The organism is Paenibacillus sp. 8b26 (assembly GCF_050626875.1).
GTDB lineage: Bacteria > Bacillota > Bacilli > Paenibacillales > Paenibacillaceae > Paenibacillus.
This window is the reverse complement of the sequence record NZ_CP192445.1, coordinates 1,557,131-2,018,503: the sequence shown is the minus strand read 5'-3', so window position 1 is coordinate 2,018,503 and position 461,373 is coordinate 1,557,131. Positions and strand designations below refer to the sequence as shown.

General features: G+C 47.0%; 416 protein-coding genes, 6 tRNA genes, 13 pseudogenes, 5 riboswitches and 1 other annotated feature (1 of these 441 running past the window's edge). Of the genes and pseudogenes, 338 read left to right on the top strand and 97 right to left on the bottom strand.

Annotated features, from left to right (window positions below; all coding sequences use genetic code 11):
- The 3 genes from ACQ4MX_RS09065 to ACQ4MX_RS09055 all read right to left on the bottom strand — a co-directional run.
- Window positions 1-1,583, bottom strand: the 5' portion of a protein-coding gene (locus ACQ4MX_RS09065; RefSeq protein ID WP_431090217.1) for a peptide ABC transporter substrate-binding protein. The gene continues 61 nt to the left of window position 1, outside the view; 1,583 of the gene's 1,644 nt are visible here — the first part of the coding sequence; the start codon lies at window positions 1,581-1,583; its stop codon lies off the left edge, out of view.
- A 197-nt stretch (window positions 1,584-1,780) separates the two neighbouring features.
- A complete protein-coding gene (locus tag ACQ4MX_RS09060; RefSeq protein ID WP_431090215.1) occupies window positions 1,781-2,731 on the bottom strand; it encodes an ABC transporter permease in 951 nt (316 codons plus the stop codon).
- 1 nt (window position 2,732) lies between these two features.
- Window positions 2,733-3,659 (bottom strand): ABC transporter permease, encoded by a 927-nt coding sequence (locus ACQ4MX_RS09055; protein ID WP_431090214.1) that lies wholly within the window; start codon window positions 3,657-3,659, stop codon window positions 2,733-2,735.
- Between the two features lie 356 nt (window positions 3,660-4,015).
- On the opposite strand from ACQ4MX_RS09055, the gene ACQ4MX_RS09050 reads away from it, so the two are divergent.
- From ACQ4MX_RS09050 to ACQ4MX_RS09040, 3 genes are read left to right on the top strand one after another with little or no spacing between them, the layout of a single operon-like run.
- Window positions 4,016-4,783 (top strand): amino acid ABC transporter substrate-binding protein, encoded by a 768-nt coding sequence (locus ACQ4MX_RS09050; RefSeq protein WP_431090213.1) that lies wholly within the window; start codon window positions 4,016-4,018, stop codon window positions 4,781-4,783.
- Window positions 4,784-4,823: 40 nt separating this feature from the next.
- Window positions 4,824-5,483, top strand: coding sequence for an amino acid ABC transporter permease (locus ACQ4MX_RS09045; RefSeq protein WP_025683112.1), 660 nt, complete (start codon window positions 4,824-4,826; stop codon window positions 5,481-5,483).
- 15 nt (window positions 5,484-5,498) lie between these two features.
- Complete coding sequence (locus ACQ4MX_RS09040) at window positions 5,499-6,251, top strand: amino acid ABC transporter ATP-binding protein (RefSeq protein WP_149095907.1); 753 nt, start codon at window positions 5,499-5,501, stop codon at window positions 6,249-6,251.
- A 406-nt stretch (window positions 6,252-6,657) separates the two neighbouring features.
- Here ACQ4MX_RS09040 and ACQ4MX_RS09035 read toward each other — a convergent pair whose 3' ends face one another.
- Complete coding sequence (locus tag ACQ4MX_RS09035) at window positions 6,658-6,945, bottom strand: DUF6809 family protein (protein ID WP_431090210.1); 288 nt, start codon at window positions 6,943-6,945, stop codon at window positions 6,658-6,660.
- A 297-nt stretch (window positions 6,946-7,242) separates the two neighbouring features.
- Here ACQ4MX_RS09035 and ACQ4MX_RS09030 point away from each other — a divergent pair, with 297 nt between their 5' ends.
- The 4 genes and pseudogenes from ACQ4MX_RS09030 to ACQ4MX_RS09015 all read left to right on the top strand — a co-directional run bounded on the left by ACQ4MX_RS09030 (window position 7,243) and on the right by ACQ4MX_RS09015 (window position 10,067).
- Entirely contained in the window at window positions 7,243-7,488 is a 246-nt protein-coding gene (locus ACQ4MX_RS09030; protein WP_431090209.1) for a helix-turn-helix domain-containing protein, read from the top strand.
- A gap of 230 nt (window positions 7,489-7,718) precedes the next feature.
- Window positions 7,719-7,931, top strand: a complete 213-nt coding sequence (locus ACQ4MX_RS09025) for a helix-turn-helix domain-containing protein (RefSeq protein WP_023987218.1) — start codon at window positions 7,719-7,721, stop codon at window positions 7,929-7,931.
- Window positions 7,932-8,437: 506 nt separating this feature from the next.
- Window positions 8,438-9,073, top strand: a complete 636-nt coding sequence (locus ACQ4MX_RS09020; protein ID WP_431090208.1) for a glycoside hydrolase family 11 protein — start codon at window positions 8,438-8,440, stop codon at window positions 9,071-9,073.
- A 290-nt stretch (window positions 9,074-9,363) separates the two neighbouring features.
- Window positions 9,364-10,067, top strand: a pseudogene (locus ACQ4MX_RS09015) (SUMF1/EgtB/PvdO family nonheme iron enzyme).
- A 424-nt stretch (window positions 10,068-10,491) separates the two neighbouring features.
- Here ACQ4MX_RS09015 and ACQ4MX_RS09010 read toward each other — a convergent pair.
- Window positions 10,492-11,844, bottom strand: coding sequence for an MATE family efflux transporter (locus ACQ4MX_RS09010; protein ID WP_431090207.1), 1,353 nt, complete (start codon window positions 11,842-11,844; stop codon window positions 10,492-10,494).
- Between the two features lie 138 nt (window positions 11,845-11,982).
- On the opposite strand from ACQ4MX_RS09010, the gene ACQ4MX_RS09005 reads away from it, so the two are divergent.
- Window positions 11,983-12,669: a TetR/AcrR family transcriptional regulator gene (locus ACQ4MX_RS09005; RefSeq protein ID WP_431090206.1), complete on the top strand. Its 687-nt coding sequence runs from the start codon at window positions 11,983-11,985 to the stop codon at window positions 12,667-12,669.
- Between the two features lie 420 nt (window positions 12,670-13,089).
- Here ACQ4MX_RS09005 and ACQ4MX_RS09000 read toward each other — a convergent pair.
- Window positions 13,090-14,298: pseudogene (locus ACQ4MX_RS09000) on the bottom strand (IS110 family transposase).
- Window positions 14,299-14,667: 369 nt separating this feature from the next.
- Between ACQ4MX_RS09000 and ACQ4MX_RS08995 the strand changes: the two are divergent.
- Window positions 14,668-15,048 (top strand): winged helix-turn-helix transcriptional regulator, encoded by a 381-nt coding sequence (locus ACQ4MX_RS08995; RefSeq protein WP_431090205.1) that lies wholly within the window; start codon window positions 14,668-14,670, stop codon window positions 15,046-15,048.
- A 46-nt stretch (window positions 15,049-15,094) separates the two neighbouring features.
- Here ACQ4MX_RS08995 and ACQ4MX_RS08990 read toward each other — a convergent pair whose 3' ends face one another.
- A complete protein-coding gene (locus tag ACQ4MX_RS08990; RefSeq protein WP_431090204.1) occupies window positions 15,095-16,165 on the bottom strand; it encodes an SDR family oxidoreductase in 1,071 nt (356 codons plus the stop codon).
- A 306-nt stretch (window positions 16,166-16,471) separates the two neighbouring features.
- Here ACQ4MX_RS08990 and ACQ4MX_RS08985 point away from each other — a divergent pair, with 306 nt between their 5' ends.
- Complete coding sequence (locus ACQ4MX_RS08985) at window positions 16,472-16,816, top strand: zinc dependent phospholipase C family protein (RefSeq protein WP_431090203.1); 345 nt, start codon at window positions 16,472-16,474, stop codon at window positions 16,814-16,816.
- A gap of 359 nt (window positions 16,817-17,175) precedes the next feature.
- On the opposite strand, the gene ACQ4MX_RS08980 is transcribed toward ACQ4MX_RS08985, so the two are convergent.
- Complete coding sequence (locus ACQ4MX_RS08980) at window positions 17,176-17,577, bottom strand: VOC family protein (protein ID WP_431090202.1); 402 nt, start codon at window positions 17,575-17,577, stop codon at window positions 17,176-17,178.
- Between the two features lie 851 nt (window positions 17,578-18,428).
- On the opposite strand from ACQ4MX_RS08980, the gene ACQ4MX_RS08975 reads away from it, so the two are divergent.
- From ACQ4MX_RS08975 to ACQ4MX_RS08790, 38 genes are all read left to right on the top strand, one after another.
- A complete protein-coding gene (locus ACQ4MX_RS08975) occupies window positions 18,429-22,454 on the top strand; it encodes a DUF5695 domain-containing protein (protein ID WP_431090201.1) in 4,026 nt (1,341 codons plus the stop codon).
- Window positions 22,455-22,572: 118 nt separating this feature from the next.
- On the top strand, window positions 22,573-23,871 hold the full coding sequence (locus tag ACQ4MX_RS08970) for an alpha-glucosidase/alpha-galactosidase (RefSeq protein WP_431090200.1): 1,299 nt from the start codon (window positions 22,573-22,575) through the stop codon (window positions 23,869-23,871).
- A gap of 13 nt (window positions 23,872-23,884) precedes the next feature.
- Complete coding sequence (locus ACQ4MX_RS08965; protein ID WP_431090199.1) at window positions 23,885-25,777, top strand: sensor histidine kinase; 1,893 nt, start codon at window positions 23,885-23,887, stop codon at window positions 25,775-25,777.
- Window positions 25,778-25,794: 17 nt separating this feature from the next.
- Window positions 25,795-27,387: a response regulator gene (locus tag ACQ4MX_RS08960; RefSeq protein ID WP_431090198.1), complete on the top strand. Its 1,593-nt coding sequence runs from the start codon at window positions 25,795-25,797 to the stop codon at window positions 27,385-27,387.
- Window positions 27,388-27,510: 123 nt separating this feature from the next.
- Window positions 27,511-28,866: an ABC transporter substrate-binding protein gene (locus ACQ4MX_RS08955; protein WP_431090197.1), complete on the top strand. Its 1,356-nt coding sequence runs from the start codon at window positions 27,511-27,513 to the stop codon at window positions 28,864-28,866.
- 33 nt (window positions 28,867-28,899) lie between these two features.
- The gene (locus ACQ4MX_RS08950; RefSeq protein ID WP_431090196.1) at window positions 28,900-29,805 is read left to right on the top strand and encodes a carbohydrate ABC transporter permease; all 906 of its coding nucleotides are present in this window, start codon (window positions 28,900-28,902) and stop codon (window positions 29,803-29,805) included.
- Window positions 29,802-30,728, top strand: coding sequence for a carbohydrate ABC transporter permease (locus tag ACQ4MX_RS08945; protein WP_431090195.1), 927 nt, complete (start codon window positions 29,802-29,804; stop codon window positions 30,726-30,728). The genes ACQ4MX_RS08950 and ACQ4MX_RS08945 overlap by 4 nt, the downstream gene beginning before the upstream one ends.
- A gap of 38 nt (window positions 30,729-30,766) precedes the next feature.
- On the top strand, window positions 30,767-31,873 hold the full coding sequence (locus ACQ4MX_RS08940; protein ID WP_431090194.1) for a M24 family metallopeptidase: 1,107 nt from the start codon (window positions 30,767-30,769) through the stop codon (window positions 31,871-31,873).
- 170 nt (window positions 31,874-32,043) lie between these two features.
- Window positions 32,044-33,567, top strand: coding sequence for an Ig domain-containing protein (locus ACQ4MX_RS08935; RefSeq protein ID WP_431090193.1), 1,524 nt, complete (start codon window positions 32,044-32,046; stop codon window positions 33,565-33,567).
- Window positions 33,568-33,706: 139 nt separating this feature from the next.
- Window positions 33,707-34,915 (top strand): NAD(P)/FAD-dependent oxidoreductase, encoded by a 1,209-nt coding sequence (locus ACQ4MX_RS08930; protein ID WP_431090192.1) that lies wholly within the window; start codon window positions 33,707-33,709, stop codon window positions 34,913-34,915.
- Window positions 34,912-35,913 carry a proline racemase family protein gene (locus ACQ4MX_RS08925; RefSeq protein WP_431090191.1) on the top strand — a complete coding sequence of 334 codons (1,002 nt, stop codon included), beginning with the start codon at window positions 34,912-34,914 and terminating at the stop codon, window positions 35,911-35,913. Before ACQ4MX_RS08930 ends, ACQ4MX_RS08925 begins: the two co-directional genes overlap by 4 nt.
- 154 nt (window positions 35,914-36,067) lie before the next feature.
- Window positions 36,068-36,955, top strand: coding sequence for a dihydrodipicolinate synthase family protein (locus ACQ4MX_RS08920; RefSeq protein WP_431090190.1), 888 nt, complete (start codon window positions 36,068-36,070; stop codon window positions 36,953-36,955).
- Window positions 36,956-36,970: 15 nt separating this feature from the next.
- The gene (locus ACQ4MX_RS08915; RefSeq protein WP_431090189.1) at window positions 36,971-38,407 is read left to right on the top strand and encodes an aldehyde dehydrogenase family protein; all 1,437 of its coding nucleotides are present in this window, start codon (window positions 36,971-36,973) and stop codon (window positions 38,405-38,407) included.
- Complete coding sequence (locus tag ACQ4MX_RS08910; RefSeq protein ID WP_431090188.1) at window positions 38,400-38,711, top strand: (2Fe-2S)-binding protein; 312 nt, start codon at window positions 38,400-38,402, stop codon at window positions 38,709-38,711. Before ACQ4MX_RS08915 ends, ACQ4MX_RS08910 begins: the two co-directional genes overlap by 8 nt.
- The gene (locus tag ACQ4MX_RS08905) at window positions 38,708-39,043 is read left to right on the top strand and encodes a (2Fe-2S)-binding protein (RefSeq protein ID WP_431090187.1); all 336 of its coding nucleotides are present in this window, start codon (window positions 38,708-38,710) and stop codon (window positions 39,041-39,043) included. Before ACQ4MX_RS08910 ends, ACQ4MX_RS08905 begins: the two co-directional genes overlap by 4 nt.
- Entirely contained in the window at window positions 39,040-40,263 is a 1,224-nt protein-coding gene (locus tag ACQ4MX_RS08900) for an NAD(P)/FAD-dependent oxidoreductase (protein WP_431090186.1), read from the top strand. Before ACQ4MX_RS08905 ends, ACQ4MX_RS08900 begins: the two co-directional genes overlap by 4 nt.
- A gap of 86 nt (window positions 40,264-40,349) precedes the next feature.
- Window positions 40,350-42,650: a beta-L-arabinofuranosidase domain-containing protein gene (locus ACQ4MX_RS08895; protein WP_431091286.1), complete on the top strand. Its 2,301-nt coding sequence runs from the start codon at window positions 40,350-40,352 to the stop codon at window positions 42,648-42,650.
- Between the two features lie 437 nt (window positions 42,651-43,087).
- Entirely contained in the window at window positions 43,088-44,032 is a 945-nt protein-coding gene (locus ACQ4MX_RS08890) for a copper amine oxidase N-terminal domain-containing protein (RefSeq protein ID WP_431090185.1), read from the top strand.
- 4 nt (window positions 44,033-44,036) lie between these two features.
- Complete coding sequence (locus tag ACQ4MX_RS08885) at window positions 44,037-47,276, top strand: DUF5704 domain-containing protein (RefSeq protein WP_431090184.1); 3,240 nt, start codon at window positions 44,037-44,039, stop codon at window positions 47,274-47,276.
- Window positions 47,277-47,594: 318 nt separating this feature from the next.
- Window positions 47,595-48,482, top strand: a complete 888-nt coding sequence (locus ACQ4MX_RS08880) for a LysR family transcriptional regulator (protein ID WP_431090183.1) — start codon at window positions 47,595-47,597, stop codon at window positions 48,480-48,482.
- A 195-nt stretch (window positions 48,483-48,677) separates the two neighbouring features.
- Complete coding sequence (locus tag ACQ4MX_RS08875; RefSeq protein ID WP_431091285.1) at window positions 48,678-49,898, top strand: M20 family metallopeptidase; 1,221 nt, start codon at window positions 48,678-48,680, stop codon at window positions 49,896-49,898.
- Window positions 49,895-51,313 carry a YfcC family protein gene (locus ACQ4MX_RS08870; protein WP_431090182.1) on the top strand — a complete coding sequence of 473 codons (1,419 nt, stop codon included), beginning with the start codon at window positions 49,895-49,897 and terminating at the stop codon, window positions 51,311-51,313. Before ACQ4MX_RS08875 ends, ACQ4MX_RS08870 begins: the two co-directional genes overlap by 4 nt.
- Before the next feature lie 278 nt (window positions 51,314-51,591).
- Complete coding sequence (locus ACQ4MX_RS08865) at window positions 51,592-54,054, top strand: rhamnogalacturonan lyase (RefSeq protein WP_431090180.1); 2,463 nt, start codon at window positions 51,592-51,594, stop codon at window positions 54,052-54,054.
- A 398-nt stretch (window positions 54,055-54,452) separates the two neighbouring features.
- On the top strand, window positions 54,453-55,922 hold the full coding sequence (gene nifB / locus ACQ4MX_RS08860) for a nitrogenase cofactor biosynthesis protein NifB (protein WP_431090179.1): 1,470 nt from the start codon (window positions 54,453-54,455) through the stop codon (window positions 55,920-55,922).
- Window positions 55,923-55,928: 6 nt separating this feature from the next.
- Window positions 55,929-56,795 carry a nitrogenase iron protein gene (nifH, locus tag ACQ4MX_RS08855; protein ID WP_431090178.1) on the top strand — a complete coding sequence of 289 codons (867 nt, stop codon included), beginning with the start codon at window positions 55,929-55,931 and terminating at the stop codon, window positions 56,793-56,795.
- A gap of 88 nt (window positions 56,796-56,883) precedes the next feature.
- Window positions 56,884-58,332 carry a nitrogenase molybdenum-iron protein alpha chain gene (nifD, locus tag ACQ4MX_RS08850; RefSeq protein ID WP_431090177.1) on the top strand — a complete coding sequence of 483 codons (1,449 nt, stop codon included), beginning with the start codon at window positions 56,884-56,886 and terminating at the stop codon, window positions 58,330-58,332.
- Complete coding sequence (nifK, locus tag ACQ4MX_RS08845; RefSeq protein ID WP_431090176.1) at window positions 58,329-59,858, top strand: nitrogenase molybdenum-iron protein subunit beta; 1,530 nt, start codon at window positions 58,329-58,331, stop codon at window positions 59,856-59,858. Before nifD ends, nifK begins: the two co-directional genes overlap by 4 nt.
- Window positions 59,859-59,938: 80 nt before the next feature.
- Window positions 59,939-61,300, top strand: coding sequence for a nitrogenase iron-molybdenum cofactor biosynthesis protein NifE (nifE, locus tag ACQ4MX_RS08840; protein ID WP_431090175.1), 1,362 nt, complete (start codon window positions 59,939-59,941; stop codon window positions 61,298-61,300).
- Window positions 61,290-62,597 (top strand): nitrogenase iron-molybdenum cofactor biosynthesis protein NifN, encoded by a 1,308-nt coding sequence (gene nifN, locus ACQ4MX_RS08835; protein ID WP_431090174.1) that lies wholly within the window; start codon window positions 61,290-61,292, stop codon window positions 62,595-62,597. The genes nifE and nifN overlap by 11 nt, the downstream gene beginning before the upstream one ends.
- Window positions 62,594-62,983 (top strand): NifB/NifX family molybdenum-iron cluster-binding protein, encoded by a 390-nt coding sequence (locus tag ACQ4MX_RS08830; protein WP_431090172.1) that lies wholly within the window; start codon window positions 62,594-62,596, stop codon window positions 62,981-62,983. Before nifN ends, ACQ4MX_RS08830 begins: the two co-directional genes overlap by 4 nt.
- Window positions 62,984-63,076: 93 nt before the next feature.
- Window positions 63,077-63,841: a HesA/MoeB/ThiF family protein gene (locus ACQ4MX_RS08825; RefSeq protein WP_431090171.1), complete on the top strand. Its 765-nt coding sequence runs from the start codon at window positions 63,077-63,079 to the stop codon at window positions 63,839-63,841.
- A complete protein-coding gene (locus ACQ4MX_RS08820) occupies window positions 63,819-64,955 on the top strand; it encodes a homocitrate synthase/isopropylmalate synthase family protein (RefSeq protein WP_431090170.1) in 1,137 nt (378 codons plus the stop codon). Before ACQ4MX_RS08825 ends, ACQ4MX_RS08820 begins: the two co-directional genes overlap by 23 nt.
- A gap of 246 nt (window positions 64,956-65,201) precedes the next feature.
- Window positions 65,202-66,938, top strand: a complete 1,737-nt coding sequence (locus ACQ4MX_RS08815) for an ABC transporter ATP-binding protein (RefSeq protein WP_431091284.1) — start codon at window positions 65,202-65,204, stop codon at window positions 66,936-66,938.
- Complete coding sequence (locus tag ACQ4MX_RS08810; RefSeq protein WP_431090168.1) at window positions 66,919-68,757, top strand: ABC transporter ATP-binding protein; 1,839 nt, start codon at window positions 66,919-66,921, stop codon at window positions 68,755-68,757. Before ACQ4MX_RS08815 ends, ACQ4MX_RS08810 begins: the two co-directional genes overlap by 20 nt.
- 320 nt (window positions 68,758-69,077) lie before the next feature.
- On the top strand, window positions 69,078-69,734 hold the full coding sequence (locus tag ACQ4MX_RS08805) for a DJ-1/PfpI family protein (RefSeq protein ID WP_431090167.1): 657 nt from the start codon (window positions 69,078-69,080) through the stop codon (window positions 69,732-69,734).
- 189 nt (window positions 69,735-69,923) lie between these two features.
- Window positions 69,924-70,457: an MFS transporter gene (locus ACQ4MX_RS08800; protein WP_431091283.1), complete on the top strand. Its 534-nt coding sequence runs from the start codon at window positions 69,924-69,926 to the stop codon at window positions 70,455-70,457.
- Window positions 70,450-71,109 carry a TetR/AcrR family transcriptional regulator gene (locus tag ACQ4MX_RS08795; RefSeq protein ID WP_431090166.1) on the top strand — a complete coding sequence of 220 codons (660 nt, stop codon included), beginning with the start codon at window positions 70,450-70,452 and terminating at the stop codon, window positions 71,107-71,109. Before ACQ4MX_RS08800 ends, ACQ4MX_RS08795 begins: the two co-directional genes overlap by 8 nt.
- Window positions 71,110-71,260: 151 nt before the next feature.
- Window positions 71,261-72,172, top strand: coding sequence for a helix-turn-helix domain-containing protein (locus ACQ4MX_RS08790; protein ID WP_431090165.1), 912 nt, complete (start codon window positions 71,261-71,263; stop codon window positions 72,170-72,172).
- 109 nt (window positions 72,173-72,281) lie between these two features.
- Here ACQ4MX_RS08790 and ACQ4MX_RS08785 read toward each other — a convergent pair whose 3' ends face one another.
- From ACQ4MX_RS08785 to ACQ4MX_RS08770, 4 genes are all read right to left on the bottom strand, one after another.
- A complete protein-coding gene (locus ACQ4MX_RS08785) occupies window positions 72,282-73,682 on the bottom strand; it encodes a sugar porter family MFS transporter (protein ID WP_250243554.1) in 1,401 nt (466 codons plus the stop codon).
- Window positions 73,683-73,909: 227 nt separating this feature from the next.
- On the bottom strand, window positions 73,910-75,247 hold the full coding sequence (locus tag ACQ4MX_RS08780) for a response regulator transcription factor (protein WP_431090164.1): 1,338 nt from the start codon (window positions 75,245-75,247) through the stop codon (window positions 73,910-73,912).
- Window positions 75,222-76,667, bottom strand: coding sequence for a sensor histidine kinase (locus tag ACQ4MX_RS08775; RefSeq protein ID WP_431090163.1), 1,446 nt, complete (start codon window positions 76,665-76,667; stop codon window positions 75,222-75,224). The genes ACQ4MX_RS08780 and ACQ4MX_RS08775 overlap by 26 nt, the downstream gene beginning before the upstream one ends.
- Window positions 76,664-77,662 carry a sugar-binding protein gene (locus tag ACQ4MX_RS08770; RefSeq protein WP_431090161.1) on the bottom strand — a complete coding sequence of 333 codons (999 nt, stop codon included), beginning with the start codon at window positions 77,660-77,662 and terminating at the stop codon, window positions 76,664-76,666. The genes ACQ4MX_RS08775 and ACQ4MX_RS08770 overlap by 4 nt, the downstream gene beginning before the upstream one ends.
- Window positions 77,663-78,188: 526 nt before the next feature.
- On the opposite strand from ACQ4MX_RS08770, the gene ACQ4MX_RS08765 reads away from it, so the two are divergent.
- From ACQ4MX_RS08765 to ACQ4MX_RS08730, 8 genes and pseudogenes are all read left to right on the top strand, one after another.
- Window positions 78,189-79,703, top strand: a complete 1,515-nt coding sequence (locus ACQ4MX_RS08765; protein WP_431090159.1) for an alpha-glucosidase/alpha-galactosidase — start codon at window positions 78,189-78,191, stop codon at window positions 79,701-79,703.
- Window positions 79,704-80,257: 554 nt separating this feature from the next.
- Window positions 80,258-82,423, top strand: a complete 2,166-nt coding sequence (locus ACQ4MX_RS08760) for a glycoside hydrolase family 6 protein (RefSeq protein ID WP_431090158.1) — start codon at window positions 80,258-80,260, stop codon at window positions 82,421-82,423.
- Between the two features lie 192 nt (window positions 82,424-82,615).
- A complete protein-coding gene (locus ACQ4MX_RS08755; RefSeq protein WP_431090156.1) occupies window positions 82,616-83,551 on the top strand; it encodes a nucleoside hydrolase in 936 nt (311 codons plus the stop codon).
- 98 nt (window positions 83,552-83,649) lie between these two features.
- Window positions 83,650-86,322: a PAS domain S-box protein gene (locus tag ACQ4MX_RS08750; RefSeq protein ID WP_431090155.1), complete on the top strand. Its 2,673-nt coding sequence runs from the start codon at window positions 83,650-83,652 to the stop codon at window positions 86,320-86,322.
- Window positions 86,323-86,526: 204 nt separating this feature from the next.
- The gene (locus ACQ4MX_RS08745) at window positions 86,527-86,916 is read left to right on the top strand and encodes a GntR family transcriptional regulator (protein WP_103049011.1); all 390 of its coding nucleotides are present in this window, start codon (window positions 86,527-86,529) and stop codon (window positions 86,914-86,916) included.
- Window positions 86,909-87,811: an ABC transporter ATP-binding protein gene (locus ACQ4MX_RS08740; protein WP_431090153.1), complete on the top strand. Its 903-nt coding sequence runs from the start codon at window positions 86,909-86,911 to the stop codon at window positions 87,809-87,811. The genes ACQ4MX_RS08745 and ACQ4MX_RS08740 overlap by 8 nt, the downstream gene beginning before the upstream one ends.
- Complete coding sequence (locus ACQ4MX_RS08735) at window positions 87,786-89,882, top strand: multidrug ABC transporter permease (RefSeq protein ID WP_431090152.1); 2,097 nt, start codon at window positions 87,786-87,788, stop codon at window positions 89,880-89,882. The genes ACQ4MX_RS08740 and ACQ4MX_RS08735 overlap by 26 nt, the downstream gene beginning before the upstream one ends.
- Before the next feature lie 138 nt (window positions 89,883-90,020).
- Window positions 90,021-90,493: pseudogene (locus ACQ4MX_RS08730) on the top strand (hypothetical protein).
- Between the two features lie 62 nt (window positions 90,494-90,555).
- On the opposite strand, the gene ACQ4MX_RS08725 reads toward ACQ4MX_RS08730, so the two are convergent.
- Complete coding sequence (locus ACQ4MX_RS08725) at window positions 90,556-90,840, bottom strand: hypothetical protein (RefSeq protein WP_431090151.1); 285 nt, start codon at window positions 90,838-90,840, stop codon at window positions 90,556-90,558.
- A gap of 99 nt (window positions 90,841-90,939) precedes the next feature.
- On the opposite strand from ACQ4MX_RS08725, the gene ACQ4MX_RS08720 reads away from it, so the two are divergent.
- The 4 genes from ACQ4MX_RS08720 to ACQ4MX_RS08705 all read left to right on the top strand — a co-directional run bounded on the left by ACQ4MX_RS08720 (window position 90,940) and on the right by ACQ4MX_RS08705 (window position 95,344).
- Complete coding sequence (locus tag ACQ4MX_RS08720) at window positions 90,940-92,394, top strand: PstS family phosphate ABC transporter substrate-binding protein (RefSeq protein WP_431090150.1); 1,455 nt, start codon at window positions 90,940-90,942, stop codon at window positions 92,392-92,394.
- A 141-nt stretch (window positions 92,395-92,535) separates the two neighbouring features.
- The gene (locus ACQ4MX_RS08715) at window positions 92,536-93,855 is read left to right on the top strand and encodes a hypothetical protein (RefSeq protein WP_431090149.1); all 1,320 of its coding nucleotides are present in this window, start codon (window positions 92,536-92,538) and stop codon (window positions 93,853-93,855) included.
- A 56-nt stretch (window positions 93,856-93,911) separates the two neighbouring features.
- Window positions 93,912-94,775 (top strand): aldo/keto reductase, encoded by an 864-nt coding sequence (locus tag ACQ4MX_RS08710; RefSeq protein WP_431090148.1) that lies wholly within the window; start codon window positions 93,912-93,914, stop codon window positions 94,773-94,775.
- Window positions 94,776-94,789: 14 nt separating this feature from the next.
- Window positions 94,790-95,344 (top strand): mismatch-specific DNA-glycosylase, encoded by a 555-nt coding sequence (locus ACQ4MX_RS08705; protein ID WP_431090147.1) that lies wholly within the window; start codon window positions 94,790-94,792, stop codon window positions 95,342-95,344.
- A gap of 97 nt (window positions 95,345-95,441) precedes the next feature.
- On the opposite strand, the gene ald is transcribed toward ACQ4MX_RS08705, so the two are convergent.
- On the bottom strand, window positions 95,442-96,572 hold the full coding sequence (ald, locus tag ACQ4MX_RS08700) for an alanine dehydrogenase (RefSeq protein ID WP_431090146.1): 1,131 nt from the start codon (window positions 96,570-96,572) through the stop codon (window positions 95,442-95,444).
- Window positions 96,573-96,895: 323 nt separating this feature from the next.
- On the opposite strand from ald, the gene ACQ4MX_RS08695 reads away from it, so the two are divergent.
- From ACQ4MX_RS08695 to ACQ4MX_RS08660, 8 genes are all read left to right on the top strand, one after another.
- A complete protein-coding gene (locus tag ACQ4MX_RS08695; RefSeq protein WP_431090144.1) occupies window positions 96,896-98,560 on the top strand; it encodes a PucR family transcriptional regulator in 1,665 nt (554 codons plus the stop codon).
- A gap of 102 nt (window positions 98,561-98,662) precedes the next feature.
- Window positions 98,663-100,186, top strand: coding sequence for a copper amine oxidase N-terminal domain-containing protein (locus ACQ4MX_RS08690; protein ID WP_431090143.1), 1,524 nt, complete (start codon window positions 98,663-98,665; stop codon window positions 100,184-100,186).
- A gap of 278 nt (window positions 100,187-100,464) precedes the next feature.
- The gene (locus ACQ4MX_RS08685; RefSeq protein WP_431090142.1) at window positions 100,465-101,760 is read left to right on the top strand and encodes a galactokinase; all 1,296 of its coding nucleotides are present in this window, start codon (window positions 100,465-100,467) and stop codon (window positions 101,758-101,760) included.
- A 165-nt stretch (window positions 101,761-101,925) separates the two neighbouring features.
- A complete protein-coding gene (locus ACQ4MX_RS08680) occupies window positions 101,926-102,843 on the top strand; it encodes a PD-(D/E)XK nuclease family protein (protein ID WP_431090141.1) in 918 nt (305 codons plus the stop codon).
- 537 nt (window positions 102,844-103,380) lie between these two features.
- Complete coding sequence (locus tag ACQ4MX_RS08675; RefSeq protein ID WP_431090140.1) at window positions 103,381-103,980, top strand: hypothetical protein; 600 nt, start codon at window positions 103,381-103,383, stop codon at window positions 103,978-103,980.
- A 226-nt stretch (window positions 103,981-104,206) separates the two neighbouring features.
- Complete coding sequence (locus ACQ4MX_RS08670) at window positions 104,207-104,875, top strand: SGNH/GDSL hydrolase family protein (RefSeq protein WP_431090138.1); 669 nt, start codon at window positions 104,207-104,209, stop codon at window positions 104,873-104,875.
- Between the two features lie 140 nt (window positions 104,876-105,015).
- A complete protein-coding gene (locus ACQ4MX_RS08665; RefSeq protein WP_431091282.1) occupies window positions 105,016-106,359 on the top strand; it encodes a hemolysin family protein in 1,344 nt (447 codons plus the stop codon).
- Window positions 106,360-106,619: 260 nt separating this feature from the next.
- A complete protein-coding gene (locus ACQ4MX_RS08660; RefSeq protein WP_431090137.1) occupies window positions 106,620-107,891 on the top strand; it encodes a methyl-accepting chemotaxis protein in 1,272 nt (423 codons plus the stop codon).
- A gap of 79 nt (window positions 107,892-107,970) precedes the next feature.
- On the opposite strand, the gene ACQ4MX_RS08655 is transcribed toward ACQ4MX_RS08660, so the two are convergent.
- Complete coding sequence (locus ACQ4MX_RS08655; protein WP_025686491.1) at window positions 107,971-108,183, bottom strand: hypothetical protein; 213 nt, start codon at window positions 108,181-108,183, stop codon at window positions 107,971-107,973.
- 103 nt (window positions 108,184-108,286) lie between these two features.
- On the opposite strand from ACQ4MX_RS08655, the gene ACQ4MX_RS08650 reads away from it, so the two are divergent.
- Window positions 108,287-109,099, top strand: coding sequence for a TIGR02206 family membrane protein (locus ACQ4MX_RS08650; protein ID WP_431090136.1), 813 nt, complete (start codon window positions 108,287-108,289; stop codon window positions 109,097-109,099).
- 47 nt (window positions 109,100-109,146) lie between these two features.
- Here the strand turns inward: ACQ4MX_RS08650 and ACQ4MX_RS08645 are convergent.
- Window positions 109,147-109,591, bottom strand: a pseudogene (locus ACQ4MX_RS08645) (SDR family NAD(P)-dependent oxidoreductase); the annotation flags it as partial.
- A gap of 190 nt (window positions 109,592-109,781) precedes the next feature.
- Between ACQ4MX_RS08645 and ACQ4MX_RS08640 the strand changes: the two are divergent.
- Both ACQ4MX_RS08640 and ACQ4MX_RS08635 read left to right on the top strand, forming a co-directional pair.
- Window positions 109,782-111,215: an N-acyl-D-glucosamine 2-epimerase gene (locus tag ACQ4MX_RS08640; RefSeq protein ID WP_431090135.1), complete on the top strand. Its 1,434-nt coding sequence runs from the start codon at window positions 109,782-109,784 to the stop codon at window positions 111,213-111,215.
- Between the two features lie 55 nt (window positions 111,216-111,270).
- The gene (locus ACQ4MX_RS08635) at window positions 111,271-111,942 is read left to right on the top strand and encodes an MgtC/SapB family protein (protein WP_149096096.1); all 672 of its coding nucleotides are present in this window, start codon (window positions 111,271-111,273) and stop codon (window positions 111,940-111,942) included.
- 243 nt (window positions 111,943-112,185) lie between these two features.
- Here the strand turns inward: ACQ4MX_RS08635 and ACQ4MX_RS08630 are convergent, their stop codons facing one another.
- Window positions 112,186-112,863: a peptidylprolyl isomerase gene (locus ACQ4MX_RS08630; protein ID WP_149096097.1), complete on the bottom strand. Its 678-nt coding sequence runs from the start codon at window positions 112,861-112,863 to the stop codon at window positions 112,186-112,188.
- A 116-nt stretch (window positions 112,864-112,979) separates the two neighbouring features.
- Here ACQ4MX_RS08630 and ACQ4MX_RS08625 point away from each other — a divergent pair, with 116 nt between their 5' ends.
- Complete coding sequence (locus ACQ4MX_RS08625; RefSeq protein ID WP_170970780.1) at window positions 112,980-113,150, top strand: hypothetical protein; 171 nt, start codon at window positions 112,980-112,982, stop codon at window positions 113,148-113,150.
- Window positions 113,151-113,194: 44 nt separating this feature from the next.
- Here the strand turns inward: ACQ4MX_RS08625 and ACQ4MX_RS08620 are convergent, their stop codons facing one another.
- Window positions 113,195-113,452 carry a YqkE family protein gene (locus ACQ4MX_RS08620; protein WP_137061726.1) on the bottom strand — a complete coding sequence of 86 codons (258 nt, stop codon included), beginning with the start codon at window positions 113,450-113,452 and terminating at the stop codon, window positions 113,195-113,197.
- Window positions 113,453-113,583: 131 nt separating this feature from the next.
- On the opposite strand from ACQ4MX_RS08620, the gene ACQ4MX_RS08615 reads away from it, so the two are divergent.
- Both ACQ4MX_RS08615 and ACQ4MX_RS08610 read left to right on the top strand, forming a co-directional pair.
- On the top strand, window positions 113,584-114,816 hold the full coding sequence (locus ACQ4MX_RS08615) for an MFS transporter (RefSeq protein WP_431090134.1): 1,233 nt from the start codon (window positions 113,584-113,586) through the stop codon (window positions 114,814-114,816).
- A 166-nt stretch (window positions 114,817-114,982) separates the two neighbouring features.
- Window positions 114,983-115,162 carry an aspartyl-phosphate phosphatase Spo0E family protein gene (locus tag ACQ4MX_RS08610; protein WP_192510202.1) on the top strand — a complete coding sequence of 60 codons (180 nt, stop codon included), beginning with the start codon at window positions 114,983-114,985 and terminating at the stop codon, window positions 115,160-115,162.
- A 137-nt stretch (window positions 115,163-115,299) separates the two neighbouring features.
- On the opposite strand, the gene ACQ4MX_RS08605 is transcribed toward ACQ4MX_RS08610, so the two are convergent.
- From ACQ4MX_RS08605 to ACQ4MX_RS08595, 3 genes are all read right to left on the bottom strand, one after another.
- Window positions 115,300-115,584: a hypothetical protein gene (locus tag ACQ4MX_RS08605; RefSeq protein WP_431090132.1), complete on the bottom strand. Its 285-nt coding sequence runs from the start codon at window positions 115,582-115,584 to the stop codon at window positions 115,300-115,302.
- A 110-nt stretch (window positions 115,585-115,694) separates the two neighbouring features.
- Window positions 115,695-115,811: a TetR/AcrR family transcriptional regulator gene (locus tag ACQ4MX_RS08600; RefSeq protein ID WP_431091281.1), complete on the bottom strand. Its 117-nt coding sequence runs from the start codon at window positions 115,809-115,811 to the stop codon at window positions 115,695-115,697.
- Between the two features lie 81 nt (window positions 115,812-115,892).
- Window positions 115,893-116,795: a DMT family transporter gene (locus ACQ4MX_RS08595; protein WP_431090131.1), complete on the bottom strand. Its 903-nt coding sequence runs from the start codon at window positions 116,793-116,795 to the stop codon at window positions 115,893-115,895.
- A 159-nt stretch (window positions 116,796-116,954) separates the two neighbouring features.
- Between ACQ4MX_RS08595 and ACQ4MX_RS08590 the strand changes: the two genes are divergently transcribed.
- Window positions 116,955-117,800 (top strand): TrmB family transcriptional regulator, encoded by an 846-nt coding sequence (locus ACQ4MX_RS08590; protein ID WP_431090130.1) that lies wholly within the window; start codon window positions 116,955-116,957, stop codon window positions 117,798-117,800.
- A gap of 85 nt (window positions 117,801-117,885) precedes the next feature.
- Here the strand turns inward: ACQ4MX_RS08590 and ACQ4MX_RS08585 are convergent, their stop codons facing one another.
- Together ACQ4MX_RS08585 and ACQ4MX_RS08580 are read right to left on the bottom strand one after the other, a co-directional pair.
- Window positions 117,886-119,511 (bottom strand): nucleoside hydrolase-like domain-containing protein, encoded by a 1,626-nt coding sequence (locus tag ACQ4MX_RS08585; protein ID WP_431090129.1) that lies wholly within the window; start codon window positions 119,509-119,511, stop codon window positions 117,886-117,888.
- Window positions 119,512-119,725: 214 nt separating this feature from the next.
- A complete protein-coding gene (locus tag ACQ4MX_RS08580) occupies window positions 119,726-120,811 on the bottom strand; it encodes a bifunctional 3-deoxy-7-phosphoheptulonate synthase/chorismate mutase (protein ID WP_431090128.1) in 1,086 nt (361 codons plus the stop codon).
- 87 nt (window positions 120,812-120,898) lie between these two features.
- Window positions 120,899-121,171, bottom strand: a binding site (T-box leader).
- A gap of 161 nt (window positions 121,172-121,332) precedes the next feature.
- On the opposite strand from ACQ4MX_RS08580, the gene ACQ4MX_RS08575 reads away from it, so the two are divergent.
- The 3 genes and pseudogenes from ACQ4MX_RS08575 to ACQ4MX_RS08565 all read left to right on the top strand — a co-directional run bounded on the left by ACQ4MX_RS08575 (window position 121,333) and on the right by ACQ4MX_RS08565 (window position 123,389).
- A complete protein-coding gene (locus ACQ4MX_RS08575) occupies window positions 121,333-122,193 on the top strand; it encodes a carbon-nitrogen hydrolase family protein (RefSeq protein WP_431090127.1) in 861 nt (286 codons plus the stop codon).
- Between the two features lie 16 nt (window positions 122,194-122,209).
- Entirely contained in the window at window positions 122,210-122,881 is a 672-nt protein-coding gene (locus ACQ4MX_RS08570; protein ID WP_431090126.1) for a GNAT family N-acetyltransferase, read from the top strand.
- A 36-nt stretch (window positions 122,882-122,917) separates the two neighbouring features.
- Window positions 122,918-123,389: pseudogene (locus tag ACQ4MX_RS08565) on the top strand (hypothetical protein).
- Between the two features lie 96 nt (window positions 123,390-123,485).
- Here ACQ4MX_RS08565 and ACQ4MX_RS08560 read toward each other — a convergent pair.
- Window positions 123,486-123,671: a hypothetical protein gene (locus ACQ4MX_RS08560; RefSeq protein WP_134910943.1), complete on the bottom strand. Its 186-nt coding sequence runs from the start codon at window positions 123,669-123,671 to the stop codon at window positions 123,486-123,488.
- A gap of 35 nt (window positions 123,672-123,706) precedes the next feature.
- Window positions 123,707-123,967, bottom strand: a complete 261-nt coding sequence (locus tag ACQ4MX_RS08555; protein ID WP_149096107.1) for a hypothetical protein — start codon at window positions 123,965-123,967, stop codon at window positions 123,707-123,709.
- Between the two features lie 192 nt (window positions 123,968-124,159).
- Between ACQ4MX_RS08555 and ACQ4MX_RS08550 the strand changes: the two genes are divergently transcribed.
- Both ACQ4MX_RS08550 and ACQ4MX_RS08545 read left to right on the top strand, forming a co-directional pair.
- Window positions 124,160-124,312, top strand: a complete 153-nt coding sequence (locus ACQ4MX_RS08550) for a hypothetical protein (protein ID WP_431090125.1) — start codon at window positions 124,160-124,162, stop codon at window positions 124,310-124,312.
- 132 nt (window positions 124,313-124,444) lie between these two features.
- Window positions 124,445-126,334, top strand: a complete 1,890-nt coding sequence (locus ACQ4MX_RS08545; RefSeq protein WP_431090123.1) for an ATP-binding protein — start codon at window positions 124,445-124,447, stop codon at window positions 126,332-126,334.
- Window positions 126,335-126,432: 98 nt separating this feature from the next.
- Here ACQ4MX_RS08545 and ACQ4MX_RS08540 read toward each other — a convergent pair whose 3' ends face one another.
- From ACQ4MX_RS08540 to ACQ4MX_RS08525, 4 genes are all read right to left on the bottom strand, one after another.
- Entirely contained in the window at window positions 126,433-126,669 is a 237-nt protein-coding gene (locus ACQ4MX_RS08540) for an NHLP leader peptide family RiPP precursor (RefSeq protein ID WP_149096110.1), read from the bottom strand.
- A gap of 75 nt (window positions 126,670-126,744) precedes the next feature.
- Window positions 126,745-127,680 carry a class 1 isoprenoid biosynthesis enzyme gene (locus ACQ4MX_RS08535; RefSeq protein WP_431091280.1) on the bottom strand — a complete coding sequence of 312 codons (936 nt, stop codon included), beginning with the start codon at window positions 127,678-127,680 and terminating at the stop codon, window positions 126,745-126,747.
- Window positions 127,681-127,858: 178 nt separating this feature from the next.
- On the bottom strand, window positions 127,859-128,932 hold the full coding sequence (locus ACQ4MX_RS08530) for a polysaccharide deacetylase family protein (protein ID WP_431090122.1): 1,074 nt from the start codon (window positions 128,930-128,932) through the stop codon (window positions 127,859-127,861).
- A gap of 37 nt (window positions 128,933-128,969) precedes the next feature.
- Entirely contained in the window at window positions 128,970-130,058 is a 1,089-nt protein-coding gene (locus ACQ4MX_RS08525; protein WP_431090121.1) for a glycoside hydrolase family 11 protein, read from the bottom strand.
- 377 nt (window positions 130,059-130,435) lie between these two features.
- On the opposite strand from ACQ4MX_RS08525, the gene ACQ4MX_RS08520 reads away from it, so the two are divergent.
- Complete coding sequence (locus ACQ4MX_RS08520; protein WP_431090120.1) at window positions 130,436-130,948, top strand: hypothetical protein; 513 nt, start codon at window positions 130,436-130,438, stop codon at window positions 130,946-130,948.
- A 145-nt stretch (window positions 130,949-131,093) separates the two neighbouring features.
- Here the strand turns inward: ACQ4MX_RS08520 and ACQ4MX_RS08515 are convergent, their stop codons facing one another.
- On the bottom strand, window positions 131,094-131,540 hold the full coding sequence (locus ACQ4MX_RS08515) for an AbrB/MazE/SpoVT family DNA-binding domain-containing protein (RefSeq protein WP_431090119.1): 447 nt from the start codon (window positions 131,538-131,540) through the stop codon (window positions 131,094-131,096).
- 504 nt (window positions 131,541-132,044) lie between these two features.
- Here ACQ4MX_RS08515 and ACQ4MX_RS08510 point away from each other — a divergent pair.
- From ACQ4MX_RS08510 to ACQ4MX_RS08500, 3 genes are all read left to right on the top strand, one after another.
- A complete protein-coding gene (locus tag ACQ4MX_RS08510; protein ID WP_431090118.1) occupies window positions 132,045-133,427 on the top strand; it encodes a helix-turn-helix domain-containing protein in 1,383 nt (460 codons plus the stop codon).
- 220 nt (window positions 133,428-133,647) lie between these two features.
- Window positions 133,648-133,833 carry a Spo0E family sporulation regulatory protein-aspartic acid phosphatase gene (locus tag ACQ4MX_RS08505; protein ID WP_431090117.1) on the top strand — a complete coding sequence of 62 codons (186 nt, stop codon included), beginning with the start codon at window positions 133,648-133,650 and terminating at the stop codon, window positions 133,831-133,833.
- Between the two features lie 336 nt (window positions 133,834-134,169).
- Complete coding sequence (locus ACQ4MX_RS08500) at window positions 134,170-134,676, top strand: hypothetical protein (protein WP_431090116.1); 507 nt, start codon at window positions 134,170-134,172, stop codon at window positions 134,674-134,676.
- Window positions 134,677-134,814: 138 nt separating this feature from the next.
- On the opposite strand, the gene ACQ4MX_RS08495 is transcribed toward ACQ4MX_RS08500, so the two are convergent.
- Complete coding sequence (locus ACQ4MX_RS08495) at window positions 134,815-136,038, bottom strand: acyltransferase (protein WP_431090115.1); 1,224 nt, start codon at window positions 136,036-136,038, stop codon at window positions 134,815-134,817.
- Between the two features lie 206 nt (window positions 136,039-136,244).
- Here ACQ4MX_RS08495 and ACQ4MX_RS08490 point away from each other — a divergent pair, with 206 nt between their 5' ends.
- The 4 genes from ACQ4MX_RS08490 (at window position 136,245) to hcp (ending at window position 141,899) form a co-directional block, all read left to right on the top strand.
- Complete coding sequence (locus tag ACQ4MX_RS08490) at window positions 136,245-137,252, top strand: substrate-binding domain-containing protein (RefSeq protein ID WP_431090114.1); 1,008 nt, start codon at window positions 136,245-136,247, stop codon at window positions 137,250-137,252.
- On the top strand, window positions 137,233-139,191 hold the full coding sequence (locus ACQ4MX_RS08485) for a cache domain-containing sensor histidine kinase (protein ID WP_431090113.1): 1,959 nt from the start codon (window positions 137,233-137,235) through the stop codon (window positions 139,189-139,191). The genes ACQ4MX_RS08490 and ACQ4MX_RS08485 overlap by 20 nt, the downstream gene beginning before the upstream one ends.
- Entirely contained in the window at window positions 139,188-140,510 is a 1,323-nt protein-coding gene (locus tag ACQ4MX_RS08480) for a response regulator (protein WP_431090112.1), read from the top strand. The genes ACQ4MX_RS08485 and ACQ4MX_RS08480 overlap by 4 nt, the downstream gene beginning before the upstream one ends.
- Window positions 140,511-140,606: 96 nt before the next feature.
- Window positions 140,607-141,899, top strand: coding sequence for a hydroxylamine reductase (hcp, locus tag ACQ4MX_RS08475; protein ID WP_431090111.1), 1,293 nt, complete (start codon window positions 140,607-140,609; stop codon window positions 141,897-141,899).
- Window positions 141,900-141,939: 40 nt separating this feature from the next.
- Here the strand turns inward: hcp and ACQ4MX_RS08470 are convergent, their stop codons facing one another.
- Entirely contained in the window at window positions 141,940-142,287 is a 348-nt protein-coding gene (locus ACQ4MX_RS08470; protein ID WP_431090110.1) for a helix-turn-helix domain-containing protein, read from the bottom strand.
- Between the two features lie 297 nt (window positions 142,288-142,584).
- Here ACQ4MX_RS08470 and ACQ4MX_RS08465 point away from each other — a divergent pair, with 297 nt between their 5' ends.
- The 6 genes from ACQ4MX_RS08465 (at window position 142,585) to ACQ4MX_RS08440 (ending at window position 145,924) form a co-directional block, all read left to right on the top strand.
- Entirely contained in the window at window positions 142,585-143,001 is a 417-nt protein-coding gene (locus tag ACQ4MX_RS08465; RefSeq protein WP_431090109.1) for a hypothetical protein, read from the top strand.
- Window positions 143,002-143,122: 121 nt separating this feature from the next.
- Entirely contained in the window at window positions 143,123-143,449 is a 327-nt protein-coding gene (locus tag ACQ4MX_RS08460; RefSeq protein WP_431090108.1) for a nucleoside triphosphate pyrophosphohydrolase, read from the top strand.
- The gene (locus ACQ4MX_RS08455) at window positions 143,433-143,561 is read left to right on the top strand and encodes a hypothetical protein (protein ID WP_257721143.1); all 129 of its coding nucleotides are present in this window, start codon (window positions 143,433-143,435) and stop codon (window positions 143,559-143,561) included. Before ACQ4MX_RS08460 ends, ACQ4MX_RS08455 begins: the two co-directional genes overlap by 17 nt.
- A gap of 375 nt (window positions 143,562-143,936) precedes the next feature.
- Complete coding sequence (locus tag ACQ4MX_RS08450; RefSeq protein ID WP_431090107.1) at window positions 143,937-144,431, top strand: DUF6933 domain-containing protein; 495 nt, start codon at window positions 143,937-143,939, stop codon at window positions 144,429-144,431.
- 259 nt (window positions 144,432-144,690) lie between these two features.
- Entirely contained in the window at window positions 144,691-145,137 is a 447-nt protein-coding gene (locus tag ACQ4MX_RS08445) for a DUF6978 family protein (RefSeq protein ID WP_431090106.1), read from the top strand.
- Window positions 145,138-145,156: 19 nt separating this feature from the next.
- Window positions 145,157-145,924, top strand: a complete 768-nt coding sequence (locus ACQ4MX_RS08440; RefSeq protein ID WP_431090105.1) for a DUF1829 domain-containing protein — start codon at window positions 145,157-145,159, stop codon at window positions 145,922-145,924.
- Window positions 145,925-146,172: 248 nt separating this feature from the next.
- Here the strand turns inward: ACQ4MX_RS08440 and ACQ4MX_RS08435 are convergent, their stop codons facing one another.
- Window positions 146,173-146,460 carry a hypothetical protein gene (locus ACQ4MX_RS08435; protein WP_431090104.1) on the bottom strand — a complete coding sequence of 96 codons (288 nt, stop codon included), beginning with the start codon at window positions 146,458-146,460 and terminating at the stop codon, window positions 146,173-146,175.
- Between the two features lie 171 nt (window positions 146,461-146,631).
- Between ACQ4MX_RS08435 and ACQ4MX_RS08430 the strand changes: the two genes are divergently transcribed.
- The 4 genes from ACQ4MX_RS08430 to mmsB all read left to right on the top strand — a co-directional run bounded on the left by ACQ4MX_RS08430 (window position 146,632) and on the right by mmsB (window position 151,158).
- The gene (locus ACQ4MX_RS08430) at window positions 146,632-146,835 is read left to right on the top strand and encodes a helix-turn-helix domain-containing protein (RefSeq protein ID WP_019686344.1); all 204 of its coding nucleotides are present in this window, start codon (window positions 146,632-146,634) and stop codon (window positions 146,833-146,835) included.
- Window positions 146,836-147,341: 506 nt separating this feature from the next.
- Window positions 147,342-148,427: a multiple monosaccharide ABC transporter substrate-binding protein gene (gene chvE, locus ACQ4MX_RS08425; RefSeq protein WP_431090103.1), complete on the top strand. Its 1,086-nt coding sequence runs from the start codon at window positions 147,342-147,344 to the stop codon at window positions 148,425-148,427.
- Between the two features lie 33 nt (window positions 148,428-148,460).
- Window positions 148,461-150,011 (top strand): multiple monosaccharide ABC transporter ATP-binding protein, encoded by a 1,551-nt coding sequence (gene mmsA, locus ACQ4MX_RS08420; RefSeq protein WP_431090102.1) that lies wholly within the window; start codon window positions 148,461-148,463, stop codon window positions 150,009-150,011.
- Window positions 149,995-151,158 carry a multiple monosaccharide ABC transporter permease gene (gene mmsB / locus ACQ4MX_RS08415; RefSeq protein ID WP_431090101.1) on the top strand — a complete coding sequence of 388 codons (1,164 nt, stop codon included), beginning with the start codon at window positions 149,995-149,997 and terminating at the stop codon, window positions 151,156-151,158. The genes mmsA and mmsB overlap by 17 nt, the downstream gene beginning before the upstream one ends.
- A gap of 98 nt (window positions 151,159-151,256) precedes the next feature.
- Here mmsB and ACQ4MX_RS08410 read toward each other — a convergent pair whose 3' ends face one another.
- Entirely contained in the window at window positions 151,257-152,012 is a 756-nt protein-coding gene (locus ACQ4MX_RS08410) for an MBL fold metallo-hydrolase (protein WP_431090100.1), read from the bottom strand.
- A 162-nt stretch (window positions 152,013-152,174) separates the two neighbouring features.
- Between ACQ4MX_RS08410 and ACQ4MX_RS08405 the strand changes: the two genes are divergently transcribed.
- The gene (locus ACQ4MX_RS08405; protein ID WP_431090099.1) at window positions 152,175-152,603 is read left to right on the top strand and encodes an Lrp/AsnC family transcriptional regulator; all 429 of its coding nucleotides are present in this window, start codon (window positions 152,175-152,177) and stop codon (window positions 152,601-152,603) included.
- Between the two features lie 57 nt (window positions 152,604-152,660).
- On the opposite strand, the gene ACQ4MX_RS08400 is transcribed toward ACQ4MX_RS08405, so the two are convergent.
- The gene (locus tag ACQ4MX_RS08400) at window positions 152,661-153,179 is read right to left on the bottom strand and encodes a GNAT family N-acetyltransferase (RefSeq protein WP_431090098.1); all 519 of its coding nucleotides are present in this window, start codon (window positions 153,177-153,179) and stop codon (window positions 152,661-152,663) included.
- A gap of 193 nt (window positions 153,180-153,372) precedes the next feature.
- On the opposite strand from ACQ4MX_RS08400, the gene ACQ4MX_RS08395 reads away from it, so the two are divergent.
- A complete protein-coding gene (locus ACQ4MX_RS08395) occupies window positions 153,373-154,287 on the top strand; it encodes an EcsC family protein (protein ID WP_431090097.1) in 915 nt (304 codons plus the stop codon).
- Between the two features lie 143 nt (window positions 154,288-154,430).
- Here ACQ4MX_RS08395 and ACQ4MX_RS08390 read toward each other — a convergent pair whose 3' ends face one another.
- Window positions 154,431-155,699 carry an MFS transporter gene (locus ACQ4MX_RS08390; protein WP_431090096.1) on the bottom strand — a complete coding sequence of 423 codons (1,269 nt, stop codon included), beginning with the start codon at window positions 155,697-155,699 and terminating at the stop codon, window positions 154,431-154,433.
- Window positions 155,700-155,966: 267 nt separating this feature from the next.
- Here ACQ4MX_RS08390 and ACQ4MX_RS08385 point away from each other — a divergent pair, with 267 nt between their 5' ends.
- The 6 genes from ACQ4MX_RS08385 (at window position 155,967) to ACQ4MX_RS08360 (ending at window position 166,334) form a co-directional block, all read left to right on the top strand.
- Window positions 155,967-157,973 carry a stalk domain-containing protein gene (locus tag ACQ4MX_RS08385; RefSeq protein WP_431090095.1) on the top strand — a complete coding sequence of 669 codons (2,007 nt, stop codon included), beginning with the start codon at window positions 155,967-155,969 and terminating at the stop codon, window positions 157,971-157,973.
- A gap of 198 nt (window positions 157,974-158,171) precedes the next feature.
- The gene (locus ACQ4MX_RS08380; protein WP_431090094.1) at window positions 158,172-159,941 is read left to right on the top strand and encodes a phosphatase PAP2 family protein; all 1,770 of its coding nucleotides are present in this window, start codon (window positions 158,172-158,174) and stop codon (window positions 159,939-159,941) included.
- A gap of 286 nt (window positions 159,942-160,227) precedes the next feature.
- On the top strand, window positions 160,228-161,634 hold the full coding sequence (locus ACQ4MX_RS08375; RefSeq protein ID WP_431090093.1) for a sucrose-specific PTS transporter subunit IIBC: 1,407 nt from the start codon (window positions 160,228-160,230) through the stop codon (window positions 161,632-161,634).
- A gap of 18 nt (window positions 161,635-161,652) precedes the next feature.
- Window positions 161,653-163,908, top strand: coding sequence for a beta-glucosidase BglX (gene bglX / locus ACQ4MX_RS08370; RefSeq protein ID WP_431090092.1), 2,256 nt, complete (start codon window positions 161,653-161,655; stop codon window positions 163,906-163,908).
- Window positions 163,901-165,280 carry a glycoside hydrolase family 32 protein gene (locus ACQ4MX_RS08365; RefSeq protein WP_431090091.1) on the top strand — a complete coding sequence of 460 codons (1,380 nt, stop codon included), beginning with the start codon at window positions 163,901-163,903 and terminating at the stop codon, window positions 165,278-165,280. Before bglX ends, ACQ4MX_RS08365 begins: the two co-directional genes overlap by 8 nt.
- A 232-nt stretch (window positions 165,281-165,512) precedes the next feature.
- Window positions 165,513-166,334, top strand: a complete 822-nt coding sequence (locus ACQ4MX_RS08360; protein WP_431090090.1) for a helix-turn-helix domain-containing protein — start codon at window positions 165,513-165,515, stop codon at window positions 166,332-166,334.
- 141 nt (window positions 166,335-166,475) lie between these two features.
- Here the strand turns inward: ACQ4MX_RS08360 and queF are convergent, their stop codons facing one another.
- The 6 genes from queF to ACQ4MX_RS08330 form a co-directional block, all read right to left on the bottom strand.
- Window positions 166,476-166,973 (bottom strand): preQ(1) synthase, encoded by a 498-nt coding sequence (gene queF / locus ACQ4MX_RS08355; protein WP_025685165.1) that lies wholly within the window; start codon window positions 166,971-166,973, stop codon window positions 166,476-166,478.
- Window positions 166,974-167,338: 365 nt separating this feature from the next.
- The gene (gene queE, locus ACQ4MX_RS08350; protein WP_431090089.1) at window positions 167,339-168,217 is read right to left on the bottom strand and encodes a 7-carboxy-7-deazaguanine synthase QueE; all 879 of its coding nucleotides are present in this window, start codon (window positions 168,215-168,217) and stop codon (window positions 167,339-167,341) included.
- Window positions 168,210-168,701: a 6-carboxytetrahydropterin synthase QueD gene (queD, locus tag ACQ4MX_RS08345; RefSeq protein ID WP_431090088.1), complete on the bottom strand. Its 492-nt coding sequence runs from the start codon at window positions 168,699-168,701 to the stop codon at window positions 168,210-168,212. Before queD ends, queE begins: the two co-directional genes overlap by 8 nt.
- Window positions 168,694-169,377, bottom strand: a complete 684-nt coding sequence (queC, locus tag ACQ4MX_RS08340) for a 7-cyano-7-deazaguanine synthase QueC (protein ID WP_431090087.1) — start codon at window positions 169,375-169,377, stop codon at window positions 168,694-168,696. Before queC ends, queD begins: the two co-directional genes overlap by 8 nt.
- A gap of 132 nt (window positions 169,378-169,509) precedes the next feature.
- Window positions 169,510-169,553: riboswitch (PreQ1 riboswitch) on the bottom strand.
- Between the two features lie 70 nt (window positions 169,554-169,623).
- Window positions 169,624-170,328 carry an AIM24 family protein gene (locus ACQ4MX_RS08335; RefSeq protein WP_431090086.1) on the bottom strand — a complete coding sequence of 235 codons (705 nt, stop codon included), beginning with the start codon at window positions 170,326-170,328 and terminating at the stop codon, window positions 169,624-169,626.
- 25 nt (window positions 170,329-170,353) lie between these two features.
- The gene (locus ACQ4MX_RS08330) at window positions 170,354-170,818 is read right to left on the bottom strand and encodes a hypothetical protein (protein ID WP_431091279.1); all 465 of its coding nucleotides are present in this window, start codon (window positions 170,816-170,818) and stop codon (window positions 170,354-170,356) included.
- A 279-nt stretch (window positions 170,819-171,097) separates the two neighbouring features.
- On the opposite strand from ACQ4MX_RS08330, the gene ACQ4MX_RS08325 reads away from it, so the two are divergent.
- From ACQ4MX_RS08325 to ACQ4MX_RS08315, 3 genes are all read left to right on the top strand, one after another.
- Window positions 171,098-171,253: a hypothetical protein gene (locus tag ACQ4MX_RS08325; protein WP_187644853.1), complete on the top strand. Its 156-nt coding sequence runs from the start codon at window positions 171,098-171,100 to the stop codon at window positions 171,251-171,253.
- Between the two features lie 224 nt (window positions 171,254-171,477).
- Window positions 171,478-172,245, top strand: a complete 768-nt coding sequence (locus ACQ4MX_RS08320; protein WP_431090085.1) for a hypothetical protein — start codon at window positions 171,478-171,480, stop codon at window positions 172,243-172,245.
- A gap of 71 nt (window positions 172,246-172,316) precedes the next feature.
- On the top strand, window positions 172,317-173,300 hold the full coding sequence (locus tag ACQ4MX_RS08315; RefSeq protein WP_149094431.1) for a helix-turn-helix transcriptional regulator: 984 nt from the start codon (window positions 172,317-172,319) through the stop codon (window positions 173,298-173,300).
- 45 nt (window positions 173,301-173,345) lie between these two features.
- Here ACQ4MX_RS08315 and ACQ4MX_RS08310 read toward each other — a convergent pair whose 3' ends face one another.
- The 4 genes from ACQ4MX_RS08310 to ACQ4MX_RS08295 all read right to left on the bottom strand — a co-directional run bounded on the left by ACQ4MX_RS08310 (window position 173,346) and on the right by ACQ4MX_RS08295 (window position 177,249).
- Window positions 173,346-174,017: an exonuclease domain-containing protein gene (locus tag ACQ4MX_RS08310; protein ID WP_431090084.1), complete on the bottom strand. Its 672-nt coding sequence runs from the start codon at window positions 174,015-174,017 to the stop codon at window positions 173,346-173,348.
- 244 nt (window positions 174,018-174,261) lie between these two features.
- Window positions 174,262-176,148: a 5'-nucleotidase C-terminal domain-containing protein gene (locus ACQ4MX_RS08305; RefSeq protein ID WP_431090083.1), complete on the bottom strand. Its 1,887-nt coding sequence runs from the start codon at window positions 176,146-176,148 to the stop codon at window positions 174,262-174,264.
- 193 nt (window positions 176,149-176,341) lie between these two features.
- Complete coding sequence (locus ACQ4MX_RS08300) at window positions 176,342-176,767, bottom strand: ImmA/IrrE family metallo-endopeptidase (RefSeq protein ID WP_431090082.1); 426 nt, start codon at window positions 176,765-176,767, stop codon at window positions 176,342-176,344.
- A gap of 11 nt (window positions 176,768-176,778) precedes the next feature.
- The gene (locus ACQ4MX_RS08295; RefSeq protein ID WP_431090081.1) at window positions 176,779-177,249 is read right to left on the bottom strand and encodes a helix-turn-helix domain-containing protein; all 471 of its coding nucleotides are present in this window, start codon (window positions 177,247-177,249) and stop codon (window positions 176,779-176,781) included.
- Window positions 177,250-177,527: 278 nt separating this feature from the next.
- On the opposite strand from ACQ4MX_RS08295, the gene ACQ4MX_RS08290 reads away from it, so the two are divergent.
- From ACQ4MX_RS08290 to ACQ4MX_RS08160, 27 genes are all read left to right on the top strand, one after another.
- On the top strand, window positions 177,528-178,004 hold the full coding sequence (locus ACQ4MX_RS08290) for an ArpU family phage packaging/lysis transcriptional regulator (RefSeq protein ID WP_404580742.1): 477 nt from the start codon (window positions 177,528-177,530) through the stop codon (window positions 178,002-178,004).
- 469 nt (window positions 178,005-178,473) lie between these two features.
- Window positions 178,474-179,337 (top strand): hypothetical protein, encoded by an 864-nt coding sequence (locus tag ACQ4MX_RS08285; protein ID WP_431090080.1) that lies wholly within the window; start codon window positions 178,474-178,476, stop codon window positions 179,335-179,337.
- A gap of 10 nt (window positions 179,338-179,347) precedes the next feature.
- A complete protein-coding gene (locus ACQ4MX_RS08280; protein WP_134910845.1) occupies window positions 179,348-179,566 on the top strand; it encodes a hypothetical protein in 219 nt (72 codons plus the stop codon).
- 2 nt (window positions 179,567-179,568) lie between these two features.
- The gene (locus ACQ4MX_RS08275) at window positions 179,569-181,035 is read left to right on the top strand and encodes a phage tail sheath family protein (RefSeq protein WP_431090079.1); all 1,467 of its coding nucleotides are present in this window, start codon (window positions 179,569-179,571) and stop codon (window positions 181,033-181,035) included.
- Window positions 181,036-181,098: 63 nt separating this feature from the next.
- On the top strand, window positions 181,099-181,506 hold the full coding sequence (locus ACQ4MX_RS08270; RefSeq protein ID WP_134910844.1) for a phage tail tube protein: 408 nt from the start codon (window positions 181,099-181,101) through the stop codon (window positions 181,504-181,506).
- 76 nt (window positions 181,507-181,582) lie between these two features.
- Window positions 181,583-182,017, top strand: coding sequence for a phage tail assembly chaperone (locus tag ACQ4MX_RS08265; protein WP_431090078.1), 435 nt, complete (start codon window positions 181,583-181,585; stop codon window positions 182,015-182,017).
- Window positions 182,018-182,194: 177 nt separating this feature from the next.
- Window positions 182,195-183,967, top strand: a complete 1,773-nt coding sequence (locus ACQ4MX_RS08260) for a hypothetical protein (RefSeq protein ID WP_431090077.1) — start codon at window positions 182,195-182,197, stop codon at window positions 183,965-183,967.
- A gap of 37 nt (window positions 183,968-184,004) precedes the next feature.
- Window positions 184,005-184,646: a LysM peptidoglycan-binding domain-containing protein gene (locus tag ACQ4MX_RS08255; RefSeq protein WP_431090076.1), complete on the top strand. Its 642-nt coding sequence runs from the start codon at window positions 184,005-184,007 to the stop codon at window positions 184,644-184,646.
- Window positions 184,643-185,620 (top strand): XkdQ/YqbQ family protein, encoded by a 978-nt coding sequence (locus ACQ4MX_RS08250; protein WP_431090075.1) that lies wholly within the window; start codon window positions 184,643-184,645, stop codon window positions 185,618-185,620. The genes ACQ4MX_RS08255 and ACQ4MX_RS08250 overlap by 4 nt, the downstream gene beginning before the upstream one ends.
- Window positions 185,613-186,020 (top strand): hypothetical protein, encoded by a 408-nt coding sequence (locus ACQ4MX_RS08245; protein WP_431090074.1) that lies wholly within the window; start codon window positions 185,613-185,615, stop codon window positions 186,018-186,020. The genes ACQ4MX_RS08250 and ACQ4MX_RS08245 overlap by 8 nt, the downstream gene beginning before the upstream one ends.
- The gene (locus ACQ4MX_RS08240) at window positions 186,013-186,471 is read left to right on the top strand and encodes a DUF2634 domain-containing protein (protein WP_044645249.1); all 459 of its coding nucleotides are present in this window, start codon (window positions 186,013-186,015) and stop codon (window positions 186,469-186,471) included. The genes ACQ4MX_RS08245 and ACQ4MX_RS08240 overlap by 8 nt, the downstream gene beginning before the upstream one ends.
- Window positions 186,471-187,622: a baseplate J/gp47 family protein gene (locus tag ACQ4MX_RS08235; protein WP_431090073.1), complete on the top strand. Its 1,152-nt coding sequence runs from the start codon at window positions 186,471-186,473 to the stop codon at window positions 187,620-187,622. Before ACQ4MX_RS08240 ends, ACQ4MX_RS08235 begins: the two co-directional genes overlap by 1 nt.
- A 13-nt stretch (window positions 187,623-187,635) precedes the next feature.
- Complete coding sequence (locus ACQ4MX_RS08230) at window positions 187,636-188,232, top strand: YmfQ family protein (RefSeq protein ID WP_431090072.1); 597 nt, start codon at window positions 187,636-187,638, stop codon at window positions 188,230-188,232.
- Window position 188,233: 1 nt separating this feature from the next.
- The gene (locus ACQ4MX_RS08225; RefSeq protein ID WP_431090071.1) at window positions 188,234-190,768 is read left to right on the top strand and encodes a hypothetical protein; all 2,535 of its coding nucleotides are present in this window, start codon (window positions 188,234-188,236) and stop codon (window positions 190,766-190,768) included.
- A gap of 13 nt (window positions 190,769-190,781) precedes the next feature.
- Window positions 190,782-191,393 carry a hypothetical protein gene (locus ACQ4MX_RS08220; protein WP_431090070.1) on the top strand — a complete coding sequence of 204 codons (612 nt, stop codon included), beginning with the start codon at window positions 190,782-190,784 and terminating at the stop codon, window positions 191,391-191,393.
- A 60-nt stretch (window positions 191,394-191,453) separates the two neighbouring features.
- Window positions 191,454-191,720 carry a hypothetical protein gene (locus ACQ4MX_RS08215; protein WP_431090069.1) on the top strand — a complete coding sequence of 89 codons (267 nt, stop codon included), beginning with the start codon at window positions 191,454-191,456 and terminating at the stop codon, window positions 191,718-191,720.
- A 44-nt stretch (window positions 191,721-191,764) separates the two neighbouring features.
- Window positions 191,765-191,893 carry a hypothetical protein gene (locus ACQ4MX_RS08210; protein WP_431090068.1) on the top strand — a complete coding sequence of 43 codons (129 nt, stop codon included), beginning with the start codon at window positions 191,765-191,767 and terminating at the stop codon, window positions 191,891-191,893.
- Between the two features lie 61 nt (window positions 191,894-191,954).
- Entirely contained in the window at window positions 191,955-192,509 is a 555-nt protein-coding gene (locus tag ACQ4MX_RS08205) for a YmfQ family protein (protein WP_431090067.1), read from the top strand.
- The gene (locus ACQ4MX_RS08200; RefSeq protein WP_431090066.1) at window positions 192,510-194,054 is read left to right on the top strand and encodes a pyocin knob domain-containing protein; all 1,545 of its coding nucleotides are present in this window, start codon (window positions 192,510-192,512) and stop codon (window positions 194,052-194,054) included.
- A 277-nt stretch (window positions 194,055-194,331) separates the two neighbouring features.
- Window positions 194,332-194,778 (top strand): phage holin family protein, encoded by a 447-nt coding sequence (locus ACQ4MX_RS08195; RefSeq protein ID WP_431090065.1) that lies wholly within the window; start codon window positions 194,332-194,334, stop codon window positions 194,776-194,778.
- A gap of 133 nt (window positions 194,779-194,911) precedes the next feature.
- Window positions 194,912-195,877, top strand: a complete 966-nt coding sequence (locus tag ACQ4MX_RS08190) for a glycoside hydrolase family 25 protein (RefSeq protein WP_431090064.1) — start codon at window positions 194,912-194,914, stop codon at window positions 195,875-195,877.
- A 765-nt stretch (window positions 195,878-196,642) separates the two neighbouring features.
- Complete coding sequence (locus ACQ4MX_RS08185) at window positions 196,643-198,298, top strand: ABC transporter substrate-binding protein (RefSeq protein ID WP_431090063.1); 1,656 nt, start codon at window positions 196,643-196,645, stop codon at window positions 198,296-198,298.
- A gap of 38 nt (window positions 198,299-198,336) precedes the next feature.
- On the top strand, window positions 198,337-199,341 hold the full coding sequence (locus tag ACQ4MX_RS08180; protein WP_283654943.1) for an ABC transporter permease: 1,005 nt from the start codon (window positions 198,337-198,339) through the stop codon (window positions 199,339-199,341).
- 35 nt (window positions 199,342-199,376) lie between these two features.
- Complete coding sequence (gene nikC, locus ACQ4MX_RS08175; protein WP_431090062.1) at window positions 199,377-200,288, top strand: nickel transporter permease; 912 nt, start codon at window positions 199,377-199,379, stop codon at window positions 200,286-200,288.
- Between the two features lie 248 nt (window positions 200,289-200,536).
- Window positions 200,537-201,952, top strand: a complete 1,416-nt coding sequence (locus ACQ4MX_RS08170) for a deoxyguanosinetriphosphate triphosphohydrolase family protein (RefSeq protein WP_431090061.1) — start codon at window positions 200,537-200,539, stop codon at window positions 201,950-201,952.
- 69 nt (window positions 201,953-202,021) lie between these two features.
- On the top strand, window positions 202,022-202,966 hold the full coding sequence (locus ACQ4MX_RS08165) for an MsnO8 family LLM class oxidoreductase (protein WP_431090060.1): 945 nt from the start codon (window positions 202,022-202,024) through the stop codon (window positions 202,964-202,966).
- A gap of 13 nt (window positions 202,967-202,979) precedes the next feature.
- A complete protein-coding gene (locus ACQ4MX_RS08160; RefSeq protein WP_431090059.1) occupies window positions 202,980-203,969 on the top strand; it encodes a methyltransferase domain-containing protein in 990 nt (329 codons plus the stop codon).
- A gap of 4 nt (window positions 203,970-203,973) precedes the next feature.
- Here the strand turns inward: ACQ4MX_RS08160 and ACQ4MX_RS08155 are convergent, their stop codons facing one another.
- A complete protein-coding gene (locus tag ACQ4MX_RS08155; protein ID WP_431090058.1) occupies window positions 203,974-204,930 on the bottom strand; it encodes a D-2-hydroxyacid dehydrogenase in 957 nt (318 codons plus the stop codon).
- A 179-nt stretch (window positions 204,931-205,109) separates the two neighbouring features.
- Between ACQ4MX_RS08155 and thpR the strand changes: the two genes are divergently transcribed.
- From thpR to ACQ4MX_RS08030, 25 genes are all read left to right on the top strand, one after another.
- On the top strand, window positions 205,110-205,703 hold the full coding sequence (thpR, locus tag ACQ4MX_RS08150) for an RNA 2',3'-cyclic phosphodiesterase (RefSeq protein ID WP_431090057.1): 594 nt from the start codon (window positions 205,110-205,112) through the stop codon (window positions 205,701-205,703).
- A 111-nt stretch (window positions 205,704-205,814) separates the two neighbouring features.
- The gene (locus tag ACQ4MX_RS08145; protein WP_431090056.1) at window positions 205,815-206,627 is read left to right on the top strand and encodes a cell wall hydrolase; all 813 of its coding nucleotides are present in this window, start codon (window positions 205,815-205,817) and stop codon (window positions 206,625-206,627) included.
- A gap of 159 nt (window positions 206,628-206,786) precedes the next feature.
- A complete protein-coding gene (locus ACQ4MX_RS08140; protein WP_134910827.1) occupies window positions 206,787-207,470 on the top strand; it encodes a metal-dependent hydrolase in 684 nt (227 codons plus the stop codon).
- Between the two features lie 461 nt (window positions 207,471-207,931).
- The gene (gltB, locus tag ACQ4MX_RS08135) at window positions 207,932-212,530 is read left to right on the top strand and encodes a glutamate synthase large subunit (RefSeq protein WP_431090055.1); all 4,599 of its coding nucleotides are present in this window, start codon (window positions 207,932-207,934) and stop codon (window positions 212,528-212,530) included.
- Between the two features lie 317 nt (window positions 212,531-212,847).
- Window positions 212,848-214,485 carry a sensor histidine kinase gene (locus ACQ4MX_RS08130; RefSeq protein ID WP_431090054.1) on the top strand — a complete coding sequence of 546 codons (1,638 nt, stop codon included), beginning with the start codon at window positions 212,848-212,850 and terminating at the stop codon, window positions 214,483-214,485.
- 93 nt (window positions 214,486-214,578) lie between these two features.
- Window positions 214,579-215,220 carry a response regulator gene (locus ACQ4MX_RS08125; protein WP_431090053.1) on the top strand — a complete coding sequence of 214 codons (642 nt, stop codon included), beginning with the start codon at window positions 214,579-214,581 and terminating at the stop codon, window positions 215,218-215,220.
- A gap of 326 nt (window positions 215,221-215,546) precedes the next feature.
- Window positions 215,547-216,290, top strand: a complete 744-nt coding sequence (locus ACQ4MX_RS08120) for a YveK family protein (protein ID WP_431090052.1) — start codon at window positions 215,547-215,549, stop codon at window positions 216,288-216,290.
- Window positions 216,274-216,912, top strand: a complete 639-nt coding sequence (locus tag ACQ4MX_RS08115) for a CpsD/CapB family tyrosine-protein kinase (RefSeq protein ID WP_431090051.1) — start codon at window positions 216,274-216,276, stop codon at window positions 216,910-216,912. Before ACQ4MX_RS08120 ends, ACQ4MX_RS08115 begins: the two co-directional genes overlap by 17 nt.
- Before the next feature lie 39 nt (window positions 216,913-216,951).
- Window positions 216,952-217,845 carry a UTP--glucose-1-phosphate uridylyltransferase GalU gene (gene galU, locus ACQ4MX_RS08110; protein ID WP_014280252.1) on the top strand — a complete coding sequence of 298 codons (894 nt, stop codon included), beginning with the start codon at window positions 216,952-216,954 and terminating at the stop codon, window positions 217,843-217,845.
- A 16-nt stretch (window positions 217,846-217,861) separates the two neighbouring features.
- Window positions 217,862-218,560 (top strand): sugar transferase, encoded by a 699-nt coding sequence (locus ACQ4MX_RS08105; protein ID WP_431090050.1) that lies wholly within the window; start codon window positions 217,862-217,864, stop codon window positions 218,558-218,560.
- Window positions 218,560-219,495 carry a glycosyltransferase gene (locus tag ACQ4MX_RS08100; RefSeq protein WP_134910822.1) on the top strand — a complete coding sequence of 312 codons (936 nt, stop codon included), beginning with the start codon at window positions 218,560-218,562 and terminating at the stop codon, window positions 219,493-219,495. Before ACQ4MX_RS08105 ends, ACQ4MX_RS08100 begins: the two co-directional genes overlap by 1 nt.
- Window positions 219,496-219,505: 10 nt before the next feature.
- Window positions 219,506-220,843 carry an O-antigen ligase family protein gene (locus ACQ4MX_RS08095; protein ID WP_134910821.1) on the top strand — a complete coding sequence of 446 codons (1,338 nt, stop codon included), beginning with the start codon at window positions 219,506-219,508 and terminating at the stop codon, window positions 220,841-220,843.
- Between the two features lie 4 nt (window positions 220,844-220,847).
- Entirely contained in the window at window positions 220,848-221,618 is a 771-nt protein-coding gene (locus ACQ4MX_RS08090) for a WecB/TagA/CpsF family glycosyltransferase (protein WP_134910820.1), read from the top strand.
- A 5-nt stretch (window positions 221,619-221,623) separates the two neighbouring features.
- A complete protein-coding gene (locus tag ACQ4MX_RS08085) occupies window positions 221,624-223,066 on the top strand; it encodes an O-antigen ligase family protein (RefSeq protein WP_431090049.1) in 1,443 nt (480 codons plus the stop codon).
- A 5-nt stretch (window positions 223,067-223,071) separates the two neighbouring features.
- On the top strand, window positions 223,072-224,451 hold the full coding sequence (locus ACQ4MX_RS08080) for a lipopolysaccharide biosynthesis protein (protein ID WP_431090048.1): 1,380 nt from the start codon (window positions 223,072-223,074) through the stop codon (window positions 224,449-224,451).
- A 22-nt stretch (window positions 224,452-224,473) separates the two neighbouring features.
- Window positions 224,474-225,313: a glycosyltransferase family 2 protein gene (locus ACQ4MX_RS08075; protein WP_014280259.1), complete on the top strand. Its 840-nt coding sequence runs from the start codon at window positions 224,474-224,476 to the stop codon at window positions 225,311-225,313.
- Window positions 225,300-226,487 (top strand): glycosyltransferase family 4 protein, encoded by a 1,188-nt coding sequence (locus ACQ4MX_RS08070; protein ID WP_431090047.1) that lies wholly within the window; start codon window positions 225,300-225,302, stop codon window positions 226,485-226,487. The genes ACQ4MX_RS08075 and ACQ4MX_RS08070 overlap by 14 nt, the downstream gene beginning before the upstream one ends.
- Window positions 226,481-227,629 carry a glycosyltransferase family 4 protein gene (locus ACQ4MX_RS08065; protein ID WP_025685113.1) on the top strand — a complete coding sequence of 383 codons (1,149 nt, stop codon included), beginning with the start codon at window positions 226,481-226,483 and terminating at the stop codon, window positions 227,627-227,629. The genes ACQ4MX_RS08070 and ACQ4MX_RS08065 overlap by 7 nt, the downstream gene beginning before the upstream one ends.
- 28 nt (window positions 227,630-227,657) lie before the next feature.
- Window positions 227,658-228,758, top strand: coding sequence for a glycosyltransferase (locus tag ACQ4MX_RS08060; protein ID WP_044645218.1), 1,101 nt, complete (start codon window positions 227,658-227,660; stop codon window positions 228,756-228,758).
- 5 nt (window positions 228,759-228,763) lie between these two features.
- Window positions 228,764-230,092: a UDP-glucose dehydrogenase family protein gene (locus ACQ4MX_RS08055; protein WP_134910813.1), complete on the top strand. Its 1,329-nt coding sequence runs from the start codon at window positions 228,764-228,766 to the stop codon at window positions 230,090-230,092.
- Window positions 230,093-230,393: 301 nt separating this feature from the next.
- A complete protein-coding gene (locus ACQ4MX_RS08050; protein ID WP_431090046.1) occupies window positions 230,394-230,549 on the top strand; it encodes a hypothetical protein in 156 nt (51 codons plus the stop codon).
- Window positions 230,550-230,696: 147 nt separating this feature from the next.
- Entirely contained in the window at window positions 230,697-232,073 is a 1,377-nt protein-coding gene (locus ACQ4MX_RS08045; protein WP_149094461.1) for a sugar phosphate nucleotidyltransferase, read from the top strand.
- A gap of 153 nt (window positions 232,074-232,226) precedes the next feature.
- A riboswitch (cyclic di-GMP riboswitch) is annotated at window positions 232,227-232,307 on the top strand.
- Window positions 232,288-233,913 (top strand): glycosyl hydrolase, encoded by a 1,626-nt coding sequence (locus ACQ4MX_RS08040; protein ID WP_431090045.1) that lies wholly within the window; start codon window positions 232,288-232,290, stop codon window positions 233,911-233,913. It overlaps the preceding riboswitch by 20 nt.
- A 49-nt stretch (window positions 233,914-233,962) precedes the next feature.
- Window positions 233,963-236,251: a hypothetical protein gene (locus ACQ4MX_RS08035; RefSeq protein ID WP_431090044.1), complete on the top strand. Its 2,289-nt coding sequence runs from the start codon at window positions 233,963-233,965 to the stop codon at window positions 236,249-236,251.
- 311 nt (window positions 236,252-236,562) lie between these two features.
- Window positions 236,563-236,745 (top strand): hypothetical protein, encoded by a 183-nt coding sequence (locus ACQ4MX_RS08030; RefSeq protein WP_431090043.1) that lies wholly within the window; start codon window positions 236,563-236,565, stop codon window positions 236,743-236,745.
- Between the two features lie 54 nt (window positions 236,746-236,799).
- Here the strand turns inward: ACQ4MX_RS08030 and ACQ4MX_RS08025 are convergent, their stop codons facing one another.
- Window positions 236,800-237,168: a helix-turn-helix domain-containing protein gene (locus ACQ4MX_RS08025; protein WP_134910809.1), complete on the bottom strand. Its 369-nt coding sequence runs from the start codon at window positions 237,166-237,168 to the stop codon at window positions 236,800-236,802.
- 310 nt (window positions 237,169-237,478) lie between these two features.
- Between ACQ4MX_RS08025 and ACQ4MX_RS08020 the strand changes: the two genes are divergently transcribed.
- The 16 genes from ACQ4MX_RS08020 to ACQ4MX_RS07945 all read left to right on the top strand — a co-directional run bounded on the left by ACQ4MX_RS08020 (window position 237,479) and on the right by ACQ4MX_RS07945 (window position 254,677).
- Window positions 237,479-238,228, top strand: coding sequence for a YveK family protein (locus ACQ4MX_RS08020; RefSeq protein ID WP_431090042.1), 750 nt, complete (start codon window positions 237,479-237,481; stop codon window positions 238,226-238,228).
- Complete coding sequence (locus ACQ4MX_RS08015; protein WP_134910807.1) at window positions 238,209-238,895, top strand: CpsD/CapB family tyrosine-protein kinase; 687 nt, start codon at window positions 238,209-238,211, stop codon at window positions 238,893-238,895. Before ACQ4MX_RS08020 ends, ACQ4MX_RS08015 begins: the two co-directional genes overlap by 20 nt.
- Window positions 238,896-238,981: 86 nt before the next feature.
- Window positions 238,982-239,680 carry a sugar transferase gene (locus ACQ4MX_RS08010; RefSeq protein WP_431090041.1) on the top strand — a complete coding sequence of 233 codons (699 nt, stop codon included), beginning with the start codon at window positions 238,982-238,984 and terminating at the stop codon, window positions 239,678-239,680.
- 31 nt (window positions 239,681-239,711) lie between these two features.
- On the top strand, window positions 239,712-240,650 hold the full coding sequence (fcl, locus tag ACQ4MX_RS08005) for a GDP-L-fucose synthase (protein WP_431090040.1): 939 nt from the start codon (window positions 239,712-239,714) through the stop codon (window positions 240,648-240,650).
- A gap of 20 nt (window positions 240,651-240,670) precedes the next feature.
- A complete protein-coding gene (gene gmd / locus ACQ4MX_RS08000; protein WP_431090039.1) occupies window positions 240,671-241,660 on the top strand; it encodes a GDP-mannose 4,6-dehydratase in 990 nt (329 codons plus the stop codon).
- Between the two features lie 122 nt (window positions 241,661-241,782).
- Window positions 241,783-243,126 carry a flippase gene (locus ACQ4MX_RS07995; protein ID WP_431090038.1) on the top strand — a complete coding sequence of 448 codons (1,344 nt, stop codon included), beginning with the start codon at window positions 241,783-241,785 and terminating at the stop codon, window positions 243,124-243,126.
- Window positions 243,113-244,381 carry a hypothetical protein gene (locus tag ACQ4MX_RS07990; protein WP_431090037.1) on the top strand — a complete coding sequence of 423 codons (1,269 nt, stop codon included), beginning with the start codon at window positions 243,113-243,115 and terminating at the stop codon, window positions 244,379-244,381. The genes ACQ4MX_RS07995 and ACQ4MX_RS07990 overlap by 14 nt, the downstream gene beginning before the upstream one ends.
- Window positions 244,382-245,125: 744 nt before the next feature.
- On the top strand, window positions 245,126-246,364 hold the full coding sequence (locus tag ACQ4MX_RS07985; RefSeq protein WP_431091278.1) for a glycosyltransferase family 4 protein: 1,239 nt from the start codon (window positions 245,126-245,128) through the stop codon (window positions 246,362-246,364).
- Window positions 246,365-246,522: 158 nt separating this feature from the next.
- Window positions 246,523-247,728 carry a glycosyltransferase gene (locus tag ACQ4MX_RS07980; protein WP_431091277.1) on the top strand — a complete coding sequence of 402 codons (1,206 nt, stop codon included), beginning with the start codon at window positions 246,523-246,525 and terminating at the stop codon, window positions 247,726-247,728.
- Window positions 247,706-248,515, top strand: a complete 810-nt coding sequence (locus tag ACQ4MX_RS07975) for a WecB/TagA/CpsF family glycosyltransferase (RefSeq protein WP_431090036.1) — start codon at window positions 247,706-247,708, stop codon at window positions 248,513-248,515. Before ACQ4MX_RS07980 ends, ACQ4MX_RS07975 begins: the two co-directional genes overlap by 23 nt.
- 51 nt (window positions 248,516-248,566) lie before the next feature.
- Complete coding sequence (locus tag ACQ4MX_RS07970; protein WP_431090035.1) at window positions 248,567-249,907, top strand: UDP-glucose dehydrogenase family protein; 1,341 nt, start codon at window positions 248,567-248,569, stop codon at window positions 249,905-249,907.
- Window positions 249,908-249,922: 15 nt separating this feature from the next.
- Window positions 249,923-250,900 carry an LCP family protein gene (locus ACQ4MX_RS07965; RefSeq protein ID WP_431090034.1) on the top strand — a complete coding sequence of 326 codons (978 nt, stop codon included), beginning with the start codon at window positions 249,923-249,925 and terminating at the stop codon, window positions 250,898-250,900.
- Window positions 250,901-251,035: 135 nt separating this feature from the next.
- Complete coding sequence (locus ACQ4MX_RS07960) at window positions 251,036-251,527, top strand: hypothetical protein (RefSeq protein WP_431090033.1); 492 nt, start codon at window positions 251,036-251,038, stop codon at window positions 251,525-251,527.
- Between the two features lie 109 nt (window positions 251,528-251,636).
- Window positions 251,637-252,557 carry an ABC transporter ATP-binding protein gene (locus ACQ4MX_RS07955; RefSeq protein ID WP_431090032.1) on the top strand — a complete coding sequence of 307 codons (921 nt, stop codon included), beginning with the start codon at window positions 251,637-251,639 and terminating at the stop codon, window positions 252,555-252,557.
- A complete protein-coding gene (locus tag ACQ4MX_RS07950; RefSeq protein WP_134910796.1) occupies window positions 252,550-253,332 on the top strand; it encodes an ABC transporter permease in 783 nt (260 codons plus the stop codon). Before ACQ4MX_RS07955 ends, ACQ4MX_RS07950 begins: the two co-directional genes overlap by 8 nt.
- Window positions 253,333-253,591: 259 nt before the next feature.
- Window positions 253,592-254,677 carry an AI-2E family transporter gene (locus ACQ4MX_RS07945; protein WP_431090031.1) on the top strand — a complete coding sequence of 362 codons (1,086 nt, stop codon included), beginning with the start codon at window positions 253,592-253,594 and terminating at the stop codon, window positions 254,675-254,677.
- A gap of 15 nt (window positions 254,678-254,692) precedes the next feature.
- Here ACQ4MX_RS07945 and ACQ4MX_RS07940 read toward each other — a convergent pair whose 3' ends face one another.
- On the bottom strand, window positions 254,693-255,154 hold the full coding sequence (locus ACQ4MX_RS07940; RefSeq protein WP_431090030.1) for a bactofilin family protein: 462 nt from the start codon (window positions 255,152-255,154) through the stop codon (window positions 254,693-254,695).
- A 19-nt stretch (window positions 255,155-255,173) separates the two neighbouring features.
- On the bottom strand, window positions 255,174-256,205 hold the full coding sequence (locus ACQ4MX_RS07935; RefSeq protein ID WP_431090029.1) for a M23 family metallopeptidase: 1,032 nt from the start codon (window positions 256,203-256,205) through the stop codon (window positions 255,174-255,176).
- Between the two features lie 122 nt (window positions 256,206-256,327).
- Between ACQ4MX_RS07935 and cls the strand changes: the two genes are divergently transcribed.
- Both cls and ACQ4MX_RS07925 read left to right on the top strand, forming a co-directional pair.
- Window positions 256,328-257,758, top strand: a complete 1,431-nt coding sequence (cls, locus tag ACQ4MX_RS07930) for a cardiolipin synthase (RefSeq protein ID WP_431090028.1) — start codon at window positions 256,328-256,330, stop codon at window positions 257,756-257,758.
- 195 nt (window positions 257,759-257,953) lie between these two features.
- Window positions 257,954-258,898 carry a YitT family protein gene (locus ACQ4MX_RS07925; RefSeq protein WP_082067108.1) on the top strand — a complete coding sequence of 315 codons (945 nt, stop codon included), beginning with the start codon at window positions 257,954-257,956 and terminating at the stop codon, window positions 258,896-258,898.
- Window positions 258,899-258,952: 54 nt separating this feature from the next.
- Here ACQ4MX_RS07925 and ligD read toward each other — a convergent pair whose 3' ends face one another.
- Window positions 258,953-259,843, bottom strand: coding sequence for a non-homologous end-joining DNA ligase (gene ligD, locus ACQ4MX_RS07920; protein WP_431090027.1), 891 nt, complete (start codon window positions 259,841-259,843; stop codon window positions 258,953-258,955).
- 216 nt (window positions 259,844-260,059) lie between these two features.
- Here ligD and ACQ4MX_RS07915 point away from each other — a divergent pair, with 216 nt between their 5' ends.
- The 8 genes and pseudogenes from ACQ4MX_RS07915 (at window position 260,060) to ACQ4MX_RS07880 (ending at window position 268,509) form a co-directional block, all read left to right on the top strand.
- The gene (locus tag ACQ4MX_RS07915) at window positions 260,060-261,328 is read left to right on the top strand and encodes a sulfotransferase family protein (protein WP_431090026.1); all 1,269 of its coding nucleotides are present in this window, start codon (window positions 260,060-260,062) and stop codon (window positions 261,326-261,328) included.
- Window positions 261,325-263,250, top strand: a complete 1,926-nt coding sequence (locus ACQ4MX_RS07910) for an asparagine synthase-related protein (RefSeq protein ID WP_431090025.1) — start codon at window positions 261,325-261,327, stop codon at window positions 263,248-263,250. The genes ACQ4MX_RS07915 and ACQ4MX_RS07910 overlap by 4 nt, the downstream gene beginning before the upstream one ends.
- Before the next feature lie 53 nt (window positions 263,251-263,303).
- Window positions 263,304-263,432 carry a paeninodin family lasso peptide gene (locus ACQ4MX_RS07905; RefSeq protein ID WP_149094479.1) on the top strand — a complete coding sequence of 43 codons (129 nt, stop codon included), beginning with the start codon at window positions 263,304-263,306 and terminating at the stop codon, window positions 263,430-263,432.
- A gap of 189 nt (window positions 263,433-263,621) precedes the next feature.
- Window positions 263,622-264,665, top strand: coding sequence for a serine kinase (locus ACQ4MX_RS07900; protein WP_431090024.1), 1,044 nt, complete (start codon window positions 263,622-263,624; stop codon window positions 264,663-264,665).
- Window positions 264,655-264,957, top strand: coding sequence for a lasso peptide biosynthesis PqqD family chaperone (locus ACQ4MX_RS07895; RefSeq protein ID WP_431090023.1), 303 nt, complete (start codon window positions 264,655-264,657; stop codon window positions 264,955-264,957). The genes ACQ4MX_RS07900 and ACQ4MX_RS07895 overlap by 11 nt, the downstream gene beginning before the upstream one ends.
- Window position 264,958: 1 nt before the next feature.
- Window positions 264,959-265,420: pseudogene (locus ACQ4MX_RS07890) on the top strand (lasso peptide biosynthesis B2 protein); the annotation flags it as partial.
- Between the two features lie 6 nt (window positions 265,421-265,426).
- Window positions 265,427-266,620: a nucleotidyltransferase domain-containing protein gene (locus ACQ4MX_RS07885; RefSeq protein WP_431091276.1), complete on the top strand. Its 1,194-nt coding sequence runs from the start codon at window positions 265,427-265,429 to the stop codon at window positions 266,618-266,620.
- A 20-nt stretch (window positions 266,621-266,640) separates the two neighbouring features.
- On the top strand, window positions 266,641-268,509 hold the full coding sequence (locus ACQ4MX_RS07880) for an ABC transporter ATP-binding protein (RefSeq protein WP_431090022.1): 1,869 nt from the start codon (window positions 266,641-266,643) through the stop codon (window positions 268,507-268,509).
- 60 nt (window positions 268,510-268,569) lie between these two features.
- Here the strand turns inward: ACQ4MX_RS07880 and ACQ4MX_RS07875 are convergent, their stop codons facing one another.
- A complete protein-coding gene (locus ACQ4MX_RS07875) occupies window positions 268,570-269,487 on the bottom strand; it encodes a Ku protein (protein ID WP_431090021.1) in 918 nt (305 codons plus the stop codon).
- Window positions 269,488-269,911: 424 nt separating this feature from the next.
- Between ACQ4MX_RS07875 and ACQ4MX_RS07870 the strand changes: the two genes are divergently transcribed.
- The 4 genes from ACQ4MX_RS07870 to ACQ4MX_RS07855 all read left to right on the top strand — a co-directional run bounded on the left by ACQ4MX_RS07870 (window position 269,912) and on the right by ACQ4MX_RS07855 (window position 272,098).
- Window positions 269,912-270,310: a RidA family protein gene (locus ACQ4MX_RS07870; protein ID WP_431090020.1), complete on the top strand. Its 399-nt coding sequence runs from the start codon at window positions 269,912-269,914 to the stop codon at window positions 270,308-270,310.
- Window positions 270,311-270,636: 326 nt separating this feature from the next.
- The gene (locus tag ACQ4MX_RS07865) at window positions 270,637-270,876 is read left to right on the top strand and encodes a hypothetical protein (protein WP_431090019.1); all 240 of its coding nucleotides are present in this window, start codon (window positions 270,637-270,639) and stop codon (window positions 270,874-270,876) included.
- Between the two features lie 58 nt (window positions 270,877-270,934).
- A complete protein-coding gene (locus tag ACQ4MX_RS07860) occupies window positions 270,935-271,114 on the top strand; it encodes an H-type small acid-soluble spore protein (protein ID WP_044645186.1) in 180 nt (59 codons plus the stop codon).
- A 3-nt stretch (window positions 271,115-271,117) separates the two neighbouring features.
- A complete protein-coding gene (locus tag ACQ4MX_RS07855) occupies window positions 271,118-272,098 on the top strand; it encodes a hypothetical protein (protein ID WP_431090018.1) in 981 nt (326 codons plus the stop codon).
- A 126-nt stretch (window positions 272,099-272,224) separates the two neighbouring features.
- Here ACQ4MX_RS07855 and ACQ4MX_RS07850 read toward each other — a convergent pair whose 3' ends face one another.
- Genes ACQ4MX_RS07850 through ACQ4MX_RS07835 form a run of 4 tightly spaced genes read right to left on the bottom strand, consistent with a single transcriptional unit; the run spans window position 272,225 to window position 275,567 of the window.
- Entirely contained in the window at window positions 272,225-272,881 is a 657-nt protein-coding gene (locus ACQ4MX_RS07850; RefSeq protein WP_431090017.1) for a 3-oxoacid CoA-transferase subunit B, read from the bottom strand.
- Window positions 272,878-273,543, bottom strand: coding sequence for a CoA transferase subunit A (locus ACQ4MX_RS07845; RefSeq protein WP_431090016.1), 666 nt, complete (start codon window positions 273,541-273,543; stop codon window positions 272,878-272,880). The genes ACQ4MX_RS07850 and ACQ4MX_RS07845 overlap by 4 nt, the downstream gene beginning before the upstream one ends.
- Before the next feature lie 41 nt (window positions 273,544-273,584).
- Window positions 273,585-274,325 carry an acetoacetate decarboxylase gene (locus tag ACQ4MX_RS07840; protein ID WP_431090015.1) on the bottom strand — a complete coding sequence of 247 codons (741 nt, stop codon included), beginning with the start codon at window positions 274,323-274,325 and terminating at the stop codon, window positions 273,585-273,587.
- Window positions 274,326-274,382: 57 nt separating this feature from the next.
- Entirely contained in the window at window positions 274,383-275,567 is a 1,185-nt protein-coding gene (locus ACQ4MX_RS07835) for an acetyl-CoA C-acetyltransferase (protein WP_431090014.1), read from the bottom strand.
- Between the two features lie 623 nt (window positions 275,568-276,190).
- Here ACQ4MX_RS07835 and ACQ4MX_RS07830 point away from each other — a divergent pair.
- The 4 genes from ACQ4MX_RS07830 to ACQ4MX_RS07815 all read left to right on the top strand — a co-directional run bounded on the left by ACQ4MX_RS07830 (window position 276,191) and on the right by ACQ4MX_RS07815 (window position 279,244).
- On the top strand, window positions 276,191-276,778 hold the full coding sequence (locus ACQ4MX_RS07830) for a DJ-1/PfpI family protein (RefSeq protein ID WP_431090013.1): 588 nt from the start codon (window positions 276,191-276,193) through the stop codon (window positions 276,776-276,778).
- Between the two features lie 59 nt (window positions 276,779-276,837).
- Window positions 276,838-277,005: a hypothetical protein gene (locus ACQ4MX_RS07825; RefSeq protein WP_431090012.1), complete on the top strand. Its 168-nt coding sequence runs from the start codon at window positions 276,838-276,840 to the stop codon at window positions 277,003-277,005.
- A gap of 429 nt (window positions 277,006-277,434) precedes the next feature.
- A complete protein-coding gene (locus ACQ4MX_RS07820; RefSeq protein ID WP_431090011.1) occupies window positions 277,435-278,829 on the top strand; it encodes a helix-turn-helix domain-containing protein in 1,395 nt (464 codons plus the stop codon).
- A gap of 235 nt (window positions 278,830-279,064) precedes the next feature.
- Window positions 279,065-279,244 (top strand): Spo0E family sporulation regulatory protein-aspartic acid phosphatase, encoded by a 180-nt coding sequence (locus tag ACQ4MX_RS07815; RefSeq protein WP_431090010.1) that lies wholly within the window; start codon window positions 279,065-279,067, stop codon window positions 279,242-279,244.
- 88 nt (window positions 279,245-279,332) lie between these two features.
- Here the strand turns inward: ACQ4MX_RS07815 and ACQ4MX_RS07810 are convergent, their stop codons facing one another.
- The gene (locus ACQ4MX_RS07810; protein WP_431090009.1) at window positions 279,333-279,860 is read right to left on the bottom strand and encodes a cysteine hydrolase family protein; all 528 of its coding nucleotides are present in this window, start codon (window positions 279,858-279,860) and stop codon (window positions 279,333-279,335) included.
- Between the two features lie 134 nt (window positions 279,861-279,994).
- On the opposite strand from ACQ4MX_RS07810, the gene tsaE reads away from it, so the two are divergent.
- From tsaE to tsaD, 4 genes are read left to right on the top strand one after another with little or no spacing between them, the layout of a single operon-like run.
- Window positions 279,995-280,474, top strand: a complete 480-nt coding sequence (gene tsaE, locus ACQ4MX_RS07805) for a tRNA (adenosine(37)-N6)-threonylcarbamoyltransferase complex ATPase subunit type 1 TsaE (RefSeq protein ID WP_431090008.1) — start codon at window positions 279,995-279,997, stop codon at window positions 280,472-280,474.
- Between the two features lie 3 nt (window positions 280,475-280,477).
- A complete protein-coding gene (gene tsaB / locus ACQ4MX_RS07800; protein ID WP_431090007.1) occupies window positions 280,478-281,314 on the top strand; it encodes a tRNA (adenosine(37)-N6)-threonylcarbamoyltransferase complex dimerization subunit type 1 TsaB in 837 nt (278 codons plus the stop codon).
- Window positions 281,315-281,331: 17 nt separating this feature from the next.
- Window positions 281,332-281,847, top strand: coding sequence for a ribosomal protein S18-alanine N-acetyltransferase (gene rimI / locus ACQ4MX_RS07795; RefSeq protein ID WP_283655005.1), 516 nt, complete (start codon window positions 281,332-281,334; stop codon window positions 281,845-281,847).
- On the top strand, window positions 281,844-282,908 hold the full coding sequence (tsaD, locus tag ACQ4MX_RS07790; protein ID WP_431090006.1) for a tRNA (adenosine(37)-N6)-threonylcarbamoyltransferase complex transferase subunit TsaD: 1,065 nt from the start codon (window positions 281,844-281,846) through the stop codon (window positions 282,906-282,908). Before rimI ends, tsaD begins: the two co-directional genes overlap by 4 nt.
- A 608-nt stretch (window positions 282,909-283,516) precedes the next feature.
- Here tsaD and ACQ4MX_RS07785 read toward each other — a convergent pair.
- Window positions 283,517-285,475 (bottom strand): ABC-F family ATP-binding cassette domain-containing protein, encoded by a 1,959-nt coding sequence (locus ACQ4MX_RS07785; RefSeq protein ID WP_431090005.1) that lies wholly within the window; start codon window positions 285,473-285,475, stop codon window positions 283,517-283,519.
- A gap of 269 nt (window positions 285,476-285,744) precedes the next feature.
- Between ACQ4MX_RS07785 and ACQ4MX_RS07780 the strand changes: the two genes are divergently transcribed.
- The 7 genes from ACQ4MX_RS07780 (at window position 285,745) to groL (ending at window position 291,219) form a co-directional block, all read left to right on the top strand.
- The gene (locus ACQ4MX_RS07780) at window positions 285,745-286,398 is read left to right on the top strand and encodes a 5-formyltetrahydrofolate cyclo-ligase (RefSeq protein WP_431091275.1); all 654 of its coding nucleotides are present in this window, start codon (window positions 285,745-285,747) and stop codon (window positions 286,396-286,398) included.
- A gap of 38 nt (window positions 286,399-286,436) precedes the next feature.
- A complete protein-coding gene (gene moaC / locus ACQ4MX_RS07775) occupies window positions 286,437-286,925 on the top strand; it encodes a cyclic pyranopterin monophosphate synthase MoaC (RefSeq protein ID WP_192510293.1) in 489 nt (162 codons plus the stop codon).
- A gap of 113 nt (window positions 286,926-287,038) precedes the next feature.
- Window positions 287,039-287,521: a MogA/MoaB family molybdenum cofactor biosynthesis protein gene (locus ACQ4MX_RS07770; protein WP_013309212.1), complete on the top strand. Its 483-nt coding sequence runs from the start codon at window positions 287,039-287,041 to the stop codon at window positions 287,519-287,521.
- Between the two features lie 179 nt (window positions 287,522-287,700).
- Window positions 287,701-287,952: a twin-arginine translocase TatA/TatE family subunit gene (locus ACQ4MX_RS07765; RefSeq protein ID WP_044647881.1), complete on the top strand. Its 252-nt coding sequence runs from the start codon at window positions 287,701-287,703 to the stop codon at window positions 287,950-287,952.
- 112 nt (window positions 287,953-288,064) lie between these two features.
- Window positions 288,065-288,835 carry a twin-arginine translocase subunit TatC gene (gene tatC / locus ACQ4MX_RS07760; protein WP_431090004.1) on the top strand — a complete coding sequence of 257 codons (771 nt, stop codon included), beginning with the start codon at window positions 288,065-288,067 and terminating at the stop codon, window positions 288,833-288,835.
- 399 nt (window positions 288,836-289,234) lie between these two features.
- Window positions 289,235-289,516 carry a co-chaperone GroES gene (gene groES / locus ACQ4MX_RS07755; RefSeq protein WP_025685233.1) on the top strand — a complete coding sequence of 94 codons (282 nt, stop codon included), beginning with the start codon at window positions 289,235-289,237 and terminating at the stop codon, window positions 289,514-289,516.
- 71 nt (window positions 289,517-289,587) lie between these two features.
- Window positions 289,588-291,219, top strand: a complete 1,632-nt coding sequence (groL, locus tag ACQ4MX_RS07750; RefSeq protein ID WP_431090003.1) for a chaperonin GroEL — start codon at window positions 289,588-289,590, stop codon at window positions 291,217-291,219.
- An 80-nt stretch (window positions 291,220-291,299) separates the two neighbouring features.
- Here groL and ACQ4MX_RS07745 read toward each other — a convergent pair.
- Window positions 291,300-291,923 (bottom strand): annotated as a pseudogene (locus ACQ4MX_RS07745) (site-specific integrase); the annotation flags it as partial.
- Here ACQ4MX_RS07745 and ACQ4MX_RS07740 point away from each other — a divergent pair.
- A pseudogene (locus ACQ4MX_RS07740) lies at window positions 291,919-292,515 on the top strand (glycosyltransferase family 2 protein); the annotation flags it as partial. The pseudogenes ACQ4MX_RS07745 and ACQ4MX_RS07740 overlap by 5 nt on opposite strands.
- 427 nt (window positions 292,516-292,942) lie before the next feature.
- Window positions 292,943-293,177, top strand: a pseudogene (locus ACQ4MX_RS07735) (hypothetical protein).
- A 21-nt stretch (window positions 293,178-293,198) separates the two neighbouring features.
- On the opposite strand, the gene ACQ4MX_RS07730 reads toward ACQ4MX_RS07735, so the two are convergent.
- Window positions 293,199-293,420, bottom strand: coding sequence for a hypothetical protein (locus ACQ4MX_RS07730; RefSeq protein ID WP_044647876.1), 222 nt, complete (start codon window positions 293,418-293,420; stop codon window positions 293,199-293,201).
- 128 nt (window positions 293,421-293,548) lie between these two features.
- Between ACQ4MX_RS07730 and ACQ4MX_RS07725 the strand changes: the two genes are divergently transcribed.
- The 6 genes from ACQ4MX_RS07725 (at window position 293,549) to ACQ4MX_RS07700 (ending at window position 298,774) form a co-directional block, all read left to right on the top strand.
- Window positions 293,549-294,025 carry a hypothetical protein gene (locus tag ACQ4MX_RS07725; RefSeq protein WP_134910765.1) on the top strand — a complete coding sequence of 159 codons (477 nt, stop codon included), beginning with the start codon at window positions 293,549-293,551 and terminating at the stop codon, window positions 294,023-294,025.
- Between the two features lie 301 nt (window positions 294,026-294,326).
- Complete coding sequence (locus ACQ4MX_RS07720) at window positions 294,327-294,764, top strand: carbohydrate ABC transporter permease (RefSeq protein ID WP_431090002.1); 438 nt, start codon at window positions 294,327-294,329, stop codon at window positions 294,762-294,764.
- 10 nt (window positions 294,765-294,774) lie between these two features.
- Window positions 294,775-295,143, top strand: coding sequence for a hypothetical protein (locus ACQ4MX_RS07715; protein ID WP_431090001.1), 369 nt, complete (start codon window positions 294,775-294,777; stop codon window positions 295,141-295,143).
- Between the two features lie 123 nt (window positions 295,144-295,266).
- The gene (locus ACQ4MX_RS07710) at window positions 295,267-296,070 is read left to right on the top strand and encodes a histidinol-phosphatase HisJ family protein (RefSeq protein WP_431090000.1); all 804 of its coding nucleotides are present in this window, start codon (window positions 295,267-295,269) and stop codon (window positions 296,068-296,070) included.
- A 395-nt stretch (window positions 296,071-296,465) separates the two neighbouring features.
- Window positions 296,466-297,347 (top strand): AraC family transcriptional regulator, encoded by an 882-nt coding sequence (locus ACQ4MX_RS07705; RefSeq protein ID WP_431089999.1) that lies wholly within the window; start codon window positions 296,466-296,468, stop codon window positions 297,345-297,347.
- Window positions 297,348-297,448: 101 nt separating this feature from the next.
- Entirely contained in the window at window positions 297,449-298,774 is a 1,326-nt protein-coding gene (locus ACQ4MX_RS07700) for a prolyl oligopeptidase family serine peptidase (RefSeq protein ID WP_431089998.1), read from the top strand.
- A 101-nt stretch (window positions 298,775-298,875) separates the two neighbouring features.
- Here ACQ4MX_RS07700 and ACQ4MX_RS07695 read toward each other — a convergent pair whose 3' ends face one another.
- Window positions 298,876-299,619 (bottom strand): stalk domain-containing protein, encoded by a 744-nt coding sequence (locus ACQ4MX_RS07695; RefSeq protein ID WP_431089997.1) that lies wholly within the window; start codon window positions 299,617-299,619, stop codon window positions 298,876-298,878.
- Window positions 299,620-299,811: 192 nt separating this feature from the next.
- Here ACQ4MX_RS07695 and ACQ4MX_RS07690 point away from each other — a divergent pair, with 192 nt between their 5' ends.
- Together ACQ4MX_RS07690 and ACQ4MX_RS07685 are read left to right on the top strand one after the other, a co-directional pair.
- A complete protein-coding gene (locus ACQ4MX_RS07690; RefSeq protein ID WP_044647861.1) occupies window positions 299,812-300,222 on the top strand; it encodes a YmaF family protein in 411 nt (136 codons plus the stop codon).
- A 465-nt stretch (window positions 300,223-300,687) separates the two neighbouring features.
- Window positions 300,688-301,140, top strand: coding sequence for an SRPBCC family protein (locus ACQ4MX_RS07685; RefSeq protein WP_431089996.1), 453 nt, complete (start codon window positions 300,688-300,690; stop codon window positions 301,138-301,140).
- A gap of 82 nt (window positions 301,141-301,222) precedes the next feature.
- Here ACQ4MX_RS07685 and ACQ4MX_RS07680 read toward each other — a convergent pair whose 3' ends face one another.
- From ACQ4MX_RS07680 to ACQ4MX_RS07660, 5 genes are all read right to left on the bottom strand, one after another.
- A complete protein-coding gene (locus ACQ4MX_RS07680; protein WP_431091274.1) occupies window positions 301,223-302,683 on the bottom strand; it encodes an oligosaccharide flippase family protein in 1,461 nt (486 codons plus the stop codon).
- A gap of 116 nt (window positions 302,684-302,799) precedes the next feature.
- A complete protein-coding gene (locus ACQ4MX_RS07675) occupies window positions 302,800-303,924 on the bottom strand; it encodes an amidase domain-containing protein (RefSeq protein ID WP_431089995.1) in 1,125 nt (374 codons plus the stop codon).
- Between the two features lie 25 nt (window positions 303,925-303,949).
- Window positions 303,950-304,594, bottom strand: a complete 645-nt coding sequence (locus tag ACQ4MX_RS07670; RefSeq protein WP_431089994.1) for a class F sortase — start codon at window positions 304,592-304,594, stop codon at window positions 303,950-303,952.
- Between the two features lie 76 nt (window positions 304,595-304,670).
- A complete protein-coding gene (locus tag ACQ4MX_RS07665) occupies window positions 304,671-304,982 on the bottom strand; it encodes a hypothetical protein (protein WP_431089993.1) in 312 nt (103 codons plus the stop codon).
- 116 nt (window positions 304,983-305,098) lie between these two features.
- The gene (locus ACQ4MX_RS07660; RefSeq protein WP_431091273.1) at window positions 305,099-305,890 is read right to left on the bottom strand and encodes a polysaccharide deacetylase family protein; all 792 of its coding nucleotides are present in this window, start codon (window positions 305,888-305,890) and stop codon (window positions 305,099-305,101) included.
- 374 nt (window positions 305,891-306,264) lie between these two features.
- Between ACQ4MX_RS07660 and ACQ4MX_RS07655 the strand changes: the two genes are divergently transcribed.
- On the top strand, window positions 306,265-306,660 hold the full coding sequence (locus tag ACQ4MX_RS07655) for a hypothetical protein (protein ID WP_431089992.1): 396 nt from the start codon (window positions 306,265-306,267) through the stop codon (window positions 306,658-306,660).
- Window positions 306,661-306,777: 117 nt separating this feature from the next.
- Here the strand turns inward: ACQ4MX_RS07655 and ACQ4MX_RS07650 are convergent, their stop codons facing one another.
- Window positions 306,778-306,981: a hypothetical protein gene (locus tag ACQ4MX_RS07650; RefSeq protein ID WP_431089991.1), complete on the bottom strand. Its 204-nt coding sequence runs from the start codon at window positions 306,979-306,981 to the stop codon at window positions 306,778-306,780.
- Window positions 306,982-307,133: 152 nt separating this feature from the next.
- On the opposite strand from ACQ4MX_RS07650, the gene ACQ4MX_RS07645 reads away from it, so the two are divergent.
- The 6 genes from ACQ4MX_RS07645 to ACQ4MX_RS07620 all read left to right on the top strand — a co-directional run bounded on the left by ACQ4MX_RS07645 (window position 307,134) and on the right by ACQ4MX_RS07620 (window position 313,873).
- Window positions 307,134-308,099, top strand: a complete 966-nt coding sequence (locus tag ACQ4MX_RS07645) for a carbohydrate ABC transporter permease (protein WP_431089990.1) — start codon at window positions 307,134-307,136, stop codon at window positions 308,097-308,099.
- Complete coding sequence (locus tag ACQ4MX_RS07640; protein ID WP_149094501.1) at window positions 308,096-308,917, top strand: carbohydrate ABC transporter permease; 822 nt, start codon at window positions 308,096-308,098, stop codon at window positions 308,915-308,917. Before ACQ4MX_RS07645 ends, ACQ4MX_RS07640 begins: the two co-directional genes overlap by 4 nt.
- 123 nt (window positions 308,918-309,040) lie before the next feature.
- On the top strand, window positions 309,041-310,408 hold the full coding sequence (locus tag ACQ4MX_RS07635) for an ABC transporter substrate-binding protein (RefSeq protein WP_431089989.1): 1,368 nt from the start codon (window positions 309,041-309,043) through the stop codon (window positions 310,406-310,408).
- A 267-nt stretch (window positions 310,409-310,675) separates the two neighbouring features.
- Window positions 310,676-311,263, top strand: coding sequence for a TetR/AcrR family transcriptional regulator (locus tag ACQ4MX_RS07630; protein WP_431089988.1), 588 nt, complete (start codon window positions 310,676-310,678; stop codon window positions 311,261-311,263).
- A gap of 20 nt (window positions 311,264-311,283) precedes the next feature.
- The gene (locus tag ACQ4MX_RS07625) at window positions 311,284-312,648 is read left to right on the top strand and encodes an HlyD family secretion protein (RefSeq protein WP_431089987.1); all 1,365 of its coding nucleotides are present in this window, start codon (window positions 311,284-311,286) and stop codon (window positions 312,646-312,648) included.
- A gap of 1 nt (window position 312,649) precedes the next feature.
- The gene (locus ACQ4MX_RS07620; protein ID WP_431089986.1) at window positions 312,650-313,873 is read left to right on the top strand and encodes an ABC transporter permease; all 1,224 of its coding nucleotides are present in this window, start codon (window positions 312,650-312,652) and stop codon (window positions 313,871-313,873) included.
- A 98-nt stretch (window positions 313,874-313,971) separates the two neighbouring features.
- Here the strand turns inward: ACQ4MX_RS07620 and ACQ4MX_RS07615 are convergent, their stop codons facing one another.
- Both ACQ4MX_RS07615 and ACQ4MX_RS07610 read right to left on the bottom strand, forming a co-directional pair.
- On the bottom strand, window positions 313,972-316,566 hold the full coding sequence (locus ACQ4MX_RS07615; RefSeq protein ID WP_431089985.1) for a glycine betaine ABC transporter substrate-binding protein: 2,595 nt from the start codon (window positions 316,564-316,566) through the stop codon (window positions 313,972-313,974).
- Window positions 316,541-317,764, bottom strand: a complete 1,224-nt coding sequence (locus tag ACQ4MX_RS07610; RefSeq protein WP_431089984.1) for a quaternary amine ABC transporter ATP-binding protein — start codon at window positions 317,762-317,764, stop codon at window positions 316,541-316,543. Before ACQ4MX_RS07610 ends, ACQ4MX_RS07615 begins: the two co-directional genes overlap by 26 nt.
- A gap of 517 nt (window positions 317,765-318,281) precedes the next feature.
- Between ACQ4MX_RS07610 and ACQ4MX_RS07605 the strand changes: the two genes are divergently transcribed.
- Together ACQ4MX_RS07605 and ACQ4MX_RS07600 are read left to right on the top strand one after the other, a co-directional pair.
- Window positions 318,282-318,845 carry a GbsR/MarR family transcriptional regulator gene (locus tag ACQ4MX_RS07605; RefSeq protein ID WP_134910742.1) on the top strand — a complete coding sequence of 188 codons (564 nt, stop codon included), beginning with the start codon at window positions 318,282-318,284 and terminating at the stop codon, window positions 318,843-318,845.
- Between the two features lie 211 nt (window positions 318,846-319,056).
- A complete protein-coding gene (locus ACQ4MX_RS07600; RefSeq protein WP_431089983.1) occupies window positions 319,057-320,538 on the top strand; it encodes a carboxylesterase/lipase family protein in 1,482 nt (493 codons plus the stop codon).
- A 113-nt stretch (window positions 320,539-320,651) separates the two neighbouring features.
- Here the strand turns inward: ACQ4MX_RS07600 and ACQ4MX_RS07595 are convergent, their stop codons facing one another.
- The 6 genes from ACQ4MX_RS07595 to ACQ4MX_RS07570 all read right to left on the bottom strand — a co-directional run bounded on the left by ACQ4MX_RS07595 (window position 320,652) and on the right by ACQ4MX_RS07570 (window position 327,667).
- Window positions 320,652-322,679 (bottom strand): methyl-accepting chemotaxis protein, encoded by a 2,028-nt coding sequence (locus ACQ4MX_RS07595; protein WP_431089982.1) that lies wholly within the window; start codon window positions 322,677-322,679, stop codon window positions 320,652-320,654.
- A 241-nt stretch (window positions 322,680-322,920) separates the two neighbouring features.
- Window positions 322,921-323,868: a DMT family transporter gene (locus ACQ4MX_RS07590; RefSeq protein ID WP_044644765.1), complete on the bottom strand. Its 948-nt coding sequence runs from the start codon at window positions 323,866-323,868 to the stop codon at window positions 322,921-322,923.
- 172 nt (window positions 323,869-324,040) lie between these two features.
- A riboswitch (FMN riboswitch) is annotated at window positions 324,041-324,185 on the bottom strand.
- 122 nt (window positions 324,186-324,307) lie between these two features.
- Window positions 324,308-325,003 (bottom strand): ABC transporter permease, encoded by a 696-nt coding sequence (locus ACQ4MX_RS07585; RefSeq protein ID WP_431089981.1) that lies wholly within the window; start codon window positions 325,001-325,003, stop codon window positions 324,308-324,310.
- Entirely contained in the window at window positions 324,996-325,919 is a 924-nt protein-coding gene (locus ACQ4MX_RS07580; protein ID WP_431089980.1) for an ABC transporter ATP-binding protein, read from the bottom strand. Before ACQ4MX_RS07580 ends, ACQ4MX_RS07585 begins: the two co-directional genes overlap by 8 nt.
- A gap of 94 nt (window positions 325,920-326,013) precedes the next feature.
- A complete protein-coding gene (locus ACQ4MX_RS07575; protein WP_431089979.1) occupies window positions 326,014-326,958 on the bottom strand; it encodes a sensor histidine kinase in 945 nt (314 codons plus the stop codon).
- A gap of 1 nt (window position 326,959) precedes the next feature.
- Window positions 326,960-327,667 carry a response regulator transcription factor gene (locus tag ACQ4MX_RS07570; RefSeq protein WP_431089978.1) on the bottom strand — a complete coding sequence of 236 codons (708 nt, stop codon included), beginning with the start codon at window positions 327,665-327,667 and terminating at the stop codon, window positions 326,960-326,962.
- 341 nt (window positions 327,668-328,008) lie between these two features.
- On the opposite strand from ACQ4MX_RS07570, the gene ACQ4MX_RS07565 reads away from it, so the two are divergent.
- A complete protein-coding gene (locus ACQ4MX_RS07565) occupies window positions 328,009-328,521 on the top strand; it encodes a DUF6933 domain-containing protein (protein WP_431089977.1) in 513 nt (170 codons plus the stop codon).
- A 430-nt stretch (window positions 328,522-328,951) separates the two neighbouring features.
- On the top strand, window positions 328,952-330,583 hold the full coding sequence (locus ACQ4MX_RS07560; protein WP_431089976.1) for a formate--tetrahydrofolate ligase: 1,632 nt from the start codon (window positions 328,952-328,954) through the stop codon (window positions 330,581-330,583).
- A gap of 26 nt (window positions 330,584-330,609) precedes the next feature.
- Here the strand turns inward: ACQ4MX_RS07560 and ACQ4MX_RS07555 are convergent, their stop codons facing one another.
- The 3 genes from ACQ4MX_RS07555 to ACQ4MX_RS07545 all read right to left on the bottom strand — a co-directional run bounded on the left by ACQ4MX_RS07555 (window position 330,610) and on the right by ACQ4MX_RS07545 (window position 334,007).
- The gene (locus tag ACQ4MX_RS07555) at window positions 330,610-332,370 is read right to left on the bottom strand and encodes an ABC transporter substrate-binding protein (RefSeq protein WP_431089975.1); all 1,761 of its coding nucleotides are present in this window, start codon (window positions 332,368-332,370) and stop codon (window positions 330,610-330,612) included.
- Between the two features lie 110 nt (window positions 332,371-332,480).
- Window positions 332,481-333,476: an ABC transporter substrate-binding protein gene (locus tag ACQ4MX_RS07550; RefSeq protein WP_431089974.1), complete on the bottom strand. Its 996-nt coding sequence runs from the start codon at window positions 333,474-333,476 to the stop codon at window positions 332,481-332,483.
- 273 nt (window positions 333,477-333,749) lie between these two features.
- Window positions 333,750-334,007 (bottom strand): XRE family transcriptional regulator, encoded by a 258-nt coding sequence (locus ACQ4MX_RS07545; RefSeq protein WP_431089973.1) that lies wholly within the window; start codon window positions 334,005-334,007, stop codon window positions 333,750-333,752.
- A 162-nt stretch (window positions 334,008-334,169) separates the two neighbouring features.
- Between ACQ4MX_RS07545 and ACQ4MX_RS07540 the strand changes: the two genes are divergently transcribed.
- From ACQ4MX_RS07540 to ACQ4MX_RS07505, 8 genes and pseudogenes are all read left to right on the top strand, one after another.
- Window positions 334,170-334,832: a hypothetical protein gene (locus ACQ4MX_RS07540; protein WP_431089972.1), complete on the top strand. Its 663-nt coding sequence runs from the start codon at window positions 334,170-334,172 to the stop codon at window positions 334,830-334,832.
- A 284-nt stretch (window positions 334,833-335,116) separates the two neighbouring features.
- Window positions 335,117-335,812: pseudogene (locus ACQ4MX_RS07535) on the top strand (ketose-bisphosphate aldolase); the annotation flags it as partial.
- A gap of 399 nt (window positions 335,813-336,211) precedes the next feature.
- Window positions 336,212-337,534, top strand: coding sequence for a LolA family protein (locus ACQ4MX_RS07530; RefSeq protein WP_431089971.1), 1,323 nt, complete (start codon window positions 336,212-336,214; stop codon window positions 337,532-337,534).
- A 262-nt stretch (window positions 337,535-337,796) separates the two neighbouring features.
- Window positions 337,797-338,993, top strand: coding sequence for an alanine racemase (gene alr / locus ACQ4MX_RS07525; protein WP_431089970.1), 1,197 nt, complete (start codon window positions 337,797-337,799; stop codon window positions 338,991-338,993).
- A gap of 294 nt (window positions 338,994-339,287) precedes the next feature.
- On the top strand, window positions 339,288-339,569 hold the full coding sequence (locus ACQ4MX_RS07520; RefSeq protein ID WP_007429334.1) for a CopG family ribbon-helix-helix protein: 282 nt from the start codon (window positions 339,288-339,290) through the stop codon (window positions 339,567-339,569).
- Between the two features lie 6 nt (window positions 339,570-339,575).
- Entirely contained in the window at window positions 339,576-339,926 is a 351-nt protein-coding gene (locus tag ACQ4MX_RS07515; protein ID WP_007429335.1) for a type II toxin-antitoxin system PemK/MazF family toxin, read from the top strand.
- A 180-nt stretch (window positions 339,927-340,106) separates the two neighbouring features.
- Window positions 340,107-342,329 (top strand): Tex family protein, encoded by a 2,223-nt coding sequence (locus ACQ4MX_RS07510; RefSeq protein WP_431089969.1) that lies wholly within the window; start codon window positions 340,107-340,109, stop codon window positions 342,327-342,329.
- A 161-nt stretch (window positions 342,330-342,490) separates the two neighbouring features.
- Window positions 342,491-343,836, top strand: a protein-coding gene (locus ACQ4MX_RS07505; protein WP_431089968.1) for an IS3 family transposase whose coding sequence is annotated in 2 segments (ribosomal slippage) — window positions 342,491-342,875 and window positions 342,875-343,836 — 1,347 coding nt in all. Because the reading frame shifts where the segments join, the coding sequence is not laid out codon by codon here.
- A gap of 89 nt (window positions 343,837-343,925) precedes the next feature.
- On the opposite strand, the gene cmpA is transcribed toward ACQ4MX_RS07505, so the two are convergent.
- A complete protein-coding gene (gene cmpA, locus ACQ4MX_RS07500) occupies window positions 343,926-344,060 on the bottom strand; it encodes a cortex morphogenetic protein CmpA (protein WP_007429337.1) in 135 nt (44 codons plus the stop codon).
- Between the two features lie 144 nt (window positions 344,061-344,204).
- Between cmpA and ACQ4MX_RS07495 the strand changes: the two genes are divergently transcribed.
- The 3 genes from ACQ4MX_RS07495 (at window position 344,205) to ACQ4MX_RS07485 (ending at window position 344,926) form a co-directional block, all read left to right on the top strand.
- On the top strand, window positions 344,205-344,726 hold the full coding sequence (locus ACQ4MX_RS07495) for a SprT family protein (protein ID WP_431089967.1): 522 nt from the start codon (window positions 344,205-344,207) through the stop codon (window positions 344,724-344,726).
- Between the two features lie 34 nt (window positions 344,727-344,760).
- Window positions 344,761-344,836: transfer RNA gene (locus ACQ4MX_RS07490), tRNA-Asn, on the top strand.
- Window position 344,837: 1 nt separating this feature from the next.
- Window positions 344,838-344,926, top strand: a tRNA-Ser gene (locus tag ACQ4MX_RS07485).
- Between the two features lie 94 nt (window positions 344,927-345,020).
- Here ACQ4MX_RS07485 and ACQ4MX_RS07480 read toward each other — a convergent pair.
- On the bottom strand, window positions 345,021-345,893 hold the full coding sequence (locus ACQ4MX_RS07480) for a Cof-type HAD-IIB family hydrolase (RefSeq protein WP_431089966.1): 873 nt from the start codon (window positions 345,891-345,893) through the stop codon (window positions 345,021-345,023).
- Between the two features lie 44 nt (window positions 345,894-345,937).
- Complete coding sequence (locus ACQ4MX_RS07475; protein ID WP_025682798.1) at window positions 345,938-346,696, bottom strand: DeoR/GlpR family DNA-binding transcription regulator; 759 nt, start codon at window positions 346,694-346,696, stop codon at window positions 345,938-345,940.
- Window positions 346,697-346,939: 243 nt separating this feature from the next.
- Here ACQ4MX_RS07475 and ACQ4MX_RS07470 point away from each other — a divergent pair.
- The 6 genes from ACQ4MX_RS07470 (at window position 346,940) to ACQ4MX_RS07445 (ending at window position 348,936) form a co-directional block, all read left to right on the top strand.
- A tRNA-Glu gene (locus ACQ4MX_RS07470) sits at window positions 346,940-347,011 on the top strand.
- An 81-nt stretch (window positions 347,012-347,092) separates the two neighbouring features.
- Window positions 347,093-347,168 (top strand) — tRNA-Lys (locus tag ACQ4MX_RS07465).
- Window positions 347,169-347,183: 15 nt separating this feature from the next.
- Window positions 347,184-347,266 (top strand) — tRNA-Leu (locus ACQ4MX_RS07460).
- 163 nt (window positions 347,267-347,429) lie between these two features.
- Window positions 347,430-347,885: a MarR family winged helix-turn-helix transcriptional regulator gene (locus ACQ4MX_RS07455; protein WP_134910709.1), complete on the top strand. Its 456-nt coding sequence runs from the start codon at window positions 347,430-347,432 to the stop codon at window positions 347,883-347,885.
- Window positions 347,886-348,070: 185 nt separating this feature from the next.
- On the top strand, window positions 348,071-348,445 hold the full coding sequence (locus ACQ4MX_RS07450) for a helix-turn-helix domain-containing protein (protein WP_134910708.1): 375 nt from the start codon (window positions 348,071-348,073) through the stop codon (window positions 348,443-348,445).
- Window positions 348,446-348,552: 107 nt separating this feature from the next.
- The gene (locus ACQ4MX_RS07445; RefSeq protein WP_431089965.1) at window positions 348,553-348,936 is read left to right on the top strand and encodes a helix-turn-helix domain-containing protein; all 384 of its coding nucleotides are present in this window, start codon (window positions 348,553-348,555) and stop codon (window positions 348,934-348,936) included.
- 127 nt (window positions 348,937-349,063) lie between these two features.
- Here ACQ4MX_RS07445 and ACQ4MX_RS07440 read toward each other — a convergent pair whose 3' ends face one another.
- Window positions 349,064-349,285 carry a hypothetical protein gene (locus ACQ4MX_RS07440; protein ID WP_029516349.1) on the bottom strand — a complete coding sequence of 74 codons (222 nt, stop codon included), beginning with the start codon at window positions 349,283-349,285 and terminating at the stop codon, window positions 349,064-349,066.
- 197 nt (window positions 349,286-349,482) lie between these two features.
- On the opposite strand from ACQ4MX_RS07440, the gene ACQ4MX_RS07435 reads away from it, so the two are divergent.
- Entirely contained in the window at window positions 349,483-349,608 is a 126-nt protein-coding gene (locus ACQ4MX_RS07435) for a hypothetical protein (RefSeq protein ID WP_431089964.1), read from the top strand.
- Window positions 349,609-349,637: 29 nt separating this feature from the next.
- Here the strand turns inward: ACQ4MX_RS07435 and ACQ4MX_RS07430 are convergent, their stop codons facing one another.
- Window positions 349,638-350,327, bottom strand: coding sequence for an urease accessory UreF family protein (locus ACQ4MX_RS07430; RefSeq protein ID WP_149094635.1), 690 nt, complete (start codon window positions 350,325-350,327; stop codon window positions 349,638-349,640).
- A 264-nt stretch (window positions 350,328-350,591) separates the two neighbouring features.
- On the opposite strand from ACQ4MX_RS07430, the gene ACQ4MX_RS07425 reads away from it, so the two are divergent.
- Window positions 350,592-350,674 (top strand) — tRNA-Leu (locus ACQ4MX_RS07425).
- A gap of 148 nt (window positions 350,675-350,822) precedes the next feature.
- Here the strand turns inward: ACQ4MX_RS07425 and ACQ4MX_RS07420 are convergent.
- Window positions 350,823-351,299, bottom strand: coding sequence for a glutathione peroxidase (locus ACQ4MX_RS07420; protein WP_192510397.1), 477 nt, complete (start codon window positions 351,297-351,299; stop codon window positions 350,823-350,825).
- A gap of 465 nt (window positions 351,300-351,764) precedes the next feature.
- Window positions 351,765-351,940: riboswitch (cyclic di-AMP (ydaO/yuaA leader) on the top strand.
- Between the two features lie 115 nt (window positions 351,941-352,055).
- Here ACQ4MX_RS07420 and ACQ4MX_RS07415 point away from each other — a divergent pair.
- The 5 genes from ACQ4MX_RS07415 to kdpC all read left to right on the top strand — a co-directional run bounded on the left by ACQ4MX_RS07415 (window position 352,056) and on the right by kdpC (window position 357,440).
- Window positions 352,056-352,451, top strand: coding sequence for a hypothetical protein (locus ACQ4MX_RS07415; protein WP_134910703.1), 396 nt, complete (start codon window positions 352,056-352,058; stop codon window positions 352,449-352,451).
- 212 nt (window positions 352,452-352,663) lie between these two features.
- Entirely contained in the window at window positions 352,664-352,741 is a 78-nt protein-coding gene (gene kdpF, locus ACQ4MX_RS07410; RefSeq protein ID WP_431091272.1) for a K(+)-transporting ATPase subunit F, read from the top strand.
- A 152-nt stretch (window positions 352,742-352,893) separates the two neighbouring features.
- The gene (gene kdpA / locus ACQ4MX_RS07405) at window positions 352,894-354,570 is read left to right on the top strand and encodes a potassium-transporting ATPase subunit KdpA (RefSeq protein WP_431091271.1); all 1,677 of its coding nucleotides are present in this window, start codon (window positions 352,894-352,896) and stop codon (window positions 354,568-354,570) included.
- 52 nt (window positions 354,571-354,622) lie between these two features.
- Entirely contained in the window at window positions 354,623-356,653 is a 2,031-nt protein-coding gene (kdpB, locus tag ACQ4MX_RS07400; RefSeq protein WP_149094525.1) for a potassium-transporting ATPase subunit KdpB, read from the top strand.
- Between the two features lie 58 nt (window positions 356,654-356,711).
- Window positions 356,712-357,440, top strand: coding sequence for a potassium-transporting ATPase subunit KdpC (gene kdpC / locus ACQ4MX_RS07395; RefSeq protein WP_431091270.1), 729 nt, complete (start codon window positions 356,712-356,714; stop codon window positions 357,438-357,440).
- 95 nt (window positions 357,441-357,535) lie between these two features.
- Here kdpC and ACQ4MX_RS07390 read toward each other — a convergent pair whose 3' ends face one another.
- The gene (locus ACQ4MX_RS07390) at window positions 357,536-358,858 is read right to left on the bottom strand and encodes an Nramp family divalent metal transporter (protein WP_431089963.1); all 1,323 of its coding nucleotides are present in this window, start codon (window positions 358,856-358,858) and stop codon (window positions 357,536-357,538) included.
- Between the two features lie 286 nt (window positions 358,859-359,144).
- Here ACQ4MX_RS07390 and ACQ4MX_RS07385 point away from each other — a divergent pair, with 286 nt between their 5' ends.
- From ACQ4MX_RS07385 to ACQ4MX_RS07375, 3 genes are all read left to right on the top strand, one after another.
- Window positions 359,145-359,564: an organic hydroperoxide resistance protein gene (locus ACQ4MX_RS07385; RefSeq protein WP_431089962.1), complete on the top strand. Its 420-nt coding sequence runs from the start codon at window positions 359,145-359,147 to the stop codon at window positions 359,562-359,564.
- A gap of 123 nt (window positions 359,565-359,687) precedes the next feature.
- The gene (locus ACQ4MX_RS07380; RefSeq protein ID WP_025682429.1) at window positions 359,688-360,014 is read left to right on the top strand and encodes a hypothetical protein; all 327 of its coding nucleotides are present in this window, start codon (window positions 359,688-359,690) and stop codon (window positions 360,012-360,014) included.
- A gap of 124 nt (window positions 360,015-360,138) precedes the next feature.
- The gene (locus tag ACQ4MX_RS07375; protein WP_134910697.1) at window positions 360,139-360,549 is read left to right on the top strand and encodes a thiol-disulfide oxidoreductase DCC family protein; all 411 of its coding nucleotides are present in this window, start codon (window positions 360,139-360,141) and stop codon (window positions 360,547-360,549) included.
- A 4-nt stretch (window positions 360,550-360,553) separates the two neighbouring features.
- On the opposite strand, the gene ACQ4MX_RS07370 is transcribed toward ACQ4MX_RS07375, so the two are convergent.
- Complete coding sequence (locus ACQ4MX_RS07370; RefSeq protein ID WP_431089961.1) at window positions 360,554-361,363, bottom strand: DUF3153 domain-containing protein; 810 nt, start codon at window positions 361,361-361,363, stop codon at window positions 360,554-360,556.
- Between the two features lie 236 nt (window positions 361,364-361,599).
- Between ACQ4MX_RS07370 and ACQ4MX_RS07365 the strand changes: the two genes are divergently transcribed.
- From ACQ4MX_RS07365 to ACQ4MX_RS07280, 18 genes and pseudogenes are all read left to right on the top strand, one after another.
- Window positions 361,600-362,571 (top strand): metal ABC transporter solute-binding protein, Zn/Mn family, encoded by a 972-nt coding sequence (locus tag ACQ4MX_RS07365; RefSeq protein ID WP_431089960.1) that lies wholly within the window; start codon window positions 361,600-361,602, stop codon window positions 362,569-362,571.
- A 15-nt stretch (window positions 362,572-362,586) separates the two neighbouring features.
- Window positions 362,587-363,351 carry a metal ABC transporter ATP-binding protein gene (locus ACQ4MX_RS07360; protein WP_431089959.1) on the top strand — a complete coding sequence of 255 codons (765 nt, stop codon included), beginning with the start codon at window positions 362,587-362,589 and terminating at the stop codon, window positions 363,349-363,351.
- A 5-nt stretch (window positions 363,352-363,356) separates the two neighbouring features.
- Window positions 363,357-364,286, top strand: a complete 930-nt coding sequence (locus ACQ4MX_RS07355) for a metal ABC transporter permease (RefSeq protein ID WP_431089958.1) — start codon at window positions 363,357-363,359, stop codon at window positions 364,284-364,286.
- On the top strand, window positions 364,283-365,170 hold the full coding sequence (locus ACQ4MX_RS07350) for a metal ABC transporter permease (protein WP_431089957.1): 888 nt from the start codon (window positions 364,283-364,285) through the stop codon (window positions 365,168-365,170). Before ACQ4MX_RS07355 ends, ACQ4MX_RS07350 begins: the two co-directional genes overlap by 4 nt.
- Before the next feature lie 38 nt (window positions 365,171-365,208).
- Window positions 365,209-365,400 (top strand): hypothetical protein, encoded by a 192-nt coding sequence (locus ACQ4MX_RS07345; protein WP_149094533.1) that lies wholly within the window; start codon window positions 365,209-365,211, stop codon window positions 365,398-365,400.
- On the top strand, window positions 365,387-367,711 hold the full coding sequence (locus tag ACQ4MX_RS07340; RefSeq protein WP_431089956.1) for a histidine kinase: 2,325 nt from the start codon (window positions 365,387-365,389) through the stop codon (window positions 367,709-367,711). The genes ACQ4MX_RS07345 and ACQ4MX_RS07340 overlap by 14 nt, the downstream gene beginning before the upstream one ends.
- Before the next feature lie 525 nt (window positions 367,712-368,236).
- Complete coding sequence (locus ACQ4MX_RS07335) at window positions 368,237-369,391, top strand: ParA family protein (RefSeq protein WP_431089955.1); 1,155 nt, start codon at window positions 368,237-368,239, stop codon at window positions 369,389-369,391.
- A 15-nt stretch (window positions 369,392-369,406) separates the two neighbouring features.
- Window positions 369,407-370,273: pseudogene (locus tag ACQ4MX_RS07330) on the top strand (CpaF family protein); the annotation flags it as partial.
- Window positions 370,274-370,302: 29 nt separating this feature from the next.
- Window positions 370,303-370,515, top strand: a complete 213-nt coding sequence (locus tag ACQ4MX_RS07325; RefSeq protein WP_431089954.1) for a hypothetical protein — start codon at window positions 370,303-370,305, stop codon at window positions 370,513-370,515.
- 150 nt (window positions 370,516-370,665) lie between these two features.
- The gene (locus ACQ4MX_RS07320; RefSeq protein ID WP_431091269.1) at window positions 370,666-371,361 is read left to right on the top strand and encodes a hypothetical protein; all 696 of its coding nucleotides are present in this window, start codon (window positions 370,666-370,668) and stop codon (window positions 371,359-371,361) included.
- A 6-nt stretch (window positions 371,362-371,367) separates the two neighbouring features.
- Complete coding sequence (locus ACQ4MX_RS07315) at window positions 371,368-371,589, top strand: hypothetical protein (protein WP_043890866.1); 222 nt, start codon at window positions 371,368-371,370, stop codon at window positions 371,587-371,589.
- Between the two features lie 42 nt (window positions 371,590-371,631).
- Window positions 371,632-371,985 carry a hypothetical protein gene (locus tag ACQ4MX_RS07310; protein ID WP_431089953.1) on the top strand — a complete coding sequence of 118 codons (354 nt, stop codon included), beginning with the start codon at window positions 371,632-371,634 and terminating at the stop codon, window positions 371,983-371,985.
- Between the two features lie 28 nt (window positions 371,986-372,013).
- Window positions 372,014-372,394: a hypothetical protein gene (locus ACQ4MX_RS07305; RefSeq protein ID WP_431089952.1), complete on the top strand. Its 381-nt coding sequence runs from the start codon at window positions 372,014-372,016 to the stop codon at window positions 372,392-372,394.
- 57 nt (window positions 372,395-372,451) lie between these two features.
- Window positions 372,452-372,670: a hypothetical protein gene (locus ACQ4MX_RS07300; RefSeq protein WP_007429558.1), complete on the top strand. Its 219-nt coding sequence runs from the start codon at window positions 372,452-372,454 to the stop codon at window positions 372,668-372,670.
- 67 nt (window positions 372,671-372,737) lie between these two features.
- Window positions 372,738-373,328, top strand: coding sequence for a hypothetical protein (locus ACQ4MX_RS07295; RefSeq protein WP_431089951.1), 591 nt, complete (start codon window positions 372,738-372,740; stop codon window positions 373,326-373,328).
- Between the two features lie 31 nt (window positions 373,329-373,359).
- Window positions 373,360-373,542, top strand: a complete 183-nt coding sequence (locus ACQ4MX_RS07290; protein WP_431089950.1) for a cyclic-phosphate processing receiver domain-containing protein — start codon at window positions 373,360-373,362, stop codon at window positions 373,540-373,542.
- Complete coding sequence (locus tag ACQ4MX_RS07285; RefSeq protein ID WP_431089949.1) at window positions 373,539-373,715, top strand: hypothetical protein; 177 nt, start codon at window positions 373,539-373,541, stop codon at window positions 373,713-373,715. The genes ACQ4MX_RS07290 and ACQ4MX_RS07285 overlap by 4 nt, the downstream gene beginning before the upstream one ends.
- Before the next feature lie 17 nt (window positions 373,716-373,732).
- Window positions 373,733-374,146 carry a hypothetical protein gene (locus ACQ4MX_RS07280; protein WP_431089948.1) on the top strand — a complete coding sequence of 138 codons (414 nt, stop codon included), beginning with the start codon at window positions 373,733-373,735 and terminating at the stop codon, window positions 374,144-374,146.
- 1,112 nt (window positions 374,147-375,258) lie between these two features.
- Here the strand turns inward: ACQ4MX_RS07280 and ACQ4MX_RS07275 are convergent.
- Window positions 375,259-375,489, bottom strand: a complete 231-nt coding sequence (locus ACQ4MX_RS07275) for a helix-turn-helix domain-containing protein (RefSeq protein WP_431089947.1) — start codon at window positions 375,487-375,489, stop codon at window positions 375,259-375,261.
- A gap of 171 nt (window positions 375,490-375,660) precedes the next feature.
- On the opposite strand from ACQ4MX_RS07275, the gene ACQ4MX_RS07270 reads away from it, so the two are divergent.
- Both ACQ4MX_RS07270 and ACQ4MX_RS07265 read left to right on the top strand, forming a co-directional pair.
- Complete coding sequence (locus ACQ4MX_RS07270; RefSeq protein WP_431089946.1) at window positions 375,661-376,314, top strand: hypothetical protein; 654 nt, start codon at window positions 375,661-375,663, stop codon at window positions 376,312-376,314.
- 109 nt (window positions 376,315-376,423) lie between these two features.
- Window positions 376,424-376,807 (top strand): hypothetical protein, encoded by a 384-nt coding sequence (locus ACQ4MX_RS07265; protein ID WP_431089945.1) that lies wholly within the window; start codon window positions 376,424-376,426, stop codon window positions 376,805-376,807.
- A gap of 641 nt (window positions 376,808-377,448) precedes the next feature.
- On the opposite strand, the gene ACQ4MX_RS07260 is transcribed toward ACQ4MX_RS07265, so the two are convergent.
- Window positions 377,449-377,745: a DUF3139 domain-containing protein gene (locus ACQ4MX_RS07260; protein ID WP_431089944.1), complete on the bottom strand. Its 297-nt coding sequence runs from the start codon at window positions 377,743-377,745 to the stop codon at window positions 377,449-377,451.
- A 94-nt stretch (window positions 377,746-377,839) separates the two neighbouring features.
- Entirely contained in the window at window positions 377,840-378,562 is a 723-nt protein-coding gene (locus ACQ4MX_RS07255) for a hypothetical protein (protein ID WP_431089943.1), read from the bottom strand.
- A 723-nt stretch (window positions 378,563-379,285) separates the two neighbouring features.
- Here ACQ4MX_RS07255 and ACQ4MX_RS07250 point away from each other — a divergent pair.
- The 5 genes from ACQ4MX_RS07250 to ACQ4MX_RS07230 all read left to right on the top strand — a co-directional run bounded on the left by ACQ4MX_RS07250 (window position 379,286) and on the right by ACQ4MX_RS07230 (window position 385,640).
- The gene (locus ACQ4MX_RS07250) at window positions 379,286-379,759 is read left to right on the top strand and encodes a hypothetical protein (protein ID WP_431089942.1); all 474 of its coding nucleotides are present in this window, start codon (window positions 379,286-379,288) and stop codon (window positions 379,757-379,759) included.
- A 311-nt stretch (window positions 379,760-380,070) separates the two neighbouring features.
- Window positions 380,071-381,597, top strand: a complete 1,527-nt coding sequence (locus ACQ4MX_RS07245) for a hypothetical protein (protein ID WP_431089941.1) — start codon at window positions 380,071-380,073, stop codon at window positions 381,595-381,597.
- 40 nt (window positions 381,598-381,637) lie between these two features.
- Complete coding sequence (locus ACQ4MX_RS07240; RefSeq protein ID WP_431089940.1) at window positions 381,638-381,988, top strand: DUF3102 domain-containing protein; 351 nt, start codon at window positions 381,638-381,640, stop codon at window positions 381,986-381,988.
- An 829-nt stretch (window positions 381,989-382,817) separates the two neighbouring features.
- Window positions 382,818-383,672 carry a tyrosine-type recombinase/integrase gene (locus ACQ4MX_RS07235; RefSeq protein ID WP_431089939.1) on the top strand — a complete coding sequence of 285 codons (855 nt, stop codon included), beginning with the start codon at window positions 382,818-382,820 and terminating at the stop codon, window positions 383,670-383,672.
- Window positions 383,673-384,224: 552 nt separating this feature from the next.
- Window positions 384,225-385,640 (top strand): helix-turn-helix domain-containing protein, encoded by a 1,416-nt coding sequence (locus ACQ4MX_RS07230; protein ID WP_431089938.1) that lies wholly within the window; start codon window positions 384,225-384,227, stop codon window positions 385,638-385,640.
- A 533-nt stretch (window positions 385,641-386,173) separates the two neighbouring features.
- On the opposite strand, the gene ACQ4MX_RS07225 is transcribed toward ACQ4MX_RS07230, so the two are convergent.
- Window positions 386,174-387,330 (bottom strand): IS3 family transposase gene (locus tag ACQ4MX_RS07225; RefSeq protein WP_431089937.1). Its coding sequence is split into 2 segments (ribosomal slippage): window positions 386,174-387,075 and window positions 387,075-387,330, totalling 1,158 coding nucleotides; the frame shifts between segments, so codons are not numbered across the junction.
- Window positions 387,331-387,467: 137 nt separating this feature from the next.
- Here ACQ4MX_RS07225 and ACQ4MX_RS07220 point away from each other — a divergent pair.
- From ACQ4MX_RS07220 to ACQ4MX_RS07115, 22 genes and pseudogenes are all read left to right on the top strand, one after another.
- On the top strand, window positions 387,468-388,811 hold the full coding sequence (locus ACQ4MX_RS07220) for a WXG100 family type VII secretion target (RefSeq protein WP_431089936.1): 1,344 nt from the start codon (window positions 387,468-387,470) through the stop codon (window positions 388,809-388,811).
- A gap of 3 nt (window positions 388,812-388,814) precedes the next feature.
- A complete protein-coding gene (locus tag ACQ4MX_RS07215) occupies window positions 388,815-389,222 on the top strand; it encodes a hypothetical protein (RefSeq protein ID WP_025685358.1) in 408 nt (135 codons plus the stop codon).
- A gap of 384 nt (window positions 389,223-389,606) precedes the next feature.
- Complete coding sequence (locus ACQ4MX_RS07210) at window positions 389,607-390,047, top strand: hypothetical protein (RefSeq protein WP_431089935.1); 441 nt, start codon at window positions 389,607-389,609, stop codon at window positions 390,045-390,047.
- An 81-nt stretch (window positions 390,048-390,128) separates the two neighbouring features.
- Window positions 390,129-390,788: a hypothetical protein gene (locus tag ACQ4MX_RS07205; protein ID WP_431089934.1), complete on the top strand. Its 660-nt coding sequence runs from the start codon at window positions 390,129-390,131 to the stop codon at window positions 390,786-390,788.
- A gap of 13 nt (window positions 390,789-390,801) precedes the next feature.
- On the top strand, window positions 390,802-391,008 hold the full coding sequence (locus ACQ4MX_RS07200) for a hypothetical protein (RefSeq protein WP_431089933.1): 207 nt from the start codon (window positions 390,802-390,804) through the stop codon (window positions 391,006-391,008).
- Between the two features lie 869 nt (window positions 391,009-391,877).
- Window positions 391,878-393,395 carry a hypothetical protein gene (locus ACQ4MX_RS07195; protein WP_431089932.1) on the top strand — a complete coding sequence of 506 codons (1,518 nt, stop codon included), beginning with the start codon at window positions 391,878-391,880 and terminating at the stop codon, window positions 393,393-393,395.
- 560 nt (window positions 393,396-393,955) lie between these two features.
- The gene (locus ACQ4MX_RS07190; RefSeq protein ID WP_431089931.1) at window positions 393,956-394,489 is read left to right on the top strand and encodes a hypothetical protein; all 534 of its coding nucleotides are present in this window, start codon (window positions 393,956-393,958) and stop codon (window positions 394,487-394,489) included.
- 721 nt (window positions 394,490-395,210) lie between these two features.
- Window positions 395,211-395,783 (top strand): hypothetical protein, encoded by a 573-nt coding sequence (locus ACQ4MX_RS07185; protein WP_431089930.1) that lies wholly within the window; start codon window positions 395,211-395,213, stop codon window positions 395,781-395,783.
- Window positions 395,784-395,919: 136 nt separating this feature from the next.
- The gene (locus tag ACQ4MX_RS07180; RefSeq protein WP_431089929.1) at window positions 395,920-397,635 is read left to right on the top strand and encodes a recombinase family protein; all 1,716 of its coding nucleotides are present in this window, start codon (window positions 395,920-395,922) and stop codon (window positions 397,633-397,635) included.
- A 42-nt stretch (window positions 397,636-397,677) separates the two neighbouring features.
- Window positions 397,678-398,085, top strand: a pseudogene (locus ACQ4MX_RS07175) (ATPase, T2SS/T4P/T4SS family); the annotation flags it as partial.
- Window positions 398,082-398,879 carry a type II secretion system F family protein gene (locus ACQ4MX_RS07170; RefSeq protein WP_431089928.1) on the top strand — a complete coding sequence of 266 codons (798 nt, stop codon included), beginning with the start codon at window positions 398,082-398,084 and terminating at the stop codon, window positions 398,877-398,879. The pseudogene ACQ4MX_RS07175 and the gene ACQ4MX_RS07170, both read left to right, overlap by 4 nt.
- An 18-nt stretch (window positions 398,880-398,897) precedes the next feature.
- Window positions 398,898-399,770 carry a type II secretion system F family protein gene (locus tag ACQ4MX_RS07165; protein ID WP_187644867.1) on the top strand — a complete coding sequence of 291 codons (873 nt, stop codon included), beginning with the start codon at window positions 398,898-398,900 and terminating at the stop codon, window positions 399,768-399,770.
- Window positions 399,771-399,783: 13 nt separating this feature from the next.
- The gene (locus ACQ4MX_RS07160) at window positions 399,784-399,975 is read left to right on the top strand and encodes a Flp1 family type IVb pilin (RefSeq protein WP_013309278.1); all 192 of its coding nucleotides are present in this window, start codon (window positions 399,784-399,786) and stop codon (window positions 399,973-399,975) included.
- Complete coding sequence (locus ACQ4MX_RS07155; protein ID WP_431089927.1) at window positions 399,975-400,643, top strand: TadE family protein; 669 nt, start codon at window positions 399,975-399,977, stop codon at window positions 400,641-400,643. Before ACQ4MX_RS07160 ends, ACQ4MX_RS07155 begins: the two co-directional genes overlap by 1 nt.
- A gap of 39 nt (window positions 400,644-400,682) precedes the next feature.
- Entirely contained in the window at window positions 400,683-402,899 is a 2,217-nt protein-coding gene (locus ACQ4MX_RS07150; protein WP_431089926.1) for a hypothetical protein, read from the top strand.
- Window positions 402,868-403,887 carry a pilus assembly protein gene (locus ACQ4MX_RS07145; RefSeq protein WP_431089925.1) on the top strand — a complete coding sequence of 340 codons (1,020 nt, stop codon included), beginning with the start codon at window positions 402,868-402,870 and terminating at the stop codon, window positions 403,885-403,887. The genes ACQ4MX_RS07150 and ACQ4MX_RS07145 overlap by 32 nt, the downstream gene beginning before the upstream one ends.
- Window positions 403,888-403,979: 92 nt before the next feature.
- Window positions 403,980-404,492: an A24 family peptidase gene (locus tag ACQ4MX_RS07140; protein WP_431089924.1), complete on the top strand. Its 513-nt coding sequence runs from the start codon at window positions 403,980-403,982 to the stop codon at window positions 404,490-404,492.
- Window positions 404,493-404,557: 65 nt separating this feature from the next.
- Window positions 404,558-406,450 (top strand): DUF6382 domain-containing protein, encoded by a 1,893-nt coding sequence (locus tag ACQ4MX_RS07135; protein ID WP_431089923.1) that lies wholly within the window; start codon window positions 404,558-404,560, stop codon window positions 406,448-406,450.
- Between the two features lie 430 nt (window positions 406,451-406,880).
- Entirely contained in the window at window positions 406,881-408,299 is a 1,419-nt protein-coding gene (locus ACQ4MX_RS07130; protein WP_431089922.1) for a helix-turn-helix domain-containing protein, read from the top strand.
- A gap of 315 nt (window positions 408,300-408,614) precedes the next feature.
- Window positions 408,615-409,593, top strand: a pseudogene (locus ACQ4MX_RS07125) (IS630 family transposase).
- A 393-nt stretch (window positions 409,594-409,986) separates the two neighbouring features.
- Window positions 409,987-411,210 (top strand): WXG100 family type VII secretion target, encoded by a 1,224-nt coding sequence (locus ACQ4MX_RS07120; protein ID WP_431089921.1) that lies wholly within the window; start codon window positions 409,987-409,989, stop codon window positions 411,208-411,210.
- Between the two features lie 15 nt (window positions 411,211-411,225).
- The gene (locus tag ACQ4MX_RS07115) at window positions 411,226-411,510 is read left to right on the top strand and encodes a contact-dependent growth inhibition system immunity protein (protein WP_431089920.1); all 285 of its coding nucleotides are present in this window, start codon (window positions 411,226-411,228) and stop codon (window positions 411,508-411,510) included.
- 432 nt (window positions 411,511-411,942) lie between these two features.
- Here the strand turns inward: ACQ4MX_RS07115 and ACQ4MX_RS07110 are convergent, their stop codons facing one another.
- The gene (locus ACQ4MX_RS07110) at window positions 411,943-412,857 is read right to left on the bottom strand and encodes a TIGR01777 family oxidoreductase (RefSeq protein WP_431089919.1); all 915 of its coding nucleotides are present in this window, start codon (window positions 412,855-412,857) and stop codon (window positions 411,943-411,945) included.
- Between the two features lie 272 nt (window positions 412,858-413,129).
- Between ACQ4MX_RS07110 and ACQ4MX_RS07105 the strand changes: the two genes are divergently transcribed.
- The 4 genes from ACQ4MX_RS07105 (at window position 413,130) to ACQ4MX_RS07090 (ending at window position 418,095) form a co-directional block, all read left to right on the top strand.
- The gene (locus ACQ4MX_RS07105) at window positions 413,130-414,257 is read left to right on the top strand and encodes a deoxyribonuclease IV (protein ID WP_431089918.1); all 1,128 of its coding nucleotides are present in this window, start codon (window positions 413,130-413,132) and stop codon (window positions 414,255-414,257) included.
- Window positions 414,258-414,279: 22 nt separating this feature from the next.
- Window positions 414,280-415,179 (top strand): formyltetrahydrofolate deformylase, encoded by a 900-nt coding sequence (gene purU / locus ACQ4MX_RS07100; protein ID WP_431089917.1) that lies wholly within the window; start codon window positions 414,280-414,282, stop codon window positions 415,177-415,179.
- Window positions 415,180-415,568: 389 nt separating this feature from the next.
- The gene (gene tkt, locus ACQ4MX_RS07095; RefSeq protein WP_431089916.1) at window positions 415,569-417,614 is read left to right on the top strand and encodes a transketolase; all 2,046 of its coding nucleotides are present in this window, start codon (window positions 415,569-415,571) and stop codon (window positions 417,612-417,614) included.
- Window positions 417,615-417,780: 166 nt separating this feature from the next.
- A complete protein-coding gene (locus ACQ4MX_RS07090) occupies window positions 417,781-418,095 on the top strand; it encodes a pyrimidine/purine nucleoside phosphorylase (RefSeq protein ID WP_014280423.1) in 315 nt (104 codons plus the stop codon).
- A gap of 109 nt (window positions 418,096-418,204) precedes the next feature.
- Here ACQ4MX_RS07090 and ACQ4MX_RS07085 read toward each other — a convergent pair whose 3' ends face one another.
- Window positions 418,205-419,104, bottom strand: a complete 900-nt coding sequence (locus ACQ4MX_RS07085) for an NAD(P)-dependent oxidoreductase (RefSeq protein ID WP_431089915.1) — start codon at window positions 419,102-419,104, stop codon at window positions 418,205-418,207.
- Between the two features lie 251 nt (window positions 419,105-419,355).
- On the opposite strand from ACQ4MX_RS07085, the gene ACQ4MX_RS07080 reads away from it, so the two are divergent.
- The 3 genes from ACQ4MX_RS07080 (at window position 419,356) to ACQ4MX_RS07070 (ending at window position 422,078) form a co-directional block, all read left to right on the top strand.
- Window positions 419,356-420,711 carry a glucose-6-phosphate isomerase gene (locus ACQ4MX_RS07080; RefSeq protein WP_044644687.1) on the top strand — a complete coding sequence of 452 codons (1,356 nt, stop codon included), beginning with the start codon at window positions 419,356-419,358 and terminating at the stop codon, window positions 420,709-420,711.
- A gap of 147 nt (window positions 420,712-420,858) precedes the next feature.
- Window positions 420,859-421,491: a YigZ family protein gene (locus ACQ4MX_RS07075; protein WP_431089914.1), complete on the top strand. Its 633-nt coding sequence runs from the start codon at window positions 420,859-420,861 to the stop codon at window positions 421,489-421,491.
- Between the two features lie 5 nt (window positions 421,492-421,496).
- Entirely contained in the window at window positions 421,497-422,078 is a 582-nt protein-coding gene (locus ACQ4MX_RS07070; protein WP_134910674.1) for a TetR/AcrR family transcriptional regulator, read from the top strand.
- Window positions 422,079-422,247: 169 nt separating this feature from the next.
- Here the strand turns inward: ACQ4MX_RS07070 and ACQ4MX_RS07065 are convergent, their stop codons facing one another.
- A complete protein-coding gene (locus tag ACQ4MX_RS07065) occupies window positions 422,248-422,649 on the bottom strand; it encodes a secondary thiamine-phosphate synthase enzyme YjbQ (protein ID WP_431089913.1) in 402 nt (133 codons plus the stop codon).
- 234 nt (window positions 422,650-422,883) lie between these two features.
- Here ACQ4MX_RS07065 and ACQ4MX_RS07060 point away from each other — a divergent pair, with 234 nt between their 5' ends.
- A complete protein-coding gene (locus tag ACQ4MX_RS07060) occupies window positions 422,884-423,945 on the top strand; it encodes a sulfate/molybdate ABC transporter ATP-binding protein (RefSeq protein WP_431089912.1) in 1,062 nt (353 codons plus the stop codon).
- Between the two features lie 153 nt (window positions 423,946-424,098).
- Window positions 424,099-424,869, top strand: coding sequence for an MBL fold metallo-hydrolase (locus ACQ4MX_RS07055; protein ID WP_431089911.1), 771 nt, complete (start codon window positions 424,099-424,101; stop codon window positions 424,867-424,869).
- Between the two features lie 9 nt (window positions 424,870-424,878).
- On the opposite strand, the gene ACQ4MX_RS07050 is transcribed toward ACQ4MX_RS07055, so the two are convergent.
- Complete coding sequence (locus tag ACQ4MX_RS07050; protein ID WP_431089910.1) at window positions 424,879-426,372, bottom strand: PLP-dependent aminotransferase family protein; 1,494 nt, start codon at window positions 426,370-426,372, stop codon at window positions 424,879-424,881.
- A gap of 133 nt (window positions 426,373-426,505) precedes the next feature.
- On the opposite strand from ACQ4MX_RS07050, the gene ACQ4MX_RS07045 reads away from it, so the two are divergent.
- Window positions 426,506-427,417: a DMT family transporter gene (locus tag ACQ4MX_RS07045; protein ID WP_431089909.1), complete on the top strand. Its 912-nt coding sequence runs from the start codon at window positions 426,506-426,508 to the stop codon at window positions 427,415-427,417.
- Window positions 427,418-427,529: 112 nt separating this feature from the next.
- On the opposite strand, the gene ACQ4MX_RS07040 is transcribed toward ACQ4MX_RS07045, so the two are convergent.
- Both ACQ4MX_RS07040 and ACQ4MX_RS07035 read right to left on the bottom strand, forming a co-directional pair.
- Window positions 427,530-428,330, bottom strand: coding sequence for a Cof-type HAD-IIB family hydrolase (locus ACQ4MX_RS07040; RefSeq protein WP_431089908.1), 801 nt, complete (start codon window positions 428,328-428,330; stop codon window positions 427,530-427,532).
- Window positions 428,331-428,492: 162 nt separating this feature from the next.
- Window positions 428,493-429,494, bottom strand: a complete 1,002-nt coding sequence (locus tag ACQ4MX_RS07035) for a lipoate--protein ligase (RefSeq protein WP_431089907.1) — start codon at window positions 429,492-429,494, stop codon at window positions 428,493-428,495.
- Window positions 429,495-429,660: 166 nt separating this feature from the next.
- Here ACQ4MX_RS07035 and cobD point away from each other — a divergent pair, with 166 nt between their 5' ends.
- From cobD to ACQ4MX_RS06980, 11 genes are all read left to right on the top strand, one after another.
- Window positions 429,661-430,764 carry a threonine-phosphate decarboxylase CobD gene (cobD, locus tag ACQ4MX_RS07030; protein ID WP_431089906.1) on the top strand — a complete coding sequence of 368 codons (1,104 nt, stop codon included), beginning with the start codon at window positions 429,661-429,663 and terminating at the stop codon, window positions 430,762-430,764.
- Complete coding sequence (gene cbiB, locus ACQ4MX_RS07025) at window positions 430,754-431,725, top strand: adenosylcobinamide-phosphate synthase CbiB (protein ID WP_431089905.1); 972 nt, start codon at window positions 430,754-430,756, stop codon at window positions 431,723-431,725. The genes cobD and cbiB overlap by 11 nt, the downstream gene beginning before the upstream one ends.
- A gap of 44 nt (window positions 431,726-431,769) precedes the next feature.
- The gene (locus tag ACQ4MX_RS07020) at window positions 431,770-432,540 is read left to right on the top strand and encodes a histidine phosphatase family protein (protein ID WP_431091268.1); all 771 of its coding nucleotides are present in this window, start codon (window positions 431,770-431,772) and stop codon (window positions 432,538-432,540) included.
- Entirely contained in the window at window positions 432,513-432,674 is a 162-nt protein-coding gene (locus tag ACQ4MX_RS07015) for a hypothetical protein (protein WP_187644861.1), read from the top strand. Before ACQ4MX_RS07020 ends, ACQ4MX_RS07015 begins: the two co-directional genes overlap by 28 nt.
- A riboswitch (cobalamin riboswitch) is annotated at window positions 432,665-432,858 on the top strand. It overlaps the preceding gene by 10 nt.
- A gap of 207 nt (window positions 432,859-433,065) precedes the next feature.
- The gene (locus ACQ4MX_RS07010) at window positions 433,066-434,070 is read left to right on the top strand and encodes an ABC transporter substrate-binding protein (protein WP_431089904.1); all 1,005 of its coding nucleotides are present in this window, start codon (window positions 433,066-433,068) and stop codon (window positions 434,068-434,070) included.
- Complete coding sequence (locus ACQ4MX_RS07005; RefSeq protein WP_431089903.1) at window positions 434,067-435,113, top strand: FecCD family ABC transporter permease; 1,047 nt, start codon at window positions 434,067-434,069, stop codon at window positions 435,111-435,113. Before ACQ4MX_RS07010 ends, ACQ4MX_RS07005 begins: the two co-directional genes overlap by 4 nt.
- Window positions 435,110-435,976 carry an ABC transporter ATP-binding protein gene (locus ACQ4MX_RS07000; protein ID WP_431089902.1) on the top strand — a complete coding sequence of 289 codons (867 nt, stop codon included), beginning with the start codon at window positions 435,110-435,112 and terminating at the stop codon, window positions 435,974-435,976. The genes ACQ4MX_RS07005 and ACQ4MX_RS07000 overlap by 4 nt, the downstream gene beginning before the upstream one ends.
- Before the next feature lie 75 nt (window positions 435,977-436,051).
- Entirely contained in the window at window positions 436,052-437,122 is a 1,071-nt protein-coding gene (gene cobT, locus ACQ4MX_RS06995; RefSeq protein WP_431089901.1) for a nicotinate-nucleotide--dimethylbenzimidazole phosphoribosyltransferase, read from the top strand.
- On the top strand, window positions 437,119-437,739 hold the full coding sequence (locus ACQ4MX_RS06990; protein ID WP_431089900.1) for a bifunctional adenosylcobinamide kinase/adenosylcobinamide-phosphate guanylyltransferase: 621 nt from the start codon (window positions 437,119-437,121) through the stop codon (window positions 437,737-437,739). The genes cobT and ACQ4MX_RS06990 overlap by 4 nt, the downstream gene beginning before the upstream one ends.
- On the top strand, window positions 437,736-438,602 hold the full coding sequence (gene cobS, locus ACQ4MX_RS06985) for an adenosylcobinamide-GDP ribazoletransferase (RefSeq protein ID WP_431089899.1): 867 nt from the start codon (window positions 437,736-437,738) through the stop codon (window positions 438,600-438,602). Before ACQ4MX_RS06990 ends, cobS begins: the two co-directional genes overlap by 4 nt.
- Window positions 438,603-438,641: 39 nt before the next feature.
- Window positions 438,642-440,258, top strand: coding sequence for a cobyric acid synthase (locus ACQ4MX_RS06980; protein ID WP_431089898.1), 1,617 nt, complete (start codon window positions 438,642-438,644; stop codon window positions 440,256-440,258).
- Window positions 440,259-440,357: 99 nt separating this feature from the next.
- Here the strand turns inward: ACQ4MX_RS06980 and ACQ4MX_RS06975 are convergent, their stop codons facing one another.
- The gene (locus ACQ4MX_RS06975) at window positions 440,358-442,058 is read right to left on the bottom strand and encodes a methyl-accepting chemotaxis protein (protein ID WP_431089897.1); all 1,701 of its coding nucleotides are present in this window, start codon (window positions 442,056-442,058) and stop codon (window positions 440,358-440,360) included.
- Window positions 442,059-442,564: 506 nt separating this feature from the next.
- On the opposite strand from ACQ4MX_RS06975, the gene ACQ4MX_RS06970 reads away from it, so the two are divergent.
- The 16 genes from ACQ4MX_RS06970 to ACQ4MX_RS06895 all read left to right on the top strand — a co-directional run bounded on the left by ACQ4MX_RS06970 (window position 442,565) and on the right by ACQ4MX_RS06895 (window position 461,367).
- Window positions 442,565-443,815, top strand: a complete 1,251-nt coding sequence (locus tag ACQ4MX_RS06970) for a PTS transporter subunit EIIC (protein WP_431089896.1) — start codon at window positions 442,565-442,567, stop codon at window positions 443,813-443,815.
- Between the two features lie 310 nt (window positions 443,816-444,125).
- Window positions 444,126-444,959 (top strand): BglG family transcription antiterminator LicT, encoded by an 834-nt coding sequence (licT, locus tag ACQ4MX_RS06965; protein WP_149094562.1) that lies wholly within the window; start codon window positions 444,126-444,128, stop codon window positions 444,957-444,959.
- 165 nt (window positions 444,960-445,124) lie between these two features.
- On the top strand, window positions 445,125-447,038 hold the full coding sequence (locus ACQ4MX_RS06960; protein WP_431089895.1) for a beta-glucoside-specific PTS transporter subunit IIABC: 1,914 nt from the start codon (window positions 445,125-445,127) through the stop codon (window positions 447,036-447,038).
- Window positions 447,039-447,243: 205 nt separating this feature from the next.
- On the top strand, window positions 447,244-448,641 hold the full coding sequence (locus ACQ4MX_RS06955; RefSeq protein WP_431089894.1) for an L-cystine transporter: 1,398 nt from the start codon (window positions 447,244-447,246) through the stop codon (window positions 448,639-448,641).
- Between the two features lie 239 nt (window positions 448,642-448,880).
- Complete coding sequence (locus ACQ4MX_RS06950; RefSeq protein WP_134910656.1) at window positions 448,881-449,579, top strand: queuosine precursor transporter; 699 nt, start codon at window positions 448,881-448,883, stop codon at window positions 449,577-449,579.
- Between the two features lie 255 nt (window positions 449,580-449,834).
- Window positions 449,835-450,023, top strand: coding sequence for a hypothetical protein (locus ACQ4MX_RS06945; protein WP_431089893.1), 189 nt, complete (start codon window positions 449,835-449,837; stop codon window positions 450,021-450,023).
- Window positions 450,024-450,215: 192 nt separating this feature from the next.
- Complete coding sequence (locus ACQ4MX_RS06940) at window positions 450,216-451,268, top strand: hypothetical protein (protein ID WP_431089892.1); 1,053 nt, start codon at window positions 450,216-450,218, stop codon at window positions 451,266-451,268.
- Window positions 451,269-451,290: 22 nt separating this feature from the next.
- Entirely contained in the window at window positions 451,291-451,725 is a 435-nt protein-coding gene (locus ACQ4MX_RS06935) for a DNA polymerase III subunit gamma/tau (protein ID WP_431089891.1), read from the top strand.
- 17 nt (window positions 451,726-451,742) lie between these two features.
- Window positions 451,743-452,069 carry a hypothetical protein gene (locus ACQ4MX_RS06930; RefSeq protein ID WP_223264198.1) on the top strand — a complete coding sequence of 109 codons (327 nt, stop codon included), beginning with the start codon at window positions 451,743-451,745 and terminating at the stop codon, window positions 452,067-452,069.
- A gap of 65 nt (window positions 452,070-452,134) precedes the next feature.
- Complete coding sequence (locus tag ACQ4MX_RS06925) at window positions 452,135-452,926, top strand: hypothetical protein (RefSeq protein ID WP_431089890.1); 792 nt, start codon at window positions 452,135-452,137, stop codon at window positions 452,924-452,926.
- Window positions 452,927-452,982: 56 nt separating this feature from the next.
- The gene (locus tag ACQ4MX_RS06920; RefSeq protein WP_431089889.1) at window positions 452,983-453,600 is read left to right on the top strand and encodes an S-layer homology domain-containing protein; all 618 of its coding nucleotides are present in this window, start codon (window positions 452,983-452,985) and stop codon (window positions 453,598-453,600) included.
- 1 nt (window position 453,601) lies between these two features.
- Window positions 453,602-454,651, top strand: coding sequence for a hypothetical protein (locus ACQ4MX_RS06915; protein WP_431089888.1), 1,050 nt, complete (start codon window positions 453,602-453,604; stop codon window positions 454,649-454,651).
- Between the two features lie 10 nt (window positions 454,652-454,661).
- Entirely contained in the window at window positions 454,662-458,114 is a 3,453-nt protein-coding gene (locus tag ACQ4MX_RS06910; protein WP_431089887.1) for a peptidoglycan DD-metalloendopeptidase family protein, read from the top strand.
- A 107-nt stretch (window positions 458,115-458,221) separates the two neighbouring features.
- Window positions 458,222-458,641: a hypothetical protein gene (locus ACQ4MX_RS06905; RefSeq protein WP_431089886.1), complete on the top strand. Its 420-nt coding sequence runs from the start codon at window positions 458,222-458,224 to the stop codon at window positions 458,639-458,641.
- Between the two features lie 3 nt (window positions 458,642-458,644).
- Window positions 458,645-459,031, top strand: coding sequence for a hypothetical protein (locus ACQ4MX_RS06900; protein ID WP_025682897.1), 387 nt, complete (start codon window positions 458,645-458,647; stop codon window positions 459,029-459,031).
- Window positions 459,032-459,048: 17 nt separating this feature from the next.
- Window positions 459,049-461,367: a PKD domain-containing protein gene (locus ACQ4MX_RS06895; protein WP_431089885.1), complete on the top strand. Its 2,319-nt coding sequence runs from the start codon at window positions 459,049-459,051 to the stop codon at window positions 461,365-461,367.
- Window positions 461,368-461,373: the final 6 nt, after the last annotated feature.

Genomic DNA, 461,373 nt, shown 5'->3' with positions numbered 1-461,373 from the left:
CCTTGAACTTTAGGACTGATCAATGCCGTGTCCGCAGAGAACTGGATCGGAATAATTGGCAGATCCTCCATCAATACGTCCTCAGCCTGATGAAGCTGCTCGAAGCGTTTTGCCGGATCAAGCTCGAAGGTAGAAGATTCGATCAACTTGTCATACTCCGGGTTGCTCCAGTTGGTAAAGTTGTTCGAGTTTTTGGAAGTATAGTGTCCCAATACGCCGAGCGGATCAAGGAAGTTTCCTTCCCAGCCCATACGGGCGATTTGGAAATTCTTTTGTTTAAAGGTATCAATGTATGTTTTCCATTCTTGATTTTCCAGCGTTACTCCAACGCCCAGGTTCGTTTTCAGCATTTCCTGGATCGCTTCGGCTACTTTTTTATGCTTGTCCGAAGTGTTGTATTTGAAGGTGATCGGTGGCAGTTGGGTCAAACCTTCTTCTTTCAGACCTTCGGCCAGCAATTGTTTCGCTTTGGCAGCGTCAAACTCATAGTATTTTTTCGGCGCTTCGTCACGGAAATCCTTACCGGATGGTGTTGTTGTTCCGTATGGAACATAACCGTAAGCCGGAGTTTCGCCACCTTTGGTTACGCTGGTAGCCAGTGCTTCGCGGTCAATCGCGTAGGCAATGGCCTGTCTGATTTTTTTATTATCAAAAGGCTTTTGTTTTACGTTAAAAGAATACGTGTACACACTGAAAGATGGATGCGACAGGAATTCCTTGTTGCTCTTTTCCTGATCCAATGTATCTACGGGAAGGCTCAAAATCAGATCCAGATCGCCCGTTTTATACATTTGATAATAAGTTGTGGAGTCTTGAACCATTTTAAAATTAATCGTTGCCATCGTAATGGCATCTTTGTTCCAGAATTGATCGTTTTTCGCCAGCGTAATTTGTTCGTTATGTTTCCATTCCTTGGCTACATACGCGCCGTTGCCGACAATGGTGTTGGCTTCTGCCGCCCATTTGTCGCTTTTCTTAACCACGGATTGGTTTACGGGCAGATACGCATGACCCACTGCGATCGTTGGGAAGAAGCTTAGCGGTGATTTCAGCTCGACCACAAGGGTTTTGTCGTCCTTGGCTGTAACACCCACATCTTCGACTTTACCTTTGCCTGTGTTGTAGGCTTCTGCTCCCTTGATGTAGTACAGAGCGGAAGGATCGTAGGCAGCCGTTTTCGGATTCAGGACTCGTTTCCAGGAGTATTCAAAATCCTTTGCAGTAAGCGGGTCACCATTCGACCATTTCGCGCCGTCGCGGATAGTGAAGGTGTACGTTTTGCCGTCAGGAGTGATGTCTACTTTGCTGGCAGCGCCCTCTACGATTTTACCGGCTTTGTCATATGTATACAGACCTTCGTACAGGTTATCAATAACAAAGTAGGACGTTGTATCTGATGCAAAAGCAGGGTCCAGTGTATACGGCTCGCCACCTGCCAAGTTAGCTGTAATTTCCTGTGGAATATCTGCTTGCGGCGCAGCGGCTGGATCATTGCTTGCTGCTTTGTCTGTATTGCCAGAGCATCCGGCCAAAGCCGTTACTGCCAAAAGTAAAATGACAGTCATCCAATGCATTTTTTTCATCGTATAATTCCTCCATTAAGTTTGTTAGTTGTCCAAAAGATAAGGTGCACCGTACTGGGATTTATTCATCCTCCTTTCTGACAGGTATGCCGCGTGTGCGCAGTTCCATAAAGGAGTTGCCGTTGGTTCTGCTGTTGGGCGAGAAATTGCGGATCATAGTAGATACCCCTCCTTGTTCCATTTGTAAATCCTTGTTATTAATGCTGTGAACGCGGGTCAAGCGCATCCTGAAGCCCGTCTCCGAGCGTGTTGAACGCCAGCATGGTGAGCGAGATCATCAGTCCGGGGAAGAACAGACGCCACCATTGTCCGCTTAATATGACCCCGAGTGAATCGTTAGCCATTGTCCCCCAACTGGCGGAAGGAGATTGAATCCCCAGACCGAGAAAGCTCAGGAACGATTCAGCAAAAATAGCTGACGGAATGGTGAACGTCAGGTTCACGATAATGATCGCCGCTGCATTCGGCAGCAAATGCTTGAAAATAATGCGCGAATGGGAGGTTCCCAAACTACGGGCGGCTAACACATATTCCTGCTGCTTGAGCTGTAAAATTTGCCCCCGAACGACACGGGCCATACCCACCCATCCAGTAATAGATAAAGCAATAATCATCGTGAGCAGTCCCGGCTTCATAATGACCAGCAGCAAAATGATGACCAGCAGATAAGGAATGCTGTACAGAATTTCAATAATACGCATTAGGACATTGTCAATCCGGTCGCCCGTTTTGCCGCGTCCCGCACAATATCCGGCTATACAGCCGACGAGAATGCCAAGCACCAAATCAATGGCGGCAGCGGCAAACCCGATCATCAGCGAGATTCTGGCCCCGGCCCAGGTCCGTGCCCATACGTCTCTTCCCAGATCATCCGTACCAAACCAATGCTCTCCCGAAGGAGGAAGGTTCGTCTTTAATAGGGATTGGTCACTGGGGGCATAAGGAACCATAGAAGGTCCGGCAATCGCCAGCGCGATAATAATGATAAGTAAGGAAAGCCCCAGAAGAGAGAGCTTGTTGTTAAAAAGTCTGCGAAGCCGATCCCGCCATAGTGATTCTTTGGGTCTGGACAATGTGGGGGCGGGCAGCTGGCTGCGGTCAACGGGACTGAACAGGCTGTCCCTTTCGACAGTGGGTGCTGCTTTCATGTTAATCTCCTTTGCTGACTAATTTGATTCGCGGATCGACAAGACGATAGGAAATATCAATTAAAAATAAGGTAACGACCAGAATGGCACTGTAAAAAATGGTTGTGCCCATAATGACCGGATAATCCCGGTTAAATATACTGTCTACAAAGTATTTACCGATGCCGGGAATGGCAAATATCTTTTCCACAACAAAGGTACCTGTAATGACGGAAGCGAACAGGGGTCCGATGAAGGACAGCACGGGAATCAGCGCATTGCGCAACCCGTGACGGATGACTACGGCCCAAGAGGATAGCCCTTTCGCCTTGGCGGTGCGTATGTACTCCTGATGCATCACTTCCAGCATGCTTGTCCGCATGAAGCGGGCGATGACGGCGAGAGGGGAAACGGCGAGAGCCAGCGATGGAAGCACCGTGTGCTGCCAGGTTCCCCAAGAGGCGACCGGGAGCAAATCCCATTTGACGGCTACATATTTGATTAAAAGCGGTGCCAAAATGAAGCTGGGTACGGAAATACCGACAATGGCAATAAACATCGAAATATAATCCAATGGTCGATTATGATGTAAAGCTGCCAGCGTTCCGAGCGCAATACCCGCAATAATCGCAACAACGATGGATTGAATGCCGAGCAATGCGGAAGGTGGAAAACCCCTGGCAATGAGCATGTTCACGTCCGTCGTTTTTGATTGAATAGATGGGCCCATATCCAGCACCAGCAAATTTTTCAGATACAACACATACTGCACGGCAAGCGGCTTGTCCAGATTGTATCTGGCACGCATGTTTTGCAGCACTGCTTCCGGAATCGTTTTAGAGTCGTTCGAGAATGGGTCCCCCGGAATGATGTGCATGATGATAAACGTTAAAGTGACGATAATCCACAATGTAACGAGCATCGTAAAAAGACGTTTTAAAATGTACATGGGGCTTTATTTCTCCTGTCTATGCTGAAAATAATGGTTATCTGTAGGCTAATCGTCATTTTCAGGGCAGCTACGCTGCTGGTTTTCAGCTTTTTTTAAATAAATAAAAGTATATAAGAATACTAGGAAATGATAAAACGGTTTAGGTGACATGTCAAGGTAAGGTTTTACATTATAGAACATTGGTCAAATTTTCGTCACAGGTTTTTCATTTTTATAAGGCTAAGATTCCGCTCCATCCTCTCGACGAGTATCTTGCGGTATGTTATGATGATACTCTGATAACGTGTTAACGAACTAAAGCGTTTGCCGCCTGTCCTTTGGATAGGGAGGTTACCATTGCTGGAGGGAATAAAATGAAAAAAACAGCCATGTTCACAATGATGATTGGATTGATTATGATCGTTTTGGCCGGATGTTCCGGTGGTAAGGATAACAGCAAGCTGATTATCGGAATTGATGATAAATTTGCACCGATGGGTTTTAGAGATGAAAATAATGAGCTGACCGGATTTGATATTGATTATGCCAAGGCGGCTGCGGAGCAAATGGGCAAGCAAGTGGAATTCCAGCCCATTGACTGGTCTGCCAAAGAATCCGAGCTGAACAGCGGCCGTATTGATCTGATTTGGAACGGCTATACGATTACGGATGAGCGCAAGGAAAAGGTGCTGTTTACGAAGCCGTATCTGAAAAATAGTCAGGTGATCGCGCTCCCGGCCAAATCCAATCTCACGAAGCTGGACGATCTGGCGGGCAAAAATGTAGGTCTTCAAACATTGTCCTCGGCAGCCGATGCACTGGATGCGAATCCGATCAAGAGCAAACTGAAACAGGTGTCTGAGTATCCCGATAATGTGCTTGCGTTGACCGATCTGAAAACCGGACGTCTGGATGCGGTTGTCATTGATGAAGTGGTAGCCAAATACTATATGTCCAAAGAGCCAGGAACGTATAAGCTGCTTGGTGAATCGCTGGCCCCTGAGGAGTATGGTATCGGCGTGAAAAAAGGGAACGACGAGCTGCTGACGCAATTGCAATCTGCTTTGGATGAGCTGCACAAGAATGGCAAAGCTGCTGAGATTTCGAAAAAGTGGTTTGGTGAAGATAAAGTTTTGAATTAATACGTAGCGTATTGAACTAAGGGTTTAGGAGTCGAAGGTTATGAGTATGGATTATATTTTACGAATTATGAAGCCTATGCTCGAAGGGGCGCAGATGACGGTTATTTTATTTTTCATCACGCTCATCTTGTCCATTCCGCTGGGATTTATCGTTACGTTGCTGGCGAAAAGCCGGATTAAGCCTATTGCCTGGCTGATGCATACGTACATTTATGTCATACGGGGCACACCGCTTTTGCTGCAACTGCTGTTCTTTTGCTTTGGTCTGCCGATGTTGCCTGTGATCGGGGAGTATCTGGTTCTGGACCGGACAACGGCTGCGTTGCTGGCGTTTGTGCTGAATTATGCGGCTTATTTTGCTGAAATTTTCAGAGGCGGGATGTTGTCGATTGATAAGGGACAATACGAAGCTTCACAAGTGCTGGGCCTGAGCAAGTCGCAGACGCTGATTCGAGTTATTGTGCCGCAAATGGTACGGATTGCTTTGCCTGCGGTCACGAATGAGGCGACAACACTAGTCAAGGATACGGCTCTGTTATACGCGGTAGCTGTACCGGAACTGCTGCATTTTGCGAATACGGCTGTGAATCGTGATTTTACGATTGTGCCTTATTTTGTAGCGGCAATGATCTATTTGTTGTTGGCTTTGGTGCTGACGCTATTCTTTAGAGCGCTGGAAAAACGTTTTAAATTCGAGTAAAAGGAATGTCGGGATATGAACACTAACGCAATAGAAGTAATCGATTTGAAAAAATCGTTCGGTAAGCTCGACGTTCTGAAAAGAGTGAGCTTTAACGTCAAGGCGGGTGAGGTCGTTGCGGTCATCGGTCCTTCTGGCTCGGGGAAAAGTACCATGCTTCGCAGTCTGGTTCATCTGGAAGATGTGACGGGCGGGACGATCCGCATTCATGATAAAGCATTGGTGGAAAATGGTCAGTACGCCCCGGCAGGCGACATTAAGGGCATTACCACGGGGATGGGCATGGTGTTCCAGCATTTTAATCTGTTCCCTCACTTGACGGTACAGGATAATCTGGAGCTGGCTCCAAAGCTGGTGAAAAAAACGAGCAAGTCTGAGCTGCGTCGTCAAAGCGCGGAACTGCTGGCTAAAGTCGGCTTGGCGGATAAAGCGGATGCGTATCCGTCCCGACTGTCGGGCGGACAGAAGCAGCGTGTGGCGATTGCCCGGGCAATGATGATGAACCCCGATATTTTGCTGTTCGACGAGCCAACCTCGGCCCTTGATCCCGAGCTGACGGGTGAGGTGCTGCGAGTCATCAAAAAGCTGGCTGAGGAGCATATGACGATGGTCATCGTGACCCATGAGATGAACTTTGCGAGAGATGTGGCGGATCGTGTCATTTTTATGGATAATGGAGAAATTGCGGAATCCGGTACACCGGAGCAAATTTTCGGCAATCCGCAGCTAGAGCGGACGAAGGTATTTTTGAATCGGGTGGGGGATTAAAAATATAGTTGCTCGTTTGGGTGTGTGTCGGGGAGGCGCTGCGCGTGCAGATTGTTCTTCCGATCGCTGTTATCCCCGGATTTTTTTCATTGGAATAGAAATTTAAAGGTGAAAATCCGGGGATAAAGGCGAATGCTCCGCTTCTTCAGAACAATTCTGCCCGCTCCGCTCACCGACCACCTGTGCAAGTAACATATTTTTAAGCAGGAAGTGTAGGCACGTATCAGGTCGTTAACCTGACCTCGTCGTGGTCAAGGAACAACTGGCTCAATACCGAGCGCTAGAAGCGAAGTAAAGGGATTTGCATACAAAGCAAAGCACTTCAAGGCAAAAGATTACTTTTGCCGTTTGAAGTGCTTTTTTCTGTACTTATTCATTAAATGTTCCCATCTATAATCGGTTCGCTTTACCCTCGTTTTGGTATAGACTCGTGTTCCTCGCTAAATACTTCAATCATCGTTAATGCCCCCGTCCGATACCCGTGAATGAATGCTGCTGCGGAGTGCAGGGAGGTTGACTCGTTTAATAAATCAAATATGACTTCCATTTGCTCAAAATCGACTTCTGATAATTTATTTTTCAGCATCTCCATATGTTCACTAATTTTTTGATTCACTTTTTGAGACTCAGGATCGGTTGACTTTATTTGTTCACTGGGATGCCAATTCCCATAATACATATCCTCCAAAATCATTTTCATTATGCCTCCTATAAATACTGATTATTTATATAAGTCGAGCTAAAGAAGTACATACGGCGCCACTACGCGGTCGGATGGTGCTTCCCATCGCTGTTGCGCCCGGATTTCTTAATCAAGCTAAGAAGGTTGAAATCCGGGCACAAAGGCGAACGCTATCGCTTGTACAGCACCATTCCGCCCACTTCGTTCTTATTCTACTTGTTGTACTCTTTAAATAAATTTTATGCGAAAAACGCATAAAAATCAATATGCAGTTTTCGCATGGAGTAAACTTTGCTTGGGTGATGAGCAATGTATAAGAGAATTCGCGATTTACGTGAGGACAAAGACTTAACACAACAGACCATGGCTGAATTATTACATATCTCACAAACGACCTACTCTCGATATGAAAATGGGACCTTGGACGTTCCAAGTGTTGTCTTAATCAAATTGGCAGATTTCCACAAGGTAAGTATCGACTTTATTCTTGGTCAGACAGATAATCCTGAACGTTGTACAGGTAAAAAGAATAGCACGCAAAATAAAGCTCTATGATGGCCGCAGGAGCTTTATTTCAATATTCTGTTATACGCTTCGTTGGGAAATATTTACTTTAATAAAACGAATTTAGGAGAATCCGTCTGTCCCCATTGAGAGTTTTTGCATATGAAGGGACGACTCAAGATTTCAAGGTAAAGTCGAAGATAAACAAATTTTATGCGAAAAACGCATAAAAATCAATATGTTGTTTTCGCATGTCGTAAACTTTGCTTGGGTGATGAGCAGTGTATAAGAGAATTCGCAATTTACGTGAGGACAAAGACTTAACACAACAGAGCATGGCCGACTTCTTAGGTATCTCACAAACAACCTATTCCCGATATGAAAATGGGAACCTGGACGTTCCAAGTGTTGTCTTGATCAAATTGGCGGATTTCCACAAGGTGAGTATCGACTTTATTCTTGATCAGACAGATAATCCTAAACGTTACAGGTAAAAAGGCATAACATGCACAATAAAGCTCCCGTGATGATTCACAGGAGTTTTTTTGCTGGAATTATTCATTTCGTCCCATCATAACCGTGTTGTGGGGCTTACCGTCGGACAGAATTTTGTCCTTTTTTAATATGCCTTCGATCTCCAACCCCAGTTGCCAATGGCAACTTCTTTAGTTTTACGATTAAATGAATATCTAAAAAATCCGACATAAAAATAGATTCTCATATTGCTCGAAATAATTAAAAGCAGCGAAGACCTTCTTCCAACGTTACGAAACCCGATTACCCTTCAACGGGTTCTATAAAATTCAAAGAAAGCTAAACATAATAGAGTTAAAGCTTTAATTTGTTAGGTTTTTATGTAAGCGCTATCATTCTATAATTTACTCAGAAAGGAGGTAAAAGTAAAAAAACGGGATATGGCACGGATAAGTGATGTGCTGCAAAGAGAATCAACCAACAAGCAGGTGTATGGGACAAACACAAAAATTTTAGGAGGTAAAGTATGTTTAAGTTTAGTAAGAAAATGATGACGGTAGTTCTTGCAGCTTCCATGAGTTTTGGGTTGTTTGCAACAACCTCAAGTGCAGCGACAGATTATTGGCAAAATTGGACCGATGGCGGCGGGACGGTCAATGCTGTTAATGGATCAGGCGGTAATTACAGCGTGACATGGCAAAATACCGGGAATTTTGTTGTCGGCAAAGGCTGGACTACCGGATCACCAAACAGGACGATTAACTACAATGCTGGCGTCTGGGCGCCGTCCGGCAATGGATATTTGACTCTCTACGGGTGGACGAGAAACGCACTCATCGAATATTACGTCGTTGATAGCTGGGGGACTTATCGACCTACTGGAACGTATAAAGGTACGGTGACCAGTGATGGGGGCACATATGACATCTATACGACAATGCGATACAACGCACCTTCCATTGACGGCCCACAAACGTTTGTTCAGTACTGGAGTGTTCGACAGTCGAAGAGACCGACCGGGGGCAACTCCACGATCACTTTCAGCAACCACGTGAACGCATGGGCGAGCAAAGGAATGAATCTGGGGAATAGCTGGTCTTACCAGGTGTTAGCAACAGAGGGGTATCAGAGTAGTGGGAGCTCTAACGTAACGGTGTGGTAACCACTCAACTGCAAGCTGTTCGACGAACAGGCACGGTTGGGACTGCCTACGGGATAAACGGGTTTTGAAAGCTGTCTGATAGATAGGGTTTAAATGAATCGATCATGGAGGACTCACCGAGCCCTAAGCATTGTAGACAGGCCGATGACCGTTCCCCTCCAGTCTATCCGTCAGTGCGGATGCGTTGCAGGCCGTTACCTGCTAGACGAACGGCCTTCGACGCTGCTGGAGGCGAATTGAGGGCCGTCATGGCCTATCATTTTTCCTATCAGCTTAAAGGAGATATATCATTGAGAACGCTATTCATGTTCCTTTTAATAGCACCAATGGTTGTGGTCAGCGCATGTTCGCAAGATAAGCCTGAGAAAAAGGATAACCTTGTATTCGTGGAAGGTGGGACTTTTCAGAATAATAAGTCCAACAACTCTGGAAAAAGCGTGGGTTGAAGTCATGTAATCAAAGAAGTATACGAGAGGGCTTAAAACCGTATTACAACATAGACAAGGAAAAGAAAGACCCGAATAATAAGAATGATAACGATAATATAAAATGGACAGCAACGATTAATGAGGGAGCTAACGGTTATCGATTGTCTACAGAAGTGGAGTGGGAATATGCTGCAGGCGGAGGTCAGGCGAGCAAGGGCTACACATACAGTGGAAGCAATAATGCCGACGAGGTCGCATGGTATTGGAAAAATGCCGGAGACAAATACTTATCTGGAGACTGGAACTGGCCTATCATAGAGAGCAACAATAATAAAACTAAATCAATCGGTACCCGGAAACCCAACGAGTTAGGAATTTACGATATGTCCGGCAACGTAAGGGAATGGTGTTGGGACTGGTATGGAGACTTGGATAGCCAAAGCGGTTCCTTCCGGGTTGTGAAGGGCGGCGGTTGGATCGGTAACGTCAGCAACAACGAGATATCTTTCCGAGGCAAGTTCGATGCGAATGGCTTTGGTCCCGATCAAGGGTTTCGTAGCTCGTAAAGAGTAATTGGAACAAGGTATACCAAACGAAGGTTAAACTAACGGGCAGTTTAGGTTAATACAGTTCTACCCCACCGAGTTGAAAAAAGAATAAAGTCACTAATTTACCTAGAGTTCACTCTAGGTCTTATTAACACTCCCAGACAGACAAATAATTCCTTTGGGAATGGAGCGTTGGAAAGTGAAATATAAGGGACTAGGAGGCACGGGTTTGCTCGTCTCGAAGTTTGCGGTGGAAACGATGATCTTCGGAGGTAAGAACTTTCCGATGAGTGTGGCGATGGGGCGCTGAATAAGCAAGATCCTGCAGGTAGGGGGCATTTTCCTTTTTTAAATGACAATAGCCCTATTCCCCGTCCATGTACCTAAAAAAGACAGGGTCGGGGAGTGTCCTTATCCTGCCTTCTTGCGTGTTATATGTTTTCTACTGTACTAAATTATCCAAATCCGGCTGCAATTTGGTCCGCAGAACATACAGTATGATGGCACCAACAAGGAACGCGACGGCATCCGAAATGACAAGGGACCAGACCACCCCGTGGAAGCCGTTCATTCGATTAGCAATATACAACACAGGAATCAGAGTAACTCCTTGAATAACTGACATAATAAACGCGGCGGTTCCTTGCGCTGTTGCTTGGAAGATCCCAGTAAACAATGTGGTCATTCCTGTAATGAACAAGGATAGGAACGTCACATGTAGAATGTAGCTGCCCATTTCAATTAATTGCGAGTCATTTGTAAATAAACCAATTAAGTGGTCGGAAATCAAATAGACGATGATGCCGAATACGACTGCTAACGCCACAATCACTTTGATCGTGAATCCAATGGTTTGCTTCATGCGTAATCTATTCGCTGTAAAAGAGAAGGCAATCAACGGAACGACTCCCTCGCATAAGCCCATCAGAATAAACTCAGGAAATTGCAATAAACGTGATGAAATTCCATACCCAGCTATGGCCTGATCCCCATATTCGACAAGAAAAAGGTTAAGGATGAGCGACATTGCACCCAAGAAGACACTCATAACAAAGACGGGAACTCCGATTTTGAATACATTGCTCAGAATGTCCTTGGTAGCCTTAAACCATTGTATCGAGACGGTTAAGAATTGGCTCTTATATCCCATATGGAAGGCGTAAAATGCACTCGCAACCAAGTTAGAGATGACCGTAGCAGACGCAACGCCGATCACGTCCCAATGGAAGACAAAGATGACTAGCGCATCGAGAACAATATTTACAACAACACTGAGAATCATACCGATCATCGACGTGATTGCTGCACCCTCCGAACGCACGATATTCTCCAGCGTGAAGAATAATACGACGAATGGTGAGCCAATAAGCATAATCGTGACATAGTCCTTCGTGAATCCGAAGGAGTCAGACGTTGCCCCCAGGCCATGAACGATTGGATTGATCAACGGGAGACCCACGGCCATCACGATAAGACCGAGAACTAAACTACTGTAAAAGGCAAATGAAGACACATGCTTTACATCATCATATTTTTTCTCTCCTAGCAAACGGGAGATGAATGTACCGCTGCCCATGCCAATCAAATTGCCTAGCGCCATAATGATTGCGAATAACGGCAGGGTTAGTGCGAGTGCGGTTAACATGGCAGTATTGTGAAGTGTACCAAGGAAATAGGCATTCAAGATGGAATATATGACATTCATTGACGTGCCTAGCATCATTGGTATAGCGAAGTGAGCTACGGCTTTTGCGACCGGTGCTTTTTCAAAGTAATAGAGGTTTTCTGCATTCATGTTGGATCACCGCTTTCTTCATTATTTTAGTTATTAATCTAACACTGTTAGATTGAACCTTACAGTGTTAGATGGTATCATGAACCAATGAACCTGTAAAGCACAAACTTACACTGTTAGATAAAAGGGCGGATGACAATGAAAAAGCTGCAGCCTCAGATTTCGGAGAATAAGATTTTGGAAACCTCGTGGGAGCTTCTTGGGGAGGAGGGCATCGAGAAATTCAGCATGAGACGATTGGCCGACAGGTTAGGGATTCAGGCTCCCTCTCTGTACTGGTACTTCAAGAGCAAACAGCATCTCTACCAGCGTCTGGCCAACCAGGTATCGAAAATGATTCTGGAGGAGTTTCATTCCGAGGGGGACTGGAAGGAGCAACTGACGGGGCTTGCGGTAACGGTACGGAGCGTGCTCAGCCGATATCCCTGCTCCACGCAGCTCATGATGATGACGCTGCCCCACGAACCGGACATCATCCGGTTCACCAACCGTATGCTGCTCTGCGTGGAATCGACGCCGCTTGAGCAAGAGCAGAAAATGCAAGTGGTTACTACGCTTGGGAACTATGTCTTCTATTTCGTTCTAGACGATTATCAGCATGAGCGCAATGTCTCCGCTATCCTTAAGGACCAGGAAGCGCATCCGGGTGAGGAGATGATTCGCCTTCTGGACTCCATGAGCGAGACGGATGCGGGACTGTTTCGGAGGATGTTCACGAACGGGCTGTTCGAGCTGATGGGGACCGACGGAGCGTTTGAGTTCGGCTTGAAGCTGATTCTGTTGGGGGTTGAGCAGGTGATAAAGGAGCAGGAAAGTAGTATGTAAAAACCGCCCATCGGGTTATTGGATGGGCGGTTTCAATTAGGTTTACGTTTACCCTAAATTGTTAGTGAATTTATAATCTTCTGCATGTCTTTTTGTCCTTTGTAAACGTAATTTACTTGTATTAATCATCAAGATAGGAAATATGTATCTTTTTCTTTAGTAAATATCTTAATTTGATTAAAAAGCAGCCTATCACTACGGTAAGCTGTATTTATTAAACCAACGGGAAGCGATAGTTGAACAAACACAGTGAGCAGCTGGTAAATGTGATCGGCTGCTTTTTGTTACGCTATACCAGCTAATAGCTTGTCAAGATTACCAGTAAAGTGATTCTAAATCATGTGGTATAGTTAAAATGAGCATACCAAATAACCCTCCAATTTCCGTTGTGTATTGGAAGGTTATGCCAATTATAATCTTTTAAATTGGACGAAATTTCTTTTTGTTTTTCAAGATTGCATAGAGCCAATGGACGAGCTTATTTGCACATGCGATTAGAGCTACTTTATGTGGTTTTCCTTCTGCTCTCTTGCGATCATAGAACGCTTTGATTCGCATATTTCGGGAGCGTATAAGCCCACACTGGACAGCCATTACCAGTGCGTAACGCAACTGCCTGGAACCACGTTTCGTGATTCGGTTTCGAGTTGCTGTAAATTTACCGGAAGCAAAGACACTCGGGTCAATGCCTGCAAAAGCCACTAGCTTTTTAGGATGATCAAATCGGTCGACTTCTCCAATTTCAGATAAAATTGTTGCAGCAATTTTATGCCCAATACCGGGAATCGACTGATGAATTCATACTCCTCAATTTTCTTCAGCCAGAGCATCTATGTTCTGTTCCAGTTCAGCAAGATGCTCTTGGTACTGAAGAATAAGGGTAATAAGAACTTTCAAATTGATTAAGTGGCTTGCATACATGGTTTGCTGAAATGGGTTTTGCTTTGCCGCGTCTAGCAGTTGCTGAACCCGTTGGTTAATCCAGCCCTCTGAACGCCCCCGTTTCGAAGAAAGTGGTTCTTTCATCTTAGCTTTGAGTGTAATTTCATCCGTCTGCAAAACTGAATATGAGGTTGGGAATTTACTTAAAAACCGTAGTGAAATACGGGAATACATAGCTCCAAAGACGCCTTTGTAAGCTGGGAAAACCTGATCTAAAACGGCTTGGAATTGCAGCTTCGTCTGTACACACATCTTTGAAAGGGACTCATACTGTCTTGTAAGATAGCGCAGATTGAGAAGTTGCACACCTCTTTTCTTAAAAGGTTCAAACTCTTCCTTGTAGTACAACTCTCCCAATAGGTAAGCGTCCGCAGCATCCGTCTTTACTTTACGAAGTTGAGACTTTCTAAGCCGATTTGAGATGAGCGGATTAATGACAATGTAAATGTAGTGATGTTCTTCTAGGAACTGAACAACGGGACTTTGGTAATGGCCGGTTGCTTCTAGAATAAGCAAAGGACGTAGTCTGGATGCAGTCTCAACATCCTTCAAAACTTGATGTAAATTTGCTAGGCCATCACGAGTGTGCTCGAAGTGGAATGTCTCTCTGAAGGGCTTTCCGCGCGCTAAAAAGGCTTGTCCATGACTTTCTTCTTTTGAAATATCTAGACCGACAACTGGATTCATTTCATCTCTCCCTGTAAGTTTAGATTCCCCGGCATCCCTAAGGTTCTTCTTGTCGCTCCATAGCATCGCTTGTTATACGGGATCTTACGTCCCAACCAGCCTCAATCATGGTCATGACAAGTAGGGCGAACACTATAGCGCTCGGGATCAAGTCCCACGGGCAGGTACGTTCGACCAGGCTACCTTAATCCTCTATGCAAATGAAAAAAGGATCAACCAGAAAGAACTGGTTGATCTCATAATACGAACGGGCAGGATAGCCTAATATTTTGGTTGTCGTTATAATGTTTAATAGGGACATTTAATGGCTCCAATTCATCAGGAGTTACCAATGACCTGTGTCGAAATATTCGAAAAGGGGCAAGTTGTGTGAAAAAGACTGAAAAAATTTACAACACTGCGGTTGAGGCAACTTTAGAGGTAATTGGTGGGAAATGGAAACCTGTTATTCTCTTTCATTTGACATTCGGTAAGAAACGTAATAATGAATTTAAGAGCTTGATTCCCGCAATTACTCAAAAGATGTTAACGCAGCACCTTCGGGAGCTTGAAGAAGAGGGCGTCATCTTACGCATTTCCTATAATCAGGTACCACCTAGAGTTGAGTATGAGTTGACAGAATACGGCTGGAGTCTAAAGGAACTCTTACATCTGATGTGCCGTTGGGGGGATTCGCATATAGAGAGAAAGTACGAGGGAAAGGCTACTGTTCTGGCTAATCCAATGCTTACAGACGTAAATAACAGTTAAGAAACCGACCCAATACAAGGTCGGCTTTCTTATTTTATACGGTAGTTTATGGGATGACTTTACGCTTGCGGAAGTCGTTGAAGATGTTCATAAACATTGCTTCGGTATCGACGAATTCGTGAAAGCCTAAACGACGAGCCTTAGTTCCGTCGGCAAAAAAATCGTAATCCCATGCAAACACGAAATCGCCGAATGGCCAAGAGGATACATCTTTATAGGAATTCCGAGCAAGCCCATGTTTCTCAACCATTTTGTTCCAAAGCTGTTCCTTGTCCGCCATGACAACGTCCAGAGACATCTGCAACGGAGGCGCTGTTTCCATGCCAAAGTATTGAGCGATCTTCGGCCATAACTCATTCCAACGAAACAGATCGCCGTTCGTAATGTTGAATGCCTGATTCGCACAGCGCTCGTCGGTCGCCGCCCATACTGTTGCCTTTGCGAGAAGCCCAGCGTCTGTCATCTCCAAGAGGCTGTTGTAAGCTCCTGACTTACCTGGAAACCGCAAAGGTATTCCAAGTTCCTTCGAAATTGAAGCGTAAATCGCTATGACCATTGCGAGGTTCATCGGATTTCCAAGCGAGAAGCCGCAGACTACAGAAGGACGGAGTGCAGACCAAGTCCAAGCCTTACCTTTTTGCCGTTGTTCTAAGAAATCTTGCTGATCAATATTGAACTCAGGAGGCATGTGGTTGGCGTCTGTCTCACGAGCAGGAGTTTTGAACGGGCCGAGATGTGCGCCGTATACCTTATATCCCTGCATCAGACTGACATGTTTCAAGCCCGACGCAATTGGTTCGATCACTTCTATGATGTTCACTAACATGGCAAGATTCGGTGGAACAAGTTCAGCCCAAATTGGACGGTCTTGGTAAGCAGCGTAAAAAATGTGTGTTACCCCAGTTAAATCGCTTAACTTCTCGTGAAGATCGTCTATATTGAGTAGATCCGCAGCCACATATCGAACATGGTTGCTAGATTCTCCACCGCGACGCGATACGCCGATCACGTCCCAATCAGGAAGAGAGATGAGGTGATCAATGAGGTTGCGACCGATAACACCATTCGCACCTACGACCAAGGCGACTTTGCGTGTTGTTGTAGATTCATTATTCATAGTGTTTCAGCTCCTTCTGTACTATTCTTTGTACAACATTATTTTGCATCAACTAACCATACATAGGAAGTACACACTTTAAAGTGACATAAGCACTTTAAAGTAATCGAGGTATATTCAGACGAAAAGAAGTCAGTCAACTCTCTCTTTGCTTTCTTAATCATTATGGTAGATGGGTATACTCGACTGCAGGCATGATTCGGCAGTCTATTCAGCTAACGGGCGGGTTAGTTAGTTTCAATATGTTGTAGTATGCTGGTGTATAGCTACATCTATTGATTTTCTTAACTTAGGAGGTTATCAAGAATGCCTTATCCGATGGTCCATTTTGCGATAGCTTTAGAACTTTGCTCGCGTACTCCATCTTCTAGTTTCTTAATTGGGAGTATTGCTCCAGATGCTGTCCATGTAAGAGGGAATGTGACAAGAAGTGAAAAGGGTATTACACATTTTGTTTGTGAAGAAAGATTTCCTAGTATTGAAGTACTTAAGGAAAGATGCCAGTATTACTTAAACCTAAATGATGAGACTAACTGGAAAGATTACATACTGGGGTATTTTGCTCATATCTATGCGGACATAAGATGGACGGAAACAGTTTATTCTAATTTTGAACGTGAGTACCGAGGAAAAAATTATAATATTGAGTAAAATCAGGTAGAATTTAATTTAATTAGGAGAAAAGAATGGGCTGAAGCCGTTCTTAACAAGCTCTATGTAGGAAATGCCTATAGTATTGAACCATTGTTAACTCAAATTGAAGTAAGCCAATACCGAGATATAAAACTACAGTGGCTACGCAATAAGGACAATGAACCCCAGATTACCCCAATTTATTTAAAAGAAGATGTGGTTAAGAGTTTTGTTACAAAGACATCACATGAGCTTAACAACTTATATAAAGAATGGGGAATCGAGTCTCTCTAAGCAAGATATAAACGATTTTGATTTGAATTACAGATATGAGATTATAGGGGGCGTAAAAAACGCCGGTGACCGGCGTTTTCATATTAGCGTTTCGGCATTTTGCTCTCATCCATGTACAGCAGGTTCCAGCGGTGACCGTCCAGGTCGGCAAATCCTGCGCCGTACATCCAGCCGTCAATTTCACTCGGCTTGCCAAAGATGTTTCCTCCGGCAAACTCTACTTTTTGAATAAAGGCATCTACTTCTTCTCTGTTTTTAGCGCCAATGGAAAATATTACTTCTGCGGTATGGGAAGTATCTGCGGTTTTTGAACCTGTAAATTTCTCAAACGCCGCATCCGGGAACAGCAGAATTGTTGTTTGGCCTATGGCAAGTTTGGATCTCTCGTTACCAACGCTCACCGCATGGAATCCAATCTCATTGAAAAAGGCAGTTGACCTCTCAACATCTTTGACCGGCAGGTTAATCCAGATCTCCTGTGACATGGCTGTAGCCTCCTGGAATATATTTTCAACTACTCCTACTATACTCTACTTTTGGCAGCAGAAGCGAATCTTATAAAAGAAACCGCAAGGTATGACATTCCTGTCATGCATTCTGCGGTTTCCTTAGTAAACTTATTTACTTGTCTGCTCCAGCATCGTCTCCGTCAAGGTATCGATCTAGCCAAGAATGGATTTTCGCATCAAAGTAGAAGTGCGTTTTGTAATCCAGTCTATGGAGAAGCACCCTCAGCACGAAACATATAATTACTGAAATTAAATTTTTGGGACTAAAGTAGAATTAAAACATTGAACTAACGGGATACGATAGTTCAATGATAAAGTGGTGGTCTGGAAATTTTCGAAGTTCAGTTACAGTTAATAGGGCTTTTTTCATTGTCTACAAAATGGGGCTTGACCAATACAAAGCATACCATTGGAATCAGCCCAGTCGATAGATGCTTTCAGCAGATTTTTCCTCATACTCTACCCCAAAGATTCTTTACATACACAGACTCCAAATTCTACCTTAGGAGCGAATCTATTAAATAAATACCTTCGCATCTGGAAAACCCATCGATTCCCACTATAGAAAAAATCTCGTTACAACAGCGATCGGAAGAATGATCTGTATGTGCAGCGCTCGCTACTCACCACTCCCCACCGTAACTCACTCCCCTATTAGGTTGAAATCCTATATAAATCGGTTGAAAATGTTGATTTTACCAATGGACAAGGATTTGTACAATGGAGTTGTAACGCTTACATTGCCGAGGAGGTTGTGATGAAATGAAAAGAATTCAGGCGATTGGCAAGCAAATCAGGACCCCAAGATCCAAAAGGAGGCCGTGTTGATGAAATTTAAGGGAATATTGGCGGCATTTTTGTTTTTAACCGCGGCGTCTGTGTTATTTGGGACGCATACGGCGGAGGCCCATGAACTATCCAATGACAAGCTGACGATTCAGACAGGTGAGCATGGCGAAATTTCATCCATCCGTATCAAGGGAGATGCCTTCCCAACAGAGTACGTGATGAACGCAACGGTAACACCCGAGCAGAATACCGCAGATCATCAATGGCTGGGTGAACTGATGTTCACGTACCGACTCGACGAGGGTAGCTGGACGAAGGCATGGACGAACAAGTCGGCAGACGCGCGTAAAATCACGACCAGTGGCAACCGCGTCACCGTCACGTATGAAAACTCAAGCAATGCAGAAGGCATTCGCAATTTTAAAGTCATCGAAACGTATTCAGCGGAGTCGAACGGTTCGGTGTTGTGGAATATACAGGTACAGAACACAAGTGGCAAAAAGTTGGAGATTGGCGATTTCGGCCTGCCTTTGCCATTCAATGAGCAGTGGACCAACGGTGATGCGATTTACGAGACCAGAGTCGTAACGCATTCTTTTGTCGGCAACAACAGCTCCTATATTACGGCTGGACGTCCCAGCGGCATTGGTTCTTCACTGCTGCTGATTCCTGATTCCACGACAGGTGCGGGTTTTGAGTATCAGGATCACTGGCGGGATGAGGAGCATCCGGGCAGCAAATGGGCCTGGAATCCGGCGAATGAAGGCAAATGGCTGGAGGGACTGAATGTATTTTATATTCACTCCAACGTGATTAAGTCCACAAACCGTGGATATTTGCCCAACACAAGCCTGATCCTGAATCCCGGTCAGAGCCGCAACTATGGCTTCAAGTTTCTGGCGGTGAAGGACGAGCATGATGTGAAAGATACGTTGTATCAAGAAAACTTGGTGGATACAACGGTTGTACCGGGGATGATCGTGCCTACGAATCAAAAGGCGAAAGTCGATCTGCGTACCAAGCAGGCGATCAGCAAGGTAACCTATCCAGATGGAACCGTCATTCCGCAGGCGGACAGCAAGACTGGAGGGCACCACATCTATGAACTGAAATTCACCAAACTGGGTCCAAACTTCATCACAGTGGAGTATGGAAACGGCAACAAGACTGTTTTACAGTTCTATGCCATCGAGCCGATTGATTTAGCATTGCAACGGCACGCTACGTTTATGGTAGATAAAACCCAGTGGAATGTACCGGGTGATCTGCGCGACAAAGTCTTTGACGATTGGATGATGCATACCAAATCCAAGCGTAACATTTTCAACGGATACTGGGGCTGGGGGGATGATTGGGGTCTAACCCACGGACAGTTCTTAGCTGAGAAAAACACACTTTCTCCGGTTGCCAAAGAGGTGCGAGCGGTAGACGATTATCTGGAGACGGCGATCTGGACGAATCTGATGAACGGGCATCATGAGGATTATTTGATTCATGATTTCCTGATGCCGGAGCCGAACGATACACCAACCTATCGGGGGTACGCTTACCCGCATGTGTATAACACGTATTTCAGCATGTACAAGATTGCGAAGGAATACCCGGATCTTGTCACTTACAAGCAGCCGAAGGAAACGTATTTGCTGCGGGCGTATAACATTTTCAAAGCATTGTACGAAGGGCCAGTCGCGTACAACTGGGAAACGGGCTTGATGGGCGAACTGACCACACCGGATATTATTCAGGCACTTCATGATGAAGGCTATGACGATGAGGCGAACGATCTCAAGGAAAAAATGGATCGCAAATATAACAATTTTAAAAATACAAAATATCCTTACGGCTCCGAATACAGCTACGATAATACAGGGGAAGAGGCTGTATATACGTTAGCCAAGCAGAATATAGATACAGAGGGCGAGCAAAGTAAAGCCCTGGAAATGTTGAGCAAAATCAATGCCAAAACCCGTGCGGCACGCGGTCACATGCCCGTATGGTACTACTACACCGATCCGGTGACGATTACCGGGGAGAACTGGTTTAACTTCCAGTACACGACTTCGCTTGCTGGATATGCGATGGATGACTGGATTCGCCATCATGAGGACAATCACCGTGAGGAACAACAACGGTTGTCCTATGCAGCTAAAATTGCCAATGTCGGAGCAATTAACTCCGGGCAAATCAGCTCCGACCCTGACAACATCGGGGCAGTCGCATGGACGTATCAGGCGGAAAAAGGCAACCAGGGAACAAACGGCACCGGCGGCGGTAAAAATGTTCCGCTCTTTAACGGCTGGCGCGGTATGAGCGGCGAGGCGGATCTTGGACTATTCGGTGCACTCAAAACGCTAAGTGCCGACATTGCAGTAGATCCGATCTTCGGATTGACAGGCTACGGTGCAGAGGTAAGCAAAAGCGGCAATGTGTATACCATTAAGCCGCTGGATGGTCTGTTCAAGCGGGTCAACCTGATCACGGAAAAGCTGTATATTGAGCTGGAAAAGGATCAATACACAGAAGCCAAGCTGGCAACATCCAAGGATTATGTATGGCTCCAACTGAAAAATCAGACACCTGGTCAAGCACATTCCACGTACGTTACGTTCGATGGTTTGAAGAAAGGAACGTATTTGGTTAAAGTAGGTGGTCAATCGCAAGGTAAATTTAATGCGTATGCACCTACCAACAAGCTGAAATTGGACATTGGCACAGCCTCTTCCTACACGGTGGAGCTAACACCAACGACGCCTGATCCGAACAAGGCGCCTGTCGTAGATGCAGGTAAAGCTTCCAAGGTGAAGCTGCCGGATCCAATCATTCTGAAAGGCACGGCGACGGATGATGGACTTCCACAAGGCAAGGTTACGAGCGAGTGGAGTCTGGTCGAAGGGCCACAAGGTGCGAAGGTTACGTTCAGCAGCAAAACATCGCTGCGTACGAAGGTGGACGTTTCCGAGCCGGGTACGTATGTGTTCAAACTGACATCCAGCGACTCGCTGTTATCGGCTGAGGCCAGAGTAAGCGTGATCGTAGAACCGGCGGCTCCGTTACTTGAACAGCTTGCAGTTTACAAGTTTGATGAAACAAGCGGTTCTGTAGTTGCGGATTCATCGGACAGCGGCAATGATGCTGCCGTGAAGGGAACGGCTGCATGGGCTGCGGGTAAAACAGGCAATGCTGTCAGCCTGAACGGCAAGGACAGCTATGTGCAGCTTCCGGAGGGTATTGTCAGTCGGGCACAGCAATTGACCGTATCCGGCTGGGTCAAAGCAAACACTATAAACGATTATGTGCGGATTTTTGACTTCGGCTCCGGGACGAATGAATATATGTTCCTGACGCCCAAAGCCGGAAATACGATGCTGTTTGCGATTACCAACCAAGGCAACGGGCAGGGACAGGAACAGACGATTGAGGCTCCTGTGCTGCCGACAGGGGTGTGGAAACACGTTGCGGTCACTCTCTCAGGCTCCACAGGTATTTTATACGTGGATGGAAAAGAAGTGGGACGCAATACCAGCCTGACGTTGAATCCTACCAGCCTGGGTCAAACCAAAAACAATTTTATCGGCAAGTCTCAGTACCCTGATCCATATTTCGACGGTCTGGTGGATGAATTCCGTATCTACAGCCGCGCTCTGAATGCTTCCGAGGTGGCAGGTCTGGCCTCCGGTACAGCACAGAGCCTGACGGGAGCCGAGAAAATCACCGCTTTAAAAGAAGTAAACGTGACCACTCGTGCGGGTGAAAAACCCGAATTGCCAAGCGTAGTGGAAGCAACGTATGGAGAAGACTCCACCAAATGGGTAGCTGTAGAGTGGGAAAGTATTGATCCTGCACAATATGCTACTCCGGGTTCATTTGAATTGAAGGGCAATGTAGAAGGAACAGAATTGAAGGCGATTGCCAAGGTGACCGTGATCGAGGCAGGGGCCGCTGTCAACTCTGGAACTCCGGAAACGCCGACAAATCTGGTTAACCCGGTAACACCCGAAACACCTACTCCTGTCAGCTCTGCTAAATCAGCAGGGGGATTACGATCTGGAGGAAACATTGAATAGCTCTTGTTAAATAACCTTTCCCACCGTCACTTTCTTCCTGCAAAGGGGAGAGTGGCGGTGGGTATCCTTGCATTTGGAGTACAAAGCTGTGAATACGAATGTGAATGGGGGAAAAGGCATGAGCAAGATTACATTTCTGGGTGCAGGCAGCACGGTATTTGCTAAAAATGTGCTTGGCGATTGTATGCTGACACCTGCTTTGCAGGGCTTTGAGCTGGCATTGTTCGATATTGACCCTGTAAGGCTGAAAGATTCGGAGAATATTTTATCCAATTTGAAAGAAACGACAGGGAGCACCTGTGTGATTCGCTCCTACACTGACCGCAAGGAAGCGCTGCGCGGGGCGACCTATGTGGTAAACGCCATCCAGGTGGGCGGCTATGATCCGTGTACGATTACGGATTTTGAAATTCCTAAAAAATACGGCCTGCGCCAAACGATTGCCGATACGGTCGGCATTGGCGGTATTTTCCGCAATTTACGCACGATTCCGGTGATGCTCGATTTTGCGGCAGATGTGCGTGAGGTATGCCCGGATGCATGGTTTTTCAACTACACTAACCCGATGGCTGTGCTGACGAATGTGATGAACGTACACGGCGGCGTCCGTACGGTGGGGCTGTGTCATAGCGTGCAGGCGTGCATACCGGAGCTGTTCAAAAGCTTGGGACTGGAGCAGGAAGGTGTAAAGGCAAAAATCGCAGGCATTAATCATATGGCGTGGTTGCTCGAAGTGAGCAAGGACGGTGTGGATTTGTATCCCGAGATTAAAAAGCGGGCCGCCGCCAGGCAGCGGGAAAAGCATCATGATATGGTACGCTTTGAAATGATGCTGAAATTCGGCTATTACATTACGGAATCGTCCGAGCATAATGCGGAGTATCATCCATATTTTATCAAGCGGGCATACCCTGAACTGATCGAACGGTTCAATATTCCCTTGGATGAGTATCCGCGCCGCTGTGTGAGCCAGATTGAACGATGGGAAACGATGCGCGAGGAGCTTTTGGGCAATCAGGATCTTCGCCATGAAAGGTCTAATGAATATGCTTCGTATATTTTGGAGGCGATCGAAACGGATCGGCCTTTTACCATTGGCGGCAACGTGATGAATACAGGTTTAATTACCAATCTGCCGAAGGAAGCATGTGTGGAGGTGCCTTGTCTGGTGAATCGTAACGGGGTTACGCCGACTTATGTCGGAGATTTGCCGCCCCAATGTGCTGCGCTCAACCGGACGAATATTAATACACAGCTATTGACGATTGAAGCTGCGATCACCGGGAAAAAAGAGCATATTTATCATGCCGCACTGATGGACCCGCACACGTCAGCCGAGCTATCTATGGATGAGATTGTTTCTCTGTGTGATGAACTGATTGCGGCGCACGGAGAGTGGCTTCCAGCCTATGTGTAAGGGAGGCAGATGAATGGGAGGCCGTGGTCGTCAAAAGTTTACCGGGGTTCCTACGATCCGTGGGAAATTCATTGTACTTACGCTGGTGCTTACCGTCATTCCGATGGTGGTGCTGACCTTTACCTTTTACCGGATCGCGGCCCATTCACTTGGTGAGAAGTCGGAAGCGCTGGCTATGCAGTCCCGACAAATGAGTGAAAATTACGTCAATGCGACGCTCTCTGATTTGAACGATCTGACCAATGCCATTCTCAGCAATCCTGATGTGCAGTCTACGCTGGAGACCAAGCCGGAAGATGATTATGAATATTTACGGAACGATGAAACACTCAGTATGGTTGTCCGTACGCAAACCCAGACCAAGCCGTATATCACGTCCTCTCTCATATATGCCGCCAATGGCGGACTCAAGCATTCTCTCTATCAAGGGAATGTTTCGGTCCGTTTTGGCGGCCTTCCTACATTAGAGGAAGCACGTGTGTACTATCGCCGCCTGCTCGCCGAACGGCCCATGATGTGGATGGCACATTCGCCGTTTGAATCGGGAAAAGGGATGGCGGATGATCGTCTATACGTCGGGAAACTACTTCGAAAAACGACCGGAGACTATGCACCGCTTGGATTTTTGCTGCTGGAAATTGACAAGGCCAGCCTGTTTCGGGGGCTTGCCTTTCATGAAACGGACGGCAATACCCAGATGTGGGTGCTGGATCAGGAGGGCGAGCCTGTATACCGTTTGCCGGAGCAGGCCGTTGTGGACAAGTCGCTGCTACAGCAGATTGCCAACTCCGCTGTGGACAAACCCATGCTTACGAAGGACTGGAGAATATGGAACGGTCGTCAGACCATGATTTCTTACGGCCCGTTGAATGAAGGACAATGGACACTGCTGCAAAAAGTCGATCAGTCCGTGCTGTTCGAGGATGCGCGGCAGATTGGGGCCTGGACGATCTGGACTTTTTTAATTGCACTGGTGTCGGGCTGGATGCTGTCTTATCGGCTGAGTGATACGATTCGTCGTCCGTTGCTTCAGTTGAGCCGATTAATGGCGGTGGACGGCAGTACGAGCACAGGCACCGGAACGGAGGGCGTAACTACAAATTCAGGCTCAAGTCCAAGGTCAATCGCAAGTCCTGCTACTAGCTCAGCCCAAGGTTCCGACGGTCCTGCACCTGTTATTTTTAATCCCAAGGATGAAGTGGGGCAGATCGGGGAGCGTTTTCTTCATATGATGCAAAAAAATCATGAGCTGTACGGACAAGTCTATGAAGCATTATTGTCGCGCAAGCAGGCAGAGTTTCGTGCGCTTCAGGCGCAGATTAATCCTCATTTTCTGTACAACACACTGGAGTCGCTCAAGGGAATGGCGCTGGCAAATGGGCAACGGGATATGGCAGAGGTAATCGGGGCCTTCGGTAAATGCTTTCGCATCTCGCTAAGCTATGGCCGAGAGCAAATCAGTTTGGGACAGGAAGTCGAGCATGTAAGCGCTTATGTGAAGGTGCAGCAGTTCAGATTTCGGGATTCGTTCGAGTGGATTTGCGAGGTGGAGGAAGATATTTGCGGGTTCTACGTACCCAAGCTTATACTCCAGCCGCTCGTTGAAAATGCCATTTACCATGGCTTAAAAGGGCGTACCGACCGTGGATACATCATGTTGTCCGGTACAAAGGAAGGCGATGCGCTGCGATTAACGGTCAGTGACGATGGAGACGGTATTGGAGGGGGGCGTCTGGACGATATTCGGAAGTCACTGGACGCCGAGCGGGGAAGTGCCATTGGTTTTGGGCTGCGTAATGTACATGAGCGTCTTCGCCATTATGGCCCGCAATATGGACTGTCCGTGACAAGCGAGCCCGGAACATACACCTCGGTTACCTTGCTGGCACCGATTCGAAACGAATAAGGAAGGGAGAGGATGGCATGTACCGGCTGCTGATTGTGGACGACGAATATCATATTCGGGAAGGACTGAAGCTGATGGTGGTGGAAAGCGGCCTGCCTGTGGAAGTCAGTCATGTGGCGGGTGATGGCGAAACGGCATTACGTTTGTATGCGGAGCAGCGACCGGACATGATTTTACTGGATATTAATTTGCCGGATATGAGTGGACTGGATATTGCAAAAGTCATTCGGGAAAAGGATCAGCGGACACCTTTGCTATTCCTGACAGGGTACGAATCTGTGACGTACATTCGTCAGGCGGTTTCGCTTCAAGCGGTCGATTATTTGCTCAAGCCTGTGACCCGCGAGGATTTTGAAGCGGCCCTGCGGCGGGCCGAAGACCGTATTGTGCAGTTGAGAAGAAGCGAGGAGGAACTCATCCACCGTCATCGTTCATCGGAGCCGCTGTACAGGGAGCATTTGCTGCTGGATCTGTTACAGCAGCGGCGTCCCGCAGCCGAGGTCATTCGGGAGATGGACGGGCTGGAGCTTTCCGGCGAGACCTCCGGGCCGCCCTATACTGTGTTGTGCTGCGAGCTGGAAGAGCCACAGCAGCAGGAAGCAGCCGCCACGAGTGAGCTGCACAGCTACAAGGAGGGAAGCAGCCGCGAATTCGCCGGGCTGGCTTGGGAAGCTGCGGCGGCCGCCGGGGCGAAGGCACACGGAGCGGCGGTTTCCCGAGATCGGCGTGTCGTGCTGCTGGCGGCAGCATCTTGCAGAGCGGTGGAGCGGACGGCACAGCATATCCGGCAGGCGGTACAGGAGCGGCTGAACCGGGCAGTGTCCATCGGGATTAGCCGCCCTGTAGGGCGGATGGAGCAACTACCCGAAGCGTATGAGGAAGCTGTCCGGGCAGCGGAGCATCGGGGCTGGGTCGGCTATAGCCAGATCATCCCTTATGAGAGCATTCAGGCGGCTGAGCCGAACAGCAGTCATTTGCTGGAGAAGGAGCTGCTGATGATTACGGAAATCCGAGCCGGCAATGATGCTGCCGTACATGCGATTTTACAGGAATGGTCGGGACAATTGGCAGGTCTGCCCGTCAAGCAGGTAAAAATGATCGTCACTCAGCTCGTTCTGTTCGTGATGCGGATCGTCCAAAGCGATGCGTCCGTAGGCCAAACGTCCATGCAGGAGCAGGACCCGCTGCTGGAGCTGTCCCGATTGCGGCACGGTCCCGAGATGATCGACTATGTATGCCGCTACTTTGTGCGGGTGGGCCGCCATATCCGCGAATCACGCGAGAAAGGGATTCCACGCAAATTCCAACGGGCCAAGGAATGGATTCGGGAGCATCTTCAGGAGGATGGCGGGCTGAACCGTCTTGCAGAGTACATGAATATGAGCCCCAAGTATTTGAGTGCCCGTTTCAAGCAAGTTACAGGTGAAAGCTTCGCCGACTACCAGACGCGTGTTCGCTTTGAGCGAGCCCGAGAACTGCTGCTGGACGCGAATCGCAAGGTGGCGGAGGTAGCGGAGGTTGTGGGATTCACAGATACGAACTATTTTAGCATCGCTTTCAAAAAGCATACCGGACTGACCCCGACGGAGTTTCGTAAAACATTTTTGTAAACGCTCTGTTAAAAAAATCATACCAAAACAAAGAGAGTCTGGAGTCGTTGGGTAGTCGGCTCCGGGCTCTCGGCGCATAATAGGCTTGTAAGGAGAATCCAGTTCAGGAAGGGGCCGGTTGATTTGCTGAAACGAAGGTTACGGACATGGATGGCTCTCGTGATGACGGCGATTTTGACAGGGCTGACGGCTTGCAGCGGTAACGCTGGCGAACCGGCCAACCCTAATGCGGTCGAACTCAAGTTCATGTACTGGGGGAGCAATGACGAGAAGCAGGCAATGGAAAAAATGATCCAAAGCTTTAATGCATCCCACCCGGATATCCGAGTGAAGGGCGAGCATGTCCCGGGTGATTACACGACGAAGATTAACACGTTAATGGCTGCCAATCAGCTTCCTGATATCGCCTACCTGGGCGATTCCCTCACGATGAAATGGGCAAGTGAAGGCAGACTCATGGATTTATCCTCTTATTATGACGAATATCCCGAATTAAAAAACAAGCTTAAATCCTCTTATCTCTACAGCGAACCCGGCAAGTCTATCGGCAACTACACCGCCATGGAAGTGATGCAGTTATTTTACAACAAGGAGCTGTTTGCAGAAGCAGGGGTACCCGTCCCTCCGGCTGATCCTCAAAAAGCGTGGACATGGGATGAATTTCTGGAAATTGCCAAAAAGCTGACCAAGGATCAGAACGGCAGGCATCCCGGTGACAGTGGCTTTGATCCAAAAAATATTGTGCAATACGGCTTTGCCTTCGGCAATGACCGCAGCTCCTGGGGGCCGCTTTTAGCGAGCAACGGTGGAGGTTTGACTGACAAAACGGGCAAGAAGTACACCCTGAACAGTCCTGAGTCGGTGGAGGTTTTTCAGAAGCTGCAGGATTTGGTTTTCAAGGAGCATGTTTCTCCTGATTTGATACAGCAGCAGGACATGCCATCCAATACGATCCGGCTTCAGACAAGAAAGGTTGCCATGGTGGTGGACGGAACCTGGTCGCTGCTCGATTTTTCGAACAACAAGCAACTGCAATGGAGTATCGGCGTTCTGCCGAAGCTTAAAGAACCCAAAACGATGATTGTTGCGGGGGCCACTGTTATTTTCCAGAGCACCAAGCATCCGAAGGAAGCACTCGAATTTTATTTGTATCATAACAATCCGGAAAAGGTGGACTTGTTCAAATCCGGTCTGTGGATGCCTATCGAGGAAAAATATTATACCGATAAGCAAGCCATCCAATCATGGACAAATAATGCTGCACATCCGCCGGAATTTCAGCAGGCAGGCATCGAGTATGCCAGAGATTATGCAATCAAGCCGTCAACCTCTACCCTTCGCAATTGGCCTGATATCGGTTCCAAGCTGACCCCGGGGCTGGACCTGATCTGGACGAATAAAAAGACGCCGCAGCAGGCGCTGGATGAGCTGGAGCCCATCATTCAGCCATTGCTTCAAGGAGTATACCCTGATGAATAACCCGACAGGACAGCAGCGAAAGGAGAACGGCCCATGAAGCGACCAAAATCAGGAATGATGCGCATGGAGCGTAACTGGGGTCTGCTATTCGCGCTTCCTGCCATCCTGGGATTATTGATATTTACAATTGGACCGATCACGGCCTCGTTCGTATTCAGCCTGACCGACTGGACCATTGGCGGACAGATGACCTTTATTGGCCTGGATAATTACCGGACGATTCTGACGGAGGACACTACCTTTTCCCAATCCATGTTCGTGACCACATATTACGCGCTGGGCAGCGTGCCTCTCGGGTTGGTGGCGGCGTTTATCATTGCGCTGCTATTAAATCAAAAGGTGAAGGGCCTGTCGGTGTTCCGCACGATTTATTATTTGCCTACCATTGTGCCGAGTATTGCGAACACCATGCTGTGGCTGTGGATGTTTAACCCCGATTTTGGCTTGCTGAATTCACTGCTAGAGCATGCCGGACTGCCGGGAAGCAAATGGATTTACGACGAGAGCACAGCGATCCCCTCTCTGATTATGATGAGCACCTGGGGGATCGGGAACACGGTCATTATCTTTTTGGCAGGGCTTCAGTCGGTTCCTACCCATCTGTATGAAGCAGCTGAGGTGGACGGTGGGAATAGGTGGCATAAATTTTTTCACATTACCATTCCTTCGATGACACCGACCATTTTCTTCAATCTAGTTATGTCTTTAATCAGCACCTTTCAGGCCTTCAATCAGGCGTATGTTATGACCAACGGGGGACCTAACAATTCAACCCTGTTCTATGTATTCTACTTGTGGCGCACGGCCTTTACGGAGACCAAAATCGGCTATGCGTCGGCGCTGGCCTGGATCTTATTTTTCGTCATTATGGTGCTGACTGTCCTGATTTTCTCCACGTCCAAAAAGTGGGTTCACTATGAAGGGGGGGAACGTTCATGAATCAAGTCGCTTCTTCTGTCAATGATTCACCAACACCGAAACAACCGCATCCACAGCCTGAACGCTCCCGTAGTCCCGCCACCACCACCCGAGCCAAGCCGCTCAAAATCAGTCGTGTTCTGCTATATGTCGTTTTAATCATGGGCAGTATCTTAATGCTGTTGCCATTTGTATGGCTCATTCGCAGTTCTCTGATGGGCACATCACAAATTTTCGTGTTCCCGCCAGAGTGGATACCGTCTCCTTTTCAATGGAGCAATTACCCGGAAGCGCTGACCTCTGTACCGTTCGGTAGGTATTTTATGAATACGTTCATGATTGAGGTATGTGTGCTGGCAGGAGTGATGATGACCTCAATTGTATCGGCGTTTACCTTTGCCCGCCTGCGCTGGCCTGGACGTAATCTGATTTTTTCACTGCTGATCGGGTCGATGATGCTGCCTTACGCGGTGACGCTAATTCCCACTTTTGTGATGTGGCGTGAGCTGGGTGGGCTGAATACATTTCTGCCGCTGATTGTTCCTGCATGGTTCGGTGGAGGGGCGTTTAACATCTTCTTGATGCGACAATTCATGCTGACCATTCCACGTGATCTGGACGAAGCGGCATATATGGACGGAGGTACGCCTCTGACTGTACTATGGCGCGTCATTATTCCTTTATCTTCGCCTGCACTGATCGTGATCGGAATATTTACATTCATTGATGTGTGGAACGATTTTTTGGGCCCGATTATTTATTTGAGCGATGAAAGGCATTTTACGCTCGCGCTGGGCTTGGCGACTTTTCGGGGGCTTAACAATACAAATTGGCCTTATCTGATGGCGGCTTCCAGTACGATTTTGGCTCCCATTGTCCTGATTTTCTTTATCGGACAACGCTATTTTATTGAGGGCATCACATTGACAGGTATCAAAGGCTAGAAGGAATTGAAACTACAATTCAGGAGGCGGCTGTAGCTTTGGAAAAGCAAATCGGTTCGGCAAAGCGGGTACAGGGTGTTCCGGGCAGATTGGCCCGATTACGGTCGGAGTTTTCGGCGCTGGGTATAGATGCGCTGCTCATTACACATGGACCCAATCGGCGCTATATGTCGGGGTTTACAGGCTCGGCAGGGATCGTGCTTATTACGGAGGAAGATGCTTTTCTGGTGACGGATTTCCGCTATATGATGCAGGCAACGGATCAGGCACCGGAATATTCGGTCATTCGGCATGAGGCACAAATTTTCCAGACGGTGGCTGATCTGACAGACAAACTGGGCGTTCACAGACTGGGATTGGAGAGCCGCCATGTCTCACTCCAGCAATCGAGTCAGCTTCAAGCGGTGCTGGGTTCGCTGGAATATGTGCAAACGGAGGATATGATTGAACGACTGCGTGATGTAAAGGACGATGAGGAAATTCGCACGATCAGCGAAGCGGCGCGTATCACGGATACCGCCTTTACGGAGGTGCTGAATTACATTCAGCCTGGGGTTACAGAGCGGCGGATTGCGGCGGAGCTGGAATATCGGCTGCGGCTGGCTGGCGCGGAATCGGGCGGTTTTGCATTTATTGTCGCTTCGGGTGAGCGTTCGGCACTGCCGCACGGACTGGCCAGTGACAAGGAAATTGGTCAGAACGAGTTCGTCACGATGGATTTTGGCGCAAATGTGCGCGGCTATCTGTCCGATATCACGCGTACGGTTTTCGTTGGTCAGCCGTCAGAACGACATGAGAAACTGTATGCCATTGTGCTGGAAGCGAACATAAAGACGATTGCAGGACTTCGCCCCGGACTAAGCGGTCGGGAGGGGGACAGTTTGGGGCGGGATGTGATTGCCTCATACGGCTATGGGGAACATTTTGGTCACGGATTGGGCCACGGTTTTGGTCTGGAAATTCATGAGCAGGTACGCCTGTCCCGCGAAAGTAAGTCGGTGCTTGTACCGGGCCATGTCATTACCGTGGAACCGGGCATTTATATCCCCGGCTTCGGCGGGGTTCGTATTGAGGATGATGTGCTGATCACAGAAGATGGTGTAAAGGTACTGACCTCTTCGCCAAAAGAACTGCTTTTATTGTGAGCATTTTGCATACATCCCAAGAGCGTTTTCAAATCAGCAATATTATATAGATCGAAACGGTTTAGTTCGTCTATATATTGTACTTTCGAGCGTTGGGAATCGAATGATGCAAAATAACTGTAAGAACATGTCTGTCTGCCAGTCATCCAAAAACGATATGGAGGGATCGCATGAACATGCAAAAAAGACGCACGAAAATATGGTTGACCGCGCTGGCGGCTTCTCTCATCGTTGCTTTGACCCCAGCCATTCCGGGTCAACAGGCTTATGCCGAGGCGGAATCGGATGCAAAAGTCATCGACATCTTTAGCCGGACGGTGAACGATTACGGTATAGAGCTGGTCGATTGGCAAGGATATCTTGCGAACCCGTATGTGAAGCTAAAAGTAAAGCCGCCTGCGGACGCCGCTTTTCCAGTGACGGTTACGCTGAATGCGCAGGGCACGTCCCGGCTGATGATGGATTTGCCAAGTACGTTGTCGGCCCAAGGTGCAAGCAAGACCTTAACCTTTAACAACGCGCAGGAGGAAAAAGAATTCCGACTAGCCATCCATCCCGACCGGATCGGAGGAAACGGCGAAATAGAGCATTATACGCTCTCTATGTCCATTGCCGGACATGATGGGCAGACGAAGGTCCAGTCCATTCCAATCCGGGTGTTGGATCAGGACGACAATGAAGAGCCGAAAGTACCCATACATTTTGACTACCGCTTCGATACGATTATGCCCTATTTCAAAGATGCTTCTACCAGAAAAGCCGCAGAGCTGGCGGTGAAGGACTGGTTCTATTACTTTGATCTGGATTCCTTCGACGAGGTTCCTGCCAATGCAGAGGTAAACCATCTGCCGGGAGACGACTGGCAAAATGAAATACAGGTGAAGAATGACAAGCCTTACAAGGGCATGTGGGTGTTTATGAGAGGTCTGAACGGGCCTTATTCTACAGGCTTTCCGGCAAACAACGGCAATTATCATACACGCAATGGTGTGACTGTGCCGGGGAACTTAAACCGTTCCTACAGTCTGATTCTGGATTTTTATGATGATGCAATTCCATTCACATCGGTGGACGATGAAGAATGGTATCAATCCGATCTCTCCAAGGTAACTGATGTGCATGGGTTGATCATGCATGAATTTGGTCATGCGATTGTGTTCAGCGACACGTTCCCGGGCGTCAAGGCGTTGAAGGAAGCGGCAGGAATTGACCCGGACATTATGGCCTATCAACACAGAGCGGCCGCGTTGGACGGCAGCTATCATCTCTCTGGGGAGCTTGCGGAGGTTGACAGACTGAGCGGACAAAATGGTGGCTGGCGGCATATGTTCCCGACCCGGCGCTGGATGAACACGAAGCTTTCGCTGCTGGTAGCGGAAAAGGCAGGCTGGCCGCTGCGTAAGAATCTGACTCCTTTCATTGCGCCGGAAATCATTACGAAGGAACTGCCTGAACCCGCCAAAGGAAAGGCGTACACGGCCAAGCTGGAGGCCAAGGGGGGCGTACCGTTTTATGACTGGACTGTGACAGGCGGCGAACTGCCCGCAGGCTTTAAGCTGGATCGCTTCACAGGAACGATTAGCGGGACAGCAGACAGCGGAGCAGAGAAGAAGACATATACGTTCACTGTACAGTTACGGGATTATGATGAGCTGAGCAAGCCTGTGACCCAAAGCTTTACGCTCAAGCTGTAACTGAAAATAATCCATCGTGGCTGCCACGGATTTTAAAGTGAACTTGCAAGGGTGGAGATTCGGGGACAAAGTCGGCTTGATTATGATGCGTATGATTATGATGTACTCGGGCTTGAGTGGTCGGAGGGAGGGGAAATGAATGAAACACGATGCGGCGGATCTTGCCGTTGTAGGTGGCGGGATCATCGGTGCTGCCATCGCTTATTATGCAGCAAAATCCGGTTTGAAGGTTGTGCTGGCTGAGCGAGGGGAGATTGCTGGAGGCACTTCGTCCCGTTGTGATGGAAATATTTTAGCCATCGACAAGGAGCCGGGATTTGACAGCCGAATGTCGCTGGTATCACAGGAGCTGGTGGCAGAGCTGGCTAGAGAACTGGAGGATGAATTTGAGTATCGTGCGCCGGGCAGTATTTTGGTCTGTGAAAATGATCAGGAGATGCAGGCGGCAGAGCAGTGGGTCGCCCGCCAGCAGCAAGAGGGGCTTCCGTTTCGCATGCTGGATCAACGTGATCTGCAGGAGGAATGGCCGCATTTGGCTAAAGACTTGCCGGGCGGGCTGGAATGTGCGACAGATTCAACCGTGAATCCGGTACTAATGACGTATGCACTGGCCGGGGCCGCACGCCGAATGGGAGCCAGACTACTGCCGCGTACGCCGATACAGTCCGTCCTCAAGGACGAAGGGGGAAACGTTTGGGGTGTGGAGACGCCTCATGGCGTTATCCATGCTGGAGCGGTGGTGCTGGCGGCAGGCGTGTGGACACGCAGCATCGGTCAATCACTCGGTCTTCACCTTCCGATTAAGCCGCGCAAAGGACATATTCTGGTGTCTGCCCGGATGCCCTCGATCGGGAACCGCAAGGTAATGGAGTTCGGGTATCTGATGAGCAAGTTTGGCGGGCAGCGGAGTGTGGATGAGGTGTATGAAAAATACGGTGTAGCACTGGTATTCGAGCCGACAGCATCACAAAATATCCTGATCGGCAGTAGCCGCCAGTTTGTCGGTATGGATACAGGTGTGGATCAGCAGGTGATCCGGTTAATCGCCCGCAGAGCGATTCGCTTTTTTCCAGACTTGGCAAACGTGCCGCTGATGAGGGCGTATACTGGATTGCGTCCGTGGACGCCTGATCACTTGCCGATTGTATCGGCAGTGGACGAAATACCAGGGCTGTTTATCGCCTCGGGCCACGAAGGAGACGGTATTAGCCTCGCGGCAGTTACGGGGAAGCTGGTGACCGAAATGGTACGCGGCGAATCAACTAGCATTCCGGTAGAACCCTTGCGATATGACCGATTTGGGGAGGCTTTTAGCAGCAGTCAGGTTCACGGGGAGGTAACCGGATGAGCATACCAGACAAAATTACGACGATTGATACCCACACGGGAGGAAATCCGACGCGGACAGTCATTCACGGTGCGCCCAAGCTGGTAGGACATACGATGCTGGAAAAGATGACGTATATGGCAGAGCATCATGATGATTTTCGTCGTCTGCTCATGTTTGAGCCGCGCGGGCATGAAGTCATGTCAGGCTGTATTTTAACAGAACCCTGCCATCCGGATGCCGATATCGGTGTGGTCTTCGTGGAGACAGGCGGCTACTTGCCGATGTGCGGCCACGATACGATTGGCGTATGCACGGCGCTGATGGAAGGCGGATTGATTGCTGCGGACAAAAAAACGATTTTGCTGGATACCCCGGCAGGCCCGGTTCAAGTGCTGCTGGATGTAGACGAGGGGAAAGTACGCCAGGTGACGTTCACGAACATTCCTTCTTTTGTTTACCGTCGGGAGGTAGAGGTGGATGTAGAGGGGATCGGTCAAGTAACCCTGGATATTGCGTATGGAGGTAACTTTTACGGCATGATCGAGGCTGCTTCCATCGGCCTCGCGCTGGAGCAGAGCAATGGGGCAGAGATTGTACGAACGGCGGTGCGGATTCGGGAGGCGGTGAATGCTGTGGTTGAGGTGGTGCATCCTGAAAATCCGGTCATCCGGGGACTGACGCATATTGAATTTTACGGGGAACCCGTGGCTCTACAGGCAGATTGTCGCAATGTCGTCGTCATTCCGCCGGGAGGTATCGACCGTTCCCCTTGTGGCACAGGAACCTCGGCCAAGGTAGCGGTGCTGCACGCCAAGGGAAAGCTGGGTTTGCATGAGTCGTTTGTGCACGAAAGCATCATCGGCTCCATGTTCCGGGCTGAAATTGTGGGGGAAACACAGGTAGGCTCCTATCCGGCAGTGATTCCCCAAATTACCGGATCGGCTTGGGTGACGGGGCATCATCAATTTGTGCTTGATCCGGAGGACCCTCTCCGAGAAGGATTTTTACTTATGTGAGCATTTTACATCAATTCAAAGAGCGGCTTTCCATCAGCAGCACATAGATCGGAATGATTCTATCCGTCTATATATTGTACCCGCGAGCGACTGGAATCGAAGGATGCAACATACTGGATCTAAAAAATAAAGATGGGAAAGGGTTGGTGAGCATATGGCACGTTTTGAAGGTGTATATGTAGCGTTGGTTACACCGTTCACGGCAGAGCTGGAGGTCGATTACAAGCGTCTGACCGGGCTGTGCGAGCATCTGGTTGCAAACGGCATTAGCGGACTGGTTCCTACGGGATCACTGGGAGAATATGCAGCTTTGTCCGCGGAGGAACGGTCGCAGGTTGTGCATACGGTAATTGACGCTGCGGCGGGGCGAGTCCCGGTCGTTGTCGGCTCGGCGGCTCCTTCCACCAAGCAGGCGGTGCAATGGGTACAGCATGCAAAGGATGCCGGAGCAGCCGGTGTCATGGCGCTGCCGCCCATTAATTACAATCCGCTGCCTCATGAGGTAACGGCCCACTATGAAGCATTGTCGGAGGTAGGCTTGCCCATCATCGCATACAATAATCCCCATGATTACAAAGTCGATTTGACCCCGGATATCCTTGCGGACTTGTCACGCATTGAAAATATCGTAGCGGTTAAGGAATTCTCAGGTGATGTACGACGTATTCACGCTATTTTGGAAAATACAGAGCTGGAGGTCATGGTGGGGGTAGATAATCTGGCTATGGAGGGGGCGTTATTCGGCGCGACAGGCTGGATTTCGGGGGTACCTAATGCGTTACCCAAGGAAGGGGTAGAGCTGTTCCAGCTTGCACAGGCGGGAAATATAGCGGAAGCTTCCGCTTTGTATCGCAGGCTGCTACCGTTGTTCCGCTATGATGCCAGCCCGCAACTCGTACAGTCCATTAAATACATGATGGAGCTGGCTGGTTTTCCGGTCGGCCCGACACGCCCGCCCAGACTTGCGCTGCCGCAGGCGGATTATGACCGCATTCGCGAAGCTTTTGAGGTGGCGGTTCGTCCGAGCGGGGTCTCATCCTGAATGGAGGTGAAGACGATGGAGAGCCGAAATTGGATCGGCGGGGAGTGGCTGAGTCCTTCAGGCGAAGAAATGGTCGTTCGCAATCCTTCCGCGCTGAAGGAGGAGGTGGGTATCGTCCATTTTTCAGATACGGGCGATATTACACAGGCCGGGGAGGCTGCACGGCTTGCACAGGCGGGATGGTCGGCATTAAGTCCGGCAGCGCGGGGAGCTTATTTATTCAAAGCAGCCGGGTTGCTGGAAGCGAGTCTGCCCGAATTGGCTGAGCTGGCCAGCCGTGAAATGGGAAAGCCGATTACCGAGATGCGCGGAGAGGTCATGCGAGGTGTCCATCTGCTCCGATACTATGCGGCAGAGGGCGTTCGTTCCATCGGTACGGTTATTCCTTCGAATGAGCCGGGAGTGCTCCAGTACACGAAGCGCATTCCGCTGGGCGTAACGGCTGTCATTACGCCGTGGAATTTTCCGGTAGCCATTCCGCTCTGGAAAATCGCTCCTGCACTGCTGTGTGGAAACACGGTCATCTGGAAGCCTGCCGAACATGCTTCATTAACTGCGGTACGGGTGGCAGAACTGTTCGAGGCTGTACAGCTTCCACCGGGGGTATTGAACCTTGTCGTCGGGCAGGGCAGCCGCATAGGTGATGTCCTGCTGGAGCATCCGGCATTGGATGCGGTCAGCTTCACGGGTTCTACCGCTACAGGTTTGGGCATTGCCGAGCGATGCGCGCGCCGTAACATCAAGTACCAGACCGAGATGGGCGGTAAAAATGCCGCTATTGTGCTAAAGGATGCAGATATAGCGCAGGCGGTAGCGATGATTGCCAGCGGAGCCTTCCGATCAGCCGGGCAAAAATGTACGGCAACCAGCCGGGTGATCGTGGAACGGTCTGTCTATGAAACGTTTACGGAAGCCTTGCGCCAAGCGGTGGGAAAAATCCAGATCGCCCCGGCGCTGGACCCCGGCGCGTATCTTGGACCTGTAGCATCCGCAGGTCAGTATGAGAAGGTCATGTCCTATGTCGCGCTAGCCCGCCGGGAAGCAGATATTTTGGCCGAGGGCGGAGCCGCCGCCGGGACAGATAACGGGTATTATGTGCGTCCGCTGGTGGCGACCGGGATGAATTCATCACATCCGCTGATTCAGGAGGAGATTTTTGGACCCGTGATCGGTGTCGTGCAGGCGGACGACTTCGAGGATGCGATTCGACTGTGCAATGATTCTATTTACGGGTTGAGCGCCTCGCTATTCACCCACGATTTGCGGCTCGCCCATCGATTTCTGGATGAAGCGGACGCCGGCATGGTACGGGTTAACCAGGAAACGGCTGGTGTCGAATATCAGGCCCCGTTTGGTGGTCTGAAGCGATCCAGCTCACATACCCGGGAACAGGGGCAGGCGGCGCTGGATTTTTATTCAGCCATTAAAACCTGCGCGATCAGCTATGAATAAGCGGTTGGCGGGGCAGAGTGAGACGGTTGGCCCGTCAGGTCATTTGCTCGTATGTCGCTGCGAAGAAGTGAGTATGGCACAGTTGGAGCAGGCTTGCCGTATGGGAGTGGATACGGTGCGCCAGCTTAAAATGGCTACGCGAGTCACGATGGGAGCATGTCAAGGCAGGGTATGCAGACAATTGGTCGAGTCGTGGTTTTATAGCCAGTATCCTGCCGCTCGCCGCGAGGCGGAGCTGTTATCGCAAAGACCCCCGGTGCGTCCCGTGACGTTCGGTCAGTTGGCAGAGGGAGGTTCCCTATGAACCGTGCACGTATTGTGAGCCATCCTATTTTGGGGCCGAAGCCGGAGCGGCGACAGGTGTCTTTCGTTTTCGACGGCCGCCCCATGCAGGGCTTGGCCGGAGAGCCACTCGCGGCTGCGCTGCTGGCAAGTGGTGTCCGTTTGCTGAGAAGGCATGAGGAATCCGGTACAGCCAGAGGCATATATTGCGCCATTGGGCATTGTAACGAATGCCGCCTGACGGTTCATCCGCTCGGTACCGTCCGTTCCTGTCTGACCAAGCTGGAGGAAGGTATGGTGGTGGAAACCGGACGGCAGCTTTCGAATGAAATCACAGGGAGAATTGTGACATGAATAAAATGGCGCATCTCATCGTCATTGGCGCGGGTCCCGCCGGATTGTCCGCAGCGGCATCGGCTGCTGAACAAGGATTGCCAGTCACGGTACTGGATGAGTTTACGGAGCCGGGTGGACGTATGCCTGGACAATATCATGAGGAAGGCAGCAAAGGCTGGTGGGTCGGAAAACACGTTTCGGATGAACTGGTTACCCGTTGCGTGGAGCTTGGGGTGGACATCCGCTGCGGCGTATCTGTGCATGGCATGGAGTGTACGACAACGTGGGAAATTTCCACCTCCTGTGGATTGTTCACTGCCGATTATGTATTGCTGGCAACTGGAGCCGCCGAAATTCCCGTTCCGCTAGACGGCTGGACGCTGCCGGGCGTAATGTCCATCGGGGCCGCGCAGGTGATGACCAACGTTCATTATGTAAAGCCGGGAGAACGCGGCATCATTGTAGGCATGAACGTACTGTCCATGGCGATTGCCCGGGAGTTATCCGTTGCCGGGGTGAAGGTGGCGGCGATTACACTGCCGTGCGCCAATCCGCTGGCTGGTACGGCGGCAGATCCGACAGCCTCCGCCAAGTTGCTGCTACAGCTGTCGGGGCTGGCTCCCGCTGCCTGGATGCGTGCAGGCGGCAGGCTGGCAGCAGCGATGCGGATGGAGGACCTCATCGCGCGCTGCTATCCCCACAGAGGTTTCCGTCTGTGGGATATCCCGATCCGTTTGCGGACGGCAGTGCTGTCCGTCAACGGGCAGGACCGGGTCGAATCCGTGACCCTGGTCCACGTTAAACCGGACGGCTCGCCTATTCCTGGCAGCGAGCGCGTCGAACCCGCCGACTTCGTGGCGCTGAGCGGCGGATTGTATCCGCTCGCCGAGCTGGCGGCGGTAGCGGGGTGCAAATTTGTGTACAGCCCCGAGCTGGGCGGGCATGTTCCACGGCATGGTGAGCGAATGGAAACCTCGCTCAAGGGGCTGTACGTTGCCGGAAATATTACCGGCATCGAAAGCGGGCTGGTCGCCATGGCTCAAGGGCGATTAGCCGCCGCCTCTATGATCCATGCCGCTGGCCTTAGCGGAGCCGACGGGGAACAACGGATACAGGAGGCGATCCGTGAGGTCCATTTTACACGAAAAAACGCTCTGATCCAGTTTCATCCCGGCATTACAGAGGCGAGAACGCAGTTGTACCAGCAGTGGGGGCAAACCTCTGGCAGCGGCGCGTAACGGATCGTTGTGTTTGATATGCGTTTTTTTATCCCAAATTCGCCTTAAAGGAGGAACGGAAAGTGACTCTTAAAGCAAAAGCCCATATGAAAGCAAGGCCGTTCGCACTGAACGAGGTGGTATTGGCTGAAGGTCCCTTCAAACAGGCGATGGAGCTGAACCGATCTTATCTGTTGGAGCTTCAACCCGATCGTCTGCTGGCGCGTTTTCGGGAATATGCCGGACTTACGCCCAAAGCGCCTCAATATGAGGGCTGGGAAGCCATGTCTATTTCCGGTCATACACTGGGACACTATTTGTCTGCTTGCTCCATGATGTATGCTTCGACGGGCGACGACCGTTTTAAAGAAATCGCACATTATATTACGGATGAGCTGGACGTTTGCCAAGAAGCGCATGGTGACGGGTATGTATCCGGCATTCCGGGGGGAAAGGAACTTTTTGAAGAGGTGTCTGCCGGAAATATTCGTTCGAAGGGCTTTGACCTGAATGGTGCCTGGGCTCCCCTGTATACATTGCACAAGTTGTTCGCCGGTCTGCGTGATGCGTACCATTTAACAGGCTGTGACAAGGCATTGGCAGTAGAGCGCAAGCTGGCGGACTGGCTCGGGTGTATTTTGAAGCCGATGAGTGATGAGCAGATGCAGCAAATGATGTTTTGTGAATATGGAGGCATGAACGAGGTATTGGCTGATTTGTACGCGGATACAGGGGAAGAGAGCTACTTGCGGCTGGCTGAGTGTTTCTGGCACAAGCTGGTGCTGGACCCGCTTAGCTCGCAGGAGGATTGTTTACAGGGGATTCACGCCAATACACAAATTCCGAAGCTGATTGGGCTTGCCAAGGAATATGAGCTGACGAATGATACGAAGCGCCGGGCGACGGTGGAGTTTTTTTGGGATCGGGTGGTGGATCATCATTCGTATGTCATTGGCGGCAATAGCTTTGGAGAATATTTTGGAGCGCCGGGTGGTTTAAATGATCGCATCGGGCCGCATACGACAGAGACGTGCAACACCTATAATATGCTTAAGCTGACCAGCCATCTGTTTCAGTGGAATGTATCCGCCAAGGAGGCAGATTTTTATGAGCGGGGTTTGTTTAATCATATTTTGGCCTCTCAGGACCCGGTTCAGGGGGGTGTAACGTATTTTCTGTCGCTGGCGATGGGTGGACACAAGCATTTTGAAAGCAAGTTTGATGATTTTACATGCTGCGTTGGGACAGGGATGGAAAACCATGCGAGCTACGGCAGCGGCATTTATTTTCACGATCACGATAAGCTGTATGTCAATCAGTTCATTGCTTCCACGCTGGAATGGAAAGACGCAGGCGTTACGCTAAAACAAAGCACGTCCTATCCGGATACCGATCATACGACGCTGGAAATTCAATGTGATCAACCTGCCAAATTTATGCTGCTCGTCCGCTATCCTTATTGGGCTGAAAAAGGGATCACCATCCGCGTAAATGGCAAGGAACAAGCGGTCGTATCGGAGCCGGGCAGCTTCGTCTCTATCGCCAGAACGTGGATTGACGGCGATGTTGTAGAGGTGACGATTCCGATGTCGCTGAGACTGGAGCAGATGACGGATAACCCTGCCCGGGCGGCTGTTATGTATGGACCGCTGGTGCTGGCAGGGGACCTCGGTCCCATAGCTGATCCCAAGGCCAAGGATTTCCTGTACACACCGGTATTCATTCCCAAAACGGATGAGCTGGATGCCTGGATACAACCCGTGGAGGGCAAAACGAACACATTTCGCACTTTGGATGCAGGCCACCCCCGGGATGTGGAATTGTCTCCTTTGTATAAAATGCATGACCGCACCTATTCCGTATATTGGGACATCTTTACACCGGAAGCGTGGCAGGAGGCAGAAAAGGAATACACGGCTGCGCGTGAAAAGCTGGCTATTCTGGAGCAGTGTACGATCGACTTCGCCCAACCCGGAGAAATGCAGCCGGAGCGGGATCATAACTTCCAGGGAGATGCTTCGACTCGCACCGGATATGTAAACAACCGACCTTACCGGAATGCAGGCATTGATGGCTGGTTCTCTTTTGATTTGAACGCCGATCCGGCTGCTCCGATGCTGCTTGTCATTACCTACACAGCTACGCTGGAAATGCCAAACTGCGGTTTTAATATTTTGATTAACGGTCATCCGCTGGAGCATTTTAGTGAAGGCTTCGATGAGGCCGACAAGTTTTACAACGTAAATGCCGCCATTCCGGCTGCATATCTGGAGGGCAAGGATAAAGCGACAGTGAGCTTCAAAGCCAAGCCGGGACAGCGTATTCGCAGATTGTTTGGACTGAGAATGGTTAACCAGGACGTGTATGAGCAGCTATATCAGGCAGGCAGTTCAGGTTTGCATGAATGATATTTGAGATGTTTCGTGAGAAAAAAGTAACGTTTGATTTTTAGTCAGTTATGATTTATGATGTAAGAAATATTGGATGATGCTGGAACAATCATTAGGGTATGAGCTGATATATTCATCGTTTTTTGCGCGTGAAGCACACGGGCTGTTTCTTCCTTACAGGGGAGAGGCAGCCCTTTTTTGTTGAGATTTTTGGGAAATGTAACTACTTGAAGGAGTTAGCTTCCTGATATTAGGGGAATAAAACTTGGGTCAATGTAGTCTGGCTTTTTTAGAATGCTTTATATTAGAAGTTTTTCTTATAGATTTTGTGATAGGGAAACCATATAATATATAAGTTGTATCCAGTATTTTCCGAAAGTGGGGGTGCGATAAATTCGTGGTCTTTGGGTTGATATACATAGTTCATAGTTTAAGCAGACAAAGGGGATAGAGAGATGAGTATGAAAAAATGGATGTTGAGTTTGACCGCAGTCACGTTGCTATGGGGAGCAACCAGTACAATTCCAACGACGGAAGCAGCAAGTAGCTCCAAACCGATTGAAGTATTATTGAATGCGAAAAAAATACAGTTTCCGGATGCTAAACCATTTCAGGATGATAACGATTATGTGATGGTTCCGATTCGTTTTGTATCCGAAGCGCTGGGAGCCAAGGTAGGCTGGGAGAAAACAGGCGGTCAGTTGGCCGTGTCGATTAAGAATGACGCGCATGTGGTCAACATGACGGTGGGACAGAACACGGCTACCGTGGATGGACAGAGTAAAACATATGAGACGAAGATTATTTTGAAGCAAAACCGTACTTTTGTGCCGCTGCGGTTGGTAAGTGAGGGGCTGGGGCAAACGGTAGAGTGGGATAAAGTTAGCCGCTGGGTCTGGATTGGGAAGAAGGATATTGCCGCGCTAGAGGATACGGGGCATCAGGCAGTGAGCATTGAACCGTATAAGAAGGCATTCACAACAAAGTCATATCTTTTAGAAAATTCTGATGGTGAAAAATACAGTAAGGCACTTATTTTTAAACCATCTGAGTTGCCTGTGAAACTTCTACGTGATTTATATTCCATTGAGCCGTACACTGACGATAGAGGTACACCATACATGAAAATGAGAGTTAAAACTAGTTCTTCGGCAGGCGGAATTTTTTACATCACAAATAATAACGAAATTAGATATCGTTATCCTGTACCTGATCTAACTAGTAACAATGGGGATGGAACAAAAATGTTGTATTACCCAATTTATTCGTCCAGAGATGAATTATTTGATAAAGTGAAGAATTACAAATCCTTTAATATTAACAACATTGAATATATTGGATTTGATGGCTGGTCAGAGAAATATATTCCGTTGATGGTCAATTCATGGAAAGGAAATTAATTGTATGAAGAAGATCAAACGCCTTCGCCTTTTGGTCTTATTTTTGGTGGGGTTACTGCTATTGTTGCAGATCCCACCATTCTCTTTTCCGATTAAAATGGTAGCAGCAGAAACAGAAATTACGCCACTTTCTTATTTCCCAGATAAAAACAACCGTTACTTTGTTGGTATGATGTACTTCGATATGTGGAAGAACACTGCCGGAGATTGGGTAACACAAAGAAAAGAACCAAACAAACATATGCGGGGGGAAGCTACTTTTACGTACAAATTTCAGTTTCCAGGTCGTAAAATTAAAAGTGTTGAAGCAAGTTTGTATGAACCTTCAAAAAATATACAGAACTCTGATTATAAAAAGTATTTCTCACAGTCACGATATGATAATTATGAAGACTATAGAAGGGCTATTAGCGATGATACGACGAGCGATAATAGCACAACTAGTAATGAAATTCGCCCCTTTCAAAAACTAGGGATTGGTACCGATACTACCATCATTCCTATTACGGTAAATATGCTACTAGATGCGAAAGAACCTTTAAATATCAAAGATGAATCATGCCCTAACTGTGCTAAAGAGGTGGAAGCATGGCGTATATTCGTACCAATCCTCTTCAAAATCGAACTGGACAGCAGTCTAATCGTCAAGCATTTTACTACTGATGAAAAATCTCTTAACAACGTATTTACACCAATAGAAGGCGAGCTTCAATCTGGGGAAACGTATGATTTCACCCCACCAACAGATCCCAGATATGAGTATGTTGGCTACAAAAAAAGCACTATGGGTAAACCGCTCATTGGAGACATTTTGCCGGGAAATGTACCCGGATTTACTTATAACGGCTCCTTCAAGCAGTTTACAGCTTACTTATATTATAAGGAGAAGGGGCCGCCTCCTGACACGAAATGCACCCGACCTACGCCTAGTGGTAGCCAGTCGGACAAATACCTCGACCCAATGGCTTCAGGTGTTATTAAAGCCGATCAACGAGGTGCGTCACGTTTTGATGTAGCCAAGGGTATTCCAACTTCTGAAAGCCTGTACGGAAACGTGCTGGCCCGAAATTACCTGTTTCAAAACACTTTCCAACAGCTCAAAGGCGAGTGCACCTACAACGTCAAGCTGAAGCGCACGTATGATCTGGAATGGGAAGATATCAACGATACCCGGCACATGAAGGTCGTGGAGTATTACAAATACGAAATTGTAAAACCGTACTCCTACTGGACGATCGACAACCTCGAGGTGTACGGTATCAAGAACGCGCAGCTACGCAACTATGCACTGCCGGGAGGTAGTATTACGATTCCGCCGAAGGATTATGCCCCTCCTGCTTTAGAATCAGCGAACAACGGTAATTATTATCAGGGGCCAGATCCGGGCATCATCGACGGGGGTTCACTTTATATTTATGGCGGCAAGAGTATGCCGAAGGTGCCCAATGAACAAAGATCACTGGAACCTGTGGCCCAGAAGGCTACACCAGACGTGGAGGTGGAAAACGATACCGTGAAATTCAACGGTCAAACGATCATGGACCACCAGCGTGTCAAGGAAAAGGGCCCAACTCCTGGCAAAATCCCGGAACCCGTAAAAATCGGGACGGATACCCTCTACAGCCCGGGCCATGTGATTGAAAAGCACAAGACAAATAAGCCCAATACGCCTAGTAGCGGTGATATCACCTATGCCATTCTCAAAGGAAATATCAATGGCGGTGCAGATAAGTCTTTGCCGATCCAAGGGATCAACACCGTGACTGTCCACACGCCTGTGGTGAATCTTTCAAGCGTATCAGACGATGCGGCCCACAATCAGAAAACCCAACCGACGAAAGGTCGATCGGCGCTCATTCTGGAACGGCCTTTTCGCGTGACGATTTCGACGGCGGGTCCGCATCTGGATATTCCCGGCTATGGTGATCGGGAGTATGCCAAATACGTCCGAACCAAGCAGGTCCGGTTTCCGTTTGATGTGTATGACAAGGGGAAAACTCAGTTCTATCCGCGTGGAACCTGGATTGACATTCCGGTAAGGCAACTGGATACAGACTTCTATTTGCCCGTATGGGTGGATGAAGGAAATTATACTGTCGAGTTTCGAACTATTGCGGAAAACGCACCGGACGGGTTCACTGAGCAGCGTCATGCCAATACGGATATCGCGCACCATGTCGCCAATGATGTGGTAGAGATTGAGGTCATCGGACGGATGTATGATTTTCATATCACGGATATTGCTGATTACCATTGGGAGCGGGTGTTCCGACAGCGCAAAGGAAGCCCGGTGCATAGCGGTCTGTCCTATTGGACGGGACTAGGGAACATCGACGGATTACCGAGGGGGAATCAGGAGCCATTTACCTTGCCTGTTCGGCCCGGCAGTTATCCGCATGAAGGCTACCAAAATGTGGCGATCAAGACAGGCTACCATTTCAAGTTTGACCTCAAAACGAAAGGGAATATGTTCAGTGCCAAGGACGGTATCCGCATCACGCCATCATTCTATTGGGTGAGCAAGGATGGCCGTCAGCGGGAAGAAGTGGATCTGTATACACATGCGGGAAGCCGCAAATTTGTTCGATTGGGATCGGCGGAGGATCGGGAGAAGCGCTATGTCATTTTGAATGAACGGCTGCGCAATGTGCCGGTGGAGGAAATGCAGGATACAACAGCCTATCAATACAAGCATGAGCTGAGTGAAGCACAGCGAAGCCAGTCGACGCTGGAGCGCTATGTTTCCCTGTATGCCCAGCGTATCACTCGCAGCAAGACGTGGATCGGCCGCTACGATTGGCTGGTGCTGCCTGCGGCGGTGCGTACCTTGATCGGTCCGAAGGTGGACCTGCCGGATGGAGTTGATGTTGACCGTGCCAATGCGTCGATTCAGCGCTGGTATGGCGAATATAGCCTGCCCGCTGATGTGTACGCGGTCCCTAAAGGGACGGATTTACGTGAAGAAATCCGCCGCCGAGAGCTAAACGAGCATGCGAGCATATTTAAGAAAACGGGCTATATCATTGTTAACTTCAATTTGGAGTCGCTCCGTCAGGGGGATACCGAGTATCCACATTTGCAATATATTAACGGTCCGTTGCTGAACCAGTGGCAACTGGAGGGCTACCGGAGAGAAGTAAAAGACCCGTACGGGCATACCTTTCATTTGCAGGATGGGGATGTAGTGTTTTACCATGCAGACCAGTCCAGCCGGGACGATTTTAGTTCCTTTGTTCCACATTAAGAACCCAAAAGAAGCTCACTTGATGGGAGATGCTTTTCATCCTTCGGTGAGCTTCTTCTATGCAAGCTGAACTGAAAAAATGTACATGTAAAACGGAGTAGGCGGAAGGGTGCTGTACAAGCGAAGCGGTCGCTTTAAAAGCGAGTTTCTTTTGCAAAAGTGGATTGGAGATGGGACGGGGATCATTTTGCCGGATTTAACCGGGTCTTTGCCCATGCCCTTCATGCGGTATAATAGACCGATACGTCTGTGGGCTTTTTTCCTGCGGAGAACACGAGAACGGATGAATAAGGGAACAATATAACGAAAGGAGTGGCGATGATGGATGAAAAGGATTGCCTGATGTTGTGCTACATTGCAGAAGAACATAGTCTGAAACGTGCCGCCGAGCGTTTGTATATTACACAGCCCGCCTTGACCTACCGTCTGAACCAATTGGAAAAGGAGTTCGGGGTGCCGATTATCGTACGCGGGAACAGGGGAACGAAGCTGACCATGGAAGGGGAAAGATTGGCAGAGTATGCCAAACGAAATTTGAGAGAATTGACCGAATTAAAAGAAGCCGTTATTCATCTGAGAGGTGAGGTGAAAGGAACGCTTCGTTTGGGGATTTCAAGCTACTACGGGCATTATCGGCTTCCGCCGATCTTAAAGAGCTTCAAGGATATTTATCCTGACGTGCAATTTTCGGTTACCTGCGGACTCAGTGCAGAAATCTATGAAATGCTTCGCGGGGATGAAATTCATCTGGGTGTCATTCGCAATGATTACCCTTGGTCTGAGGGGAAGCATCTTCTTTCCGAGGAGCATATCTGCGTGATCTACAAAGAAGCTGTAGAGCTTGAACAATTGCCGGAGCTTCCGCTGATTCGTTATAAGGACCCGGGCAAACCGCAGCTTTCCGGTCACATGTACTCCTCGTTTAACGAATCGGTGCAGGCGTGGTGGAGTGAGATGTTGGGCAGGCCGCCGCGGGTTTCCATGGAGGTGGACAGCTACGAAACCTGTAAGGAAATGGTCCGACACGGACTGGGATATTCCATCGTACCCGAAATTTTTGTCTCTCCAAAGGATGAATTGTATGCATTTAATTTGATTCGCAAGAATGGGGAGCCTGTGCTGCGTCGAACATGGATGTTGTATAAAAATAAATCCAGCCACCTTATGGCAGTGGAAAGATTTGTAGAATGGATGCTCCAGTCTTAACCTGATGAAGGCAGCGAATATACGTAATTATTGGCGAATAATGGCGTATTTTTAAAAAAGTCATGTCACATATAAAATAATTTTAAGTATAAAGCCAAAAAATATTAAATTTGCTTCACTGGCATTCGCTTATACAATGTTGAATATTGATTGTATATTTATTCGCTATGACGAATGAAAGGCGGCATTCCATTGATGAACTCAACAGCGAACGGACATAACGGCAGAACGCCATCCCATGAAGAGATTATGAAGGCTGTAGATGCAAAGGACCACGAATTACGGGAGCTTGCCCGAACAATACATAAACATCCTGAGCTAAGCTTTCATGAATATCAGGCACAGGGCTGGCTCACAAATACACTGGAACAGGCTGGTTTTGCTGTGGAAAAAGGCATTGCCGGACTGGAAACCTCCTTCCGTGCGGAATGGGAAGGGAAGTCCGGCGGACCCACAATCGCTCTGCTGGCTGAATATGATGCACTCCCAGCGATTGGACATGCCTGTGGACACAACCTGATTTGTACCGCATCAGTGGGGGCCGCTATAGCCCTGAAGGAAGCGATGCCGGATCTGCCCGGACGCATCGTGGTGCTAGGCACACCAGCCGAGGAAGAGGGTGGCGGCAAAATCATCATGTGCGAGCATGGCGTGTTCGACGGCATTGACGCCGTAATGATGGTGCATCCGCAGAGCAAAACGATGGTTTTGCGCGGGGGATTGGCCTGCGTGGATGCCACGTTTACGTTTCATGGCAAGCAGGCCCATGCCGCTTCCTCCCCGGAGAAGGGCATTAGCGCACTGGATGCCATGATTAATGCCTTTGTGGCGATTAATTCGGTTCGCCAGTTCGTTACCAGTGACGTGCGTATCCACGGCATCATTACAAAGGGCGGAGACGCCCCGAATGTTGTACCGGAGCTGTGCGAGGCTGTGTTTATTTTGAGGGCGCAAACCGTTGTCGGCTTGGCTGAGGTGCGGGACAAGGTGTACCGCGCTGTTCGTGCAGCGGCAGAAGGCATGGGCGCAACCGTGGATATTGCCGAAGGACTTATTTATGCGGAGCGCAATACAAACAAGAGATTGGCCGCTTTATTCCAAAGCAATCTGGAGCAGCTCGGTCTGGAGGTACACGAGCCACCTGTACAGGGGGGCATCGGATCGTCGGATATTGGCAATGTCAGCCAGATTACCGCAGCAATTCATCCTTATATCCGATTGGGTGACGCGTCCACGCATACGCCGGAATTTGCTCAGCTTGCGGGAGCAGAGGAAGGCATGATTGAAATGAACTATGCCGCCAAAGCGCTGGCCTTGACGGCTTATGATCTAGTGACCGATCCGATGGCTTTGAGTGAGGTACGGACTGAATTTGAACAGTGGCAAGCGCAGAGAAACGGGGGAGCATCCGAATGAGTAGCAACACGGCCGTACCGAGCGGCCCCAAAAAATGGCTGAAAATGCCGCATACCTTTGTCATTCTTATTTTTCTGACCTTAGTGGCCGGGATATTGACCTATGTTGTGCCCGCTGGAGAGTTTGAACGGGTTAAAAATGAAACAACCGGCAAAACCCTGCTCGTTCCCGGTTCGTACGCTCATGTCGATCCGAATCCGGTTACGTTGTGGGATATTCCAAAATCCATCGTATCCGGTCTGGTCGATTCTGCCGATGTGGTCTTTTTCATTCTGATCATTGGCGGTGTTTTTCAGATTATTACGTCCTCGGGAACGATTGAGGCGGTGACGGGGAGAGTCGCGAGGTCATTTTCCAACAAAGGTATATGGGTGATTCCGGTATTTATTACCCTGTTTTCCGTGGGCGGTTTTACGATGGGCATGTCCACCGAGGTTATGGTATTCGTGCCGATTGGTATTGCTATAGCCCGGGCGTTGAAATTTGATGCGATGACGGGTACGGCCATGATTTCACTGGGGGCTTCCTGCGGATTTACTGCCGGGCTGCTGAATCCGTTTAATGTCGGCTTGGCACAGGCGATTGCGCAAATCCCTATTTTTTCAGGGCTGTGGCTTCGTGCCATCCTGTTGGTCATCCTGATCGTCATTACGAGCTTATATATTATGCGTTATGCCAGTAAAGTGAAGAAAAGCCCGGAGAGCAGCCTTGTTTACGAATTGGAAAAGAGTGCTGAAGACAAGCCAGTGGATCTATCCAATCTACCTTCCATACAGCTTAAGCATATCCTGATCATTTTGACCGTTGTAGTAAGCTTCGCAATGTTGATCTGGGGAGTGTCCAAAAAAGATTGGTGGATGGAGGAACTGGCTGCCCTGTTTCTTTCGATGGGAGTCATTTCCGGCTTTTGTGCAGGCTACGGGCCAAGTCGCATTGCGACAGAGTTTGCAAAAGGGGCCAAAGATATCACCTATGGTGCGCTGATTATCGGTTTTGCACGTTCCATCGTGGTTGTACTGGATCACGGCAATGTGATTGATTCCATCGTTAACAGCCTTGCTATCATGGTGGGACATTTGCCTGAATCGGTACAAGTGCTGGGCATGTATGTGTTCCAAAACATTATGAACGTATTCATCACCTCCGGTTCGGGAATGGCCGCAACGACGATGCCGATTATGGTGCCACTGTCCGATCTGCTCGGCATTACTCGCCAAACGACGGTGCTTGCCTTCCAGCTTGGAGATGGATTTTCGAACATGATTTTGCCTACTTCCTCAGCCTTAATGGGGAGCTTGGCCGTATCGGGTATTCCGTATCAGAAATGGGTTCGTTTCTTTTGGCCGCTACTGGCTGTGTGGTTCGTACTGGGTGCAGTATTCGTGGTTGTCGCTCAAATTATCGGATATCACTAAACTATAAAAGTATGATCGGTCTTTATATGGTTTAAAGTTTCATGGCTAATTCATCAGCAATATTTTTCAGCCCTCATCTTGCCGTGTTCGTACAGGCTTGGTGGGGGCTGTTTTATGTGAAACGGCAAACAACACGGATTTGTGAAGAGAAATCCCCGGATATTTAAACGCTTTTGGGAGAACGGCAAAACTATAATAATAAGGAATTTAAATTATGTAAGCGCAATCATTTTTGGTATTTGCTTGTCATCACAACACAATTGAGGAGGACGACTTGGATGGCTCAAAGGAAAGGCGCATGGCGAAAGGGAACCTTGACCGCTGCGTTGGCAACGATGCTGGCGATGACGGGTACAACTGTGGGGATGGCGGCAGAAGCTCCATCTGAACCGGAGCTTCAGGCAGCATCGGCTGTTGCTGTCGAACAGAACCGAAGTGGCAGCATCCAACTGGAAAAGCTGGATCGGGGACTGGTGGCTGCGGTGACACAGGAGGGTGTATTTTTAAGCTGGCGACTGCTGGCGCAGGAAGTGAATGGTTACAGCCCAACGGGGCTGACAGGCGCGAATTTTAATGTATACCGTGACGGTAAAAAGATCTCGACGGTGACCGACAGCACCAACTATGTGGATAAAGAAGGAAGCGGAAAAGCTGTGTACAGAGTAGCTTCGGTCGTGAATGGACGGGAAAAGGATCGCAGCGCCAAAGTAACGCCGTGGCAGCAGGGTTACTATGAACTGCCTCTTCAAAAGCCCGCCGACGGCGTAACGCCCGCAGGAGAATCCTATACGTATTCAGCCAATGATATGAGTGTGGGGGATGTGGATGGGGACGGACAATATGAATTTTTTGTAAAATGGGACCCGTCGAACTCCAAGGACGTTTCTCAGAAGGGCTATACCGGAAATACGTATGTTGATGCATATACGGTTGAGGGCAGGCTGTTATACCGGATCGACCTGGGTGTGAATATTCGGTCAGGTGCGCATTATACACAGATGATGGTGTACGATTTTGATGGTGACGGCAAAGCCGAGCTGATGTTCAAAACGGCTCCAGGTACCAAAACGATTTCTTTTGACAAGAAGGGCAAGCCGAAAAAAGAAACCTATATTACCCTGCCCCGTGAGGATCGCAAAGCAGGAATTACGCATAAGGATGATTATCGTTTAAGCCGCACGGATTATTACGAGCATGTGGTGAACATGTTCATGAACTGGACGGAACATGAAGAAGTGGTCAAAGGAAAATGGCCTGCTACGCTGGAGGAATGCTTTGGTATCGCTCCAAAGTATAGCTATCCGTTATCCCGTAAGGATGCGGAAAGCCTGACGGACTACTTTATGGATGTATACGCGCCTGCGCGGAGCGACAAAAACAAGCTGAGAGAGTTCGAAGGCTTCATTGTGGATGGGCCGGAATATTTGACCATTTTCAAAGGAAAAACGGGAGCCGAGCTGGACACTGTCCGCTATGAGCCGGAGCGTCATGACGATGGCCTCATGTGGGGCGATTACGCCATGGGCCGGATTGAACCCGCCAACCGGGTGGATCGTTTCCTGGCAGGCGTGGCTTACTTGGACGGCCGCAAACCGTACGCCGTGTTTGCACGCGGCTATTATACACGTTCCACGCTGGTCACCTACACATGGAACGGTCGCCATCTCGAAAAGCATTGGATGGTGGACAGCGGTTGGGCGCCGATGACGAATCCATTTAACGATAGTCCGCACGGGCGCGATGGAACAGACCCGAATTTCGGCACCTTGACCACACAGGGAGCCCATTCGCTGAGCGTGGCGGATGTGGATGGTGACGGCAAGGACGAAATCGTATACGGCTCTGCCACCATCGACCATGATGGCAGCCTGCTGTACAGCTCGTTTGATGTCATGCCTCCAGAAAGCGCGATTCCGGGCCAAACAGCCAGACTGGGACACGGCGATGCGCTGCATGTGACGGATATTGACCCTGATCGGCCGGGAAAAGAAATCTTTATGGTGCATGAGGGCGGCACCTATGCTCCTTATGGTTATTCCCTGCGCGATGCCAAAACGGGCAAGGTCATTTACGGCGGATACTCCGGCAAGGATACAGGCCGGGGGATGATTGGTGACGTAGACCCTGAACAGCGAGGACTGGAAACCTGGGCTATGGGCTTATGGACCGCGGCGGGCAAGCAACTCGATACCAAGATGCCAGGCACCAATATGAGTATCAAATGGGCGGCGGACATGACCACTCAAATCGTAAACGGGGCAATTGACGTAACTCCAACCATTGAGGACTGGAAACGGGGTACATTGTTGACCGCAACAGGAACGAAGACGAACAACTATACCAAAGGAACGCCATCGCTGGTAGCAGACATTTTCGGAGACTGGCGGGAGGAAATGCTCGTCCGCACAGCGGATAGCTCGGCGATCCGTATCTATTTGAGCACCGAGCCTACAACGCATAAATTATACACGTTGATGCATGATCCGCAGTACCGGGCGGATGTGGCGCGTCAAAATACGGGCTATAACCAGCCATCCTATACCAGCTATTACTTCGCATCTGATATGGATTGGGCGAATGTGCCGATTCCTAAGCTCTACACGCCAAGAGCCTTGATGGAGGAAGAGAGCAGCGACGAAGCGGATGAGGCAGAGGCATCAAAGATAGATGCAACGGAGATGGATGATAAGGAAGTCGGTGGAACGAAAGTTGATGGGGCGGAAATAGATGCAAAATTATAGTTGCTGAATTTAGTATAAACGGGCTATCCTCTCAAGATATTCTTGGGCTTTCGGGATAGCCTATTGCATTTTTATAGCGTTAGCAGCAGATTGCTGGTGAATGTATGTGCGGGGGAGGATTTTGCAAAATCCTGCTTTCATCAGGAGAGCCGTATGTACGGACTCTCTTTTTTTACGGCTTGATGTCATTGAGAATATAAAATGTAACCGTACACATGTAAAGGGTGTGATATCTTACCTAACGTAAAATTTGACACCTATGTGAAATGAGGATAAATATCAGAGATTTCATGGAGAAGCGAATTGACTGGATTGGTCCCTGTCTCTAAGATGTAATTATATTCCAGACAAAAACAGAGATTCATGTAAGGGAATATAACGTGGAGAGGAGGGAATGAATGGACTCTTTAGCTGATCTCTCGGAAACCCCCTTAGCATTGGAAACCCTCAGACGACATCCCTGTTATAACGAAGAGGCACATCGCTATTTTGCGCGCATTCATCTTCCAGTAGCCCCAGCATGCAATATTCAGTGCCATTATTGCAACCGCAAATTCGATTGCGTCAATGAAAGCCGTCCCGGCGTTGTTAGTGAACTGCTCACGCCGGAGCAGGCGGCGAGCAAAACCTATGGCGTAGCGGCACAGCTCATGCAGCTGTCCGTTGTCGGCATTGCGGGACCTGGAGATCCGCTAGCCAATGCGGACGCAACCTTCGATACCTTCCGACGGGTCCGTGAGACAGTTAAGGATGTCATATTCTGTCTCAGCACGAATGGCCTTACCTTGATCAGGCATATCGACAGAATTGTAGAGTTGGGCATTTCGCATGTCACGATCACGATCAATGCTGTAGATCCAGTGGTGGGGAGCCGCATTTATGGATGGGTCTACGATGAAGGAAAACGCTATACAGGAGAGGAAGCCGCACGGTTGTTGATTGACCGCCAGCTGGCAGGCTTGAAGATGCTGGCTTCGAGAGGCGTATTGTGCAAGGTGAACTCGGTGCTGATTCCCGAAGTCAATGATGCCCATCTGCCGGAGGTAGCCAGGGTGGTCAAGGAGCACGGCGCAGTGCTGCACAACATTATGCCGCTCATCATCGCACCCGGTAGCCGGTATGAGCAGGAAGGGATGCGGGCCCCCCGTCCCCGTCTGGTCCGGCAGCTGCAGGAGCAATGTGCTGACGCGGGGGCTGTTATTATGCGCCATTGCCGTCAGTGCAGGGCGGATGCGATTGGACTGCTGGGCGAGGATCGCAATCAGGATTTTACATGGGAGAACTTAGCGGCTGCTCCTCCCATGGATGAAGGGGCAAGGGCACAATTTCAGAAAGATCTGGATGAGAAGGTGAGAGTGAGAATGGAACGCAAGGAGGGACAATCGGATCGCAAACAATCGTCAACCGGGGCTGGCTGCAGCTGTCCGTTATCGGGAGATCAGCCTGAAGCGAGCTTTGCCTCAAAGCCAGTCTTAATCGCTGTGGCCAGTCGTGGCGGAGGGAAGGTGAATCAGCATTTCGGCCGTGCCAAGGAATTTATGATCTATGAAAGCGACGGGACCATCGTAAATTTCATAGGCATTCGTAAGGTGCAATCCTACTGCCACGGGAAAGCCGATTGCAATGGGGACAAGGCCGAGACGATGAAGGAGATCCTTTCCATGGTGCATGACTGTGCATTGCTGCTGTCGTCCGGCATAGGCGAAGCCCCCAAAGAGGCATTGCAGGAAGCTGGCGTGCTACCTATTGTATGCGGCGGGGATATTGAGGAATCCGTTCTGGAATATGTAAAATTTCTACGTTATATGTATCCTGTACAGAGCAGTAAGGGAAGTAAGCATTCATCCATTGAACATTTTGGAGGCTGAGAAAATATGAGACAAATTGCGTTTTACGGTAAGGGCGGTATCGGCAAATCGACAACCTCGCAGAATACACTGGCTCAGCTCGCGACCAAATTCAAACAAAAAATTATGATCGTAGGCTGTGATCCCAAGGCAGACTCCACCCGTCTTATTCTGAATACGAAGGCCCAACAGACCGTACTGCATCTGGCTGCTGAAAGGGGCACGGTAGAGGACCTGGAGCTGGAGGAGGTTGTCCAGAAGGGCTTCGGTGACATTCTGAACGTGGAATGTGGTGGGCCAGAGCCTGGTGTCGGCTGTGCAGGGCGCGGCATCATTACAGCCATTAATTTTCTGGAGGAAGAGGGGGCCTACGAAGGGCTGGATTTCGTGTCCTACGATGTACTGGGGGACGTCGTGTGCGGGGGCTTCGCCATGCCGATTCGGGAGAAGAAGGCGCAGGAAATCTACATCGTATGCTCAGGCGAGATGATGGCTATGTACGCTGCCAACAATATTGCACGCGGGATATTGAAGTACGCCAACAGCGGCGGGGTACGTTTGGGCGGCTTAATCTGCAACAGCCGGAATACGGACCTGGAAGCGGAATTGATTACAGAGCTTGCAAGAAGACTGAACACGCAGATGATCCACTTTTTGCCGCGTGACAATGTTGTGCAGCACGCTGAGCTGCGCCGTATGACCGTTACCCAATATAGCCCGGAACATAAGCAGGCTGCGGAGTATGAAGAGCTGGCAGGTAAGATTTTGAATAACGATATGCTAACGGTTCCCACTCCCATTTCCATGGAAGATCTGGAGGATCTGTTGATGGAATTCGGCATTATTGAGGATGAAGAAACCGCAATTAACAAAGCTGAGGCGTCCGGGCAGTAGGTTGCAGCTAGAAGGCTTAATGACGGAACCAACGTGTGATGATGGGGGGAGCTGAACGCGCAGCTCGCAGGAGGGAGGAATAGGCCAAATGAGCAGTATTGTGGATAAGGGGAAGCAGGTCGTAGAGGAGATACTGGAGGTATATCCCGAGAAGGCAAAGAAGGACCGGACCAAGCATTTTGAGATCGCGGATGAGGAGCTTGTGAACTGCGGAACCTGTTCCATCAAATCCAACATGAAATCACGGCCCGGCGTCATGACAGCAAGGGGCTGTGCTTATGCAGGCTCCAAGGGTGTGGTATGGGGCCCGATTAAAGACATGGTGCACATTAGCCATGGTCCCATCGGCTGCGGACAATACAGCTGGGGCACCCGACGCAATTATGCGAATGGGACATTGGGAATCAATAATTTTACCGCCATGCAGATTACAAGCAACTTTCAGGAAAAGGACATCGTGTTCGGCGGAGATAAGAAGCTGGAGGTGATCTGCAGGGAAATTAAGGAGATGTTCCCGCTGGCCAAAGGCATCTCCGTGCAATCTGAATGTCCGGTTGGACTGATTGGTGATGATATCGGAGCTGTGGCCAAGAAGATGACAGAGGAGCTGGGCATTCCGGTCATTCCCGTACGCTGTGAGGGGTTTCGCGGGGTGAGTCAGTCTCTGGGCCATCACATTGCCAATGATGCTATCCGCGATTTTCTGATGGGTCGCGGGGAGCTGAAGGAGTGCGGGCCTTATGATGTCTCCATTATCGGGGACTACAATATCGGTGGTGATGCCTGGGCGTCGCGCATTTTGCTGGAGGAAATGGGACTGCGGGTCATAGCGCAGTGGTCGGGTGACGGTACGATCAATGAGCTGGGGATTGCGCATAAATCCAAGCTCAACCTGATCCATTGTCATCGTTCCATGAATTATATGTGCACAACGATGGAGCAGGAATACGGAATTCCCTGGATGGAATATAACTTCTTCGGCCCGACCAAGACGATGGAGAGCCTAAGAGCGATTGCTGCCCGCTTTGACGAGACGATTCAGGAAAAATGTGAGCAGGTCATCGCCCAATATATGCCGCAGATGGAGGCGGTCATCCGTAAATACCGCCCACGTCTGGAAGGCAAAAAGGTGATGCTTCTGATTGGCGGGCTGCGGGCAAGGCATACCATCGGTGCCTATGAGGATCTGGGTATGGAAATTGTGGCTACAGGCTATGAATTTGCCCATAAGGATGATTACGAAAAGACGTTTCCCGATGTAAAAGAAGGCACCATTCTGTACGATGATCCAACTGCCTATGAGCTGGAGGAACTGGCCCAGCGGCTGAATATTGACTTAATGGGCGCCGGAGTCAAGGAGAAATACGTGTATCACAAAATGGGCATTCCTTTCCGTCAAATGCACTCCTGGGATTACAGCGGGCCTTATCATGGTTTTGACGGCTTCAAGATTTTTGCACGTGATATGGATATGACCATAAACAGTCCAGTATGGAGCCTGCTGCCGTCCCGGCAGACTGCGGAGGTGCCGGTATGAGCGAGCGTCTGAATATTGTCGATCACAATCAGCTGTTTCGGCAGGATAAATATGTGCGCCAGCGTGAGGAGAAACGAGCCTTCGAGGCCCCTTGCTCGCCGGAGGAGGCTCGAGCCACCCTGGAGTATACCAAGACCAAGGAATACAAGGACAAGAATTTCGCTCGTACAGCCGTAGTCGTGAACCCGGCCAAGGCTTGTCAGCCGCTGGGAGCGGTCATGGCTGCGCTGGGCTTCGAAAAAACGCTCCCGTTCATTCATGGCTCACAGGGCTGTACGGCTTATTTCCGCAGCCATCTTGCCCGCCACTTCAAAGAGCCTGTTCCTGCCGTCTCCACCTCGATGACCGAGGATGCCGCCGTATTCGGCGGCATGCGCAACCTCATTGACGGTATAGAGAACTGCATTGCCTTGTATCAGCCGGAGATGATTGCGGTATGCACGACCTGTATGGCAGAGGTGATCGGGGATGATCTGTCTGCCTTCCTGGCTAATGCCCGTCAGGAGGGAGCCCTTCCCGAGGATATGCCGGTTCCTTTTGCCAATACCCCCAGCTTCTCCGGTTCACATATTACTGGCTATGACGCTATGTTGCGCTCTGTGCTGGAGACGCTGTATAACAAGTCAGGCCGGACGCCGCAGCCTGGTCATGAATTGAAGCTGAATGTACTGCTCGGGTTTGACGGGTATACGGGCAATTTTGCGGAAATGCGGCGCATACTGGGGATGTTCAGCGTTACGTATACCATTCTGGGTGACCACAGCAGTAATTTTGATTCAGGGGCTTCTGGAGAGTACAGCTACTATTACGGGGGAACGCCGCTTGAGGATGTGCCCAAGGCCGCAGATGCAGCCGGCACGTTGGCGATCCAGCAGTACTCTCTTCGTAAAACATTAGACTATATGAAGCGAACCTGGGAGCAGCAGGTGTCCTCCATCTCCACGCCGCTGGGCATCCGCGCTACAGATCGCTTGCTTGAAGAGATCAGCCGTCTGTCTGGAAAAGAAATTCCCGAGGCATTGAAGCAGGAGCGCGCCCGAATTGTGGATGCCATGATGGATTCGCATGCTTATCTGCACGGCAAACGAGTGGCTATGGCGGGAGACCCGGATATGCTCATCGGCCTGATTGGCTTTTGTCTGGAGCTGGGCATGGAGCCGGTGCATATTGTTTGCTCCAATGGGGACCGAAAATTTGAGAAGGAAGCAGAGCTTCTGCTGAAGTCCAGCCCTTACGGTGCAGAAGCCACGGTTCATTCCGGTCAGGATTTGTGGCACATGCGTTCGCTGCTGTTTCAGGACCCGGTGGACCTGGCTATTGGAAGCTCCCATCTGAAGTTCGCGGCCAAAGAGGCGAAAATTCCTTTGCTCCGTGTGGGCTTTCCGATCTTCGACAGGCATCATCTGCATCGTTATCCGATTATTGGCTACCAGGGTGCGCTGAATCTGCTTACCCAATTCGTGAATACCGTACTGGATGTCATGGAAGAGCAGGCTCCGGATCATAGCTTTGATCTGGTGCGCTAATTGCTGTACCGCGTAGATGGAAGTTGGCGGCTTGGGCTTGTGATTTCAATGGATTCTATTTGAAATAAGGGGGTGTGCGGATGGAGCCGGCTGTGTCTAACGGAAGGCTGGAGGTATCCTGCGGCAACAAAATTCCCAAAAGCACGCCCTGTCCCCGGCCTGTGCCGGGGGAGGCTTCGGGTGGCTGCTCCTTTGACGGGGCCCAGATTACACTGATCCCCATTGCAGATGCGGCTCATCTGGTGCATGGGCCGATTGCGTGTCTCGGCAATAGCTGGGAGAGCAGAGGCAGCCTGTCCAGCGGCCCGGAGCTGTCGGCGTATGGCTTCACTACTGATCTTGGAGAACAGGACATCATTTTTGGTAGTGAACAGAAGCTGCATGAATCGATTCGCTACATTGTCAGCCGCTTTGCTCCTCCCGCTGTGTTTGTCTATACAACATGTGTCACAGCCCTCACCGGTGAAGATATCGAGGGGGTCTGCAAGGCTGAATCGGAGCGGTTGGGGACGCCGATCATTCCGGTGAACAGTCCGGGATTTGTGGGCAGTAAGAATCTCGGGACCCGGCTGGCCGGAGATGTGCTGTTCCAGCATATTATCGGCAGCACCGAGCCGGAACAGACAACCTCCCATGATATCAATCTCATTGGGGAATACAATATTGCGGGCGAGATGTGGCATATCGAGCGGCTGATGCAGCAGACAGGAATGACTATCCTGTCCCGAATTACCGGGGACGGTCGGTTCCGTGAGGTGGGATGGGCGCATCGTGCCAAGGCCAACATGGTCGTATGCAGCCGGGCTTTGCTGGGTCTGGCAGTCCAAATGGAGCGTAAATACGGCATTCCTTATTTTGAAGGTTCATTTTATGGAGCAAAGGAGACGAGTTATTCCTTACGGCAGATGGCTTACCTGACTGGAGATCGTGATGTGGAGCGACGGGTGGATAAGCTGGCCGCACGGGAGGAAATGAGGCTATCGCTGGAGCTGGAGCCCTACCGCAAGCAGCTGAAAGGAAAGCGGGCAGTGCTCTATACCGGGGGTGTAAAGAGCTGGTCTGTCATTACGGCTTTGCAGGAGCTGGGCATTAAGGTAGTTGGTGTAGGCACGAACAAGAGCACTGCCGAGGATGTATCCCGGATTGCTGACCGTATCGGAGATGATGCGGAATACATCCCGGAAGGCGGTGCCCGGCAGATTCTCAAGACCGTACGGAGCCGCAAGGCAGACATGGTCATTGCCGGAGGCCGGAATATGTATATGGCGCTTAAGGAACAGATTCCTTTTGTGGACATCAATCAGGAGCGGCACAAAGCCTATGCGGGCTATGACGGGCTGTTGTCTCTGGCGAAACAGCTTGTGCATACGCTGCAGCATCCGGTATGGGAGCTGACCGCCAAATTGGCTCCATGGGAGGAGGAGACGGAATTTGCCGATTAAATCCGCCACGAAGCCTGTCAGTGTCAACCCGCTCAAGGTAGGACAGCCTTTGGGCGGCGTGCTGGCTCTGCAGGGGATGTATCGCTCAATGCCTTTGCTGCACGGCGCTCAGGGTTGCTCGGCCTTCTCCAAGTCGCTGCTAACTCGCCATTTTCGAGAGCCGATTGCCGTTCAGACCTCTGCGCTGCAAGAGATGGACGTTATATTTGATGCAGACCGGAATCTGGAGGAGGCGCTGGATCATATCTGGTCCAAGCACCATCCAGATGTCATCGGCGTTATCAGCACGGCCCTCACCGAGGTGGCAGGCGTTGATTTTCAGTCCAGGGTAAAGGCGTTCAAGCGAGAACGGGCAGTGAAGGACAGTCTGCTGTTTTCAGTATCGCTGCCTGATTTTCACGGCTCTCTGGAGACGGGCTACAGCAGTACAGTAGAGTCGCTAATGGATGCTGTACTCGGGTTGGCCGGAGGCAAGTCGCCCAAAAAACAGCGCCGGACGCAGGTCAATCTGCTGCCGGCTTCTTATCTGACTGCCGGAGATGTCATGGAAATCAAGGATATTATCGCTTCCTTTGGCCTAGAGGTTATTACGCTCCCCGATATCTCCACTTCCTTGTCCGGTCACCTGCTGACAGGCTTTTCCCCTTTGACGAGAGGGGGGACTCCGCTGGATTCAGCCTGTCAGATGCTGGAGTCTTCCTGCACCATTGCCATTGGCACGAGCATGGAGCGTCCGGCGCGCAGGCTGACTCATGCCGCAGGTATTCCTTACCACTTGTTCGCTGGTCTGTCTGGCTTGGCCGCGAGCGATGCATTCATACATTTTCTGCAGAAGATCAGCCGTGAGCCAGCCCCCGTTCGCTTCCGCTGGCAGCGTGAAAATCTGTTGGACAGCATGCTGGATGCCCATTTCTATTATTCCGGCGCTTCGGCTGTAGTGGCGCTAGAACCGGATCATCTGCTGTCGACCGCAGCCTGGCTGGAGGAGATGGGAGTGGAACTGAAGCGGCTAATTACACCCTGCAGCACGCCCGCACTGCAAAAGACAGAACGGGAAGTCTGGATCGGTGATCTGGATGATGCAGAGGAGAGCGCGCAGGGCGTTGATTTGTGGATCAGCAATTCACATGGAAGAAAGGGAGCGGCACGGGCTGGGGCCTCATTCGTACCGGCAGGCTTGCCGGTGTATGACGAGCTGGGCGCCCACACATGCGTAAGTGTCGGATACCGTGGAACCATGGAGTGGGTGAACAAAGTGGGCAATGTATTGCTTGCCGAGAGGGGGAGGGGAGGATGAAGGTTGCATTTGCGACGGAGGACGGTGTACGTGTGAATGCTCATTTTGGACAGAGTCCCATGTTCACTGTATTCGAAATCCGGCACTCAGGCGTCCAGTTCCTGGAGCATCGGCGGATAGCCCTGGGGAGCGATGAGAACGAGACGGGCAAGATCGCCAGCCGAATTGGCCTGATCGAGGATTGTGCCTTGATCTTCCTGGTACAGATCGGCGCTTCGGCCGCCGCACAGGTTACCAAGCGGACAATTATGCCTGTGAAGGTGGCCTTCGGCAGCACCATTGAGGAGCAGGTCCAGCGTCTCCAGAATATGCTGGCTCGTAATCCGCCCATGTGGCTTGCCAAAATCCTGCATGCTGAGGAGGGCAGCGGCAAAGCCGAATCATGAGCCTTCTGTAAGGAAGAGCTACCATATAGGGTGTCAAGATCCTGCGGACCGAAAATCTTAAAGGCGGGAGTCGCACATGGAGGGGGTGAGCGAATGGTACAGCTGCTGGAAGACAGTCGATACGGACGCCAGTTGAAGCTGCTGGGAGTGGAAGGTCAGAACAGGCTAAAGCAGGCTACTGTTATGGTTGCAGGCATCGGAGGATTGGGAGGGACAGCGGCCATGTACCTGGCCGCTGCTGGAGTGGGAAAGCTGATATTGGCCCATGAGGGCGTAATCCATCTGCCCGATATGAACCGGCAGGTGCTGATGGACAGCGGACGAATCGGGGAGGAACGGATGGAGACGGCATTGCAGCATTTGCATCGTATCAATCCGGAGACCCAGCTTGAGGGCCACGCCGACAGAATCACGGAAGAATCCTCTGGACCATGGGTAGAAGCGGCAGATATCGTGATTGATGCACGGTATGACTTTCCGGAAAGATATGCGCTGAACAGACTATGTGTTCGACTTGGCAGACCGATGATAGAAGCCGCCATGTACGCCTATGAAGTATCATTGATGACCATTGATCCCGGTAGGACGGCATGCCTGGAATGTCTCTACCCGGAAGGCGGACAGCCTTGGGAGCCTCTGGGATTCCCAGTCCTGGGAGCCACCTCTGGCTTGATTGGCTGTATGGCTGCACTGGAGGCGGTCAAATGGATTACAGATGCGGGCAATCTGTTCACTGACCGCATGTACCGTATGAATGTGCTGAATATGAGCAGCTGCACCATAGCGGTCAAACGCAATCCGCGTTGTCCGTGCTGCGGAACGGGAGGGGATACAGATGAGTCGATTGCATATTTGTGATACGACACTTCGTGACGGAGAACAGGCTCCGGGCGTTGCCTTTTCGGCCGAGGAGAAGACTGAAATTTCCATCATGCTGGACTCGGCGGGGGTGGAGCAGGCTGAGATCGGAATTCCGGCAATGGGAGAGGCGGAGTGCAGGTCTATTGCCAGGATTGCTGCTCTCGGACTTCAGATGAAGCTAATGACCTGGAATCGCGCGGTGTTCACAGATATTGATGCAGCTGAATCGACAGGTGTCAGCTGGGCCCATATTTCGGTTCCCGTGTCGACGGTGCAGATGAAGGCCAAGCTAGGTATGAATCCTGAGCAGGTAACGGAGCTGATCCGCAAGTCTGTCGATTACGGTCAGTGTAAAGGATTGACTGTTTCCGTAGGCTTTGAGGATGCTTCAAGGGCAGATGACCTGTTCCTGGAGCAGTTGGCGAATCAGCTCTATAGGGATGGTATCCGGCGCTTCAGATATGCCGACACGCTGTCCGTTCACCATCCCGCTGCCATAGCTGCCCGTATAGACAGGCTTGTATCGCGCGTGCCGCAGGATGTGGAGCTTGAGATCCACTGCCATAATGATTATGGCCTGGCGCTTGCCAATACGCTGGCAGCTTTGCAGGCGGGAGCTGTCTGGGCTAGTACAACCATTTCGGGTCTTGGGGAAAGGGCAGGTAATACGGCGCTGGAGGAGGTGGTGATGTCGTGGAGGGACCTATATCAAGGAACCAGCAGCGTCCGCCCCGAACTGCTGAACCCGCTGGCTGCACTGGTGTCCAAAGCCTCCAACCGAATCATTCCCGAAGGCAAGCCAATTGTGGGAGACATGGTATTTGCCCATGAATCCGGCATACATATCAACGGTCTGCTAAAGGAGCGCGCCGCCTATCAGGCCCTTGATCCGACTGAGCTGGGCACTGACCATTCGTTCGTACTCGGCAAGCATTCGGGCAGAAGTGCAGTTCAATATATGCTGGAGCAGGAAGGAATCGAGGCAGGCTACGGTGAAATCAAGTTCCTGCTGGAGCGGCTTCGCCTAGTCGGTGAAGATCCCAAGCGTGTCATCCATAGCGCGGATTTAAGGCGCTGGCTGCAGTATTATCCGGCAGAGCTGCCGAAATAACCGAAAAAGCGTTCCCGTCCGGTAAGTGTGACCGTGACTGGAACGCTTTCTTGTATATTTTTTAATTCCTGTAACCGGAGTCTCCAAATTGCTGGTTAAACGAAGCCGTTCAGAAGGGTATAATAAAATATAGTGCTGTATAAAGTGCGTATATATGGTTTTACAGCAGGCAGGTTCGATTCTTATAACCATTACACGCTGATCTGGAAGGACGGCTATTGGGCAATTGGAGGAATGCTTGTGGGGATGATGTTCTCTTTTCTAAAAAAATATCGGGTTCCAGCCATCGCAGCGCTCGTAATGATGCTGCTGGAATTGACGGTAGAGCTATCGCAGCCATATTTGATCTCTAAAATCATTGATGAGGGCATCCGGCAGCAGGATTTGTCCGTCGTCTGGTTATGGGGCAGTGTACTGGTGGGGAGTGCTATTATCGCTTTTATGGCGGGCATATCCAGCTCTTTTTTTGCTTCACATGCAAGTCAGGGCTTCGGGTATGATTTGCGGGAAAAGCTGTACCGTAAAGTGCAATCCTTTTCGTATCCTGTGTTTAAACGTTTTGCCACTTCGTCGCTGATTACGCGCCTGACGGGAGATGTCACGCAAGTACAGGATACGGTGTTTATGAGCCTGCGGTTTATGACACGGGTTCCGCTTGTAGTCATCGGCAGTATTGTGATGGCACTGGTTGTACATTTCAGGCTTGGGCTACTATTGGCGGTTATGGCCCCGGTGCTGTTCGTTTTTGTGCTGGTGATGATGCGGCGAACGGTCACTTTGTTTAAAGGCGTCCAGCGTCGTTTGGATGACGTTAACGGAGTAATCCAGGAGAACCTGACAGGTATCCGGCTCATACGGGTTTTTGTGCGGATGCGGCATGAAATCGAACGTTTTGCCCATTATGGAGGAGAATTGATGAAAGGGACGGTGTCTGCTCTAAGATGGACAGAAACGACGATGCCGTTCATTTTGTTTACGATGAACGCAGGGATTATTGCAGTACTTTGGTTCGGACGCGGCCAAATTTCCACTGGGGATGCCAGTGTAGGACAGGTGGTTGCAGTCGTCAATTATTCACTGCGGACGATTGGAGCCTTGTCTGCCTTATCAGGTATCGTTGTTGTATTTTCCCGGGCAACTGCATCTACGGGGCGGATTCGAGAGGTATTGGAAACATCTAATGAAGATAGGCAAGAGCTGGAGCCTGTTTCAACACATCATACACGGATTGAGGGACAGGTGGAAATGGACCGGGTGAGCTTTCATTATCCGGGCAGTGATTTGGCTGTACTAAAGGATATATCTTTTAAGGCGCGAGCGGGCGAGCGGATAGCTATTATGGGGGCTACTGGCTCGGGCAAATCCTCACTTGTGCAGTTGATTACACGTCTGTATGAAGAAGATGAAGGTCATGTGCGCTTTAACGGAAAGGACGCTCGTGAAATGGATACGTCCATATTACGAGAGGCTATTGGCTATGTGCCTCAGGAGGTACTGCTATTCACCGGCTCGATTCGGGATAATATTGCTTGGGGGCTGGAGAATGCCAGCCTGGAGCAAATTAAGGAAGCCGCAAGCATGGCGCAAATCCATAATATGATTGAACGCTTGCCGCAAGGCTATGACACGATGCTCGGACAGCGTGGCGTCAATCTGTCTGGCGGACAGAAACAGCGACTTTCGATTGCCCGCGCACTGGTGCGCCAGCCGACAGTGCTGATTTTGGACGACAGCACAAGTGCACTGGATGTAGGGACAGAAGCAGCACTACTGAATGCACTCGATGGCCTGTCCTGCACGACATTTCTCATTACGCAAAAAATCAGCTCAACCGCATCGGCAGATCAGATTTTACTGCTGGATGAGGGTCGCCTGATGGCAAGTGGAAGCCATAAGCATCTCATGGATAGCTCGGATCTATATCGGCGTATCTATGAATCACAATATGGAAAGGAGGAGTCGCATGTTCAAGGAACTCATTGATCCGTTCCGTCAGCCTACACCGCCGTCCGGTGTGCTGAGGAACCCGGCAGGAGCAGAGGGACGCCGCAAGGCCAAGGCCAAGAACTGGTCCGGCACGCTGGGCAGGATATGGGAGTATCTGGCCCGCCGCAAGGCCAAGCTGATGCTGGTGCTGTTTATGGTACTGCTCAGTTCAGGGCTGGCTCTGCTGGGTCCATATCTGGTCGGCGTAGCGGTGGATGATTTTCTCGAAGGTCCGGGTGGACGCACGTGGATTTATTTTCTCATTGGATTAGGAACTGTATATCTGCTCAACTCGCTGACCTCCTGGCTGCAAAATATCTGGATGATCGAGATTGCCCAAGAGACGGTGTACCGGATGCGTTTCGACCTGTTTTCACATTTGCATCGGCTACCGATTCCTTTCTACGGCAAACGTCAGCAGGGAGAGATCATGAGCCGTCTGACCAATGATATCGAAAATGTCAGTTCTACGCTCAACAGCTCTGCCATTCAGATTTTTTCGAGCATATTGACGCTAATCGGTACACTCACGGTGATGCTGTGGTTAAGCCCGCTGATGACCCTGCTGACCTTTATTGTGGTGCCGTTAATGGCAGCCGGGATGCGCTGGATTACACGCCGTACCGGGCCTTTATACAAGGAACGCCAGAAGAACCTGGGGGAACTGAACGGTTATATTGAAGAAACGCTGTCCGGGCAGCAGATTATCAAAGCATTTTCGCAGGAAAAGAGAGTTATTCGCGGCTTTGGCGAACGTAATGATCGTATCCGTCTGTCGGGCTTCTGGGCACAAACGATTTCCGGTTTTATTCCGAAGCTGATGAACGGGCTGAATAATCTCAGTTTTGCCATTGTAGCCGGGATCGGCGGGATTTTGGCTATTCGCGGCTCCATTACCATAGGTACAATTATTGTATTCGTAGAATATGCCCGCCAGTTCACCAGACCGCTGAACGATTTGGCTAACCAGTGGAACACCCTGCTGTCCGCCATTGCCGGAGCTGAACGCGTATTTGAAATATTGGATGAAGATGAAGAGTCCAAGGATGAACGCGGCGCAGTGGAGGTAGAGCATGTGGAGGGGGCGGTGCGGTTTACGGATGTTTCCTTCGGTTATGATGAGGGAAGCGCTACGCTGGAAGGTATTTCTTTTGAAGCTAAGCCGGGTGAGATGATCGCGCTGGTCGGTCCGACCGGGGCCGGAAAAACGACGCTGATCCAGTTGATATCCCGTTTTTACAGTCCCGACAAGGGAATGATCACGTTAGATGGACGTGACATTACCACCATACAGCGTGAAAGCTTGCGCTCCCGCATGGCGTTTGTGCTACAGGATTCCTTTCTGTTCCAAGGGACAATCCGCGAAAATATCCGCTTCGGCAGACTGGATGCCACCGATGAAGAGATAGAGGAAGCATCGAAGCTGGCGAATGCCCACTCCTTTATCATGCGGATGAAGGACGGATACGATAAGGTGCTGGAGGCTAATGGCAGCGGCATCAGTCAAGGGCAAAAGCAGTTGCTGGCTATCGCCCGTGCTATTTTGGCTAACCCTTCGATCCTCGTACTCGACGAGGCAACCAGCAGCATCGACACGATTACTGAGATAAAAATACAAGAAGGACTGGAGCGGCTTATGCAGGGGCGAACAAGCTTCGTCATTGCGCATCGACTGAATACCATTCGTCAGGCTGACCGGATTCTCGTTTTAAAGGATGGACGTTTGGATGAGCAAGGCTCACATGATGAACTGCTGGCCCATAAAGGCTTTTACAGCGATTTATATTATGGTCAATTGAGTAAGCAAAGCTCTTAAGTCAGCTCTGGATAAACAGATTTGTAGGCATGATGTAGAAGCTTTATGATGCTAAAAAGGACTACCCTGGGGGTAGCCCTTTTTAAGTATGCCTTTTTGTGACAAGAGATGTTTGAAATTAACATACCCGCTCGAGGGCAGAGGCTTTTACGCTGGTAAGCGTATTATTACTTCAAAAGGTCACTGTTCTGGTTGTGGGCAATATCGTCCATGAAGAAAGCCGAGCAGTGTTTTCACAACATTTTGTATACCCCTACCCCGTATAGGTATGTTAATATGGGTGTGTAAGAATAAATTCCCACTTCAAAGGAGAGATCATCATGAAAATCGCAATCATGCTTTTCGATGGAATCACAGCATTAGATGCAATTGGTCCATACGATGTATTTGCTGCTACACTGAAATGTGAAGTGAAGTTTGTCGCTAAGAAAAAAGGGTTAATCAAACTGGACTCAAATATGGGTTATTTGCATGCCGATTACAGTTTTTCTGAAGTTACTTCAGCTGACATTCTTGTTGTTCCAGGTTGCAGTCCGCCAAATTATAAAACTCCAATGAATGACGAAGAAACGTTAAACTGGATTCGCCAAATACATGAAACTACGAAATGGACCACGTCGGTTTGTAACGGCTCTCTGATTTTGAGCGCCGCAGGCTTGTTAAATGGAACCGTAGCCACCAGTCATTGGGGATCGTTAGACCTGCTCCAATCTCTTGGAGCCATTCCAACAGATGAGAGAGTGGTTCGTCAGGGCAAAATCATTACAGCAGCCGGTGTCTCCTCTGGTATTGATATGGCACTCCAGCTAATAGCATGGGAATTGGGAGAAGATATGAGTAAAGGAGTCCAACTGATTTTGGAATACGATCCTCAGCCTCCGTTTGACACGGGTTCACCAAAGAAAGCGCCTACTTTATTGGTAGAACAAATAAGAGGTATGTTACAAGAGTTTGCAAAACGGGAGCCTAATGTGTAAATCAAGAATAAAAAGACCTCTTTCCGGTATTAGCTTGGCTTAATAGGTTTGTAATTTTATTTACAAGGGTCCCTATTTCAACTAATATAGTTTACACATAGTAAAGGGTTACATAGTGTAAATGGTTGAAGGGGGTTACAAACATGAGCAGCTTCATTTCGGACATCCTATTTTCGTTATCTTCTCCTCATTCTGATCATGACATTAGGTTTGATGAATTACGAAACAGTGTATGCTCTTTTTGTGGAACGAAAATACGGTTTTGATGCCACTAAAATCTCAATGATCATTACGGTTGGTGCAATTATAGGCATCGTTGTGCAGATATGGTTACTTGATTATCTCATCAAGAGATTTGGTGAGATGAAGCTTATACGTCTCTCTTTGATCATGACAGCCATCGCTTTACTGTTAATGATCATTAAGATCAATTTAGGTTATCTGCTGGCGGTATCGGCTCTGTTTTTTGCTTTTAATGCCTTCCTAAGGCCAACCGTAAGTACAATGATCGCGAACTCAGCTGGTGATCGTCAAGGATATGCCGCTGGATTGAATACGACGTATACCAGCCTAGGTAATATATTGGGGCCCATTTTAGCGGGTTTGTTGTTTGACAAACACATTCATATTCCTTATATTTTTGGTGCCCTTATCCTTGCATCTGCCCTTTTCTTAACCTTACAAAAATCGAAAAATGAGAAACGGATGGTTGTTAATGACTGAGAACTGGCATCAGAATTTGAAAAACAAAAATCGGGAAGAACTCATTGCGGCTGCCAAGGAACTTTTTATGAAGCAAAGCTTTCTCAAAGTTAATATGAAGGATGTATGCAACGTGGCTGGTGTAAGTCGAGTCACATTCTATAAGCACTTTCAGTCCATGAACGAACTGATCTTTGAGGTTCAGATGGAAATCCTTGAGAGCATGACCAAATTTGTTAGAAGGGCACCTTCAGCTGAAATGAGCGGTAAGGAGATGCTTACTTCGATGCTTGATGCATGGATTGATTACGCTTGGCAACATCCAGAATACATCAAGTTTATTCTTTTATTCGATCTGCATTACGAAGCTTATGATTCAAACCAAGAACTCAAAGACCAGTACAAAAATTTTGTTAGCCGGGAAAAGGAACGACATTTCCTGATGGATGCTCTGGAAGCTGGATTCCAAGATGGATCATTAAAGTCCGACACGGAGCCCTTGAAGACCGCTCATTTTATCTTCACGTCTATGATGGGTATACTCCAGAAAATGAGTCTGACGTCCAAGGACGAACGGAACAATGAACTTGAGGATATACAAATTGCTAACCGATTTGTGGGGATGTTGATCCAGTATTTAAGTCCAGAAAGTGATAAATCCCCTGCCTTTTAGGTAGGAGTCGTCTGCCGTATTCCAAAGGATTTTAGATCGTCCGATGGTGTGAAATAGAATAACATGGCTTAGTCTGTTAAACTGTGAAAATAGAGCGGTTTCAGGTACGTTGCCGTGTTAGCCTTATCTATTTTGTGGAGGTGCTGCGGGGATGAACGGAAGTCTGTTTGAGCCACGGCTACGTGACGGGGATTATAGTCCCCGTTTTTTTGCTTACTATTACAAGCAATGGCATGACTATACCATGTCTTACCACGATCATCATTCTACCGAAATTATGTACATGATTTCCGGCTTTTGCAGGGTAGATGTACAAATGGGAGGGAATGTGGAAGAAAGCATCACGCTTCGTAAAGGCGAGTTTATTATGCTGGACGCAGGTGTACCGCATCGACTTGTGGTGGAAGGAGAACAACCTTGCCGGATGCTGAATGTAGAGTTTGGTTTTACAGAAGGGGTGAGGGTAGGACCGTCTATCCGACAAATCGCAACGGAGGAGCAGGAGGTCACGACTCTCATGTCACGTCCGTTCCCGTATCTGGTACTATCGGACCCGGAAGAGGTATATTATGCGCTGAAAAGTCTCGTGCTGGAGCTGGACCAACGAAAAGAACAGCCGGGCGCAATGGCAGAGATGCTTTTTATGCAACTGTTGGTGCGAATTGCGCGTCTGCGGGAAGAGGCAGAGCACAGCAACACGCAGCAAACGGATATGTACATTAAACGCTGCCTTGAATTTCTCCATCTGAACTATGACCAGGAAATTGTGGTCAAGGATATGGCAGCCGCCGTGAATCTTCACCCAGGGTATTTGCACCGTATTTTCAAGAAACATATGGGACAAACACTCACCGCTTATTTGACCATGCTGCGAATGGACAAGGCCCGAATGCTGCTTCAGCAAACGGACATTCCCATTCAGGAAATTGCCGATTACGTAGGTGTGGGCAGCAGGCAGTATTTTCATATGCTGTTCAAAAAGCACACGGGCAAGACACCAGTCGAATACCGCTCTGCTGTGGAACGCCATGTATGGAACTATGCGGAGGAGGAAGGGGACTGAATATATAGAAGCCTCTGAACCATTGCCGATTTAGGTCGGTATGACTCAGAGGGCGTGTATTTTGAAGCATTATAACATGTGTCCGGGCTTCTTGAGAGCTAAAGTTGGGTCATTTCCCAAGCCACATATTTTCCATCTGTTCAAGTGATCTCCCCTTGGTTTCGGGAACCTTGCGCCATAAAAAGACTACGACGAACAACGAGATGGCTCCGAATAACCAGAAGGTATTGGACGGGCCGGCTGAACTCAGCAGAGGAGGGAATGCCTGCGATACCAGATAATCGCCGGCCCACAATGCCATCGAAGCGATGGCTACCGCTTTGCCGCGAATGCGGTTCGGAAAGATCTCCGAGATCATAACCCATACGATCGGCCCAAGCGATATAGCATAGGAGGCCACGTAGATCAATATCATGATGAGCACAAGCGGTCCGGTGGTCAAACCCATTTTGAATGCGGCTCCAATAATGGCCAAACAGAGGGTCATCAACGAGGTGCCAATGATCAGCAGGACTTTTCGTCCCGCTTTGTCGATCAGCCATACGGATACGATGGTGAACAACACATTGATCAACCCGATCCAAATGGTCTGGGTCAAAGAAGCGTCCGTACCGAGTCCCATTCCTTTAAAGATAACCGGCGCGTAGTACAAAATGGCATTGATGCCGGTAATATGCTGCATAATGGCGAGCATGACACCGATAAAGAGAGCGACCCGAATACCGGGAGCGAACAATTGCTTCAATGAGTCGTTCTCATTTTTGAATGATTCCTTGATATCAAGCACTTCCTGCTTAGCAGCTTCTTCACCGTGAATTTTCAGCAAAATCGGTAACGCTTCATAAGGCCGATTCTGTTTAATAAGCCATCTCGGGCTTTCGGGTATGAAGAGCATCAAGAGCATAAAGATCAGTCCCGGAACGGCTCCCACTCCGAACATCCAGCGCCAGGCCGTTGAGACACCCCAGGCTTTATCCCCCAGGCTGACGATCCACGAATTCTGAAAATAAACCAGGAAAATACCTGTTACAATAGCCAGCTGATTTAAAGCAACCAAACGTCCTCGGTATTTGGCGGGAGCGATCTCCGCGTTGTACACCGGACAAACGGTGGAAGTGATGCCTATGCCAATGCCGCCGATCATGCGAAAGATAACATACCCGGTGAACGTGTCTTGAAGCGCAGAGCAGATCGAGCCGACGACGAATAAAAATCCGGCGGCCAGTAATACCTTTTTTCTGCCGATCCTTTCACTCATGTAGCCGGAGAGAGCCGCTCCCGTGATACTCCCTACAATCAGACTCGACACCGCCCAACCAACCTGAAATTCGCTCAGCGAAAAACGCTGCTGTAGGAATTCAACTGCTCCCGAAACTACCGCGATATCAAAACCGAACAGTATGCCTCCGAGCGCAGCTACGATGGATACCAACGTCACAAAAAGCATATTGGGTTTTTCTGATTGAAGCGCTTTCTGTTGAGCGCTTTCATTATTAATGATTACTCCCATATGATCATCTCCCCTCCAGATTCCTAGAACCTCATTCCGTTCTTCGAGGAGAAGTATAACATGCGCTTATAAAAGAAAGGCCGGTTATCGTCTTCAATAAACGGACCTTTTCATGCACGATTTTGGCTTCGATTCCCGAATCGGAGATGGAGGGGCTGAACCTAGCATTACCTTGTCATTCGAGCTTAAAAAAATCCATGCCGATAGTCGGCATAGATGAATCTCTACTATTTTTGACCTTTAAACTCAGTGGGAGGAACGCCCGTTATCTTCTTAAAGACGCGGCTAAAATAGTTCGGGTCCTTATAACCCACTTCAAAGCTGATTTCCTTAAGAGTAAGGTTGCCGGCCTTAATCAGAGAGATGGCTTTATCAATCCGCAGCCGGGTTACGAAGTCGATGAATGTTTCTCCGTATTCCTGTTTGAAAATTTTGCTGAAGTAGTGAGGATTCAAATGGACAAAATCAGCCACTTCTTCCAGCGAAAGATCATCGTTGAACCGTTCCTCGATATACATTTTCGCTCTACCCAGCATAGTCAGTGTTTGGACCTCCCGCTGTTCGCGTATCCGTTGCAGTGCTGACATGACGTACGTCTGCTGAAGCATTCCATTCTCCGCTTTGATTGCAAGAAAAGAAGCGTTTCCAGCCTCTAATGACTTCAGTTCGTCAAAGTGGCAGTAACCTCCATCGCGCTTGCGTAGGGTGGAGGCAAAAACGGCTTCGAAATAGGACTTGCGAAGTCCTTCCTCGCCGCTATGCAGCGATCCGATTCCAATGGCCGTCTTTATACCAAGTTGCTGCTGGGCAAGCTCGGAGAGCTGCTGAACAAGGTGTTTAACCAACTGCCGCCAGTCGTTTTCGCCGGTGACAGGCGGCTTGCGTAAAAAAGTGGCTACATGATGGTCGATCAAGGAGCTTACAATGGAATTCGGGCCATGCGTTTTTACATAGCTTCGGAAATGATCGTAAATTTTCTTTTTATTCTGCTCGTCCGTATATCCGTCAAAGGCGGCAATGATGGCGCTTCCCTGATCAAGAGGAAAGTCCAGCCATTCCGATAGCTGGGAAGCGCTCGAATCCACTGTCTGGTCGACCATAAGCATTAAAGCCAGCTCATTTTCTGCGAGCGGCATCAGCTGTGAGATTTTGTGCCTAAGCTCCAATTCTTCCGTACGTGCCCGCTTCTCGCACTCAATTTCTTCAATTAGTCGTTTCAGTGTACCGATGATCAGTTCTCGCTTCGCCGGCTTCAGAATATATTCTTTTACGCCCAAAGAGAGCGCCTCCCGGGCATAGGCAAAATAATCATAGGCAGTGACGAGCACGAATCGGGTATCGGGAAGCCGCTCCTTTAATTCACGAAGCGCTGCAAGCCCGTCGATTCCAGGCATATTGATATCCAGGATGGCAATATGGGGACGGTGCTCTTCCGCACATTCAATCGCCATGCGGCCGTTGCCGGCATGAATAAACCGGAATATCCCCGGCATCGCCCGTTCCACTGTCAATTCCAGTCCTTCCCTCTCCAAAGCCTCGTCATCCGCGATCAACAACCGATACATCAGTCTGCTCACTCTCCTTCTTGACTGGAATTCGTATTGTTATAGTAGTACCTCGTCCGGTACTGCTACTGATTTCAACCATTCCTTCTTTTCCGTAGAACAACTGCAGCCGCCTAAACACATTTTGCATTCCAAGTCCTGTTGAACTGCCGCTTTCGACTTCGCCTTTAAGACGGAGCACGGACAGTCGGGTTTCCTCCGTCATACCCTTTCCATTGTCCGAAATTTCAATTTGTACATCCTCGTTCGCTCGCGACAGCGTCAACGCGATAATGGCTCCGTTTTCCATATCTTCCACACCATGAAGAAAAGCGTTTTCAATAAATGGCTGGATCGTCAGGGCCGGGATTTGCTGCTGAAGTACGGAAGCGTCAAAGTGAAGCTCAAAGCGAATTCTGTCCCTGAAGCGCGCCTGCTGGATGGTTACGTATTCGCGGATATGATCCAGTTCCTCCTGGAGAGTTACGGGCTTGTCCAGCTTCTGCAGGCTGTACCGTAGCAGATTGGACAGCGAAACGATCAGGTCGCTGGTTTTCTCCGCCCCTTCCAGGATCGCCAGCTTGGAGAGCACATTTAAGGTATTGAATAAAAAGTGCGGGTTAATTTGATTTTGCAGAGCCAGAAGCTCCAGTTCCTTCACAAGCCGCCGCATTTCCAGACTCTGTTTATCCTTCTCGATGAGGATGCTCAAATCGGCGGACATTTGCGAAATGGCGTCCGACAGTACGCCTAGCTCGTCATCCCGTCGCGGTTGGGGCTCGATATTCAGATCGCCTGTGGCGATTCGCTTCGCCAGTCCGACAAGTCTGCCGACAGGGCCAGTAATGCTGCGCGAGACCCAGACTGCAAGCAAAATCCCCATCAGCGCGTTCATGCTGAACAACGCCACTCCCCATCCGTTCATTTGCTCATTCTTGTTCCGGATGTTCTCGATGATCGGCCGGTAATAAACCAGTTCTGCATCGATCAGTCGCTGTCCCTCCTCGTGGATATAGCTGACGGTTTTCTCCGCTTCAATATAATGTTCAAAAGCCGATTGGGGATCTTGTGCATTTGCGTCCAGAACTGCGGCTTGTTTCTGTTCAAGAAATGTGGACAACAGATTCACGTAGTCCTCCTCGGCGAAAGAAGGGTCGGTCGAGTCGGAAACTTCCTGAATTCTGCCTTTCAACAGCTTCAATTGGCGTTCTGTCGGGCCCTGCACAGCCTTATCGTCTCTCGGATTAAGCAGATAGGCGTATAGGAGCTTTAAGTTGCTCTCCGCCGATTCGGAGGTTTGCTCGATGAGCAGAATTCGGCCAAGCATTTCATCGTAGCTCTGTTGTACGACCTTTCCGCTTTGGAATACAAAATAAGCGATGATATTGGCGAACACAACTAGGAGGGGGATGAACAGAAGCAGCTTCGTTCTGATCGTCATCGTCCGTCATCTCCGGGCATGTTGTCGAGAGTGTCCGCATGCATCTCATATATCCTGGTGTATGTTAATTCCTGTGGGGCATTCCCCTTTAGATAATCATTCAGCAATTTTATGGACTTAGCCCCCATTTCCTCTGGCTGTTGAACAATGGTCAGTTCGATTTTGCAATCTCTGATGGCTTCCAACGTCTCGGCCATATCGTCAAAAGCGAAAATCTGCAAACTCCGCGCTCCGAGCCGCTCCGAGGCTTCCAGAATGCCAAGGCCGTCCAGCGCACTGAATCCGACCATATAGCGGATCTGCGGATACCGGGTGAGCATGTTCTGAGCTTGCTGTGCTGCCTGAAGCCGTGAAATATTTGAGGAGCGAATCTCCACAATGCGGAGCTTGGGATAGCGACCGATCACGGAACGAAATCCAGCAAGCCTGAGTCGCTGATTCTCGACGCGCTCGCTACTGATCATAACTCCAATGTCGCCACGCTCTCCAGAGGCTTTCGCTAACAGCGCGCCCATCCGTTTTCCTGCTCCTTCGTTATCCGTTCCCACGTAAGCTAGTCTACGGGAGTCTGGTTCATCCGTATCGATCGTGATGACGGGTATGCCAAGTCCGGCTGCTTTGTCGATTAATCTGCGATACTCTGGATCATTTATCCCTTGAACCAGAATTGCATCCGCCTTACTGGCGATCGCTTTATCCAGCAGTTTGACCTGCTCGGACGGATTAATGCGGTCCGGCCCGATATAATCGAGCTGCATACCGTACTGTTCCGCTTCCTTTCGAGCTCCTTGTTCGATTGACCGCCAGTAATAATTATCCAACTCCTGTGATATCAGTACGACTTTTGTATCGGAAACCCCGTCTTTTGGAGAAACCGTCTTCAATAACTCTGCAAATTGGTGAATTTGAAAAGAAGACAGAGTGAACTGAAAGAGCAGCCAGGCAAATAGCAGGAAGACTGGGATAAGGATAAATGTCCATTTACGGTTTGACATGTCTTGCTCCTTTGGAAATATTTAGAGACTCAACTCATTATACAGCAACAAAAGAAGCGTAGGCAGCTATCGTCAACTTGTTTTGCCTTTTACAACCCTGAATCCTTATATCACAATCTCAGAAGCAGTACTGAATATGCCTGAGAAAATTATAATTCTAAATCATAGAATGAACGCACTATTAGCTATTTGTGAGTATATAGAACGGGGAGTCATTTGCACAAGAGGTTAGAAGTCCATACCGCCCCAATTCTAATTATATCAATTCCTGAACATTCCCAATTGCTGAAATAAGCCTTTTAATGACGACCCGCTTTTATGAAAAAAACGGGGAATCCGCCGTTAAAATATAACAAGACAAAGAGACAAGGTGAAAACTTGAAAAAGGTAAGCAGCATCTGCTAACGCGAAGGTTAGGATTTTTGACACCTATACGCGAATCAGGTCATGATTTTGATAACGCTTCCCTCTGGCAAGTTGCTACAATGACGGTATACCACAATTCTAGCACTGGAGGTTGAATGCCGTGTCATTTAAAGTGGCTTTTATTGGAGCCGGGAGCATCGGTTTTACACGTGGAATTTTGCGAGATCTGTTGACGGTGCCGGAATTTAACGATATTGAAGTGGCTTTTACGGACATTAATCAGCACAATCTGGATATGGTCACTGAGCTGTGCCAGCGGGATATTCGGGAGAACGGTTTGTCTATTCAAATACAGTCCTCCACGGACCGAAAAGTGGCTTTGAAGGATGCCAAATACGTCATTTGTACCATCCGGGTTGGCGGGCTGGAGGGCTTTGCAACCGATGTAGATATTCCGCTGAAATATGGCGTGGATCAATGCGTGGGCGATACACTGTGTGCAGGAGGGATTATGTACGGTCAGCGTGGTATTGCTGAAATGCTGGACATCTGCAAGGATATCCGCGAGCTAAGCGCACCGGATGTGCTACTGCTGAACTACTCGAATCCGATGGCGATGATCACTTGGGCCTGCAACAAGTACAGCGGCGTACGTACGATTGGGCTGTGTCACGGTGTACAGCATGGACATCACCAAATTGCCGAGGTATACGGCTTGGAGAAGCAGGATGTGGACATTGTGTGTGCCGGAATCAATCACCAGACGTGGTACATTCAGGCTTCACATGAAGGCAAGGATCTGACAGCCGGACTGCTGGAGGCTTTTGAAAAACACCCTGAATTTAGCCGCACCGAAAAGGTACGCATCGATATGCTTCGCCGTTTTGGCTATTACAGCACTGAATCGAACGGGCATCTAAGTGAGTATGTTCCCTGGTATCGGAAGCGTCCGGATGAGATTCTCGACTGGATTGATCTGGGAAGCTGGATCAATGGAGAAACGGGAGGCTATCTGCGTGTATGTACGGAAGGACGTAACTGGTTTGAAACAGATTTTCCAAACTGGATGAAGGAAGATCCACTGGAGTACAAGGCAGAGAAACGCGGTGAAGAGCATGGCTCTTACATTATTGAAGGACTGGAAACAGGACGTGTATACCGGGGGCATTTTAATGTCGTCAACAACGGAGTGATTTCCAATCTGCCGGATGATGCGATTATTGAGGCGCCCGGATATGTAGATCGTAACGGCATTTCCATGCCTCATGTGGGTGAACTGCCGCTCGGTCCTGCGGCTGTCTGCAATGTTAGCATTTCCGTGCAGCGTTTGGCAGTTGAAGCTGCCGTGCATGGGGACGACAAGCTGTTGCGGCAGGCGTTCATGATGGATCCGCTGGTGGGTGCGGTATGCAATCCGAAGGAAATCTGGCAAATGGTCGATGAAATGCTGGTAGCGCAGGAGGCATGGTTGCCGCAATATGGAGCAGCGATTGTCGAGGCGCGCGAACGTCTGTCTGCTGGCAACCTGATCCCGACTCGCGATTACGAGGGAGCGGCGCGGATCAAGGTCAAGACGGTCGAGGAAATGCAGTTGGACCGGGATGCCGCGAACAAAAATGCTGGTGAGTCGGACAAAGGCAAGGACCGTGAAAAGGTGCAAACTGGCGAAGCCTAAACGCCCAGAGCATTTTTCAATAGTCGTAGTGGTAGAAAGGGTATTTTCAGTGCCGTGATGGCCTGGAAATGCCCTTTTTTTGATATGAACGCTAGGCATAGCCGCCCCTCACATTTCATACCTACAGGTTTATGGTTGTCGATTCTGGTCGACGGAAATTAAAGAATACAGCCTTGTTATTACAAATCTCTCCCTCCCATGTCGATGCCCCAATTCGCCCAAAGGGCTTGCCACAGGGCGGATACTCCTTTAAATGAAGGAACCGGTTCCTGAAAAATATAGCGGTAAAAAAGACCGACAGAGTGGCAATTTATAGCCTAACTAATAATTTAATTCTTGATTTATTCAATTTACAGCGGATTTCCAGCTCTCTATAATCTAACATAGGAGGTGACAAGAAGGGGAAGATGTGAGCGCGCGGAAAAATAGAAAGCGCTTACCTTGGACAGCTATGAACGCCGCTTTTTTTGGAGAAAAAGGGCGTAACTCACACATAATCATGTAACAATCAGGTGCCGACATAGGAAGATTCAACAAAATCTACGGAAAGATAGGTGAAGCAATTGAAAACCAAGCAAGTGCTTCGTAAAGGCATGAAGTATGCTTTTGCGCTATCACTCGTCGCAAGCAGCTTTCTACCAGGTGCAGGATTTACGGATAAAATACATGCAGAATCCCATGTGGACAATCCTTATCAAGGGGCGACAAAATACGTTAGTCCTGATTATGCGGCTAGTGTCGACACATCGATTGCCAAGATTACTGATGCCAATCTGAAAGCTAAAATGCAAACCGTCAAAACGTTCCCGACAGCCGTATGGCTTGATCGCATCGCTGCCATTAACGGCGGTGGAGGCAAGCTTGGCCTGGAGGCGCATTTGGATCAAGTATTGGCGCAAAAGAAAGGCAGCACACCGATTACGGCTGAGTTCATTGTTTATGATCTGCCCGGACGGGATTGCCATGCCTTGGCCTCCAACGGTGAGCTGCCGCTGACCCAAGCGGGTCTGGAAACGTACAAAAAGGATTATGTCGATAAAATTGCTGCTATTTTTGCCAATCCCAAATATAAGGATATTCGCATCGTAGCGATCATTGAACCAGACAGTTTGCCAAACCTCGTGACCAATTTGGATACTCCTCAGTGTGCGCAAGCCAAATCTACAGGAATTTATGAAGCTGGCGTTAAGTACACAATGAATAAGCTGAACGAGATTCCGAATGTGTACAAATACGTGGATATCGGTCACTCTGGCTGGTTAGGTTGGGATAACAATCGTTCAGCAACGGTATCCCTGTTTACAACTATCTTCAAAGATACTAGCAAAGGTCTGTCCAGCGTGGACGGCTTTATCTCGAATACAGCCAATACTTCACCGCTGACAGAACCTAACTTGCCTAATCCAGATTTGAATATCGGTGGACAACCGATCAAATCTTCCAAATACTACGAATGGAATCCTAATTTCGATGAATCTGATTTCGCAGAGGCATTGCATAGAGACTTTGTGAGTGCAGGCTGGCCGAGCTCACTCGGTATGTTAATTGATACGGGTCGTAACGGATGGGGAGGACCTAACCGTCCGACTGCCGCTGTCGGCAGTGATATTAACTCCTATGTGAACTCAGGCCGTGTAGACAAACGCTCGCATCGCGGTAACTGGTGTAATAACAGCGGAGCAGGTATGGGTACGCCGCCGCAAACAGCTCCAGCTTCCCATGTCGATGCTTATGTATGGGCGAAACCTCCGGGTGATTCCGATGGTTCCAGCTCGCTCATTCCGAACGATGAGGGTAAAGGCTTTGACCGATACTGTGATCCTACCTATACAACCAAAGATGGCACATTAACAGATGCTTTACCGAATGCACCTATTTCAGGAGCTTGGTTCCATGATCAGTTTGTTATGCTTGTGCAAAATGCATATCCAGCGATTGTCCCTTCATCTGGTGGCGGCACAACTCCTACACCAGCCGCTCCGGCAGTACCAGCGGGCTTAAAGGCGACAGCGGGTAATGCGGAAGTGAAGCTGACCTGGAATGCGTCCACTGGGGCCGACAGCTACACGGTAAAACGTGCAACCAGCGAAGCAGGTCCTTTTACAGCCATTGCGCCTCTTGTTACTGAGAAAGAGTACACAGATAAGGGGCTGACCAACGGAACAACTTATTTCTATGTTGTAAGTGCTACGAATACGAAAGGAACAAGCAAGGATTCCACTGCGGTAAGCGCTGAACCAAAAGGTACACCGACAGATCCAACGGACCCTACAGATCCTACAGAACCAGCGGGTGATCTGGTTGTAATGTATCGGGCCGGGGACACCGATCCAGCTAATAACGCAGTCAAGCCTTTCTTAAATCTGAAAAATAAAGGTACAACACCCGTGAAGCTGAGTGAGCTGAAAGTCCGGTATTATTTCACGAAAGATGGCAGCCAGGAGCTGCAATCCGCAGTAGACTATGCACAAGTAGGCAATGATAATGTGCTGCGTACCATTACAGACAAGTATATTGAAATTGGTTTCAATGCTGCTGCCGGCACGCTTGCTGCTGGAGCGCAAACAGGTGATATTCAGATCCGCATCAACAACAGCGACTGGTCTAACCTGGACGAATCCAATGATTACTCCTTTGATCCTACCAAAACCTCTTATACAGAATGGAATAAAGTAACGTTGTTCCATAACGATAAGCTGGTGTGGGGAATCGAGCCTTAAACAGGATAGAATGCGCTTGAATAATTTGGCAACGTTGAATGATAAGCTACGGCAAAATCTGCCGTAGCTTTCTTCATTTTATGGAAGATTACAGAAGCTCCATGTTTCCCTCTACTGAGAAAAGGGAGGGAATATTCATTTAAATTGAGTATAATGAAAAAAAAGAATGCTGTTCTACTGTGGAGGATCATCATGAGCAAAAAGTTAATTTTAGATGTAGATACTGGCATTGACGATGCGCTTGCCATTGCGTACGCGGTCCATTCGCCGGAATTGGAGCTACTTGGCATCACAACTACCTTTGGCAACATCGCGGTTGAAGAAGCGACACGCAACTCGCTGATCTTGTTGGAAAAGCTCGGTGCAGACGCTCCGGTCGTGTCCGGCGCTCACAAGCCGTATGCCCGTGAGCTGTTCAAGCCGTATTCCCGCCATATTCATGGTGAAGACGGCATTGGCAACCAGTTGCAGGGCTTGCCTTCCCGACAGGCTGCATCTGGTGATGCTGCTGATTTTATCATCGAACAGGCTCGTCACTATGAAGGCAAGCTTACCCTTGTTGCGGTGGGACCACTGACGAACCTTGCGATTGCACTGGATCGCTGTCCCGAACTGCCGCAATTGCTTGACCGTCTGATCATTATGGGCGGCGCAGTCACGGTAAAAGGCAATGTAACCCCGACCGCTGAAGCGAATATATATGCCGATCCTGAAGCCGCCGCTAATGTGTTGGGAGCAGGTTTCCCGCTTACGCTGGTTGGGCTGGACGTGACTATGCAGACGCTGCTTCCTCAACATGAGGTGGACAAATGGCGTGAGCAAGGGACTGAACTGGGGAGGTTTATGGCAGATATGACGGACTTCTATATGGAAGCCTATCGTAATTTCAGACCCGGTATCGCGGGCTGTGCTTTGCATGATCCGTTGGCCGTAGGGCTAGCGATTGATTCCAGCTTTGTGGAGACGCGCCCGATGCACATTGCCGTCGACGTGGGGAATTCCGCCGAGGTTGGTCGTACCCGTGGAGTAACGGACAAGGATCAAGCTTATTCGCAGACAAGTATTGACGTGGCACTTGAAGTGGATGCGGAGCGGTTTTTGCGTCATTTTCTGAGCCGGGTGGTATAAAAAATAATTCAAAAGATTGCCGATGGATCTGCATCGGCAATCTTTTGTGCATGCATGTTAGACTGCGCCCTCATAAACCACAAAGGAGGAGATTTATTGTGTTTTCTGCTGCTCAACGACTGCCTTTGCTGGAACACATGTACAATCATGCCCCGACAGGGATAGCCATTTTTTCGAGGGACGGAAAATGTCTGTACGTCAATCCCGCCCTTTGCCACATGGTCGGATACAAGCAGGAGGAACTGCTGAAAACCCGATATTATCATTTGTTGTATAAAGGAGACAAAGATCGACAAGCGTTGCGGGACGCCTATACGGGCTGGCTGAAAGCTACGGATCAAGTGTACAAGGCAGAGCTTCGTTTAAGACATCAGCGGGGGACATCCGTCTGGTTATCGCTGGAATTAACGATATTTGATGACCCGGCTACGGGTCAAACGTATCTGATTGCCTACGCGATGGACATCACAGAGAAAAAAGACATGCAGCAGGTACTCTCGGATAATGAGGACTTGTACATGCTGATTACAGAAAATACGCCAGATGTGATCTCGTTCAGCACGCCGGACGGCAACCTTCAATATGTTTCTCCTTCGGTAGAGAAGCTTCTTGGTTACACCAGGCAGGAAATGCTCGGCAAAAAACGGCTCGAATTTTATCATGCAGAAGATGCCGATCATATGCGCGTACATGGAATCTTCCAGGAAACAGGTATTATGAAGCGGCGTGTGCGTCACAAGGACGGACATTATTTGTGGCTGGAAGTGTCATACCGCATTATTCGGGATGAGGAAGGTCAGATCAAGCGGGTTCTGTCTATTGGTCGCAACATCACGGAGCGCCAGAAGAGTGAGGATAATCTTGCAAAAGCCCAGCGACTGGCGATGTTTGGCTCATGGGACTGGGATTTGGTTAACGACGTTTTGCATTTTTCCAAGGAATTCCGCACCATTTTCGGCTTTAGCGTAAAGCCGGTCGAGACAAGTATTGATTCTTTTCTGGATGCTATTCATCCAGAGGATAAAGAGCGAATGATCGAGATTATTACGAACGTCATTTTAAAAGGGATTCATCAAGAAACCTTTTATCGGATTGTACTGCCTAATGGTGAACAGAAAGTGCTGCGTTCGACCTGGGAAGCAGAAATGGACGAGCGAGGACAGCCGATTCAAATTGTCGGTATGATACAGGATGTCACGGAACATCAAAAGATGGAGCAGCGTCTTCGTGAAAGCGAGAACCGTTATAAATCCCTGTTCCAGCATAACCCGCTCGGCATATGCGCCATGAATATGGAAGGCCAAATCCTGAGTGTAAATCCCAGTCTGGAGGAGCTTACCGGTTATACGAGGGAAGAACTGCTCGGGGCTGGAGTTATTGCGATGGCTTCTTCCGAGGAACAGGACAAGATTAGGCATCATATGGAGCTGGCCAAACAGGGAGAAACGCAAACCTATGAATCAGAGTTCATACATAAGGATGGGGAGCGCCTGTTTATCAAGGTAACCAATATCCCGATTTTTGTACATGAGCAAATTGTCGGCTGCTATGGCATCGTTGAAAATGTCACCCCGCTCAAAAGCTACATCGCCCAAATCGAAAAGCTCAGCAACGAGCATTCACTCATTCTGAACGCGGTATCTGAAGGCATTGTGGGCTTGAGCACCGAGGGGCATGCCCGTTTTATGAATCCGGCGGCGGTCGAAATGTTTGGAGTGGGATCGGAAAATCCGCTAAGCGGGACACGTACGGACATGATCCGCCATGTCGATGAGATAAGCAGCCATTATCCGGATGAGCAGCCATCCATTCTTCAGGCGATCCGCAGTGGCGCTTCTTATCAGGCTGAGGAAGCCGTATTTTGGAAAAAAGACGGGTCCAGCTTCCTCGTCTCTTATCGGATCAGTCCCCTGGTGGATAATGGGGAGCGTAAAGGGGCCGTAATGGTTTTTGTAGATATGACGAATGAAAAGGAAATCATCCGGGCCAAAGAATCTGCCGAGCGGGCCGACCGGGCCAAGTCAGAATTTCTTTCTGTGATGAGTCATGAGCTTCGTACACCGATGAACGGAATTATCGGGATGGCCGGGTTGCTCGCAGACACTGAATTGGATGAGGAACAGCGGAGTTATATCGATATTATTACCAATAGCAGCAGTGCTTTAATGCAGATATTGAATGAAATACTGGATTTAAGCAAAATTGAGGCTGGAAAAATGGCGTTGCTGCACGAGCCTTTTGAACTTGAGGATATGATGGGCAATGTGGCCGACCTATTTCTCAAGCAGGCTATGGAAAAAGACATTGAGCTGGAGTGGCACGTGGATCAGGAATTGCCGGGGGTCCTTGTCGGTGACCATGTGCGTATCCGGCAGGTGCTGGTGAATTTGGTGAGCAATGCAATCAAATTTACGGAGCGAGGGCGTGTAAACATCTTTGCCGAGAGCAAGGCTTACAGCAGCCGTAAAAAGAAATGCTTGATTGAGTTCAGTGTAACCGATACCGGCATCGGTATTCCCGCAGATCGCCAGCATCTGTTATTCCAGCCTTTTTCCCAGCTTCATCCGGCATTGAATCGGAAATATGGAGGCACAGGTCTGGGGCTATCCATCTGCAAAAACCTGATCAGTCTGATGGGCGGTTCCATTGGTGTGGATAGTGACGAGGCCAGAGGAGCCACGTTCCGGTTTCAGCTAGATCTTATGCTACCGGAAGGGGAAGCACCTGCGAATATAAGCCGTGACGAGCCTTACGAATCGACGGAGTGCTAAAAGAAATAGCCAGCCGTGGTGCTTAACGCATCACGGCTATTTTTATGTTCAAGTGGAATAGTATGCACGGCGTTTCTTTATTCTGTAATAAATAACCAAAGAAATGATTGACAAACTGTTCTAACTGTATTATTAATAATAGTACAGTTAGAACAGTTGAAAGGATGCAGATGAATCTGATCAAGTCTTGAAAGGAGGAAGTCCATGTTCGAGCTGGATATCCGCAGTCGTAAGCCGATCTACGAACAGTTAATAGAGAAGGTAAAGGAAATGATCGTATACGGATCGCTTCAGCCGGATGAGCAATTGCCTTCTGTGCGGGTTTTATCCGCTCAGCTTACGGTGAATCCCAATACGATTCAGAAGGCGTATCGAGAGCTGGAACGCGAAGGATACATCTATTCCGTCCAAGGCAAGGGCAGCTTTGTCACCCCTGCCGAGCATCAGCCGCAGCAAATGAAGCGGGATGAGATTCGGGCGGCGCTGTTGAAGCAGATGATCGAAGCTGTCCATTTCGGTTTTACGCAGCAGGAAGTGGACGCCTTATACGTGGAAGCTACGCAATTGAAGGAAAGGGGGATGTCCCTTGATTGAATTAAGGGAAGTCACAAAAACATTTACAGAAGAAAAGGCTGTCGATCAGCTCGCCCTTACGGTGAAGAAAGGCTCTATTTTTGGACTTTTGGGCTCCAACGGAGCAGGTAAAACGACGCTGCTCAAAATCATCGCCGGGATTTACAGACCGGATACTGGCAAGGTGCTAATCGGTGGACAGCCGGTGTATGAGCAGCCAGAAGTCAAGCAGCGCATTCTGTTTATGCCGGATACCCCTTATTTTTTCCCGCAAGCGACGATTCGCCAGATGGCCCGGTTTTACCGTTCCATTTATCCGAGCTGGAGTGAGGAACGCTACATACAGCTTACCGACATTTTCAAGCTTGACCCGAAGCGTAAACTTCACCGTTTTTCCAAGGGGATGAAGCGTCAGGCCGCTTTTTTGCTTGCTTTGAGCTGCATGCCAGAGCTGCTGATTCTGGATGAGCCGATCGACGGACTGGACCCTGTGATGCGGCGGATGATCAAAAATTTGCTGTTCCAGGAAACCGCCGCACGTGAAATGACTGTCGTGATTTCATCCCATAATTTGCGTGAAATTGAAGACATGTGTGATCATGTCGGCATTATGCATCAGGGACGTATGCTATTGGAGAAAGAGGTTGACGACCTCAAGTCCGATACGCATAAGGTGCAGGTTGCCTTTCGTGACAGCACGCATGAGGAGGCCGTCTGCGGACAACTTTCGGTTGTACATAAGGAGCGCAGAGGCAGTGTTCTGCTGCTTATTATCCGGGGTGAACGAGAGCAGATTACAGAAACGATTCAGGCGTATGAGCCGCATGTATTCGATTTGCTGCCGTTGACGCTGGAGGAAATTTTCATTTATGAAATGGAGGACGCAGGTTATGACATCCAACCGATTCTTCTGTAGCGGCGGCGTGATTCGCCAAAGCCTGAGACAGCATGGCTGGATCGGTCTGTTGTACTTGGCGGGATTATTGTTTACAGTGCCGCTGCCGTTAATTATGAGCATCGGAGACGAACGGGTGCACGAGGTTTTGAGAAGCTTGTTCGATAGTGCAAACTCAGGTAATGATTTGCAAAATATGATTTTATTGACCGTACCGGTGATGGCCGGTGTGATGATGCTTCGTTTTATTCAGCGGCAGGGGCCATCTGATTTGTATCACAGTCTGCCATTACGCAGGGAACATCTGCTAACGGCACATTTGATCAGTGGTCTTATCCTCTTGCTCGTACCCGTGTGGCTCACGGCGGGAGTGACGGCTTGGGTTAACGCGACGAATGATCTGCCTTATATTTTCCACATGAATGATGTTGGATCATGGGCATTGGTCGTCTCGGTCATTAGCATTTTTCTTTTCGCCTTTACTGTGTTTGTAGGTATTTGCGTAGGGCAATCGCTGCTGCAAATTGCTGTAGTGTACGTTTTGATGGTGCTCCCCTTCTTTCTGTCATCCATGATTAGTCGCTTTCTGGGGCATCATTTGTACGGTTACTATCAGGTCAGTGGAACAATAGTTCGTTATAGTGATGGCATGGAGTTACGTAGTAACAATAATATTTGGCATTCTTTATCGCCGTTTATTCGCTTTACGGAATTGCTAAGAACTCCATTTTCATATATTGAACTGCTTGTTTATATTGGTGTTTCTCTGCTGTTTGTGATCTTGAGCTATGTGTTGTATCGCAAACGGCTGGTAGAGAAGGCAACGCAAGCAATGGCATTTACCTTCTTCCAGCCCTTATTCAAAGCAGGTGTGATGCTGTGCGCTATGCTGCTAGTAGGGGACTATTTTAATGGCGTAGGCGGACAAGGTAAAGACTGGTCTATCTTCGGCTATATACTTGGAGCTATTTTGGGCTATATCGCTGTGGAGATGGTGGTTCGCAAGACGTGGCAAATTGTACGTGTACGTGCTTTGCTGGAATTGGTCGCTTACACCGCAGTGTTAGGTCTGGCAATGTACATTCCGACTTCAAGTTGGGTAGGTTACGAAGATCGAATTCCAACTGCGCATTCCGTGGAGCAAGTTTATGCCGGACCAAGTTTGTATTTGGATGGGGGCATTACACGAAAAGATCTTTATTTTTCGCAAGATAAAGCTTATATCGCTTCTGTGCTGAATTTACAGCGTGAACTCGTGCGGGCCCATTCATCAGGACAGACGTCCATGACCAAAGATGAACCTCTTCAAATGATAGCCATTGCCTATCACCTTGACGATGGTTCAATTATGACCCGAAGCTATACATTTCCCGAGCAGCCTTTCCGGGCAGAGCTGGCAAAGGTCATGGTGTCTGAGCCGTACAAAAAAGTAGCGTACTCGTTGGATAAGCTATATGGTGCAGCCGAAACGATCAGCATTAAATCAGGGGATGATGAGGAACGGAGGGTGATACTGACCGATCCGAAAGAAATTCGCGAATTTGAAGCTGTGCTGAAAGAAGAAATTTTGGATATGAGCTATAGCGAAATGCAGTCTGGAAGTTATCAGCTGGGGAATATCGAGATTCTGAATAAAGCTTCCTCTATCTCCAAATATGAGCCGGAATGGGCTCGTAATGTTGCATTTAACTGGCGTTTATCCTTTCACAAACTGGAAGGTTGGCTGAATCAGAAGGGATATGCCGACAAGGTAATTGTCACCTCGAAGGATATACTTTCTGTGCGTGCTGTTCCAATTGTTTCTCAGGAGATGAAACCTTATCAATCTGGTCAGTATATCGAAGACGTCAATTTATTCAGAGATATACAGCAGAAGCATAAAGCAATCGTCATTGAAGATATGAAGCTCTGGAAAGCTATTTTGGAAAACCGCAGATCCTATAACTATACTCCGGATATGGAGAAAGGCACTTACCTGATACAGATCAAAATCAAACCTTTATATGGCTTAAATGCTCACACAGGCTATTATTTATTAACTCCAAAAGACATGACACCTGAGCTTGCGAAGGCTCTGCCAGCAGCTCCTTAAAACAACACAGAACGGCAGGCAAGGCCCCTCCTGATTTGGGCAGACGTAGAGGTATTGAGAGATAGAGCGTAGAACATAAAGAGAGCAGAGCTCGTTCGGTAAATAATGTCAGCCCAATTCAGGAAGGAGCAGCACGATATGAAATATACAGAAGATCGTGAGTTTATACAGTTGTTGGAGCACCATAAGCAGTCCTTTGCCGGATGGGATTTTTCATTCATCTCGGATACAGGACGCGTAGCGAGCGGGCCCTTGGACTGGTCTTATACCAGCAAGGCTATGACCCTCATCCATTCTTCCACGGCGATGCTGGATATGGGAACAGGCGGAGGCCTTATAGCGAGTATGCGGACTGGTCCCTTTCTCAAGCGATTACCGGTCTGAAAAGCAACGGCTTCGAAATCGTGGAGCAGCGGGAACAGTTTTCGATACAGCGGTTTTACGATATCGGAGCGCTTGTCTACTACTTAAAGGCGATTGAATGGCAGATTGCTGACTTTCAGCCAGAGAGATATATAGAACAGCTGTATGGTCTACATCTGGACATTCAACGTGATGGGTATTGGGATGTGAAGCAGCACCGTTTTTTGATCCAAGCAAGAGCGATATAGAATTGTTGAATTCAATACCAAGAAGGTCTTCCTCTAGGGAAGGCCTTTTTTAGCATACTTCTTTATGGTAAAAACAAAATCAAAAGCCATGCGGCGGTTGGCAGTGAAATACCGACGGCGATGGCAATATAGGGCAAGGGAGTTTTCAGGTAGCCTTTCAAGCTGTTTTTCCAATCCGCGGCCTTATGCTTTTTTTCATGATAAATCTCGATTTGTGTTGAAAAACGGTGAAGCAGCTTGAGAGTGTCCTCGGCCGGAATATGTTGTAAGGATTTCCAGAGGTCATCATGTGTTTTTCGGAGCAAGGCCATATCGGATGTGTTATCCCGGTGATCGGATAAGGACATTTTTACCATCTCCTCGTATACTAATCTTTACCATAATTGTACAATGAAAAAGCAGTGGCTTAAAGACTCATTTCATTTAAATGATATAGGGGGATGTACATGTCAGATCCAAAGGGAGTTATAACCGAGCCGGAAAAAGGCCCTTCCATGCGGTCAGCATGGTTTTGGTCGTGGTTGGGCGGTACATTTATGTTTGGATTGTTTTCAGTCATGTTTAATGTATTTTGGAGTATGGCTGTGGCATCTAATGTACAGCTTCTGTTGAGGCGTGAGGGTGTGACGGATACTGCGGTCATTGTGATGATGATTTTGTACGCCTGGATCGTCGGCCTGATTTTTGCAGCTTACGGTGCCTGGAGTGCGCGTATTTCCAGTCTCCGCAAGCTTCCGCTCATGCTGACCGGGCTGCTATCATTATTAAGCGGCCTGGGTTTATGGATTGTGGGGTTACAAGGCTCTGGCGGCCAACCGTCCGAGGTGGGCGGGAGTTCGTGGCAATTGTTTTCAATCTATCACGCGTGGGCGGAGCCTGTGCTGGAGGTATTGGAGCCGTACACACAGCATGGTGAAATCTGGTTTCTGCTGACTGCACTGCTGCCGATCGCCGGAATGGTAATAGGAGTTGGGGTGGACCGTTATCCGGCGGTGATAGGAAAGAACGGAAAGGTGGATCGTAGATGGCAATGGATCGTGGCCGCTATGTCTGCCGCACTCGTCATTGTGCTGACCATTACGCTGATGCTGCCTCATCGCCCGTTGATTGCAGAAGGGGATTTTCCAGTGGTCGATGGGGCTACAGCGGCGATTCCGTTCGCACAGGATATGCTGCATGAGCTGACCGGAATGAGCAAAGCACGTGCGGCGCACGAATTGAAATTCAACACAACGCATCTGGCGTATGTAAATCTGATCGACAAGAAAGCGGATCTCATTCTGGTGGCCGGACCATCCGACGGGGAGCTGCAACTTGCGAAAGATCGGGGAGTGAAATTGAAGCTGACTCCAATTGGGCGGGATGCGTTTATTTTCCTTGTTCACAGTGATAATCCGGTTCATAATCTGTCTTCACAGCAGATTCGTCGTATTTATGAAGGCTCCATTCATAATTGGAGTGAAGTGGGAGGCAAGGATCAGCCGATTGTAGCCTATCAGCGGGAAGAAAATTCGGGAAGTCAGACGTATATGCAAAAGAAAGTGATGGCAAACCATGAGATGGCCGAGCCGCCCCGGGAGCGCACAATTGGCATCATGGGTGGTATGATTAATGCAGTCGCTGATTTTAACAAGGATCACAATGCGCTCGGGTATTCGTTTTATTATTTTGCCAATGTGATGCATAAGCGGCAAGAGGTTAAATTCTTGTCCATTGACGGAGTGGTGCCGAACAAGGAACATATCCGTTCGCAACAGTATCCGTTTACCGCTCAATTGTTCGTGGTCACACGGGAAGGAGAGAGGTCCAGCCCTTCGGTTCAGCGATTGCTCCAGTGGCTGCAAAGCGAAGAAGGAAAACGGATCATTGAAAAAGACGGCTTTGTTCCTGTAAATCCCTAGACGAGGTTTTCCATACAGTCGATTTTGGGTTTCCATCCGTCAAGAGTGAAACGAAGACAGCAGGGTAATACATAGGATATACCTTGCTGCGGTTACATACCCGCGCAGCATTGTACTAACACAGTAAGGGGATGAACGAAAATGAAGAAAAAATTATCGGCATGGGCGCTTTTGCTCGCCGTATCCATCATGACAGCAGGTTGTGGAGCAGATACAACACAAGCAGGACAGACCGGACAGAAAGAGCAGAACGGACAAACCGTTCAGGATGGACAAAAGGGTTCTGCTTCCGCGCAACCGGGTGCTTCGGGAGCCGCTGTAAATACACCTGGACAGCAGACCGCTTCTGACGGGAAAAATGGCACAACTGGCGGTACAGGCGTTGCATCGGGGGCTGGTGGACAAGCATCCACAGATGCGAATGCGGCGAAGGTTCGCATGGACGATGTTACCGCGCTGCGCCTGATCGACGGCAAATCCGGATGGATCGGCGGGAAGGGATGGATTGCCCGGACAGACGCAGGCACATCCGGTTCAGCCGGAGCGGCATGGGATGTGCAATATCAGGGTCAAGGAACAGTGCAGCAAATTTTTGCCTTGAATGGGCAGCAGGCATGGGCCGTCATGGCAGACAGCGGCTCGCTACTGGCGACTCAGGATGGAGGTAAGCGCTGGGAAAGTATCGGGACAGTGCCGAAGCAAGGACAAGCGGGCTTTTTGCACTTTGTATCGTCCAAGGAAGGATTCGCCGGAAACCAATATACGAAGGACGGCGGTCAAACCTGGTCCGCGCTTCCCGTACCTGATCACACCGTTGGACAACCATACTATCATGATCAGCAAAACGGTTGGGCGGTAACGCAAAGCAAAGAGGGCTCGTTCGGTATCTTACACACAACGAATGGCGGCCAGAAGTGGACCACCGCTTTGTCCCGGAAAACCGAAGCCCCTCTGAACGGTGTAATCATTCGTTCGGTAGAACGCGGAAACGCATGGATTGAGCTGGTCGGGGATACGGGCATGAATCAGACCTCATATTCGCTCTGGCATACCGCCGATAGCGGCCAAAGCTGGCGTGCTGTGTTGGCCAATGCCACTGCTGGCGCAGGTCCGGCTCCCGGCATTAGCCAGCAAGACAATCAGGTTCCCAGGAATGAAGGGACGGCACCGGGTATGCTCTATGCAGTAAACAGCAGTACCGCGTTGATGGGCGGCTATTGCGCACCGTGCGACAAGCCTAATACCATTGGCTGGACGAATGATGGAGGCAAGACGTGGAACAACGGCAAGCAAAGCTTTGACGGCTATGGCAGCCAGCAAATCGGGATGGCCAATGCCAAGGAAGGCTGGGCTATTTTCTCCGATTCAGAGAAGGCTCCGGTAATGTATACCACCTCGGATGGTGGACAGCATTGGACGCAGAGTCATGTCTTTGACAAGCCTGCGGCATCAGGTTCCTGAGCAGATGAGTCCTTAGCAGATAAGTACTGAGCAGATATAGTAAGGAGGGAGAACACATGAGCCAACAGAAGAAAAGTGCAATCACATGGGATGACGGCCGTGAAGTGCCTCTGATCGGACAGGGTACATGGCATATGGGTGAAAAAGCTTCGCTTCGGCAAGAGGAAGTGCGCGCGCTTCAACTTGGCTTGGATCTGGGCATGACGTTGGTCGACACGGCTGAAATGTATGCTGAGGGCGGTGCAGAAGAGATCGTCGGGGAGGCCATTCGGGGCCGTCGGGACGAGGTGTATCTCGTCAGTAAGGCTTATCCTCATCATGCAGACCGCCAAGGACTGGCTCAAGCGTGCGAGGCGAGCCTGACCCGCATGGGAACAGAGTATATGGACGTGTATCTCTTGCATTGGCGGGGAAGTATCCCGCTGGAAGAGACGATACAAGGCATGGAAAAACTGCGGGAGCAGGGAAAAATCCGCAAATGGGGCGTGTCCAATCTGGACACATCCGGCATGGAGGAGCTTTGGAGCCTGACCGGAGGCGATGCCTGTGCGGTCAACCAAGTGCTGTATCATGCGGCTTCGCGGGGGATTGAATATGACTTGCTTCCCTGGAGCCGTGCACATGGCGTGCCCGTGATGGCGTATTGCCCGATTGCACAAGGCGGACGTCTGCGACGGGGACTGCTAGAGCATCCCGTGATGGTGGACATCGCTGCCAGCCACGGGGTAACGCCATCCCAGATTGCACTCGCATGGGTCATACGGGACGGTGATGTCTGGGCAATCCCGAAGGCGGTGCAGGAATCGCATGTACGGGAAAATGCAGCGGCAGCGAATATCCGGTTCACTCCTGAACAACGGCAACAAATAGATGAAGCTTTTCCGCCGCCTACGCGGAAGCAGCCGCTGGATATCGTTTGAGGGAGGGGCGTGCCATGGCAGAGAGAGAAAAAGGAACAGGAACCAAAGCAGAGCTGCATGAGGTAGATGATCATCTGGATTACGGATTATCTGTCGTATTTATTGGCTTCAATCCCAGCTTAAAATCAGGCGAAGTGGGGCATCATTATGCGAACCCGCGCAACCGCTTTTGGCGCATACTGGAGGGAGCGGGTTTGACCCCTCGCTTGTACGATCCATCGGAGGATGGGGAACTGCTCAAGCTTGGCTATGGTTTTACGAACATTGTTTCCCGGCCCACGAGGGGAGTGGAGGACATTGCCCGCGAGGAATACGCCGAAGGACGTCTGGAGCTACATGCCAAGCTAAAGGAATACCGACCCAAGGTAGCCTGCTTTGTAGGCAAAGGTGTATATACCGAATACAGTAAAAAATCCAAAGCAGATTGGGGATTCCAGCCCGAACCGCTGATCCCCGAGATGCATGAATTTGTAGCCCCTTCGTCCAGCGGACTGGTTCGCATGTCGCTGGACGAGATCACAGATATTTACCGCCGTCTCCAGACGTTTCTGACGGCAGAAATCGTCTGATATGCAGCGAGAACAATGGATTCAGCTAGAAGAAAAAGAACCACACAGTTCATGCCCTGAGGGGAAGAACGTGTGGTTCTTTGAACTACCGCAGACTCTATTTTAAGGCTTGTGCCTGCCACGCCTGATCTACCGGAACGTAAGGATATCCCAGATCACGGGCTACCGCCTCGTAGGTGATATGACCGTTCAGGACATTTGTGCCGCTACTTAGTGGCTGGCTTTTGCGAAGGGCTTCCTGCACGCCCTGATTCGCAAGCTGGAGGGCGAAGGGAAGCGTCGCATTTGTCAAAGCAAGCGTCGAAGTTTGCGGCACTGCGCCCGGCATGTTCGCTACGGCATAGTGAATGACGCCATGCTTCACATAGGTTGGCTGATCATGTGTCGTGATATGGTCTATCGTCTCGACAATACCTCCCTGGTCGATAGCGACATCCACAATCACAGAACCGGGCTGCATTGTCTGCACCATAGCCTCCGTTACGAGACGAGGGGCTTTGGCTCCAGTGATCAGGACAGCACCGATCAGCAAATCGCTCTGCGCTACGGCTTCGGCAATGTTGGACGGTGTGGACACCAGCGTATGGAGCTGATTGCCGAAAATATCGTCCAGCTGGCGCAGCCGATGCAGGCTCAGGTCGATCAGCGTCACGTCCGCGCCGAGGCCGATGGCGACCTTCGCAGCGTTCGTGCCGACGACCCCGCCGCCAATAATGGTCACTTTGCCGCGCTTGACTCCCGGCACGCCTGCCAGCAGAATGCCTTTACCGCCCTTCGGTTTTTCCAGCAGCTGTGCCCCGATTTGCACAGCCATTCGACCTGCGACCTCGCTCATCGGGGTAAGCAACGGAAGGCTTTCCCCGACATCTATGGTTTCATAAGAGATGGCAGTTACGCCGTTGTCCATCAGCGCCCGTGCCAGTGCCGGCTCAGCAGCCAGATGGAGATAGGTGAACAAAATCAATCCTTGCCGAAAATATCCGTATTCTGCGGATAGCGGCTCCTTCACCTTGATAATCAGATCCGCCTGAGACCACACATCCGCTGCATGCTGCACAATCGTTGCACCCGCCGTGGCATAATCTCCATCCGTGAAGCCACTTTCAACCCCTGCATGACTTTCCACAAATACGTGATGTCCGTGCTGGATCATCTGAGCTGCACCGGCAGGGGTCAAGGAGACGCGATTTTCATTGTTTTTAATCTCTTTCGGAACTCCAATTTTCATTTTGTTCACCTCTCCTAAAAATAATTGTTATCCACCGGCAAATAATTATTCTTTAGGGCAGCTACGCTGCAATGTTTCTGTGTTGCAATGTTGCTGCACCAAACGGATTCAAAAATTGCATTATCATTTTTGTTCAGCCTGCCAATTAGTTAAATGGACTCAAGCCGACAAATGCAATTCATGTTAGATTAGGTACAGTTTACAAGTGGAAAAGCTCCTTGACATCATACATTTTGTCGGATTATCTGACTTCAAGGCTCGACTTTTTGATGAATAGGTGTCATATAAAATGACATAAAGACATATACATAAGGAGAATTCCGATGAACGGTAAAAAAACCTTTACCATTGCGGATGTACTGGAACGTCCGGTATTCCGGCGGGCCAAGCTGGCAGCCGGGGAGCAGGGCACGAGTCACCGGGTCGGCTGGGTCCATGTGCTGGAAATCACAAATGTAACCCCCTTTGTAAGTCGTCATGACCTGATTTTGACAACTGGCCTGTGGCTGACCCGGGAAGGGGAGGAACGCGCTGAGTATATGGAGCAGTTGATCCGTTCCGAAGCCGCAGGACTGTGCGTGGAGCTGGGTACGAGCATCCATGAGATTCCGCCGGAAATTCTGGAGTTGGCGGAACGGCATCATTTTCCAGTCATCGTATTTGAACAGCCGGTACGTTTTGTTGAAATCACGCAAGATATTCATTCCCTGCTTATTAACCGCCACCACGAACTGTTGAAAGATCTGGAGCGCTTCTCGCGCCAGCTTCAGCAGGAGACGTTGCGCAGCACGGATATGAGTGCCCTTTTACGGGTACTTCATGATTATGCCGCCCGGCAGGTCATCTACATGTCTTCCATTGATACCAATCGGTTCGTGCCTTCCATCCAGCCTGATGTGGCTGACCGCATTGCGAATTTCTATGCCAATGAGGTGGAATCCAGCATGACACCTGACCGGGAAGGTCACTTGCTGTTTCATCTCAATGAATCCACCGCCGTCTTGTTTCAGCCGGTTGTCTGCTTCGGGCAGGTGTTTTCCGCTGTAGGTCTGGTGCTGCATGGCGAAACGCCGACGGAAGAACTGTCGCTGCTGCTTGACTACACAGCCAAGGCAGCCGCTACGCTGGTGCTGAGAACTCAGTTCCTCGAAGACCGGTTGTTACGCAACCAGAATGAACTGATTCAGGATGTGCTGAACGGACAGCTTCCCAGCGAGGAGCAGGCTCAGACCCGGATGGGGCTACGTCTGCTGTCCAAGAGTCAGTATTTATTTTGGGCCGGGGTTATTGAGGTGGAGCATCAGGATAAGGAAGCCAGTCAGGTGCGCAAGGAATCCATTAACCAGGATATATTGGTATTGCTCCGTTCTTTGCTGAAAAAGGAGACGCTGCACAATCTGCTCATGATGAAGGGGAACCAGTGCTACATTCTTTGCGCCAAGGAGGAATTGACCCTGCGTTCCGCGGCCCAAATGAGGAAAGTGCTTGCCCATACCGTGCAATATATCCAGAACTATGCCGCTGGGCAGCTTGACAAGGTGCGCATTCATGCAGGTTTCGGCAAAGTGAGGTACCGGATGACCGGAGCAGGCCGTAGTTTTGAAGAGGCTTATCAGGTTATTGAAGTGGCGCGAAGCGTTCCGGCCATGAGAGATCTACTTTTTTACGACAGTATCGGAATCTATCAGTTGTTGAAAGCCGTGCCCCGCACTCCTTTTTTACAAGAGTTTGTACAGGATCATTTGGGCGGGCTGATTGCGCATGACCGTGAGCACCATATGCAGCTTCTGGATACGCTGGATGCTTATTTTCGATGCTATGGCTCCAAGCGCGATACTGCCGGAATCCTGTACATTCACAGGCAAACTCTCTACAATCGACTGGACAAAATTAATGAGATCATTGGAGAAAATCTGGCAGACCCGGATAAACGTCGTTGTCTGGAGATGGCATTGTTGGCTCACCGGATGCTACAGGCGGAAAAATGATCCTAAATGACTACTTCTATTTTCCATTCTAGTCATTTACAATGCGTGCTAACACTGAGATAATAGAAGAGATATCGGTAATATCTTGAAAGGGGATTAATTATGAATATAAAAAAATGGATTGCCGTCCCTCTTATCCTGCTAATGGTAGCTTTGACAGGTTGCCAGGCAGTAGGCGGATTTGATGTAAGTAAAAACCTTTTGGGCACACTTGATGTGAAATCCCAGCAGTCAACGGAGAAGATATCTCTTAAATTGACTCCAAAAGAAGGCATTACGCAAGGAGATCAGGAAATTGTTGATTTAATCAATTCCATTTCCGTAACAGTGGATGAAGCCAAGGTACAATCGGAGGAACTCGCTTCCGCCAAGGGTACATTGCACATCGACAAGTATAATTTGCCGTTTGAACTTGCTTTGGACCGCCAAGGTATGGCTATTCAACTGGAAGGTGCCAAAAAACCTTATTACATATCTTTGAACTCGCAGGAGAGCTTGAGCGGTCTGCCTGCCGGATTTGATCCTTATGTATACTCCAAAGATGTAAGAGATCTGACGAAAACAGCCGCAGCACTTGTACTCAAGCATGCTCCTAACCCTTCAACCATCTCTGCAACGTCTGTAACCGAGGAAGTATATGGTGAGAAGGATAAAGTGAAGCTGACCCGCTTGCATGTGGAGCTTCGTGGGGATGAGCTGGTCACATTGGTAAAACCATTCCTGACCAATCTGGCCAAGGACGAGGCGGGCTTGAAAGAACTGATCAGCCAAGTGATTGATTTTACTAAAAATATCGCTTCCAGCATAAATGTTGAAGGTGCTGATCAAGTCACAAGCGAACTGAACACGAACAAGGAAAAACTGGTCAATGAGGCTTATACCGAGGTTAAAAAGTATTTGGATCTGGCCGTAGCTCAATATGATGTAGGGGTAAGCACGTTATATGCACAATCTCCTGAAATCAAAACGGTTCTGAGTTCCAACACGGTGCTGAAAACCGATACGTATTTTGATGAAAAAGGAAATGTCCGCAAATCACTGTCAGACCTGACGGTTGCTTTGCCAGAAGTAGATAGTCTTCCAGTGAAGTCCTTCTCGATTGTTACGGAAGCTCAATCCTGGAATGTGAATGGTAGTGTAACAGCCGACAAGGTAGACATCTCCAATGGTGTTATCGACCTGAATAAGCAAGCTGAATTAACACCGGGAGCGACACTTCGCAATTTTGATGTGAATTCTCCGATCTACAATATTTTAAAGAATGATTTGGAAATTACAAAAGTAGAAACCACTTTTGATCCGAAAGACGATTACTACGTTTTGGAGAATCGTGGAGGTACCGCCTTCATTCCACTGCGTGAGTTGACGTACGAACTCGGTTCCGAATTAAAATGGGATGCAACTGCCAAACAAATTACAGTTGTGGATGATATTACAAGTAAGACCCTGAAGCTGAAAAGCGGCTCCAAACAGGTTGTACTGGAAGGAAACACATTAACGCTGCCACAAGCTCCATATACAGATGAATATGGTACGCTGTATGTTCCTTTCAAATCGGTTGCCGAAGCACTGGGTGCTACAGTAACCCGTAACAGTAATGGTGAGTATGTATTGAAACGCGACTAAAAAGAAATTCCACATATCTGTCTCCAGCCAGCACTGCTGGTGCATGGAATATGCAGGTATAGACACAGGAACCGACCCGTTCAAGGGCCGGTTCTTTTTTTATGAATCCAATCTATCTTAAAATAATCACAGAAACGATTTAAATAAGCGATTACAGATTAAAATAGTACCCTATTTTTGCACAGGGAAAATTGAGATAATGATATTGTTGTTGCGCCATTTATATATTTGCGGTCAGGTGCCACGGTGGAAATTACCTACAATAGGGGGATATAACGATGAAAGATATGGAACTATTGAATTCTAGTGAGGGGCAAATTGTACTTGCTCGAATGTACGGTCAACAGCAGGTTGTGGAGCAAACGACGCGATATCAATCACTTCTACAGGCGTACCGGGAGCACTTCGGCGTCGGGGATATTGAATGGTTTAGTGCTCCGGGAAGATGTGAAATTGGAGGGAATCATACAGACCACAATCACGGGAAGGTGCTGGCAGGTAGTATTACACTGGATACCATCGCTGTAGCTGCTAAAGTGGAGGAGCCTGTAATTACGTTCTTTTCCGAAGGCTACAAAACGAAATACGTCATTGATTTAAACGACTTGTCACCACGACCGGAGGATGACGGTACGACGCTTCTGGTCCGCGGTATTGCGGCTGGCTTGCTCGAATTCGGCTATCGCATCGGAGGATTCCGGGCTTATATATCAAGCAATGTGTTCTCTGCTTCAGGATTAAGCTCTTCTGCTTCATTTGAAATGTTGATTTGTACGATAATCAGTCATTTTTATAACGAGGGAGCGTTGGATGCTGTCGCCAAATCCAAAATCGGCCAGTACGCCGAAAATAACTACTGGAACAAGCCTTCGGGTCTGCTTGACCAAATGGCTTGCGCATATGGAGGATTGGTTGCCATTGATTTTGTAAACCCCAAGGAACCGATCATAAATCCAGTTCACTGGGATTTTCAAAAAAACGGATATTCCCTGGTTATCGTCAATACAGGCGGAGACCATGCTGATTTAACGGACGATTACGCGGCGGTGCCCAACGAAATGCGTGCAGTGGCTCAGTCCTTAGGTGCTTCTGTTTGCCGTGACTTATCGCCGGAGGATCTGTATGCCAACCTCAAAATGGTCAGGGAAAAAGCAGGAGACCGTGCAGTACTGCGGGCGTTGCATTTTTTTGAAGAAAATAGGCGTGTGGATGAACAGGTGAAGTCGCTGGAGGAGGGACATTTTTCTGATTTCTTGAGGCTCGTCACCGAATCCGGTAATTCTTCATGGAAATGGCTTCAAAACGTATATAGAAGCGGGGTTGACCGGGAACAGGACGTATCGGTTGCGCTTGCATTAACGGAAATGTATTTGAAATCAATAGATGACAGCGCATGCAGGGTACATGGTGGTGGCTTTGCTGGAGTCATCTTGACGATTCTTCCCAATGATCACGTGGATGATTATAAGACGTGGATCAGCGGAATGCTGGGAACTCCGGTACTCGTTGTCAACGTCCGTGAGCAGGGTGCTGTTAATGTAAGTGATTTGATTCATGCGGCAAAGAAGGATTGAAAATGAGGCCAGAGTTGGACGGATCTCAGGAGTCATTGCGAATGGACTATACTAGACAGTTGAAGGCTTTAACCTATGGGTTAAAGTCTTCGTTCTTTTTGGACGATGCAGTCCTGGCTTGCGGTATAATAGAGCATGGAAATTCTAACGAAGGAGGGCCTATTCATGGCTATGTACCCGTCCTGGTCCTATTCGCAATCGAGGGCCCAAACGTTCGATGAATGCCTGCGCAAATACTATTACCACTATTACGGCTCGCATAACGGCTGGAACCCTGCACAGGGCAGTGAAGAGCAGGTTACGTTGTATCGGCTCAAGCAGCTAAGCAACTTATATATTTTATTTGGGAATATTACGCATCAAATATGTGAATCAGTCATACGTGGTTGGGTGGAAAAAGGGGCTATCCCGCGCACAGCATACCTCGAGACAGCGATGAAGAACATGTTGAATGACAGCTACAAGGAATCGCTACACCGTGAACTATGGCTACAAGATCCGAAAAATCGCATCATGCTCGCTGAAATTTATTATGATGACGAAGTGCTGCCGGAACGAATTGCCCGGATTAAAGAGCGACAGCATGCGGTGGTACACAATCTGTACCGGACTGCGGTTTGGCGTGAATTGCTGCAGGGTGAGGCCCGAATCGTCGAGGTGGAAAAGTGGGATACAATGCTGCTTCATGAGACGAAGGTATATGTCAAAATGGATTTACTCTACCGCAGAGATAATGGAGACATGGTTATCGTAGATTGGAAGACAGGCAAGGAAGGCGACTTCTCCGACCAGTTATTTTTGTATGCTTCCTATGTGCAGGAGCATTACCAGCTTCCCTTGGAGAAGATCGAGGTACGTGTGGAATATTTGATGACTGGAGAGCATGAAGTGTACCATCCTGCACAGGAGGATATCGACAAGGTGGTTGGCAATGTCGGGCGATACATCGAGGAAATGAAGTCCTGTCTCGATGACGATTATTATAATCGGCCGAAACCCGAGTCTTTTTTCACTCCGATGCCTTCGCACAGAGCGTGCAGCGGCTGCAATTTTCGGGAAGTGTGCAAGTACCGCGCGGTATAATATGGGCATTTTTGGGATTCACCTTTTGAGTAGTAATAGGAGGGAATAGTCTTTGAAAGAGAATTAGGGCAATAATCTCTTATTTTATATCTTCCATATTTCCCCTCTTAGTACTATGATTTGTTTAGAGAGAATAGAGGAGGGGTTCCGTGACAGATATTAATCCGGCTGAACCAAGCGAATTACAATTGGATGATTTCTATTTTGAAACAAAATTCATAAATGTTTTAGACTAAGGGATCAGATACTCATCATAGATATATTAAAGATTCTTATGGAGTAGAGCGAATACTCTATAATGGGTACCCTCCGAGAACTAAACATGAAATATTTAGTGGCTTAAAATGTGTTGAAAATAGAGGATTAGTAATTGATGAATTGATTTATAACCTTCCATTTACTGTTTCAAAACGCGGTAGACCAGCTGAAACAGCATTTACAGATCGCGATCCTGACAGAAGGGCTATCTATTTAGTTCCTGATCACACAGCCACAAGGATAATGAAAGATTCTTCTTACCACTTGGATGGGATACATATGTTGCAATCAATGAAGAGTATCTCAAAAGAATTGGCAGAAAGATGGGAAAGTGAAATATCTAAACTAAATACCGGAGAACGAGTTGCAGCAAGTATAATACATGAGTACGGCCATATTCTAACATTTCGTGCTTGGGGTAATATGGGCATTAAAAACACCTTGGATGTTTATGATTGGCTTGATGAATATGGCTACCTTGACAATTTCTCCAAAAGAATTGTATCCTTTAATGAAGGGGATGCTCCTTGGCAAATTAATGTTGCTATAGAGCAACTTGCTGAAGATTTTAGGTTGGCCTTGGATGTAAAGAATCAGAATGGTGCCTGTTGTTTACCACATATTATTACGTACCAACAGGACTTATTGAATCCTGAAGGATACTTGGAAGGAGTTGATATCATGAAAAACTTGTTACAGTTTGATGGGAAGTTGAAAAAAGGGAGAGTAAGTGGTGCTCTTGATAGTATCATACCTTTTGGAGAGGCGAATCGTTCATCATTACCGACAAATTTTATTCATGGGGAAATCACTCCGTTAACTCAAGAAGATAAAGATCGCGCTAGGGAAAAGCTTAAACAATTTGAGGTAGACTTCTAATAAGTAGCCCCGTCATTTTGACGGGGCTACTGTTTTATGTGGAGTAGATACATTTTAATTTTACATAGCATACTTGTTTTTATTACTCATTTAAACGTGATGAATCATTACTCAGATCACATGGCAAATCTACAATTCTCTCAAGTTTTGAAACCGCTTTCTAATCTGAGAAATACAAGGTATAATAAGGATATTATTGGAAAAGGTTAAGGAGGGAATGTGGAATATGATTAGCAGCACTAACACAGGACGCACACGTATTCTTTTTCAGGGGGATTCCATAACAGATGGAGGAAGAGGACGGAATGAGGACGCGAACCATTGGCTGGGTCAGAGCTATGTGTATCTGATCGCAGGTGCATTGGGGAGCCGTTTGACTGCTACGCAACCAGAATTTGTGAACCGGGGGATTTCGGGGGATCGGGCTTCGGATTTGTATGCACGCTGGAATGAGGACACGTTTAGCCTGAAGCCGGACCTGCTCAGTATTCTGATTGGAGTGAACGATGCCTGGCGGATTGTGGAGCAGGAGCCGTCCGGGGTGACGGACCGATTTGAACGAGCCTATCGCCACATTTTGGCGGAAACGCGTGAAGTGCTGCCTGATACCGGGCTAGTGCTGTGTGAGCCGTTTATTTTGAAAACAGGAGCTACCGAGGCACGATGGGACATTTGGCAGGAAAAAATAACGGGCTATCAGCAGCTTACGCGTCAGCTTGCGGACGAATTTGGGGCCGTATTTGTGCCGCTCCAAAGCCTGCTGAATGAGGCTGCTACCAAGGCGGATGCCTCCTATTGGCTGCATGACGGGGTTCATCCGACAGCGGTTGGGCACCAGTTGATAGCGGATCAATGGATAGATATCGTGCAAAAGAGTCCGCTGGCGATTCGCTAACTTGGTCAACCATAGTCTACTCCTTGTCATTTTTGGGTAATACACGATTATGGACATAATGACTTATAGGATCTGTCCATCCAAAAATGAACGTCATAAGGGGGGGCTTCTTGCTTCTTATGGCGGGGCAAGAGAGGGCTGTGGAAACTGTGAATATCATCCTGGTCATTTTACTGATTGCGTTAACTGCGTTTTTCGTTGCATCCGAGTATTCCATTATTCGCGTACGGGTATCCCGTATCAATCAGCTTGCATCCGAAGGGAATAAAAATGCCAAAGCTGTCAAAAATATTTTGTCCCGACTGGATGAGTATTTATCTGCTTGTCAGCTAGGGACCACGTTAACCTCGATGGCGTTAGGCTGGCTCGGGGAATCTACGGTTGAAAGGCTGCTGCATCCGCTGTTTGTGCTGGCGCATATTCCGGCCGGACTCACGGGGGTATTATCCTTTTTGCTGGCTTTTCTGATTTTGACGTATTTCGAGGTGGTTATCGGGGAGCTGGTGCCCAAAACATTCGCCATACAGATTGCCGAACCGATGGCTTTGTTTTTTGCCCGCCCCATTACGATCTTCTATAAAATGACGTATCCGCTGAACTGGGTACTTAGCCGTTCCTCGCGTGTCATTACGGGACTTTTCGGGCTGAAAAAGGTTTCCGAGGAAGATGCGGCTCTCAGTGAGGCGGAGCTGCGTTTGGCATTATCCGAAGGATACCGCAGTGGTGAAATTACACCGACAGAATATCGCTACCTGAACAATGTATTTGATTTTGACGACCGTGCGGCGCAAGAGATTATGGTACCGCGTATCCATATCCGCTCTATTTCTCATCTGGCAACGGTGACAGAGTTTATGGAGCTGATCGAGGACAAGGTCTATAATTTTCTGCCTGTAGCGGAAAACGGGGATCGGGATCGGATCATCGGGATGATCCGTGTGAAGGAAGCGCTGCATGATTTGGCCCGAGGGCACAGCACAGGGAATACCACGATGGCTTCCTATATTCATCCGGTGCTTCAGGTGATTGAAACCATTCAGGCCCGGGACCTGCTGATTCAGATGCAAAAGCGGCGTATTCCCGTGGCAGTGCTGGTGGACGAATATGGCGGCACATCCGGACTGGTCACACTGGAGGATATTATGGAGGAGATTGTAGGGGACATTCCTTCCTATACCGATACTGAAACCCCTGCGGCGCTAACCCCTCTCATTACAAAAACAGATGATCATCGTTACATACTCAAATCGCAAGCGCTCATTCATGAAGTCAATCGGCGTTTGGAGACGGATATTGAGGCCGGGGACGTATATACGATTGGCGGCTGGATGCTTTCAGAGCATTTTGATATCCGACAGGGAGAGAGTATGACTGTAGGTTTATGGGAGTTTACCGTACTGGAAAAAAACAGTCACCAAATAGACACAATTGAAGCAGTCAAAAAAACAGCTGGTGAACAGGAAAATGACAATAATTCCGAATGATGGAATAGTTGAGTGTCTGCAAATCAATGGTTTAATAGGTGACGAATGGCCTGTAAAGCAAGCAGCAGTGCGGTTCGTCCCTCTTTTTGATGTACGCTGATGCCCAATACATGTTATTTTGGCTGTTAAGGTAGAGGGCCTAAAGTCTCTCTATCTTTATACTCATAAATAAGGTTGTCTGTGAAAAATACTACTAGAATTGTAGCAATTATATGGTAAAATGGAATCAAATTTGAGTTTTTTGGGGTGGGCTACATTACATGAAAATGTCACTAGGTACGAAAATGGTTGCTGCATTTGTCGCTATTTCTGCAATAACCTATGGAACAAGCGCTTTTTTTATTTTTGTACTCAAGGACTGGCTTGCTCAAGGTACACAGGAATGGCTGTATATCTCAATCATTCTGTTAATGGGTGTTCTGTGGAGTGGCATTTTGGGGTGGTTGATCTCCAAATTTCTCACACGTCCGATTGTTAGACTGGCAAAGGCGGCAGAGGAAGCCTCGGCAGGGAATCTGTCCGTAGTCATTCCTGATCGTCGTTCAGATGACGAAATCAAGGTGCTTTATGATGCATTCCGGAGTATGATGCTAAACATCAAGGATATGTTTAACGAGATATCGTATAGCTCAAGAGCGACTTCGCAAAATGCGGAAAACCTTAGTTCGGCTATTGTACAGGCTACGACACAGATTGAGTCCATGACTTCGGTGGTGGAGGATATTTTGGAAGGCGTAGAGCAGCAAAGGGATGCGTCTGTCCAATCTATTGAAACAGCGGATCGAATGTTGGGCGATTTTAAAATGATGCGCAGCAAATCGGGCCATATGCTGGAGCTGTCAGGCCACATGGAGCATTCGGTCGATTCGACGCAGACGGTATTTTCATCCCTGATGGAGGGAATGGGGGAGCTGACTGCTTCGCATAGTCGTTCGCAGCAGGTCATTGCACGACTGGAAAAAGAAGCTTCACAAATTGAAGCGATTACAAGCACCGTCAAGGATATCGCCGAACAAACTCATTTGCTGGCGCTGAACGCCTCCATTGAAGCCGCACGTGCCGGAGAAGAAGGTAACGGATTTGCCGTAGTCGCTCACCAGATTCGCGCATTGGCTTCACAAAGCACGGAATCGGTGCAGCAAATCAATGCCATCGTTAGCCGTGTGCAGTCACAAATTGTGGAAACGGTACAATTAATGCACCAGCAAACATCACTGGTCAGCGCTGAGGCGGAACGGACAAGCTCGGTGGATCAGACGTTGAGTCGTTTGAACTCGATTGTGCGTGAATTTGTTGAAGGTATTCGCTTAATGGAAGAAGCTGTGACAGAGCAGACGAATCGAGTAGATCAAACTTTCGAGCAGATCAATCGTATTCAGCAAATGTCAGGGGCCTTCTCGGAAGGTGCGCACAAGATTTATACAGCCGCTCATGAGGAAACAGCTATTATGCAGGAAATTTCGTCTTCTTCCGAGGACTTGAAAGTGCTTACGAACAAGCTCATGATGAAAACTCGTGGAATGCAGTTGTAGAACGTAACGTGTCAGAAAAAGCAAATGTAGCCGCTATACACCGGAAAACGAAGCAAGATGGTTCCCCGGTGTGTAGCGGTTATTTTTTAATTTCAAAAAACTCACATTGCTTTCTGGGATGGTAGGCCAGATCACTGACACTGGATTGCACGACTATAGTTTGATCGTCAAAACGGATAATGACTCCGCCCGAACCAATCAACTGGTCATCCTGAAATATGCGGACACGAAGATGACGTTCCAACGCCTCGGTGAAGTCCTGATCTGTGATCAAACGGCGATTAATGGGCATGAGGGGTCTCCTTTGAATATGATATCTTTTATCATAACACATTTGATTTTTTGGTATAAAATAGGATGCAGGGAAAGAGGAAAAGGATAGAAGGGGGCTTTTGATGAACAAGCCGTGGTCATGGTCCTGGTTCGATGCTGCTGCACCGGAAGGATTCGAGGCTTTTACTTCGTCACATTGGGTGGCTGTACTAGGGCTTATTTTATGTGCTTTACTGCTTTGGCTGACTCGGGGCCTGATTCAGTCGCATAAGCTGTTAAGTGAGGGGATTCGCTGGCTCTTGGTTACCATACTCATTTTGTCCGAGGTAACTCTGAATATATGGTATGTGACGCAGCACATTTGGGATGCTCAGACATCATTGCCGCTGGAGCTGTGCAGTGTGACGCTGCTGCTGTCGATTCTGCTGCTGATTTTCCGTAGCCGCTGGCTGTATCCGATCATACTTTTTGCCGGAATTGGAGGAGCTCTTCAAGCGGTACTCACGCCTAATTTGGCATACGCTTTTCCGCACTATCGTTTTATTCATTTTTTTGTGGCTCATAGTGCCATTATATTGGCTGCCTTGTACATGACATGGATCGAAGGGCTGAAACCGACGTGGAAGGGCGTTGGGGGAGCAATGCTTTTCCTCAATGGCTTGGCGCTGATCGTTTGGCCCGTAGATGATGTACTCGGAGCAAACTATATGTTTCTTGCCGGAAAGCCGTCAACACCGTCGATATTGGATGTTTTGGGACCATATCCGCTGTATATTTTGGCAGAAGAGGTCATTGCACTCTTATTCTTTTCTCTTATGATGTTGCTGTTCGAGGTGCTGCCTGGAGGCAGGCTGTATGCCCGCTTTCGCAGAGGAGCTGTGCACAGAGCTGAACGTCTTGGGGAAGATCATAGCACTGAGAAAACACTGCGTTGAGAAGGCATCAAAAAGCCAAAGTAGCCTTTTCCGCAAGTATGATAACCAGGGATAAGGCCTGGAATTTGTACCTTCTTCAAGTCTTCTGATGGATACGTATTGTCATCAATTTCGGTGTCGATGGCACCTGGACAGATGGCGTTGACCCGAATTTTGTAACGTGCCAGCTCCAGCGCCGCCATTTTCATAAAAGCAACCTGAGCCGCCTTGGACGAAGCGTAGGCGGAGAACCCAATACCCGAAAAGGTCCGGTTACCGTTGATAGAGCTGGTAATGATAATGCTGCCGCCGCGTTCTTTCAGGTAAGGAACGGCATATTTAACAGTGGCAAAGGTGCCCCGTAAATTGATGTTTATCTGCGTGCTTGGGCGTGCGATCCAGCATAACCACCTTGGCACCTTGCTCTGCAAACCAAATCGCGGCTGCCTTGCCGATGCCTGAACCTCCACCACTGACCACCGCTATCTTTCCTTGTAATCTCTGCTCTGCCATTGACTATTCCTCCTCCGCTCATAAGCTAACCTGACTCGTTATTCCAATACCTCTGATTGATGATGGTGAAACAGTATGTGCTGCATTTCCGTCTGTAAGTCTGCATCTCACGGAATTTGCGAAGTATGGTAACATAGGCGAACCAGCAGGAGCATATAGCGAAGAAGACGGGGAACGGAGGTGGATTCAATTGAGCTATAACAGAAATGACGGGACACAACCAACAGAATCTATAGCACTGACCAGAAAAATAAAGCCGTGGGCGTTGAGCGGCCCCAGTATTCAAATAGATCCGTTGTTTCCCTATTACGCGAACCGTTCGCGGGACAGTATAGCCGATGAAATCGCCCTTGCAGGCTACCGGACCGTTCATTATTTTGTTGTGCGTGAAAATGAAGTAGATGGGGCGCTCGTTGCCGCCTTTCAACGCAGGGAAATCGCGGTATGGGCGATGGTGCTTGGCAATGGTTCCTTTGGCGTGTCACAGTTGCCGCCAGAGTGGAAGGGATGGCGCATGGAACTGCTGCGCGAACCGAATGACGGGTTTCAGCGGCTTTCGCATTTTGCACAGGAGTATGTGGAGTGGAAAAAGAAAGCCGCTGCCCGGCTGGTCACCGACATTCCGTTCGACGGGTTCGAGGTGGCGGAGCCTTATTTCCCCGAATGGAACGGGCTGCGCAGTGGAGTGTACGGGGATATCGGGCCGCATGCCCGGCGGGCCTTCCGCGAGCGCAGCGGCGAGGACATTCCGGAATTCCGCGACAAGCATGCGCGAAATTACTACCGGAAGGTCCCGAAGCTGTACGCGCAGTGGGTCGATCTGCGCGTGGACGCCGTGAACGCGCTGATCGGCGAGCTGGTGAATGGCGCAGGCGGCGTGCGTGATGTCCGGCCGGACATCTGCGTGGCGACGTGGTCGCTGGCCGTGAACGGATGCGGCGATGTCCCCGGCCAGCTACGGGAATGGCAGGGTCTGGACGCGGTAGCGATGATCGGGTGCGTAGCCCCGGATATGCATGTGCTCCAGACCCATTGGCCGGACTGGATGCGCCGCCGCCTGCCGCCGCATTATATTGGCGGCTACGCCCGCATATCGCAGGCGGTACGTGCCGTTTATCCGAATCTGCCCCTCGGGGTGCAGGCGGATATCGGTTCACTCGCGAGTATGGTTCGGGACCGCGAATGGACCCGGCGGTTTGGGGCTACCGCCCTGGAGGGCGGCTATAACACCTGGACCGCCTACGAATACCATCTGGGCGGCTATATGTACGATGAGCCGCCCATCCCGCTCCGTGCGGAAAGATCGACCGCAGATGAGGTAGTCGTTTCTTTTAGCAAGCGGATTGCCACGCCGTCTGTGAATGAGCTGCGTGTCTGGAGCCGGGAGAGTTCGACTGGTGTAACGGGTGATCTGATTCGCACAGACGGGAACGATTCATTGAGGCCATTAGAGCTTGTGGATGCAGCGGCTGACGGTAACCGTCTACTGCTACGTATATGTAATCTGCCGCCGAGGGCGTTCAGCCTGAGACTTGAAGGGGTACAGGATACACCGGAGCTATGGCTGCTCAAGGGAAGGAAGGCACATCACAATCTGCCGGAGCATGAAGTGCAAGTTCTTTAAAATTTGGGTAATAACATCTGTTCAAGAAATAAAATGTAGTGGAGTGAACAAGAGTATGTGGGATTGGGATTATTTGATTCGCGTTATGTTCGCTGGCTTGTGCGGCGCGTTAATCGGCTATGAACGCAAAAGTCGGATGAAGGAGGCGGGCATTCGCACGCATTTCATTGTCGGTATCGGCGCGTCACTCATGATGGTAGTATCCAAATACGGTTTTCAGGATCAAACAGCTTGGTCGAACCTGTCGCTGGACCCTTCCAGAATAGCAGCACAGGTCATTAGCGGAGTCGGATTTATCGGCGCAGGGATGATTTTTACACAAAAAAATAGAATCAAAGGTCTGACCACTGCCGCAGGTATTTGGACTACCGCCGGGATTGGTATTGCCGTGGGTGCTGGTATGTACGGGCTTGGCGCAGGGGTAACCCTTTTTATTTTGGCAGCACAGTCCTTGCTCCATAGCCGTTTTTATCAGCTTGCTACTCCGTCTACGCGGCAAGTGATTGTCCAGGTCGAAAATGAGCCGGGCGTACTGAATCGGATTAAAGAACTGCTGGAGCACAAGAAGCTGACTATTCACAGCTTTCACGCCGAGCGCATCAATAACGGCGAGCAGTTGATTATTCATATGGTTTTAAAGCTGTCCCGGTCAGAGGGAGCGGAGGAGCTGTTGTCGTTGCTTCAAGAGATGGAGGGTATTCGTTCGGTAGAGACCAAATCTAATTAGACGGCTGTACTGTTCATACAGTATGTCTTTCAGTGCCTCTTTTGTCGAACGTTGACGGGTCCTTGAAACAGTAAAAAAGCTTTAAAAATAATGATTGAAAACGCTTCCTTTTGTGTATATACTCTTACTACATCACAGAGGCAGCACCAAGTAAACATTACTGTGGAGCAAGCTAAATATCTTTGTATAACATGGTATAACATGAAAAACGACCCCATGCATATGCACAGGGCCGATAAGATCTTACTTTACTTTGACTGGAGCGGGATATTTCTTACCCAGCGTGTCCACGGTTACTTTTTTCATCGTAGCTGGTTTGATCGGTTTATCATTGCTGTCACGCTTGGAGTTCACGATGGCATCCACCACGTCCAATCCAGACGTTACTTTGCCGAAAGCAGCGTATTGACCGTCAAGGTAATCCGCATCGGCAACCATGATGAAAAATTGCGATCCGGCTGAATCCAGATCCGCTGAGCGGGCCATGGATAGTACGCCGCGCGTGTGCTTGAGCGTGTTATTGACACCGTTGCTCTTGAACTCGCCTTTGATGCTGTAGCCGGGGCCGCCTGTACCGTTACCCTGCGGGTCACCGCCCTGAATCATGAAGCCGGGGATGACACGATGAAAGATCGTACCGTTGTAAGCGCCCTTTTGCACCAGGGAAATGAAATTGTTAACCGTGTTCGGTGCTACTTCCGGGTACAGCTCAAGTTTAATCTTTTTACCGTCGTTCATGACAATCGTGACGACAGGATGGGAAACAGGTTTGCTTTTGTCTTTAGTCGCGGCAGGGGTTGTACTGCTTGTCCGGCTTGCGGCTTCAACATCTGTCGCTTTTGTGCCGCATCCAGCAACCAGCACGAGCATGGTAGCCAGCAGGCACAGCATATACCAGGGACGTATCGTTTTTCGGATCATTTGTATTCCTCCTAAAAGGTTAGATGTGTAAAATCCTAAATTATAGTTTGGGACAGCGCAGAGCACTTTTCCGTTTTCTATCATACCTTTTTTTGTGGGGATAAGGAAATACGGGTTTGAATTCCGTATTCTTGGCCCATACTGCTGCTATTCCCAAGGAAAGGGGCAGAATCATGGTGGAGGTAGACAAAAAGCTGGCTAAAGGTCTCATATGGGGTATGGCGTTCAGTCTGCCGGTTTGGGTAGGGGTGCTATATTCGGTACAACACATCCGTGACTGGCTATAATATAATCAAGCGTGGAGATAGGCCAAAACCGGGATGGTTTTGGCTTATTTATATTTGTGCCAGTCCAGATTGCTGTTATTCAGCAGATGCTCGAAGTTGTTGTCCAGCTTCTTCTGTTCTGCTTTTTTTGCTTCGAGGGCACGCTGCCGTTCGTCTTCCTTACGTTTATCCTGCTCTGCCTGGGCTTCATTGGCCTGAGCCTTGAGCTTATTCAGCACGTCCTGACTCAACAGATCCTTTAACGTTGCAGGTTTGTCCTGAGCCGCAGGAGTGGGGGAAGACGAATTTCTTTTTTTAGCCATGTCATCAACTCCATTCCATTCGATTATATCAGCTTCTGCATGGTTGTTCCACGGCTGAAGAGTAAGGTTTGCTGTGGACAATTCAAATTTAGAGGTTAATAATGGAATGAGGAGAAGGGACGTGTAGCATCATGCATCTATATTGGAAGCGAAACCTGGTCGTTTTGTGGATCGGTGTATTTTTTTGCAGCATGGCCTATTCCGTATCTATTCCGTTTTTACCTATTTTTCTGAATACGGAAATGGGTGTGACCGATCATCTGGAGCTGTGGGCTGGGATCGCCTTTGGGGTTACCTTTTTAGCCAGTGCGCTGATTGCCCCGTTTTGGGGTTCGCTCGCAGATAAGTATGGACGGAAGCCGATGCTGATTCGTTCAGGTTTTAGTCTGGCTGTATTGTATTTGATATGTGCCTTTGTGACTGATCCGTATGTGTTCGTAGGGGTACGGCTGTTTCAGGGTCTGCTCTCCGGGTTTATTCCTGCCGCCATCGCATTGGTCGGAACGGGTTCGCCTGAGGATAAAACGGGTTATGCACTCGGCATTATGGCAACCTCCGGGGCGACGGGCAGCATCATAGGTCCGTTGATTGGCGGAGTGGTAAGCCATTATTACGGCAATCGAAATACCTTTCTATTTTCTGCGGGGCTTGTGCTGGTCTCTGCGCTAATTGCGACCTTTGCCGCTAGAGAGGACAACTTCAAGGGAACCAGTACCCGCTCGCATGTCCGTGATGATCTCAAGGAAGCTATTGCTAATCGGCCGTTGTATTTTTTGCTCATACTGGCTGGATTGAGTACCTTTTCCATCATGATCCTGGAGCCGCTGATTACGGTGTATGTTCTGGAAATGGGAATTGACCGTAGCCGAGCGTCTTTAAGCTCCGGAATTGTATTCTCAGCTGTAGGTATTGCGGCTGTGCTGATGGCTCCCCGCTGGGGACGGATTGGTGGCAGGATTGGATTTGCACAAGTGCTACTGATCGGGCTGATTGGTTCGGGAATCGGCAATATTTTGCAATTTTTTGTATCGAATTTTATTGGCTTTGGTGCGCTTCGGTTCGGTTACGGATTGTTTTATGCGTCTGTCGTTCCGGCTATTAATGCGATGACTGTGGAGGTTACCAAACCGGAGTTTCGCGGACGAGCCTTTAGCTTGAATCAGTCAGCGACGCAACTGGCGATGATGGCAGGGCCGCTCATTGGCGGCTTGCTTGGTAGCTGGATACCGATCCGCTGGATCTTTGTGTTGAACGGTGGAATGTTGCTGGTTGCGGCGTTGCTGCTATGGGTGAAGGGAAGGGGAGTTTTCCACGCCTCTGCCCCAAATAACACAACGGATCGGGATGTTCGTCCTGCCGGATAGGTGTATTGTAAACAACGGTTCGATGTGCATGAACATATTTAATTGCAGACCTGCTCTTTCAGCGGGTCTTTTTTTGTTTGATAATAGATAATTATCCCAAACCTTTACTTTTAGTAAACTTATTCATAACCCTCTAAACTAAGGATACGACAAGGAGGGTTATATAATGATAAGGGACGACATTTTGCGACAACGGTTGGAGAAAGCTCGACAAAAGCTTTATGTTTTGCAAGCAAAACATGGTTTCAGTCACTCCAGCGTGCTCAGACAATCTATGATTCTGGACAAGCTCATTAATCAATATAACCGCCATTTCTATGTGAAAGAAAAAAAGCCGACTGCATGAATGCAACCGACCTGGGCGAGAAACATGGTAAGGTCACTCGCCCTTTTATTGTGGCACATCGTTATATATTTTAGTTAAAGTCTTAGTATTCGGAAATAGCGTTACCTTTACCTCCTTTACGATACCCCCTGCAAAATTCACAAAAAAGCACGATACATACCGTTCGTAATATTATCTATTATAAAATCTACAACCTCATTTACAGAAAATTGTAGTCCATATTCATACCACCATTTAACTGTGGTCATTGCAGATGTCGCAAATAAACGCGTAGACAGTTCATATTTAGGACACGGTGAGTCTCCATTTTCATAAAGACACTCTCTCATTTTTTCTTCAAACAATTGCTGCATATCCTCAAAAACATATAACTCCGTGTTGCGGTTCCATAATGTAAGATACCATTCTTTATGGTCATACATGAATTGTAACTGTTGGACAAATGAACTTCTAGAGGTATCAATTTTATTGTACTTTAATTTGAGAAAGTTTAGCTTTATGTTATTAGAAAGCTCCTCTAAAGTGGATTTTACTATAACTCTCTCAAATCGTATTTATCCTTATAATACTTGTAAAAAGTTGAACGATTAATTTTCGCCTCATTGATAATATCGGTTACTGTAATCTTAGTAAAGGTTTTCTGCTGAATACGAAATCGCTTCTTTTTGTTTTAAGGATACATATTCTTAACCCTAGCAAAAGATGAACAAAGAGCATGAATACTACTGTGCTATTTGCTGCTTGGTTGCTGTGCACTGAGTAGGACACCTAGGATAACGACCAAACCGCCAATGATTTGTCGCCATGAAATGGTTTCCTGCAACAATAGAACAGAGAATAATACCCCGAATATGGGTACCAGGTTCATTAAGGAAACGGAGCTGCTCGGTGACAGCTTGATTAATCCGTAATTGTAAAGCAAAAATGCGATAACGGAACAGAACACGCCCAGATATATTAACAACATAAACGATCCCGTTGTCGGAGCTTGCCAGCTATCTTTTTCAATGAGTGCCAGAGGTATAAAGAAGATGCTGCCTGCAATAGTTTGATAAAAAGATAAAGTCACGGGCGGGTATTTGTCCACAACCTTGCGTGTCATGAAAGTATAAAATGCCCACGCAAAACCAGTTCCAATCAATATTAAATTTCCGATCAGTTCATTCTTTCCATTCGAGCTTCCGCCTACCGAAGTCAAAAAATATACCCCGATCATAGCCAGTACAATGCCGATAATTTTATATTTGGACAGTTTCACTTTATATATCATGAGTTCAAGCAGCGATGTAATCGCGGGATAGGAGGCGACAATCAGTGCTGCGTTGGAAGCTGTAGTCAGGCTTACTCCTATATTCTCCATCGAAAAATAAAGAGTGATTCCCAAAACACCGCTAAATGCAATCATAGCTAAGTCCTTTGGCTTAATTTTGACAAATTCCTTTCTTATAAGCAAAACAATACCCAACACGGCAGAGGCTATCATAAATCTGGATAGTCCCAACGTAAGAGGGGGGAACGTGGTATACGCTGCTTTTGTGGCGATAAACGATGTGCTCCAAATCAGCAGAGCCAGAATCGTAGCGCTGTAGTAGATGCGATTGCTGTTGCTGCTGATAGCTATGACTTTGTTCAAGTGAAATCCTCCCTGACATGATCTCATATCAAATGAAATACTGGTAGCTACTTTAGTAGCTACTTTAGTAACTACTCATAAAAAGATAGTGCGTATATCGGTTTTTGTCAAGGGGAAGTGATATAGTAAGGTTGAACATGAATTTGAGGAGAATGCGTCATGAAACCAAATGTGTTAGAAATTCTGCGGGATTTGAATTTTACGGAATATGAAGCTAAAGCTTATGTGACCTTGTTGGAAAGCTCTCCACTTTCGGGATACGCTGTGTCATTGAATTCCGGCGTGCCAAGATCTAAAATTTATGAGGTTTTATCAGGGATGGTTAACCGTGGGGACATTATGGTCAGTCAGGATAATACACCGCTATATGTACCACTCCCGCCCCATGAATTGATTGCCCAGAGAAAACGCAAAGCAGAGCAGATTTTTAATGTAGCGCAAGAGACATTGGAGCAGTATACAGCATCGTCCCAAAACAGAGAGAATATTTGGAATATATCGGGTTATGAAGCCATTATAAGTCGCATCAATGAAGGGATTAAGGGAGCCAAACACCGAATCTTAATGGAAATTTGGAAAGAGGATGCCGAGGTGTTCAGAGCTGCTTTAGAGCAAGTCGCCCGGGAAGGCATTGAGATTTTCATTGTAGCGTACGGAGATCTTAAATTTGATTTCGCCACCATTTATCACCATGATATGAGTGAGGAAATTACGTCCGAAATTGGGGGACGGTGGATTGTACTGAGCGTAGATGACCGGGAGGTTGTAGCCGGTATACTTTCGCTCGGGGATGACAGCCGTGCTGCATGGACGATGCATCCGGGGCTTGTGATGCCGATCACGGAAGTGATTATTCATGATGTTTATATTATGGAAATCATGTATGAGTTTCGTGAAGAGTTGGAAGCCAAATTCGGCCCTAATCTTAACCATCTTCGCAATAAATTCGCGATGGGTCCGAATGGCAAAGGATATTATGTCCCTTTACCTGAAAAGAAGGCTTAGACGAGTATGCGCTGGTCCAAAATGCATAAATAAAGGCCCATGGAGTGTTAATTCCATGAGCCTTTTTCAATGGACGTTCCGTCTGTTATTTTACAGTTACAATCACACGTTGGTAATGTTTTAGCTGATGCTTTCCATTGTCCTGTACTTCTGCGATGATATGAATCGTATTTCCGGACTTGGCATCGGCGGGAACTGTAAAACTTACCGTATTGGTATCGCTGCCTTGCAAGTCAATCGTATTTACTTTCTCACCCTTGGTGACTTCTCTATGAAGTCCAAGCTGCATGTTACCCAGCATTTCAGGTTTAACTGGTGCCGGTTTTACTTTAGAATCTTCATACGTATCGGCTTCAAAATATCTCCACCATTTATAGGTTAATGGATCGCCGTCCGGATCTGATCCTTCTGCATGCAGTGTTATTTTCTCTCCGGGACTAGCTGCTACATCTACTCCTTCTTTAATGCTTAAAGTTGGATTATGATTGGCATCTTTATAGTCGGATGCAATAGCCCAATCTGCACGAGCTGCAAAGTCATTTTGAATATCATCAAACCATCTCATCAGAGAATATTCTGCTTCAAATTTTTTCGTATGCACATCGTAATCTAACACGGTATTTCTAAATAATTTATCGTTAACCACACCGAAACGACCGCCCCAGCCACCATAGGTTGGGTTTTCCATACTCCGCAGACCGTTATCAATCAGATAGAAGAATGATGGAGAGTCTCCTTCAGAGATAAAATCATATTTATCATATTGTGGATTTTTCTTTAAATAAGCCTCACTGCCTCTTTGTTCTTCAGCCAATTCACCTGGAATCATCTTTCCATCGCCCATCAAAGCGTACATATCGAGCAATTTGCCGTGACCATTTTGGATATTCTTGAAGTTCCAATCCCCGTGTAACTTACTGTTTACTTCTTCCGTGTGCATTTTCCAAGCGTATGCAAAATGCCAGAAGTTAGATTGATCATTGATAATTCTGATGTCCGGCCAATTTTTTGCGATGTATTTATTGTAGCTGTCATCCTGATCCAAAATGATATAAAGAACGAGCTTATCGCTCACCTTTTTTTGGATATCAGCCCATTGAGCTGTATTTTTGTATTCGTCCTCAATGGATTTTAAAGCTTTGGCTGTCGTATTTGTGCCACCCCAGGTTTGTACATATAAATCTCTTTTGTCATCATCCAGGAAAAGATTTTTAAGGAAATTAGATCCTTCCGTTTCTTTGTCCATCTCACCTTTGTATGAAATATTGCCTATCTTGGTCACGCTTTTAATATATTCAGGCTTTGGATATCCTTCGGCTTGTTTAGTTAGATTAGGGTAAATTTCTCCATAAGCATCGATCATATCCGTTACCCATTGAGTTCCAGTCCATCTAAATGGCTTGATGCCGGCCTTTTCATCACCTGCATAATGGTACACGGAACTGGTCAGTACGATACCGGACAAGTCCATTTCATTAGAATAGAGGAGGAAGCGAATAACCGAATTCATATCATCGACTTCTCCATCGGTTGTAATAACGGTTCTAGCCTTCGTCGCTTTAGTTTCTAATTTATTGTCCACTTGTTCTTTTGCTGGAGCAGCGCTTTCATCCTTTGCAACAGCAGGAGCTTTTCCGCCGCTACAACCGCTGATGACCAAAATACATATCATACCTAATAGAAAAACGTTTAACCCTTTTCTTTCTTTCATTTTCTTTTCCCCTTTCTGAGCTTTCACATGATGTTTTCTAGGATTAAGACTGTGAACACAATTATGGTTTTATATCTAATTTTAGGTATAAAAAAAACCTAAATACATTATGCATCAAAAAGAAATTGAGCATACATGTATCTAGGTTTTGCCTGCATTATCAGTCACAATCCTGATTAGATGTTACATCATAATCCGAGAAAATGAAAGCGATTTATTTCACTTTGAACAAACCGGATTCTTTTACTTCGGACATGAAGTTGTGGAATTCAGGAATATTCAGCTGTTGCTGGGCATCGGACAAAGCGACTGCCGGGTTCGGATGGACTTCCACCATGATCCCGTCTGCTCCGGCAGCAAGTGCGGCCTTGGCACAAGGGGCGAGGATGTCCTTACGTCCTGTGGAGTGGGTCACGTCGACCAGAACAGGCAGATGGCTTTCCTTTTTCAAAATCGGCACGGCGGAAATGTCCAGCGTGTTACGTGTCCATTTTTCATACGTACGAATACCGCGTTCGATCAGCATCACTTGCGTGTTGCCACGGGAAACGATGTATTCCGCAGCATGAAGGAACTCTTCCATTGTGGCTGCAAGTCCGCGTTTGAGCAGGATCGGAGTTCTGGTTTCGCCGGCAGCTTTGAGCAACTCGAAGTTATGCATGTTACGCGCACCAATTTGAATGATATCGATGTATTGGATCGCTTCCTCCAAATGTCTTGGGTCGACGATTTCACTGATTGTAGCCAGTCCCAGCTCATCGCCTACGCGTTTGAGAATTTGTAGACCCTCAACACCCAGTCCCTGGAAATCATATGGAGATGTACGCGGCTTGAACGCGCCACCACGAAGAATCGGAACGCCCGCCTCTTTCAGAGCTTCACCAACTTCACGAGTTTGCTGGTAGCTTTCCACCGAGCAGGGACCTGCGACCATAACGGAGGCTTTGCCACCAACGAGCGTGTCCTTAACCTTGATGATTGTGCTATCCGGCTGATTTTTGCGGCTAACGATCAGATGCTTTTTGTGTTCTTCTTTTTGATAGTTCAGCGAAGCCTTGAAAATATTTTTGAACAACTGGCGGATCGTAGCGTCGTCGAAAGGTCCACGGTTAGCGGCGATCAGCTTGTCCAGCATTTGTTGCTCGCGTACCGGATCAAAATCAGGCACCCCTTGAGCTTCTTTTAATTTACCAAGTTGTCCGGCCAGTTCAGCACGCTGCGACAGCAGCTCCAGCAATTGCAGGTTGGTAGCATCAAGCTGTTCCCGCAGCAGCTCCAAAGAATTTTCATTTGTCGACATACATAACATCCTTTCCCGAATAAAAATTGTTTTTTTCTGTCAATCGATAGATATTTTTTCAGAAAATAACACAAAAAGGCATTCGCCGCAAGGGACGAATGCCGTGGTACCACCCTAATTACAAAAGTATACATACAAGTCGTCAACGTTATTCCAGCCGACAGTAGCTACTTCTGAGCTTGATGCCCGTAACGGGGGCTTCCGGAAACCTCTAGTGCAGATAAGAAATGAATCCTTATGCTGGTTCAAGGCTCGACTCGGGAGTGAATTTCAACGCGGGATTTCGGTACGCTCTCAGCAATTCGTACCTTTCTGTGGAAATCCGGGTAGACGTTTACTTGTCTCCGTCCATGTCTTTGTTCATGTGATTCAAAAGAGTTGACCTTATTTTAAACAAAGTAGGTGCAGAAGGCAAGACCTGTTTGTCAGGTTCTGTTCTCGTCCGGTTTTGAATCGGTTATAATGTGAACAGCAACGGGAATCCCTTGCCATCTAAAAGACGTTATGTACAAGGAGGAATTATGAGCAAAATCAGAGTGTCGGCGGTTCAATATCATTTGCATACGATTGATTCGTTCGAAGAATTTGCCCTTCAATCGGAGCATTATATCAAAACAGCCGAGGAATTTGGTGCGGAATTTGTTCTGTTTCCCGAGTTTTTTACCACCCAGCTCATGTCGATTGGTGACAGTCAAGGCAAGGCCCTGACCATTAACGACCTGCCGAATTTTACAAATCGTTACCTTGAATTATTCACTTCGTTCGCCCGCCGGACCGGGATGCATATCATCGGCGGTACCCATGTGGTGCAACGAAACGAACGTTTATATAATACGGCGCACTTGTTTTACCCGGACGGACGCGTAGTCACACAGGACAAAATTCATATCACACCGACTGAGGTGCATGAATGGAATATGGCTCCCGGTGAGGGGCTAAATGTGTTTGAGACGTCCAAGGGGAAAATAGCAATGCTGACCTGCTATGATATTGAATTTCCCGAAATCGTACGCATGGCGAAGGCGAAGGGAGCAGATATCATTTTCTGTCCATCCTGTACGGATGATCGCCACGGTTTTTACCGGGTACGGTATACAAGCCACGCCAGAGCGGTTGAAAATCAGGTGTATGTGGTTTTGACAGGCACGGTAGGCGCTTTGCCTACGGTTGATTTTATGCGGGCCAACTATGGACAGGCGGCAGTCATTACACCGAATGATATTCCATTTCCGCCACGCGGCATTATGGTGGAAGGTGAGCTGAACAACGATATGATCGTCACCGCGGATCTTGACTTGCAGCTATTGTATGATGTACGCGAGCGCGGCTCAGTGACCACATGGCGTGACCGCCGTACAGATTTGTACACAGACTGGAGCTAACGAAAGGAAGGGCGTCATGTATCGCAAAGAATGGCTTGTCTTTGACGAAGATCGTCCGCTGCGGGCGGTCATCCGTAATTATTCGATAGCCGATTATGAGGGGCTGCTGCGTATTCAGCAGGAGAGCTTTCCACCGCCCTATCCGCAGGAGCTGTTGTGGAGTCGGGAGCAGATTGCCAGTCAGGTTGAGCATTTTGCAGAAGGAGCGCTGTGTGTTGAAATCGAGGGGGAACTGGCCGGCTCGGTGACCAGCCTGCTGATGCACTACAACCCCGAGCATCCCCAACATACGTGGGAGGAAGTCGCAGATGACGGTTACATCCGTACCCACCGTGAGGACGGTAAGGCACTGTATGTCATTGATCTGGCTGTCCGTCCCGCATATCGTCGACTGGGTCTGGGCAAATGGCTTATTTTTTCCTTATACCATCTCGTCATCGAGCGCGGATTGGATCGTTTGCTGGGCGCGGGACGTATGCCCGGTTATCAGCATCATGCAGACCAGTTAAGCGCCGAAGCGTATGTAGATGCCGTGGTATCCGGCGAGCTCAAGGACCCGGTGTTAACGTTCCTGCTTTGTTGCGGACGGGTGCCTGTTGGCATCATGCCCGATTATCTGGATGATGAACAATCGCGTAATTATGCGGCCTTGATGGAATGGAGAAATCCTTTTCATACCGATCACTAAATCACTACATCCCAAAATAAAAAAGGAGTATGCCATATGGAATATCATCGCATTACTCATATTGAAGACCCGCTGTTTGCGAGCATGCATCAGTTGATGCAGGAGGTATTCCCACCGGAGGAAGTGCTGGAGTACAGCTTGTGGAAAGAACCGTTGGAAGACCCGGGCATCCGTGTTTTTGTCGCCGTACAGGACCATAGAGTGGTCGGTGCAACCGAATATCGCTACTATGAGGATTTTAATGTCGCCATGACGGACTTTACGATCATTGGACAGCTGACTGGATCTGGACTATGTACATCCATCCTGGAATAACGATGGTGTCGCGGTAGAAGGGCTGAATCTGGGCTATATGCCTGAGGATGACAGCGTAAACGAGGTGAGCGCAGCGTTAGTGGCCGCCTTCCTGCGCCGCTATTACACGGTGTTGTCGAACAAGCCTGTGACATGGAATAAAATGGTCGAGGGATTGGAAGCCCAATTAACCGTAGCGCTGCTGCCTTTGTAACAAATACACATACAAAAAGGGTACTCCAAGCCAGCCATTCATCTTCTGCGTGGCTTACGAAGGCACCCTTTTTGCATTCCCATATTTGTTCCCTGATCATGCTTGGTCCTTGGGCACGGGCTTTGCCGATGCGACGCCTCGCGGAATGTCTTCGACAAGATGTTGCTCGGTATCATCTGTATTTGACTTGTCCGCAGACCTGCGGTCGTCCTCTTCCACAGGATTCAAGGCTTTGTAACGTTTATACGCCATATCCGCCTGAGACATAGGATCTTTATACATATGAACACGTCAACTCCTTTCGGTTATATACTTCATTACCCTTTTGGAAGGCTCGATAACCGCTCGTCCTCGTCATCCCCATCGGTACCATTCAGTAAATCCGTGCCATGTATAAATTCCGCCGGAGCGGAAGGGTCAACAGGGCTGTCCGGGGATACATCATCGGCATCTGGAACTTTTTCCAGTGGAGTATCCGGTCCTTCGGTCAGGTTTTCCCAGTTCGTTTCTGCATTTTGCAGGGAAGGCTCAAAATCGTTGTCATGAAGCTCATCGTTTCTATGATCTCTTTTTGCCATCGTGCTTCAGCTCCTTTGTTCGTTGATTGCTTATTCCGACCTTACCCAAAAGGCAGAACGACTAAACCTGGGGTTAGTGTGTCTGTACGAGGTTGAAATCATGCGAAATCGGAATGTTGCCATTCCTAATGAACGTTTTTTTCGGTAACTGCTGTGATATGATAAAGAGGATATGGAGGGATAGAAATTGGAATGGTAGAAATACGCGATTATTTATTTTCGGATATTTGGACGATATATGAGGATGAAGAGTGCGAACCATGGATTGGCCTCAGAGAACAGATGGAGCCACGTGAACAGGACATGATCATAAATCAATATGAAGATTTGACAAAAAATGAGTAAAAAGAACATGATACCCTTCTTATGAAGAAGGTATGAACATCATCGTATAGAATAATATTATTTCAGGACGTTGAAAAATGATAAAACGTATACAAGCTTGTAATCCTACTATGTAACTTTGAGGTGCTTAACATGAGGCTTGTGCCCAAAGCTGTCGCCGCTCTGCTGGCGGTCATTGTAATACTGTTGTCGATAGGCCTACCCGCCTATGCGGCTAAAACGACCCCGGAAATGAAACACCGGATACCTTCTTGGGATATGAGATGGGGAGTGGAAGGGGAGGATGGATCACTCGATGAGGTGCGGGACCCAAGCAAAGTTTGGATGCATATTAATGATGAATCAGAGTTGCCAAAGCAACCCGCGAACACCGGTTCTGCCTGGATTCGTATTCGGCTGCCATCGCTGATTGATGAAACGCCGGCGGTGCTTTTTGAAAATATTTATGGCAGACATATTACGCTGTATAAGGACGGCATCAATTTTTACGAGTCCTATCGCGGGTACAATTATGAAAACAATCGTATTCTGATCCCGCTTAGACCGGAAGACGGCGGTAAAACATTATACATATGGACGGAAAGCAGCAAGAACAGACTGGGCATTATCGGAAATGTGATGACTGGTGATTATCGTGAGTTGCTGGGGACCTTGGTCAGAATGGATGTTCTGGATATCGTACTGGGCAGTACCTTTATATTTATAGCTCTGGTGCTGCTGATCTGCTCATTTTTTCTGTTCCGTCCGAGCATGGCAATGTGGCTGTCCCTAAGCGCAATTGTGCTGTCTATTGGTTTGATGATCGTGACGTATTCACCTTTCCTGTATACGTTCTATCGCAACTACGGCAAGCTCTATTTACAGCTTTTTGATGTAGGAATGTTTATTCTCCTTCCTTCACTAGCCTACTTTTTTGAGCAAAACATAAGTTCAATCATACTGATTCGCAAATTTAGAAAAGTGCTGACATTTTACTCTTTGTTCTGCTTTACGATGATGATTGTAAATTTGGGAGCACAGGAACGTTTAAACGACGTATATTATTTTTTCAGTGTATCTGTGCTGAGCGTATTGCTCGTGGCTTTACTCGTACTGCTGGTGTTTGCTTCGATTCGTATGGCGATCAAAGGGGATCATGAAGCGATCATTTTATCGATAGGCTTTGCTTTTTTCGCAGTCATTTGCATCGGTGAACTGACCTGGTTCTTCCTCAGGGACGGACACTACAATATGTTTCTGTGGAAATGGGGCGTGTTCGGCTTTGTGCTGGCGCTGATAGCGATTTTGGGCAGAAGGCTGGCAGAGAAGCATAAGCAGGTCGTTCGCTATTCCAGAGAGCTGGAGATGTTCAATAATGAGCTTCAGCGTTCGGAGAAAATGGAGATTATTAGCGATCTGGCTGCATCTGTGGCTCATGAGGTACGCAATCCGCTTCAGGTTACCCGTGGATTTCTCCAGTTAATGAGCAAGCAGGAGGACGGTAAGAACAAAGAATATCTGCATATCGCACTGGAGGAGCTGGATCGGGCTTCCGCGATTATTACCGATTTTCTGACATTTGCCAAGCCTGAATTTGAGCAAACCAAAACGTTGTGTATCCTGGATGAGTTTAAACATATTGAAGGAATCATTAGTCCGATGGCTAACTTGCAAGGTGGCAAAATTTCTTTGGATATTCCCCAGGAAATCAAAGTGCGCGGGAATTCCTCCAAGTTCAAGCAGGCGTTCATCAATATTATTAAAAACAGTATTGAAGCGCTGCGAGATCAAGGGCATATTCATATATGGGCTTATGTAGAGAACGGAGAAGCTGTTATTCATATTCGGGATAATGGCGAAGGAATGGACGCTCAGACTTTATCCAGACTGGGTGAGCCTTACTTTTCCAATAAGACCAAAGGCACAGGTTTGGGCATGATGGTAACCTTTCGGATTATTGAGACAATGAACGGTAAAATATCCTTTACAAGTGCAAAAGGGGTGGGAACAGAAGCGACCATCCGCTTCCCCTTAGCCGGATAATATCCGGCTTTTTGTGTTAGGGAAAACGGAAGGAAGTTTGCTGAACCCACCCGCATGGTGTTTAAGGAATATAAAACAAGTTTGCTACAAAAACCAATTTACCACATGGAGCGTGGTTTCTGGGATGAAGCGAGCACGCCGGAAGGGTTTGGAGGAATGACCAGATAAAACTGATCGGCTGTTTCCTCTAACGTTTTGATTTGGATATGATCGGGGATCACGACTCCTAACACATCACGAATTGCTGATTTGGGATCGGTCATCAGTTTTTCTCTGAAACTGGCATCCTCCCACGCTTTTTGAATGACTTGTGTTTGAAGAACTTCAGTAGCCATCAAAAATCACCCTCTCATTCAATTGGTTATATTTACCTAGTCAGTATACCACGAAAGTCTCATCAAAATCTAGCATTATTTCATATTTTTGGAGAGCCAAAAATCCAGACCGCCTCTTCGCAAATGCGAACGTCCGGCTTCAATCTCCGCCGCTTCCTCGCCCAGCTCTTCTGCGATCGAACGTGTGAACATACGCAGGCCGGGGATGTCCGGCTCCTGATTTTCCAACTGCTGCACCGCTTGATCAGCAATACTTACGTAACTGGCAAGCGCGCCGCGTACATAAATCGCCTCCCGAATCTGTTCCGGTCCAAGACCTTCTCGATAAGCGGTCTTCTGCTCGGCGCTGATATGGGACAAAAGGCAGTTGTAGCTGTTTTCCTCCAAGTCCTCCGACCAGTCGGCCCAGTCATCCGACATTTGAAGTACAATTAGCGCTGTATCTGTCATGTCCGTAATGATCTGGATCAGATCGGACCGTCCTGCGAGCAGCAAAGCACCCGTCCCAGCCATTTTTAACGGACTGGCTTTCAGCGCCACCTGATGTCGTTCCCCCTGAAAATAGTCCTCGGTTCCCTCGGATGTCACACTAACGGCCCATTCACCGATATACGTTCGGGCATACGTCCAAAAAGGAGAGGACGCGGGAAAAAGGTCCCGGTATACGTCCAAACATTCGGTATAGAACAATTGGCTTAAGGCGAGTTGCGTTTTGCGGTTGTCTGCTGCTGTGTCCATCACATCGTCCTGAATCAAATAATGAGCCATGACGAACACGTTGCCTAGTGATAGCTTACGGCAAATTTCGGGAGCCAGCCCGGTGAGTTCCTGCAGCCAGAACGGAAGCAAATAGCATATGTAGTTACGCGTGCTGTCTTCCCGTAACGGATTAAAACGGGCCAGATACTCCAAGCCCTGACTCTGAAATGGAGCAGGAAACGCGGCTGTCCGTTCTTCCGCTTGACGAAAAACTTTTTCCAATTCATCTTTGTATGCAAAATACCATTCCATCGCCATCACCTGCATCTCTTATAAATATTTTTATAGCGATTTCTAGTTGTTACCCGCCATTATATAAGAGATTGCGATATTGCAATATTATGTTATTTTTACATTAAGAATTATGTAAAAAGGATATCGACAAAAATCCCGGCCGGGAAGATCCCGCCGGGATTGTGTTTTTTAAAAATTAGATGATCTCCAAATAGTCAATATAAGCATCCCATGTCCCATCATCGGCTGTTACAACAAGCTCAATCTCTTGATTTCCGGTTCCATGGCTGACATTGTTTAAAGTATAGACCGCAGGACTGCTCCCGCCGAAGTAGAAGGTACCCTTCGTTTGTCCACCAATTTTCAAGTCAACTTTGGCCATGTTGGAATTATTTGAAGCACCACGGAGTGAAAAACTATGGGTGCCGCTGGTAAAATTCTGTGTGAATTTCACTGAATCATTGTTGGAGTATAAAGTCACTCCGTTGAACGGCGAACTGATATTTGAAGTGTACTGACCGCCTTTGGTCATATTCTCTGCTTCCATTTTTGTGCCTGTGTTTGGTGGCGTTTCGCCGTTTCCGCCATCAGGCGCTACCGCCCGGCCATTGCTTGGTGAGATCATACCAGAGCAAAGGTTACGATTTTTGAGGTTCTGTGCAATTTGTGGAATCGCTTGGAGTGTAGTCTGGTACTGATCATGCATCAGGATCACATCGCCGTTTTTAAGTTTGCCCGCGGCAGCTACGATCTGTGCGGTGGAGGCGCCGTTCCAGTCTTGGGAGTCAACGTTCCACAATACTTCGGTAAGACTGTTTTGGGTCTCGATGGATTTGAGGGTTGCGTTGGTCTCGCCATACGGAGGACGGAACAACTTTGGTGCCGTGCCAGTAATGGACTGTATCGTTTGCTGCGTGCGTGTAATTTCCGATGACATCTGCGATGTGCTCAGTTGTGTCATATGCGGATGTGACCATGAATGGTTACCGATCCACATGCCTGCTGCTTGCTGGTCACGTACAAGCGAAGGATTATTCTGCGCGTTTTGTCCAAGATTAAAGAGCGTCGCGCGTAAACCGTTTTGCTTCAGAGCACTAAGCAGCGCTTTGGTGTTAGAGGGATTGGGACCATCGTCGAAGGTTAACGCTACATAACCGCTTGAGCAATCAGCCGCAAGCGCCTGGTTGCTCGAGATCACCAGCGAGCCTGTGAATAAAGACAAGGTGATTGACATAATCGCCGTCCATTTTCCTGCTTTAGCTATAAACAAGGTTGTACCTCCTTAATAATTTTAATAGATAGTAAGGTTAGTTGATCTCCAAATAATCAACATAAGCATCCCATGTTCCGTCATCGGCTGTTACAACGAGCTCGATCTCTTGGTTTCCGGTGCCATGACTGACATTGTTTAGAGTATAGACGGCAGGGTTGCTTCCACCAAAATAGAAGGTCCCCTTTGTTTGTCCAACGATTTTCAAGTCAACTTTGGCCATGTTGGAGTTGTTCGAGGCACCACGTAGTGAAAAACTATGGGTGCCGCTAGTGAAATTTTGCGTATATTTCACCGAATCATTGTTGGAGTATAAAGCCACTCCGTTGAACGGCGAGCTGATATTTGAGGTGTGCTGACCGCTTTTGGTCATACTTTCGGCTTCTATTTTCGTACTTGTGCCTGGAGGAGTTGTCGTTCCGCCGTCAGAACTGCCGCCAATCGTAATTGTATTACTAGTTACATTGGCACTCCCACTGCTTTGGTATCCCTCTACAGTAAGTGAAGTTTCATACATCTTGCCCATTTTCATGCCCATGCTTTCCCACTTTTTGAAGTGCTCGCTAACCGATATGGTTCCGTTTGTGCGTTTGGATGTCCGGACACTCCAATACTGTTGAAAAGTTGTTTTGTCTCCTTTAATGGAAGGCTGGTCAACCCGAGTGGTTTCATAAATATCATATGTTCCCCCGTCAACGGTAAAAGTGCCCTTGGATGTTGCACCGGGTGGACGCCAGCTTCCCCAGCTATCGACGATGTAATATTCTACGAGCGGGTTAACTGCCCATCCATAGACGCATAAATACGAATTACCATTTGGCTGGTAGTTGGCACTGTAGTTTACGGAAATATTTCCGATTTGCTGGTGTGTCTTGGTCTCGTCGAATTTCTTGCCTTTGCGGAATAATGCATTTCCAATGTTACTCCACTGAGCACTGAACGCACCCCCATTATTAAGAGTCATACTTGTGTTCCCGGAATCTTTCCACAACTCATAGTAGTAGTTGTCATGGGTACCGGTTTGGTTTGAGGTGATCGTTGTTGCCGCCTGTGCATTTACTGCGGGTAAGATAAGCGAAAAACAAATCAAAATTGATAAAAATAACCGTATTCTTTTTTGTTTCATTGGACTTTCCTCCTTATGTGTAGTTGCGTGTAGTCTGACTATGATGCAGTGCATTCTGTAGTAGCTTGATACAACATTTATTTCCAAAAAATTAATTGTAATCGATTACAAAAAGTATTTTATCATATTTTCCTTAATATTTTACCTGAAAAATTTCAAATTATATTGTAGAAAGTTTAGTATTTCATTTTTACTTACCCTACAGGATAAGGTTTCCAAGGAGCGCGTGCAGATCGAAGATCGGGGTGTAACCGTGATAGAAATGTTCATGAGCTCGTATTTTCCCGGTCTTGTGATTACTTAAAAGGTGAAAATACGAATAAAAATAGCGGAAAGAGAAAATATTAAATTAAAAAGGGTGAAAGAAGGGCCTGAATATGAAAAAACAATGGAAATTAATCACTGCTACCCTGTATGGAGGGGTGATGATGTATGGGACTGCGGGTATCGCCGGAGCTTCCGGTACTGAACCGGGTAACCAGCTGCAAGCCCCCGTTCCCAACGCTTCAAGTCAAGGAGAAGCCCCACAACGGAATGCTGAGCCACAGGGCCGTCATGAACATGGGCATGTTCACAAACATGGACACGGCAGAGGACCTGGCGGCTGGAACCACCATTTGAATGAGAAGGTCGCCAAGCTTCTGGGTATCACTCCTGCCCGGCTAGAGAATGAGCTGGGACAAGGAAAATCGTTGGTCGATATCGCCAAAAGCAAGGGCATCAAAGAGGAGCAACTGATTGATAAGCTGAAAAATGAAATGACCGTTGATCTGAAACGGCTGGTTAATCGCAAAGGCCCGATTACGTTTGACCGAAAGTCTGGAGCACCGCATGAAGCGCAATTGAAGCAGGAGTCAGGGACACCTTCAACCTCGGTTCACAAAAACTAGAAGCAAAAAGGGTTTATCGTATGCGACACCAGAAGATATGAGTACAGATAGAGCAGAACATGTCTATGTAAGCTAAATAACCAGTCGCATAAAATCAACCAGCGACTGGTTATTTAGCATTATAAGAATATGAATTGAGCGATACCTACAACAGCTTTTTAAGCTGGGAAATACGGCCTTGGGATACGCCAAGCCATTTGGCATAGTCGCCTTGCTTGGCTGTTGGATGCTCACTCATGAGTCTTCTTAGTTGTGCAGCCCATTTTTTTGAAGACGACCGATTTGCTCTTTTTTCTTTGTACTGTTCCTTAACAGCAGGAGCAGGAATTTGACTCACACCTATGTTTCCTTTCAGGTCGAGTATGCATTTTTTACATAAAAATGAATCCCTGAAATAGGTTAAATCCTTAACCGAACTGCACAAGTTGCAGGAGACTCCAATATACTTCCGCATACTCAAAAATCCTGTTTCAACATCTAAATAAAATTCTAAAGGATCGCCAGCTTTAATACCCATAGAGGCCCGCATTTCTTTAGGAACAACAATCCGGCCTAACGTATCCAAGGGACGTGTCATACCTGTATTTTTCAAGTGATCTTCTCCTTTTATTTTCTAAACAGGTCACCTGCCTGATCGAACATTTTTGGTATGAGCTGACTTACACGGGCTTTGGATGACTCTTGAGCATATATCTACAGCTTGTACATATAAGAGAACCCTTAAAGTAACTTAATCCCTCGGTAGATTGACAAAACTTACAAGACTGCCCAATGTATTTTTTTAGGGATATCGTACCCGATTTTTCATCTGCAAAAAATTCTACAGAATCATTTGAATAAATATCACAGGTTATGAGTATTGCTTTGGGAATTACGAGTCTACCAAAAGTTTCTAAATTTCTTGTCATTTTTACGCCCATCATCCAATACTCTCCTATTAAAAAGATAAAAAGCAATAAAATAATAGTATTTATTTTTGTGCCAAAAGATGGTATTGTCATGGATAGACAAAATATTAAATTATACTATACATTCCCAAACTATAATTTTTTTTGAAATTGGAATCCTATGAAAACGCTGAAAGGGTGGTTTATCCATGGAAATCACACCTACGATACAGGCAGAAATTCAAACCTATCTAAAACGAAAAGGCTTAACCATGACCGAATTTGGCCGCATTATTGATTTGAATGTAGGTACAGTTAGTGGCATTGTGACGGGCAACCGTTCTATTTCTGTTCACCAATTGGATTGCATTACGGCGGGAATGAATTTACCACTGGATTATTTTTACGAACGTTACATTGAAGAGTGCATTGAAGAATCTCCACTTAACTGGAAAAAAATCTGCCCATTCCTATACCGATGCATTGAGCTAGGGCGACTGGACTGCTTGCAGCGAGTTGTAACTCTGTTGTTGGATAATCCTAGTTATCCGCCGTCGCTCTTTGAAGTTGCAGAAAATGTGTACAAAGACGGCTACAATGAAGCAGCAGCATTCCTGTACAAGAAGGTGGCTGAAAGTGAGAAGCACCAGCATTCAGAGCGATTGGCGATCTGCCAGTATCGCTTGTTCCAAATCAACATCGGACAGGATAGAACTGTAAATCTTCAAGCTGCCATTGAATTTGCTCCTTTTGTTGATCGCTTGGACGAGGTAGAGCAATTAGATGCTTTAAAAGATTTAGCGAACATACATCGTTCATTGAATCATTGGGACACTGTATATGAGTTAGCTCGGGAAATGGGGCGTAGAGCAACAATACAGTATAAGTCAAATCGCGAACGCTACGAAAAAAAGAAACCAAGCAGACCGCTTTTTGTATATATATCTTACGCAGACCTGTTGTGCGCAGCCGTTTGTCATGCTCAGGGAGATTACGTACAAGGTCTCAAGTACATCCAGGCTCACTCCAATTTAAGTTGGGTAAAGGAAAGTGATCCAGAAACACAACATTGGATCGGTTTGTTTCAAGGATGGGGAAAAATCAATACATGTGTAAATCGGCTGATGGCAGGTGATGCTACTGTCTTACCGGAATACGTAGAGTATATGGAAGGCAAAGATGAAATTTTTGCCGAACTCTTAAACATCGTAGAAGCAGCCAATCGGTATAATATTGATATAGATCATATCCTGAAACACTTTGAGCCTCAAATTGCAGTCTATAAAGAGCCAACGTCTGCTGATATGTATACTCAGCAAGTCTTGCCTGAGGAAGCTGCGCGGTTTTGGTACAAGTTAGCCAAGTACAGCCTAAATAAAGGTAGATATCCATATGGTTTCAAATGTTTAATAGACGCATTGGAAAAATCTGATAAAATAAATAATGCACAGCTCTCTCATACTTGCGCAGGTTTATTTGATCATTTCAGAGCTTGTGCCGATCCTGAAATACTGGATCAGTACGAAAAATTGTCACAGGAGGTGTGGAAAAAAAATGATCAAAAAGATGGCTTTTCTTTTGGTAATGACTAGCTTCTTATTGGTATTCGCAGTACCAATCCAAGGCTTGAATCAAGGTCATGGAACGATTTCTACAACTGGAATCATCGGCGGTGCATAATTCGAGTGTTAACACTGGACCAGCTTATTGCTGGTCTTTTTTTGGATTTTTTTGTAATTTTTTGGCTCAAAAAAGGATATGAGATATTTGTTCATTACCTCCTAAAATGAGATTCATTAGGAGGGATGCAGGATGAACAGGGATGAAACGTTAACGTTGATTCAACAGATGGAACACGCCAGACAACACTTGCATGATCTTTACGAAGAGTATGGCTTCGGACACGCTTGTGTACTTGAGCAGTCTATGCTTTTGGATGAACTGATTAATCAGTACAACCGTATGTTTCAGACCAGAAATCTGCCTCACTATGTTTAGAGCCAAATCATTGACAACGACGATGCTATATTCAGTCCATCCCCCCATTCTTTTTATTGAAAACTGTGACTTCTCCCTCATAACGTTTATCATTATTCTATATAATGACTTATTTTAAAATAAAATACATGTTCATGGAATAATATGTTAATAAGTTAGGAAGATGCATACTTTGCATTCGCAACAAAATTGGAACTTATACATACTGGGAGTTGATTAATAAAGACCATTCCTGTCTTGGAAAGAGATGGTCACTTATTATTTATTCCATTTAATTAGAGTGAGTTCAGATTAGTTTAGGTAAAACAAAATTTCATGAGAGAGAGGGCTATGAATATGACAAGTATTAAAAAAGCTTCAATATTATCTGTTTTGTCTTTAGCCGTTGCCATTCCATTAACTGCTTCTGCCGCAGCTACGACCGATCTTGCACCAGCTACAACAGACTCAGTACAAGTGACTCAGTCTGCAAATGAATCGACAGATGTGAATACGCCAAAAGTGGGGGATCATGTTATTACTCCTCAGGAAACTAAATCGGTGGTCAATAGAACTCTTCGTAATACAGAGCTTACAGAGGATTTTGAAATTCCTTCAAGATATGGATATGTTAAAGTATGGATACGTAATGACGGCGACCAACCCATTAAGTTTTCCGTAAATCAAGGTTCACCATCAGGTACGCAGAAGCTTTCTGGAACTGTAAAACCTGGCCAGATTTATAGTGAAGTTAGCTCGAATGCTTGGTCTACCGGTAAGTTTTATGTGAGCCTTACCTCAGGTAATGCTTACATGTCTGGTGAACTCGCAGTTCGTATAGGTACTTCACGGGGAGAATTGTAATTATCTCATTATACTTTTTACAAACCATGAGTGTAATTCAACCAGAAAAGGATAATTGTTTTTAATTAACTTAGAGCAGGACATTCCCGGAATGAATCGGGAGTGTCCTTTTTTAGTGATGTAGCATCTCTTTTTCTATTATCCAAGCTCCTGCGTGCCTTTGGAAGCGCGTTTGGAGGAAAGCGGCTGGAGCCGAAACGGCCAGGTCAAGCGCTGTTTGCCTTTGGAGCCGACAATCCAGTTGCCTCCCGGTAGATGGGCGAACAGCCAACTGATGCCGAGAGAAACGCTTGCCACGACGGCAAACGTAAGCAGTGTCGCCGTAAAATGATGATCGCCCAGTGAAAGCGGGCGGGTGTAATAGGATATAAACGCTAGCACGAGTGCATGGGCCAGATATCCCCCGAAGGAATAACGTCCGATCCAGTTCAGCATACGGCGGAACGGCTCGGAGCGCTGGTCTTTTTGCAAATGGAGCAGCAGTCCATATAGCAAAAGCAGCTGCGAGACAATCAGCACAAAGGTACTTGGCTTGAGATAGGTGGAAATATTGAGATTGATCGTATCGCCGGACTGGATCAGCATCGTGTGACCCATGAGCATGAACAGACCAATAAAGACAAATACATTCCACGGTAACGTCTGCTTAGCCAGTCCCCGCCACGTGTCCGTCATATAGGCACATACCGCGCCCAGCATAAAATAGAAAAAGTACATGACAAAGTTGTAGGTTCGGTAATCCAGCAGAGTCTGCCAAAGGGACGGTAACTCGGTGCTCCATGTAGACATGTCATAGTAGGACCATTGCAACAGCAGAGCATAAGCCGCCGCTGCTGTAAGCATCACAGTCAGAACGAGCTGTTTTCGTTTTTTGGTGCTGTAGCGACGGAGAAACGTTTGCACATGTCCGGCCGCTTTTGCAAATAAGGGAAATAAAATATAAAACTGAAAAATCATCACTACAAACCATAGATGATATCCGCTGACAGGTATAATCATTTCCTCGAACATGCCCTTGTAAAAATAAATATTTCCCCACTGCGCCGTCGACCAGTTCTGGTTACATACCCAATAAACGACCGTCCAGCAGAGAAATGGAACATAAATATCTCGAAACCGTCTGCCAATGTAACGGGGATAGCCAATCGGTTTGTTACCATTATAAAAAAGCAGAGCCGCAGACAGGAAAACGAACGTCGGTGTGCCAAATCGTGTCAAATGGTACAGCATCGCGAGCATAACGGAATCCGGCTGCTGGATATCGCTGCGGTAAATATATTCGCCAATGCAATGCTGAAGCACGACAGCGAGGTAGGCAAGACCCCGCAGTTCTGTCCACTCTGCGATACGCGGCTTGCTCATCCATATCACTCCTTTTCCAAAAGAAATCGTATACCTTTTCCATAACACAATTTAGGTATTGTAACGCAGGAATATTAGTGCAGGATTAACGTTACCTGAAAGTTGGAAGAGTGGAAGTAGTTCCAATTTGATATGATTGCGTTTACAATCTAAGTAAAATCACAGTAAATTCACAACTTGAGGATACGCACGGAAGAGGTGGGAAAATGAAAAAAACGCTACTGGTATATATGCTGCTGATTGCGGCCTTTGCGCTCTATGTGTTCAGGTATGAACAATCCGGGCCGTTGAATGGCACTTGGGAGGAAAAAGGACTGCGCGGCAGCATCGGAGAAACGTATATCATGATTACGTTCCAGTCCGGCTTGGAGTATTGGAAAAGCGGGCTTAAGGGCTTTGAGGATGCCGGGGATGCCATGGGCGTGACCGTGGAGTATCGGGGGGCTACCCGTTATGATGCGCAGGAGCAGACGACCGTGATTGAGCAGGCGATTGCCCGGAAGCCCGCAGGGATTGCGATTTCTGCGATTGATCCGCACTCGCTGATCCCGGCGATTAATAAGGCGCTGGATGCGGGCATTCCTGTGGTGCTGTTTGATGCAGGAGCACCGGGGAGCCGGGCGTATTCTTTTTTGGGAACCGATAATTATAAGGCAGGTGTGACCGCTGCGGATAAAATGGCGGAGCTGTTGGGACGGGAAGGTGAAGTCGCCGTTCTGACCCTGCCCGGTCAGCAAAATCATGAGGAACGCTCGCGCGGCTTTCGCGATACCATTCAGCGGCAGTATCCTGCCATGAAGGTGGTGGAAGTGGCAGATGGTCGCGCAGACGCGATGGTATCCCGGGATGAGTCTCTTCGGCTGATGAAGGCTTATCCGAAGCTGGCGGGAATGTTTGTGACCGAGGCGACGGGAGGAACAGGTGTCGGTGAAGCGGTGTTGAGCCAAAAGAGCCGTCGTCCGCTGAAAATCATTTCTTTTGATACCAATAAAGCGACCTTGGACATGATCAGAAGTGGCACGATCTCAGCGACCATTGCTCAGGGAACGTGGAGTATGGGCTATTGGTCGCTTCAATACCTGTTTCATCTGCACCATCATTTGACGATTCCGGCTCCTTCCTCCTCCGGTGACAATGCCCCGCTGCCCGTTCGGGTGGACACAGGAATATCCGTTGTTACACGGGCGAATGTAGATGATTATTATGCGAAATGATGATCAATGGAAGCGTATACGCGCATGGATGGATCAAAGGATGCAGCGTTTGCGCTTACGCAATATGCCTTTGCGGTATCAGCTTATGTTGTTATTCCTGTTTTTTGGCATCGTACCTTCACTGGGACTAGGTCTGCTGGTCAACTGGACGGTGGAACGGATTATTGAGCGGCAGGTGGAAAACCATACGATGCAGCTCATTGGCAAGGTAAATGAAGCATTGGATACCAAAATGGAAAATTTGCAGAATATGACGTATCTGATTGGATTTAACCCGGATATCGGGGAGTTTTGGCAAGGACGGACGCTGGCGGACGGTCACACGGGTAAGATAGCACAGTCGGTTACGCAGGAGAAGCAGCAAGGCGAGCGGGAACAGGATACGCTGTATGGGATGAAGCAGTTTTTGCAGGGCTTTACCACGTTATATCCCGAAATCGCGGGTATTCTGATCGTGAACGGACGCGGCGACTATATTAGTAACGAAATGTATGCTCGAAGCACGCACAGCCTGACCGAAGAAGACTGGTATAAACAGGCGGCGCAGCATGCAGGTATTTTTACCGTGCTGGGACAGCCGAGCCATCGTAATGTGACCACTCATGTTCGGTACAAGGACAGTGAAATTGTGTCTGTTGTCCGGTCGGTGACGGATTCGGAGACTGGACGTGTGTTAGGCGTGATTATGATTGATCTCAAGCTACGGGCCGTATCGCAGGCTGCCAGAGATGTAACCTTGGGCAAAACCGGGTATTTAATGGTGACAGATGCGGAGGGACGTAGTGTGTATATGCCGGATATGCCTTTGATCGAGCGCATTCCCCCGGAATGGTTCGGGACAGGTGACAGCGGGATGTTTACCCGTGAAGCCGGAGGAAGGGAATTACTGTTCATGTTCCGGGCTTCCGAGTTTACGGGCTGGAGAACGGTGGGCGTATTCCCGGCGCGGGAATCGACACTGGAAGTACGACAAATTCAATTCTACGTCGTCTCCTTTGTCTTCATTGTATGTCTGTTCGGGCTGACGGCATCCTTGCGATTGTCGCGCTCGATTGCACAGCCAATATTCCGTCTGATGTCCTATATGCGGACAGCAGAGACGGGGGATCTTACGGTTCGCCAATGGAGTGACCGTGGGGATGAAATCGGGATGCTTGGCAGGAGCTTCAACCGGATGCTGGAGCAAATTCGCCGTTTGATGTCGCTTAGCGAGCTAAGGGAGCGCCAGAAGCGGGATGCCGAGCTGCGTAGCCTACAGGAGCATATTAAGCCTCACTTTTTATACAATTCATTGGATACAATTCATTGGATGGCTCGTAAAAACGGGGCAGAAGACGTGTCCGATATGGTGGGGGCGCTATCGAGATTGTTCCGCCTCGGGTTGAGCAAAGGGGATGACTTTATTCCGCTACGCAGCGAGCTTGAGCATATATCGAGCTATATGCAAATCCAGCAAACCCGGTATCGGGACAGACTCCGCTGGGAATTAAACGTACCCGAGGAGCTAGGAGAGCTGTTCGTGTTGAAGCTGATGCTTCAGCCTGTGGTGGAAAATGCCATTTACCACGGCATCAAGGCCAGGCGCGGTCCCGGCACGATTGGGGTAGAAGCGCGGATTGAGGGAAATAAGCTGCTGTTGACGGTACGTGATGATGGCGCAGGGATGACGGTGGAACGGTTGCGGGAGCTGAGGGGTTTGCTGGAAGCGCCGCTGGAGGCGATGGAAGGGCAACAGAAGCCAAGCGTTACCAGTGCGAACGGCAGAAGCTATGGCATGCTGAATGTACAGGCGCGTATACGGCTATCTTTTGGTGAGGAATATGGAATTGTATTGGACAGTGAAGAGGGGGCAGGTACCTGCGTTACGATTGTTCATCCGTTGCTGCGGGATATGGCACAATTGAAGAAGTCTCATGAAAAAGGAGCGGAATCAGGATGACGAGATCACAGACCACCGGCACCTCGACAACGACGAGTCTGACGGACAAGGCCATGACAGAAGTGACAACGATGACGGCAAAACGTTACACAAAAAAACGTTATCAGGTGCTGATCGCAGATGATGAGCCGATCATTCGAGAGGGCATACGAGATTGCGTAGACTGGGCGACTCTCGGCATGGAGGTTGCGGGTGAGGCGGAGGATGGCGAAGAAGCGCTGGAGCTGGCGGTACGGCTTGGCATCGATATTTTGCTGGTCGATATGAATATGCCGTTCATGGACGGCATTGAGCTAATCCGACGGCTGCGGGAAGAATGCCCGGAATGTCGTTGCCTGATCATTTCCGGTCATGATGAATTTGCTTATGCGCAGGAGGCTGTCCGACTTGGCGTGGAGGATTATATATTGAAGCCGGTAGATGCAGGGCAGCTTCACGCTGCGCTGTCGCGACTCGGTCAGCGGATGGAAGAAGAGCGCAAGCGTGCTGCCTATGTAGAACAGGCCGCCGGGCAGATTGAGCGGAATATTCCGTTGCTGCGCCAGCGCTTTTGCCTGGAATGGCTGGAAGGACAGAACACGGGAAAAGACGTGATGGAACAACTGGCGTTTTTACGTCTTCCATCTCGGTCACCCGTTCAGATCGGCGTTGTACGGTGGCCTGCGGCAGAGGCGCGGCAGACGATTATGCGTGAGAATGACCGCCAACTGTTTCTTTTTGCCGCTGAAAATATCATTGGCGAGTTGCTGGATGGACTGCCGCATGTGTTGTTCCGCGATGCAAACGGGCTGATCGGCATATGCCTGTGGCAGGAGGCACCCGAAGCCATCGGCGCAACGATGGAGCAGGCTATCGGGCGCTACCTGAATATAGCGGTTCATACGCATGTGGAGCGAAACGCCAGGGGCTTGGAAGGCGCGGTTGATGCGTTCCAAGTGTGCCGTGACCGTATATACAGCGAATCGCAGCTATCTCCACTCGTGCGTCGGGCGCGACAGCTTATTCAGGAAGGCTTCGCAGACCGGGAACTGACACTGGAATCCCTCGCCTCGCGCTTACAGGTATCCGCCGTGTATCTCAGCCGTGTGCTCAAAAAGGAGTTAAACGATAGCTTCGTGACCCTCGTCACGCGCGCCCGTATCCGCAAAGCGGTGCAACTGCTCGACTCCACGACGTTGTCCATCTATGATATAGCAGAGCGTACCGGATACGATAGTCAGCATTATTTCAGCACCGCTTTTAAAAAGACCATGGGTGTTTCCCCGGTTCAGTATCGCAAAGGCGGTGGAATCGGGGTCAGCGTGTCGGATCAGGAGTGACCTGAAAAATGTGTGTGTAATCACACCAGCGCGTTTGGGGGTCTGTTAAGCTGTGGATAACGAACAAGTATCTATCAATATTTGGAGGAAAACAATATGTTTTGTTATCAGTGTGAACAGACGCCGAGTGGCGGGTGTACCGTAGTTGGGGTGTGCGGCAAGAATGAAACGATAGCGAGCTTGCAGGATACGATGATTTTCGCATTAAAAGGCATTGCGGCCTATGCAACACACGCTCGACAGTTGGGCTATAGCGATCCTGAGGTGGATCGTATTACACATGAAGCGTTATATATGACCTTAACCAATTCTAACTTTAATGTGCAAGAGCATTTGGAGATGGCGATGAAGGTCGGAAATGCGGCTGTACGGATCATGGATGTGCTGGATCGTGCGCATACGGATCGTTTTGGCATTCCGCAGCCGATTACCGTCAGCCAAAATAAAATCGAAGGTCAATGCATCGTCGTGACCGGACATAATTTATATGCGTTGGAGGAATTGCTGCGGCAGACGGAGGGTAAAGGCATCAACATCTATACCCACTCGGAAATGCTGCCTGCCCACGGTTATCCGGCATTGAAGAAATATGCACATCTCAAAGGGAATATCGGTAAAGCCTGGTACGATCAACGCAGACTGTTCGAGGAGTTCCCGGGTGCGATTCTCGCCACGACGAATTGTGTTATGCCGATTAAAGGCACGTATGCAGACCGCTTCTTCTCTTATGAAGTAGCCGGGCTGGAGGGAGTAGCCAAGATCATGGACGACGACTTTTCACCATTGATCGAGCGTGCGTTAGCCCTGCCAGCCGCAGATGTAGATTCGGAGCAGGTGCTTACGACGGGATATCATCACGAGACGGTTATCGGGCTGGCTCCTGAGATTATTCAGGCGGTTAAAGATGGACATATCCGTCGTTTCTTCGTCATTGCAGGCTGCGACGCACCAGGTAAAGGCGGCAACTATTACCGCGAGCTGGCTACTTCCTTGCCGAACGATACGGTTATTCTGACCACGTCCTGTGGTAAATTCCGCTTTAATGACGTGGATTATGGCACCGTTGGAGATACCGGCATTCCGCGTTATATCGATTTGGGGCAATGCAACAATTCGGGTTCTACTGTGAAAATCGCTCTGGCATTGGCGGATGCTTTCGGTTGTACAGTCAACGAGCTGCCTGTCAGCATTGTGTTGTCCTGGTTTGAGCAAAAAGCGGTCGCCATTCTGCTGGGCTTGTTCAGCCTTGGCATGCAGGATATTCGCATTGGGCCGAAGCCGCCTGAGTTTATTTCTTCTGGCGTACTGGATGTACTGGTGGAGATGTTTGGCTTGAAGCTAATTACTACCGCAGAGGAAGATATGAAAGCGATGTTGGCGTTGTCGTAGGGGTTGGTGGGGAACTGCAAAGCGCAGTTCCTTTTTTATTTTATCGTTCATCGATTCTTATAAATATGTCCGTAAGAATCTTCAATGCCAGCTCAGTATCTTTGGATTCACGCGTTCTTAGCAGAGTCAAAATGTTTTTTATACTCGAATCTTCTTCGGTAAGCTCATCATCTTCCTTAACATATGTAAGCAACTGATAAACGCCCACGTTCAATGCCTTCGCTATTTTCTCCAGATTTTTCAAAGATATATTTCTCTCTGCGCGCTCAATAAAACCGATATAACTCGAATTGAATCCTGCTTTTTCGGCTAAAGCTTCTTGGGAAAGCCCTTTGGACTTTCGGAGATCTCGAATACGTGTACCAACTAATTCTAAAAGTTCAGACATGATTACACCTCTCTATAGTTAGAAGTGTAGAGAAAGAGTTACTTCTAATTAATAACTGTTAATAAGTAAATTGAATTAAAAACTACTATATAGTAATATTTATTATAAAGCTTGTCCGGTAGCTAGAAATTTGTACATTATGATGGCTCCATATTGGTTCTACGATGCCCTCACTGTTCATTAAATTAAAATTCAGGAGTTGACTTCCCATTGAAAAATTACTCCTTGAGCAACCACCTACATAGAGATTCAGATTCCATATCGTCTAATCATAGCGACTCCAACATATTGAACTGCATGATGGATTTTCAAAAGCTTGCCCAATATCAAATACAGCTTGGACAGATGATGCGCAATCATAATCAGTTTCATAACTGCCTCGTTCTTTGTGATCGAGCGATGTTTTCGATGGCTAAGGCTGTTTATGTTCACCGAAATCAAATCATTTCATCATCTATTAACCTATCTATGACTAATTTACTAGCATTAATCCACACGGATGCTGAGCCGAATTTGGATATGGTACTGTTTATCGGTACGGTACATTATCTTATTTCCGCAGAGGATAATGCACATAACAAGCCGATGAAGCTGGAGGAGGTAGATAGGCTACTTTCTAGAACGGACCATATTTTAATACGTTTATCTCAGCGAATTGTAGCTGATCCTGCTGAGCGGTATCAATCTATTTTTATAAAGAATCAGTTCAATTAAATAAGTTAATTCATATGTTAATAACACCTAATTCTTTTCTCGCGAATGATATAATGGCGAAAAGTGAGATGTTGGATGGGGCCTAAAGGCTCCACAACAGAAAGGGTGTTGTTTTTTTTATATGCCTACATACAACAAGCTGGTGCGGGACCGGATTCCGCACATCATTACATCTCAGGGCAAGGAATGCCGCACGCGCATATTGGACCCGGAGGAATATAAGCAGGAGCTGCGAACGAAGCTTCGTGAAGAGGCAACGGAATATTTTGATGCGGCAAAAGATAAGGACGCGCTGGAAGAACTGGCGGATATACTGGAGGTCATCCGGGCGCTGGCAGAAGTACATGGGACAAATGCGGCAGAACTGGACAAGCTGCGGGCAGACAAAGCCGAGGCACGGGGTGGATTCCAGGAGCGGGTGTTTTTAATTGATGTCGACGAAGCTTAATGTCAAGCTCATTACCGATAATTTAGCAGATGAGCTGATCGCCGGGATACAACATGCCTCTGGGATTTATATTATGACTTCATTTATTATGCTGTCCGGGGTGAATCGCTGAGAAATTGACTTATCTGCTCCAGTACGCTTAAAGTCTAGTCAAGTGGTACACATGGAATAAACCTATTTTCTTATATATTATGTATAGTTAACGTTTGATGTTTCTTACGTACATGCCATTGATGGGATGCCCTGTGTGAATTAATTATTCAAAAAAGCTTCTGCTGTGAAGGCAGAAATTTTTTTTGTTTTTAACTATAGTTAGCAGTCGTAATATTCTTCCATTTGATGATACAATATAAACATGATTCAAAAGGACTATTTCGATTACGATGATTCGTTTAATTTATTATTTTCCTTATTTTCACGAAGTTCGTAAATAAGACGTTATCTGAAACCATTGCAAACCTGTAAATCAATAACAAGGAGAACAATAATGTACGTTATAAGAGCGACACAAAAACTGCTAAAAGAAATGGATTGTAAAGTACAAAACACAGATATATCTGTTCCGTTAAATACATGGCATGCCAATATGTTCACTTTGAATAGAAGAAAAACAATCGTATTTATGAATGACTTATCAAGATTAAGTTTAACGATCGTAGGAGTTAAAAAGGCACAATTAAAAAATGTAGAAGAGTTATTCGTTAATGAACTAAGAAATTATTTAATGAGTGAGGAAATCGAAGAAAAAGTAATCAGCAGGTATATCGAAGAAAATGAAGGTATGATTATCACAACTACTAATAATCGAAGTGTGATAGGAACATTAAATGAAATTATCTATACGATGAAAATCATAGAGCGAGAATTTGTTGAAGGAATAGAAAGAAATCAATGGAATAACCGATTCATCTATAAAGCAATAAAATATGAGTATCCCATCGAGGTGTTTAAGAAGGCGATGGAAGAAAACTACAGTGGATAATGAAAGTAAGCGCAAAGAAGCAACGGAATCAGATAACATAATATTCAAGCTGCGGCTCCAGATGGAGCCTAGGTCTGCGGGAAGGATATCGAAGAGGGAAATTCAGCAGACAACCCCTGACGGGGTTCATGAACACAGAAACGTTATTGAAATATCTGAATTAAATGATTGACATATATCTATGTTGCACTACAATTTACACATATACTGAATTTACTAGACAAAATACCTTAGCCGATGAGTTAATAGGAGATTAATCATGCTTGCTCAAGATGAGATAGATTATCTTTTAGATTTAATTAAAATTTTAACAGATTCTAAAGGGATAAAAATACCTAGCCCTGAAGAAAGTTTAGAACTTCAATTACAAGGAAAAGATGATAAAGAAAAGTTTATTATTGAGGTGAATCGTAAGGGAACGATTAATGTCAAGAAATGCACTTTTCAAACAAGACATCAAAAATCTATTGTATTGTTAAGGTTAGATATATCGGGAAGCCCACATAGAAATCCAAATGGTGATGTGATCCATTGTCCACACTTACATATTTTTAAAGAAGGTTATGGTACAAGTTGGGCATACCCAATCGATGATAAGATATTTTCGAACGTAGATAACTTAGCACAGACATTAAAGGACTTTCTTTTGTATAATCATGTAGAAGAGCCATACCCTGCAATAATGCAGATACAAACACTTATTTAATAAAAGGGAGGGGACTTGTATGCAACTTAAGGATCAATTAAAGGATTCTTATTTTGGTTGGCTTAAGGAGAATATCTCTTTTAAGGATATTGACAATGCAATTGAAATTACAACCCCTCTTATGGATAGACATAATGATTACCTTCAACTATACGTAGTACCTAATGGAGATAAATTATGTTTAACTGATGATGGATACATTATTAATGACTTATTATTATCAGGTTGTGATCTCCATACATCAAAAAAGAGAAAAGAATTGTTACAAACCATTTTAAATAGTTACGGAGTAAAGCGATCAGACAAAGACGAGTTATATGTTGAATCAACAATTGATACATTTCCACAAAGAAAGCATATGCTTGTTCAAGCGATGTTAACCGTAAACGATATGTTTATGACAACAAGAATGAATGTACAGAGTATATTTTTGGAAGATGTCGAGGATTTCTTTATTAAACATGATATTAGATATACAGATAATGTGATTTTTACAGGTAAGAGTGGATTTACTCAGAAGTTTGATTTTGTTATTCCAAGATCAAGAAGTAAAGGCGAGAGGCTGATTCAAACAATCAACAGCCCAATAAAATCGAAAGCCGAGAGTGTCCTTTTTTCTTGGGAAGACATCAAGAACAATAGAAAAGCAGATTCACAATTGTTAACATTTATTAATGATAGTGAGAAGAAAATCCCAGCTGAAGTTCTCGGTGCTTTTAATCAATATGAAGTTAAGGTCATTTTATGGTCTAAGAAAGAGCAATATCTTGATGAATTGATCGCATAAGAGCCCTTTTCAGGGCTTATTTTTTGATTAATCAGGATGTCAGATATATCAGCTAACATAGTATCTACGCTGCGGGCCGTTCAGCCCTTGGTTCGCAAGATGTGGTGAGCAGAGAAGTGGATTCAGCTCACAACCCTGCGAGGCTAAGTCCGATGGACCCAGTCGCTGGCGCTCCTTTAAGCCTCTCGGGTTCGCAGATACAAGAGCGTTATACGATAGAATCAAAAGTAAAAAGAGCCAATAGGCTCTCAATCTAAAGATAAATCTAATTCGTTATGTAGATGAAGAGCATCTTTAAAACCTTGCAAATAGATTTCACGCTCTAAAATAGCTTGAACAGAAAGGTCTGCATCATCAAAAAGGAATAGAGTCTTTTGTATATCCTCTGGTAGTAGTTCATGTAACTGCTTGAAGAAAAGATTCCGTTCGGATGAGAACTGGTTGTAGCTGGAGTTGTTTTTGATAAGCTCGCCATATAAAGATTCAATTCGATTACGTATCAGTGAATCGAGTAAGACTTCTAAAGAATTATGCATAATTGAACACCATCCAATGGATTTAATTTTGTGAATAAAAATTTAACTTATTGAATATAATTTTATCATAACGAACATATAAGTCAATACATGTTGAAGATGTTTTTGATAAAGAAAATATACTTTCATATAATTAAAGAAAATTCACTTCATGTGTGAAAGGAATAACAGATGATTAGTTACAAACCTTTTCAAAAATTATTGATCGACAGGGAAATTAAGAAGCAGGACTTACTTAAAATGACGGGGATTTCGTCTGCTACAATGGCGAAGCTCAATACGAATGAATATGTGTCATTAGAAGTAATTGATAAATTATGTACGGCTTTAGGTTGTCAACCAGGAGATTTATTGGAACACATAGCAGAGCAATGACAGATCAAGATCAAGGAAGAATTTTGGTTGATCGAAGAAGTGATTCCGTCGTATAACATAAATATTCAAGCTGTGGCTCCGTCGGAGCCTGGGTCTGCTATATAGTCTTTTTATCTAATAGGATTAGCTGAAGTTTATTTGACCCACACATACCTGTCATTGGTGAATTGTCAATAAAAGTGTGAACTCTTAATGTTTCTACAAATTGAGACTTTGCCAATCGTGAGAAGGCTAAAGTCTTTTTGTGTTTTCAAAATATAAGAGCGATCTCCCGACAATCTTCATTTCCTCAAATCCAATTCCCCCCACCACACAAAGGTTAAAATTTTATAAAAAAAGTTCAAAACCAGCAAAGACCTTTCCCGGCCTGGAATGATAACATGTGGTTGCACATAAAAAAAGGAGAGGCACTCGCTGCCTCAGTTATGTAAGCGCTATCTCATCTTTATCTAATCAGCACTTACCTTCAAAATGACCCGCATCACATGAGGAAAGGGGAGCTTCATATGAAAAAAGGAGCTGTTGTCGTCTGGCTTCTGGTTTTGGCCTTGATGCTTTCGGCCTGTAATCTGGCGGAGAGTGGCACAGGCAGCAAGGAAAAAGGCTATGTGGGCATTTCCATGCCGACCAAATCGTCCGAGCGTTGGGTAGGAGACGGGGAGAATATGGTCCGGCTGTTTCAGGAGCAAGGCTATAAAACGGATTTGCAGTACGCCGAGGACGTGGTGGAAAATCAAATTTCCCAAATCGAAAATATGATTACCAAGGGCGTGAATGTCATGGTGGTTGCATCTGTGGATGGCAACACGCTGACGGATGTGATCCAGAAGGCACATGACCGGGGGATTCAGGTCATTTCCTATGACCGTCTGATTCGGAACACGCCGTATCTGACGTATTATGCGACCTTCGACAACTTTAAGGTGGGCGTGCTACAGGCGTCGTATATTGAGAAAAAGCTGGGACTCAAGGAAGGCAAAGGCCCTTTCAATGTGGAACTGTTCGGCGGTTCGCCGGATGACAACAACGCGTATTTCTTCTTTAACGGCGCGATGTCTGTCCTCAAGCCATACATCGATTCCGGAAAACTGGTTGTGCGCAGCAAGCAAATGACGATGGCACAGATCGCTACGCTGCGGTGGGACGGAGCCTTGGCCCAGTCGCGGATGGACAATCTGCTGAGTGCCTACTATTCGGGAGAGAATCTGGACGCGGTGTTATCCCCGTATGACGGGATTAGCATCGGTATTATTTCTTCCCTCAAAGGGGTTGGCTACGGATCAGCGAACAAGCCGCTGCCGATCATTACGGGGCAGGATGCAGAGCTGGCTTCGATCAAGTCGATTGTGGCCGGGGAGCAGACGCAAACTGTGTTCAAGGATACCCGCAAGCTGGCTGAACAAACGGTCGTGATGGCCAACAGCATTTTACAGGGCAAGCAAGCGCAAGTGAATGATGCCAAATCGTATAACAACGGAATAAAAGTAGTTCCTGCTTATTTGCTTGACCCGATCTCGGTGGATCGGACGAATGTCGAGAAGGATATTGTCGGCAGCCATTATTACACCAAAGAGCAAATTGGGTTGAAATAGGAGCAGGTTATTCAACCGAAAGGAGCGTATCCCATGACTGGAATCATTTTGGAAATGAAGGGAATTACCAAGACCTTCCCCGGTGTGAAGGCGTTGGAAAACGTAAATCTCAAGATCAAGGAAGGCGAAATCCATTCCCTGTGCGGTGAGAACGGTGCGGGCAAATCAACGCTAATGAAGGTACTGAGCGGTGTATATCCGCATGGAACCTACGAAGGGGATATTGTTTTCCAGGGTAAAACGTGCGAGTTCAAGGACATCAAGCAGAGCGAGGAATTGGGTATCGTCATTATCCATCAGGAGCTGGCGCTGATCCCGTATCTCTCGATTGCGGAAAATATTTATCTGGGCAACGAACGCGCCAGCGGCGGCGTGATTGATTGGAAAGAGACTTTTGTCGGCACACGCGAACTGCTGTCCAAGGTCGGCTTAAGCGAAAATCCCAATACATTGGTTACGAACATCGGGGTCGGGAAGCAACAACTGGTTGAAATTGCGAAAGCGCTCTCTAAAAAGGTAAAGCTGCTCATTCTCGATGAGCCGACAGCGGCGTTGAATGAGGACGACAGTGAAAACCTGCTTAATCTGATGCTGGAATTTAAAAGACAGGGCATTTCCTGCATTCTCATCTCCCACAAGCTAAATGAGGTCGCCAAGGTATCGGATTCGATCACGATTTTGCGGGACGGGAAGACGATTGAGACGCTGGATATGAAAAAAGATCAGGTCACGGAGGACCGGATTATTAGCGGGATGGTTGGACGTGATCTGACCAGCCGTTACCCGGAGCGCCATGCGGAAATTGGCAAAGTCATTTTGGAAGTGAAGGATTGGACGGTGTATCACGAGCATCATGCGGAGCGCAAGGTGCTGGATCAGGTGAATTTGAGCATCCGGCGAGGTGAAATTGTCGGCATTGCCGGATTGATGGGAGCGGGACGGACGGAGCTGGCGATGAGCATTTTCGGCAAAGCGTATGGACGCAATATTTCCGGTCAGCTGATCAAGGACGGCAAGCCGATCCAGAACAACACAGTAACAGACGCGATTAACAACGGTTTTGCTTATGTGACCGAGGATCGCAAGGAGTTTGGCCTGATTCTGATGGACGATATCAAGCGCAATATTTCGCTGACTGGCCTGAACAAGCTGACGAAAGGCGTTGTCGTCAATGAGCAGGAGGAAGTGATCGTTGCTGAGGATATGAAAAAGAGCATGAACATCAAAGCGCCGAGCATTTTACAGAAAACAGGCAATCTGAGCGGCGGCAATCAGCAGAAGGTGGTACTGAGCAAATGGATTTTTGCCGGGCCGGATATTCTGATTCTGGATGAACCGACGCGTGGCATTGATGTAGGTGCCAAATATGAAATTTATACGATTATTCATCGACTTGCCGCCGAAGGCAAGGGTGTGCTGGTTATTTCGTCCGAGCTGCCGGAGGTACTGGGCTTGTGTGACCGGATTTACGTCATGAACGCCGGGCAGATTACCGGAGAGGTTAGCCGTGAGGACGCGTCGCAGGAAACATTGATGAGATATATGACCAAGTCGGGAGGCGTGAAGCATGGAAACCATAACTAAACTATTTAAAAATAACATCCGCCAATATGGCATGATGATTGCGCTGGTCGTCATAATGATCTTGTTCGAGGTACTGACGGGCGGCCTGCTGTTGAAGCCGATTAATATTACGAATCTGATTCTGCAAAACAGCTACATTCTCGTGCTCGCCATCGGGATGGTGCTGGTCATCATCACGGGACATATTGATTTGTCTGTCGGCTCGATAGCTGCTTTTGTCGGCGCGGTTGCAGCCATTATGATGGTCGATTGGCAGCTTCCGGCGTGGATCGCGGTGATTGCATCCTTGGTAGTCGGAGCGCTGATCGGCGCGTGGCAAGGCTTCTGGGTCGCTTATGTACGGATTCCGGCGTTTATCGTGACGTTGGCGGGGATGCTGCTCTTTCGCGGCTTGACGATGATCGTGCTGAAAGGTCAATCCATCTCTCCTTTTCCGGGGGGCTTCCAGAAAATCAGTTCAGGCTTCCTGCCGGATTTCGCTTCTTCCGGTTATAATCTGGTATCCGTCATTGTCGGCATCGCGCTCACGGTATGGTTTATCGTCAATGAGCTTCGCGAACGCCGTTCCCAGCTTAAATATGGATTCGAGGTTCCGTCACAGACTTTATTTGTACTCAAGCTGATTGTGGTGGCTGCTGTCATCAATCTGTTCACCTTCATGCTCGCGAGCTACGCGGGAATCCCGAACATTCTCGTTCTGCTGTTTATTCTGATTGTTGTATACTCCTTCGTCATGAACCGCACGATTATGGGCCGTCATGTGTATGCGCTGGGTGGAAATGAAAAGGCGGCGGGTCTGTCCGGTGTCAAAACGAAAAAAGTAACGTTCTGGGTATTCGTCAACATGGGCGTGCTGGCCGCCATTTCAGGTCTGATCTTCGCTGCACGTCTGAACGCGGCTACACCAAGAGCAGGTACGAACTTTGAGCTGGATGCTATCGCAGCTTGCTTTATCGGTGGGGCTTCGGCATCCGGTGGTATCGGAACGGTTTTCGGAGCGATTATCGGTGGTCTGGTGATGGGCGTACTGAATAACGGCATGTCCCTGATCGGTCTGGGCATTGACTGGCAGCAAGGCATCAAGGGCTTGGTGCTGCTGCTGGCGGTAGCCTTCGATATTTACAACAAAAACAAAAGATCGGCTTAAACTTCATATTCCATTATCGTATACAAGGAACCTCCAGTCCCACTTAAAATGTGGATGCTGGAGGTTCCTTGTTGGTTCGTTTTTGAGGCTAACGGAGCTTATTTATCAGATAAGCTTTCTCCATCTATCGGAATATGCACACGATCATTCAGACCTTCGCGGTTAATATGTTCCGTAAGCTCAAAGCGGGTGAGCAGACAATGGTTGATTGATTCCATGTGGACAGCCACTACTTGTGTATAGGGGGCGTGTTGCGCAACCGCCGTCACATCCTGTGCAGTCATCGTAATTGGATCACCAACCGTGAACCGCGCTCCTCCGGCATTAACAATCGTCCACTCCGGATGGTACTTATCGAGTGCTTCTGATACTTCACTGCACCAGATTGTGTCCCCGGCCAAATAGACAACAGGCTCGCCTGGAGCCTGAAATACAAAGCCTGATACGGGGCCCATCTTCTCCCCGATTTCTCCAGTACCATGATGCCCGGTTGTGCGGATAATCTCAATTTCTCCCACAGAACCAACCACCCAAACTGGAGTTACCTGCGTAAAACCGTCAGCGGCGATCTGATCTTCATTTCCGGGCTGGCAGAGGACAGGAAGCTGTTTGTCCAGCCATTGTGCTGCTGCCGGGTCCCAATGATCCGGGTGTAAATGCGTAACGATAACAACGTCAGGCTGTCCAAGCGTTTCCCATTGCGGCGGCAAGGGAACCAGCGGATTACGGTGGTCATTTTCCGTATTGGGAATCGGCGGATTTACGCCAGGCTCGCTCAGCATCGGGTCGATCAGGAATTTTACTCCGGCGTACTCCAGCCATAGGGTTGCATTGCGGATTAGTGTGATTTTCATATTTGGAAGCTCCTTATATATTGATTAATTCATTTTTTAAGTCGAATATATTCGACAGTTGTTTGTTTCTGTTACAATCATATCTGATGCAAGAAGATACAGGCTACGGCCTGCTGAAAGGAAAACAAGAATTCTCGTTTCATCATGAAAGGAAAAATGGCTATGGAACTATTCGTACCCGACGACACCGATCTGCGCATTCTTCATCATCTGATTGAGGACAGCTCCTTATCGCACAAGGAAATCGGTCAGCTCGTTCATTTGACAGGGCAAGCCGTAGGAGCGCGTGTTCGAAAAATGCAAGATGCGGGCGTCATCGAGGGCTACACGCTACGCTGGAACCCTGAAAAAATTGGGCAGACCACTCATGCCTTTATTACGGTGTTTTTGAATTCGGGAACCGTTCATGGTGCTTTCCAGGCATTCGCACGGAAGCATCCCTCTATTGTTGAGATTCATCGGGTTAGTGGGGAGGGCTGTTACTGGATGCGCTTGCGCATGTCCTCGCAGGAAGAGCTAAATACCATGCTTGATGAACTGACGCAGTACGGCAATTACAAGCTAAGCTTTTCGTTAGGAGAAATAAAATGATAAAAGCTCCCGATGCTAGTGCGCCGGGAGCTTTTTGTTAGAGAGGACACATAGAAGTTAGCTGGACAGGCTCATTTTTAAAATATGCTGCAAGCCGTGCGATCCCATCTTGGTGTCCCCCTCGTCTTTAAAGCCGCATTGGAGATACAGATTTTGAGCAGGCAGATTACGAGCGTTGACACCCAGCACGACTTCAAGAATATTCGGGAAGTGCCTGGAGACAAAATGTGGTAGTAGAAGTAGCCCTTTTTTAGCGTACCCTTGCCCTTGATCTGCGTAATGAATAGAGAAGGCGCGCAGCAGTAGAGCCGCGGAAGTATTCGTATAGTCCGTTAGCTCATCTCCATCGTACAAAATGAAAAATCCGACTGGTCTTCCGGTAGCAGTAATGACGACAGGATGGCGGTGTGGGTCTTGCTTGGCCAGTGCCAGCATTTTATCCGGCATTCCGGTAAACTGCTGCTGATCCTCAGGTAAATAAAAGGTATGTAAAACTGCGTCATGCTCACAATGGTAAGGGACGAGTTCCACGTCAGTAGTAGAGGGAGGCTGTGAGGTGAATGCAGGTTTGTTCATGGGTAGACTCCGATCTGTACGTATTTTTGTACATATTAGGAATTATTGTTACGTAAAACGAAGCTTCGGTCAAGCCTGCAATTGGCTAAAACGATGTTAACATCTAATTGGCTAAAAAAGAAACCTGAACTCATCTTACTTACGTATTACCCATTACATAAATAAGCATGGTTTAAAGGAGACGTGTACTTCTATGAAGCAGGTTACAGCATTTCGGGAAAGTCAGGAACGATTGCATCATGAATTGAAGACCATTGAGGCGTGGGAGAAGGCGCAAAAGGATATTTTTTTCTGGGAAAAGCTCGGCAGATGGCCTTTTATGCTACTGGATCGACTGACGCCCAAAATGATTAAGGACAAGCTGGAACAGCTGCTTAACGAGTTGGGAAGCTTCATTCAAAGCGGCGGTAAATATCTGGTGAAAGAAGAAACGGTTCTGAACAAGCTGAAAAAGACGGCCCGTGAACATGTGATTCGGCAAAATGGCGCGGATTCCACTTCTGATATGCAGGATCGGCTTCATGATAGAGAAAACGCGGATTCGGACGTTAGCCCTGAACCGACGTGGGGATTGAAGCAGGCGGCTGAGTTGCCCCTGATGATCATGGATCAGACCGCTGATGATATTACGTCAGGTCGCATCACCTTTGCCACCGCTCAGGGAGCAACAACGGGGATCGGCGGTGTGTTTACCATTGCGGCGGATATTCCTATGTTGCTCGGAATGTCGCTCAAAGTGCTTCAGGAAATGGCCATATGCTACGGCTTTAATCCTGATGAGAAGCAGGAACGCATTTTTATTATCAAATGTATGCAATTTGCTTCATCCGATATTGTGGGCAAAAAGGCTGTGCTGGAGGAACTGGCATTGTTTGATGATCCTTCACGCCAGGCACAGGTCTTTTCCCAAATGCAGGGGTGGAGAGAAGTCATTAACACCTATCGCGATCAGTTTGGATGGAAAAAGCTGCTCCAGTTGGTCCCGATTGCAGGCATTTTGTTCGGCTCCATCGCGAATCGAAGCGCTATTCGTGACGTAGCTGAGGCGGGGAAAATGCTATACAGGAAACGCCGCATTTTGATGCGTTTGGCGGAAGAAGAGAGCTGACTGGATTATTCGGGATACAAGAGGGGATGTATCTTGGCTTGCTTGGGAAATCAGGTTATGCGACTACGAAGGTGTGAAGCGGCCGGGATGGCCACCACACGAATTCGCAGATGATGATATACGTAGCAGCTTTCGCTTGCCTGTTACACTTCGGCTCCGTTTTCTTCCGCCCAGCGGTTTAAGGTTTTATCTGTAGGAAGCAGGAACGTCAAAATGCCGAGCAACGGCAAAAAGCCACACAGGAACATGATGTTCGTGATGCCTACTTTGTCGATCCAGTTGCCGAGCACAAGCGCACCCACACCGCCAAGGCCAAAAGCGAGGCCCGTGATCAGACCGGAGACGGTTCCGATTTTGCCGGGAACGAGCATTTGCGCATATACGACCGTAATCGAAAAGCTCGACAGCATAATAAATCCGATGATCGGCAGCAGGATAGCCGTCCAGAATTGGTTGGCGTAAGGCAGCAATAGCGCGAGAGGCGCGGCCAATACCATGGACAGGAAAATCATATTACGTTTACCAAAACGGTCCGCCAGCGGGCCGCCAAAGAAGGTGCCTAGCGCACCAGCTCCGAGAAACAGGAAAATGTACAGTTGTGCATCGGCCAATGGCATTTTAAATACTTCCATTAAGTAAAACGAATAGTAGCTTCCGACCGAGGTCGAATACCACGAACGGACGAATACCAGCAGAATGAGAACAACCATGGCAAACATAATACGGTTGCGTACTTCGGGCTTCATCTGGCGTGCCACCGCTTTTTTACGTGCATAGCCTTCCGTGCGCAGCACGTTACCATACCAGCGAGCGATGAACGACTGCACCACAATTCCTGCGGCAGCAATACCTGTGAACCAGATGGCGCCAAATTGCCCTAACGGGATAAAAATCCAGCTCGTAAGCATGGGTGCCAGCGATTGGCCTGCATTGCCCCCGACCTGGAAAATGGACTGGGCCAGCCCCCGACGAGGTCCGGCCGCCATGTGGGATACACGCGAGCCTTCCGGGTGAAAGGCAGCCGAGCCCAAACCCACGAAGATGACCGCGATGAGCACTGCTTTATAATCGGCAGCATAGGCGAGCAGCAGCATGCCTGTCAGCGTAAAGCCCATGCCGATCGGAAGGATCGCGGGCGTAGGTCTCTTATCCGAAAACAAGCCAATGACTGGCTGCATGATCGAAGCTGTAAAATTGATGGCGAATGAAATCCAGCCGATCTGCGTGTAGCTCAGGCTCATGGATTCTTTTAAGATCGGAAAGATCGCAGGAATGACCGATTGAATCGAGTCATTGAACAGATGGACGAAGCTGATGGCAATCAGTATCGCAAAAACAGTGCCTTTCGCTTGAGGTCCCGGCAGAGGGAGCGATTGGCCCGTTTCTTTTTTTGTAGCAGATTTAGTAGTCATGGCAACCTCCGGTTATGTATGTATATTTTAAGATATAGGAAGCGATCCGTTTGCAGCAAATGTCTGAAAGTGGCATAAAGGCCGCCTTTACTCGGTGGTTCTTTCTCATCCTGCTGCATACTCGCAATTGCTTGACTTAGTTGGATTTTCTACACGTCACATGGGAATTCAAATGTTTATCATTTTTGAAACCGATATATATATGAGCATGGGGAAGGAATTATGTAAAATGCTATATGGAAATAGGGAAAGAAAAGGGGAGCAAGCATGAGAAAAACAGGGATAATTGTACTGGCTGCAGCGATGATCTGTGGAGTGACAGCAGGCGCTACACTAAACAACGGCTCAACAGCGGCAGCGGCAGAGACAGCGACGAATGTAATCGCGAACAACTCTTGGAAAACCGCTAAAATCATTGATGTGGTCGACCGGGATAACTACTTACTGGATGACGGTTCTTTATGGAGAAAGAGTATTGATGGCCCCGTTATTGAGAAATTGAATTTGAAGGGAATTATAGGCAGCAAGGATGAAAGTGTAGACTATTACGGCTGGACTCAGGACGGAAAGGTAGCCAACTGGGATAACTATTCTGACCATGCAACAGTAGCGGCTCAATCCTCAGGAGTTAAAGAGATCACCGGAGAAGGCTTGGCTATTAAAAACGATGGGATGATCTCTTGGGGAAGAGGAGAGGTCGAGGGAATATCAGATGCCATTGACGGCGATAAGGTAAGCACCTACTTTACGGTTCTTACTCGATCCGGTGATGTATGGTATTCCACAGGCTATGCAGAATCCAAGCCGCGCAAGATAGGTCATGTAGATGGTGCGCTTGATATCAAAATGAGTACGGCTTATGCCGCGGTGCTGAAGGAAGACGGTCATGTCACGATGCTGGATATGCTGACGAATGAACAGCCGCGTGAAGTGGGGAGTGATATTGCTTCGATATTGTGGAAAAAAGGTACGCATGTCTTGATTACCGTACATCGCGACGGGACGGTGTGGAGCTATGATCGGCTGAAAAAATATCCGGCGGTGCAGCTTAGCGGATTGTCTAATGTTGTACGGCTGGTTGATTCACCTGACGAGCTTTTTGCACAATTAAAGGATGGTTCTTGGGTCGGCTATAAGGATGGTACCACGACTCCATTGAGTTTACCTACATTAACAGGGATGACCCTGTTGACGACCTCCAAAGAGGCTGCGATCGGTGACAGCATTCAATTGAATGTACAGGAGACGTATTCCAATGGCTATCGACTCACACGGCATCCCGAAGCCAGTGAAATTGAAGTAGAGAAGTCCCAGGTTGCCGAGCTACAGCAGGACGGCTCAGGCAAACTCAAAGTACGGGGCATTGGCAGTACAGCCGTATCTCTGCGGACCGAAGGTATACCATCATCTTTTACCTTGAAAGTAGCATCTGATCAAACATTGACCGGGGCGGCTATGCTGAACGGCAGTGTGTATTTGCCTGTGCAGTCTGTGTTCAAGACGCTGGGCGGATCGGTAACCGTGGCAAATCAGACCTTTACGATCAAGCTGGGCAAAAACAATATTGTACTCCAAAAAGGGAGTTCTTCTGCGATGGTGAATGGCAAACCAGTTGCGTTGAAAGGCAAGATACAAACAGTCAATGGACAGGTGGTATTCCCGGGAACATTGTTGACCGATCTAAAGCTGGGAGGATTTAAGTGGAATCGTGATCGGCAGCAAGCGGAACTAGCTGTGGGTGCTACCAAGCTTGTGATTGAGACGCCGGAAACGGCAAAAATTATCAAAGCCATTGATCTGGGCAGTCTGTCCAAACTCATTGGCAAAACCTATTGGGTCAATAACTTCTATAGCGCTGGAGAGCGCTTTGGCAAAGTAACAGTTAAAGATATCGAGGTCAGTACGGACCCGAATGGCGTTAAATCGTATGAAGTTATTTTTCAGGGAGCCAATGGCGTAACTTATAACACGTTTTCCATGGTTGGAGCTTCACGCATCCCGCAAATGCTGTCCGATTCCGATCAATTCCTGACTTACGATCCCTACAAGAAATATCAATGGTCGCAAGCCATTTGGAACAAGATTAAAAATAATGAAGTCAGCTTGGGCATGAATACGACGCAAGTGCAGTTCGCATGGGGAAACCCAACTGTCAGAGAAAAGGGATCTGCTTCAAACGGAACCCAAGTCGAAGCCTGGGTATACGGCAACCGTAGTCTTTATTTCAAAGCGGTGGGTTTTGTAAATGGCAAAGTTATAGAGGTATGGCTGTAAGGTTAATGACGTTCCATAATAGCTTGAACGAGGGTGTCTCAAGAGTCGCATAAGCGGCCTTTGAGATGCCTTTTTTTATTTTAACAAAACCAAGCTCTTTATTTAACAAATGTAAGCTATGATTTTTATGCCATACAACCTGTTGTATGGATGACACAGAGGAAGCATGAAGAGCACAAGAGAGGATATGATTTGAGAATGAAATTGTTAAGGAAACCGTTATCAGTTGCTTTATTATCTGTACCCTTACTTATAGGTTCCCTGGGTGGAAGTTATGCGAGTGCGGCAACCCTACCAACAACGGTAACTGCGCCAGAGCCGTCTTGGGGATATTTCGTAGATCATTACAAAAATAATAATTCTGATAATAAGACGGAAAGTTCAAATCCGACACTCGGGTTGCTTTCCGGATTTAATAAGCTTTGGACTCCCGGCACTACCTGGGATACAGGTACCAAGCTGAATAGTAGCGTACTGGACGCCAATATTCAAAAAGTTATTGATATTGCTGCTCGCCGTACTTCCAGTGAGGCAGATGCGGCTTATTTAGATGATCGCAGAAATCAGGGCTACAGTGTGATCGACGGTCTGGGTTCGTTTACCGATGTATATCGAAAGAATGCAGGGGCAACTACAACAATCAATGACATTCCGGCAGATGCCTTGACTAAAAAATATGAAGATGCCGGAACCAATGCAGGCAGTACGAGTTCCGCTCTTGGCAATATCGTGAATTTGGTCAATACCTTGCGTGGTGATTACTCTTCGACGAGCTCGGCCAAGGCTTATTTTAGCTATCCTCGTCCGTTTCGCTGGAGCAATAATTCAGTCGTGGTTCCAACCCTGCTGCCCGCGCAAAATTCTGATCCGAGCAAGGATGGCGGTTTTCCTAGTGGTCATACCAATGCCGCGTATCTCAGCGCTTTTGCGATGGCCTATGCCGTGCCAGAGCGTTACCAGGAATTGCTGACGCGAGCTTCGGAGCTGGGTAACAATCGTATTGTTGCTGGTATGCATTCGCCATTTGATGTTATGGGAGGGCGCGTCATGGCAACTGCGGCGGCGGCTGCCATCCTGTCTGATCCGGCCAATAGCAGTTTAAAGAAAGCAGCTTATCAGGATGCTCACAGTACATTGTTAACACAAACGGGTACAGCCTCGGATCGGTTCAGCAATTACTCTGCCAATAAAAAAAGCTATACTGAACGATTGACATACGGATTTAGTCCAATTAACCCGACCACGACTGCAATGAAGGTGCCTAAGGGAGCTGAGGTGCTGCTGGAAACACGTCTGCCTTACCTGGACAGCACACAACGCCGTTGGGTTTTGGCTACTACAGGTCTTCCTTCCGGCTATCCTGTACTGGATGATGCTGAGGGATGGGGACGGCTTAATCTCTTTTCCGCGGCGGATGGTTATGGGGCTTTTGCCAATAATGTTACGGTGACCATGGACGCTTCCAAAGGCGGTTTCAATGCTTTGGATCGCTGGCGCAACAATATCTCCGGCGTTGGAAAGCTGACTAAAAAGGGAACAGGTACGTTGAAGCTGCTAGGCAATAATACGTATTCCGGTGGTACACAGCTCGACCAAGGCAGACTTGAGGGGAATTCGGAGACGGCTTTCGGAAATGGGGATGTTACGAACAACGGGGGTACCCTCACTGAAAATGTTGCTGGAAAGCTGATCATCGGCGGCAATTACAAACAATCTGCCAAGGGCACACTTGAGCTCAACCTTCAGAGTAAAAATGATTTGCTCAAAATTAAAGGCACTGCCATATCCAACGGAAAATTACGTCTGAATTTTTCAAACAAATATTTGCCAGCTAACGGTGCCACGATCATGACTTATGGTAAACGAAATGGAGCATTTACTTCCATTGAAACCACAGGCTTACCAAGCAAGTACAAAGTAACAGTTGTCTACAAAGCCGACAGCATTCAGTTAAAAATCACAAAGTAATAAACTCGGTATACAAATTGAAGTGCACCTTTAGAATTCATCGGATAACGGAAGGGTTATTCCAATGTCTATTCTAAGGGTGCACTTTGTTGTTTAAAAACCCCCATTTCTCAGAGCTGCTGTATATATTTATAATCAAGAGTATAAAAAGGTCAAAATTTGACCTTAATATAGTAAAATAATCCCGCTGTTTGAAAGCGCAGTCATGATATTCTTAAGAAGCATATTTGGTCAAAGTTTTAATTATTCAGACTAACTAAGAGGAACAGAGGAAAGGAAGAGACTGATGAGTCTTGAAAAAGAATACGTTAAAATAGCCCAAGATGTGATTAAAGGGCTTGGCGGAGAAGAGAATATTATTTCCATGGCACATTGTGCCACACGGCTGAGACTGATTGTAAAAGACAGGGACATTATTGATGATGAATTTATTGAGAACATTGATAAGGCAAAAGGGGTGTTTTTTACATCCGGACAATATCAAATCATTTTTGGAACCGGTACCGTAAATAAAGTATACGAAGCGATGGTCGGCCAGAACGTATCCGCTACATCAAAGGCAGAGCTAAAAGAGAAGGCCTCAACGCAAGATGACAACTTTTTCAAAAGAATGATCCGGGTTTTCGGGGATGTATTCGTTCCCATTATACCTGCATTGGTGGCCACAGGATTGTTTATGGGAGTTAGGGGCTTGGTAACTCAGCCTGCATTGCTTCAGCTATTTGGGCTTACACCGGATGATATTTCTGCGAATTTTATATTATTTACGCAAATACTGACCGATACCGCCTTTGCGTTTTTACCCGTGCTGGTATGCTGGTCAGCGTTCAGAGTGTTCGGCGGGTCGCCTATCTTGGGGATATTGCTCGGATTAATGCTGGTAAGTCCTTCCTTGCCTACATCCTGGGATGTCGCTCAACATGTTAAGGAACCCCTCTTATTTTTAGGATTCATTAAAATTGCAGGCTATCAGGGCTCGGTTCTGCCGGCGTTCATTATAGGGATCGTGGGGGCGATGCTGGAGAAGAGGATTAGGAAATCCGTTCCCGAAGCATTGGACTTGATTCTGACACCGTTTCTGACATTGTTGCTCACACTGGTATTGGGCCTGTTCGTGATCGGTCCCATTTTCCATGAGGTGGAGGCTTTAATATTATTGGCAGTTACAGCTATTTTAAAATTACCGTACGGCATAGGCGGATTTATTTATGGTGGCATCAATCAGATTATTGTCGTTACCGGACTGCACCATGCCTTAAACCTGATTGAAATACAGATGTTGGTGGGCAATGGTTGGAATATGGTGAATCCGATCAGCTCGGCGTCTATTTGCGCACAAGCGGGTGCTGCGCTGGCTGTCGGTCTAAAATCCAAAAAATTGAAAACCAAATCGATTGCCTACCCTTCTGCCTTGTCTGCATTGTTGGGCATTACAGAACCGGCCATTTTTGGGGTGAACATTCGATACGGCAAACCATTCATGATGGGCTTGATTGGGGGAGCGGTTGGTGGATTTTTCGCACGTATCTTTAATGTTCAAGCAACGGGTATGTCGATTACAGCGATACCTGGATTGTTATTGTATCTGAATAATCAGATTTTTCTGTATATTTTAGTTTGTTTAATCGGTTTTGGCGTAGCATTTGCACTGACGTGGATCTTTGGGTTTAAAGAAAAAATAGACAACAAATAAAATTTGGTGGAGAGAATCATGGACAACAAAACACTGCTTGATAAATTGAACAGCCTTTCAATAGAAGAGAAGATTGGCCAGCTCATCCAACTGACCGGTGATTTTTTTGAAGGGGATATGGATACGGTTGTGACGGGGCCTCTCAAAAAATTAGGGTTAAGCGCCAGTTACAATGTGTATAACACAGGATCCATATTGAACATTACCAATCCGGAAAAAATTATTCGGCTGCAAACGGATTATTTGGAAAAATCAGTTCATAAAATCCCACTGCTGTTCATGGCAGATATTATCTACGGATATCGAACCATCTTCCCAATTCCGATTGCACAAGCTTGCAGCTGGAACTATGAGGGGATAGAGCATGGGGCGTCGATTGCTGCTCGGGAATGCTACGAGGAAGGTATTCACGTGACCTTTTCTCCCATGGTAGATATTGTTAGAGATCCCCGCTGGGGTCGGGTGATGGAATCGCCTGGAGAGGATACATTGCTGGCGAAGAAATATGCGCAAAGCGTGGTTCTGGGAATTCAAGGAAGCAATTTGGACTGCACAGTGCCGGCCAATAAAATTGCTGCTTGCGTTAAGCATTTTGCCGCTTATGGTGCGCCTGTCGCCGGGCGTGAATATAATGCTGTGGATATGTCGGAGCATACATTGCGGGAATATTATTTACCTGGGTATCAAGCTGCAATCGAAGCGGGTGTAAAGCTTGTCATGACGGCTTTTAATACCTTGAACGGTATCCCTGCGACTGGAAACGAGTGGCTTAACCGCGACGTGCTAAGACGAGAAATGAATTTTGACGGTGTGTTGATCTCAGATTACGCCGCTATAGAAGAGTTAATCATGCATGGTTATGCAGAAGACGAGGCTTCCGCCGCAAGGCTGGCACTGCTGGCGAGTGTTGATGTGGATATGAAGACGGCAGTATACGCCAATCAATTGAAGAATGTAATATCCGGTAACGATCATATGCTGGAGCTTTTGAATGAAGCTGTATACCGTGTCTTAAAGCTGAAAAATGATTTAGGGCTGTTTGAGGATCCATTCCGCGGATTACAGGAAATCGTTAAACTTTCAACAAGCAGCATTTTGTCAGATGGACATAAAAAAGCGGCACTATCCTTGACAGAAGAATCCGTTGTTCTGCTGAAAAATGAAAATGATTTATTGCCGTTGTCAAAGGATACCAAGGTAGCTTTAATCGGTCCTTACGCAGATGAAAACTCCACCCTGGGCATGTGGGCCATTAAGGGGGATGAGTCGGATACCGTCAATTTGAAAACGGGACTATTAAAGCATGTTGATCCCGAAAATCTCTCGGTATGCAAAGGGGCGTATATGCTCCCGGTTAATGCGAGGGAAGCCCTTGGCAAATATGCGGACAAGCTGGCTGTTGAAACAGTCGATGAGGAGGCCCTGCTGCGCGAAGCGATCTGGAATGCTAACGAAGCGGATGTCATTATCCTCGCTTTGGGAGAAAGTATTTATCAGAGCGGAGAAGGGGGATCGCGGACGAACCCGACGCTTCCTGAATCTCAATTGAAACTGCTCCATGAATTAAGTCTATTGGGCAAAAAGATCGTTCTAATCGTATATAGTGGAAGACCTTTGGTTCTTACCGAAGTTGTCGGAAAAGCTGACGCAATTATTCAAGCTTGGTATCCGGGGACTATGGGCGGAGAAGCACTGGCCAATATATTGTATGGGGAAGTAAATCCGTCGGGGAAATTAGCCATGACTTTTCCACGAAGCGTTGGACAAATTCCGATATCTTACAATGAGTTGAATACAGGAAGACCGAATTTAAAGGAAAATGGCTCTTATCGGTTTGCGTCCCGATATATTGATGAAGTGAACGAACCCTTGTATCCATTTGGCTATGGTAAATCCTATACCTCATTTGAATACAAGCTATTAACAATCAGCCAAAAAGAAATGAAAAAAAATGAGTCAGTTGATATCAGTATATCTGTTACCAACACTGGAACTTATGATGGAAAGGAAACGATCCAATTATATATTCGCGATAAATTTGCAAGTGTTGCAAGGCCAGTGAAAGAATTAAAAGACTTTAAAAAAGTTTTTTTGCAAAGTGGCGAGATCCAGAATGTTGAATTTTCAATTGATGAAGAGATGCTTAAATTTTATGATCGTGAAATGCAATACAAAAGTGAACCCGGCGAATTTGATGTTTATATCGGGTCAAGCTCGCAGGAAATTTTGCTGAGTTTTAGTTTTGTTTTTTTACCGGAGGATGAGCATGAATAAAAGCGATGCTTATAACCTGAAGTATCATATTTCTCCCCCTTACGGTTTGCTCAATGATCCTAATGGACTTGCTTATTTCAATCATCAATATCATGTGTTCTATCAGTGGAATCCAAAAGGAACTGAGCATAAAAATAAATGCTGGGGCCATGTTGTTTCCAGCGATCTGGTGCACTGGCAAAGGAAAAGTGTCGCGCTGGAGCCTTCGGAATGGTATGACAAGGATGGCATTTATTCCGGTGGGGGTATTGTTCATAATGAAAAGCTGTATCTGTTTTACACAGGAAATGTAATCAGAGATGATGGAGTAAAAGAAAGCTATCAATGCGCAGCCATTTCGGAGGATGGCGAGTATTTCAAAAAAATCGGCCCTTTGTTTGAACATCCCCAAGGTTACACCAGGCATGTCCGGGATCCGAAAGTATGGAGAGACCAGGACGGGAACTGGTGGCTGATCGTTGGCGCTCAAAGAGAAGATTTGACTGGAGACACGCTTATCTACAAATCTACAGATTTGTCCGATTGGGAATGCCAAGGATCATTTTTTGATCATGATCATCAATTTGGATATATGTGGGAGTGTCCGGACATACTTAATTTTGCGGAAAATGATGTTTTTGTTTTCTCCCCTCAGGGTTTACCGGAGACAGGCGAATATTATAGAAATCTTAATCAATCGGGATATATTGTTGGTAAATTATCGGAAACAGAAAAATTCAACGGAAACCTGTCTGATTTTAAAGAGCTTGATCGAGGGTTTGATTTTTATGCGCCGCAATCGTTTAAGGTTAATGACAGAATCATTATGTTCGGATGGATGAGCGCCATGAATGAAGAAGCGGAGAGGGCTGTCCCGACCATTCAGGAAGGATGGATTCATGCGTTGACTCTTCCTAGAGAAATAGTGCTGAGTAACGGTGTGTTGTACCAGAAACCATTGCGAGAATTACAGTTGTTAAGACTGGATGGTGTACATTACAACAGGGAAATTCAAAAAAGCAGTGTGTGGCAGCTGCCTTCTTTACAAGTGGAATTAATTATTAATTTTTCGATGCTCACAGCAAACTTCACAATGAAAGTAAGGGACGCTGTTCAGATTGACTATGATCGAGAACAAAACAGTCTAACAGTCTGGAGAACAAACTGGTTGACTAACCAGAAGGAGTACAGAAAAGCAACATTAAATAATAGACTTGCAGAATTGCAAATGTTCATTGAAAGCTCAAGCCTGGAGATATTTGTGAACGAAGGCGAGGAAGTGTTTTCTCTGCGTTATTTCTTAGAAGATACTGAACAACGCAGTGTGTTGCTTGAGGCAGGAGACAATGAAGGAGGAGTTAGGATTTATCAGTTGCAAGAATGTGCAGGATAACGGATTTACGGCACATACCATAATTTAATAATTCACCTGCAGAACTGCAAGCAGGCAAGGGAAGGCTGTTCATTACTCCGTTTGCGAGAAGAACTGCCTTCTTTTTGTCTTAGTCAACTGGATAGATTGCAGCTTGTCTGGGCATTTTACTATCGGTATAGTATGAGTATTAAAGTTTCTGACTTAATATAGATACGGGTTGATTACTCATAGCTGGTTGATGAGGTGTCGTATGAAAAAAATATATGAGCATATTGAAATAGACAGAAGAAAAATGATTAACCTCTTTATGTTTCAATCGAGAGATACAGAAAGAGTTATCCCCATGCATTTTCACAGTAATATGGAATTAATCTACTGTACAAGCGGAAGTCTAAAGGTGTGGCATGAAGGGAAAATAACCATTTTGATGGAAAAGGATGCGCTGTTCATTAATAGCAATGTGCCGCATTCCACACAGAGCATTACGGAGAACCAAGTCGTTGTGTTGCAATTTCCAGACACTTTTTTTGCCCATGAACAAGTAATCATTCAATTAAACACGCAAGAGAAACAAGTTGAAGATAGTATAATCTCTAAATTAAGAGGGTTGTTTATGGATATATACTATCTACATATTTCCAAAGGCAAATACGACTACATTTTAGAGCAAAGCCGAATTATTGAACTTAAATATTTGCTTGTCCATCATTTTAGTCAGGCCACAGACATTCCACCGGAAGTATTTAGTGAAAAGCAGCGAAAGATCAAGACAATCATGGACTTTATTAAAGAGCATTACACTGAGAATATTAGCCTAGCCAAAACAGCTCGAATCTGCGGTTATTCGGAGGCCTATTTGTCGCGAATGTTTCATGAATATACAGGCCAGACGTTTACCGAGTACAAGCAAATTCTTTGTTTGGAAAAGGCGATCGATTTATTGGATACAACAAATAAGTCACTTACAGAAATTTCTTACGAGGCTGGATTTCCAAACGAGAAATCTTTTAGAAAAGCTTTTAAAGAAGTTATGGGTAAAACACCTTATGAATACAAAAAGACCAAAATTTGATATGATTGTGTAAACGCCACAAGCGTAACGCCTATATGGATTACTTCAACAGACTGGAAACATCGGGACTGTCCCTGAGTCATTCTATGACTTTTGGGACAGCTCCTTGTTATTTGTATGCAAATGCAAGGGGGGGGTAACTTAACGGTTATCTACAGTCTCTGGGTACATATCATGGTTCATCATACGGTGCTCTGCTATCTGCTCATACTTCGTTCCCGGTTTGCCGTAGTTTGTGTATGGATCAATGGAGATGCCACCGCGCGGCGTAAACTTGCCCCACACTTCGATATAACGCGGGTCCATCAGCTTGATTAAGTCATTCATAATGATGTTGACGCAGTCCTCATGGAAATCGCCGTGGTTGCGGAAGCTGAACAGGTACAGCTTGAGGGACTTGCTTTCGACCATTTTGATATCGGGAATGTAGCTGATGTAGATGGTGGCAAAATCCGGCTGTCCTGTAATTGGACACAGGCTGGTGAACTCCGGGCAATTGAACTTTACAAAATAGTCACGGTACGGATGCTTATTATCAAAGCTTTCAAGAATGGCGGGATCATAGGCAAAGGTGTATTGTGTGCCTTGATTGCCAAGCAGAGTAACGTCGGTCATTTCTTCGGGTGTTCTTCCGGTCATAGTGGTGAGGCTCCTTAAAATTTGGTTTGGTAAAAGGGGTAGGGAGTTATAGTGGTGGGGAGGTTAGGTGACGCTCCGCGAAGGATTTGAGCTTTCGATCGCTGGCGCTTCTCCAGCTTCAAATCCTCCGCTCCGCTGCCGACCGCCGTCACCACCCTAAAGTCCCTACTCTTTTACATATAGGTTGGGGCAGAAGTGAATAGTGTTCGCTCCTTATATTTAAGGAGCGTCATTTTGTGAGAAACCCCGTCCTCACGGACGAGGCTTTCTCGGATTTTGTAACTTGGATGCCGAAGGTGTATTCGACGAATTTGGCGTGTCAGTGTATCACATATAGCTCATATGGAATATATTACATTAAAGTGTTATACGCCGCGTTTGTTGCCCCATACGAGGGTGTGGAGCTGCGGGAGTACCCGTACGTCGTTCAGACGTGAATCGTCCATGACACGGTCAATAAGCCATTCATAACGGTGTAAAAGGGACTCCGCGATCTGTCCAGTGTTCTCCGTGTTCACATCTGGATTGCCGGTCTGGAGGAACAGCGGTACATGTGGATAACGCTCGTGAATGGTGCGTGCATATGCGAGATCAATGTCATCGAATATGACGACCTTCAAGCTGCATGCTCCGTGGTAGAATCTCACTGATTCATTAGCAGCTTCCTTCGTGCACGTTGCGGTAGAGAAGTTGGACGCTGACGAGGGCTCTCCAGCCGCCTTCCAATCAGTAATCTTCCGATTTGACAGGCGGGCTACGATGTCATCCAGCACGTCCCAGTTGGTCGTCATACCAGAGCTGGGCGGTTTGGGTGACAGGGTCACCTCGTCGATATCATACAGCCATCCCTGCCAGCGGGAGCCTTGCGTTTCGACGGCGGTGGCAATGCTTTGGCTGCGCAGCAGGGTAATCAGCTCTCCAAGCTGCGGGAGCAGGGCCGGGTTGCCCCCGGAAAGGGTTACATGTGAAAACCGTGTGCCACCGATGGCTTGAAGCTCCTGCCAAATGTCTGCGGCGCTGAGACGACGGATCTGATCCTTGGCGCTGCCGTCCCAGGTAAAGGCGGAATCGCACCATGAGCAGTGGTAATCGCAGCCTGCGGTACGTACAAACATCGTTTTACGCCCAATAACCATGCCTTCGCCCTGAACGGTAGGACCAAACACCTCCAGTACAGGGATAGGGGCTGTTTTCGTTCCCCGGGAAGGTACGGCTGCTTGGTGAATCGCCGTGGTATTACTCATCCAGCATCCACTCCCGTCGGAATTCGGCGTAGCTGGTAGGTGTTTCGAACAACCGCACAAATTCAGTGCGTCCGCCTTCCACACGATTGCGGTATACTTCCGAGGTCAGGGCGGATTCCATTTGTTCGAAGATCCAGACGACCATATTTTCCGCCGTTGTATTCATCGGGGGCAGTGTCTCATTCAGGTAGCGGTGATCCAGGTAAGGTTCGATCCGCTCTTTCCAGATTGTTTTGATATCACCAAAATCAAGGGTCAGGCCGGTTTCACCCGGTATACCGCTAATGCCGAAAACGACGATATAAGTATGTCCGTGCAGATTTTTGCATTTGCCTTCGTAGCAGTGCAGATGGTGTGCTGCATCGAACGTAAATTGCTTGCTGACCAGTACACGTTTACGGTGGTAACGTAGCTGGGAGCGTTCAATGTCCGTCCCGAACTGCTGGAGCTTGTCGACGATACGAAAGGTGCCCGGCTCACGCATGGCCTTCAACTCCTTGCGACGAAGCTTCACGTACAGCCAGATACTGTTCCAGCCCGGCGCGGCGCAGTTTACAGGCAGGGCATTCGCCACACCCATCGCCAATAAAACCGTTATAGCATGTTAGTGTACGGGTTCTTACAAATTCAAAGGCTTCCAGCTCATCGGCCATTTGCCAGGTTTCGGCCTTATTCAACCACATGAGCGGAGTATGAATGACAAAAGGATAGTCCATGGAAAGATTTAAAGTAACGTTCAGCGACTTAATAAACGAATCACGGCAATCGGGATAGCCGCTAAAATCCGTCTCGCAGACGCCTGTGATAATATGGCGTGCTCCTTTTTGCTTGGCGAGCACCGCTGCGAAGCTGAGGAACAGTAGGTTTCGGCCGTCTACAAAGGTACTGGGCAGCTCGCCTTCCTGCTGAGTAATGTCAATGTCGGTGCGTGTGAGCGCATTGGGGGCTAATTGATTGAGCAGGCTCATGTCCAGTACCGATTGCGGAACACCCAGCTCGTGGGCAATCCCGGCCGCTACTTCGATTTCCTCCTTGTGGCGTTGACCGTAATCGAACGTCACCGTTTCTACTTCGGCAAAATGTTTTTTCGCCCAAAATAAACAGGTCGTGCTGTCTTGGCCGCCGCTGAATACGACGAATGCTTTTTCGTTGGTAAACATAAAAAACCTCTCGATCTTCTTGGAATGGTGAAAGACACAGGGTCTTGTCACATGGAAGAAGGAGAGTTCTTGAACCAGCTTCAACAAAAAACAGGCCTTGCCCCGCGATTATTTTTTCATGCGGAGGGCAAAGCATCGTTAGTTTTTTATAGAGGGAGTTCGCGAACCTCTCCCATGCATGGAGCATGGACTTTCTTCATTTGGTGTCTACCAGAGGGCAGACGCCTTCATTATAGCATGGCAGGGCTATTTGATAAACACTCCGCCAAATGGAATGACTTCCCTTAAAAAGCGTTTGATCACGCCATCGTCGTTCATATCCTGCTGGAGCCGTCGATGATGTTCACCCGCATGAAAAAGCACAGTACCGTGTCCGGTCATTTTAAAATGATAATTCATATGCTGGCTGGCCAAATGGTTACCGTACACCGTCAGCTCCAGCTTGGCGTTCTCGGGATAGGCAATGACGCTGCTTGCATCGACATACATCGGCTCTGTCGGATGAAGCTTCTCCTGGCATACCAGTCCCTGAGTCAATAGACCGATCTGCCCGATGCCGTCAAATTTCATTTTAATGACATCGCGGCTGAACAACATGTTTTTCACGCTCAGCAGCTTGGTGCGCATATGGATACCAGAGCTGTACCAGAATAGATTGCGAAAATCGTACAGCAGATCGTCGCTTCCTTCCAGCTCAATCATTTTCAGACTGAAGCCGGGAGGAAGTGCGGCAATCAGACGGCAAGCTCCTGTAAAATCGGCCTGAATCAGCTTGTGCTTGCGGTATATGCCTTTAATATTCATCAGCTTGTCACTGCGGCCTGAACTGGGTCCGCGGTACGCGATGATTTGCTGCGGGTGAAGAACATGCAGCTTTTCGCCCTCCGCCAGATCGAGCGTTACGACGGAACCGACGCTTTCATCATGGTGTTGTCCTGCTTGTATGTCCATTCTGACCTTTCATCCTTTCAGGCGGTTAGTATCTTCCCGAACGTCGACGCATCCCGTAACGCAACAGGCGGATACCGATAAAATAACCAGCCAGCAGAATGACAGCTGTGAGGATCAGCATCTTGTTACGGTGTGAAGCCTGATCGCGCTGAACCTGAAGATTTTTCAGCTCGGTAACGGTGTCGGTCAGCTTGCGATTTTGCTCCAATAGTTGGACATTTTGCTCCTGATAAGCCTCAACGCTGCTACGGGCCTTTTGCAGTTCTTCCTGCGTTTGCCGGTAGCTTTCCTTGAGCTGATATACATCCCCAGGCAGCCGAGAAAATTGCTCAAAGCCCTGGTATACATCATCCCAGTAGGCGGCATGCGCTCCCGGGACACCGGTTCCGCCAAAAACAAACAGAAGCGCTACAGCAGCGCAGACGACACGGCGGCAGAAAATAAAGCGAGAAATTTGTCGTGCCAAGAGATCATCCTCCTTCTGATGCATCAAGATGTTAAATGATAAGCATAATTACCCATATCTTATGGTTACGTACAGTGTAATGATTAGGGTTCAAAGTTTAGAATAACAGGATGACTAATTCGGGAGAAATATTACAAAAAAAGTCGATATTTTAGTTTAAGTGTACCTCAAAACGGGTATATCAAGGAAGCAGCTACATTCCGGTAATTTTCTGGCGAGTACGCACAAGAGCCAACCCCATATGATGAAGAACAGAAATGAGTATAAATATATTAAGCAAGAATATAGAAGGAGAAATGAACGATGAACGAAAAAGAACAAACCTATAAAACGTTAAAAATAACTGTAAACGGAAAGCCTTTGTCGAAGGAACTGGTGGTGGACAGCATTACTTTTGCGCCTGTGTCTGATATTTGCACAAAAGCGAATGTTTCTGTGACAGAAACTACGATTTCTTAACTTCATATATGAAACAAGACTATAATGCAGCCCGGCTTACGCCGGGCTGTTTTTTGCGTAATCATGCAATTTTAATGGGTTAAAATGCTATTTATTGACGTACTCCCCCTTTCCTATAGATTACCATGTATAATTTTCGGTGACGAACATATGTTCCCTGACAATATAGTGTCAGATAACACTGTTAATTTAGAGTTACATGTTCTTTTAGGGGGAATTTACCAGTGGTGAAGTCAATGGTTAACGTAACGTACACATGGGACAAAGAGTCTATATCTGCGAATGGGTCCGAGCAAGTAAATCTGCTGATAGAATGGGGCCATGGGGCTATACGTAAAAGAAAAGGGACTTTAATGCCGAAAACAGTTGGATGTGACCTGCAACTCCGGTTCATTCCAGAGAGTGGGGTAAATCTATTAAAAGTGGATGGGGCCAGGCTCAACTTCAATCGCTCGGAAGACGGAGAGTACATGCTTGTTCACTGTGGTGATATGCGGAGGGGGAAGTATAAGCAGGCTATTTTGTCCTTTTCTATACCGGCCCACTCTTCCGGAAGACATATCATTGGATTGATGGAGTGGAGCTGGCGTAAGCCAACTCAGGAAAAAAGGACGCTGATTCGAACGGATCATCTCTATATCCATTACACACATCATCTTGGTCTGCTGAGCATTCCAATCAACCCAAAGGTGGAAAAATACATAAAGCTGAATGAGACGGCTCCTATTGTGAAGAAAGCATTACGTATGTACGAGAAGGGGGAACATGAGCGAGGGGCGTTTGTCCTTACCAGACAAGCAGATGAACTGCTAATACGGGCGGCGAGAACAGAAGACATGGAATATCTGGAGGAAGCCGAATTACTCTTTGCCGTACGCAATAAATGGAATGGGACTTTTGGATTATTCCAAACGTATAGTTCAAAAGTCTTTGTTAATAAAGGGATATCTGTAGAGGATGTTCGCTTTACCGAAATTAATATTTTAAAGTAGGCAATTATGCTAGTTTATTTATGTAATATAGTGAGTCTAATTTACTATCTTTTTGTAAAGGAGAGACTTCCTTGACTGATCGGTTGATACGGTTAATGCGGATTATTACTATTGTTCAGGCAAATCCGGGGATATTGGCAAGAGAGCTTGCCGAACGTTGTGAAACATCAGAACGCACCATTTACCGAGATATGGAGGCTCTAAGCGCTATGCATATTCCAATAGCCAATATGGGGCATGGCAAAGGATACATATTTATTAGTAACTTCGCCTTGTATCCCCTCAATTGGACGGAAGAAGAGGCACATGCTTTTGCCAAGCTGGGGGATGTCATGGAAACCGTAAAGCCTCTTTTACCACCAGCTTTTGAGAGTGCTTATGAGAAAGTGATGGCCTCCAGTCAGAAAAAAAAGATGGACCAGACAAGCTTCGCGCAGGAAATGAAAAATATCGTCCGGCTCGGCTCGACACTTGAGCGGGAAAACCAGCCTTATCTGCTCAGGCTGATTGTTTTGGCAAGTCTTACGCAGCAGACCATTGAAGCGGAATACAGTTCGCCTCAAAATGAAGATGTATCATTGGTTCAGATTGATCCTTATTGTCTGGTTCCACAGGATCGGCGTTTTTATATGCTTGGTTTTTGTCACAAGCAATCCGCCATGAGAACCTTTCGGATCAGCCGCTTTCGAAATATGAGGATTTTGCCGTATACGTTTCAGAAGAATACTTCTGAAATGGAGATGTTTTTTAAGGGGACCTGGTCGGTTACCAAAGGAAACCAGAATATTCGGTTTGTGGTGAGGTTTTCTGCCGAATCTGTATATCGGGTCAAAGAAGAGGAGCTGTTCATCAAGCCTTTTCTCAAGGATTTGCCGGATGGAAGTCTATTGTTTGAGGTAACGGTTAATCATGATGGTGAATTTCTGGACTGGCTCACTCAATATGGAGCGGAGGCGGAAATCTTGGAGCCATTGCGATACCGCAAGCGAATGCAGGAAATGCTGCGAACCTGGGGGGCATTTTATTCCGATAAAAAGGCAGGGAATCAAGAATGACAAGGGGGTGATAGATCCCCCGGAACGGGCCGGGGTGCTATCCGCCTAACGGTCCTTAAACAGGTTGGCGAGATTGCCAAATGGACTGTACTGCTCCTGTTCTTCTTCCGGTGTGGAGTATACAAGCTTCGAACCCCGGCTTTCCTCATCGTCAGAAGCGTTATTGGACAATGTGATACGATCAAAATGATGCATGAAAACCTGAGCGGTATTCAGTGCATCGTCCAGCGCACGGTGCTGCTGACCATCAAAGTCAATGTTGCACAGCTCCAGCGCCTGAGACAGGCTCAACTGGCGGTACTTACCGTTCGAGCCGAACAGACGGGAGATTTGCTTTTGTATATCATTCGTATTATGAATCCAATGGAGGTCCACATGATGGGTGCGGCAATGAGATACCAGCTTCTGACGGTCATCTGGCCCCCAAGCACATAAGTAATAGGGGGAATCCGTTCCAAGCCATGCGATAAATTGCTTCACAGCTTCAGGGAAGAGCGGGGCCGCATCAATGTCCCGTTGAGTAATACCGGTAAACTGCACGGTATCCGTAGACAGCACAGGCCGATTCGAGGGTCTGACAAAGCTGTGAAACGTGTCCGCAACGTACAAGCCATCGTCTCCCTGCATGACTTTGACGGCACCGATATCAATGATTTCGGAGGAATATCTGGCGTTACGGCTAACGGTAAACTCAAGATCATAAATAATGTATTGCATTTTTGTGCTCCTTCCACACATATATCTGATCCCATTGGAGAACGGGATGGATGTTTTCTGCCCGAATGGCTCTTCTCCATCATACCTCCCGGTTCACAACTTGTCAGCGTCTAAAAGGCTGGCTTTTAAAAAAAATATGCGATGTCCAAATGAGTTTGGACTAACGCATAAAAATAACCTCCTGACATACAGCAGCGTCCGAAACCACTGGGATTCCGGACGCTGTCTTTACAAGCTTATTGAATTAGGCCGGGAGGTCAAGCTTTTGCCCCGGATAAATGCGGTGAGGATTTTTCAGCTTGTTCAGCTTTTGGAGCTGTTGCCAGGTGAACCCGTATTGGCGGGAAATGTCATACAGTGTATCCCCGGACTTTACAATATACACATGGTTATTTGCAGCTTGCGCAGAAGTCGTTGTCTGCTGTGGCTTCGCTGGTTGAGAATTGGCTGGTGCAGGTTTCGCAGATGGGGTAGAGACCACTTGCGGTTCTTCCTGCACAGGTGCCGGTGTTGCGGTTGGAGCAGATGGTACAGGCTGCGTGGCAGGAACGGAAGCCTTGCCGTCTGCTTTGGCTTCTTGAATGCGGCCGTCTGCTTGTACTTGCAGGCTGGCGGAGCCAACCTTTTGCATGTAGCGAATCAGCGCCTCGTCAAGCGATCCGAACATACCTGTCTGCGGATATTTGGCGAACATTGTATACTGATCTCCGCCTACAGCCGTAAAGTCATTGGTTGCCAGTGTGTACGTGGCAACAGGATCAAGCGTTTTTCCGCCAATCAGAATGGAATGGACGCGGCTCCCCTTGGCTGCCGATGTATCTATTTTAAAAGAGATCCCCGATACCTGTGGAAAACCGCCACTTGGCTCCGGATAGGAGGCAGTGCCATTTTCAAGTGCTGCCTGAATGTCGGAGCCTTTCACTTTCAGGGTAACAATCTGGTTGCCGAATGGCAGCACAGTGATGATGTCTCCCTTGGTTACCGTTCCCGTTTTGATGGACGCCCGAATGCCGCCGCCGTTGGTCAGGGCCGCATCTGCCCCCGAAATATCACGCATGGCATCGGTGAGCAGATCGCCGAGATTCGTTTCACCTGCACGTACCTTTTCACGCGCTCCTTCCAGGTTCACACTCGTTTGTGCTACAACTTCTTTGAGAATAGGCTCCTGTTCCTTCTGAATGGAAGCAATCAATGAAGTAATCTCAGCATTTGGCTGAATGTCGGCTGCTTGCGTCGAATCAATCAGCTTGGCTTGTTTTTGGGTAACCTTACCGCCGTCGACCCATAAATCGACAACGCCCAGATACTTCGTATATTCACCCGCGCTTGCAATCAGTGTACCATTGCCACCGACCAAGCCTTTTTCCAGTACGGTATGACTGTGTCCATCAATGAAAATATCAATGCCGGGTACTTCCTTCACGACCTTAAGGCTCGTGTCTTTGCTGGATGCATCCTGTCCCAGATGACCGAGGACCACGACAACATCCACTTTACTGCGGATTTCATCTACAGCCGTTTTGGCTTCGACAGCAGGATCGGTGAATTGAATGCCCTCAACATTTTTAGGATTCGTTTTGTATGCCGTTTCGGGCGTAGTCAGGCCGATAATACCAATTTTAACGCCATCGACTTCTTTAATGACATAAGGCTGGAACAAACGTGTGCCGTCTGTTTGCTTAATGTTGGCGCTGAGTACCGGGAATTGAATTTCCTTACTCAGCTCTACAAGATGCTTCCAGCCGTAATTAAACTCATGGTTGCCTGGTACCATCGCATCATAGCGAAGCTTGTTAATTACTTTCACGATGCTCTCGCCGTTGACCAAGGTAGCGAAGGTCGTTCCATGAACCGTATCCCCGTCATCCAGCAGCAGCGTATTGGGATTGGAAGCGCGGTACTGGTCAATGATGCCTGCCAGCTTGGCGAAGCCCATTTCCTTGTCGTTCGCGACCACGTGGGCATGGGTGTCGTTCGTATGTAGGATGGTGATGTGTTTACCGCTGGCCGGAGGAGTTGCACTTCCCGCTGCTCCCGTACTGGCTGCCGGGTCTGCTGCTGCTGTGCCAAGACATCCGAGCAGGAGCGCGGCGGTCGTCAAGATGGACGAGATTTTTTTCCATGAATTCATGTTGTTCTTTCAACCTCCTATAAAATGAATGAATTAGAGAAACCGCTTACGTCCACATTTTATCAGAAGATTGTAAAAATAACTTCTATTTTATATAAGGGCATTGAAAATTTTTTGTATATCGGTTGTTAAAGCCATCGTGAAATTACCTATATTGGAGAGGAAGTAATAAACAAACAATTATATGTGGGAACTAATGTTCTGTTTTAGGGTCAAAAAAAAGGACAGCCTCCTTGGGCAGACCGATCCGGGATAAATAGTGCTCCTGCGTTTCGTCAGTAAACGGTGGTTGTCCTTCACTGAGCAAAAGCACAGCGAACCGATTGGCTTGCATCTCAAATTTGCCGGGGCAGAAATAGGAATGCTCTTCCATAAAGAAGCGGCTGACGCCTTTATGAAGTCGGTCATGCCCCAATTCATGCGCACAGACGAATCGTTCCCACTCCGGTGTAAGCCTGTTGTGGATGACGATGAATCTCCTGCGTAGCTTGCGATAATACAGCCCTTTGGTTGTGGGGCCCAGATCGCTGTAACGGATATGGATACCCAGAGCTTCCGCAATATCGAAGGGGCAGTTCGTACGGTATTTTCGGACGAGTTTGTGAATGAGTTCGTTCATGCGCTCACCTGCTATTCCTGATCACTGCCCGTTGGGGGCGATTTGGGTTTATGCTTGTTCATCTGTTTGGCTTCCCAGAATAGACCAGTTAGCACATCCTTGATCCGTTGACGATCTTCTTCATCCAGCGGAATGCCGTCGAACATCAATTCGCCGTCTTCCTCCAGCATTTTTTTAAAATCCCGGCGGTCTTTGGAAGTAGCCCATTCCGGTACGTTGGAACGATAGGAGTCGTGTGAATGTTGCTCTATTGAATCATCGTCTCCCCAATATCCGGCGTTCTTCATCATCTCGGTATACGATACGCCGAGCGCGTCCGCTATTTTGCGGAGAGTAGAGGGCTTGGGTACGCCACGCAGCCCGTTTTCAATACGGGAAATTTGTGAATTGCTGATGCCAGCCGCTTCTGCCAATTGGTTAATGCTCCATTGCTTGTGCTCACGCTGCTGCTTTAAGTATGTTCCGAATGCTGGTTGTTCCACAATGGCGGCTCCCTTCTGCAACAGAATAAAAGATTAGTTCCATTATACCATTAGGTAAATAGTAAAAGCACGTAATATGCCAAAAGGTATAGAAAAATAAAGCGAATATCCTGTTTTTGAAGCTATATCGCTTTTTTTGCCGATGGATAGCTATCCTAAATAATGCTATGTTATACTCATAATACGAACAAAAGGGGAACAAATTGTAAACATAAGAGTTGTACGATTTAAAAAATACATCATTGTCAAAAGGCATAAGATAAGGAGTGTTGCTTTACATGAAAAATAACTTACCCGAATTGGACAGACGCAAAACGCAGAACGCACTGGAGGGAGTATTTGAAAAATATCGGATTTATAAAACCATTACCTTTATGGACCGGGAAAGTTTTATCACAGCCGGCTATACGGATCGCCCGAACGGCCCGACGAATGTGACCAGCGATCCAACGGCACGGACAGCCGTATATAATGTAGATGCTCCTGCGGCTCGTTTGGCTTATTGCGAAATGGTGAATGCCGTAGTCGGCCGTTTGAATGAACGCGAACAGTTACTCATCCGTGAGCGCTATTTAAAGGATGACGATGTGTTCGACTACAAGGTTTACAATTATGTACTCGACCCGCCAGTAAGCAAGGATACGTACACGAAAATCCGCACCCGGGCTTTTTACAAAATGGCGCTTGCACTGGCGGATCAAGGTGTTTTGAATCTGGCGGGTTTACAGAAGGACGCGGATCGAAAACTGGGATGATGTAATAATTATCCATTCGTTCGTATTTCTATTTTAATATCGTTTCTTAAAAGGCTTTGATTTCCTGTAATAGCAGGGGTCAAGGTCTTTTTTAATAACACGAACATATGTTCTCGAAATACCGCCCAACTTCATCCCTAGTCTCTGCTTTTATCGTCCTTTTCCCCGGCAACGCATTCGTTATAAGGGTGTAAGATTATATCATCGGGAATCAAGGCAAGAGGACATACCGAAGACACACACAGTCAAACGTTAGCCGGCCACCAGGGCCGGTTTTTTCATGCGGTTGTCGTCCCTGTCGATTCCCGGGAATTGTTTTACAGAAAGGAGGAGTCGTGTTGCCTAAGCAATGGATGTTGCAATGCATGAGGTTGAGGCTGCGCCGGATGAGAACACGGAAGTGGAAAAAAGCCTGGCTAAGTAGCCACAACATGCGAGTGCAGGATGCGCAAAGGTGGCATGCCGCAGGATGAGACAAGCCTTTAAACAAAAGCTCATTGACATTGTTCCAGCGCTTCAAGGGCGCGTATACGATGTTCAGCCACCGTCGCAGACGGCAGAGGAGCCGTACGCGGTTATGGCGCTGGGCGAGGAAATTTGGAAATCGTCCTGGGCCGGATATCGACAGGTTGTCCGCATCAAGCTGTACGCAGGACAAGCCGGGCTGGCTCAGGCCGATGTATGGGCGAACGCCCTAATTGCCGGACTGCACCGGGAACCGGTGACAGGCGAAGGCGAGGACACGTCGGCTTTTACCGCGCACTATTTGGGCGTGCGGGATGCGGAAAAGCTGGATACCGTAACGGGCAAGGCCTACAGAACGCTACGTTTTGGCGTGTATGTGCCTGAAACGGAAGGTAGTCCGGCGGCCGCTCCGGCAAACGGTGTTGCACAGCCGGATGAATGGCTGGCGGCGCTGACCCGCTGGACGCAGAAGCAGTTGGGCGAAACGTGGTCGGTGTACGCCGATGCATGGCCCGCACAGCCGGGGCGGCACGCGGTACTATGGCGGCTGAGCGGCTGCGAGACCAGGATGGCGGGAGCCTCCATGTATGAACTTCGCAAACGGTTCATCGGGCATATTACCGCCCCGGACACCACCGAAGAAAACCGCGCGGCTTCCGCGCTGGTTGAGGGCTTCGCCGCTCAAATTCAGCTCCCTCTGGATCAGGAGAAGGGCCGTTATATGTCCACGGCGGAAGCTTCCGCAGATTTGCAGGCGGATGCGATTTTGGACGGTCAGCTCCGGCTGACGCTGGTACAGCGGCGTATGCGTCCGGCTGAGGAAGCGGCGCTAATCCGCAGAGTGGAAATTCATCCTATTTTGAAATGAGGTGGTCCGAGTGACCTTGGAAAACAACGAGCAGGCCCCGGTCAATGCCGGGCAGGAAGCAAGCGGCCCCCGCTATACGCTGGAGGAGCTTAAGGAGCACGCGGAACAATTGTTTTCCGTGAAGGAAGAAGTGCTGGCAGGCGCCTTTTTTGGCACACAGGACAAGCTGTTCACGGTAGCAGAAGCACACACTAAAATCGAACAATTTATGAAAGCGAAGGTGGATTAATTATGGCAGGCGGAACATGGGAAAACACGAATAAACCGGTATTGCCGGGTTTGTATATGAATTTTCAGGCAGCAGCGGCTTCAGCGATTCAAGGTGGCTCGCGCGGTACGGTCGTTGTACCAGTTAAAGCCAATTGGGGTCCTGTACGTGAGTTTGTAGAGATTGGTAGCGAAACGGCGATCAGCCAAATCTTTTCGAATGACAGTCTGGATGGTGCGACAGCGTATTCTACGCTGTATCTGGCTCTGCTGGGTGGACCGAAAAAGCTGTTGGCCTACCGTTTGGCAGATGACACGGCTGCACCAGCAACTGTGACGTTGAAAAGCGGCGGTGAGGCACCAACCGATGTGCTGCGCTTGCAGGCTTTGTACACAGGTAGTCGCGGTAATGGCTTTGCCGTAACGGTACAGCCCACTTTGGGTGACGAGCAAGCCCGTGAGGTACGTCTCTATGAGGGCACTAAACTGCTGGGTACGTATAAAGGCAGCGACGGTACGGCTGCTTCGATTGCCGAAGCGATGAACAAGAACAGCGAAAACGTATGGGTGAAGGCGGAAGTTGTCGGCAAGGGCGGTATTCCGGTGGATGTCAGCGGCGTTCATCTCACAGGCGGTAACAGTGGTAATAGCACGCTGGTTAATGCGGATTATATCGCGATGCAGGAAGCGCTCGAAGGACAGGAATTTAACGTCCTCGCGCTCGATTATGCAGCCGATCTGGCCTTGCTGCAAAGCTTTGCTGCCTGGATCAAGCGTGTCCGCAGCGAAGGCAAAGGCGTTATCGCCGTGTTTGGTGGTTCTGCGGCAGATGATGTGTCCAAAACGGCTGTCAGTCTGGCCTCTGCTCGTTCTCTGGCGCTCAACCATGAAGGTATCGTAAACGTGGGTACTGGCGTGCGTCTGGCAGGTACGGACTACAGCTCCGCTCAAACGGCTGCTTATGTAGCCGGACTGATCGCAGGTCAACGTCTGAATCAATCCGCGACATATGCGGTGACGCCTTTTGAGGATGTAACCCGCCGCTGGACACGTTCCGAGCAGGAGCAGGCTGTCCGTAATGGTGTCTTCCTGCTGTTCTTCGACGGCCGTCAGGTCAAAGCGTTGCGTGGGATCAACAGCTTGGTGAACCCGGCTGCCGGGCAAAACAACGCATGGAAGAAAATCCGTTCCATCCGCGTCATGGATGCTATTAACGCTGACTTGCAGCGTGCAGCCGAAGAGACTTACATTGGCAAAATCAACAACACGGTTGAAGGTCGTCTGGCACTTATCGGTGCGATCAAAGAATACCTGGCACAGCTGTCGCTAAGCAACGTTATCGAAGCCGATGGCTACGATGTCATTCTCGACCCAGCCTACTATGGCGATGCGCCAGTCATCAAACCGGAGCCAGATCAAGTGTTCCTGCAATGGAATGTGAAGCTGACCGACGTGATGGAGCAACTGTTCGGCACATTTTACGTGCAATAAGAATGTCGTGGAAAATTAGAAATCCAAAACTATATTATGGATCATTTTGAGGAGGAAAAATAAATGTTGGATGCTTCAAGAGTCATTTTAGGTACGTATGGTCAGGCGCATGTGGACGGGGTATGGCAGACGAATATCAATAAGCTGGAAGCCAGCGTGGAAATGGAAAAACGCGAGCTGAATCTCGTTGGAAACGACTGGAAGGTACACAAACGCGGTATTAAAAAAGGAACGGGCACGATGAGTGGCTACAAGGTGACGTCCGATATGCTTCGTCGTGGTTTTAACCGTTTTGAGATTATTACCAAACTGGATGATCCAGAAGCCTTCGGGCATGAAAGTATTCGTCTTATCCGTTGCACTCCTGACAAAATTCAGCTGGCCAACTGGACAGCGGGCGAGGAAGTACAGGAAGAAACGACTTTCACCTTCGAAGGTTATGAGCTGCTTGACCCGATTGTAGCGAACTAATATGAACACGGGGAATAGGGATGCCGTAAGGTGTTCCGTTCCCCCAATACAAATTGATAATAAGGGAGAATGACTTATGAGCTTGAATGAAAATATGACAGAAGAACAAATCTTGAACAGTCTGTTTGAAGCTGCTGAAAAATTACCGGAGGAAACGGTTCGTATTAAGCGCCTCGATATGAAAATTGTGCTGCACGGCCTGACCTCCAGCAAGGTGGACAGCATTCGTGAACGGTGTACCATTCGCCGTACCGTGAAGGGTGCAGTGGATGAAAAGGTAGATACTGAGACGTTCAATGCGTTGTTGATTTCCGAAGCTACCGGCAAATTGGAAGTGAAGGGCTTGTCCCTTAGTGGCTGGGGTGATCCCCGGATTACAAGCCGTTTGAAGCTGTCCGGTGGCGAACAATCTGTCCGTCGTATGCTGCTGGCGGGTGAACTGGATGCCGTAGGCGACAAAGTGCTGGAACTGTCCGGCTTTGGGGTGGAAATTGCTGATCTAAAAAACTAATCAACTCCGGGGGAATGACGACGATGCTGTACCACTTGTGGGTCCGGCACCACCTCCGCCCCGGAGACTTTTGGCAGCTCCCCCGTGGCGAGCGCATGCTTTTGTTGGCGTTTGCTGAACAGGAAATGGACAGCATGGTTTCTTCAAAAGCATAAACAAGGAGGTGAACATTGAAATATGGCAGAAGCATTAAATTACCGCATGAACCTCGTGATTGATCCTAAAAACGTCATTAAGGCGAACCGCGAATTGCGCGCAATGGAACGCTATTTTGAGCGGATTCAAGGGCGTGTTTTGAAAATAGGCCGTACCCGCATGGCCCCGGAAATTGTGCTGAACGATATGGCCTCCAAAGGGCTGGATAATCTGTTGAACAAGATTAACCGGGTCAAATCCCAGATTATTAACGCCTCGGGGAACGTGAATGTGAAGGCAATCTCTCAAGGTAGCTCATCATCTAATAGTGGTGCTGCCAAAGCAGGTCCAATTAAGGCTGATAACAATCTTAGCTCAGTACTGCAAGCAAATACTGCTGCTGTGGAGGCCAATACGGCTGCTATTGGGGATTTGAGTACTAAGTTAGGCTCTCTGAAGCTCGGTGGTGAGAAGGAAGAGGAGCCTAAGGGTTTTATGGAAAATCTTAAAGATACTCTAGTCGGTGTAAAAAAGTTTGGCGAAGGTATGAAGGGATTTTCTGAATTAAAAACTAAAGCAAAAGATTTAAAAAAAGCGTGGACTGATGCTGGACCAGTTGGGGGAACTACAAAAAGACAAAAATTAGTAAATGGAGCAAAAAAAATATGGAATAATAAAGGTAGTTTAGGTAAGGCCACTGGTGAACTTTTAGAAAGTTTCGGTGGTACTGGAGATATGCTGGAAGGCGGAATGGATTTTTTAAAAGGTGGCGGTGGAATAATTGGGAATATTAAAAGCGGTGGCAGTACTGCTATAGATGCAGTTTCTAGCGCGGCTTCTAGCATTATAAACCCAAGTACTGCTGGTGCAGCTGAGGAAGTAGGATCAGGCTTGTTCAAAAACCTTTTAAAAGGTGGCGCGAAAAAGCTAATGGGGCCATTAAGCTATGGGATGGATATTGTGAACATTGCGCAGGCTACCTCCGGTAAAGAACGTGCAGAAGCTATTGGTTCTACTGTAGGCGGGACCGCTGGTTCTGCGATAGGTGGAGCTATAGGCTCATTTTTGCTTCCGGGTATTGGTACTGTGGTTGGCTCTACGCTTGGAGGTATGGCGGGAGACTTTGTTGGTGGTAAAATTGGCGGATTAGTCTCAGATTATGGTCCCGCTATTATAGACAAAGCAAAGTCCGCTGGTAAATTTATTGGGGAAAAAGCTTCCCAGGTCACAGGCTGGATTTCGGATAAGGCTGGAGACTTTGGTAAAGGCTTTTCTGATTTCTTTTCTTTTGGTAAGAAAGATGAACCTAAGAAAGAGCCAGCTAAGCCACCTGAAGTTCCTAAACCTGCAATCCCGCCTCATTCGACTATAGGTGCGTCCCTTAAGCCATTAGCAACTATGCCGCCTTTATATAGTGCAGTCGCATACGTGCCCCCGCAATCAGGTGCAAAAGGCGCTGCTAACCCTTATGGTCCGATGGCTATTGCTAACCAGGGTGTAAATCCAAACCCACTGCTGAATACTGCGGCTCATGCGAACAATGGAGTCAAAGCTAAAGGAAAAGGTAATGGTAATCCGACTCCTCAAGTGGTACAGATCAGCCCAGAACAAATGGGAACACTCTCTGGCTTTTTGAAGGATTTTAAGACGGAAACTACGAACCAATTCAATCTTCCAGCAGGGGCTGTACAGGTAACTGTGCATGAAAACAAGCTGGATGTGGAGGGACTTATTACGCAAATTGGCTACCGTCTCAAAGCCGAGATTCTGCGGGCAACGCAGAACACCAAGCCTGCGAGCGGAGGAGCTATGTAATGCAGTAGGATGGGAGTAACGGGGAAGGAGGAAAGAGATGGAATTTAGTTTAACGGATGGCAAGGGATTTAAGTTTTTATTTCCGGTGAATCCCGAGGAAGTGACGATCTCACGGCAAAAGGGATTTGATACGACGACGATTTTATCCTATGGGGAGTTTGATTTTCCGCAAGGGGAGAAGGTGAAGGAAATCTCCTTCTCTTCTTTTTTTCCCAAGGAGTACGATGAATCGTATTGCAAATATAAAGATGTACCTGATCCGCAGGAGGCCATGAACACGTTGAATGGTTTTTTGCTGTCCCAAAAGCCATTACGCTTCATTATTTCAGAGACGGCTGTAAATGTACCCGTAATTGTAGCGTCTCATAACTCCACCTTTCGGGGCGGCGATTATGGGGACGTGAATTTTGATCTTTCGCTGCGGACCTGGAGTGAAATGAAGGTATCCAAAAAAGCCGGCAGTGGAACGAAGTCTGCTACGGTCAACAAAAAGCCCCGCACGGATATGAAAGAAAAGAAAAAAACCTATACGGTGAAATCGGGAGATTCCTTGTCCAAAATTGCCAAGCTGGAGCTGGGGGACAGCTCACAATGGAGTCGTATTTATCAGCTTAACAAAAAGGTCATTGGCCAAAATCCGAATGCGATTAAACCGGGGCAAAAGCTGGTGCTGTCATGAGCTATAAAGTTATTTTACAGGATAAATATGATTTGTCGCAGCTGGTGGAGAACATTAATTTGAGGGATTCGCTGGAGCAAATCGCTTATCAGGGCACGGTGAATTTGGTCGTTACGCCGGATATGCCGCCCATTTCTCCAGGGATGTCGATTCGGGTTAGTGGCATTCCATATGGAAAAAAAGACTATGTCCCCTTGCTGTCTCCAGCGGTAATTTGGGAAGTGGAAACCTCCAACAGTGGACTCAAGCGTATGACGCTGACATTGTATGATCGCACGGTGTATTTGGACAAGTCCGAGGATGAATATTTGCTCCCTGCAAAGCAGACGGCTACTCAGCGTTTTCAGAAATATGCCAGGGACTGGAAGCTGAAAATTGCTTCATTGCCAGACACGAAAAAGTTGCTGGGGCGTGCCGTATACCGGACACAGTCCATCTATTCCATGATGCTGGGCGATCTGCGTGAAACGGCAAAGGCGGGCGGCAAGCTGTATCATCCACGGATGATTACCTCCGGTTTGGAGCTATACGAGCTGGGAACGAATAAAGATGTGTATGTTTTGGAGAGAGTGACCGATACGACACAATCCCGTACGCTCGAAGGCGCGGCCACGAGGGTGAAGGTGCTGGCTACGGCGGCCAGTGAAACGGGCAACGAGGTTCCGTCCAAGGTGATGGCGCTGGAGGAAAAGGACATTGCCAAATATGGAACGCTTCAGGTGATCGTGCAGGATGACGAGGTAAAATCGGGTGCAGCCGCACGTGAGTTGGCCAAAAGTAAGCTGAGAGGCATACAACAAACGATATCGCTAAATGCACCGGATATGAACACGATTCGTGCAGGAGACGCGGTGATGCTGGGTTCCATGAAGCTGCTGGTGATTTCAGTGAGCAGGGAATTAGGGAACCCCGGCAGTATGTCGCTGGAGCTGGGCACGTATGACGATGTAAAAAGGAGGTTTTATCTTGAATAAGGACCCCTACGGGCATTTGGCTACTGCACTGCAATCCTCTTTTCAAAAGCATACCAAGCAAGCGCTGAGCGGAGTGGGCGCGGTACTAGGCACGATTACTTCCACGGGACTCAAGCTGGACGATTTTAAACATGAGCTTCAGGATTATTTGGTTGCCGAGCTGCCGGGATTGCTGTCTGTACCGCGTCATATGTATAAAGGTACCTCAACCGCAGTGGAGTCGGAGAATTGGGAGGGCAAAGAGCTGAAAACTTCCTTTTATATCGGGGAGGACGAGCTGGAGGATGTGAATCTGAGCCTGAACGAAGGACTTAAGCCCGGAGATCGCGTACTTGCGGTTCGGGTGAATAGCGGCAACGATGTGGTTGTGGTGTGCAAGGTGGTGAGTGGACGTGGCTAATTTATTTCCCGAAACGGATGATATGCTCTGGACGGATATTACGGACCCGGATGTTCTGGAGGATAATCGGGCGGTATTTGGACGAAGCTGGCGGTTTGATTTTGAAGCCGGAGAATTTGTTATGAGCCCCAGCCGTAAAATCGTGACTACAGGCGAAAAAGAAGCCTGGGTACAGTGGTGTGAAAAAGCAATTCGTACCCCCCGCTACCGTCACGTCATCTATTCTCCCGACTATGGTAGCGAGCTGGAGGAACTGATCGGCAGCAGCTATGGGCATGGTGTTCAGGAAAGTGAAATCAAGCGCATGGTCACCGAAGCGTTGCTGGCAGATGCTCGCACGGCTAGTGTGGATCAGTTTACGTTTAGCTGGGAAGGCGAGGCGTGCCATTTTAGCTGCCAGATTACGAATGTGCGGGATGAAACGGAAATTGTAGAAAGTGTGGTGATCTAATGGCAGACTTGCCGGAGTATTTGGTAGACCAGACGGAAGAGGAAATTTTGAGTCGTATGCTGGAAAAAGTGCCTTCGGACATTGATAAGTCCGAGGGTTCTTTTATTTGGGATGCGCAGGCGCCGGTGGCTTTTATGCTCTCCGAAGCGGCAATCTGGGCACAGGAGCTGCTGCGCCGGGGCTTTGCCAGTACGGCGGCTAGCGATAACCCGGATTTTCGCTCGCCTGAGCTGGATCTGCGAACAGCAGAGCATGGAGTGACACGGCGGGAAGCAGTTGCTGCCTCAGGTATGGTCACATTCACGGGCACAGCGGGAACGACCGTTCCAGTGGGAACGTTGGTGGCGACCCCGGCAGATGATGTATCGGGGGAAGCCTCCATTGAGTATGCGACCACGGCAGCGGTCACGCTGGATGAGCAGGGTAAAGGAGAAGCGGCGATTCGGGCGGTCAATCCCGGTCGCAGCGGTAACGTACCTGCGGGCGTCATTCAGGTGATGGCGAGCCCGGTCAATGGTGTTTCCTCCGTTATCAATACTGAGGAAACGAAAAGCGGCACGGACATTGAGAGCGACCAGCTGTTGCTGGAGCGTTTTTATGCCAAGGTGCGGAACCAGGGGACGAGCGGCAACAAGGCTCAATATACCCAATGGGCAAATGAAATTGCAGGAGTAGGCGGTGTGGAGGTTGTTCCGCTGTGGAAAGGGCCGGGTACGGTGGCTTTATATGTGCTGGACACGGATAAACGTGCTGCCAGTCCGGATATCGTCGCTGCTGTGCAGAAGTATATCGATCCGACTCAGGATGGGCAAGGTGAAGGGCTGGCACCAGCGGGTCCTGTAGTGACAATTATGCCTGCGACAGAGGTGGAAATTAACATCTCGGTCAAGGTTCAGCGTACCAAAGAGAAGCCGTCCACCCTGGATGAAATCAAAAAGCTGATCGAAAGCGGTGTGCGGACTTATTTGAAGCAGCTTGCTTTTTACAAGGAAGACCCGTTGGTACGGTATACCCGGATTGCTGCTGTTTTGCTGGACATTCCGATTATTATTGATTTCTCTGAGCTGAAAATTAATGGACAGAGCAATCAGAATATTGAGATTGGATCAGGTCAGGTGGCGGTGCTGGGGACGGTGAGCGTCAGTGAGTAATGATGGTACGAACATGAACAATCAAACGAATCGTCTAGCTATGGGTGAAGAGGGGCAAATGAGCAGCTTGCGGGGACGCGAGCTGTTTTCCTATTTACCCGCCTACTATGAAATTTCCCGTGTGATGCGCTCCGATATGGATGCAAAGGGCAGTGAACTGGATTCCTTGTATCTGGCGATGGATGCGACGGTGGCTCAGTTTTTCGTCCGTACCGCTACCTGGGGATTGGAACGCTGGGAAATGGAGCTAGGGATCGCAACCGATCTCAGTAAACCGCTGGATCAGCGGCGTTCGGTAGTGGAATCGAAGCTGCGGGGAGCAGGGACTTTTTCAGGCCGACTTGTCAAAAATGTAGCTGAAGCATATGACGGCGGTACGGTAGATGTTACCTTTCATCCCGCCGAATGGGGATTCACGGTCAAATTTATAGATACCATCGGCATTCCGCCCAATGTGGAGGATCTTAAAGCAGCCATCGAGGAGATCAAGCCGGCTCATTTAGCGGTTGAATATAAACTACGCTACCTGACCATTGCTGAAGTCGAGTCTATGACCATCTATGAAAATGAACATACAACACAGGATAGATATTTAGGAGGTGGCGCATAACATGGCAAGTGAAAAAACACCAAATCTAGGCTTAAATCAAATTGATCGTACATCGCCCAAAACAACGTATTTTGATCTGGAGAAGTATTTGGATCAAAACTGGCGCGCTGTAGATAATTTTGCAGGTGATGTGAATGATGGTGTGGATGCGATTAAGAAGCGGTTGGATACAACGGAGCGTAGGGAGGTTACGCTGTCACCTGGGGTGCAAATTGTTCATGCGGAAAAGGCCGCGCCGTTTTCGCTGACGGGACTTAGCGGGCGTACGTTGGTGAATTTGGCAGGTGGGGATTGGGGAGCATCGAAAACCCTTTCGAGGTTTGGACGCTTTCAGTCTGCGTTGAATATTGATGTTACAAAAAGCATAGTAGGAGGCGGTTCTTTAAAAATAACATCGGAACTTGCCAATGCTATTGCTGACGGTTTTGGTAATATAACAACGACAATAAAAGCAGGCAAAAAGTATATTGCTCTAGGAAATTTGTACAACGAATCTGGTAGTAACATGCGCATCGTTATTCAGGGAACTAGCTTCTCAAGTCCGTTGGTTACTTCCAAGAACAAGTGGGAGTTCACTTATGTAGCATTCTCGCCCTCTTCAGATGTTAATAACACCCAAGCGATGGCACGACTAACTGTTACAACAGCCGGTCAGGTTGGCTATGCAGACGCCCTCAGATTATATGAGATTTCTGATACTGAATACGCAGCACTTGCCAGTATGACGCTAGAACAAATAGCCTCAAAATATCCTTATGTAGATAGTGTAATGCCTGTGCGTAATCCATACGCAATTCGTTACGGGGAAAATTTATTACCAAGTTTCTACGGGTGGTCAGCCAAACAGGGTACACCTACCATGACGGATGAAAAGAGTGTTTCCATCACGGTAGATAACAAAATAGTACACACCGTATCGCCTTTAGTACCTGGGCAAAATTGCACTGTCTCAGTCCAATCCGGTGGGGCGACTGGTAGGATTACGGTAACGGATGAGCCTGAGACAAAAGTATTGGCTGAGGCGGTAGGCGCTGGTCTGTTGACTGCCACGTTTACGGCTGGTCAGGCGGTGAATATCAGATTGCTTGGTACGTCATCTACAGTCGTAACTATGTCTAATCCTATGTTAAACATCGGACTCACAGCCAAATCATTCAAACCTCGTGAGGATGCCATGTTAGCATTGCAAACAGACCTGTACGCAGATCCAGTTACAGGGGCGAATACTGATACGGTGTTCGAGCGTGATGGGCAATATTTCAAGTCGAAGAAGTGGCGTTCGTTGGTATTGGAGGGCTCGTTATCTTGGGTGATTGGGGATACTTCATCCACTGGACTCAAGCAGGTCAAGGTAGTCGGTTTGGTATCTGGTGCAGTTTCCGCGAGTGGATGGGCAACCAAATTTGACGGTAAAATCATCCCTCAGGGTACGACTGGTAGCACAACGGATACAAACGCTGTTACAGGCGCAGGAGATTTATACATTTCTGTCGCTACCTCTGACAGTGGATGGGGAGACAGCTACACACCGACAGCAGACGAGATTAAGGCGTACTTTATGGGTTGGAAGATGTATGATTCTGATACATACTTGCCCGAAAATGTACGCGCTAATGGTAAGTATAATGGGACGGGTACAAAGGCTTGGTTGAGGCTAGTTGGTGATCTAGTAGCTGCTTCATCGACCCCGAATAGCAGCTATGCAGGGTATACGCCTTATCAACTTGTATACCAACTCGCAACGCCTATCGTGGAGCCTATCGTTAGCGAGGGACAGCTCACCTTTATTGTGGGAGAGAATCAGATTGAAATAGGCACGGGAATTGTGCTTCGGGAGAGTAACAAACCAATTCCTTACGCTGAGGGTATTACTAATAGATGGGCAATGAACCGTAACGGTGCCAACCCTTTAAAGCAAAAACCGAGCAAAATTTTGAATGTATTCGGAAACGGTAAATCTGAGGCTTTCAATTGGGGAAGGGTATTCTCACCTGATGGTAACTGGTACGGAGAAGTTTTTATTGACCAATTATATTCCTTCTTACCGGATAAGGCGTACAGTGTCACCTACCTGATGCTTGACCGTTCGCCTGTCGTACCGTTTACAGGTTCCTGCCCAACTAACGAAAAATCTCTGCTGCTGGACTTGGTAGATAGCGTACAGCAGAATACATCGCGGGTGTCAGTTCTGGAGAATAAGAAAGCTGATAAGGACAGCCCAACGTGGATTTCCCCGACGTTGCTTAATGGGTGGGGTCAGACAATACCTGTAGGGTATTTTCGTTCGTCTGACGGTGTTGTTCGTTTCAAAGGACAAATTCAGGGTGGCGTTACCACAGCAGGTACACGTATTTTTAAATTGCCCGAAGGTTTCCGGCCAAACCAACGCACGGAGATACCAACCTATTCATACGGAAACGGTAGCACATCTACCAACTCAACGTTGATCATTGACGCGGTAGGAAATGTGTTATTACAGAATATAAATTATGCTGGTGTATGGCTGGACGGTATATCTTTCTTAGCTGAACAATAAAGGAGGGCAACACATGAAAGCATTACCTAAAGTAAATACAGATGGTCTCTATCTGGAGGACGAGCTAGTGGACGATGCCTTTTCTGGCGTCGTCCCTTTTTATGCTCCATCTTCGCTCCCAATATCTGATACAGACCAGCAGTTAGACACCTACCAGCTTACTGACGGTAGTTCGAGTGCCATAGATGAAACAAATTCAAAAAACATCCCTGTTGGCTATACCGTTGGTATTCCAGTGCCACCAGGTTTATACCATCCCCGTTTTGACATCCAAGGCTGGCTGATCTATGAAGCAGAGTTTAACCAAAAGATTCTAGAGGCCCAAAACGCGCATGAGCAACGGAGCAAGGAATCCCAAACTTCATTTCAAAAGCTGCATGATGAATGGCAAAGCAAGCCGGAAAAAGAACGTGGGGAAGAACCTGTATATTCTGCACCAAATTTTACAACTCCAGAACGAAAAGACCCAACGACATTCTGGGGTGAAGGATTAAGTGGCGAAGCGATCAAGGAGCTGACACAAAAAGCGGAGCAACAGCCAAGCGAGGCAGACCAATTGAAGCAGCGTATTGCAGATCTGGAAGTAACGCTGACCCAACTCATGCTTGGTAACACAGGAAAATAACGTGTACTGACTATTCTATACAGTATCAAAAATCTCTATAAAAGAGGTGAAATCATAACCATGGCAGCTTTAACAGAGGCTCAATTACGTATTTGTACTCATGCCTGCATCACCCGCTGTGATCGGGGAGAGGGCGACGTAGCTACGATCATTGGAAGCTATGTTTTGGATGAACAACAGCGTGGGAAGGTAATGGAGATTATTTTATCCAAACGTTCTGATCTGGTACCGGGTAACGTAGAAGATTCGTCATCTGTGGATGTTTCGAATAAGCAGGGAGAAACGGCTAAATGGTATAGCTCTATTTTCCGCAAGAAAACAGTATAGCGAACAGAACAAAAAAACAGTCTGAACCCAAAGGGGGGACGAGCATGTGTAAAAGAATGAATCCGACCCTGACTGATCGTTCCGAGCCGAAAATGAATAAATGGAGTAATCAGCATAAAAGGATTCAATTTGGTCAGGCGACGGAGCAAGGGATGGTGATCGTCGGTGTATAGTGATGGATTGAACAATAATCAACACAATATACAGAGTGTAATGAAGGATATCAAAAGTCAAATGCGCAGTGTGCGAGGACGGGAGCTATTCTCCTATTTGCCTGCTTATTACGAAATCTCTCGTGTTATGCAAGCTGATATGGACGCAAAGGGTAGTGAATTGGATGCTCTATATTTTGCATTGGATGAGACATTGGCCCAGTTTTTTGTTCGCACTTCTACATGGGCGCTGGATCGCTGGGAGAATGAACTTGGTATTCCTGCTGATTTGAAAAAGCCGCTGGAGCAGAGACGTTCGGTCGTAGAATCGAAGCTCCGTGGGAGCGGCAAATTTTCGGGTCGACTTGTTAAAAATGTAGCTGAGGCGTATGACGGTGGCACCGTGAATGTTACCTTTCAACACACTGAATGGGGATTCACGGTCAAATTTATAGATACTATTGGTATTCCTCCAAACCTAGAGGATCTTAAAGCAGCAATTGAAGAGATTAAGCCGGCTCATTTGTCTGTAGAATATGAGTTTAGATATTTGTTAATTCGAGATATTCATGAGAAGAAGATTTTGAGGGAAATGGAACAGACCATATTGTCTAAATTTGCAGGAGGTGTTCAATAAGTGGCTAGTAATACAGACTATTTGAAACTACTCAAAAAGGACCCTGTTATGGATGGTAATGAGACTTTTAATATTCAAACTATGTTGAACGATAACTGGGATAAAATCGATGGGGCAGTTGGGGCATTGAAGGAGGAAGTTGCACATCTGGACCCGGAAATTCCAGATGCGACCACTACTAATAAAGGTGTAGTGCAGTTGAGCAATGCTACGGATAGTTCGTCAGAGCAATTAGCTGCTACGTCGAAGGCGATAAAATCTGTTATGGATGCTGTGAATGGTAGTCTAAAGAAGGCTTCGCTCATTCCAGTAAATGTAGATTTGAACAATTATAAATCAGAAGGGGAGTTTTATTGTCCATTTAGTGCTGATGCTTCCACATTGGGGAATATCCCCGTAAAAGAAGCTTTTTATTTAAAAGTTAGTCCTGCCGCGGGAGCTATTCAATTTTTCTCCACGTTTCCTCCCAACAATCAAAGACTTTTCACGCGTAGTTTCTACTCCTACGATAATAGATGGGGTCTATGGAATGAAATAATGTACAATAATACCTCCTATTTGGAGATGCGTAAGGGTGCAACTACAGCAGGTCCTGCTTATATTGACTTTCACACTAGCGGTAATGATGTGGATTTTGACTCACGTATTATCGCATCTAATGGGACGAAGCAAGTAGGGGAAGGAGAGTTAACTTTACAAGCAGGACGTGTGGTTACAACAGGACAAGTTTGGATTGCTCAAAATACGAATTTTGGCGCTACATCTAACTTGAAAGTTCCTATTGGAGATAACGATACAGGCTTTGATTGGGTTGCTGATGGGCAAATTGACTTATACTCAAATTCACAAGTACCAGCCCGACTGGTAGGTGGCGACTTTCAATTTAAAAACACAGACGGTAATTTCGAAAGTTTAAAACAAGCGATACAAACGGTAAAGCAATCTGGCGCTAATGCGAAGCAGTCCGTGGTGGATAGCATTAACGCCAAAAGAGGAAGTGCATCCACCGCAATGGACTGGGGGCAAATTGTAGATGCAGTAAAAAATATATCCCCAGTCAAATCCAGTATAAACCAGTCGTATGAAATAGCGAATAGAAAGCAAGAAGCAGGTAGTGTGTATTACGGTCCGAGATGGTTTACCTTCCCGGCAAACACAACTATGATTTCATTTACAGCTACGGATACGACAGGCTCATATGAATTTATACGAAGAAATTCGGGAACTTTTGATGGGGGAACCCCATTGATAAGAATGATGGATTCTAACGGAATTACATTCGATATCTTAACAATTGCTAAAGGAGGTGCTGAAAATGAACTTAGAACAGCAATAAGATCATGGACATTTGATGCAAGGGCAAGGGAAATCACTATAGTTTGGTATGAGCCTAGAGTGTCGGTTTTCGGAGTACCTGGAAACTTTAATATTAATAAAGAATTTTATTTATTACCAGGCGCTATTATGGGATCAGTTGATAGTAGGAATCCAGAAACTCCAACGGTTTATGGCTCAGCGTTAAAAGGTAATCTACTGTATATGTAGGTTTAAAGGATTACCAACTATCCTAAAATAGGATTTTTTATTCTAAATGTATATTTAAATATCCCATCAATGAAGTGGCCAGCTAGTGGCATCCATAGTAATGATTAAGCTTTCAATATGTTGGCCATACATTTCATTATCCATAAATTTAAAAAATTAGCAACCAAACAAAAATATAATTATAACAGATACGCCTCACAACAGAGCGTGTCTTTTTGTGCCCTTGGACAACCCGAGGGCATTCATTTTACACCTTGATTCAAAAGGGGGAACAAGCATGCATGAAAAGGTCGATCAGATTTGGCTGGGGTTTTCCACGGGGACCTTGATCGGTTATTTTTTCGGGGGGTGGACGACGATGTTGACGTTGTTGTTATGGATGGTCATTATCGACTTTTTTACCGGCTGGGCGGCGGCCTGGATTAATGGATCATTGAAAAGCCGAGAAGGCTATTACGGTATTTTTCGCAAGGTCACGGTGTTTTTGATGATTACGGTAGCTCATCTGATCGACGGTATTCTCGGGGATGCACATTATTTCCGGGATGCCGTCGTTTTCTTTTATTTGGCAAATGAACTATTGTCGATTATTGAAAATGTAGGCAGGATGGGTGTGCCGATGCCGGATATTTTACGGAATGCGGTGGCGATTTTTGAGAGCAAGTCGAGTGGGGCAAAGATAAAGCAAAAAGACTCCTCCGACAAAGGAAATAAAGCTTCATAAGGGGAGCAGAATGCACCTCTGCCCCATTTCAGCATCGAGGTGGAAAAGCCCGGACCGCTTCAACGGTCCAAGCATAGTTATAACAGTAACATCATCGGATACAATATTATGAAAGACAAGGAGGGATCGCCTTATGCAAAATCGCAGTCCTAACGCTGCCGAAGGCATTGACGTGTCCCGGTACCAGGGAAATATTGATTGGAAACGTGTACGAGCCGATGGCAAATCGTTTGCTTTTATTAAAGCGAGTCAGGGGCAGCGTTACGTCGATCCGACATTTATCACTAACGCAAAAGAGGCCAAGGCAGCAGGAGTACTGCTGGGAGCTTACCATTTTGTAGATGCAACCAGCGTTGACGCGGCCAAAGCGGAGGCCAGACATTTTGCCGAGGTGCTGGATCGGGTTGGAGGCGCGAAAGCGCTGGACTTTCCTGCGGTCATGGATTATGAGAACAATCCGGGTGGACTTAGCTCTGCGGCGATCCATGAAGTAGCTATGGCGTTTTTGACGGAATTTGAAAGGGTAAGTGGTCGCAAGCCGATGGTATATACGGGAAACGCTTTTGCGACCCATTTTAAAGCGCCGCTGGGAGCCTACAAGCTATGGATCGCGCGTTACAGCACACGAGTGCCCAACGATATCACAGCATGGAAGCTGTGGGATTTCTGGCAACACAGCGACAATGGACGAGTTGATGGGATTCAAGGGCCAGTTGACCTGAATGTATACGCAGGAACAGAGGCAGAGCTGCGCCAAGCTTTTGCAGGAGAAGAGGGGGATGAGCCGATGACAGCAGAGGAAAAAGCGGCATTTAAAGCCTTGCAGCAGCAGGTTGCCGCACTTGAAAACAGTAAGGATGTGCTCAAACAGACATTGAACGAACAGACCGCTTATATTAAAAAAGTGGATCAGCGAGTAGCTGACCTGGAGGCGCGTCAGGCGATGCAAGTGCCAGCTTGGGCAAAGGAAGCTGTAGCCGCAGCCGTTGCCTTTAATCCAGCAAGTCCGATTGTGGATGCGAAGCTGCCGAGCAGCTATGATTTTTATCGCCTGCTTGTCGTCTTGAACCGTCTGGGTGTGTTTAAGAAATCGTCGTAAACTACTGAACAAACAGGAGCCAAGTGGGGAAATTGGATCTTGCAAAGGGGACGCGAGCAGATGGTAGAGCCGCGTTCTTCTTCATATATTTGTAGATATTTCCCTGTTATATTAACTAACATTGCTCTCCAGAAACGTTGGAAAATTTAAAAAAATCTATGAAAACGCTCTTGTCTACCATCTCATTTTATAGTAAAGTAACCAGTAATCACTCTCCATTCATGTAATCACTTGTATATATTGTGAGTATATATGACATTTTTCACTATGATTCAACAAAAGCTGAATGCTTGGAGACAGCAATCTTACTCATAACCTCACAGACCTTCGCATCGGGTACGAAACTTTAGGCATACATCACGGAGGCCGATTGAATTGAACCACAGGTGTTGATATCTACTTCTACATATAAAACTACCTTTCACACCTCCTACTTATGAAATAACTTCCATCAGAGAAAATGATATCACTCGGTAATAGGATGAAAATGAACTTGATTCCGTTAGACTTACTCGAAATAATGCACATGCGACCCGGAAGCAGTTTTTTCTGCTGAATATAAAGGGGTTATTCTTTTTAGCCATTCACCGCAATTACTCGCTTATACCTTACGATATGTGGTAGATATTTGCTGTATAAGCTTACGTATCTGTGTGTCATGAGATTTAATGTGGACGCTGTGTCCATTAGATCATAGAGGTTATCTGGACATTCATCCGGTATCAACGAACTAACAATATACGAGGTGTGAAAGGGGTTTGCTGCATGAGCAAAAAGTACGCAAAAAACAAAGCTTGGACCATCCTGCTGGTACTTGCGTTAGGTGCTGTTCTGGCACTTTCGGGCTGTGGAGGTTCCAATGAAGGCGCAAAACCAGAGACGGGAAAAACGCCGGGCGGAGCGGGCGAGGGCGTACAGGATACGCTGATTTATGGACGCGGTGGAGATTCTGTGGCGCTGGACCCTGCGATTGTGACCGAAAGTGAATCGCTAAAAATCGGGATGCAAGTGTTCGACACCCTGCTGGAATACAAGGAGAGCACCACGGAGATTCAGCCGGGGCTTGCAGAGAGCTGGGAAGTATCACCGGACGGACTGATTTATACGTTCAAGCTACGTCAAGGTGTAAAATTCCATGATGGAAGCGACTTTAATGCAGAAGCCGTTGTATTTAACTTTAACCGCTGGTCTGATCCGAAAAGTCCATACAAATTTGAAGGGGACTCGTATGATTATTATGATTCCATGTTTGGTCCTGAAGGCAGCAGGGTGATTAAGGAGGTCAAAGCGGTAGATGCGAACACTGTTCAGTTTACACTGACCAAGCCGCAGGCGCCTTTTTTACAAAATATCGCTATGCCATCCTTTAGTATCGCCAGCCCCAAGGCTATTCAGGAAAAAAAGGCTGATTTCAAGAGCAATCCGGTCGGTACGGGACCCTTTGTATTTAAGGAATGGAAACGGAACGATAGTATCACGCTGGAGAAAAATCCAAACTATTGGAAAGAGGGACAGCCGAAGCTGGCCAAGATCATTGTTCGTTCTATTCCCGATAATACCGCGCGATTTAATGCTCTGCAAAACGGAGAAATTGATCTGATGGAGGATCTGAACCCGGACGATGCGAAGCAACTGGAAGGCAACAATGAGCTGCAAAAAATTGAACGCCCATCCTTTAATGTGGCGTATATCGGATTTAATTTGAAGAAAAAGATATTCAATAATCCCAAGGTGCGTCAGGCGCTTAACCATGCGGTGAACAAGCAGGCCATTATTGATGCATTGTTTGCGGGACAAGCCAAGCCTGCGGTCAATCCGATGCCACCTACGTTATGGGGATATAACGACAGCATTCAGGATTATGCCTACGATCTGGATAAGGCCAAATCCTTGCTGGCAGAAGCGGGCTACCCTAATGGGCTTACCGAGCCGTTAACCTTTTACGCGATGCCTGTATCTCGTCCGTATATGCCTGACGGTAAAAAGGTAGCGGAGGCCATTCAAGCTGATTTTGAAAAAATAGGTGTGAAAGTGAACATCCAATCGCCGGAATGGGCCACCTATCTGGATGATGTTAAGGCGGGACAGAAAGATGATTTGTATATGCTGGGATGGAACGGAGATAATGGCGATCCGGACAACTTCCTGTACACCCTGCTGGACAAGGATACAATTCCGGGCAATAACCGTAGTTTTTATGTCAATGAGGAGCTGCATAAAATATTGGTGAAAGCTCAGGTTGAGGTCGATCAGGACAAGCGTGCGGAAATGTACAAACAAGCACAAGTGATTATTAAACAGGATGCGCCGTGGATTCCACTGGTTCACAGCACACCGCTGATGGCGGGCAAAGTGAATCTCAAGGGTTTCGTGCCTTCTCCAGCAGGTATTGAATCGTATAGTAGCGTTTATTTTGAATAGTCCAAATAGCACATACGCAAGCAGGCGGTGATTCTGGTATGAACTCATATATTGTAAAAAGACTGGCCGTTTTGATTCCGGTATTACTGGGGATGACGCTTATCGTTTTTTCGATTATTCATGCCATTCCGGGGGATCCGGCGGAAACGATACTGGGAGACAAGGCCACAGAGCAGTCCAAACAGGCATTACGTGAGCAGTTGGGGCTAGACAAGCCGTGGTTGCAGCAATATGGAACCTACCTGGGCGAGCTGGCACATGGCGATTTGGGCGATTCGATCCGCACCAGACAGCCGATTGCCCGGGAAATGCTGCCTTACTTGGCGGCTACGCTGGAGTTGACGGTGGCGAGTATGTTTTTTGCCGTTGTTGTTGGAATGAATGCGGGTATCGTGAGCGCCTGGAAGCGGAATTCCTGGTTTGACTATGTCAGCATGGTCATTGCCCTTGTCGGGGTGTCGATGCCCATTTTCTGGCTGGGTCTGATGGAGCAGTGGATTTTTGCCAATAAGCTGCATTGGCTTCCTTCTATCGGACGCATGAATTCCCGTGATCCGGTGGAGGCGGTGACACATTTGGCGGTTATTGATGCGATGATTGGTGGACGTATGGAGCAGGTATGGACGGTCATCAAGCATTTAATTTTGCCCAGCATTGCACTGGGAACCATTCCGATGGCGGTTATTGCCCGTATTACCCGTTCCAGCATGCTGGAGGTTATGGATTCGGATTATATCCGTACAGCCCGAGCGAAGGGACTGGCATCTTTTCAAGTCGTGTACAAGCATGCACTTAAAAATGCCGCCATCCCCGTGCTTACCGTTATCGGTCTTCAGACGGGCTCGCTACTGGGCGGCGCGGTGCTGACAGAGACCATTTTTGCATGGCCCGGCATCGGACGGTACATTTTTGAAGCGATCAGCTCGCGTGACTATCCTGTCATTCAAAGCGGGATTCTGATCATTGCGTTCCTGTTCGTTATCATTAATCTGATTGTCGATTTGCTGTACGCGGTTCTGGACCGACGTATCCGTTATCAGTAATCAAGTCGTCAATGGGTCAAGGGGGAGCTTGTCCGATGTCACAATTTTCGATGGAACCCAACAATATACCGACGACACGCCATACGCTGGTTCATGTGCCTGTCGTTTCTGGCCCTTGGAAAGAGGCGTGGAGGGCTTTCCAACACAATAAAATGGCGCTCGTCGGCCTCAGCATTATTATCTTCTTTGTCATCATTGCTTTGATCGCGCCGTGGATTGCTCCGTTTGACTATAAAGCGCAGAATTTGGTGGGTCGCTTGCAGCCTCCTTCCGCAGAGCATTGGTTCGGGACGGACGATCTCGGCCGGGATTTGCTGACCCGTACGCTGTATGGAGCCAGAATTTCGTTGTGGGTCGGTTTTCTGTCCGTCATTGGTTCGATGATCGTAGGAACGGCCTTGGGTTTAATTGCGGGATTTTATGGAAAATGGGCAGACATGATCATCTCGCGGCTGTTCGACATTTTACTGGCATTTCCGGGGATTCTGCTGGCGATTGCTATCGTTGCTATTTTAGGGCCTTCCCTGGAAAATGCACTGTATGCCATTGCGATCGTCAATGTACCAACGTACGGACGGTTGGTGCGCTCCAAAGTGCTCAGTGTCAAAACCGAGGAATACATCACTTCTGCCAGAGCGCTTGGGGCGAATAATGTTCGAATTATACTCCGATATATTTTGCCGAACAGCCTGACACCGATCATCGTACAGGGCACGCTGGGAATTGGAACGGCGATCATTGAAGCGGCGGCGCTTGGATTTCTCGGCTTGGGCGCACAACCTCCTCAACCGGAGTGGGGGAAAATGCTGTCGGATTCACGCCAATACATCCAGAACGCACCATGGACTGTTATTTTTCCGGGTATATCCATTATGCTGACTGTATTGGGCTTTAACCTGATGGGTGACGGCTTGCGGGATGTGCTGGACCCGAGGGCGAAGCGTTAGGGCTTCGTTTTCTATGTACATTTTTCAAGTTTAGCTTATATAATTCTAATATTAATAAAAAAAAGGTGTTCCCCGGCCTGAATCCTAATGGCTGGAGGAACACCTTTTTCATATGATATTTTTCGTGTAATGAACTTCGATTCATTCAACTGTGACATACAATCTTCTTGATGCAAGTCATGTCAGCTTTCCTGAGACGTGAAAAAAATGTATAATCACTCCAATTGAGTACGTTGGGAGTGGGATTTATGACATGGCAAAACAAGAGAGAGCATCGGCAGTTTCCGGAACAGACACGAAGCGACGCTTCACGGGCAGCATATGAACGGGATTACTCCCGATTGATCCATTCACCGACCTTTCGTCGGCTGCAAGGCAAATCACAGGTATTTGGCGCAGGCACGGGCGATTATTATCGCACACGGCTGACGCATTCGCTGGAGGTAGCACAGATTGCACGCGAAGCGGCACGCAGCTTGCTACGGCGGCATCCCGAGGTGGAGCTGGAGCAGGCGGATAACGCCGGGCTGATTATTGACCCCGAGGTGGTGGAATGTGCGTCCATTGCGCATGATTTTGGTCATCCACCGTTCGGGCACAAGGGCGAAGAGGTACTGGACGGCATTTTGGATCAGTTGATCGAGACGAAGGTGGAAAAGATAGCGGCCGCCGGAGGTTTCACGCCTGATTCCAAGCAGGGACTGGAGGCATATGCACGTGAGCGGCGAATCTACGAGCATTTTGAGGGGAACGCACACAATTTTCGACTGATTATGTTTTTGGAGAAGCGTGAGAACGTGGATGGTCTGAACTTGTCGGACGCTGTTTTACTGGGGATCAACAAGTATCCGTATCCGGGGATTTTGAACAAAAAAGGGATGTATCTGCATGAGTGGGAATACATTCGTTCCATCCGCGAGGATTGGGGAATTCCTGATGGTCAAAAGACGCTGGAGGCTCAGCTTATGGACCTGTGCGACGATATTGCGTATTCCGCGCATGATCTGGAGGACGGTATTAAGGCAGGGAAAATTGAGGTGCACGAGCATTTTTTATATGATCCGTATTTGATCCGTCTGATTACAGAAAAAATCACCACGTTGGAGGATAGCTTCTGGCAAGGCTGGCAACTGGCTCAGATCGAACAGAAGGTGGCGGCTGTGCTTAGCGAATTTTTGAAGGTATGGAATGGAAAGATGCCGATGTGTGAACACGATTATTCCCGCACCCGGCGTGAGGTGAAAGCGTACTGGGTCAGTTTATTCGTAAGCAGCTTGGGTGTAATTGAAGCGGGCAATTGGAAAAAGGTTACTTTTGTGCGGGATGGAAGCGAGGATCTCGATATGCTTCGTACTGTGAGTGTGCTGAAAAGCTTTGCCTGGGTCACGATGATCCGTGATCTGCGCGTGCAGCGGCTGCAAAAACGGAGTGAATGGATGCTCAGACGTCTGTGGCTGGCTTTTCTCGATCCAGAGACATCCAAGTCCATTATTCCGAGTGATTGGCTTCAGCGCTTTGAACGTGATCAGGCCAAGGCAAAACCGATTTGGACTTGGGAGCATATGGTCATTGATTATATTGCAGGGATGACTGATGCTTTTGCCGAGAAAATATATAATGAGCTGTATGGTTTGAAGGTGGGTTCCATTTACGATCTGGACTAACACTTTATGTTGGCCCTATATAGTAGAAGAAACTGGTTTTTAACTATGGAAAAGAAGGGGGGAATATCTATGGGTTCTCAGTCTATACCTGCCCAATCACTGAATTTGGGGGTACTGGATATGGTGCCGTTATTGCCCGGAAACCGACCGGAGCAGGCCGTTCAATGGGCAGGAGAGCTGGCGAGACGTGCGGAAGCATGGGGCTATACGCGCTACTGGACCTCGGAGCATCATGATATGGAGGGGCTAGCTTCCTCCAGCCCGGAAGTGCTGCTGGCTCACATCGGGGCAGTGACCCGGAAAATCAAGCTGGGGGCAGGGGCTATTTTGCTTCCGCATTATAGTCCGGTCAAGGTCGCAGAATGGTTTCATCTGCTGGCGGCTCTATATCCGGGCAGAGTCGAGCTGGGGCTCGGGAGAGCACCCGGTGGAGGACCACATGCGTCGATGGCGCTGAGCGGCAACTTTCTCCAGCATGTGGCTGAACTGCCACAGAGGATGGAAGCGCTGCTGGCTTTGCTGGAAGGTACCTACGAGTATGAGCAGGTGCCCGTGTTTGCCCGCCCGATGCCTGAACAGCCACCTGCGCTGTGGATGCTGGGTACAAATCGTAAAAGTGCCGAATACGCCGCCCGGTATTCAACTGGCTATGTGTTCGGTCAATTTATGAGTGAGCAGGATACGAGAGATATGCTGAGCATGTACCGTTCCGGCTTTCAGCCGTCCAAGCGAATGGACAAGCCCCGTACGATGGTTGCTGTAGGAGCCATATGTGCCTCAACGAATGAACAGGCGCAGCGGTGGGCTGCACAGATTACGATGGGTGACCCGGCGATGCGGGCTAATTGGCTGGTGGGAACAGCATCGGATGTTGCCGAACGGTTGCACAGCTTGCAGGTTGAGTACGATAATGATGAATTTTTGTTGGTCACACCCATTCCCGATTATGAGCAGCGGCTTCAATCCTACCGTCTTATAGCAGAGGCCATAAATTCTAGCTATGATTCTAAATGAAAAGAGATCTGACATGAACCGACATGAAATCAATAGCTCTGCTATGAATATGCAAAGATACATATATACTTACGCGTGTCATGAAACCGAGCGAGAGCTGTGTCTTTTGGAGTTGAAAAGCTTGTTCGGCCAGCCGCCTGCGCATGATTCCATGCTGCTGTCCCATCGGCGGTTGGAGCCGGGCACCAGCCCGTTCATCCATCTTCGGCTGGATGTGACCGCAGATGCGGGTACGTTGGATGAGCTATGCGAAGTAGCTTCCGCAATTCACCTTGAAGAAGGGAAGACCTTCAAGGTCCTGTGCCTTAAGGAAGGCGACAACGTGGCCGACTATGACGAGCGTCGCGGTATAGAAAGACGCATTGGCGCACGTATTCAGGGGCAAGCGCAAATGAAGGAACCGGATGTCACCCTGGGTGTCGTACGGGTAGGAGAACGGTGGCTGCTCGGCAAGTGCATGTATAGCGACAGATCATGGCTGGAGCGCCGTCATAAGCCGCAAAACTACTCCACCGGACTACCAGTGCTGGTAGCCAAAGCGCTTGTGAATTTAGCAGTGCGTGACATAGCAGCACAGGATATAGATGCGGGCCGATTGAAGTTGCTGGACCCGTGCTGTGGCATGGGTAATGTAATGATTGAAGCACTGAGCATGGGAAAAGATATTCGCGGTTGTGATATTAATCCGCTGGCGGTACGCGGGGCACGCGTGAATTTGCGTCATTTTGGATATGAAGAGGATCGGGTGAAACTGGGAGATATGAATCTGCTGGAGGGGACCTATGATGCGGCCATATTGGATATGCCCTATAACCTGTGCTCCGTGCTCCCTGCTGATGAACAAAAGCAGATGCTGCGCAGTCTGAGACGCTTGGCCGCACGAGCGGTAGTCGTAAGCACGGAGCCGATGGCAGCATTGCTGTCCGAGTCAGGCTGGACCCTCACGGAGCAATGCCGCATACACAAGACAGGTATGAGCCGGGAAATATGGATCTGTGAATAGATTGTTAATACTGAGTTTTGTAGTTAACCAAGTTCAGCGGCAGTTCCTGATCGGCAGCATAGGCTTTCAAATTGGTGAGGAAAATATCTACCGCCCGTTCAGCGTAACGGTCCGTGTCGCCTGCAATATGCGGCGTAATCAGGACATTCTCCAGACTCCACAGTGGATGTGACGCGGGTAGCGGTTCTTCCTCGAATACATCCAGTCCGGCAAAGGCAATATGCTTTTGCTCCAGAGAGCGCACAAGTGCATCCGTATGGACAGTGCTGCCACGACCTACATTAATGAAGAAAGCTCCCTTACGCATGGCTGCAAATGCCTTTTCGTCAAAGAAGTGACGGGTTTCCTCGGTGAATGGCAGAATATTTACCACGATATCCGCCTCTCCCAACGCTTCATGTAATTGCTCATTTGTGTACATGTGCTTCACATGAGGGGCATCCTTGCCGGAACGACGAACTCCGATCACCCGCATGCCGAAGGCTTCTGCGATCCGGGCCGTTTCACGACCGATTTCGCCCACGCCCGTAATCAGCAGCGTTTTACCGCGTAATTCCGTCAGGTCGCCTTCCGGTGGCTGCCATGTTTTCTGACGTTGCAAGAGAACTGCTTGCTGTAAATACCGTGTATGCGACAGCAGCATCCCGAAGATTTGCTCCGTAATCGGAACGGCATGAACGCCGCTTGTATTGGTGAGTAAAATATGACGCTTTTCCAGCTCTGCAAGTGGCAGCTTATCAATGCCCGCCGACCAGGTCTGTATCCATTTCAGCTTGCTGTCGGGATGCAAAGCCGCTTCGACAATATGCTTGGACCAGCCTAAAATGATCTCGGCCTGTCGGATTTGTTCAGGATTCAGCTCTTGGGCTTTGCCAATGACCAGCTCATAGCCCGGGGCTGCTGCACGAACCTGCTTTTCTTGCTCTGCGGTAAGCTGGTGTAAACTGATGATGTTTCCCATGATTCATTACCTCCTCGGCTTTTGATTCTTTGGAGCTTCCAATATATTCTGCTGAATCATCCTTTCAAGGATAACAGATTGGTGAAAAGATTGCATAAATAGGGGTAAAAACGAGCTTGCTGTGTCACTATAGATAACAACGAATGACTGTAGCTCTTGATGAAAGGAAGACGATGACGATGAACGGATCAAAGCCGATAGTTTCGCATACAGCACAGACACAAAGACTTTTTACCGCGATTGCTCTCCCGAGCGAGCATAAGGAGGAGTTACGGCGCTGGGTGGAACAGGATGTGAATGAGCTTTCTTTTCGCAAATGGACCGATTTCAGGGATTATCACGTAACACTTCAGTTTCTGGGGGATGTGGCGACCAAGGATATACCGGAACTGGAACGGGCTTTATTTCAGGCGGCCGCTGCACATCCCCCGTTCACTCTCGGTATTGGCGAACCGGGGACTTTTGGGCGAGATGGATTTCCGCGTGTGCTATGGAGGGGAGTTACGGGACAGAAGGATTGTTTGAACCCGCTCCACCAATCCATAGTTCAGGCTACCGAACCGCTTGGTTTTAAGCCGGAGGAACGGCCTTACCGACCCCATATCACAGTAGCGCGTTCATATACAGGGCAGGAGCCTGTTCCGGCGTCTATTTTTCAGTCCGATGATTGGATAGGCGAGCCGTGGGAAGTGGAAGAATTTGTTTTGTACGCGACCCGAATGGGGCAAAAACCAATGTACCGAATAATTCAAAAAATACCATTATTAAGTTGAAACCCTTGATCTATCAGCGATTTTAGTGATATAGTGTTTCAGCGTTATTCAAAAGGCGCATTTTGGGTTACATATCTGAGGAATGTGCCTAAAGTTCACGGGAGGAACATTATGGAAATCGTTAAAGAACATCGTTGGTTTGCACCTCTTTTGAGTGTGCTGCTTGTTTGTATATTGGGGGTAGGCCTCTACGCTGAGGTTCAACAAACACAAAAAAATCATAAAAATGCACCTATGCAATCTCTGAGCTGGTCAGGGAATTCTTCGGCTCCTTCGCACGGGGACAGGATGGAGACCCATAACGGGTCAAACAGGACAAGTCCCATCTTTGCCAAGGCTCACCAACAGCCGAGCTGGAAACAAATCATGCCGACTCCGTTACCCGCTTCCCAGATGAAGCAGGCGGGACAAGCCCGGAGCAATGCTGCAACCGGCGTGAAAAAACCTGAAGTCCAGCATAGCAAGTCCGCAATTCTTACCCCTCCTACAACCATCTACTTTACGAAGACACAAATGCTCTCTCAGGATGACAAGGCGTTGTCTACCTGGAGCTATCCTGTCTCCGCTAAAGAACTGCTCCTGCTACAAAAAATAGTCATGGCAGAAGCAGAAGGCGAACCGTACGAAGGCAAAGTGGCAGTTGCCAACGTTGTCTTGAACCGGCTGCGGTCAGCCCCATTTCCCGATACGATTCAGGCAGTGATTTATCAAAAAGCGCAATTTAGTCCGGTCGCGAACGGGCGTCTTCGTCGTGTTCAGCCCAACCAGGACAGCATTCGTGCGGTTACGGCTGCGTTGAACGGCCATAAAGCCGTGCCTGATAATACCTGTTTTTTCCTGTCGCTGACGTTGGCTCAGGATCTTACGGTTCATCATTCGCGTACCAAAGTGAAAACAATCGGCCATCATACCTTTTATAAATAAAGGCAGCCTTCTACAAATAACAGCCCTTTCTAAACAACAGGGTTCAGCTTTGTGAACGTATTTTTTCGTGTACAGGTTAAGCTTGTATGCAAAAAGAGGTATAATGGGTAAAGGAAAGGTACCTAAGTTTTGAAAGTGACAATGGAGGTGGCAGATGATATGAAAATCACATATTACGGACATTCAGTGGTGCTGGTGGAGGAAGAGGGCAAACGGATTATCATTGATCCTTTTTTGACTGGAAATCCTAAAGCAGCAGTGAAAGCTGAGGACATTCAGGTGGATGCAGTGCTGTTGACGCATGGTCATGCGGATCATTTTGGAGATGCTGTTGAAATTGCCAAGCGCAACGATTGCCCTGTAATCGCGGTGGCGGAATTGGCTGACTATTGTTCATCTCAGGGAGCCAAGGCTCACGGTATGAACCTTGGCGGCGGTCACCAATTTGACGGCTTCCATGTAAAATTCACGCTTGCGTTTCACAGCTCCTCTTTAAATGTGGATGGACAAACGATATATATGGGTGAGCCTGCGGGCATTTTATTGACCATAGGCGGCAAAACATTTTTCCATGCTGGCGATACCGCCCTGTTTGGCGATATGCGTCTCATTGGGGAAACTAACTCGATAGATGCTGCGGTATTACCGATAGGTGACGGTTATACCATGGGACCGGAGGATGCGCTGCTGGCAGCCAAATGGCTGCGGGCAAGCCGTGTGATACCCGTGCATTACAATACCTTCCCGGGCATTGAGCAGGACGGGAACGCCTTCTGTGACCGTCTGCACAAAGAAGGGATTGAGGGGAAAGCCCTGAATCCCGGTGAAAGCCTCGAATTTTAACCCGTATTGCGAATAGCGGTTATACATCCAAGTACGAGAATATTCAACAGATATCCTTTATCAGCCTTTTTTGTTCCTTCAGGAATGGGAAAGGCTGGATTTTTTAAAGTGAATATTTATACATAAAAATAGTATATTTTTGCATGTCACATTGAAGCTGTAATGTAAAAGATTTATTATCACAATCATAAAAACTTTGAATTGCTAACATGGTAGGTCAATGATAAAATAATAGAACTAATTAGATTCATCAGTAGATCCGACGTGTTTTTCAAGTCAAGCTATTGCATAATTATTGAAAAGTATTCGCATTCGGCGGACCGTACCGCCTTGAATACGTCACATGTTTTGTCCCCCAATCCTCGTAGTTGTTCTTTGAGTTACCTCTTGTTGCCACTGTCTTCTATTCGGCCGCCTGTATTTCAGGCCAGCATGACTTTATAACAGAAAGGTTGCGTTCCATGAGACAGACAGGTTTACCACCCAAACAGGGATTATATGATCCCCAATTCGAAAAAGACGCCTGCGGCATGGGCTTTGTTGCCCACATCAAGGGAAAACCATCGCACGATATCGTAAGTCAGGCTTTGACCATGCTCGTAAATATGGAGCATCGGGGCGGTCAGGGAAGTGAACCGAACTCCGGTGACGGAGCGGGGATTATGATTCAGGTGCCGCATCTGTTTTTCCAAGAGGAAGCGGAGCGACTGGGCTTCAAGCTGCCAAAGGCCGGACATTACGGCGTGGGTATGCTTTTTGTATCCAATGATCCGAAGGTTCGTGAAGTTCATGAGCAGAAGCTGAGAGATATTATCATAGATGAGGGTCAGAACTGTCTGGGCTTCCGTGATGTTCCGACTTATGACGAAATGCTGGGCAAATCGGCGAAAGCGGCCAAACCGGGCGTACGTCAGGTGTTCATCGGTCGCAGCAGCGATTTGAAGGAAGAACTGGACTTTGAACGGAAACTGTATGTTATTCGCAAACGGGCGGAGCTTGCCATTCGCTATAACGAAGAAGACCAGAACCGTGAGTCGTTTTATATCCCGAGTTTGTCATGCCGTAAGGTTGTATACAAAGGAATGCTTACAACCGAGCAGGTAGGACAATTTTATCTGGATTTACAGGATGAGCGGGTGACATCGGCGATCGCGCTGATCCATTCCCGCTTCAGTACGAACACGTTCCCGAGCTGGGATCGTGCGCATCCTTATCGTTTTATGATTCACAACGGTGAAATTAACACGATGCGTGGTAACGTGAACTGGATGCATGCACGTCAGGCCCAGTTTGAAAGTGAAGCGTTTGGCGAAGATATCGGCAAGGTAAAGCCGGTTATTAACCCCGATGGTTCGGATACAGCCATGTTTGATAATACATTGGAATTCCTGTATCTGAGTGGACGTTCCCTTCCTCATGTAGCCATGATGATGGTGCCGGAGCCTTGGAACAAGCATGAGACGATGGACCCGAAGAAGCGGGCATTTTATGAGTATCACAGCACGATGATGGAGCCTTGGGATGGACCGGCTGCGATGGCGTTTACGGATGGTGTGCAGATCGGGGCAATTCTAGACCGCAACGGTCTGCGTCCTGCGCGTTACTATGTGACCAAGGATGACCTGATCGCCTTGTCTTCAGAAGCGGGTGTACTGGATATCGCTCCTGAAAATGTACTCTACAAGGATCGTCTCCGTCCGGGACGGATGCTGCTGGTCGATACCCAGGAGGGCCGCATCATTTCTGACGAAGAGTTGAAGGAACGTATCGCTTCCGAGGAACCTTACCAGGAATGGCTGGATGAGCATCTGGTCAATCTGGATGAATTGCCGGAAGCATTGGAGCAGCCGGAGCCGAAGCATGAGAATGTGAACCAGCTTCAGTTGGCTTTTGGCTATACGTTTGAAGAACTGCGCAAGATTTTGGAGCCGATGGCGCTCACAGGTGCGGAACCGATTGGCTCGATGGGATATGATGCTCCATTGGCGGTGCTGTCTGACCGTCCACAACGTTTGTACAACTATTTTAAACAGATGTTTGCGCAAGTCACGAATCCGCCGATTGATGCCATTCGGGAAGAGATCGTAACGTCCACGGCAACTACGATTGGACCTGAGCGCAATTTGCTGCATCCGGAACCCGAAAGCTGTCGTCAGATTCGTCTGGATTCACCGGTGTTGTCGAATGAGGAATTTGCTAAAATTCGTCACGTTCACCGTCCAGGCTTCAAGTCGATGACGATTCCGATCTTCTTTGAAGCGAAGGAAGGCGCAGAAGGACTGCGTAAGGCACTCGAAGGACTGTTTGAGGCTGCTGACCGTGTCATTGACAAGGGTCATAACATCCTGATTCTGTCCGACCGTGGCGTGGATGCTGAGAATGCGGCCATTCCGGCGTTGCTGGCTGTTTCGAGCCTGCATCATCACTTGATCAAGCAGGGTACACGCACACGTGTTAGTATTTTGCTGGAGTCGGGAGAGCCGAGAGATATTCATCATTATGCAGTGCTGCTTGGCTACGGCGTGAGTGCGGTTAATCCGTATCTGGCTTTCGAAACGCTGGATGTCATGATTCAACAGGGCTTGCTGCGTGGCATTTCGCACGAAAAAGCAATTAAAAATTATATTAAAGCTGCTACCAAGGGTGTCGTTAAAATATTGTCCAAAATGGGTATTTCCACGATTCAGTCGTACCGTGGAGCACAAATTTTTGAGGCCGTAGGTCTCAAACAGGATTTCGTTGATCGCTACTTCACCTGGACACCTTCCCGCATTGGCGGTATCGGTCTGGAGGAAGTCACAGTGGAAGCGCTGGCTCACCACAACCGGGCTTTTACCGACAAGGAAGGCAACGATAAAGTGTTGGATTCAGGCGGCGAATATCAATGGCGTAACGATGGGGAAGAGCATTTGTTTAATCCGCAAACGGTACATTTGCTCCAGCAGTCGGTTCGCTCGGGAGACTACAAGCTGTACAAGAAATACGTCAAGCTGGTGCAGGGCGAAAGTGAACAGTATTTGACGATCCGCTCCATGCTTCAGTTGAAGTCCGTGGGTGAACCTGTGCCACTGGATGAAGTGGAGTCTGCTGCATCGATTATGCGTCGTTTTAAGACGGGAGCTATGTCCTTTGGCTCGATCAGTCAGGAAGCGCATGAAGATATGGCGATTGCGATGAACCGTATCGGCGGCAAGAGCAATACTGGTGAAGGTGGAGAAAACCCTGCACGTTTCATACCGGATGCCAATGGCGATTCCCGTCGCAGCTCGATCAAGCAGGTGGCATCAGGCCGCTTCGGTGTAACGTCGAATTATTTGGTGAACGCCGACGAAATTCAGATTAAAATGGCGCAAGGTGCGAAGCCGGGCGAAGGCGGACAACTGCCAGGACGCAAGGTGTATCCTTGGGTTGCTGAGGTGCGTGGTTCTACGCCGGGCGTGGGACTGATTTCACCACCGCCGCATCACGATATTTATTCTATCGAGGATTTGGCAGAACTGATCTACGATCTCAAAAACGCCAATCCGCGTGCTGACATTAATGTGAAGCTGGTATCGGAGGTAGGCGTGGGCACGATTGCTACAGGAGTGGCTAAAGGCCGTGCTGACATTATTCTGGTCAGCGGCTATGACGGCGGTACAGGCGCTTCTCCGCAAGGCTCCATCCGCCATGCGGGTATGCCTTGGGAGCTGGGTCTGGCCGAGACGCATCAGACGCTGATGCTGAACAACCTGCGCGACCGTGTAGTGCTGGAGACAGACGGCAAGATGCTGTCCGGCCGCGATCTGGTGGTAGCTGCCCTGCTGGGTGCAGAAGAATATGGCTTCTCTACAGCGCCGCTTGTGGCGTTGGGCTGTATTATGATGCGGGTATGCCAAATGGACACCTGTCCGGTTGGTGTAGCTACGCAGAATCCGGAGCTGCGCAAAAATTATATGGGTGATCCTGCCCATGTGGTGAATTTTATGCGTTTCATCGCAGAAGATGTCCGCGAAATTATGGCCGAGCTGGGCTTCCGCACGATTCAGGAAATGATCGGACGCACGGATTGTCTGGATACCGTGAACGCCGACTCGCACTGGAAGAAGAAAGGCGTCGATCTGAGCTTGCTGCTGCATGTTCCTGAGCTGGAAGACGGCAGTGTACGTTACCGCGTGCAACGCCAAAACCACGGTCTTGAAGAAACGCTTGATATGCAGAAGCTCGTACCGATGGCTGCCGGGGCGCTGGAGAACGGAACAGCTGTAGAGGCTACCTTGCCTATAACGAACGTGAATCGGGCCGTAGGTACGATTCTGGGCAGCGAGGTTACCCGTAAGTACGGAGCGGCGGGGCTGCCTGAGGATACGATTCGTTTTAACTTCATCGGATCAGCAGGTCAGAGCTTCGGGGCGTTTATTCCGAAAGGTATCACGCTGAGCGTTGAAGGCGATAGCAATGACTATGTAGGTAAAGGGCTATCCGGTGGTAAGGTTATTGTGAAGAAATCTCACAAAGCGACCTTTAAGGCGGAAGAGAACATTATTATCGGAAATACGGCTTTGTATGGAGCGACCAGCGGGGAAGCTTATATTAGCGGAATTGCTGGGGAACGCTTTGCCGTCCGGAACTCTGGCGCACGTATCGTTGTCGAGGGTGTCGGCGATCATGGCTGTGAGTATATGACAGGCGGACGTGTAGCTGTACTGGGCGAAACCGGACGGAATTTTGGAGCAGGGATGTCTGGAGGTATTGCATACGTCTATGACCCTCAGGGAACGTTCCTAAGCCGTTGTAACCTGGAGATGGTGCTGCTGGAAGGCGTGGAAGATCCTGCGGAAGCAGCGGATCTGCGAGGTTTGATTCAGCGCCATGTCACGTACACAGGCAGTGAAGCGGGACAACGTATTTTGGATGACTGGCAGGATGCGATTCAGCAGTTTGTACGGGTGATTCCGAAGGATTACAAGCGTATGGTTGAACAGATACAAAAAGAAGAGGCAACCGGTTTGAGCGGGGATGAGGCTCTGCTGGCTGCATTTGAAGCCAATATGCGTGAATTGGCGCGTGCCGGGGGCTAATGTAGCCCCGCACCAAATTCACTGAAAAAAGGACAGGCTGAATACCGCTGTTATGATCACGGTGGTACCAGCAAGTCCTTTTTTTAGTTCTCTGGAAATATGATTTATGTCCTTGACAAACGTTATAGTTTCTGACATTACCCCCAAAATGTTTTCCTGAAACGGTAAATATGTTATAAAAAGTACCAAATTTTTTGGAATGTAACCGTTTACGTTAGAGTTTATGTCTTGTTATTTATTTTTGGATTGGTTATGATTTTTTAGAGTACACAAACAAATCCCCATCGTCCCTTCAAAACACAGAATAGGGTGACAGGATGAAGTTGAAGAAGTCAGCAGAAGACAAAATGATTTTTTTGTATCGGTATGTATCACTATCTTTAACGTCGCTTGTTTTTTTGTTCGAATCATCCAGATTAAATGTGTGGCAGAAGTTATTACTTATTGTGTTTCTATTTTTATCTGTTACATTATTTACGTGGATTTACCGCAAGTACAGACTTCATGATATGGTTTTGAAATGCAGCATTGCTCTGGAAACCGCAGGGATCATTTTGTTGTTGCTCCCGACAGGAGGGATGGACAGTCCGTTCAAATGGTATGTGATTACCCCTATGTTGGTGGCTTGTGCTCACCTTTCTATGAGGTACAGTTGGACGCTCCTTCTTTCTTATATCGGCTTGGTACTCACATTTTGTTATATCTTTTTTACACCAGGTCAATATTTTTTGTGGGACATGGTGTTACAGAATGCGAACTTATTCCTGGTGCTGATTGTGACCACGATGGCCATGCAGGTAATCGGCGTCATGAAGAATGAGTTGAAGATGGCGAAGGAGCAAGCTAATGAGACGATGGAACATATTAAGTCGATTTACCACATCATGGAGACGACTAGCCACAACGAGGCATTAAATCTGGGGCAGGTCATCTCGGACTACACGGTTAAGCTGACAAAGCAGAGCCGCGCATTTTTCTGGCTGGACAGTCAGGAGGAGGATGCGCCGGAGAGCAGTCAGACAGGTTGGACGGTGGAAGAAGAGGAGCAGCTATTCGAGGAGCTGGGGAATTACCGTGAGGAATTCAGGGAAGAGCGGGAGCCGTTTTTCAGGCATCTGCCAGAATGGGGCGATTTTCTCATGATCACGGTACCGATGACGACTCGTTTTGTAGCGACCATCGGTCTTAAGCTGGGCCCTGATCAAAGTTTGACGGGAAGACGCTGGCTTGTACAACAACTCATATTCCTGGCTGAGCTGAGCGCCGTATTCTTGGAGCGCTACGAGCTGGAGCGAATCGAAAATCAGTTGATTGTAACGAACGAGCAGAACCGGATTGCGAATGAAATGCATGATAATGTATCACAAAGTCTTTTTGGCATTGTATACGCGACGCATTCACTTCGGCAGACATGGCACGATCAGCCCAAGGAGCAGGTGGAGGAACAAATTGAGCTGATTCAGCAATCCGCCAACCAGGCAGTCAGGGAGCTGAAAGGGGCCATTCATAGCCTAAGCTCGAAAAAGAGCGGGGGGCCAACTTGGTTAGGAACGGTGAAAAGCCATCTGCATACGCTGTCCAAGCTGAATCATGTACAGATTGACTTTGATATTCATGGGGATCATTTTTCACTGCCGTACTTGTATCAAAAGGCTTTGTTCCGTATCATATCCGAAGCGGCAGGTAACGCAATCCGGCATGGCTTGGCCAAGCGGGTTGATGTGAAGTTAAAATTGACGCCCCAGGTGATTAGACTGTCTATTCATGACGACGGAGTAGGGTTCGAGACGGCGAGAATGGTAGCAGGAGGTGAGGCGGTCAGTGCAGGCAGTGGCCTGGGCATGATGAATATGGAATATTTAGCTCAATCAATGGGAGGTGAATTTGATATTTCAAGTCGAATCGGAGAGGGAACTCAGATCCGATTGTCCATTCCAGTAAATGCTTATGAATAAAGATGTGTGAACATCCTGCAATACAAAATCTGCGGTAACAATCGGATACATAGGGATTATGCAAATCCTGAACTGTAGACAGGAGGCCGAATCATGAAAATTGTCATTGTCGATGATCATCCTTTAGTACGGAAAGGACTCGCTGCGGTTATATCCTTGCAGTCCAATGTTCAGTTTGCGGGAGAGGCCCAGAACCAACAGGAAGCACTTGCGGTAATCGAGGAAACCGATCCGGATCTGGTGCTGCTGGATTTGAAGCTTGCTGACGAATCGGGCCTGGATATTATCAAAATAGCACGCGGACGCGGGTTCAGAAGCAAATTTATTTTGCTGACATCCTCGGCCACACGGGAAGACTTCCTGAAAGCAGAGGAAGCTTCTGTGGACGGTTACGTACTCAAGGAGGCTTTGCCTGAGGAACTAATTTACGCGATTCATCTTGTCAACAAAGGACGCAAATATTACGATCCTGCTATTCTGGAGAACAAGCTGCGGGAGGATGCGGGCAATCTGACAGACGACCTGACACCTAAGGAAAAGGAAGTATTGGTCGAGCTGGGACAGGGAGCCTGCAACCGCGAGATTGCATCCCGGTTATTCATCAGCGAATTTACGGTCAAAAAGCATGTCAGTCAGATTTTGGCCAAGCTGCGGCTGGCGGATCGTACGCAGGCAGCGTTGTATGCCAATGCGATTGGTCTGGCGAAGTACGAGCCAAGAACATCTAGCGTTTGATGCGCTGAAGGTAATGGCGATGGAAAGCACTGTCCGACTGGGCAGTGGCACCAATGTAACTTTTCAGTTCAGTTTATATAGCGAGTAGCAGAAGAAACCTCAAAATCACCAGCTTCGGTGGTTTTGAGGCTTTTTTCTATTTATTTTTCCATAATCGACAAAGGCTGGTACAAAAGTATACCATGCCGTAGCCAAAAGTATACAATCCCCTCCCCCTGTAGTGATGGAGAAAGTGCCGTCCGGTTCCATGTCGTTCCCACAGCAGCTTGGTACAATTAGATCATACTTAAAATAAGAAGAGAAATTGTATGGGAGGGAGGATTTTTGTGGAGAAAACCATTTTGGATTATCTGGTCCTGATCAAAAAAAGATTGTGGCTGATTGCGATTTTTGTCATTCTCTCATGCGTAACGACTTACTTTGTGAGCGACAATATCGTAAAGCCGGTCTATTCCGCCTCAAGTCAGCTGCTGGTTAATCATATTTCCGGTAAGCAGGGGAGCAACAATCTGAACGACGTCAACACAAGTCTTAATTTGGTGGAAAGCTACAAGCAAATTCTCACTTCACCCAAAATTATGGAGGCTGTCGTAACGGCCCATCCTGAATTCGGCTTGACGCAGCAAAAGCTGGCAGAAAAGCTACAGGTCAAAACCTCGGATAAAAGTCAGGTCATCGGCTTGACGTTTGAGGCAGGGAGTTATTCACAGGCCGCCGCTGTTGTTAACGCGGTAACCCAGAAATTCGTGCAGACGGTTCCGGGGCTGATGGAATTGAATAATGTGAAAATTTTGAATGAGGCGGACCCGCGGGCCAATCCTGACCCTACCAATGGGAATCCGCTCATGAATATTGCGATTAGCTTTCTCGTATCGCTGATGATTGCGCTGGGCACGATTGTGTTCCTGGAAAGCATCAACGGTACGCTGCGCACGGAAAAAGAGGCAGATGCGGACATCGGTATTCCGGTGATTGCATCGATCCCTGTCATTCGCAAGAAGGACATCAACGGCGCAGCCGGAAATTCCAAAGAACGGGTAGGGGAGCGTAAATATGCTGCGATTGAATGACATGTTGATTACAGAAAGCAATCCTTCATCGTATGTCTCGGAATCATTCCGATCCCTCCGTACATACATCCGGCAGCAGGTCATCGGGCAGACGGACCGCGGGACGGTTCTGCTGCTGACCTCGCCAGAGAGCGGAGCGGGCAAGACGACGCTGCTCGCCAACATCGGCGTTTCCTTTGCACAAGAAGGCAAGAAGGTGGCTCTGGTGGATTGCAATCTCCATACACCAGCGTTACACGAGATATTCGGATTGGAGAATACGGGAGGTTTATCGGCTTATTTGCGCGGTGGAGCTTCTTCCAAGTCCATCGTCAGGCATGGCGTGCCGGAGCTGTCTGTTATTCCCGGCGGCGACACCTTATACAACGCGGCTGATCTGCTCGGCAGTGAACGCATGGTGGAGCTGCTGGAAGGGCTAAAGCGCGAATATGACATCATATTGCTCGACTCGGCTCCGGCGCTGAATTATACGGATGCCCGCCTGGTCGCAAGCATGACGGATGGCGTGATTCTCGTCGCCAGACATGCCCGAACCAAACGGGAAGACTTACGCAAAACAAAGCAGCTCATGGATCAGGCCGGTGCGACACTGGTTGGAATTGTGATGAATCAGGTGAAGTAAGCAACACCAAAATTCGATGAAGCAAGGAGAATGAGTGCGATGACGAAAAGAGTGAAAAAGGCCATTATTCCAGCAGCGGGGTTGGGTACGCGCTTCCTTCCTGCGACCAAAGCAATGCCTAAGGAAATGCTTCCGATTATCAATAAGCCCACGATTCAATATATCGTGGAAGAAGCGATTGCTTCCGGTATTGAGGACATTATTATTGTAACGGGCAAAGGCAAGCGTGCTATTGAGGATCACTTTGACAACGCATTTGAGCTGGAATCGAAACTGCTGGAGGACGGCAAGCTGAAGCTTCTGGAAGAGGTACAGCGTTCTTCAGGAGTAGAAATTCACTACATTCGCCAGAAAGAACCCAAAGGTCTGGGACATGCGGTATGGTGCGCAAGACGCTTTATCGGGGACGAGCCGTTCGGCGTACTGTTGGGCGATGATATCGTAACAGGTCAGAAGCCTTGCTTGCGTCAGTTGATGGATCAGTATGAGGAAACTCAAAATTCCGTCATTGGTGTACAACGGGTACCGCAGGAGTTCACAAACCGCTACGGCATCATTGAACCGGATCAACAGGACGGACGCCTGTACCGGGTAAACAATTTTATAGAAAAACCGGCTCCGGGCACAGCGCCTTCCGATCTGGCTATTATGGGCCGGTATGTATTCTCACCGAAAATTTTTAAATATCTCGATCTTCAGGAAAAAGGGGCAGGCGGCGAAATTCAGTTGACCGATGCCATCCAAAAGCTGAATCAAAGTGAGCGCGTGTACGCCTATGACTTTGAAGGAACACGTTATGACGTGGGCGAGCGTCTTGGTTATATTTTGACCACACTTGAATTTGCACTCGCTAGCGATGATTTGAAGTATCCGGTTATTGAAGCCATGCACGAGTGGCTGAAAAAGACCGAGAAAGCAACCACGGCAGGTTGAGAGGGGGCACGTCAGCATGAGCATGGAAAATTTACCGGAGGACGGCGAGGCTGTCATGTCAGGTAAAGCGTTTTACATGCCATACGGAAATACACAAATTCAGGATAAAACGTCTTACCTGGTAACCAAGCGGTTCCTCGACATGCTGCTGTCTTTTGTGGGTTTGATCGTATTACTGCCGCTTTTTATCGTGGTGGGTGTTTTGATCAAGCTCGAGGATCCGAAGGGAAGCGTGTTTTTCAAGCAAACTCGGGTGGGCAAGAACGAGAAGCTATTCAACATGTATAAATTCCGTTCGATGGTGTCCAATGCCGAGGAGCTGAAAAAGGATTTGATGGCACTGAATGAAGTGAGCGGCGCCATGTTCAAAATTAAAAACGATCCGCGGATTACGAAGATTGGCAGTTTTTTGCGCAAGACGAGTATTGATGAGATTCCGCAGCTGTGGAATGTGCTGGTCGGAGACATGACGTTAGTGGGTCCGCGTCCGCCATTGCCGAGCGAGGTTGAGCAATACTCCGATTATGACAAGCAACGCCTGATTGTCACACCGGGATGTACCGGCTACTGGCAGGTGAGCGCACGTAACAGCGTAGGCTTCGAAGAAATGGTGCAAATGGATTTGAAGTATATTCATGTTCGCAATACGTGGCTCGATCTGAAAATCATCATGAAAACAGGCATTAAAATGCTGTTCTCCAAGGATGCTTACTGATGGATGCATTCAAGCGATGTCCCGCAGTGTCCGTCGTTATTTGCACCTATAACCGGGCGGACCTGCTGGAAAAAACGCTAATGTCCCTGCTGAAGCTAAATGACCTTGCGCTGGCTGAGATCATTGTGGTCGATAATCGCTCCACGGATCATACGGCGGCGACGATCAAAAGATTTAGTGCCGCACATGGTCAGGATATTCATCTCCGGTATCATTATGAGCGCGAGCAAGGACTATCAGCCGCTCGTAATGCGGGTATTACGTTATCGAGAGCAGAAGTCATCGCTTTTCTGGATGATGATGCGATCCCGTGTGTTACATGGCTGCAAACGATTATGTCGACCTTTGGGAACAATCCCGAGCTGACGGCCATGGGCGGTAAGATAGATCCTTTGTTTGAAACGGAACGACCGGGCTGGCTGACAGGACCGCTTGAGTTGCCCTACACGATTATTGACTTGGGAAAAGCCATCCGTGAATATCCGGCGGGACTGAACCCGTTCGGAGCGAATATGGCTATGCGCAAAACGGCCTTTGCTGCCGTGATGTTCCCACTTCATTTGGGAAGAAAGGGAGACATCCTCTTATCCGGTGAAGAATCGTGGGTGTTCGAGCAGATTCGTAAAAATGGCGGAACGATCATGTACCATCCTCACATGGCTGTGAAGCATTTTGTTCCGGCGGCACGGTTAACAAAGGAATGGATCATGAACCGTTACTACTGTCAGGGCATGTCTCACGCTGTTCAGGCCGTAGGTCTGCGCGGCAACGTGATGTTGATGGCGAAGACAGCAGCCAAATGGTTATACAACACGATGGACTCCCTGCTGGCACGTACTGAGGGCAGGAAGCTGTTGAACCGGTGCAGATTTGAAAGTATACGGGGAACCCTGGATACGCTGCGCAACCGGAAAAGCGAGTCAGCTGCGGGGTGAAAGATTGAACATGAGCAACTATCCTTGGACTTCGAGAATAAACACAATACAGCATGTTTTCATTTTTCTTCTGGGCGCTCTTGCTGTAGGAATTGCGGCTACTTATCAGCCCGTGGCCAGCATTGCGGCGGTATGCTTACTGCTTCTGCTGGCCGTTTCTATCCATCATCCGGAGCGCATCAGCTATGCAGTTCTGCTGAGCACGGCGGTATCGGTGGATTCGCTGTATCAGGGTGGCGTATTCGGCATCGAGATTTTGTCATTGTACAAATTGGGCATTTTGGCCCTGCTGGTGCCGTGCATGCTCGTTTACGGCATACGCTTCAAGTTTAGCTATCCGATCTGGGCATTGGTGATCATGCTGGGAATTACATTTGGATTTTCAGCATGGCTGCCTACGCTGACGACCTCGATTGCAGTAAAAGCTTTCGTCGGACTATCGTTGCCCTTCTTTTTTCTACTAATCCAGTGGAAGAAGGATGTGGCCGAAAAGCATATCCGGCTGATCAGCTTACTGCCGATCATTAGTGTGGTCGTTGGACTTGGTTTACAGGTCGTAGGGCTGCATTCGTTTACCGATGTGGAATTTACGGGAGCAGTGAGAGTACAGGGAGCGAACATCCCGCCGCATCTGGCGATGCTCTCCTTTCTCGGGATTGCCGTCTCACTGATTGAGGTCAAACGCAAGCCGCAGCAAGCTGCTTTTTATTATACGGTGCTGGCGCTGAACTTTTTGATTCTGATTGCCACTGGCACACGTGGGCCGATTCTGGCATTGCTGCTAATGTTTGCTGTGTATCTGTTCGATATCGCCCGGCAGTATCTCAAGGGAAAAGTCAATTATTTGCTACCGCTGGCCGGATCGTTTTTGATTGCTCTGGGGGCGGTGGCCCTGCAATGGAACAATTTAAAAAAACGCTCCTTCGAGCGGGAGACCGATACGGGAATTGACCTGTCGGGACGCTCGGAGGCATGGGAATATTTCTTGAACAGAGTACAGGATTATCCGTGGTCAGGCAGGGGTCTTGGCGCGGTGACGGTTGCGAACGACGGGACGTTATTCAAAGGCTTTGTCGTGCCGCATAACGAGTATATACGCTTTTATTTTGACACGGGATATATCGGCTGCGGATTATTGATGCTTTCATTGCTGGTCGTGTTCGTTCTCATTTACCGGTCGCTTGCCAAGCCAATCAAACCCTATTTTGCAAGCTTGATTGCGGGCTTTCTGATTTATTCGTTTTCAGATAACACGTTGTCGACGGTTCAGATGATTATTCCATTTTGCTGGTATTTGAATGCTTTATACCAGACATCTACGCAAACCGATTTTCGCAAAGAGAAGTGATACGATGAGCAGAGTGAACATGTTCGATGTCAACTTTGATAATTATGATTTTAACGATCTACTCGAATTTATAGATACTTCTATCGTGCATCAGCGTCATTCCTACATTTTGACCTGTAATGTCGATCATGTGATCAAGCTTCGCAAGGATGATGAATTCCGCAAGGTATATTCCGATGCGGGAGCTGTGGTGGCCGATGGAATGCCCATTATTTGGGCGTCCAAGTTGCTGAAAAAGCCCCTCAAGCAAAAGGTGTCAGGTTCCGATTTGTTCACCCGGCTGGGGGAGGCTTTTGAGGATCGAGGCTATCGGTTATTTTTTCTGGGTGCGGCGGACGGTATTCCCGAGAAGGCCATGCTCAATCTTCAGGAATCGTACCCGAACATGAATGTGGTGGGGTGCTACTCTCCTTCTTATGGCTTTGAGAAAAATGAGGAAGAGAACAGACATATTGTCCAATTACTGCAAGAGGCTCGCCCGGACATCGTTTTTGTCGGTGTAGGCGCACCTAAACAGGAAAAATGGATTTACAGATATTACGAGACATATCGCGCTCCGATTTCGATAGGGGTGGGAGCTACGTTTGATTTTCTGTCGGGAAATGTGAAACGTGCACCGGAACTGATGCAGAAGACGGGATTTGAATGGTTTTGGCGGTTGTCTCAGGAGCCTAAGCGTTTGTGGAAAAGATACTTGATTGAGGATTCCCAGTTTCTCGTTCTGCTGTTTAAGGAAATGTTCAAGCGGAACCGGATGAAGGGAGGTCAGGGGTGAGAAACATGAGTCGATTGGCAGATCAGCAGGTTTCCGTTTGGTTAGGAAATCGGCGTGGAATCAGCATGATCGGCATGGGAGTGTTGGCCTGTATGCTGCCGCTCGCCATCGGATTTGTCAGCGCCAAGATGAATCCCACCATGAGCCAGCAGGGAGCCATATTGCTGGCGCTCGTTTTTCCGGCCTTTTTGCTGGCGATCATTCAATCGCGGATGCTGATTCCGTACACACTCACGGTGTGGGCAGTAGGACCGGAAATCCGGCGCATTGTGGACTGGATGGAGGGAACATATCACTCGGTGTCCTTGTTGAGCTTGGCACCTCTGCTGGTAAGCAGCATGTTGATTATTCCCGTGCTGCGTGGCATTCATCAGGCGGAAAAGCCATTGACCCGGATTGCTGTGTTTTTTGGGATTGAACTGGCCTACGGAAGTGTGGTCGGGTTGTTCAAAAATGGAATCGTTTTTGCCTATGATTTAGCCAACTATGTGATTCCTTTGCTACTGCTGCCTTATCTTGCGATTAAGCCCATGAAAGCAAAGGAACTGGATCGTCTGCTGTATTCCTATGCTAACATTGCCGTTCTCGTGGCGATTTACGGCATTATTCAGTATTTGACAGTCCCTCCTTGGGATGCGTTTTGGATGAATAACGTAGAGATGAATTCTATCGGTATACCAGAGCCACTCCAAATCAGAGTTTTCTCTTCTATGAACTCGCCTGGTCCCTGCGCTATTTTCCTGGCAATGGCGCTCGTACCCATGCTGATGGAAAAACGGTGGCGCGGCACATTGGGATGGATCGGAGTCCTGCTGACGGTCGTTTGTCTTTTGATCACGCTGGTACGTTCGGCCTGGCTGATTGCATTCGTTATGCTGCTGGCTTATATTCTCACTTCATCCTCTAAGGGCAAGTGGAAAACCTTGATTCAACTTGCTGTCGTGGGTCTCCTTCTCTACATCATTGTTCCGAAGCTGCCGGGAGCAGAAGGTCTGGTGGCCCGCATGCAAACGTTGACGGATATTCAACAGGATCATTCGTACAATGAACGCCTGGATCTGTTGAATACGATGCTTCCGGCCATTGTCGGTAACCCGGTGGGGCAGGGGATCGGGAGCGTAGGAATCGGAACCAAGCTTGATAATGGCGGCGATCTCGGTGAACTTGGGATTATGGATAATGGCTACATTGCCATTTTCCTCACCTTCGGTATTTGCGGAGCATTCTTTTTCTTCGGTGGTCTGATCGTTATCATCAAGCGCCTTCTCGTCCGCATTGCCGAGCGAGATGCCAGTCAGCCTTATATCAGACTGGCATTGGCTACGTGGGCCGGAGCTGTAGCCAGTCTCATATCGGATAATGGTTTTCCCGGTATGCGCGGCTATCTGATTTGGATGATGATCGGCATAGGACTGTGGGCGAAAGATGTCATCGCGGAAAGAAGGTAAAGGCTGTGCAAAACTTACAAACATTATCCGCACCTGTTCGGACACTATGGTCCACGGTGGTTCGCTTTGCCAAAAGCAAGGATAGCAGCTCGGCAGCAGTCAAAACGATGATATTCAGCATGCTGATTCTCGTCGTGAACATGCTGACTGGCGTGCTGACGGCCCGATTCCTGGGTCCTACCGGACGCGGGGAACAGACCGCGATGGTGAACTGGTCCCAATTTCTCGCCTTCTGCATGAGCTTCGGTGTCCCGTCCGCGTTGATTTACAATGCGAAAAAGAACCCGGAGGAAACAGGCAAGCTGTATGGCCTCGCCTTGCTACTGGCGACGATGTTCGGGGGCTTGGCGACACTCATCGGCGTGTTCCTGATTCCTTATTGGCTGCGCTCCTTTTCATCATCGGTCATACTGTTCGCGCAATGCTCCATGATGATGTGTCCGCTTATCGCGATCTCGCAGATCAATAATGCATTGCTTCAGGTCCGGTCGGAATACAAGCAGTACAATTTGTTTCGGTATCTGGTGCCGCTGAGCACGCTGCTGGGTCTGGCGATCCTGATCCTGACGGGTCAAATGAATCCGTACACCTCAGCCTTGGCCTATTTGCTGCCAGGCTTGCCGATTTATATCGGTGTCACGATTCGAATGGTTCGGCTGTACAAACCGAAGGTGAAGAACAGCTGGACGCAATTCAAAAATCTCTTTACCTACGGCATGGGCTCATACGGCAACGATCTCATGGGGCAGGTTTCTAGTTACATTGATCAGATCCTGATTGCGGGTCTGCTCAGACCGGCTGATCTTGGCTTATATGCGGTAGCGGTCAGCCTGGCCCGGATGGTGAATGTATTTTCAACCTCAATTATCGTCGTGCTCTTTCCCAAAGCCTCTGGGTTAAACAAGGAGGACGCGGTTGCGATAACATTCCGGGCATTTCGGGTGACTTCTACAGCAACGGTTCTGGCTGCCACGATGCTGATGCTGATTGCTCCGTTCGTATTTACATTGCTATATGGTCCAGAGTTTAAACAAGCGCTTACGGTATTCCGGTTACTGGTGCTTGAGGTTGCTATCAGCGGAGGAACCATGGTGCTGGCACAGCAATTCATGGCGCTGGGTAAGCCCAAGCTGGTTACCATCCTACAGGGTGTCGGATTGGCGCTCGTCATACCATTGCTGTCTATACTCGTTCCGAGATACGGCTTGACGGGTGCAGGGATAGCAATGCTGTCTTCGGGGATTCTACGGTTCGTTTTCATTTTATGTAATGTTAAATTCGTTCTGAAAATGAAAATTCCGAGACTGCTTATTTCCAAACAAGATATTCAATGGCTCCGATCAACGATGTCACACTACATCCGGAAAAAGCCAGTTAACGGTTAGATAAAGAAGGAGGCACCCCCTAATGAACCACATGTCTAGCGTTCCCGCGGACAACCGGATATCCGTAGTTATTATCGCTCAGGATGATGGCACTCGAATCACAGCCGCCATTAAATCCTGCAAGCCCTTTGCGGACGATATCGTCGTCATTGACGGAGGGAGCAAGGACAATACGATTCAGGTTGCTGAATCATTGGGCTGTCGAGTGTTTTCCAACCCATGGCCCGGTTATGCGAAGCAGCGCATGTTTGGTGTTGAAAAGGCGGAATTTGATTGGATTTTCCTGATTGATACGGACGAGGTGGTAGATGCGGAGCTTCTTGGAGAATTGTTGAAGGTCAAGGAAACACTCCATGATCCGGCCAAAGCATACTCCGTGTTTCGAATTGGTGATTTTCTGGGCAAATGGATGAACAAAGGCGAGCATTTGGTTCGTCTGTACAATCGGCGTATTTACGGCATTACGAATAGTCTTGTTCATGAAATGCCGGATGTAGCCTCTTCCCAGATCATTAAACTGGAGGGTGTGTTATGGCACTACGGCTTCCGCAGTATCAGTGATCATATGACCCGTTTTAACAAGTATACGGACCTCGAAGCGGAGACGGCCTTTAACAAAGGCAGATCCTTTCGGATTTCCAGGCTGTTGTTGCGACCTCCAGCCCGCTTTGTGCAGAAGTATTTTGTCCAAGGCTTATACCGCAAGGGATTGGCAGGTTTTGCAGTAGCGGTCTTTTGGGTGATGTACGAGTTTCTGGTCTGCTTCAAGCATTATGAGCTGACGAAGCGGCGAAAAAAAATAGAGATTGTGGAAGACGGACAGACCGAGCAGAAAGGAGAAACCAGCTATGTCGTACAATAACGGATTTCGCATTGCAGCAACAGGGCTTAGCTGGCCGTCCTTGCAGCCCGGCGGTTTAAACACATACTTCAAATCCATCTGTGAGCAACTGGCGGAACAAAATACGCTGGATGCTTTGATCTGTAGCGATGAGAAGCCCCAAGTACCTGAAAATATTCGAATTCACTCGATTGGCAGTAAGCAGCAATCCATCTGGAAGCGTCGAGAGCTGATGCAAAAATATGCAGCAACGCTGTTCGACAAGCAGCCGATAGATGTGCTGTACTCCCATTTTGCCCCCTATGGTGTTGGCCCGGCGCTGGAGGCGAAAAAACGGGGAATTCCGGTAGTCACCACCTTCCACGGCCCATGGACGGAGGAAATGAAGATTGAAGGGCAAGGCCTCAAGCATCTGCTGAAAACAACGTTGGCCAAATCCATTGAAATGAAGGCTTATGGTCTGGCGGACAAATTTGTAGTGCTGAGCGAAACCTTTCGGGATATTTTGCATGAGCATTATAAGGTTCCACTCAGCAAAATCCATATCATTCCCGGTGCAGCGAATGTAGAGAGATTCCATCCGGCAGAGGATCGGAGGACGGTGCGGGAACGGCTGAATTTGCCACAGAATGCGACGATTGTGCTGACCGTCCGTCGTCTTGTTAACCGAATGGGACTGCTGCAACTGCTGGAAGCATGGCGGCGGGTCACCGAGCGTCATCCTGATCATCTGCTGCTGATCGGAGGGAAGGGACCTCTGATGGAGGAACTGGCCTCCAAGGTGGCAGAATACAATCTTCACAACCATGTAAGATTGCTCGGATATGTATCCGATGAGGAACTCCCCCTGTATCATCAGGCATCGAATATGTTCGTAGTGCCGACTCAGGCACTGGAGGGCTTCGGTCTGATTACAGTGGAGGCGATGGCCTCGGGGCTGCCGGTGATGGCGACTCCTGTAGGCGGCAACAAGGAAATTTTAAGTGGATTCCGTCCGGAGCTGTTGTTCCGGGGAACAGACAGCGAAGCCATTGCGGAAGGACTGCTGCGTGTGCTGGATAACCGCAAAGCCCTTCCTGACGCACGGGAATGCAGGGACCATGTCCTGAGCAAATATACGTGGGGGCATGTAGCGGAGCAGGTGGAAGATGTGTTCCGGCAGGCCCTTGACAGAAAGGCGGCGGCAAAATGCTGAGAATAGCTTATATTGACCACACGGCAAGATGGAGCGGCGGCGAAGTCGCTTTGTATAACATACTGACGAACATCGGGGAGCATATCGATCCGCTCGTCATTTTGGCGGAGGAAGGTGATTTGGCAGATCGCCTCCGGCAACGTGACATTGATGTACGTATCGTTCCGCTGGATGATTCTATCCGCAATCGGGGGCGAAATGCTGTCAATCTGGGTGCGCCTGCGGCAGCCTACCGGCTGTTGGCTTATGGGAAAAAGCTTGCGCCTTTGCTGCGCGAGGAAAAGGTCGTGTGTGTTCACACGAACTCGCTCAAGTCGGCGTTCTACGGCGCAGTAGCCGCGAAGTCAGCGAAGGTGCCGTTGATCTGGCATATTCGTGACCATATCGGCCCGCCGTACCTGAAGCCGATTGTCGCCAAAGGCATTCGGCTGATGTCCCGCTTTTTGCCTAACGGCGTCATTGCCAACTCCAAGTCCACGCTAAGTGCGCTGGAGCTGCCCCCGGACAAAAAGACACTCGTCGTCTACTCGGCATTTGCCAAGGCGATTACGGCTCGTGATGTGACCGCAAATTCACGTGACGATGACTCGTTTAACGTCGTATTGGTCGGCAGACTGGCAGAGTGGAAGGGCCAGCATATTTTATTGGAAGCGGCACGCTCTTTTTTACCGGATAAGCGTGTGAAATTTTGGCTGGCTGGGGATGCGCTGTTCGGCGAAGAGGAATATAAACGCCGTCTGGAATCCACAATGCGCGAATACGGATTAGACAACGTCAATTTACTTGGACACGTCGATGACATTCAGGGTTTGATGCAGCGCTGTGATCTGCTGATTCACACCTCCATCACACCGGAGCCGTTCGGGCAGGTCATTATTGAAGGCATGGCCGCAGGTCTGCCGGTGATTGCTTCGAATGAGGGCGGACCCAAGGAAACTGTCGTACCGAATGAAACCGGATTGCTTATTGAACCGGGTGATCCAGCCAAGCTGGAAGAAGCCATCCGCTGGATGCTGGAGCATCCACAGGAACGTCAGCAAATGGGCGATAAAGGGATGGAACGGGTCAAGAAGCATTTTGTTATCGAGAACACGGTTAAGGATATAGTTCATTACTATAAGGGTTTGTTGGCAGGAGTCTGACCGACATTCGCGTTAAAGGATGATTCAGATGAAAATAGCGATAGCACACGATTACTTAATCCAAATGGGCGGAGCGGAAAGGGTGGTAGAGGTATTCCACGATATGTATCCGGAGGCTCCAATCTTCACAACGGTGTTCAGCGACGACCGCCTGTCGAACAACTTGAAGGATGCAGATATTAGAGCCACCTGGCTACAGAACATCCCTGGAGTGAAGGCCAATTTCAAAGGAGTGCTGCCGCTGTACCCCATCGCTATCCGTGATTTTGATTTTAGGGATTTCGACATTGTTTTAAGCTCCAGCAGCGCATTTATGAAAAGCATCCAGGTACCTAAACATACGTTTCACATTTGTTACTGTCACACACCGATGCGGTTTGCCTGGGATTATGATACATATATGGCCCGGCAGTCCAAATCCAACCTGCTCAAAAGCATGCTAAAGCTGTACATGAATCGGTTGAAAACATGGGATGCCAAAACTTCTCGCAACGTAAACCAATTTGTCGCCAACTCTTCGGTCGTCAAACGGAGAATTCTGCACTATTACCAACGGGAGTCGGATGTCATTTTCCCTCCTGTTAATACATCCCGTTTCCAACGTGCTACAAGCATCGGTGACTATTACCTAATCGTATCCCGGTTAGTGTCCTACAAGCGCGTTGACCTGGCGATTGAGGCATTCAAGCGCAATGGTCTCAAGCTGCGCATTGTCGGTGAAGGGCCGGATCGCAAAAGACTGGAAGGCATGGCCTCCCCGAACATTGAGTTTCTTGGCAGACTTGAAGACGAAGAGGTCAACAAGCTGATGGCAGAATGCCGTGCGCTCGTTTTTCCGGGGGAAGAGGACTTCGGTATCACGCCTTTGGAGGCGAATGCAGCCGGACGGCCTGTTATCGCTTATCAGGGCGGGGGAGCGTTGGATACCATTGTCCCTAATGTGAATGGTGTATTTTTCCGCAGACATCAGGTAGAGGATGTGCTGGAGGCGGTCGCCAAGGTCGAGCAGCATGCATGGGATGTGGACGGTATCATTAGCCATGCACGAAAATTTGATGAAGATACGTTCAAGGATCATTTCAAAAAGTATGTAGAGCAAGCCTATGTGAACTTTCTAAAAGGAGGATGAACGGAATGAAGCTGGCTGTAATCGGTACTGGATACGTTGGACTCGTCTCGGGCGTGTGTTTTGCACATAAAGGTAATGAGGTGATTTGTGTCGATCTGGAGCAGCACAAAATCGACATGCTGAACCGGGCAGAATCTCCGATTTATGAACCGGGCATTGAGGAATTGATCGCTTTAAATCTGGAAGCAGGTCGTTTGCAGTTTACATCGGATTTGGCTGACGCGGTTCGACGCTCGGATATCGTTATTTTGGCGGTAGGTACGCCTTCTCTGGCTAACGGTGAAGCGAATCTGTCCTATATTGAGCAGGCGGCTGCTGATGTCGGGAAGGCCATGAACGGGTATAAAATTATTATGACCAAGAGCACGGTCCCTGTCGGAACGAACGAAAAGATCAAGGACGTGCTGGCTCGTCATACGAGTTTGTCCTTCGATATCGTATCCGCTCCGGAATTTTTGAGAGAAGGCTCTGCCATCAATGATACACTCCATCCGGATCGCATCATTATCGGTTTGGACAACACGGGGTTACGTGAAACGATGGTTACGCTGCATCAGGTGTTCACGGATAAAATTTATGTAACGGATATCCGCAGTGCCGAGATGATCAAATATGCATCCAATGCATTTCTGGCGACCAAAATTTCGTTTATCAACGAAATCGCCAATATTTGCGAAAAGGTGGGCGCGGATGTCACCTGTGTGGCTGACGGTATGGGGATGGACAAACGAATCGGGTCCTCTTTCCTGCAAGCAGGGATCGGGTACGGGGGCTCTTGCTTCCCGAAAGACACGAATGCGCTCATCCAAATTGCGGGTAACGTAGACTATGAATTTAAGCTGTTAAAATCGGTGGTCGAGGTGAACACCGACCAGCGTTTCATGATCGTAGCCAAGCTGCGCGAATCGCTGGGTCAACTGCATGGCGTGCCGATTGGCATTTGGGGCTTGGCCTTCAAGCCGAATACAGACGATATCCGCGAGGCTCCGGCACTGGAAATCGTCGAAACGCTGATCCAGGCAGGCGCTATTGTGAAGCTGTATGATCCGATTGCGATGGAAAAATTCAAGGAGCGCGTGGATCACCCGAATATTGTATGGTGCTCCTCCCCGCAGCAAGCCGCCGAAGGAAGCGACGCGGTCTGCCTGCTGACCGATTGGGAAGAGTTCAAGAACGTCAATCTCGTGCAATTGTCTTCCATTTTGCACAAGCCAGTCCTGATTGACGGTCGTAACGTATTTACTGAGGAGCAGATTCAAGGCTCCGGGCTGGAATACTACTCTGTGGGTCGTCCGCGGATGAGTGGGTGGAACAGAGACAAGGTGGAAGCTTAAAAAGTGATGGATTTAAAAGTGAAACATTAAAAAGTGACTGTGGTGGTGTTGGAGGCGCTACGCGTGCAGATTGTTCTTCCGATTGCTGTTACCCCCGGATTTTCTTGATTGTATAAAACATTCAAAGGTTAAAATCCGGGGATAAAGGCAAACGCTGACGCTTCTTCAGAACAATTCTGCCCGCTCCGCTGCTTTTACCGCATGGAGTCACAATTTTTAACCTCCCACCTTATGGGGGGAGGTAGGAAGGGCGTATCCGAAGGAGCGGCTCAGTGAAGCCGCTCCTTCGGATCAAAGCGCCATGCGGCTGCGCCGAGCGCGTGAGCGTCTTTACAGGCTGACCGGACATGAATCGTCCGGTCGTGCCTTTTGCAATAAAAGGTATGATCGGCATGATGCATATTTGAGTAGCGCAGGGATGGATTTGAATCTGGAGAAGCGGAGCGGTCGCCTTTGACGTGGGATTCTTACCTCTGGATGTCTTATTCAATCCGAAGAATCCCACGACAACAGCGATCGTAAGATCAAATCCATCCCGTAGCGGGCTACTCAACCGTGCTCCATCCGATCACCTACCCAAATTATAGAGAGGAAGTGGAGAGTTATGAAGCTCGTACTTTTGTCTGGTGGTTCCGGTAAAAGATTATGGCCTTTGTCCAACGATTCCCGTTCCAAACAATTTTTGAAGGTGCTGGAGAGTCCGGAGGGAAATTCGGAGTCGATGGTGCAACGGGTGTGGAGACAACTGGGGGATAACGGCTTGTCTGAATCCTCGTTCATTGCAACAGGGAGAGCGCAGGTCGAAATGATTCAGAGTCAGGTTGGGCAGGATACGCGTATCATTGTTGAGCCGGAACGAAGAGATACCTTTCCCGCCATTGCGTTGACAGCGACCTATCTATATTCCATCGTTGGTGTTTCGCCCGATGAAATTGTTGCTATATTGCCGGTAGACCCCTATGTAGAGGATGCTTTCTTTGCTACCGTCGCCCAGTTGGAGCATACCCTTCAGGAGAGTGAAGGCAAGCTTGCGTTAATTGGGGTTGTCCCTTCTTATCCTTCTGAGAAATACGGTTACATTATACCGAAAAACGATGCTACACAAGGTAGCACAGGCTACCGTGAAGTGAGCCATTTTCAAGAGAAACCCGACCGAGAGCAGGCGGAGCGTCTGATTGAACGCAATGCTCTATGGAACTGCGGGGTTTTTGCATTCAAATTAGGTTATTTGCTTGATATCTTGGCATCCAAAGGATTGCCGCTGAACTATGAAGAAATGCAAAAGCAATATTCTTCTCTGGAAAAAATCAGCTTTGACTACGCGGTAGTTGAGAAGGAAAAGGATATCGTTGTTCTTCCGTATGATGGCTTCTGGAAGGACTTGGGTACCTGGAACACCTTGACGGAAGAAATGTCCCATCAGCAAGTGGGCAGAGGTGTAGTAACAGAGGATTGTGTCAATACGAGCCTCATCAATGAACTGGATATTCCCGTGGCGATTATTGGAACGAATGATCTGATCGTAGCTGCCAGCCCGGATGGCATCCTTGTGACTAATAAGGCAGAAAGTCCGCGCATCAAGGAAGTGCTCAAAGCACATAATCAGCGACCAATGTACGAAGAGCGCCGTTGGGGACATTATCGGGTAGTGGATTATGTAAAGTATGAAGAGGGCAATGAGGTATTGACTAAGCGAATCCGTGTGCTGCAAGGCAAAAATATCAGCTACCAACTTCATTTCAAACGGAGTGAAATTTGGACCATCATTAGCGGTGAAGCGGAAATTATTTTGAATGAAAAGCTGCACAAGGTGAAGGCTGGTGATGTGGTTCGCATTCCTGAAGGGACGAAGCATAGCATTTTGGCCGTGACTGATGTGGAATTAATCGAGGTGCAGACAGGTTCTGAGCTGGTTGAAGAGGATATTGTCCGCTTTTGCATGGATTGGGATGAAATTTCCCGTCACAAGTTTATTTCATAAATATTTCGTAAAGATGAAAAAAGACTCATTTATGAAGTTATTTAGCCCAAACTGTCGAAAATACACGAAAATCTGTAAACTCATGAACATGACCTATTAAATTTTGGTAAAAAAAAGTCGATACTTAGGGATAAGAAGGAATCCAAACTCCTTCCACGATAAACGCAGCCCTGTTGAAAGGCAGGTACGCAAAGCTAAAGGGCCTTCCGTAAGGATGGCAGCCTGGCTACCGAAAGGAAGAGCGAGAGTGAGCCCCTATTTTACCCCTGTGAATCGATGGATACGCAGTGTACTCCCCGTTGTTATGCTTTTTTCTTTGTTGCCCGTCGGCTTTGGTGAATCTTTGTCCGTGGCGAATGCTGCCACATTACAGCCTGTTAATTCGGACGCTTCTGCTGAGGCCCGTGAACTATACAGCTATTTGATCAGCATCTCGGGGAAAAAAATGGTCACAGGTCAACATGATTATTTGGAAAGTCCGGATGAATTAAGCAACAAGGTCCAAAAAATCAGTAAGGCGTATGCTGGTGTACATGGCTACGAGATGGGAGCCATCTCCGGCCAGTCCGCCGCTACGGAGGCAGCACAACGTAAAAATCTCGTCGATAGCGCTATACGTTGGAGTAGAGATGGCGGCATAGTTACGATGACTTATCATGAACCGTTGCCGGGCAGGCCACTGACTTGGGCCAATGTGCAGGCGAAAATAAGCCAGGCGGAGTTCAATAAATACGTGACGCCGGGCACTACGCAGTATAATCTTCTCATTGCCGATCTGGATAAGGTCGCTATATCGTTAAAGCAGCTTCGTGATGCGGGTGTTCCGGTATTATGGAGACCTTACCACGAAATGAACGGCGACTGGTTCTGGTGGGGAAACAAGAACAATTTCAATCAGCTATGGAATATCATGTATGACCGTTTTGTAAACACGCATCAACTGAACAATCTGCTGTGGGTATGGAGTCCGAATGCGCCTAGTTCGTACACCGTCCCATATACCCCGAAATATCCGGGGGATGACAAGGTGGATATCTTGGCTGTAGACATTTACAACAATGATTTTAAGCAAAGCCATTACGAAGGACTGCTCGGACTGGCACGGAATAAGCCGATTGCCATTGGGGAACACGGTGAGATGCCGAGTCCCGAGGTCATGCAGGCTCAGCCCAAATGGGTGTATTCCATGACTTGGGGCAAGATGCTCACCGAAAATAACACGACGGATCAGATTCAGGATTATATGAATAATTCGAAGAGCTTGACGCGGGATGACGTGAAAAAAGGGTTGGCTGCGATGAAACAACCTGAGGTGGAGTCACCGACCGTACCGGATACGGGGCAAAACGGCTCGGCTCCGGCTCCACCAGTGGTAAGCAAACCAGCCCCGCCTTCCGTTCCGGATATGGTCTATGCGAACGGGCTGCGGGGTGAATATTTTAACAGCATGAATCTGGACGGCACCGCTGTTTTGGTTCGCACAGATAGTAAGCTGGATTATAACTGGCGCGCCGCCTCGCCTGATCCCAAGGTGGAGGCTGATCAATTCTCGGTCCGCTGGACGGGCAAAATCAAGCCACAATACAGTGAGACCTATACGTTTACCACGATATCCGATGATGGTATTCGTGTATGGATAGACGGCAAGCTGATTATTGATAGCTGGTTCAAACAAAGCTGGACTGAACGCAAGGGCAGCATTACCTTGCAAGCAGGCAAAATAGCAGATCTGAAAGTTGAATATTATGATGAAAAAGGCGACGCAATGGCACGTCTGATGTGGGAAAGTCAGCATGAAGCGAAAGCGGTAATTCCCGGCAACGCTTTGTTTCTTCCTTGATATATACTCTTTCCCCGCCAAAAATTTTGAGGAGAGAGGGTGGAGCACAATGATGAAAAAATGGTTGACCCAAAGGTATATAGTAGTATTGGCCGGGTTACTGGGGGTCGCAGCTATAGCGCTGATCGCCTGGTTTATTCATACGCCTCCAAAGAGTGAAGAACTTCAGACAATTAAAGTAGCGGCGGCCAGTCCGGTATGGAAGTTCGGTCAGCGGGATGACTCTTCAGCAGAATTTAAAGGTGTGGTCGGTAAGGACAATGTCAATATTTCGGTGGCCTCCACCGAGTCGTCTGCAAAAGGAACATCATCAGCGATGTCCATAGCAGGGAGTACAACGGCTCCGGTATTGCTCAGCAGTGGAGATATCCCTCCCGGTTTAAATGCGTCCATGAATCCTGAACTGTCACTCCAGTACAAGCTGGATCAGGTTCCTCCCAACGGGATGATATTCCGTGTGCGGATTTTGGATGCGGGCAAAGCCGTTCCCCAAATGGCTGTATTTTCAAATCATCAGCTGTCCGGTATCATTCAGATTGCCGGGGTTGCCGGCACAGGCAGTGCATATAATTTCAAAAGCAATTACGAGCTATATATACCTAAAGAGCAATTGCAAAGCGGTGTTAACGTACTCAAGCTAAAGACAGCGCGCTGCCTATACTGCTCCTCTGCTGAAGATAAAAATGTGTGGTGGACTTGGGATGACTTGAGCTTGGAGACGTTAGCTTCACCTGCGACCGAGCCGATACACGGTAAATATATACTGACCGGAACGAATGTCAATAATAAAGAATTTTATTATGATGAGGGTGCAGTTAAACATTTACCATATGTTCTCAAATGGCTGGGAATTGCGTATAGCGGCAATGTCATGAGAGTCACTTGTGCCAGTAATGTAAACAAGGCCTGCACAGACGTGGGAGATTACTACCAAACGTTGAAGCAGTACAATATGCAATCGTCAGCTTTGTATTTGTATACAGGCGATATCAAGCTGCAAAAAGACGGCTCCCTGCCGGAGACGGCCAAGCAAAAATTGCGCGATTATGTAAAAAAATATGGTTCATACCTGCAATATTACGAAGTAGATAATGAACCTGGATTGTTTAACCGCTCGAAAGCGGTCAATTTGGCTGTGGCCAAATGGCTGAATACGGAAGGTAAGCAATTGGCGCCGCATCTCAAAACGGTTGCGCCGGGCTGGGCATACTGGCCGACCTATTCAACCAAGGCATGCAAAAACCAAACCGGAGGTACGCTCAAATGCGGCGATCCGGATGGATGGGAGCGGGACCCGACACAACGTAAGCAACTGGAGGATGTCACTGACCTGACCAATGGACATGCCTATGGCGAATCGTATAACGAAGAGGGTGGAGGCAGCTTTGTTCAAAATCTGAAAACGTTCGGCGGTTCAAGTAACGGGCTGGAGAAGAAGATGCTGAATACGGAGTTTGGTACGAACGATACGCATCGGGACAACCCTGAGTACGGGGCCAGTCAGCCACAAGCAGCCGCGTTCGACCGGATTATGCGTTCGCAAATCGGTTTTGCCGATATGTTTATCCAGCATGCTGCTTTCTATAAGGACTACACGCTGTTTAAAACCGGCTTTGACCTGCAAAATCACAATCCGGCGAATACGGAAATTTATCCGTTCGGACAAGGGCAGGACAGCCGTGTAAACATCATGAGACGCTTGAGTCTGGCTTATGCCACACACGGGAAACCATTGACTTATATGGTACTGAATCCGGAGGAAACAAAGGATAAGATGGTCTATGTCCGTGCAGTGGATACCTCCAAACTGAAACCGCTGGCTGGCAGTGGCGCCACCTCGGACAAATTGCTGGTGAATCTGGTGAACTTCGAATCCACAGCACAGACGATCCGCGTACGGGTGACGATGCCGAAGGCAGGTTTGTACACGGGTGAGCGCTTCGGAGCCGGGTCTACCTACAGCCAGGCACAGCGTTCCCTATCAGGACTTAATGCTTCGCCTAATCTCGATTTTGAAGAAAAACTGGGACCTGGCGAGTCGGTGCAATACATTCTGGAATTGAAAAGTACAGATCAGGCCGCAGCTTCGGCTCCAACAGAGGTGAAGGCCGCCTCTGTGGAGGCAGGCGCGGTAAAGATTGATTGGCTTCAGGCAGAAGGTGTATCAGCCTATGATGTGCTGCGTGCGGAAGGAACAGACGGGGCGTATCAGGTGATTGCCTCCGAAGTAGCGGGAAACACGTATACGGATCACACGGCGAAAGCAGGGAGCCACTACGCCTATAAAGTCCGAGCGACCGGAGGCACCCAGATATCCCAAGCCGCCAAGGTCGCTTAACCAGGACAGAATGCATAATAGGACCAGAGTCGAAGAATACCTTACATGTAACCGAAGACAGAATGCCAAAGAACCTATCAGGAGAAAGTAGGACCTGACAGGTTCTTTTTTATCTGAAAATCGTTCTGATTTGGCAGATCATTGCGTATATTTCAGAAAAAAACACAGAAATCCTTTAATTTTCTCGCCATAAGACGACAACATTACAGGTACGTATTCATATATAATAGTTTTGCTCATAACTATACATACATGGTTTGTGGGGATTCTCTTTCCGGTGACCAAGAATGATAAAGTGAGGTTAGTGCCGAATGAACAAGGAGACAGAATCAGAGATGGACAGCCCTCTTCTACGAAACAACGAACGGAAAGCAGACAAACCTGTCGTCCACTTGGACATCCGGGATATTTTGCTTCAATGCGGTATCACGATGCCGCAATGTTTACAGAGCGAAGCGGACGGAACCAAGGGCCGGAAGGATAAGAGCGAGTAAAATATCGGTTGCCGGCACTGCTAAAAACAGGAGTGAACCGGCTCCCACCCTTCTTTATTCCATCATTCGTTCCATACGGACAAACGCGATAAAACGCTTGGCTTCTTCCTCAGACAAGGTTCGTCCGTCAATGGTCAGATTAAAACGCTGCAGGATATCTTCATCGGACAGTTCCAACTGGTCCACAAATTCCCTCACATCTGAATCCAATACCGCTACCGGATGGCTAGTCCGTCCTACCAAGTAATCAATGGATACCCCGAAAATGTCTGCAAGCTTGGTCAGTATCTCAAAATCTGGCTTGCGCCGGTTTTTTTCATAGTGAGAAAGAGCCGCCCGCGTAATTCCGAGGGATTGCGCTAGTTCCTCTTGTTTTAATCCCTTATATTCCCGTAATTCAGCGATGCGGGTGCCATAATTCATCTGATTTTCCTCCTGAATGCAAGGTTGAGAAAGTAAAAAAAGCAATTTTACGCTTGACAAGATACATTTTGTATCATAAATTAGTTATGTAGGATACATAACGTATCGTTGTTTTATAGTTTTATCCATATGCTATCGTTCATATACCCTGGGAGGCCACGGATGGTTTAGCACTTGTGCAAATTCGCTGGCTAGACCTTCTATGCGCTATTATACAACATTTTACTATAGATTATATGGTCATGCTATGCAGAGGATCAGTACAAGCGTCATCGCATCGAAAACAAGTCAATCAGGGAGGACTGGTCTTGTGCAGTTGAAAGAGTACATTCGTATGATCCGAAAAAGAATATGGTTAATTGGCGGTATCGTATTGTTGGTATGTGCTGTCGTGGGCGTGAAAAATGTATATTTTACCCCTCAGGTTTATGAAGCGACGGCGAAGCTTATTATCAACCAGACGCCAAGGCCGGATCGGGCGGGTGTCGTCGATTACAGTGTCGTCCAAACGAATATAGCCTTAACGAACTCCTATAAGCAAATTATGATGTCCTCGGCAATTATGGACCAGGTGGTTGCCAGCTTCCCCGATCTCAAGGTCACTCCGTCAGTTCTGACGCAAAAATTAAGAGTAAACACCGCAGGTGATTCGCAGGTCATGGATTTAACAATCCGCGATTTATCGTATACGAAGGCTGTCAAAACCGTAAATGCGGTAGCCAAAGTATTCAAACGACAAATCCCCTCTATCATGAAAATGGACAACGTCACGATTCTAAGCGAAGCCAGTCTGAGTGAACCGGCTGTTCCTGTGAACAGTAATCCTGCTATACAGATGCTTATTGCTTTTGCCGCCTCCTTGCTGCTGGGTATAGGCTTGGCGTTTTTGCTGGAAGTGCTGGACGATACCTTTAAAAATGAAGAGGACGTTGAAAAAGAACTCGGCCTGCCTACCTTGTCCCTGATTACGAGAATGAAAAAAGAAGACAGACGCTCTGACGGTTCCGCTACAACTCCCAAACAGGTAGGTGAAGGACAATATGCCGCGATTAATCAATAACCAGCTCGTCACATCCCTGCATGCCCAATCTTCCGTTTCGGAGGAGTACCGTATGCTTCGCACGAACATCCAGTTTTCCTCTGTAGACGAGCCGATTGAGGTTATGATGGTGGCGTCAGCTCAGGCGGGTGAAGGCAGGACGGTCACGATTAGCAATTTGGCTGTAACGTATGCGCAAGAGGGAAAAAAGGTGCTGGTTATGGACATGGATTTACGCCGCTCTTCCTTGCACCACATGTTCGGCTTGCGTAATCATACCGGTCTGACGCGGGTCCTGGCCAACCAGCAGCCATGGCAGGATGTGGTTCAGGAAACCGGGATCGACCATCTGTATGCCATTACAGCCGGACCGACTCCGCCGAATCCGTCCGAAATGCTCAGCTCTCGCAGAATGAACGCTCTATTGGCTGAGCTGAAGGAGCATTATGATGTGATTTTAATGGATACGCCGCCATTGCTGTCCTTTCCGGATGGCTTCATTATAAGCGCTATGTGTGACGGAGTGATTTTGGTGGTGCAGGCAGGAAAGGTCAAAAAGGATCTCGTTAAGAAAGCAAAGGCAAATTTGGAAAGAGTAAAGGCACGTATTTTGGGCGTGGTGCTCAACAACGTGAAACGATCAAATACTCGTGCCGAACGCGGCATGGAGGAACGCAACCTGACATGAGCAGCTACGAGGGAAATGAAAGTTAATTAAATTCTTTTAACAATGAATAAATAATACCAATATATCGGAAATCGAGGTGATGAGCAGTGTCTTCTTCCCACTCGAACGAGGCCGAAGCTTTGAGTGCATCAGTGGAAGTGTATTCGGTCGCTCATGGGCTTGAACGTCGGCAAGGATTGAGCGTATATCCGTTCGTGAAGCGAAGTATGGACATCATGCTGTCGTTCATTGGATTAATCGTGCTGTGCCCGGTATTTTTACTCGTGATTTTGCTGATTAAGCTGGAGGACCCGAGAGGAAGCGCGTTATTTTATCAGGTTCGTATTGGTAAAAATGGGCGACCGTTTCGCATGATTAAATTTCGTTCCATGGTGTCCGATGCCGAGGACAGATTGTCTGCGCTGCTGCTGGAGAATGAAATCGAGGGCGCGATGTTCAAAATGAGGGATGATCCGCGTATCACCCGAATTGGGCGCTTTCTCCGCAGAACGAGTATTGACGAGCTGCCGCAACTGCTGAATGTACTTCGTGGGCAGATGAGTCTGGTAGGGCCCAGACCCCCACTACCCAGAGAAGTCCATGATTATACGGTAAGGGATAAGCTGCGTCTGACGGTAACACCAGGCTGTACCGGCCTATGGCAGATCAGTGGTCGTAATCATCTGAGCTTTAACCAGATGGTAGAGCTGGATCTGGAATACATATCCAGACGCAGTTTGCGCACAGATATCATCATCATGCTGAAAACGTTCCGGGTGCTATTGGGCTCCAACGATGCGTATTAAATTCACTCCAACAGGAAGGGTAGGGGAAAGCATGGATCTTTATTCCAACATATATGTAGCAGGACACAACGGACTGGTGGGATCTGCAATTGCTCGGGCATTGAGCAAAGCAGGCTATCGTAACCTGATCACCCGCACAAGCAGTGAGCTGGATCTGCGCAACAAGGAGGCGGTAGACCGTTTTTTCGAAACCGAGTCGGTGGACTATGTATTTTTGGCAGCAGCCAAGGTTGGCGGGATTTTGGCGAACAATGATTACCCGGCGGATTTTATCCGTGACAACCTGCTCATACAGACGAATGTAATTGATGCAGCATACCGGGCGAATGTAAGTAAGCTGCTGTTCCTCGGGTCGACCTGTATTTATCCCAAATTTGCCCCGCAGCCGTTGCGGGAGGAATATCTGCTCACGGGTGAGCTGGAGCCAACGAATGAGGCTTATGCTATCGCTAAAATTGCCGGGATTAAAATGTGCCAGTCCTATAACCGTCAATATGGAACCCGTTTTATTTCGGTGATGCCTACGAATTTGTACGGTCCGGGCGACAATTTTGATCTCCAGACCTCCCATGTGTTGCCTGCGCTCATCCGCAAGTTTCACGAAGCCAAGCTGAATCAGTCCCCGACGGTAGAAGTATGGGGTTCCGGCACACCGCGTCGTGAATTTCTTCATTCGGATGATTTGGCGGAAGCCTGTCTGTTCCTGATGAACAGCTATGAGGGCAATGAAATTGTGAACATCGGCGTTGGGGAGGATATTTCCATCCGGGAGCTGGCTGAACGTGTGAAGGAAGTAGTCGGTTATGAGGGGGAAATTACCTTCAACACGTCCGCTCCCGATGGCACACCGCGCAAGCTGGTGGATGTGTCTCGGATTTCCGGGCTGGGCTGGTCGGCGCGCATTTCACTGGAAGAGGGATTAAGGTCTGTGTATCAGGCATTTCAAGGTCTGGATCTGGTTGAACAATAAAAAACGGTGGAGGAATAGGAATGAAAAAAGCGCTGATCACAGGGATTACCGGACAGGACGGATCTTATCTGGCTGAGTTGCTGCTGTCCAAAGATTATGAGGTGTACGGGGTACGCAGACGCACCAGTACGCCGAACTTTGAAAATGTGGCACATATCCAGAATGACATTCATTGGCTTTCCGGCGATATGACCGATCTGGCCTCGCTCATCGAAGCTGTGCGTCAGTCTGACCCGGATGAGGTCTATAACCTGGCTGCCCAATCCTTCGTCGCGGCCTCATGGCCGCAGCCCTTAGCTACCGGGCAGATTACAGCGCTATCCGTCACCAATATGCTGGAGGCGGTACGGATTGCCAAGCCGGACACGCGCTTTTATCAGGCGTCGAGCAGTGAGATGTTCGGCAAGGTGCTGGAGACGCCGCAGACAGAAACGACCCCATTTTACCCGCGCAGCCCTTACGGTGTCGCCAAGGTGTACGGTCATTGGATCACGGTGAACTACCGCGAAAGCTTTGATATGTTTGCATGCTCCGGCATTTTGTTCAATCATGAATCGCCCCGCCGTGGGCTGGAGTTTGTAACACGCAAAGTGACGGACGCTGTAGCCCGTATCAAGCTGGGTTTGCAGCAGGAGCTGCGCATGGGGAATCTGGATTCGCTACGGGACTGGGGTTTTGCAGGAGATTACGTTAAGGCGATGTGGATGATGCTCCAGCAGGATCAACCGGATGATTACGTCATATCCACGGGAGAAATGCATTCCGTCCGCGAACTGCTGCAAATCGCCTTTTCCCATGTAGGTCTGGACTATGAGGATTATGTCGTCATTGATCCTCAGTTCGTCCGTCCGGCAGAGGTGGATCTACTGCTCGGCGATTGCGCCAAAGCAAAGGAAAAGCTGGGCTGGCAAGTGGAGGTAGGCTTCGAACAGCTCATTCATATGATGGTGGACACAGACTTGGAGCGGGTAAAAAGACAGGCTGCGGTCGAAGCTTCCGTCGTCGTATAAGACATGGAGAGGCCACCCGCTTGCCGGGAGGTCTCTTCGCTGTACATTATTGTAGTCGCATCGGCAGAACAGCATGCTATGAAGCCGTGCGAAAGGTCATTTTTCAAGATGGAGTAGAGCTTATGACATTAGTCAAAAATCGCGCCAAATCGCGCAGAAGTCTGCTTGTGAATACGTCTTGGCTGTTCGGCGACAAAATGATTCGCATGGTGTTTGGGCTGGCGGTCAGCATTATCATGGCGAGAGTGCTCGGACCGGAGGAACTCGGGAAATGGAATTATGCGGAATCTTTTTTCGGGATGTTCCTGATCTTCACGACGCTTGGTTTTGATTCCATATTGGTGCGCGATCTCGTCAAGGACCCCAAGGATGAGCATGAGTTATTGGGTACGGCGATTCTGCTGAAGCTGGTGGGTACTTTGGTAGCTATTGTCCTGTCCTGCTCCTTCATTTCGCTGCTCAGACCGGAGGATAGTTCCGCACGGTTGATCAATCTGATTCTGGCGACGGCCTCGGTGTTTCAGTTGTTCGATATCATCGACTACTGGTTTCGGGCGCAGATGTTGTCCAAATACACGGTCATTGCCAAGAACACAGCCTTTGTCCTCAGTTCCACCGTTAAAATCATTTTATTGTTGTCCGGTGTCCCCATATGGATGGTGGCGCTGTGCGCTCATGGCGAGTTTCTGCTCGGAAGTCTGATTCTGCTGTATTTCTTCCGTAAGGAAGGACGGCATGTACACAAGTGGACGTTCAGCCTAACCACAGCACGACGAATCATGAATCACAGTTGGCCGCTTATTTTGTCATCCTCCGCTGTATATGTACAGGCACGGATCGATCAGGTCATTATCGGCGAGATGCTGGGGGATGCGGCCGTGGGACAGTATTCTGTTGCGCTCCGTCTTATTGAAGTGCTGGGCTTCATTCCGGTCGTTCTTACCACGGCTTATGCCCCGGTGGTGACCCGTTCCAAGATGAAAGGGAGCGACGAATACAGACAAACGTTGTCCAACGTGTACCGACTGATGTTTATTTGCTTTCTGGTGACCTCGATACCGTTATTTTTTCTGTCCCAATGGGTGGTAGTCGTGCTATATGGGCGGGAATTTACCGAGGCTGGCTCGTTGCTGTCGCTGTTTGCGATTCGTCTGTTTTTCACCAATTTCAGTGTTGCCAAAAGCTTGTTTATAACGAATGAAAATTTGTTCAAATATACGCTGCTGACCTCGATTGTGGGTGCGGTCACGAATGTGGCTTTAAATTATGCGCTTATCCCGTTGCTTGGTGTTCGAGGCTCGCTGGTGGCGACAATCTTGTCTTTTACGATATCTGTATTTTTATTAGATTTGCTGTTTAAGGAAGTCAAAGCCAATTTGGGCTGGATGATGAAGTCGATCCTGACCTTCTGGCGTGTTCACATTACAGTACCGAAAGTTGGAGAGAACAATCATGATACCCATTAAACCGTTTGTTCAGCATGAGGGGCAGTGTCCGCATTGTGGAGGTAAGGTACGGGGCGGAGAGGTGCTGTGGCAGGGAATTCATGTATGTGTCAGCACTTGGTGTGAAGGCTGTGGACGTGAATATATCGAGGATATGCGGGTTGGTCATGCCACGTATTCACCCTATCGGGTAGAAATGCCCAACTATACATTGACTGGAGATGCAAAGTCGAGAAAATGGCTCGGAGAGCCCTTGCGGCAATCGTTGCTGAGTCCTTCCTATGATTTGGCGGTCGGCATGACTGTGCATACAATGAAACCCTTTAAGCGCGTCATCATCGTCAATACGATTGATTATTTGTATGGTCACGCCTTGCTCAAGCTGCTGAATGTACAGCGGGAATATGAACAATCACCGGAGCTGGGTATCGTCGTTATTGTGCAAAAATCGTTGGAGTGGATGGTACCCGCAGGTGTGGCTGAAATCTGGACAGTCGATGTGCCGTTCAGCAAGGCCCGTAACTTTTATCCGGTGCTGCATCATCGGATGATGGAGGAACTGGTACGTTTTGACGAGGTCTATGTCAGCCCTGCGTATTCACACCCCAGCCAGTTCGATATTGAGCAGTTTACGAGTGTCCCGCGTTATGAGGATGGCCGTGAATCGGAGCCGCGCATTACCTTTGTATGGAGGGAAGACCGCTTGTGGAGCGGTAGCCATCATATCGCACGGGCAGTACAGAAATTTCCGCAACTCAAGCGTTGGCTTAAACCGCTGATTTATCATCAGCGCCGCAAACTCATTCGATTGTTCCGCAGGCTGCGGGAATCCTTTCCGGATTATCGTTTTACGGTCGCCGGATTGGGTCGCACCGGGAGCTTCCCGTCATGGATTAACGACGAACGTGTCGCACGCTTCGACCGGGAAAGCGAGCTGCGAGTATGCGGGGTATATGCAGCCAGCCGATTAGTGATCGGCATTCACGGCTCCAATATGCTGCTGCCCTCCGCACATGCCGGCATGACGATTGACTTAATGCCCAAGGATCGTTGGGGCAACTACGCGCAGGATATTTTATTTCATGAAACGGACCATCGGCTTACGGCTTATAAATACCGTTTTGTCCCGATGGAGTCGAGCGTGATTTTGGTGGCTGATATGGCAGCTGCCCAGCTTAAAGGAGCAGACCATTTTAATATGCAGATGATGGAGGAAAGGCAGGGGCAGGGGGAAAGTTCGGTTTGGAGGGGGGAGGTTGCTTCGAGTAGGGTTTGATCTCCTAGCTACGACTGTCGGTGTAAGGCGCTTCGAGCAGGATTTGATCTTCCGATCGCTGTTGACGTGGGATTCCCTGATTGAATAAGCCCCTATAGGGGGCGGAATCCCACGTCAAAGGCGAACGCTGACGCTTCTCCAGATTCAAATCCTACCCTCCGCTACATCTCGCCGCCGCCAAAAAGAATTTCCCCCAGCCCATAGGGTGGGGGAAGGTAGAGCCCGCCCGGCGATAGCTTCGCCTATCGCCGCGAACATCTCGCCGGGCACGCATCTCGACGCAGTTAACGCTCTGCACAGTCGCTTGTTAAGGTGACAGCGTTCGGCGGATAACATTCTAGCTAGGTAATGGGTTAGCTAGAATTAATGTCTGTGGTCAGCCCGGCGGTAGTAGTCCCATGCTGTTCAATCGCTTACCGCTATTGCACCAGCATACAAGTCAGCGCAGTCAACGCCTGCGTGCATCCGACCGCGTAACCCGCGCAGCGGGGGCACTTCATGCCCTAAGTTCCCTTTTTTAAAATTAGGGCGACTTTATGGAAACGGCGGTTAGCAGCGGAGTGGATGGAATCGTTCTGAAGAAGCGATAGCGTTCGCCTTTACCCCCGGATTTCACCCTTTAAAGGGTTTATACAATCAGATGAAATCCGGGGGTAACAGCGATCAGAAGAATGATCCATCCACGTAGCGTTCTCACCCCGCACTCCCATAACTCACCCAATATGAAATGGCAGGAGTCTAATGATGATTCAAAAAATATTGTATCTTCGCAATTTTGCCAGCAAGGTGAACGGGGCCTCATACAATTTGCAGGAAGTCGGCTTGGGTAAAGCACTCGTTCGGAAAGGCTTCGATTGCGACATTGTCTACTACAACGACCACAAGGAAACCCATCTGGAGCAGGTATACCGTCACGAAGGCTGCACATTGCGCATCATCTGGCTCCACGGGTTTAAGTTCCTGAGCAACAGCATCTACAGGGATGTCCTCAATCATTCGTTTTTGGCTGCTTATGATTGGGTCATTTCCACAGAATACAACCAGATCATGACTTATCTGCTTTCCCGCAAATGTCCCGAAAAGCTGGTGCTGTATCATGGCCCGTACCGCGATAACACATATGCGCTGATCCGAAGATTGTACGATACCCTGCTACTGCCGAAGGTGACAAAGTCTTTACGCTGTACCTTTGTCAAATCTGATCTTGCCAAGCGCTATCTGGAGGATAAAGGCTTTCACAACGTCGTCACCCTTGGGGTTGGACTGGACCGCAGCAAAGTGGAGGGAAAGTTCAACAATGACAACAATGACAACAGCGGCAACGACAAAAGCGAAGGCCGGGAGAAAAATCCTGAGGTCGCGGATGAGCTGAGGCGGCTCGGGGATCGTCCGGTGCTACTGTATGTCGGCGTGCTGGAGGAGCGGAGAAATATACGTTTTATGCTAGGCGTGTTCAAAAAGATACTTCAAAAGCATCCCTGTTGCCTTTTGTTAATGGTCGGGGATGGACGTAAAGCGGATACGGATCGCTATTGGGCCTATGCCCATGAGCTTGGGCTGACGGACAGTATTTTGCATTTTCCAAGAGTGGAGCAGCGGCATCTGTGGCAGATTTATGGAGCGGCGGATGCGATGCTGTTTCCGACTCATTACGATATTTTCGGTATGGTGCTGCTGGAAAGTATGCTGTTTCGCGTCCCGATTATCTCTTCGGTAAATGGCGGTTCGGTTACCTTGATCGAGGACGGGGTGAGCGGAGTGATCCTGAGCAGCTTTTCAGAGGAGGAATGGGTGAGTCGAGTCTCTGAATTGTTGGACAATGCTGAGCTGCGACAAAGTATGGCGGAGCAGGCGTTTCTTACAGTCGAGCGTATGTCGTGGGATCGTATTGCGGAAGAAATGCTAAGCCACTCACGGATACAACCGATGCAGCCTATGCACCATCCCATGCAATCCGGGCAGGAAAGAGGGACAGCCACGTGAGCAAACAAATCAGCATACAGACGAGGTCCCCAGTGCGCGAACAGGCTTCAAACCTGGACCATCATCATGTTCAGGGGGAGGTCCCTCAGTCCGACATATCATCACCATTATCGGATACAGCAAGCCATGTCCATCGACGTGAATATAACCAAAAAACGGTGGGCAGGGTGCTGGTCATCCATAACTTTTATCAGCAAAGCGGGGGAGAAGACAAGGTTGTTGAGCAGGAATTGGCTATGCTGCGCTCCAGAGGGATTGAGACAGAGCACTATTATGTGCATAACGACAGCATCCAAAGCAAAGGGTTGATTAACATGGCAAAGCTGGCAGTCGAGGCGGCATGGTCCCTGCCAGAGTTTAAAAGAATCAAAAAGCTGCTTCTGCGGGTGAAGCCGGATGTGGTGCATGTGCATAACTTTTTTCCGGTTATTTCGCCTTCCGTCTATCATGCCTGTGAACGATTAGGGATTCCGGTCGTCCAAACGCTGCATAATTACAGGCTGATTTGTCCGGCGGCGACCTTTATGCGAGGGAATGAGGTTTGTGAAAAATGCCTGCACGGCACCTTGCTGCATTCCATCCGCCACGGGTGCTACCGGGACTCACAGCTACAGACGATTCCGGTGGCGGCGATGATCAAGTTCAACGATCTGATTGGCACATGGCAGCACAAAGTAAACCGATATATTGCGCTGACCAAGTTTGCAAGGGACAAATTTGCCGAAAGCGGCATTCCACCAGATCGTATCGCGGTAAAGCCTAACTTTATCCAACGTAAAGAGGTGGAAGCCGTGTATGACCCGGATGATCGTTACTTGTTGTTTGTGGGGCGGATCTCAGCTGAAAAAGGGGTGCGTAATCTGCTGCAAGCCTGGACACAGGTGGAAGATCGGGGCGGCTTGAGACTGGTCATCATTGGGGATGGCCCGGAAAAGGCTGAACTGGCTGCCGCTTATCCACAGGAGGACATTCGTTTTCTCGGCAAGCAGGATGGAGACACGGTGCTGGATTGCATGAGCCGGGCCATGTATGTCATGGTCCCTTCCATTTGGTATGAAGGCTTTCCCATGACCATCGTAGAGTCCTATTCCGTGGGAACCCCGGTGTTGTGCAGCCGAATCGGAGCACTGGAGGAAGTGGTGGAGGATGGAGTGACCGGGTTCCATTTTCAACATGATGATATGGAACATATAAGTGCCGTAATCCGTCGTGCGACAGCCTATGAAAACTATCCAGCCATGAGACAGAAGGTATCGGAAATATATGCTACACGCTACACAGAAGAAGTGAATTACGAGCAACTGATGGCCATATACAGCGAGGCGATAGAGGAGCGTGATTATGAAGCAGCTGCCCCAGTATAGAGTCGGAAGGATTGCGGACGCAGATATTGCGGCGCTTACGTTTCAGGAAACAGTACACACGGTGGAGCAATGGGCAGTTGGACGCAAGGACAGCTATGTATGTATCTGCAACACGCATTCCATTGTTACAGCCGGAAATCAATCCGAGTTCCAAGAGGCACTTGCACGTGCAGACTTGTGTACCCCGGATGGTATGCCGCTGGTATGGGCGCTCAAGCTGTATGGTTTTGAGCGTCAGGACCGGGTGGACGGCCCCAGTCTGATGCTCAAGTTGTGCGAACGCGCGCCGCAGACAGGATTAAGTATTTATTTTTACGGCAGCACGCCGGATACGCTGGACAGCTTGAAGGAAAGAGTGGAGCAGGACTACCCAGGAATCCGCATCGCAGGGGGCTTTTCACCGCCATTTCGGGAGCTTCGGCCGGATGAGGAGGAGCAGATTATTCATGACATCAACTCGTCAGGTGCGCATATCGTTTTCGTCAGCTTGGGCTGTCCGAAGCAGGAAATATGGATGTATCGTAACAAAGACCGCATCCGTGGCGTGATGATTGGTGTAGGAGCGGCCTTTGACTATATCACCGGAAAGGTTCGCAGACCGCCGCTAATGATACAAAAGCTGGGGCTGGAGTGGCTGTACCGCCTGATTAGCGAGCCGAAACGGTTGTGGAAGAGATACGCTTATAACAATCCGGTGTATGTATACCGTTTTCTCAAATCCTATCGGCAGAACAAACGATTGACGCTCCATCATAATCGGCATGCAGGGAGAGGCGTAGAGAAGTGAAGCTGGTGTAAGCGTAATGTAGCGAGACAGCATGTAAAAGGGGGAGCTACTTTGAAGCTATGTGTAATTGGTGCGGGGTATGTCGGACTGGTATCGGGAGTCTGTTTTGCCGCGCTCGGGAATACGGTCGTCTGTGTCGACCAGAATGAGGACAAAATTAGTCGGCTTCATGAAGGAAAAGTACCGATTTATGAGCCGGGCTTAAAAGGCTTGATCCAGGATAATGTCGAGCAGGGACGCCTGACCTTTACAACAGATACCGCATCTGCCGTAGAGGGAGCGGAGATCGTTATTTTGGCGGTCGGTACGCCTTCGTTGCCAGGCGGGGAAGCGAATTTGTCCTATATTGAAGGAGCCGCACGCGAGGTGGCAGACGCCATGAATGGCTACAAAGTGATTGTCACCAAAAGCACGGTGCCTGTCGGAACCAATGATCGTATTCACAGCCTGATCGCGAGCCGTACGAGCTACTCTTTTGGCGTGGCTTCGGTTCCTGAATTTTTACGCGAAGGCTCGGCGGTAGCAGATACGCTCCAGCCGGACCGCATCGTGATCGGGGCATCCGACCCTCATGTCGCCGCTGTGCTGTGTACGCTGCATGAGCCGCTGACGACAAATATTTTGACCACAGATATCCGTTCGGCGGAGATGATCAAGTACGCGTCGAACGCTTTTTTGGCGACTAAAATTTCGTTTATTAATGAGATTGCGAATATTTGTGAAAAAGTGGGTGCAGACGTTACACGTGTGGCACACGGCATGGGGCTGGATCAGCGGATCGGTTCCTCTTTTCTGTCCGCAGGCATCGGCTATGGCGGCTCTTGTTTTCCCAAGGATACACAGGCGCTGATCCAGATTGCGGGCAACGTGGACTATGAATTCAAGCTGCTAAAATCCGTGGTGGAAGTGAATCAGGGGCAGCGCTTTAATGTAATTCGTAAGCTGGAAGAAGCGCTGGGTGATCTGGAAGGAGCCATGATTGGCATATGGGGGCTGGCATTCAAGCCTAATACAGATGACGTAAGAGATGCTCCAGCACTGGATATTATGCAGTCGCTTCTGGAAGCGGGGGCGCAAATTCGCGCGTATGACCCGGTCGCTACCGCAAACTTCCGCAGAATGCTGGACAGCTCGGAAGTGACGTGGGCCAATAGCGCACGAGAAGCGGCAGAAGGATGCGACGCGCTGTGCCTGCTAACCGAGTGGGAGGAATTTGGTGAGGTGGGGCTGGGCGAGCTGAACGAGCTTATGAAGCATCCCATTATGATCGACGGACGCAATGTGTACCGTGAGGAGCAAATCAGGCAGTCTGCCTTTGCATACTATTCTGTCGGCAGGCCGCAGATGAACAATCTGGATATGGATCGTCATCGGTCTGTAATGAACCCGTAAAGGGGGAGGCTCTGTATGAAACGATGGCTGAAAATAACATTAGGGGCCGCTGCATTATTGATGGTGAGTGCTGGTGTTTACACCGCTTACGTATATCATTCCGTTCAAACGGCGGCAAATGCCATGTACCATCCGCGCAGTATCGTGCAGCCCGCCGCGATTTCTACCCTTACAACAGGCGGAGCGGCACGCCCGGCAGTTACAGGCAACGGTTCGGGTATGCCCAATCCGGCAGCCATATCCCAATTCAAGCCATTCACCGTGCTTGTGTTGGGCGTGGACCAGCGTCCCCATGATCGGGGGCGCTCGGATACGATGATCGTCCTGTCCGTTAATCCCGCCGAAGGCACTGTATTGATGTTCAACATCCCGCGCGATACGCGAACAGAACTGAGCGGCAGAGGACGTGAGGACAAAATCAATCATGCCTTTGCCTTCGGCGGCGTGGACATGTCGATCCGTACGGTAGAGCATTTCTTGAATCATCCGATGGATTACTATGTGCAAATGAACATGGAAGGGTTTGCGAAAATGGTTGACCTTTTGGGGGGAGTCGCGGTTAACAATCCGCTCGATTTTCAATATGAGGGCCATCATTTTGCGCAGGGAAGCTTGAAGCTGAACGGAACTGAGGCGTTGTCCTATGCGCGGATGCGTTTTGATGATCCGCGTGGGGATCTCGGGAGAAATGCCCGCCAGCGGGAGCTGCTCAAGCAAATTCTCGCACAGGCAATCAGCAAGGAAGGACTGCTAAAGGTAAAACCGATATTGCAGGCAGCGGGGGAGCAGATCCGCACGGATATTACCTTTGACGATATGACGACCTTTCTGACCCGGATCGGCCCGTCCCTACGGCAGACGGATATGGTTGAGTTGAAGGGCCATGGAACCAAAATCAACGGGGTGTATTATTACATCGTGGATAATCAGGAACGCCAGCGTATTCGTGGACTGATGGAGCAGCATTTGCTCACCACAGCGATATCACCTTAGGCTGGTCTTTATGCACTCGGGTGACTTGTAAGGAGGTCACCCTTTATTCTCTTCTACGCTCTTCTAAACTCGGCTTGTCCCACATACATCTGTAGAGTATTCAGTAGAATGTCCAACTGAGGGGAGGGGCGATTTGTGCTGTTTAGAGGAAGAGCGGCTTCTGCGTTCGTCCGCAAGCTGCTGTATTTTGCATTGATATGCGGGCTGTTATGGCTGCTGTGGCTGGGTCTGCGCGGGGTGATGTCTACGGGTGAGGGCGATCAGGCGGTTGAAGCGCTGAATGAGTTCTATACGATGGAGCAGTCAGGTAATTTTGGAGGCTCCTGGGAGCTTTTTCATTCACAAATGAAGAAGAAATTCGAAAAATCCACGTATGTGCAGCAGCGTGCGCATGTGTTTATGCAGGATATGGGGACAGATACGTTCACATTCGAGCTGGGAGAGCCGCAGGCTGAATATGATATTCGCACAGAGCAGAGTGGAGACGAGCTGGGGAAGGTTTACCGTATTACAGTTACTCAGCATTACAAGACCCGGTTCGGAAATTTTGATATCGTACAGCCTTGTTATGTGACGCAGGAAGGTGAAGAGTGGCGGGTGCTCTGGATATACAAGGATAAGGAATAGATCGGACGCAGTGTTTCTAGTAGGTTAAATATGGTACAATACTTCCAAAACCGGAAATGAACAGCAAAATAGAATAGAGCTTCACTCCGGATGGAAGGAGTTTCATAGCATGCAGCAAGCGACAGGACAGCTTCCCGTCATACGTATGGAGGGTGTGAGTAAAATCATTTCCTCAAAAGCGATTGTGGACGATCTGACGCTGGAGGTTCCAGCGGGGCAGGTATTTGGTTTCCTCGGACCGAACGGTGCGGGAAAAACAACCACTATTCGTATGATGGTTGGCCTGATTTCGATCAGCAAGGGCGATATTCATATTTGTGGAGACAGCATCAAAACCGATTTTGAAAAGGCCGTTTCCCACGTTGGTGCGATTGTGGAGAACCCGGAGATGTACAAATTTCTGACCGGCTATCAAAATTTGCAGCATTTTGCGAGAATGTCACCAGGGGTTACCAAGGAGCGCATAGATGAAGCGATCCGTTTGGTAGGACTCGGAAACCGGATTCACGATAAAGTCAAAACCTACTCGCTCGGAATGCGGCAGAGACTCGGGGTAGCACAGGCGATCTTGCATCGGCCAAAGCTGCTCGTGCTGGACGAGCCGACCAACGGTCTGGACCCGCAGGGTATCCGCGAACTGCGGGATTATTTGCGACAGTTGAGCCGGAGCGAGGGAATTACAGTATTTGTATCGAGTCATTTGTTGTCTGAAATGGAGCTGATGTGCGACCGTGTCGCCATTATCCAAAGCGGACGGCTGATTGACATCAAGCAACTGAAGAGCACAGGTGAAGAAGCCCAGACGGCGGAAATTGCTTTTGAAGTGAATGATCCCCAGCAAGCCTATGCGCTTGCCGGAGCAGGGCGCGTCGAAGGCAACCAACTGCTGCTGCATCTGGAGCGGGAGCAGATAGCAGACATGAACAGCCTTCTGGCTGCAAATGGAGTCAAGGTATATGCGATTCGTCCGGTGGCCCGTACGTTGGAAGATCAATTCTTGGAAGTGACGGGAGGCGGGTCCATTGGCTGACTTCTTCAAGCTGGTACATAACGAAAATCTTAAAATTTACTTGCGTGTACGGACGTGGATTATGCTAGGGTTGCTGGCGGTCATCACGGCTGTGATTCCGATGCTGATTGCCCTGGTTTCCGATCAGGTCAGCGTGTGGGATGGTATCGTGTTGACGGCGATGTTTACATTTTTCCTCAATACGACGTTTACGGTCATTGTAGCGGCTGATTCGGTGGCGGGTGAATTTACATGGGGAACCATCAAGCTGCTGCTTATCCGCCCTTGGACCCGCAGCAAAATTCTTTTGTCCAAATATATATCGGTCATCCTGTTCAGTTTGCTCGGAACGTTCATTTTAATAGCGATGGTTTCGCTGTCCTCTTGGCTGATGTTATCCAAAGATACGCCAGCCGGTTCGATTCCGCCGTTCAGTGATCCGATTTCTTATGTAACACTGAACTTCTTGTACAGCTATATCGCTCTATTCGTGACCATCGCCTTTGCTTTTATGTTGTCCGCTGTTTTTCGTTCCAGCGCCTTGGCGATTGGCCTGTCTTTGTTCATGATGTTCACCAAAACAATCTATAATTCAATCGGTTTGTTTAGTACAGATCGTTATGAATGGACCAAATACGTGCTGTTTACGCATATGGACCTGAAAAAATATCTCGAAATGCCGCCGGGCACGGTAAGTTCTGGTTTGACCTTTTCGCTCACCGTGCTGGCTGCCTATTATGTAGTTTTTATCGCAATTGCCTGGGTAGTTTTTGTGAAACGGGATGTTTCAACCTAAACCCGATCCTCTGGTTCGATCTGATTTTCATAACTTGGGAATTTCACCATATTCTTAAAGCAGTAAAAAGGACGTGTTAAATGGCTATCCATTTGCACGTCCTTTTTGCGCTGTTTTGGTGCTGTATCTATACAATTACCGCTACAGATTATGCGTGCCGGGGTATATTGCAACCTATTTTCAGCAAGAATCAATCAATAGGGTCGTTTTGCGTTTAAAGAGGTAGAGAGAAACAGATCAGAAGGGAGTGCTGCATGATATGCTGCCCAATAATCGTTTTTTTCGCCTGACTACAGGTATTGTCATGCTCTTGCTCATTATTTACTTGGGCACCAAAGTAAGTTTTATATTCAGTCCTATCGTATCTCTGGTCAGCCTGCTGGTTGTACCGTTGATGCTGTCCTTTTTTTTCTACTATTTATTGAGGCCAGTGGTAGATTTGATGGAACGAAGAAAAATCAAGCGTCCCGTCTCCATTTTGCTGATTTATCTGCTCATTGCCGCGCTGCTGTTTATTTTCTCATGGGGTGTATGGCCTACATTGCGTGATCAGGTAACGAATTTATTTGAAAATGCGCCGAAGCTCATTAGCAGTCTGGTTGATCAATTGAGCCAATGGCGGCATAATCAATCCTTGAGACAAGTGTTGCCTCCGGGGGAAGATCCGCTGTCACGACTGTCGGATACGTTGAATGAGGCTTTTTCAGCTCTGTCCGATTATTCGGTTAAGCTGGTATCGTTCGTATCCTACTTTTTTATCGTCTTGGCTACCTTTCCGATTTTGCTCTATTACATGCTGAAGGAGGGGAGCAAGTTTGGTCCCAAAATGCTAAACTTCTTTCCTAAAAAATATCACAAGGACGTGCTGGAGGTCATGGAGGATATCGACAGTGCGCTCAGCAGCTTTATCGTGAGTCGGGTGCTGATAAATGTCGCGCTGGGTATTATGATGTTCCTTGGCTTTCTAATCATCGGTCTGCCTTACGCCTTGCTGCTCGCGGTCATTTCGATTTTTCTTAATTTTATCCCTTATGTGGGGGCTGTGGCGGCTTCCATACCCGTCGTCATTATCGGGTTTCTTGAATCACCTTCCATGGCGATCTGGTCGCTGGTCGTCGTGATCGCTGCCCAGCAAATTCAGGATAATTGGTTGTCACCTGTTGTGTTTGGCAAGCAATTGGATATTCATCCGCTGACTGTCGTCATACTGTTATTGGTCGGTGGTGACTTGCTCGGCATTTTGGGTATCGTTTTGGTTATTCCGCTGTACATGTGCGCTAAAATAGTGATACGTAAGGTGTATCATTTATTTTTGGAACACAGGATGGAGGATATGATGGAATGAATGGAGTAAATGGAATTATCCCGTTTCTGATTGCAGGGTCGCTTGACTGGTTTCCCTGTCTTTGCGAGTACCGGATTGTGTTTCAAGATCAGAATCGTCAGTTGAAGCAGACGGTTCTGCGTCTTTCGTGCGGATCATCTGACTCGTACCGTCCAGTACGCCGCCTTCGGAGATGACCAGCGCAGCGGCGGTTACCTTGCCATACAGTTCACCCGTAGGCGTAATCGTCAGTCGTCCCTCTGTGGTGATGCTGCCGAATACCTTGCCGGCAAGGATGACGTCCCGTGCGATGATATCCGAACGCACGACAGCAGATTCCCCGATCACGACGGCGCGAGTGCTGCGGATATCGCCCTGAAAATGGCCATCAATTCGAATATTGGCCTCAGCCTCAATCGTACCTTCAAAGCTGGTGCCGTTAGCCAACAGCGTATCGGTCGCAGGAGCGGCCAGCTTTTTTTTGGATTCTTTGAACATGTTGTTTTCCTCCAATCCTTTATTGTACATACAGTAACGGATCGACAGGCTGACTATGCTTGACGATCTGAAAATGAAGATGAGGCCCCGTGCTTCTTCCCGTACTTCCCAGCATGCCGATGGTCTGCCCTTTATGGATTCGATCCCCGGGAGTCACCTGCATACTGCTCAGGTGCATATACCAGGACTGGAGTCCGTCAGGATGCTGGATGATAATGCACTTGCCCCTTGCCCCGCTGGAAGCTGCCTCCAGCACGGTGCCCGCTCCTGCCGCATAGACGGGGTCACCGGTTTGTCCGGCAATATCCATGCCCGAATGGAAAGCCGATTTGCCCGTAAACGGATCGCTGCGATAGCCGAAGCTGGAGGTCATCCGGCGTGAACTGACAGGCCAGGCCGAAGGCTTGCCTTGTTCGGCAAGCGCTAGTCTGCGGGTCTGGAGCAACTGTGCGGCTTGCTTCTGCTCAAGGTTCTGCTGTACGGCGTTCGCCTGCTGAATAGAGCGGGGAACCGTGCGCTCTACCGTGTCCAGCAGGGATTCGATTTCCTGAAAATCATCCATGGCTTGACGAGTAAGCATGGCTGTATTTTCATGTACTGTAATCAATTCGCCCCCGGTATAGCCGGAGGCATCCCAGGAGAGTGGGGTTATGGCTGCTTTGCTGCTACTGGTGGCAGAGGATTTTCCATGTTTACGGATAAATTGCTGCATTTGCTGTTCCAGCTCCGTTACACGCTGGAGGCGTTCGCGAATACTGGTGGCCTGATTCGTCAGTTCCATGACTTCACGGCGCAATCGCCCGATTGCCGCATCCTTGTTCGCTACCGTAACCTCCATCTGCAAGCTCTGGACGGCAAGATTCGTTTCCATTTGGGAAATGATATGGGAAGAACGGATTTGCAGCCCGATCACGAGTGTAGAGATGGACGCGATCACAAGGGTCGGGACGAGAATGACAGCGGCTGTAGAGCATTGCAACTGCTTGGGTGGTTGCTGTGCATCTCGAATGACGAGCAAGGTCATCCGGCGATTTAGGCTTCCTTTTTTCATAATCGCTCCTTTCCGGACATCGCTCCTATAGTGCTTGGTTACTATCTATTCAGCTTAAGGGGCAAACATGTCAAAAAAATTGGAGCTTGGTATAAAACATAGATATATAAGGAGGCTTAAACATGCTGTGGTTGCTGTTGGTTTTAATCGTTTTTATTTTTCAGACCGGGACGATCCTGCTCTTTGAATTTCGCAAGCCGTCCAAGGCGGTAGCCTGGCTATTTATTTTGTTCTGCTTCCCGCTCATCGGCTTTGTCGTGTACTACTTTGTTGCACAGGATTATAAGAAACGCAAAATGGTGCGAAAAGGGGGATCACAGCTATTTCGTGAATTCCGCGAGCGCCTGTGGTCACAATCGAGGGTGATTGAGAATGTAGAACAAATGCACAATCCTCATTTCAAGCACCAGGAGCGTCTGTTTAACCAGCTAATTCGCATGTCGGAAAATCCGTTGACCGGCTGCAATCGCACCCGTGTGCTAACGAATGGGGAGGAGACCTTTGAGGCGATGCTCACAGCGATGGAACGGGCGCAGCATCATATTCATGTGGAGTTTTACATATTCCGGTCGGACGACATCGGTACTCAATTTCAGGAGCTCATGATCCGCAAGGCGCGTGAGGGGGTGAGGGTTCGATTCGTTGTGGACGGCGTGGGGAGCTACAATTTGCCGTATTCCTTTATTCGTGCCTGTGGTGAGGCAGGTGTAGAGTTTCATTATTTTCTGCCCCCGTTTTTCGCCACGCTGGATCGCCGGATTAACTACCGGAATCACCGTAAAATCGTAGTGGTGGACGGATTGATCGGGTTTGTTGGAGGCATTAATGTGGGCGACGATTATCTCGGCAAATACCCCAAGGTGGGATTTTGGCGGGATACGCATTTGCAGATTGAGGGAGATAGTGTCTATTTTCTGCAAAATGCTTTTTTGAGCGACTGGAAGCTGGCCTCCGGGGAACGGCTGATGGATGAGAATTTATTTCCGCCGCATACCTGTGAAGGAGATGAGGAAGTACAGATTTTGAGCAGCGGTCCCGATCAGGTATGGGATACGATTCAGGAAATGTGCTTTGGTGCGCTGGCGGTTGCCAAGAAGCGGATTTGGATTACCACGCCGTATTTTATTCCCGATCTGGGGATTTATGAAGCGCTTAAGCTGGCGGCGGTCAGCGGCGTAGATGTGCGAATTATTATTCCATACAAATCGGACTCAAAGCTGGTGCATCTGGCGTCCCTGTCCTATGTGCAAGAGCTGCTGGAGGCGGGTGTGGAGTTCTATCAATACCGTAAAGGATTTATTCACGCTAAAATCATCATTGTGGATGATTTGCTCGGCTCGGTCGGGACTGCCAATATGGACATGCGCAGCTTTTTCTATAATTTTGAGTTGACCGCTGTACTCTTTGCCCGGTCAGCGCTGGAACACCTTTCGGCCGATTTTGAAGAGGACCTGTCCAACTCCTCGCACATTGATTTAAAGGTGTTCCGCAGACGGCCACGATTACAGAAAACAGCTGAAATTCTGGCTCGCATGCTCTCTCCGCTCCTTTAAAGGCGGTTTTCGCCGTTTTTATCAATATAATCCCGCTTTATTGAGATTTATGTGCTTTTTGCTAACTTTTTTGCGCAAAATCACAGTTTTATGGTATAGTATTCATATAACACAAGCGCGGTAAAGGAGAAGGGACTGCGGAATGCAGCCCCTTTTTCGGTCCAATATACCATACTGTAACGGGGGGATTTATATATGAGTGTAGTGAGCAAGGAAGTCCACAATCTGTCTGAGATCACAGATGTGACCGGAGAGTTGACCAAGATCAGCAAAATTCCAGCCAATCCTAAAAACAAAGCAAAACGCCTGTTTCAGCGTGCGGCCATGATTATTTTCGGTGCAGCGCTTATGGCAGTGGGCCTCGAAATATTCCTGGTTCCTAACGGCGTTATCGACGGTGGGGTCACAGGTATTTCAATTATGGCCTCCAAGATTACTGGCTATCCACTCGGCATTTTCCTGACCCTGTTGAACCTTCCATTTCTGGTTATCGGCTACAAGCAAATCGGTAAAACCTTCGCTTTATCCACATTATTCGGCATTATCGTGATGTCCATCGGAACCACGTTACTTCACAGTGTAAATGCGTTGACCCCTGGCGAACCACTGCTCGGCGCTATTTTTGGCGGTGTCATTCTCGGCGTTGGGGTAGGTCTCGTCATCCGGTCCGGCGGCTCGCTGGATGGAACAGAGATCGTAGCTATTCTCGTCAGTGAAAAAACTCCTTTTTCGGTCGGTGAGATCGTACTTTTCGTTAACATCTTCATTCTGGGCAGCGCAGGCTTTGTATTCGGTTGGCCGAATGCCCTGTACTCCATGATTGCTTATTATATTGCGATGAAAATGATTGATATTACCATCGAAGGTCTGGATCAGTCCAAATCGGTCTGGATTATTAGTGAAAAATACCGCGACATCGGGGATGCCCTGACGGACCGTCTTGGACGGGGCGTAACCTATCTGGAAGGTGAGGGTGGCTTTACAGGCGAAAGCAAGAAAGTCATTTTCGTCGTTATCACCCGTCTGGAAGAAGCGAAGCTGAAGAACATCGTTGAAGATTGGGACCCACATGCCTTTGTGGCGATAGGTAACATTCACGATGTGAAGGGCGGACGCTTCAAGAAAAAAGGAATACACTAGCGCAAGGGGACGATTCCACGGTCGATTTTACGGCTGTGGAGTTCGTCCCCTTTTTTATTTGGCGCGCATATGCTTGAGAACATCCTCGATGGGCTGGGGAGGGATCTTGGCGATCAAGTCGCCCACCTGAGTTAGCCGTTCCTCAATATTCAGCAAATGATAGTCAAGCGGCGATACATCTTGTCGCACCTCGTCCCATGTCAGTGGGGTGGATACTGTAGCGCCAGGGCGTGCTCGCGGGGTATAGGGAGCGGCCAGGGTCTTTCCTTGATAATGCTGCAAATAATCAAAATAGATAGCGGTTCCCCGATCCTTTTTTAATCGTTCCAGTGTGAACAGATGCGGGTGTTTTTCGGTTACGAACTGTCCCACCAGCAGACCAATGCTGCGAAGCTCGTCGAAGGTGATGCCTGTCCGGATCGGGACGATAATTTGCACACCCGTAGCCCCGGACGTTTTGGGTACAGATTGCAAACCAAGCGAAGCCAGCACCTCCCCGACGATGGACGCCGCTTCCATAATGCGTGGCTCCACTTCTCTGGACGGATCAAGGTCAATCATCCATTCACACGGCAGCGTGCTGCCCGCTTGATGCAGGGATGGGTGAAATTCCAGCGCCGCCTGATTGCCGAGCCATAGCAGTTGTGGCAGTGTGCCGAGCACCATATATTCAATACCGTCATGCTGGAAGGTTTCGATGTAGTCCGGCCGGGGCTGCGGGGCATTTTTCTGGTAAAAAAAATCCCCGTGAATGCCGTGCGGCCAGCGGATGACAGTCAGTAAACGGTTGTGGCTATATTTGAGCAGAAAAGGGGCCAGCACCGCAAGCTTGCGAAGATACAGCGCTTTGGTGACGCCAGCTTCGGGCCACAGGGGTTTATCCGGGTTGGTGATAGGAATTTCCAGACCTTCGATGGTAATGATGCCTTTAACAGCTTGTCCCATAACGCTACGCTCCTTCTTTTAGCCTCAGTTTATACAAACTTTCTATTAACAGCCTGGATGATGTACCTGTAGATGTACTTATGGATTAACATGAGCGTCGTGTACAGAATTTATCCGCCAAAAGGATTGACAAGATACAATATGTATCATAAATTTATAATAAAATACGAAATGTATCTATTAAAATGTCTTGAGCAGATTAGAGGAGGCGTTTCCTTGATTGATAAGCAAGGCGAGGGACTGGTTTTCCTGCTTAGTGTCCCCCGAAGTGGAAGCTCGCTAGTGACCACCATTTTGCAAAATCACTCCCGCCTGTTTGCCACGCAGGAAATGTGGTTCCTGCTTAGCTTGCATGATCTTCCCCAGTCACAAACACGTCCCTATGGAGGAACCGGAATCATCCGGCAATTTTTTAATGGTATGGTTCCTACGCACGTATTGGAGCAGGCTTCCCGATCGTATGCACTTGAAATTTATAATGGTCTGCTCGAAGGGACTAACGCAAATATGGTTATCGACAAATCCCCGCGTTACTATACGGTGCTGGAATTTATAGACCGCCTTTTTCCAGCAGCCCGCAGGGTGTGGCTTATCCGTAATCCTTTATCTATCGCGGCTTCATTCAAAAAAGTTAATCAGATGCGCGGCGAACGCTTTCATCTGCTGGAGGAGCTGGAGAGCCCGCATTTTAATATGAAAATGACGGATATTACGGTCGGTTTGTTCCGTTACGCACATTATTTTGCCACACCTCATCCGCTTGCATACCCGCTTGTGTATGAGCAACTTGTAGCTAATCCGGCGGTGGAGATTGGGAAGCTGTGCGATTTTCTTGGCGTAGATTATGAACTCGGTATGGAAAAGTACGGGGACTTTGCGGATACGCCTAAATCCAGTCTGTTTTACAGCATGGGAGCGGGTGATCCGTTCGTGGGGGAGCATGAGCAGACGCATCAGGACTCGGTACATAGCTGGCAACATCTGTTGAACAAAAAGGAAATCGAGCTGTATTGCAGAAGCATCGGAGCTCGTATATTTACACAGCTTGGCTACGGTGAAGCGCTGGAACAGGCCGAGCGTATCACCGGTGTAAAGTTTGAAGAGGAAGCGGATGTGGAACTGCTAAGTCGGCGTACGAGCCAATTTCTCCAACAAAGCGGCTTTGAATGGAAGAACGCTTATCGAATGCTGGAAGAGCAGGATGCGGATAACAGGGAATTCATAATAAAAGCAGGGCAGAAACCTGCACTTCATGATTCTCTAGAGAAGGACGTTGTACAGGTTGTAAATGATAGACGGCTCCAATCGCTGGAAAACAGGCTGGCACATAGCTATGAGGAGCGGAATCGTCTTATTGCACAGCTCAAAACCTACCAAGGCAGAAATCAACGGCTCCGATCTCGTATCCCCTTTGCCCGTCAGCTGTGTCGCTGGGCGTCCGTAGCGTTATCGGGAATGGAAAAAGAAAAAGGGGGGAAAACGTGAGTGCGATTGCCGGAATATACAGCTTTGGGCATGAGTCCGTATGCACCGAAGAAGGCGGTAAAATGATGCAAGCTCTGCGAAAATATCCCGCCGACCGCGTATGCGCCTGGTGTGAGGGTTCCATATTTTTGGGCTGTCATGCCCAGCATGTGACACCAGAATCCGTTCATGAGCGTCTCCCTTTCTATGACGAGGAACGGAATTTGGCGATCACGGCGGATGCGATTATTGACAATCGTTCCGAGCTATTTGAACGGCTGGGGGTGGGACAGGAAAGGCGGCAAGATATCACGGACAGTGAGTTGATTTTGCTGGCATACGACAAATGGGCGCTTGACGCGGCCCGCTATCTAATAGGCGATTTTGCCTTTGTTATTTGGGATGCCAAACGGCACAGATTATATGGCGCTCGTGATATGGCAGGAAGCCGCACGCTGTATACATACCAACATGACCGAGGGTTTGCGTTCAGTACAGTAGTAGCCCCTCTTTTGGCTCTGTCTTCCCTGCGAAAAGAACTGCATGAGCCGTGGCTGGCGGAATTTCTGGCCATCCGCGTCATGCAGGAATCCGTCGATATTGGGATTACTGCTTATAAGCATATAAACCAGCTTCCGCCCGCCCATTGGTTCACCATGGAGGAGGGAAAGCGAACCATCCATAAATATGCCTCTTTGGATGATGTGGAGCCGCTGCGACTCAAAACCGGCGGCGAGTACGTCGAGGCTTTTCGCGAGGTATTCTCACAGGCGGTGAATGCCAGATTGCGCACGCATCGCGCCGTGGGGGCGGCCTTGAGTGGCGGTCTGGATTCCGGTGCGGTTGCCAGCTTTGCAGCGCCGTCGCTGCGATTGCAGCAAAAGCCTCTTCATGCGTACAGTTATGTGCCCGTACAGGATTTTACGGATTGGACACCGTCGACACTGCTGGCGAATGAACGGGGTTATATTCAATCCACGGCTCGATATGTGGGCAACATTCACGAAAATTACCTGGATTTTGAGGGGAAAAGTCCATTTTCAGAAATTGATATCTGGCTGGAATTGATGGAAGCTCCCTATAAATATTTTGAAAATTCGTTTTGGATCAGGGGTTTTTACGAAAAAGCACAAGAGGAAAATGTAGGTGTGCTACTGACCGGGGCGCGAGGAAATTTTACCATTTCCTGGGGACCTGCACTGGACTATTATGCCCGTCAGCTTCGTCGTTTGCACTGGCTGCAATCCTTTCAGGGGTTGTGGGGGTACAGCAAGCTGACCGGAAGGCGGATGTCCCAATTATTACCCGTATTGCTGAAAAAAGCGACCACGCTTGACTCCCGTTCATGGTTGCGTGGCGGCAATCGAAGTCCGGTTCCTTCACTCATTGACCCGGAGTTCGCCAAGCGGATGAATGTGGAGGACATTCCGGCTTTGAGCGGAACCGGATGGATGAAGAACGCCGATCAGACGAGAAAAGAGAAATTCACGAATTTGGCGATTGCGAACAAGAATGGTGTAGTCGCGACCAAGCTGTCGCTGCGTTATGGTCTGTGGGAGCGCGACCCGACCGGAGACAGTCGGGTAATCCGCTTTTGCCTGTCGGTGCCCTTTGAGCAGTATGTGCAAAACGGCCGGGATCGCGCACTCATTCGCGGAGCCATGCGGGATTATTTGCCCGATGATGTCCGGTTGAACCAGCGTGTACGCGGTGTACAGCCTGCGGATTGGCTACACCGTATGCTCCCCTGCTGGGAGACGTTTATGGGGGAACTTCAACTGCTGTGCCATGATTTACATGCCGCCGAATTTCTCAATATCGATGTCATTAAAATGGCTATGGCGAAGTTTCGCCAACCGCGACCGGAGCAGGCGTCCGATCCCAACATACGGCTGCTGATGCACAGTCTGATTGTGTACCGTTTTATACGCAGATTTAACTGATCCGGTCTATCCGGTCAGACAGATACGTCGTTCGTTGGAGGGGAGGTGATGACATGAGTAAAAAAGAATGGCAGGAGCCCACCATAGAGGTGCTGGATATTAACCAGACGATGGCAGGTAAGGGCTGGAAAGAAATTGACTGGGTATCTGATCACGACGCTGACCTGGTTAATCCAAGCTAACAGATGACATATATGATTCTTTAAGCGGGCTATATTCGTTGCACATGGTCGCCGCGAAAATGAGCGAGAGTAGCATGAACTTTTGGATTCGTGTTCAATGTAAAGCCGTCTTTATTTCTATTGGGTTAAAGGCATTGCTCAATGAAATAAAGGCGGGATTTTTAAAGAGCAGGGGGAGAGGGTCCTATCGTGCATGACAGTAGTACACGTAGTATCAGTTTGGAGGTATATACAGCATTTGGGCTCAAGATTGCCAGTGAGCTGGAACTACCTGAACTGATACCCGCAGCGCCGGGAGTGGTGGAGGATGTGGTTATTCGTCAGGCTGATTTGACTGAATGGAGCGAACAACTGGAGCAAACGCATTTTATGATAGAGGGCGAGAGCTTTATGTTTCACGTACCAGGTACAGCTATTTATGCTGTCAGGGGTGGCAAAGAGGTTGAGGTATGCGTATACCACGGAGCTGATCCTGACACCGTGCGTTTGTTTGTGCTTGGCACATGCATGGGCGTGCTTCTGTTACAGAGAAGGATAGTGCCTCTTCACGGGAGTGCGGTAGTCATTGGAGGCAAGGCCTACGCTTTCGTGGGCGAATCCGGAGCAGGAAAATCGACGCTGGCTGCTGCTTTTACACAGGCAGGCTATAAGATAGTCAGTGATGATGTTATTGCTGTGCAAGCTACGGCTTTCAAAACCATAGTCTATCCAGCTTACCCGCAGCAAAAGTTGGGCTTGGAAAGCATGCTCCAGCTTGAGGCTTTACAGGAAAATAAACATGGGTGCAGAACCAATCACGGGCTTATTTTAATGGACGGCAATCCTGCGATGCCCAAACATGGACATTTGCGTAAGCTTACAGGTGAGCTGAATAAATATGCCTTGCCAACAGTCGATTCTTTTCACAACGAGCCGCTTCCCTTGGGAGGTGTATTCGAGCTGGTGGCAGAGTCTCCAAACTGTGAGTTCCAACGCGAAGGGGAGTTAAAGGCGGTTATGGAACATTCTTTAAACATGCTGGAATGCTTGCATACGTTATTGTTTCATACATATCGCAGGGTGGTTATTCCGCGAATGAGTCTGGGTGAATGGCATTTTAGAACGGTAGCCCGGGTGGCTCGACAGGTGGAGGGCTGGCGACTACTGAGGGATAGCTCGGCTTTTACCGCGTCCGAGATTGTACACCGGGTACTTGATATCATTCGCAAGGAGGAAAACAGCTATGGCAGCTAATCATTCGACGAAGGATCATGACCGTGTCATTCACGGTGAGGAAGTATATGTCAGTGACATGGACGGGGAAAAGGTCATGATGAGCATCAACACAGGAAAATATTATAATCTCGGCTTCACGGGAGGACGAATCTGGGAACTGGCGGAATCCTGCCCTTCACTCGGGGAGATCGTAGCTGCTCTGACGGATGAATATGAAGTGGACGAGGAACGGTGCAGACAGCAGGTACATACCTTTGTCGCTGAACTGGAACAGGAAGGACTGCTAAAGCTTCTGCGGGAGTCGGTTTAAAATGTGGGTTCAACGCCTTCGTCGTCTATCCCCGGAGGTCAGGAGACTGCTGCCGGAAGCCTGGCTGCAACTGGGATGGGCGCGTCTTCATCAGCATCGTCCGTTTGAAGATTATGCACGCGGTTGGGGAATACGGATGGAAGAGACCTCTTGGGAATGTGATGCCCGGCAGAAGCAATCCGTTCGGCATATTTCACATGCTGTGGAGCTGGCAAGCCGTTATACCCCTTGGCGCAGTAGCTGTCTTGTGCAGGCTGCCGCCGCAATGACGTTGCTGGGTCGCAGAAAGCTGGACTGCACGTTGTATCTTGGCACAGCCAAGAATGCTGCGGGACGTTTGGCGGCACATGCCTGGGTGCGGAGTGGACCGATTTATGTTACGGGCAAACGGGAGATGGGGGCGTTTACTGTAGTGGGCACCTTCGGCAGGCGTGCTGTGACGGCCCAAAATACGAAGATTGCTGAAAGCATGTCCACCCATACTGTTCTGGAACCTGACCGCTGGAATGAGGATCAGGAATTGACGCTGCTGCTCTTTTTACTGCGAAAAGATGCCACTTCAAGGCTGGATGCAGTCCATGCTGCTTATCTGTATGGATTGGATTGGACCCGCTTGTTGCGGCTGGCAGAACACCACCGGGTGGTACCTGCGGTATATCTCCAGTTGAAAAGAATCAATCATCCGGCCATTCCTGCTGAATTGCTGCGCAACCTTCAGGCGCAGTATCACCGGAACACCCTGCGTATGCTACACCTGCAAGCGGAAGCCGGACGTGTGACCAGGCTGCTCATGAATCATGGCATCCGTGTACTTATGCTCAAGGGTCCTGCCTTGGCGCAGCAATTGTACGGGGATGTTTCACTGCGTACCTCCAAGGACGTGGATTTACTCATTGCCCCGGACGACATGGATCAGGCGGAGCATTGGATGCGGGAAGCCGGGTATGTATCCAAAAGCGGAGAAGCACGTGTTCTGGGCAGTTGGAAATGGAAGGACCATCATGCATCCTTTCTTCATCCGCATAAGCGGGTAGAGATAGAGCTGCATTGGCGGCTCCAGCCGGATGCAGGCAGAGAACCTTCTTTTGACGAGCTGTGGGATCACAGGCAAATGAGTGAAGCCACAGGAGCACCCTGTATGTACACGCTTGGCAGCGAGCACCAGTTTCTGTACCTCAGCGCTCACGGGGCGCGTCACGGCTGGTTCAGACTGCGCTGGCTGGTTGACATCGACAGGCTTGCGGTACGCGCCGTCGATTGGGAGGCGCTTCTGCCGGTGATGCGCCGATACGGGGGGCTGCCTGCGGGCGGGCAGGCTTGGGCGCTCGCTGCTGCGCTACTGGGTACGCCGATACCGGAGCCCATGCGTCCGATATCGGCTACCCGGCAGGCGCACAGGCTCGCGCTGAGCGCGCTGGACTTCATTCAGGCCAGCGTACCCGGGGCGGCGTACCAGAAAGTCGAACCAACGATCTGCCAGCCAACCAGTCGATCCTATTTGCTCTCCCTAAAGGAGCCGAGCCACCGATTGCTGTACCTGATCAGCCGTTTGCTTCCTTCTACTGGCGATCCGGCGGTTTTACCGCTGCCTCGCCAGCTGCATTTTCTGTACATTCCTTTACGTCCATTTCTTTGGCTAAAACGGCGATTCTCAAAGCACTGACCTGATAAGGAGCGTGCATTATGTACCACCTGCGATTATATATGACCAAGCTGTATGCCGTGAATGGCGGTGCTTTATTTCTCAATATTGGATGTATGATCATCGTCAGCTTGCTGGAGGGGCTGGGTATTTACATGCTTGTTCCCATGCTGGCGGCTATCGGCATATTTGGCGGTCATGGAGGGATACCCTTCCTGTCAGGCGGATTTGATCTTTTCTTGTCAAACATCCCTAAAAGCTGGCTGTTGCCGGGAATGCTGCTGCTTTTTGTGTTACTGCTCATAGGGCAGGCACTTCTTCAGCGTTACCAATCCATTCTGAATTCGCGGATTCAGCAACGGTTCATGCGTTCGCTTCGAATAGACGTGTATACCTCCTTTATGAAGGCGCAGTGGACTTTTTACTTGCGTCAGCGAAAGTCTGATTTCAGTCATGTGATGACGACCGAGCTGGCGCGTGTTAGTCAGGGAACCAATCTGCTTCTCCAGCTCACCACAGCCGTTATTTTTACGCTGATCCAGATTGCGCTGGCTTTTTGGCTGTCTCCTTCTTTAACCGGGCTGGTGTTCCTGTGCGGATTGGGGTTGTTTGTCGTCTTTCGCCGATCCATTCAAAATGCTAAACAACTGGGCGACCGTACCACCGAGCTGTCGCAGGTTTATTTTGCCGGGATCACCGACCATATGAACGGGATGAAGGATATTAAAAGCAATCTGCTGGAAGCTGCGAATATAGACTGGTTTCGATCTTTGACCCGACTTATGGAGGACAACACGACCCAGTTTGTACGGCAAAATGCCACCACACAATTTTTTCACCGCACGGCGGCTGCCGTGTTTGTCGCTTGCATCATGTTGGTGTCATTGCAATGGCTACACGTCTCTCCTGAAAAGCTGATTGTGCTCATCCTTATATTTTCTCGCTTATGGCCGAGGTTTGCCCTTATTCAAGCGAGTCTGGAATATATCATGTCCATGCTGTCTGCTTTTGAAAGTGTGACCAAGGTACAGCAGGAATGCGAAGCTTTCTCAGATCCATCGCTGACTGCACTTACAACCTTTGAGACTCAAGTTTCAAGCGATTTATCGGCGACCCATAAATCTGTATCTGCAACTGCATCTGCACGCCAGCCCTTGTATCTTCGTACGGGCATTGAATGCAGGGGTCTGGATTATCGGTATGAGGGTACAGCAGAGCTTGCATTACACCAAATAAATCTGTTCATCCCCGCTCGGGGAATGACGGCCATTGTGGGGAAATCGGGCGCGGGCAAAAGTACAATGGTTGACGTCCTGATGGGATTTTTACGCCCAACCCAGGGCCAAATTAAAATGGATGGACATGTACTAAACGACGAGTTGTTGCCACAGTGGAGGCAGTCGTTTGGGTATGTGTCGCAGGACCCTTTTTTGTTTCATGCCACCGTCCGTGAAAATTTGAAGCTGGCCGATGCGAATGCGAGCGAGCAGCAGTTATGGGAAGCGTTACATTTTGCAGCCGCAGACGGCTTTGTTACCAGATTGCCCGAAGGGCTGGATACGGTAATCGGGGATCGCGGCATTCGTCTGTCAGGAGGGGAACGTCAGCGGCTTGTGTTGGCAAGGGCTGTCCTGCATCGTCCCCCGGTACTCATTCTGGATGAGGCGACAAGTGCACTGGATGGGGAGCATGAAGCCGATATTCAGGCAGCGCTGGAGCGGATGAAAGGTCAAATGACGTTGATCGTCATTGCTCATCGTCTGTCGACCATTCGTCATGCGGATCAAATTGTCGTTCTGGAGCAGGGCGAGATTATACAGCAGGGGAATTATCGTCAATTGGTACAGGAAGAGCGGGGGGCGTTCAGTCAACTGCTGTCATACCAAAGCAGTGTCATCGCCACCCCTTAACTGCCCGTTCTGTTGGCCTGCTTAAATTCCTACTGCATGGTGAATTGAGATGCCGCAGTCTCAGGTTTCCTTGCGTTTGGCGGTACTTCTTTTCTTTTTGATCGGAGTCGGAGAAACGGCATCTCCTGCCACCGCTTGTTGTGTTGTTGTGGCTGCTGTTTTACGCGCAGGGCGTTTTTTCACAGCGGCAGGGCCGGGATCGGTAACGACAGGCTTCACTGCCTCGATGCTGGCCTGGAGTGCAGCCATCAGGTCCACGACATTGGTCTGCGGCTGCGACGGAGCGATTCGGATCTCTTCTCCAGCCACTTTCTGCTGAATAAGATCCAGCAGCCGCTCGCGGTACTGGTCCGTATATTTTGCTGCATCAAAAGGCGTGGATAGCTGCTCAATGAGCATTTTTGCCATGGTCAGCACCTTCTCTTTAACTTCCTCCTGCCCAGGCAGATTAGGAACCTGAGACACTGGGCGGATTTCATCCGGGTAAAACATCGTCTCCACCGCCAAACATTCATCCAGCACACGAATAGCCGCCAGACTGCTTTTGGATCGGATTGAGATTTGAGCAATGCCAATTTTCCCGGTATCCTTCATCGCATTCATAAGCAGTTTGTAAGCATTGGAGCCTGCCTGATCCGGGGACAAATAATACGTTTTTTGAAAATAAATCGGATCAATTTCCTGCAAGTCCACAAAGTCCAGAATGACGATATTTTTGTCAGCCTGTCCACTGATTTGCTCCAGTTCCTCCTTATCGAACATGACAAACTTCCCTTTTTCGTATTCATAGCCTTTTCCAATTTCCTCCCATTCGACCTCCTTGTCACAAACGGGACACTTTCGTACATAACTGAGCGGACTTCCGCATTCCTTGTGAATATAACGCATGGAAATATCCTTATCCTCTGTTGCCGAAAACATCTTAACGGGCACATGAACCAGCCCAAAGCTGATCGCGCCTTTCCAGACTGTATGCATTACGCCGCTCCTCCTTTTCTTTAATCCGCATTTTGTATCCTTCGATTCCAACGCTCGGCTGTGAGCATATCCATTTTTCACTTAGATTTTTCACTTAGTATGCTTCGGAGAAAGGAATGTATGAGGTGTAAAGAAAAGAGCAAGCCAACTAATCTGCCTTCTGAGGTATGACTACCTCGCATAACACAATGATTTGAAGTTGTTAAGTTACATTAGTTATATTAAGATAAGGGATAGCCAACGATTTTGACATTTTATAAGAAAGGAGTGTTCATGTCATGAAGAAAAGATCATTAAACTTTATATCTTTTGGATATGGATACTCTACTGCTGTTTTTTTCTAAAATCATTTTTATGGGTGGAGTCTGCCTAAAAATGGTTAGAAGAAACGGTAGAAAAATTTTAAAATGACGAGGTCGATTAAATGAAAAATGAAAAAATAACTAGAAAAAACCCGGCAGGTATGCCGAAACCAGTAGGGAATTACACACATATAACTAAAATTCCCAGAAATTCAGAGCTATACGTGACTTCAGGTCAAATTGGAGTAGATCAGAATGGCCAATTTCCAGAAAGCTTTAACCTACAAATCAGCAATACTTTTAATAACATTAAATCAGTTTTGGACGCCGAACAATTAACCGCTGACAATATTATTAAAGTAAATGTTTGGGCAACTGAGCAGATAGATTGGGATTACATGTATTCCCAATGGGAAAAGTTATTCGGGAATGATTATCCTGCAATGACTATCGGCTACCTTACTGCTCTAGGATTGCCTGAAATAAAAATTGAAATTGAAATTTGGGCAGCTAAAGCATAAAAATAATACCTCATTTATGGAATGGAATCATAGATAGCCCCAGTCTTCGTGAGAAGCTGGGGCTGTTTGATGTTTAAACTCACGAAAAATGTACATCCGCCGTCGCAAGCAAAACGCACTAAACGATACCGAGCATCGCATTGTGGATGAGCTATCCGCATTTGCATTCTTCGATTCCAACGCCTTGGCTGTGAGCAAATCATTTTTATGCTTCGTACAAAGGATTTGTATGAGGTGTAAATGAAGGCTGCGAATTGCTTCCGCATGGTTACAGCAATTTTTGTGCATAGTAAGGCATATCCGATTCAAAAGGAGGTACACAATTTATGACCGGAAAATCATATCCTCAGCAAATCAGGCATCGTGTGGGTCAAAGCCATATCGCTTTTCGGGGACCCGCCGGAGGCGAACAGGATGCATTGCCGCCCGAGTTTGCCCTTTCCCATGGAATCCAGCCGCCTTTTCCTGTAGCTGTGGGTCATGTGGATTTGGAGGCTGTGGTTTCAACTTCGCCTTCTCATAGCATCCCTTCATTGGACATTGAACGGATTATAGATGAGGACTAGGTGAACCTGCATTTCTGAAATAAATGGATGCAAAACAAATCATCAGGAGGAGATCAGCATGAACGTGGAACGAGCAAAAGCGATTTACAATTCATCCGAAAACATTGCCGTGCAATTAGAGGGTAAACCGATCTGGATCGAGCATGTGGATGAAGCAAACGGTATGGCTACCGTACAGGTGGGCAGCAACCCCGGCAATACTCAAACCGTCCGTGTGGATCGTCTGGAAGAGCGATAGGAGATGGGAACCAAACATCTGGTTATTATCCATGGCCGTGACAAAAAGCCCAGATGCGACGAAATGCTTCGTCTCATTAAAAAAGCGCTGATCGCAGGATTGCGTCGAGTGAACGAGGAAGCGGCACAAAAGCTGGAGCAAGAGCAGATTTTACTGACATTTAGTTATTATGGTGACATCAACAATCGGCTCTTATTAGAGAGTCGGCCTCGGTACAGAAAACTTTTTGAAGAAGACGATGGAGATTTCTACGTTCCAGACCATTATTACGACGAAAGTATGGAACAATTAATTAATCGACCAACGGATCATATGACCCCGGAGGAATACGAGCGTCTGATAGCCAATGAACCCACTATACATTTCTATGATGATGCTGCAAAAATACTCAGCCCTTACCTCTCTTTGTTTGGTATGAGTACCCGTGCGATCAAAAGGATTCTCCCTGATCTGGGAGCCTATTTAACCAGTCGTGTAATAGGCTCCCAAATTCGCGAAAGGCTACAGCCCCCTCTAGCCGAGGCTTTAAGTAGTGGAGAGGATGTCATGCTGCTTTCCCATAGTATGGGATGCATGGTGGCTTACGATGTTTTATGGAAATTTTCACGTATGAGCGAATACAAACATCTATGGGAACACAAAGTTAACGAATGGCTAACATTGGGTAATCCGCTAGGTGAGCCAGCCGTAAAGCGCAGCTTGTATGATTCCAATGAGCCTGACGACGGTATGTATCCCGCAAATATCAGACATTGGACCAATATTAACGCCGAGGATGACTACATTGCGCATGATGCAACGGTTGAAGATGATTTCCATCTGATGCTGAATCGAAATTTAATAGAAAGTATTGATGATCAGCCGCTTATTCAGACATTCTGGAAAGATAGTCACACTGGGCGTTCCAATCCCCACAACTTCTTTGCTTATCTTAACCATACGAAGGTGGCTGAGCATGTAGCGGATTGGATTTTACGCTCATAAAAGGCGCATTTTATTTGCACAGCTGTAGGCTTTCATCGCAGAATGCTGCTTGAATGGTCCCACTCCGACAAAAAGAGGCTCGCAATTGCTCAATGAGCAATTAGCGAACCCTATTTGTAAAAATGTTTACACTGCAATGGCCCTCAAATGTGGTGAAACCATCAGTTTAGCCTCTGTTGCCAATTGAACGTCTTCCACCGACAAACCCGGGGCAATTTCCTTTAGCATCAGCCCTCTACCCGGAATAACATCGATGACAGCCTTTTCGGTTACTATGGTCTTTACAACATTTACAGCGGTCAGGGGCAGCTTGCATTGCTTCAGTATTTTTGGTGCCCCATTTTTGTTCACATGCTCCATGGCTATAATCACTCTCTTGGCTCCGACCACCAAATCCATGGCTCCCCCCATACCGGGTACCTTTTTCCCAGGGATCATCCAGCTTGCAAGGTTGCCTTTCTCATCGACCTCCAGGGCGCCCAAAACGGTGATATCCACATGTCCTCCGCGGATGATGGAAAATGAAAGCGCACTGTCAAAAAAGCAAGCTCCTTCTACAGATGTAACGTAGTTTCCGCCTGAGTCAATACAATCGAGCCTTTCTTTTCCCTGAGCCGCTTTGGGGCCTACACCGAGGATTCCGTTCTCAGCCTGCAGCATAATATGAATGTTTTCGGGGATATAGTCCACTACCATTGTAGGCAATCCAACGCCAAGGTTGACAACTTCGCCATTTTTGAATTCCTGGGCTATTCTTCGAGCAATAAATTCTCTGTTATTCATGCGTTTCCACCCACCTTTACAATTGCGTCGACAAATATGCCAGGAACGTTGACATGATTGGGGTCAATTTCTCCCGTCTTTACGTATTCGTCTATCTGAGCAACTACATACTCTGCCGCTGTAGCCATAACCATATTGAAGTTGCGTGAAGAGCCGTTGATGACAAGATTCCCCTCTTCATCAGCCTTATGGGCTCTGATTAGCGCCACATCCGCTTTAAGCGGCAGTTCGAGCAAATATTCCCTTTCATCAATTTCTATTTTCTTTTTTCCTTCCTCTACAATGGTGCCTACACCTACAGGTGTTAAAACACCGCCCAAACCGGCTCCTCCTGCACGTATTTTTTCAGCGAGCGTGCCTTGCGGGAAGAGTTGGACCTCCGCTTCTTTCGTCATCAGCAGCCTTCCCGTTTCCGGATTGGAGCCGATATAGGATGCAAAAATCCGCTTTACTCTGCCGCTTTTTACAAGGTTATAGATAGATAATTCCGGTGTGCCTGTATCATTGGAAATAATCGTAAGATTGCTGGCGGGATTGGTGTCGACAAGCGCACGCACCAGGTCCTCCGGAAAGCCACCTGCCAGAAAACCTCCGACCATCACCGTGTCTCCGTCTTTGACCTTCTTAACTGCTTCTTCAGCGGAGATTACTTTGTTATTCATGGTTCCTTCTCCTTATATATATATTTTTAGAAAAGAAAACTTTATTGGAGATAATTGTAGAGGACTCTTCCATATGGAAGCGTTAAATCGGCAATAAAATGCTTTCCGCCAATATAAGCTTTAACCGGCAAATCTGCCACAGGAGCGTTGACATGGGGGATCAGGCTTAATCTGGCAGGCCCTGACCATGCGCCCTTTACAGTAATGTTGTCGAGATTATACGCTACTAACTGAGCGATTTTAGGGGTACCGTCAACATCAGGAATCAATTTTAAATTAACCTGCGTTTTTGCGATGGCTTTAGCCGTTTCCTTTTCATCAAGAATATTATATTTGAAAGGCATGGTTCCCGTGGCCACCAGGGCGTTATTATAATGCAATGTACCCGTTAGCGTCTCCGTTTCCTCCACGCTCAGGCGAGGCTTCGCCCATTTTTTCGGAAATCCCCAGATTTCACGTCCCCCAAGAATAGCAGGCGCGTTATCCAAATACATTTGGGCAACAAAATTACAGGGTTCTCCTTGAAAAGTACACGGAATGACAATACCGCTTTCCTCATAGCTTCCTAAACCGGATGAATCGGGCATCTTGATCCATTCATAGGAAACCGTATTGCTTCCATCCGGCTGAAGAGGTTCCGGGACCGCTTGTCTAATCGCAGCGGGGTCGGATTCATAGGTAATGATAAAAAATTCCCGGTTGATGAAGCGGCATGGCGGGCGTCCATAACTGGCGCTGGCCGCAGGCATGGATTGGAGTGAAAGTACATCTTTTTGATTCATAGCGATCTCCCTTCCTTTTAAGAGGTAGTTCAAAAAGTCATCTTTTGATCAAGCACCTTAAATGAGCGCATTTTCAACCAGCATCGCTATTCCCATTCCCGTTCCGATGCATAACGAGGCTATGCCGTAACGTGAAGATCTTCGCACCATTTCATGAACCAACGTAACCAATATCCTAGCACCGCTTGCACCAACAGGATGTCCGATCGCGATCGCGCCGCCATTGACATTCACCTTCTCTGGACTGACCCCAAGCTCTTTCAATACCGCTAATGCTTGTGCGGCGAACGCTTCATTGATTTCAAAAAGATCGATGGCATCAATGGATATTCCCTGTCGCTTAAGAAGTGACGAAATGGCTTTCACCGGCCCCATTCCCATATATGCAGGGTCAACGCCAACAAGTGAATAACCCTTGATATATGCCAACGGCTTTAACGCATGTTCCTTACATTTGTCTTCCGACACTACAAGCATAGCTGCCGCGCCATCATTGATCCCCGAAGCATTTCCGGCGGTAACCGTTCCGTTCTCCTTAAACGCAGTTTTTAAATGAGAAAGTTTTTCTTTCGTTGTATTTCCTCTTATGTGTTCGTCCTCTGTGAAAGAAATCGTTTCTTTTTTGTTTTTGATCATGACCGGAACAATCTGCTCTTCAAAAACCTTATTGTTTTTTGCTTCTACGGCCTTTATCTGGCTTTCATAGGAAAATTCATCCTGCTCAAGTCTTGAAATTCCATATTTCTCGGCAACATTTTCTGCGGTAATTCCCATATGGTAATTGTTGATCGGGCACGTAAGGCCGTCGGCCACCAGGGAGTCTACCAATTCACCGTTGCCAAGCTTGTAGCCATTTCTTGCATTTCTTAGCAGATAAGGGGCGTTCGACATGCTCTCCATGCCTCCGGCCAAGACGATGTTGCTTTGTTCCGCCAATATTGAATCGTAGGCTAAAGCAACGGCATGAAGTCCTGAACCGCAAACTGTGTTTATCGTTGATTCGGGTACATCGATGGGGATACCGGCTTTCAGTGCCGCCTGTCTGGCAGGATTTTGGCCATTGCCTGCCTGAAGAACATTTCCCAAATAAATTTGATCAATCAAAGCAGGCTCTAATTTACTTTGCTGAAGGCATGCTGTCATCACAGTTGCTCCCAATTCAGGAGCGCTTAGGGGCGCAAGGGTTTTGTTAAAAGAGCCGACCGCTGTTCTCAACGGGCTTACTAAAGCTACTTTTTTCATAAAAATTCACATTCCTTTCGCTGTGTTCAAGACACAATACATCCATGATTGCAATTCAATTCGTAATTTCCGCGCTTAACTTACGAAACGTAGCGACTGCAAGATACATTTGCATGCGGGCATATCATGGTGCCTAAGACGGTGAGTGTGACGGTTCGATCGCCTTCCTTCTTCCATTGGAAATTAAAACCAGTTTCATCATAGTCCCAATGCAAATTTTGCTCAATGTTCAAATATTTACATATAATTGTATACGGATGTTTATAAAGCCATATACTCCAAAATAAATAGGCCATTCTAATGTTTTCTGTTAATTTCTCGATTTTTCTGAAAATAATGATCACAAATTGAATTTTCTGTTAAAAACGAAATTTGTAATCAATACGTGAAAAAACGAGGCCAATCGTTGAGCTTGGTGTCACCCCAATTACGCAAAAAGCTCCTGAATCTCCACAGAAGGAAATTCAAGAGCTCTTTCATCATTGCTAAGTTGATGCGGTCGAGAGGACTCGAACCTCCACGGGGGGGGGGGGTTAGCCCACACGGACCTGAACCCCTTTTATATTGTCTAATTCAGGAAACGGGGTGTATAGTATGATTAATCTTTGAGGGAGGTGAGCCGTATGGACTTTAACATATGTTTGTTCGATGATTTTGAAACACTGGATGTATTCGGACCCGTTGAGATTTTTGGTCGTCTACCGGAAGAGTATGACTTAAAATATTTCTCTATGAACGGGGGAATTATTGAAAGCCGACAAAAAACCAAGATTGTTACAGAACCTATTGCACAAGCAAAGTCCGATGGCATATTCATGATCCCGGGCGGACAGGGGACAAGAAGTTTAATCCATGATGATCAATTTATGAAACAGGTCAAAGATTTTGCGGAACAGTCCTGTTTTTGTATAACCGTCTGTACAGGTTCTGCGCTGCTTGCCAAAACAGGCTTGTTAAAAAACAGGCGCGCCACATCCAATAAATTAGCCTTGGATTGGGTGAAATCCATCGACACGGAGGTTGAGTGGGTTCCAAAGGCAAGATGGGTAGTAGATGGAAAGTTCTATACTTCATCGGGTGTATCCGCTGGAATAGATATGTCCTTAGGCTTTGTTTCTGACCACTTTGGTCTTGAAAAAGCTCAGCAGGTTGCCAATCAAATTGAATACATTTGGAATTCCAATAAAAATGATGATCCTTTTGCGAGATAAGTATATTGCAAGAGATAAGGAGTTTCGATGATGACGTCCTTCGTGCTGGTTCATGGCGCGTGGCATGGTGGATGGTGCTGGGAGCGTGTGATTCCGCTGCTCGAAGCCGAAGCTATTTCGTCACAGCGCCGACGCTGGACGGGCTTGCCAAACGGACACCCGCGCTCTCGCGAGACGTGAATCTGACGACGCATATCAACGACATTTTGGATGTATGGAATTTTTAAATATACGTTGTTACCTCGACGATATCATGAAAAAGGAGGTGTGCGGAGCAAAGATGCAGTGGAATTAGCAGGTGTGAGCCGGAATACGATTACCTCACTTGCTGGCAACGTAATCAAATGTAGAGATTACGATACGCTAGTTATATTGTGTCAGGAAATAGGAGTACATACCAAATACAGCAGGCAAATGATTCATTTGATACTAGTGATTAGGTCGACCTTTTATATAGCCATAAAAAAATGACTTATAAAAGTCATTATATAGATAAAGTAATTGATTGAAAAGTATACATATATATCCCAAAAGATGGTATACTCTGTGTCAAAAGGACAATTTATTTTAACATTAGATTGTAACATGTAATGTTCCGATGAGTCGGTATCTGACTGACTACATAACAAACGTTAACGTTAAAGGGGTTGTTAATTGTGAACCATACAACCACGATTCGCACAGAACTGTTAAATTTCATGAAACACAATAATCTAAACATTAACCAATTAAGTAAAGTAACCGGTTTAAATGCAGGCTCGATAAGTACCATGGTAAATGGCAATCGTGCGCTATCCGTTGAACAATTAGACCGAATTACGACAGCCATGGGATACTCTAAAGGGTATTTTTACGAGCAATATATTGAAGAATATTTGGCGCAAATCGCTCTAAATTGGCGCAGAATTAAACCTTTCTTGTACCGTTGTGCAGAGTTGGACAAGCAGGAATGCATCCGACAGGTAATCGGTTTGCTATTGGACAAATTGATGTATTCCTCATGTTTGTTTGATCTTGCAGAGGAATTTTTCAAAGACGAAAAATATGCAATAGCGGCTATTCTTTATGAAGGCGTGGCTTTAAGTGAGAAAAGTCAGCATTCGGAACGACTGGCTTTATGCCAGTATCGTTTATTTATGGCGAGACAGGGAGATAACCAAGAGCAAAACTATCAAGCAGCTATTGAATTTCAGCCTTTCATTGATCGCTTGGATGAGATTGACCAACTGGAAGCATTAAAGGATTTAGCCAACACCTATCGTTCCTTACGAAGATGGGATAAGGTAGAAATAGTAGCTCAAAAACTGGAACATAAGGCCAAAATTCAATATTTTTCAAAATGCAAGCCAATAAGGAAAAATAAAAATAAGCAGAAGAAACTAAGTAAGCCTCTTTATGTCTATGTAGCTTATTCTTATTTACTTCGTGGAAGCGTTTGTGAAGAATGGGGAGAATACAAGCAGGCTCTTCAACATATTCATGCTTATACTGATTTGAGTTGGGTGAAAGAAACGGATGAGGAATCAGAGCGTTGGAAGGGCTTATTTAAGGAATGGGCACAGGTTAATACTTATGTAACTAAGTTATTTTCTGGAGATGCGAGTGTACTTCCAGATTATGTTGCATATATTGAAGTGAATAAAGAGGAGATTCTCTTATCTTTGTTAAACATTATTGAAGCAGCTAACCGATTTAATTTCAATGTAGATGATATACTTTGCAAGTTTAATGACGAGGTTAAATCTCTAACAGAACTGAAAAAAGGTGTTTATACTCAACAAACTACCTCAGAACGTTTTTCTCGTTTACTTAACGAATTGGCTGAATACTATTTACTTAAAGAAATGTATCAAAAGGGATTCGAATTTTTAATAACAGGGTTGGAAAAGTCTTCTATTATAAATAATAAGTCATGCATAATCAAGTGTGTGGGTTTGTTTGAACGTTTTAGAAAGGTTGCATCTTTCGAAACTACAGAAACCTACCAAAATTTGATTAATGAGGTGTACGAAAATGAAAAAAAAATTAGGGAAGCTCCTTTTGGCAGCTAGTTTTTTGTTGATTTTGGTTAATCCAATTCAACCTCCAATAAAGGAGGGGGGCTCTCAACCTCTAGATCACCATGGAGGGATATAAGCCTATCATATCTTGTTACATACTAATTCTAATCCAAGGCCAGCTTAATTGCTGGTCTTTTTTTCTATAAATCAGACATTTTTCCTGAATTTATTCATCCTCATTATAGAAATAACCTCTTACACTAAGATCATAAAAGGAGGGATTGTGATGAAAAAGCAAGAAATTTTACGACATAGCTTAGAAAAGAACAGACAGAAGCTCTACGATCTACAAAAGAAATATGGATTCGATGATGCTCGCGTGCTTAAGCAGTCTATGATTCTCGACGAGCTTATCAATCAATACAATCGGACCTTCTATGCAGATATAAAAAAGCCGACTGCTTGAAAGCAATCGACCTCTGAGCGAGAAACTTTTGGCGGGTGACTCGCTCTATTATTTTATCATACATGCCTTAAAATCTGATGGATTCATATTAAAAATGTACATCCTCCGTTGCAAGCAAACGAACAAAACGATTACCGAGCATCTCGTTGTGGTGGGCAACGATTTGTTCGCCGCTCAGTACTTTACTATTAAATGTACTGTGCGCATCCGATACAAGCACATTATCCTGGTACCCCAGACTGTAGGCGTTCCGACAGGTCGTGTCGAGGCAGAACTCGGTTTGCATCCCGGCAATGATGAGCCGATCAGCCTCCAATTCCTTTAGCACATCGCCCAATTCAGTTTGGTAAAAGCTGTCCCAGGATGTTTTACGGACAATCCGCTCATGGGGAAGGGGACGCACTACATCTGCTATAGCCCAGCCTACACTGTTTTCCCGGAAATCCTCATCCGCTTGATCGGTATGCTGCACAAAAATAACGGGCGTACCTGCTGCTCTGGCTTTGGTCAAAAGCTGCTGCAAATGCTCTACTACCTCCTGCTCTCGATACAGCTTCTCTTCATACATAAACATAGCCTGCTGTACGTCAATCATGAGTAAAACGTTTTGTCCCATCGTTTCGCTTCCCTCCCTGTATGTTACACCTATCTTACAATAGCATGTCTTCATGCCTTGCGGCGACATAAGGTGAACTATATAATAAAGGACAAGTTGGAACGGTCCGATTCGGACGAAAGGTGATTAAAATTATGACAATTTCGCAGGAACAGTTTACGTTCCGTTCTGCCGGAGTGGCGCAGACCGGAGCTTTGGCAGGGATATTGGCAGCCAAAGCGGTTCCCGGAACGGTGATTGTACTGGATGGAGATCTGGGAGCGGGCAAAACCGCTTTTTCCAAAGCCTTTGCCAGTCATCTGGATGTACCGGGTATCGTAAACAGCCCAACCTTTACGCTCATTAAGGAGTATGAAGGCCGATTGCCCTTGTTCCATATGGATGTGTACCGTATTACACAGGATGAGGCAGAGGATCTTGGGCTGGACGAATATTTTTACGGGACAGGCGTGTGTCTGGTGGAATGGGGCAGTATTATACCGGATATTTTGCCGAAGCAGCGGCTTCACATGTATATAGAAACAACGGATGTGGAGGAGCGCTTGATTCACCTGACCGGGTACGGCGAGCCTTATGAACAATGGTGCCGCAGTTTGCGGGAGAATGGAGTTTGAACCATGCAAAGAGAGCATACAGATGAGAATGTAAAGCCGCGTGAGCGGTTTTTGGCGTTAGATACAGCGACGACCGTGATGGCGGCCGCCCTGATGAACGGAAAAGAGTTACTGGGAGAAAGCAATGTCTATGGCGAACGCAATCACTCGGTGCACGTGATTTCCGAATTGGAACGGCTTCTGAACGAAGACGGGCTGACACAGGATGATGTGGACGGCATTGCGGTGGGTGTGGGACCGGGGTCTTACACAGGCATTCGCATTGCGGTGACCGCAGCGAAAACACTTGCTTGGGCCTGGGGCGTCCCGGTGACATCCGTATCCACTTTGCACGCGCTGGCCTGGGGCGGTTGGAGCCGTGGCACCGAGTCGCAGGGGCAAGAAGCTGGAAGTGAGTTAGCAAGTATACACTTGGCTGGAGAACAGGCGGCAGACTGGATCGTTCCAGTGCTGGATGCAAGGCGCGGACAGGTTTACACAGGCTTGTTCGCAGCGAATGTGGACGGCAATACCGGGATTCCGCAGAATCTGGAACCGGATGCGATCCGATTGATGGCCACTTGGACTGAGGACCTGCTGCAACGGCTGGAGGCTTTGCCGTCCGAACAGCGCCCTGCGGTCATTTGGCTGGTTGGTGAAACGGCGGTTCACGCAGAAACAGCCGAGCGCCTGCGTGCATGGAGCGAACTTCGTATCGTACCGTATGAGCTGGAAGGAAGATGGGTTGGCCGCCTTGGGGCGGATAAGCTGCTTCGTCAGGAACATGACGAGTTACATACGCTGGTTCCAAACTATACCCAGTTGGCGGAGGCGGAAGCCAATCTGCTTCGTCAGCGCTGAAGAGAGCGGTGAACAACATGGCAAAGAACATACAACGGGAAGAAAAGCTAGAGTTTCGACTGATGCAGCTGGATGATATTCCCGATGTGCTGGCGATTGAGCATGAAGCGTTCACGCTGCCGTGGACGGAAGAAGCGTTCCGTAATGAGCTGACGATGAATCATTTTGCTAAATATATGATTATGGAGCTGAACGGACAAGCCATCGGCTACGCAGGGATGTGGACGATTATGGACGAGGCTCATATTACGAATATTGCCGTTCGTGAGGCCTATCGCGGGCGCAAGCTTGGAGATAAGCTGCTGGACGAGCTAATGCAAACGGCCTCTTATCTGGGGATGGAACGCATGACGCTGGAGGTACGGGTGACGAATCGGATTGCTCAGGGCTTGTATGAGAAAAAAGGCTTTAAGCCAGCGGGCGTCCGTAAAGGCTATTATTCGGATAATAACGAGGATGCCGTGATCATGTGGGCGGATCTTCCCGCACATGGGGCATCCGGTGAACAGGAAGGAAGCGTGCAGAAGCAATGATGCAAGAGGAAAAAGCAGGTACAGGCGCCGCCTCTGGCGAGCCTTGCTATATATTGGCAGTGGAGACGAGTTGCGATGAAACGGCTGTGTCTGTCGTGAAAAATGGCACAGAGGTGCTTTCTAATCTGATTTCCAGTCAGATTGAAACGCACAAAGCCTTTGGTGGAGTTGTGCCGGAGGTGGCATCCCGCAAGCATGTGGAGAGCATTACCTACATGCTGGACGAGGCCATGCAAGCATCGGGAATTACGCCCCACGAGCTTTCGGCGGTTGCGGTGACGCAAGGACCGGGACTGGTCGGTGCGCTGCTGGTGGGCATTGTCGCCGCCAAAAGCGCCGCCATGGCGTTCAGCAAGCCGTTGATCGGAACCCATCATATCGCAGGACATATTTATGCAAATCAGCTGGAGCATAAAATCGTATATCCGTGCATCGCTCTGGTCGTATCGGGTGGGCACACGGAGCTGGTATGGATGGAGTCTGAGGGTCATTTTCACCTGATTGGCCGCACACGGGATGATGCGGTTGGGGAAGCCTACGACAAGGTAGCGCGTGCTATTGGATTTCCGTATCCTGGTGGTCCGCACGTAGACCGAGTGGCTCATGAATCCGAGGAAGCTATCACCTTGCCACGTGCATGGTTGGAGCCGGATTCTTATGATTTTAGCTTCAGCGGTTTGAAATCGGCGGTGTTGAATGTGATCAACCAGACGAAAATGCGCGGAGAAACTGTTCATGCCGGAGCTATCGCAAGAGGCTTTCAAGAGTCGGTCGTGGAAGTGCTGGTGGAAAAAGCAATTCGTGCCATGCGTGAATACGGCGCGAAGCAACTGCTGTTATGCGGCGGTGTTGCCGCCAATCGCGGACTGCGGACCGCACTTCGTGAACGCTGTGAACGTGAAAGTATTGAGTTGCTAGTACCATCCATGAAATATTGCACGGATAATGCGGCTATGATTGGTGCGGCTGCTTACGCCAAGTGGAAGCGTGGCGAATTCACCTCACTGGACATGAAAGCCGATCCCGGGCTGTCTCTGGAAGAGTGGTCCGTCCAATCTTAGTTGGAGAAGCATCAGGCAGTGAGCTGAATGCAAGTGAAGATAGTAGATAGGGACACGACTCGTTTGAGTCGTGTCTTTTATGATTTATATTAGGCTGAACACGGAAAATGTAAGTTCAACTTATAGAAATCTATAAATATAAAATTCAACAGGTATAAATACAGGAGTTTGAGCAGGTGAACTTTAGTGTCTAATTCTCCCGCGTCGTTCGTCATGATGTTGCACGATTTTTCAGCATTCATCAAAAAAAACTGAAATTTAATATTCCCCGAACAATGATATGATTTGTCAAGTTGTGAACAAAGTTATCCACATATCCCGTCCGAAATGTGGATAATTAAGCTCAAAGCAAGCAGCTTAAGACTTTTTTAGGCTGCAAGAACAGGGGACATTTTGCATCTTTAGGTTTTGTGAAATCTGTGGATAATGTGGACAAAAGGGTGGATAAATTTGGTTTTCATATGAAAATGGCTTTTTATCAATAAAAAAATGGCCCCAAAGGCCATTTTTCAATACATTCCATGCACATATTCTGTGGATATCTTTGTGTATAAAAAGACGGATGGGGCAAATGTGAAATTTTTAAGTCCATAATTGTGAAGCAGGTCTTACTCCTCTAACAGTTCCTCCCAAGAAGCGTAGGTTGCTGCCAATTCCTGCTTGCGTGCGTCAAGTTGTGCTTGAATATCCTGCAGCGCCGTGTAATCCTGATAAACCTCTGGCAGAGTCATTTGCTCCTCCAGCCCGGTAATTTGTTCTTCCAGCTCTTTGATTTGATTTTCCAGTGTCTCCAGCTTGCGCTGGCGACTGCGTTCCTCACTCTTGGCTTGTTTATCTGCGGCATAGGCTGCTGCACCTGTTTTGGGTGTTGTCTCGACCGTTGCGGATACAGACGATGCTTTGCTGCGTGTTGCCTGACTGGCCTCCAGAGCTTCCTGCGCAATTTCCTCCAGCTCCTGCTTTTTGTCTACATAGTCATCATAATTCCCCAAGAAATGTTCTATTCCGCCAGGATGAAGCTCAATGACACGTTCCGCCATTTTGTTAAGGAAATAACGGTCATGGGAGATGAACAGCAGCGTGCCGTCATAGTCGATTAGGGCAGCTTCTAGCACTTCTCTACTGAACAGGTCAAGATGGTTGGTAGGCTCATCGAGAATCAGCATATTAGCTTCGAGCAGCATCAGCTTGGCGAGAGAGACGCGAGCTTTTTCACCGCCGCTTAAAGTAGCTACCTTTTTCAGTACATCGTCACCACTGAACAGGAAGTTACCCAGCACTGTACGAATTCGTGCCTCCTCCATATGGGGGTACTCACTCCATAGCTCCTCCAGCACCGTATTGGCCGGGTTCAGGTTCGTTTGCTCCTGATCATATAGGCCGATTTTGATTTTCGTGCCCCAGTGAATCGACCCGGCAGCAGGCTTTAACGTTCCGGTCAGGCATTTGAGCAGCGTCGATTTTCCGATTCCGTTCGGACCAATCAGCGCAACGGTATCGCCACGTTTTAAGTCGAAGGATGCATGCTGAAATAACGGTTTTTTACCTTCATAGGCCACGGAGAGGTCACGTACCTCCAGCACTTCCTTTCCCGACATATAAGCTGTTTCAAAGGAAAAATGGGCTTTTTTCAGATCTCCCATCGGGCGATCCATTCGATCCATTTTCTCCAGCTGCTTGCGGCGGCTCTGGGCGCGTTTGGTGGTGGAAGCCCGCACGATATTACGTTGTACGAATGCCTCCAGACGGGCAATTTCCCCTTGCTGCTTTTCATAGTGCTTGAGATTGGTTTCGTACTCGGCAGCTTTTAGCTCCATATATCGACTGTAGTTACCTGTATACCGGGTCGAACGATGACGCTCGATTTCAATAATGGTGGTCACCAGTCTGTCGAGAAAATAACGGTCATGGGATACGACCAGCAGCGAGCCGGAATAGCCGCGCAAATAATCTTCCAGCCAGGTCAGTGTTTGAATGTCCAGATAGTTGGTCGGCTCATCGAGCATGAGTACATCTGGGGCGAGCAGCAGGATACGGGCCAGCGCGAGACGTGTTTTCTGTCCACCACTCAGTGTGGATACAGGCGTTTCCGGTGCAAACGAGCCAAAGCCCATGCCATGAAGCACACTGCGAATCCGGGTTTCCATTTCATATCCGCCGTGATCCTTGAACCAGTCCGACCTTCTCGCATATCTTTCCAGCAGATCTGCATAGCGCTTCTCGTTCTGCGCATTGGCGGGGTCGGCGATTTCCTGCTCCAGCTGCCGTAGTTCCCGCTCTGCTTCGATTAGCGGAGTGAATACGAGCATCATTTCCGCCCAGATGGATCGGTCGGAATTCAAGCCGCTATTTTGCGCCAAATAACCAATGCTGGTCTCCTTCGCTTTAAAAATTTGTCCACTGTCGTATGATATTTCACCAGCGATGATTTTGAGCAATGTCGATTTGCCCGCTCCATTCACACCTACCAGTCCAATGCGTTCACGTTCCAATATTTGAAGGTTAATCCCGTCCAGAACGGGCTCAATTCCATAGGATTTTGTAATTCCGGTTACTTGCAATAGCATCGCGTATCGTTCCTCCATTACATTATGCGCAGTTTTCCCCGCTTCCTCCGCAGGGTGTCTTCCTTCCAGTTTACATGAAAATACCCACTAATGCACTGCTATCACCCTGTAAACCCTAGAGCCGCGTGTAGTCAATTTGTATAAACAATGATAAACTTAAACGAGAACTGAAAAAAAATGAAAAAAGCTTGCAAAGTACAGCACTTACTGACAAATGGGACAATAGCAACGTTTTAAAGATTATCGACGATTGTGGGAGGGCGGATGTGATGGATGTCTGTAATGTGAAGAACGCGCTGCGTTTGCAGCAACGGGAAGCGCGTGACTCCATGGACCCGCTGACAAGGCAGAAGGCATCGGCTGTGGCCTGTCGGCATGCAATCGAGGCATGGGAGCAGCTTAGAATAGACAGAAACGGAGATAAGCTAACATTATTTAGTTATCTCTCTTTTGGCAGCGAGATTTCGACGACTCCCCTCATTGAGCATTGCTGGTCACAGGGAGATCGTGTCCTGGCCCCAAGAGTGGATCCGGTAACTCGGACTATGGAGCTGAGGGAGATGGATCAGTACGGAGATATTGTACCCGGAATCTGGAACATCCCTGAGCCTGCTTCGACATGCAAGGAATGGTCGCCTGAAATGTGGACGGGAATTGACTGGGTTGTTGTGCCTGGCTTGGCCTTTGATCGTCGTGGGGGCAGGATTGGCTACGGCGGAGGCTATTATGACCGCTTTACCGTACAGGTAGAGGCAGAGAAGCGTAACAACAGTCACGTAGATCCGCTTTATGTCTCGCTGCTGCTGCCGGGACAATTGTTGACACAGGTGCCCATGGAGCCAAGGGATTTGCGAGTGGACGTGCTGTTTACTCTGGATGGACGCTTAGATTGTGATTATGCAAAATTGACAAATGGTGAATGAAGTGAAGTTTGGCATGTGAAAGGAGCTGTGAGGGAGTCGTGGATTCCTTTACTCATTTTAATGAACAGGGACGAGCTCGTATGGTGGATATTTCGGGCAAAGCGTCCACGGTTCGTACAGCAGTCGCCGTGTCGCGGATTACGATGAATCCCGCTACGCTCACGGCTGTGAAAGAGGGTAGGATCGGCAAGGGTGATGTACTTGCTGTGGCCCAGGTCGCCGGGATTCAAGGCGCGAAAAAAACGTCGGACTGGATTCCGATGTGCCATCCGCTGGCCCTGACGGGCGTGAATATTACGTTTTCCGATAATGGACATGATGTGCTTCATATTGAAGCGGAAGTGAAGACCGAGGGTAAGACAGGTGTGGAAATGGAAGCTTTGACAGCAGCTTCAGCCGCAGCGTTAACCGTGTATGATATGTGCAAGGCGCTGCAAAAAGATATGATCATCGGTCCTACCATGCTGCAATCGAAAACAGGTGGCAAGCATGGGGATTTCCAAAGGGAAGACCACCAGGAACCCTGAAATAGACATACATGTCGCCGAGAGGGTACTGTGATGTGATGGAGGATGCAGCGTGGCTGTTTCTGATTTTCTGAAGAGAAAGTATTCTTTCATGATAGGAGAAGGGTGATCTTATGGTGTGGAAAACGGCGATCCTGACAGCCAGTGATAAAGGGGCGAGGGGAGAGCGTGAGGATACAAGCGCACAGGTCATCCGGGAACTCATCGAAGAAGAGCTGGGCGGAGAGATTGTGGAGTACCGGATCGTTCCCGATGAACCGGATGAAATTATTGCGGCTTTAATCGAAATGACCGATTATTTTCATGCAGACCTGGTACTGACGACGGGTGGAACAGAGCTGGCAATCCGTGATGTGACACCCGAGGCGACTCGGCGGGTCGTGGAACGGGAAGTGCCCGGCATGGCGGAAGCGATGCGTATGATTGTGATGCAGAAAAATCCGGCGGCCATGCTTTTTCGTGGAATCGTAGGGATCCGGGGGCGTACGCTGATCGTGAATCTGCCGGGAACGCCCAAGGGCGTGCATGAAAATTTGGCGGCTATTATGGATCAGTTGCCAGAGGCGCTTCTCATGGTGACAGGTCAGTTCCGGTAGAAGGCAGCACGTCGAGTGTGGTATGATATCCGTAAGAATTTACATGACTGTATGCGGGCTAGCTATACAAGAAACATACAACGGACAAGCATGGTCTCCATGGTTGTTTCTGCGTCTGTGCACCAGATGCTGGTTCTTGTTTGTAATTTTGCCCGTCAACATAAGGAGGGTTACCACACATGCCTAATATTGGAGCACCGGGTTATATTTTGTTAATCATTCTGGCGTTGCTGCTATTCGGCCCGAACAAGCTGCCTGAGCTGGGTCGCGCTGTGGGGCGTACATTCCGTGAGTTTAAAAACGGAGCACGTGACATTTTGTCTGAAGACCAACGGACTGAACACAAAGACAGTAAGGATAGTGCGGTCAAAGCATCCCAGACGTCGGCTTCAGAAGTGCAGCCCCAGCCGGAGGATAAACGGTTATCTTAGGTTAATTTCATTTTTGATGCCTTTTACAATTTCAAGAAGAGCCTCTTCTCCAGGGAAGGGCTTTATTTTTTAGGAGGCGCAGCTGCGTCCGATCCAGAAAGGAGGAGCGAGTTTGACCCAACCAGAGCATGAAATGCCGCTAATGGAGCATCTGGGCGAGCTACGGCGCAGAATTATTTATGTGCTGATTGTATTTGTTCTGGCACTGGCTGGTGGTTTGTTCGCCGCAGGTCCTGTCTATGACTGGCTTATTCGCTCCGGTTCGGCGCAGGCTTTTCAGTTGAATGCATTTTCCTTCTGGGACGGAATAGGTATCTACATGAAGATCGCCATGTTGATCGGGATTGCGGTGGCTCTGCCGTTTGCATGCTACCAGTTGTGGAAGTTTGTTAGCCCCGGTTTGCGACCGCAAGAACGAAATGCGACTTTGCGGTATGTGCCTTATGTGCTGCTGTTGTTCGTGGTTGGTGCAGCTTTTGCATATTTTATTGTTTTCCCGATGGCGATTCAGTTTACGTCGTCTGTCACCAAAAGCATGGGACTGCATGAAACGTACGGTATCGCTCAATACTTCACCTTTATGTTTAATATTGTGTTACCTGTGGCTCTGTTGTTTGAATTGCCGCTACTCATCATGTTCCTGACGGGGATTCGGGTACTCACTCCGATGAGGCTTCGCAAATGGCGCAAAATTTCTTATTTTCTGCTTGTCTTTGTTGCTGTCGTCATAACTCCCCCGGATTTTATCTCCGACTTTCTGGTGGCGATCCCGTTACTGGTGCTGTATGAAGTGAGTGTGTATATGTCGGCAGTGGTGTACCGCAGGCAACTGCGTGCAGACGAAGAACGGGAGGCACAACTGCGTGTAGCACCGGAGCGGTAACAGGTAGAACCCGAGTTTCCGTGCAAAACGGTATCTCAGGGTTCTGGAGCTACATGGCAACTTGCAGACCATGAAGATCAGGGATTGGCAGATCATAACCATTTGTAGATCATGAAAAGCAGCTTAGCTGTCTTGAAAACAGATCATAAAAAATAGCAGCATAGCTGCCCTAAAAATAACCATTAGCCTGAGATAACGGTTATTTTTAGGACAGATGGATATAATCGAGAAGGGCCGTCCATAAAAATTCCCATAAAAAATACATCAGGGACTTGAAATTCAATCTCAAGTTGAGTATCATAAAGTTGGTTGTTAGCACTGACGAGTGTCGAGTGCTAATACATACAACATAACAACCGTATAACGGAATAAAACACTTAATAAGGAGGCTATTTTTTCATGATCAAACCTTTGGGTGAACGCGTATTGGTGGAAGCAATTGAGCAAGAGCAAACGACTTCCTTTGGAATCGTACTTCCTGACTCTGCTAAGGAAAAGCCGCAAGAAGGCAAAATTATCGCGGTTGGCGCAGGCGCATTGAAAGACGGTGCCCGCATTCCTCTGGAAGTAAAAGAAGGCGACCGTGTAATCTTCTCTAAATACGCTGGGACGGAAATCAAATATGAAGGTAAAGAATATTTGATTATGAAAGAAAGCGATATCCACGCGATCATTGGTTAACCGGAATCCGGACAAGACCTGAATATAGGAATCGAACAAATCATTCATAATCCATGGGAGGTTTATCGCAAATGGCAAAAGACATTAAATTTAGTGAAGACGCTCGTCGCTCCATGCTTCGTGGGGTAGATGCATTGGCTAACGCTGTTAAAGTAACACTCGGACCGAAAGGCCGTAACGTTGTACTGGAGAAAAAATTCGGTAGTCCGCTCATCACAAATGACGGTGTAACGATTGCAAAAGAAATCGAATTGGAAGACGCGTTCGAAAACATGGGCGCTCAACTGGTTAAAGAAGTAGCAACCAAAACCAACGATGTAGCTGGTGACGGTACGACAACCGCTACTGTTTTGGCTCAAGCCCTCATCACAGAAGGTTTGAAAAACGTAACTGCTGGTGCAAGCCCGATCGGTATCCGTAAAGGGATCGACAAAGCGGTTAAAGCAGCTGTTGCTGAACTGCAAGCGATCTCCAAGCCAATCGAAAGCAAACAATCCATTGCACAAGTAGCCGGTATTTCCGCTGCTGACGACGAAGTAGGCGAACTGATCGCTGAAGCTATGGAAAAAGTGGGAAAAGACGGTGTGATCACAGTTGAAGAATCCCGCGGTTTTGCAACTGAGCTGGAAGTGGTTGAAGGTATGCAGTTTGACCGTGGCTACATTTCCCCGTACATGATTACAGATACGGACAAAATGGAAGCTGTGCTGGACAATCCATATATCCTGATCACAGACAAAAAAATCACGAACACACAAGAAATTTTGCCTTTGCTTGAGAAAATCGTACAACAAGGCAAGCCGCTCGTGCTGATCGCTGAAGACATCGAAGGCGAAGCGCTGGCTATGCTCGTTGTTAACAAACTGCGTGGTACATTCAACGCTGTAGCTGTTAAAGCTCCAGGCTTTGGTGACCGTCGCAAAGCAATGCTGCAAGATATCGCTGCCCTGACAGGTGGTCAAGTGATCACGGAAGAACTGGGTCTGGACCTGAAAACTGCTTCCGTAGACCAACTGGGTACAGCACGTCAAGTGCGTATTACGAAGGAAAATACGATTGTGGTTGACGGTGCTGGTAACAAAGCCGACATCGACGCTCGTGTTAGCCAGATCCGTACACAACTGGAAGAAACGACTTCCGAGTTCGACAAAGAGAAACTGCAAGAGCGTCTGGCTAAATTGTCCGGCGGCGTAGCGGTTATCAAAGTCGGTGCGGCTACTGAAACAGAATTGAAAGAACGCAAACTGCGCATCGAAGATGCCCTGAACGCAACCCGTGCTGCGGTTGAAGAAGGTATCGTATCCGGTGGTGGTGTAGCGCTCCTGAACGTATACAGCGCTGTTGCAGCCGTTGAACTGCAAGGCGACGAGCAAACAGGCGTGAACATCGTATTGCGCGCTCTGGAAGCTCCAATCCGCACGATCGCTGCTAACGCGGGTGAAGAAGGCTCTGTAATCGTTGAGCGTCTGAAACGCGAAAAAGTTGGCGTAGGCTTTAACGCAGCTACTGGCGACTGGGTAAACATGATCGACGCTGGTATCGTTGACCCTGCAAAAGTAACTCGTTATGCACTGCAAAACGCTGCTTCCGTAGCAGCTATGTTCCTGACTACCGAAGCAGTTATCGCTGACAAGCCAGAACCAGAAAAAGCAGGCGGAATGCCTGATATGGGCGGCATGGGTGGAATGGGCGGCATGATGTAAGAAAGGGCCTGAAAACCCTGTAATACCGCTATTTATAAGGCTCCCGAGAGGGAGCCTTTTTCTATAAAATCACGAAAAAATCACATTTCTTGCAAAGGGAGATTATCTTTCGTGAAATTGAAGTTCAATATATCTGCAAAGTGAATTCTTATTTTCTCATTTGCATCCTTTTTCATCTTATCTGTGACGTGTGTGTAGATCTTTAGAGTTGTTTCCGTGTCATCATGTCCCACACGCTTCATAATCGTTTTTAGGTCTACTCCAGCCTCTGAGAGCATGCTTATGTGGGTGTGTCTGAAGATATGGGGAGTGGCTTCTTTTTTGATTGATGTTTTCTTTAAGATTCTATCCATTCTAATCAAGATATTTTTTTGGATGAATGGATATCCATTGTCACGACAGAATACGAAATCCTTGTCATGATAATCAGGGTACATTTTTCTGTTTTCCTGAACTATTTTTTGCTGTCTATTTCTATAATCGGCAAGCAAGTTCATAATGGTTTTGTCCAAGTCGAAAGTGCGGATAGATCCTTTAGTTTTAGGTGGAGTGAGTTTATATAGCTTCATATTATTTTGCTCATTATATAAAGTCTTGGTCACTCGAATTTCATTCGTTTCAAAATTAATATCCGTCCATTTTAAGGCACATAGTTCCCCTGAACGCATGCCAGAAAAGGCGAGAAGATAAAAACGCTCAATATCATTTATGGATCAAAATCCATTGATTGATGTATGCGGTGCTGCTTTTACTACTTCTAATGAAGGAGTAATGAAGGTGAATCCGGCCAGCCATGACGAAATTAAAACATGGTTGTTATTTCATTGCTGTATCTGCCATCCTGCTACAATAATACGTAATAGTATGATCCATCGGCTAGGCATTCAATATGATAGTAATTATCCCCGCGCCGAAGACTATGAGTTGTGGAACCGATTAGCTTCTCAAGTACAAATGGCGAACCTTCCTATAAACTTGCTGTATTATCGTCAACATAATGGACAAGTGTCCAATCAGCACAAAGTAATACAAGACGCCACCGCCCGGAGAATCCGACAAAGACAGTTTAGCCAGATAGGCTTGGAATTATCTGATGAAGAGAATCAAATTATGCTGGATATTCTTGAGTTTAAAATTAATCCCTACGATTATAATAGTTACGCTAAAGCTTTAGGATTTGCAAACTGGGTGCTGGGCCAAAACAGTAAGTATTTGGTTTATAATCAGGAGCTATTAAACATGCCTTTTTCACGGTGCATATCCCATATTAACAAAGATATTAGCAAGCGATCGTAAAGTATCCTCGTACCCCGCTGGCATACGTCAAAGGGTTTTTTTTACGAATTGCCGCTTAGCCCTGTCAATTTCTTCAAGGACACATACTGTATACAGTATCTAAAAAAAAGGAGGAGTTCATGTGAGTGAATGTGGACATGAGCATAAAGCCAAACATTTTTGTCCTTTCACATCGACGGGGGCAATTTTGGTGCTCTTTATCCTGTTGGTCATAATTACTAAAGCGTGTTGGATTTAATTTCGTGAAAAGAATTGTTGAATAATACTACTTCACTTGACTTGACTCATTTTTTAAGGATGGTAAAAAGTAGAGCCCAATGAACGCATTTGGCAATAGCCTATGCGTTCATTGGGTTTTGTCGGCGGGGGAATATTTCATCAAGGATTTCTCAAACCATTCATCGAATGAACTAACGAGGTGATCAGCATCAACCATACATATAAAGTGTTAAAGTCGAATATCGAACTGTTTGCAGCTGGGTTAAGCCAGGTAAGAGTATATGTTGTCCAGCCATTGGGTGATGATATGGTGGAAGTTGTAGACTATGGAGGCCCCGTAGAAAAGTTTTTGCCTGATGCAGTTAAGATTAACGGATCTTTACTTGTTTCGTAAGCAATTTGAATTTAGAGTAGATGTGAAAAAGGACTCTGCTGGTTTATAACCAGTAAGGAGTCCTTTTGGTTTATTCCTGATCACTTCTCGTAAAAACTTTTCCAATCAAGATGTATATGATTAATGCAATAATCACAGCCAAACCATAGTCGATAATAAACTTAATGAGGTTTTCTAATGTGAAAAATCCAGTTCCTGTGTTGTATTGAAAAAATTCTAACCTTCCGTATGTTAGATTCCCGATAATGTTGCCGATGAGCAGCGCGATGATAAATCTCCAAATGTTTTTCACCAAATACCTCCTGAAAAAATAATTAATCAAAATAGAACTTGTCATAAAATCAACTATAGTTTACCATAACTAGAGTAACTATTACATCAATGGTAAATGCATATAAAAAACAATGAGGAGTTGAAGTGATGAAAAAAGTATGGATAACCTCACTAATGGCCGCAACTTTACTATCAGGTGTGATTGCGGTACCAGCCTCAATGTACGCATTGCCTTCTACAGACTCTAGTAGTGTTTCTAGTAGTGCTAAGGATTCTCTTAGTGAATCTGAATTACAAGATATCGAAGGTATCGCCGAATATTTCAATTTGTCTGAGCAGGAAAAAAATGATTTTATTAAAGCCATCCAAAATAAAGAAGACCGTGGAGAGTATCAAACACAAGGGAAATTGAGTTGGGCAGTAAAAGCTTTAAAAGCAGGATATGATAAGCTTCCGGCCTCTGTGAAAGCTTTCATTGGAGTAGAGGGGTTCTTACAGATTCTTGGTGTTGTTGATAACTTTACTGGAGCTATTGAAGATGCAATATATGCAGGTGCTTTGCAAGTTACCGGAAATGAAACTGCTGCTTGGTGGGTTACTAAGGCTCTAATGTTGCTTTTATAGGTTATTCAACAATAAGATGAATGGTGTAGATTTTCCTTAAACTAAAAGCTCTGCTAACCTAATTGGTCGGCAGAGTTTTTTTATTTTTGACCGGAGTGTGTGGCGAATATACCAAAAAAAGACCTCTCAATAGATGATATATGTAGTATAATATGGATTACGAGACAAAATGATACAGTCACAGCAGAGCCGTAACGGGGTAATTCAGCCTTATTTCAAAAATGACTTTCACTTTGTCTTGCTTTGTGATTTTTCCTTGCTTTGAACTAAGGCATTCAACTTTTTTAAGTAGGCATTCTCCATGCGCAAACGTGTCGTGATCATTGCTACCATTGTATCTACAACTTCAGGCGGCATGATTCTGTTATCGGCTGCAATTAGCTCCATACCTGAAGATTTGTATAAGGCTGCCAAAGTAGATGGAGCAAGTGAAAAATCGGTCATCACTAAAATTATCCTTCCTTCATTAAAATGGCCGTTAATGTATATTACGATATCCGACCTTATCGGTTTTGTGTCCTCCTATTTCTTCATCTTGCTACTGACCAATGGCGGGCCTATGCGAGACACGACAACGTTATCTTTATATGCGTATCAGCAGGCCTTTAATTTAAAATATTATGGCTACGGTGCAGCTCTTTCTCTTGTGGTAGTTCTGATCTCGCTTATTTTGACATTATGGCTGCTGAGGCTGTTTGATTTCGATGAAATGATCAAGCCATCACGCATTGAAGATTAGGAGGGCCAAGATGTCGACAACTACTGTAAAAAAGCTGCTCGTGCACACATATCTGCTGTTATTCACCATGCCTATCGTTGGAATGATTATATGGTATTTTCTCTCGGCAACCTTTAATAGCACGACGGGCCAATTCTCACTGGAGAACTTCAATTTTGTCAAAGAACCTGTCGAGTATGCGGGGGTAAACCTGCCGGCGATCTGGCCTATTGTTCTAAATACATTAGTCTATTCGTTTCTTATTGTGGTGATTGAAATTTTTATTGCCGTACCTGCCGCATATGCATTCTCCAGGCTCGATTTCAAAGGAAAGCTGGGAGCAATGAAGTTCCTGTTCCTGATGCGCTCATTTCCAGGCATTACGCCGAGAAACTGCTAAAGGAGCGCGAGACGGTGCGAGACGGTCTCCATCGGCATAAAGCCGAATAAATTCCATCTGTTTGATATGACAGACGACGGACGCAATCTTTTGCAGTTTCAATAGAAATAGAAGGAGTAAAGGATGACAATACCCAATCTCTTAATCGATCAGCATGTGCATTCCTCCTATTCGCCTGACTCCAACTCAACGCTGGAGGAGCTTGTGCGATATGCGCTCGCACTGGGGAAGCCTGCTATCGTTACGACAGACCACTTAGAGTATGATTGCAAATATTTCAAGCAGGATGTTCATATTGACTGGAAGAGCTACCATAGAGAAGTGGAAGAGCTATTACTGCGTTATCCTGTGGAGATTCGCAAAGGCATCGAGGTTGGCTTTCGAAGCGACTATAAAGACGTCATAAACGAATATTTGGCTCAGCGCGAGTTTGACGTCATTTTGCTTTCTGCGCATAATGATGGTTATCTTGACTTTTCCGAAAAGGCTTATCATGATCTGCCCATCCAGCAAAGGCTTAAACACTATTTTATGCAGGTAAGAGAGACTGTCGACCAGATGGATAATTATGATATCGTTGCCCATTTGGATTATGTTACGAGATATACGACTTATCCAGTTGATGAAGAAGATATTGTGGCTTGCAAACCTGTTTTGTATGATATTTTGAAGCTAATCATCGAGAAGGAAAAGGTGCTTGAGCTGAATACGACAGGACTATATCGACAAGGCGGGATTCATCCTCATCCGTATATTCTCGATATGTATGTGAATTTAGGCGGCAGAGCGGTATCCATTGGTTCGGATGCACATCAAGTAGGGGATGTTGAGCAAGGCTTTGCGGAAGCGATAGAGCTGCTGCATGGCCTAGGCATTCAAGAGGTAGTGCAATTTAAGAGAAGAGCGCCGTATTTGGTGTCCATATAGTAATGACAACCACTGTCAATGTAATGGCAGTAGTTGTTGTTAAGATGGACAGGAGAACTCTGGCAATTAGCACCAGCGTTTTTTATGTGTTCAATACAGAACGTATGTTTGTATATAATAAGAGCGAATGTTCTATTTTGAGGTGTGAAAGCGTTGACATAAATTTTAACCCACTATATACTTAGCTTAGTTAAATGAATAGCACTAGGATTGTTACTGTTACGCAGGCAAAACCTAAGGAACAAAATGTTAAGATCCAAGGATCTTATGTATTTTGTTGTACTTAGGTTTTTTTATTTATAGAAAGAGAAAGGTTAAATATAAGTGGTTTCGGCATTCTGCTGAAGCCATTTTCTTCTATATTACTATGTTCACATCTGAGAGGGGCGACAAACTTGGAGTACAAATATGAAATGGTCCAGGCAGACAATCATTTTCCGTTAAAAATTATAGTTCATTCCTCAAATGAACCAGCATACATACCTAGACATTGGCACGACAGCGTAGAAATATCCTATGTGCTTTCAGGAAGAATCGACAATATCTACATTGATGGCGCGAATTATAGCTCCAAAGAAGGGGATATTGTACTCATCAATTCGAATGCTATTCATTCCTTTGCTGTGGCTAAGGGAAAAGGAAGAGAGGCTATAACCGTTCTGATTCCTTCTGGATTTATTAGAGAAAATGTTAACAGCAGTAATCCCATTTCATTTGACTGTATATCTATTTTTGAAACCAACGAGCAGAGATTGCAGCAATTTGCGGAGCTGCGTGATCTGCTAAACACATTATTTGCGGCTTATCTCAACCAGGATAATGACCCTTTAGAACATATCCATTTAACGTCGCTATCTTATAAACTGGTGTATCTTTTATTAAAGCATTTTAAAATTGACAACGAATCTATCCGTGGCTTTAACTCCAATAAATATTTGGAGCGGCTGACGTTGATAACCGACTATATCCAAGAGAATTACGATCAAAGCTTATCCCTGGATTCCATAGCCCAGGTTTTTGGATTATCTCCCGAATATTTGTCCCGTTTTTTTGTCAAGCATGTAGGGGTAACCCTATTTCAATATATCAATGCCATCCGTCTGGAGAGATCTTTTCGTGTTCTGATGAATACGGACCATTCCATCATTCAAATTGCGTTGGAGCACGGATTCCCGAACGAGAAATCTTTTGCCAGGGTATTTAAGAAGGTTTATCAGGTAACACCACATCAATATCGGAAAGGGAATAAGGGGTATTCCGGGGCCAGGAGCCAGTAATTGACCCTAATTAGGTTAATAAAAGGCAGGATGCAAATAAAAGAAATCATTAAAATAAAGAATGTAAGCGTTTCATAAATGGACCTGGGAGGTAAGACATCATGTTTAAACGGTTTAAAAAGGCTGCTAAAACAACCATGATATTTACTTTGGCTATCGGTACGACCCTTGCTTTCAGCTCTGGTGCATGGGCCAAGGATGCAAAGATACAGCTCACCTCATATCGGACGGTTGCGGAGGTTAAGGATTGGGGAGCAACCATTACGAAGATCATTGTTAACCTGGGTAAGCCGGTACCTAAAGATGTGATAACAAAGGATACATTTAAGGTGCATGTAGAAAGAAGCGATAGCAGGTTGGTAAATCCCATTTTTGAGGAAGGCAACCGGAAGATCACCAAGGCCTATGTATCGGACAAAAACGGCAATCCTGTAAAGAAAACCGGAAGCTACGTTGTGTTGGAAATGGAGATCGGTCCGGCCATAACATTAGGCTCCGCTATTCATTATGATGCAGTCTCCGGGTTTAACGGATGGAATGATAACAAATACACGATCACGCAGCAAAAAGCTATTAAAACCCAATCAGGAACGATTTCCGGCTTGAAGATTGATACTTCCTCAGGTGAGATCCGGAAGCTTGTTGATCAATTTACAACTGGCAAAGCTTCTTATGACGGGGTTACTTTAACCTATGCGGACTATGCGCCGGCAAAAGACAAAGTGAAAAATCCTTTGGTAATCTGGCTGCACGGTATGGGAGAGGGAGGTACAGATCCAACGATTCCGATCTCTGGAAATAAAGCGGCAAATTTTGCTTCTAAGGACATTCAATCCTATTTTAGCGGGGCTTATGTGTTGGCGCCTCAGACCCCAACCTACTGGATGGATGGTTTTACAGGCTTTGGAGATGGAACCTCGAAGTATGAGCAAGCATTGATGTCCTTAATTAAGGACTACGTGGCCAAGAACAAAGACATTGATACAGATCGAATCTATATTGGCGGAGACTCCAACGGCGGATACATGACTATGCTGATGATCCGTGATTATAAAGACTATTTTGCAGCAGCTATGGTTGTGTGTGAAGCCTTGAAGGATAGCCTTATAACCGATGAACAAATTAGCGAAATGAAGGATCTGCCGATCTGGTTTGTGGCCGCCAAAACCGACACCATAGTACCGCCTAACGATTATATGATTCCGACCTACAACCGTTTAGTGAATGCCGGAGCAAAGGATGTTCATATGTCGTTATTTGACAACGTAGTGGATACTTCCGGCTTGTACAAGAAGAGCGACAACACACCGTATGAATACAATGGCCATTGGTCCTGGATTTACGTGTATAACAACGAAGTATCGAAGGTGATTAACGGAAAGAAAACAACGATGATGCAATGGCTAGCCTCCAAAACATTGGACTGAAAGGTATAGCTATGTAAATAAAAAGGTTATTTATCGTTAAACAGTAGAGCCTCTCATCAGCTTGTTAGAGTGATGGGGGGCTAGTTACTTCATAAATACTTTTATACAGACAACTGTTTCAGAATTTTTTCCAGGGTTTGAACGGATACCCCAGATTCCAAGAACAAGGAATAGCTTTTATTGTTTTGCGTCCATGCTGCTTGATTTACTACATTATTATTCTCCTTTATTGTGATGTCAGTACCATGTATATCCTTTTTGGAGACTTGACTATAAATTTCATAATTTCCGCTAATATCCTCGCTGCCTTCCGCTACTCTATAACGATTGGTATCTTTGCCATTGCTATAAAAAACTTCAACGATTGAATTGCTTATGACTTGGATCAAATCTTGCTTGTATTCATTAGTAAGGATTGAAGGTGCATAAGTTGCAAAGCCTACAGATTTTTCAGCAGCTTGTAATGTTTTAAATTCTACAAGCGGATTCGGAATTTGTACATTTTCCTCTTGTGGTGTATGAATAGTAATGGTTTGTTGGGTAACGTTAACCGTTTTAGGATTGGAGAAAAGAATATTGTATATTTTTACTGGAACATATACATTACCTTTTACAGTTGTAGGAGCAGCACCTAATTTGGTTGGGGCGGACATACCAATCGCATGGCTGCTTTGAACGTAGTAATTATCTGTACCGATCGTTAGTGTTGTTTTTACTAATCCATTATCTAAAACCACGGTCCCTTTTTTATCTCCAAGTTGCACCTTGAAGTTAAGAAAATTAGCTGTTACACGCAGTGGTACCATAATTACATTTCCTTTTTTATAGGCATGTAAGCTACCCAAATCCAGTTACTAAACGGAATAGCTTTATGAAATGTTGCACTCAAATGAAAAATATTCATTATAGTGAAAATCAACTTAAAGTAAGCCCTATTTCACAAAAATCTAGGTAATACGCCAATATTTCGTTTAGATTGAGCATTTACACTACCTCTTTCATAGTATGTAGCAGTTGATGAAGAGAGGAGGTTGCTGATGGAAATACCAGTAACAGGTTTTGTTGTACATTCCGGTGATTCCGACTCCAACCATTCGCATAGGCTTTTTATTACTTCGTGGGACGGTAGACCAGTTAATAATGATCACGTGCATCCTTTTAAAGGGACTACATCATTTGATGTGGGACACTGCCACCATTACGCTGGTGTAACAAAGCCGGCTCCAAGTGGTGTTCCGCATGTTCATCATTATTATGCGGAAACATCATTTAACGATCAACATAAGCACATTATTAGAGGAACAACAGGACCAGCCATTCGCTTGCCAGGAGGCGGTCATTACCATCGCTTCGAAGGATGTACCACAGTAAACGGTAGAATTCCTCACGTTCATAAGTACGGTGGAAGTACTGGAGATGAGGAAGAATGCCGACCTCAATCGTTTTGAAAAGCCCATCCTCCAATATACCAATCGCACAACATGGACGGCATGATGTGAAAATGCCAAAGCCCCTTGTTGTAGCAAGGGGTTAGGAGATGTTAACTCTGATCAGATTTTTTTGAGGCTCTCATGAGTTCGTTGAACTTTTGAGTAGCCTTTTTTCTTTGGTTTGATTACATGCAAATAAGACGGCTCATTATATCTCAGAGCGCGCCTCCAGACAGACCATCTGCTAGAAGATTCAATCCAAAATAAAAAATGTAATCCGAGAAAAACATTAGACGTAAAAATGATGCTCCAACCTTTCTCTGTCTTTTGAGGAAGCGCCCAAATACTTGAAGCAGCAGCAAAGAATCCAGATGATGATTAGCTATCACTCATTTGAGTGGCTTTTTTTATCTTACATCTTTATGGTTATAATAATGTAGACATGATTCAAAATGCTGTTGGACTGAAGGGATTGAAGATGAAATGACACTACCTATTTCTTTGCCAGATCTTTCACAAAGACCGCATAATCTGACAGTGGAGCGAAAAATGGAGGCGTCGCCTCATGTGTTGTATCAAGCGTGGACGAAGCAGTTTGACCGTTGGTTTGCAGCCCCAGGGACGGTATTCATGGAGGGAAAGGTGAACACGGTCTTCTTTTTTGAAACGCATTTTGAAGGGGATCGCCATCCACATTACGGGAGATTTCTAAGACTTGAGCAGGATCGCCTGATCGAACTGACCTGGGTTACCGGGGAAGGGGGGACTAAGGGGGCTGAAACGGTGCTCACCGTTGAGCTTGAACTTAGCGGCAATGGTACACAGCTTCGCTTAACGCACGCAGGTTTTCCAGATGAAAATTCGAGGAATCAGCACGAGCAGGCATGGCCGATGGTACTTGAGCAGCTCGACAAAAGGATGATGACAAATAGCTAAATGCTAACAATGAAATAGAAAAAGGCGTCTCACGAGTTCAATAAACTTGTGGGAGGCCTTTTTACTTGATTTCCTTTTTTAGCTACTCTTCGAAAACGCTCTTTAATCGTACCTTCAAATACAGAGCACACCAGAAGCAGTAATGTAGTACCTCTACAATCATATGAACCGTCTCCGGCCAGCCCAATGAGGATAACGCCTTGGAACACAGCGTAACCACGATAAGAATGGCTTCAAAAACGAGAATATCCACCAATAGCACAATGCCTGCACGGGATTTGGCTCGTTGGAAGAGCTTTAGCGTTTTGAAATTCCAGCCTGTTGCGATCAGCTCCAGTGTTATGATTCCCAGGGACATGCCGGTATACCCGAACTCGGGAATGGCAACTATGGAGTAAAGAATAATGAAATTGGCAAGTACACCTGCGCAAAGGCCAATAAAGGGAGTTTTCTTTCGATTTTGTGCCCATAAGACGCTGGTTGTGATTTCCCGCAATCCGACGAGTAACGGTAACATAGCCAACGATTTAATGGGGATTTCGGCATTTTGTATACCAAAAACAAATAGTGAGATTTCTGAGGCATATTCAAAAATGAAAAAACCTGAGGCTAATCCCCAGACCCATGCAACCTGAATGGCAGTATGGCTTTTTTTGTAGAAAGCGTTATATTTCTTATTTTGCCAATCCGAAGTTATTTTCATAGTGAGCGTATGTGTTAATGCACCTGTAATCAAAGTAGGCATATAAGCAACGACAAGGGCGATGCCAGTGACAATACCGAACATCTCCGCTGCTTCCTTGGAAGAAACTCCGGCAACTTGTAATCGTTGGGGGATGATGATCGCATCCATAAAATCGGACGCAGGGATGAGCAAGCGTGTAAGCGCAATAGCAAAGGAAGCTTGTACCACTAAAGGTAAATCTGCTCGACTTGATGGGGGGGATAAAGCTACAGAGGGACGGTTATACATAAAAAAAGCAGTAAGCACAGCAAAAGATAACAATGCGCCTGTAAAAGTTCCCAGTACCGCTCCGCCTACAGCAAACTCGATGCCGGATTGAATAAATAGTGGCACCAGCAACATTAAAGTACCGATCCGGGCGGTTTGCTCTATGATTTCCGAAAGGGCAATTGCAGTGTACCTTTCAAGCCCTTGCAAATATCCGCGCAGCAGACTTAACAAGGGAACGGCTAGTATAGCTGGGGAGAGGCATCGAATCACAAAGTCGAGCTGTGGATAGCCGAGCAAATTAGCGATCGGTGTTGAGAACCAAAAGGTTAATACACTGCATACCAATCCCGTGAGGATCATGAACACTGAAAAAATTTTGAACAACCGCCAGCCTCTTGCCGTATGCTTGGCTGTAAACATACCCAATGCTGTCGGCAATCCCCCGGAAATAATCATCAATATTAAGCTATAGAAGGAGTAGGCTAGCTGGTAGAGGCCCATTCCTTCAGCTCCAACAAGCCGTGTCATGAATACTTTTCCGACCAAACCTATGGCTTTCACGACGATCATCGCATTAGCTCTTACCATGGTTTGTCTTAATATAAGAGGAAATTTCAAATTTTTTCACCCCATTGGAAGCTGTCCACTTTATTCCTATGACAGCAACCTCCGGGATATGAACAAGTGTAACGGTTTCAAGATGCTTAATCTTGTATATGAATCAACAAATACTTGGTGCTTCTATCCCATCCCAAGTCAAAGGGCACCCTGAAACGGTCTGCCGTATGGGAGTTGACTAAAGGATAGCCAGCCTGATCAAATCCGACAACAACGGAGAAGTGGTCTACATCGCCTTTTAATACGTAAGCAATCAAATCACCTGGCAGCAACTGTGGTCTGTTAAGGTGCTGCTGCCGATCATTCACCGAGTGCACAATATCGGAGAAGCTTCCTTGTCCTATAATTCTTCCATAGCCGGAGCGTATCAGAAAATTTTTAAAAGCGTCAGTTTGAACCCAGGCTTGGCTTCCACCGTTGCCATACAAGTAATGCCACCCAGATTTCATAGGCAGCCCTCCGCCTTCCTCCTTGTCCCCGATAACTTGGGAGGAGAAGTTGGTACAGTCGCCCCCTTTGGAGTTATAATCCAGGTATTTTTGATTATATCGCTGACGATTTCCTGCTCCCCATGTTATTCCTGCATACTTGTTAGCATATTCAACGGCGCGGGCTCTGTTGTACTTATGGGTAACTTTCTCTGATGGCACCGGATCTTTATGAGGAATAAAGCTTAAATCGGACCTTTCAATCTTTTTTGAATTTTCTTCCAGAGGGTCTGAATACCATTCACGTTCTACGTACCAACGGCTATCTTTTTTTCTCAGTGTAATGCCATGACGTGTTCCAATTCCAAAATCATGCTGACCGGGATAGCTGCCGATATATTCATAACTCAGTTTCAAGGACTGAACAAGTGACACCTTTGCCGTATCGCCCAACACTTCGGCACGGGCTATCCGAATGGAGCTTTCTGCATTCACGAATTTCATTTTTCGATGCTTGGCCCATTCCTGAATATATTCCGCTCTGTTCATTTCATGAAGGTACGCGTAGTTGCTTCGTTTATCCTTTAATAAATAATGGTCCTCGATATGCGTTTTATCTTGATCCATCAACAACCGGGTACGGTCATCAAACAGCTCTTGAAGAAATGGGATAACCTCATCTTGGTTTACTGGCTCGGCTTCTGCACGAACTAAAGAGAAGCTGTAAGCGGGTATCCATATTAAGATTATGCACAGCAGTTGCAATTTTGCGATCCTAAGCACATTTATTCATTCTCCTTGAAAATGGTTAATTGGTTTTGGAATGCTCCTTGTCTTGAACGGTAAGTTTCTCACATGCTGAATTCATGTGTGCTAATTTGGTGTAAACTACCAGTCTTCCCTCATGTTCTTTCCTGCTTCGGCTATAACGCCCTGCACAGGTAATCAAGTTTAAACGATGTTCTTCCGTAGGGCCAAAAATCGTCTGTATCGGTGCTTCCGAGGTTAAGTAAAATTGGACGGACTCTACAACAAACTGAATCTTACAGCCGTTATCACCAGTCACATACACGAAATCCCCCTTTTTCAGTTTTTTAAGAGGATAAAAAACAGCCGGGCCCGTGTATGTATCAACATGACCGTCCATAATTGCATTACCTGCCGCCCCTGGCAATATGCCGGTAGCTAAATAACCTACTCGATTCGTGTTACCTGGAACGCCCATTTGACCATTTTCTAAGTAGCTTACCGGTTCTATAATCGAATGAATACGAATCGCAGGAATATCGAGTATATGTGGAACGATCCCTTGAAAAGGTTTATTTTTAACCTGTAAAGGCTTCGTCGTTTTAATTTGTTGAATTTCAGGCTTGGCCGGAGCTTGGGTGGAGTTACGATGATGTACAGCCGAAGATGAACAGCTCGTACCGCCCAGCAAAATCAATAGCACCACTATACGAATGATCCATGTATTGTTCATATGAAGAAAGAGAGAGGGTTTACAAGCTAACCCTCTCTTTTTAACCTCCCTAATTCATTTGCTCGCTTGCGCCACCAAATCCAGTTTTTGGTAATTTAGTAGCCTTTGCTTTCATGCTTTTCGCATGAATGCTTTTTCCTCCAATGATTTTGGCAGGAGTAGCTTCACGTGCATGTAGCTTGTGAGTTTTCTCATGTTTGCTCTTGGCGTGGATTTTGTGCTCATGTTTGGCATGAGCCTTAACCTTATGTTGTTGAATTTTGTGCTCATGCTTTTCCGTTGCGGGTGCAGCCGCAGATACCATCGATCCTGCTGACAGAAATACAGCTAGGGACGCTACAGTCAATATTGCTTTTTTCATTGTGTTGCCTCCTTAAGGTAGTTGGTAATTCACTAATATATTTTCCTTACGAAGAAGGTTTTATGTAGCCAATGATTTCAAAGGAAAGGATTGGCTTAAAATTTCTTTTCAGATCTTCACTTATTGACCTCAATCAGTCCTTCGGGTGTCTCGCGATTGGCAAGCAATTCAGATACAGTGACGAAGGTAAAGCCTCTTTTTTTCAGCTCAGGCAAAATGATTTTTAAGGCTTCAACGGTTTGTGTACTTTTATATACATAATCGTGCATGAGGACGATGTCGCCGTTGCGGGCATTGCGAAGCACCTTGTTAACGATCCGGTGTACACCGGGTTTTCGCCAATCCAGGGTGTCCTGATGCCAGGACCATAAAATCATTTTCTGTCCTTTTTCTTTGGATATCTTCACGAGTGTATCGGTGTATGAACCGCCGGGCGGACGAAAAAGATGGGTTCCCGAACCGGTAGCTTGAACGATGCTCGCCTGGCCTTGGTCTATCTCGGAAAGAGCTTTGTTACGGGAAATATGCTGAAAGGATGGATGATGGAAGGTATGGTTTCCAATCTCATGGCCTTCTCTTCGTTCCCGCTTCACAATGTCAGGGAGTTTTTCTACGCGGCTGCCAACGACAAAAAAAGTCGCCTTGGCGTCATATTGCTTGAGCAAATTCAGAATGGCGGGCGTTTTGCTTTCATCTGGTCCGTCGTCGAATGTAAGGGCAATCACCTTGCGTTGGGTAGGAACTTCCCATACAATGTCGCCCCGTTCTTCATAATAGGCTCTTCCCTTTGTAGGAGCAGGGGAGGAATACAATGCGGCTTGTGCAGTATTAGTATAGGGTGTGGGGCATAGGCTGGCACAGAACAAGGAAACAGCGATACTTGCAGACAGTAATCGGTTATATTTCATCAGGCTTCTTCTCCGTTCTGACGTTTTTCGCATTAGCTTGCCAAGAAGGAGCGTATACCATTCCTCGTTCCCGAAAATCATCTCCTTCAAATTCACTCCTATTCCTGTCCAACACAGCTTCCAGCATAGCTCTGACACTGAAATGATGCTCCGAAAGAGTGGTAGTTTGCTTGTTGATTACTGCCCATAGCCATGTTAAATTGTACATATCCATCCTTGTTTCAATGAGCAGTTGAGGTAGGTCTTTGTCTGATTCGTGAAAGTCTTAATCTGGCTGAAAATGAATGAGGTTGACGGGACAAGCCGCAGAAGCTTATCAGAGATCATCATAATAAGCGACTCGTTCCTCAGCTTCGAACAGGAGATGAGACGGGATGAAAACAAAGGAAGAAGAGCTGCGAGCCATTAGCGAAACCTTAGAGGCGGGCGAACACATCCGGTCGTGCATTTGGTGTACGCACGATGTGCCACAAAGCCTACAGGACACGACATGTTGTGGAATATTGGCGGTGACATCCAAACGACTGATTTTTTATTCTTCCACTTTTGGCATTCCATGGCTTAAGTTTATCAATTATCACCATATTTCATCGACCAGGCTGGAAAAGAATGTGCTGGATGCGGGTTCCAGTGAACATATTATTTTGATGAACCGGAATGCACGTGAAGTATTTAAGTACCTGCCGGAAGCAGATGCGTTGGAGCATTTTATAGCTGCCCTGGGTCAAGAATCGGGTATAGATGTAAGTAATCATGCATTTCATATGTAATCCTGCGTTTTTAAAATGTAAAATAAATACGTAAAACCTCCACCTTCGTAATAAGCCGATAGTCGGCTGTTCACGAATTTGGAGGTTTTTTGGTTTTGGGACGGAATGGATCGAACGTTAGCTCAGCAGTGTTACTACCAGCAGATTGTACAGCACCAGCGGCAAAACGACGTTTCTGTAGGTATAGGAACGATGCGGAGTGTGGGTACCATGGGTACCGTGGGTGCCTGGAGCAGGAGCGTGGTACGGGTGAGGAACGCTCAAATACAAGTGATCCCGGTCGATGTGAACGATCCTTCCTTCATGCACATGATGATCCATCGTTTGAACCTGCCATTGTGCAGCTATCCAGATGGGACAGGTTTTACAAAGGCATGAAACATTAACATTTTGCTCCAGCCCGCTTGATGTTCCCTTTACATCGAAACGATACACTTACTGAGGTTGGTTTGAAAAGAAAGGGGCGCTCCGTTTTGGGTGAGCTTAACAAATCTTTGGGACTCGGGACGAGGGGCCAGCAACAGGCTTCGTCTAAAGCCCGCATACGCACGGGTTCGCTAAAAATTCAGAGACTGCGCGAAAACGCGCTGGCGTATACGTTTTTGGCTCCATCACTTATTTTGTTTGCTTTATTTATGTTTTACCCGATGATCAAGTCAGTCTATCTCAGCTTGCACTCTACAGATCCGGCAGGAAATGTTGCAGCTTATGTTGGGTTAGACAACTTTGCTACGCTTTTCAGCTCAGGTCAATTCCTGCAAGGAATCAAGGTTACTCTCCTGTTTGCACTGCTGACGGTGCCTCTAGGCATTCTACTGGCGCTGGTGCTGGCTGCACTCACACATAGCAAGCTGCGAGGGATGCGCATCTTCCAGTTCGCTTTTTCGTTGCCGATGGTGTTGTCTGTCGGTTCATCTGCGGTCATTTGGAAATTTCTGTTTCATCCGACATTGGGGATGTTCAACTATGTGCTTTCCCTGTTACATATCAATCCGGTTCCGTGGCTGACCAGCCCGGATTGGGCATTGTTCTCCGTAGCGATCATGACCATCTGGATGAATCTCGGCTTTAATTACATTATTTTATCAAGTGGACTTCAAGGGATTCCAGATGACATGTATGAGAGTGCCAAAATGGACGGGGCAGGCCCGCTGGTGACGTTTTGGCGTATTTCCATGCCGCTGCTGTCGCCAACGATTTTCTTTGTAACCGTAGTATCCATCATTGGAGCTTTCCAGTCCTTTGCTCAAATTAACATTTTGACCAAGGGCGGTCCGGTGAACAGCACGAATGTGTTTGTGTATTCCATTTATCAGGAAGCCTTCGTTAATTTCCGATTCGGAGCGGGCAGTGCACAGGCGATTGTACTGTTTGTCGTCATTCTGTTGCTTACGATGATCCAGTTCAAATGGGTGGAAAGAAAGGTGCATTACCAATGAAACGACATCTTAATTCAACGCTGCTGTATGTGCTGCTTACGATTGCGGCTGCTTTGATTTTATATCCGGTCATTTATACATTTTTTATGGCTGTTATGTCGCCAGAGGAAGCGAGTGCCTATCCACCAAGCTTTTTCCCACATTCCTTTCATATGGCCAATTTTACCGAGGTGTTTGAAATCGTTCCGATTGCTGCATTCATCGGTAACACCTTTCTCATTTCGGGCTTGACGATGATCGGTCAGTTGATTACAGCCAGCTTGGCGGCATATGCCTTTGCCAAAATGGAATTCAAGGGGAAGAACTTCATATTCAGCATGTTTGTCGCTACCATGATGATCCCGTGGGAAGTGACCATTATTCCGAACTATCTGACCGTACGTAGCTGGAATTGGCTGGATTCCTATCAAGGGCTGACGGTTCCATTTCTGGCGACGGCATTCGGAACGTTCCTGCTGCGGCAATTTTTTCTCCAGCTTCCCAAGGAATTGTTCGAGGCGGCTCGTATGGACGGGTGCGGACATGTCCGTTACTTCTTGTTCCATGTGCTTCCGCTATCGCGCCCGGCGCTCGGAACATTGGCTGTGTATTCGTTCCTGAATATGTACAATTCGTACCTGTGGCCGTTGTTGATCACGAACAGCGAGAATATGCGTACGGTACAGATCGGAATTTCCATGCTCGAATTTCAGGAATCTACCTCATGGAATCTTGTATTCGCGGGTACGGCCCTCGTCATTTTACCGTCTCTGCTTCTCCTGATCTTTGGTCTGAAGCAGTTGGTACGCGGGATGGCAGCGGGTGCGCTTAAAGGCTAAACAAGCCCACAAGTACAGTAACACCTGCGCAAGCAGCCTATATACAGAGCTTTATCACCAAAGAATATTGCAAGAAAATCTGTATGCGAGAATCATTTAAATCAAAGGGAGAGAAGAGAGATTATGAGATTTTTTCGTCTGAAAAGTGCTTTGACCTTGCTTATCCTTACTGCAATCGTTGTTGCAGCAGGCTGTAGCAATAACACGGCGGCTGAGAAGCCAGGCAACGGTAGTGATGCGGGAGCAGCAGCAGGTTCTCCGGTGAAGCTGACTTGGTGGCATTCCATGTCCGGTAACGGTGAAAAAGCGATCAAGCAAATCGCCGCTGACTTTAACGCCAGCCACAATGACATTCAGGTAGAGCCGGTATACCAAGGCAAATATGATGACAGCTTGAACAAGCTAAAAGCGTCGCTGGGTTCCGATAGCGGCCCGGACATCATTCAGGTGTATGAAATCGGCAGTAAATTCATGATTGACTCCAAGATGATTACTCCTGTACAACAATTTATTGATGCAGACAAGTTCGATCTATCGCAGCTTGAGCCCAATATTACACGGTATTACACCATTGACGGTAAGCTGAATGCAATGCCATTTAATACATCGAATCCAATCTTGTACTATAACAAGGATGCTTTTAAAGCGGCGGGACTTGACCCAGCTAATCCTCCGAAAACATATGATGAATTCGAAAAGGCTGCCAAAGCCTTGAGCAAGGACGGAAAATCCGGTGCATCCATCGCCATCTACGGCTGGTTTATGGAGCAGTTGTTTGCCAATCAGAATGCGGATTATGTGAATAATGGCAACGGACGCAATCAGGCGGCAACAGAATCGTTGCTGAATTCGGATGCAGGCGTGAAAACCCTGACTTGGTGGAAAAAAATGATCGACGAAAAGGTTGTATCCAACCTGGGACGTAACTCCGATGATACTGCGAAGGCTTTTTCTGCAGGACAAATTGCCATGACACTGGATTCCACCGCTTCGCTGCGTAATATTGTGGAGCAGGTTGGCGATAAGTTCGAGGTAGGCACTGGCTTTCTGCCAAGAGCGAACGAAGCGAAAGAAGGCGGCGTGGTTGTAGGCGGCGCGAGCTTGTACATCATGAACAATAAGCCTGAAGCCCAGCAAAAGGCAGCGTGGGAGTTCATTAAATTCGTTGCTTCCCCGGCTGTACAGGCACAATGGAGCGTGAATACGGGGTACTTCCCGATCACCAAAGCAGCTTATGACGAGCAGGTACTCAAGGACAATATGGTGAAATACCCGCAATTCCAAACCGCTGTTGACCAACTGCACGCATCGGCGCAATCCATGGCTACACAAGGCGCAGTGATGGGCGTATTCCCGGAAGCGCGTCAAATCGTAGAGGGTGCAATCGAGGCGGTCTTGAGCGGACAGCAACAGCCAAAACAGGCATTGGATCAGGCAGCACAAGAGATTACAGGCAAAATTGCGCAATACAATCAAACGGTAAAAAAATAATCAGCCTTCCTTTAAAAGCGGCTGGTAAACTTAATACGCGACCCCTTTACCAGCCGGTTTTATAAAATAACGGACCGAATAAGTGACCCCCTCACTTGTTCGGTCTGTTTTTTGTATGTCTGAATCCTCCCGTTTTTAGAACGTCCGTTTAGACGAACTGTCTAAAATTGTTTATTTTGTACATTTCCTATTGCTGGATAACTGAAAATGGGCTTATAATAAACGTATAATTTTTGTACTGGACGGTCAGTTCAAAAAGGAGGAAGCATGAAAAACCAGACGAAGGAAATTATTTTTAACGGTGCGCTCAAGGCTTTTTCCGAGCGTGGCTTCAATGAAACCAATATGGAGGAAATCGCCAAGGTATGCGGCATTGCTAAAGGTACCCTCTATTACAACTTCAAAAATAAACAAGAGCTGTACATTTATATTTTGAAGATGGGGATGGAGCGTTTTGTTCAGGATATCCGTGAAACCATGTCTCAGGTTCCGAAGGATCAGGTAGAATCGAGGATTCTCAAGCTGATTCAAGTACACATTGAGTTTATTGGAAGAGAGCCGGATTTTTGTCGTTTGCTGGTTAGCAAGGGATGGGTTTCGCAGGAACAGCATTTTAATATCAGGCAGGTCTTAGCTGACTATTTTGATTTTATGGAAGCAGAGATCGACTCTGGTAAGTTTTACGGAAAAATTTCGAGTAAGCTTGATGCGAAAACGACAGCAAATTGCTTATTTGGTATTTACATCTTTGCACCGATGCGCTCAATGGTTTGGGGCGAAACGATGAACTTGCAGGAAGTTCGGGAGAGTATTGAAATTTTTGTTTGTAATGCGCTAGGTATGCATCTTAAATAGACAGATGGAGTGATGAGAACATGAAAGCTAAAAAATATACGATTTACGCCGTACTTATTGTTTTAATCGCCATAGGGATTTATGCTCTGACCGCTTTTCAAAAGGGTGGCAGTAGCCTGTCTGCGGATCAGTCCTCTTCCATTCCGACAGCTTATGTAGAATCGGATACGCTCAATGCCAGCTTTAAGATGGCGGGACGTATTGATCAGATGCTCGTGAGTGAGGGCGACAAGGTGAAAAAAGGGCAGGTGTTAGCCCATCTGGAAAGCCGTGAGCTGGAAGACAAGGTGAAACAGGCACAGGCGGCATTGCTGGCAGCCCAGAGTAATGTGTCCAAAGCGAAGGCTGGCGTATTGCAGGCTCAAGCGGGAGTGGGGCAGGCACAGGCTACCGTGAGTGCAGCTCAGGCCAAAAAGAGCCAAGGTACCACAGCAGTCGGCGTGACTGCACAGGCTTCATCCAGCCAGATCGAACAGGCACAAGCGGCCGCGGCTGCGGCGAAGGCGAAGCTGGATGCCCTCAAGAGCGGCGCAAGACCGCAAGAGCTGGAGCAAGCACAAGTGAGTGTGAAGGCTGCCAAGGAAACGCTGGATTTGACCACTAAAAATCTGGAGCGCGCCAAAAAGCTTCAAGAAGCCGGGGCAGCAACCCAAGCCTCACTGGATCAAGCGACGCTGGACCATCAACAGGCGGAAGCCAAGTACAATTCAGCATCCCAGCAACTGAATATGGTACGCGAGGGAAGCCGCAAGGAAGAAATCACGGCGGCTGAAGCGCTATACCGTCAGGCATTGGCTGCGGTGAAGGAAGCACAGGCAGGAGCAGGCAAGGTTACTTTGCAGCAGGAGGATGTCAAAGCCGCACAGGCTTCGGTAGAACAGGCGCAATCTGCTGTGAAGGCGGCGCAATCCACGGTAGAGCAGGCACAGTCGGCGGTTGCAGGTGCCAATGCACAGGTAGCCCAGGCAGAAGCTGCCCTTCAGGAAGCTCAGACCTACTTAAGCTACACCACGCTGCGTGCATCCGAGGACGGCATTGTAAAATCCAAATCGCTCAGCTTGGGCGAAATGGCCAGTGCAGGCTTCCCGGTCTATACGATTGAAACTTCGACGCAGCGTTGGGCTAAATTCTATGTGCCGGAAACGTCCTTGAATGGTCTCCAGCCAGGGGACACTGTGCAAGTTAAACTGCTGTCGGGCGGCAAGGAGCTGAAAGGTAAAGTTATTTTGCTGGAATCGGCTGCCGACTTTGCTATTCAAAAACCGAGCCAAAGCTCCGGTGATAAGGATGTACGTTCCTTTGGCGTTAAAGTAGCATTGCCCGATCTTGCGGCTTCGGTTCCGACAGGCTCCACGGTTCTGTTTACAGGCAAAGGGGCGCAGTAATATGCAGGATCAACAGGAAAGACTTCATATCCGCGATGTGTTTCGTGAAGAATGGCTGAGCATCTTCCGGGATCGACGCTTTATGGCTATTCTGCTGATTACGCCGATTGTGTATACCATCTTGTTCGGCTTCCTGTATTCTCATCAGCGGATTACCGAGATGCCTGTCACGGTGTATGACGGAGACAATTCACAGCTCAGTCGTCAGATCATTCAGGCGTTCGATGCGACAGATTCGTTTGCCGTTACACGGCAGGCCACCAATCAGGAGGATGTGGTTCGTCAGGTGGAGACTGGGGAAGCCAAGGTCGGCATCGTCATTCCCGACAATTTCACCACCCGGCTTAAGCATGGGGAGAACCCGCCCGTACTGACCCTGATTGACGGAAGTAACATGATGTATTCCAACAGCGCCAGCCGAATTGCCAATCAGGTTATTAGTAGCGTGAGCGCCGGGGTATCGGTCAATTCCATGAAACAAAAGGGAATGAACGCCGATCAAGCCGCCTCGACGCTGAGTACCATCCCGTTCCGGTCCAGAGTGCTGTTCAACCCGGTATATGATTACAAGCTGTTCATGCCGTTAGGGGTTATTTCTGCGGCTCTCCAGCAGTGCTTGCTGCTCGGTATTGCGTTGTCCTGTACGCGGGATAAGGAGGCAGGGACTTGGGGAAGATTTGCCGCTTGGAAAAATACCCCTTGGCGTCTTGCGATTGCCAAGCTGACACCGTATTATGTGGCGGGAGCCTTTAATGTGCTGACTGTATTCAGTATTAGCGCCCTATGCTTTGATATCCCGTTCAGGGGGCAGGTGCTGCCACTGATTCTGGTGTCGCTGGCCTTTAACTTTGCCTTGTGTGGTTTAGGGTTCCTGTTTAGTCTCTTTTCCAAGACCAGAGTGGATGCGACCCAAACCCTCATGTTGATTGCCGTTCCTTCCTTTATGCTGTCAGGCTATACGTGGCCGCTGGAAGCGATGCCCGGATTCTTGCGGGGGCTTGCTGAAATATTACCACTGACGTATTTTCTGGATGCTGTACGCAATATTACCCTTAAAGGGCTGGATATCACGTTCGTTATCAAGGATACGATTGCGCTGGGCGTTATTGGCTGTGTAAGTCTGCTGGTATCCTTCGCCATCTATCCGTTATTCTTTAGACAGCACCAGACGACAGGGCAGCATGCCGATGTGCCCGCTCAAGAGGGAGTTACGCTTAAAGGCTAAAAGTAACTAAATACGCATATCAAAAAAGGTAGATCAGGTTTTTACTCCTGATCTGCCTTTTAGTTTTAAGTGCTATATCGTACTGGTTGAATGAAATATTATTGCGTCTTTAAGTCTTCAATAGAATCAATCGGGACATAGGATGGGACGACAAGCCCGGACATAACGCCGGTCATGCTGGTTCCGATGTCATCCACCTTATCCTTGTATTGAGCCCAATAATCAGCATGCGTCAATGGAAGCCAAGCGGCAGCGGTAGCATCTACACTTCCGCCGGCCACGCCAGTCCACATCGGGCCGATTTCCACTTGCAGGGCTGTTACTTTATAGCCCAATTTTTGCTCCAATACATATTTCAATACATTCGTACTGGCAATTTCAGAATCCCAAGCAGCGTAGCTCAGCTTCAAAGGATCACCGTTAACGGGCTGTAGGCCCTTGATCCATTCCTGTACCTTGTCAGGATGTTTATCAGCCCAGTTCTTGGCAGCCTGCTGTGGGGCAGTACCGTCCTGAATCGCGATCATCACTTCACCCATATCTTCAGCAGTCCACTTAAATCGGCTTAGAAATTCATAAGCTACAGGAGCATCCTGCTTCAAGCCTTTGCGAGCGATCGTATGAATTTCTTCCTTATCACCGTACGCTTTTTTAGGATCTTTCAAGTATTTCAAATCATATTTGTTAAACATCCAGTGAGGGGTCCAACCAGTTACGACGATAGGTTGCTTGGCTTTGATGGCTTTATCCAGTGTAGCGGTCATAGCAGCTCCAGAGCTTTCAAGCAACTTCCAGTCGGATAAGCCGTAGTCATTAATAGCTTTAGCGGTCAGCTTCATTAGTCCGGCTCCAGGGTCGGTACCGACAATGCGATAGCCGACCTCTTTGCCAAAGTCCTCAGTTGTGGCGGAAGCCGGAGCCGCTTCGGCTCCGTTATCCTGCAAATCAGTAATCGATTTAACATCCATGTAAGCTGGAACGACCAATCCGGTTTTAACTCCGCTCATATTAGCCCCAAGATCGTCGAGCTTATCCTTGTATTTAGCCCAGTAATCCGCATGGGTTAACGGCAGCCATGCAGCAGGTGAAGCATCTACATCACCACTAGCGACACCTGTCCACATAGGACCTGCTTCCACTTGCAGTGCGGTTACTTTGTAACCTAGTTTGTTTTCCAAAATATATTTCAGCAAATTCGTGCTGGCAATTTCAGAATCCCAAGCCACATAACTTAGCTTGAAGGTGTCACCATTAACAGGTTGCAGTCCTTGGGTCCATTCCTGCACCTTATCGGCATGCTTTTCAGCCCAATCCTTGCCAGCTTGCTCAGGGCTGGTTCCACCTTGAATAGCAACCATCATTTCACCCATGTCTTCCGGTGTCCATTTGAACCGTTTTAGAAACTCGTAAGCAATAGGAGCATCCTGTTGCAGTCCTTTACGGGCAATCGTATGAATACCCTCGGCCTCACCATAAGATTTTTTAGGGTCTTCCAAATATTTGAGATCATACTTGTTGAACATCCAGTGCGGCGTCCAACCTGTAATAATGATCGGTTTTTTCGCTTTTATGGCTTTGTCCAGTGTTGCAGTCATCGCTGCACCGGAACCTTCTACCAGCTTCCAGTCGGACAAATTGTAGTCTTTTAACGCCTTGGCAGTTGATTTCATAATACCTGCCCCGGCATCAATTCCGATAATTTTGTAGCCGACTTCTTCGCCAACCGGGTTGGCAGCAGCGTTTCCTTTGCCAGATGCAGAATGATTCGATCCAACAAAATATTGCGATGCGCCAGCGATCAGAATGACAGCCGTAACCGCAGAGGTAATCCATACCTTTTGTTTGGTAGATACGCGGCTTTTGCCTCTTTTCGCTGGTTTGAACAGGTTCTGCGTGAAACGGTCAAGCACGATAGCCAGAACAACGACAGCCAATCCGGCCTCAAAACCCTTACCAATTTGGAGCTGTGTCACGGCACGGTATACAACGGCACCAATACCTTCCGCACCGATCATAGAAGCAATAACAACCATAGACAGTGACAGCATAATCGTCTGGTTAATACCAGCCATCAAGGTTGGCATAGCCAGCGGCAGTTGTACTTTGAACAGCTTTTGCGCCGAGGTTGAACCGAATGCGTCGGAGGCTTCGACCAATTCACCCGACACTTGCATAATCCCCAAATTCGTCATGCGAATGGTTGGAGGGATCGCGAAGATAACAGATGCGATTACGCCCGGTACAACACCAAGGCTGAAAAAGGTAACCGCAGGCAGCAAATATACGAACGCAGGCATCGTCTGCATGAAATCAAGCAAAGGCGTAATAATGCGTGACGCCGTTTTGCTATATGCACACCAGATCCCGATTGGAATCCCGATGACAATGGATACGAGTGCGGACGTGATGACCAGTCCGAGCGTATTCATCGTTTCGCTCCAATAGCCCAGGTTGTCAATCAGCAGGAAGCCGATGACGGTAAACAGCGTAAGCTGAACCCGACCGATCATAAACGCGATAATCCCGATGATCACGATGAACACCAGAGGGTGCGGAAGCATGAACAGCCCAGAGAAAAAGCCTACAACAGCTTCAATAACAGAAGAGATAACATTAAACAATCCAGCCAGATGAATACCCATCCAGTCTACAATACTTTGAATCCACTCAGCGATTGGCAGTTTCGGAATCAAGGGCATTCACCTCCTTCGTGGTGGTTACATCTCCGCCAAGTGCGCCCAGCAAAGCTCCACGGACGATAACACCTAACAGCTTCTGTTTGTCATCGACCACAGCCAGAGGGACCTTGGACGAGCTTGTAATTTCGAACAAATCATTAATGACCGTTTCCGCAGCAACTTGCGGTCCGTCCGTCATGAGAATATCTTCAATCTTCAAATTATTGCGCAGTGCATGGACAGCATCTTCAGCATTGATAACGCCCAACAGCTTCTTGGTACGGTCAATGACGAACAGATTGGAAATCCCGCGTTCCCGCATCAATTCCAGAGCAACACGCGGACCGCGATCCATTGTGATCGTTTCTGGACGAAGCATGACATGAGCAGCCGTCAGTACCTTGGACAGATCCACGTCCTCGACGAAGCGGGCTACATAAGAGTTAGCCGGTTGGATCATAATTTCTTCCGGTGTACCGATCTGCACGACCGATCCGTCCCGCATCAATGCAATCCGGTCACCGATCCGCAGCGCTTCATCCAGGTCATGGGTAATAAACACAATCGTTTTCTTCATTTTATCTTGAAGCTCCAGCAGCTCATCCTGCATGTCACGGCGAATGAGGGGGTCCAGTGCGCTGAATGCTTCATCCATCAAAAGCACTTCAGGGTCATTAGCCAGCGCCCGTGCCAGACCGACCCGCTGCTGCATACCGCCACTCAGTTCATCGGGCATTTTATCGCCCCAGTTTTTAAGACCGACCAGTTCCAGCGCTTGCTGTGCCTTTTCCTGGCGCTTCGTTTTTTCTACCTTTTGAATTTCAAGGCCGTATTCTACATTTTCCAATACAGTCCGATGTGGGAACAGGGCGAATTTTTGAAAAACCATACTGATGGTTTTACGGCGAACTTCGCGGAGTTGTTCTTTGTTCATCTTGCGGAGATCCTTGCCGTGTACCAGAATTTCACCGGAGGTAGGTTCAATCAAGCGATTTAGCATTCGTACTAAAGTGGACTTGCCACTGCCCGAAAGGCCCATAATAACGAAAATTTCACCTTGCTTAATTTCCATGTTGGCCTTATTGACACCAACAGTAATCTGTTTTTCTTTGGCCAACTTTTCCTTGCCCCAGCCTTGCTCCAGGAGCGGAACACCTTGCTCTGCGTGAGGACCAAAGAGTTTGCTGACATTTTTGACTTCCAAAATCGTCATACATACACCTCTTCTTTCTATACTTTGCTTGGTATTAACCCCGTGTTACATTAAGGAATGAGTATAAAAATCATAATTCTGAACATCCTGAACGGTTAATGACAAAATTAATTGTAACAGAAGCATTGCTTACATTTCAAACAAAAAAACTGTTTGTAAAGTACGTACAGAAAAAACTGTACAAAGTTTCCTTCGATATGCTCCTTCGTTCTATAGAATGCTCAAACATTCGGAACTTTACAACCGATAGCTCTTTTTTTAAAATAGACAATGAAATATAATCATAAGCAAAAGATTTATGTATATCCATAATTTTAAAAGTTTACTATCATTAGCAATTTTGCGAATTGTGATTTTGAACGACCCATGCTGTTGTAATATAGACAGAAGCTTTGTTTTTGAAACATTTCATTTTTAATTGAAAGATTTCATGTGTTGCGTCAAAGCCAATCGGTTACGGGTAAAAGTCGTTCATACGATCTTAGGCAAAATGCTCTAAAATTAGGAGGTTGCAAGCATGAGCTTGTACCAGTTAGGTGATGAGCAGCAGGCTTCGCTGCAAAAAATTCGCAAACGTGTCATAGAAGCTATAGGTAAAAATATGGACTTGTATGGGATCACCCTGTCTGCGGGGCATTTGTACGGTTTGCTTTTTTTTGCGGATAAACCGATGACGCTGGACGAAATGGGCCGTGAAATGGAAATGAGCAAAACGAGCATGAGTACCGGTGTCCGAACACTGCTGGATTTAAAAATGGTCAACAAGGTGTGGAGCAAAGGCTCACGCAAGGATTTGTATGAAGTCGAATATGACTGGCATCAAACGTTCACAGACTTCTTTGCTATTAAATGGAGAAAAGCGGTTGAAACGAATTTGCTGGTGCTGCGCAAGGCCATTGAGGAGCTTGACAGATTACTGGAGCGGGATGGGGAATATGAGGAATTTAAGGCTGTTCTCCAGCAGGATCGTTTGAAAATGAAACAGGCTGTGGCCTATTACAAGTGGCTGGACCGACTGATTGATTCGATGGAAAGCGAAGAAATATACAAGCTGATCCCAAAGGAAGAGGTTCGTGATTAATCGCTTATCCTCTTTTATTTCCATAAAAATGCCGGAGCGTAGAAAGTTGTTCCTGGCATTTTTTTGTGTTTGGCTTTGTTAATTTTGGATTAGCTTTGTTCGATTTTTGGTTTGGGCCTGCGCAAAGGGTATAATAGAAATATGAAATGATTGATATAACGCTGTGTTGAATATTTAATACTGAACATACAGGTTAAAGGAGGCTTCATATATGGAAAGTATTACAGTACATACCCGCCTGGGTCAGCTTCGTGGGGAAACGGTGAATGGATATCATATATGGAAAGGCATTCCATATGCACAGCCTCCTGTGGGGGAACTGCGTTTTCACGCGCCTCAGCCTTTGAAGCCTTGGGAAGAGGTACGAGATGCAACGCGCTTTGGGCCGATCTGTCCGCAGCCTATGCCATCTGCTGAGAGTTTGACCGGGAATCTAGTGGAACCGCCTGAGCAGTCGGAGGACTGCTTGTACCTGAACGTCTGGACGCCTGCTTCGGAGGCACCTGCAAAGGGACGACCCGTGATGGTGTGGATTCACGGCGGAACCATTGTAACCGGGTCGGGAATTATTCCATTATATGATGGGGCACGGATGGCGGAAAATGGCGATGTTGTCGTCGTTACGCTCAATTATCGGCTCGGGCCGTTGGGCTTTTTGCACCTGACTCCACGGGGAGACGGACTGACCTCTAATGCGGGGCTGCTGGATCAGATTGCTGCCTTGGAATGGGTCAGGGACCATATCGCCGCATTTGGCGGTAACCCGGACGAGGTGACGGTGTTCGGTGAATCAGCGGGAGCTATGAGCATTGCCGCGTTATTGGCTATGCCAGCCGCAGAGGGCCTGTTCCAGCGTGCTATTTTACAAAGCGGAGCATCGCAGGTGCTGCCGACTTCACAGGCGGAGCAAGTCACGGCTGCATATCTCCAGCAGTTGGGGGTGGACACCCTGCATCCGGAACGATTGTTCACGCTGCCGACGGAGGCGCTCATGCTTGCCATGGCCAAGACGCATGAAATGATTGGCCCGGGGCTGGCGATGCTCTATCAACCCGTTGTGGACGGTGTGACCTTGCCTGACGTACCTTTATCTGCGATTGCCAAAGGATCAGCCAAGCAGGTATCCGTTCTGATCGGAACGAATTTGCATGAGGGTGCTTACTTTATTCGCAAGGAATCCCATCTGATGAACAAGTCGATGGCGAGCCAGGCATTGGAAATGATGACGGGCATGTCAGATGTTGGCGATTTGACGGAACCTTTCCCTGTTACGATTGAGGGGCAAGCGCAGATGCTGACCGATCTGTTCTTCTGGCGACCTGCGCTGGCTCTAGCGGTTGCACAAGCGGTTCATGCCCCGGTGTGGATGTACCGTTTTGACTGGACACTGCCGGGGCATCCTGTATTCGGACAAGCGGTTCACGGCGCGGAAATTGCGTTTGTTTTTGATAATCTGGAGCTGCTAGGTAAGCTCGGATTGGACGTTCATCCGCCTATGAGGACGCTGGCTTACGATATGCAGCAGGCATGGGTTGCTTTTGCACGTGACGGAAAGCCTGTGCTGCCGGAAGGGGAATGGCCGGTATACGACAGGGAATCGCGTGCTACGACCATTTTTCATCAAGGCATCTCAGTTCAGCATGACCCGGAAGGGGAAAGACGCCGCCAGTTGACCGGACAGATGAGTATTTGATCCAAGTATTGAGATATCGTCTAATGCCCTAACATACTAAAAGCCTTCGCCCGTATTTTTGTATACGGACGAAGGTTTTTTTAGATTGAACAGGTGCAGATGTATTGCAGGAACTAAATCTTGAATCGCTTAACCAGCTCTTGCAAATCCTGCGCCATGTTGGACAGCTCCTGAGAGGAAGAAGCGATTTCTTCCATCGCCGCCATTTGTTCTTGAACGGCTGCGGAAGTCGTCTGTGAGCTATCCGCCGAATTGCGGGACAGGCTTGCCAGATGGGTAACAGTAGCCGAAACTTCCTCCGTACTGGCTGAAATTTGTTCAGCGGCTGCGGACACGCTTTGAATCTGTTCCACAATATGAGATGTGGAGCGCTCAATATTCGTGAAGGCACCTTCTGCATCTTGGCTAATACGCAGTCCCTCGCCCACTTGGTTACGGACATTACCGTTCATCGTAGCCGTGGAACGCTGGATCAGATCCAGCATCTGTGTAATGATTTGGCTGATGGAATCCGCGCTTTCCTTGGATTGCTCCGATAGCTTGCGAACCTCGATGGCTACTACGGCGAATCCACGCCCGGCTTCGCCTGCTCTGGAGGCTTCGATTGACGCGTTCAGCGACAGCAGGTTGGTCTGCTTGGCAATGGCAGCAATTGCACTATTCATCTGCTTCGCATCGTCAGAGAGCTGTGACAGCTCGTCCATCAGGCTGGCTGTTTGGGTCACAGCTTCCAGAATGCGGTCCATCTGTGTGCGAACGCTGCCGATCATTTGGCTGCCTTTGGCTACGTCATGCTCAGTCTGTCCTGCTGAATCTACGATGGAGCTTGCCGATTCCGCAATGGTGCTGACACCCTTCGCCATTTCCTCGACGGCATTGGCTGTTTGTTCGGATGCCTCCGCACTGGTGGTCGCATTTTCTGCGGATTCCATAACCGTTTCCGCTACATGCTGTACGGATTCCGTCGTTTGCTCCGTGCTTTCCTTGATCATCAGGGAGGAGGACGCGAGTCGGGACGACGTTTGGTTGACCTCGGAAACCATCGTATGCAGTGCATGTGTCATCTGGTCAAAATTTTGCGCCAGCTCGCTGAATTCATCCTTGCCGAACAGATTGACCCGTGCGGTAAGGTTGCCGTCACGAACCTCGCGAGTTCCATTTTGCAGCTTGCCCAGTGGAATCAGGAACGAGCGAATCATCAGGATAATAATGATAGCAGCAACCAGTGTGGATATGGCGATAACGATTAGGCTTTGTCTCAAAATCGGTTGGGCAGCATCACTGTAATCCTCCAGATCCGATAGTGCGATAATGTTCCACCCGGTGAGAGGGTCCTTGAGTGTAAAGGCCAGCATATCTCTATTCATAAATTGCATTTGTGATACGGAAGGAGTATCATTTTCAGCGTTTTTTTCCACTTCGGGAAGTCCCTCAATGGTGTCTGCCGGTTTTTTGCCTGAATTGTTAAAGGCTGCTCCAGTTCCAGATACAATTTTATGATTAGAATCAACAATAAAAAGTCCCCCGCGTTCGCCAATCTTAACAGACTGGAGGTTTTGATTCATTTTGTCCAGATTCAAACTCAACGCAATAGCTCCTTGACCATCCTCCAGCGTTCTTGATACAGCAAGCGCCAGATTTCCTGTCGTGGGGCTCACAATTGGAGCACCAACGGATACTTTACCCTTTTGCAGCATCGCATTTTTGTACCACGGTCTCTCCGTGGGATCATAATCGGTCGATTTTTTCGGCGAACGAACGTATTGTCCTTTCGTATTGCCGAGGAACGCGCCATCCAGCTCGGGATGGGCTTTGACGATGACATCCAATTTTGCCTGAAGGGCCTCCTGGTTGGAAACAAGGGAATTGGATTCGATTTCAGTGGCAAACACGTCCAGATCCTTCACAATGGGCGATACATACTGATTGACATTGCTTCGGATCAGATACAGATTCGTGTACACAGAACCAGCCACTTGCTGAGTGAGTTGCGTTGTGGCCCCCTGATAAGAAAAGTACCCGATAAGTACGCTCGGAATCAATAGAACCGCCAAAAAAGATACAATCAATTTTGTCCGCATTAAATAGAACTGTTTGAGAAACCTGCTCCACCATGGAACTGTTTGTTTTGCTTTAGTCATAGTTCTTGCTCCTCTGTGTCTAATGATCACTACATTGTTTTATTCGACAAAAGCCAAAGAATTTTATAGATGTAATCTTTGGGAAACGAGGAATAGTTGCTATTTTTACACGCTTTTATTTAAAAATAGTTCTAAAGTAGCATGTTAAATATTAATACTTAGACATAAAAAGCCAAATCGGAGATGCAAAAGCATCTTCTCGATTTGGCTTGGGTGAGGGATAAAATGGACATTGAATCTATTAGTTTTTTTGCTGACGAGAAATCATAAAGAGTGTAATCCAGATAAGCATAAAGCCAGTCAATTGCGCTACCGTAACGATCTGCTGGAAAGCGATCCAGTTAATTACAACACCGACCATCGGGAAGCTTAGTTCTGCCATCGTGGCGTAAGACGCCTTGGTCGTACTGAGGCCCTTGTAATACAGTAACAGGCTGAGAAGACCAGGGAGCAGCGCCTGCAGCAACAGATTGATAATCACTGCTGCGCCCGCCCATGTGCCAGCAGGCATATTCCAAGGTGCATGCTCCACAGAGGTGAGAACGATCAGCAGAGGGAGAGCCACCATGAAGCGCAGGGAGGTCACCGTCTCATATTTCATCGAACGAAGCAAGTAGCTTCCCATTACTGTCGAACCGCCCCACAGGACCGCTGCTCCTAGTGCAAGCAGACTGCCGACGTGGATGAAATCATGAACATGTCCGAAGGGGAGCGACCAGCCGAAGGTAAGAAGATACGTCCCGAACAGAGCCACGACAATTAAGATTCCAAAATTACGCGGCAGCATTTCCTTCAATATAACGCGGGCCAGAATAATAGCGACCAACGGTTGAAGCTTCTGGAGCAGCAGCACTGCATTGAGATCACCGTTGCTGAGTGCCATTGTGAAAATCACGCTGGCCAGAGCGGAACCGCCCCACGAGACGAACAAAATAGCCAAAATCTGACGAAGCCGTACCGCTTTAAGCTCCTCGCGGTGCTTCCACAGCACTGGTGCCAGGGCGATAAAGAGCAGCACATGCTCCATCAGCACAATTTGTGTAGAGGTAAATGATTTGAGCAAAATAATACGAAACAGCGGGTCCGCGCCCCACAAGGCCGCTCCAATTGCGACTAGCCAAAAACCGCTTTTCATGTGGGAGCTACGATCAAAACCTTTGGATGTTAGTACAGTTGATGATTGACTCATACTCAATTAGCTCCTTGCGAATACAGGACCGGTGGCACAAAAACCCCCGTCCATGGCGATAGGCCATGCAAGACGGGGGTTGATCAAATAAACTTGCCGCTTTATGCAAGTTAAATGAAGTTGCTGCAGAACCAATAACACAGTATTCATTCACTTTGCGGCATGTTCATGCTTCGATCTTCTTCCATCCGGACTTTACCGTCGGCTTTGGCATCTCACCAAATCAGTCCGTATCCTGTTGCCAGATACAGAGTCGCGGGCTTAGCTCCATGAGCCATACCGCCGGTTGGGAATCACACCCTACCCCGAAGATCCTTATTCCGTTTTTTAATTTCTCCTATAGGATATACCTGTTTTAGAATGAAGTCCAGTGAAAAATATGTGTACATCGAACAAAGGTTTTCATTTATTTTTTGAAAGCGTTTTACAAAATTGCATATTACGAAGTAATATCTTTGTACTCGATACGACGGATGGCCGCATAAGCTACGAGCATCCCCAGCGCGGCGAACCCGATCTGCACAAGCGCAATGGAGCTAAGTGTAGCGCCGTTATTATTCGAAAACAGCAGGGCTACGATCAGGATCGAGCTCACAATGGTGGTAGGTATAGAGTATTTTCGCATCCCCATGTACAGCGGAACAAGCCCCATAAAGCTTGCTGCAACCGCATTGATCAGTGTCCGCACTGATTGCTGTCCTAGTATAGTGAGGCTAAGCTTATCCGGTACAATAACGACGAACTGATTTAATAGATGAATGGCTGCCGTAATGATGATTTCCGATAAAATAATGGACAGGAACGTAAACAGCAACACGATCAAGAGTTTGGCGACCATCAGCTTTTTGCGGTCAATCGGGTACATGAACAAGATGTTAATCGACTTGGACTTAAATTCGCTCACAATAAAGCGGCACAGCAGGACGGAGGCAAAAATAATAAATGTGGCTCTGACCATATAGTCCAGGAGGTCCAAAAGCTCAGCGTACCGTGTAAATTCGGGCACTCCTTCACTTTGGCTGTCCAGCGCAATAATGATGAACAGGCCAAAAATACATGCGTTGGCGATCAGCGCCGCACGGATATATCCCGCCAAATGAAACTTTTTCAGCTCCAGTTGCATCAGTTTAAGCATGAAGTTCACCTCCATGTAACAGCCGCACGAAGTAGTCTTCCAGCGTACTGTTTTTTTGGTAGATGGAATCCACCTCTACCTCATTTAAAATGAGCGTTTTCGTAATTTGCTTCTGGGGTACACTTGTATCGTAAATGCGTATATTCTGATCGTTTAGCACTCGGATATTCGTCAGATTCAGGTGATGGGAGAGGACGTAGGCCGCTTTTTTGCAGTCATTGGTCGTAAATTCGATGTATTCCGTATTGGTTTCCCGCACCTGTTCCATCGACACTTCCTCAATCAGTTGACCGTGATTAATCACACCCACCGTATCGGCAATTTGCTCGATTTCCACTAAAATGTGGCTGGACACAAGGATCGTCATGCCATATTCCTTGCACAGCATGTGGAATAATTGGCGGATTTCCTTGATCCCCACCGGGTCCAATCCATTAATGGGTTCGTCCAAAATCAGCAGCTCCGGCTTGGTCGCAATTGCTCGGGCGATCCCGAGACGCTGCTTCATCCCCAGTGAGAAATCCTTTACCGGCTTGTCATCTGCGTTTCGCAGGTTCACCAGCTCCAGTGCATCCCGAACAGCCTGCTTGTTATAATAGCCCATATATTCACAATGAAGTTCGAGATTTTGCCGGGCCGTCAGTCTGTCATAAAAAATCGGATATTCAATAATCGAGCCCATCCGGCCGAGCAGGTGGTACGACTTTGGCGTTAATTTTTCACCGAACAATTCAATCTCACCCGAGGTCGGCTTGAGCAGGTTCGTAATCATTTTCATAATCGTTGTCTTGCCCGCCCCATTGGGACCGAGAAAGCCATAAGTTTCCCCCTGGCGCACATTCATGCTGACCCCCGCTACAATTTCGTTGCCCTTCAGGGCCTTGGTCAGTTGATGCGTCCGTAATATATAAGTCATGGGTGTTCTCCCTTCGTATACTGTTGATAATTCAAGGATAAAGGGCGAAATGTTCATTTTTCTTTCCCGTTTCTTACAAAATTATTAAGTTCGATTAATAGTTGATTTTTTTCAATGTAAAAGAGAAGACCGTCCGCTCATAAGGTATGCTGCTCAAATGAATCTCTCCGTTCATCGTCTCAACCAGACGTTTGGCAATCGTAAGACCCAGCCCGCTGCCCTGTATCGCCTTGTTGCGGGAATCCTCAAGCGTGTACATACGTTCAAAAACCTTGTCCTGCTCAGGCTCCTGTATGCCTTGCCCCCGATCCCATACCTCTATACGCACCGTGTCCTGCTGTTCCGTTAGAGTCAGTCCCAGTGTCCGACCATCGGCACCGTAGCGAATCGCATTCGAGATCAGATTGTTCAGCACCCGCCCAATCGCTCCTTCGTTCCCCAAGGCATGAATGGGGTGCTCCGGGATATCAATATGCACAGCAAACCCCTGAGCTGTCAGCAGATCATAAAACTCCAAAATGCTGCGTCTGCACAGCTCTCCCACCTCCAGCCGAGTCAACGGAATGTCCGTATCATTAGCCTCCAGCTTCGCCAAGCTAAAGAAGCTTCCGATCAGCTCAATCGCTTCGCTTGTCTTCTGATGAATCCTGGATAGCAGCTTTGCACGTTCTTCCGGCAAAATATGCGGGTCGGCATCCAGCATCTCGGCATATCCGAGCACCACCGTAAGCGGGGTTTTGAGGTCGTGGGAAATATTTGAAATCATTTTGCGCATGGCGATTTGGCTTCGGTTATAATCCACAGACACTCTCAAATTCAAGTCCAGCAAACGGTTAATTTCCGTCATGAGCCTTTGCAGCTCAGCGTCACCCGTGACATATAGCAGCTTTTCCGCATGATTAACGGTTACAATTCGTTCCAGTGCGTTTCGGATATCCTTTATTTTGCGCTTTTGGGCCGCACGCTCTCTCCAGAACCATAAAATAACGACGGACAGGATGAGGACGACGATCCATTCAGAAATGCTCACGATGTTCATATCAGCCGTTCTCCCATTTGTAGCCGATGCCCCATAAGGTCTTGATATGAACGGGGTGGGAGGGGTCTTCTTCGATTTTCTCACGTAAGCGGCGAATATGGACGTTAATCACGTTTTCGTCACCCATATAATCCTCTTTCCAGATAAACCCGTATAATTGCGCTTTGGTAAATACACGGTTCGGATGGTTGACAAATAGCTTGAGAATATCAGATTCCTTGGCAGTTAGCTGCACTTCATTTTCATTGCGGGTGACCATAAAATGATCAAAATCAATGCACAGATTTCCGTAGGTCAGGACCTGTGCTTTCGGCTGTTCCTCCTGCTGTTGCTGCCGCGCATAGATAGTGGATCTGCGGATAGCGGACTGAATGCGTGCGGTCATTTCTACCATCGAAAAAGGCTTGGCGATATAATCATCTGCTCCGAAGCCCAGTCCAAGCGCTTTATCCACATCGCTATCTTTAGCAGACATAATCAGAATCGGGACAGCGCTGTTGGTACGGATTCGACGGATGACCTCCATACCATCGACCTTCGGCATCATCAGATCCACCAATACCAGATCGTAGGTATGACGTTCAAAGGCAAGCAGCCCTTCTTCCCCGTCATAGGCGGTGGTTAATGTGTAGCCTTCCTTGGTAAGCGCTTTGTGCAGCATCTCGGCAATGGATGTATCGTCTTCGATGAGAAGTATGCGTGGGTTCATAGGTGTGGAACACCCCTAATTTTTAGATTAAGCTCGTGTGACGAACTGTACCTGAATTATATAGAGCAGTGGAGTGGATTTCCATAAAAAATATCCAACGAATTTGAACGGGCAAATATTCTCAACTTAAATGCACTGAAGTGGATTTTTTTATCCATCCCCAGCATAAGATGTAATCAAATTACTGGAAATTCGCCACCTTCCTATATTATACTGAAAGAGTTTACAATCCGATATTTGGAATACGGTGTTATGATAATCGGGACATGCCTTATACGAAAGATTGGACATGATTCGAAAACATGAGCTACGGCACAGAACCGTCATAAAGGAGAGCAACGATGTTTGTCATACGGGGAGCACAAAAGCTGCTGAAGGAATGGGATATCGAACCACTACAAGTTGATATTTATCCGCCTTTGAATAGTTGGCATGCCAACTTGTTTTTGCTGAATCGGAAAAAAAATATTGTGTTTATGCATGATGCATCCCGCTTGAGTGTCACGCTGTTCGGAATCAAAAAGGCGCAGTACAAAAATCTACCAACTCTTTTCGTCCAAGCCTTGAAGGAACTCATGCTCAGTGAGGGTTTTGATGAACAAATTGTAGAGGCGTACACACAGGAAGGCAAGCAGATGCTGGCTACTACGACGAACAGCCATAGTGTGATGGGAACCTTGGATGAGATTATTTTTGTCATGAAGGAACTGGATATGGAGCATGGATGCGAGTTGGAAAAAAATCAGTGGAATAACCGGATTGTGTTAAAAACGGTTCAATACCAGTATCCGGTCGATGCTTTTAAAGAAGCTTTGGAAAAGCATTATAAACAAGAAAATGTGCGAGAGTCTTGAGATCAATTCGTAAATAATTTCCATTTATTTGCTCTTATGATATATAATCTAATATAGTTCTAAAAGACTATATAGAGAGAGGTAAGGGGTATTTTATAATCGCTTACATATTAATGATCTGCTGTCCCAAGGCTATGGTCCTGCGACGAAGAAATCCCAAGCTGTCCTGATTTCCAAAGGATTTCTTGCTGAAAATTACGCTGCTAACGCTGCGAGTTAATTGGAGAGCTGGTCGTTAAACAGAAGTGCCAAAAGAGTATCCACCAAAGTCCATCTGGGCGGGGGATGCTCTTTTTTTTACAACTCACAGGAAAGCAAAGCTTGCGATGAAATGAATCACAGCGCAAAAAGCGTCACACTTTGGTAAAATAAAACGATACAGTGTTTGACACCATCGGTCAGACTTAAAAACAGGGGGTACATAACGAGCATGAAACGGATTATTGAGGTAGCCAAAGAAGCAGGAATCGAAGAAGAGCATCTGGAGACGTATGGAAAATATAAAGCGAAGCTGAATCCGTCCCTGTGGGAGCAGGTGAAGGATCGTCCGAACGGAAAGCTGGTGCTGGTCACGGCAATGAATCCGACTCCGGCGGGAGAAGGAAAAACGCTAACCACCATTGGGCTGTCGCAGTCGCTAAATGCGCTGGGGCACAAGACCATAGCTGCGCTGCGGGAGCCGTCACTAGGCCCCTGCTTTGGCATGAAAGGGGGAGCAACCGGGGGAGGACAAGCCCAGATTGTTCCGGCCGAGGATATTAATTTGCATTTTACAGGCGATATCCACGCGATTTCGGCGGCGCATAATTTGCTGGCAGCGATGATCGATAATCATTTGTTTCATGGCAATGCTTTACGCTTGAAGCCGGAACGAGTCATGTGGAAACGGGCTGTAGATATGAATGATCGGAGTTTGCGAAGCATCGTGACCGGATTGGGAACAGGGAATGGAGCGGTGAGAGAAAGCGGTTTTCTAATTACCTCGGCCTCGGAAGTGATGGCGGTATTGTGTCTGAGTGAAAATATCGACGACCTCAAAGTGCGCTTGGGTCGAATGGTCATCGGATATAATGAAGCGGGCGAAACGGTAACGGCAGAGGATTTGCAAGCAGTAGAAGGCATGGCTGTGCTGCTTCGGGAAGCGTTAAAGCCGAATCTGGTGCAAACGCTGGAGGGAACGCCAGTCATTGTGCATGGTGGTCCTTTTGCCAATATTGCGCACGGATGCAGCAGTCTGATCGGTACGAAGCTGGCCTTGAAGCTAGGGGAGGTTGTCGTGACGGAGGCTGGATTCGGGGCTGAGCTGGGGGCAGAAAAGTTTTTTGATATCAAATGCCGTCAGTCCGGTTTGCAGCCGGATGCGGCTGTGCTGGTCGTAACCGCCAAAGCGCTGAAATATAACGGTGGTGTAGCTAAAAATGAACTGGACGCGGAAAATCTGGAGCATTTACAGCTCGGATTAGCCAATATGAATCGGCATGTACGGAATTTGCAAAAATTCGGCGTGCCTGTATTGGTAGCGGTCAACCATTTTGTAACGGACAGCGAAGCCGAATTGGAACTGATTTTCGCGGAATGCCGCAAGCTGGGTGTACCCGCAGAGCTATCGCAGGTGTGGGCACAGGGAAGCCAAGGGGGAGAAAAGTTGGCTCAAAGCCTGCTAAATCTACTCGAAGAGGACAAAGCCCATTTTGTACCGCTGTATGATCATGCGCTTGATCTGCAAGCGAAAATTAGGTTCATTGCGCAGGAGCTTTATGGTGCGGCAGAGGTAGTATATACTCCAGCAGCTAAACGGGCCTTGTCCGGCATGGAGCAGCTTGGCTTCGGGCAATTGCCTGTATGCATGGCGAAAACGCCGTATTCTTTTTCAGATCAGCCGTCTCTGCTAGGCGCACCGGAGGGCTTTACGATCCACGTGTCCAGAGTGTCATTGTCCGCAGGAGCAGGCTTTGTGGTCGTGGAAACGGGCAACACAATGACCATGCCCGGTCTACCCAAATCCCCGGCAGCCGAGCATATGTCGCTGGAGCCGGATGGAAGCATTCAGGGGTTGATGTAATATTTTTGCGAAAAATGTTAGGCGCTTTATGAAGAAGCACCGAGCAGCTTGGGCAGTGCGGTGAGCAGCTTTTGGCGGGTCATGGCATCGTTCCAATTCCAGCGGTCTGCTTCTACGAAATAGACCCGGCCTTGACGTACCGCGGGTAGGCTACTCCAGAGGGCGCTGTTCAGCATGTGATCCAACGTACGTTTGGAGTCTGGAGCAGTGGGAATGAGCATAAAAATACGGTCCCCGGCGTAGTCGGGGAGCTGGTTGGGCTCAATTTCCGCGAAGCCATGTCTTTCGTCGAGAACCTTTTGGATCGGCTCAGCGGGCTGAAAGCCCTGCGGGTGGTAAAGAGCCGCCGCGAAGCCGGACATCCCCATCACAAATAGTCGATCACCCTGATCGAAGATGAAGACGGAAGCCGTTTCTCCGACTGTAATTTCTGTGCCGAGTTGCTGCCACATGCTCAGATTACGGGTGGCGAAGGCAGACAGCCATTGTTCGGCTTCGCGTTCCTTGCCAAGCCATGATCCGAGCGTCAGCAGTCGTTCCTCCAGCGTGGCAAAGGAGTTGAAGGTGACGGTGGGCGCAATGCCGGCAATGCGCTCATATTCCTGTTCATCCGAATTGGCCATGATAATCAGATCGGGATCAAGCGCACGGGTCAAGCGGGTATCGAGTGGAAGACCAACATCAGCAACATGTCCCAGACGATGCTTATAGACGCTGTATTCACTGAATCGTAGACTTCCACCGATAGCTTTGGCCCCCAGTGCGAACAGGTCGCCCATCGTTTCTCCATGATAAATAATGCGGCTGGGGCGGCGTGGAATATGGATATGGTGGCCTGTCCAATCCTTGACGCGGACAGAACAGGGAATGTTAAGCGCGTATTGTCCGGGGGGAATCCCGGTCATTTGCCGAAAGCGGCGGTTAAAATAATATTCGTCAGAGAAACCAACTTGACGAGCAATTTCACGTAAAGGTCGTTTGCATTCCAGCAGCAGCCGCTTGGCATGATTCAAGCGCAGCTCAGTGAGGTAATGCAGCGGCTTTTTGCCTGTCCTTTTGCGAAACATTTGCGAGTATTGCCATATGGAAACGTTCGCCTGTTCGGCAAGCTGCTTGACGGTCATTGGTTTCTCATAGTGTTTCTCCATGTAGGTAATGGTGGCCTCGACTGATGCTGGTAAAGCCGGGCAAGAGTTATCCTTATCCTCTATAAAGACATGGGATTCCTGCCACAATAGCAGCAGTTCTTGAAACTGAATTTGCTGTCGCAACGCAGAAATGGGGTTATGCAGGTGTACCGGTTGATGGGCGCTATGGAATAGCTCTTCGGTCAACCGAATGGACTTGGAAGAAGAGGTAACGATATACTCACGTGACCCCGACAGGAGAGGGCCCTTATATATGGAAGGATTGCTATTTATATTTTCAACCAGAGCTGTGTCTGATCCTGATTCCGATGACATGACGATGACCTCGAACATGAGCTTGTAGTATTCGGGTACAGTTCCATCCAGAGGAGCGATCCGATAGGATTCACCGGGAGTTAGCCAATACCCATGACCCGCATGGAATAGACACTGCTCCGGACCAATGTCCACCATACCTGTGCCACCAATAAACATAAGCAAGCAGTGATATGGAACAGGGTGTGAAGAAGATGCAAATGCATATGCTGAAAGACCGGAAAATTGTACTTCGGCAGGCCTGCGAACCAACTCAATCCCCTTGAAATGATAAAGCAGCGAGTTGGGAGGGGGAGGAAATACAGACGACTGGGGCTGGTTCACAGTGTAACGCTCCTTTTATTGAGAATGGTTATCATATGTACATAAGTATACCTCCTTTTGGTTCAACAAAAAAGAAGCCTATCCACAAGTGTCGATAAGCTTCTATATCCTTATTTTATGAGCTTAGGTAATTCGTCCAGCAACCATTCCCGGGTAGTAGCATCGCTGTCGGTTTTGCTAATATCCTGAGCGTACACATGCCCCTGCTTGACGGCAGGAAGCTGGAGCCACAGCTTGCTTTTCATCAACTGTTTGGTGGATTGCTGGGCTTCCGAAATCGGAGAATTCAGAATAAAAATCCGATCCCCAGCGTATTGTTCGATCACTTCCTGGGATATCTGGACGAATCCTTTGTCCTCGTCCAGCGCCTTCTGAATAAGAGGGGTAGGCTTGAGACCATCCTTTTCATACAGTATTTGTGACAGCCCTGTCCGTCCCATCACGAACAAACGGTCACCGGGATAGTAGGTAAAGACCGAAGCGGTTTCCCCCGGCTTTACACCGTTCGCGCGAAGTTTGCTCCACATTTCGGCTTCCTTGATTTTGTACTGGGCAAGCCAATCTTCGGCAGCTTTTTTCTTGTTTACCAGGTCTCCGAGATGCAGCAAACGCTCGTTCAGTGGAGCAAAGGTATCGAACATAATCGTAGGTGCGATTTTAGTTAATGCTGTGTATTGCTTTTCATCCGTATTGGCGGTAATGATCAGGTCGGGCTGTAGCTCCAACGCTTTTTCCAAGTTAATCGGAAACCCCAGATTGGCCACATTCTGAACCTGCTTCTCATACACCTTGCCCTCAATCATGGAGGTGGATGTGCCTACAGCCTGAACGCCCAAAACCAGCAGGTCTCCATAGTTTTCACCGAAATAGGCAATACGTTGGGGAGCCGTGGGGATGTTTACCGTGTGTCCCCTATAGTCTGTGTAAGAGCGTGTTGCAGCCGCTTCTGAAGCCTTGGTAGATGCCGTCGTTCCTGCAGTGGGTGCTGTTGTGTTACTATTTGCAGCAGGTTTCTCCGAGGTGCCGCATCCCAACAGCAACGCTCCCATAAGAGAGAATAGGCTGAGCATAGTCGTATATTGTCGAGTGGATTTCTTATTGATCATGGTAACCTCCGTATGATTGATGGATTCAGGGGTGTGTAAATGAGAATTATTATCACAGAAGCAATGATAAGCGATGCACCTTCAATACTCAATGGACAAACTTGGTCACGGAATTCGATTTTGTACAAAATGAAGATGCATGAATAGAGCTGACACGTACCGCACCTTGTACTATAATTTGTCTCACGCAAAAAAGAGGCCGCTCTATAGTAGTTAAAACTACTTTTGAGCTAGCCCCATGTGCTTTTGTTTAACTTAGTTATTTAATTTCAGTTAATTATTGGATTCTTCTGGTGATTCGTCAAGGTGAATAAAAACATCACTCAAGGTAAAGTGACGTTGAATCTTCATTTTCTTAGCATAGTGATTTAGAGAGTTAACCATTTTATCCAATGTATCAAAGTCTGCTCTTTTAACGTTCTCATTCACAAAATCATTTATTGTATTGGGACGAAATCCGTATGTTACAGCAAACTTATGTTGAGTTAACGCAAGTTCTTTTAAGGACTCGCCTAATGTAACTTTGATCATGTTTGAACAATTCCCTTCAAATATCTAATCCTAATTATAAGCAATTTTAAAATAACGATAACTTGTTAAAAAGTTTAACGGGAAGAAGATAAAAACTTTTGACTTTATCTATTAATAGATATACTATATAACTATTAATAGATAATTAAGGAGTGATACCTGATGGAAAAAAAAGATAAAGCCAACATACAAGCTATTCAAGAAATTATTCGAAAAGAGCAAGTATGGGAGTCGGATACAGGGAAAAAGGATGCAGCGCTGTATTATTACCATATTACTTATGCACTCAAGCGCCAATGGCAGACTATCGGTGTAAATGTATCAGACGCAATCCAAGTATTTGAAACTGGTTACGACGACAATTGGACATACATCATTGAGCCAGCCCCATATAATCCTGATCTAACCTTTACCGATTTAATTAACATGTTCAATATTTCTCCAGAAGCTTGGGAGATTCGAAATGATATGCAAATCATACTAAATACTGTTGAGAGACGCAATGAATTCGTTAGCATGATCGTCAATGTGAATGAAGAAAGCACCGCGCGTCTATTACGTGAATTGAAGGAAAAATATCTTACGTACTGCCAACTTTTAGACGGGGATTTTATGAAATTGTATGCTGTGAATCCAGTGAATGCCCTGTCTGTGTATTTCCTTGAACCATTGGATATTGTTACGTTTTGGGACTGGGAAGCTGCCGGAGGTTCATATAAGAAGGCAATCCAGTATAAACGTGAGGAACCTTTGATATCGCTTATTCATGCCATTGAACGAGCGGAAGATGAAGCAATGGATATAGCATTTGGTTTAGGATGTTAGGCGAGCGTGTAGGATAAACTCATTTATACATCGTGTAACAATGTGTTAATAAATCTATATACGAAATTTATTACTTAAATAGCAAAGGAGAAACGAAGATGTACAAAACAGGGAAGTTGATCAATGGTAACCTGTATCTAAAGACGTTGATTGGTAATTGGATTAGTCTCAAGAAACTTGTTCAGGAGGCTGGAAAGGCTTTGTAGCTATCGAGAGGCCATTTGTCGCGTCCTATGAGTGTCAGACTGAGCGCCTAGCATTTGGGAGTTTTTTCCTTAGCTATATATCTTAATATTACATCATGGGTCAGTGCCTTAATGGAGGAAATGTCAATTACCGTTCCGGTGGCGCTTCATTTGGATCATGGCAGGACAGTAGAGAACTGCAAGCGAGCGATTGAGGCCGGGTTCAGCTCGGTGATGATTGACGGTTCTCATGATCCGATTGACGTCAATATAGCGATGACCCGGCAAGTCGTAGATTATGCGCGTTCCTATGGAGTCTCTGTGGAAGAAGAGGTCGGTACGGTCGGAGGCATGGAAGACGGGCTGGTAGGTGGAATCCGGTATGCGGATGCGCAGGAATGCTCACGTATGGTGCAGGAAACCGGAATCGACGCATTGGCGGCTGCCGTTGGCTCGGTTCACGGGCCGTATCAGGGAGAGCCCAAGCTGGGCTTTGCTGAAATGAAGCATATTTCGGAATTGACGGGCATATCGCTTGTACTGCATGGCGGTTCCGGCATCCCTGAGCATCAGATTACCAAGGCGATTGAATTGGGCCACGCCAAAATCAACGTCAATACCGAATGCATTCAGGTTTGGGCTGAGGCCGTTCGTAACGCATTAACGAGTGATTCCCATGTCTATGATCCGAAGACCATTCTCACACCGGGTACAGCAGCGATTACTGCTGTGGTCAAAGGGAAGATGCAAGAGTTTGGCACGAGTCATAAGGGAGATGCGCGTTTTACCGTGTAATGCGATTAGAGAACACAGCCTTCAAAGTAATTTCAAAGCTGCTTCCTGTGCGGATTTTACCGTGTAGGGAACGGCTTTTTTTCGTGCGCAAAAAGTAGGCAAAATGTATCGATTTTTATTTTCCATAGTATACAATGTATTTTTATACATTATTAATGAAAGAGGTTTTGTAATGGGATTGCTTTTTACATATGTTTTACTGGGCTTTTCTATAGCACTGCCTGTGGGTACGATTACGTATTTTTGGTATGAATTTATCATTAGTGTTCAAAAGCTTTTGTAGCAATACAAATCGCCATCCAAGCTCTCAAGCTTGTCATGCCAGTCTGCATAAATCGAACAAGTCCTTCATAGACATGTACTAATTCATTTAAAACATGTGCTGAAGGGGTTGATGATATGCGCCGGATTTCATGGATGCTTGCCATGGTCATGTGTGTAACGCTGCTGCTGGCCGGGTGCGGCAAGAAGAGCGCGGATGATGTGGTTAAAGATTTGAGTGACGTGGTGAGCGACCTGAACAGCTACCACGGTACAGCTTTGATGACGCTGCATACCGGCGACACGCCGCAGGAGTACAAGGTGGACATTTCCTACCGTAAGCCTTCCTATTACCGAATTGCCATGACGAACGAGAAAAAGGACGTTACTCAGATCGTGTTACGCAATGATGAGGGTGTATTCGTATTGACGCCCAGTCTGAACAAAAGCTTCCGCTTCAAAAGCGATTGGCCGAACAACCAGGGGCAAGTCTATTTGTATGAAACGCTGGTTCGCAGCATTATTGGCGATGCCTCACGTCAACTGGCTTCGGACGATAAATCCTATGTATTCGATGTGGCAGCGAACTACAACAGCCATGCGCTGGTAAGGCAAAAAATATGGCTGTCCAAAAATAACTATGCACCCACTCAGGTACAGGTATCTGATGCGAATGCCAAGGTTGTTGTGGATCTGAAATTCGATCAATTTGCGTTTGATACGAAGTTCGACAAGGACTCTTTTGATATGGAGCGCAATATGGCTTCTGGAAAAACAGGTAAGGGAAATGAAGGAGCGCCTTCAGCCGGAGCAGTGGATTCCAGCGGGCAACTAGACCCTGCAGGTACGATTGATGGCACGACTGGCGTAATCTCGGGCGAGCAAGGACAAGTGCAGGGAACAGCAGGAAAGAAGGCACAGCAGCCGTCAGGAGAAGCGTCGATGGATGGAGCTGCCACAGGCGATACGTCAAAATCGGATAGCGCGGACGCGACGGGTAGCACGGATACGGAGGCCAAGCCGGATACAGCGAGCAATACAGAGGCGCAACAGCAAACTCCGGGTAAATTTGATGCAGCAACAGGGACATCGGCAGGCACGGATGCTGCTGAAGCTGTAATGGGTGAATTCGGCTTGATTGAACCGTCCTATACGCCGGCCGGGGTACAGATTAAGGATACGCCGGAGCTGGAGGATAATGGTACACATGCGGTGATGCTGCGGTATAGTGGAATGTACAACTATACGATTGTGGAGGCGCGTCCGAAAGATCGGGCCGTATCATTGGCCGCAGGTGAACTGGTCGATATTGGAGGAAGCTTTGCCGTTCTGGCGGGAAGCGAACAGCAGACGATGACCTGGATGAATGACGGTATAGAGTTCCGTATTACCAGTGCTGACCTGCCTGTGAGCGAAATGATACAAATTGCCGCTTCTATACAGGATCAATCGGGTAAATAAAACTTTATAGACGGATGCAGACGGTTTAGAGTGTATTTTGCTCTGCTTCCGCCCGTATCCGTCTTTTGTTCATCCGAGGTCTAGAGGTGTGCACCGCTCGCTTGGGAGTCATGTTCTTTGTGGAGGATGCTGGCAAACGCCATCTGCCATTGACAGCCACGTTTCTGAATATTACCATTAACCTTTGGAAGTAAGGACTTTGCCACATTCCGAATGGTAAAAGGTATGTTACAGGCTAACAATTGAAGAAGGTGACTGGATTTTGCAAGCACAATACAGATCGACCCGGGCCGAAATCAACCTGGATCACCTTGGCGCCAACTATGAAGCTTTTCGCAGGGCATTGCCAGCGGATAAGCTGTTGCTGGCTTGTGTCAAGGCTAATGCCTATGGACACGGTGCCGTGGAAATTTCAAAGGAATTGGAACGCCTTGGTGCGGATTATTTGAGCGTCGCTTTTCTGGATGAAGCGTTGGAGCTTCGTCATGCGGGGGTTCAGCTACCGATTCTTGTACTCGGCTATACCTCACCGGAAGCTGTACAAATGGCTTGGGAGCATGATATCTCATTGACTGTGTTCAGTGAGGAAGTGCTGGAGGGTATCCGCAGACTGGACCGACAAGGAAACGAACGCAAGCTGAAGGTGCACATCAAAATAGACAGCGGCATGGGAAGACTGGGTTTGCTGCCTGGAGAAGAGGCTGTGACTTTTGTCCGGCAGGCTCACGAATTAGAGCAAGTACTGCTGGAAGGCATGTACACCCATTTTGCCCGCGCGGATGAAGAAGACAAAAGCTATACACTGCTACAATATGATCGGTTTCGGGGCGTGGCGGAAGCGCTAAGGGAACAAGGTATCACCATTCCCATTATACATACGGGCAACAGCGCCGCCACCATTGATACCCCTTCCCTTTCCCCCAATATGGTGCGGATTGGCATCAGTATATACGGTCTGTATCCGTCTGATGAGGTTAACCGGCAAGCCATTGAACTGCTGCCTGTATTGTCATTGAAGACGGCGGTGGTTTATACCAAGACGCTTCCTCCCGGCTGGGGAGTTAGCTATGGCACCCGGTATGTGACCTCCAGTGAAGAACGGATCGGTACACTGCCAATCGGCTATGCGGATGGATACTCCCGCATGCTGAGTGGGAAGATCGAAGTATTGATACGCGGTCGCCGCGTCCCGGTACTCGGTACGATTTGCATGGACCAGTGTATGGTATCCTTACAATCTTTCGCAGAAGATGCGGAAGAAATCCAAACCGGCGAAGAGGTTGTTCTCATCGGCCAGCAGTCCGGCGAAACTATCGCGGCGGATGAGCTGGCATCCAAGCTTGGTACGATCCACTATGAGGTGATCTGCATGATCGCACACAGGGTACCGCGTGTATATACACGGGGAGATATTCCTGTCGTTCGAGTGAATTCGCTTCTTCCAACCCGCTGGGATTAATTTCATGACGCAAATTACCGGTTAAAAGCAGGAGTTTTCGCAGAACGTCCCGAAATATGTACAAAGGAAAGAAAAGAGCGCTGTAACTGTCAAATCGGCGCATCAGGCTCCGCTGACACTTGTATTTCGGGGATCAAACGCCTGTACGAAAACGAACTGCGTAGTTTATAATGGAATACAGCATAGATGATATACGAATATCATATATATTCTCTTGTATTCCGTTTGAATAAATTACCGGGAATAACGTTATAATGGTACAATGGCGACAAGGTTTTGGGGGTGGAAGAGAAGTTGGCCAATTTGCAGAACACCAAAAGAATAATGATCAGTTTGCCGGATCATCTCTTGCAGGAAGTGGACGGGATCGTAGCCATGGAAAATTCCAACCGCAGTGAATTTATCAGGCAGGCCATGAAGCTGTATGTGGGCGAACGTAAGAAACGTTACATTCGTGAAGCCATGCAGCGTGGTTATATGGAGATGGCTAAAATTAACTTGACCATGGCCTCCGAAGCCTTTCATGCGGAGGAAGATGCAAACAGCACCTTGGGCCGTACAGTTAGCGGGGTGTAATCCATATTGATCGTAAAGCGCGGCGACGTTTTTTTTGCAGACCTTTCACCCGTAGTCGGTTCCGAGCAAGGTGGCGTCAGACCTGTGCTGATCATCCAAAATGATATCGGCAATCGGTTCAGTCCCACTGTGATCGTGGCAGCCATTACCGCCCAGATTCAAAAGGCGAAGCTGCCCACACACGTGGAAATTGACGCGGCGACGCATGGCTTTGATCGCGATTCTGTCGTTCTTCTGGAGCAAATTCGGACGATTGACAAGCAAAGGCTTACCGACAAAATCACCCATTTGGATGAAGAAACCATGCGCAAAGTGAGCGATTCGCTACAAATCAGTCTTGGTTTGATTGATTTTTAGCATTTTGTAACGACGAGTGAAACGGGAAAAGGGCAGCGCTTGGGCGCTGTCCTTTTGCGTGTCCGATGAAAAATGCAGGCTGGGCCTGGCCTTATCGTTACGTACTGGCGCTTTGATTCTTTTTTTGTGATAATGAAAGACATGATGAAAGACAAGAGTTGTAAGGAAGAAGGGATAGCTTTGTCTAACAAGGAAACGAAAACGGAAATCCGGCAGGAGCCGAACGAAGCAGATCGCCAGGAGCGGATTGTCAAACAAGTGGCGAGAGAGCTGTCGCTGGCACTCAAGCAAATCCGGACGACGATCAGTTTGCTGGATGAAGGGAATACGATTCCTTTTATCGCGCGATACCGTAAGGAAATGACAGGGGAACTGGATGAAAATCAGCTGCGTGAAATTGAGGATCGTGTGCTGTATTTACGTAATTTGGAGGACCGTAAGGTAGAGGTCATTCGCATTATTGATGAGCAGGGCAAGCTGACAGAAGACCTTCAGGCTGCCATCACTTCTGCGGTTAAGCTTCAGGAAGTGGAGGATCTGTACCGTCCATATCGGCAAAAGCGCAAAACACGCGCGAGTGTGGCGAAAGAACGGGGGCTGGAGCCGCTGTCCATCTGGATCTGGAACCAGCCGAAGCAGGGCGATGCTCTGAAGGAAGCTGAGTCCTATGTGAATGCGGAATTGGGAGTGAACAGTGCCGAGGCGGCTATTCAAGGAGCTTTGGACATTTTAGCGGAAAATATAGCGGACGACGCGGGTATTCGCCAATGGGTGCGTCGATATACACTGGATCATGGCATGCTAACCTCCGAAGCGAAGGATGCAGAGCAAGAGTCTGTCTACGAGAACTACTACAGCTATCGTGAGCTGGCTAAGAAAATGCCGCCTCATCGTATTTTGGCGATTAATCGCGGAGAGCGTGAGGGCATTCTCAAGGTTGGACTGGAGGTAGCGCCCGATTCGATTCACAATTACGTCGCAGGTCAAGTGATTAAAGGCTCATCCGCCGTGGAAGAGCTGCTGCGCAACGTCATTGAGGATGCGTATAAAAGGCTCATCGCACCCTCTATTGAGCGTGAGGTGCGCGCTGAAATGACAGAGAAGGGCGAGCAGCAGGCCATCTCTATCTTTGCGGGCAATTTGCGGAGTCTGCTGTTACAGGCCCCGATCAAGGGCCGCCGTGTGCTCGGTGTCGATCCGGCGTTTCGGACAGGCTGCAAGCTGGCGGTAGTAGATGATACGGGCAAGCTGCTGGAAGTCGCGGTGACGTATCCGACACCGCCGAACAACAAGAAGCGTGAGGCTGCCGAGAAATTCAAGCAGCTCATTGCCCAATACAGCATTGAGCTGATCGTCATCGGTAACGGAACGGCTTCGCGTGAAACAGAGCAATTCGTGGCTGAAGTCATCGCAGATATTGGCGACAGCAGCCTGGCGTACCTGATCGTCAATGAGGCAGGCGCGAGCGTTTATTCCGCCTCCAAGCTGGCGCAGGAGGAGTTCCCGGATCTGGACGTGGCTGAGCGCAGCGCGGCATCCATTGCACGTCGTGTGCAGGACCCGCTGGCCGAGCTGGTCAAGATTGAGCCGAAGGCCATTGGTGTGGGCCAGTACCAGCATGATGTGTCACAGAAGCATCTGGATGAAAGCTTGAAGGATGTTGTAGAATCGGCAGTTAACCATGTCGGTGTGGATGTAAATACCGCTTCCTCGGCATTGCTGTCCTATGTAGCGGGGATTAACGCGACAATTGCCAAAAATATCGTGAAATACCGTGAGGAAAACGGCAAATTCAACAACCGTCGTCAGTTGCAAAAGGTACCGCGTCTTGGCGCGAAAACCTACGAGCAATCGGTTGGCTTTATTCGTATACCGGGTGGAGAAAATCCGCTGGACCGCACGCCGATTCACCCTGAATCGTATGCTGTCGTAGACCGCCTGTTGGCTGAACTGGGCATCAGCGCCCACGATCTGGGCACCAAGGCTGCGACGGAAGCGCTGAACGTGTCCAGCATTGACGAACTGGCCGCGAAGCTGGAAGTCGGTGTGCCGACATTGAAGGATATTCTGGACAGCCTACAGCGTCCAGGCCGTGACCCGCGTGACGAACTGCCGTTGCCTGTATTCCGCAAGGATGTGCTCAAGATTGAGGATCTGGCACCGGGCATGGAGCTTCAGGGAACCGTCCGCAATGTAATTGATTTCGGTGCGTTCGTCGATATCGGCATCAAGAGTGATGGATTGGTTCATATTTCGCAGCTGCGCAACGGCTTCGTCAAGCATCCGATGGATGTCGTATCCGTTGGTGATAACGTAACCGTGTGGGTGCTGAATGTAGACTTGAAAAAAGGCAGGGTCGGTCTGACGATGAAAGCTCCGGCAGAAGCGCAATCGCAGGCATAATACTCTACAAATCCGTATAACCGCCTTATTAGGGTATAACAAAAGCCGGAATTTCCGAACCATGAACTGTGACCCGAAAGATGGACACTTTGAAAAAAAGTGACCTCTCTCGGGTCTCTTTGCGTTTATAATCGATATATACGAAAGGTTGGAGATACAAAATGGGGAACCGTTGGTCTACCGGTGAACAAAGGTTTAGTGAAAGTCAGATCCGCCAGATGGAGGATAATGCTAACGTATTGCATATTACAGAGCGTTCTATTGCTTACCAACCCACATTCAAGTTGGCAGCTCTAAAGGCCTATCAGGAGGGGAAAACTCCTGCGGAAATCTTCAGGGAGGCAGGATTCAACTTAGATATGATCGGACGGGAGAATCCGAATAGATGCTTAAAACGTTGGAGAAAAACCTTTGCTTCTCAAGGTGAAGCAGGTCTTCTGGAAGAGCAACGAGGAAAAGGCAGCACGGGAAGGCCCGCAGCAGAGCAGTCGATGGAGAAGAAGCTTGCACAAGCTGAGGCACGTATAAAGCTTCTGGAAGCGGAGAACGACTTCCTAAAAAAGCTCGAGGCGCTCGAGAGACAAGCCCAGCAGAACCAACGCTGACACCCTCTGAGCGCTTCGAACTCATCCATCGTACCCTCCGTAAGCATCAACTTGAGAAGATGACTCATCATCTTTGTAAGATGGCGAATGTCAGTAAAAGCGGGTACTACCGGTGGTTAGCCGCTGAACAAGCACGACAGCTGAGAGAAGAAGCGGACGAACAGGATCTGTTACTCATCAGGGAACATTTTGAAAAACGTAATGGGAAAGTGGGAGTACTTGTTTTAAAAATGTGCTTGGAGCATAAGAGTGGCGTCATCATGAACCATAAGAAAATTCGCCGTATCATGCGTAAATACGGGTTGGTGGCCAAGATACGCCAGGCCAATCCGTACCGTAAGATTGCAAAGGCCACACAAGAGCACCAGACACTCCCTAATCACCTTAAACGTCAGTTTGACCAGGGCGAGCCGGAGAAAGTCTTTCTCACAGACATCACATACATGCACTATGGTCAGGGGCAATGCGCGTATTTGTCCTGTGTAAAGGACGGTGCAAGCAAACAGATTCTTGCTCATTATGTATCCTCGTCCTTAGAAATGACGATCGTAGATCGAACCTTGGACAGGTTGATTCAACGACTGGATGGCAACATTCACCCCGAAGCCATCATCCATTCGGACCAAGGTTTTCACTACACGAATCCGGGGTTCCAAGCTCGAGTTAAAGAGATAGGCTTCCAGCAGTCCATGTCCCGAAAGAGCAACTGCTGGGACAATGCCTCCATGGAGTCTTTCTTCGGTCATATGAAGGATGAACTCGAGTATAGGGACAGCGTTACTTTCCAGGAATTACAGGCACGTATTAATGAATACATGGATTACTACAACACCGATCGGTATCAATGGACATTAAAAAAGATGACTCCTGATGAATACAGGAACCATCTATTAACAGCATAATCTAACTCTTTTCTTTTATGTGTCCACAAATAGGGTCACAGTTCACCACTTCGGAGACTCCGGCTTTCATTTTTTACTGCCCTGAACTTCTACCCATTGTTGGCATCAAACTCTACACCCGGTGCTTTATGATAAAAAAACCAACAGTCATTCAACAGTTTGATCTGGCGCCGGTCCTTTTTGTAAAAGGCCCGCATAAGCTGGTTGCTGAGCCATTGAGGCAAGCCAATCTCCTCCTCTGCGTTACTTCTGTATGTTTAGCATATGGGGTGGGTGCCTAAAGTGTGCTTATGAATTGAAGGTTAGACTTTGGACGTTATTTTGTAATATGCTTGGCAGTATGGAGCAAAGGAGGAGAACGTGTAAGGATGGAGTCCCAGTCCCTTAGCAATTCGATGAACCATTCCATGAGCGATGAAGAGCTTCAGGAATGGGTAGAGCACATTTCAATGGAGAGTTTTGGCGTACCGTTTCGCCATCATGCCAGCTTTAATTCGCGTCTGTCTTCCACAGGCGGTCGATATTTTATGAAAAGCCATCATATTGAAATTAATCCGCATCAACTTGCAGCCTACGGACTGTCTGAGGTGGAAAAAATTATTAAACATGAGTTGTGCCATTATCATTTGCATTTGCGCGGGATGGGTTACCAGCACCGAGATGCGGATTTTAAAGCATGGCTGGCCCGTGTAGGAGGGAGCAGGCATTGCCAAACTCTGCCGGGGAGAGCGGAGCGAAAGCCGCAGCCTTATCGCTACAAGCTGGTGTGTGCCTCCTGTAGTCAGGAATACTTGCGGAAACGTAAAATGAACCCCCAGCGTTACCGCTGTGGCAAATGCGGAGGCAAACTTCGTCTGCTGGCACTTGACGGCACCCCTGAATCATGGTAAATTAAACGTACTGTATGATCATTTACAGCAATGTTCCCTGATAGCTCAGTTGGTAGAGCACTCGACTGTTAATCGAGTTGTCACAGGTTCGAGTCCTGTTCGGGGAGCCATGGAGAGGTACCCAAGTGGCTATAAGGGGACCCTCTGCTAAGGGGTTAGACTGCGAAAGCGGTGCGAGGGTTCGAATCCCTCTCTCTCCGTTGATTTTTCAGATCAGAAAAAAGACGCTCGTATGCATCGGAATGATGCTTGCGAGCGTCCTTTTTTGTCTATGAAAGCCTGTGAATTTTTAGTTTACAAGGTCGGCTTCGGAAGTTGATCCAGTATATTTATAAGAGTATGAGCTACGCCGTTCTCTACATTGGTCAGGGTAACTTCAGAGCAGACGGCCTTGATGTCGTCTTTTGCATTGCCCATAGCGATGCCTTTACCTGCCATCGTCAGCATCGAAATATCATTATAGCTGTCTCCTACCGCTGCGGCTTCCTCCATGGAAATACCCAGATGATCTGCAAGATAACGCAGTGCGTTTCCTTTGGAGGCATCCTTATGCTCCACTTCAAAGTTACGGTCCGAGGAAATGACCATGTTCAGGCCGGGGAATTCCCGATAACGCTCGCGCCCCCGGTTCAATTTGGCTTGATCAAAGGAGAAGCACAGCACGTTATAAATCTCTACATCCAGCGGAATGTCTTCATACGAGGGGATACGGGTATGCCCGGTCTGTTCATATTGTTTCTCGGCTGCATGTAACAAAGCATCCAGCGAAATATCCGGATTGGCGCTTAACAGACGATCCATTTCAACAGCCAGTAGCTGGTGTCCGTTTTGTGGAGAATAAATAGCACGGTCTGTCATGACCTCATAATAAAAATCGTTTTCGCGTAACCAGCTCAGCACTTCAAACGTCTCACTCCGGTCCATCGGTGTAGAGGTTAGCTGGCGACGATGTGCATCGTGTACGGTCGCACCGTTTGCTCCGATGACGGGAGTCACGAGTTCTGCTTCCTCCAGCTTGATCCAGGCATCATAAGCGGCTCTGCCCGTGGCAATGGTCACCTGAACGCCTTGCTGCTGTGCCTTACGGATCGCGTCTGCGTTCACCTTGCTTATTTTTGCTTCCTCGTTTAGCAGCGTTCCATCCAAATCAATCGCAAACAGTTTCATTTCTCCATCTCCTGTCTTCTTCTATGTCTCATACTTCTTCCACATTACGGAACAATAATTTCAACATCATGACGGCGAAAAACATCCAGCATGGCCGGGTCCGGCAAACAGTCGGTGATAACGATATCCACCTCGTATAAATCGGCAAAGCGGTAAGGAAGGTTTTTACCAAATTTGGAGTGATCCGCTAGAATGATCACCTGATCGGCCTGTTTCATCATTTGGTGCTTGAGCATACCATCCTCTTCATGATTAATGCTCAGTCCATGGACAGAAATGCCCCCGATCCCAACAAAAGCTTTGTCTACAAAATAGCGGGACAGGGTAGCGATGGCGGAAGAGCCGTAGACAAAACGGTGCTCCTTTTGCAAACGTCCGCCGAGTAGATGAATCGAAACGCCGTCCTTTTCGGAAAGAACATCAGCCTGATTAATCGAATTGGTGATGACCGAGCATTCCTGTACATGGAGCCTTTCGGCACATGCCTGTACAGTGGTGGAGGAATCGAGAATGATGCGATCTCCGTCTCGAACCATACTGGCAGCTATTTGTCCAATGACTTGCTTTTCCTCGGATACAGTGAGTAGTCTCTCTTTATAGTTTCTGGTTAATTCGTGATCCAGTGTGGGTAGAAGGGCACCGCCACGGGTTCGAATAATTTTCTGGTGCTCCTCTAGCTTTACCAGATCCCTGCGGGCCGTATCTCGTGATACATTAAAAAATTCGCAAATATCATCCACCGAAATACGCTTGTGAAGCTGTAGATAATCAACAATTTTTAGCATCCGCTCTTCTTGATACATAAAAAGCTCCTCTGTTCAAAATGATTTCGGTATTCTGTAAGTGATTATAAGTAAAGTTAAGTTATTTTGCAATATAATCTCTTTTTATGCTTCTAATAACGTGAATAAAGCAAATTTGCGTAAGTAAAAATGCGTTTTAATTCTCGGTAAACAACTCATTTTAAATTTTTAAAAATAAGTATTGTCATTCATTCTTCTATTTGATATACTCTTTCTTGTCGCCAAGTTGGTGTATAAAAATGCGGCCCGTTGGTCAAGCGGTTAAGACACCTCCCTTTCACGGAGGTAACAGGGGTTCGATTCCCCTACGGGTCATTGTTGTCTTTATGGACTACATGTTACATGCTTAAGGAAAATTCCTGAAGTCTGATGGCGGACATCCTGGATGAACAGCATGAGCCATTAGCTCAGTTGGTAGAGCACCTGACTTTTAATCAGGGTGTCGAAGGTTCGAGTCCTTCATGGCTCACCATTTATATTTTATTTTGCGGTCGTGGTGGAATGGCAGACACGCTATCTTGAGGGGGTAGTGAGCGTACGCTCGTGGAGGTTCGAGTCCTCTCGACCGCATCAATGGAATGAACGGAAAGGTCTCTCACGGTAGAGGCTTTTTTTGTTTGTGTAATGATACAATAAAGTAGTCATAATTATAAAATAATGATTCCATAGTATAATATAACGCCATAATGTTATAGAATGATAAGTATAAACTGATGAAGTGACGGTGAAAAATATGGACACTCAACTGTTGGGAGATATATCAGAAAATATTTTGGGTTTGTTTCCGATTGTGAAGAAGAAATTTTTTACCTTCGGCACGCTTGATATTCCTTTACATTTGTCGCCTAATAACTTTCAGGTATTAATGCTTCTGCGGGAGGTGCGCTTGTCTACGGTATCTGATCTATCCAAACAGCTTAATGTCTCGCGTCCGAACATGACCCCTCTTTTGGACAAGCTGGTGGAGCATGGGTTGGCCGATCGCCAGTCGTGTGACTCGGATCGCAGAGTCGTGAATGTGGCGATTACACAAGAGGGCGATGCTTTTTGTGAGCAGGTATTCAATACCTTTTCCGGTAAAATTCAAGAAAGACTGGTGCTTCTGTCGGAAGAGGATTTATTGCACCTGAGTGAAACTTTGAACGAATTAAAGCAGATTTTCCTTAAAATCGACAACGTTGCTCCGTAATTGATGTAGGCGAACTGACGGAAGGCCGCCGTTTTCTTCGGAAAACAGGCGGTTTTTGTTGCATATTGTGGTATAATGAAAACCAACATACATAATTCGGCAATTTTAACATACGTGATCTTTGAAATGAAAACAGGAAACATGATATCGTTATTTGAGAGCCTGCTAGGGAGGAAGGAACTTCTATGCAATCTATTTACCAACGAATTGAGGAGCTTATCAAGGAGCGGGGAATGACAAAAAAGGCATTCTGCGAGCAGTTGGGTATCAGTACAGGAAATTTTGGTGATTGGAAGAGAGGCAAGACGACACCGGGCACGAATAAGCTCATTGAAATCGCTTCGTTTTTTGATGCCAGTCTGGACTGGATCATGTTGGGGCGGAATGTTCAGAGTGAGGTGCTAAAGGAATCGACAGACCCTTATTTTTTTGATGCAGATAGGCAACTGAATTGCCAGGGGGAACAGCTTAGCGAAACAGAAAAGGAATTTATACTTGAGTATATTGAATTTACTCGCTTCCGTAAAGAGAAAAAACAGGAAGATTCAACGGCAGAATAAACGGGTGCAGAATATTAAAGTGATGATTACCGAATAAGTATGGTTGCAATGAAGGTTGAAATTTTGGGAATAGTTCAAGAAAAGTTAGGGTGTCGGAGGGGATAATTTTGGGAGACCAAACGATTTATCAGCGGATTGAATCCTTGATTAAGGATCGGGGAATGACAAAGAAGGCGTTTTGTGAAAAGCTCAAAATCAGCTCGGGGAATCTTGGAGACTGGAGAAGAGGCAAAACAACACCGGGGACGATGCATTTAATCCAGATTTCGGACTTTTTTAATGTATCGCTGGATTGGTTAATGAAAGGCGTCAAGCCGGGTGAGGGCGTACTTCAGGAGCAGAAGGCTGCTTATTTTTTTGGAGTAATGGGGCCATTGAATTGCCAGGCAGAGGATCTGGATACAGAAGAACAGAATTTCATATTAGAATATGTGGAATTTGCGAAATATCGTAAGCAAAAAGGTGAGAATGACAAAACACAGCCTGAATGATCTTCTCGCTAAAGATCACTCAGGTTGAAAACCCGTAAAACGGACCGACGGGTTCGATTGACGAGTTTATTTGGGTTGCCGATGTTATAGCGTGCCGTATGCTTGGGGGACGCACACATCGTTGGTTTCAGAGTGGTGATGCCTCCTTATAATCGTTATCGTCGATGTTGAGGATTGCAGCAACTTGTTTTCTGTACCTTTGTGCTTTGCGGGTGCCGTGAATCAGATTGGACAAGCGTGAAGGCGGGATGTTATGCGTTTCACAAAATGTTTTCTGATCCAGCCGAAGTTCGACAAGCCTTTGTTTGATGGCCCACCCGAAGGAGGTGACAGGCATTTTGTTGTTCAAGTGAAATCGCCCCTTACGGATTCTTGCGGAATAATTGGTGTGTTATAATAATCATCAGTAAACATGTTAGAATTAACCATCTAAAACCATGATACACGTTTATACGTGTTTTTACAATCTAAAATACGTAATTGAGATAAATTTATTACTTATTTAAGTGATAAATGGTTTGAATAATCCATCCGGAGCCTGTAAATGTGAGAAATGTCAGTTGTAATCTGGATAAAAAAAGCACTCTGCCACTGAAAAAAGTGGTGGAAGTGCTTTTGGCGTTGTGCTGGAAGGGGGAAAACAGGCATCAGGGGGATGCTGGAGGCGTATAATGGGGACAGACGAAGGAATTAGTCGAATCTTACCCGCGCTGGTGGTTGCTGCTCATATAGGGTGGCTGCGTAATGTAGGAGTTGGACCAGTGTCTTTGCAGAAGGCGACGCTGAAATGCGGTTGGCTCAGTCTCAGGGGTGTTGAATTGTTTCCATGCGTCTAGAAGCTCGTTGGTCATTCGTTGAATAACAGGATTTTTTTCCTCATAAGGAGGATGGAGTAGTTTGGAAGCATCTTCGACACAGAAGGACACTGCCGCGGCAAGGTAACCGTGAATGGTTTGCTCTACATCGTTTCCAAGAGAAACGTTAATCCAGGTATGAACGGTTGCGAGTGTGCCAATCGCATTGTATTGGATGAGTATAGCTTCGAGTTGGTCGAATTCAAGCCAAGGGTACAAAGCCTTAGCGAGCTTGAGCAGGCGTTGGCCGGATAGGCGTGACTCTTTCATGTGCTGTAGGGAAGAACGCTGGGCGTGCAGCATTTTATCAATAAGAGCGATACGCCAACCATCATTTTGCTGAACAGCGATATAAAGGCTTTTGATAGCCATGCCATCGAGGGATGTGAATTGAGGATGCAGATCGGTGCGTGCATAGTGTTCCAGGTCTTGCAGACAGGTTAAACGACCATTTCGAAACAGCTCCTTTAGCCCGTAGGAACGAGTGAAGCCACCGACAGGCAGGGAAGGGTCCAACAGCAATGCGTAGTTCAGCAAACGATTGCCTTTTTGCAAAGCGGTTCGCCTCCTTAGAGTATAGTTTTTATGACATATTAAGTGACTTTAAAAATCAGATTAAGAAAAATTTTAATGATATTATGTAATATATATTTACACTTAAGATGCTTGTATGTCAAATTAAATATTTTTATAGCATTTATATGTTAGGTTATATGACTTTTAAAATAATTATTGTATTTATGTTTACAAATAGAATACAAGGGAGTATAATAAATCTGTTGCCTCAAAACATTAGAATTTGCGGTCGTGGTGGAATGGCAGACACGCTATCTTGAGGGGGTAGTGGGCGTACGCCCGTGGAGGTTCGAGTCCTCTCGACCGCATTACATGCAAGACACAGTTAAAAAAGCATCCTGACACGTTTTTGACGTGAAGGGATGCTTTTTTGTTATATCCCTTTTTTTCTAGCCACAGGAGCAGCCGCCTGGTTCGGCTGCTTGTGAACAGTGATGAAGTGGCTTGTAAGCTTCGCTACAAGAGCTTCTCGATATCCCCCGCCAGTTTATCCGGAGTTGTCTGTGGGGCGTAGCGCTTAAATACGTTACCTTCGCGTGTAATTAAAAATTTAGTAAAATTCCATTTGATCGCTTTGGAGCCTAGTACGCCCGGAGCTGTCCGGGTGAGGTAGCGGAATAAAGGGTGTGCCTGATCGCCATTGACATCTGTTTTGGCAAACATCGGGAACGTAACTCCATAATTAATCTGGCAAAACTCCGAAATGTCCTCGCTGGAACCCGGCTCTTGCTTGGCAAACTGGTTGCTGGGAAACCCCAGGATTTCAAGACCCTGCTCATGGTATTGGTCATATAGCTCTTGTAGCGCCTTGTATTGAGGGGTTAGCCCGCATTTGCTGGCTGTATTCACGATAAGCAGAACTTTTCCTTCGTATGTGGACAACGGAATCTCTTTCCCTTGCAGGGTTTGTGCATCATATTCATAAACGGTCATGGTATCCCTCCTAATTTAATATTTTGCAATTAAATTGTAAGCAATTTAACGAGGGGTTGCAAGTCTATAATAGATGTATTGCACTGTCTGAAACTGTAAAATCGTATTTTGTTCAAAACGGCAAATGGTACTGCAAATGGGGCGAATTGCGGTGTTTCTCATCGTAAAAACAGGCTCAATCGGCGTTTATCAGGTGCATACAGCAGTTTTTCTTTCTCTTTTACAAAAAAGGGACAAAAAATGCTCTCCATACGCCAATATTGACATGCCCGTCATTTTCAAAAAGGGATGAAAAACCGAGCTTGAAGGAGCTGGGAGAAGGATATTTCAATTGTAAGCGCTATTATTAATCTTCTTTGCTCTAAAGACCGATTTATAACCCTGCAGGTGAGCTTTACAGTGTTCCTTGCGCGGGTGTATGATTCAAGACGTAATTTCAAATGAAGTGAATGAAGCAGCAACGAATTGTCTATAGCGCTGAATTTTGCAGTTGCAAAAGCGGGGGAACCAAAGGAGATCTATTCGGCTTTTAAAGGGCCGTGTGTCTCATGGGGTGAATTTTCTGGCCAAGTGCCAGAAATAGGGCGACTCTCACGTCCGAATCCGACAGCTAACCTCGTAAGCGTACAGGGAGAGGCAACAAACCGCCGTGTGCAGCCATGGTTTATTTTATCATGGTTACGTAAGAAGCCGGAGGAAAGCCTTTTTCCTTTGGCTTCTTTTTGTTGTCTTTTTATACCGGGAGAGGAGCTACTGATGGAAGGTCGGCTAATCATTGTCACTGCACCGAATGAATCGGGCAGAAATTTTGTGAAATTGCTTATGTACAAAAAACTGGCGTTTGCGGTTCTGACGAATAGCGCTCAGGAGGAACGACAGCTCAAAAAAATGGGTGTGGAGCATATTGTGCGCATCAATACGATGCAAGCGGGGAAATGGAATTTTCCCAAAAAAGAAATTGGCTGCGTGTATTTGTTTGAGAACAGCTTGAATCTGACGTGCCGTTTTCTGCAAATTTGCCGGCCGCTGACATCAGATTCGGTCTATGTCATTACACAAGGCTGTAATCCTCAAGGGATTTATCGAGGTTTGGGAGCAGACCATGTGATCTACACTTTGAATGGAGAGGTGGGTTTCCTGCTGAACGGATAGTCGCTTACGGTATGGCTAATATAAATTAAAATTTTCGAATTCATTGTATGGTGATTTTACGAGGATGTAAGAATGACGATCTGAGGACCGATACGGGAGGGTATGAACATGATGGATATATACATGCTGCTCGTGATGGGTGTGAGTTATGGAGTGATACTGCTGTTTGTACGCTGGTGTGATGCGCAGACCTCCAAAGGAGGGCGAAAAGGATGATGGTTGTGCTTACGCTTACTGTTATTGTATTTGTGTATTTAATCTACGCACTCCTGAATCCTGAAAAGTTCTAATCAGCTAAACAGGATCAAGCGGGCGGGGGACAGCAGATCGTGGATGAGACACCAGAGGCAGCGGGTTTTCGCAAACGTGTGCACTCGCCTGGTGCTATGAACTCGTCTGTTGTTCCAAAAACGCAGGAGCATTTTGAAGGAGGGAATAGATGATGGAGCTGCTGCAAATTGGAATTGTGATTGTGATATTGCTGCTCTTGGTGAAACCAGTGGGCACCTATATATATCATGTGTTCTCAAATGAACCGAATCGGACGGATCGGGTGTTTGGCGGAACGGAGAAGCTGATTTATAAGGTTATAGGATTGAAAAAGCTGGAGAGCATGCGCTGGACCACGTACGTTATGAGCTTCATTGCTACGAATGTCGTGCTTGTGGCGGTCAGCTATGTGCTGCTGCGCTTGCAGGGACTGCTTCCCGTTAATCCGTCTGGAAATGGCAATATGGAAGCGTCACTTGCTTTTAATACAGTGATCAGCTTTATGACTAATACAAATCTCCAGCATTATAGCGGAGAAAGCGGACTTACGTATTTGACGCAGATGGCGTTCGTTACGATGATGATGTTCACTTCGGCTGCTTCCGGTTTTTCGGTTGCTGCGGCTTTTATGAGAGGATTGACGCGGCGCGGTGAAGGGATGGGCAACTTTTTTCAGGATTTTATCAAAGCGATTATACGGATTTTTCTTCCGTTGGCCTTTGTACTTACGCTGGTGCTGGTTGGACTGAAAGTACCGCAGACACTTCAGCCTGCGGCGGATATCACGACGCTAAGCGGAACACAGCAGCAGATTGCTTTGGGACCCGTTGCTTCGATGGAATCGATCAAGCATTTGGGTACGAACGGGGGCGGTTTCTATGGGGCCAACTCGGCGCATCCTTTTGAAAATCCAAATCCCTGGACGAATGTGCTGGAAATTTTGGCGATGTGGGTGATGCCGGCTTCGCTGCCGTATACCTTTGGACTGTTCGCCCGTAATCGCAAGCAGGGCTGGATTATTTTTAGCTCCATGATGGTATTGTTCCTCGTCTTCCTATCCATTACGTATGTGTCGGAGAAAACGGGCAATCCGTTGATTCATGCACTGGGTGTGGATGCTTCTCAGGGAAGCATGGAAGGGAAAGAGGTTCGCTTCGGCATTGGACAATCGGTGTTGTTCACGGCTGTAACGACGGCGGCAACCACAGGCTCGGTGAATAATATGCACGATACGCTGACCCCGCTGGGCGGTATGGCTGCTTTGGGTGAAATGATGCTGAACGTCATTTTCGGCGGTAAGGGCGTCGGGCTGATGAATATGCTGATGTACGCGATTCTGGGTGTGTTTATATGTGGATTGATGGTCGGCAGGACGCCGGAATTTATGGGCAGGAAAATTGAAGGCAAGGAAATGAAGCTGATCGCGATTGCCATTTTGGTACATCCGTTTCTCATTCTGGTGCCGACTGCGCTCGCTTTTATGAGCCATTGGGGGTACGATGCGGTCACAAACCCCGGATATCACGGGTTGACTCAGGTGATATATGAATATGCTTCATCTGCGGCTAATAACGGCTCGGGATTTGAAGGTCTTGCGGATAACAACGTATTCTGGAACACGACAACAGGGATTGTTATGTTCTTCGGACGATATGTATCTATAGTTGCACTGTTAGCTGTAGCGGCTTCATTGAATGCCAAAGCACCGACTCCCGTGACGATGGGCACACTTCGCACGGACAACAAGCTGTTTGGGGCGATTTTAATCGGGGTTGTGCTGTTGATCGGCGCGTTGACCTTTTTGCCCGTAATCGTATTGGGGCCTGTGGCTGAATTTCTGACCATGTGAAGAAGATGAACAGGAAGAAGAAAATGAGAATGGATGAACGGGGTGCTTGATCATGAAGGAACAACGCAAACGCATGCTGGACAAAAGCATCTTGAAGCATGCGATCAAGGATAGCTTTATGAAATTAAATCCGATGATCATGATGAAAAATCCTGTCATGTTCGTCGTGGAGATCGGCACATTGGTCGTGCTGCTCATGCTGCTGTTTCCCGGTTATTTTGGAACTGGTAACGAAATGGGCTTTAATCTGGCTGTTTTTATCATCCTGTTGTTCACGTTGCTTTTTGCTAACTTTGCCGAAGCGCTCGCAGAGGGGCGGGGGAAGGCGCAGGCTGCCTCTTTGAAGAAATCCAAGCAGGACACACAAGCCAATAAGCTTGTCGGGGATGAGATTCAGGTGGTCAGCTCGACCGAGCTGCGCAAAGGTGACATTGTGATGGTGTCCCAGGGCGAGATGATTCCGAGTGATGGTGAGGTGATTGAAGGTCTTGCTTCAGTGGATGAATCGGCGATTACGGGAGAATCGGCTCCAGTGATCAAGGAATCGGGCGGTGATTTTTGCTCAGTAACCGGCGGGACGCGCGTGGTCAGTGACCGAATTAAGGTGCGGATTACGACAGAGCCGGGTGAGACGTTCATTGATAAAATGATTTCGCTCGTGGAAGGCGCACAGCGGCAAAAGACGCCGAACGAAATTGCGCTGAATACCCTGTTGATCAGTTTGACGATTATTTTTCTGATCGTGGTGGTGACGCTGGCACCGATTGCCCGTCATTTTAACATTGACCTGCCTGTTCCCGTGCTGATCTCGTTGCTGGTCTGCCTGATTCCTACAACGATTGGAGGACTGTTGTCAGCCATCGGGATTGCTGGTATGGACCGGGTCACCCAGTTTAACGTGCTGGCCATGTCAGGCAAGGCAGTAGAAGCATCCGGGGACATCAACACGATGATTTTGGACAAAACAGGGACAATCACCTTCGGTAACCGGATGGCGAGCCAATTCGTGCCTGTAGGCGGCGTAGAGGAGACAGAGTTAGTGAAGTGGGCTGCGATGAGTTCGATGAAGGATGAGACGCCTGAGGGGCGCTCAGTTCTGGAGTTGATGCGTAAGCAGGAGCACACGCTGGATGAATCCTTGGCAGCAGGCGGGACCTTTATCGAGTTCAAGGCGGAAACCCGGATGAGCGGTCTGGATCTGGCCGATGGACAAAAGGTACGTAAGGGCGCGGTGGACTCTGTCCGGCAGTGGGTACTATCGCAAAACGGCAGCGTTCCAGCCGATCTGGAGGAAAAAGCGAATCAGGTGGCCTCTGAAGGAGGTACGCCGCTGGCTGTCGCGCTGGATGATCGGATATATGGCATTATTTATTTGAAGGACACGGTGAAGCCGGGCATGAAGGAGCGATTCGATCAGCTCCGGGAAATGGGCATACGCACGATCATGTGTACCGGGGATAATCCGCTGACAGCCGCGACAATTGCACGGGAAGCGGGTGTGGATGATTTTGTGGCTGAAAGCAAGCCGGAGGACAAAATCGCAGTCATTCGCCGTGAGCAGGAGCTGGGCAAGCTGGTTGCCATGACCGGAGACGGTACGAATGATGCTCCTGCGTTAGCACAGGCTGACGTCGGGCTGGCCATGAACAGTGGTACGGTCGCGGCCAAGGAAGCCGCCAATATGGTAGACCTGGATTCCGATCCGTCCAAAATTATTGAGGTGGTCGCTATCGGCAAGCAGTTGCTTATGACACGCGGTGCTTTGACAACGTTCAGTATCGCAAACGATGTTGCCAAATATTTTGCCATTATTCCGGCGATGTTCATGCTGGCGATTCCGCAAATGAGCGCATTAAACGTGATGGGGCTTGGCTCTCCGTTGTCCGCTATTTTGTCGGCGCTGATCTTTAATGCTGTTATTATTCCGCTTCTGATCCCGCTGGCCATGAAGGGCGTGAAGTATAAGCCCATGAGCTCGGATCGTCTGCTGGGACGGAATTTGCTGATTTACGGTTTGGGTGGTATGGTGGTGCCGTTTGTCGGCATTAAGGCCATTGATTTGCTGGTGCATTTGTGGATTTAACGCAACCTGTGAAGGTGTGCATTTCGGATACTGAATGGAAGCAGAAAGGGTGAGCAACATGAGTGGCTTTTATCGGATGATGTCCGGACGCAGATTTGCTGCACACGAAAAGGCCGGGTCTGCCGGGCAGGGGAATAACAAGCGTCCAGAGACGGATGCTGTGCCGAATGGACAGCCGGAGAGACAAGAGATGCGGGGAGGCACCATTATAGGAGTGGCCTTGCGTACCTCGGTACTGATGATCCTCCTGTGTGGCCTCGCTTATCCGCTGGTTAGCACGGGCGTGGCACAGGTATTGTTTCCGCAGCAGGCGAATGGCAGTATGCTTCGTAATGCGGAGGGTCAGGTAGTCGGCTCCGAGCTGATCGGGCAGTCTTTTGCGAATCCGGCGTTTTTTCAGGGGCGGATATCAAGCATTGATTATAATGGGGCCGGTTCAGGCTCCAGTAACTACGCACCGTCCAATCCGGCCTTGATACAGAGGGTTAAGGATTCGATAGCAGGTTGGCAGAAAAATAATCCGGATGTACCGATCAGTCAGGTTCCGGTGGACCTGATTACGAACTCCGGCTCCGGCCTGGACCCGCATATCTCGCCACAGGCGGCACGGGTTCAAATTCCGCGTATTAGCCGCTTGACGGGTATTGCGCAGGATAAACTGAAAGCACTGGTGCAGGAGCAGACCGAAGACCGCAGCGCCGGAGTATTTGGAGAGCCGCGTGTGAACGTGCTCAAGCTGAACCTTGCGCTTGAAGCGCAAGTGCAGGTACAGTCAGCCAAGCGGTAAGTTGGACGATGGATTAGGATAATTAAAAAAGGTATCCCGGGTTGCAATAAGCCAAGGGGATACCTTTTTCTTGATTTTAAAGTGTTGCTTGCCTCTCAATGACCTGAAATGGTTTGAGCGATGAGTACCACATTCAAGATAATAATGACAGCGGTCACGATCCAGGCTAATACTTTTTGCCATGTTTTGTTCGCAAACTCACCCATACGCTTTTTGTCGTTGGTGAAGATCAGCAACGGGATGATGGCAAAGGGAAGCTGGATGGACAGAATGACCTGACTTAGCACGAGCAACTCTTCGGCCCCTTTTTCCCCCGCGATTGCTGTGACAATCACCGCTGGAATGATCGCGATGAGTCGGGTCACCAGACGGCGCAGCCAAGGCGCGAGACGGAGGCTGAGAAAGCCCTCCATGACGATTTGCCCGGCTAAGGTACCGGTTACGGTTGAATTCTGCCCGGAAGCGAGCAGCGCCACCCCGAACAGGATACTGGCGAGTGTGGTTCCAAGTAATGGCGACAGCAGATAGAAAGCATCGCTGATTTCCGCCACATCGGTTTTTCCTGCGGTATGGAACACGGCTGCGGCGACGATCAGAATCGCGGCATTGATAAACAGGGCGAACATGAGCGCTATACTCGAATCCCATGTTGCGAATTTGATAGCCTCTCGTTTGCCTGCTGACGTCTGCTCGAATTTACGAGTTTGTACGATGGACGAATGCAGGTACAGGTTGTGAGGCATCACGGTAGCGCCCATAATACCGATGGCGATATACAACATGCTTGGGTTGGTCAAAATTTGTGAGTCCGGTACAAAGCCACCCATCACGCTGCTCCATTCCGGCTTAGCCAAAATGAGATTGATGCCAAAGCAGCCGGCAATCGTCACCATCAGTACAATGACCAGCGTTTCCAAAGCACGAAAACCTTTATTTTGCAGTAATAAAATAAGCATGACATCAAATGCGGTAATCAGAACACCGTACAATAGTGGTATACCGAACAGCAGTTTGAGTGCAATGGCTGAACCGATGACCTCGGCCAGATCCATGGCTGCAATGGCGATTTCGCATAAAAGCCACAAGCCGATCGCCACCGGGCGACTATAGGCTTCGCGGCACATCTGAGCCAGATCTTTGCCTGTGGCAATACCAAGTTTGCCGGATAAGGCTTGTAGCAGGATGGCCATCAGATTGGAGATCAGAATGACACTGAGCAGTGTATAGCCAAATTGCGATCCGCCTGCAATGTCTGTAGCCCAGTTGCCGGGGTCCATATAGCCGACAGCGACCATATAGCCGGGTCCGGCAAAGGCGAGGAATTTTCGAAACCAGGTGCCGTCCTTCGGGACGTTCAAGGAACGATTCACTTCCGATAGTGAAGCGATTTCCGCCAGGTCCCCTTTTGTATTTCTCATACGCTTCACCTTCTTTATCCATGTTGGAATATATTATTAGTGACATAACTATTGCTTTATCCCTATTGTACACCCACAATAGTTTTTGTCTAGTGCAACTTTTATGTGGTCAAGCAAGTTAATCTTATTTTATAGATATAATGAAAAAACCAAACTTTCTCTTCATCCATATTTCAAATGATTCATTTTGTGTGGTTTGTTTAAAGTACATACGAGAAGGAAATCATCATTAACATGGCGATGATCCCAGCGAATGTAAACCATGTAAAGAAGGAGAGATGAAATCATGGAAGCATTATACACAGCATCAGCAACGGTACATGGCGGAAGAGACGGTTCTGTCGCTTCATCGGACGGAGTTTTGAAGCATAAGCTCAGTACACCGAAGGAATTGGGTGGTGCAGGTGGAGAGGCCACGAATCCCGAGCAATTGTTTGCGGCAGGCTATGGCGCCTGTTATGAGAGTGCATTGGCTAATGTAGCCCGCAAAGCCAAGGTAAAAGTGGATAATGTTGAGGTCACCAGCCACGTGTCTATAGGTAAGGACCCGAACGACGGCGGCTTCCAATTGGCGGTGCGTCTGGACGTGAAAATACCGGGTATTGAACGTTCTCAGGCCGAAGATTTGGCACGTCAAGCGCATGATTTTTGTCCGTATTCCAAGGCGACTCGTGGCAACATTGACGTCGAGCTGAACGTCATTTGATCGCGAAGCACATATCTCTACGTTCCTGCCGCCGATTCATCGGCGGCTTTTGCATATAGACCTTGATTCGCGGAGATCCGAGACTATTTGACATCATCGCCAAAATTCATTAAGATGGCTTAGGTGATTCTGGTCATCAGGTACGAAACAAATTTGAAAAATACGGGTGATATGATGTCTTACAGACCGAATATTGTTAATTTCACGCTGGCTGGCAGCAACGAAAAAGAAGGGCTTTATGAGTTTAAAATGAGTTTGGCCGATGGAACGGAGTGCCGCGTTTTTTCTCAACGTAATCCGGAGTGGACCTTGACGAATATCAGTCGATTGCTAACGACGCCTTGCCCGGTATGCCATAAGGATTTTATCTGCAAGTGTATGGATAAGTTCCATGATGAGTTTTTAGAGCAAATTAATTCGAAACAGCTGTTTGAGAAAGCATTGAGCTAGTTCTCAAAACAGGTAAAAGCCTATACATTGTTAAACAAGCGTCGGATGATTTCGGCGTTTTTTTGTTTATACTCATACTGTTGATTGTATTCTGTTGTTTATTTCCCGGAGGTGAAATGCATGTATGAAGCAGTCTGATCATTCGATTGTGTTGGTGGATGGGGTATGCCATTTTTGTCAGGGAGCGGCCCGCTTCATTATTAAGCGTGACCCGAAGGGGACGTTTCATTTTGCTTCCCTGCAATCCGAGCAGGGACAGAAGCTTCTGCGTGCAGGAGGATTGTCAACGGATCAGTTGGATACATTCGTACTGATCGAAGACGGTATGTATTACACAAGGTCAACCGCGGCTTTGCGGATTGCCAGACATCTGCGTTTTCCATATCCGCTGGCCTATGTCTTCATCCTCGTTCCCCGCTTTATACGCAATGCAGTCTATAACTGGGTGGCACGTAACCGATACCGCTGGTTTGGCAAGGATGAAGAGGATCAATGTCAGATCCCCCCACCAGAAATTAGGCAACGATTTTTTTAACTATTCAGGATTCAGGTTTCGGAGGAGCAACTTCCTTTTTAGAGTCCTTTTTGGAGCGATGACGACGAATCTGCCATATCACAACTACCGCAATCAGGATCAGGCCCGCAACGGCTACATATAAGATATGACGCAGATTGGGTACGTTGACGGATAACTTTAGCTCATTAGATTCTAATGGGGCAATATTCCAACGCAGCGTTTTTCCGTCTGCCGATACACTATCGGCATTGCTGGCTGCGGGCTGGATCGGTAAGGATATGCTAAAATTTAGATCAAACTGCCGCTCCACTATTTTGCGTGCGAACACATTCATTTGCTCTAATTTGTCACCGAGTCCCCGAGCTTCCTCAGGAAGCATCCGTGGCAGATCGAGCTTCATTGTAAGATCATAGTTAGTTGTGAAAAAATGTGGGGTCACAGCGCGTTTAAATTCTAATCCCTCAGGTAGATTTAGACCCTGATGGGGATTTTTTTCGCTTGCACTCCAATCTCCTTGATAGTGCCCCTTGATTTGATAACCCTTTCTTCCCTGCTCAGATAGTGGCTGAACATTTAGATTGTTGCTTTGAATCCGCTTGGCCAAGCGGTCCAGCAGTCTTGGATTATCCAGCATCACTAGCGTCTGATTGTTTACACTGAATGAAGCATCCATATCCACACTTTGATCCAGATGAACATCTACATGGACGTCCCCCCGTGCACAGGAAGTGAGAGGGATCAGACAGCACAGCAGCACAAAAATGAGCAGCATTTTCCGTGTTCGATGTTGTTGATGCTTGTCCCGGTAAGGGCCGTATCCTGTTTGCTCCATGATATTCCCCTTCTTTATATATGTTCTTTCGTTTAACGATTGGATATCTTCTATATATTACACATTCGGAGAGCTAAAATCGAACGGACTGACAGGATAAATAGATTTTTATATTTAAAATGTTTCCTTAGGGAAACATTTTAGTGTATACTCTAAAATATAGTATTAGGAAAAAATAATTGACATCATGAAATAGTTTGTCCCAAATACATATAAATAGAGGAGGATGTTGAAACATGAATAAACGGTTTAAGACGACTGTACCGCGATGGGCTTTGATGGCAGGAACATTGTTCCTGGTTTTAGTTGTAGCAAGTGCATGCACTAATAGTAAGAAGGTGGAGCAGGGAGCTACCGGAGAGACGGGGCAAAAAATAAAGGCCACAGCTACCATTGGCATGATTTCTGATATTGTCGGCAAGGTAGGCGGTAATCATGTGGAGGTTACAGGCATTATGAAGTCAGGCGTTGACCCACATTTGTACAAGGCTTCTCAGGGAGATATGCGCAAACTGGATCAGGCGGATATTATTTTTTATAACGGACTACATCTGGAAGGAAAAATGCAGGATATTTTGGAGAAGATCGGCAAGCAAAAACCTGTCGTACCTGTGTCCAAAAATATTGCTCAGGATCAGTTGCGCTCAGGTAGCCCGGAAATGGGGTCGGAGCATGATCCGCATATCTGGTTTAACGTACAAAACTGGATGTCTGCAGTAGAAACCGTCAGAGATGAATTGTCGACGCTGGATGCTGCTCATGCGGAGGATTATAAAGCGAATGCAGAAGCTTATCTCGCTGAACTGCGGAAGCTGGATGATTACACGAGGGAGCAGATTGCCAGCATACCAGAAGCCCAGCGCGTGCTTGTCACGGCCCATGATGCTTTTGGCTATTTCAGAGATGCTTACGGCATTCAAGTGAGAGGCCTTCAAGGAATGAGTACAGAATCCGAAGCGGGTTCTCAGGATGTGACCAAGCTGCGTGATTATTTGGTTGAACATAAAATCAAGGCTATATTCGTAGAATCCAGCGTTCCGAGAAAGGCCATAGATGCGGTCATCCAGGGAGCAGCGCAGCAGGGCCATACAATCAAGGTTGGCGGCGAGCTGTATTCGGATGCGATGGGTGAGGAAGGCACGGAAGACGGTACGTATATTGGAATGGTCAAGCATAACGTTAATACGATTGTTAAAGCTCTTAAATAAAGGAGGAGGAAACACATGGAGCATTCACCACTTGTGGTTCGTGATTTATCTGTAGCTTATCAAAAAAAGCCCGTTCTGCTTGACGTTTCCTTCGAGGTGCCGGAAGGCAAGCTGATTGGTATTATCGGTCCGAACGGGGCTGGGAAGTCCACGCTGATCAAGGCTGCGCTTGGACTAATCCCGAAGCTCAGAGGCGAGGTGTTGGTTTACGGCAAGCCTTATAAACAGCAGTTGCTCAAGGTTGGTTATGTGCCGCAACGTGAGTCGGTAGATTGGGATTTTCCGACGAACGCGCTGGATGTGGTCATGATGGGACGATACGGCAGACTCGGCTGGTTCAAGCGGCCAGGAGCCGCTGATCGTCAGGCTGCGCTGGAAAGTCTGGACAAGGTAGGCATGAGCGACTATGCGGACAGGCAGATCAGTCAGCTATCCGGCGGGCAGCAGCAGCGTGTTTTTCTAGCCAGAGCACTTGCGCAGGACGCTCAGCTTTATTTTATGGATGAACCGTTTGTAGGTGTGGACGCTGCAACAGAAAAAGCCATTATTTCATTGCTCACAGATTTGAAGCGGCAGGGGAAAACGGTACTTGTCGTTCATCATGATTTGTCTACGGTCACAGATTATTTTGATCAGGTCATGCTGCTGAATGGCCATCTGATGGCGTTCGGAGAGACGGCAGATATTTTCACCGAGGAAAATCTGCAACGTACATATGGCGGACGTCTGAGCATACTCAAAACAGGTCCGGATTCCGGCACGATACTCGGAGTGAGGTGAGCGGTATGACAAGCTTGGCTACGCTTTTGGCCGATCCGAATATGCAGTGGATTCTACTGGGCTGCATCTTGCTCGGTTTAAGCAGCGGCGTGATTGGCAGCTTTATGTATTTGCGCAAGCAGTCGCTCATGGGGGATGCTTTGGCACATGCGGCTTTGCCGGGGGTATGTGTAGCGTTTATGATAACGGGCACAAAATCCGTGTTTGGATTTATGATCGGGGCCGCCATTGCAGGCATTGTTGCGACTTTTGCCATTAGTGCGCTGACCCGGTACTCACGAATCAAAAGCGATTCGGCGATTGCAGCCGTGCTGTCTGTATTTTTCGGCTTTGGCATTATGCTCTTAACGGAGATCCAGCACAGCGGGGCGGGGAATCAGAGCGGGTTGGATAAATTTCTGTTTGGTCAGGCGGCAGCAATGGTATTGTCTGATGTCTACACGATGGCGGCAATTTCGGTGGTGCTAATCGGGATCTGTATATTGTTCTTCAAGGAATTTAAGCTGCTTAGCTTTGATCCCGGCTTTGCCCGTGGACTTGGTTTTCCGGCAGGCTTGCTGGATAAGCTGTTGATGCTGCTGATTGTTATTGCGGTGGTTGCCGGTATTCAGGCGGTGGGTGTCATTATGATGGCGGCCTTGTTGATTACACCTGCAGTATCGGCAAGATACTGGACCGAGAAGCTGGGGGTCATGGTGTGTCTATCGGGTTTGTTTGGTGCTATAGCGGGCTTCGGTGGAACAATTATTAGTTCTCTGGGGCAAAATCTGCCCACAGGGCCGTTGTGTGTGTTGTGTGCGACTGCCGTGTTCGGTGTGAGTCTGGTTTTTGCGCCTCAGCGCGGATTGATTTCCAAGGCGATCGTTCGTTTGAACGCCAAAAAGAATCTGGAGCAGGCAGCCGCAACCCTGCCACGAAAGGAGCGTGCCCTGTGAGTACATTTTACGTGATCTTGACTGGAATGTTAGTGGCAGGGGGATGCAGCATTGTCGGCTGTTTTCTCGTGCTTCGGAAAATGGCCATGATCGGTGATGCCATCAGCCATGCCGTGTTGCCGGGGATTGTCATTGTTTTTTTGATCAGCGGTTCCAGAGATTCGGTGTGGATGATGTTCGGTGCGGCGGTGTTGGGACTCCTGACGGTGTATCTGATTCAGTTGTTCCAGCAAAGCGGTCTGCAAAGTGACGCCGCCATTGGTGTGGTGTTTACGACATTGTTTGCCATAGGGGTTCTGCTGGTTAGCGTGTTTGCTTCCAATGTCCATCTGGATATGGATCATGTGCTATATGGTGAGATTGCATATGTGCCATGGAATACGCTGGAGATTGCCGGCGTAGATGTCGGTCCGAGAGCGTTGTGGATTACGGGTGCGATGTTTTTGATTAATTTGCTCGTGGTAGGTGTATTTTTCAAACAATTTAAAATCACTTCCTTTGATCCCGCACTGGCGGCTTCGGTAGGTATTCCGGTTGTTTTTTTTCACTATCTGCTGATGAGTCTCGTCTCGCTTACGACGGTGGCATCGTTTGAGAGCGTGGGTGCGATTCTGGTGGTCGGAATGCTCGTGGTACCGCCTCTTACGGCTTATCTGCTGACGGAGAAGCTATCCCGTATGATTGTGTACAGCGTCGGGTTTGGGGCGATCAGTTCGGTAGCAGGCTTTTACACAGCAAGTGTACTGGATGCCTCTATTGCCGCATGTATGCTGTGTGTATCGGGTTTGCTGTTGCTGCTGGCCTTTCTCTTTTCCCCGTCCCATGGGGTGGTGTGGCAAAAGTTGTTCCAGCAACGAGGACTGGTTCGTGAAGACAGCAAGTAATTCGCAGAAAGCGATCATCTACGAGTACCTAAAATAGCGTGCAGACAGGTAGAAAATGCCTGAATGCGCGTTTTTTTGCGCGTATGCTGCCCTGTGTGGCTTATTTGGGGCAGGCTGGAGCGGATCGTCTTGAATTGTTGGGGACACGGGAGTACATTCATTACAGCGATACAAGAACGGACGGAACGATCTGTCACGTTGCAGGGAGGCATGAAGATGGAGAGCTTTAAACGTAAATCACCAGAGGAAATATTGGATTCCATTAATAAACTGCATCGAGGCAGACTCAAAATATACATTGGAGCGGTCAGTGGATCGGGCAAAACGTATCATATGCTTCAGGAAGGACAATCGCTTCAGCATGAAGGTATCGACGTTGTGATTTGTGCAGTGTCGACCATGCAGCGGCGCGAGACGGTGGAGCAGGTGGGCACGCTGGAGCGGATACCCAGTATCCATTGGGTTCAGGATGGGGTAGAGCAGAAGGATTTAAATCTGAAAGCACTGGAGGAACGCAATCCCGAGGTGGTGCTGGTGGATCATTTGGCACATCGCAACCGGGAAGGCGCCCCATTTCCAACGCGGCTGGAGGATATTCAATATCTGCTGGATCTGGGTATCAGTGTCATTACGACGGTCAATGTCTATGAGCTGGAAGGAATTACGGAGTGGGTTTATCAGCTAACAGGAATAGAAGCGGAATATACAGTTCCTGTCGATACGCTGGAGCTGGCGGATGAAATTCGTCTGATTGATGTTACACCGGAAACGATTTTGGAGCGGCTGGCGAAAGGATACATGTATGCGCCCAATCCTGAGATGTTTCACCGGGGGAATTTGGGTAAGCTGCGTGAGCTGGCTCTGCGATTGGTGGCAGAAGATGTGAACGATTCACTGGAACGGCACCGAGAGGAATTGGGTCTGCACGGGGCGTCAGGAGCCGCAGAGCGTATTTTGGTGCCTGTCCAGTATCACTGGAACGGGTCCATATATGTACGCAGGGGAGAGCAGGTCGCCAAGCGGCTGGGTGGAGATATGCTGGTGGCCTCCTTTGTCGATCCGAAGCGCAAGCTGTCCAAGGAATCGGCGGCCTTCAAGCGCTCGATTGAGCAACTGGTTGAAAAGGTAGGATCGGAATTTGAAGAAATTCCGCTCATTTCCCGCAGAAGATTGCCTCGGCAGCTTATCCATTATGCGGTGGCGCGTAATGTTACCCGGATCGTTATGGGACATTCCCGGCAGACCCGATGGCAGGAGCTGGTTAGAGGTTCGCTGGTAAACGGGATTTTTAAGCGGATGAAAAATATGGACCTGCTGCTTATTGCCGACCGCGCCGAGCAGGAGGGAGAACGTATTTTGCCGACGATGAGGCAGGAAGAAGACAATGATCCATACCATCGTCTGAGCGACGAGGAAGCGCAGGCTGAGGCTGCCAAAATCCGGCGTGGCAAGCTCAAGGTATATATTGGTGCTGCCCCGGGTGTCGGTAAGACGTACACGATGCTCAGAGAGGGAAATGACCTGCTGGCAAGCGGGATTGATGTGGTTATCGGACTGCTGGAAACACATGGAAGGGCGGAAACGCTGGCAGAAGTAGGCTCGCTGGATACCGTTTCCCGTCAGATTATCGAGCGTCATGGCGTATATTTGGAGGAAATGGACACGGAAGCGATTCTCAGGCGTAATCCCGAGGTGGTCCTTATTGATGAACTGGCACATACCAATGTTCCCGGCAGTTCGAGATCCAAGCGCTATGAGGATGTATTGACGATTTTGGATCAAGGGATTTCTGTCATTTCCACAATGAATGTACAGCACCTGGAAAGCCTGAATGATGCGGTCGAGCAGATTACCGGCATTCGGGTGAGGGAGACGGTTCCCGACCGTATGATGCGGCTGGCCGATGAGGTACAGCTCATTGATGTGGCTCCCAAATCGTTGCAGCAGCGTATGCGTGATGGCAAAATATACGATCCTGCCAAAGTGGAGCAGGCGCTTAGCCATTTTTTTAAATTAGGTAATCTGATTGCCCTGCGGGAGCTTGCTTTGCGGGAATTGGCAGATGATGTAGACGAAAGGCTGGAATCCTGGGATCGGCACGAATCGCTTAGAGGGCCGTGGCGTAGAGAGGAAGTAATCTTCGTAGGGGTTACGCTCAGTAATAATGCCGAAAGACTGATTCGACGCGGCTTTCGTATTGCTTTTCGTCTGAAGGCGGTGTGGATCGTGACCTATGTTCATGTCGGTATAAGCATTCCGGAGAAGTTAAATTCCCGGGTGGAACAGTTGAAAATGCTAACCCACCGTCTGGGAGGAACCTTCGAAATCCGGCTTGTTTCCAGTCGGAGAGAGATTGCTGACATATTAATTACTCCCGTGGAAGGGTATACGGGTACGCAGTTAATTGTGGGGCAGTCCTCCAGAAGCAGCCGTTGGGGAAAGGATGCGGTCGTTCCGCAAATTCTTCGTCAAGCACGTCATATGGACGTTCTGATCGTGGCGGACTATGACCCGGACATCAAGCTGGAGGAGGGGGATTGAATCGCCCAATCCTTTTATAAATAGTCTGATGCTGGTTTCCGGTTGTTCAGTGCTTCCATAGTATATTCTATCTCAAAGAATTGGAGGCGAATTTGAATATGTTTAAACATCGTCCGCGTCATTGTCATTTCCCTAAGCCAAGAAAACGCGTTACTAAGAAAATTATTAAGGTGACTGTCATTAAGTTTGAGCCTAAACGGCATCATCGGTTTCATGAAGACTTTGTAACAAGATGTCATCATCATCGGAAACATCGCCATCATCGTCATCATGAATGTCATCGTCGTCACCACAAATTCTTCTAAGATTAAGGCAATGGAGGCGGGCTTGAATGCCCGCCTTTTGCTACATAAGGATTGTAAAGAAATTCTAACATAAAAAATGCTTGCTCTAAAATAGGCGCTGTGCTATTCTACCAGTAAATAGATTGCACGTGACGGAAGCACCGTTCACCAACCGTATGTATGTACGGTTTGATGAACGGTGCTTTTTTGCGTTGTTGTGATAGGAAAGGGGATGAGCATCATGATTCCGGTAAAGGTGGTTCTGGCTGTAGAGAGCCGGGACTATATCGAGCCGCTGCTGAATTATGTGCACGGAAGCGAGTACGCCAGGAGGCTGAGAGTAACGGCATTTTCCCAGCCAGAGGCATTTCGCCAATACATGATGGAAACGGCTGGGATGAAAAAGCCGGATGTTGTGGTGGGTGAAGCGGCTTTTTTGAGTCTGTGGACAGATCGGGAGGCTTCTGGTATTCCTTGTCTGGTGCTGCACGAGGGAGAGCAGGTGAGAGAATACGGACAACCTTTATTAAAATATCAGCCCTTGTCTGAGCTGGTGGGTTTTATTTGGGAAACGGCGAGACAGCGAACAAGTGGGCAGCAGAGCGTGAACAGCCGGGAAAGCGGAATGATTATTGGCATGGTAGCGGCTTCCGGCGGTCTGGGCAAGACAACGGCCGCACTTAATATAGCCAAGCAACTGGGAAACGAGGGCTATTCGGTTTTTTATTTGAATTTGGAAACGATGGATTCAAGCTCGTTGTTCACAGGTTCCGGCAGTTCCAATGGAGCAGAAGGGGAAGGACTATCCAGACTGCTGTATGACCTCAAGGCGGGGCATGACGGAAATCCCTTATCTATTGCTTCGTATTGTGTGCGCCGTTCTGAAATCCAGGCCGATACATTTCAGCCTGTCGATAATCGCAAGGAACTGATGGACATGACCTCTGATGAGGCGGTAGAGCTGATTCGGACGATTGCCGAGAGCGGACAGTATGACGTTGTAATCGTAGATGGCGAATCCGAAAATGGCGACCGGGCTCAGGCTGTACTCGAAGCCAGCCATAAGCTGATCTGGCTGCTGGCGGACGATTTAATGAGCATGCACAAATGCGGGCTATGGCTGGATGTTCTGGAAGCCATGCAGCCTGAAGGACTTGAAGTCATGCTGACCAAAACCCGTTTTGTGGTGAACCGTTATATGGGGACGATGGTTAACACCTTGCCTCGGGACTTTATGGAGCTGAGCGGAGCGCTGCCCTACATTCCTTCATGGAAGCAGATGCAGCATCGTGAGCTGCTGCTTAGTTCGCCGATTTATCAGCGGGAAATTCGCCAGCTGTGCCGCGAGCTGCTGAATGTGGAAACTGTAACGCAGCCGCCCGCCGCTTGGTCTTAAAGGGGGCCGATGAACATGAATGAAGAACGGTTTCGTGCATTACGAGCGGATATCCGGGGAGGCCTGGACGTCACGTCCTCGGTAGGGGATGCAGAGCTAGTGCGGCATATTGAAAATCGAATTTTGCATGACACAGAGCTGGCAGGTTTGACCTCCAGAGAAAAGCATGCGCTGGTCCGTAAAATTTTTAATTCCTTCCGTGGGCTTGATATCCTCCAGCCGTTGATCGATGATCCTACGGTTACGGAAATTATGATTAACAGTCATCGGGAAATTTTTGTGGAGCGGGCAGGTGAGGTGATCCAGGCACCCGATCAATTTGAATCCCGTGAGCGACTGGAGGATTTGATCCAGACGATTGTAGCCGGGGTGAACCGGATTGTGAATGAGTCTTCACCGATTGTCGACGCCCGATTGAAGGACGGGTCACGTGTAAATATTGTGCTACCGCCAGTTGCCCTCAAGGGACCGACGATGACGATACGGAAGTTTCCCGAGCGTCCGATGACGATGGATGACTTGATACGAATGGATGCACTGGATACAGAAGCCGCCAATCTGCTCAAGGATCTGGTACGCAGCAAGTACAATATTTTTATAAGCGGGGGTACGGGGTCTGGTAAAACGACCTTTCTGAATGCATTATCCCAATTTATCCCGCCATCGGAACGGATTATTACGATTGAGGACTCAGCAGAGCTGCAAATTGTAACCGTCCCTAATCTGGTTTCCATGGAAACACGGAATGCCAACACCGAGGGGAAGGGCGAAATCACGATTCGTGATCTGATTCGTTCCTCCCTGCGTATGCGTCCCAATCGTATTGTGGTGGGTGAGGTCAGGGGGAGTGAGGCGTTGGATATGCTGCATGACAAATCTATTAAAAGGTTATTAAAAGGAGACAGATGTTTATGGGCAAAATGATTGTACGATATAGCCTTCTTCGTAAGAATGGCTTAGGCAAGTTTATTCTGGAGAAAAAAACGGCAACTGTGAATTGTGAAATGAGCCTAAAAGATTACGAATATCAGCAGGAGAGCATAGTAAATGAGATAAGCTCAATTGAGAGCGTTAAGCCAATGCAGGTGAGAGTTACGGGGATTTTGAGACTTCCATATTCATAACATGAATAGCAGCCTTAGAACGAACGTGAGAGCTTCTAAGGAATATATCATTGTAAAGTGTAAGGAATCAAAAAAATATACTCAAACGTGTGTTGATATATGGTATATTGTTCCTGTTATTAAAGGTTTATTTCATTAAAAATGGGAGCGATGGTCGTGGGCAGAAGTCAACTATTAATAGATTTGGTGAGTAACAATTCTGACCTTGAAAACATACTTTTAAGACTGAAAATTATACTCTCAGATTTAGGTGATCAGCGAATTATTAGTTGGATAAAAGGTGAACTTGAAGGATATTCCATTGAAGATGGCGTTGAGAGTTTTCCACCTTATAGAATATTAAAAGGGAATCCTGTTGGAACATTTGTAGTAAATGGAACAACAAAGTATCGCAATCAGCAGGTTCCATTAGAAGCTTTGATAAAAGACAAAGAACTGATAAATGATATTACTGTATATTATAGTCGTGATAATATTAAAACTATTCAACATATTCTGGGTGGTGAGAACAGAGATAAATATGCTAAACAAATATCGACCTCATTTTGTCATAGTATCTCAAGATATGATCTTCAGCTTTTGACAATGAATGTTATGATACCATCCAATCAACTTGAGGAAATCGTTTCTCATGTGAAGTCAAAACTGGTTGAGATTATAATGGAATTGGAAAAACAGTTTAAAAACTTAGATGACTTAGATATTCGGTCTCAGATTGAAACAAATCATACTAAGAAAGAGCAAGTTACGATTAATATAGAAAAGATCATATATGAAGGTTCAATTGAAATTGGAGATAACAACAAAATCAAAGACTCTGGTATCGGTAAGTTTTTTAGGAGGTAAGAAATAATGAATATTAAAATCGGCGATAACAACAAGATTAAAAACTCTTCAATTGGTCATCAAGTTAAATTAAATACGGATGAAAACAATAAAAACGATCATAAGCCAAATTCATTTGCTCAAAGGCATCCAATTCTTATGTCTATAATTATTTCAATTTCCGTTGGATTTATTTTGTTATTCTCCTTTTGGAAAAATATTATTAATTTCATCGAGAGCTTATTTTGATTCTTTTAATTGAAATAACTATTCCATAAGGAGTTGTTGACAATGAAAGATGTACCATTTGGTTATGAACTTAACGAAGAAGGAAAATTGGTTGCACATCCATTTGAATCTAAAGTTGTTAAGTTGAATTTTATCCTAAGCCAGTTTGGACTAAACGAAGAAGACATAGTTGGCCTCTTTACTAAACATTCTCTCCCAAGAAGAGGGCAGAACTATGACGACGGATTTGTTTTTGAAGATAAACTGTACGATATATTTTTGGACGCTCATCGATTGCAGATGGACAAGGTTGAAGAACTGGCGATAGGAATTAGAGAGGGATTGGAGCAGAATAAAAATAGATTGGTTAATCAACATATTTCTGACCTTTTGAATATGGTTGAACTGAATAGATAGATAACTATTTCATAAGGAGGTTTTGTTTATGCTGTGTGAGCTGTGTAATTCTGAAATGTATCAAGGAAAACTAGGAGAAAAGCTATGGATATGCACTAATAGTGATTGTGAAAGATCAGATCCGCTATGGTTAAATTCAAAAGAGAAAGAGATCAAATGCAGAATTGAAGCTATAAATCAAAAGATTTCAGATTTGTCTTCGTTTAATGGTGGATCAATAAGAATGTATGCTAGTCGTTGGGTTGGTGAAGGGAGTTTTGATGTTAGATTTGATTCTGGTGAAGAAGTACAATGTCATATTATTGATGGAGTAGTAAATCCTGACAATGATAAGATTACATCGGAGATGCAAAATCGTTTTTTCAAACTTATTGAATTGCGGAAAGAAATGGCAGATACCCTATTCTAAAAATTATCATCATCAAATGACTGTTTTACTATACTAATTTGAAATGGAGTGTTAGATGTGGAGAAAGATAATAGAGACTTGGAAAAAATCATTTCCTTGTTTGAGACACAATCTGTAGAAAAGGCCAATGAGTATATCAGTGAAGGTTGGGTTTTACTTAATATCCATACGACCGACTACGGACATCCCGTGGAACGTCACCAAAACACTGTTTTTACTCTAGGTTGGAATGGCGAAAAAGGTGAAGTGAAGGTGCCGAAGAATCCTTTTGATTAATCATTCTGGCGTAGCAGGGAATTGAGGATTAACGCAATAAAATGGGCATTTCAGGGGGGCATTCGAAGTGAGTTTTGTATCTATAATAGCAAACGAAAAACTATGTTGTATAATGTCTGATGGTAGACTAACAAACAGATCTACTGGCGAAATTGCACAGGAAGACTTAAAGAAATACGATACGTACAACAATAATACTTCTTTTATAGCATCAACAGGAACAAAAGGAGTATCAGATTATATACTTAAAAATGTGAAAATTGAATCAAATAATTATGATGAATGGATTGACACATTCGAGAAACTTTATGATGATCCTGGACTAAGCCTCATTTTTAAGTTACATCCTCAGAGTAGACTTCAATTAACATTCGGTGGTTTAAATCACAAAAATCAAATTGAGCTTTATTCTTTCAATTACACTGGAAGAACAATAAAAAAACACAAAGTGTCCAAGGAAGAATATCTATTGCTATTATTGGGTGAGGAGGAATATTTCGATGGTCCATGTGACATATATAAAAGAGAATTGGAAAACAAAGAAAATATAACTGCGTCTGACCTAATTAGTGTGCAAAAACTAATGAATAATCATGTGGCTGATTTAACTCCTCATGTAAATAAAAATACCTATCGCCTAGTTATCAAAAAGCAATAAATGGCATGTATTGAAGGAAGGCGATGCGACTATGACAAATAAGATCAATCTATACGTGGATGACCTCAGAGACTGTCCTGAAGGCTTCGTGGTCGCTCGTACATATTATGAAGCAATAGATATCCTGGAGAGCAATAGTGTGGCTATTCTTACGCTTGATCATGACTTGGGTGAAGATGTGAACGGTGTAGAGTTAACGGGTATGACCTGGTGAAGTACTTTTGTGAGCATGGTCTGAGAGCGGACAAGATCTATTTGCATACGGACAACCCTGTGAGACGCAAGAACATGTATGAGACTTTGTTGGCAGCTCAACGGAGAGGATTTATTGATGAGGATATTGAGATATATCATTACCCTATAACGGTGAATAAGTATTCTGGTTAAAATAAGGAGGGTTTATAATGTCTAAAGTTGATCAATTATCAGTAAGAGCAAAAGCAAGCCTTTCACATTACATGGATGCATATATTCGTGAAAGATTGGGTTTCCTCCAAGGTGATTTCAGTGATGCTGATATCGATGCAATCTATACCAGAATCATATGGAGGTATAAAAATATCACCCCCAGAAAAGACTCAGATTACATCGCCGAAATCAAAGAACAGATCAACAACTCAAATGAATTCAATATTGACTTGAAAGAGCATATTGTTTCTTGGGTAGAAAACAGACCCACTACTGAGAGACATGATTACTATAAATCATTGTGTTTACAGTATGGTTTGCATGAAAAACAAATGATTCGCCCAGAACACTTAGAGGGCAGAATAGCTAAGATAATTAAAACTAATGGCGCCAGTCAGAATTATCGATGAAAGGCATGTTTCAAATGTTCTGTAACAATACAAACACTCAAGTTTGTATAAAACACCAATTTTACCATCCAGTTACCCCCATATTGACGGTGACTGGATTTTTATTTTCTTAGATGGTCACAAAATAAAAATTGTACAGTTCTGTTTACTACTAATTTTCTACATAAAAAAGAAAGCGCAAATTTACGCTTTCCTTAATTTAAATCAAAGTCCAAAATAATCTAAATTCATGAGTCGATTAGTTGTTCAATTTGCAATGTAACTATAGCTGAATTTTTTATAAGAATCTCATTTTCGTGAATGTTCGTCTTCATAATGTAATCATTCTTCTTAGTAATAGTAACTAAACTTCCAGTAAGTGTTTCACCATTACTAAGTCTAATTATAATTATATAATTTGGAAGGAAACGTTGAATTACTAACTCTGATACATTTTTCGAGGCATAAATTAAAGAGTAAGAAAGCAACAAAAATAAAAGGGCAGACATAACTGTTACTATATAGCTTTCCAGCTTTAATACATTGAATTTCATAATATTATCCAAAAGCATATATCCTATAAGTATCACTATTAGGATAATCATAATAAAAAAAATATAGCCTTTTTTTAATGTTATATCCAGCTTATTGCTTTTACTTAATATATTAATAGAAAACAATAATATACCAAAAAAAACTATTAGGATGCATCCCGACATCCAAACACATTAATCGTAAGCGCTACTATTGAACCTGAAATAATAAATATACCCACAATCAGAAATAGGTTTAAACTTACAAACCGACTCAGACGGATTCTAGAGTGTACCTTTTCTATGTTACTTATATTTTGTTCAGCTATCCTTGAAATAGTGTTCGCTAATAATGACAAGTCACTTGCCTTCAAATTATGTAGCCTCCGTATCGAAATTTACCCCGTATGATTCAGAGATATGACACTATCATAATACAAAATATAGGTATAAATCACCATTAGTTTGGAAAGAGAAACTTGAATTCGACAAGTGAGAGGATTTGACTTCCATAATGCGAAAAAGGCTTGGTGACATATATAAGCCCAGACAGGATCATCTAGGCTCTTTGCTTTGTCTGAACTTAGTTATTCAATTTGGTTAGTTTTTGGTTTCTTCTTGTAATTCGTCGTCTGGAACAAAATCTATAATATCAGTCAATTTACAGTTAAAAACCTTACATAATTTATCTAACCATTCAACATCAATTCGCTTAATAGTTTCGTCATACAGCATTCCTACAGTTCCAGCACGGATGCCAGTTAATTCCGCAAGTTCTTTTCGAGTCATTTTATGTTTTCCCAATTGCTCTGAAATTTTAATCTTGATCATTAAGATAACTCCTTTTCGACATATGTATTAATAATATCATTTTGAAATAAAATATCAATATTCGATAATAAATTACGCCTAGTGTATTTACATGTATCTCTTAGTGTGATATTATTTCATCATAAGTTATAAAATAACACTAAGTGTTAAGAATGAAAGGGCGAAAACGAAATGACCAAAACAGCAGTAGCCAACAAGCAAGCCATCATCGACATTGTACGCACGAATCAAGTCTGGGAATCAGAAGAAGCCGCTGAAAAAGAGCTATATTATTATCATATCATCGATGCTCTCAATCGCAAATGGGAAACGATTGGCCTTAACGTTTCTGACGCGATTCAAGTATTCGAAAATGGTAACGATAATCAGTGGACTCGTATTATTGAGTCAGCACCGTACAATTCTGGCCTGTCCACCAATGACCTAATCAACATGCTCAATGTCTCTCCTGAAGCAACAGGTATCCGAAACGATATGCAAATTATCCTGAACACTGTTGAGAGAAGAAATTCCTTTATTAGCAGAATCGTAAACGTTAATGGAGAAGACACATTTCTTTTACTCCACCAAATGAAGGACGAATATTTACAACACGATCAACTTACAGATAAACAGTTCATGCAATTGTACACTGTGAATCCCGTAGAGGCTCTATCCATGTATTTCTTGCTGCCTATTGATATTATCTCATATTGGGAATGGCGTGACTGTGGAGGTACGTATGAGAAGGCTATCCAGTATAAACGTGAGGAACCTTTGATGCCGTTTATTCAAGCCATTGAACGTGCTGAGGATGAAGCTATGGATATGGCTGCTGGCTGCTAATGTGTCACATGACACAACTATAAACCGAATGGAGAAGATACATATAACAATCGCACTGAGCAAACTGCAACCAACTCAATCCACCACTAACAACAAAGAGGTGTCTGCCATGAACACTGTATTTGAACAAATGTTGATCGAATTTGAAATCAAGCCTACAGCCGTTATCCTTATCGACATAATGAAATTCCACCTGAACACTGTTGAACGTATGAATGAATTTGCTAATCGGATGCTGAACGAAGATTCGCCTTTCTCCTTGATCGTGAAAATGTGGAAAGAAGATATTGACGCTCACGGTTATAATGTCAAAGCTGACTTTGTATACGATTATTATCGTAACAAAAAAGCCGCATTTGAAAAGTTGTTCCAAGAACCAGCACATGACTGGAAGATGGATAGATACGAAACTGATGATCCTGAACACATCTACGACACATATTTGGCACAAGGTAAATACTCACATATGACGGAAGTCGCATTATTCGCTTAATCCAATAATACATAGCAGGATGGAGACAACCACATAATCCGTCCTGTTATTTCATGTAACAATGTGATAATAACATTCAGTAGGCTTCAATAACCTTTTTAGGGCTTTTGATACCTATGACTGATAATCAAATGTAAAAGAGTCATTTTATCATCATAATCAACAATGTAACGTTGACAATATATCCTATAAAATCAATCAAGGAGCGATAACTAATGTACAAGTGTGGACGACTCATTAAAGGGAAGCTTTTTCTACAGACTTGGGATGGTCAATTGATCAGTCTCAAAACATTAGCTCAGGGTGACAGAAAGGCTTGAGTGAGATGAGTTGGATTAGTTGAATTCAATTCAATGTATAGAAGAGAAGCATAAGTTTTGTTTTTAGTAACAATATTATATGTGGCTGAAAGTAAATTTTAAAATTGAATTTGAGCGAACTTAACAGGTGAAATTTTACATTATGGATTGTTTACTATTTTACAGATTGTAACTGGAAAGAAGTAAAAAAACTCATGATCTGATCCGTGTAGAATGAAGTTACCAGACACCATTCACACAAGGACAATCAGATCATGAGTTTTTAACAGATTAGCATCATCGAATGTTGCAAACTTACGAGCAAGTCCGCATAGCCTTTGTTTATCTTTCGTGATTACTAGGACTTAACTGTGTCCATTCTGAAGCGTCTCTATCCGTAAATATATACTCTGTGTTAGGATCATCTCTAAACCTAACTGTAACAGGATATTTAGGCATTAAACTGAGCCTTGCTTTAATACTTAGAATATCAGATTCAGAGTACCCCTTCTCATTAGTAAGATAGGATTTTAAGCCTTGCTCCAGAGAATTTAATTTTATTTGCAAAGCCAAATATAAACCACCAATAACTACGATAATCAAAATTAACAAGGCTATCAAAATTTTTTTCTTTTTCAATATATGAACCTCCTTTTATAGATTAGTATAGGGTTCATAATGAAGTTTTCATTTCAAAATTAATTAAACATGATTTAGATAACTGAATCCTCTATTAGCGAGCTGTAAAAGAAGTTACATAAACAAAATTACTAGATATCGTTACTTCTGCTGGAATCACGAATCCAATAACATCAGCACTACTATGTGTACCCACAAAGTCAAATCCTTCCCCATAGTAAAATGCTTGCCATATAAACTTCGAACAATAATTAGGAGATATTGTACTTAATTTGGAAAATGGATTGATAAAATATTCATTTACTCGTGAATAATTATTTGTTGCCCATTTAGCTGCATTGACGCCTCTTCCGTCCCTTGGTCTATAAACTTTAATAGTTTCTCCTTTGCCGTGCCTAGCCATATAAGTTGTTAAATTATCTATTACACCGCCATTCTCTCCCGGTGTTACATGAACAACATTGAAATTAGAGTTTACAATACCTACATGACCTACAATTTTAGAAGAACCTCCAAGAGTCTTAGTGGAGTATAAGATATCACCAATTCTCATTGAAACGTTTGTGCCTGGATATGTAGGACCAATTTCGGCGTAAGGACCAATTAAACTATCAGTTGGTAGTATGTCAGGAATAATCATATCATCTTCACTAAAACTATCATATGTGTCATCACTGACTGTAACATTTTCCGCTGCAATTTTTTCCTCTGTACCAACACTATTTGCACTTACTGAGGCTTGACCTACAGGTATAAAACCCAACAACAGAAATAAGACTGATAACGCTAACATACTTTTAACTAAAAAACTTTTCACAAAAATACCTCCCAAGGATATATTAGTTCCTCCACACTATTGGATGAGTAATTAATTGCGATCAAAGGCTCAGTATTAAATCGCTTTATTATACCCACATATCCACATCTTGAAGTTAGTAGAGAAACAATATGCTTATTTTACTCATTAAATCCAAAATTTTGTATAGGAATAGTTGACCAAAAATAAAGTTCTTAAGAACTATATACTTTTTTGGAACTATTGATATAGATACTGTATTTACTTAAAAAATATTCCTTTTATAGCGGTATGATGGTTTGTTATTACAGCAAAAAATAATATTATAATTAGATTAAGAGGATTTTGTCATGCGTATCCAATGATCCGGCAAATTGTTTTGAAATAAGTATATTTTATGATAATAATGCTTAGGAAGTTTGAAATTAATGTAATTATCTGTATTCCTGACATTGTCACTTTATCGAAAGGAGATTAAGATTGATATATTAGTAGAACTATTTTAGGGTTTGCTGACGCGCAGTTAATGTGCTATCTGGTACAAAACGAAAGATACGTCAAGAAAGACAAAGGACGACACTTGTCCATTATCTTTTGTGTGCACCGGGTTATTGATATTGTACCTATAATATGGAAAAAAATGGATGAAAAGTATCACAGGAAGGATATTGAGTTTTTAGAATCAGTGTTTAGTTAAATTACTTTTGATTTTGAAAGAAGCCCTCAGAAGGAGTAGTGTTATATATGAATCTAAATCAGCAGCACACAATGACCTACACGCTAAACAGCGGTATCAAAGGAACAGTCAATCTATCCAGTAAACAAATACAGGACTGGATAGAATCTTATCATGTAGGAAGCAAATATGTGACTACAGTAGGCAAGGAACACTTTGGATTGAATCCTGAGCTTGTAGCAGATTTTAAGGTACATAATGAATATTCTGAGCAGAGGGAATATGTAGCAGCAATACATCCTACAGCAGCAAGTAAGGCCAGTGAGCAGTTAGCAGACGCATACGGTCAACACAAAACACTAATTCAGGTAGAGTGTAAATGTGGAGCTTCCTTTATAGAGGATTCACCATATAAAAGGAGTAAATGGGGCTGTAAAGAATGCGGTGATATTGTGTTTTTGGATAGTAAGAAGGGTATGGTTGATACAGTGAAAGGGAAAGCATGGTATATGACCAATAGGTATTTTGTGGAGAGAGGCTGAGGCTTCTTTCAATTTGAAATAAACCACCATTTATAGGGATGGATGCAGTAAGAAATCAATAGTAGCTTTTAACAACTTGTTATAAACCAATGGTATCAAGGGTTTTCACATTATGAGAAAAGCATATGCTCCAGTTATTCATTTTTAAGGGGAATCAACAAAAATACAGTAAGAAATGAGCTAGCTAAAGCTTAAATAAATTAATATATAAAAGCCTGATTTTAAAAGATAATTAAAGAATCTTTGTAGCATTCATCAATAGTACAGTGATGTAAAGCTGAGATGTGGAGTAAATAGTAAAGGAGAAAGTTATGACACTAACCGATTACAGGACGAAGCATAAGGCTGATGTTTTCAGGGAGAGATTGCAATCCTTGCTCAAAAGATACAATCCTGAAGAATATTCAATTTTTGTTGCAAACAAAATAAATTATATCTATGAGAATAGAAAAGATATGGTGAGATATCCAATTCACTTTCTTTTGCACTCAATTCAGGCAAATGCTTTATACCACCACAGACATAGAAATGAACCGATTGACACTAAGGCTCTTAATAAGATAATGAGACATTATACTCAATACTACGATCCTATTGCAGAGATTTATTTATCGGATACAGATGGAGTAGTTCCATTTTTTATCAATATGTCAAGACAGCAATTCTATTTACAGCAGAGTTATGGTATTGATTCGTTAGGCAGGTCATTATTATTATTTGATTCTAAGTATTTAAAGAAAACCGAATCCTTTTTGAAAGAGAAATACAATTTGACATTCTATCAGTGGTATTGTATAGGTTTTGCAATATATGCTGGTTTAGATAATTTGGAACAGAAAATTATTGATAAATCATATTTGTTGTCGATGTGTGGGGAACATATAAGAGAAGAAAATATTGATTCTTTCTTTGAAATAGTCTCCACAACATCCGAAGGAGTAAAAGAAATTCAAAATGATATTTTTAAAAAAGTGGGCGAAATTCAAGGGCTTTTCTATGACACCTATTTACAAGGCAGCTTCTTTTCCAAGCCCTTTCTAAAATTAAAAGATGGTGGTTATTTGGCTGTTCATAAAGAACTTTTTATGAGAAAAGTGATAGAAGGCATATTTGACTTATGTAAAAAAGAGATACCAAGTGATTTCGGAGTTGAGTTTGGGAAATCTTTTGAAAGTTATGTAGGAGAAGTAATCCGAAATTTTATACCCAACAGTAAAATCATTACAGAAACCGATGTCCGAAAAATTACAGATAGAAAAGTTTGTGACTACATTCTTGTACTGGATGATTGCATATATCTTATTGAATGTAAAGGCGTAGAATACAGCGCTCACATTGCAGCAGAGAATGCTATGAAAAACGACAATTCCACTAAAAAAATAAGTACAGGATATGAGCAATTGACTTCAGCAGCAAAAATGCTTAAAGAGGGTCTGCTTGTAGATTTGGTTGGGAATATAGACTCAAAAAAAATAATCGCATCTGTTATTACCTATAAACAGTTGTATCAAGCAAATACTCAATGGTATTTTGATAAGATCATATCTCCAAATATAGCAAATAAGGATATTGATTTAGAATTGTTTGATATACGTCCACAAGTTGTATCGATCATGGAGTTAGAAAAAATAATGTTATATTTATCGGAAAACAATTTTGAAATAGTAAAATTGTTTAGGGAAAAAGTAGATAAAAATGATTTTATTACTGGAGATTGGATCGTCTATTTAAAAAATAACGAAGCCAGTATACAATTTTTAAATGATGCTTTTGAAAAATTTATAAAAGATTTTGTTCAGAGAGTTTTTTCAGAAGAAATAGATATAGAAGTAACTTAACCTTATCATTAAGAGACGATTATGTATCTTTTTTGTATATATGGACGCTATTAGAAAGCGATTGAAACATGTAAAAGAGAATGACTTGGTGCATGGTGAGTGGATTCCTTGGCTTAAGTCAATTGAAATTAGTCACACTTCAGCTAAGCGAATGATGCAAGCCTTTGAGCAATTTGGAGATGCGACATCGCAACTGCCAGTTAGCAAAATATTCGAGATGCTATCTCTACCTGAATCTGTTGATCGTCTGGAGTTTGTTAAACAGGAGCATACTGTACCTTCGACTGGGGAGCAGAAGACCATGGAGGAAATGACTGTGAGGGAGGTTAGATTTGAGTTTCTTCTATTATATATAATTGTACTCTTCTATCTTTGGGACATCTTGTCCTAGAGATAGCATACATATATGAATTGAGTAAGCCTATTAGAGTGAAAATTGATGAAAATATGTCATCTACTCCGCTATTCCTGTTACGATTCACGATTCGATTGAGGTACGATACAAAACATAGATAAATAAAGGATTTTTCGAATTTTAGTTTTACATAATTTAATTTATAAAAACTTAAAAATCCATTGATGCATCAAGCTTTTTTGAACATTTTTCTCCGATACGCACGATACGCATTACGATGTTGATCATATTTACTAAAAATCCTTATTCCATCTATGTTTTAGCTGTTTTCTCGATACAGCTACGATACAAATATATTCAGGCATAATTTTGAACCACAATGACTCAAAAAGCCATATGGAGTAAGTGTTTTATCATCATGTTATCAAGTTTTACGATTGAGCTTCGATACGGGTGTCGATACAGGTCGTCCTCTACAGTGTCTCCAAAGTTGGTGATACCCCCTTATAAGGTTGACACAGCGTCAACATTGACTGGATTTACATCTATAAATCACACGAATTCGATATTTTCTAAGCTGTATATTGGGTTGTACGTTGTGTCCAACTATCAACTATAAAGTATATCAGTGCTAACCAACTTGGTTAATACCGTCTTGAATTTCAAGATGGTTATTTCAGCTGAACTATTGGTCATGCAGAACGTTGTATAGTAAATAATTTTCATCAATTCTAGTAATGCCACATAATATTAATTATGTTGCAAAGTGAATAGGATAACAGTATAATTAGACTATATAATGCAACATAATTTATATAGAATCTACTTAAATTGAATGCAACATAATTGTATGGGAGTGGTGAAGATGATCCAAGCTTTTGAGGGATACTTACGGCAAGATGAAAAAAGTCTGAATACAATTAAAAGTTACATACTTAATGTAAGTGGATTTATGAAATGGTTTGGCGAAAGTAAAGGAATGGAGTTCAATAAGCTGCATAGAGAGAATGTGAAGGATTATATTAGTTACCTCAAAACAGTGAAGAGGCTTGCTCCTGTATCCATCAATGCTAAGATCAGCGCACTCATTAAGTTTAACGATTACCTGATTGAATCAGGAGTGCAGACAGAGGTTGCGATTAATAAAAAGGATATGTTAAAGATTCAACGTCAATATGCTTCACTGGCTACTGTTGGACTTACTGACGTTGAGAAGTTCAGACAATTGGTGCTGGAACATGAGTCAAAACGGAACTATGCTATCGTGTCATTACTGGCCTACTGTGGACTACGGATTAGTGAAGCTCTAAATATTCGTATAACTGATTTCAATTTGACATCAAGAGAGTTAATTGTATCCGAAGGCAAAGGAAAGAAGACTAGAACTGTGTTTATGGGAGATAAGGCGAGGACAGCCATACAGAGTTGGATTAAAGATCGCACAGACAAAGGAATTACAAGTGATTATCTGTTTCCAAGTAACAGAGGAGGTAAATTAGACAGAACCGTGATCAATAAGCATTTCAATAAATACTCAGCTATTGTAGGAAAGGAAATAACTCCACACGATCTGAGACATTTCTTCTGCTCATATGCGTTAGAAAATGATATGTCAGTCCATGAAGTAGCGAATCAAGCAGGGCATAGCAACATTCATACTACGCTCTTATATGCTAATCCTACAAAGCAAATGATGATAGAGAAGATGAACAGACTCTAAATTCATATGTGTACACTGTTACAAACCTAGATAATCATGTCTAGGTTTGTATTGCGTCTACTGATCAATATCAATAGACACGGAATATACAGTGGGGGGTATTTTACATCCAAAACAACACTTTAATTTCCAAATATACCCCTAGCACATCCACTCCGACACTCAGGTTATTTTTCGACTCAATAGCATACACAAATTGTAGACGGTAGTTGGTCTGCTTCACACATCAATTTTAAACCGAATATACCGATAAATTATAAAGGATTACGAACATAACTATTTAATTAGGTAACTTTGTATACCTAAAGTTGTATTATGATTTTCCAAATAAACTATACATAAGCGAAATGATGATACCCTTAATCAAGAAATCATTACAAACTATCTGAAAAGGTATCTTAAGTAAATATCTGAGAGGTATATGATTTTATTCTAAAAAATGGTACAATCATGAGCAATAAAACAAATCTATTTTACTACTTGTTTCTCAATTACATAATTTATTTAACTATGCATCATATGACGATTTTATGCTGAAAGGGTGGCTTATCCATGAAAATCACACCCACGATTAGAGCAGAAGTTCAAACCTATCTGATACGGAAAGGATTGAGTATGACCAAGTTTGGTCGCATTATTGATTTGAATCCGGGTACAGTGAGCGGTATTGTAACGGGCAATCGTACCATTTCGATGCACCAATTGGATCGCATCACGTTAGGAATGGATTTACCCCCAGACCATTTTTATGAACGTTACATTGAAGAGTGCATTATGGAAGAACCGCTGAACTGGAAAAGAATTAGCCCGTTCTTGTACCGCTGTGTGCAGTTTCAGCGCGTAGACTGTTTGCAAAAAGTTGTAAGTGTTCTGCTGGATAAGCCGAGCTATCTCCATTATCTCTTTGAATTAGCCGAGGATTGTTATGAAGAAGGTTATAATGAAGCAGCGGCTTACCTATACGAGAACATCGCTGAGGGTGAGAAGTACCAACATTCTGATCGATTGGCAATCTGTCATTATCGTATATTCACGATTCAGGTTGGAGACGATCAACGCCGAAATTTCAAGGCAGCTACACGTTTTGAATCTTTTGTTGAGCGCCTAGATGAAATAGACCAGCTTGACGCATTGAAGGACTTGGCGAACGTGTACAGGTCTTTGCGTCAATGGGACAAGGTTGATGAAATGGCAAAAAAAATGAGAGATAAAGCGGAAATCCAATATTCAATGAAGCATCAACAAAAGAGTCGAAAGAACAGGGAGCATGAAAAGGAGACTAGGGGGCCGTTATTTGGATACATTGCTTATGCCGACTTACTGTGTGCGAGTGTCTGTGAAACCCAAGGCGATTATCAACAAGCTCTACAATATACATACGCCTATGCTAATTTAGATTGGGTTTTGGAGACGGACGAGAACACTCTGCATTGGATAAAAATGTTTCAAGATTGGGCGCAATGTAATACTTATATTAATAAACTCCTGTCTGGAGATACATGTGTGCTTCCAGATTATGTTGAATACATTGCTGCATCAAAAGTCGATAAAGAAATGATTACTAAGCTGTTGAACGTAATGTTTGCTGCTAACCGATTTCAGTTAGATGTGAATCACGTACTTGAACGTTTCGAGACGCTCATTGACTCCTTTGTGCAAATGGGACAGCCATCATCTGACATGTACACTAAGCAAGTAATACCAGAGCAGTTTGCGCGATTTGAATATGAGTTAGCTTATTATTATTTGTATCGGTCGATGCATAGTGATGGTTTTAAATACTTGATGTATGCAATGCTAAAGTCACATATAATAAATAATGAGGCATACTTTATAAATTGTATGGGTTTGTTTTTACATTTTCAGGATTATGCGGTTCCAGAAACCAAAGCAGGATTTCTAAATCTTATTGAAAAGGTGTGGATGAACAATGTTGAAAAAAACGGTACTACTGATCATTGCGGCTAGCTTTTTGTTTATTGTTACTGTGCCTGTTCAGTCGCATAGTTACATCCAACTTCATGATCAAGTTGGGGGATTTTAAACGTGTAATAAATTTCTGAAAAAGGCGTTGAAATAATGCACTCCTAAAACGGTTGTTGGAGAGAACGTACAAGTTCAACCAATGAAGTTTGGGGGTGCATTATTTATATATGGGAATCAGTATGTATCAAAAGAGGCAGACCAAAATAATTTTGCTCTGGCAAAAACGCAGACAGATATTGCTCAAGAACTTGTATCACCAAACAGCCGTTACATAACTACAAAAAACTCCTAACTCTTATCCCTGAGTTGCAAGATATGGTTGATGAGCAAGATTTGAAAGCGACGACTGCTATACCCTAACTTAGGCATCACCTAACAGTGATATACACTACTATAGTCGTAGTAATCTCTGTTTTGTTTCAGTTCAAATGTCACATCAATTAAAAGGAAATATCAGGATAATTGATGGATGTCTGGACTACTGTCAATAGAATGGACACCCCAAGTCGAGAACTTCAAGCGGGTTTTCGGTACAATCGTTCATACTGATTTGGAGATACATAACCTAGGGAAGAGTGGATTCGTTTTCCATTATAAAAGCATGTAATATATTCGAAAATCTGCTTCTTTGCCTCACGACGGGTTTTGTAGTGGTCTAAGTAAATCAGTTCCTTCTTTAGAACGCTGTGAAAGGATTCGATACAGGCGTTGTCATAACAGTTCCCCTTGCGGCTCATGCTGCCTTTCATATGGTACTTAACCAGCTTAGCTTGGTACTCGTGAGATGCGTATTGGCTCCCTCGATCAGAATGATGCAGAACCCCTTCGCCCGGTCGTTGGACACGATAGGCTTGGTCAAGGGCCTGAATGACTAACTCTTTAGTCATCCGAGAATCCATGTGGAATCCTACGATTTTGCGGCTGTACAAGTCCATCACGCTCGCCAAATAAAGCCAGCCTTCATCGGTGGGAATATATGTAATATCCGTCATCCACACCTCGTTTGGGGCCCCAGCAACAAACTGCTGGTTTAAAAGGTTCTCATGAACAGGCAGTTGGTGTTTGGAGTTCGTAGTTGCTTTGTATTTTTTCACGGTTCTGGACTTTAAACCAAGCTCTTTCATGATTCGCACTACCGTTTTTTCCGACACGGCAACTCCTTGCTGAACCAAAGCTTTATGAATCTTCCGGCTGCCATACAAACGGCGTGAATCCAAAAAAATCCGGCGGATACGTTGTAAGAGCTTTTCCCGTTGTTTTTGGCGTTCTTTATGAATCGTTCGAGTTTGTACCCATTTGTAATAGCCGCTTCGTGAAACGCCAAACACTGCACACATCTTTGCAACACGACACTGGAAGCGGTGATCATATATAAAAGAAAAGATCAGCGTCGGTCTTTGGCAAAGTAGTGCATCGCCTTTTTTAGAATATCGTTCTCCTCTTCCAGATCACGAATGCGTTTGTGGAGTTCTCTTGTGGCTTGATCCTCTGGCTTCAGGTTCCCGCTGCCAGGGAAAGCCTGTTTCCCATCTTGGTTGTGTTCGGCTACCCAACGATACAGCGTGTTCGCGGAGATGCCCAATTCTCTCGCCACTTGAGAGACAGGTTTACCTTCTTCTTGAATCATTTGAACGGTTTGAACTTTAAAAGTCTTGTCGTAGTTTTTACTCATAGGGACGCACCTCGAATGAATTTGATTTTATTCTCGCATTCTCGATTCTCGGTGTCCACTTTTTAGTCTAGCATCAGTCCCTAATTCACCCCTTCTGATAAGATTATTTCCATCTAAATTAAAATGGACGTGATCAAATGGGGAGAATATTGGTTCCACCTGACAAGCTGATGGAAGTGGCTGACCAGTTCTTGCATGGTAAACACGAAATGGAACGTATGCTGAATTTTTTGAGCGGGAGAATATATTTTGTCCAACAGGGTTGGTCTGGAGCCACCCGAGAGAGATTTTTTCAGGAATTTCAGGTTTCTCGACAATCTATGAGTGTGACGATTGAACGACTATCGACAGTAGCACAGGAACTCATCTTTATTTCGAATAACTTCACACAGGTAGATGGGGAAAAAGTCGTACTGGATGTGCCGGGAAATGGTGTACCTATCAAAACGGCATCCAGCGGTGAAGGTTGGTTACATAAAATCTTTGAACAAATCGGTAAAGCTGAGATCACAAAAGCCGAAGCTCAGATGGAAGCTAGTAAGCTTCAAGGGGAAATTTTGTGGGATACTGTTCAAGGAGCAAAAGGAGCCATTCAGGAAGATTTAACCTTGGGAATGCTGCCCGACAAAGATCGTAACTATGATCATCCTATGGCTGCTAAAGTAGGTGAAATTCTCGGTCACGTAGCTACGACATTGCAGGGAGCTGGTGAGGTAATCGTTGGAACAGGTGGAGAAGGGTTATCAGTTGCTGTTTCATCCACGGGAGTTGGTAGTATTATCGGAATACCTGGATTGATTGGCTCAGCAGCTTTAGCGGCACATGGAGGTACAACCGCAGTTAAAGGCGCAAGCGGAATAGGAAAAAGCTCAGCGGAATTGTGGCAGATGGCGAAGGGAGAAGGTGGAGGCTCATCGAAATCCACTCCTTCTTCGGGAGCTAAGGCAGAAAGTGCGACTCCTACTGAAAGTAAGGGGAGAAGTCAGGAAGAACTAAAGCAAAGATTGTCGCATGAACGTGAATTGAAAGCAGACAAGAAACCCGAAAATCGTATGGAAACATTAGCTCAAGCAGAAAAGAAAATTGCTGAACATAAAATGCAGATGGAAAAACTAATCGACAGTGATGGGAACTTTAATCTTAGTAATGGAGTAATAGAAAATGGAAAAATAAGCGAACACCAACTACAATCTTGGGTTCCATCAGGAGCAAGTAATAATTTTAGACCTGATCCTGGTATTATTGAGAGTGGTTATAAGTATAATTTTAATTATAATGGGACAAAGGTTGAAATAAAATGGCATTCACCACAGCTTAACCTGAGCAGCAAGCTTTCTCCATCTGAGCTTGCTACAAGCAATTCCTATAACGGATGGAGCGCACAAATTAAAATAGGAAGAAAGTATTTGGGTACTGACGGGAATTTGTATAGAAATAATCAGCAAAATATTAGCCATATACCAGTTGATCTTGGGAGGTAAACAATGAATTTGAATGAAATTAAACAGTTGCCTGATATTATGTCTAAAGAACAGTTAGAGTCCTATATTATTCAATATTTAGACTCCATTGAAAATTTAGAGAAGATAAATATTCTTGAAACGTTGGAATGTTTTTCAGAATTTGCTGACAGGAAGACTTATACTTACGAATTGTTAAGTGATTCGTTGAGAAAAAGATTAGACAGCTTTGTCCAGAAAATATGGGATGATACATCTTCAGAGTTAGTAGATGTATACTCTTCAGTTGTTGTCAATCTGAACTTAAAAAGTAGCTATAACTTGATGAAAGAATCTTTAAACAAAGATTTGGATGAAGATGTAAGGGAAATCATCGAGGAAACTGTAAATGAAATTGGTGAAGATATAGAGGTTCCATTTAAAATGAACTAATATATGAGTTCAGAGCTAGATATACATGATATCAGACGATGTTGATTTGCCTCCAAGCTTGCTCCTTAAACATAGGGAGTGAGCTTTTTTCATAGCTAGCCTATTTGCATACACCATGCTCCAATATCAACCGTAATGTGGCTGAAAGCATTGGTTAGGTTCAGGTAGAAATACGAAACTTAAGAGACAGAAAATATACTAAGAGAAGGATCAAATTGACAATGCGAAAATCAATATATAGTGTTTTAAAGATTATTTTAATTTTTTTTATCTATATATGCTAATAAAGTTGTTGTAGAAGGTGGATATATATAGTATAATTCATTTATTGGCACTCTTTCTATGTGAGTGCTAAAATTTATTATGATAGGTAGGTGTGCAAGAATGATAAAATCCAATCGTTCAGTAACAAGCAACCCTTTATTTTTTCCACCATCATTAACAGCGTTAAGACGGAGAAACCCTCTTTCTCAAAGTGAGCATGACAGGTTAGTTAGAGAAATAGCACTATATTATCACAACCTTGGAAAATATGTTCTTGCAGACCACATCAACTGGATTCATGGTAGACCAAAGGCTATTTCTAATATTGTGCCTGATATCGAAGTATATGATAGTGAAGGAGTTTCTTACATCGAAGTTGAAACATTAGATAGTTTACTGCTAGATCACTCAAAATCACAATATAGGGTAATGAATCGTTTCAAAAATTCAAAAGTATTTCTTCAATTACCAAAGAACTATGATCCGAGACGTAAAGAAAAGGCAATAAATGATTTCTATAAACTCAAGCTTTCTAATATTAAACTCTTTGTGAGCCAATGAACTGATATCAGAGTGTTTAAATTCACAATAAAACATGAATATATCTTAGATTACTTACTTTAAAATGGGGTGTTAAATAACATGTCAAGAAGTAGAATTATTACCGATCTTGTAACTGAAAACATGAACATAGAAAGCGCCCTATATAGATTAAAAGTTATATTTTATGAACTGAAAAGCAAAAATTTAAATGATTGGATAGATAGTGAAATTAATGGATATGCATTAGACCAAGATATTCCTGCTTATAGAAAAGTAAGAGGAGTGCTTTTAGGGACATTTACAAATGGCAGAATTATTGTGAGAGACAATCCCCTTCCTGCTGTACATTTAAATGAAAAAGATTCTGCATTATGCACTGTGGGAGAATTTAAAGAGAGTGTATCAGGTTTATATGGCATGGGAGAGAACCATGTGAAAAGTTATTTACCATTAGAAATAATTCAAGAAATAATAGGGAACCGTCATGGATTAGCTATTTATGATGCATATATTGAATTCGGTAAAAACCATATTAACGGGATTATTTCAAATATAAAAAATACAACACTTGACATTCTTTTAAAAACAGAAGAAGAATTCGGAAATTTAGATAGTCTGGATATATTCAATCAAGCGACTATAAATGATAAGAAGAAAACTGAATTTTCACAACTGATTTTTAATATGGTTTATGACCAGTCTTCTAAAATCTCATTGGGAAATAACAACACTTTGAAGGGCAGCGATATAACTATTTAATACAGGAGGGTATATGCAAATCAAAATTGGAGATAACAATAAATTCAATAAGACTAACATAGGAACTAACAACAAAGTTGGACATAAGAAAGAGAAGAACAATTTTTTTTCTAGACACCCATTCCTAACTTCTGTTTTTGCAGGTTTAATAACCGGGATTATTTTATTATTTAGTTTTTGGAAAGATATAGTCACTAATATAGAGGTTTTATTGAAATGAATTTATGCTCACAATTTTAGTGTAAATAAATCTTCAGTATTTTGTATAAGCTTATTAGTTAAACTTAGTATGTCCCAAAATGATTTGTCTTTAATTGAGAATGGGTGTCTGTATAATTATGGATACCTTTTTTAATCTACGAATCGTTACTTTAGATTCCCAACTCGACAAAGATGCTGCGCTTACAAGGAGACAACGGTAATACGTCAAATTTAACTCACCATGCTCCAACATCAATCGTGACAAAATTGTTCTGCTTGGGTACAGGTAATAAAGCAGAAGGAACAATGGTTCATCTGAAAGATGTGACTGATACAATTGGCGAGAATGAATTGAGCAATCTACCCAACAAAATGGCAGCAGAAATTTTTTCTATTATATATGCATATTTCGTGATAATGAATCGTGTAGCTAAAAGTATATCAATGTAGCATATAAAATATATATTGACATGAATCTATCTATAAACTATACTAAAATAGTAACTGATAAATATAACGATGGAGAAAAGGAGATACAAAATGAGGTGGAAATAAAATAGTTTCACGTAAACAAAAGTTAAGTAGTAGAAAGATAATACATATTGCATTACCAACGATAGTATTAAATTTAAAAGTAGATTTACAACACAGCAAGTCGACAAAAATGAATACTAGATTGATGGATAAGTCAAAACAAGATTGTGGAGCTTGGTTTGTTTGTTCTGTCAAATTGGATAGTTAAGTTTATTTGTTGTGCGATCTTTGAAAACTGGATACAGGAAAATGGGGGTAGTCTATATTTCTATAGGTGAGACGTCATTAGTTTATGTAAACTGTCTAATTATCTTCAATTAAAGACATTTATGCGCTGAACAGAAAGGAGAAATTTTGACACAATCAACAAGGAAAAGGATTACTGTTTCAGATGTACTAACTGAACATATCCACAAATGGCAACGTGGAGATATTATTACAATTGAAGCTGGTACAGGTGTTGGTAAAAGTCACTTTATAAAAAATGAACTCTATCCCATAGCGAAAAAAGAGAGGGCTAGGATTCTTTTCTTCCTCAATCGAACTAGGCTAAATGAACAGTTTCAAGAGGAAATTAAAAGGGATGGGAAGTCAGATGTAATTACAATTATCTTGTATCAAAAGTATGAATGGGAGCTACTGAACAATAATGTGATTGTCAAAGAGGACTATAAGTACATAGTGTGTGACGAGTTTCATTACTTTTTAACTGAATCAAGGTACAACAAGAACACCGAAGATTCATTTTATGCGATGATCAATGAAACAAGTAGGATAAGAATATGTATGTCTGCAACTGCTGACGCTATGATTGCTTTCTTCAAGTATAAAAATATAAAACACGAAAGTTATTCTATTCCTCATGATTACAGTCACATCAAGGAATTGATTTTCTATCAAAATGACAAAGTGTTGGAGAAGTTTTTACGTCAAATACCCAAGAATCACAAAGCGATCTGTTTCACTAAAAGTTCAGCTAAGGCGTTCAAACTACATGATACATTTAAAAACTCTATGTTTGTCTGTTCTCCCTCTGGAACCGCTCCAGAGAAAAAGCACATGAACAAAGAAAAGGTTAGTAAGATGCTGATTGATGAAAAGTTTGACGAACAGTTTGTATTCAGCACATCTACCCTAGACAATGGCATCAATCTAAAGGATAAACTAATCAAGTATGTGATTGTCGATATTATGGATATAGACGTTCTGATTCAGTGCTTAGGTAGGAAGAGGATCATCGACCAATCAGATAAAGTCACTGTAATCATCAAAAAAATCTCGAATAAAATGTTGAACAAACTGATTAGAGACTGTGACAAACAGATCGAACCTGCTTTATACCTACAAGAACATGGAACATCAAACTATGTGGAGAAGTATAGGAAACAGCCTAATCGTATTGTATATGACCGTCCAGTAAATAACGAAGTTGGATATGATAAAGCTATCAATGATTTGATGTTCTTCAAAGAGATATATGACAAGCAGTTTTTTGAACAAGTAGCCAGTGAAGAAAATGGATATATGAACTACATAAAAACGAAGCTCCAACAAGATACATATACAATATTGGATGATACATATGAAAAGGCTGATATTACAGATTACTTGGATACAATTGTAGGTAAACGTTTATACAAGGAAGAACAAGCAGAGTTAATTAAAAAAGTTGATTTACATGATGGAAGAAGAAGACAACAAAAAGATGTTGAACAGTTAAATATTTATTTTCAGAAGAACAGTTTACCATATAATATCAATAATGATTCTAAAACGAACAAGGACAGAAGAAGACGATTAGACAACGGTGATGTTAACCCAAACTATAACAAGAGGTATTGGATATTGGCTAAACATATAGTTTTTGACTAATATGTTGCGTCCAAAACGTGGAAAAATACCTATATAGACACCGCTAAATCGAAAAAACGGTAAAAAAACCTTTGTTTATATAGCTTTTAGTGCGTCCAGAGTATGGATGTAATACTCAAATCAAAAAAATCAAAATTAGGAGCATAGGGGTGAATTGCCGTAGGCAAGAGGGGAAACGGTGACTGGAAATACTACTATGTAGCGTAGCGAAATAGTTTTATTTACCATGAGTTTCCCTTGCACTTAAAAGCATTAAAGATTAAGGTCAAAAGAATCTCCGCAAGCGCTACGCTATTGCTACGTCATCCAGTCACTTGTGACTGTCTGTAATTTAGATATTTGAACCTGAATCAGAAGCTAATCATGTAATGATTACAATATAAGCAAGTAGATTGTTTGAATAAATTAATTAGATGATTTTCTAATTAGATGATGAAGGCACAGAAAATAAAAAAGTATAACGCACCTTAACGATTTGCAACCTTTGCCATAAATTTAAAGTAGGAGCCAGTAAAAATAGCTCAGAATTACACCAATACATATACGAGGAGAAAATAGCAATGAAAAATTTGAATGATACCAAAATGAATTTTAGTTCAGTAAACCACTTTAAACAACAGGAGTATAGAGACATTACAGAGTCCTATTCATTAACGAACGAAGAAGTCAGAGGATTTTATGATATGCTTTGGTCTATGCTTATCTATGAAGATCGTACATACGAAGTTTGGAAATATATCCGTGAAAATTCAGATGAAACTGAGTCAGAAGATGTTCAAGTTCCTTTACCTGATTGTACAGAGAAGTTTATGAGCATGTTGGAGCAGAATCTGATGCGGGAATATGGTAGTAACGTATTAGGTCATTATGAACGGGCATATCAACAAGAAAAAGTGGATTTTGAACTGTATAAAACTGATGGTATGAATGTTAGGGGGAGAGCGCTCTATCCGTACCTTTCAATCATAAATAATTCATATAAAAATCGAGATGATCATGACGCCAACATTGTAAATAAATTGATAGAAATAGTGGTAAAGTTAACTGATCTCAAATTCCCAGTTGAAGGCGAACAAAGTCAATTAGTTCATTAATTCTAAGAGATGAAAGGGGGGATGCGCTTGATTGGTTAGCATGTTTCGATACAATAATCTATAGTATCCTTTTACATATTCCTTTATTATGTAAAGTTGATTGGTTCGTAGCCGACTTATGTCTATAATGAGGTGTTAATCATGGACGGTAAAAAATTTGTTCTTATGCTTTTGTTTTTTTGCTTGTCGTGCATTATAGGACTAATTGCTTTAATCTACGGATTCATCTGGTTAGTATTCAATGGATAGCTTATAAAATCAACATTTTACAATGGAGGCTATAAATTTGAGGTTGGGGAATTATAGTACATAAATACACACAGAGCTAATCCCACAATGGGTTAGCTCTTTTTACTTACAGTAAAGTCCCAAATCTCAAGGGATTAATAATGTCACCGTATCATTTTTTTATATTCATAATTTATATCTTGCATATATATAGTGAAATTATAAGTAATAAAATTATAGAAAGCCCAATAAATAATATTGCTGCAATAGTTATTGAACCTCTGTTTCCTTTATTGAATTTCTTAATTAGTTCGATTAGTTTATTCATTCTAAATCCCCTTATTAGTAAATAAATTGTATCAGTAAGGTACGTAGCTGTTAAGTCTCATATACTACCTTCTTCTAAAAATATAAAGTGAAATATGATGATATAGTACCATAATGTGGTACTATATAACCACCTGTAAAATTGAATGGGAGGGTATATTTTGCTATGAAGTTTGATGATGGTGAATATTTAAGAAAAATTGATGTAGTAATAAATAGTTTGATTTTCGCAAGTCATGAAAGAAGATTAGCTATAATAGAGAGGTGTAGAATTTTAGAAAGTAAATTAATTAACTGTACGCAGAATGATCTTGATCTTTTAATCGAGATAAAATACGAACTAAGAAAAATTGAAGCAGATGCCTATGAGGCTAATCGTCATAGAAAGTTATACCTATTTAGTGCATTAGGTATCGCTGCTATAGTTTATGGAATTGATTATTTGTTTATTAATGGGCTTTCATTGAAAGAGTATTTTTCATATCTAGTAATTAGCGTAGTAGGGGCTTTTCTTTATTTTCTTACTTCAGCTAAGAATGAAAGTGATGCCCCTCTATATAAGATTATAGTTGCACTTATCATTCCTTTTTTATTCATTTCATTTCTGTTCCAGAAAGATAACAAAGTGTTTGATATATGGGATAAAAATCTTTGGAGCTTTATATTGGGATACAGCTCAGAATTATTAATTAAATTGTTAAATAAAATAATTGATAAGGCAAAGAAAGTTATAGAATAGGCGGCATGAAAGCATTAAGTTAACAAATAAATTTGATTAAGAGGAGAGTATACTTTTTGTCTATTCTCCTATTTTTTTTCTTACTAGCATGATAACCTTTATATAGATATCGTAATATTTTTAAATGGAGGTCTATATGAAGAGAATAGCTACATACTATGCCAGATGCTCAACAGACAAAGAAGAGCAAAAGCAATCAATAGATAATCAAATTAGTGGTTTAATGAAGTACGCAGAGGATCATGACTATATATTGTCTGAATCTGGTGTTTTCAGTAGTAGGGATGGAGGAAATATTCCATACAAGGGATACGTCGATGAAGGTTTTTCCGGTGCTAAATCAACTAAGTACCGTAAAGCTTTTCTTCAAATGATGAAAGATGCTAAAGCTGGATTCTTTGATGTTATATTAACTAAATCGGTTAGCAGATTTGGTCGTAATGTAAAAGAGATGCTGATTCACATTGACGAACTGAAAAAAATTGGTGTAGGCGTATGGTTTGAAGATATACAATCTTTCTCACTAAATAATGCAGATATGCTTAAGATACAATTGTTTGCGACTTTAGCTGAGGCGGAAAGTACGTCGAAGAGTGATAGTATACAGTGGGCAAAGAAAGAAGCGGCAAAAAAGGGCATTTGGTCAGGTAGAGAACCATACGGCTATAATATCATTCAGGGCAAATTAGCTATTAATGAGTATGAAGCTGAAGTAGTCAGAAAAATATATAAGTTATACATTGATGATTTATATGGAGTAAATAAAATAGCTAAAAAACTGTATGTAGATGATCAAATACCAACTAAGCGCGGAGGTAAATGGACTGGATCACATGTTGCTAAGATTTTAAAAAATGAAATTTATTTAGGTAAAGTTAGACAGCATAGAACAAGAAAGTCTGATATTAATTCTAATCTAATTGAGAAAATCCCAATTAATAAGCAGATTATTTATGATGATCAACTACTTAGAATTATAGATGACGAGACTTTCTTTAGGGCAAAGGCTGAAATGGCTAGTAGACCGCATATTGAGAGTTTCACATACAACACAAAACATGATGATGGGAAAAAAGTTAGAACAGGTGCTGAGACAAATGGTAGGGGAAGATATTCAACCTCTCATTTATTTAGTAATTTATTATGTTGTGGAAATTGCGGTGGGATGATGAGAAAAAAAGTACAAAAAACAACTCGTCAGACACACCATTATTATTATTGTCGTAATCATGAACAATACGGAAATTCTGTATGTGAATATCGTAATTTAGTAAGAGAAGAAGAAATGCTTGAATGGATAAAAGAAGAGATAAAGGAACGTATCAATGCTCCAGAAGTAAATGACTGGTACTACACAAAGCTAATTGAAAATAGATATCAAACAGTTGACTTTGCTAAAACAATAAAGGAACATACTGAAAGGTTGACTGAATTAGCTGAAGAGAAGGAGACTAACTTTAGGTTGGTAGTTAAAAAATTTATTTCTGACGAAGAATATAATACTAGAAATCAATCTATTGATTCGGAAATGCAAAAGTTACAAAATGAAATTAAAAGATTGAATTTTATTGATGATGAAATATATAGTTTAAAGTTAAAATTTGAAGATTTCAATAAAGAGTTGAATGACCTCGATTTGAATGATTTGAGTAATGTGGTATTACGTAAATTTCTTCAACGAATTACCATAACAACTTATGAGGGTGAAACTTTTAGAGAAATTAACTGGAGATTTCTTGATTCTGATGAGGATGACATTATAAATAATAACCCAACTATAAAGCAAGAGATCTACGAAGAGGAAATGCTCTATGAGGAGGAAATAGCCTTTATGGAGCAGTATGGAGAGTGAGGGGGTATCCCTCACTTTTTTTGTTCTTTTAACGACCTTTTTATAAACATTGTACAGGCGATGAACACAGGACATGATGGATCGCTATCGACGGGACACGCAAATAATATCCGCGATATGGTCAGTAGACTGGAGACGATGGTGCTAGGCGGGGCTGAGCTGCCACTAGGCGTGGTACGGCAGCAGATCAGCTCGGCCATTGATATATTCGTGCATTTGTCACGGTTGCGGGACAAATCCAGACGGGTGCTGGAAATTAGCGAAGTAACTGGCTTTGAAAATGGTGAAGTGGTGCTCAATCCGCTCTATCGTTTTCAGGAACGGGGCGAAAGTAAAGGACGCATCGTCGGAGGGCTGGAGCGTTGCGGTGAAGGTCTGCAACATACGCTGAAGCTGCAAATGGCCGGGATGAAGCCGGAAAGCTGGAGCAGGGGGGAAGCGTCGGTATGAAGCCAGGAAAAGCGGCTGTGAAGTCGGAGCAAGCATCCCGTCTGGCTACTTCTCTGCCGGACTATACGGTATATACATTGTCACCTGTGCAAAAAAGCCTGTGTATTTTCTTTAGTGGTGTGCTCTTCGCGATCATTGGCTATCTTTTTTATCATCAATGGATATTGTCGTTGCTGTGCGCTGCTGGAGCTTTGGTGACGCCTCGTTATTTTCGTCAGTTTTTGCTGCAACGGCGCAGGTCGGCTCTGGGCATTCAATTCAAGCAGGCTTTATATTCGCTCTCGTCTTCCCTTTCGGCGGGGAGGTCGGTGGAGAACGGCTTTCGTGAGGCCGTAGAGGATTTGAGGCTGCTTAGCCCGGATGGAGATCATGATCTGATTTTTGAATTTAACATTATTACAGCCTGTCTGGAAATTGGACAACCCGTGGAGACGGCTTTGCAGGATTTTGCTCGTCGGGCGCAGATGGAGGACATTACGAATTTTGCGGACGTGTTTGCAGCTTGCAAACGAACCGGGGGTGATCTGGTGGAGGTCGTGCGACGGGCTTCAAGTGTTATAGGGGAGAAGCTGGAAATTCAGCAAGAGATCGGTGTGATGATCGCGCAGAAACGTTTTGAATCGAGGGTTATGTTTGCGGCGCCTTTTCTGTTTGTACTGTTTATGACAATGACTGCGGGAGATTACATGATGCCGTTATACAGCGGGACAGGTATGATTTTGTCTACCTTTTGCCTATTGGTGCTTGGTGGCTGCCTCGTATGGATTAACCACATTATGAAAATTGAGGTGTAAGGAGAGATAGGCGTGGTGATGTTGGTTTGTCTGGTCATGCTGGTTCTGCAAGTGGGAGGTTGGGTGGTGCTGAACCGGATGTACGGTGCTAAGTATGCGAGCTTTCGCCATATGAAGCTGGAAGGACTGCGCCTGCAAAGGCTCTCGGTTCCTTTCGTACACATGATCCATGCTTCACGTGCCGCCCAAAGACTGCCTTTGCTGATGTTCAAGCTCCAGCGCTCGGTACAAAAGCTGTACGGTATGCGCAACAGTGGGGAAAAAACGATGCTTTTTCTGGCCGAAATGGTGGGTTACGGATACATGATGGCGGCTGGTGGAGCTTTAATATCGCTCATGATGGGCGGGGATGCGACCGGGCTGGTGCTCGGATTGGGGCTGGGTATTCTGGTGCCCATCGCGCTGGTCAAGGATCTGCACGGAAAGGTACAGAAGCGGGATCAGCAAATTTTAATGGAATTGCCTGAATTACTGAGTAAAATCATGCTTTTGGTCGGTGCAGGCGAGACGGTACAGCGGGCATTGCTTCATTGCGTGGAGCGCAAAGGGGCGGATACGGTACATCCATTGTACCGGGAGCTGCGTCAGACGGTGGGGGAATGGGAAAGCGGCTATTCCTTTCAACAGGCATTTGAGCATTTGAGCAAGCGCTGCGGCATTCAGGAAATGACGGTGTTTACGACAACAGTGTTACTGAATATGAGACGCGGCGGGAGCGATTTTGTGATGGCTTTACGTGAGTTGTCCCAGACGCTATGGAACAAGCGGACTTCGATTAGCCGCACAAGAGGAGAGCAGGCTTCGTCTAAGCTGGTATTTCCGATGGCGTTGATTTTGCTAACGGTTATTGTGCTGGTGGGCGCTCCCGCCTTAATGATGATGAATATGTAGGAGGAATACAACGATGATGACATTAGTAACAGGTAGTATTCGTAAATTGTACAAGGATGAGGACGGTTTGGGTACGTTAGAAATGATTCTGATTATCGCGATTCTGATTGCGGTGGCGATTATTTTCAAGGATCAGATCAAGAAGATTGTAGAAGGTCTGTTGAAAAAAGCGGATAAAAAGAGTAACGACTTCATGGATTCATAATGCTGCGCAATTTGGCACACAAAGAGGAAGGGAGCTTCTCATTGGAAGCTTCCCTCGTCTTTCCCATACTGTTGCTGGTCATTTTTGTGATGTTATTTTTTTGCCTGTACATATATCAAAAATCCATCTTGGTGCAGGTCGCTTCTACGGCTTCGGAGCGAGCCGCTTATAGTTGGGATAGCAGCTTCAAGGAACCGCGTACAGGCGCATTCACCCAAGGACAACGAGATTCGCTTTATTGGCGCTTGAAGGATGATGCCATGCTGGGTGCCTTGTTTGGCTGGGCTGGAGCCAATAATCAGATAAGTGTGCAGGTGCCCGGTGGCGGTGGAGGAGGCGATTTGCCCGCCCAGAAGCTGTCCCACGCCGAGAGTGGCATGCCTGCCGGTATGCAGGGACAGATGACATATGAGAACAGCCTGATCAGCCGTAAGGTGACGACAGAGCTGAATAAAATAGTGAAAGTGCCTTTGCTGAATCAGTTTCTGGATCAGACGGATTTACAGGGAACAATGAGCTCGGGTGTGGTAGAGCCTGTGGAATGGATTCGCACGGTAGAGCTGGTTCGATATTATGGAGCAAAATTTATGGGCAGAGGCTCAGGTGAAAAGATAAATCCGGCAGTTGCAGGACAAGTATTAACGCAATATGGACAGAACGGTCCGTAAGAAGCGGAGAACACGAATGGACTGGAAGGGAGGAAGCGAGTGTTTGGAAAAGGACGTAATGCTAAGGATAGTGAGTTAGGAGCCGTCACGGTCTTTTTGATTCTGATTTTAGCGGTCATGTTTGGCTTTATTGCTGTTTTTATTGACTATGCACGAATTGCCGCGCTGCATGTGCAAACTGAACGGTTGACCCATGCGGCGGTTCGTTCAGTTATGTCTGCCTATGATCCGGCATTACAACAGGATTACGGTCTGTTTGCCTATGGTGAGAGCAGCGGAGAGCAAATTATGGTCAAAGTACTGAACGACAGCGCCAAGCGCACGCCGCGTGCAGACACACTGCCACTTATGAACACGAAGCTGGATTCAAGCTCTTTGCACATGGAAAGAGAGCTTGGTAAATATGCCATATTTAACGAGCAGATTCGTGAAGAAATGAAGTATAAAGCGCCTGTCGATTTTACAGTGGAAGTGCTCGAAAAGCTGAAGCCGCTCTCTCAGAATATGAAAGAGGCTTCGCACACGGTCGATTTGCTGAAACGGCTGCAAAAGCTGTATGACAAACGCGAGGCTAAGCTGGATGACATGCTGGAGAAGCAGCGTGAGGCAGGAGCTTATATGGAAGAGGTTCGCAAACGGATCATTAAACAGAGGGGCGCGTATATCCCCAATCAGTATATTTGGGATTCGCTTGAGGTTGTAGCCGATATTGCCGCCCAATATAAGCATTACGTGCATGTGTATGAGGATAATAAAAAGAGTGTAGACGACGTTAAAATCATGCAGATCGAGAAATATGCGAGAAGGGCGAGATCGGCACTTGATCGTCTGGGCCAAGCCATGACCAAGGTAGGAAAAGAGCATGATGAGCTGCTTGTAGAGGCTAAGGAGCCGCTGAATGAAGCCAGGCAAATTAACGAAGAGATGCGTCAAGTCATTGCTCAATATAAACAGAGGGCTGCCAATGCAGGGTATGATGAGGTTTCCGCAGCCCCTACTCCGAGTGGAGGGAGCTCCAGTGCTGATCCGTCTGTAGGAAGCGCAAGGCAGAAGGCTGACGATTTATTGATTCCAGATAAGGAATTTGATCAGATGGAAGCGACTATAGAAAAGCAACGAATAGCTATTCATACGGTTAACAACAGATTATCGAGTATGATCCGTACACTATCCTTTTATACAGATCCGAATCTCAATACAGATATGTTCAGACAAGAAGTGATCTCAACGCTCAAGGAAATGGATCAATATTTGAATGCATATGCCTGGTCAGGACCTTCTAATGTACTTGATGGTGAAGCCAAAGCAATGGACACGCGACGTGGACCTGATAAAGAACGCAAAAAAATGGAAAAAGAGGCGAAGAGCAAGCTCAAGCAAGCCTATCAGATCATTGAAATGCTTTCCAAAGGTACGCAAAGTGCCGGACCATTTCAAAAGTTGGAGCAGTATTACAATGAAAGTATCTCTTTTAACCAGTCTGCATCCAGCCCGTCTGTATCCGCTGATTTGTCCTATGATACCTATGATGCGGCAGGAGCTTCCATGGACAGTATGGATGGTCTATACGGGGCGGCATCCGGCTTGCTGACGCAACTAGGGGATGAATTTTTCCAGAATGAATATGCGCTTTCTTACTTTAATCACGTGGATTTTAGCCGATTTGGCAGTTTAGCCGGATCAGGTGGGAGGGTGGGGAATACAGCGCAAATTTTGGGAGATCAACTGGAGCTGAATAATCAGGAGGTCGAGTACATTCTGTACGGTTTCCATAATCCGACCGGAAATCTGGCCTCCGCTTATGGCGAGATTTTTGCTATGAGGCTAGCCATTCGCACGATGGAGGGTTTAGTCAAAAATAGCTCCAAGGGCAATCCGTTGGTTGTTTTGGCGGCAGCTCTTTTATATGGGGTAGAGAAGGCGATTGAAGATATGATTATGCTGGCTCAGAAGGGGTATGTGCCTCTGTCTGATTTTCTGAAATTTCGAATGACGTACAAGGATCATTTGAGATTGTTCCTCATGCTCCATAGCAATAATGAACGGAAAATGTCCCGTATGCTGGCATTGATCCGCCTGAATACAGATGTCAATCCTGCTGAACGGCAAACGTATGCAAGGGGCGAGGTTAAGAACGGGATGAGGCTGTTGTTTTTACCTGGGGTGATGAAGATGCTGGGCTTGGCCTCAGAGGAAGGCGAAAGCATTAAGGGAAGTGTGTACTATGTTACGAAAACAGCGCATTTTTCTTATTAATCGGTATTTACAGCGGATTGGTGGACGGAGTCGCCGTGAACAAGGAAGTATCGTTTTAGAGGCGTCGCTAGTGTTGCCGTTGTTTCTATTTTTTATTATTTTTCTAATTTATATGGTACAGATGACGCTGGTATCTACGGCCTTGCAGACCACCGCTTCAGAAGCGGTTAAACAGGTTTCGGCTAAAATCTATCCGGTGTCTCTGGCGGTGGATGCGGCGTCTGCGAAAATAGATGCAGTCCGCCAGCCGCTGGATGAGCTGCCCAAGTTATCTGTGAGTGAATATGCAAGCCAATTCGCTGCCCAACTGCCACCTCCCATCGGTGATTGGGTGGAAAGCGCTGTGCAGGGGGGGAAAAAGCCCATGGAGGAGCTACGTGGGCGCTTGACAGAAGCCGCGCTTGATCCTGTTCTAAAGCCGCTGTTAAAGCCTTTTATAGAGGATAGCATTCTGGAGTATGACCGTATACATGTAACGAACGTGCATGTGCCGTCTCTTACGGGAACTAAGGACCCTTATTTTAGGGTGGAGCTGTCTTATGAGCTGCCGATGAAGGTTCCTTTTCTGTATCGTAGTATTGTGCTCCAGACAGCGGCAGAGGAACGTCTCTGGATCGGTGACACGGGAGAGGGAACAGGTACAGGAGATGCTTCAGCGACTAAGGATGCGCAGGGTTCCATACAACTGCTTGCCAAGCCTGAGCCTGCCGTGAAGGGTGTATATAACTTGATCAAGGCCAAAGTGGAACCCGGAACGTCAGCTAATCTTTCTGTACTTTATAAGTCGGGCCAAAGCACGGCTCAACACTTGGGCTGGACCTCTGCCGATGCGGACGGGATTATTGAATGGAACTGGTTTGTAGGTACAAACACGACACCCGGTCAATGGAGCTTTGTGATCGAAACGGACGATGGACAACGTATCGAGGTTCCATTTTCGGTAGAGAAGACGACCGACGGGGAGAGGAACACGGATGGTTCGCCATAGCACGGATATATGGGAGCATTGCGAATAGATAGAGAAAATAACGATGGAAAAGGTTTGAAACGCTTCGTGCTTATCATTAGGGGGGAATTGCATTGACGTGGATGTATATCGTATGTGGTGTTTTGCTGGCGATTGCGCTGGTGACGGATTTACGTAGTATGAAAATTCCTAACAAGCTTACGCTGCCCGGCATGGCGATAGGCTTGCTGTTTAATACGATGTTTGGGGGATGGCATGGATTTTTATTTGCAGCGGCTGGATTGGGGACGGGATTCGGCTTCATGTTGATTCTGTACTGGATGGGAGCTGTAGGTGCTGGCGATGTGAAGCTGTTTGGCTTGATCGGAGCATGGACGGGGGCTGCTTTTGCATGGCAGTCGGCTCTCTATTCGATTTTTTTCGCGGGTATTATTGGTTTGGTGATCCTGCTGTGGAGACGGGAAACCATGATGAGATTGCGGCGTGTGGCTTTTAATCTGGGAGGATTCTTTCTGTTTCGCAGCGGCAAGGCGCTGACGAACGGAAGGGAGGCACACCTCAGGTTTCCTTTTATGACCGCCGTCATTCCGGGAGCGATCAGTGCTTATCTTTATTTTTTGCCATAACTTAAGCAGTTGGGTAGATATGATGGTGCTCACGGGGATCGGGAAAATGCTAAGGAGGTCATGAATTGTTTGGTTTAAGCAGGGATTTTGCCCGCAACGGCGGGACATTTATGATTTTGAACAAGGAAGGCGGGCTTAAGACCGATGATTTAAATTCCGTGCAAACCGGAATGATGACTGGCAATCAGATTCCCGGTCTTCTGGAGCTGAGAATCAAGGACGTCGATTTTCAGGTGGAGCTGCACTACGATATTTCGGGTCAACGTATGCTGTCTCAGATATGGAAGGGAGGGGGAGTGTCGACTTCCGATTTCTACCGGATTCTTTTTGAAGTAGCGGATGCCCTCCATCGTAGTCCGCAGTATATGCTAGATATGCGCCAATTTATTTTGCATGAGGATTATATCTTTATGAGCGGTTCAGGCTCAAGGGAAAACGTCAGTTTAACCTATGTTCCTTTGCAGGGGGTACTGTATGAAGGACAGGCTGGGAGCCAATTTAAGCAATTGGTTATTCGCTTGATGACACGTGTGGTTCATTTTCAAGGGGACCATATGCAGTATATATTTGAATTATGTGATAGGGATGGATTTGATCCGAGAGCGTTGAAGGAGCTGCTGCTGCAAGGGATGGCAGTCGGCGCAGACGGTGTTAGCGTTCAAGGTGAAGATGGAGAAGGACGTAGCAGAGATACCCGTGTTCGAATGGGAGTTCATGGAGAGCGTGAAGGATTGCATTCAACAGATGTATACGGAAAATCTTTTCCGTTAGCCGATCATTCAACGAGCCGAGCGGGATTTGAGCAAGGAGAAGAATCTAAATTCTTCGCCTCAAGGAGCCAGAGATCTCAGAAAAAAATACATGAGGATCAGGAGACGCTTCAGGAGATTCAGGACCTTAAACGGATCAATCGGCTCAAGCCGTCCGTGAAGCCCCAGGAGAACGATGAGGCAGATGTAGAAATAGAAGAAACGGAGCCTGCGTTGCAGAAGTATAAAACGTATATTGCTTTAGGCTGTCTTCTCGCTTCGGCTATCGTGTGGCGCTATATTTATTTGGACCATCCAGATACGGTGCCGCTGGTTATTTCCGTTGTGCTGACCTTGGTACTCGTAGCCGTTGCTTATAAGAGCTGGACGGGAAAATGGGGGCGCAAAAGCGCTTCGTCGTATGCCTATGCCGATTCAGTTCCTGTGCTGGATTCGGAATGGCTTGGCGCAGCTTCTCCTGCACAGCGGAAAAATGACCGTTATCAGGTCGATAAGCTAACCGGATTCGTAGCAGGGCGTCAGAATAAGGATAAGCACTCTTCCAATTCAGGTGATCAAGGACAGGAAAGCTGGCGCTGGTCTTTTCCTGACCCGGAATCTGAAAATATGGGTAGCCAGGCGGGAGAAAGAGGTAAAGCTTCGGCACATCGCGACTTGCATGTGCCGCAGGAGATAGGTGCGGATCGGAGGAATGATTTGGAAGCCAGTGATACCAGCGAGGCATATTATAAATCCTTGTCTGGTGTGACGGAGCTGCTAAATGCTACATCAAGGCAGGAAACGGTGCTGCTTCGTGCAGATCAAGGGGTACATATTCCATACGTTCAAAAATCACCGATTGCCTGTCTGGAACGTAAGCCACCGGGAAGTGGAGCGGCCGAGCGCATCCGATTGCAGTCGGACCAATTTGTTGCAGGCAGCTTCTTCATCGGAAGAGAGCCACAATTGGTACAGTTTGTGGAGCATACGGAGGGAGCGTCCCGTTCTCATATTGAGCTTTGTATTGATGCAGAAGGACAAGGTCACATCGTCAAGGATTTGTCCTCGACGAACGGAACCGTTCTGAACGGAGAGCCAATGGTGCCATACAAGGAGTATGTTATGAAGGACGGAGACACTTTTAAAATAGCCGGAGTATCCTATACTTATCGGCTGGAATCTTTTGAATCTTCTTCCAATGCCTCTTGAGTGAAGGGTAGTTTGATATGTATAGAGAAGGAGCCCATTAATGTTATGGGCTTCTTTTGTCTTTTAATAGAAAGGAGGTTTATTCAGTTTCTTCCACTTGAATAACGTGAAATAATTCCCCTAAAGTAATTTCTAAATATCCACAGATATTGGCTAGCAATGAGGTCGAAAGACGTGAATTATCCAGACCCTGATTGTTGACAATCCAAATTATACATAAGCGAAATGATGATACCCTTAATCAAGAAATATTTGCAAACTATCCGAAAAGGTATCTAAAGTAAATAACTGAAAAGTATATGATTTTGTTCCATAAAATGGTATAATCATGAGCGATAAAATAAATTTATTTTACTACTTGTTTCTCAATTACATAATTTATTTAACTATGCATCATATGACGATTTTATGCTGAAAGGGTGGCTTATCCATGAAAATCACACCCACGATACGCGCAGAAATTCAAACCTACCTGAGACGGAAAGGATTGAGTATGACCAAGTTTGGACACATCGCTGGCATGAATCCGGGTACAGTGAGCGGTATTGTGACAGGCAATCGTACACTCTCCGTTCATCAATTAGATCGCATTACATTAGGAATGGATTTACCCGCAGATTATTTCTATGAAAGATATGTTGAAGAAAATGTGATAGATGCACCGCTGAACTGGAAAAGAATTAGCCCGTTCTTGTATCGCTGTGTGCAGTTTCGGCGATTAGACTGTTTGCAAAAAGTAGTAAGTGTCCTGCTGGATAAACCGACCTATCTTCCTTATCTCTTTGCATTAGCCGAGGATTATTATGAACAAGGTTATAATGAAGCAGCGGCTTACCTATACGAGAACATCGCTGAGGGTGAGAAGCAGCAGCATTCAGAGCGATTGGCAATCTGCCATTATCGTATATTCACAATTCAGGTTGGAGACGATCAACGCCAAAATCTCAATGCAGCTACGATATTTGAAGCTTTTGTTGAGCGCCTAGATGAAATAGACCAGCTTGACGCATTGAAGGACTTGGCGAACGTGTACAGGTCTTTGCGTCAATGGGACAAGGTTGATGAAATGGCAAAAAAAATGAGAGATAAAGCGGAAATCCAATATTCAATGAAGCATCAACAGAAGAGTCGAGAGCGTAATGAATCTACTAAGAAGCTAACCCGTCCCTTGTTTGTATACATTTCCTATGCTGACCTGCTGTGTGCAAGTGTCTATGAAGCCCAAGGCGATTATCAACAAGCTCTACAATATACATACGCCTACGCAGACTTGGATTGGGTCAAAGAGACGGACGAGGATACTCTGTATTGGATCAGCTTGTTTGAACATTGGGCGCAAGCTAACGTTACCGCAAATAAGCTTTTATCTGGAGACATAAACGCCTTATATGATTATATTGAATATATTGGTGCACCGTCAGATACAACTGAACAAGATAAGGTTACCCAACTGCTGAACATTATGATGACGGCAAACCGATACCAGATAGACGTAAATGATATACTTCAGCGTTTTGAAACGGATGTTAATTCACTTTTGCAATTTCCGCAATCTAATGACATATATACTAAACAAGTTATACCAGAACAGTTTGCACGATTTGGTTATGAATTGGCTTATTATTATTTGTATCGAGGAATGTATAACGATGGCTTTAAATACTTGATGTATTCAATGGTAAGTTATCATACACTAAATAATGAGAATTATTTTATAAACTGCACAGGGCTTTTTGCACATTTCCAAGCATATGCGCTTCCTGAGACCAGAGAAGAGTATTTCAAACTATTAGAAAAGGTGTGGTTAGACAATGTTAAAAAAAATGGTACTGCTGATCGTCGCGGCTAGTTTTTTGTTTATTGTTACTGTACCTGTTCAGACTCATAGCCAACACCAGAGTATCAGGCTTTACGATCAACAAGGGGGGGCTTAACATTTCAAACGAATAAGGAAAGAAAAAAGCCCATCTTAACAAAAATACACTCCCTAAAACGGATATTGGAGGAACCCAACACAGGTTTAGCCGATAATCTAAGGAGTGTATTTTATTTAATTGTCAATCTATATAAGTTGAACTAAATATTAGAAGAAAACTATGGTAAGGAATTCGCTACTGCTTGTCGAAGTAATAAAGTAACAACTTTAGACAGGCAGGGGAATCGCATGGAACATTCAGCATCATTTCAAGAGATCCAAACCGCGATGAAGCAAGCAAAAGATCGTCGGATGTTTGAACGCTATCAGACGCTGTATTTGTATCTATAAGGAACAGAAGTCGAGCAAATTGCTCATATCATTAACCGAAGCCCCAAAACCGTAAAAGGGTACATTCAAGCTTATGAAACACGTGGGCTTTCCGGACTGCAAATGAATCATTCACCAGGAGCACCTGTCCGATTAACGAAAGAACAACTGGAAAAGTTAAAACAAACGATCGTGGACTCCGTTCCACATGATGTAGGCTTTACCGCGCGTCACAATTGGACACTGGAGATCATTGCAGCCTTCATCAAAAGGGAGTTTGGCCAGACGTATTCGCTTCGGGGTATCTCTAAAATGATGCATCGTCAAGGGGAAAGCTATACCAAGCCAACCTATATCTTGGCAGCGGCGGACGAAAAAAAGCAACCATGTATTATTTGAAGACGAATCCATGATTCGCGATGACCAAGCCATTCAAAAAACGTGGTTTCTTCGTGGCAAGCAGCGTATCATTCAAACTACAGGTAAACATCGGGGTGTCAAACTGCTGGCTACCGTCGACTATGTGACAGGCAGGATCGTATGGCAGGAAGATGAGTATTATACAGCCGAAACATTTTTGATCTTTCTGAAAAAAGTGTTAACCGAATATCCGACAGGTAAAATTGCGATGATCCTGGACAATGTCCGAATTCACCATGCAAAGCTGCTGGCATCGTTCCTAAACGAGATGAAGGATCGACTTGAACTTGTATTTTTGCCTCCCTATAGCCCCGAACTGAATGCAGTCGAAGGGTTGTGGAAATGGCTTAAATCCGATGTGATTAACAACGTCTTTTACCACACCGTCGCTGAAATTCGTACCAACGTACAACAGTTTATGGAAGAGATTATGAAAGTACCTTTGATGATCGTTGACCGTCTTTGTGTCAGGTTCTAGCTGGTTGTTTCTTTAGTTCAACTTATATAGAAGGGAATAATCAGTATGTATCAAAACAGGCAGACCAAAATAATTTTGCTCTGGCTAAAACTCAAACAGATACCGCTCAAGAAATAGGTATCACGAAGCAGTAGCTACATAACTAAAAAAACTACTGACACTTATTCCTGAGTTACAGGATATGGTTGAGGGACAGAGTTTAAAGCTAATAGTGCTGCGTTAATCCATGTATCTTATAACAAGGGATTATAATACTTTAGACATAGTAAATCTGTTTATCTCAGTCCAATTGTCGCATACTTAAAAAGGGAATTTAAGGATAATAGGTGGATATCCCTAAACATCTCCTTCTGATAAGATTATTTCCAACTAAATTATAATGGACGTGATCAAATGGGGAGAATATTGGTTCCACCTGACAAGCTGGTGCAAGTGGCTGACCAGTTCTTACAAGGAAAGCATGAAATGGAACGTATGCTGAATTTTTTGAGTGGACGAATTGATTTTGTCCAACAAGGCTGGTCTGGAGCTACTCAAGAGAGATTTTTTCAGGAATTTCAGGTTTCTCGACAATCCATGAGTGTGACGCTTGAACGACTATCAACAGTAGCACAGGAACTTATTTTTATTTCAAAAAACTTTACACAGGTGGACGGAGAAAAGTTCGTATTAGATGTACCGGGAAATGGTGTACCTATTAAAACGGCATCCAGCGGTGAAGGTTGGTTACATAAAATCTTTGAACAGATCGGACAAGCTGAGATCACCAAGGCTGAAGCCCAGATGGAAGCTAGCAAGCTTCAAGGTGAAATTTTATGGGATACGGCTCAGGGAGCAAAAGGAGCCATTCAGGAAGATTTAACCTTGGGGATGTTACCTGATAAAGAACGGGACTATGATCATCCTATGGCAGCTAAAGTAGGTGAAATTCTCGGTCACGTAGCTACGACATTGCAGGGGGCTGGTGAGGTAATAGTTGGAACAGGTGGAGAAGGATTATCAGTTGCTGTTTCATCTACGGGAGTAGGAAGTATAATCGGAATACCGGGATTGATTGGATCAGCAGCTTTAGCGGCACATGGAGGTACAACCGCAGTTAAAGGAGCAAGCGGAATAGGGAAAAGCTCAGCGGAATTGTGGCAGATGAGGAAGGGAGAAGGGAATTCTAAGGTTGAAATCTTAAAAAATAAAGCCGACGATATACGTAAAAACGTAAATAATGATATATTAGATGAAATGGAATCTAATGGTGGGCATTTGCTTCAAAAGCACGTTGGCAAGACAAATGAAGAATTAATAAAACGTGCCTCCCAAGAAGGAGTTCCTTCTACAACGTTTTCTGATAAAAATATAGCTCTGAAATCCACGCAAGAGAATATCAGAAGAAACGCTGATAAAATTGCAGAGTGGATAGAGAACCCTAATTCTAGAGGATATCTCATTACAAAAACGGATCATGAGTTCTCTATCGGACGGGGTGTAGATGTGAAAAATGGAGGGAACTCAGCTTCAAAGCATGTAACAAATGACTTATTGAAGTCCCAATTGTATTTAGTAAAAGATTCGTCTATGCCTACTGGCTATAGAATTATTACGGGTTATCCTGTTTTTAAATAAAGAGGAGAATAATATATGAATTTAGAAGCAAATTATGAGAATTTAAAGTATTTTATAGAGAGTTACTTTAACTGGAGTATGGATTATGCTGATTTAGAGAACTTAATTGAGGAGTTCAAAAGTAGGGAGTTGCCTGCTTATGTTGAAGGTCTGACTCAGGAGATCGAAGAAATAAATGAACTAAAGACTTGGGATAGCGTACAAGAATTTGTTTATTTATATGGACAAAGAAATCTGAACATTAAAAGGATTGAGCGCATGATTGAGTTGTTACTGACAAAATTACATGGAGATCAATAAAAATTATCTTGTAGAGCGATAGAATAAAAATGCGACAATTAGCTCACTCCTTAAAAGGGGATGAGCTTTTTTACATAGTTATCCTATCTAAATAAAGGTATATGTGATTTACATACACCTTGCTTCAGATCAACCATGACAAATTGTTGTGCTTGGATAAGGCTCAACAAGTAAATGGAACAATGTTCTACCCACCGAAATGGCGATTTAAGGGACAGATAAAGGAGTAGATGAAATATGGAAAAATAAAAGAAAAAATATTGGTATATGTATTGGTAAATTAGATGGAACAAAGTGCGAGTTAGACGAAATAAGGAAGGGCTCTATGGTTTATTTTAATTAATTATCTTGTGTGAAAATATTTCATACCTAATAAAAGAGGAACCCTAAGCTGATAAAGATCTTATCAGTCCAGATTTCCTCTTTTTAAATTCAATGCTGCTTATGAGGAGAATGTAGTTCCTCCAGTGCTTCCTTGAGTGAAGGATAGTTAAACTGAAATCCGTGCTCCAGCGCTTTGCGCGGGATTACTTTTTGACCATCCAATACGAGGGTACTCATCTCACCGACTAGCTTTTGTACGAGAACGCCGGGAACGGGAAACCAGTGTGGACGGTGGTATACCTCAGCCACGGTTTTACCAAACTGGTCGTTTGTCAACGGGTGTGGTGATGATGCGTTCACAGCTCCGGTGATGTCTGGCGTATGGATGCAGTGGGTGATCAGGCGGACGATATCCTTAATATGAATCCAGCTCATCCATTGATGGCCGCTGCCTATTTTGCCGCCGAATCCGAAGCTGTAAGGCAGCTTCATCAGTGGAAATGCACCGCGTTTGCTGTCCAGTACGAGACTAATGCGCAGCTTGATTAACCGGGTATCGGAAGGGTAGGCGTTGGCGGCTTCCTCCCACTGCTCGACCACTTGAGATAGAAAGTCTTCCGAACGGCGCGGGCTGGTTTCATCGAACGTTTCAGTAAGAGATGTACCGTAGGCGGCGACAGCCGAAGCCTGAATGATAACTTCCGGCTTTTTTTGCAGAGCATTTAGTGCTTGGGCCAATTTGGCAACAGACAGCAGGCGTGATTGGAGAATTCTTTGCTTGGACTTGTCCGTCCAGCGCTGATTCAGCGTCTCTCCTGCTAAATTAATGGCCGCGTCTGTGCCCTCTAATGATTCAGGCTTTTGTTTCAGTTCGTTCCAGCTCATATATTGCAAGCGTGGGCTCGCTTCGTGACCTACCATGGGTTTACGGGTGATTACCTTCACCGTATGCCCGTCGTTGAGCAAGCTTTTGGTCAGCGCACACCCTACTAATCCAGTACCTCCGCATATGACGATGTTCATGGAGTTTGACTCTCCTTCCGATTCGCAAAAAATATGTATGTTATAGAATATAACCCTTTTCGAGAAAAAAACCTCATTCGAATGTACCTGTATACGCTAAAGGATGCCAATCCATGCTTTCATTTACCTCATTTCCCTTACGTGTAATCCTGATTTGTGTGTGCACTACCATAAAAGCCATGTTGTTTGATTTCAATAATCACGTTAAAATGATTAAATCATAATAAGACAAGCATAACAGGATAACAAGGATAAGGGGATGAAACCGAATCATGCTGAAAATTGGTTCTCATGTGTCCTTCTCGGACAAGGGTCTGCTCAGCGCTACGAAAGAAGCGTCTTCATACGGGTCCAGCTCGTTCATGATATACACGGGGGCACCGCAAAACACGCGTCGTAAGCCGATGGAATCCATGTATCTGGAGGAAGGCAAGCAGTTGATGGCTGAAAAAGGGATGGATGATATCGTGGTGCATGCCCCGTATATTATCAATCTCGGCTCTTACAAAGAAAATACCTATGAGCTGGCAGTCAGCTTTCTTCAGGAGGAAATTCGTCGCACCCACGCGATTGGCGTGAAAAATATCGTGCTTCATCCGGGCGCTTTTACCGATAAGGATGCAGAGTACGGGATTCAGCGTATTGCTGATGGCTTGAACGAGGTACTGAACGGTGTGAAGGAGACGGATGTCAACATTGCGCTGGAAACGATGGCAGGCAAAGGCACCGAAATGGGCCGCAGCTTCGAAGAAATTGCCTCCATTATAGATAAAGTAGAGCACAACGAGCGTCTTACTGTCTGTATGGATACCTGTCACATTCACGATGCGGGCTATGACATTGTGAATGATCTGGACGGCGTGCTGGAGCAATTTGATCGTATTGTCGGGCTGGATCGTATCGCTGTGGTTCACGTTAATGACAGTAAAAATGCGGTTGGCGCTCATAAAGATCGTCATACTCCGATTGGATCGGGCTGGATTGGCTATCAGACCATTCATAATGTGGTGCATCATGAAGCGCTTCAAGGCCGCCCGTTTATTTTAGAAACGCCATGGATTGGGAAGGAAGCGAAAACCCAGCGTCCAATGTATGAGGTTGAAATCGCTTTGCTTCGTGGGAATGTGAAGGAGCGTTTTGGCGATGAATTTTTGGGTCAGGTAGAGCAGCTGCATTCGTTTTTCAAAAAGCAGGATGTGGATGTGCGTAACTTTGTGCTGGATACCTGGACGCTGCTGAAAAATGATGCCAAAGCGAAAAAAGCCGATCCGCGCGAACCGCTGGAACGCTTGTATGACATGATCACGGAAGCAGCCCTGTTTCCAGAGCTGAGCGAAGAACACATTAATCAACGGCTGATTGCCTGGTTTGCCGGCAGTCATTTGCCAGTGACAGTATAAGCCAAGGGGGATTTGTAGCCACATGGAACTTCACGTAAAACATCAGCCAAACAGCACTCAATCTGCGCATGAAAACCGTGCGCGTATGCTCGTATCCTGTCCTGATGGCCCGGGTATTGTAGCGGCCGTGTCTCGCTTTTTGTACGAGCATGGCGCCAATATTGTTCAATCTGATCAATACACGATGGACCCGTCCGGCGGTATGTTTTTTATGCGGGTTGAATTTGATCTACCATACTTAAGTGAAACCCAGCCCCAACTGGAGCAGGATTTTGCCGCGGTTGCAGAACAGTTCCGGATGGAGTGGACGATTTCAGCGGTCAGCCGCAAGAAAAAGCTCGCCATTTTCGTTTCCAAAGAAGATCATTGTCTGGTGGAGCTATTGTGGCAATGGCAGGCAGGGGATCTGGACGCGGATATTTCTCTGGTGGTCAGCAATCATCCAGATATGAAGGAGTATGTGGAATCGTTCGGCATTCCGTATCACTATATTCCGGTGACAGCCGATACCAAACCGGAGGCGGAACGCCGTCAACTAGAGGTCATTGGTGAAGATATCGACGTCATTATTTTGGCCCGGTACATGCAGATTATTTCACCCAAGTTTATTGAGCATTACCGCAACCGGATCATTAATATCCATCATTCGTTCCTGCCTGCATTCGTGGGTGGGAAGCCATATGCCCAAGCCTATAATCGCGGTGTGAAAATTATTGGCGCAACCGCGCATTATGTAACGGAGGAACTGGACGGTGGCCCGATCATCGAGCAGGACGTACAGCGGGTAAGCCACGGTGATGATGTCAATGAGTTAAAACGGATCGGTCGCACCATTGAGCGGGTCGTTTTGGCAAGAGCCGTGAAGTGGCATGCGGAGGACCGAATTTTGGTTCATGAAAATAAAACGGTCGTTTTTAACTGATTTCATATTTATTTAAAATGTAAATGTTCATACTTTTCACAAGCAAAGCCCGTCGAAATGACGGGTTTTTTGCTTTTTTCTACGGAAAGCGGGGGGGAAACCGGACAAAATACGTTATTTTTTTGCGTTTTATGATTTTTAAAATGAGGTTAATACTTTGCGGGTATAATTATATGAGGACTCGGTACGACATTTCGACAACCATCTTTATAAACGATCTGGCAAACCTGCACGGCAAATGGTACAATATTTAAGGATGTATAAGTCATATTGAAACATTCAAGCAGATTCACTCACTTCGATGGACGTCGTTTCTATATCGGACGGCGGTATTGGAGAGCATGACCGAATGCAATTGGCATACTTTTTACAATATGAGGAGGCTAACCATGACTGACCAGAATCAAGCGATTCAAAAGGATGAAAACTCCACGATCGACAATTTGTCCATTACGACCATCCGTACGTTGGCAATTGATGCCATCGAGAAAGCAAACTCGGGACATCCCGGCATGCCGATGGGTTCAGCGCCGATGGGCTACCAACTTTTTGCTAAAACGATGAACCATAACCCGAATCACCCTACCTGGATTAACCGTGACCGTTTTGTACTGTCCGCAGGACACGGCTCCATGCTGCTGTACAGCCTGCTGCACCTGAGCGGCTATGATCTGCCTATGGAAGAACTGAAACAATTCCGTCAATGGGGCAGCCTTACACCAGGTCACCCTGAATTTGGACACACCGCTGGTGTAGACGCTACGACCGGACCTCTGGGTCAAGGTGTAGCTATGGCCGTAGGTATGGCAATGGCTGAAGCTCAACTGGGTGCAACCTATAATAAAGATCAATTCAAAGTTGTGGATCACTTCACGTATGCCATCTGCGGCGACGGCGATCTGATGGAAGGCCTGTCTCACGAAGCGGCTTCATTGGCTGGACGTCTGCGTCTGGGCAAGCTGATCGTATTGTTTGATTCCAATGATATTACACTGGATGGCAAGCTGGATCTGTCTTCTTCCGAGAGTGTTGCAAAACGCTTTGAAGCTTACAACTGGCAAGTGCTGCGCGTAGAAGACGGTAACGACCTTCCAGCGATCCAAAAAGCGATTGAGGAAGCTCAAGGCGACTCGACACGCCCTACGTTGATTGAAGTGAAAACAGTTATCGGCTACGGAAGCCCGAACAAACAAGGTAAAGGCGGACATGGCGGTACTCACGGTTCCCCACTGGGTGCAGACGAAGCCAAGCTGACTAAAGAATTTTACAAATGGGTATACGAAGAGGACTTCTACGTACCGCAAGAGGTTCGCGAGCATTTTGCTAAAGTAAAAGAGCACGGCATCGCAGCTAACAAAGCTTGGGATGAGCAGTTCGCGAAATATAAAGCGGCTCACCCTGACCTGGCAGCGCAGTTCGAAACAGCCGTAAACGGCGACCTTCCAGAAGGATGGGACCGTGATCTTCCAAAGTACACGACTGAAGACAAAGCAGTTTCCACTCGTGTGGCTTCCGGTAATGCACTGAACGGCTTGGCTCCAAACGTACCGTTCCTGACAGGCGGATCTGCCGATCTGGAAAGCTCCACCATGACACACTTGAACAACCTGACAAACTTTACACCAGAAGACTATGCTGGCCGTAACATCTATTTCGGTATCCGTGAGTTTGGTATGGCTGCTGCGATGAATGGTATGACATTGCACCAAGGGGTAAAAGTATTCGGCGGTACATTCTTCGTGTTTACGGATTACCTGCGTCCGGCTGTTCGTCTGGCAGCTCTGATGGGATTGCCTGTAACTTACGTTCTGACTCACGACAGTATTGCTGTTGGTGAAGATGGCCCGACTCATGAGCCGATCGAACAATTGGCTTCACTGCGTATTATCCCGAACCTGACGGTTATTCGTCCAGCGGATGGCAATGAAACTTCCGCTGCTTGGGCCTACACGCTGGAAAACAAGAAAAACCCGGTTGCTTTGGTATTGACTCGTCAAAACCTGCCAATCCTGGCTGCTACTGCTGAGCATGCACGCGAAGGTATCAAACGCGGTGCTTATGTCGTTGCAGATGCGACAGACGGCAAGCCGGTTGCTCAAATTCTGGCTACGGGTTCCGAAGTACAACTGGCTGTTAAAGCTCAGGAAGCACTGGCGGAGCAAGGTATCCAAGTACGCGTTATCAGCTTCCCAAGCTGGGATCTGTTCGAAAAACAAGACAAAGCATACAAAGATTCCGTTCTGCTGCCTGAAGTAAAAGCTCGTTTGGCTGTAGAAATGGCTTATCCACTGGGCTGGGAAAAATATGTTGGCGACCAAGGCGACATTCTCGGTATCAGCACATTTGGCGCATCCGCACCTGGCGACCGCGTCATTAAGGAATATGGCTTTACAGTAGAGAACGTTGTTAATCGTGTAAAAGCTTTGTTGAAATAAAACAACCTATTAAACAGACAGTCGTAACCTGAGCAAGGCTTACGGCTGTTTGTTTCATATCGTACGGTGATGCAGTGTGTATTTTCATACTGAGGCTTGGAGCAAATTTATGTTATGATCCGTAAATATTCATTCAACCATTGATGAGCAGATGAGGGGATAACGAATGACACAGTTTGATGGAGTCAGCGTAGTTAAAAAAGCAAATGTATATTACGACGGTCAGGTGACAAGCCGTACAGTTATTTTGGGTGACGGCAGTAAGGTTACATTGGGCATTATGCTGCCTGGAACGTATGAATTTGGAACAGATTCCCGTGAGATCATGGAGATTTTGGCAGGGGATTTGAAGGTATTGCTTCCAGGTACTGAGGAATGGCTGGAAATACAGGGAACGGCAACGTTCCACGTGCCTGCGCAGTCTTCATTCAAGTTGGAAGTACGAAGCGTAACGGATTACTGCTGTTCTTACCCGGAATAAGTAGCGAAAAAAGGGCAAGCACCACTCGACTTCAAGTCAAGTGTGCTTACCCTATAAGCTATGCGATATGTACAAAAGCACAGCAACGTGGTTTAAAGAAAAATGCGGCCTATTCGAGTGGCTTACCCCCAATAGTGCGGCCGATCCACGTTTCATAGGTCTTCACTACAGCGGACAAGTCCTCGTCGCCGTAGCCTTGCGTTTGCCCGGCTTGAAACAGGCTCTTGGCAATGGACAGCATAGGCGTCGGAATGGACAGGCTATCCGTCAGCGAGGCAGCGAGCTTCAAGTCTTTGAGCATCAAGGCAAGTGAGAACTGGTTGCTGAAGTCATGCTCGATGATTTTACGTCCTTTCAGGTCAGCAGCCTTGCTGCCTGCCGATCCGAGCTGTACCAGCTCCAGGAAGCTGTCCGCCGGAATACCGGATTTGGCGGCGATGGCAAAGCCCTCAGCCAGAGCGAGGTTATTAATACCGACCATCGTGTTATGTGCGAGCTTGGCTACGGCCCCGCTGCCATTCGGTCCCATGTGGAGCACTTTTTTGCCCAGCGTATCAAAAACGTCCGACTGTGTGGCAATGGCCTCCGCGTCACCGCCGACCATGAACACGAGCGTACCGTCCACAGCAGCAGGCTTACTGCCCGTTACCGGAGCATCAATGAAGGAACAGCCCAGTTTGTCCGCTTTGGCGGCTAGTTGTTTGACCAGCTCAGGTGAAATGGTGCTGTTGTCCATCACGGTTACACCAGACGTAAGACCGGCAAACACGCCGTCCTCGCCGTAGTAGATATCACGGATCGAGTGATCATCGCTGACCATGGTAATGACCAGCTGCTGACCTTCAGCCGCTTCACGAGGCGTTGAAGCCGTACGCGCGCCTTGCTCTACAAGTGGCTCACAGCGTGAGGCAGTGCGATTGTAGACCGTGACTCCATATCCCTGCTTCAACAGATTGGATGCCATCGGGGCGCCCATGGTGCCCAGTCCGATAAATCCGATGTTTTTCATAGCTAATCACCTTTCTTGTTGGAGGTTGCCGTCCGATGCAGATGCAAGTTCGGCTTGATTTGACTGTTAAAACAGGTTGTTCTCCATATATTGTAGCATGGGTATGCCCCCCTATCTACACTAGGGTCTGGCAAGGCACCGGACACACAGGTAACGCAAGCTTGTCAGGCCCTGCAAATTAAAGTATCCTATTCCTAAGTCCTTATGTTCGTATTCATGGTCTTAGCAATACAAAACAGGAGGTTCCAAACATGTCTAAAAAAGTTATTTTCGATTACACCAAAGCGCTCTCCTTTATAGGGCAGCACGAAATTGATTATTTTGCAGAACCGATCAAGCTGGCTCATGAGCAGCTTCATAACCAAACCGGTGTAGGTTCCGATTTCTTGGGTTGGATTGACTTGCCTACCAATTATGATAAAGAAGAGTTTGCTCGCATCCAAAAAGCTGCTGCTAAAATCCAAAGTGATTCCGAAGTGTTGATCGTAATCGGCATCGGCGGTTCTTACCTTGGCGCACGCGCTGCGATTGAAATGCTGTCGCATTCCTTCCATAATGCACTGCCTAAAGACAAGCGCAAAGGCCCGGCTGTTTATTTTGCAGGCAACAACATCAGCTCTACATATGTGAATCATCTGTTGGAACTGATTGAAGGAAAAGACTTCTCCGTGAATGTCATTTCCAAATCAGGTACAACAACAGAGCCAGCTATCGCTTTCCGCGTATTCCGTGCGGCTCTTGAGAAAAAATACGGTAAGGAAGAAGCGCGCAAACGCATTTATGCAACAACAGATAAAGAACGCGGCGCTCTGAAAAAACTGGCTAACGAGGAAGGCTACGAATCCTTCATTATTCCTGATGATGTAGGTGGCCGTTACTCCGTGCTGACAGCAGTAGGCTTGCTGCCGATTGCTACAGCTGGCATTAACATTGAGGAAATGCTCCAAGGGGCGGCAGACGCTTCCAAGGAATACAGCAATCCGAATGTAGCTGAGAACGAGGCTTACCAATATGCAGCCGTTCGTAACGCGTTGTACCGCAAAGGTAAAGCTATTGAAATTCTCGTGAACTATGAGCCGTCCCTGCATTTCGTTTCTGAGTGGTGGAAACAACTGTACGGCGAAAGCGAAGGCAAGGATTACAAAGGTATCTACCCTGCCTCTGTTGATTTCTCGACTGACCTGCACTCCATGGGACAATTCATCCAGGAAGGTAGCCGTAACATTTTCGAAACGGTTATCCAAGTGGAAAATGTACCTAGCCACATCACCATCGAAGCAGATGAGGATGATCTGGATGGACTGAACTTCCTGGCAGGCAAAACGGTGGACTTTGTAAATAAAAAAGCATTCCAGGGTACATTGCTGGCTCACACAGACGGACAAGTACCGAATCTGATCGTGAACATTCCTGACTTAAGCCCTTACTCCTTCGGGTACCTGGCTTATTTCTTCGAAAAAGCTTGCGGCATCAGCGGCTACCTGTTGGGTGTGAATCCGTTCGATCAACCGGGCGTAGAAGCTTACAAGAAAAACATGTTTGCTCTGCTGGGTAAACCAGGCTTCGAAGAGCAAAAAGCTGAGCTTGAAGCGAGATTGTCCGAATAAGGAAGCTGTAAACTCCTGACCGAAACAGTTTCAGGTAGGAGCGTTATAGCGTATAGCACCAAATAAAGTACAGGAAAGCAGTTCACCGGCTGCCAGAAGCGGGGGACTGCTTTCTTGTAAAATGAAGTAAGGAAGGTTATTTGTGATATGTTGGAACAATACCGAACTGTACGCGGCTCCGGCAGCAAGGAAATTGTGATCCGGAAATCCCGTTTTATCGGTCACATCCAGCCTGTTCAGACCGAGGAAGAAGCGGCGGCTTTTATCGAGCGCATTAAAAAAGAGCATTGGAACGCAACCCATAATTGTTCTGCTTACATGATCGGGGAACGAGACGAAATCCAGAAGCAATCGGATGACGGAGAACCGAGCGGTACGGCGGGCAAGCCCATTTTGGAGGTTATTCGTAACCAGAAGCTGAAAAATGTGGCGATTGTCGTTACCCGTTACTTTGGGGGGATTTTGCTGGGAGCAGGCGGTCTGATTCGTGCATATTCAGATGGTACTGTTGCAGCAATTGAGGCAGGGGATGCGATTACGCGTGTGCTTCATCGTGAGATTTTCGTGGAATTGGATTACACCTGGTTGGGCAAAGTGGAAAATGAATTGCGAAATCGCAGCATCCGTGCTGGAGAAACCATGTTTACGGATAAAGTTACCTTAACCTGTCTGCCGCTGGCTGGTGATGCGGAATCCTTCAGCAACTGGATAACAGACTTGACACAGGGGCAATCGCTTGTGTCGGAGGGAGAGCAGCTTTACTTTATTGAAGGGGAATAAATAATATGGCTAGAAGAGCAGTAGAACAGGAGTTGTCAAGAGGGCGGATTCTGGAAGCGGCCAGGCACTTGTTTATTACCAAGGGCTACCGTGCTATTTCAATGCGCAGCATTGGCCAGCATCTGGGTTACAGTCATGGTTCGTTATACTATCATTTTAAAGAGAAGGCTGAACTGTTCTACGCCATTGTGATTGAGGATTTTAATACGTTACGCGGTATTCTACTGCAAGGAGCAACAGGTACGCCGGATGATGGTCTGAACAGACTGGAGCACTTGATGCTGGAGTTCATTCGTTTTGGCTTGGAAAATCCTTATCAGTACGAAATTATGTTCATGATGCACGATGAAGAACTGTTCGCTTACTGTCGCACGGAGCAAAACCGTTGTGTGGAATTATTCGCGTCCATGATCCGTCAGGAATTAAGTGGTCAGGGACATTCAGAGGAAGATTGTTCACGAGTACCGCAAAGTCTGTTTTTGTCTATGCACGGCTTTGTGTCCTTTTACATTCAGGATGGTTTAACATTTGAAGAGATCAGGCCCGCTGCTTTGGCACATGTAAAGCTGCTGTGCAGAAACCTATGAGCGTACCTGCAATCACACGCCTCGGCTATGAATCTGTAGGGCGCTTTTCTGGGCATATTCACTTCATGACGGTGCCTTATCATTACGGTACTTTGCGAAAGCGACTAAGATTGTAACAGACGATGATGCATCCAGCAGGAGAACATCATGGTCTGTTTTTTTTACATGGTCAGCCCTTCATGATTTTCACATGATACTGGCGTCTGCGTGGTCCGTCGAATTCGCAAAAATAAAGCCCCTGCCACCGTCCGAGCAACAATTTTCCGTCATGAATAATGACAGTCTGAGAGGGTCCCGTGGTGATAGATTTAAGGTGGGATGCTGTATTTCCTTCCATATGGCGATATTGGGGATGCTCCCACGGATAAACCTCGTCCAGCCTTAAAATCACATCATGTTTGACGTCCGGGTCGGCATTTTCATTAATGGCTATTCCGGCTGTTGTGTGTGGACAATAGATCAGTACGGTGCCTTCCTGAACTCCGCTTTTTTGTATTAATGAAGCGACCTCGCGTGTAATATCACGCATCTCATCTCGTCCGCTAGTGGATAATTCTAAAGTATGCAACATTATTACCCTCTCCCTTCTTCTTATTACTTTACCCATTTTACTTTACCCAATGAACACCTGACGTAATATATAGAGTTGACGACGAAAGCTTTCCTTTGATAAAGTATCACATAAGGAAAACATAGTATATACATTGGAATAATAAAATGATTTCAAATGAGGTACGCGCTTTGCGGTAAGCAAGGCTGCTGCTGTTCCTGCACAGGTTCAGAAGCGGAAAGGAAGTGTACGGTTATGCATGTGGAAGTAAGGGGTTTAAACAAGCATTTCGGTAATTTTCATGCGGTTAAGGACGTATCCTTTGATATTCAAGCGGGTCATCTGATTGGTTTGCTCGGTCCGAGTGGTGGCGGTAAAACGTCCATTCTTCGGATTTTGGCAGGTCTGGAACAACCGGATGCGGGAGAAATTCATTTTCACGGGAAAAGGGTAAACGAGCTGGCCCCGCAGGAACGCGGAATCGGATTTGTATTTCAAAACTATGCTTTGTTCAAGCACATGAGCGTGTACGACAATATTGCCTTTGGTCTAAAAGTGAAAAAAAGCTCCAAAGCCCGCATCAAGGAACGCGTCACAGAGCTGGTCGAGCTGACAGGACTCAAAGGCTTCGAGCATCGTTATCCGCATCAGTTGTCTGGTGGACAGCGGCAGCGGGTTGCTTTTGCGCGTGCCTTGGCGCCGGAGCCTCAATTGCTGCTGCTGGATGAGCCTTTTGCAGCCATTGACGCCAAAATTCGTCAGGAGCTGCGTACCTGGCTGCGGGAATTGATTGAGCGTGTGGGGATCACTTCAATTTTCGTCACCCATGATCAAGATGAGGCGATTGAAGTAGCCGACGAAATTATGGTGATTAATCAGGGACGGCTGGAGCAGAAGGGAACACCTTGGGATATTTATAAAAAACCGGGGACCCCGTTCGTGGCTTCCTTTATTGGGGAATCGACGGTGATCGAACAGGCGGGCAGTCTCAAAGGCTTCGAGGAAGCTGCCGGAATGGGAGCACGTGCCTTGATCCGTCCGGAGTATATTGATGTCGGGCCAAGCGAGGAGTTTGCGCTTCTGTCGGCGACCGAGGAAGGCATTGTGAAGCATTTACATTTTCGTGGGAGTGAATGGATGATTGAAGTACAGGTCGGGAGCCATCGTCTCATGACATACCGTTCGCTGGAGAAGTCCACACTGGAGCCTGGTCAGCAGGTGCACGTGCTGGTGCATCGGGCTTATCTGTATAACGATCAGTCCAGTTGGATGGTAGAAAACCGCCTCAAGAAAGATCCAATGCCTATTATGATTTAAAGTTATAACGCGATCATACTTAAGGGGATGTCCGGCCTGAGTTCAGGGGTTTGGGCATGCTCCTTTTGGCGTTGGGCGCTGGAAGGATTTACGCAGACTTGATGTGTTCGTTATAATAGTAGTAAAAACACCCAGATAGATAGGAGTTAAACCATGAATCGGCTTATTTTTCTTGGCACGGGGGATGCGATGGGCGTTCCACGTGTGTATTGTGATTGTCTCGTATGTACGGAGGCCCGCACAACAGGGGCAAATGTGAGGCTGAGGTCGTCTGTGCTGATCGAAAGCGAGACGGAGGACTTTATGATTGATTGCGGCCCGGACTGGCGCAAGCAGATGGAAATACGCGGGCTTCGCTTCATCGGTACGATCCTCGTGACGCACGCACATTTTGACCATATTGGAGGACTGCCGGAATGGGCAGATGCCTGTCGCTGGACCGGGAACAGAGGTCGTTTGTACGCTCCACAGGAGGTGATCGACACGATCCTGCGTCAATTTTCCTGGCTTCCGGGGCATATTGACCTTATCCCTGTCGATCAGGGGGCCTTGCTTGGAGGGTGGAATATCCGGGGATGGCGTGTGAATCACGGGAAGAACGGTTATGCTTACGCTTATCGACTGGAAAAAGACGGCTTCTCGTGGGCCTACTGCTCGGATTCGATTGGGCTAAATGATGCGGAAATCCTGCCCCTGCACAATCTGGATTTGCTCGTGCTGGGAACGAGCTTTTATCATGAGGAGGCCGAATATGCAACCCGCTCGGTATATGACATGCTGGAGGCTCAGGAGCTTATAGGGAGACTCCAACCCAACCGCACGGTATTTACACATATGTCACATGATGTGGATGTCACACGCAACTACGGGCTTCTGGAAGGGATTCGCCTGGCACAGAACGGCATGAGCCTGCCATTGGAATAATGCTGCTCCTTACATCGTCCGGCTGATACGGAGAAGGGTAGCTATACCTTCTTTGATTTGCAGCTCGTTGGCATACGAATAGGACAATCTCACATGCGTTTTGCCTTCCTCGCCAATCGGATCGAATACATTACCCGGTACGAAGGTGACCGATTCCTGCACACATTTGGCGAGCAGTTCATTAGGTTTCAACGTAGAAGGCAACTGGAGCCACAGACTGAGGCCGCCTGCCGGGCTGGTCCAGGTCCAGCCGGAATCGCGGAGGCTGTCTTCCATCGTTTCCTTGCGAATCTGGAGCGCGATACATAGCTTTTTTATATGCTGCTGCATGCGTGGAGATTGAAAGTATTGCAGGAACAGCTTCTGATTCAGCAGTGGCGAACCGTTATCTACCAGCGCTTTGACGTTCAGCAGGCTGTTCATGAGCTGTGGTCGGCAGGTCACGGCTGCGATTCGCAGACCTGGCGCGACATATTTGCTATAGCTGCGAATGTAGACGACGCTTCCCGAAATATCATAGGCAAAAATAGGTGACGGCGGCTTTTGCCCAAAGCTGATGTCATAGGTGCTGTCGTCTTCGACAATAAGGCAACCATAGCGCTCGGCCAGCTCGGGCAGACGTTTGCGTTGTTCCTCGGGCACTGTGAAGCCGGTCGGATTATGAAACGTTGGATTGATATAGAACACACGCGGCTTTTCTGTTTTCATGCACCATTCAATCTGTTCCATATCATAGCCTTCCGGTCGGATATCGGTCATCGTCAGACGCGCGCCTTGTCTGCGGAATATTTCCATAGCAGGGCCATAGGCGGGACGTTCGGTCAACACGCGGTCTCCTGTCCGGATCAGAGAACGGGAAATCAGGTCGATGGCCTGCTGTGCGCCGGAGGTAATCAGCACCTCGTCTGGTGACAATGCAAAATGCTTATCGACGCTAAAATGCTGCGCCATTGCATCCCGAAGCTCGGCATCGCCCTGTACAGAGGAATAGGTGGCTGCTACTTTCGGGTGCTTTTCAAATACCTGCATCATCAGCTCTCTCCAATATCGGTTGGGCAGGAGAGACGGGTCAATCAGCGCTTTGGAAAACTGGAAATTCGCATTCACCGATTGAACGCGGCTAAGTCCATCCATTCCCCTCCAAGCTGAAACAGACGGATCATCTGCCGCATGGGCGGATTCGGAGTGAAACGTGAGATCAATGGACGAATGCCCCGAGTACCCAGCATATTTCGCATGCCGTGTCGCTTGGGAAGCAAGAACGTAATATCCTGATTTGTCCTTTACATAGACCATTCCCCGTTGCTTCAACTCCTGATATGCCCGGAAAACGGTTAGCCGATGTACACCCAGCTCCTGAGCCAGGCTTCGTACGGACGGCAGCTTCGTGTCTGCTTGCCAATCCCCGCGATCAATCCGCACAGTCACATAATGGATGACCTGCTCATACAGCTTTAAGGCATGATCGGCTGGAAAGAGTAATTCGCTGTTGTTCTTGCCCACGCTGTCCACGCTCCTTTTGTGTGTATTTTACTATAAAACATTTCAAAGCTTCATACAACTGTTCTGTGGTTACACATCTGTTCTGTCTATCTCCCTGTATGCTTGAAAGCAACTGAAGGGAGAGGGACGTATCATGATTGGTATCGCGTTTACGGTAATGTGTCTTATTTTTGGTACAACGTTTTTGGCTATAAAAGTGGGGGTAGAAGCGGGACTTCCGCCGTTTTTGTCGGCAGGCGTACGTTTTTTCGCAGCAGGGGCTATATTGTTTATCGCCATGAAGCTGATGGGAAAAGTTCGCTGGTCGTTATTATGGCGGAAGGAAATGGTATTCATTGGAGCTGGAACGACTTTCGGTACGTTTTCGGCCTTGTATTGGGCAGAGCAATATGTCAGTTCGGGCATCGGAGCCATTTTATCAGCCACGGGACCGATGATGATCGTTATTTTGCAGTCGGCGCTGCTGCGGCAAAAAACGTCGCGGATTACGGTCATTGGCTGCATGATCAGCTTTCTTGGCGTGGTGCTGGTGGTGCTGCCTGGATTGGCGGTTCAGATCAGCGGCCTGTGGCTGGCGGGATGCCTTGTCATTTTGCTGGGGGAGCTGTGTTATTCCGGGGGAGCACTTTATTCCAAGCGGGTGATGGATGTATTTCGGGAAACGAACCCGATTGCCCTGAATGCGGCGCAAATGCTCCATGGGGGATGGATGCTGCTGTTACTGTCTGCGATCACGGAGCCGTGGAGTTCTGAGGGGTGGCAGTACCTTCCTGCCATGGGCTCTTTATTGTATCTGATTCTGTTTGGTTCGATGATTGCACATACACTGTTTTACTGGCTCATGGAGCGTACAAATCCTCTTTTCCCGACGACGTGGTTGTATATTTCACCGCCGATTGCGGTGGGATTGGGAGCCTTGGTGTACGGAGAGCATGTAAGCTGGTGGATGCTGGCAGGGGTGCTGCTCATTGTGACCGGATTAATGCTTATGAACAATGGAATTATCCGTCTGGTGAACAGGCGAAAGGTGCGTTCTGCTGCCTGATATTTTGAATTTGTTAGGCATCATATGATATGACAGAAAAAACCTCCAAGCTATCGCGTGTTACTGAACATGCGACGTTTGGAGGTTTTGTTGTTGTGTTATTTATCTCAATTTATTCAGCATTCAGCACGAATTTGTCGATGGCGTGCTTAACACCGTCTTCGTTATTGCTGCTAGTAATGTAATCAGCCAGCTTTTTCAAATCAGGAATGGCATTCTCCATCGCTATGCCGAGACCCGCACATTCGAGCATTTCGTGATCATTCCAGGAGTCGCCAATTGCAATCGTTTCGGACAGATCACAGCCATAATGGTTAGCAAGGAAGGTAAGAGCGTGGCCCTTGGTACCCTCATGGTGCATGATTTCCAGAAAATGAGGCTTGGATTTGGTAATATGCACTTCATCACCAAGCAGCTCGCGCAGTTCTGGAATCAATTTGTCCAGCACTTCCGGCTCGTCAATAATCAGCATTTTAGGCGTAGGCAGTTCTACCACTTTGCTGAATACAGGCTCTACAAAATATTCCGTATTGTTCAGCTCGGTGTAATCTTTGATTTTCTGATTATCTTCACGTGTGTACAATTTGTCATCTATATACGTTTGCAGATGCAGATTGCGTTCCACGCAGAATTCATACAAGCGACGAGCAGCCACGAGTGGAACATAACGCTCATACAGCACGTTTTCGTCCAGCAGGTTTTTAATCAAGGCCCCTTGGTACGTAATGATTGGAACGTTCAAGCCGGTTTGACGGGCGAGTTGTTTGGCAGATGCGTAAGCACGTCCTGTTGCAAGTGTAACCACGACACCTTTGGCTACAGCAGCTTCAAGCGCCAGTTGCGTTGCAGGAGTAACTTCTTTCTGGTCGTTAATGAGTGTATCATCAATATCAATGGCAATTAATTTATACATATCGGTATTCTCTCCTTTATCTCTATCATGGGGCAATGTTCAAATTGTATCTTATAATATTCAAAATGACAATATCACAATGAAAAGGGGACGACTCCTTTAAGAGCCTGTCCCCTTATAACCACTGAAGAATTGGATTGAATCAATGGGGAAAAGTAGCTGTTAGTCTTCCAAAAATACGAGTCCGACAAAATCGTCCAATTCAATATTACCAAAATAATGCTTCAAATCGAGAGAGGACAAGGCTTGACGAACTTCATCTTCATCGTAGCGCTTGCCGCGCAGAATATTTTCAATATCAGCGACGTCACCCACACCGAAGAAATCGCCGTAGATTTTAATATCACGGATATGGCCTTCCTTGAGATCCATGCGGATATCAATAATGCCAACCGGAAATTTACGGGTGTGCTTGATATTGCTTTCAGGGGATTGACCGTAGTTCCAGTCCCACGATTGGTAGCGTTCAGCAGAAATTTCATGGATTTTGTCCCAGTCGGCATCGGTTAGCTTATATTGGGGTACCTGATCCAGCTCTGCATCGAATATGTAACGCAGCAGCTCCTCGCGGAATTGCTCAATGGTCATCTCACGGTCCATCAGCTCGCTGATGTTAGCGACGCGGCTACGGACAGATTTAGTACTTTTGGATTTAAACTTTTCAGGATTGGCATGCAGTGATGCGGCCACATTGTCCAGGTTCAGGTTAAACATCAATGTACCGTGGCTGAACATGCGTCCGCGCGTGGCAAATTGGGCGTTCCCTGAAATTTTGCGCTCACCGACCTGAAGATCGTTGCGTCCGGTCATTTCGGCTTCCACACCCATTTGGCGCAGGGCGTCAATGACAGGCTGTGTGAATTTGAGGAAATTATGAAAGGACTCCCCGTTATCCTTGGTAATGAAGCTGAAATTTAAATTACCGAGGTCATGATATACAGCCCCGCCGCCGGAAAGGCGACGAACGACTTGAATGTTGTTGTCTCTGACAAACTCGGCGTTGATTTCTTCAATGGTATTTTGATGCTTGCCTATAATAATAGAAGGCTGATTAATGTAAAACAGCAGATAGCTGTCGTCCAGCGGAAGATGCTTGAGCGCGTACTCCTCAATGGCAAGATTAATGGCTGGATCGTGTATGCCCTGGTTGTCGATGAACAGCATGTCCATTCCTCCGTATATACAAACTGTGTAGTTTTATGTGTACCTCCTTCTATTGTAACCCAAGTGAGCGACGTACACAAAAGCTCATTTGCATTGACGGGACGCGAAAAGCAGCCCCATAATGGAGCTAAATGATTCGGAACGGCCGGAAAGGATGATAGGCAATATGATAGAGGTTTACGGTCACGGTGGGGACAGGGAGACGGCTGCGGCGACATTCGGCGGGGCGGCTGCGGATTTTGTAGATTTTAGCGCAAATATCAATCCGCTGGGTCCGCCACCGGAGGTGCTTGAGGTGCTACAAAGCGCGTTGGACACTGTGGTTCGCTATCCAGATCCCGGACACCGGAATTTTAAAAATACGCTGGCGCGGCGACTGCATGTTCCACCAGAGTCGCTGAGTATCGGAAACGGTGCGGCTGAGAGCATGGCGTTGCTGTTACTTGGACTGGCTCCCAAGCGTGTGGGCACGGTGGAGCCGTGCTTTTCGGAATATGCAGAGCTGGCGGGTAAATTCGGAGCCGAGATAAGCCGGGTGTACGGCAAGGCCTCGCTTCAATGGAAGGCGGACGTGGAAGACATACTTCAGCTTATGGAGCAGGTGGATGTTCTGTTCCTAGGTCAGCCGAATAATCCGAACGGTGTGCAATACGGCGATCAGGAGCTGCGCGAGCTGGCAGAGGCGGCGGGGAAAACGGACACCGTGCTAGTGGTGGATGAAGCGTTTATTGATTTTATCCCGCTGGAGCGGCAAATTTCACTGCTGCCTGTGCTGGATCGGTATCCTCATGTGATTTTAATCCGGTCGATGACGAAATTTTATGCCATTCCGGGCTTGCGCTTGGGCTACGCGGTTGCTCATCCGGATTATATCCGGCGAATGACGGCCAAGCAGGTGACCTGGAGCGTGAACGGACTGGCGTTGCTGGCTGGAGAGGCGTGTTTGCGGAGTGGTGAGGCGTACGAGCGGCGCACGCGGGAGCTGATTGCTACGGAGCGTAGCCGTCTGCTGACCGCTTTGGCGGAATGGGGCTGCGGTGTCATCCCCGGTGAAGCGAATTACGTCCTGGCACGGGCGCCGGGGACGTGGAGCGCATCAGCCATTCAACAGGCGCTTGGACAGCGCGGGATTCTTATACGGAGCTGTGCCATGTACCCGGGGCTGACGACGAGCCATTTTCGAATTGCAGTCAAGGACACGGAAGCCAACGACATGCTGCTGTCTGTATTGGGCGAAGTGCTGGAGGAGGAACGGCGGCGTGACGGTTAGCTTGATCATGATGGCTGCATATCTTCTGGACAGGCTGATCGGCGATCCGAGGTGGTTTCCACATCCGGTCATCGGCATGGGACATGCCATTTCTGCCCTGGAAAAGGCGATTCGCCGCCGGGTTCACAGTGACCGTGGTTTGAAACGCGCTGGCTTGCTGTTACCACTGATTGTGGTGGGCGGCTCCTTCGCGCTTGGCTGGGCGTTACTGCGCTTGCTCGCCTGGATTCATCCGTGGCTGTCTGTCGGCGCGGAAATTGTGCTGATCGCCACCACGATTGCTTCCAAAGGACTAAAGGACGCCGGACTGGCAGTGTATCGCGAATTAAAGGCGGGTGATCTGCCTGCGGCACGCCGGGAGCTGGGAATGATCGTCGGGCGGGATACGCAGCAGCTCGATGAGCCTGAGATTGTGCGCGGTACCGTCGAAACGGTGGCTGAAAACATCGTGGACGCGATTATTTCCCCGCTTTTTTATGCCCTGATCGGGGGAGCACCATTAGCGCTGGCTTATCGTGCCGTGAATACCCTCGATTCCATGGTTGGCTACAAAAATGAAAAGTATCTGCATTTGGGCTGGGCCTCGGCACGTCTGGATGATGTCGCTAATTACATTCCGGCACGCCTGACAGCGGGTATGCTGGTAGTAGCGGCGTGGGTTTATGGGCATGATGCTGGACGTAGCTGGCGTATGGTAAGGCGAGATGCGCGGCTGCATCCCAGTCCGAACAGTGGCTTTCCAGAATCAGCAGTTGCGGGTGCATTGGGGATTCGCCTCGGGGGCTATAATGTGTATCATGGCGTGCGCTCCTTCCGCGCATATATGGGAGAGCTGGTGCGACCGATGGAGCCGGATGATATTCGGCATACGATCCGGCTGATGTTTGCCGTGTCCAGTATGTTTGTGGGGTTGTGCCTGTTCGTGTCCGCCGGATGCTATGCACTGGGGTGGACGCCGTGATGAAGCGTGACGCACCGAATGCTGCCAATAGAGCAGGAAGCGATATGACCTTGGAGCATTATTTTACAGAACATCAGCAGTGGGACTTGGAACTTGTGCTGGTGCGGCACGGCACAACCTTATGGAACAGGGAACGTCGGTACCTGGGGCACTTCGATCTGGGATTGCTACCGGGAGCAGAGCAAGAACTAGAGCCTTTGCGGGAAAAATTACAGAGGCATTCCTTTGTCCGAATCTATTGCAGTGACTTGATACGTTGCCGTCAGACCTTGCAGATCATTTTGCCGAAATCGGAACTGGGACCAGAGCTTGGAGAGGGAACCCACTTCGAATTGAAACCGGAATCACGGTTGGAGCTGACATCGAAATGGGATTCTGAACGTTTCCTATCTAATAGGTCTGCTTGGTCTGTCATCATGGAATCACGTCTGAGAGAGCTTCATTTTGGGGAATGGGATGGAAAAACGTATGACATGCTCAAGGATGTGGCGCTGTACCGCGCGTGGATTGATGAGCCGCAACGAGTTACACCGCCGGGGGGAGAGCCTTGGGCAGACTTTGTGAACCGCCTCGATGAATTCCTAGACTCTTTGTATGAGTGGCGTAAAATGATGGATGTTCAGAAAACAGGCATGCCTGATGCTCCACCTTCTGTGCTGGTCGTCACGCATGGTGGAGTGATTCGTCAGTTGGCTTGTATGCTGGTACCGGGTCATGATTTTTGGAGTTTGAATCCGAAGCCGGGAGCGGCAATTACGATTCGGTTGAGGCTGGGAGAGCGACACCAGTGGATAGGAGAGGTGCTTTCTTTTTAGGTCAGATAGGGGCAGGTGAACAGGCGGTTTGGGTTGTAAGCCAGTCTTTTTTAACCTATAATCATCAAGTAAAAGAACGGCTTGACCAACACTACATCAAATATCCAGCAGACGAGGTCGGTGCAGCGGGATGAAACCCTCGGGTTCTTTCCGGTGCGCTGTTAAAAGGGAAGCCGGTGTGAATCCGGCGCGGTCCCGCCACTGTAAATGGAAAAATGCCAGCCCGCTATGCTTTATGTGCCACAAAGCATATGAATGAGCAGTAGGCTGTCGCATGTTTCTGTAAGTCAGGATACCTGCCCGTCCGCCTGTCACCATAGTCCTTCGAGGAAAGGATGACGTGTTCGCAGTGACTGTCCATGCGGAAGAAACTGCCGCCTGCGTACGATCTGCGCTAACGTGACCCCTGTGTCCTTATCTGAGGATGCAGGGGTTTTTTGAAAGGAAAAGAAGGCTGGATTTAGCAGATATCGGATGATGTTCAAGTGACGATCTTAAAAGAATTTATATGGAGGGGTGTAAATCATGGCAGGAAATAAAATGAAGGTCTGGACTACAGGCTTATTGGCTCTGATTTTGGCGGTTGTGCTGAGTGCATGTGGAGCTAACGGAAAGAACGCTGAAAATAAAGGGGATCAAGCCTCACAGCAACCAGGACAGACAGCAACCGCTCAGGAGTCTCCGGGAAAAACGGTCTACCCGCTGACCATTAAGGATGCGACCGGACAGGAGTTTACGTTCAAAAAAGCGCCGGACAAAATCGTTTCCGTCTCCCCGGCTGAAACCGAGGCGCTGTTCGCCATTGGACTGGATAAGGAAATTGTCGGCGTATCCGACTATTCCGATTACCCGGAAGCGGCTACGAAGAAGCCCAAAGTGGGCGGTATTATGAAGCCGAATGAAGAGGCGATCATCGCCGCGAATCCCGAAGTCGTTTTTGCAGGAATATCGCTCAGTGAGCAGGCGACGACCAAGCTGCGTGACCTGGGAATCATGATTTTTAAAACCGAGCCGAAAACGGTTGAAGATGTCATGGCTAACATTGAATTGTACGGGAAGATCACTGACCATCAGAAAGAAGCGAGAGCGGTAACCGACAAGATGAGAGCAGATGTTGCGGAAGTGAAAGACGGTGTTAAAAATATCGGCAAAGGGCAGAAGCTGAGAGTATACGTCGAATTTTCACCCGGCTGGACGGTTGGCAAGGGAGAGTTTATGGATGAGCTGATTTCTTTGGCGGGCGGGGAAAATGTCGCTGCAACCCAAAAGGGCTGGTACCAGATCAGTGAGGAAAATATTATAGCGGCGAATCCGGACGTAATTTTATACAGCAAAAATGTCAAGGACGACAAAACAGGCCAGACGCTCGGCGATATCATCAAAGCCCGCAGTGGCTGGGATCAAATATCGGCTGTTCGTCAAAACCGGGTGTTTGCCGTGGATGATAATCTGATCAGTCGTCCGGGTCCGCGTGTAACGGAAGGTCTCAAGGAAGTGGCCAAGGGCGTGTATCCTGAAATTTTCAAATGACTCGTAGACTGATCGGCTTTGGAGGGGCAGGTCTTGCCTTATTGCTGCTGACGCTGTTGCTCTGTCTCGGCATCGGCTCGGCCAAGCTTCCCGTCAGCCAAATCACGGGTATTCTGGTCAACCATCTGCCGTGGTTAGGTGAGACGTTTACACCGGATTGGAATCCATCCACAGAGCAGATTATTTTGAAGATCAGACTGCCGCGTGTCTTACTGGGAATGCTGGTAGGCGCAGCGCTTGCGCTGGCGGGAGCCGGATTTCAAGGTGTGCTGCGCAATCCGCTGGCTGATCCGTACACGCTGGGGGTATCCTCGGGTGCTTCGGTAGGGGCAGCAGTGCTGATTTATTGGGGGCTTCGATTTTCGTTTGTAGGCGTATGGACACTGCCGCTGGTGGCATTTACGACTGGAATGCTGACGTTGTGGATGGTGCTAACGTTGGCGCGGGAAGGCGGAAAAATTCCAACGCAAAGCCTTATTTTATCAGGCGTGGTGATGCAATCTTTTCTGGGTGCGGTTGTTTCTTTTCTGACAGCCATGTCGAAGGAGACGGTTAATGAAATATTGTACTGGACAATGGGGAGCCTTAGTCTGCGCGGCTGGTCGTATACAGGCATCCTTTTGCCTTATGTGGTCATTGGGCTGGTGTTTCTGTGGAACCGGGCACGAGTGCTGAATATTCTGGCTTTGGGTGAACGTCAGGCAGCTCATATGGGAGTTAATGTAGATGCAACGAAGCTATCCGTTCTGATCATATCCACGCTGCTGACGGCTGCGGCTGTCTCGGTATGCGGGGTGATTGGCTTTGTGGGACTCGTTGTACCGCATATCATCCGTCTGGTGACGGGACCCGACTACCGGATGATTGTTCCGTTATCCGCGCTGGGCGGGGCTATTTTTATGGTTTGGGCCGATACTGCGGCGCGTACATTGCTGGCTCCGACGGAAATTCCTCTTGGTGTCATGACAGCCTTTGTCGGTGCACCGTTCTTCGCATATCTCCTGTACCGGAACAAGAAGCTGCGCAGGGGGGGACTGCTGTGAAAGAAGCAAGTGGACCACAGGCATCGCGAGTCCGGGCGTTGGAGATTGCCAGTCTGACTCGTGATTTTGGGGAATTCCATGCGTTAAAAAATATAAGCTGGAGTGTAGACGAAGGAGATTGGTGGGGCATCATCGGCCCGAACGGGAGTGGAAAGTCGACGTTGCTGCATCTGCTTTCCGGGGTGGATCACGCGACTTCGGGAAACGTTCTTGTATATGGTAAAAAGGTCAGCAGCTATGGCAGAAAAGAGCTTTCCCGTCTTGTAGCTGTGCTCCAGCAGGAAGGGCTCCCCCCGGTGGGTTACACGGTAAGGGAAGTTGTGGAGATGGGACGCTTTCCCCATCAGGACTGGTTTGGTAGAGAAAAGGTGGATAAGGAAAAAGGGATGGACCCGGAAATCATTACGGATCGTGTGCTGGAGAGGCTCGGTCTTACCAACTTGGCGGACAGGTCGTTAGACCGTTTGAGCGGGGGACAGCGGCAGCGCGTGGCTTTGGCGAAGGTGATGGTGCAGGAGCCACAGATTTTGCTGCTGGATGAGCCTACAACCTATCTGGATCTGCGCTATCAGCTTGAATTTATGGAGCTACTGGCGGAATGGCGGCGGGAAACGGGCGTGACAATTATCTCTGTCCTGCACGATCTCAATTTGACTGCCCAGTTTTGTGATGATTTGCTTGTGCTCAAGGACGGGATGGTTGAGGGGTTAGGAGCTTCATCAGAGTTGTTAACGGAGGAACGAATTCGCCATGTGTATGGTGTTGAGCCTGTAATGTTGCCTCATCCGGATAGTGGTGTGCCGCAGCTTTTACTGCGGAGAAGTGCACGGGATGCAACTGGTCGGGGCGAACGCCTGGAGTAATTTGAGTAAAGTATTGAAGAAACAGAATTTATGATGAGATCGCTAAACACATATAGGGAGCAGGGAGTGGAGGGCATGAACGAAAAATTACAGCAGTTGATCGCCAGCATTGCACAGCCGGACGGGGCGGCAGCCTTGGCGGCCTCGGAGCATTTGGACCAATTAACGAAGCCACCAGGGAGTCTTGGAAAACTGGAAAGTCTGGCTATACAGTTGGCAGGCATTACGGGGGTGGACAAGCCTGAGTTTGACCGCAAAACGGTTATGGTCATGGCAGCGGATCATGGTGTGTGTGAAGAGGGGGTCAGCGCCTTCCCGGCAGAGGTTACACAGCAAATGCTATATAACATGCTGTCTGGCGGCGCGGCCATTAATGTGCTTGCACGTCATGCAGGCGCAGATGTCAAGGTGGTAGACGTGGGTGTGAATGCAGATGTCGCTCACGCGGATTTGGTGAACCGTAAGGTGCGTATGGGGACCGCGAACATGGCGAAGGGGCCGGCGATGCTGCGTACGGAAGCCGAGCAAGCGATTTTGGCTGGAGCTGAAGCTGTGGCGGAAGCAGTCAAAGGCGGCACACGATTATTCGTAACCGGAGAGCTGGGCATTGGAAATACGACGGCCAGCGCTGCGGTCGTATGTGCTCTTACCGGGCTGGAGCCAGAAATGATCGTTGGCCGGGGCACGGGTGTGGATTCGGCTGGGCTGACCCGTAAAATAGCGGTCGTCTGCCGCGCATTGGACGTGAACCAGCCTGACGGAAACGACGCCCTTGACGTACTGACCAAGGTCGGCGGCCTGGAGATTGCCGCATTGGCAGGCGTCATCCTCGGCGCAGCCGCTCATCGCTGTCCGGTCGTGCTGGACGGCTTTATCTCCGGCGCAGCTGCGCTCGCTGCGCGTACACTTGCGCCTGCAAGCGCAGCGTACATGCTCGCTTCGCACGCCTCGGACGAGCGCGGGCATGCGGCGGTGCTTCGCGAGCTCAAGCTGGAGCCGATGCTTCATCTGGACATGCGGCTCGGGGAGGGCACAGGCGGTGCGCTTAGCCTGCACCTGATTGATGCGGCGTGCCGCATTATGCGCGAAATGGCGACCTTTGCCGATGCAGGCGTATCGGACGGTCAGGGAGCCGCGGAGCGATGAAGGCGCTCGTGACCGGCGGTGCACGCAGCGGTAAAAGCGGCTTTGCCGAGCGATTGTGCATGTCGCGCGCCCCGCGCGCCTGCTACATTGCAACGGCGCAAGCCTATGACGTGGAGATGAAGGAGCGTATCGCCCTTCATCGGCTTCAGCGCGAGTCTGCCGGGTACGACTGGCAGACGCTGGAGGAAGCGCAGGCGCTGCCGGAGCTGCTGCGGCGTCTGGGCGGCGGCGTAGAGCCACGGCTGGCTGCACAAGGCAGCAATCCTGCCGACCTGCACGTCAGTCAGGTACCGCAGCCATCGCCTGCACCCATGGTACTGGTCGATTGCCTGACCCTCTGGCTGTCGAACGTGCTGCTGGCCGCAGATGAGGACGGCGAAGCTGGGGCCCGTGCCGCCATGGATGATCTGGCGACAGCCGTGGAGCAGTATCCGGGGCCGCTCGTCATCGTGACCAATGAGGTCGGTGACGGCATTGTACCCGAGTATCCGCTTGGACGGCTGTATCGGGATTTAAGCGGGATGATGAATCAGCGGATCGCCCGCCTTTGTGATGAGGTATTTCTGGTGACGGCTGGCATTCCCGTAGAACTAAAACAGTTGGAATACAAGCTATGAGCGGCGAACGTCAGGCGATTGCGGCTGCTTTCCAATTTTTGTCCCGTCTTCCAGTTAAGGCAGAGCTAGATTTTTCGCCAGAGCTGCTGAAACGTAGTGCAAGCTATTATCCGTTGGTAGGGATGGTCATCGGCCTCATCGTATGGTGCTTTGCAGTGCTTGCTTCTCTGGTATTGCCGCCGTTACCATGTGCAGTTCTTACCCTTGCCGTTTGGGTGTGGCTCACGGGCGGGTTGCATCTGGACGGCTGGATGGATGCCGCTGATGCTTTGTTCAGCTATCGTTCCCGTGAACGGATGCTGGAGATTATGAAGGATAGCCGTGTAGGGGCGATGGGCGTCATTGCTTGTGTGCTATTGCTTATGCTCAAGGCTTCTTTGCTGTATACGGTGCTTTCTGAACGGGATCTGTCCGGTTTATTGCTGCTTCCGATGGTTTGGAGCCGCTGGTTTATGGTAAGCGCGATGAAGCGCTGGCCGAAAGCTCGTAATGATGATGGACTGGCGGCGCGTTTTGCTGATATGAGTGGCAGACGTGCCGGATTGGCTGTGTTCTGGGCTGTACTCATCACGTTGGGTGCCGCAGCAGGGCAATGTATCATTGCCGGATGGTTTACAGGAACAGGCGGCATGGGCAATACATCTTTTACAGCGGAGGGGCAGTCAATCTTTTCCCATCCGGGCGAATTAGCCATTTGGACAGGCTTTTTGCTGCTACCGCTGCTGGCCAATGGTGTTGGAAGCTTCACAGCAAGCCGTATTAACCGCCGTTTGGGTGGACTGACAGGGGATATTTACGGAGCCCTGAACGAATTGTTGGAGACTGTTTTATTGCTGTTTATTGTGATTTTGTGCGGACTGTAAGCAGATTTTTAAATGAATTGGTAAAAGGGGAAGAGGCAATTGTCAACTTTCGAACCGTCCCGCAGGAATCCCGCAGCAGTGCTTATGCTTCAGGGCACAGCATCGGATGTGGGCAAAAGCGTGGTGACCACTGCACTGTGCCGTATATTCACGCAGGATGGCTATCATCCCGCACCGTTCAAGTCACAAAATATGGCGCTAAATTCTTATGTCACCGAGGGCGGCAAAGAAATTGGACGCGCTCAGGGTGTGCAGGCAGAAGCCTGCGGTATTGAAGCAACGACTGATATGAACCCAATTTTGATCAAGCCGGTCAAGGATATGCATTCACAAATTGTTGTTCACGGTGTACCTTATGCATATATGAGTGCTTCCGATTACCGAAAGGAATTTTTGCCGCAAGCCAAGCAGACGGTCATGGACGCGCTGAATCGGCTGCGTGATACCTATGACATTGTGCTTATGGAAGGGGCAGGCAGTCCGGCAGAGATTAATTTAAAGGACCGCGATATTGTAAATATGAATCTTGCGGGCTGGGCGGACGCTCCAGTGCTGCTTATTTCGGATATCGACCGGGGCGGTGTTTTCGCTTCTCTGGTAGGAACGATTGAGCTGCTGGAGCCGCATGAGGTGCAGCGTATCCGTGGATTTGTCATTAACAAGTTCAGAGGGGATCTGTCTCTGCTTCAGCCGGGACTGGACTGGCTGGAGGAACGAACCGGTATTCCTGTACTCGGCGTGTTGCCCTATCTACCGGATATCCGCATTGAGGCAGAGGATTCCGTGGTGCTGGACAAGAAGCCCAAGCTGTCTGCAAAGGATAAAGCGCTGGACATTGCGGTCATTCGTTATCCGCGTATTTCCAATTTTACAGACACGGATGCTTTGGCCGCAGAGCCGGATGTGAGTGTACGTTATGTCACGGAGGCCGGAGAACTGGGTGTACCTGACGCTATTATTTTACCGGGGACGAAGGACACGATTGGCGATCTGCTTGAATTGCGGACAAGAGGTCTGGAGCAGGACATACGGGAGGCTATGAATGCGGGACGCACGCAGTTGGTTGGCATTTGCGGAGGCTATCAGATGCTCGGTACAGCCTTGTTTGATCCCGAAGCGGTCGAATCTGGGTTGCCGCAGCAGGCAGAAGGGTTAGGTTGGCTGGCTCTATCCACGACCTTTTTAAAGGAAAAGCAAACGGTACGCGTACAGGGAACCTTGTCTACTCACTGCCCATTGTTGCTAATTGCGCCCGATTCGGATTCTGCTCCCGCGACGATGATTGAAGGCTATGAGATACATATGGGCGTTACGGAATGTGTTACGGAACCACACGCGCCTACAGATAGTGCCGAGGAAATGAACCCAATGCACACGTTATTCCATATTCGTCGCGGCAAGGGAACGGCCTTTGATGAAGGTTGGGGAACAGCTGATGGTAAAGTATGGGGTACCTATTTGCATGGGGTGTTTGATAACGATCGTTTTCGCCGTTCCTGGCTGGATGGATTGAGACAAGCCAAGGGCTTGGCAGCGCTGGACAGCACCTTTACCGTACGTGAAGCCAAGGAACGTGAGTTTGACCGTGTTGCAGAGGTGGTTCGGGCCCATTTGGACATGGACCGAATCTACCGCATTATGGGGATGGACTCTTAACCTTTATAGATGATCGTATAAAATACGCTTTTAAAAATAAAGAGGTATCTCCATAGCCGTGTTCGTGGCCGAGAGATACCTCTTTCCTTGTAGTTCATCTTAGTTGATTTTGAATTTTTGTACGGCTTTTTGCAGTTCGGTCGCTTGCTTGCTTAATTGCCGTACGACCTCGCTGTGGCCTTCCATCTCATTCAGTTGCTCATCGGCATTATAACCGATTTCCTGAATCATATGCTGGGCATTGGCAGCGATGAGAGCTGTCTCCTCCACGGATGCCGATACCTGCTCTGAGCTGGCGGATACCTGCTCTGTAGCTGCGGATACCGTCTGAATCGTTGCATTGATCGTTTGCATGAGCTGGCTTAGCTGATTAAAGGCTGTACTCGCTTGCTGCACCATTTCCGTTCCCGAATGAATTTCACGGCTGACCCGGGTCACAGAGTCAACGGACTGTTGCGATACTTCCTGAATGGTTACCAGATAATCGGAAATTTGCTGTGTCGCTTCTTTTGACTGCTCGGCGAGCTTGCGAACCTCTCCGGCTACAACGGCGAAGCCGCGTCCATGTTCACCTGCACGAGCAGCCTCAATGGAGGCATTCAGGGACAACATTTGAATCTGTTTTGTAATGTCAAAAATAGCCGAAACGATGCTTCCGATGGCCTCGGAGCGCTCATTCATACTGTGGATGTATCGAAGAGACTCATCGGCAGCCTGTCCTACCTGCGACATTTGGGCTACGGCATTTTGAGCGAGCGTATTACCATTCACTGTTTCTTCGGTTGCTTCACTGATCTGATCGGATACATCATTGGCAGAGGAGGCAATATGCTGAACGCCTTGTGCGATTTCCTCCATAGCCTGTGCATTTTCGGCAGCAGCAGAAGCTATGCTGGTACTGCCCTTTGCCACTTCCTCTGCGGCAACAGTAGAGTCCTGTACTTTTCCCCCCATCGCTTCAGTCCGGCGGAGCAGCTCGTCCGAGCCTTTTACAACTGCACCGGATGTGGAAAGCACATGGCCGATCATTTCTTTCAGATTGTGGGACATGGATTGGAAGCTGCGGGCAAGTTGTGCAATTTCGTTGTTACCGATAACCTTCGGTTCTTGTGACAGGTCACCTTGAGCAATTTTTTCACTATGACGAACCAGTTCTGCAATGGGCTCTACAACCTTGCGCACGACAATGGTAGAAATAATTCCACCCAGCAGGAGCGTTGCAATTGTAATACCTATGCAAATCCATAAAATTTGTTGGGATTTGTCCTGCACAAAGCCAACGTCCTCGTTCACACCCAGGACCAGGTTACTGCCCGATATGGCAAAGAAGGCGGTTTTGTGTACTCCGTATGAATCGCTGTAAATATCGCTAACATTCATCTCGCCTTGTTTTGCTTTTTTGATATCCTCCACAGGAACCAGTGCATCCTTGACCTTATATAACGATTTTTCATTTCGTGCGATAACCTCGGCCTTACCATCTTTCACCACTGCGATATATGCCGATTCAAGCTTAAGAGTGTTAACCTTATCCTGAAGATAAGATTCCATCTGCATACCAGACCCGGAATCCGAACCATTTCCTTGCTGTGCCTGGACTGCCAAAGAAATATTAAGATCCTGATACACACTCTTGGCCCCGGTTTCCAGCATTTGATCCACCTGAGGAATGACACTGTTATTAATGATACTCATGGATACTGCATAAAAACTGACACTGAACAGAAGGGACGCGAAGAGTAGAATCAATAAAATCATAATCCGTAATTTTGCGCCAATGGAACGGTTAAAACGCTGCATGAAAAATCTCCTCCCACATGATGATGACAAGTTGGTATTAAAAAGAAAATATACAGATTTCCCTGCTTGAAGTAGGCCGCTTGTCCAATTTGACATTAGACAAGTCATGATCTACTTATTTTCCTTTTCTGCTTGAAGAAAAAACTGAAAATGTTCGGATTCTATGTATATTTCAGCTGTATTCAAGGGGCAAGAACAAGAAAGGGAAGTAATCCATGAATTACTAAAAAGTAGGTTAGACCTATTTTACATAATTAACAGGCGGTTGAATAGTCATATTTGCCCAAAAACAAACAAAAAATATATATCTATGGTCTTGGGTGTTTAGGTGGAGTGATTATATGGAGCACGAAAATAAATATCTCACCCCTTCTTTTAAAACTATTGTAAAAAAGAAGTAATGAAAGTAGTATAAGGAATGTCACCTTCCATGTACTTCCTGTAAGCCGTTATATATAAGTACGAATGTGGCCTTCAATATACATAAAAAAGGGGAAAAGGCTTTTATGAATCAGGATTTACTTTCCAAAGAAATGAGTTCGCAGACAGGAGGAGAAGACAAACAGGAGCCCACTTCCGGTAACGATAAAACGGTCACAAAGGGAAATCCGATAAGTCGACTGTTTGATTTTATTTCGGGCGTATTTACTTCAATCCTGCCGGCACTGATCGGGGCGGGAATCATTCAGGTGATAGCTTCTGTCTTGTTGTATCTGGATATTGATTCTAATTTTAAAATTTTTACAATTGTAATGTACATTAGCGGAATAGTATTTTATCTTCTACCCTTTATGGTGGCAGTAAGCGCAGCCAAAAAGCTTGGCAGCAACATATTTATTGCAGCAGTCATCGGGGGATGCTCGTTTTTTCCCAGCCTTACGGAAGTGCTGAAGTCCGCTAAAGAGATCAGCTCGACCAGTTTACCAGTGGCGGAGCCCCAGTATATTTCTTCCTTTATACTGATCCTTATTGCCGTTTGGCTTGCAGCGAAGATTGAGCAAGGATTGGGCAAATTAAATCGCTATTCCATTCAGCTACTGGTTGCCCCAACGTTGACACTCATCATTATAGTGCCTTTATTGCTGTTTGTTTTCGGTCCGCTGTGGACTACCCTGGCTCATACATTGTCAGAAGAATTTTCTTCATTGTTCTTCTTCAATTCGGAAGTATTGGCGGGTCTGCTGTATGGAGGCACTATACCTTTGCTTCATTTTTCGGGCATGAAATATATGCTGGTGAACGATATGCTGGAATCCGTTGCTGCGACGGGCTATGATTATATTGCTCCTGTCATGGTGGCGGCGGTTATGGCTCAAGCGGGGGCGGCGTTCGGCGTATGTATTAAATCCAAAAATTCCAAAGTCAAGGCGCTGGCCGCAACCACAGGCTTGTTAGCCATGCTGGGAATCATTGAACCGGCCATGTATGGTGTTAATGTACGTTTCAAAAAACCGTTTCTTGCCGCGCTGATCGGCGGGGCTATTGGTGGGGCGTTTATGTGTTTTTTTGAAACAGCGCTCACAGCTTTTTCAGGCTTATACGGACTAATGACTTTACCGTTGGTTACTGACTCCACGCTTGTGTATGCCGTTTTGGGTATGGTCATTTCGTTTGTTACGGCTGGTGTAATTACGTATTTCATGGGCTTTGCGGATGAACAAGAGGAACACTCCAAAGGAGCAACTGCATCTGGCATCAGCACAGCTTCGGACTTGGTTGTGGAAAAGAGTGCAAACCAGCTAGGAGACTCCAATTAAACCGTCGCAGGACGTGTCATTCCACACATTGGGCAAACATGTTTTCTAACTTCAAAATCGGATACGCGGCAGCACCATCATGCTGATTAACGTCAGTGATTTGGTGTTGCCGCTCGCCTAGGTACCTTATGAAAGTGTTTACAAAAAAATCTTGTCAGCTCAGTGCTAATATGATATTATGATGACAGTTATTCAAAACTGCACATTCGTGGATTGTTACTGATCATATCAGGCAAAACCATAAGCAGGCACTAAGTGTCAGTTTTGGTATTGCCTTTTTTTACTACTCCAAGCGGCCTAAGGTGATGGAATGAAGATAGCAAAGGTGCTGAATAATAATGTCGTGACGGTCATTGATGAGCAGCAGAAAGAATTAGTCATTATGGGAAGAGGCATTGCTTTTAAAAAAAGCACAGGCGATGAGATTGATGAAGGGCATATCGAGAAAATCTTTAAGCTTGAAAGCACCGAGGTTTCCCGCAAACTGATGACCCTGATGTCTGATATCCCTATTGAATATGTTGAAATTTCTGATGAGATCATTCAATATGCCAAAACGATACTCGGTGTGGAATTGCATGACAGCATCTACATTTCGCTGACGGATCATATCCATTTTGCCATAGAGCGTTATCGTTTGGGGATGGATATAAAAAACGCCCTTTTCTGGGAAATCAAACGAATGTACCGCAAGGAATTTTCGATTGGGACCAAAGCACTGCATATGATTCAGGACAAGCTGGGAGTTACGCTTCCGGATGATGAAGGAGCCTTCATCGCCCTGCATCTGGTGAATGCTCAGCTCAACAGCGAAATGCGCGAAACGATAACCCTGACTAACATCGTCAAGGATATCATGAACATTGTGAGTCGCTTTTTCGTAATGGAGCTGGATGAAGAGTCGTTAAGCTACTACCGCTTTATTACACATCTCAAATTTTTTGCTCAACGGGTAATGAACGGGACTCCTGTACAAAGTGCGGACAATTCCCTTCACGATATGGTCAAGGTGCAGTATAAGAATGCCTATGCCTGTGCTGAGAAAATAAGAGATTATACGACTAAAATCTATGGTCGGAGCTTGTCCCAGGATGAGATGTTGTATCTCACCATTCATATCGAACGTATCATTAAAAATCAATGATTTCATGTATGATCAGGGATTTAGGATTGCTACTTCTAAACCAGAAGGCAAAACCTGAATGCTGAAAGAAGATTGGCTTATACTAAAGCCTTCTGCTTTCTGTATTCAGGTTTTTTTATTGCCAATTTTCGCATTTTATACCTTAAAAGAAAAGAGGAAACCCTCATGGATCGAAATCAATTATCCAAAGAGATACTTACACTGGTTGGTGGTGAAGAAAACGTTGAACAAGTAGTTCACTGTATGACCCGTTTGCGCTTTAACCTTCATGACGACAAGAAGGCTCAAAAAGAACAACTGCAAAAAACAGAAGGCGTTATGGGGGTTATGGAAAGTGGCGGTCAGTTCCAGGTTATTATCGGCAATGATGTAGCTAATGTCTACAAATCATTGGTTAGTAACATGTCCAAGGCACCGCAGACTGAAACAGGTACAAGCACTGCATCCAAGAAAAAACAAAACCCGGTCAGCAAGCTGTTCGATTTTATCGCGGGTATGTTCACACCTATTTTGCCAGCGATTACTGGCGCAGGTATGATCAAAGGGATCATAGCCCTTTTAGTCGCAATGCACTGGATGTCCGATAAGAGCCAAACCTATACGATTTTAGCGGCAATCGGTGACGGCGCATTCTACTTCCTGCCCATTATTCTGGCTGTGAGTGCTGCTAGAAAACTTGGCAGCAATATGTTTATCGCGGCGGCGATAGGAGCTTCCATTTTACACCCGACGATTACAGCATTACTGGCATCTAATGTAAAAGTTAGCTTTATCGGTCTTCCGGTGACAGCGGCAACCTATGCTTCGACCGTTATTCCAATCGTTATTGCTATCTGGGTGGCGTCCTATGTTGAAAAATTCATTGATAAATATACGCATGCATCGCTGAAGTTGCTTGTTGTTCCGACACTGACTCTGTTGATTATTGTACCTTTGACGTTGATTGCTGTAGGGCCGTTGGGCTCGATTATTGGTAATGGCTTGTCTGGCGGTATCTCTTGGTTGTTTGAAAATACAGGTGCCCTTGCAGGTTTGCTGCTTGGCGGTACTTTCTCCCTGATCATCATGACAGGTATGCACTACGCGTTGGTTCCGATCATGATCGGTTCTATTGCAACGTTGGGCTTTGACTATATGATTCCGATTATGGGAGCAGCCAACCTGGCTCAGGCTGGTGCTGCACTGGGTGTATTCTTAAAATCCAAAAATGACAAAGTCAAAACAGTGGCTTTCTCCACGAGCTTGACAGCTATTATGGGTGTAACCGAGCCTGCAATGTATGGTGTAAACATGCGGTTTAAAAAACCATTTACGGCAGCGCTGATCGGGGGAGCCATCGGCGGGGGCTTCATGAGCCTGTTTGGCACAAAAGCGTATGTCATGGGTGGATTGGTTGGTTTGCCTGGCCTGGCGATGTTTATTGGACCGACTTTCTTGTACGCAATCCTTGGTCTCGTGATTGCTTTTGTGGCTGCTACAGTGATTACCTATTTCATGGGCTTTGAAGATGTGAAGGAAGAAGCAGGAACATCAACAGATGCAGGTACTGGAGCAAACGAAGCTTCCGAAGCTGTAGATAATGTGGTACCTACAGTTGTAAATTCGTTGCCAAAAGGATCTGAAATCCCTGTCTACAGCCCGATTATGGGTGAAGTCAAACCGTTAAGTGAAGTAAATGACCCTGCATTTTCCCAAGAGATTATGGGTAGAGGGCTGGCTATTGAGCCTTCGGAAGGAAAGGTTGTTTCTCCGGTGGAAGGTACCGTATTCTCCATTTCAAAAAGCGGACATGCTGTAGGGCTGGTAAGTGATTCTGGACTCGAAATGCTCATACATGTCGGCATGGATACAGTTAAGCTGAAAGGTCTTCATTTTACACCTCATGTTAAATCAGGAGATCGTGTGCAAGTGGGTGACCTGATACTGGAGTTTGATCTGGAGGAAATTCGCAAAGCGGGTTACGAGACAATCACGCCCGTTATTGTTACCAATGTAGCTGAATATAGTGAATTGGATACAGCTGGACAACAGAACAAGGATATCAAGAAGCAGGAGCTTCTATATAAAGTGATTGTCTAAGGCAGGAACAAGTATTGAATAGCAGGCAGCAAGTCTTCGAAGTATGAAGGCTTGCTGTTTTTTTTGTTCAGTTGGATGAAGGGAAAAACTGCTTTAAATTATTTTATAAATACAAAACCTACAAAAATAGTTGGTATTGTGGTATAGTAATCAACGGATTGAAGGGTCACTTTATAAAATATAACAAGTTTGGAGGAAATGATATATGGATACCTTCTTTATCATTTTGAACGTAGTAGTGCTGCTTTTGCTGCTCGGCGTGTTAGTCTGGATGCAGAAGAAGCATATTTCTTTTACGAAAAGGGTGTTTGCCGGACTGGGTTTCGGTCTAATCTACGGGGCTATTCTCCAGTACGCCTATGGCTCGGGCTCGGAGGTCATTACGAAATCGGTTGACTGGTTCAACCTGGCAGGTAATGGTTATGTTCGTTTGCTGCAAATGGTAGTTATCCCGCTCATCATGGTGTCGATTATTTCAGCCATTATGAATTTGAAGGGACGACAGAATCTTGGCAAAATAAGCGTGTCCATCATTGCTGTACTGCTGATTACAACCGCTATTGCCGCTTCGGTTAGTATTATGACCAGCTTGTCGTTCGATCTTAAAGCGATTGAGATTCAAAGTGGGGAAAAAGAACAAGCACAGGGCTTGAAGATGGAGGAGCGTCTTGGAACAGTTCAGGATATGACGATTCCACAGCAGGTGCTGGAATTTATTCCATCCAATCCTTTTGAAGATATGACGGGAGCTCGTCGTACTTCGACGCTGGCAGTAGTGATTTTCTCGGCTTTTATCGGGGTGGCCGTGCTTGGACTGGATCGTAAAAAGCCAGAGCAGGCGCAAACCTTCCGTAAGGTAATTGATGCCGTGTACGCTGTAGTGATGCGGATTGTGACGCTGGTACTGAGGTTGACGCCTTACGGCATTTTGGCGCTGATTACTAAAGTTGTAGCCACGACGAATCCGGATGAAATCTTGAAGCTGATCAAGTTTGTGCTCGCTTCTTATGTGGCTTTGTTGGTCATGTTCGTCATTCATCTTATTTTGCTGGCTCTGTTCGGCTATAACCCGGTAACGTATGTGAAAAAAGTATTGCCTACGCTGGTTTTTGCCTTTACATCCCGTTCCAGTGCCGCAACGATTCCGTTGAATGTTGAAACGCAAACGAAAAAGCTTGGTGTGTCGGACGGTATCGCGAATTTGTCTGCCACCTTGGGAGCGACCATTGGACAAAACGGCTGTGCAGGCATTTATCCGGCCATGCTGGCGGTCATGATTGCGCCAACCGTGGGCATAGATCCGACGAGCTGGGATTTTATCCTCACGCTTATTCTGGTCGTTACGGTCAGCTCCTTCGGCGTAGCAGGTGTAGGTGGTGGTGCTACCTTCGCTTCTCTGATCGTGCTGTCGACCATGAACTTGCCCGTAGCTTTGGCAGGATTGCTTATTTCGGTTGAGCCGCTGATTGATATGGGACGCACAGCGCTGAATGTCAATGATTCCATTACAGCAGGACTCATTTCAGGCAAGGTGCTCAAGGAGAATGATCAGGATGTGTTCAACGATCAGGGGATGGATCTAGATACGACGGTAAGCTCCTAATTGGGACGCTAGGGACTCTCTTCGCAGTTTAGGGAGCAGGCTTGTGGGGTAGAAGTATCTGCGTGCATATTAATACTCAGAGTCGGCCATAAGGTCGGCTCTTTGTGTTGTTTTATTGATTTAAGTTATTACTGTTCACGAATCGTAATCTGTGATACATTAAAATAATGTTTTTCTGGCTTGCTTCGGAAGAACCGCGGTTCGCAACCATCCCGCGCTATCAAAACTAGGAGGCTTTCATGTTTAATTTGCTATGGGGGGCAGCTTTTGTCCTCGTCAATTTTATGTTCTTTTTGTTATGTTATCGTTTGTTCGGTAAAAAAGGGTTGTACGCCTGGATTGGTGTGGCTACCGTGCTTGCCAACATTCAGGTAACCAAAACCATCGATCTGCTCGGTATTACGACGACTTTGGGAAACACAATGTATGTCTCTATGTACATGGCCAGCGATTTACTGAATGAAAAATATGGACCCAAAGAGGCGCGTAAAGCGGTGTGGTTCGGATTTTTTACCTTAATTATGACGACGCTAACGATGCAGATGGCGCTGGTGTTTCAGCCTAATGCAACCGATTTTGCCCAGGCACCGATGCAGCAATTATTCGGACTATTACCAAGACTTGCACTTGCCAGCCTGACGGCCTATGCGGTTAGCCAATTGCTGGACGTTCGTCTATACTCATGGATTCGCAAGTTTTTCCCGGAACGTCACCAGCTCTGGATTCGCGGCAATGGCAGCACGATGATTAGCTCGTTTATGGATACGCTCATTTTTTGCAGCATCGCCTTTTACGGCTATGAATGGGGAATATGGCTGGAGCTACTGTTCACCACCTATATCTTAAAATTTGTACTAACCGCGGCGGGTACACCGATATTGTACATCGCACGCAACTTCCGCTTTGCAGAAGAGGAGGGGCAGACGCTCAAGCCGTAATTTGGCTTGGGGTTGCTCCTCTTTTTTTTGTATAACCCATGAAATCGTTCTTATTCTTAAATATTTGAATTGTTCAATGAAGCTTACAGTTACTTATATTGAAGTATAGAGATCGTCAGATGAATTGTAAGATTGGAGACTATGTAAGGAAAAAACCAAACCTTGTACTATGAAGGAGGCTACAGGATGATGCAGTTTACCCCATGTATCCGGTGTAAATTTCGTTATGTGACACAAAGGGCTAGAGAAAATTTTATGGCAGAGAAAATGGCAGGAGAACCCTTGCTATGCCTGCATTGTATCGGCGAGCTTACAGGTAAAATAATGGATCAGTTCGGTAAACTTGTTTATCCTCATGAGGTTGAACAGTCTAATCGGCAGCAGCATATTCCGAGGTCGTCCATTGAGGGGTGTAGACCCTGTATGAAGAAACGAGGACGATGAAGAGATCAAGTACGTCGCTACAGTTAAAACATCCAATGCTTCACTTATATTGATATCGTCAGGAAGGTGGTTTGTTCAAAGGTCAAGTTGTCACGGGTTCAGATCATGACGCGGGCCTTGAGAACACATATAAATACTCCATTCCAATCGGGATACCATTAGAATGGAATAATAAACTGGAGGTTTTTGAAGATGGGAATGACGAAAAACAAAAAAATGTTGATTAAAGGTGCGGGCAAGTTTATGGCTAAAATTCCGAATAGTGATGAACTCATCACGATTGGAACACTGAACAACATGCTTCTGGACATCCAACTGGATATGCAGGATATCGAGGGTGGAGATTCCAGTGTGCCCTTGGATGCATTGCTTCGTAAAAAAACGATTGATATTACAGCTCAAGATGCCAAATTTGACTTAAATCTGGTCCGTCTCGTTCTCGGTTCCAAGCTTCGTGAAGGTGTTAGCGGAGCGTCTTACCGATTGACAACGGAAACTGTGATGGTTCCGGGGGAATCCCCATACCAGGTGCTGCTCACAGAAGACGCAGCGACAAGCCCTGCTATGAAGGCCTACGAGGATATGATTACAGGCACAGATATAACCACGGAAGTTACCGTGACAGGTAACAAGGCAGTATTCGATGCAGCGTTGGCTGGGAAAAAAGTAGTGATTGTCTATCCTGTCGCTTTGAGCGGAATTCAGCAGGATGATGATGGATTTGTGTGGGAGCTGGAAGAGAAGCACGTTATTCAGGAAGTGAACGGGAAGTGTGAGGCAGAGCTTGTCTTTGGTACCTCGCTGCATACCACGCCTGAAATTTCGGTGCGTACGCTAAATGGAAACAAGCTTCTCAAACGCTCGCTCACCGGAACCCCTACCGAGGAGCAATACCTTGCTGAAGGGGGAAAGCTGATTTTCAATGCGGCGTTGAAGGATGTAGCCATTTATGTAAACTATAAACGCAATGAAGTGGTGGATGTTCTGGATATTTCGAGCAGGGATTTACCGTTGACGGTTCACCTGGTTCATGATGGTCGATTTGAGCAAAAGGACGGTTCTGTGCAAGGATACCAAACGGAATTGTATCAATGTCGTGTGAAATCCAATTTCACGATTGATGCTCAGCGCCAGCAGGCGTCTACGCATAGTGTAACCTTGACGGTCATTGACCCGGAACGCTTTGATAACAAGCTCGGCACGATCAAGCGTTATGAGATTGCAGCAACATCTGCTAACAACTGATACGTAAGGATGTGTTTTCGAAATGAATGAAAGAGAGTTCACCGTTCCATCCAAGAATGAGCCTTCCAAGTCAGATGCGGTGGTAGAAAGTGCAAAGAAGGTTTTGACAGAAGAGGAAGCGCAGATCAAAGAAAAAGCATTCTTTGAAGAAGATGAAAAGGTACGTTTACGTGACGGTAAAACGTATTATTTGCCCCCGCTTGGGTTAAAGGATGCACGTAAACTGATTACAAAGCTGAATGCTATTGATTCCGGCATTATTATTGCAAATCTAATCCCAGATGATCCGGAAGGTGCGGATCGTTATCATGAGCTGATAGATGTGCTGATGATGGGCTTCAAGCCTTACTATAGCTGGATGACTCCTGAGTATCTGGAAGAGTATGTTGACCTCGAAACGGCCAAGCAAATTATTGATGCCATGATCGGTCTGAATGGAATAAAAAAGTCCATGTAGCCACTGAGGATGAGGAGTTGGAGTATGACCGGCAAGCTCCTATTGACTGGGCGAATCTCTTTTTTAAGCTGGCCCATTATTGTCACCTGGATAAGCATCAGGTTTGGGACCTTACGCTCCCTCAGTTGGGCTACTATCTGGAGCAGTGTCATGACCATATCGAATTTACCATTAAAGTTTCCTCTATGTCTGCCGGTGGATTATGGAGCGGGACTGGTGGAACGGATCGTCCGGATATCCGCCGTACAGGCCGTAAACAAGTCAGGGAAGACGGCTCTTATATGGGCGACTATAAAATAGCGGACGAAGAAGATATGGCATTTCTGGCTAATATGCTTGGTTGAGAGACACTCCTGCTCTGCTCCGTATGGAGGAGCGGGAGTTTCATTTTATAAAAGGCGGTGAATGTATGGGCAATATAGAGACTGATGTGCTTGTGGAGCTACAGGCATTTATTCAGACACTAAGGCATTCTTCTAATGAAGAGAAGCAGGGGCTAGTTTTACGCTTCGGGCGTTTGGAGGAACACAAGCGCACGTTAAGTACCTTATTAGATTGTAGGACAAGGCCGGAAGTAAACCAGCAAAAACCAGATCAGCCACCAACAGATCCGAGTCAGAGTATGCAAGATGATATGAATGGTAAAACGAAGCCGCTGACCCTCCCCATGAATGAATACATGAGCAAGGTGCAGAGGGATCAAAGCAGGAAGACGCTAAACGCTGAAATGGCAGATATACGAACAGGCTCTATGGAGTATATCCGTATGCGCAAGCACCAAGCTCAGGACTTGCAAAGTGTACTCCGTCATCAGCGTACATTTCATATGAAGCTGGAAGCTCCAAGGAAATTCCAAGAGCAGCTCAGCGAATGGAGCCGTCAGTCTCTACAAGCTCGGTTGGGGATTTGGAGTGGGATGGAGTCGGTAGCGGGAACATTTCATATGCCAGAAGGCGTAACGGAGCTCACCAAAAATGAATATCTGACACGTACAAACGTACAGCCATCTTATACGATCAACTCCGGTGATGTTGTTGTCCATGTGACATTGCCTAATGTTACGAATAACGTAAGTCCGACCCAACTGGAGACCATAGGCAAGAGGCTGGGAAGAGGTCTTAAAAACGGTAGAGCCGGAAGCTTGCGGGATCAGCTTCTTATGAATCCGACCACTGCTTATCGTAGCAGTACGTCATATTAATCCATACTCCGTCGTACCGGAGCAAACATCATTTTTAACGACAGGAGGTATACATTTTGACTCAGCAAAGTCCCAATAAATCAGAAGATACGATCTACAAAAAGCGATTATTTTATGATAATGGAATTCGCTTTGTCGAGGTTAAGGCCAAGCTAATCAGCGAATACAAGCCACCGGCTCCGAATCTGAAATCCCATGTTAATGAAACGTTTTCCTACTCAGCAGGCTTGGTTAATCGTGGAACCTCACATTATACAGCTAGCCTAACACTGCTATTTTACAGTAAAAAGGAATACGCGGACTGGCTATCCTTTATAGGCTCAGAGCACAAATATTATGATGAAAAAGGCACGATCTATCTGGGGGTTGTGACAGGTAAACCAGATATTCAAACGGCGGAGATGGAGACTAAATATATCATCCAAGTCCAAATGTCGCTTATTCGCAAGCAAGGTGATGAATACCGCTACAAAAGCCAATTCATGGACCTCAAGGGCCATTGGGCATCCAGCTATATTGAGGAAATGGAGCAGCGTGGTATGGTTACCATCCCTGCGGATGAAGGCGAGGTCAGCCCTTATTTCAGACCGGACGAGAGCTGTACCCGGGCAGAGGGAATCACCTTTTTGATGAGGTCCTACAGGTATGTGGACCGGATTCTAAGGGGGTATTGAGATGAAACGTTGGATTGATGTAGATCCACTGGATTGGTTTTATAGAGATATCTTAGATATGGTTCGTTTAGGTCTGGATGCCCGCAACGAGCACAGCTTTATCGAGGGGATGCCCTACGACACTTTTGAACAAGGACATGAACGCATTGTCAAGCGCTTTGTAACGTTCGATGGTCAGCAGGAATTCGCCATTCCCGGCTATCAGATGCATATTGAAAATCCAGTTTTTGTTTTCGTCGCTGGAGTTCAGGTACAGCCTGAAAGAGTGGAAAACGAAAAAATAACGATGCCCCATCCTTTATCCGGCGGACTTGAGGTGGTATGCATCGCATATGGCAGGCCTCTTTATCAGGAGGATGGCTGTGTTCAAAAACCTTATATGGATACGGACGAAAGTCTGATTTCCCTGCCTTCTGCGACCTTGTCCATGGCGGCTGATGATCAGAGCCAAACGAAATATCAGGCGGAGACGGTCACGGTTCTGGGAACCAAGCTCAAGCGGCTGCCTGTGCAGATTCTAGCGGAAGAAGTTCCAAGTGAAGCTATAAAGAAGGCATTCGGCTTTAGACAGGATGTATTTGCGATTTATCAAGGAATTGTATATCTTCCCTTCAACTATAACGGATTTCCCGCGACTGTCGGATATAACTATCGTGAGGCCGGGAGTGTGCAATTCAAACAGGAGACAGTCGTTGTCAGCACTGCACACGCTCGTTATCATGACCGTTTCTTTCCGAATGTTCGTATGAAAAGAGCACAGTTTCTTGTTCTTCTTCAACAGATGCGGGTGGATATCTATAACAGATATACCGACCGTGGATTGGAGGGCAGTACGTATCCACCGAGAACCCTGCTGGACCGAAGCTCTTTCTCAGGCCAATGGTATGAGCAAGCTGTTATGGACTTGATAAGTGAGCAGTTTCTAGACGGAAGCTACGTATTTCCGCTCTATGAAAACAATATGCTGGAGCCAGAAAAATGTATTACACGTGCGGAAGCCACCGTATTTTTAAACCGATTCATAGAATGGGCCCTAGAAAAATTCAGATAGGTGATGAAAAATGAATTTTGAATCCATGAATAAGCACGGACAGGCTCGGGGTCATCAGCCACGCGTCATTGTAGAGCTGGATAAAATGTCTTATGTCCACGGCTTGCGGCCAAACCAAGGCGTCGTTCAATATGTAAAAGATACAGCTGTTAAAGACTTTTTGTCCATTGATGGTGTGACACAACTAACAAGTGAAAAGAAAGAAACAAAGGCTAGCGAGATAGCCCGCCTCGCCAATTTGCCTATGCCCATGCCTATTCTTTCAAGCTCAAAAATGCGTGAACATGTTACCGATTCCAATCACATTCAGGGCATGCTGGTCACTAGTCGCCACTGGTCAGTGAATCCCAAGCGTCCTCTCCACAAAGGATTGGACCTGGATTGTAACAAGGGTGACACTATCCATGCCGTATGGGATGGGAGAATTACTGCCGCAGGTGCTGTAAAGGGTTACGGTCACGCGGTGTATATCCATCACGGCAATGGCTGGACGACCCGATATGCTCATTTGAAACCCAATGCCATGATGGTCAAGGTGGGAGATCATGTGAAGGCTGGAGATCCTATTGCTATAGGATGGAACTCGGGTCACAAGAATAGTAGTGGAGATGGGGATGGAGCACATCTTCATCTTGAGGTTCGCAAGGATGGCGAGGATTTGAACCCCGAAGCTTTCCTGCGTGGGGAAAAATCCATACAATTGCCCATTCGATTGCTGGATACGACTGTTCAGAATAAAAGCACAGTCACTCCATCGTTGGAAGCTAGCGCTGTCGACTCCTACACGGAATATAGTATGGAAGCGTGGGCTTATTATGTAAATGCTGCAAACTCTGAAGGCATTACAAGAGGCGGAACAGATGTACGGCAGTGGAAGGATTACAAAATTATCGCTGTCGATCCTTCTGTCATCCCTTTGGGAAGTAAGGTTGAGCTGCTGGTAGAAGGGAAAAATTGGGGCGAATATGTGGCTGATGATACGGCTGGCTCCACGAAGGGCAAACGTATTGAGATTTTAATGGAAAATGCGGAGCAATGCCTCCAGTTTGGACGAAAACCTGTCATTGTGAAAATCAAGCAGTGGGGGGACGGAAGAACTCGCAGCGCAAATTCAGAAGTAGATCAATCCATTCCATCCTACCAGACCAACCGGACTACAGAAAAGGTATCGTATAGCAAAAATTTTACGGCTCATAAAACGAGTCTGGACCCTTTGAAATTTGTGGATATCGTGGGTGCCACACAATTTTTCACCAATGAAACGCCTAATCAGGTCCGTAATGTTTTAGGTTTTCAACGAACAGACGGGGCAGGTCAGGTAAAAAAATTCACGTTTGTGCATGACTGGTTCAAGCCGGGTTGTTTAAGCTGGGCCTATGTTTCGGATATGGATATCGAGGACAGAGTAGAGGTAAAGGTGGACGACCATGAAGTTGCCACCATTGAAGGGGTAAATGCCAAAAACGGACTCGCTTATCCTCCCTCTATTCCGGTGCCTGGTGGACACCATAAGATCGAATTTTCCATGTCAAATTCATCCAAGGCGTCGAGAGGTAATTTTGGACTTACTTTTCTGAAAGCCAGAGAATTTGATGTGGAATCCGTCTCAGCCAAAACAGTCTGGACGTTCGAAGATTCCATGAGCACAATAAATGATTGGACTCCCGATCAGCAGGTAGTGGTGACGGATCTGGGGGATCAGCAGAAGATATCCACCATAGGGGAAGAGGCTGGTATTGAACGGATGGGGAAGTTCAACAAATTCCCATTTACCATGCAGTTCCGAATCAAGTCCGATCAGGGAACACAAGGGAAAATCATGATGTCTAACGGCTCCAAAGCCTTTGTGGTCAAGGTTACAGATCAGGGGATTTCTACGAATGTTGGCTCTTATAGCCATAACCATGTGAGCGAGTACACCGACTATGTTGTAACCTGCCATAACGAAACGGATATGGATGTATATATAAAAAGCATACTGCCAGGCGGTATCGAACAATGGGAAAATACCCGGGTACGCGGCGTATCTGAAGATGACACGACGAACAGACTTCGATTTTCTGTATCCAGCGGTGGTCTGTATATTGCAGAGGTAAAATATGCTTTTCATGATTACTCTATTGAGCAGTTTGCCACCCATATCGCAGATACGTATAAGGAGAAATGGTATGATGTTGGCGGGTTTCAGTATGAGGATACCGCTTCACTGGAACGGGATGTAATGAACTGGGAGGTTCATTCTCACATGGACATGTCTTCTACCTCAGCCACCGTAACTTTAAATAATGCCAAAGGGATTTACTCCCCATCCGTGGAAAGGTACCCTGCATGTCCGGATGGAAGGAAGCAGCCGCCTAACGAATTTACCTATTGGGAGGAGGGAGAGCGACGGCATTTAATTAGTGAAGGGACTCCCATCCGTATTTATGCAGGTTATGGCGATGAATTGGTACGTGTATTTACAGGCATGATCAAGGGTGAAATTGAGGAGGATGCCGAGAGAAGAACACTTACATTTCACTGTGTAGACCGTTATGACATGCTGGAGGAATTTATCTTTTATAACGATATGGTCTATCCTCCGGAGGAAGCGTATGCTGGGGACGGCGGTGCCTTTGCCTGGATGAAATCCAGTATCGTAAAGGATATTGTGGTTGCAGCCGGTCTTGATTCATGGCGTGCGCACAGTGAAGATTGCCAATACCCCGATTTGGATATAGACGAAACGGTGTATGGTGATGTGAAGAAGGGCAATCACTCCTACATGAGATTTGATCCCAAAACAGGAGAACTTCAGACAATTCCCAAAGATCAAGAATGTATGAAGACAGCCGAAGGCTGGAAAACTCCTTTCGTAGCAAAGGTATCCTTCAAGGCGGGGACAAGGGCATCAGATGCTATACAATCGCTCGTACAGGATTTGCCCTATGATGTCAGGTGCGATCGTTACGGAACGTTTGCATTGAAACGAATGAATTTTCTGGATACTCCCGATTGGGATCAGGTAGCGTGTTCCAAGTGGGAATTTACAGATGATCATTTGCTTGAAATGACGTCTTCTACCGACTACTCGCGTGTTCGTAACCATCTGATGATTTCTGGTTCTGCGGGGTTAACGGAGCATTTTCTGGATAAAAGCCTGATTGTCGCCACCAAAGGGAATATGAGAACCGCCGGATTACAGCTACCGTGGATTGAAGAGCAGGATGGTGCATCCATGCGTGATCTTAAGCAGCAGATAGCGAATAAAGTATTTTTTGATATGAAAAGACAAGCCCGTACCAAAAACATTGTCATTCGCGGCAACCCGCTCATAGAGCTTTTGGATGGATGTTATGTGTATGACAACCATACCTGTAATGCGGGATATTATCTGATCAAGGGCAACAGGCTGGTCGGTAATGAAAGCGGCATGATTAACTATTTGGAGCTAACCTGGTCCGCTCTTCCTGCAACATCCTGATTTTGACCGTATGATCCATAATACAATCCAAGGAAATGGCATTACGCAGCCTGCGTTAATTGTCGTTTCCTTTTTCTTATATTGAAGGGGAAGGTGAGGTGTAAACTTTGGAAAACCAGAATTTTACGAACTCCAACGAGGTGTTTCCGATTATTGATCTGATTCGACGTGAAGTACGCAAGGAAAGAGCACATGCGGATCAGACGGACGACTTGTTGGAAAAAAAGGCTCAGGAGGAGCCAAATGTCATTACCATCGACGTGGCGCGTGAAATGCCTCAATATCCTGCATTAGTAACATCAGTGCTATACACCTATGATAACGGCTTGCTGGAACGGCTAACGCTGTATCGGGACGATCTTTTGCAGGTGACCGGATTTTTTATTGAATTTGAAGCCTCCACAACCCTGAATGCAGAAATGGAAGAAGAGGCTGATATTCCATCGTTAAACGCTATACGTGGAAGCATTATTCGGGAAAATGGTTTGTTCAAAAATCTGACGCTTGATTATGTAAGGGCGGTGTAGTCGTTGTCCAGTGGTGCTAATTTTGCAAGCTATATGGTAGGGGGGCGTTTGGACCCGCCTTTTATGCCAACGAAGACCCAACCGTACATTGTGGGTAATCGGATTGAATCCAGAGGAATTGGCAAGGTAGAAAGCACAATGCAAGTCAGCCATGATTGTGAGCTGCTTGCGGTAGCTGTGGGAGCATCCTTTTATGAGTCCAGCGATTATTGGAATCTGTATGTAGGGGATAAGCTGGTATGCCAACGTATCTTCACGAAGGATCTACCTGAAGGGATGTATTTTACAGCCGTTATTCCTTGTCCGACAGGGACGGAATTTCGTTTTGAGTTTTTTAATGAAGGCGGCAGGAACAAGGATATATGGGTGAACTATCAAATGCTCCAATAGAAAGGAGGTGAAACATAATGCCAGAGGATAGTCCTTGGCTGGAAATGCTCGTTAACGAAGATCAGCTATTAAGCCAAATCGTTACCCTGTGCTCTCAAAACGGATGGGATATTGTGGATGAATTTCATAAGGTCGTGTATTCGAGCCGACTGGTCAAACCCACGATTCAGCGATTCTCTCTTCCACTCGTCAACTCCTATGTAGATATTCCCAAGCTTGCGCATAAGGGTGACTACTATGTGTATTTGGATGGCGAGCTTATGCCATCTTCCTATTATTCAGCAGAAGAGAAGAAGGATGGCGGACAACGTATTAGCTTCGCGTCAGGGGTTTCAGGAGAGGCGGCTGTTTATTACAGTGATCTGAACGGCTCCGAGGAATTTGAATTTGTTGTAGCCAAGCACTATATTTTGCGGAATGTATCGGGACACCTTTTTGGCATGGCCATGCTGGGTAGTGTGAAGGAAAAGCTGCACAATACAGGTTCAAAAATCCCCTTCGCTATTCACAGGAATCATGCCAGTTGGGGAACGCAGCTTGAGCCACAATCTGACGGTATATTCTCTTGGGCTGTTCAGAAGATCGAAGAGGACAACCTGTTTGAGCGCCATACGATGTATTTTTATCAATTGGAAAAGTTCGTGAATACGAGCAGAATGATTGTAGGCTGGGAACAACCTGCTGATTTTAAAAGACTCGCCTTGGATGTAGAGATTCAATCCTCGATGTGGGGGCTGCACGATGAAACCCAAGCGCTTCAATTTATGATTACGCATCAATTCCCTCAATTCTACCAATCTCCTTACGTTGCTTCGCGGACGCGGATTCCGCAAATGGATCGCTATGAACAGGTAGCCTCCATGAATGTGAAATTCACGAACTGGTGGCAGGACAGCAAGGTGCAGCTTAGAGGCTACGTGGATGCAAAGACTGTCATGTTGGTTTTGCTGGCAGATACAGCACCTGCCTGGGAACGTAATGCAGTACCTTCGATCCCGATCTATATGGGCGATTTTGATGTCAAGGGCAATACCCATTCGATAATGAACGAGAGTTGCGTTTTTGAACTGAATGGCGGTGAGGAATCTCGCAAAGCAACCTTTTCCTCGGATAGTCCTATGGTTAATACCGGATCGGCGATGAAAGTGTGGTTATCGGGAGATGTGGCTGCGGAATCAAACTATATTTCTCTACGTGTTGCAGGTCAGGAGCTTGTAAAGCTACGAACCACGGAAGCCCGTGAACCCGTTCATTCCAGAGATCAGGCAGAGTACCTTGGAGAGTTCTCTGTTTACGGGGTTGATGGTAAAAATTCATTTGACTTGGAAGTGTTCTCTTCTTCCGGAGTTGATGGCTTTAGTCCTGTTTCCGCAAGAGTCTGGGTGGAGCTTCAAATCTATACAGAAAACGCGGGGGCTACAGCCGCTCTATTCGCAGGGACTGCATTTGCAAAAGACGGCTTAAGTTTAGAGAGTGCGCTCAGTCAATCGGCTCGGTTTGACTATGATGATGCAGATCCAAAACGTCATCAGGATACGCTTGTGCCGATGTTAAAAGAATATCCTGTTCATCCGAGTAACGGTATTGATTCTGTCATGGTCAAGAGAACAAAGTATGGTGCGCGTTATCAATCGTACTATTTTGCCTGGACTGTTCCGTCAAACAGGATGCCTCCCTTGCGGGAGGACACGACTGGAGCCAAGCACGTCCGAGCCTGGAACAACAGCGATATGAGCAGTGCCTATCAGTATCAGTTTAATCCATCCCGCTACACGGAGCAGGTACATTCTTCGAGAGCTATATTAATACATCCGGAAGATGGTACGCACGGAACACTACGAAATGTTATTTTACTGTCGCCCCTAACTATAATGAACGGGGATGAGCTGAAGGCCGTTGATGAACACTGCACCGATGGAGAGGGTCCTAAGCATCAGACGTATTCTTATTATCTGACAGAGGGCATATCACCATTGACCAAGCGGGCAGCGACACCTTATCGACCAGCGGGTATCGGTATTCTGAAGGCTGGAAATCTTCGAAGGCCAGAAAAACGGTTACCTATTTCGCCGCCTCCGCTCGTTGTATCCCTGACTCCGTCCCATATTTCGGTCCATGCTGGGGAGGGAGTGGATTTGATGTCTTCCTATAACAAGCATTCTCCGGTATTGATCTCCAACTGGTTTGCTTCAGGGGGTGCGAATCCAGAAGGCCATACGGTGAATAACGCCCGCTTTACTTCTCATAAAGAGGGGAAGTATACCGTAACCTTTACCTTAACGAATGAGCTGGGACAGACAGGAACGGCGACAGCGGACATTACCGTAGTGAAGTAGCAAAGA

Coding starts and splice junctions, on each gene's coding strand:
- ACQ4MX_RS08560 (WP_134910943.1), bottom strand. CDS start 123,671: ATGTATAAAGATCCTATGTCTCAGGCGGATATGGCGTATAAACGTTAC.
- ACQ4MX_RS08445 (WP_431090106.1), top strand. CDS start 144,691: ATGCTTGCTCAAGATGAGATAGATTATCTTTTAGATTTAATTAAAATT.
- ACQ4MX_RS08325 (WP_187644853.1), top strand. CDS start 171,098: ATGAACGAAAAAGAACAAACCTATAAAACGTTAAAAATAACTGTAAAC.
- ACQ4MX_RS07580 (WP_431089980.1), bottom strand. CDS start 325,919: ATGACTTATATATTACGGACGCATCAACTGACCAAGGCCCTGAAGGGC.
- ACQ4MX_RS08185 (WP_431090063.1), top strand. CDS start 196,643: ATGAGCAAAAAGTACGCAAAAAACAAAGCTTGGACCATCCTGCTGGTA.
- ACQ4MX_RS09060 (WP_431090215.1), bottom strand. CDS start 2,731: ATGAAAGCAGCACCCACTGTCGAAAGGGACAGCCTGTTCAGTCCCGTT.
- ACQ4MX_RS07690 (WP_044647861.1), top strand. CDS start 299,812: ATGGAAATACCAGTAACAGGTTTTGTTGTACATTCCGGTGATTCCGAC.
- ACQ4MX_RS07880 (WP_431090022.1), top strand. CDS start 266,641: ATGTACCACCTGCGATTATATATGACCAAGCTGTATGCCGTGAATGGC.
- ACQ4MX_RS07145 (WP_431089925.1), top strand. CDS start 402,868: ATGTTACGAAAACAGCGCATTTTTCTTATTAATCGGTATTTACAGCGG.
- nifH (WP_431090178.1), top strand. CDS start 55,929: ATGAGACAAATTGCGTTTTACGGTAAGGGCGGTATCGGCAAATCGACA.
- ACQ4MX_RS07320 (WP_431091269.1), top strand. CDS start 370,666: ATGGTCGTGGGCAGAAGTCAACTATTAATAGATTTGGTGAGTAACAAT.
- ACQ4MX_RS07115 (WP_431089920.1), top strand. CDS start 411,226: ATGAATTTAGAAGCAAATTATGAGAATTTAAAGTATTTTATAGAGAGT.
- ACQ4MX_RS08290 (WP_404580742.1), top strand. CDS start 177,528: ATGAAAAATAACTTACCCGAATTGGACAGACGCAAAACGCAGAACGCA.
- ACQ4MX_RS08590 (WP_431090130.1), top strand. CDS start 116,955: ATGAAACCAAATGTGTTAGAAATTCTGCGGGATTTGAATTTTACGGAA.
- ACQ4MX_RS08930 (WP_431090192.1), top strand. CDS start 33,707: ATGAAACACGATGCGGCGGATCTTGCCGTTGTAGGTGGCGGGATCATC.
- ACQ4MX_RS07190 (WP_431089931.1), top strand. CDS start 393,956: ATGAAAAATTTGAATGATACCAAAATGAATTTTAGTTCAGTAAACCAC.
- ACQ4MX_RS08480 (WP_431090112.1), top strand. CDS start 139,188: ATGACGAGATCACAGACCACCGGCACCTCGACAACGACGAGTCTGACG.
- ACQ4MX_RS08865 (WP_431090180.1), top strand. CDS start 51,592: ATGGCTCAAAGGAAAGGCGCATGGCGAAAGGGAACCTTGACCGCTGCG.
- ACQ4MX_RS07005 (WP_431089903.1), top strand. CDS start 434,067: ATGACTCGTAGACTGATCGGCTTTGGAGGGGCAGGTCTTGCCTTATTG.
- ACQ4MX_RS08675 (WP_431090140.1), top strand. CDS start 103,381: ATGTTGCAATCAATGAAGAGTATCTCAAAAGAATTGGCAGAAAGATGG.
- ACQ4MX_RS08040 (WP_431090045.1), top strand. CDS start 232,288: ATGGCAGCCTGGCTACCGAAAGGAAGAGCGAGAGTGAGCCCCTATTTT.
- ACQ4MX_RS08105 (WP_431090050.1), top strand. CDS start 217,862: ATGAGCATGGAAAATTTACCGGAGGACGGCGAGGCTGTCATGTCAGGT.
- ACQ4MX_RS08755 (WP_431090156.1), top strand. CDS start 82,616: ATGAGCAAAAAGTTAATTTTAGATGTAGATACTGGCATTGACGATGCG.
- ACQ4MX_RS08440 (WP_431090105.1), top strand. CDS start 145,157: ATGCAACTTAAGGATCAATTAAAGGATTCTTATTTTGGTTGGCTTAAG.
- ACQ4MX_RS07585 (WP_431089981.1), bottom strand. CDS start 325,003: ATGCTTAAACTGATGCAACTGGAGCTGAAAAAGTTTCATTTGGCGGGA.
- ACQ4MX_RS07385 (WP_431089962.1), top strand. CDS start 359,145: ATGGAAGCATTATACACAGCATCAGCAACGGTACATGGCGGAAGAGAC.
- ACQ4MX_RS08650 (WP_431090136.1), top strand. CDS start 108,287: ATGAACAAGCCGTGGTCATGGTCCTGGTTCGATGCTGCTGCACCGGAA.
- ACQ4MX_RS09035 (WP_431090210.1), bottom strand. CDS start 6,945: ATGATTTTGGAGGATATGTATTATGGGAATTGGCATCCCAGTGAACAA.
- ACQ4MX_RS08090 (WP_134910820.1), top strand. CDS start 220,848: ATGAGCAGAGTGAACATGTTCGATGTCAACTTTGATAATTATGATTTT.
- ACQ4MX_RS07170 (WP_431089928.1), top strand. CDS start 398,082: ATGAAGCCAGGAAAAGCGGCTGTGAAGTCGGAGCAAGCATCCCGTCTG.
- ACQ4MX_RS08375 (WP_431090093.1), top strand. CDS start 160,228: ATGAGTCTTGAAAAAGAATACGTTAAAATAGCCCAAGATGTGATTAAA.
- ACQ4MX_RS07085 (WP_431089915.1), bottom strand. CDS start 419,104: ATGAAAAACATCGGATTTATCGGACTGGGCACCATGGGCGCCCCGATG.
- ACQ4MX_RS07780 (WP_431091275.1), top strand. CDS start 285,745: ATGGATGTCTGTAATGTGAAGAACGCGCTGCGTTTGCAGCAACGGGAA.
- ACQ4MX_RS06915 (WP_431089888.1), top strand. CDS start 453,602: ATGAAACGTTGGATTGATGTAGATCCACTGGATTGGTTTTATAGAGAT.
- ACQ4MX_RS08330 (WP_431091279.1), bottom strand. CDS start 170,818: ATGCATCAGAAGGAGGATGATCTCTTGGCACGACAAATTTCTCGCTTT.
- ACQ4MX_RS08545 (WP_431090123.1), top strand. CDS start 124,445: ATGAGGCTTGTGCCCAAAGCTGTCGCCGCTCTGCTGGCGGTCATTGTA.
- ACQ4MX_RS07725 (WP_134910765.1), top strand. CDS start 293,549: ATGAAAAAAGTATGGATAACCTCACTAATGGCCGCAACTTTACTATCA.
- ACQ4MX_RS07640 (WP_149094501.1), top strand. CDS start 308,096: ATGAAACGACATCTTAATTCAACGCTGCTGTATGTGCTGCTTACGATT.
- ACQ4MX_RS07370 (WP_431089961.1), bottom strand. CDS start 361,363: ATGGAGCAAACAGGATACGGCCCTTACCGGGACAAGCATCAACAACAT.
- ACQ4MX_RS08890 (WP_431090185.1), top strand. CDS start 43,088: ATGAGTATGAAAAAATGGATGTTGAGTTTGACCGCAGTCACGTTGCTA.
- ACQ4MX_RS08115 (WP_431090051.1), top strand. CDS start 216,274: ATGCTGCGATTGAATGACATGTTGATTACAGAAAGCAATCCTTCATCG.
- ACQ4MX_RS07855 (WP_431090018.1), top strand. CDS start 271,118: ATGGGAACCAAACATCTGGTTATTATCCATGGCCGTGACAAAAAGCCC.
- ACQ4MX_RS07620 (WP_431089986.1), top strand. CDS start 312,650: ATGCAGGATCAACAGGAAAGACTTCATATCCGCGATGTGTTTCGTGAA.
- ACQ4MX_RS07130 (WP_431089922.1), top strand. CDS start 406,881: ATGAAAATCACACCCACGATACGCGCAGAAATTCAAACCTACCTGAGA.
- ACQ4MX_RS08335 (WP_431090086.1), bottom strand. CDS start 170,328: ATGGACATACAAGCAGGACAACACCATGATGAAAGCGTCGGTTCCGTC.
- ACQ4MX_RS07850 (WP_431090017.1), bottom strand. CDS start 272,881: ATGAATAACAGAGAATTTATTGCTCGAAGAATAGCCCAGGAATTCAAA.
- mmsB (WP_431090101.1), top strand. CDS start 149,995: ATGGAAACCATAACTAAACTATTTAAAAATAACATCCGCCAATATGGC.
- ACQ4MX_RS07495 (WP_431089967.1), top strand. CDS start 344,205: ATGGAGTCCCAGTCCCTTAGCAATTCGATGAACCATTCCATGAGCGAT.
- ACQ4MX_RS07340 (WP_431089956.1), top strand. CDS start 365,387: ATGGAGAGCTTTAAACGTAAATCACCAGAGGAAATATTGGATTCCATT.
- ACQ4MX_RS08610 (WP_192510202.1), top strand. CDS start 114,983: ATGATAAGGGACGACATTTTGCGACAACGGTTGGAGAAAGCTCGACAA.
- ACQ4MX_RS09020 (WP_431090208.1), top strand. CDS start 8,438: ATGTTTAAGTTTAGTAAGAAAATGATGACGGTAGTTCTTGCAGCTTCC.
- ACQ4MX_RS08550 (WP_431090125.1), top strand. CDS start 124,160: ATGGTAGAAATACGCGATTATTTATTTTCGGATATTTGGACGATATAT.
- ACQ4MX_RS07165 (WP_187644867.1), top strand. CDS start 398,898: ATGTTGGTTTGTCTGGTCATGCTGGTTCTGCAAGTGGGAGGTTGGGTG.
- ACQ4MX_RS07560 (WP_431089976.1), top strand. CDS start 328,952: ATGAAACGGATTATTGAGGTAGCCAAAGAAGCAGGAATCGAAGAAGAG.
- tsaD (WP_431090006.1), top strand. CDS start 281,844: ATGATGCAAGAGGAAAAAGCAGGTACAGGCGCCGCCTCTGGCGAGCCT.
- ACQ4MX_RS08990 (WP_431090204.1), bottom strand. CDS start 16,165: ATGAATAATGAATCTACAACAACACGCAAAGTCGCCTTGGTCGTAGGT.
- gmd (WP_431090039.1), top strand. CDS start 240,671: ATGAAAAAAGCGCTGATCACAGGGATTACCGGACAGGACGGATCTTAT.
- thpR (WP_431090057.1), top strand. CDS start 205,110: ATGAACGGATCAAAGCCGATAGTTTCGCATACAGCACAGACACAAAGA.
- ACQ4MX_RS08825 (WP_431090171.1), top strand. CDS start 63,077: ATGGTACAGCTGCTGGAAGACAGTCGATACGGACGCCAGTTGAAGCTG.
- ACQ4MX_RS07630 (WP_431089988.1), top strand. CDS start 310,676: ATGAAAAACCAGACGAAGGAAATTATTTTTAACGGTGCGCTCAAGGCT.
- licT (WP_149094562.1), top strand. CDS start 444,126: ATGAAGATAGCAAAGGTGCTGAATAATAATGTCGTGACGGTCATTGAT.
- ACQ4MX_RS07565 (WP_431089977.1), top strand. CDS start 328,009: ATGTTTGTCATACGGGGAGCACAAAAGCTGCTGAAGGAATGGGATATC.
- ACQ4MX_RS07020 (WP_431091268.1), top strand. CDS start 431,770: ATGACCTTGGAGCATTATTTTACAGAACATCAGCAGTGGGACTTGGAA.
- ACQ4MX_RS08555 (WP_149096107.1), bottom strand. CDS start 123,967: ATGGCAAAAAGAGATCATAGAAACGATGAGCTTCATGACAACGATTTT.
- ACQ4MX_RS07835 (WP_431090014.1), bottom strand. CDS start 275,567: ATGAAAAAAGTAGCTTTAGTAAGCCCGTTGAGAACAGCGGTCGGCTCT.
- ACQ4MX_RS07965 (WP_431090034.1), top strand. CDS start 249,923: ATGAAACGATGGCTGAAAATAACATTAGGGGCCGCTGCATTATTGATG.
- ACQ4MX_RS08490 (WP_431090114.1), top strand. CDS start 136,245: ATGAAAAAAACGCTACTGGTATATATGCTGCTGATTGCGGCCTTTGCG.
- ACQ4MX_RS06935 (WP_431089891.1), top strand. CDS start 451,291: ATGAATGAAAGAGAGTTCACCGTTCCATCCAAGAATGAGCCTTCCAAG.
- ACQ4MX_RS08070 (WP_431090047.1), top strand. CDS start 225,300: ATGTCGTACAATAACGGATTTCGCATTGCAGCAACAGGGCTTAGCTGG.
- ACQ4MX_RS08260 (WP_431090077.1), top strand. CDS start 182,195: ATGGCAGAAGCATTAAATTACCGCATGAACCTCGTGATTGATCCTAAA.
- ACQ4MX_RS07710 (WP_431090000.1), top strand. CDS start 295,267: ATGACAATACCCAATCTCTTAATCGATCAGCATGTGCATTCCTCCTAT.
- ACQ4MX_RS08205 (WP_431090067.1), top strand. CDS start 191,955: ATGCGCAGTGTGCGAGGACGGGAGCTATTCTCCTATTTGCCTGCTTAT.
- ACQ4MX_RS08380 (WP_431090094.1), top strand. CDS start 158,172: ATGAAATTGTTAAGGAAACCGTTATCAGTTGCTTTATTATCTGTACCC.
- ACQ4MX_RS07090 (WP_014280423.1), top strand. CDS start 417,781: ATGACACAGTTTGATGGAGTCAGCGTAGTTAAAAAAGCAAATGTATAT.
- ACQ4MX_RS08030 (WP_431090043.1), top strand. CDS start 236,563: ATGAACAAGGAGACAGAATCAGAGATGGACAGCCCTCTTCTACGAAAC.
- ACQ4MX_RS08985 (WP_431090203.1), top strand. CDS start 16,472: ATGCCTTATCCGATGGTCCATTTTGCGATAGCTTTAGAACTTTGCTCG.
- ACQ4MX_RS08655 (WP_025686491.1), bottom strand. CDS start 108,183: ATGCCCATTAATCGCCGTTTGATCACAGATCAGGACTTCACCGAGGCG.
- nifD (WP_431090177.1), top strand. CDS start 56,884: ATGAGCAGTATTGTGGATAAGGGGAAGCAGGTCGTAGAGGAGATACTG.
- ACQ4MX_RS07210 (WP_431089935.1), top strand. CDS start 389,607: ATGATAAAATCCAATCGTTCAGTAACAAGCAACCCTTTATTTTTTCCA.
- ACQ4MX_RS08230 (WP_431090072.1), top strand. CDS start 187,636: ATGAACAATCAAACGAATCGTCTAGCTATGGGTGAAGAGGGGCAAATG.
- ACQ4MX_RS07665 (WP_431089993.1), bottom strand. CDS start 304,982: ATGAAAAAAGCAATATTGACTGTAGCGTCCCTAGCTGTATTTCTGTCA.
- ACQ4MX_RS08770 (WP_431090161.1), bottom strand. CDS start 77,662: ATGTCAAACCGTAAATGGACATTTATCCTTATCCCAGTCTTCCTGCTA.
- ACQ4MX_RS07105 (WP_431089918.1), top strand. CDS start 413,130: ATGCTGAAAATTGGTTCTCATGTGTCCTTCTCGGACAAGGGTCTGCTC.
- ACQ4MX_RS08170 (WP_431090061.1), top strand. CDS start 200,537: ATGACATGGCAAAACAAGAGAGAGCATCGGCAGTTTCCGGAACAGACA.
- ACQ4MX_RS08820 (WP_431090170.1), top strand. CDS start 63,819: ATGAGTCGATTGCATATTTGTGATACGACACTTCGTGACGGAGAACAG.
- ACQ4MX_RS08950 (WP_431090196.1), top strand. CDS start 28,900: ATGAAGCGACCAAAATCAGGAATGATGCGCATGGAGCGTAACTGGGGT.
- ACQ4MX_RS07280 (WP_431089948.1), top strand. CDS start 373,733: ATGTCTAAAGTTGATCAATTATCAGTAAGAGCAAAAGCAAGCCTTTCA.
- ACQ4MX_RS08525 (WP_431090121.1), bottom strand. CDS start 130,058: ATGAAACAAAAAAGAATACGGTTATTTTTATCAATTTTGATTTGTTTT.
- ACQ4MX_RS07765 (WP_044647881.1), top strand. CDS start 287,701: ATGCCTAATATTGGAGCACCGGGTTATATTTTGTTAATCATTCTGGCG.
- ACQ4MX_RS09030 (WP_431090209.1), top strand. CDS start 7,243: ATGTATAAGAGAATTCGCGATTTACGTGAGGACAAAGACTTAACACAA.
- cobS (WP_431089899.1), top strand. CDS start 437,736: ATGAGCGGCGAACGTCAGGCGATTGCGGCTGCTTTCCAATTTTTGTCC.
- ACQ4MX_RS07995 (WP_431090038.1), top strand. CDS start 241,783: ATGACATTAGTCAAAAATCGCGCCAAATCGCGCAGAAGTCTGCTTGTG.
- ACQ4MX_RS07010 (WP_431089904.1), top strand. CDS start 433,066: ATGGCAGGAAATAAAATGAAGGTCTGGACTACAGGCTTATTGGCTCTG.
- hcp (WP_431090111.1), top strand. CDS start 140,607: ATGTTTTGTTATCAGTGTGAACAGACGCCGAGTGGCGGGTGTACCGTA.
- ACQ4MX_RS07415 (WP_134910703.1), top strand. CDS start 352,056: ATGGAAGGTCGGCTAATCATTGTCACTGCACCGAATGAATCGGGCAGA.
- ACQ4MX_RS08690 (WP_431090143.1), top strand. CDS start 98,663: ATGAATATAAAAAAATGGATTGCCGTCCCTCTTATCCTGCTAATGGTA.
- ACQ4MX_RS07935 (WP_431090029.1), bottom strand. CDS start 256,205: ATGAAAAAAGGAAGCCTAAATCGCCGGATGACCTTGCTCGTCATTCGA.
- ACQ4MX_RS08400 (WP_431090098.1), bottom strand. CDS start 153,179: ATGAACAAACCTGCATTCACCTCACAGCCTCCCTCTACTACTGACGTG.
- mmsA (WP_431090102.1), top strand. CDS start 148,461: ATGACTGGAATCATTTTGGAAATGAAGGGAATTACCAAGACCTTCCCC.
- ACQ4MX_RS07080 (WP_044644687.1), top strand. CDS start 419,356: ATGTCTAAAAAAGTTATTTTCGATTACACCAAAGCGCTCTCCTTTATA.
- ACQ4MX_RS08160 (WP_431090059.1), top strand. CDS start 202,980: ATGAACCGACATGAAATCAATAGCTCTGCTATGAATATGCAAAGATAC.
- ACQ4MX_RS08265 (WP_431090078.1), top strand. CDS start 181,583: ATGAGCTTGAATGAAAATATGACAGAAGAACAAATCTTGAACAGTCTG.
- ACQ4MX_RS08960 (WP_431090198.1), top strand. CDS start 25,795: ATGTACCGGCTGCTGATTGTGGACGACGAATATCATATTCGGGAAGGA.
- cls (WP_431090028.1), top strand. CDS start 256,328: ATGCTGTGGTTGCTGTTGGTTTTAATCGTTTTTATTTTTCAGACCGGG.
- ACQ4MX_RS07945 (WP_431090031.1), top strand. CDS start 253,592: ATGCTGCCCAATAATCGTTTTTTTCGCCTGACTACAGGTATTGTCATG.
- ACQ4MX_RS08210 (WP_431090068.1), top strand. CDS start 191,765: ATGTGTAAAAGAATGAATCCGACCCTGACTGATCGTTCCGAGCCGAAA.
- ACQ4MX_RS08965 (WP_431090199.1), top strand. CDS start 23,885: ATGGGAGGCCGTGGTCGTCAAAAGTTTACCGGGGTTCCTACGATCCGT.
- ACQ4MX_RS08775 (WP_431090163.1), bottom strand. CDS start 76,667: ATGACGATCAGAACGAAGCTGCTTCTGTTCATCCCCCTCCTAGTTGTG.
- ACQ4MX_RS08310 (WP_431090084.1), bottom strand. CDS start 174,017: ATGCAATACATTATTTATGATCTTGAGTTTACCGTTAGCCGTAACGCC.
- nikC (WP_431090062.1), top strand. CDS start 199,377: ATGTCACAATTTTCGATGGAACCCAACAATATACCGACGACACGCCAT.
- ACQ4MX_RS07860 (WP_044645186.1), top strand. CDS start 270,935: ATGAACGTGGAACGAGCAAAAGCGATTTACAATTCATCCGAAAACATT.
- ACQ4MX_RS08785 (WP_250243554.1), bottom strand. CDS start 73,682: ATGGGAGTAATCATTAATAATGAAAGCGCTCAACAGAAAGCGCTTCAA.
- kdpF (WP_431091272.1), top strand. CDS start 352,664: ATGATGGTTGTGCTTACGCTTACTGTTATTGTATTTGTGTATTTAATC.
- ACQ4MX_RS08130 (WP_431090054.1), top strand. CDS start 212,848: ATGAAGTTGAAGAAGTCAGCAGAAGACAAAATGATTTTTTTGTATCGG.
- ACQ4MX_RS07905 (WP_149094479.1), top strand. CDS start 263,304: ATGAGTAAAAAAGAATGGCAGGAGCCCACCATAGAGGTGCTGGATATT.
- ACQ4MX_RS08140 (WP_134910827.1), top strand. CDS start 206,787: ATGAAAATCACATATTACGGACATTCAGTGGTGCTGGTGGAGGAAGAG.
- ACQ4MX_RS08255 (WP_431090076.1), top strand. CDS start 184,005: ATGGAATTTAGTTTAACGGATGGCAAGGGATTTAAGTTTTTATTTCCG.
- ACQ4MX_RS08505 (WP_431090117.1), top strand. CDS start 133,648: ATGAACAGGGATGAAACGTTAACGTTGATTCAACAGATGGAACACGCC.
- ACQ4MX_RS07845 (WP_431090016.1), bottom strand. CDS start 273,543: ATGAATAACAAAGTAATCTCCGCTGAAGAAGCAGTTAAGAAGGTCAAA.
- ACQ4MX_RS07055 (WP_431089911.1), top strand. CDS start 424,099: ATGAATCGGCTTATTTTTCTTGGCACGGGGGATGCGATGGGCGTTCCA.
- ACQ4MX_RS08620 (WP_137061726.1), bottom strand. CDS start 113,452: ATGGCTAAAAAAAGAAATTCGTCTTCCCCCACTCCTGCGGCTCAGGAC.
- ACQ4MX_RS07875 (WP_431090021.1), bottom strand. CDS start 269,487: ATGCATACAGTCTGGAAAGGCGCGATCAGCTTTGGGCTGGTTCATGTG.
- ACQ4MX_RS07870 (WP_431090020.1), top strand. CDS start 269,912: ATGAAAAATGAAAAAATAACTAGAAAAAACCCGGCAGGTATGCCGAAA.
- ACQ4MX_RS07595 (WP_431089982.1), bottom strand. CDS start 322,679: ATGACTAAAGCAAAACAAACAGTTCCATGGTGGAGCAGGTTTCTCAAA.
- queD (WP_431090088.1), bottom strand. CDS start 168,701: ATGCGTGAGCCGGGCACCTTTCGTATCGTCGACAAGCTCCAGCAGTTC.
- ACQ4MX_RS07290 (WP_431089950.1), top strand. CDS start 373,360: ATGACAAATAAGATCAATCTATACGTGGATGACCTCAGAGACTGTCCT.
- ACQ4MX_RS07075 (WP_431089914.1), top strand. CDS start 420,859: ATGTTGGAACAATACCGAACTGTACGCGGCTCCGGCAGCAAGGAAATT.
- ACQ4MX_RS08915 (WP_431090189.1), top strand. CDS start 36,971: ATGGAGAGCCGAAATTGGATCGGCGGGGAGTGGCTGAGTCCTTCAGGC.
- ACQ4MX_RS08885 (WP_431090184.1), top strand. CDS start 44,037: ATGAAGAAGATCAAACGCCTTCGCCTTTTGGTCTTATTTTTGGTGGGG.
- ACQ4MX_RS08585 (WP_431090129.1), bottom strand. CDS start 119,511: ATGAAAGAAAGAAAAGGGTTAAACGTTTTTCTATTAGGTATGATATGT.
- ACQ4MX_RS08925 (WP_431090191.1), top strand. CDS start 34,912: ATGAGCATACCAGACAAAATTACGACGATTGATACCCACACGGGAGGA.
- ACQ4MX_RS08195 (WP_431090065.1), top strand. CDS start 194,332: ATGCATGAAAAGGTCGATCAGATTTGGCTGGGGTTTTCCACGGGGACC.
- ACQ4MX_RS07375 (WP_134910697.1), top strand. CDS start 360,139: ATGAAGCAGTCTGATCATTCGATTGTGTTGGTGGATGGGGTATGCCAT.
- ACQ4MX_RS07455 (WP_134910709.1), top strand. CDS start 347,430: ATGGACACTCAACTGTTGGGAGATATATCAGAAAATATTTTGGGTTTG.
- ACQ4MX_RS08035 (WP_431090044.1), top strand. CDS start 233,963: ATGATGAAAAAATGGTTGACCCAAAGGTATATAGTAGTATTGGCCGGG.
- ACQ4MX_RS08465 (WP_431090109.1), top strand. CDS start 142,585: ATGATGGATTTTCAAAAGCTTGCCCAATATCAAATACAGCTTGGACAG.
- ACQ4MX_RS07110 (WP_431089919.1), bottom strand. CDS start 412,857: ATGAACATCGTCATATGCGGAGGTACTGGATTAGTAGGGTGTGCGCTG.
- ACQ4MX_RS08540 (WP_149096110.1), bottom strand. CDS start 126,669: ATGGCTACTGAAGTTCTTCAAACACAAGTCATTCAAAAAGCGTGGGAG.
- ACQ4MX_RS07550 (WP_431089974.1), bottom strand. CDS start 333,476: ATGATCAATAAGAAATCCACTCGACAATATACGACTATGCTCAGCCTA.
- ACQ4MX_RS07600 (WP_431089983.1), top strand. CDS start 319,057: ATGGAAAGTATTACAGTACATACCCGCCTGGGTCAGCTTCGTGGGGAA.
- ACQ4MX_RS08735 (WP_431090152.1), top strand. CDS start 87,786: ATGACATCCAACCGATTCTTCTGTAGCGGCGGCGTGATTCGCCAAAGC.
- ACQ4MX_RS07590 (WP_044644765.1), bottom strand. CDS start 323,868: ATGAGTCAATCATCAACTGTACTAACATCCAAAGGTTTTGATCGTAGC.
- ACQ4MX_RS07480 (WP_431089966.1), bottom strand. CDS start 345,893: ATGAAACTGTTTGCGATTGATTTGGATGGAACGCTGCTAAACGAGGAA.
- ACQ4MX_RS08575 (WP_431090127.1), top strand. CDS start 121,333: ATGAGCAAAATCAGAGTGTCGGCGGTTCAATATCATTTGCATACGATT.
- ACQ4MX_RS07720 (WP_431090002.1), top strand. CDS start 294,327: ATGCGCAAACGTGTCGTGATCATTGCTACCATTGTATCTACAACTTCA.
- ACQ4MX_RS08460 (WP_431090108.1), top strand. CDS start 143,123: ATGCCTACATACAACAAGCTGGTGCGGGACCGGATTCCGCACATCATT.
- ACQ4MX_RS07305 (WP_431089952.1), top strand. CDS start 372,014: ATGCTGTGTGAGCTGTGTAATTCTGAAATGTATCAAGGAAAACTAGGA.
- ACQ4MX_RS06950 (WP_134910656.1), top strand. CDS start 448,881: ATGTTTAATTTGCTATGGGGGGCAGCTTTTGTCCTCGTCAATTTTATG.
- ACQ4MX_RS08390 (WP_431090096.1), bottom strand. CDS start 155,699: ATGACTACTAAATCTGCTACAAAAAAAGAAACGGGCCAATCGCTCCCT.
- ACQ4MX_RS07925 (WP_082067108.1), top strand. CDS start 257,954: ATGAGTGTAGTGAGCAAGGAAGTCCACAATCTGTCTGAGATCACAGAT.
- ACQ4MX_RS07660 (WP_431091273.1), bottom strand. CDS start 305,890: ATGAAATATAACCGATTACTGTCTGCAAGTATCGCTGTTTCCTTGTTC.
- ACQ4MX_RS08780 (WP_431090164.1), bottom strand. CDS start 75,247: ATGTATCGGTTGTTGATCGCGGATGACGAGGCTTTGGAGAGGGAAGGA.
- ACQ4MX_RS07360 (WP_431089959.1), top strand. CDS start 362,587: ATGGAGCATTCACCACTTGTGGTTCGTGATTTATCTGTAGCTTATCAA.
- ACQ4MX_RS08305 (WP_431090083.1), bottom strand. CDS start 176,148: ATGAATTCATGGAAAAAAATCTCGTCCATCTTGACGACCGCCGCGCTC.
- rimI (WP_283655005.1), top strand. CDS start 281,332: ATGGCAAAGAACATACAACGGGAAGAAAAGCTAGAGTTTCGACTGATG.
- ACQ4MX_RS08250 (WP_431090075.1), top strand. CDS start 184,643: ATGAGCTATAAAGTTATTTTACAGGATAAATATGATTTGTCGCAGCTG.
- ACQ4MX_RS07605 (WP_134910742.1), top strand. CDS start 318,282: ATGAGCTTGTACCAGTTAGGTGATGAGCAGCAGGCTTCGCTGCAAAAA.
- ACQ4MX_RS08685 (WP_431090142.1), top strand. CDS start 100,465: ATGAAAGATATGGAACTATTGAATTCTAGTGAGGGGCAAATTGTACTT.
- ACQ4MX_RS08100 (WP_134910822.1), top strand. CDS start 218,560: ATGGATGCATTCAAGCGATGTCCCGCAGTGTCCGTCGTTATTTGCACC.
- ACQ4MX_RS08805 (WP_431090167.1), top strand. CDS start 69,078: ATGAAAATCGCAATCATGCTTTTCGATGGAATCACAGCATTAGATGCA.
- ACQ4MX_RS08270 (WP_134910844.1), top strand. CDS start 181,099: ATGTTGGATGCTTCAAGAGTCATTTTAGGTACGTATGGTCAGGCGCAT.
- ACQ4MX_RS08275 (WP_431090079.1), top strand. CDS start 179,569: ATGGCAGGCGGAACATGGGAAAACACGAATAAACCGGTATTGCCGGGT.
- ACQ4MX_RS07815 (WP_431090010.1), top strand. CDS start 279,065: ATGAAAAAGCAAGAAATTTTACGACATAGCTTAGAAAAGAACAGACAG.
- ACQ4MX_RS08605 (WP_431090132.1), bottom strand. CDS start 115,584: ATGTATGACCATAAAGAATGGTATCTTACATTATGGAACCGCAACACG.
- ACQ4MX_RS08025 (WP_134910809.1), bottom strand. CDS start 237,168: ATGAATTATGGCACCCGCATCGCTGAATTACGGGAATATAAGGGATTA.
- ACQ4MX_RS08935 (WP_431090193.1), top strand. CDS start 32,044: ATGAACATGCAAAAAAGACGCACGAAAATATGGTTGACCGCGCTGGCG.
- ACQ4MX_RS08715 (WP_431090149.1), top strand. CDS start 92,536: ATGAAGAAAAAATTATCGGCATGGGCGCTTTTGCTCGCCGTATCCATC.
- ACQ4MX_RS08405 (WP_431090099.1), top strand. CDS start 152,175: ATGGAACTATTCGTACCCGACGACACCGATCTGCGCATTCTTCATCAT.
- ACQ4MX_RS07610 (WP_431089984.1), bottom strand. CDS start 317,764: ATGACGATTTTGGAAGTCAAAAATGTCAGCAAACTCTTTGGTCCTCAC.
- ligD (WP_431090027.1), bottom strand. CDS start 259,843: ATGGGACAAGCTGTTAAAGGCATCATTACCATCGAAGGTCTGGAAATT.
- ACQ4MX_RS07205 (WP_431089934.1), top strand. CDS start 390,129: ATGTCAAGAAGTAGAATTATTACCGATCTTGTAACTGAAAACATGAAC.
- queE (WP_431090089.1), bottom strand. CDS start 168,217: ATGAGTAATACCACGGCGATTCACCAAGCAGCCGTACCTTCCCGGGGA.
- ACQ4MX_RS07120 (WP_431089921.1), top strand. CDS start 409,987: ATGGGGAGAATATTGGTTCCACCTGACAAGCTGGTGCAAGTGGCTGAC.
- ACQ4MX_RS08435 (WP_431090104.1), bottom strand. CDS start 146,460: ATGCATAATTCTTTAGAAGTCTTACTCGATTCACTGATACGTAATCGA.
- ACQ4MX_RS08165 (WP_431090060.1), top strand. CDS start 202,022: ATGGGTTCTCAGTCTATACCTGCCCAATCACTGAATTTGGGGGTACTG.
- ACQ4MX_RS08900 (WP_431090186.1), top strand. CDS start 39,040: ATGAATAAAATGGCGCATCTCATCGTCATTGGCGCGGGTCCCGCCGGA.
- ACQ4MX_RS08810 (WP_431090168.1), top strand. CDS start 66,919: ATGTTCAAGGAACTCATTGATCCGTTCCGTCAGCCTACACCGCCGTCC.
- ACQ4MX_RS08510 (WP_431090118.1), top strand. CDS start 132,045: ATGGAAATCACACCTACGATACAGGCAGAAATTCAAACCTATCTAAAA.
- ACQ4MX_RS08015 (WP_134910807.1), top strand. CDS start 238,209: ATGCCGCGATTAATCAATAACCAGCTCGTCACATCCCTGCATGCCCAA.
- tkt (WP_431089916.1), top strand. CDS start 415,569: ATGACTGACCAGAATCAAGCGATTCAAAAGGATGAAAACTCCACGATC.
- ACQ4MX_RS08065 (WP_025685113.1), top strand. CDS start 226,481: ATGCTGAGAATAGCTTATATTGACCACACGGCAAGATGGAGCGGCGGC.
- ACQ4MX_RS08695 (WP_431090144.1), top strand. CDS start 96,896: ATGAACGGTAAAAAAACCTTTACCATTGCGGATGTACTGGAACGTCCG.
- ACQ4MX_RS07635 (WP_431089989.1), top strand. CDS start 309,041: ATGAGATTTTTTCGTCTGAAAAGTGCTTTGACCTTGCTTATCCTTACT.
- ACQ4MX_RS08815 (WP_431091284.1), top strand. CDS start 65,202: ATGATGTTCTCTTTTCTAAAAAAATATCGGGTTCCAGCCATCGCAGCG.
- ACQ4MX_RS08705 (WP_431090147.1), top strand. CDS start 94,790: ATGGCAGAGAGAGAAAAAGGAACAGGAACCAAAGCAGAGCTGCATGAG.
- ACQ4MX_RS07530 (WP_431089971.1), top strand. CDS start 336,212: ATGCGCCGGATTTCATGGATGCTTGCCATGGTCATGTGTGTAACGCTG.
- ACQ4MX_RS09045 (WP_025683112.1), top strand. CDS start 4,824: ATGAGTATGGATTATATTTTACGAATTATGAAGCCTATGCTCGAAGGG.
- ACQ4MX_RS09010 (WP_431090207.1), bottom strand. CDS start 11,844: ATGAATGCAGAAAACCTCTATTACTTTGAAAAAGCACCGGTCGCAAAA.
- ACQ4MX_RS07625 (WP_431089987.1), top strand. CDS start 311,284: ATGAAAGCTAAAAAATATACGATTTACGCCGTACTTATTGTTTTAATC.
- ACQ4MX_RS07420 (WP_192510397.1), bottom strand. CDS start 351,299: ATGACCGTTTATGAATATGATGCACAAACCCTGCAAGGGAAAGAGATT.
- ACQ4MX_RS08745 (WP_103049011.1), top strand. CDS start 86,527: ATGTTCGAGCTGGATATCCGCAGTCGTAAGCCGATCTACGAACAGTTA.
- ACQ4MX_RS08055 (WP_134910813.1), top strand. CDS start 228,764: ATGAAGCTGGCTGTAATCGGTACTGGATACGTTGGACTCGTCTCGGGC.
- ACQ4MX_RS08980 (WP_431090202.1), bottom strand. CDS start 17,577: ATGTCACAGGAGATCTGGATTAACCTGCCGGTCAAAGATGTTGAGAGG.
- chvE (WP_431090103.1), top strand. CDS start 147,342: ATGAAAAAAGGAGCTGTTGTCGTCTGGCTTCTGGTTTTGGCCTTGATG.
- ACQ4MX_RS07985 (WP_431091278.1), top strand. CDS start 245,126: ATGATTCAAAAAATATTGTATCTTCGCAATTTTGCCAGCAAGGTGAAC.
- ACQ4MX_RS09055 (WP_431090214.1), bottom strand. CDS start 3,659: ATGTACATTTTAAAACGTCTTTTTACGATGCTCGTTACATTGTGGATT.
- ACQ4MX_RS08155 (WP_431090058.1), bottom strand. CDS start 204,930: ATGGGAAACATCATCAGTTTACACCAGCTTACCGCAGAGCAAGAAAAG.
- ACQ4MX_RS08975 (WP_431090201.1), top strand. CDS start 18,429: ATGAAATTTAAGGGAATATTGGCGGCATTTTTGTTTTTAACCGCGGCG.
- ACQ4MX_RS08895 (WP_431091286.1), top strand. CDS start 40,350: ATGAAAGCAAGGCCGTTCGCACTGAACGAGGTGGTATTGGCTGAAGGT.
- ACQ4MX_RS08050 (WP_431090046.1), top strand. CDS start 230,394: ATGCGGCTGCGCCGAGCGCGTGAGCGTCTTTACAGGCTGACCGGACAT.
- ACQ4MX_RS09040 (WP_149095907.1), top strand. CDS start 5,499: ATGAACACTAACGCAATAGAAGTAATCGATTTGAAAAAATCGTTCGGT.
- bglX (WP_431090092.1), top strand. CDS start 161,653: ATGGACAACAAAACACTGCTTGATAAATTGAACAGCCTTTCAATAGAA.
- ACQ4MX_RS08300 (WP_431090082.1), bottom strand. CDS start 176,767: ATGAACGAACTCATTCACAAACTCGTCCGAAAATACCGTACGAACTGC.
- ACQ4MX_RS07220 (WP_431089936.1), top strand. CDS start 387,468: ATGGGGAGAATATTGGTTCCACCTGACAAGCTGATGGAAGTGGCTGAC.
- ACQ4MX_RS07655 (WP_431089992.1), top strand. CDS start 306,265: ATGAAAACAAAGGAAGAAGAGCTGCGAGCCATTAGCGAAACCTTAGAG.
- ACQ4MX_RS07230 (WP_431089938.1), top strand. CDS start 384,225: ATGAAAATCACACCCACGATTAGAGCAGAAGTTCAAACCTATCTGATA.
- ACQ4MX_RS08450 (WP_431090107.1), top strand. CDS start 143,937: ATGTACGTTATAAGAGCGACACAAAAACTGCTAAAAGAAATGGATTGT.
- ACQ4MX_RS08395 (WP_431090097.1), top strand. CDS start 153,373: ATGAAGCAGGTTACAGCATTTCGGGAAAGTCAGGAACGATTGCATCAT.
- ACQ4MX_RS08630 (WP_149096097.1), bottom strand. CDS start 112,863: ATGATCCGAAAAACGATACGTCCCTGGTATATGCTGTGCCTGCTGGCT.
- ACQ4MX_RS07240 (WP_431089940.1), top strand. CDS start 381,638: ATGGACGCTATTAGAAAGCGATTGAAACATGTAAAAGAGAATGACTTG.
- fcl (WP_431090040.1), top strand. CDS start 239,712: ATGGATCTTTATTCCAACATATATGTAGCAGGACACAACGGACTGGTG.
- queC (WP_431090087.1), bottom strand. CDS start 169,377: ATGTTTACCAACGAAAAAGCATTCGTCGTATTCAGCGGCGGCCAAGAC.
- nifB (WP_431090179.1), top strand. CDS start 54,453: ATGGACTCTTTAGCTGATCTCTCGGAAACCCCCTTAGCATTGGAAACC.
- ACQ4MX_RS08670 (WP_431090138.1), top strand. CDS start 104,207: ATGATTAGCAGCACTAACACAGGACGCACACGTATTCTTTTTCAGGGG.
- ACQ4MX_RS08455 (WP_257721143.1), top strand. CDS start 143,433: ATGTCGACGAAGCTTAATGTCAAGCTCATTACCGATAATTTAGCAGAT.
- groES (WP_025685233.1), top strand. CDS start 289,235: ATGATCAAACCTTTGGGTGAACGCGTATTGGTGGAAGCAATTGAGCAA.
- ACQ4MX_RS07475 (WP_025682798.1), bottom strand. CDS start 346,696: ATGTATCAAGAAGAGCGGATGCTAAAAATTGTTGATTATCTACAGCTT.
- ACQ4MX_RS08795 (WP_431090166.1), top strand. CDS start 70,450: ATGACTGAGAACTGGCATCAGAATTTGAAAAACAAAAATCGGGAAGAA.
- ACQ4MX_RS07990 (WP_431090037.1), top strand. CDS start 243,113: ATGATACCCATTAAACCGTTTGTTCAGCATGAGGGGCAGTGTCCGCAT.
- ACQ4MX_RS08725 (WP_431090151.1), bottom strand. CDS start 90,840: ATGTCCTTATCCGATCACCGGGATAACACATCCGATATGGCCTTGCTC.
- tsaE (WP_431090008.1), top strand. CDS start 279,995: ATGACAATTTCGCAGGAACAGTTTACGTTCCGTTCTGCCGGAGTGGCG.
- ACQ4MX_RS06955 (WP_431089894.1), top strand. CDS start 447,244: ATGGATACCTTCTTTATCATTTTGAACGTAGTAGTGCTGCTTTTGCTG.
- ACQ4MX_RS07975 (WP_431090036.1), top strand. CDS start 247,706: ATGAAGCAGCTGCCCCAGTATAGAGTCGGAAGGATTGCGGACGCAGAT.
- ACQ4MX_RS06945 (WP_431089893.1), top strand. CDS start 449,835: ATGGCAGAGAAAATGGCAGGAGAACCCTTGCTATGCCTGCATTGTATC.
- ACQ4MX_RS07540 (WP_431089972.1), top strand. CDS start 334,170: ATGGAAAAAAAAGATAAAGCCAACATACAAGCTATTCAAGAAATTATT.
- ACQ4MX_RS07570 (WP_431089978.1), bottom strand. CDS start 327,667: ATGAACCCACGCATACTTCTCATCGAAGACGATACATCCATTGCCGAG.
- ACQ4MX_RS06895 (WP_431089885.1), top strand. CDS start 459,049: ATGCCAGAGGATAGTCCTTGGCTGGAAATGCTCGTTAACGAAGATCAG.
- ACQ4MX_RS07785 (WP_431090005.1), bottom strand. CDS start 285,475: ATGCTATTGCAAGTAACCGGAATTACAAAATCCTATGGAATTGAGCCC.
- ACQ4MX_RS08945 (WP_431090195.1), top strand. CDS start 29,802: ATGAATCAAGTCGCTTCTTCTGTCAATGATTCACCAACACCGAAACAA.
- ald (WP_431090146.1), bottom strand. CDS start 96,572: ATGAAAATTGGAGTTCCGAAAGAGATTAAAAACAATGAAAATCGCGTC.
- ACQ4MX_RS08225 (WP_431090071.1), top strand. CDS start 188,234: ATGGCAAGTGAAAAAACACCAAATCTAGGCTTAAATCAAATTGATCGT.
- kdpC (WP_431091270.1), top strand. CDS start 356,712: ATGAGTGGCTTTTATCGGATGATGTCCGGACGCAGATTTGCTGCACAC.
- kdpB (WP_149094525.1), top strand. CDS start 354,623: ATGAAGGAACAACGCAAACGCATGCTGGACAAAAGCATCTTGAAGCAT.
- ACQ4MX_RS07680 (WP_431091274.1), bottom strand. CDS start 302,683: ATGGTAAGAGCTAATGCGATGATCGTCGTGAAAGCCATAGGTTTGGTC.
- ACQ4MX_RS08970 (WP_431090200.1), top strand. CDS start 22,573: ATGAGCAAGATTACATTTCTGGGTGCAGGCAGCACGGTATTTGCTAAA.
- ACQ4MX_RS07545 (WP_431089973.1), bottom strand. CDS start 334,007: ATGATCAAAGTTACATTAGGCGAGTCCTTAAAAGAACTTGCGTTAACT.
- ACQ4MX_RS08235 (WP_431090073.1), top strand. CDS start 186,471: ATGGCAGACTTGCCGGAGTATTTGGTAGACCAGACGGAAGAGGAAATT.
- ACQ4MX_RS08570 (WP_431090126.1), top strand. CDS start 122,210: ATGTATCGCAAAGAATGGCTTGTCTTTGACGAAGATCGTCCGCTGCGG.
- tsaB (WP_431090007.1), top strand. CDS start 280,478: ATGCAAAGAGAGCATACAGATGAGAATGTAAAGCCGCGTGAGCGGTTT.
- ACQ4MX_RS07245 (WP_431089941.1), top strand. CDS start 380,071: ATGACACTAACCGATTACAGGACGAAGCATAAGGCTGATGTTTTCAGG.
- ACQ4MX_RS07810 (WP_431090009.1), bottom strand. CDS start 279,860: ATGGGACAAAACGTTTTACTCATGATTGACGTACAGCAGGCTATGTTT.
- ACQ4MX_RS08875 (WP_431091285.1), top strand. CDS start 48,678: ATGAACTCAACAGCGAACGGACATAACGGCAGAACGCCATCCCATGAA.
- ACQ4MX_RS07250 (WP_431089942.1), top strand. CDS start 379,286: ATGAATCTAAATCAGCAGCACACAATGACCTACACGCTAAACAGCGGT.
- ACQ4MX_RS07365 (WP_431089960.1), top strand. CDS start 361,600: ATGAATAAACGGTTTAAGACGACTGTACCGCGATGGGCTTTGATGGCA.
- ACQ4MX_RS07155 (WP_431089927.1), top strand. CDS start 399,975: ATGCTGCGCAATTTGGCACACAAAGAGGAAGGGAGCTTCTCATTGGAA.
- ACQ4MX_RS08580 (WP_431090128.1), bottom strand. CDS start 120,811: ATGTCGACAAATGAAAATTCTTTGGAGCTGCTGCGGGAACAGCTTGAT.
- ACQ4MX_RS08500 (WP_431090116.1), top strand. CDS start 134,170: ATGACAAGTATTAAAAAAGCTTCAATATTATCTGTTTTGTCTTTAGCC.
- ACQ4MX_RS08385 (WP_431090095.1), top strand. CDS start 155,967: ATGAGAAAAACAGGGATAATTGTACTGGCTGCAGCGATGATCTGTGGA.
- ACQ4MX_RS06970 (WP_431089896.1), top strand. CDS start 442,565: ATGAATCAGGATTTACTTTCCAAAGAAATGAGTTCGCAGACAGGAGGA.
- ACQ4MX_RS08495 (WP_431090115.1), bottom strand. CDS start 136,038: ATGAGCAAGCCGCGTATCGCAGAGTGGACAGAACTGCGGGGTCTTGCC.
- ACQ4MX_RS07335 (WP_431089955.1), top strand. CDS start 368,237: ATGATTCCGGTAAAGGTGGTTCTGGCTGTAGAGAGCCGGGACTATATC.
- ACQ4MX_RS07955 (WP_431090032.1), top strand. CDS start 251,637: ATGCAGCAAGCGACAGGACAGCTTCCCGTCATACGTATGGAGGGTGTG.
- ACQ4MX_RS07315 (WP_043890866.1), top strand. CDS start 371,368: ATGAATATTAAAATCGGCGATAACAACAAGATTAAAAACTCTTCAATT.
- ACQ4MX_RS08215 (WP_431090069.1), top strand. CDS start 191,454: ATGGCAGCTTTAACAGAGGCTCAATTACGTATTTGTACTCATGCCTGC.
- nifK (WP_431090176.1), top strand. CDS start 58,329: ATGAGCGAGCGTCTGAATATTGTCGATCACAATCAGCTGTTTCGGCAG.
- ACQ4MX_RS08880 (WP_431090183.1), top strand. CDS start 47,595: ATGATGGATGAAAAGGATTGCCTGATGTTGTGCTACATTGCAGAAGAA.
- ACQ4MX_RS06910 (WP_431089887.1), top strand. CDS start 454,662: ATGAATTTTGAATCCATGAATAAGCACGGACAGGCTCGGGGTCATCAG.
- ACQ4MX_RS08910 (WP_431090188.1), top strand. CDS start 38,400: ATGAATAAGCGGTTGGCGGGGCAGAGTGAGACGGTTGGCCCGTCAGGT.
- ACQ4MX_RS08520 (WP_431090120.1), top strand. CDS start 130,436: ATGAAAAAACAATGGAAATTAATCACTGCTACCCTGTATGGAGGGGTG.
- ACQ4MX_RS07840 (WP_431090015.1), bottom strand. CDS start 274,325: ATGAATCAAAAAGATGTACTTTCACTCCAATCCATGCCTGCGGCCAGC.
- ACQ4MX_RS08220 (WP_431090070.1), top strand. CDS start 190,782: ATGAAAGCATTACCTAAAGTAAATACAGATGGTCTCTATCTGGAGGAC.
- ACQ4MX_RS09005 (WP_431090206.1), top strand. CDS start 11,983: ATGAAAAAGCTGCAGCCTCAGATTTCGGAGAATAAGATTTTGGAAACC.
- ACQ4MX_RS08085 (WP_431090049.1), top strand. CDS start 221,624: ATGAGTCGATTGGCAGATCAGCAGGTTTCCGTTTGGTTAGGAAATCGG.
- ACQ4MX_RS08180 (WP_283654943.1), top strand. CDS start 198,337: ATGAACTCATATATTGTAAAAAGACTGGCCGTTTTGATTCCGGTATTA.
- ACQ4MX_RS07265 (WP_431089945.1), top strand. CDS start 376,424: ATGAACACTGTATTTGAACAAATGTTGATCGAATTTGAAATCAAGCCT.
- ACQ4MX_RS08125 (WP_431090053.1), top strand. CDS start 214,579: ATGAAAATTGTCATTGTCGATGATCATCCTTTAGTACGGAAAGGACTC.
- ACQ4MX_RS08870 (WP_431090182.1), top strand. CDS start 49,895: ATGAGTAGCAACACGGCCGTACCGAGCGGCCCCAAAAAATGGCTGAAA.
- ACQ4MX_RS08060 (WP_044645218.1), top strand. CDS start 227,658: ATGAAAATAGCGATAGCACACGATTACTTAATCCAAATGGGCGGAGCG.
- ACQ4MX_RS08075 (WP_014280259.1), top strand. CDS start 224,474: ATGAACCACATGTCTAGCGTTCCCGCGGACAACCGGATATCCGTAGTT.
- ACQ4MX_RS08470 (WP_431090110.1), bottom strand. CDS start 142,287: ATGTCTGAACTTTTAGAATTAGTTGGTACACGTATTCGAGATCTCCGA.
- ACQ4MX_RS07685 (WP_431089996.1), top strand. CDS start 300,688: ATGACACTACCTATTTCTTTGCCAGATCTTTCACAAAGACCGCATAAT.
- ACQ4MX_RS08365 (WP_431090091.1), top strand. CDS start 163,901: ATGAATAAAAGCGATGCTTATAACCTGAAGTATCATATTTCTCCCCCT.
- ACQ4MX_RS06925 (WP_431089890.1), top strand. CDS start 452,135: ATGGGCAATATAGAGACTGATGTGCTTGTGGAGCTACAGGCATTTATT.
- ACQ4MX_RS06960 (WP_431089895.1), top strand. CDS start 445,125: ATGGATCGAAATCAATTATCCAAAGAGATACTTACACTGGTTGGTGGT.
- kdpA (WP_431091271.1), top strand. CDS start 352,894: ATGGAGCTGCTGCAAATTGGAATTGTGATTGTGATATTGCTGCTCTTG.
- cobD (WP_431089906.1), top strand. CDS start 429,661: ATGATAGAGGTTTACGGTCACGGTGGGGACAGGGAGACGGCTGCGGCG.
- ACQ4MX_RS07040 (WP_431089908.1), bottom strand. CDS start 428,330: ATGTATAAATTAATTGCCATTGATATTGATGATACACTCATTAACGAC.
- ACQ4MX_RS07060 (WP_431089912.1), top strand. CDS start 422,884: ATGCATGTGGAAGTAAGGGGTTTAAACAAGCATTTCGGTAATTTTCAT.
- ACQ4MX_RS08830 (WP_431090172.1), top strand. CDS start 62,594: ATGAAGGTTGCATTTGCGACGGAGGACGGTGTACGTGTGAATGCTCAT.
- ACQ4MX_RS07390 (WP_431089963.1), bottom strand. CDS start 358,858: ATGAGAAATACAAAAGGGGACCTGGCGGAAATCGCTTCACTATCGGAA.
- ACQ4MX_RS07160 (WP_013309278.1), top strand. CDS start 399,784: ATGATGACATTAGTAACAGGTAGTATTCGTAAATTGTACAAGGATGAG.
- ACQ4MX_RS07200 (WP_431089933.1), top strand. CDS start 390,802: ATGCAAATCAAAATTGGAGATAACAATAAATTCAATAAGACTAACATA.
- queF (WP_025685165.1), bottom strand. CDS start 166,973: ATGACCGGAAGAACACCCGAAGAAATGACCGACGTTACTCTGCTTGGC.
- ACQ4MX_RS07650 (WP_431089991.1), bottom strand. CDS start 306,981: ATGGATCATCATGTGCATGAAGGAAGGATCGTTCACATCGACCGGGAT.
- ACQ4MX_RS09050 (WP_431090213.1), top strand. CDS start 4,016: ATGAAAAAAACAGCCATGTTCACAATGATGATTGGATTGATTATGATC.
- ACQ4MX_RS07215 (WP_025685358.1), top strand. CDS start 388,815: ATGAATTTGAATGAAATTAAACAGTTGCCTGATATTATGTCTAAAGAA.
- ACQ4MX_RS08485 (WP_431090113.1), top strand. CDS start 137,233: ATGATTATTATGCGAAATGATGATCAATGGAAGCGTATACGCGCATGG.
- ACQ4MX_RS08920 (WP_431090190.1), top strand. CDS start 36,068: ATGGCACGTTTTGAAGGTGTATATGTAGCGTTGGTTACACCGTTCACG.
- gltB (WP_431090055.1), top strand. CDS start 207,932: ATGAGACAGACAGGTTTACCACCCAAACAGGGATTATATGATCCCCAA.
- ACQ4MX_RS07895 (WP_431090023.1), top strand. CDS start 264,655: ATGGCAGCTAATCATTCGACGAAGGATCATGACCGTGTCATTCACGGT.
- ACQ4MX_RS07770 (WP_013309212.1), top strand. CDS start 287,039: ATGGTGTGGAAAACGGCGATCCTGACAGCCAGTGATAAAGGGGCGAGG.
- ACQ4MX_RS08095 (WP_134910821.1), top strand. CDS start 219,506: ATGAGCAACTATCCTTGGACTTCGAGAATAAACACAATACAGCATGTT.
- ACQ4MX_RS08790 (WP_431090165.1), top strand. CDS start 71,261: ATGAACGGAAGTCTGTTTGAGCCACGGCTACGTGACGGGGATTATAGT.
- ACQ4MX_RS08710 (WP_431090148.1), top strand. CDS start 93,912: ATGAGCCAACAGAAGAAAAGTGCAATCACATGGGATGACGGCCGTGAA.
- nifE (WP_431090175.1), top strand. CDS start 59,939: ATGGAGCCGGCTGTGTCTAACGGAAGGCTGGAGGTATCCTGCGGCAAC.
- ACQ4MX_RS07235 (WP_431089939.1), top strand. CDS start 382,818: ATGATCCAAGCTTTTGAGGGATACTTACGGCAAGATGAAAAAAGTCTG.
- ACQ4MX_RS08285 (WP_431090080.1), top strand. CDS start 178,474: ATGAGACAAGCCTTTAAACAAAAGCTCATTGACATTGTTCCAGCGCTT.
- ACQ4MX_RS08360 (WP_431090090.1), top strand. CDS start 165,513: ATGAAAAAAATATATGAGCATATTGAAATAGACAGAAGAAAAATGATT.
- ACQ4MX_RS07940 (WP_431090030.1), bottom strand. CDS start 255,154: ATGTTCAAAGAATCCAAAAAAAAGCTGGCCGCTCCTGCGACCGATACG.
- ACQ4MX_RS08430 (WP_019686344.1), top strand. CDS start 146,632: ATGATTAGTTACAAACCTTTTCAAAAATTATTGATCGACAGGGAAATT.
- ACQ4MX_RS07180 (WP_431089929.1), top strand. CDS start 395,920: ATGAAGAGAATAGCTACATACTATGCCAGATGCTCAACAGACAAAGAA.
- ACQ4MX_RS08145 (WP_431090056.1), top strand. CDS start 205,815: ATGGAAATCGTTAAAGAACATCGTTGGTTTGCACCTCTTTTGAGTGTG.
- ACQ4MX_RS07310 (WP_431089953.1), top strand. CDS start 371,632: ATGAAAGATGTACCATTTGGTTATGAACTTAACGAAGAAGGAAAATTG.
- ACQ4MX_RS07270 (WP_431089946.1), top strand. CDS start 375,661: ATGACCAAAACAGCAGTAGCCAACAAGCAAGCCATCATCGACATTGTA.
- ACQ4MX_RS08905 (WP_431090187.1), top strand. CDS start 38,708: ATGAACCGTGCACGTATTGTGAGCCATCCTATTTTGGGGCCGAAGCCG.
- ACQ4MX_RS07715 (WP_431090001.1), top strand. CDS start 294,775: ATGTCGACAACTACTGTAAAAAAGCTGCTCGTGCACACATATCTGCTG.
- ACQ4MX_RS07885 (WP_431091276.1), top strand. CDS start 265,427: ATGTCCACCCATACTGTTCTGGAACCTGACCGCTGGAATGAGGATCAG.
- ACQ4MX_RS08680 (WP_431090141.1), top strand. CDS start 101,926: ATGGCTATGTACCCGTCCTGGTCCTATTCGCAATCGAGGGCCCAAACG.
- ACQ4MX_RS08045 (WP_149094461.1), top strand. CDS start 230,697: ATGAAGCTCGTACTTTTGTCTGGTGGTTCCGGTAAAAGATTATGGCCT.
- ACQ4MX_RS08660 (WP_431090137.1), top strand. CDS start 106,620: ATGAAAATGTCACTAGGTACGAAAATGGTTGCTGCATTTGTCGCTATT.
- ACQ4MX_RS07355 (WP_431089958.1), top strand. CDS start 363,357: ATGACAAGCTTGGCTACGCTTTTGGCCGATCCGAATATGCAGTGGATT.
- ACQ4MX_RS08190 (WP_431090064.1), top strand. CDS start 194,912: ATGCAAAATCGCAGTCCTAACGCTGCCGAAGGCATTGACGTGTCCCGG.
- galU (WP_014280252.1), top strand. CDS start 216,952: ATGACGAAAAGAGTGAAAAAGGCCATTATTCCAGCAGCGGGGTTGGGT.
- ACQ4MX_RS07070 (WP_134910674.1), top strand. CDS start 421,497: ATGGCTAGAAGAGCAGTAGAACAGGAGTTGTCAAGAGGGCGGATTCTG.
- ACQ4MX_RS07325 (WP_431089954.1), top strand. CDS start 370,303: ATGGGCAAAATGATTGTACGATATAGCCTTCTTCGTAAGAATGGCTTA.
- ACQ4MX_RS07275 (WP_431089947.1), bottom strand. CDS start 375,489: ATGATCAAGATTAAAATTTCAGAGCAATTGGGAAAACATAAAATGACT.
- ACQ4MX_RS07830 (WP_431090013.1), top strand. CDS start 276,191: ATGGACTTTAACATATGTTTGTTCGATGATTTTGAAACACTGGATGTA.
- ACQ4MX_RS06990 (WP_431089900.1), top strand. CDS start 437,119: ATGAAGGCGCTCGTGACCGGCGGTGCACGCAGCGGTAAAAGCGGCTTT.
- purU (WP_431089917.1), top strand. CDS start 414,280: ATGGAACTTCACGTAAAACATCAGCCAAACAGCACTCAATCTGCGCAT.
- ACQ4MX_RS08615 (WP_431090134.1), top strand. CDS start 113,584: ATGCATCTATATTGGAAGCGAAACCTGGTCGTTTTGTGGATCGGTGTA.
- ACQ4MX_RS08720 (WP_431090150.1), top strand. CDS start 90,940: ATGTCAGATCCAAAGGGAGTTATAACCGAGCCGGAAAAAGGCCCTTCC.
- ACQ4MX_RS06940 (WP_431089892.1), top strand. CDS start 450,216: ATGGGAATGACGAAAAACAAAAAAATGTTGATTAAAGGTGCGGGCAAG.
- ACQ4MX_RS08535 (WP_431091280.1), bottom strand. CDS start 127,680: ATGGAATGGTATTTTGCATACAAAGATGAATTGGAAAAAGTTTTTCGT.
- ACQ4MX_RS07700 (WP_431089998.1), top strand. CDS start 297,449: ATGTTTAAACGGTTTAAAAAGGCTGCTAAAACAACCATGATATTTACT.
- ACQ4MX_RS07865 (WP_431090019.1), top strand. CDS start 270,637: ATGACCGGAAAATCATATCCTCAGCAAATCAGGCATCGTGTGGGTCAA.
- ACQ4MX_RS07045 (WP_431089909.1), top strand. CDS start 426,506: ATGATTGGTATCGCGTTTACGGTAATGTGTCTTATTTTTGGTACAACG.
- ACQ4MX_RS08410 (WP_431090100.1), bottom strand. CDS start 152,012: ATGAAAATCACACTAATCCGCAATGCAACCCTATGGCTGGAGTACGCC.
- ACQ4MX_RS06975 (WP_431089897.1), bottom strand. CDS start 442,058: ATGCAGCGTTTTAACCGTTCCATTGGCGCAAAATTACGGATTATGATT.
- ACQ4MX_RS07575 (WP_431089979.1), bottom strand. CDS start 326,958: ATGAACATCGTGAGCATTTCTGAATGGATCGTCGTCCTCATCCTGTCC.
- groL (WP_431090003.1), top strand. CDS start 289,588: ATGGCAAAAGACATTAAATTTAGTGAAGACGCTCGTCGCTCCATGCTT.
- ACQ4MX_RS08635 (WP_149096096.1), top strand. CDS start 111,271: ATGTGGGATTGGGATTATTTGATTCGCGTTATGTTCGCTGGCTTGTGC.
- ACQ4MX_RS07035 (WP_431089907.1), bottom strand. CDS start 429,494: ATGCTGTTCATCGACAACCAGGGCATACACGATCCAGCCATTAATCTT.
- ACQ4MX_RS07065 (WP_431089913.1), bottom strand. CDS start 422,649: ATGTTGCATACTTTAGAATTATCCACTAGCGGACGAGATGAGATGCGT.
- cobT (WP_431089901.1), top strand. CDS start 436,052: ATGAACGAAAAATTACAGCAGTTGATCGCCAGCATTGCACAGCCGGAC.
- ACQ4MX_RS07185 (WP_431089930.1), top strand. CDS start 395,211: ATGAAGTTTGATGATGGTGAATATTTAAGAAAAATTGATGTAGTAATA.
- ACQ4MX_RS07450 (WP_134910708.1), top strand. CDS start 348,071: ATGCAATCTATTTACCAACGAATTGAGGAGCTTATCAAGGAGCGGGGA.